The following is a 457,826-nucleotide window of genomic DNA, read 5'->3' on the forward strand; positions in this document are numbered from 1 at the left end:
CGCCATCTGCGATAACCCTACCTGGAGGGGGAGGGTCGCTTCGCATGAAGCGTAGCGAAATGCGAAGCGGGGTGGGGTGACAGTCTATCCATTGAAGCGGTGCCCGAGTGGAGAGATCACCCCACCCCGCTCGCGCTTCGCGCGATCGACCCTCCCCCTCCAGGGGAGGGTAAGAAACTAACCGCCGGCTTCGCCGAAATGGACGTCTTCGAGCAACGATGACGACACGGTCGGGACCTGGTCGCCTTCTGAGGCGCGGGAGATGGCGAGGCGGGTCTTGTTGAAGATGCTCTCGGCGCTGCCCGGCTTGCTGAGATTGTTGAGGAACTCGCTGACCAGCACGCTGTGCTCGCCCTTGCCGTCATCGACGACCTTGCCGGGCGAGGCGGAGGTGAGGATCAGCGCATTGTCGGACGCGCTGATCGGCGCGAGGCCGTGGCTGTAGGAGCGGAAGCGGCGCTCGTAAGGGTTACGCCGGGAGGCGTCGACCACGACGAGCTTGGCCTTGGCGCCCTGCTCCTTCATCATCTCGAGCACGCCGTCGATGGAGACGCCATGGCGGCGGACGTCGCTTTCCTTCCAGATCACGGCATCGACCGGCAGCATGTAGCTCTCGCGTCCCGCTTGCACGCCGTAGCCGCCGAAGAACAGCATGACGACGCTGTCGTGCGTGATCCGGGACTTCAGGCGGCCCACGGCGCGGACCATGTCGTCCTTGGTCGCGTCTTCCACCATGTCGACGTCAAAGCCGTTCTTGCGCAGGGACGAGGATAGCGCCCGGGCGTCGTTGATGGACTGCGTCAGCGGCGCGTTGGCGTCGGGATAATGTCCATTGCCGATGACGAGCGCGAGACGCGAGCTCTGGCCGATCGAACCGGTGATCTGTTCGGTGGTCACAGCCTTGGCGGCATCGATCGCACGCATGTTGAGAGCAGCATGGGCGCCGATCGCGAGCGACACCGTGCCGACGAGGGCTGCGGCGAGGGCGATCGTACGTCGGGAAAGGTCGAGCTGCTTTACATTCATCTCGGTTCGTTTCCTGTGCCAAAGTCCAGCCAAGCGCGCGCACACTGTTTGAGTAGCGCGATAGCGGCTTTGGGTTTGAGGGATTGGCCGGGGAAGTGCCCCCGAATTGCGCGCAATTTGCGGCGCCGCACCAAACAAACCCTTAACCGCATATAGGCCCTGGGGCAATAGATTGCTCAAAATTTGAGCTAAGCGTCTGAATATATTGGTTAATCCTCCAGACCAAGTTCATGCATTCTTGGCTCCCCCGTAGCCTTCCGGACGCTCCTCATGCAGCCTTCGTGCCGGCCCTTTCTGTGACGCCTATCACATTTGTATTTTCCGCGAATCCGGGTAGCCTTTTCAACGACTTGCAGGGGGTGGTGTGCGAACGGCTGCGCGCTCGCCGGCCCCGGCCGGGCCCCCCGCGACCAGGTATTTCATGAGCTTTCATTATTTTGCCGGCGCCGCCTGCCGGGCGCTGACGGCGCGGAAGGACGGCCCCTCACTTTACGACGTCTGCGATCCCGTATTGTCCGATGCGGCCGGTGGCGATCCTCATCTGGCCAAATTCTACCAGACCGCACTTGGCAATCCCGCGCTGCGGATACTGCTCCGCCGCGCCGGCCTGCCCGAGCTGCGCGACGAAGCCAAGCTGAGCCGGCTGCGCGAGGCGCTCACCCGCGCCCGCGACGAGGTCGAGCCAGACTGGGCGGCGGTCGGACGGCCGATCGCCGATCTCGTCGACAGCATCGCGCTCGACCATCCCAAGCCGCCGCCGGTGCCGTTCAACGCCGCCCTGCCGCAGGGCGCACAGATCGACGGCGCGATCCGCGACTGCGCGCAGCATCTGCTCGGCTCGTACCGCCGCAATGGTTTCCTGCCGACCTATGCCGCCTTCAACCTGATCGGCGACCCCGATTTTCGCGGACGTGAGCTGATCATGGCGCTCACGGGGCTGAACGCACGCGGGTACAAGAATTCCTCGCTGCTGTTCAACCTCGCCCGCGTCTTCATCGCGCGCTCGCCCGCGCGCGCCGTGGTCAATCCGCCCTGGAAAGGCATTGCCGAGCCGATGTGGGAGCCGGTGCAGATCCGCCACCGCTCCGCCTATTACGACGCGTTCTTCATCGAGGCGCTGCTGAGTTATGTCGAGACCGGGCTCGCCTCGCCGGCCGACAAGATCGCGGCAGAGCGCGCCATCGCAGACATGGTCGATTTCTGCGTCAACATCAGCCGCGAGGAGGTCGAGGGCATCGATGGCGCGCGCTTCAACGTCATCACCGCGCTGGCGCCGGCGCCGCATCCACGGTTCTCCCGCTACTTCGCGCAAATCAAGCAGGATCTCGGCTTCGGAATCTACGTGCCGGATTGCGACACCACGGCCTGCTCGATCTCCGCGGCGACGCAGGCCGGCTGCACCGATCCCATCATCGACCAGCCGCTCCTGGATTTCTACTCGGGCTATCAGGTGCGCGCCGGCGTCAACACGCCGCGCGTGACCGTGCCGCTCAACGACAATATCGACTATGAGGGCGGGGTTGCGACCTGGATCGACAATCTCGCGGGCGAGCGCCCTTACGGCAACGACCTCGATCCGACGCTCAATCTCGACATTCTCGAGGTCAGCTTTCGCAACCTCGCACGCTGGAAGATCCTGGAGACGCCGGCGCGGCTCGCAACCGTGCATCGGATCATCGGCTTCCAGAAGCGCCTGGCGGCGAGCGGCGCCTTCGCCAATCCGCGCTCGCATATCTATTATTTGCCGGAACTCTACAGCGCCTATTTCGGCCGCTGCTATGCCGCCTTCCTGGCACTGCCGCTGTCGGCACAGGCGGCGATCGATCCCGGCGGCGATTTCGATTTCATCCGCCACCGCGTGCTGTCCTACGTCAAGGGCGAGCTGATGGCCGCCGAGATGAACGTGTTCGACGCCGCGCTGGCGCTGATCGCGCTCGGCCATCTCGGCGCCGACCCGCGCTCCTTCGCGCCCGCCTTGAACGTCATCATCGCGAGCCTCGGCGAAGGCGGCCGCCGCGGCCCGTTCCGCGCCTATGAATGGAATAAGATGAAGACGCCGACGCGGATTCTGGTGGGCGGACCGGAGGTGACCTCGGCGTTCGTGCTGATGGCACTGGCAGCGGCGAAAAGGGCGATGGCGCGGGGGTGATGTGTCCTTCCTCCCCTGGAGGGGGAGGGTCGATCGCGCGTAGCGCGAGCGGGGTGGGGTGACGGTCTCTCCGCGACGAACAGTGCCCGAGTGGAGAGATCACCCCACCCCGTCATGCAATCTCGCTTCGCTCGATAGCATGCCGACCCTCCCCTCCAGGGACCCTCCAGGGGAGGGTAAGAAGCCGACAATGACGGGAAGTTGAAAGTCCTCCTGTCAGGCAAACGCTGGCCGAGCGGCCAAAAGCCGACCACAATTGCGCCGTCTATCGAGATTTTCATCACACCCGGACAGGCATGTTACGAAGATTCCTGATTGCGCTTGCTTTCCTCGCCCCCTCGCTCGCGCACGCTGCCGATATCACCGGCACGGCAAAGGTCCGCGCCGGCGATGCCGTGGTGATCGGCAACACGCGCATCCGGCTCGGCGGCATCGACGCGCCCTCAGTCGATCAGCTCTGTCTCAACACCAAGAGCGAGCGCTGGACCTGCGGCGTCGCGGCCCGCGACGAGCTCGCCAAATACGCCGAGGGCAAGACCTGGGTCTGCCACACCCGCGCGATCGACCGGCGCGGGCGCACCGTGGCTCGCTGCGAGGTCGGCGGCGAGGACATCCAGAAATGGCTGGTGCGCAGCGGCTGGGCACTGGCTTACACCCACATGTCGCGGGATTATGAGGCGGATGAAAAGGCCGCGCGCGAGGCCAAGGCCGGGATGTGGCAGGGCGCCTTCATCGCGCCCTGGGACTGGCGCGTCCGCAACAAGAAGACCGCCATCCTCGGGGCCACCGCGCCGCCGGAGGGAGCGCATGCGGTGCTGCTCGCGTCGGCCTCGGGGCCGGTCGCGCCCTCGCCGGACTGCACCATCAAGGGCAATGTGAACAGCGCCGGCGAATGCATCTATCACCAGCCGACCAGCCGCTGGTACGCCCAGATCAAGATGAAGATCAGCAAGGGCACCCGCTGGTTCTGCTCGGTCGAGGAGGCGGAGGCCGCCGGCTGCCGCGAGACGAAGCGATAGAGCATGGTCCGGACCCGAAGGGCCGCGTTGGCGCAAAGTGTGAAGCGGCTTTCCGACGAGACCATGCTCAAAGCAAAAAACCACGCCAGACCTGCGTTTTACGCGCTTTTCTCACACGCCGCCGCCGCGTAAAGGTATGATTCAGCGACCCACCATCCTGTTCTCAAGCAACAAGGACCGACAGCAATGACCGTTCGCGCGGGCCGGGAGTTTCTGGCCATCCCCGGGCCCACCACGATGCCCGACGAGGTGCTGCGGGCGATGCACCGTCCGGCGATCGACATCTACTCCAAGCAGATGCTCGAGCTGACAGAGAGCCTGCTCAGCGACATCTCGAAACTGTTTGCGACCAAGGGCAAATCCTACATCTACATCGCCAACGGTCACGGCGCCTGGGAAGCGGCGCTGAGCAACGTACTGTCGCGCGGCGACAAGGTGCTGGTGCTGGAAAGCGGGCGCTTTGCGATCGGCTGGGGCAATGCGGCGGCGCTGATGGGTGCCGAGGTCGAGGTGCTCAAGGGCGACTGGCGCCGCGCGGTGCGGCCGCACGAGGTCGAGGAACGCCTGCGCCGCGACAAGGAGCACAAGATCAAGGCCGTCGTCGTCGTCCAGGTCGACACGGCCAGCGGCGTGCAGAACGATATCGAGGCGATCGGCAAGGCGATCAAGGCGAGCGGCCATCCCGCGCTCTACATGGTCGACACCGTCGCCTCGCTCGGCTGCATGCCGTTCGAGATGGACAAATGGGGCGTCGACGTCGCGATGTCCGGCTCGCAGAAGGGCCTGATGACGCCGCCAGGTCTCGGCTTCGTCGCCGCCAACGCGCGCGCGCTCGAGGTGCACAAGAAGGCCAACATGTCGACGCCCTATTGGAGCTGGAGCGAGCGCGAGGGCACCGAGAATTATCGCAAATATGCCGGCACCGCGCCGGTGCATCTGTTGTTCGCGCTGCGCCAGGCGATCGACCTGCTATACGAGGAAGGGCTTGAAAGCGCCTTCCGCCGCCACAGCCTGCTCGGCGAAGCTGCGCGCCGCGCGGTCTCCGTCTGGTCGGAAGGCCAGGTGCTCGGCTTCAACGTGGCCGAGGCCAGCGAGCGCTCCAACACCGTGACCACGGTCACCATGAGCAACGGCCATGACCCGGCCGTGCTGCAACGCTATTGCAAGGACAAATGCGGTGTCGTGCTCGGCACCGGCATCGGCGATCTCTCGGGACAAGCCTTCCGCATCGCCCATATGGGCCACGTCAACGCGCCGATGCTGCTCGGCACGCTCGGTGTGATCGAGGTCGGGCTGAACGCGCTGAGTATCCCGCACGGCAAGGGCGGGCTCGAGGCGGCGGTGTCGTATCTCGGCGAAGAGGTGGCGGCGTAGCTTCATCCCTGCCCGCTTGCGGCAGCGCGATCGCATCTATCGAGAGTCGCGGACAGCTCGCCCACAGCGCATGCTTCGAGGCGCCCGCCGATGGCGGGCCCTCAGGTCGGAGCGGGAGCGCGAGGCAGCAGCCTTCTTTAAATTCCCCACATTCGATCTGATATAGAGGCAAGACACATCCCAGCTCCGAGGATCGACTTGCCCAACACCGCCAGCAAGACCCCGCCCGTCGCCCCGCGCCGGCCGCATTCATTCACCCGGCACGGCATCACCGTGACCGACGACTATGCCTGGCTGAAGGACGAGAAATGGCAGGAGGTGCTGCGCGATCCCAAGGTGCTCGATCCCGACATCCGCAAATATCTGGATGAGGAGAACGGCTACACCGAGAGCCTGCTCGGCCATACCGCGGCGCTGCAGAAGACGCTGGTGGGCGAGATGCGGGGGCGGATCAAGGAGGACGATTCCAGCGTGCCGTCGCCGGACGGGCCCTTTGCCTATTTTCGCCGGTTTCGCGAGGGCGGGCAGCACGAGCTGTTCGGCCGCATGCCACGCGACGGCGGCGAGGGCGAGATCGTGCTCGATGGCGATGCGCTCGCCAAGGACCACAAATATTTCAAGTTCGGCGGCAGCCGCCACTCGTACGATCACAAGCTGCAGGCCTGGAGCGCGGACACAAAAGGTTCGGAGTATTTTTCGATCCGCGTGCGTGACTGGGCGACGGGAAAAGATCTCGACGATCTCGTCGAAGAGACCGACGGCGGCGTGGTCTGGGCCGCGGACTGCAAGAGCTTCTTCTATGTGAAGCTCGATGACAATCATCGGCCGATGCAGGTGTGGCGGCACAGGCTCGGCACCAAGCAGGCCGACGATACGCTGGTCTATGAGGAGCAGGATGCCGGCTGGTTCACCCATCTGCACGAGAGCACCAGCGGCCGCTTCTGCGTCATCGCCGGCGGCGATCACGAGACGAGCGAGCAGCGGCTGATCGATCTCGCCAAGCCCGAAGCGCCGCCGCGCCTCGTCGCAGCGCGCGAGGAAGGCGTGCAATATTCGATCGCCGACCGCGGCGACGAACTGTTCATCCTCACCAATGCCGACGATGCCATCGAGTTCAAGATCGTCACCGCGCCGCTCAGCTCACCCGAGCGCAAGAACTGGCGCGATCTGATCCCATATCGCCCCGGCATCTACATCATCGACCTCGATCTCTATGCCGGCCATCTGGTGCGGCTCGAGCGCGCGCATGCGCTGCCGGCGATCGTGATCCGCGATCTCGCTGGCGGGGAAGAGCACGCCATCGCTTTCGACGAGGCCGCCTATTCGCTCGACACGATGGGCTCTTACGAATTCGAGACGACGAATTTGCGATTTACCTATTCGTCGATGACGACGCCATCGGAGGTCTACGACTACGACATGGCGAGACGAACGCGCGTGCTGCGCAAGCGGCAGGAGATTCCGTCAGGCCACAACGTTGCCGACTACGTCACCACGCGCATCATGGCGAAGGCGCATGACGGCGCCGAGGTGCCGGTCTCGATCCTCCATCGCCGCGGGATCGAGCTCGACGGCTCGGCACCGCTGCTGCTCTACGGCTACGGCTCCTACGGCATGGCGATGCCGGCCTCGTTCAGCGCCAACCGCCTGTCGCTGGTGGACCGCGGCTTCGTCTACGCCATCGCCCATATCCGCGGGGGCGCCGACAAGGGCTGGAGCTGGTATCTCGACGGCAAGCGCGAGAAGAAGACGAACAGCTTCGACGATTTTGCCGCGAGCGCGCGAGCTCTGATCGAGGCGAAATATACCAGTGCCAGGCGGATCGTCGGCCATGGCGGATCGGCCGGCGGCATGCTGATGGGTGCGGTCGCCAACCGCGCCGGCGAATTGTTCGCCGGCATCGTTGCCGAGGTCCCGTTCGTCGACGTGCTCAACACCATGCTCGACGACACGCTGCCGCTGACGCCGCCGGAATGGCCGGAATGGGGCAACCCGATCGAAAGCGAGAAGGATTTTCGCACCATCCTGTCCTACTCGCCCTACGACAATGTCGCGGCAAAGGACTATCCGGCGATCCTGGCAATGGGCGGGCTGACCGATCCGCGCGTCACCTACTGGGAGCCAGCGAAATGGATCGCGCGCCTGCGCGCCACCATGACCGGCGGCGGCCCGGTTCTCCTGCGCACCAATATGGGCGCCGGCCACGGCGGCGCCTCGGGACGGTTCGAGCGGCTCGACGAGGTCGCGATCGTGTACGCGTTCGCGCTGTGGGCAGTGGGGATGGCGGCGGCTGGGGTGTAGCCACACCCACCGCCGTCGTCCCGGCCAGTGCGCAATTGCGCGCGGGGGGCCGGAACTAGAGCAGTGCGGGCCTTAGCGACCGTTCTTCTTCCGCCATTCCGCGAAATCGGTGAGCGTTTGCGGATCAGTGGCGGGATAGAGACCAAAAATGCCGCGGCCCTTGCCGACCTCCTCGGTGACGAAATCCTCGAACGCAGTCATCTCAAAAGTTTCGTTCGCGATCTCATCGGCGAGGTGCGCGGGAATCACGATCACGCGTCGGCATCGCCGAGGATGACGTCGCCGGGGAACACCGGCGCATCGCCGCAGCCGATCGGGACGTTGATCTCGATCGCCTGGTGCAGCGTCAGATTGGTCGGCGCGCTGGGACGATGGTGATAGGCGGGGATGCCGAGCTTGGCGATCTCGGCGGAGTCGCGAAAGCCGCCATCGGTGACGACGCCGGCGACGCCACGCTTCATCAGCCGTGTGACGAGGATCGCACCGGCCGAGGCCGCCCGCGCGTCCTTGCGGCTGTCCATCACCAGCACGGCACCCGGCGGGCAATCCTCGACCGCCTTGCGCTGCGGATGGGAACGATCCCTGAAGACGTCCATGGTGTTGAGGTCCTCGCGCGCCGGCATGTAGCGCAACGTGAAGGCCTCGCCGACCATGGTCGGCTGGCCCGCGCCGACGGGATGCACATCCTGGATCATCTGGATGCGCAGGCCGCGCTTGAACAAGGCGGTGGCGACCGTGGCGGTGGAAACGGATTTGAGCTTGTTGCGGGTGGCTTCGCTGAGTTTTGTCATTTGTATATCCTCATCTGTCATTCCGGGGCACTCGCGTTAGCGAGTGAACCCGGAATCTCGAGCTTCCGGGTTCGCTTCGCGCTCCGGAACGACGCATCAATAAATCGACGGCTCGCCGATCGGCGCGCCGAAACCGGTCTCGAGGAAATCGAAGTCGCAGCCGTCATTGGCCTGCTTGATGTGTTTTGTGAACATCCAGCCATAGCCGCGCTCGAATCGGCGCTCGGGCTGCTTCCAGGCGGCGCGGCGTTTTGCCAGCTCGGCTTCGGGGACATCGAGATTGATGGTGCGTGCGGCAACGTCCAGCATGATGCGGTCGCCGTTCTGCACCAGCGCCAGCGGGCCGCCGATATAGGATTCGGGCGAGACGTGCAGGATGCAAGCGCCGTAGCTGGTGCCGCTCATGCGCGCGTCCGAGATGCGCACCATGTCGCGCACGCCCTGCTTCACCAGCTTGGTCGGGATCGGCAGCATGCCCCATTCCGGCATGCCCGGCCCGCCCTGCGGCCCCGCATTGCGCAGGATGAGGATGTGATCCTCGGTGACATCGAGATTGGGATCGTCGACTGCCTTCTTCATCGAGGGATAATCGTCGAACACCAGCGCGGGGCCGGTATGCTTGAGGAAGCGCGGCGCGCAGGCGGAGGGCTTGATGACGCAGCCGCCGGGCGCGAGATTGCCCTTGAGCACGGCGAGCGCGCCTTCCTTATAGATGGGATTGTCGACGGAGCGGATCACGTCGGCATTATGCACCTCGGCGCCCTCGATGTTCTCGCCCAGCGTCTTTCCGGTGACGGTGATGCAGTCGAGATGCAGATGCGGCTTGATCTGGCCCATCAGCGCCGGCAGGCCGCCGGCATAGAAGAAATCTTCCATCAAATACGTAGCGCCGCTGGGACGGACGTTGGCGATAACGGGCACCTTGCGGCTGGCCTTCTCGAAATCGTCGAGGCCGATGTCCTGGCCGGCGCGGCGGGCCTGCGCGATCAGATGGATGATCGCATTGGTGGAGCATCCCATCGCCATCGCCACCGCAATCGCGTTCTCGAACGCCTTGCGGGTCTGGATCACCTTCGGCGTCAGATCCTCCCAGACCATCTCGACGATGCGGCGACCGCATTCACTGGCCATGCGGATGTGGTTGGCGTCGGCAGCCGGAATCGAGGAAGCGCCGGGCAGCGTCATGCCGATCGCCTCGGCAATCGCGGTCATGGTGGAAGCCGTGCCCATGGTCATGCAGGTGCCATAGCTGCGGGCGATGCCGGCCTCGATATCGAGCCAGTCCTTCTCAGAAATCTTTCCGGCACGGCGCTCGTCCCAGTATTTCCAGCCATCGGAGCCGGAGCCGAGCGTCTTGCCCTTCCAATTGCCGCGCAGCATCGGGCCGGCCGGCAGATAGATCGCCGGGACGTTCATCGAGGTCGCGCCGAGCAGCAGTGCCGGCGTGGTCTTGTCGCAGCCGCCCATCAGCACAACGCCGTCGACGGGATGGCTGCGCAAGAGTTCCTCCGCGTCCATCGCCAGCAGATTGCGATAGAGCATGGTGGTCGGCTTCAGCAGCGATTCCGACAGCGACAGCGCAGGCAATTCCAGCGGCAGGCCGCCGGCCATCAGAATGCCGCGCTTGACGTCGTCGACACGCGACTTGAAGTGCATGTGGCAGGGCTGTGCGTCCGACCAGGTGTTGAGGATCGCGATGATCGGGCGGTCCTTCCACTCCTCGGGCGCGTAGCCCATCTGCATCGCGCGGGAGCGGTGGCCGAACGAGCGGAGATCGTCGGGCGCGAACCAGCGCGCGCTGCGGAGCTGGTCGGGTGTCTTTTTCTTGTTTGTCATTTTGTTTCTTGTCTGTCCGGAGGATTCGCCCTGCTCTTCTCACAGGCTGTCCATCGCCGGCAAGGCGCCGAGCAGGACAAAGGCGAGCCTCTGATATGCACTCAGGCGTGCATACCCGCCGCTGCACCGCAATAAATCGGCGCCTCCGGCCGGAGCGGCTCCGAAGTGCTTGCCGGCAGACGAGAATCCGCGCAACAGTTTCATACCTTATGGCTTGATTTGCGGTCGCTGGGGCATTCCCATCCGATATCGGAGGATTTCAGACGTGGCCAACATCCTGATCGTGGATGACGATCCGGCCGTACAGATCACCATCCGGCTGCTGCTGGAACGGGCTGGTCATCACGTGACGGTCGCCGGCGATGGCCGCAAGGGGCTGGCGTTGTTCGAAGCCCTCCAGTTCGACCTGCTGTTTCTCGACATCTTCATGCCCGGCATGGATGGACTGGAGACGATGCGTCACATCCGGGCGCTGGCCCCGGCCATTCCGATCGTCGTCATCTCCGGCCGTTCGGCTACGCCGGATGCGTATGCCGAGCCGGACTTCCTGAAGATGGCGACCAAGCTCGGCGCGTTGGCAAGCCTGCGAAAGCCGTTCCGACCCGGCGCACTGCTTGCCGTGGTCGATGATTGCCTGACCGCGGGCGAGCCGGAGGGGGCCCATGTCCGCTCCGGCCGCCGATGACAAGAACACCTCCTCTTCAAGGCAGAAACGGCGCCGCGCCACGGCCATTCCTGCGAATATCCCCATGAGACTTGCGACGACGCTGGCAACGCGGCTGGCCATCGCGATGATCCTGCTGGTGGCGGTCACCGTGGCTGCAGTCGGATGGCTCGGCTATCGCAACACCACACAGGCCGTCATTCCGCGGGTGCTGGAGCGGGTCGAGGCCCAGTCGCGCCTGCTCGCAGCCAATCTCGAATCCTACGTCGCCGGTGCTCGCGGCGATTTGACCGGCTATCGCTCCGCCGCGGCAATCAATGGCCTGATCCGCGCTCACCTCGGTGGAGGAATCGACGCTTCCGACGGCGTCTCCGAGAAAACCTGGCGCGAGCGCATCGCGGCGCGGCTTGTCGCCGAGATCGATGCCAAGCCCAGCTATGGGCAGTTTCGCATCATCGGTCTCGACGATAACCAGCGCGAGCTGGTCCGCGTTGACCGCTCCGGCCCGAATGGAACGGCCCGGATCGTCCCCGACGACGAACTGGAGAGCAAGGGCGAGCGAACCTATTTCCAGGAAACGATACGGCTGGCGCCGGGCGATATCTATGTTTCGCCCGTCGATCTCGCCACGCGACAGGGCGGGACCACGGAGCCGCACGTTCCGACTCTTCGCATCGCGACACCCCTGTTCACGCCGGATAACAAGCCGTTCGGGATCGTCATCGCCAATATCGACATGCGCCCGGCGCTCGACCGCATCCGCGCAACCAGGAATTCGGGAGGAGAGCTGTACGTCGTGAATTCGCGCGGCGACTATCTCGTCCACCCCGACCGCACGCGGGAATTCGGCTCATTGCACGGCCATCCCACCGATTGGCGCAATGACTTTCCGTTCTTCTCGGCCCTCGCCGGCACGTCGGACGTAGCCACGCGGCTCACAACGGATGAGTCGGGCCGGCCGAGCGGTGCGGCCATCGCGCCGGCACGGCTTGCGAGCAAGGAATGGGTCGCCATCATCGTGACCATTCCCCCGTCCGTCTTCGGCCACGTGCCGGCCGCCATTCAAAAAACGTCCCTGCTCGTCGGCGTGCTTGCCGTTCTCGCCGCGGCCGCGCTCGCAGTTCTGCTGGCGCGCTCATTGACCCGCCCGATCGGGCGTCTGACCAAGGCGGTGGAGGCCATCGGCAGCGGCCGGCCGGCGGACATACCCGTCGATGCCAGCGGCGAGACCGGCGTGCTGGCGCGGGCCTTTGCCCAGATGGTCGAGGAAACCCGGGCGAAAACGGCCGCGCTCGAACGAGAGGTCGAGGAGCATCGACGCACCGAGGCCGCGCGTAGCCATCACGCGGCGCGCGAGAACCTGTTCAGTGCCGCGGTGGAATCGTCCGACGATGCGATCGTGATGCAGACGCTCGATGCCATCATCACGGGCTGGAATCCGGCCGCCGAGCGTCTTTATGGCTATTCGGCGGATGAGGCGATCGGCAAGCCCACGTCGATCATTGTGCCGCCCGATCGCCGCGAACATGGCAAGGACTATTTGCGGCGGATCGCGCGGGGCGAGCCGATCGAACGCTTCGAGACGGTGCGCCTGCGCAAGGACGGAACGCCGGTCGAGATTTCGCTCGGCCTGTCGCCGATCAGGGGACCGTCGGGCGAGATCATCGGCGCCTCCGGGAGCGCGCGCAGCCTGACCGAGGCGCGGCGCGCCGAGCGGGCGCTGCAGCAGCAGCTCGAAGAGCGGCGCCAGATTTTCGAGACGTCGCAGGACCTGATCATGATCATGGATGCGCGGGGCCATATCGCGCAGATCAGTCCGAGCAGCGAGACCATTCTCGGCTATCGGCCGGACGAGATGATCGGCCGCAGCGGCGCCGACTTCATTCATCCCGACCATCTGGAGCAGTGCCGCGCCGAGATGCGCGCGATGCGCCGCGGCGAGCGCATCAAGCTCGCCGACACCCGCTGCTTCCACAAGAGCGGCCGCGAGGTCTGGCTGTCCTGGCTCGGCAGCTGGTCCGAGCCGGCGCATCGCTTCTTCTTTGCGGGACGCGACATGACCGAAGCGCGGCTCGCGCAAGAATCGCTGCGCGAGAGCGAGCGGCTGGCCCGCAACATCGTCGAGACCTCGCTCGACGCCTTCGTGCAGACCGACGAGACCAGCAACATCCTGAACTGGAACTCGCGGGCCGAGCAGCTGTTCGGCTGGCGCCGCGACGAGGTGCTCGGCAAGAACACGATCGATCTCATCGTCGCCGAGAGTGAACGCGAGAGGGTCAGGGCGGGGCTGAAGCAATTCCTGGAGAACATGGACAGCAGGATGCTGAACCGCCGCCGCGAGCTGATGTGCCGCCGCCGGGACGGCAAGGAATTCAAGGCCGAGCTGAGCGTCACCGCCCTGAAGCGCCGCGAGGGCCTGCTGTTCAACGTCTTCTACCGCGACCTCACCGATAAGATCGCCGCCGAGGAGCGCATCCGCCATGCCGAGAAGATGGAGGCCGTCGGCCAGCTGACCGGCGGCGTGGCGCATGACTTCAACAACATTCTCACCGTCATCACCGGGACGATCGAGATTCTCGCGGAGGCGGTCGCGAAGGAGCCGCAGCTTGCGGCCATCACGAAGATGATCGACGAGGCCGCCGCGCGCGGCGCCGATCTGACCCAGCACCTGCTCGCCTTCGCACGCAAGCAGCCGCTCCAGCCGCGCGAGATCGACATCAACTCGCTGATCGTCGACACCGCGAAACTATTGCGGCCGACGCTGGGCGAGCAGATCCAGATCGAATCGGTGTTCGAGGACGAGAATTGCGTCGCGATCGTCGATCCCAACCAGCTCACCACCGCGATCCTGAACCTCGCGCTCAATGCTCGCGACGCGATGCCCGGCGGCGGCAAGCTGATCCTGGAGACCGGCGCCGCCTATCTCGACGAGGCGTATGCCAGCGCGAACGACGTGCCGCCGGGGAACTATATGCTGATCGCCGTGAGCGACACCGGCACCGGGATTCCTGCGAACATGTTGACCAGGGTGTTCGAGCCCTTCTTCACCTCGAAGGGACCGGGCAAGGGCACCGGGCTCGGGCTTTCGATGGTCTACGGCTTCATCAAACAGTCCGCAGGTCACATCAAGATCTACAGCGAGGAGGGCCACGGCACCACGATCAAGATGTATCTGCCGCCCGGCAAGACGCCGACAGCGGTCGGCGAGGGCGTGACGCCAGCGACGATCGAGGGTGGACACGAGACGATTCTGGTCGTCGAGGACGACCGGTTGGTGCGGGACTACGTGCTGGCCCAACTGCATTCGCTGGGTTACGTCACCTTGCAGGCCGCAAACGCCGCCGAGGCGCTCGCGATCGTCGCCGCCGGAAAGCCGTTCGACCTGTTGTTCACCGACGTCATCATGCCCGGCAAGATGAACGGACGGCAGCTCGCCGACGAGCTTCAGAAGACGCGCCCCGATCTGAAGGTGGTCTACACGTCAGGCTATACCGAGAACGCGATCATCCACCACGGCCGGCTGGATTCGGGTGTTCTGCTGCTCGCAAAGCCCTATCGCAAATCGGATCTGGCGCGGATCATCCGCAAGGCGCTGCAAGCATAGGGCGCCATCGCGTGTCCCGGCTCTGCAGTGCATCACTACGTGACGCGCCGCGTCCGGGGCACGAGAGAAAAAGACCTTGCGAGCTACGAGGCGCGCTGGGCCGCGGTCATCACGATGCGGATCAGGTCGGCGGCGTTGCGCGCGCCGAGCTTCTTCATGATGTTGGCGCGGTGGTCCTCGATCGTGCGCGGGCTGATGCCGAGCGTGCGGCCGGCTTCCTTGTTGGAGGCGCCGGAGGCGAATTGCTCCAGCACCTCGCGTTCCCTCCGAGTCAACGGCTCGCGTCCGGGGAAATGCAGCGAGCCGAATTTCGGAGACGCGTTCTCCGCCTGCCTGCGCGCATAGGCGCCGATCGCCTCGTCGAGCCGGCCGACGATCTCGCTGCCGCGGAACGGCTTCTCGATGAAGTCGAGCGCGCCGCCCTTGATCGCGCCCACCGCCATCGCGATGTCGCCCTGCCCGGAGATCATGAAGATCGGCGCCGGATAATCCTCGCCCTGCAACTCCTTCAGGATGTCGAGACCCGACTTTCCGGGAATATGCACGTCGAGCAGGATCGCAGCCGGTGTGCGGTTTCGCGCGACGGAGAGCAGCGCTGCGCCGTCCGCAAAACAGATGACCTCATAGCCCGCCGCCTTCAACACCATCGACAGGGTGTCGCGGACGGCAGGGTCGTCGTCGACCACGAAGATTTCACCGCGAGAGCTTTGTTCGGCCATTTGCCACATCCGGTTGGCATGAAGGACTAGCGTCCGCGCCAACACTTGTGGCGTTCGGCGCGGATTCGGCCCACCCGTATTTGTACGGGACATGGACTTAACGCACAAGTAGCGGCATGGCGCCTAATTGCATCAGACGGAGAATATCCATGCTGAATTTGGCCGATACGCCGCCTCCTGTCGCAATGCCCGAAAGCGAGAGCCGTGAGTTGATTGCGGCAGACCTTCGCTTGCTGATCGCACAGATCGAGACCAGCATGCGCCGGATCGCCGCGGCCATGGACCAAGAACACGGCAGCGATCCGGAAGGTTCCGCGGGCGTTTTCTTGCTCGACGACGTCACGCCCCGTTATGCCATCGCGAACGCGGCCCTCAACGCCTGCCTGGCGGGCCTCGGCCACGCCCTGCAATGCCTGTCGGAATCCGGAAGCGCGGCGGGCGACCGCGCCCGATCGCATGGCAGCTCCGCGCTTTAGGCGCGGTGCCGTTCCACGATCGCGTCGTTGGCGACACCACCCCAGGTGTGGATCGCCGGCAGCCCCATCGCGGTCTTGCCCAGATTGGCGAGGCTGATGCGCAGCGCCGCGAGATCCAGCGGCTTCGGCAAACTTTGAAGCTCGATCCCCACGGAACGGGCGAAGCTGCGGGCGGCACTGCGGCGCTTGCCGTCCATGCCGCTGATGACGATCACGGAGCCGGTGAATTTCGCGCTCGCCATCTCGCGCAGCACGTCGATGCCGTCGCCATCCTCCAGCACCAGATCGAGCGTCACGCAATCAAAGCGCCCAGCGCGCAGCTTCTCGATCGCATCCGCCACGGACGGCGCCACGGTGACTTCGTGGCCGGCCTGCTTGGCCGCGACCGTGATCAGGCGGCGCTGCGTGGCGTCGTCGTCGACCACCAGGAGCTGAAGCGCACGCCGCTCGGCGACGTCGGGCAGGTTTGACGGGATGGGGGAAAGAGGACTTCTGGGCATTGCCGTATCCTGAGATTGAGACCTTCGATGGATACACGGGTCGCGCTTAGGCCGCGTAAAGCTGCTGCGGCCAATTGATTCGGATATTTTCAGCAATTGTGAAACAAGGTGTCGAAAAAAGCGGCGACGGCTGCGGCCAGATCACGCCGCGGCGTCGTGGCCGCCGGCGCTACCGCGCTTCTTCCTGTTCTTGCCGCGCAGGAACTGGATGTCCATTTCGGCGCCGTTGACGCGGACCAGCTCGCAGCGACGGTAGGCGAGGCCCGTCGACGACAGCAGCAGGAAAAACTCTTTCAGGTTCAACCCCTGGATCGAGCCCTCCACCGTGAGAACGGCGTCCGTGTCGGAGATCGCGTTGAGCTTGCAGTCACGCCGCCAGGTGCCGTCGATAGCCATGATGCAGACATCATAACCTCGGCTGAACGTCACGCGCTCCGCGCCCTTGCCATCTTCAGCCATGCTTAGCGTCCCGCCATCGCCGCCATGCGCGGCGCCACTGCGGCGAGAACCGGCTTGGCCGCTGCCGCACGCGGGTCGTTCGGCCTGTAGAGGCCGCGCCGCTCCGCAATTGGCCTGAACGTATCGGTCAGTCCGACCACGGTTTCGGCGGCGCCCAGCACCAGGAAACCATCCGGCTCGATCTGGCGCGCCAGACGGTTGAAGATGTTGATCTTGGTGCCCTGGTCGAAATAGATCAGCACGTTGCGGCAGAATATGACGTCGAAGGTGCCGAGCTGGGCGAAATCGTGCAGCAGGTTGAGCTGCCGGTGCTGGACCATCGCCCGCAATTCGGGATTGATCTGCCAGGTCTCGCCGATCTGCTTGAAATGCTTCACCAGCATCTGGATCGGCAGACCGCGCTGCACCTCGAACTGGCTGTAGACGCCGGCCTTGGCCTTCTCGAGCACCTCCTGCGACAGGTCGGTGGCGATGATCTCGACGCGCCAGCCGGTGAGGGCCGCGCTCATCTCCTTCAGGCACATCGCAAGCGAATAGGGTTCCTGGCCGGTCGAGCCGGCGGCACACCAGATCCGCACGCTGCGTTTGCCGGCGCGCGCCTTGATGACCTCCGGCATGATGTGGTCGCGGAAATGATCGAAGGGGACCTTGTCACGGAAGAAGAAGGTCTCGTTGGTGGTCATGGCTTCGACCACGTCGGTGATCAGCGCGCGCGAGCCGGCTTGCAGCTTCTGCACCAGTTCGGCGATGCCGGAAAGCCCGGCCTTGCGGGCGAGCGGCAGCAGGCGGCTTTCGATCAGGTATTGCTTGTCTGCGGACAGGTCGAGACCGGAATTATCTTTCAGAAACTTACGCAGATACTCGTACTCGGTCGGGGTCACGGATGGCCTCTTCGAAGCTGTACTGGAAACACTCTGGCCCAAACACTTTGGGCCAGACACACTCAGACCATGGCTTGTCCGACCGGGATCAAACCAACTTCAGCGAACTTGTCGGCGATGATGTCTTTGTCGAAGGGCTTCATGATGTATTCGTTGGCGCCGCCAGAGAGTGCCTGAGCGATATGCGCCACGTTGTTTTCGGTGGTGCAGAACACGACCTTGGGCTGATCCCCGCCGGGCAGGCGGCGCATGTGGCCCATGAACTCGAAACCGTCCATGACCGGCATGTTCCAGTCGAGCAGCACGGCATCGGGCAGCTTGCGCCGACAGATCTCGAGCGCCTTCGAGCCGTCCTCGGCCTCGGTCACCTCGAATTCCAGGCCTTCCAGGATCCGGCGTGCGATCTTGCGTACGACGCTGGAATCATCGACGACCAAACACGTTTTCATTTTGGTTCTCCGGCTTCGATGTTTTCGTTGGCTTACGCCGCCATCTGCACTTTGGTTTCGAGCTCGAGGACGCGATCGACGTCGAGGACGACCATGAGCTGGCCGTCGAGGCGGTGGACGCCGCCGGCGAGCTTGGCCATGCGGGGGTCGAGGTTGACGGGGTTCTCCTCCTTGCCGTCCTCCGGCAGGCGCAGCACCTCGCCGATCTGGTCGATCAGGAGGCCATAGGATTCGCCGCGCAGGTCGACGCCGACCGCCATCGCCGTCTTGCCGTCCTCAGGTCTGGGCAGGCCGAGACGGGCGCGCATGTCGACCACGGTGACGATGCGGCCGCGCAGGTTCAAGACGCCGGCGATCTCGCGCGAGGACAAGGGCACGCGGGTGACGCGCTCGGGCATGAACACGTCCTGGACGCGGGAGATCGGCAGCCCGAACAGCTGGCCGCCGATCATCGCGGTGACGTATTCGACCATGGTGCCTTCGCTGGCGTGGGTCTTGCTGCGCATAAGCGTGTCTCCTGATCCCGTTGGTTACGCCGCCGCCCGGCTCAGCTCGGAGGCGCCGGCGGCGCCCGCGGTCTGCTCCTTCAGCGCCGCGATCAGACCGGGACGGTCGAACTTGGCGACATAATCGTGGAAGCCGGCCTGGCGGCCGCGCTCGATCGCCGCCGGCGACACCAGCGCCGAGAGGCCGATGATCGGCGTCGCGGCGAGATTGTTGTCGGCGCGGATCACTTCGGCGAACTCGAACCCGTTCATGTCCGGCATCTCGATGTCGGTCAGGATCACGTCGAAGTTTTGCGCGCGCAGCGCGGCGAGGCCCTCCTGCGCGCCTCCCGCGGTGCGGACGCGGTAGCCGGCGGCCTTCAGCACCGGCGCCAGCATGTTGCGGAAGAACGCAGAGTCGTCGACCAGCAGCACCGACTGCGAGTGCATCGACGGCCGCATCTCCTTGCGGGTGAACCAGTCGGCGAACGCCATCGGCAGGAAGTGGCCGACGTCGATCACCTCGGTGGCCTGGCCCTTGATCACCGCCGAGCCGAGAATGCCCGAACCCGAACCGCCGACCTCGATGTTGAGCCGTTCCTCGACGATGTCGATGATCTCGTCGACGACGAGGCCCATGGAGCGGCCGTCATCGGCGAACACCAGGATCGGCTGGGCGCCCTGGCTGGCAATGGTGACGCCTTCCATGGCGACCAGCGGCATCAGCTGCTCGCGGTACTGCACCATGTAGCGGCCGTTACTGAACTCGATCTTGTCGGCCGGCAGCTCTTCCAGGCGCGTGACGAGGCCGAGCGGGACCGCCTTGGGCTGCGACGAGCCGGCGCGGAACACCAGCAGCGAGGTGGTCTGCTCGCCCGAGCCGATGTGATGGCCGGCCGCGTCATCCGCCATGTCGTGGGCCGAGGAGCGCGGCGCCGAGCGCCTTGGCAATGCCGTTGGGATCGATGATCATGATCACCGCGCCATCGCCCAAGATGGTGTTGCCGGAGAACATGTCGATGTGACGCAGCTTGGTCGACATCGGCTTGACCACGATCTCTTCGGTGTGGAACACGCCGTCGACGACGATGCCGAAGGTCTGGCTGCCGACCTGCGTCACCACGATGAAGCCGTTCTCGGGATCGCTGGCGGCGCCGTCGTCGATCTTCAGGAGCTTCTTCAGGTGGATCAGCGGCAGCAGCTTGTTGCGCAGCCGCAGCACCGCGGTGTCCTTGATGCGCTCGATGCGGTGCTCGCTGTTGGCGCGGGCGCGGACCAGCTCGACCACCGAGAGCTGCGGAATGGCAAAGCGGTCGCCGGCGGCTTCCACGATCAGGGCCGAGACGATGGCGAGCGTCAGCGGGATCTTGATGGTGACCGAGCTGCCCTCGCCGGCCACGCTCTTGATGTCGATGGTGCCGCCGATCTGGTCGATGTTGGTGCGCACCACGTCCATGCCGACGCCGCGGCCCGAGACCGAGGTGATGGCGGCGGCGGTGGAGAAGCCCGGCGCGAAGATGAACTTGTGGATCTGGGCTTCGCTCATCTTCTCCAGCTCGGCCTCGGTGACGAGACCTGACGAGAGCGCCTTGGCCTTGATCTTCTCGGTGTTGAGGCCGCGGCCGTTGTCGGCGATGCAGATGATGATGTGGCCGCCCTCGTGATAGGCGGAGAGGCGAATGGTGCCCTGCTCGCCCTTGCCGCTGGCGAGGCGCTCGGCGGGGGTCTCCAGGCCATGATCGGCGGAGTTGCGCACCATGTGGGTGAGCGGGTCCTTGATCAGGTCGAGCACCTGGCGGTCGAGCTCGGTGTCGGCGCCGTGCATCTCCAATTCGATCTGCTTGCCGAGTTCGCTCGAGAGGTCGCGGACGATGCGCGGCAGCTTCTGCCAGGCATTGCCGATCGGCTGCATGCGCGTCTTCATGACGCCCTCCTGCAGCTCGGCGGTGACGTTGGAGAGGCGCTGCAAGGGCACCTTGAACTCGGTGTCCTCGTTGCGCCGCGAGATCTCCAGCAGCTGGTTGCGGGTCAAGACCAGCTCGGAGACCATGGTCATCAGATGCTCCAGCGTATCCACGTTGACGCGGATCGACTGGTTGGCGACGCGGTCGCCCTCGCTCGCCGTCTCGTCGGCCATCGACTTCTTCGGCGCCGGCTTGGCGGGTTTTGCCGCCTCCTTCGCGACCGGTGCTTCGGCGGCCGGCGCAGGCGCGGCCTCAGCTTTGACAACAGGCACCGGCGCTTCGATCGCGGTCTCGCGGAAGGCGCGCTCGAGCTCGTCGAGCGAGACTTCGCCCGGACGCAACGGGCGCTCCAGGGTCTGCTCGACCAGCGAGCCCGTGGTCATCTGCTTGGCCGGCGCAGCAGCCGGGGCATCCGGCGCCAGCGGCGGAGCGTCAGCAACCGGAATGGTGCCGCTCGGCATCGGCTGCGCCGAGCCGGACGCGATCGGCGAAGCCGACGCCGACATCGCCGCCATGCCCTGCTCGACCATCGCTTCCAGCTTGTCGATGAGGTCGCGGTCGTTGCCCTCAGGCTCGGCTTCGGTCGCCTCGAGACCTGCCAAAATCTCCTTGATGCGGTCGATCGAGGACAGGATCACCGTCACCGCCTGCCCGGTCACCGGCATGCCGTCACGGAATTTGCCCATCAAGGTCTCGCCGGCATGCGCCAGCGCTTCCAGCCGCGGCAGGCCGAGGAAGCCGCAGGTGCCCTTGATGGTGTGGACCAGGCGGAAGATGTTATCCAGGATCTTGGCGTTGTTCGGCTCCTGCTCGAACTTCACCAGCTGGTTGTCCACGGTGTCCAGGCTCTCGCTGGTCTCCGTCAGAAACTCCCGCAACAGATCATCCATGAGCTACGCCTTACTGACTGGACCCGAACGCGACGCCTGAGCCACCGTGGGCATGGACGCCCCTAGCCTGGATCGTTAGACATCCCATTTCACAGTCCCGTTAATTTCATCCTCCGTGCTACTACGGATATTGAAGAGAAGTTTGCGGGTCGACTGCATGCTGCAGCGCTTTTCGGCAAAAGCGGCTCCGCGCCCCAGCGAAGGGACATGCGAGGTAAGACCGATAACGGCGAGGCGCGCGGGAAAGTCCTGCTCATGAAGAACGATAGAGACGGCATGCAGGGCATTGGCCCGAGCCACACAAGCTGCGGCACACTCGTGATCCGCCTTTTGCGGTGTTGCCGCGACCTGCGCGGTCCGCGCGCTTGAGGTAAACGAACGGTTACCCTACGGCCGAAGCGGCTCGTGCCGCGCTAACCGAGCCGTGCGGCCGAGGCACTGTCTGCCTTCCAACGGGTATATAGACGACACTACAACCCTTAGGTTAGTATTGTTTATGCGCCGCGCAACTGAATGACGGACGGAGGCCACGCCGAATCGTCTATCGAACCCGCTGGATTGAACCTGCATGACCGCGAGCGGCCACCCGCCCAATCAGTTGCTGCAACTGCTCGCCACCGCCTGTGCCCGATGGGAGCCGTGCCGTGACGGGAGCATCGCGCAATCGCTGTATGCCGACGTCGGGGCAGCGTCGCAGACCGATCACGAAGGACGGACAACTTGTCCCAATCGCCAACATATCCCGGCATGAACATGATACAACTTACCCGGGTAGGGCGTGATTTCACGCCGCGCTTCGAGGAGTGCAGGGAACCGGGGAGGCAGCTTTGGGAACGATGGTGCGTTCACCCAACGGTTTCCTGTCTGCACTGTCGGCAGACGACTATGAATTGATCCGCCCGCATCTGCGAACGGTCGATTTGCCCCACGACGCCGTGCTGGTCGAGACCGGTGAGGCGCTCGAGCGCGCCTATTTTCCCCACCGCGGCGTCATCTCGCTGGTGGTGGAGCTGGCCAAGGGCGAGCATGTGCAAGTCGCCATGATCGGCCGCGACAGCTTGCTCGGGACGCTTTCGACCATGGGCGATGCGTGTGCGTTGAACACCGCCATCGTGCTGTTTCCCGGCGTCGCCTCGGTGGTGGATCTGGAGCGGCTGCGGATCGCCGCCGACCAGAGCAGCACCCTGCGCACGTTGCTCGCGCGCCACGGGCTGGCGGTCTACGCCCAGGTGCAGCAGACCGCGGGCTGCAACGCCGCCCATCCGGTGGAATCGCGGCTGTCGCGGTGCCTGTTGCACACCCACGATCTGTCGGGCGACTCCCGACTGCTGCTGACCCAGGAGACCCTGGCACAGATGATCGGGGCGCGGCGCAACAGCGTGTCGCTGGTCGCCAACTCCTTGCAGCAGGCCAATTTCATCCACTACAGCCGCGGACACATCCAGATCACCAATCTGGACGGCCTGCGCCAGACGGCCTGCGAGTGCTACGCCATCGTGAAGGCCCAGTACGACCGCCTGCTCGGCACGCGCTGATCGCCGCGCTCGATTGGTAAACGGCCGGCTAATGCCGACCTGCAAACACGGGCCATCCTGCTACCGGAACTGAAATTCGAATGCGGTAGACACGGGGCATGCCTCGCGCCGGCACGTGCCGCGCGCCAACGAACCGTGATTGATCAAGGCAGGCCATGTTTGACGTAACCGTCGCGCCTGCACAGAAGGCGCTCGATGCCGAACCTGCGCGCGAGCCGCGCGCATACGACGCGCTGGTGCGCGAGATCGGCGAGGACGGCGCTTCTGAAGTGCGCGATGTATTCTGGAGCGAGACCTGCGTGCGCCTGCAACTGTTCCGCACGCTCTCGCCTTTGCAGCACCACGCCAGGATCGCGCGGGAAGCGCATTCGCTGAAGAGCGCGGCCGGGACGTTCGGCTATATCAGGCTCGCAGCGCTGGCGTTGCGGCTGGAAAAAACCACGGAGGGTCTCGGCGAGACGGAATTCCGCGTTCTCCTTGACCGGATGGATGCCGCCTATGCCGCCGCCCGCGCGCAGGAGCCGCCGCGCAAAACCCGCCGTACTTCTACGGTTTGGGATTTTTAGAGATGGCTAATCATGGGTCGCGATAGTCCTGGAAAACCAGGAGGGTTTTCCATGTTCACCTACGAGACCGCAGACCAGAAGGAGGTTCGTCGCTTCCGCATTGCACAGTTCAATGGCCGGATGGCGACGGTGAAGGCCGGCGGGTCGACCGTGACCGGCTTCGTGCGTTCGGTGCTGGAGCAGGAATCGAGCATGCCTCCACGCTGGACCATCACGATCATTCCGAACGCGCCGAAGGAAGAGATCAAGCCGCTGCGTCCCGCCGCGCGCGCACGTCCGTTCGCCGAAGATTATTTCTGAGCGTTTCCAAAGTTCTCGAGAACGTCTCGAGCTTCGTCCGCACCGCCTGCGGCGGCGCAACAGACCCGCTCAAACCTAGTCGATCGCATGCAGCAGCGCCGCGCGGACGAGGTCCGCGGTGTTGCGCGCACCGAGCTTGCGCATCGCCTCGGCGCGGTGGCTCTCGAAGGTGCGCGGACTGATCTGCATGCGAAGCGCGCCCTGCTTGTTCGAGTAGCCCTCGCTGATCAGCCTCAGCACCTCGCGTTCGCGCTTGGTCAGCCGCTTCTGGCCGGACGGGCCGAGGAGTTCGGCGTTCGGCAGGCGCTGCGGCTGCAGCACGCGGGCGGCCTTCGATTCTGCCTCCTCCGTGCCGGACGGGATCGGCAGGCCGCCCTTGTGAGGGCCGGCCAGCCGTTTGACCAGACCGCAAACGCGTTCGGTCTGTGCCAGCGCGTTCTCCACCACCCGCTGCAAATAGGCGCGATCGCCGGTAGCGGGCGCGAGCTGGTCGCTGTGATGCTTGATCTCGCCCATGTAGAGCAGGAGCGCAGTCAGGGGGCCGTTGAGCTCGCGGGCGATGGCAGCGGCCATTTCGTCGGCTGCCTTGGCACGGACGGCGCTCAGGCGGACGAAATCGGGCTCTTCAGCGGAAGCAGCGCTGCCTTCGTGCCATTCCGACGGCCGCGAATCGCCGGCCGTATCATTCTGTGACCCCATGTCACTGATTTAGCGGAACCTGGGCCTGTCTGTGGTTAACTTTTTGCTCCGTAAGACTACGGTGATTTAGGCCATTTTGCGCAAAAACAGCGGCTTCGGCACAATTTATGCTTGCGCGGTGTTGCACCCGACCATGCAAGGGTTGAGCTTTCCCCAAGATCTGGGCTGAGCGGATAGGACTCCTTGGCCGCGGCCTTCCCCTGACCTCCGCCCCGGGTTTACGGAATAATTAACGGCGGCTTGCTTCTCTAGGGAGGTTGAGAGCGCGCAAATGCCTCCACGCATTGGGCCCGCAAGCCCGCGGGACACGCTGCGAAAGATTGCGTGCCATGAACGAGATCGATCGGCTGTCGGAATTCCTGCAGAGGCTGACGCCGCTGTCGCGCAGCTGTCTGCTCAGCGAGCTCGAACGGCTCGAGCTGTGCGGCATCGACATGCCGGGTTCGGCCGACATCCAGTCCCGCCTGCGCGCCGAGTTCCGCAAGGACGGATCGACCCAGGCGCGCGCCACCAATCCTTCGCGTTATTTCTTCGCGCCGCTGGAGCTGCTGCTGATCGACGGCGCGCCCGAGCATGCCAATATGGGGCGGATCTCGCGCAACACTCTCACTCCGATCTGGGAATGGATCTGCCGCGACCTGCTGCCGACCATGGCGCGCGACTACATCAAGGCGATCAACGACCAGGTCGCGGCCAACAATCCGAAGGAAGTGCAGAAGATCGCCTCGACCTTCCAGACCAAGGTCGTCAAGGTCCTCGAGAGCACGCTCACCTCGCCAGAGAGCGCCGACTCTGCGCGTGCCAAGCTCGCGCAATACACGGCCTCGCGCACCGCCTTCGATGACGTCGTGAAGATGCTGCATGTGTTGCGCGCCGGCGATGCGCTGCCGAAGTTCGACGAGGAGCTGCCCGAGAAGATCGCGAAGTTCGACGACGGCCGGGTCGCGCAGATCACCGCGCAACTCGACGCCTTCAAGAAGGCGCATCCCCATGCGGTGCCCTTCGCGCTGGCGCTGGTGGCGCGGCGCCTGAAGACGTCCTGGCAATTGGTGCGGCTCGCCACCAAGGCCGCTGCGAGCAAGGCCGCCGCAGACGTTGCCGCCACGCCCTATGCCTGCGTCGTTCCCATGGTCCTCGACCGGCTCGACGACAAGCGTCTCGCGCTTCGCTTCGCGCTCCGGCACAACCGGGTGCTGATCGCCCGCGACCTGCTCGCCGAAATCTATGACACCGAATATGCGCTCAAGGTCCGCATCGACGGCATCGAAAGTTGCGAGTGGGGCATTCGTCTCCGGCAATTGATGGACGCGATCGCAGCGCTGGTGTCCGCCGAGGTGAGCCGCTTCCCGTCCAATGTCGGACACATCCTCGGCTCGCGCCGCCTGCGCAGCCACGACACGATCGGCGGCAAGCTGACTTATCTCGCCTGGAAGGGCCGCGACGCGATGCAGGACGGTGCGGCGGCGTTCCGCAAATTGATCGGGCAAAACTAGATCGGGGTTCGGTCGCGAAGCAACACGTTGCGCGCGGCTACCGCGGCAGGCACAGGAAGCGATCCATAAATCGCCCTGACAGCACGAATCTGAACCACCAAGATATCATTCGCCGCATCGACATAGCTGTAGTCCTCGACAGCCCTCCACCGGCTACGCGGACCAATAGCGCAGCTGCGGCAATGCACATGTGATGTGTTTCACACGCGCGCCGTCTCATCCGGCGCGCCTTGTCGCAGAACCGTTACGAGCGAAATCGAGACATGCGCGCATCGCGCGAAAATGAATTCTTCGGCCGTGCCATCACTCCTATGCTCCGATCCATCGCTCGAGCATTGGGAAGGAAATCCGCGATGAGGTCGAACCGACGGATATTGACGATGTCTGCCCTGCTCACGGTCGCGCTGGCGCTGACATCCACGACGATGGCGCAGACGGTGCCACAGCAAGGCAATGCGGCGCCGACCGCCGACAATGCGGTGCTGCTCACCGTCTTCTTCAAGCATGACCAGTCCCGCCCGTTGAACGAGCTGAATGCGCAGCTCGACAAGCAGGGCTTCTACAAGGCGTTTCCGCCGCCCGGCGTCGAGGTCGTGAGCTGGTACGTGATGATGGGCATCGGACAGGTGATCACGCTGCGCCTGCCGGCCGGACGGCTGCGCGAGGTCAACCGCGTCATCGAGGACACCGCGTGGGGCTCTTACCGAACCGAATTCTATCCGACGTATGACTACAAGGCGATCGGCACGGCGCAACACGAAAAAGCCGCCGGCAATTAATCCTGCGGAAGCGTCATCGTTGAACCGGATGGCGATGCAACCACGTCGCTCGTCTCAGTTCATCGGCAAGCAACGACAGTCGGACGCGCGAGGAAGATTTCGCCTGCGCTGACTTGTCGTTGCCTGTGTGGTGCTCGGGTATGCGAATTCTTCTCGAAGATTCTGTCGACAAATTAGCTCGAATTGCAGGGCTTAACGTTACTCAAATTATTCAAGAACGATGTGAAGCTCTCCTTATTTGAACCCACGCTCAGCGTTTAAGAAAACGTCACGGAACGGGAGTGGTGTAATGAACGATGGGATGACTGAACTCGTCGGCCGGAGGCCTGTGACCTTCGGACGGCGAAAGGTGACGCCGCGCGCTTGCGTGGCCGACAGCAAGCGTCACTTGCGCGCCTTTCTCAGCGAGGTGCTCGAGGATCTCGGCTTCGTCACCTGCGAATGTGCCAGCGCCGATGAGCTGAAGACCGTGCTCGCCACCGAACTGCCGGACCTGATCCTGCTCGGCGTCGCCGCCGATGGCATCGAGCCGGGACGATTCCTCGAGATATTGGTGCGCGAGGCATTTGCCGGCAGGGTTCTCGCCGTCGGCGCCCGCGAGTCGATCATTGTCAAAGCCGTGCGGCAGGTCGGTGAGGAATATGGCCTTGCGATGCTGCCGCCGCTCACGACGCCCTTTGCCGCGGAGACGCTGCGCGAGCGCGTTGCGATGCTGCTGCCGGAGGAGCCGGCGCCGAGTCCGGCCGTGCATGTCGGCGAAGCCTTGCACGCCGGCTGGCTCGAGCTGTGGTACCAGCCCAAGATCGACGCGCGCACGCTGGTGCGCAGCGGCGCCGAGGCCTTGGTGCGGATGCGGCATCCGACCTGGGGCGTGGTGCCGCCGGCCTACTTCATCCCGGAGCCGCACGATCCGCATTTTCGCGAGCTCTCGGAGTTCGTGATCGATCGTGCCTTGCAAGACTGGCATTATCTGCTGGAGCAACAAAGCCCGGTCGATCTGTCGATCAATCTGCCCGCCTGCTATCTCAGGGAGCCGCAGGCCGTGCGCGATCTCTGCCGCCGCGTGCCGACGCATCCGGCCTTCGGCGGACTGACGGTCGAGATCGACAGCCAGGAAGCGACCCGCGATCTCGACCACCTGACCGAGGTGGCGCGCGAGGTCGGCCTGCACAACATCGGCTTGGCCGTCGACAATCTCGGCGCCGATTGGCCGGAGCTGATGGGCCTCGACAAGATTCCCTTCGTCAGGCTGAAGGCCGACCGGCAGTTCGTCACCGGCAGCGGCAATGACCGGCTCAAGCGCACGGTGTGCCGTCACATCGTCGAGCTGGCCCAGAGCTTCGGCGCGCGCGCGGTGGCGCAAGGAGTCGAGAGCCGCGCCGACCTCGTCGCGGCGAACGAGCTCGGCTTCGACCTCGTGCAGGGCTTCCTGTTCGGCAAGCCGATGCCGCTGAAGAAGTTTGCGAGGAGCGCGCTGACCCGGACCGTGATGGGGCAGGCGTGAGGCCGATAGGCTTCAGGCAAACCGCCGCGCGAAGACGACGCAGACGACCACGAGCGCGGTCGCGGCGATCATGCTCCAGGCCACGGGCTCGTGCAGCAGAAGACCTGCGAGCGCGAGGCCGAAGAACGGCTGCAGCTGCTGAAGCTGGCCGACGCGCGCAATGCCCCCGATTGCGAGCCCGCGGTACCAGAAGATGAAGCCGACGAACATGCTGAAGACCGAGACATAGGCGAGCCCGATCCAGGCGGGCACGTCGACGCCGCTCCAGGCGGGCGGCCACGTCAGGATGGCGAGCGCCAGCATCAACGGCAGCGCGAGCAGCAGCGCCCAGGAGATCACCTGCCAGCCACCGAGGCGGCGCGACAGCGCGGCGCCTTCGGCATAGCCGAGGCCGCACAGCACGATCGCGGCCACCATCAGGAGATCGCCGGTGAGCGACGCCGCGCCGTCGCCGGAGAGGGCAAAGCCGGCCACCGTGGCGCTGCCGAGCACGGCGAACAGCCAGAATAGCGGCTGCGGCCGCTCGCCGCCGCGCAGCACGCCGAAGATCGCGGTCGACAGCGGCAACAGGCCGATGAAGACGATGGAACGCGCCGAGGTGATGTGCTGGAGCGCGAGCGCGGTCAGCAGGGGGAAGCCGACCACGACGCCGATGGCGACGATGGCGAGCGAGGCGAGATCGTGCCGCTGCGGTCGGGTTTGACGGAGCACGACGAGCACCGCCGCCCCGATCAACGCCGCGATGACGGCGCGCGCGGACGTCAGGAACACCGCGGAGAAGCCGCCGACTGCCACGCGCGTTGCCGGCAGGGAGCCGCTGAAGATGATGACGCCGAGAAGCCCGTGGCCCCAGCCGCTGGCGGTAGAGTGCATGGTCCCCCCTTTTTGGACGGCGATCTTCGGACTTCCGCGATGGCAAGGACAGCGACAATTCAGTACAATTCTGCCAAACTGTATTGATATGGAAGGTCGCACAGTTTGGACGGCGAGGCGCAGACAAAGGGTCGTAACGGAACGCGGACGATCGACGTGATGAGTGCGATCCGCGCGAGGGTCGCTGCCCGCGCGCTCGGTGCCGGCGACCGGCTGCCATCGATCCGCCGTCTTGCCGCGGCCATGGGCGTTTCGCCGTCCACGGTGGTGGAAGCCTATGATCGCCTGGCGGCCGAAGGCCTGATCCGCGCCCGCCGCGGCTCGGGTTTCTATGTTTCGCCGAGCATCATGCCGCCGCTGGCCTTGACCGAAGCCGAGCCGCGCCGCGACCGCGCGGTCGACCCGTTCTGGGTATCCAGGCAATCGCTCGATGCCGACGCGAGCGTGCTCAAGCCCGGCTGCGGCTGGCTGCCGCCCGACTGGATGCCGGAGGACGCCTTGCGCCGCGCCGCGCGCGCACTTGCCCGCACGGATGCGAGCGTCTTGACCAATTACGGCACGACGTCCGGCTCGCCCGCTCTGCGCCGGCTGCTGCTGAAGCGACTCGCCGAAGACGAGATCGAGGCCTCGGTCAACCAGCTGATGCTGACGGGTTCCGGCACGCAGGCAACCGACCTGATCTGCCGCTTACTGCTCCGCCCCGGCGACACGGTGCTGGTCGACGATCCCTGCTACTTCAATTTTCGGGCGCTGCTGCGCGCGCATCAGGCGAAGATCATCAGCGTGCCCACCACGCCGTCGGGCGCCGACGTCGCGCGCTTCGAACAGATCCTCGCCAGCGAACGGCCGCGGCTCTACATCACCAACTCAGCCCTGCACAACCCGACCGGCGCGACGACGTCGCTGCAGACCGCGCACCGGCTTCTGACAGCGGCGGCCGCGCACGATCTCACCATCATCGAGGACGACATCTTCGGCGATTTCGAGCCGGAGCGCTCGCCGCGCCTTGCCGCACTCGACGGGCTCAATCGCGTGATCCGCATCGGCAGTTTCTCCAAGACGCTGTCGGCCTCGGTGCGCTGCGGCTATATCGCGGGACGCGCCGACTGGATCGAGCAATTGGTCGACCTCCAGGTCGCGACAAGCTTTGGCGGACCGAGCCCGGTTGCGACCGACATCATCGCCAATGTGCTGGCCGGCGGCAGCTATCGCAAGCACATGGATGAACTGAGACGGAAGCTCACGCGCACCCGCCGCGACATCGCGCGCAAACTTCAGGCGCTGGGGATCGAGCCTTGGCTGATGCCGCGCGGCGGCTTCTTCCTCTGGTGCCGCTTTTCCGATGGGCTGGACGCCACGGCCGTTGCGCGCGCCGCACTCGAGGAGAACGTCGTGCTCGCGCCGGGCAACGTGTTCAGCGTGGCGCAGACGGCCACGAGCTTCATGCGATTCAACGTCGCGCACATGAACGAGCCGCGGATGTGGGACGTGCTGCGGCGGGTGCTGGCCGGTCGCACGACGTAACTTGCGCCGGAGCAGCCGCCTCAGTTCGAATCGAGCTTCCCGGTCCAACGATTCCTGCGCTTCCAATATGGACAGTGCGGACAGGACTCTCCGATCGGGTAATCAATGCCTCTTCATGCGGATAGCACCGCTGCTCGGAGCAACCCATCCGTTGCCTCAAGAATTGAACGCTAGCTAATCAGCAGCCCAAGTTTGGCGGCCGTTTGCAGGAATTGACGGAGGTTTCCCGCCACGGCCGCCGGATCTACCCGCTCTACCGAGGACTGATGTCGGTCAGCGGCATTTGCCATGCCGCCACAAATCACTTCGACCAGCTCATCGAAACTTCTCGAGCCGTCGAGAAGCTGAAGAGCCTGGCATCCACGCTCATCTTCCAGACGAACGGTCTGATGCAACATGTTCGTAACCATGGTGTCGCTCTGCGATTGCATGCGTGCGACCGGACTGGCGAGAGGCCGGTCGCTGACATGCCGTGTCAGCTTGGGGCGCGACAGGAAGAAGCCGACCTCTCCGCTGCAGGCAAGAACGAACATTGCCTCCACCAGTAACTGAACATCCTCTGCCGAGGGCAGTTGCGGGTCCAGCTGGCGGGTCGCTTCATTGACCAATTCATCGAACGTCAGCGTCGATGGCCATGCCCTCCCGAGCGTGAGATACGCTGACTTCAACAGAGGATGCGAAACGCGTAGCGAACTTCCCTCCTGGGTCTTGAACTCCAGCTCGGATGTATCCGCCAGGCAGAAGCCCGGCGCGACCGGTTCTGTCGAGGACAGCAGATGGAAGCGGCGCACGAAGTCCATGTCGATCTTGCGCTGGAGCGGAACATCGCCGTGACAGAGCAGGGTTCGGCGGAATCCGAATCCATCGATGAAGTCCTGATACTGGTCGCGCGCCATGAATTCGGCGTCGGGAAGGCAATAGGCTCGCAGACAAGACCTTCGGATTTAGCATTGCCTCTCTTGGCAAGCCATGCAGGGGCTACACCAGACACCTCTGGCGTGCGGTAAGGCCGGATTTTGCGGGGCTTTCCTGAAGCCGTTGAGCGGCCCGAGACATAGGTGACAGAACGTACCGGGCACATGGGTTACACTTTCCGCTTTTGTTCTGCGGGAGGTGTGGATGCCGTGGAAAGCGAGTTCGGTAATGGAGGAGCGCCTTCGCTTTGTCGCCCGCCTGTTGGACGGGGAAGCCATGACGGATGTCTGCCGGGAGTTCGGCATCTCCCGTAAGACCGGCTACAAGATTTTCGATCGCTACAAGGAACATGGCCTGGAGGCGCTGAGCGACCGCTCCAGGCGGCCGGTTCGCTACGCCAATCAACTGCCGGCCCAGATCGAGACGCTGATTGTCCAGCTCAAGGCCGAGAAGCCGCATTGGGGGGCCCGCAAGATCCGCGAACTCCTGGTGCGACGGCTCGACGGCGATGTCCGGGTGCCGGCCAAAAGCACCATTCATGCGGTGCTCGATCGCCACGGCCTGGTCAGGCGGGGCGGCGGGCCGCGCCATCGCGCGCGCGGCACGTCGCTATCGCAAGGGACTGCCCCGAACGATGTCTGGTGCGCCGACTTCAAAGGCGAGTTCAAGCTTGGCAACAGCCATTACTGCTTCCCGCTGACCGTCAGCGATCATGCCGCGCGCTTCCTGCTGCTGTGCGAGGCGCTCGACTCCACGCGCGAGGAGCCTGCCATGACCGCCTTCGAGCGCCTGTTCCGCGAGCGCGGCCTGCCGCTTGCCATTCGGTCCGACAATGGCGTGCCGTTTGCCAGTCCCAATGCCTTGTTCAATCTTTCCAAGCTCTCGGTATGGTGGCTCCGCCTCGGTATCGCCATCGAGCGCATCAAGCCAGGTCATCCGCAACAAAATGGCCGGCACGAGCGCATGCACCTCACCCTCAAGAAGGAGGCCACCAGGCCGCCTGGCTTCAACAGCCTGCAACAGCAGGAGCGCTTCGATGCCTTCGTGCACGAGTTCAATACCGAGCGCCCCCACGAGGCGCTCGGCATGAAGTGCCCTGCCGAGGTCTACACGGCCTCAGCGCGGGCCTATGCCGGCCTGCCGGAGTTGAGCTATCCCTTCCACGACCGCGACGTCGTCGTCACTGCCTGCGGCCGCCTCTGCCTGCATCGCAAGAGGATCAACATCTCAACCGTCCTGGCTGGCCAGAAGCTCGGCATCAAGGAGGTCGACGAGGGCATCTGGCTCGTCAGCTTCATGCATTACGATCTCGGCTATTTCGATCTCGAACAGAAGACCTTGCAACCTCTCGACAACCCGTTCGGTCCGAGGCCCATCACCGATGTCCCCGCCACGACCACGGCGCCCTGACGGAGACGCGCTCTTGTGCATTCTTGGCATGGAAGGCCACTTGCTTGGCTCCGCTGTCGCGGTCAACCCCCGAAGCCCGAAGGGGCGCGGCACGCGCGGGGTTGACGGCGACAGCGCGAGCCGAGCAAAAATAGCCGTGCCATGAATGCGTCACGCTGAAATGCAGCAGATTGCAGGCCATCTCAATTTGAAGCGAACTTGGAGCAGATGACTTTGAAACCCCGCGACAACCCGATCGGCACGAGGTTGTCACCCATCTCTTAGGTACGTTTCGTTACCCATGTCTCCGGGCCGGACACGTTTTATTATGGCGGAGAGGGAGGGATTCGAACCCCCGATAGGCTTGCACCTATGCCGCATTTCGAGTGCGGTGCATTCAACCACTCTGCCACCTCTCCTGAAGGCGCCATATAGGAGCTGCGGCCCCTGTGGTTGGGGGCGTTAATAGGCGAGGATGGCGGGCCAGACAAGGCGCCAAAGGGGAAAATCCGCTGCCTCGTTCAGCCCTTGTCGTCCCTCTTGGCCTGGAGCTCCGCTCCGATGAACCGGAACGGAGCCCTGGATTTTTGTTTTGACGCGTTTTCTTGACGCGAACCGGTGGCCACTTCGCTGGAAAACGCTTCTGCCCCGAAAGGAACCGCCATGGAGCATCTGACGATCTCGGCCAATGGCGCCGATTTCCACCTGGTCCGCGCTGGAAAGGGCAAACCGCTGCTTTTGCTGCATGGCTGGCCGGAATTCTGGCTGACCTGGGAGCCGGTCTTGGCGCGTCTTTCGGATCGCTTCATGCTCGTAGCGCCGGACCTTCGCGGCTTCGGCGACAGCGACAAGCCCGATGGCCCTTACGGGCCGGAAGGTCACGCGGCGGACATGCTGGCGCTGATGGACGGGCTCGGCATCGACCGATTCGGCGTGGTCGGCCATGACGTCGGCGGCGCCGTGATGCAGCCGCTGGCCCGCCAGGCGCCCGGGCGGCTCGCCGGGCTTTTCTTCTTCGACTTCGTCTATCCCGGGATCGGGCCGCGCATGGCCGCGCCTGAGAGGCTCAACCACATCTGGTACCAGTCCTTCCACCAGATGGAGATTGCGCCTGCGCTGATCGGCGCGAGCCGCGAGAGTTGCCGGCTCTATATCGGCCATTTCCTCAAGGGCTGGGCGCACCGGAAGGGCGCCTTCGACGACGTCCTCGACGCCTTCGCCGACAATTTCTTCAAGGACGGCAATCTCGCCGGCGGCTTTGCGCATTATCGCGCCTCGCATGCCGGCCGGGTCGCGATGATGAAAGGCGAAGCGCCAAAGCTGCCGCCAATCGGGGTGCCGACCTGCGTGCGCTGGGCCGAGCACGATCCGCTGTTTCCCTATGCGTGGACCGATCGGCTGGGCGAGACGTTCAGCACGCTCGATCTTGCGATGTTTCCCGGCGTCGGCCACTTCCCGCATCGGGAAGATCCCGATCGCGCGGTCGCCGAGATCGCGGCGTTCTTTCAGCGCGCCGGCTGGAGCTGAGGGGATAAGAACGGGGTGGGACCGCCAGACGCGGTAAACACTGGCGGTCCCGTGCCGCTCATTTGAAATACTGGCCGGGAAGGGCGGCTTCGCCGGCCGAGTGGAAGCGACGATTCGACCCTAGCGTGCAGTCCGCATGGCGCAACGCAATCCGGTCCTTAACCTAACCGGTCAAGGTTACTCTGGAGCCCGGACGGGCTTCAGGTCCTCGTCTGACGCGTTTTCTTGACGCGAACCGGTCTCCACTTCGCTCGAAAACGCTAGCTAGCACTACTTTGGCAGATTGTTGATTTTGGCGCGTTTTATAGGATTCCCGAATCAATTTTTCAATGATTCATGGGTGGTCGGCTCTTGGAGGGCTGACCATGCCGGGATGGGAAGACGAACTCGAACGCTGGCTGATGCCGTTCTTGGACCGACTGGGTCATAAGACCCGGCAGCGGATGTGTCCTCTGTATGTTGCGGGATTGATCGGTCCCGGCGATCGTAAGAGCGTTCAGCCGATGGCGGAACGCCTTGCCACCAGCACCTACGACCAGTTGCACCATTTCATTGCGGACGGTGTCTGGGACGCGACGCCGCTGGAGACAGAGTTGCTCAACCAGGCGGACCGACTTGTCGGCGGCAGGGATGCGGTGCTGGTTATTGATGACACCTCACTTCCCAAGAAGGGTGAGCGCTCGGTCGGTGTTGCGGCTCAATACGCCTCGGCTCTCGGTAAAACGGCAAATTGCCAAACACTGGTGTCTTTGACGCTTGCGCGCGGCGAAGTACCCGTGATGGTCGCGTTACGTCTCTTTCTGCCTGACAGTTGGACAAGCGACGAATCTCGTTTGAAGCGCGCTCGCGTGCCAGTCGAACATCGAACGCCACGGTCCAAGCCGGAGATTGCTTTGGCCGAGATTGACCGCGCGATAGCAGCCAACGTGCGCTTTGGATATGTGCTGGCGGATGCAGGATACGGCCTCAGCGCACCGTTTCGACAAGGGCTAACAGAGCGCGGGCTGGTCTGGGCTGTCGGAATCCCGCGGCACCTGAAAGTGTATCCGGTCGATGTGAAGCTCATTTGGCCGATTACCAAAGCCCGCGGCAAACCACGAAAGCACCACGTGCCCGATATCTTATCAATTGCGGCCGAGCAAATGCTGGCCGGCGCCAAATGGAAAACCGTGAGTTGGCGTAGCGGGACGAAAGGTCGGCTTAAAGCCCAATTTGCTGCGGTCCGTGTCCGGACCGCCGACGGCCCTCCGCAGCGGATATGGGATAAAGGTCAGCAGCATCTCCCAGGCGACGAAGCCTGGCTCATTGGCGAGCAACGTGCGTCCGGGGAGAAGAAATACTATCTGGCCAATCTTCCGGCGGCGACGGATCTGCGCACGCTGGCCGCCACCATCAAGGCACGGTGGATTTGTGAGCAGGCGCATCAGCAGTTGAAGGAGGAACTTGGACTTGATCACTTCGAAGGGCGATCATGGCAAGGTCTTCATCGCCACGCCCTGATGACAATGATTGCCTACGCCTTCCTGCAACATCGTCGCCTCGCACACGCGGGGCGGAAAAAGAATCTACGGGCCTCCGCCTCAGCCAACCATGCCAGCCGTACGTCACGCCATCGTCGATCTCATCCTTCGGCCGCCGTCTCAGCATTGCCCATATTGCCGAAGGCAAATCCGTGAAAAACAGCGGCGAAAACACAATCTGCCAAAGTAGTGCTAGGGTCCGGACTCAATTGATCCACCAAGTAACGGCGGCGACCAAGAGGATGGCCGAGAGGAAGTTGTCGGCTCGCTTGTCGTAGCGGGTCGCAATCCGCCTGAAGTCCTTGAGGCGGCAAAACATGCGTTCGATGAGATTGCGTCCTTTGTAGGCCTTCACGTCGTACCGGTGCGGATGCTTGCGAGTTGGGTTGGGCGGAATTACTGCCTTTGTTCCGCGCTCGGCCAACCACTCACGCAGGCTATTGGCGTCATAGGCCCTGTCAGCAAGCAATCGTCGAGCAGGTGAGACGGCAGGCAGCAGATCGCGCGCCGCCGTGAGGTCATGGCAGTTGCCAGGCGTGATCACGAAGGCGATCGGACGTCCATAATCCTCGGTCAGCGCGTGGATTTTGGTGGTGCGTCCGCCTCGCGAGCGGCCGACCGCCTGCTGGAAGTCCCCCCTTTTGCGCCCGCCGCCGAGCGGTGGGCTTTGATGTGGGTCGCGTCGATGGACATTGTCCCGACCCGGCCGGTTGAGCCAGTCAAGGCGTAGAAAATATTGCCCCACACGCCTTGGCGGCTCCAGCGATTGAAGCGGTTATAGATGGTCGTGTAGGGGCCGTAATCTGCCGGGCAGTCTCGCCAGCGTGCGCCCGATCGCAGCATGTGGAGGATCCCGCTGATCACGCGTCGGTCATCCACGCGATGGGCGCCGCGCCGCCCACGTGGCAACAGCGGTTCAATCCGCTTCCACTCCGCCTCACTCAGCCAATATAGCTTTTGCCCCATCAAGCCCCCTTCGACTCGGAGGTCTTGAATCACAACTCCGCCTCAGCGGGAATCCCTATTGAGTACAGACCCTAGTCCGCTTTACCCTTTTTCTTCCCGTTCTCCGTGGAATCCCGGTCTTTTCCGTTGCCGTTCTCCTTGCGGCGGTTGGTGAAGCGCGCATTGCCGAGCCCGGTGCCGATGGTGAGCACGCCCCAACGATCGACGTGCTGCATGAACGGCACTTCCGACAGCCCCTGAACGACACCGTCATTGTGCATCACGATCGCAGCATCGTGCTCGCCGATCTGCGGGATGGCTTCGATGAGGCTCGCCGGCAGGTTGAACTTGCTGCTCTCCCAATTGCCGGGGAGATTCTGCGCGCCCTTCTCGATCGAGCCATCCGCGTTGATCACGCCGGGACAGGCAATGCCTATGAACGGCGCGAGCTTGAAGCCTTCGGCCTCGGCGTCTTCGATCAGGCCTTCGAGCATCTTGACCAGCCGCTTCACCGCGACTTCGCGGCTCGGCTCGTCATCGGCGTGACGCCACAGATCGGATTTGAAGACCACCGCCTTGGACAGGTCGGGCGCCTTCTTCCACCGTGTCTCGACGATGCCGCAGCGGATATTGGTTCCGCCGATGTCGACGGCGAGAATGCTGTCATAGGCCTCGAAAATCCAGGAGGGCGCGAGGTGCAGGGCTCCGATCAGGCCGGCATCGTCAGGATCGAATCGAATCGGCACCAGGTCGACCTTGAAGCCTTCCGATTTCAGGATGATCTCGGCCCGGGCAATGGCAATTTCGCCGAGCCGGCTGGCGCGAAAGCCGCCGCCGACCACGATGCATTCGGTCTTGGCCCAGGCCTTGGTCTTGAGGAATCGCCGCGTGACGTAAGCGAGCTCCTGCGCGAAGTCCTCGATCGCGCTGTGCACGACGGCCGTTGCCTCGGTGTCGTCGCCGACCAGGACGGCATCAAGGGACTTCTTGCTGAGCTTGTCGGACGGCTCGTCGCCGAACGGATCCTCGCCGCTCTTGCGCAGCGGCTTGCGCCATTCCTCGAGGATCTCGCGAAACGCCCCCTTGCTGGCGCGATCGCCGAGAAAGCCGTCATCGTCCTTGATCTCGATGTTGAAGCTGTCGACATCGACCGACGGCAGGCGGCTCGCCCCGTGCTGGGCGATACCCGTTGTCTTGACCAGCTCGTCCGTAGCCATGGTAGCCCTTGCCCGCGTGTCCAATTTGCGAGGACACAACGGGATGGGAACCGGTTGGTTGCAGAGCGGGCCGGAGATTCTCCGAGCGTTCGGAAATGGCTCAAATCCTTCAAATTCGGGCCCTTTTCGGCGGTTTTCCTTGACTCTCCGCCCCCGGCGGCTATAAGTCCCACAGCCGGCGCGGGGCGTTTCTCGCGCCGCTTGTTTTTGCCTGGGTTTTCAAAGGGATAACTCCCGCCCGCGCAGACTCGCATAAACCCGTAGCGACTGACAAAAAGCCGGCCCGGACGATACCCGTCGCGAGGCCGGGATTGAACACGAAGGAAAAAAACGATGTTCGCAGTCATCAAAACCGGCGGCAAGCAATACCGCGTCGTGCCGGATGATGTCTTGGAAGTAGGCAAGATCGAAGGCGAAGTCGGCTCGATCGTGCAGTTGAATGAAGTTCTGGTGGTCGGCGGCGACACGCCGGTGCTGGGCGTTCCGACGGTCGCGGGTGCGTCCGTCGCGGTCGAGGTGCTCGACCACAAGCGCGGCCCGAAGGTCATCGCGTTCAAGAAGCGCCGCCGCAAGAACTCGCGCCGCAAGCGTGGCTACCGCGACGAGATCACCGTGCTGCGCGTCAGCGAGATCCTGACGGATGGCGCCAAGCCCACCAAGGGCCCGCGTCCGAAGAAGGAGAAGGTGGCCAAGGAGCCGGCAACGGAAGCCGCCGAATAAAACGGAATTGATCACGCCAATTCACGAATTGAGGCGTGAGAAATTTTGAAATGATTCCGTCAAGGAATTGATCTAGAGATACGCAGGATTTCGGAGACGAGCCATGGCTCACAAAAAAGCAGGCGGTTCATCGCGCAACGGACGCGATTCCAAGGGCAAGCGCCTCGGTATCAAGGCGTTCGGCGGGGAGATCGTCACTCCCGGCAACATCATTGCGCGTCAGCGCGGCACCACCTGGCACCCCGGCCTTAATGTCGGCATGGGTACGGACCACACTTTGTTCGCCAAGATCGAGGGCCGCGTTGCGTTCCAGGCCAAAGCCAACGGCCGCACCTTTGTATCGGTACTCCCGATCGCAGAGGCTGCTGAATAGACGGTGGATCAAATTGGAGTCCGCCGGTCCCGACTGAACCGGCGGAGTCCCAGAGATCACAGAGATCGAAGGCTCCAGGGGAGGCGGGAAACCGGCCTCCCCTTTTCTTTGCTCACTTTGACTTAGTGACTTTCACGGAGCCGGACATGTTGCAGGATTTCTCGAGCGTGACCTTGCGGGAGGCGAGACCCAGCGTCGTCGCCACCGAGCGGCTGACCTTGCGGCGGCCGACCCTCGCCGACGTCAGGACCATCGCCCGGCTCGCCAACGACCGCCGTGTCGCCGAGAACACGCGCCGCCTGCCGCATCCCTATTCGCAGGACGACGCCGCCGAATTCATCCGCGCCACCGCCGAGCTCGGCAGCGAGACCGTGTTCCTGATCGAGCACGATAGCGGACCGGTCGGCATGGTCGGCATCGATTGCTCCAAGCCCGGCAATGCCGAGCTCGGCTACTGGCTCGGCGCCGAGCATTGGGGCCAGGGCTTTGCCACCGAGGCCGCACGCGGCGCGATCGACTTCTTCTTCGAGGAGTTCGAGGACGATCATCTCCATGCCGGCGCCCGCGTCACCAATCCGGCCTCGCGCAAGGTGCTGGAAAAGTGCGGCTTCCAGTGGAGCGGCGTGCAGCTGCACCGCTTCCTGGCGCTGGGCTCCTCCACGCCCGTCGACTGCTTCCGCCTGTCACGCGGCGTGTGGGCCTCGCTGAAGAGCTGGAGCAGTGCGCGACGGGTGAGATAGCTTACCCTCCCCTGGAGGGGAGGGTCGGCTCACATTGAGCGCAGCGAAATGTGAGACGGGGTGGGGTGACAGTCTCTCAGCGGAAGCAGTCCCCGAGCGGAGAGATCACCCCACCCCGCTCGCGCTTCGCGCGATCGACCCTCCCCCTCCAGGGTAGGGGAATCGCATATGGTGCTGGCAGGGTGTTGCCAAGCGGTTGGAACTGGATTCTTTGGGTGTCTCTCGATTCCAGAGGGAGACCTGAATGCGCAAGCTCAAGCGCCTGTTTCGACCGCTCAAGGACCCGCGCGCCAGCAACACCCGACATGATCTTGTGGAGATCCTCGTCATCGCCTTGGCGGCGACGCTGGCTGGCGCCAAGACCTGCACCGAGTTCGAGTTCTTTGGCCAAGGCCGCGAGGAGCTGTTGCGGCGCTTCCTGGAGCTCAGGCACGGCATCCCGAGCCACGATACGTTCAGCAATGTCTTCCGTGCGCTGGACGCCGAAGGGGCTTGAAGCGGTTTTGCGCAAGTTCAGCAAGAGCTTCGGCATCAAGGGGGTGGTCAGCATCGACGGCAAGGCGCTGCGCGGGGCCTACACGCGGGGCCGGCAGGCCACGCCGCTGCATATGGTCAATGTCTGGGCCGCAGGCACTCGCATGGCATTGGCCCAGAGAAAGGCTCCCAACCGCAACGAGGTTGCCGGGGCTCTCGAAGTCCTCGCCCTGCTCGATCTGGACGGGGCTCTTGTCACCGCCGACGCCTTGCATTGCCGGCCCGATACCGCGCAGGCCATCCGCGACCGGAAGGGGCACTACGTGTTGGCCATCAAGAGCAACCGTGGCCGGCTGTTCAAGGCCGCCAAGACGTTGGTCGACACAGCCCGAAAGCCCGCGCGAGCGAGTCAACGAAGAGCCACCGCCCACGGTCGCGCCGAGCGCCGGCAGGCCATCGTCGCGCCGGCTCCTCAGTTGGCGAAACAATACGACTTCCCCGCTATCGCCGCAGTCGGTCGCATCGACAGCTGGCGCGCAAACTCTGGCAAGGCTGTCAAACACACGGTCCGATACTTCCTCGCCTCGCGCTTGCTGTCGGCCAAAAAGCTGCTCGAGGTCGTGCGTGCCCACTGGAGCATCGAGAACAACCTGCACTGGGTCCTCGACGTCCTGTTCGACGAGGATGCCTGCCGCAGCCGCAAGGATCACGCCGCCGAAAATCTCGCCCTCATCCGCAAGCTGGCCATCAATACCCTGCAGGCAACGCCCGGTCCTGCCCGCATCAGCCACAAAATGCTCCAAGCCAGATGGAATAATGACTTCCTTCTCTCCGCCCTCGCCCATATGCGATAACCCTACCCTCCAGGGGAGGGTAAGAGCTACGCCGGCGGATTCACTTCGCTGCTCGGACGTCCCAAATCCCGTTCGCGCAAGTAAATGTAGAACCCGGCGCCGATGATGATCGTGGCGCCGACGAGTGTTGCGATGGATGGGACGTCGCCGAACACGACGAAGCCGAAGATCACGGCCCAGACGATCATCGAATATTGATAGGGCACGACGACGCTGGCCGGCGCGAGCTTGAGCGAGCGGTTGACGCAGAACAGCGCGGTCACCGAGACGCATCCGGCGAGCGCGAAGATCACGAGACTGCCGGGGCTCGGCGGCACCCAGTGGAACGCCGACAGCACGGCGCCCAGCGAGAACGTGCCGACGAATTGCGACGATGCCATCACGATGTCGGGCGTCTTGCGCAGGCTGCGTGTGATCAGCATCAGCGTTGCGAAGGAGAGACTGCCGCCGAGTGCGATCAGTGCCGGCAGGCTGACCGTCTGCGCCGAGGGGCGCAGCGCGATCAACACGCCGCAGAAGCCGATCAGGATCGCGGTCCAGCGCCGCCAGCCGACCCTCTCCCCTAAGAAGATCGCCGACATTGCGGTGACGAAGATGGGACCGGCGAGATAATAGGTAATGACGTCGGCGAGCGGCAGATAGACCGTCGCGAGGAAGAAGGCCGCGACCTCCAGCGTCGAGAGCACGACGCGAAACAGCTGCAGGCCCGGCCGCTCCAGATGCAGGAACTGGTGGCGCTGCTTCCAGATCAGCGGTGACAGCAAGAGCAGCGCCGCGCAGGCGCGCAGGAACAGGAGCTGCCCCACCGAATAAGTCCCGACCAGGAACTTGCCCATGGCGTCGCCGAACGAGAACATGAAGATCGACAGCACCATGAGTCCGATGCCGGCGAGGCGCGCGGAGCGATCGTCATAGGCGGAGGGATTCTTGAAGAGGGGCATTGATCGGACTGTCAGAGATCGTCATTGCGAGCGCAGCGAAGCAATCCAGAATCTTTCCGCAGCGACCGCCTGGATTGCTTCGCTGCGCTCGCAATGACGGGAAAGAGCGTCGCCAGTAATTTTGCTTGCGGCCGTTTTAATGACGAGAGCGGCACGGACAAGCCCACATCCACCAAATTGAACGGATTGTCGCACTCTTCGCATCGCGGTAGCGATACAGGCGACATCGACGAAAGAGCCCTGACATGACCGACTTCGATCCGGCCCAGCATCGCATGATCCCGACGCAACGCTGGTTTGAGGATTTCGTCGTCGGCGAACGTTTCGTGCTGCCGAGCCGAACCCAGACCTCGGCAGTGTTCACCGCATTCCAGACCGCGAGCGGCGACACTCATCCGGTACACTACGACGTGGAATATTGCCGCGCCCGCGGCATGCCACATCTGCTCGCCCACGGCTTCCAGACCCTGATCCACACCGCGCCCGGCGCGGGCCTGTTTCCGTTCATGGTCGAGGAGTCCCTGGTCGGCTTCCTCGAGCAATCGAGCCGGTTTCTCAAGCCGGTGTTCGCCGACGACACCATCTATCCGGCGCTCGAGGTCACGGAGCTGGTGCCGGGGCGCACCACCGGCGTGGTGACGCTCAAAAGCACCGTGTTCAACCAGCGCAAGGAGCTGGTGCTGGAGGGCACGCAGAAATTCCTGCTCAGACGGCGACCGGCTGGTTAAGCAAGGGCCGAAATTCGCGGAATTTCGGCCGATTTGCGCATCGATCCGGGTTGCCGCACGGGACCGGCTGGCCTACCTATGGCCCATGAAATTCCTCGACGAAGCAAAGGTCTATATCCGCTCCGGTGACGGCGGAAACGGCTGCGTGGCGTTCCGCCGCGAGAAGTTCATCGAATTCGGCGGTCCCTCCGGCGGCAATGGCGGCCGCGGCGGCAATGTCATCATCGAGGTCGCCGACGGGCTCAACACGCTGATCGACTACCGCTACCAGCAGCACTTCAAGGCCCAGAAGGGCGAGAACGGCATGGGCTCCGACCGCCACGGCGCCAATGGCAAGAACATCGTGCTGAAGGTCCCCGTGGGCACGCAGATCTTCGACGAGGATCGCGAGACGCTGATCCACGACTTCACCAAGGTCGGCGAGAAATTCGTGCTGGCCGAGGGCGGCAATGGCGGGTTCGGCAATGCGCATTTCAAATCGTCGACCAACCGCGCGCCGCGCAACGCCAATCCCGGCCAGCCCGGCGAAGAGCGCTGGATCTGGCTGCGGCTGAAGCTGATCGCGGACGCCGGCCTGGTCGGCCTGCCCAATGCCGGCAAGTCGACCTTCCTCTCCAAGGTCAGCGCGGCGAAGCCGAAGATCGCCGACTATCCCTTCACCACGCTGCATCCGCAGCTCGGCGTCGTGAATGCCGACGGCCGCGAATTCGTGCTGGCGGATATTCCCGGCTTGATCGAGGGCGCGCATGAAGGCGCCGGCCTCGGCGACCGCTTCCTCGGCCATGTCGAACGCTGCCGCGTGCTGCTGCATCTCGTCGACGCAACCAGCGAGCACGCCGGCAAGGCCTACAAGACGGTGCGCAAGGAGCTCGATGCCTATGGCGGGCAGCTCACCGACAAGATCGAGATCGTCGCGCTGAACAAGATCGACGCGGTCGAGCCGGACGAACTGAAGAAGCAGAAAGATCGCCTCAAGCGCGCCGCCAAGAAGACGCCGCTGCTGCTGTCCGGCGTCACCGGCCAGGGCGTCAAGGAAGCACTGCGGGCGCTTGCGGATGTGATCGGCGAAAGCCCGGTCTCGGCCAAAGCCAAGAGCGCCGCCGAAGCGGAGCCGTGGTCTGCTTAAGGCGGGCGGCGCTCTCTCCATACCTCTCGCCAACGGGGCTACGGGAGAGGTTGTCTTCGCGCCATCGATAGAGCAGCATCCAGAAAATCAAGAAGGGGCGGAGCCAAAGCATGGCGCGCGCGAAGAACGTACTCTGGATCATGTGCGACCAGCTTCGCTATGATTATCTCGGCTGCACCGGCCATCCCACGCTGAAGACACCCAACATCGACGCCATGGCGAGGCGCGGCGTGCTCTTCACCAAGGCCTATGTGCAATCGCCGATCTGCGGCCCGTCACGGATGTCGTTCTACACAGGGCGCTACATGCGCTCGCACGGCTCGCACTGGAACGGCTGGCCGCTGCGTGTCGGCGAGCCCACGCTCGGCGATCACCTCAAGAAAATCGGCGTGCGCAACGTGCTGGTCGGCAAGACCCACATGGCGCCCGATCTCGAAGGCATGAAGGCGCTCGGCATCCCGCCGGAATCCGTCATCGGCGTGCACGTCGCCGAGTGCGGCTTCGAGCCTTATGAGCGCGACGACGGCCTGCATCCGACCGGTCGGCCGCGGCCGAAATACGACGAGTATTTGCGCAGCCAAGGTTTTGACGCCGCCAATCCCTGGGAGCATTGGGCCAATTCGGGTGCGGCTGACGACGGCTCGCTGCAGAACGGCTGGCTGCTGGTGCACGCCGACAAGGTCGCGCGCGTGCCCGACGAGCATTCCGAAACGCCTTACATGACGCGGCGCGCGATGGATTTCATCAGCGAGGCCGAGACCGACGGTCGGCCGTGGTGCCTGCATCTGTCGTATATCAAGCCGCACTGGCCCTACATCGCGCCGGAGCCCTATGCCAGCATGTATTCGGGCGAAGACATGATTCCGGCGATTCGCTCCGAGCGCGAGCGGCAGAATCCGCATCCGGTGTTCGGTGCCTATATGGACATGCGCTACTCCCGCAACATGGCGCGCGACGAGGCGCGGGAGAAGGTGATCCCGACCTATATGGGCCTGATCACCCAGATCGACGACCAGATGGGCGTGCTGATGAAATTCCTGGAGGCGCGCGGACTGCTGGAGACCACCATGATCGTGTTCACCTCCGATCATGGCGATTATCTCGGCGATCACTGGATGGGCGAAAAGGATCTGTTCCACGAGCAGTCGGCCAAGATCCCGCTGATCATCATCGATCCCTCCAGGGACGCCGACGCCACGCGTGGCACGCGCAGCGATGCGTTGGTCGAGGCCATCGATCTCGCGCCGACCTTCGTCGATTATTTCGGCGGCAAGGTGCCGGGCCACATCCTCGAAGGACGTTCGCTGCTGCCGCTGCTGCGCGGGCCCACGCCATCAGACTGGCGCAAGGTGGCGTTCTCCGAATACGACTACGCCATGCAGGACGTGCGCCTGAAGCTGAACCAGCCGATCGAGCGCTGCCGCCTGTTCATGGTGTTCGACGGCCGCTGGAAATACATCCACGCCTCCGGCTTCCGCCCGATGCTGTACGACCTCGAAACCGATCCGGAGGAATACGTCGACCGCGGCGATGACTCGGAATGCGCAAGCATCATTGCGCGGCTGCAGGCCGAGCTGTTCGACTGGGCGCTGCACCCGAACGACCACATCACGACACCGCGCGAGAAAATCGCCTCCTATGCCGACAACCAGCTCCAGGTGAAGGGCGGCATCCTGATCGGTATCTGGGACGAGAAAGAGCTCGCCGCAATCAAGGACGGCCTCGCCCAGCGCGCGAAGATGTAGCGAACAGGGCAGAGCTTTCTTTGCTCGTCATGCCCGGGCTTGACGACGGAGAGTGGAGTGTGAGCGAGGCCTAATTCTCGATCTTGTATCCAGTCGCCTTCACGATCGGCTGCCAGAACGCCGTATTCGCGGCGAGCTCCTTCGACAGCCCGTCCGCATTGCTGCCGACCGGAATGAGCCCGATCGCCGTCAGCTTCTCCTTCACCTCGGGCTTGGCGAGCGCCGCGCTTGCCGCAGCGCCGAGCTTGGCGGCGAAATCCGGCGGGCTGCCGGCCGGAAGCCACATGCCGTACCAGGCATCGGCAACGAGATCGATGCCGCTCTCCTTCAGCGTGGGCACCTCAGGCGCAAAGGGCGAGCGGGCCGCGCTCGCGACCACGATGATCTTCACGCCCTTGGCGCGATGTTGCGGCAGCGCGTCGGCCAACGTGGTGATGCCGAAAGCAATGTGGCCGCCGACGAGGTCGTTGAGGATCGGGGCGCTGCCGCGATAGGGCACGCGGGTCAGGGGAATGCCGAGATCCTTCTCCAGCTTGGAACCCATGAAATGCGGAATGGTGCCGTTGCTCGGCACCCCGAACGAGGTCCTGTCCGGATGCGCCTTGAGCCAAGTCACAAAGCTCTTGAGATCGGTGGCATCGACCGCCGGGTTGATCACCAGCGCAAATTCGAACCGCGCCAGCAGCGACACCGGCATGAAATCCTTCGACGTGTCGAAGCTCGGTGTCGTCTCCACCATCGGCAGCAGGTACATGGTCGGCCCGGTCGTCACCAGCACCATGCTGCCGTCCGGGCTTGCGCCCTTCACCGCCTTGATGCCGATCAGGCCGTCACCACCGGTGCGGTTCTCGACCACGATGGTCCGTTGCAGCACCGGGGCCATCTCCTGTGCGATGAGCCGGCACAGCGTGTCGCCGCCGGCTCCGGCCGCGAAGGGGAAGATGATCTTGCTCAGCCCGGCTTGCGCTTGCGCCCCGCCCGCCTGCGCTAGGAGCGGCAGCCCCAAGCATCCGGTGATGAATTTGCGGCGGTCCATAGGTTTGCTCTCCGGCCCCTTTTTTTTAGTTGCCCGCATTAGAACCGGAACGGCGTCCAAGACAAGGCCGCCTTCGGCCGTTTATCATCTCGCCGCCTTGCGCCGGCCATCGTCATGCTGCAAAAGCAGGCCTCACCGGCGCCGCTCTCTCCGCTCCGCCGTTTCCAATGCAGAGCAGATCTCCAAGCGCGCCATGGCCAGCCCCGAACTCAGTCAATTCCGCCGCATCGTCGTCAAGGTCGGCTCGGCGCTGCTGGTCGATTCCGACAAGGGCGAGGTGCGGGCGTCCTGGCTCGCCGCGCTCGCCGATGACATGGCCAAGCTGCACAAGGAAGGGCGCGACGTCCTCGTCGTCTCCTCCGGCTCGATCGCGCTCGGCCGCAGCCGGCTGAAATTGCCGCGCGGCCCGCTGAAGCTCGAGGAGAGCCAGGCCGCTGCCGCAGTCGGCCAGATCGCGCTGGCGCGGATCTGGTCGGAGGTGCTCGGTTCCCACGGCATCGACGCCGGCCAGATCCTGGTCACGCTGCAGGATACCGAGGAGCGCCGCCGCTATCTCAATGCCCGCTCCACCATCGGCAAGCTGCTGGAGTGGCGTGCGATCCCCGTGATCAACGAGAACGACACGGTCGCCACTACCGAGATCCGCTATGGCGACAATGACCGCCTCGCCGCGCGGGTTGCCACCATGGCGAGCGCCGACCTGCTCGTGCTGCTGTCCGACATCGACGGGCTCTACGACGCCCCGCCGAAGAACAACCCGAACGCCAAACTGATTCCCGTCGTCGACAGCATATCCTCGGAGATCGAGGCTGTGGCGGGGGATGCCGAGTCCGAGCTGTCGCGCGGCGGCATGCGCACCAAGGTCGAGGCGGCCAAGATCGCGACGACAGGCGGCACCCACATGCTGATCGCCTCCGGCAAGATCGAGCATCCCTTGCAGGCGATCGCCGATGGCGGCCGCTGCACCTGGTTCCTCACGCCCGCCAATCCCATCACCTCGCGAAAACGCTGGATCGCGGGCACGCTGGAGCCGAAGGGCACGCTGACCATCGACGCCGGCGCGGTGACCGCGCTGCGCGCCGGCGCCAGCCTGCTGCCGGCTGGCGTGATCAAGGTCGAGGGCCAATTCGCCCGGGGCGATGCCGTGATCGTGCGCGGCCCCGACAGCAGCGAGGTCGGCCGCGGCCTGATCGCCTATGACGCTGACGATGCCGAGCGGATCAAAGGGCGCTCCTCCCCTGATGTGATGACCATCCTCGGCATCAGCGGCCGCGCGGAGATGATCCACCGGGATGATCTGGTGGTGGGCGGGTAAGGACCTTTGCTTCGTCATTCCGGGATGGTCCGAGGGACCAGACCTCAGGTGCGCAATTGCGCACCGGGGAATCTCGAGATTCCGGGTTCGGTGCTGACGCACCGCCCCGGAATGACGTCGGGCTGGGTCATTGACCTGGTCGGAACGCCGCCGCCCGAAGCCCTGCCATACCCTCCCCGCCCTTCGCAAAAGCGGGATTTCCGTGCTAGGACACCGCCTTAGCAGAAGGTTTGACCCCATGGCCGCCCCCCTCAAAGCCGTTGACGGCAATGCCGATCGGACTGGCGATCTCTTGGCGCTGATGTCCGATCTCGCCACCAAAGCCCGCGCTGCCGCGCGCGTGCTGGCGCTGGCGCCGCCGGAGCAGAAGAACCGGGCGCTGGAAGCCATGGAACGGGCGATCCGGGCGAACTCCGCGGCGATCCTTGCTGCCAATGCCGAGGACGTCGCGGAGGCCCGCGCCTCCGCCAATGCGACCTCCGCCTTCATCGACCGCCTGACGCTGACGCCGGCGCGGGTCGAAGGGATGGCCGAGGGCATCGGCATCGTGCGCGGCATTGCCGATCCGATCGGCGTCGTCACGGAGAGCTGGCAGCGGCCGAACGGCATGACCATCGAGCGCGTACGGGTGCCGCTCGGCGTCGTCGGCGTGATCTTCGAGAGCCGTCCGAACGTGGCGGCGGATGCCGGCGTGCTGTGCCTGAAGTCGGGCAATGCCGTGATCCTGCGCGGCGGCTCGGACAGTTTCCGCTCCTGCCGCGCGATCCATGATTGCCTGGTGCAGGGCCTGCGCGAAGCCGGCCTGCCTGAAGCTGCGATCACGCTGGTGCCGACGCGCGACCGCGCGGCGGTCGGCATGATGCTGTCAGGGTTGAACGGGGCCATCGACGTGATCGTGCCGCGCGGCGGCAAGAGCCTCGTCGCGCGCGTCGAACAGGAAGCGCGCGTGCCTGTGTTCGCGCATCTCGAAGGCGTCAACCACGTCTATGTCGATGCCAGCGCCGACCTCGCCATGGCGAAGTCGATCGTGCTCAATGCCAAGATGCGACGCACCGGCGTCTGCGGCGCGGCCGAGACGCTGCTGGTCGATCGCGCCGCTGCTGCATCGAGCCTGAAGCCGCTGGTCGAGATGCTGCTCGATGCCGGCTGCGAAGTGCGCGGCGACGACGCCGTGCAGAAAGCGGATGCGCGCGTCAAGCCTGCAAACGACGAGGATTGGGACACCGAATATCTCGACGCGATCATCGCGGCGAAGGTGGTGGACGGCGTCGACGGTGCGATCGCGCATATCCAGAACCACGGCTCGCATCACACCGATGCCATCGTGAGCGCCGACGAGCGTGCGGCGAAGAAATTCCTCAGCGAGGTCGATTCCGCGATCGTGCTGCACAACGCCTCGACGCAGTTCGCCGATGGCGGCGAGTTCGGTTTCGGCGCCGAGATCGGCATCGCCACCGGCCGCTTCCATGCCCGCGGCCCGGTCGGCGCCGAGCAGTTGACGAGCTTCAAATATCGCGTTCACGGCACAGGGCAAACGCGGCCGTAAGCAAGGTTGCAGGGCGGGCATTGAGCAACAATTTCGTCGTGCCGCGTTTTGTGGCGCAAGCAGTCCCTCCCCATGCGGAGGGTATGCGCATTGGCCTGCTCGGCGGCTCGTTCAATCCGCCGCATCAGGCGCATCGCGCGATCAGCCGGTTCGCGCTCAAGCGATTGCAGCTCGATCGCATTTGGTGGCTGGTCACGCCTGGCAATCCGCTCAAGGAGAACGGCAATCTGCACGAGCTCGGCGCGCGCATGCAGGCGGCGCGCGAGGTCGCCAACGATCCGCGCATCGAGGTGAGCTGTCTCGAATCCGTCATTCGCACCCGCTATACTATCGACACGATCAACACCTTGCGCCGCCGTTTCCCTGGCTTGCGCTTCGTCTGGATCATGGGCGCCGACAATCTCGCTCAATTCCATCGTTGGCAGGACTGGCGGCGCATCGCCGCCCAGGTGCCGATGGCAGTGATCGATCGTCCGCCACAGAGCTTTCGCGCCCTCAGCTCGCCCGCCGCCCAGGCGCTATCGCGCTACCGTCTGCCCGAGCACAAGGCGGCCCTGCTTGCAGATCGGCCGGCGCCGGCCTGGGTATTCCTGACCGGATTGAAGCTGAATCTCTCCTCGACGGGCTTACGGAACCCGGACGGGAGCTGGAAAGGTACGAAGTGAGACGAAAAGTGTGCGGGCTGGGAGCTCTCTGGCATATTGAAACCCTTAACCCCACATGATGTAGTGTAGCCAGTGAGCGCCGGATTCGGCGTTCGCGATACAGTGAAAGGAATGGTCCCTGACCGCATCTGTATTGTCCAAGCCTGTTTTACCCAAGGTTGCCAAGCCTGCGCGTAAAACATCGACCAAAGCTGCGGCCTTGAAGGCGCAACCCGACGCCGACAAGACGCTGAGCCTGATCCTCTCCCGCCTCGAGGACATGAAGGCGGAAGAGACGGTCACCATCGACCTTCGCGGCAAATCGGCGTATTCCGACTACATGATCGTCACCACCGGCCGGGTGAACCGGCACGTCGGCGCGATCGCGGAGAACGTGACGAAGAGCCTCAAGGAAACCGGCATCAAGAACATCCATGTCGAGGGCTTGCCCAATTGCGACTGGGTGCTGATCGATTCCGGCGACGTGATCGTGCACGTGTTCAGACCCGAGGTCCGCGAGTTCTACAATCTCGAGCGATTGTACACGCAGGGCCCAGGGGCGGCGAAGGCGATCTAGGCTCATTGAGCCGATTTCGAATCGGCTGACGCGCATGCTAGCGTCGTGCGCGCGCTCGTTGCGCGCGGTCTTGTCAACGCGACTCTGAAATCATGCGTGTTGCTGTCATTGCGGTGGGCCGACTGAAGCAGGGCCCCGAACGGGAGCTTGCCGACCGCTATTTCGAGCGGTTCGAGGAGGCCGGCCGCAAGCTTGGATTCCGCGAGCTCAGCATCCACGAAATTGCCGAAAGCCGCGCACGCGATGCGGCGACACGGATGGCCGAAGAGGCCACGGCGATCTCGGCGCATGTTCCGGACAAGTCGATCCTGGTGGCACTGGACGAACGCGGCCAGAATCTCGACTCCACCGTATTCGCACGGCATCTGGCGCGCTGGCGTGACGAAGGCGCCGGACATACCATCTTCTTGATCGGAGGGGCGGACGGACTTTCGCCCGAATTGCGCCGTAAGGCCAAGCTCGCGATCGCGTTCGGCTCTGCGACCTGGCCGCACCAAATGGTCCGCGTCATGCTTCTGGAACAGCTTTATCGGGCCGCCACCATCCTGGCCGGCCATCCCTATCATCGCGCGTGATGCGCACCACAACGAGCACCTTTGCCGACACGATGCGAGCGCCGCTCCTCAACCTGCTGCTGATCACTGGCGTTGCCGGTGGAAGCTTCGCGCAAGCTCAAACGGCGACGCCCCCACAAACCGCGGCGGTCTCGCCCGATGCGATCAAGCAGCGCGAGCAGGAGCTGGAAGCCGCGCGCGCGAGACAGAAGAGCGCGGAGGAAGCGCAAGCCAAGCTCAAGGCCGAGATCACCGCGCTCGGCCAGGATCGCACCCAGCTCAATCAGCAGCTGATCGAGACGGCCGCCAATGTGCGCACGCTGGAAAGCAGGATCGACGAGGCCGAGGCGCGGCTGCGCGCGCTGAACGGCCGCGAGCAGCAGATGCGCGCTTCGCTCGATTCGCGCCGTGCCGACATCGTCGAGGTGTTGGCGGCCTTGCAGCGCGCCGGCCGGCGCACGCCGCCAGCGCTGCTGGTGCGGCCCGAAGATGCGCTGCAGTCATTGCGCACGGCGATGCTGCTCGGCGCCGTTGTCCCGGAATTGCGCAGCCGCGCCGAGAAAATCGCGGGCGAGCTCGGCGAGCTCGTGACCTTGCGCAAGACCATCGCCACCGAGCGCGACCAGCTCGCCTCCGACCGCGACAAGGTCCGCAACGACCAGACCCGGCTCACCGCTTTGGTCGACGAGCGGCAGCGCCAGCAGGCGGCGCGTGAGAAGGACTTGGACGCCGAGAATTCGCGCGCCATCGCGCTGTCAAAGCAGGTCGGCGATCTCCAGGGGCTGATCGCCAAGATGGAGCAGGACCTGCAAAGCGCCACCAAGGCGGCCGAGAAGGCGGCCGAGGCTGCAAAGCAGGCCGAAGCCAAGGCGGCTGCCAGCGCCAATACCAGTGCCAAGTCCGGTCCGGGCGCTTTCAAGGATAAATCCCGCACCACCCCAGCGATCGCCTTCGCGTCGGCCAAGGGCCTCCTGCCGCTTCCGGTTAACGGTAACAAGATCAGGGATTTTGGCGGTTCCGACGGCGTCGGCGGGGTCCAGAAGGGCATTTCGTTGGCGACCAAGCCCGGCTCCCAGGTCACGACGCCGTGCGATGGCTGGGTTGTGTACGCCGGCCCGTTCCGCAGCTATGGACAACTCTTGATCCTCAATGCCGGGGGCGGGTATCATGTCCTGATCGCCGGGATGGAGCGCATTTCGGTCAACATCGGACAGTTTGTGCTCACGGGGGAGCCGGTCGCGACCATGGGGTCGACCTCTCAAGTCGCCTCCATTCTCGCCACGAACGCGAGTCAACCTGTGCTGTATGTCGAGTTCCGTAAAGACGGTACTCCAATCGATCCAGGCCCATGGTGGGCCGCAAATGAAGGCGAGAAGGTTCGCGGATGATGCGCAAGACTTCAGTAATCCTCCTCAGCGCGGCTACCGGCGCGGCGCTGACGCTGTTCGTGACCCAGCCGCGCGCGGTCTTCATGGGCTCCAGCGCAAGGGCCGCGACCGCGGACACCTATCGCCAGCTCAATCTGTTCGGTGACGTCTTCGAGCGCGTGCGCTCCGATTATGTCGAGAAGCCCGACGACACCAAGCTGATCGAATCCGCCATCAGCGGCATGCTCACCGGCCTCGATCCGCATTCGAGCTACATGGACGCCAAGAGCTTCCGCGACATGCAGGTGCAGACCCGCGGCGAGTTCGGCGGCCTCGGCATCGAGGTCACGATGGAAGACGGCCTGATCAAGGTGGTCTCGCCGATCGACGACACGCCCGCTTCGCGCGCCGGCATCATGGCCAACGACATCATCACCAATCTCGACGACGAGGCGGTGCAGGGCCTGACCCTGAACCAGGCGGTCGAGAAGATGCGCGGTCCGGTCAACACCAAGATCAAGCTCAAGATCATCCGCAAGGGCCAGGACAATCCGATCGACGTCACCCTGGTGCGCGACAACATCCGCGTCCGCTCGGTGCGCGCGCGCGTCGAGCAGGATGACATCGCCTACATCCGCATCACCACCTTCAACGAGCAGACCACCGAAGGGCTGAAGCGCGAGATCGGCAATCTCTCGAATCAGATCGGCGACAAGCTGAAGGGCTACATCATCGACCTCCGCAACAATCCGGGCGGCCTGCTCGAGGAAGCGGTCACCGTCTCCGACTCGTTCCTGGAGAAGGGCGAGATCGTCTCGACCCGCGGCCGCAATGCCGAGGAGACCCAGCGCCGCACCGCGCATGCGGGCGACCTGACCAAGGGCAAGCCCGTCATCGTGCTGATCAATGGCGGCTCGGCCTCGGCGTCGGAAATCGTCGCCGGCGCGCTGCAGGACCACAAGCGCGCGACCATCGTCGGCACGCGCTCGTTCGGCAAGGGCTCGGTGCAGACCATCATCCCGCTCGGCTCGGGCAACGGTGCGCTGCGGCTGACCACCGCGCGCTACTACACGCCGTCGGGCAAGTCGATCCAGGCCAAGGGCATCGTCCCGGACATCGAGGTGCTGCAGGACGTGCCGGACGAGCTGAAGTCGCGCACCGACACCAAGGGCGAGGCTTCGCTGCGCGGCCATCTGAAGAACGATGGCGACGAGAAGACCGGCTCGCAGTCCTACGTCCCGCCGGATGCCAAGGACGACAAGGCGCTCAAGCTTGCCGGCGACCTGCTCCACGGCATCAAGAACAGCGCCTCTGCCGCACCGACGCCGGGCGGCGACAACAAGGCCGCGACCGACAAGCCCAAAGCGGCGAACTAAGTCGGCGCCACGCGCGATCTCACGACAAGGGCGGCTTCTTGAAGCCGCCCTTTTTTTGCTGGGAACTCCCGTCGTCCCCGGCCTCTCCCGGGCTGCCGCCGCTTGACCCCGCCGTGGTATCGTCGGGATGAGTGATTCGGGATCGCGCATGACTGAAACGGCCGATGATCTGAGCGCGCCGCTCGGACAGGACAAGCCGCGCCGGAAACGCCGGCTGCGGCTGCCGTTCACCGCCATGCAGCTGCTGGCCGTCCTGCTCGGCCTGTTCCTCGTCACCTTTGCCGGCTTCGCCATCTTCAACAAGGATCCGCTCGGCGGCGAGCCAGTGACGCGAATCGCGATCAGCGAGCCCAGGACGATCGACAAGGCCACGGACGAGAGACCGGCCGGCCAGGAGAGCAAGCGGGACACCAAGGAAACGCCGAAGCAGGCCGCCTCCGGTGAGCAGAAGACCATCACCATGATCGACGGCTCCACCGGCGCCCGCCACGACGTGGTGATCGGCGCTGGCGATGCTGCGGAGAAGGACGAGGCAGCATCAGCCCCGCCGTCCGTGATGGCCGGGATCAATCCGAAGCTGCTGGAGAAATCACGTTACGGCATGATCCCGGTGGTCGCCGACGGGCTGAAGCCGTTCAACGTCTATGCGGCAGACGCCGACCGCGCCAGGGCCGCCAAGATGCCGGTGGTCGCGATCGTGATCGGCGGCCTCGGCGTCGGCGCCGCCAAGACCCTGGATGCAATCATGAAGCTACCGCCGGCGGTGACGCTGGCCTTCACGCCTTACGGCGCCGACCCCGGCAAGCTCGCCGAACGGGCTCGCGCGCAGCGCCACGAGATCTTCCTGCAGATCCCGATGGAGCCCTACGACTTCCCCGACAACGATCCGGGGCCGCAGACGCTGCTGACCTCGCTCAGCGCCGACCAGAACATGGATCGCCTGTACTGGCACCTGAGCCGGATGCAGGGCTATGCGGGCCTCACCAATTTCATGGGTGCCCGCTTCATCGCGACTGAGCCCGCGATGCAGCCGATCATCCGCGAGGCGGCCAAGCGCGGCCTCGGCTTCTTCGACGACGGCTCCTCGCCCCGCAGCATCGCACCCCAGGCCGCGGCGAACCAAGCAATACCGTTCGGCAAGGGCGACATCGCGATCGACGCGGTGCCGACCCCGGCCGAGATCGACCGCGCCCTGAACAAGCTCGAATCGACGGCGCGCGAGCGCGGCATCGCCGTCGGCACGGCCTCCGCCCTGCCCGTCTCGATCGAGCGCATCGGCGCCTGGACCAGGACATTGGGCGACCGAGGTATCCTTTTGGTGCCATTGACAACCGCGATGCTGAAATCAAAATCCAGCTAAATCAACAAATTGGCGGCACGGGTCCCGCAGGACCGGCATGCCCACCAAGTGCAGGCAAGAGGTCTGGCGGAATGGCGCGTTACGAGGATCTGCCCTACCGGACCTGTGTCGGTGTGATGCTGATCAATCCAAAGGGACTGGTGTTCATCGGCCGCCGCGCCGGCGGCATCGAGCATGTCGACGACACCCATGTCTGGCAGATGCCGCAAGGCGGTGTCGACCCCGGCGAGGACACCTGGGAGGCCGCCAAGCGCGAGCTCTATGAGGAGACCAGTGTACGCTCGGTGGAGCGGCTCGGCGAAATCCCGGACTGGCTCACCTACGACATTCCACGCACGGTCGCCGGGCGCGCCTGGAAAGGCCGCTACCGCGGCCAGCGCCAGAAATGGTATGCGGTTCGCTTCACCGGCAAGGACAGCGAGATCGACGTCGAGAATCCCGGCGGCGGCGGCCACAAGGCGGAGTTCGTGAGCTGGCGCTGGGAGCCGATGAAGAATCTGACCGGGCTGATCATCCCGTTCAAGCGCCCGGTCTATGAACGCGTGGTGAAGGAATTTTCCGCGCTGGCGGAGCAATAGTCTCTATTGTCGTCCCGGGGCGATGCGAAGCATCGAACCCGGGACCTCGAGATGCCGGGTTCGATGCTTCGCATCGCCCTGGAATGACGAAGAGAGACACTTTGCAAGTGACCAACGACAAACCTTACCGCCCCAACGTCGGGATCGCCCTGTTCAATACCGATGGCCGCGTCCTGATCGGCCACCGCTTCAAGGGCGACGGGCCCGAGATCATCCTGCCCGGCCTCGACTGGCAGATGCCCCAGGGCGGCGTCGACGAGGGCGAGAACCTGCGCGATGCAGCGATGCGCGAGCTCTGGGAGGAGACCAACGTCGTGAGCGCCGACTATCTCGGCGAGACCGACTGGTTCACCTACGAATTCCCGCCTTACGACGGACCGCAGACGCATCGCCTCGCAAAGTTTCGCGGCCAGCGCCAAAAATGGTTCGCGCTGCGCTTCACCGGCCGCGACGACGAGATCGACCCGCTGACACCGCGCAACGGCCAGCCCGCGGAGTTCGACGCCTGGCGCTGGGAGCGCCTCGACCGCGTCGCCGACATCGTGGTGCCGTTCCGCCGTGAGGTCTACCGCGCGGTGGCGCGAGAGTTTGCGGCGTTCGCAAACTGAAACTGCGAAAACAACCCCATGCACAGTAGAGATGGGGTTGAAATCATGAGAGAAATTTCGGCGGAGATTTGCGTGTGAGGGCACCGCTCGCTCCGTTCCCACCCCACAAGGGAGGGGAACGCACCTTCATCGGAGCGTTAATCGAGCCCAATCGGAGCAAGTACTAAATTTAATTGATTGGTCCCACCGTGAACGGGCCGATGGCGATGACGTGGCAATCGCTGTCGCGCTTGGCGCAATCGGCGAGGGCTGTGTTGACGGCGGTCTGCTCGTCGGCGGCCTTCAGGCCGAGACCGGGGCGGCCTGCGGTGCCGACGGCGACGGCGTTCCAGCCCATGACGTCGGTGAGCTTGCGTACGACTTCGCCGCGCGCCTCTGCCACGATCGAGGCGCTGGAGGCGGCATTGAAGAAGCCGGTGATCCTGAACAAGGTCGGGATCGGCACGACGAAATTGTCGTCGATCGCGACGACCAGGCAGGCAACGCCGGCAATCGCGCCACACGATTCCAGGGAGCGCCGCGCCGCATCCTCGTCGGATGATGCGCCCAGCACCATGAAATATTGCCCACCCGGGCCGAGTGCGACCGAGCGGGATTTCGCCGCCGGCACGAACATGTTCTCGAGCCGGACTTTCCCGGCGTCGCGCACCATCGGAAAATCCTTCGACACGAACGGCCGCTCGACCATCGCATCGTGCCGCACCCAAGGCTGCGGCGGCATCGGCGGCTTGCCGTGCGTGTAGACGACGTTATTGCCGACCGCATAGAGCTCGCAGCGCCGCGGCGATTGCGCCGCATCGGCGCGCTTCTGGCACTGCTCGAGCGCCATGCTGCGTGCGGCCTCCTCGTTCGGCTGGTTCAACGCCGAGCCGGTGAAGCCGCCGACATTGAGCGCGAAGGCCTTGTAGTCGCCGGCCGCGGAATAATCCCCCGCCAGGAAGTTGCGGACGCGCTCGTTGATGAAGGGCACGTTGTCGGCTGCAAACTTGCCGACCACGGGCGAGGCTGATGGTGATGGCATCGGAGCCATCGCGGCGCCGGCGTTCGGTGACGTCACCGGCGCCTTTGCGACCTCGGTCGGCGCCGGGCTCGTCGCCGCTGCATTGGCGGACGGCACGGCGCTTGTCGGGGCCGGCGGCGCTGCCACACGCGCGGTCTGCTTGAGCTTGGCGTTGTAGAGGAAGCCGGTGACGACGATCCCGACGATCGAGACCACCGCGACGACCAGCGGCCACATCCAAACCGGCGCGGCGGCCACCTTGGAGGCCGCCTTCTTCATTTGCGGCTTGGCATAGCTCCCGTCCTCGCGCCGCATTGCCACCATGTACGCGTGCACCGGCGTCGGGATGTTCTTGACCTCCTGCGCGCCGATATCGGCGAACTGCACCGACAGCTTGTTGGCAACCTGCTCATGCACCGCGCGGGAGACGCAGATGCCGCCAACCTCGGCGAGTCCCTCCAGCCGCGCCGCGATGTTGACGCCGTCGCCGAGGAGGTCGCCATCGCGCTCGACCACGTCTCCGATGGTGATGCCGATGCGAAACGACATCTGCCGGCTCGGCGGATAGGCCATGTTGCGGGTCCGCAAGCTTTCCTGGATGTCGATCGCACAGCGCACGGCATCGACCGCGCTCGGAAATTCCGCGAGCACGGCATCGCCCGCCGTGTTGAAGATGCGCCCGCCGGCCTTGGCGATGAAATCGTCGACGACCTCGCGATAGGAGGCGAGACGCCGCAGCGTCTCCTCTTCGTCTTCCGCGACCAGCCTCGAATACCCGGCAATATCGGCCGCGAAAATCGCTGCGATCTTGCGTTTCATCTGCCACCGGCCCCCGGAACAATCCGCGAGGCAGAATGCCGTCATCAGCGACGCGGTGCAACAAAGTTTCAGCGCCCGCCACGGTGGTGACGAGCGCTGAGCCTGTTGAAGGGTGCCTTTGCAGGAATGTCTGTTCGAGCCCCGGAGCGGTGCCCCGGGGCTTAGTGCATAGCCGTGGAGCTGAGCTGCTGCTGGATGCTCTTGAAGTGGTCGAGCCGCGCAATGGCCTGATCGAGCTCGCTGCCTTCGTGCTCTTTCAGATTCTCTTCCATCTCCGCGATCGTCTCGGCGAACTGGGCACGGTCGAGCTCGGCCAGTGACGTCGCGACGTCGGCGAGCACGGTCAGGCCCCTGTCAGAGACTTCGGCGAGACCGCCGAGCACGATGATCTTTTCGTGGCGGCCAGCCGTGGTCACGGTGAGAATGCCCGGCCGGATCGCAGCCACGACCGGCGCATGTCCCGCCAGCACGCCGAAATCACCCTCGATGCCGGGGATGTCGACCTGGTCGACCTCACCCGAGAAGGCGAGCTTTTCCGGAGAGACGAGATCGAAGTGGAAGGTGGCCATGGGTTATCCGTTTTTCCGCTTGCCACCCGCGGGCTCGACCCGCGGGTCCATCCATCAAAAATCTCTTTGATGGATCGCCGGGTCAAGCCCGGCGATGACGAGATGAGAAGGCTTAGGCCGCTTCCGCCGCCAGCTTCTTGCCCTTCTCAACGGCTTCTTCGATGGTGCCGACCATGTAGAAGGCAGCTTCCGGCAGGTGATCGTACTTGCCTTCGACCAGGCCCTTGAAGCCCTTGATGGTGTCGGCGAGCTCGACGAACTTGCCCGGCGAGCCCGTGAAGATTTCGGCGACGTGGAACGGCTGCGACAGGAAGCGCTCGATCTTGCGGGCGCGGGCCACCGTCAGCTTGTCCTCTTCCGAAAGCTCGTCCATGCCGAGAATGGCGATGATGTCCTGGAGCGACTTGTAGCGCTGCAGCACCTGCTGGACCTGACGGGCGACGGCGTAGTGCTCCTCGCCGACGACCAGCGGCGAGAGCATGCGCGAGGTCGAGTCGAGCGGGTCCACCGCCGGATAGATGCCCTTTTCCGAGATCGCGCGCGACAGCACCGTGGTGGCGTCCAAGTGCGCGAACGAGGTGGCGGGCGCCGGGTCGGTCAAGTCGTCGGCCGGCACGTAGATGGCCTGCACCGAGGTGATCGAACCCTTCTGCGTGGTGGTGATGCGCTCCTGCAGCGCGCCCATGTCGGTCGCGAGCGTCGGCTGATAACCCACCGCCGAAGGAATACGGCCGAGCAGCGCCGACACTTCCGAACCGGCTTGCGTGAAGCGGAAGATGTTGTCGACGAAGAACAGCACGTCCTGGCCCTGGTCGCGGAAGTGCTCGGCGACAGTCAGACCGGTCAGGCCGACGCGGGCGCGGGCGCCCGGCGGCTCGTTCATCTGGCCGAACACCAGCGCACACTTCGATTTCACGCTGGGATCCGGATTCTTCGGATCGGCGTTGACCTTGGACTCGATGAACTCGTGATAGAGGTCGTTGCCCTCGCGGGTACGCTCGCCGACGCCGGCGAACACGGAATAACCGCCGTGCGCCTTCGCGACGTTGTTGATCAGCTCCTGAATCAGCACGGTCTTGCCGACGCCGGCGCCGCCGAACAGGCCGATCTTGCCGCCCTTGGCGTAAGGCGCGAGCAGGTCGACGACCTTGATGCCGGTGACGAGAATTTCGGCTTCGGTCGACTGGTCGGTGTAGGTCGGCGCTTCCTGGTGAATCGCGCGGGTGCCTTCCGACTTGATCGGGCCGGCCTCGTCGATCGGCTCGCCGATGACGTTCATGATGCGGCCCAGCGTACCATCACCCACGGGAACCGAGATCGGCTGACCCGTGTCGGTCACTTCCTGGCCGCGCACCAGACCTTCGGTGGCGTCCATCGCGATCGTACGGACGGTCGACTCGCCGAGATGCTGCGCGACTTCCAGCACCAGGCGGTTGTTGCCGTTCTTGGTCTCCAGCGAGTTGAGAATGGCCGGCAGGTGGCCTTCGAACTGCACGTCGACGACGGCGCCCATGACCTGGGTAACGCGACCGATCTGTGTGGCTGCTGTAGCCATTTACTGTCTCCTTCGATCCGAATTTCGTGTCCGGTCAGACTGCTTCTGCGCCGGAGATGATTTCGATGAGTTCCTTGGTGATCTGAGCCTGACGCGTGCGGTTGTAGACCAGCGTCTGCTTGCGGATCATCTCGCCGGCGTTGCGGGTGGCGTTGTCCATCGCCGACATCTGCGCACCGTAGAACGAAGCGTTGTTCTCGAGCAGGGCGCGGAAGATCTGCACTGCGAGATTGCGCGGCAACAGGCGCGTGAGGATCTCGTCCTCCTCCGGCTCGTATTCGTAAGAGGTCGCGCTGCCGTTCGCACCGCCTTCCTCGACAACCAGCGGAATGATCTGCTGGGCGGTCGGGACCTGTGCGATCACCGACTTGAACTGCGCGTAGAACAGCGTGCAGACGTCGAACTCGCCGGCGTCGAAACGGGCCAGCACCTTCTTGGCGATGTCCTCGGCGTTGACGAAGCCGAGCTGGCGCACGCTGCGCAGATCGAGATGCTCGACGATCTGCTTGTCGAACTGGCGGCGGAGCTGCTCGTAGCCCTTGCGGCCGACGCAGAAGAACTTCACTTCCTTGCCCTGCGCGGCCAGCGCCAAAGCGCGCTCGCGGGCCAGACGCACGATGGAGGAGTTGAAGGCGCCGGACAGGCCGCGCTCGCCGGTGCAGACCAGCAGCAGGTGCACCTGGTCCCTGCCGGTGCCGGCCAGCAGCTTGGGCGCGCCGGGCGAGCCCGCCGCGGCGCTGGCGATGTTGGAGATCACTGCGCTCATCTTGTTGGCATAGGGACGCGCCGCTTCCGCCGCGGTCTGCGCACGGCGCAGCTTCGAGGCCGCGACCATCTGCATGGCCTTGGTGATCTTTTGCGTCGCCTTCGTGGAGGCGATGCGGACGCGCATGTCTTTAAGTGACGCCATTCTTCGTTCACCCCGGCGGTTCGATCTCTCGGATCAAGCCGCTAGCCTACCCCAATCGTCATGCCCGGGCTCGCCCCGGGCATCCACGTACCGCCTCACACGTCGATAGCCGGTACATCAAATGCGAAGACGCGCTTCGCGCTTTTGCCCGGCCATGATGCCGCTTAAGCGAAGCTCTTCGCAAAGCCGTCGACCGCCGACTTCAGCTTGGCAGCGGTGTCGTCGGAGAGATCGCGGCTGTCGCGAATCGCGGTGAGGATGTCGGCGTGCTTGCCGCGCAGCAGCGAGAGCAGGCCGTCCTCGAACGCGCGCACCTTATTGAGCGGGAGCGGATCGAGATAGCCGTTGGTGCCGGCCCAGATCACGCAAACCTGCTCTTCCATCTTCAGCGGCGAGAACTGCGGCTGCTTCAGGAGCTCGGTCAGGCGCGAACCGCGGTTGAGCAGGCGCTGGGTCGAGGCGTCCAAGTCGGAGCCGAACTGCGCGAAGGCCGCCATTTCGCGGTACTGCGCGAGCTCGCCCTTGATCTTGCCGGCGACCTTCTTGGTGGCCTTGGTCTGCGCCGAGGAGCCGACGCGCGACACCGACAGACCGACGTTCACGGCGGGACGGATGCCTTGGAAGAACAGGTCGGTTTCCAGGAAGATCTGGCCGTCGGTGATCGAGATGACGTTGGTCGGGATGTAGGCCGACACGTCGTTGGCCTGGGTTTCGATGACCGGCAGCGCCGTCAGCGAGCCCGAGCCCATGTCCTTGTTCAGCTTCGCCGCGCGCTCGAGCAGGCGGGAGTGCAGATAGAACACGTCGCCCGGATAGGCTTCGCGCCCGGGCGGACGGCGCAGCAGCAGCGACATCTGGCGATAGGCGACGGCCTGCTTGGACAGGTCGTCATAGATGATGACCGCGTGCATGCCGTTGTCGCGGAAGTACTCGCCCATGGTGCAGCCGGTGAACGGCGCGATGTACTGCATCGGCGCGGGATCGGACGCGGTGGCAGCGACGACGATCGAGTATTCGAGCGCACCCTGCTCCTCCAGCACCTTCACGAACTGGGCGACGGTGGAGCGCTTCTGGCCGACTGCGACGTAGACGCAGTAGAGCTTGATGTTCTCGTCCGGCTGCGCGTTCAGCGGCTTCTGGTTCAGGATGGTGTCGAGCGCGATCGCGGTCTTGCCGGTCTGGCGGTCGCCGATGATCAGCTCGCGCTGGCCGCGGCCGATCGGGATCAGGGCGTCGATCGCCTTGAGTCCGGTCGCCATCGGCTCGTTCACCGATTTGCGCGGAATGATGCCGGGCGCCTTGACGTCGACGCGCATGCGCTTCTCGGCCTGGATCGGGCCCTTGCCGTCGATCGGGTTGCCGAGCGCGTCGACGACGCGGCCGAGCAGGCCCTTGCCGACCGGCGCGTCCACGATGGCGCGGGTGCGCTTGACGGTCTGGCCTTCCTTGATCTCGCGGTCGGCACCGAAAATAACGATACCGACGTTGTCGGTTTCGAGGTTCAGCGCCATGCCGCGGGTGCCGTTCTCGAACTCGACCATTTCACCGGCCTGGACGTTGTCCAGACCGTAGACGCGGGCGATACCGTCGCCGACGGACAGCACCTGTCCGACTTCGGAGACTTCAGCTTCCTGGCCGAAATTCTTGATCTGGTCCTTGAGGATCGCGGAAATTTCCGCGGCGCGGATGTCCATCAGCCTGCCTCTTTCATCGCGTGCTTGATCGAATTGAGTTTGGTGCGAAGCGAACCATCCACCATGCGGCTGCCCAGCTTGACGACGAGGCCACCGATGATCGAGGGATCGACTTTCACGTTCAGCGCGACATCCTTGCCGGTCACCGACTTCAGGGCAACCTTGAGGGCATCGAGATTCTTGTCCGAGAGCGCTTCGGCGACGGTGATGTCGGCCGTCGTCTCGCCCTTGAACTTGGCGACGAGAGCGCGATAGGCGCGAATGACGTCGGCCACCGCGAACAGGCGGCGGTTGGCGGTCAGCACCTTCAGGAAGTTGGCGGTGATGCCGGCGATACCGGCCTTGTCCAGCACGGCCGAGAGGGCCCGGGACTGGGCGTCCGCCGCGAACACCGGGCTGCGGACGAGACGCTTGAGATCGGCGCTCTCATTCAGCAGGGCATCGAATTTGTCGAGATCGGCTTTGACCTCGTCGACCACTTTCTGGTCGCGGGCCAGTTCAAACAAGGCCGTTGCATAACGGCCGGACACACCTGAAACGGACGTATCTTCTGCAGCCACAGACGCGCTCTTTATGCTGTCAAACTCGCAAGGGAAAAACCGTCGCCACAAAGCGGCGCCTAGCGATCCAAGCCCTTGGAATTCAAGCGGGACTTCGATTTTCGACCAGCACGGGAGGTGCCGGGCTCGTTAAAATCGCGGCTTTGCTAACATAGCAGGCGCGCAGGTGCAACATGACGCCAAATTAAAGGCATGAGGTTCTGTCGCCAGTTCGTCGCAGCCGGGGAAGCCTCGCGAGCGACGGCGACGAGTTGGCGCCGATGTCCTCCCACGTCGCGGAAAATGGGCGTGAGCCGGGTCGCGACCATCTCCATTGGTTCCTGCCGCCAGCGCATAGCGGCCATGAACACGGATCACTGAGCGTGAATCCGGCCTCGCCAGTTCCACCCGCCGAATACTTACCAAATTCTAAATGGTCGCGCCGATGACTTGGCTTTACAGTAATCCCAAGTAATCCATAGGTTAATAAATCGTTAAAGCCGAAGAATATGGCACGTCGATCGAATATCGCGCGGCGGTAACAAGATATTTCATGACCAAACATCGCGGATTTACTGCCTAATTCACGCCGCATTAGGAATCGAAATGCCAACCCGCTCACAAACTGATGGGGGCTCCACTAGCCACATATGTGGCAATACTAGCTTAGGGACCGATAAATGCTGTCTTTGAAGACGCTGGGCTCTGTGACCCGGCCGCGCACGGCGATCGCTTTCGTTGCCGCAACTCTCCTCGTCGGTGGAACTGCCACCGAGGCTTCCGCCAAATCCAGGCATCACCGGCATCATCACCGCCACCACGCCCAAGCTGACACCAACGCGAGCTCCGATTGGCGGAATGCCAATGCGTCGATGACGCCGACCTCCGGCACCGGCCACAGCTTCTCCGGCATGGCCTCCTATTACGGCAACGAGTCCGGCAGCCGGACCGCCTCGGGTCAGCGCTTCAACCAGAACGCCTTGACCGCGGCGCACCGTTCACTGCCATTCGGCACCAAGCTGCGCGTCACCCATCGCGGCCAGAGCGTGATCGTCACCATCAACGACCGCGGTCCGTTCATTCGCGGCCGTGTCCTCGACCTCTCCACCGGCGCTGCCCGCGCCATCGGCCTCACCGGCGCCGGCGTCGGCCGCGTCACCGCGGAAGTCGTCTCCTAAGGCGTTCGCCTTACACGCGCAGTTTTCATCAGTTTGATGCGCGCCTGAAACAAGCCCGTGGTCTTGGGGGACCGCGGGCTTTTTGTTTGGCCACCTCCCCACGTCATTGCGAGCGAAGCGAAGCAATCCAGGATCTTTCCGCGGAAAGACTCTGGATTGCTTCGTCGCAAGGGCTCCTCGCAATGACGTGGAGAGAGTGTGCCTAAAGCATGATCCGGAAAAGTGCGAAGCGGTTTTCCGGAAAGATCATGCGTAAACAACAAGCTAAAGCGCGATGACGATTCATCCAAATCTCATCGCGCTTTAGCCCTACAAAAAGCTCTGCGGATCGACGTCGACTTCGAGCTTTTGATTGCCTGTCGGCTTCGGGCAGACGGCGAGCCAGTTGCGCAAGTAATCCGAGAGATCGAAACCGCGCGCCGATTTCACCAGGATGCGGAAGCGGTAGCGGCCCTTGATGACGGCGAGCGGGGCTTCGGCCGGGCCGAGCACCACGACGCGCTCGTCGCGGGGCGCGAGCGCGACGAGCTTGCGGCCGAGACCTTCGGCACTCGGGCGGTCGCCTGCAGAAATGATCAGGCTCGCGAGCCGGCCGAACGGCGGATAGAGCGTCTTCTCGCGCAGATCGATCTCGCTGTCGTAGAAGGCCTCGCGGTCGCAGGCGACGAGCGCCCGCATCACGGGATGATCGGGCTGATGAGTCTGCAGATAGCCGACGCCGCGACCCTGCTCGCGCCCGGCACGGCCGATCACCTGGTTGAGCAATTGCCAGGTCCGTTCCGCCGCGCGCGGATCGCCATTGGACAGACCGAGATCCGCATCGACCACGCCGACCAGATTGAGCCGCGGGAAGTTGTGACCCTTTGCCACGAGCTGCGTGCCGATGATGATATCGACGCGGCCCTCCGCGATTTCGGCAAGCTCGGAGCGCATCGTCTCGAGCGAGGTGATGAGATCGCTCGACAGCACCATGGTGCGCGCTTCCGGGAACAACGCCGCCGCCTCCTCCTGCAGGCGCTCGACGCCGGGACCGACGGCGACCAGCGATTCCTCGGCCGAACAGTTCGGACAGAGATGCGGGCGCGGCATCGAGAAACCGCAATGGTGACAGACCAGGCGCTGGCGGAAGCGGTGATCGACCAGCCAGGCGTCGCAGATCGTGCAGGCGAAGCGATGGCCGCAGGCACGGCAGAGCGTCAGCGGCGCATAGCCGCGGCGGTTGAGGAACAAGAGCGCCTGCTCGCGCTTTTCGATCGCGGTCCTGATCTCGCCGGCAAGCCGCGGCGAGATGAAGCGGCCGCGCGCGGGCGGCTCGCGGCGCAGATCGATCGCCTCGATATGCGGCATGTGCTGGCCGCCGAAGCGCGAGGGCAGCGCGATGCGCTGATAGCGGTTCTTGCGCGCATTGACCTCGGACTCGACCGAGGGCGTCGCCGACGCCAGCACGACCGGGATTTTTGCGATATGCCCGCGCACCACCGCCATGTCGCGGGCGTGATAGTGCACGCCATCGTCCTGCTTGTAGGCCTGGTCGTGCTCCTCGTCGACGACGATCAGGCCGAGATTGGCATAGGGGAGAAACAGCGCCGAGCGCGCGCCGACCACGACCGGCGCAGTCCCTGCGGAGATCGCCGCCCAATTGCGCGCGCGGGTGCGCGGCGTCAGTTCGGAGTGCCATTCGATCGGCCGCACGCCAAAACGCTGCGCAAAGCGATCGAGAAACTGTCCGGTCAGCGCGATCTCCGGCATCAGGATCAGCGATTGCCTGCCACGACGGATCGTCTCGGCCACCGCCTCGAAATAGACCTCGGTCTTGCCGGAGCCGGTGACGCCGTCGAGCAGCGCGACGTGGAAGGTGCCGTTGGCCGCGAGCGCGCGCATCGTGTCGACCGCGGCGCGCTGCAGCGGCGTGAAATCCGGCCGGCCGAATTCCGGATCGGGCGCCGGCGGCGGCGGAGGCGGCGGCATCGGCTCCACCGTGAGCGTGCCTTCGTCGACGAGGCCGTCGATCACGCCCGAGGAGACGCCGGCTTCCTTGGCCGCTTCGGACTTGCCGTGCAGCAGGCGGTCCGACAGCAGCGCGATCACCCGCTGCCGCGCCGGCGTCAGCCGCTTCGGGGGATCGCCGACCAAGCGTACACCGGCGCGCGCCCGCTCAGGACCGAGATTCTCGCCCATGCGCAGGCACATGCGCAGCACCATGCCGCGCGGGCTCAGCGTGTAATTGGCGACCCAGTCGACCACCTGGCGCAGCTCGGGCTTGAGCGGCGGGATATCGAGCTTTTCGCCGACCTCCTTGAGGCGATTGTGCAGGCGTGGATCCGGGTTGGCGTTTTCGCCCCAGACCACGGCCAGGACCTCGCGAGGCCCAAGCGGCACACTGAGGAGATCGCCCGCCTTCAGCTCCATGCCGCGCGGCACTTTGTAGGAATAGGTCTGGTCGAGCGCGACCGGCACCAGCACGTCGACCATGCGGGTCGCGTTGGCGGGGGCGGTGCTGCTGCGCGAGGTGTGATCCATCAACAGTCTTTGGAGGGAGAATCGGAACCCGGAGTGCGAGGCTAGCGCCGCGGGGCGACCTTAGCGAACAGTAAACTGGTGTGATGCGATATACTGCGCGGAATCACCACGTCCAGAGCGCATGAGCAAAGCGGCCGCCCCACACATCGAGCTCGCCAGCGCCGATCCCTCGATCACGCAGGAGATGGCGCGCTGGCTGTCGCATCTCGGCGCCGAGCGGCGACTGTCGCCGAAGACGCTGGAGGCCTATGGCCGCGACTTGCGGCAGTGCCTGGATTTCCTCTGTGCCCATTGGGGCGAGCGGGTCACGCTCGAACGGTTCGCGGCGCTCGAAGCCACCGATATCCGCGCCTTCATGGCGATGCGCCGGGCGGACGACATTGCCGGCCGGAGCCTGATGCGCGCGCTCGCGGGGCTGCGTTCGTTTGGACGTTTTCTGGAGCGCGAGGGCAAAGGCAAGGTCGGCGCATTGTCGGCCATCCGCGCGCCAAAAGTCGCAAAAAGCCTGCCGAAGCCACTGCCGATGGCATCGGCAAAGCGTCTTGCCGACGCCGACGAGCGCGCCGGCGAGGAACGCGAGAGCTGGATTCTCGCGCGCGATGCCGCCGTGATGGCGCTGCTCTATGGCTCGGGCCTGCGCATCTCCGAAGCGCTCGGCCTGAAGCGCCGCGAGGTGCCGCGGCCCGGCGAAGGCGACGTGCTGGTCGTGACAGGCAAGGGCAACAAGACCCGCATGGTGCCGGTGCTGCAGAACGTGCTCGAGCTGGTGCAGGAGTACGTCGCGATGTGCCCGTATTCGCTGCCCGCGGAAGGGCCGATCTTCGTCGGCGCGCGCGGCGGGCCGCTCAGCCCGCGCATCATCCAGCTCGCGATGGAGCGGCTGCGCGGCGCGCTGGGACTTCCCGACAGCGCCACACCGCACGCACTGCGCCACTCCTTCGCCACGCATCTGCTGTCGCGCGGCGGCGACCTCCGCGCCATCCAGGAATTGCTCGGCCACTCCTCGCTCTCGACCACGCAGGTCTACACCGGCATCGATTCCGAGCGGCTGCTGGAAGTCTATGCCAGCGCGCATCCGCGGCGGTGAACCTGACATCAAGCTGTCATCCCGCGCATGCCTCTTGCGCGGCACCCGCGGTTGGGTCAATCGTGCGGAACCAGACAGGAGGACATATGAGCGCACATGAAAGCATGGAGCATGCCGAGCACGCCGAGCACGCGTCCGGCTCGAACAAGAAGATCGCCCTTCTGATCGCCGTGCTGGCGCTGTTCCTTGCGATCTCGGAGACGCTCGGCAAGGGCGCCCAGACCGAATCGATCAGCAAGAACGTCGAGGCCGCCAATCTCTGGGCATTCTTCCAGGCCAAGAGCATCCGCCGCACCGTCGTGCAGACCGCGGCCGAGCAGGGCAAGCTGACGCTCGCCGGCACCGGCGATGACGCGCTGAAGGCGTCGGTACAGAAACAGGTCGAGGACTGGACCAAGACCGCGCAGCGCTACCGCTCCGAGCCCGAGACCGGCGAAGGCACCGAGCAGCTCGCCGAGAAGGCCAAGCATGCCGAGCACGAGCGCGACGAGGCGACCGCGAAGTACCATCACTTCGAGCTGGCGTCGGCGGCCTTCCAGATCGGCATCGTGCTGGCATCGGCGACCATCATCACCGGCATGTTCGCGCTCGCCTATGTCAGCGGCGTGCTGACGCTCGCCGGCCTGATCATGACCGCGCTCGGCCTGTGGTGGCCGCATCTGTTGCATTTGCATTGATGGGTGTGTGGCGTGCGGTTTGACGCCAAACAGACAGTGTCATGCCCCGGCTTGACCGGGGCATCCAGTACGCTGCGGCTTCTCGGTTCTCATCTCTCTCTCTCTGTCTCTGGAATACTGGATCGCGCCGGGCGATGACAGCGAGTATGTGGCGAACAGCGAATATGTGACAGAGAGCTAGCGCGCCTGGTGCACGCTCTTGCGAAAACGCTGGATCAGGCGCAGCGTGCGGGAAGACCAGCCCTCGCCATCGCCGGCGATCAGCTGACGGATGCGGCGCTTGATCGGGTCGACCAGCTCAGCGGCCCTGGCGCGCACCTTCAGCACCAGATCATAGATCCGCTCGAACCAGTGCATCTCCAAAAGCTTGTCGCGCGTCACGTCGAACACGAAGGCCGTGACTCCGACGCCAACCATCTTCGCGAAAACGATCGTGAACACTGCGCTGGTCCAGTATTCGTGCGCCAGCAGCCACAGGCCGACCAGCTTGAGCGGAAACAGCGGGATGATGGGGACCGCGAACACGATCAGCGTCATGGCCGGCGACAGCGCATCGACGCGCTCCGTCAGCCATTGCTTGAACCGCGCGAGCGGGATGGCTGCGACGACCCGAGCGACGATCGGCTCGAGATGGTCCCACAGCCAGGCTTCGATCAGGAAGACGATCGCAAGCAGGACCCAGACCGGTTGAAGGAGGCGGCGCAGCATATGTTCCCGCCCGTTTCGGTGCTGGGCGCGTCGCTACATATGGATGGCCCGCTTGCCGACTGCAAGCGCGGCTTCCTTGACCGCCTCCGAGCGGGTCGGATGGGCATGGCAGGTGCGCGCGAGATCTTCTGCGCTGCCACCAAACTCCATGAGAACGCAGGCTTCATGGATCATTTCGCCGGCCTCAATGCCGATAATGTGCACGCCGAGCACGCGATCGGTCTTCGCATCTGCGAGAATCTTCACGAAGCCGTCGGTGGTCTGGTTGACCTTGGAGCGGCCGTTGGCGGTAAAGGGAAACTTCCCGACGGTATAGGCTGTGCCTGCCTGCTTCAATTCCTCCTCGGTCTTGCCGACGGAGGACACTTCCGGCGTGGTATACACGACGCCCGGGATCACATCGTAGTTCACGTGGCCCGCTTGCCCCGCGATGATCTCGGCGACCGCAACGCCTTCGTCCTCGGCCTTGTGCGCGAGCATCGGGCCTGCGACGACGTCGCCGATGGCATAGACGCCCTTGAGGCTGGTGGCGAAATGCGGATCGATCTGGACGCGGCCGCGCGCATCGAGCGCGACGCCGGCTTCCTTCAGGCCGAGCCCATCAGTGTAGGGCACGCGGCCGATGCAGACCAGAACGACGTCGGCCTCGATGGTCTCGGCGGCACCGCCGGCAGCCGGCTCGATTTTCGCGAGCAGTGCCTTGCTGTTCGCTTCGACGCCGGTGACCTTGGAGCCCAGCTTGAATGCAAATCCCTGCTTCTCAAGGATTCGCTGGAATTGCCGTGCGACCTCGCCATCCATGCCGGGCAGGATGCGATCGAGGAATTCGACCACCATGACCTCGGATCCGAGCCGGCGCCACACGGAGCCGAGTTCGAGCCCGATCACGCCGGCGCCAATGACCAGCAATCTGCCTGGCACCTTCTCCAGCGACAGCGCGCCGGTCGAGGAGACGATGCGCTTCTCGTCGATCTCGATGCCCTTGAGGCGCGCGATGTCGGAGCCGGTGGCGATCACGATGTTCTTGGTCTCGACCACCTGCGACTTGCCGTCGGCGGAGACCTCGACCTTGCCGGTGCCCAAGATCTTGCCGGTGCCCTTGAGCACGTCGACCTTGTTCTTCTTCATCAGGAACTCGACGCCCTTGACGTTGCCGTCGATGCCCTGCTGCTTGAAGTTCATCATCGCGGGAAGATCGAGCTTCGGCGCGGGAACGCTCACGCCCATCTTGGCGAAGGAATGCCCGGCTTCCTCGAACATCTCGGAGGCGTGCAGCAGCGCCTTCGAGGGCATGCAGCCGACATTGAGGCAGGTGCCGCCGAGCGTGGCGTTCTTTTCGACCACGGCGACTTTCATGCCGAGCTGGCTCGCGCGCACCGCGCAGACATAACCGCCCGGTCCGGTGCCGATGACGACGAGATCGTAGGTAGCCATGAGAAGGTCCCGTAAGGTTGGCGTGATGAGGATGTGTCAGCGTCCGCGCGGCGCGTCAGCGTCCGCCGGACACATCGAGAATCGCTGAGGTGACGTAAGACGCCTCGTCCGACAGCAGCCAGACGATCGCGTTGGCGATTTCATCGGCGGTGCCGACGCGCTTCATCGGCACAAGATGGGCCAGACGATGGGCGCGGTCGGGCTCGCCGCCGGCGGCGTGGATTTCGGTGTCGATCAGGCCCGGGCGAATGCCCGCGACGCGAATGCCCTCGTTCGCAACCTCATAGCCGAGGCCGATGGTGAAGGAATCGATCGCGCCCTTGGAGGCGGCATAGTCGACATAAGTATTCGGCGAGCCGAGCTTGGCGGCGACCGACGACAGATTGACGATGACGCCGCCCTTGCCGCCATGCTTGGTCGACATCCGTTTCACCGCCTCGCGCGCGCAGAGGATGGAGCCGGTGACGTTGACCGCCATGACGCGCTGGATGCGCTCGGCCGACATCTCGTCGACCCGCACGCCGCTCTTGCCGACGATGCCGCCATTGTTGACCAGCGCGCCGAGCGTGCCGAACTTGTCGGCTTCCCTGAACAGGTTGAGGATGTCGCCTTCCTCGGCGACGTCGCATTTCACCGCGATGGCCTTGCCGTTCTTGGCTTCGATCTGCGCGACCACCTCATCGGCGGCCGCCTTGTTGCTGGCATAAGCGACCACGACGCGATAGCCGCGCGCGGCCGCCGCAAGCGCGGTCGCCCGCCCGATGCCGCGGCTGCCGCCGGTGATGACAACGACTTTATCCGTCACGCGCGCCTCCATGGTTCGACATGCGCCGTCGCGTCGGTCGCGACGGCGCTCGCAGAGCATTGCGGATCAGAGATCGAGCACCAGGCGCGCCGGATCTTCCAGGCTCTCCTTGACCCGGACCAGGAAGGTGACGGCTTCCTTGCCGTCGATGACGCGGTGATCGTAGGACAACGCCAGATACATCATCGGGCGGACCTCGATCTTGCCGCCGACGACCATCGGCCGCTCCTGGATCTTGTGCATGCCGAGGATACCGGACTGCGGCGCGTTCAGGATCGGCGTCGACATCAGCGAGCCGTAGATGCCGCCATTGGTGATCGTGAAGGTGCCGCCCTGCATCTCGTCGATCTTGAGCTGGCCGTCACGGGCGCGGCGGCCGAAATCGGCGATGCTCTTCTCGATGTCGGAGATCGACTTGTGGTCGCAGTCGCGCACCACGGGCACGACGAGGCCCTTGTCGGTGCCGACGGCGACGCCGATGTGGTAATAGTTCTTGTAGATCAAATCGCTGCCGTCGATCTCGGCGTTGACGGCCGGGATGTCCTTCAGCGCCTGCACGACGGCCTTGGTGAAGAAGCCCATGAAGCCGAGCTTGGCGCCATGCTTCTTCTCGAACGCGTCCTTGTAGTGGGCGCGCAGCGCCATGACGTTGGTCATGTCGACCTCGTTGAAGGTCGTGAGCATGGCCGCGGTGTTCTGCACGTCCTTGAGGCGGCGCGCGATGGTCTGGCGCAGGCGGGTCATCTTGACGCGCTCTTCGCGGGCGGCGTCATCGGCCGGCGACGGCGCGCGGACCTGCACGGCGGCGGCGGGCTGGTTGACCGGGGTCGGCGCCGACGCGGCGCGCTCGATCGCAGCCAGCATGTCGCCCTTGGTGACGCGACCGTCCTTGCCGGAGCCCGGAACGGTGGAGGCGTCGATGCCGGTCTCGGCCGACAGTTTTCGCACCGAAGGCGCGAGCGGGGCATCGGCCGGCGGCGCCTTGGCGGCGGCAGCGGGAGCCGGCGCGGGAGCAACGGCAGCAGCAGGAGCAGCAGCCTTGGCCGGCGCGGCGGCGGGCTTGGCGGCGCCGGCACCGTCGGTGATCTGACCAAGTAGCGCGCCCACAGCAACGGTCGCGCCATCGGCGGCGATGATCTCGCTCAGCGTGCCCGCGGAGGGCGCCGGGACTTCGATGGTGACCTTGTCGGTCTCGAGCTCCACCAAGGGCTCGTCGACGGCGACGGGGTCGCCGGCCTTCTTGAACCAGCGGCCGATGGTGGCCTCGGTGACGGATTCGCCGAGCGTCGGCACACGAATTTCAGTCATGGTCTCTTCCTTAAGGGATCGCCAGTAGCGGTCATGAATTTCATACGTCATTGCCCGCGAAGGCGGGCAATCCAGTACGCCGTGACCTTCGTGATCAGAACGAAAGCCGCGTCGTACTGGATGCCCCGCCCCCGTGCGCAATTGCGCACTGGGCGGGGCATGACAGAGTCCTAAAGAACTTCTCAGCTCAGTGCTTCGTCCAGGAACGCCTTCAGCTGCGCCTGATGCTTGGACATCAGACCCGTGGCGGTCGCGGCGGAAGCGGCGCGGCCGACATAACGCGGACGCCGGCTCGCACCGTTCACCTGGTTCAGCACCCATTCCAGATAGGGCTCGATGAAGTGCCAGGCGCCCATGTTGCGCGGCTCTTCCTGGCACCACACCACTTCGGCCTTCTTGAAGCGCGACAGCTCGGCCACCAGCGCCTTCAGCGGCACCGGATAGAGCTGCTCGACGCGCATCAGATAGATGTCATCGATGCCGCGCCTCTCGCGCTCCTCGTAGAGGTCGTAATAGACCTTGCCGGAGCACAGCACGATGCGGCGGATCTTCTCGTCCGGAACGAGCTTGACCGCTTCGTTCGGCAGCATCTGGGCGTCATCGTAAAGGATGCGGTGGAAGGTCGTGCCCTTCGCGAGCTCCTCGAGACGCGACACCGCCCGCTTGTGGCGCAGCAGCGACTTCGGCGTCATCATGATCAGCGGCTTGCGGATCTCGCGATGCAGCTGCCGGCGCAGCACGTGGAAGTAGTTCGCCGGCGTGGTCGGGTAGACCACCTGCATGTTGTCTTCCGCGCACATCTGCAGGTAACGCTCGAGACGCGCCGAGGAATGCTCCGGCCCCTGGCCTTCATAGCCGTGCGGCAGCAGGCAGACGAGACCGGACATGCGCAGCCATTTGCGTTCGCCCGAGGAGATGAACTGGTCGAACACGACCTGCGCGCCGTTGGCGAAATCGCCGAACTGGGCCTCCCACAGCGTCAGCGTGTTCGGCTCGGCGAGCGAGTAGCCGTATTCGAAGCCGAGCACGGCCTCTTCCGACAGCAGCGAGTTGATGACCTCGTAATGGCCCTGCTCGCCGCCGAGATGGTTGAACGGCGTGTAGCGGCTTTCGTCCTCCTGGTCGATCAGGACCGAGTGGCGCTGCGAGAAGGTGCCGCGCTCCGAATCCTGTCCAGACAGGCGGACGTGGTGTTTTTCGTTCAGCAGCGAGCAGAACGCCAACGCCTCGCCGGTCGCCCAGTCGATACCGGTACCAGTGTCGATCGCCTTCGAGCGGTTATCGAGGAAACGCTGGATGGTGCGGTGAACGCGGAAGCCGTCCGGCACCTTGGTGATCTTGCGGCCGATGTCCTTCAGCGTGGCGATATCGACGCCGGTGACGCCGCGCCGCGCATCCTCTTCCTGGTCGGCGATCTTGAAGCCGGCCCACTTGCCGTCGAGCCAGTCGGCCTTGTTCGGCTTGTAGGAGGTGCCGGCCTCGAACTCGGCATCGAGCCGCGCGCGCCAGTCGGCCTTCAGCTTGTCGACCTCGCCCTCGGTGACCACGCCCTCGGCGATCAGGCGCTTGGCATAGAGCGACAGCGTCGACGGATGGGCCGCGATCCGCTTGTACATGACCGGCTGCGTGAACGCCGGCTCATCGCCCTCGTTGTGGCCGTAGCGCCGATAGCACCACATGTCGATGACGACGGGCTTGTGGAATTTCTGCCGGAACTCGGTCGCGACCTTGGCGGCGAACACGACGGCTTCTGGATCGTCGCCGTTCACGTGGAAGATCGGCGCGTCGATCATCTTCGCCACATCGGACGGATAGGGCGAGGAGCGCGAGTAACGCGGATAGGTGGTGAAGCCGATCTGGTTGTTGACGATGAAGTGCACGGAGCCGCCGGTGCGGTAGCCCTTCAGGTCGGACAGGCCGAAGCACTCGGCGACCACGCCCTGGCCGGCGAACGCGGCGTCGCCATGCATCAGGAGCGGCATCACGGAGATGCGCATGTCCGGCGGATCGCCGTGCTGGTCCTGCTTGGCGCGGACCTTGCCGAGCACGACGGGATCGACGATCTCGAGATGCGAGGGGTTGGCGGTCAGCGACAGGTGGATGCGGTTGCCGTCGAACTCGCGGTCCGAGGAAGCGCCGAGGTGATACTTGACGTCGCCGGAGCCTTCGACGTCTTCCGGGTTGGCGGAGCCGCCCTTGAACTCGTGGAACAGCGCGCGGTGCGACTTGCCCATCACCTGCGTCAGCACGTTGAGGCGGCCGCGATGCGGCATGCCGAGCACGATCTCCTTCACGCCGAGATTGCCGCCGCGCTTGATGATCTGCTCCAGCGCGGGGATCAGGGATTCGCCGCCGTCGAGGCCGAAACGCTTGGTGCCGGTGAACTTGGTGTCGCAGAACTTCTCGAAGCCTTCGGCTTCGACCAGCTTCATCAGGATGGCTCTGCGGCCTTCGCGCGTGAACGAGATCTCCTTATCGGGTCCCTCGATGCGCTCCTGGATCCAGGCCTTCTGCGCGGCATTGCTGATATGCATGAACTCGACGCCGAGCGTCTGGCAGTAGGTGCGCTCGCAGATCGCGACGATATCGCGCAGCGTGCCGTATTCCAGGCCGAGCACGTGATCGAGGAAGATCTTGCGGTCGTAATCGGCTTCGCTGAAGCCGTAGGTGCGCGGGTCGAGCTCTTCGCGGTTGCGCTGGGCTTCGATGCCGAGCGGGTCGAGCTTGGCGTGGAAGTGGCCGCGCATGCGGTAGGAGCGGATCAGCATCAGGGCGCGAACGGAGTCGCGCGTGGCCTGGAGGACATCGGCGGAAGAGATATCGGCGCCCTTGGCCTGGGCCTTGGCGGCGATCTTGGCGCCGACCGCCTTCTCGACCTCGGCCCAATTGCCGTCGAGCGCGGAGGTCAGATCGTCCCGCGGGGTCAGCGGCCAGTTGTCGCGCTCCCAGGACGGTCCTTCCGCGTTCTTGCTGATGTCAGCGGGCTGGTCGTTGAGGCTCTTGAAGAACTCCTGCCACTCGGCGTCGACCGAGGTCGGGTCCTTCTCGTAGCGGGCGTAGATTTCGTCGATGTAGGTGGCGTTGGTGCCCTGCAAAAAGGATGACAAGGCAAAGGCTGCGTTCGCGTCCTGGCGAGACATACTTGAGTTCCTGGCGATTTCGGTTCGCGCATAACAAACGGCGCTGGCGCCGAGCTCCCCGACAGGGCTCGACGCGACAGGCACCCTTTACCCTATTTGCTGCGAAACTTCGCCCGGAAAAGCACGAAGAAGTGAATTAGTCCTTCAACTTTTCGGCAAGCGTATGGCCGAGGCGCGCGGGCGAAGGGGACACTGTAATCCCTGCCGATTTCATCGCCTCGGTCTTGGAACCGGCGTCGCCCTTGCCGCCCGAGATGATCGCGCCGGCATGGCCCATGCGGCGGCCGGGAGGGGCCGTGACGCCCGCGATGAAGCCGACCATCGGCTTCTTGCGGCCGCGCTTGGCCTCGTCCTTGAGGAACTGGGCGGCGTCCTCCTCGGCGGAACCGCCGATCTCGCCGATCATGATGATCGATTCGGTCTTGGGGTCGGCGAGCAGCATCTCCAGCACGTCGATGAACTCGGTGCCCTTGACCGGGTCGCCGCCGATGCCGACCGCGGTGGTCTGGCCGAGGCCTTCCTGGGAGGTCTGGAACACGGCCTCATAGGTCAGCGTGCCCGAGCGGGAGACGATGCCGACCGAGCCGGTCTTGAAGATATTGGCGGGCATGATGCCGATCTTGCACTCGCCGGCGGTCATGACGCCCGGGCAGTTCGGCCCGATCAGGCGCGACTTGGAGCCGATCAGCGAGCGCTTCACGCGCACCATGTCGATAACAGGAATGCCCTCGGTGATGCAGACGATCAGCGGGATCTCGGCGTCGATGGCTTCGCAGATCGCGTCCGCCGCGCCCGGCGGCGGGACGTAGATCACCGACGCGTCGGCGCCGGTCTTCTCACGCGCCTCGCGCACGGTGTCGAACACCGGCAGGCCCAGATGCGTCGAGCCGCCTTTGCCCGGCGAGGTGCCACCGACCATCTTGGTGCCGTAGGCGATCGCGGCCTCGGAATGGAAGGTGCCGTTCTTGCCGGTGAAGCCCTGGCAGATGACCTTGGTGTTCTTGTCGATCAGGATGGACATGAGGTCTGCTTTCGCGAACTAACGAGTGAGAGGGTCAGTGGATGCGGCGGTAGACGCCGGTGAGGACGTCGGACCAGCCTTCCGCGTCCGGCGAGAACTGGATCTTCAACGAATAGGAATTGTCGTCGATGATCTCGTAGACGTGGCGCGCATTGCCGCGAAGCGAGCCGCGCACCAGCGTCAGGGTCTTGCCGACCCATCCGCCGGAGGCGGGCGAGGGCGGCGTGTAGCCGAGCGAATCGTACCAGAACAGTTTGTAGGTCCGGTCGTCGCGATCGTAGGTGAAGATGCCGTGGGTGGCGAAGACCTGCTTGCCCTCGCGCATCTGGACACCGTCCTGGATCAGATAGAATCCGTTGAGGTCCATGCGCGCGACGACGTGAGAGGTCGCCGGTCCGCCCTCCGTCCAGCGCGACGGAAAGACCACCTCTTCGCCAGTCCATTCGCCGGCGAACGCGGCGAGACGCGCATGCTCGGGGAGCGGAGATGATGCGGCGAGATGGTCCTGGGCCATGGCCTTAGCCTCCCTTGACGGCCTTCACGATCTTCTGCGCGGCGTCGTCGAGATTGTCGGCCGGCACCACGTTGAGGCCGGATTCGCGGATGATCTTCTTGCCGAGCTCGACATTGGTGCCTTCGAGACGGACCACCAGCGGCACGCTGAGACCGACCTCGCGCACCGCGGCCGTGACGCCCTCGGCGATCACGTCGCACTTCATGATGCCGCCGAAGATGTTGACCAGGATGCCCTTCACGTTCGGATCGGCGGTGATGATCTTGAATGCGGCCGCGACCTTCTCCTTGCTGGCGCTGCCGCCGACGTCGAGGAAGTTCGCCGGCGCCATGCCGTAGAGCTTGATGATGTCCATCGTCGCCATGGCAAGACCGGCGCCGTTGACCATGCAGCCGATGTTGCCGTCGAGCGCGACGTAGTTGAGGTCGTACTTGGACGCCTCGATTTCTTTGGCGTCTTCCTCGGTCTCGTCGCGCAGCGCGAGCACCTCAGGATGACGGAACAGCGCGTTGTCGTCGAACGACACCTTGGCGTCGAGCACGCGGAGCTGGCCCTGCTTGGTCACGACCAGCGGGTTGATCTCCAGCATCGACATGTCCTTGGCGACGAAGGCGGCATAGAGCTGCGCCGTGAGCTTCTCGGCCTGCTTGGCGAGATCACCGGAGAGCTTGAGCGCCTTCGCAACCGTGCGGCCGTGATGGCCCATGATTCCGGTGGCGGGATCGACTGAGAAGGTCACGATCTTCTCGGGCGTGTTGTGCGCGACGTCCTCGATGTTGACGCCGCCTTCGGTCGAGACGACGAAGGAGACGCGCGAGGTCTCGCGGTCGACCAGGATCGAGAGATAGAACTCCTTGTCGATGTCGGAGCCGTCCTCGATGTAGAGGCGGTTGACCTGCTTGCCGGCCGGGCCGGTCTGCACCGTCACCAGGGTTGCGCCCAGCATCTGCTTGGCGAATTCGGCGACCTCGGCGGCCGATTTGGCGATGCGGACACCGCCCTTGTCGCCGGCCGAGGCTTCCTTGAACTTGCCCTTGCCGCGCCCGCCGGCGTGGATCTGGCTCTTCACCACCCAGACCGGGCCGGGCAGCGCCTTGGCCGCAGCTTCTGCGTCGGCGGCTTTGAGGACCGGCACGCCCTTGGAGATCGGCACGCCGAACTCGTTCAGCAGCGCTTTGGCCTGATATTCATGGATATTCATATGGTCGCTCCCTGAACCCGCGGGCGGTGACCCCATGGGCCCACCTCAGTCTTGTGGCTGGCATACCATATACCACAGGAACTGCAACCCGGATTCTTTGCCTTCAAGATCTCTGGACTGCGAACCGGAGCCCCGCCCAGCCTTCAACAAGGGTTGCAGCCGGGGTCCGGAAGTGAAACCGCCGAAGACCGGATTTCGATCTTCGGCGGGGTATCTGCTTGCGCCTTAGCGGCCGAGAAGGTCGGGGGCGATCTTCTTGCAGGCGTCGACCAGGCCCTGCACGGCACCGACCGACTTGTCGAAGGCCTCGCGGTCCTTGCCGGCGAGGTCGATCTCAACCACGCGCTCGACGCCCTTGGAGCCGATCACGACGGGCACGCCGACATACATGTCCTTCACGCTGTATTCGCCATTGAGATAGGCGGCGCAGGGCAGCACGCGCTTCTTGTCCTTCAGATAGCTCTCGGCCATCGCGATCGCCGACGCGGCCGGGGCGTAGAAGGCCGAGCCGGTCTTGAGCAAATTGACGATCTCGGCGCCGCCGTTGCGGGTGCGGTCGACGATCTCGTCGAGGCGCGCCTGCGAGGTCCAGCCCATCTTGACGAGGTCGGGCAGCGGAATGCCGGCGACGGTGGAGTACTTCACCAGCGGCACCATGGTGTCGCCATGGCCGCCGAGCACGAAGGCGGTGACGTCCTCGACCGAGACGTTGAACTCGTCGGCCAGGAAATAGCGGAAGCGCGCCGAGTCCAGCACGCCGGCCATGCCGACGACCTTCTTGTGCGGCAGGCCCGAGGCCTTCTGCAGCGCCCAGACCATCGCGTCGAGCGGGTTGGTGATGCAGATGACGAACGCGTCCGGAGCGTACTTCTTGATGCCGGCACCCACCTGCTCCATGACCTTGAGGTTGATGGAGAGGAGGTCGTCGCGACTCATGCCGGGCTTGCGCGGCACGCCGGCGGTGACGATGCAGACCTTGGCGTTGTCGAGCGCCTCGTAGGAGTTCGCGCCGGTGTAGTGCGCGTCGAAGCCGTCGACCGGCGAGGACTGCGCGATGTCGAGCGCCTTGCCCTGCGGCACGCCCTCGGCGATGTCGAACATCACGACGTCGCCCAGTTCTTTCAGGCCGATGAGGTGAGCCAGCGTTCCGCCGATCTGACCGGAGCCAATCAAAGCAATCTTGTCGCGCGCCATGTGAACCTGTCCTTTAGACACGTAAGGAGGGGAAAACTGAGACGGGTGGTTATCCCTTTCGCCTTCCCCGTTCAAGTCGCCCAATGCCCAATTGTCGGGCTTGCCGACGTCTCGGGCACGCAGCCCCCTCGTTCCGGGATGCGCCGATAGGCGCAGGCCCGGAATGCATCGGGCGACAGAGCTTGTGGCCCGATGGATTCCGGGTTCGCGCTTCGCGCGTCCCGGAATGACAGCGCTAGCGAAATAGGACTTAAGTCTCCACCAGACCTTTGGTCGAGCCGCTGGCGGTGGAATCCTTGCGGCCGTGAGGCAGCGCCAGATAGGATTCCGAGCTCATCTCGATCAGGCGCGAGGCGGTCCGCTTGAACTCCATGGCCTCATTGCCCTCGGTGGCGAGGTAGAGCGAGATCGGATTGGCGTCGGCCGAAGCCATCAGCTTCACGGCGTTGTCATAGAGCGTATCGATCAGCGTGATGAACCGCTTGGCGGCGTTGCGCTGGGAGAAGTCCATGACTGGAATATGGTCGACCAGGATGGTGTGATACTCGTGCGCCAGCCTGAGGTAATCGGATGCACCCAGCGGCTTCTCGCAGAGATCGGCGAAGGAGAACCGCGCCACGCCGTGGGCCGAGCACGGCACGTGCAGGATGCGGCCCTTGATCGAAATGTCGCGCGGCCTGCATTGTGCCCCACCTGACATCCGCTTCCAGGCACGGTCGAGCGCGGCGTCCGCATCGCCATCCGCCGGTGTCAGCCACATCGGCACGCCCTGCAGTTTCTCCAACCGGAAGTCGGTGCGGGCATCGAGCCGCGCGACGTCCATGTGATCGGTGATCTGCTTGATGAAGGGCAGGAACAGCGAGCGGTTCAAGCCACCCTTGTAGAGATCGTCGGGCGCGACGTTGGAGGTCGCAACCACGACGGTGCCGAGATCGAACAATTTCGCGAACAGGCGGCCCAGGATCATCGCGTCGGCGATGTCGGTGACGTGGAATTCGTCGAAGCAGAGCAGCCAGCTCTCCTCAAAGATCGCATTTGCGGTCAGCGCGATGACGTCGCCATCGGCGATCTCGCCGCGCGCGATGCTCTGGCGATAGTCGTAGATGCGCTCGTGCACGTCCGCCATGAATTCGTGGAAATGCGCGCGGCGCTTGTGCTCGACCGAGCAGTGCTGGAAGAACAGATCCATCAGCATGGTCTTGCCGCGGCCGACCTCGCCATGGATGTAGAGCCCGCGCGGGGCATCATCCTTGTCGCCGCTGCCGAACAGGCGGCTGAGCAGGCCCTGCTTGCGCAGCGGCTTGTAAGTGGCGAGCCGCTGGTCGAGCGCCGCATAGGCCTCGGCGACCTCGGCCTGCGCGGCATCGGGCTCGATCGCGCCAGAGGCGATCTCGGCCTGGTATGCCTCGCGGAATGGGGAACTGGGGGTGGAGAGCATGGCCCTTTACCGCCAGAGACGGACGGAAATTGCAAGCCGTCAATTGGTGCGGGGCGCTATGCGTTCTGAGTCCCGGACGCGCTGCAGCGCTCTTGCGCTGCTGCGCAGAGACGGCCCCCTATTTCGTCCATAGCCAAAATTCATTCATCGCGGAGCGCTGGGCCCCGCCTCTGCGGCCGGGGCACGGAAGCTGCGCTACTCACACAGTTCGTAGGCGTCCTCGACCACATACGGGCCGCCGCCCGTGGAGGCGCGCGAGGAGAACAGCACGAAGCGTTCGGCCATGAACGCCTTGCTTGGGAAGTAGCCGCGCAGCGAGAGATAGTCGGCGACGTCGCGGTCGGAGGCGTCGTGCAGCCGGGCCAGCGTGACGTGCGGAATGAACTTGCGTCCCTCCGGGTCGAGGCCGATCCGCTGCATCATGCGTTCGAGCTCGGCCTGCAATTCCATCAGCGGCTTGCTCGGCACGATGGTCGCGACCACCGCGCGCGGCTTGCGGCCGCCGAAGCTGGTGAGGCCCTGCACCTTCACCTCGAATGGCTTGCGGTCGACGCGAAACAGCATCGAGGCGATCTCGTTGGCGGAAGCGCCGTCGATGTCGCCGATGAAGCGCAAGGTGACGTGATAATTTTCGGGATCGATCCAGCGGGCGCCGGGGAGGCCACCCCTCAAGTTGGAAAGCGACTGGCCGATCTCGGCCGGAATTTCCAGACCCGTGAACAAACGCGGCATCGTTTCGCACTCCCGATGCTTGGGTACAGCCCTCGAGCTGAGGACCATATCCAAATTAGAGCCGGCGACGAATCACCGGTACCCTGATTCCTATCGCAGTTGTGTGACTCTGCGAAGCTTCGCCCGCCTCACCCCCGTAAATCCCTGGGAGTTCGGGTTGGGACTGCCCGCTTTCAACGCCGCTGCTCAGCGATCGTGCCAATGAATGCCTCCACCATGGGCATGATCCTGCCGACGATGATGTCGACGCCGGCCGCAGTCGGATGAATGCCGTCGGCCTGATTGAGCTTGGCGTCGGCCGCAACGCCATCGAGGAAGAACGGATAGAGCGGCACATCGAATCGTTTCGCCAGATCCGGATAAATCGAATTGAAGCGCGCCGCATAGTCCGCGCCGTAATTCGGCGGCGCCAGCATGCCGCACAGCATCACCGCGATCTTGCGCGCCTTCAGGCGCTGGATGATCTCGGTCAACGCGGCGCGCGTCACATCGGGATCGATGCCGCGCAGCGCGTCGTTGGCGCCGAGCTCGACGATGACGCCATCGGTTCCGTCGGGCACCGACCAGTCGAGCCGGTCGCGGCCGCCGGAGGTGGTGTCGCCGGACACCCCGGCGTTGGTCATGTCGACCTCTATGCCCTTGATCTGCAAGGATTTTTTAAGCTTTTGCGGGAACGCCTCCTGGGCCGGGAGGCCAAGACCGGCGCTCAAGGAATCGCCGAGAACGACAAGCTTGACCGGTTTCGTCGCGCCCGCCCAAGCGGGGGACGCAATGGTCATCACGGCGAGCATCAACACGGCTATGTGCATGAACAATCCGTAACGCCTCTCGACCCCGCGTGCGGAGTTGCCATATGACCGGACCATGGACACGCGCATCAATTCCTCTTCGCTCGCCACGACCGCGATGGACACCATCGCCATCTCCAACGTCAATCTCTCATTGGGCACGGGCGCGGCACGCGTTCATATCCTGAAGGATATCAGCCTGCGCGTCGCCTCGGGCGAGACGATCGGCCTGATCGGCCCGTCAGGCTCGGGCAAATCCACGCTGCTGATGGTGATGGCGGGGCTGGAACGTCCTGATAGCGGAGAGGTGGTGGTCAATGGCACGGCTTTCAATGCCCTCGACGAGGACGCGCTGGCGCGCTTCCGCGGCCGCCAGGTCGGCATCGTCTTCCAGTCCTTCCACCTGATCCCGACCATGACGGCGCTGGAGAACGTCGCGGTGCCGCTCGAGCTTGCCAGCGATCCCGATGCTGCGAGGCGCGCGGCGCAGGAGCTGCAATCGGTCGGGCTCGGCGATCGCCTGCATCACTACCCGACGCAGCTCTCCGGCGGCGAGCAGCAGCGCGTGGCGCTGGCGCGCGCGCTGGCGCCCGATCCCGCCATCCTCGTCGCCGACGAGCCCACCGGCAATCTCGACGAGGCAACGGGAAAGCAGATCGTCGATCTCCTGTTCAGCAAGCACGCCGAGCGCGGCATGACCTTGGTGCTGGTGACGCACGATTCCTCGCTCGCGCAACGCTGCGATCGCGTCATCCGCCTGCGCTCCGGGCGCATCGACACGCAGTCGGCGCCGGCATGAGCGCAGCTGTCGAATCGTTCGCGAAGCCGGGCGGCGTCGCGCTCTCGTTGCGTTACGCCCTGCGCGAATTGCGCGGGGGCTTGCGCGGCTTCTATGTCTTCATCGCCTGCATCGCGCTCGGCGTGATGGCGATCGCCGGCGTCGGCTCGGTGTCGGCGAGCCTCTCCGACGGTCTCGCCCGCGAGGGCCGCACGCTGCTCGGCGGCGACGTCTCCTTCGTGCTGTTCCAGCGCGAGGCCAAGCCGGAGGAGGTCGCCTTCCTGCGCTCGCGCGGCACCGTCTCGACCGCCGCGACCCTGCGCGGCATGGCGCGCTCGGCTGATGGCAAGCTCGCGCTGGTCGAGATGAAGGCCGTCGACGACACCTATCCGATGCTGGGCCAGCTGACACTGGCACCGCCGCTACCGATGGCCGATCTGCTCGCGATGCGTGACGGCGCGTTCGGCGCCGCGGCCGATCCGACGCTGCAAGCGCGGCTGTCGCTTAGGAACGGTGACCGCCTCACGATCGGGTCCGCAACGTTCCAGATCCGCGCCACCGTCGAAGCCGAACCCGACAAGCTCGCCGGCGGCATCGGCTTCGGCCCGCGCTTCCTGATCAGCGAGGAGGCCTTGCGCGCCACCGGCCTGATCCAGCCCGGCAGCCTGGTGCGCTGGGTCTACCGGGTCAAGCTGCCCGATACCGCGAATAACGAGCGCGCCACCGAAGCCTTCATCGCGGACGCGCGCAGCGCCGCGCCGCAGGCCGGCTGGGAGATCCGCAGCCGCTCCAACGCCTCGCCGCAACTCGAGCGCAACATCAGCCGTTTTACCCAGTTCCTGACGCTGGTCGGCCTCGCCGCGCTGCTGGTCGGCGGCGTCGGCGTTGCCAATGCCGTGAAGAGCCATATCGATCGTCGGCTCGAGGTGATCGCGGCCCTCAAGGCCGTCGGCGCGACCGGAGGCGACGTGTTCGGCATCTATCTGGCGCAAGTGATCCTGCTTGCGGGCATCGGTTCGGTGATCGGCCTTGCGCTCGGCGCGGCGATGCCCTTCGCCATCGTCGGGCTGTTCGGCAAGCTCTTGCCGCTGCCGGTGGTGCCGGCGGTGCATGCCGACGAGCTCGCACTGTCCTTCGTCTATGGCCTGCTCACAGCGCTCGCCTTCGGCCTGTGGCCGCTCGGGCGCGTGCATGACGTGCCGGTGGCGGCGCTGTTCCGCGACACCATCAGCTCCGAATGGCACCGGCCGCGCGCGAGTTATCTGGGCCTCATGGGCGTGGTGATCGCGCTGCTGATCACGGTCGTGATCGGCCTGTCGTTCGACAAGCGCATCGCCGCAGTGTTCGTGGCCTCCTCCGTCGTCGTGTTCGCCCTGCTGCGCGGCATCGCCGCCCTGCTGATGACGATCGCGCGGCGGCTGCCGCGGACGCGGCTGCCAATGCTGCGGCTCGCGATCGCCAACATCCACCGGCCGGGCGCGCTGACGCCGTCGGTCGTGCTGTCGCTCGGGCTCGGGCTCGCCGTGCTCGTCACCATCACCCAGATCGACGGCAATCTGCGGCGGCAGTTCCTCGCGGCGCTGCCCGATCGCGCACCCTCGTTCTTCTTCATCGACATTCCGAGCGCGCAGGCCGAGCAGTTCGACGGCTACCTGCGCCAGATCGCGCCAGGCGCGACGGTCGAGGACGTGCCGATGCTGCGCGGGCGCATCGTCGCCGCGCGCGGCGTGCGCGCCGAGGAGCTCAAGCCCACCACCGATTCCGAATGGGTGCTGCAGAGCGACCGCGGCCTGACCTATACGGCCGAGCTGCCGAAGGGTTCGAAGGTGGTCGAGGGCGAGTGGTGGAGCGCGGACTATTCCGGCCCGCCGCTGGTCTCGATGGAGAAGAAGATCGCCGACGGTTTAGGCCTCAAGCTCGGGGACGAGGTGGTGGTCAACGTGCTCGGCCGCGACATCCCGGCGAAGATCAGCAATCTGCGCAACATCGACTGGCAGGGGATGGGCATCAATTTCGTCCTCGTGTTCTCGCCCAACGCCTTCAAGGGCGCGCCGCACACCCATATCGCGACGCTGACGGAGACGGGCGGAAATGCGGCAGGCGACGGCAAGATCATCAAAGAGGTCGCCGACGCCTACCCTATGGTGACGAGCGTGCGCGTGCGCGAGGTGATGGAGACGGTCGGCTCGGTCGTGACCAATCTGGCGCTGGCGATCCGCGGCGCCAGCGCCGTGACCCTGATCTCGGCGATCCTGGTGCTGGGCGGGGCGCTCGCCGCCGGCCACCGTCACCGGGTCTATGATGCGGTGATCCTGAAGACGCTGGGCGCGACGCGGCTGCGGCTGCTCGGCGCCTATGCGCTCGAATACCTCCTGATCGGGCTCGCCACCGCGGTGTTCGGCGTGATCGCCGGCAGCATCGCCGCCTGGATGATCGTGACGCGGCTGATGACGCTGAGCTTCGTCTGGCAGGCCGGCAGCGCGGCCGGCGTGGTCGCGGCCGCCCTGGTCGTCACCGTCGGGCTCGGGCTCGCCGGCACGCTGCTGGCGTTGAACAAAAAGCCGGCCACGGTGTTGCGGAATTTGTGACAAATGGTAGCGGCTAACCGCAAGGGAGCGAAATCGCACGATTCCTTGCGATTAACCACGGTCCGCTCGTCGGGATTGCGGGCGAGGGCGACATTCGGCCGCGCGTGGACGGTTGCAGCGAATGTGTTAGTTTCCCACATATCGAATGGGTTCGGAGCCCCGATTGTTAGCCAAAATTTAGTCGGCTGGCATCGGTATCCGAGATAGAGTTTGACGAACCGGCGGCATGGCGACCCTCGTGCCGGACCGGACCAACCAACGGGAATTCGACCATGTCGGACCTAGACCGTAACTACGCTTCTCCTTTCGGCAGGGCCGCCGGGCGTGTTGACGCCGCGACGGTCGACGCCGGCCTGCGCGCTTACATGCTGCGCATCTACAACTACATGAGCATCGGCCTCGCCATCACCGGCCTTGCCGCGCTCGGCGTCTACATGGCCGCCGTGACCGACGTTCCGACCCCGGAAGCGGTCCGCGTCGGCAAGCTGTTCCTGACGCCGTTCGGCTACGCGATGTTCGTCAGCCCGCTGAAGTGGCTGTTCATGCTCGCGCCGCTGGCGATGGTGTTCGTGATCTCGGCGGGCATCAATCGCCTCGCCCCCTCGACCGCCCAGATCCTGTTCTGGGTGTTCTCGGCGCTGATGGGAATCTCGCTGTCGTCGATTTTCCTGGTGTTCACCCACACCTCGATCGTGCGGGTGTTCTTCATCACGGCGGCGACCTTCGGTGCGCTCAGCCTCTACGGCTACACCACCAAGCGTGACCTGACCGGGATGGGCTCCTTCCTGTTCATGGGCCTGATCGGCATCATCATCGCGAGCCTGGTGAACCTGTTCCTGGCCAGCTCGATGCTGCAGTTCATCGTCTCGGTGGTCGGCGTGCTGGTGTTCGCGGGCCTCACCGCCTGGGATACCCAGCGGCTGAAGAACGACTACATCTACGGCTACGCCTCGGCCGGCGGTGACATCGCAGAGCGTGCGGCCATCACCGGCGCGCTGTCGCTGTACTTGAACTTCATCAACCTGTTCACGCTGCTGCTGCAGCTCCTCGGCCAGCGCGATTAAGCTCTGGGACGAGAGAAGGACACAAAACCCCGGCCGCGAGGCCGGGGTTTTTGTTTGGGCGTGGCTGCCGCCACATACTCCGTCATTGCGAGGAGCTCGCGACAAAATTGCGTAGCGATTTTGCGCTGATGCGACGAAGCAATTCAGAGTGCCTCCGCGGATGCATTTCTGGATTTGCTTCGCTGCGTTCGCAATGACGGCGGGGAAGCAGCGTTGCCCCCTTCCAGCAGTCGCAGGAAGGCTCTAATCTCAGCCCCCATGTCCGCACCTGAAATCAGGCCCACCACCGAGGCCGACCTTCCCGCCATTACCGCCATCTACCAACAGGCCGTCCGCGAGGGCACCGCGACGTTCGAGCTGGAGCCGCCCGATCTTGCCGAGATGACGCGCCGCTATCGTGCGCTGATCGAGGGCGGCTATCCCTATTTCGTCGCCATGCTGGACGGGCGCGTGGCCGGCTACGCCTATGCCGGCGCCTACCGCCCGCGGCCGGCCTATCGTTTTACGGTGGAGAACTCGATCTATCTCGATCCCTCCTTCCACCGCCGCGGTGTCGGCACTCTGCTGCTGGAACGGCTGATCGCCGAAAGCGAGGCGCGCGGCTTCCGCCAGATGATCGCGGTGATCGGCGATTCCGCCAATGCCGGATCGATCGGCGTGCACACCAGGGCCGGCTTCAAGATGATCGGCACGCATCCCAATGTCGGGCTGAAATTCGGCCGCTGGCTGGACACGGTGATGATGCAGCGCGATCTCGGCGAGGGGGCGAGGAGCGTGCCGGGGAATTAGTTCCGCACTGCACAGTCATTCCGGGGCGCGCGTCAGCGCGAACCCGGAAATCCAGAGGTTGTGGACAAGCTCGAGATTCTCAGGCGCGCAACGGCGCGCCGGAGTTCGCGACTTCGTCGCGCCCGGGAATGACGACCAACGGTCGTCACACCAAGGCCAGCTTGCGATCGATCACCAGCAGCACGCGCTCGAGTTCGTGGCCGCGGCGCAGGATCAGGCCCGTCGCCGAGATCACGCTGTACATGCCCTGCTTGCGCGCGAGCCGCGGATCCTTCTCGATGCGATAGATCGGGACTTCCGAGGCGCGGCGATAGACCGAGAACACCGCGCGGTCCTTCAGGAAGTCGATGGCGTAGTCGCGCCACTCGCCGTCGGCGACCATGCGGCCATAGAGATTGAGAATACGATGCAGCTCGAGCCGGTTGAACGTCACCCGGTTCGGCTGCGCATTCGCGGCGGAGCGCGCCGCCGCGCGCTGCTCGCTCGGATCGGCATCCTCCGAGATCAGGCTCATGGGAAGCGCCTCCTCATCGCACTGCAATGAACCGCATCCGCGAAAACCGTCCCCGGAACCGCGTTCATGACAATCGCATGATCGCGCCAACCGTTCCGCACCGCAAGGGGTTCAACCGATCGAATTGGACGGGGATCGGGACGCACGCACTGGTGGAACTCTGTCGCGGCAAACCGTCACGGGATCGTGCTCAAGAATCTTAGTCTCGCCGCTTTTCCGCCAAGCGCCTGCCGCCCTGCAATGCGAAAAGAATCGCGTGCGTTGACCCGGTCCTTTCGGTTCCGGATTCCTCAGCCCCCAGCCCCCCGGGGTCGAACAGGATCGGGTCTGTACGCACGGCAAGGAGGGCCAACGCAAGTTGGTCCTTTTTGGTTTGTGTCGGGATGTTTCCGGCGCCCCCTCTCTCCGAACATCCGCGCGAAGATTCCCTCCCCTCATCCCAAGGGCCGCGCCTTCGCGCAGCGTCTCGAAGGATGCAAGGCCGAGCTGCATCAGCGGGGGCCTTGCATGGTTCGAGACGCGCGCAAGGGTGCGCTCCTCACCATGAGGAGTGGGAGCGAACGTAGCGATAGAAACGAATCAATGCAGCGACGTGTACGCCGCGCCCAGCATCGGGCCCGGCTTCTCACGACTGCCGTCCTGGACGTACACCACCGCGCCGTCGACGCCGTCGCGCGTGAGGTTCTCGATCGGCACCGTCCAGCTTTCCGGACGCCCGGTCCAGTCGCCGACCTTGAGCAGGTTGCGCACCACGTTGTGATAGGTGACCTGCTGTCCGCGATTCTCGCCGCGGGTGATCGCGATCGGCACCGACTTGGCGATCGAGCAGATCCAGACTTCGCCGCGCGAGACCGTCGGCTCCTTGCTTGCGTCCACCGAGACGTTGATCTGCTTGCCCGAGAGTGACATCGTCACCGGCACGCTCATCACGCCGGCGCCCTTGTCGGTCTTGCCGATCGCACTCTCGATGCCCGCGCGGTCGCTGCCGATCACATGCGTGGAGCCGTTGACGACGACTTGCGGTGTGTAGACTTCGCGGTCGCCGCGCATGCGCGAATAGGCACGTTGCCGCGCAGAGAAGCGCGAATCCGCCAGCGTGTCCTTCCAGCCGAGATAGTCCCAATAATCGATCGGCATGCTCAGCGCGATGACCGAGGGATCCTTGGAGAGATCGCCGATGATCTGGTCGGCGGGCGGACAGGACGAACAGCCCTGCGAGGTAAATAATTCGACAACGGCGCGGGGATCAGCCTCGGCGGGGCGTATGACGGCGATGATCGCACAGATGCCGAGAGCTCCCGACCAGAGGGCACCAGACCAGCGGGAAATCGGATGAGTAGCCGTCATTGTCGTCATGTCGAACGCCGCACACCATTGCTCGTGAGAGGGAAATCTTATCGCCTGATGGTCACCGTAGTCTTACGGGGCGCGGCACATTCGTCCAAGCAACCGTCCAAGGGAGGTTTTCCGCCGGGCGGGCCCATCTGAAGCGTACCGCAAACGCGTGAAGGCGGCCTTTTGATAGGCCGCCTTCGTCAGGGCTTCTACTCACTTCGCAGTGAGCCATCGTTCACAAATCCGCGCTTACGCCGCGAGCTTGCGCAGCACGTAGTGCAGGATGCCGCCGTTGCGGTAGTAGTCGAGCTCGTCCAGCGTATCGATGCGGCAGAGCAGCGAAACGCGCTGCAACGAACCGTCGCCGGAGACGATCTCCGCGGTCAGCTTCTGACGCGGCCTGAGGTCGCCTTGCAGGCCGCGGATCGTCACCTTCTCGTCGCCCTTGAGGCCGAGCGACTGCCAGGAGGTGCCCTCCTCGAAGGTCAGCGGCAGCACGCCCATGCCGACCAGGTTGGAGCGATGGATACGCTCGAAGCTCTGGCAGATCACGGCGCGAACGCCGAGCAGGCGCGTACCCTTGGCGGCCCAGTCGCGCGAGGAGCCGTTGCCGTATTCGGCGCCGGCGAACACCACCAGCGGCACCTTCTCTTCCTGGTACTTCATCGCGGCGTCGTAGATCGACATCTGCTCGCCGTCGGGCCAGTGCTTGGTCAGACCGCCCTCAGGGATGTTTCCATCCGCGCCCTTGAGCATGAAGTTCTTGATGCGGATGTTGGCGAAGGTGCCGCGCATCATCACTTCGTGGTTGCCGCGACGCGTGCCGTACTGATTGAAATCGGCGGGGCGCACCTGATGCTCGCTGAGATATTTGCCGGCGGGCGAGGTGAGCTTGATCGAACCGGCCGGCGAGATGTGGTCGGTGGTGATCTTGTCGCCGAACATGGCGAGGATGCGCGCCTCGACGATGTCGGTGACCGGCTCCGGCTCCTTCTTCATGCCTTCGAAGTAAGGCGGGTTCTGCACATAGGTCGAAGACATGTTCCAGCGATAGGTCTCGCTCTCGACCGTCTTGATCTTGCGCCAGTTGGTATCGCCCTTGAACACGTCGGCATACTTCTTCTTGAAGATCGACGCGGTCACGAACTTCTTCATGAAGGCGTTGATCTCCTTGGCCGTCGGCCAGATGTCCTTCAGGTACACCGGCTTGCCGTCCTTGCCCTCGCCGAGCGGCTCGGTGGCGAGGTTCTTGGTGACGCTGCCGGCGAGCGCGTGCGCAACGACCAGCGGCGGCGAGGCCAGATAGTTCGCCTGCACGTCCGGCGAGACGCGGCCTTCGAAGTTGCGGTTACCGGAGAGCACGGCAGCGGCGACGATGCCGTTGTCGTTGATCGACTTCGAGATCTCCTCCGGCAGCGGACCGGAATTGCCGATGCAGGTGGTGCAGCCGAAGCCGACCAGGTTGAAGCCGACCTTGTCGAGATCCTTCTGGAGGCCGGAATTGGCGAGATACTCGGCCACGACCTGGCTGCCCGGGGCGAGCGAGGTCTTCACCCACGGCTTCGCTTTCAGGCCCTTGGCCGCCGCGTTACGCGCGAGCAGGCCCGCACCGATCAACACGCTGGGATTCGAGGTGTTGGTGCAGGAGGTGATCGCCGCGATCACGACGTCGCCATGGCCGAGATCGAAGTCCTTGCCTTCGACCGGGAAACGCTTCGCCGGCTCCTCGGCCTTCTTGTACTCGCTGGCGAGCGCGAGCGAGAAGCCTTCGGCCACCGAAGGCAGCGCGATGCGGCCTTCGGGACGCTTCGGGCCGGCCATCGACGGCACGACGTCGCCGAGGTCCAGTGTCAGCAACTCCGTGAACACCGGATCGGGCGACTTGGCGGTGCGGAACAGGCCCTGCGCCTTGGCATAGGCCTGCACCAGCGCGACGCGGGCCGAGGCACGGCCGGAGGTCTTGAGGTAGTCGAGCGCGGCGGCGTCGACCGGGAAGAAGCCGCAGGTCGCGCCGTATTCGGGCGCCATGTTGGCGATGGTCGCCTTGTCGGCGACCGAGAGGTGGTCGAGGCCGGGGCCGAAGAACTCGACGAACTTGCCGACCACGCCGAGCTTGCGCAGCATCTGCGTCACGGTCAGCACCAGATCGGTCGCAGTGACGCCTTCCTTCAGCGCGCCCTTCAGCTTGAAGCCGACGACGTTGGGCAGCAGCATCGACAGCGGCTGGCCGAGCATGCAGGCTTCCGCCTCGATGCCGCCGACGCCCCAGCCGAGCACGGCGAGACCGTTGACCATGGTGGTGTGGGAGTCGGTGCCGACCAGCGAATCGGGATAGGCGACCTCGAAGGTGCCGGTCTTCTTGCCGACCGTCATCTTCTCCTTCTTGGTCCAGACCGTCTGGGCCAGATATTCGAGGTTGACCTGGTGGCAGATGCCGGTGCCGGGCGGCACCACGGAGAAGTTCGAGAACGCCTTCTGACCCCACTTCAGGAACTCGTAGCGCTCCTGGTTCTGCTTGTATTCCTCGACGACGTTCTTGCCGAAGGCCTTGTTGTCACCGAAGAAGTTCACGATCACGGAGTGGTCGATGACGAGGTCGACCGGCACCAGCGGATTGATCTTCTCAGGCTCGCCGCCGAGCTTCTGCATCGCGTTGCGCATCGCGGCGAGGTCGACCACCGCGGGCACGCCGGTGAAGTCCTGCATCAGGACGCGCGCCGGGCGGAAGGCGATCTCATGCTCCAGCGACTTCTTGCGCAGCCATTTCGACACCGCGACGATGTCTTCCTTCTTGACCGAGCGGCCGTCCTCGTTGCGCAGCAGATTCTCGAGCAGGACCTTCATCGAATAGGGAAGCTTCGAAATTCCCTTCAGACCATTCTTCTCGGCTGTGGGCAGGCTGTAATAGACATAGGTCTTGGCGCCGACCTTGAGGGTCTTTTTGCATTTGAAGCTGTCGAGCGAGGTCATGTAGGAGATCCCAATTGTTAGTTATACCCGGCAGGGTATTTTAACACCGTCAGCGTATCAGGCTGGGCCGCTTGCAGGGGCAGGTTGAGTTGCTGCATCAACTAGTTCCGGGCTTATAGAAGCTTTCTAACCGCACCGCCACAGCCACAATCGTGCCGCAGCAACCGCTGAGCCAAAAATTCCCATGCGCTACCCCAAGATTTCCTGAGGCCTGGCTGTGAGCTGGTTGAAGCGAGGCGAGATGCGGCTGGCAGGTCATGGGCTCAGATGCGTGCGGGGCGGCCGCGAGGTGTTCGCCGGCCTCGATTTCGCGGCCGTTTCGGGCGAAGCCCTGGCGGTGATGGGTCGCAACGGATCGGGCAAGACCTCGCTGCTGCGGCTGATCGCGGGCCTGCTGGTTCCCGCCGGCGGGACGATCGCGCTGGACGGAGGCGTTGGCGAGCTGACCTTGGCGGAGCAGTGCCACTACCTCGGCCATCGCGATGCCCTGAAGCCGGCGCTGAGCGTTGAGGAAAATCTGGCATTTTGGGCTGATTTTCTCGGCGGCGAGCGTTTTGAGGCGGCCGAGAGCCTCGCCAAAGTCGGCCTCGACCATGCCACCCATTTGCCCGCAGCCTTCCTCTCCGCCGGCCAGCGCCGCAGGCTCTCGCTGGCCCGGCTGCTGACCGTGCGCCGCCCGGTCTGGCTCCTGGACGAGCCGACCACGGCGCTGGATGTGGCCGGCCAGGATATGTTCGGCGGCCTGATGCGTGAGCACCTGTCGCGCGGCGGCATGATCGTCGCCGCCACCCACGCGCCGCTCGGGATCGAATCGCGCGAGCTGCGGATCGGGGATACGGCGTGATTCCGATGCACCCTCAGCTTTCCAAGCGGCCTGGCGCCGCCCTCTCCGCTCCCTCGCCGCTCCCGCTTGCGGGAGAGGCCGGCATAGGCGGCCCTTGGCCGCCGTCCCTCAAAAACGCCGATGCTTTGCATCGGCTATGGCGCCGGATGGGCGTTCTCTCCTCTGGGGGAATCTTCGTTGTCGAGAAACCCTCTCCCCGGCCCTCCCCCGCACGCGGGGGAGGGAGCGCACCGCCCCTAGGGCACAATGGGAGCACCCCATGACCGCCCTGTCCGCCCTGATCCTCCGGGACATCAGGATCGCGCTTCGCGTCGGCGGCGGGGCGCTGATCGGGGTGCTGTTCTTCCTGACCGTGGTGGTGCTGATGCCGTTCGCGGTGGGGCCGGATCTGGCGCTGCTGTCGCGGCTGGGACCGGCGATCCTGTGGCTCGGCGCGCTCCTGGCGAGCCTGCTGACCCTGGACCGGCTGTTCATGGCCGACCACGAGGACGGCTCGCTCGACCTGATCACGATGGGCCGGATGCCGTTGGAGCTCGCCTGCGCCGCCAAGGCGCTGGCGCATTGGCTGGCCGCCGGCCTGCCGCTGATCGTCGCAACCCCGCTGCTCGGCCTTTTGCTCAACCTCGACATGGTCGCGACCGGTGCGGTGGCGCTGACGCTGCTTGCGGGAACCCCGGCCCTGACCTTCACTGGCATGATCGGTGCGGCGCTGGCGGTGACGCTGCACCGTGGCGGATTGCTGATGGCCGTTCTCGTGCTGCCGTTGTCGATTCCCGTGCTGATCTTCGGGGTGGCGGCCTCGCAGGCGGTGATCGTCGGCCCGATGACCTTCGGCGCGCCGTTCTCGATTCTATGCGCGCTCTCGCTGGTCAGCTTCGTGATCGGCCCGTTCGCGGCGGCGGCGAGCCTGCGGCATGGACTGGACTGACCTTGACCCCGATCAACTTTCGCGACGGACTTTCGTGCTGATTGCCTGAGCGGCCCCCGGTGACTATCACGATACCATGACGCTGATCGACCTCGCCAACCCCACCCGGTTCCTCGCGCTGACGGCGCGGGTGTTGCCCTGGCTCGCGGCTGCGACCGTCATCCTGCTCGCCATCGGCCTCTATCAATCCGCATACGCGCCGGACGACTATCAGCAGGGCGCGACCGTCAAGATCATGTTCATTCACGTGCCCAATGCCTGGCTGTCGATGTTCGTCTGGGGCGTGATGAGCATTGCCTCGCTGGGCACGCTGGTGTGGCGGCATCCGCTCGCCGACGTCGCCGCGAAAGCGGCTGCTCCGATCGGCGCCAGCTTCACTTTCCTCGCTCTGCTCACCGGCTCGCTGTGGGGCCGGCCGATGTGGGGCACCTATTGGGAATGGGATGCGCGGCTGACCTCCGTTCTGATCCTGTTCCTGATGTATCTCGGCCTGATGGCGCTGTGGCGTGCGGTCGACGATCCCTCGCGTGCGGCGCGCGCCGCCGCGGTGCTGACGCTGGTCGGCGCGATCAACCTGCCCATCATCAAGTTCTCGGTCGACTGGTGGAACACGCTGCACCAGCCGGCCTCGGTGATGCGCATGGGCGGCTCGACGCTCGACAAATCCTTCCTGATCCCGCTGCTCGTGATGGCGATCGCCTTCACGCTGCTGTTCGTCACGCTGCATTTGGCGGCAATGCGCAACGAGATCCTGCGCCGCCGCGTCCGCTCGCTGCAGATGATGCAGGCGAGCCGCGTCGCGTTCTCGAGCGAGTTGGGCACCGGCTCACATCAAGAAAACGCGTCAAAAGGGGCGGCGTGATCATGTCGCTCGGTCCTTACGCGTCTTTCATTGTGGCGTCTTACGCGGCTGCCGCACTCGTGATCGTGATCCTCATCGGGTGGGTCATGCTCGATTATCGCAGCCAGACGCAGCGCTTGCGCGAGCTGGAGGAGCGCGGCATCACCCGCCGGTCAGGCCGCAGCGCGACGGAGCGGCGATGAACGACCGGTCGAGCTCCGCGTCACCGCAGCGGCGCACCTTCCTGATGGCACTGCCGCTGATTGCCTTCCTCGGCCTCGCGCTGCTGTTCTGGTTCCGGCTCGGCAGCGGCGATCCCTCGCGAATTCCTTCGGCGCTGATCGGCCGGCCGGCGCCGCAGACGATGCTGCCGCCGCTCGAGGGCTTGCAGGCCGACAATGCGCCGGTGCCGGGGCTCGATCCCGCCGCCTTCAAAGGCAAGGTCACCCTGGTCAATGTCTGGGCGTCCTGGTGCGTGCCGTGCCATGACGAGGCGCCGCTCCTGACCGAGCTCGCCAAGGACAAGCGCTTCCAACTGGTCGGCATCAACTACAAGGACGCCTCCGACAACGCGCGGCGCTTCCTCGGCCGCTACGGCAACCCGTTCGGCCGCGTCGGCGTCGATGCCAACGGCCGCGCCTCGATCGAATGGGGCGTCTATGGCGTGCCAGAAACGTTCGTCGTCAGCCGCGAGGGCACCATCGCCTACAAGCTGGTCGGCCCGATCACGCCGGACAATTTGCGGACGGTGTTGATGCCGCAGCTGGAGAAGGCGTTGAAGGCGGGGAGCTGATCGCCGCGCTCGCGCCGCATACTCAACTGTCATCGCCGACTTGATCGGACGCCAGTCGGATACGAAGAGGCCGCAGCGTACTGGATGCCCCGCTCAAGCCCGGGCATGACAGCGATATGTGGAGCGACGCTTCGCCCTACCCCTTCCTGACATCCCCCGCTTCCGCCTCGCTTGCTTCCAGCGATGCCGGCGCGATCCCGTAGCGCTTGGTCAGCGGCATCTGGGCGATGGCGAAGATCATGGTCAGCGTGGTCACGCCAAACACCTTGAAGTTCACCCAGAAATCCGTGCTCTGGGTGCGCCAGATGATCTCGTTCAGCACGGCCAGGCCGGCGAAGAACAGCGCCCAGCGCAGCGTGAGGATACGCCAGCCCTGCGGCGTCAGGTTGAACATCTGGTCGAACATCACGGCGATGAAGGAGCGGCCGAACAGCAGGCCGCCGCCGAGGATCACGGCGAACAGGCCGTAGATGATGGTCGGCTTGACCTTGATGAAGGTCTCGTCGTGCAGCACCAGCGTCAGCGTGCCGAACACCAGCACGATAACGCCGGTCACGATCGCCATGATCGGGATGTGGCGCGTCACCACGTAGGAGGCGGCCATCGCCGCCACGATCGCAACCATGAAAGCGCCGGTCGCGGCGAACAGATTGAACTTCGCATTGACGAAGAAGAACACGAGCAGCGGACCGAGCTCGGTCGCAAGCTTGAACAGCGGATGCGGCTGGGTCTTGTCCATTCTCTCTTCCGTCTCTCCCATCCTTCGAGACGACCGCTTCGCGGTCTCCTCAGGATGAGGACCTCTTATGTGGCACGATCTCATCCTGAGGAGCCGCGCAAGCGGCGTCTCGAAGGATGAGGCTATTCGATTCCGGCGATGGCGCGGGCGAAGTCGCGCGCGGTGAACGGCGCGAGATCCTCGACGCCCTCGCCGACGCCGATGAAGTGCACCGGCAGCTTGAACTTCTCGGCGAGCGCCACCAGGATGCCGCCGCGCGCCGTGCCGTCGAGCTTGGTCATCACGAGGCCGGTGACCCCGGCGGTGCGATGGAAGGCCTCGACCTGCGACAGCGCGTTCTGGCCGACGGTGGCATCTAACACCAGCAGCACCGCATGCGGCGCGGTATCATCGACCTTGCGGATGACACGCACGACCTTCTCAAGCTCGTTCATCAGCTCGGCCTTGTTCTGCAGGCGGCCGGCGGTGTCGATCAGGAGCACGTCGATGTTCTGCTCCTTCGCCGCGGTCAGCGCGTTGAAGGCAAGGCTTGCCGAATCCGAGCCTTGTGCGGCCGCGATGACCGGCGTCTTCGTCCGCTCGCCCCAGACCTTGAGCTGCTCGATCGCGGCGGCGCGAAACGTATCGCCGGCGGCCAGCATCACCTTGCGGCCTTCGGATGCGAATTTCTGCGAGAGCTTTCCGATCGTGGTGGTCTTGCCGGAGCCGTTGACGCCGACGACGAGGATGACGAACGGCTTCTTGGCCGTGTCGATCTCGAGCGGTTTCGCGACCGGCGCGAGCACCTTCTCGACCTCGGTCGCAACGACGTCCTTGACCTCGTCCGCCGAGATTGCCTTGTCGTAGCGCCCCGCGCCGACGGCGTCGGCAATGCGCACCGCGACCTGTGTGCCGAGGTCGGCGCGCAGCAGCACGTCCTCGATGTCGTCGAGCATGGCGCGGTCGAGCTTGCGCTTGGTGACGAGGTCGGCGACCGCGGTCCCGAGCGAGGACGAGGTGCGCTTGAGCCCGTTGGACAGGCGGCGCCACCAGCTCAGTTTTGGGGTGTCGGAGGTGGTATCGTTCATGATGGCGTGTTAGCCGTTCCGGCCTGCAAACGAAAGTCTTGACCGAAAGTCGTTGTCCTTGCTCGATGTTCCCGAATTGACATCAGACGAAATCCTGGCGCGCGTGCTTCATCGCGACGGCTTGATGCTGGTGATCGACAAGCCGGCCGGCCTGCCGGTGCATCGCGGCCCCAAGGGCGGGCCGAACCTGGAAGCCTGCTTCGACGCGCTCCGTTTCGGTCTGCCGCGGCCGCCGGTGCTGGCCCACCGGCTGGACAAGGACACCTCGGGGTGCCTCGTGCTCGGCCGCCACCGCAAGGCAACCGCCTCGCTCGGCCTGCTGTTCAAGCACGGCAAGATCGGCAAGACCTACTGGACGGTGGTCGAGGGCGGCCCTGCCGAAGATGAGGGCACGATCGACATGCCGCTCGGCCGGCTCAATGCCGAACGCGGCTGGTGGCAGAAGCCGGATCCGGAAGGGCAGAAGGCGATCACCAATTGGAGGGTGATGGGCCGCGGCGACGGTTTCACCTGGCTCGCCATGGAACCCGTCACCGGCCGGACCCATCAATTGCGGGTGCATTCGGCCGCGACGGGCTGGCCGATCTTCGGCGATAACATTTACGGCAACGGCCCGCGCTTCGGCGAGCCGCGCCTGCATCTGCATTCCCGCGAGATCGTGGTGCCGATCTCCCGGAACAAGGAACCGATCCGCGTGGTGGCGCCGGCCCCGCCGCATATGCATGAGAAGCTCAGGGCCTGCGGGTGGAATGGGGAGTAACCCAACTGCCTGACCCTCATGGTGAGGAGGCCGCGCAGCGGCCGTCTCGAATCATGAAGCCCCGCTGCCAGACCTCGGCCTCTATCCTTCGAGACGCCCGCTTTCGCGGGCTCCTCAGGATGAGGATCACCATGGTTTACGAAACGTTCAGTGCTCGCCTCTAATGATCACGGTTGCTTAGAAAAAGCTTCCGTAACCGCTCAGGACGAGCCGCGCGTGATGACCAAGGCCGGGCTATCGATCATCGACGAGGTCGAATCCGCGATTCGGATGGGCTCGCCGGAAAAGGGGCTGGAGACGGCCCGGCGCGTCACCGAGCTGTTCCTGTGCTCCGCCGGCAATTTCGACGACGAGCAGATCGCGCTGTTCGACGACGTGCTCGCGCGCCTGATCGGCACCATCGAGCTGCGCGCCATCGCCGACATGGGCGCGCGCGTGGCGCTGGCCGAGATCAGCGCGCAGCTCGCGCCGATCGCGCAGGCGCCGCCGTCCGTGATCCGCCGGCTCGCCAACAATGACGAGATCCGCATTGCCGGCCCGGTGCTGCAGGAATCCGCGCGCCTCGACGATGGCGAGCTGGTGAAGATCGCATCAAGCAAGGGCGAGCCGCATCTGCTCGCGGTCGCCGGTCGCTGGTGGCTGAAGGAGATCGTCACCGACGCGCTGCTGGCGCGCCGCTATCCCAGCGTCAGCCGGCGGCTCGCGGCCAATCCCGGCGCACGCGTCTCCGGAGGCGGATTTGCCATCATCGTCGGCCAGGCCGAGAGCGATCCGGAGCTCGCGGTCAGCGTCGGCGTCCGCGTCGATCTGCCATCGGAGCTGCGGCGCCAATTGCTGCGCTCGGCGACGGATGCCGTGCGCACCCGCCTGTTGTCGCGCGCGCCGCCGCATCTGTTCGAGGAAATCCAGAGCGCGATCGCAGCCGTCACCATCGGCGTCGAGCGCGAGATGTCCGGCGTTCGCGATTTCGAGGGCGCCAAGCGCGCGATTGCGAATCTCAAGGCGACCGGCCAGCTCGATGAGGCGACGCTGTTCGGCTTCGCCGGGCAGCGGCGCTATGAGGAGACGGTGGCGGCCCTGGCGGCGTTGTCCGGATCGACGATCGAGGTGATTCGCCCGCTGATGCAGAGTCTGCGCGAAGACGGTCTGCTGGTGCCGTGCAAGGCCGCGCAGCTCAGCTGGGAGACCACCGTGGCCGTGCTCGAAAGCCGCTTCGCGACAGGTGCGATGAAGCCCGCGGACATCGCCACGGCGCAGGGACACTATGCGAGAATGACGGCGGAGAACGCCAAGCGCACGCTGCGGTTCTGGCAGGTAAGAGCGCTGTAGGGGGCGCGCTGCTCATCACACACTCGGCCGTCATTGCCCGCGAAGGCGGGCAATCCAGTATTCCAGAGACGGCGGAGATCAAACTGAGAAGCCGCGGCGTACTGGGTCGCCCGGTCGAGCCGGGCGACGACACCGACTATGTGGTGAGCCGCTCGCCATCAACGCCGGCAATCACTCGTGGCACGATGCCCCCCACCCGCTCGCCCGCAATCGCCACCGGCAGATAATGCTCCGTGCGGCCCTGCTCCCCGCTCTCGATCAGCACATCGCGCGTCGCGCCGATCTCGGCTTGCAGCCGCCGCCGCAGCGCCGCTTCGCCTGCGGCCCGCAGCCGTTTCGCACGCGCCTTGATCTCGGGACCCGCCACCTGCGGCATCCGCGCAGCCGGCGTGCCGGGGCGCGGGGAGTAGGGGAAGACGTGCAGGAAGGTGAGGCCGCATTCCTCGACGAGCTCGAGCGAGCGCGAAAACATCTCCTCGGTCTCGGTCGGGAAGCCCGCGATGATGTCGGCGCCGAAGGCAACGTCGGGTCGCAGCCGGCGGACCTGGTCGCAGAACACGATGGCGTCCCGGCGCGAATGCCGTCGCTTCATGCGCTTCAAAATCATATCGTCGCCGGACTGCAGCGACAGGTGCAGATGCGGCATCAGCCGCGAATCGTCGGCGATGGCGTCGAGCAGATCGGCATCCGCCTCGATCGAATCGATCGAGGAGATGCGCAGGCGCTTCAGCTCCGGCACATGCCTCAGGATCTGCTTGGTCAACATGCCGAGCTTCGGCGCGCCGGGCAGGTCGGTGCCATAGCTGGTGAGATCGACCCCGGTCAGCACGATCTCGGCATGACCGCGCTCGACCAGCGCTCGCACCTGCTCGACCACGGCGCCCATCGGCACCGAGCGCGAATTGCCGCGGCCGAACGGGATGATGCAGAAGGTGCAGCGATGATCGCAGCCGTTCTGCACCTGCACGAACACGCGCGGCAGACCGCTCGCATAGCCGTCGATAAGATGCGGCGCCATCTCCCTCACGGCCATGATGTCGCTGACAGCGATCTTTTCGCTGGCACCAAAGTCGAAGGCGCTGCGCGTCTCCTGCCATGCAGACGATCGCATCTTGTCGTCATTGCCGACGACGCGATCGACCTCGGCCATCTCAGCGAACATCTGGCTCTGCGTCTGCGCCGCGCAGCCGGTGACGACGATGCGCGCCTCGGGGCGCTCGCGCTTCAGTTTGCGGATCGACTGGCGCGCCTGCGCCACCGCCTCGTTGGTGACGGCGCAGCTGTTGATGACGATGGTGTCGGAAAGGCCCGCACCCTCCGCTTTGCTGCGGATCACCTCGGCCTCGAAGGCATTGAGGCGGCAGCCGAAGGTGACGATGTCGACGGCCATCAGGCGACCGGCGCGAACAGCGCCGGATCGAAATGGCCCTCATATTCGAAGGTCGCGGTTCCCGTCATCAGCACGTGGTCGTCGCGCTCCCGCCATTCGATGCCGAGCCTGCCGCCTGGCAATGTGATCTCGACCTTGCGCTCGGCGCGCTTCAGCCGCGCTGCCGCGACTGCGGTGGCGCAAGCCGCCGAACCGCAGGCCCTGGTCAGGCCTGCGCCGCGCTCCCAGGTGCGGATCGTGATGTGCTGGGGATCGACGATCTGGGCGAGCGTGATGTTGGCGCGCTCCGGGAAGATCGGATGGTTTTCCAGGAGCGGACCGAAGCGGCCGAGATCGTACGCGTTGACGTCGTCGACCCAGAACACCGCATGCGGATTGCCCATGCTCAAGACGGAGGGCGAATGCAGGATCGGATTGTCGATCGGCCCGATCTGCAATTCGATGTAGCGGGTGTCGCGAAACTCTTCCGCCAGCGGAATGTCCTGCCAGCCGAATTTTGGCGCGCCCATGTCGACGGTATAGAGATCGGGCGCCGGCCCCTGCCAGGCATTGAGCAGGCCGGCGGCGGTCTCGAAGGTCGCCGTGGTCTGGCCGGTCTTCTCGAAGATGCGGCGCACGACGCAGCGCATGCCGTTGCCGCAGGCGCCGGCTTCGGAGCCGTCATTGTTGTAGATGCTGATGAAGGCCTCGGTGCCGTCGAGCCGCGGCTTCTGCAGCACCATGAGCTGGTCGTAAGCCACGCCGCCGTTCGCGGACGCCACCGCGCGGGCATCGTCCGGCGTCACCCGGCCTGCGGAATCGCGCATGTCGACAACGACGATCTCGTTGCCGATGCCGTTCATCTTGGCAAATGCGTGGTTGGCCAGCGCGCTCATGAAAGTTCCCGAATTTCGCCTGTCTTATATGGCGATCCTCGGCCGCTTGGCCAGCGATTTGCGGCCGGTGCCGAGACGTCTGCTATGACGCATCTGTCATGGGACGAATTCAGCGCTCGCGTGTTAGAACGGCGCGGTTCGCGCGAACGGGGACGCTAAAGCCGGATTTGGGCCTTGGTGGGCAAGGTCTTGGGGAGAATCTTGGGGAGAATAAAATGATCAGGTTTCGTCGTTTCGCTCTGACCGCACTGGTCCCGGCAGCGGTCCTGTCGCTTGGCCTGTCATTTGGACCGCGCGAGGTTCTGGCGCAAACCCCGAGCCCGGCGCCCGCCGCGTCGGTCAGCCCCTCGCCGGCCCCGTCGGCCTCGCCCTCCCCCGCACCTTTGGCAACACCCGCGCCAGCGGCCAGCGCCTCACCCGCTCCTTCAGCATCGCCAGCACCCGCGGCCAGTGCCGCGCCCAGCCCGACCGCCCCACCGCCCGCCGCGGCCGCTACTCCTGCCCCGGTGCAGACCGCCGATCCCTTTGGCCTCGAAACCACGCTCGAGGCCAAGAAGGTCGTGATGGTCAAGGGCACGGCCAATTGGGACTCGGCCTTCGACACCCTGATCGATGCCTTCAAGGCGCTGAACGCGCTGTTGGACAAGCAGGGCATCAAGCCATCAGGCAATTCGATGATCGTCTACACCTCGACCGACGACACCGGCTTCACCTTCCTCGCCGAGATCCCGGTCGACCAGGAGCCCAAGAACCTGCCCAAGGACATGAGCATCGGCAAATCGCCCGAAGGCAAGGCGCTGAAATTCGTCCATCGCGGCTCCTACGACAACATGGACAACACCTATGAGGCGATCACCAATCACCTCGACGACAAGAAGCTGGAAGCCAAGGACACCTTCATCGAGGAGTACCTCACCGATCCCCTGAAGACGGCGGAGGACAAGCTCGTGATCAATGTTTTCGTGCCGCTGAAGTGAGACTGATGCAAAAGCCTGCCCTGCTCGCCGCCGTTTTCGCCACCGCCGTGCTGACCGCCTCCGCACGCGCCGACGATTTTCCGTCCGCCATCACGGTGAGCGGCGAGGCCACGATTTCCGCGGCGCCCGATCTCGCGCACATCGATGCCGGCGTCGCCAACGACGCCAAGACGGCGAAAGAAGCCTCCGATGCCAACAACGCCGCGATGGGCAAGGTGCTGCTGGCGCTGAAGGGCGCAGGGATCGCCGAGACGGATTACCAGACCTCGCGCCTGTCGCTGCAGCCGCAATACGGCCAGAACAAATCCACCGGTGCTTCGCCCGTGGTCGGCTTTCGCGCCTCCAACCGCGTCACCGTCAAGATCCGCGACGTGACCAAGGTGGCCGGCATCATCGACACACTGGTCAGCGCCGGCGCCAACGACATCGGCAACATCTCCTTCGAGGTGACGCAGGCGTCAAAACTGCTCGACGACGCGCGCGAGCAGGCGGTGGCAGACGCCCGCCGCAAGGCGGAGATTTATGCCAAGGCCACCGGCGTCACGCTGGGCGCGCCGCTCAACGTGTCGGAGGGCGGCGGCCCAGTGCCGCTGTTCAAGGCGCGGATGGCGACGGCCCCGATGGCTGCGCCGGCCGCCGTTGCGCCGGGCGAGGAAACGCTGTCGGTGACGGTGAATGTGAGCTGGGCGATCAAGCAGGGACAGTAGGCCGTAAGAGGCACACTGCGCGCTCCAATTTCGCTGTCGTCCCCGCGAACGCGATGGCGAGCGCGGGGACCCATAACCAGAGAACAATGTGGGGCAGAACTCCCACTCCGAGTCGTCGCCAAACATCTCCCTTGGATATGGGTATCGGATCTGCGCGCGCTCGAGGCGCGCCTGTCCGGGACGACGGGCTGTATGTGTGGTGACAGCGGAGTAAATCGCGCGCGCTAAATCTCCACGACCTGCCCGGGCTGCATCGCCACGAACCGCTCCTGAGGAATGTTCGCGGCATCGAGGGCCTCGACCAGCGCCTTGGCCGGCGCGTCGATTGCTTCGTCGGTGAGCTGGAACGTGCCGTGGTGATGCCCGAGCGCGGCCTCGGCGCCGCAATCGGCCAGCGCCTTCACGGCGTCTTCGGGATTCATGTGCTGGTCGCGCATGAACCAGCGCGGCTCGTAGGCACCGATCGGAAGAATCGCCAGGCGCAGCTTCCCGTGCTTCTCGGCGACGCGGCGAAAGTGCCTGCCGTCGCCATAGCCGGAATCGCAGACGACGTAGATCTTGCCGGCCGGCGTCTCCAACACGAAACTCGCCCACAGCGCCTTGTTGCGGTCGAACAGGCCGCGCGCGGTCCAATGCCGGGTCGGCACCAGATGCACGGCGACGCCTTCGCCGAGCTCGACGCGATCGTGCCAGTCGAATGCTTCGGCCTTGATGGTGGGATCGGCGCTGCGCATCGTGACGTCGTTGCCGAGCGGGGTGACCACGCGCGGAGCGAAATTCTTGGTGAGCCGCGACAGCGTCGCGATGTCCAGATGATCGTAGTGCCCGTGCGAGACCAGCACGACGTCGATCTTCGGCAGCTTCTCGAAGGCGATGCCGGGATCGTTGTGCCGCTTCGGTCCGGCCCAGGCGACCGGAGAGACCCGCATTGACCAGACAGGATCGATGAGGATGTTGAGACCGCCCGCCTGGATCAGCCAGCTGGCGTGGCCGACGAAGGAGAGCCGCACCTTGTCACCGTCGACACGCTCCGGCGGGGTGTCGGCATGGGCGCTGGGAGCCCAGTCCGGCCATTTCGCGCGCTGCCGGCCGCCGTCGAACTGCCAGCGCAAAACCTCTCGAAGCGATTTCGGCGGCGCCCCGTCCGGATCGAAGAAGTGCAGGCCGTTGAAATGGTCGGAGGCGGGGCCGTCATAGGTTTTCATGCTGGACATCCAGAAGGAGGGGATGCCGACCAAAGCACCGGCTCCGGCGAGCAGTCCGAATAGGCGGCGGCGGGTGACCGGCACGGCGGGCTACCAGGGATGGTCGGGACGGTAAGGCATCACCGGCTATATGGGCCAGCCTGGCGGAAAAGGAACCCGTCGCCAAAAGGGGCACATTTTCAGTATCTTGCCCTACCAAGGGCACGGCGGCACCCTAACTTTCCTTGACTTTTGGACGTGAGCGGCGTTTAACCCCGCCACTTTCTCGGAAAGGCTTTCTTTTCGACCCGCCGACCGGCCCTCGAGGCCGGAGGTCAACGCCCGACAGCGCTGTGCGCCCTCGGGCGCAAAGGTGTTTGGAAGATCGTTTGCCAGGAAGGTGGTCATCCCCCGCGAAGGCGGGGGATCCAGTATCCCAGAGGCGGCTCGGCTGGAACCGAGGTGCCGCGGCGTACTGGATGCCCCGGTCAAGCCGGGGCATGACAGCGGAGAGTAATGGAGCGCTCCTCCCATTCGGGGGGACAGCAACAGGACAACGGCATTGTTCGACAATCTGTCGGAACGGCTTGGTGGCATTCTCGATCGTCTGACGGGGCGCGGTGCGCTGACCGAAAAGGACGTCGACGCCGCGATGCGCGAAGTGCGCCGCGCGCTGCTCGAGGCCGACGTCGCGCTCGAGGTGGTGCGCAGCTTCACCGAGCGCGTCCGCGAGCAGGCGATCGGCGCCACCGTCGTGAAGTCGGTCACCCCCGGTCAGATGGTGGTCAAGATCGTCCATGACGAGCTGATCAACACGCTCGGCGCCGAAGGCCAGACCATCAACGTCAATGCCGTGCCGCCGGTGCCGATCATGATGGTCGGTCTGCAGGGCTCCGGTAAGACCACCACCACCGCAAAGCTCGCCCGCCGCCTGGTCCAGCGCGACAAGCGCAAGGTGCTGATGGCCTCGCTCGACGTCTACCGTCCGGCGGCGATGGAACAGCTGGCCGTGCTCGGCCGCGACCTCGACATTCCGACCCTGCCGATCGTGGCGGGTCAGCAGCCGCCGCAGATCGCCAAGCGCGCGCTGGAAGCCGGCAAGCTCGGCGGCTACGACATCGTGCTGCTCGACACCGCCGGCCGCACCACGCTCGACGAAGAGATGATGGCGGAAGCGGCTGCGATCAAAGCCGCCGCCAATCCGCACGAAGTGCTGCTGGTTGCGGACTCGCTCACCGGCCAGGACGCCGTGAATCTCGCGCGCTCGTTCGATCAGCGCGTCGGCCTCACCGGCATCGTGCTGACCCGCGTCGACGGCGACGGCCGCGGCGGCGCCGCGCTGTCGATGCGCGCCGTCACCGGCAAGCCGATCAAGCTGATCGGCACCGGCGAAAAAACCGATGCGCTGGAAGATTTCCATCCCGATCGTATCGCCGGACGCATCCTCGGCATGGGCGACGTGGTCTCGCTGGTCGAGCGTGCCGCCGCCAATATCGACGCCGAAAAGGCCGCGCGCACCGCCGAGCGCATGCGCAAGGGTCAGTTCGACCTCAACGACATGCGCGAGCAGCTGTTGCAGATGTCCAACATGGGCGGCATCAGCGGCCTGATGAGCATGATGCCCGGCATCTCCAAGATGAAGAACCAGATCGCGGCGGCCGGCATCGACGACAAGATCCTGAAGCGCCAGGTCGCGATCATCGATTCCATGACGCGCGAGGAGCGCCGTCATCCGGACCTGCTCAAGGCCAGCCGCAAGAAGCGCATCGCGGCCGGCAGCGGCCAGAGCGTCGAGCACGTCAACAAGCTGCTCAAGATGCACCGGAACATGGCCGACATGATGAAGGCCATGGGCTCGGGCAAGCGCGGCCCGCTCGCCGGCATCGCGCAGGCGATGGGTTTTGGTGGCGGCATGAAGATGCCCTCGCCGGAAGAGATGAAAGCGCTGCAGGAGAAGATGCAGGGTGGCGGCGGACAAGGCCTGCCCAACCTGCCGAAGGATCTGCCGCCTGGTCTTCGCACTGGCCTGCCGAACCTTCCTGGTCTCACCGGGCTGAGCGGCAAGCCAACGCTGCCGGGCCTCGGCGGTTTCCCGGGCAAGAAGAAATGAGGAATTCGTCGCGGGGGACCGCAACAGGTCTCACGCAACGCGGAATACCAATCCACCGAACAAAACGTACTTTGAAGGAGAACTGAATGTCCGTCGTTATCCGCCTCGCTCGCGCAGGCACCAAGAAGCGTCCCGTCTATCACGTCGTCGTCGCCGACTCGCGCTTTCCGCGTGATGGCCGCTTCATCGAGCGTCTCGGCCATTTCAACCCGCTGCTGCCGAAGGACAATGAGACCCGCCTCAAGCTCGACATGGAGAAGGTGAAGGCCTGGCTCGCCAAGGGCGCGCAGCCGTCGGATCGCGTGGCGCGTTTCCTCGACGCCGCCGGCGTCAAGAAGCGCGAAGCGCGCAACAACCCTGAGAAGGCCGTGCCGCGCAAGGAGCGCAAGGCGCAGGCCGAAGCCGCCGCCAAGGGCTGAGGCTAGGACATGTCGGCGCTGGTCTGCGTCGCGCGGATCGGCGCCGCGCATGGTGTGCGCGGTGCGGTCAAGCTGTGGACCTTCACCGAAGATCCGTTTGCCGTCAGGCGCTACGGGCCGCTTCTCGCCAAGGACGGCAAGCGCCAGTTCGAGGTCGCGACGGCGCGCGAGGCGAAAGATCATCTGGTGGCGACGTTCAAGGGCGTCACGACCCGCGATGAGGCCGAGCGCCTCAACGGCGTCGAGCTCTACGTTCCGCGCGAAAAGCTGCCCGCGACCGACGAGGACGAATATTACCACACCGATCTGATCGGGCTCGCCGCCGTCACCACGGACGGCGAGACGCTCGGCCGCGTGCTCGCGATCCATAATTTCGGCGCCGGCGACATCATCGAGATTGCCCCGCCCAAGGGCGCGACGATGCTGCTGCCGTTCTCCAACGCCGTGGTGCCGGAGGTCGACATCGAGGGCGGCCGCGTCGTGATCGCGCCGCCGCATGAGATCGAGGGCGAGGAGCGGGGCGAAACTCTCGCTCCGAGTCGTCGCCGCGAAAGCGGGGACCCATAACCACAAGCCGTGGTTTTTGGCTAAGCTGGAGCCTCCAACCATCGCAAAACTGGCTGCGCTGGTTATGGGTCCCTGATCTGCGCGCGCTTGAGGCGCGCTTGTCGGGGACGGCGAGAACTGAGATCGAATGACCAACCCCTCACCCTGGCGCGCAACCGTGCTGACGCTGTTTCCGGAGATGTTTCCGGGACCGCTCGGCGTGAGTCTGGCCGGCCGGGCGCTGGCCGCCGGGCTGTGGCAGCTCGAGGCGCGCGATATCCGGGCCTCGGCCACCGATCGCCACCGCAGCGTCGATGACACCCCGGCCGGCGGCGGGCCGGGCATGGTGCTGCGGGCGGATGTGCTGGCGGCTGCCATCGATGCCGCTGGGATTGGTGCTGAGCGGCCGCGCCTGCTGATGAGCCCCCGCGGTCGGCCATTGACCCAGGTCCGGGTGGTCGAGCTCGCCCAAGGCCCCGGGCCCCTGATCGTCTGCGGACGGTTCGAGGGGGTAGACCAGCGGGTGATCGACCGGCGCGGCCTGGAGGAGGTCTCGATCGGCGATTACGTCCTGTCGGGGGGTGAAATCGCGGCCTTCGCCCTGATCGACGCCTGTGTTCGACTCCTGCCGGGCGTGATGGGCAAGGAGGCCTCGGGAACCGAGGAAAGTTTTTCGGACGGCCTTCTGGAATACCCCCAATACACCCGCCCGCAGCTGTTCGAGGGGGTTCCGATCCCGGGGGTCCTCACCTCGGGCGACCACGCCAAGGTGGCGGCCTGGCGGCGCGCCGAATCCGAGGCCCTGACGGCGGCCCGACGGCCGGATCTATGGGCTCGAATCCCGGTCAAGGCCCCGAATCGGGCCGGCCGCCAAAAAACGCCAAAAAACAAGACAGACGGGTGACAAACGCTCCGGCTTGCCTTATAGGAGCGGCCAAATCCGCAATGGCTGGATAGACGAATTTCACGCAGCCCCCGTTTCTTCAAGGCTGGGCGCGCCGATGGAGATTTACCCATGAACCTGATCAAGCAGCTCGAACAAGAGCAATTCGACAAGCTGTCCGCTGGCAAGGACATTCCGGAATTCGGCCCCGGCGACACCGTGATCGTCAACGTGAAGGTCGTCGAAGGCGACCGCACCCGCGTGCAGGCCTATGAGGGCGTCTGCATCGGCCGTTCCGGCGGCGGTCTCAACGAGAGCTTCACCGTCCGCAAGATCTCCTATGGCGAGGGCGTGGAGCGCGTGTTCCCCGTGATGTCGCCGATGATCGACTCGATCAAGGTGGTGCGTCGCGGCAAGGTGCGTCGCGCCAAGCTCTATTACCTCCGCAATCTCCGCGGCAAGTCGGCCCGCATCGTCGAGAAGCAGGACCGCGCTGCTGCCGTCGGCGAGTAAACCTCGCCACCTGGCAAGTTTTTCGAAAGCGCGGGGCTCGGCTCCGCGCTTTTTTGTTGCGTCAGTGCGCGCGCAAGGTGCCCGTCCCTCACCCTGAGGAGCGCGGAACGCGCGTCTCGAAGGGCGAGGCCACCGGCCGGGCCTTCATCCTTCGAGACGCGCGCCAAGAGCGCGCTCCTCATGCATGGTGTGCGTGGCGGTCATTTGAAACCACTCGCGATTCCAGTTCGGCCTGCTATATATTCTTGGAATGTTTCCAGATCTGACCAGCTTCGCCCCCGTCCAGCGCATCGTCATCGACGATCGCTCGCGGCTGCCTGGCCGGTTCTTCGGACGCTTCGCGACCTCGGCAACGTCAGAGCTTACGCGCGCAGCCTAAAAGCTGCGCTGACGATTTTGCTGCCCGCGCGCCAGGCGCGCTATCCGCTTACCAACATTCCCGGAGCTCAAGCTCATGTCCAAGCCGACCACCCTGTACGACAAGATCTGGAACGACCACCTGGTGCACGAAGCCGAGGACGGCACCTGCCTGCTCTATATCGATCGTCACCTGGTGCACGAGGTGACCTCGCCGCAGGCGTTCGAAGGCCTGCGCGCGACGGGGCGCAAGGTCCACGCGCCCGAGAAGACGCTCGCCGTCGTCGACCACAACGTGCCGACCACCGATCGCACCAAGCCGAATCCGGATCCTGAGAGCATCGAGCAGATCAAGGCGCTGGCCGAGAACGCCAGGGAATTCGGCATCGAATATTACAACGAGTTCGACAAGCGCCAGGGCATCGTCCACGTCATCGGCCCCGAGCAGGGCTTTACCCTGCCCGGCACCACCATCGTCTGCGGTGACAGCCACACCTCGACGCATGGTGCGTTCGGCGCGCTCGCCCACGGCATCGGCACGAGCGAGGTCGAGCACGTGCTGGCGACGCAGACGCTGATCCAGAAGAAGGCCAAGAACATGCGCGTCACCGTCGACGGCAAATTGCCCGACGGCGTGACCGGCAAGGACATCATCCTCGCCATCATCGGCGAGATCGGCACCGCGGGCGGCACCGGCTACGTGCTGGAATATGCGGGCGATGCGATCCGCGCGCTCTCGATGGAAGGCCGCATGACGGTCTGCAACATGTCGATAGAGGGCGGCGCCCGCGCCGGCCTCGTTGCGCCCGACCAGAAGGCCTTCGACTTCCTGCGCGACCGGCCGAAGTCGCCGAAGGGTGCGGCCTGGGATGCGGCAATGCGCTATTGGGAGACGCTGCGCTCCGACGAAGGCGCGCATTTCGATCACGAGCTGCGCCTCGATGCTGCAAAACTGCCGCCGATCGTGACCTGGGGCACCTCGCCCGAAGACGTGATCTCGGTGACCGGCATCGTGCCCGATCCCGACAAGATCGAGGACGAGGCCAAGCGCATCTCCAAGCATCGCGCGCTGAAGTACATGGGGCTGACCGCGGGGACGAAGATCACCGACATCAAGCTCGACCGCGTCTTCATCGGCTCCTGCACCAACGGCCGCATCGAAGACTTACGCGCAGCGGCGAAGATTGCTGAAGGCAAGACCGTTTCGGCGAACGTCAACGCCATGGTCGTGCCGGGCTCCGGCATCGTGAAGGAGCAGGCCGAGGCTGAAGGTCTGGACAAGATCTTCATCAAGGCCGGCTTCGAATGGCGCGAGCCGGGCTGCTCGATGTGCCTTGCGATGAACCCGGACAAGCTGAAGCCGGAAGAGCGCTGCGCCTCGACCTCGAACCGCAACTTCGAGGGCCGCCAAGGCTTCAAGGGCCGCACGCATCTGGTGTCGCCGGCGATGGCGGCGGCCGCGGCGATCGCGGGGCACTTCGTCGACGTCCGGGAGTGGCGGTAAGCCGGTTCCTGCAATTGTAGCGATCGCGGCAAAGCGCCGTTAAGCGCCCACAACGACACTGCGTCCTCGCGACGATCTCGCGAGGACGCAAGCCATGGCCAACAAGCCTGAATATGTCGACCTGATCAGCGAAGCGACGCGCCAGCACCGCCGGCGTGCGGCGCCGCTGCGCGTCGTCGCCAAGCCGGAGGTGGAGGAGACGTCAAAGCTCAGCCGCTGGCCGCCGGCGATGTTTCGGCAGTGGAAGCTCGAGAATCTGATGCGGTGGAAGGCTTCGTCTTGGAAGCTGAAGGATTGGCTCTGACTTAAAGAGCGCCACCACTATCCGCTGTCATTCCGGGCGATGCGAAGCATCGAACCAGGGTGCGCTATTGCGCACCCGAGAATCTCGAGATTCCAGGTCTGGCGCTTGCGCGCCATCCCGGAATGACGGTGCTAAATCACCTCACCAATAATACCGGTACGGATAGTGCCAGCGGGGCCAGCGGCAGACGCGGCGCGGGCCGTAATAGGTCCAGATGATCCGGCAGCGACGCGGATAGTGATAGTAGGGATAGTAGCCCCCGACATAAAAGCGCCGGTGGAAGTGACGATAGCCGTAATGGGGACGATAGATCCCGTAACGATGATAGCCGCCATAGTGGCGAAATCCGCCGTAACGAATGCCGCCGCCGTGAAAGGCCGGCGCAGCGCGGAAGCCGCCGCCATGGAAGCCGCCACCGCGGAAGCCGCCGAAATGTCCGCCACCGCCGCGGAAGCCACCACCGCCGTGGAAATGACCGCCACCGCCATGTCCGCCGCCGCCGTGACGTATCTGCGTGACGAGATCGTCGGTCGCGGCCTTCGTCGCGGGTGACGTCGCCGGATTGATCAAGGTGAGTGCTTCAGCGCGACGCGCGGTGCCGGCCGACAGCATCAGCGTCGCGGCGGCCGCGATCCCGAGCACGCGCATCGGGCGAGCCCGACGACCCAACATCCTCAGCATGGAACCCTCCCTGAATCTGGACAGCAGAGCTGCGACGCGACGTCTCGGCCGTGCCATCGCTGTTCAATTACGGTCGCTCCCAAGATTAAATTGCGGACGGCGATGTGAACGCGCCATGAATGAACGACACTGGGCCTCGGCGATGCGACGCAGTGCCGCGACGGAAGGAATTTTGCAGATGACTGTCTACGCCATTGCGCAATTGAAGATGACGGACCGCGCAGCTTATGACCGCTATCAGGCGCGGTTCTTCGACGTGTTCAGAAAGTACAACGGGCGCCTGCTCGCCGCCGACGAACATCCGCGCGTGCTCGAGGGCGCGTGGCCGCATGACAAGCTTGTCATGATGTCGTTTGCCGACGAGGCCGCATTCCTCGCCTTCTCGAACTCGCCCGAGTACGAAGAGATCTCGCGTGATCGCAAAGCCGGCGCGCAGGCGACTGTGCTGCTGGTCAGGGGATTTGACCCCGCGGGCTAAAGCGCGATGAGATTTGGATGAATCGTCATCGCGCTTCAGCTTGTTGTTTACGCATGATCTTTCCGGAAAACCGCTTCTCACTTTTCCGGATCATGCTTTAGCGCGTCCAGAACGGCCCGTAGCCGAACACGAAAGGTACCGGCACGCGGTAAGGATAAGGACGATAGTAGACGGGCCGCGCGTAGTAGCGTGGATCGTGGCGCGCAGCAGGCCGCGCAATGTCACGGGCTCGCGCGTGTCGCCGGACATCGAAAACCGCGATCCCCGCCGACGCCTCCGGTATCGTCGCCCTTTGCGCCGCGGAAGCGCGAGGCACGCCGGCAGCGAGCGCCACGGCAATAGCCAATCCAATCCATCGCGCCATCACGACCCTCACGAGGCCACGGCGCTGTTGGCTGGCGCGGGCATTGAACTGGTCAGCCCCGGCGCCAGTAGCAGCTCACGCGCGGCACGATCACCGTGCCGCTCGGCCGGTACTCCTGCACATAGGTCGCGTTGCAGACGCGGACCGCGTCGGGGCCGGGATTGTAGCGCGGATAGACGCCATCCGGGCTGTAATAGGGCGTGACGCGCAAGCGCGCCGGGGGCCGCTTGCGCAGCGGGGGTATGTCGTCAGGCGGAACCGCCTGGGCGAAGCGAATCTCGGGGTCGGCGGTCTGCGCTTCCGCGCCAACGCAAAACTGCGAAAACAACCCCATGCACAGTAGAGTCAGCGCTGTTTTCGCTCGCATTTTTCCGCCCACCTGAAACGTCCCATTCAAGGCCCACGCTCCCCGTTTTGGTCGCGCCCGTCAACGCTTATAAAGCCAGATGCATCGCCGCGGAACCCGCGGTAAGAAGGGGTCCATGTGGACGGAATTGAAAGCGCCGTCGCTGGCCGAGATGGAAGCGATGGCTCACGATGTGTTCGAGCGCCTGCCGGTGGAATTTCGCAAGCTCTGCGAGGGCGTGATTGTCCGCGTCGACGACTTCCCGACCGAGGAGGTCCTGGACGAAATGGACTGCGAGAGCGAGTTCGACCTGCTCGGCCTGTTCCAGGGCGTCGGCCTGCCGCATCAGAGCTTTGGCGACGTGGCGCGGCTGCCCAACATGGTGTGGCTCTACCGCCGGCCGATCCTGGATTATTGGGCCGAGCACGACGAAAGCCTCGGCCATATCGTCCGCCACGTCCTGATCCATGAGATCGGCCACCATTTCGGCCTTTCGGACGACGATATGGCCGCGATTGAGGCCAAGGCGGAGTAGAGCGGAGCTTCTTCACCTCTCCCCGGCGGGGAGAGGTGAAATCCCAAGGGAGAGGTGAAATCCCGACGCCGCACCAGTCCAGCCTCATACCCCGCAAGCAGGAGAGGTAAGGCAGACCTGCCCAATTCGGCCTAGGATTCGGCCCCCGATCGCGATAAATACCGGCTCCCTGAACCACGTGCGGGAAAGCGCAACCATGGACAAGTTCACCACGCTGGAAGGCGTCGCGGCGCCGCTGAAGATCGTCAATGTCGATACCGACATGATCATTCCGAAGCAGTACCTCAAGACCATCAAGCGCACCGGCCTTGGCAAGGGGCTCTTCTCCGAGCAGCGCTACAAGGACGACGGCAGCGAGAACCCGGATTTCGTTCTCAACCAGCCCGCCTATCGCAACGCGAAGGTGCTGGTCGCCGGCGACAATTTCGGCTGCGGCTCGAGCCGCGAGCACGCGCCCTGGGCGCTGCTCGACTTCGGCATCCGCTGCGTGATCTCGACCTCGTTCGGCGACATCTTCTACAACAACTGCTTCAAGAACGGCATTCTGCCGATCCGCGTCTCGCAGGAAGATCTCGACAAGCTGTTCGACGACGCCGAGCGCGGCGCCAACGCGACGCTGACGATCGACCTGCCGAACCAGGAGATCCGCGGCCCCGACGGCGGCAAGGTCAAGTTCGAGATCGATCCGTTCCGCAAGCACTGTCTCATCAACGGTCTCGACGACATCGGCCTCACCATGGAGAAGAAGGCCTCGATCGATTCCTATGAAGAGAAACTCAAGCGCGAGCGCGCCTGGGCCTGATCTCGGATTTTCGTTCGAGCCCCGGTGCTGTCGGCGCCGGGGCTTTTTCTTTGCCCTGCTTATCCGTATGGCTCGCGCATGCTCCCCGAGATCGTCACCTTCTGGCATGGCCCGATGGATGCGCTGCGCCAGACATGTCTGCGCTCGCAGCTCGCTGCCGGCCACAAGGTCACGGTCTACAGCTTCGACACCATTCCCGGCCTGCCCGCCGGCGTTGCCAACGCCGAGGCCGAGGCGATCCTGCCGCACGCATTCTCCGAGCGGTTGCGGCCGCCGCAGCCTGATGGAAGCTGGCGCGACTGGACCACGCTGCAGTTCAGCGACTTCTTCCGCATGAAGCTGATGGCGAAGGGCCTCGGCCTCTGGCTCGACGCCGACGTGCTGCTCTTGAAGCCCGTCGAGATCGATCCGGCAAAACCCTATTTCGCCTGGGAGCGGCCGCGCCAGCTCGGCAATTCCGTGCTCTATCTTCCGCCCGAGCACGGCATCGTCGCCGCCTTCGAAGAGCTGATGGAGCAGGAGGAGCTGACGCCGAACTGGCTCTCGGTGCGCCACCGCATCACCTTCATGATGCGCCGCCTGCGCGGCGGCTCGAACCGGCTCTCGGACATTCGCGTCGCGATCTACGGGCCTGCGGCGCTCACCGCGCTCGCGCGCCGCACCGGTGAATTGCAGAACGCGTTGCCAAAACAGTCGTTCTACGCCGTGCATGCCGAGCCAAAATTGTTCTTCGACCCCTCGAGCTATCTCGGCCTCGTCACCAATCCCGAGATCATCGGCCTGCACATCTCCCCCAAGGGCCGCGGCGGCGAGAAGCCGATTCCCGGCAGCCTGTATGCGTGGGCGGCGGAGCGGTTTAGCTAACTGTCGCGCAAGAGATGCGCTGCAGCTCGCAGGCTTATGGAGCCTTCCGAGCAAACGCCTCGTCCTTCGAGACGACCGCTTCCAGCGGTCTCCTCAGGATGAGGCTAACGGGCATAGGTGCCTGTAGAAACCGTTGCCGCACACTCCGTCCTCATCCTGACGGTTATTGCGCGAATGCCGCGACGCTGGAGTCGCTCGGCCGTGCCGATCTCGTGCCGCGCCGAGATCGTGCGTGCTCAGGACTTCCCCATCGCCGCGATCGCATCCGCGATCTCGATCGTGCGGCGGGCCATGTCGGCGTGCAGGCGCTCCACCATGGCGCCGTCGAGCCGGATCGCGCCGCGCGAAGCATTCTCCGGCAATTCGAACGCCGCGATGATCTTTCGGGCGCGCGCGACTTCTTCTTCAGGCGGGGTGAAGATCGCGTTGCAGGCGTCGATCTGTGAGGGATGGATCAGCGTCTTGCCGTCGAAGCCGAGGTCGCGGCCTTGCGCGCATTCGGTGGCGAAACCGTCGGAATTGGCGATGTCGCTGTAGGGGCCGTCGAGGATTTCGAGGCCATGGGCGCGCGCCGCCAGAATGCAGTGGGTGATCATCGGGATCATCGCGGCGCGGCCCGGCAGCATCCGGATCCGCGTCTCGCGCGAGATGTCGTTCGGTCCGAACACGAAACCGGAGAGGCGGGTCGATGGATCGCGGCCGGCGGCGGACAGCTCCTCGGCATGGAGCACCGCGCGCGCGGTCTCGATCATGGCCCAGACTTTCACGGTCGGCGCGGCGCCAAGCTCGGCCAGCTTACGGCCGATCGCATTGAGATCTTCGATGCTTGAAACTTTTGGAACCAGGATGCCGTCGGGCGATGCCTTGGCGGCCATCGCGACGTCATCGGCCCACCAGGCCGTGTCCAGACCGTTGGTCCGGATCAGGATCTCGCGCTTGCCGAACCCCTTGGCCGCAATCGCAGCGGCGATCCCGTCGCGGGCCAACGCCTTGGCTTCGGGGGCGACCGAGTCTTCCAGATCGAGGATCAGGCCGTCGGCGGCCAGATTCCGTGCCTTTTCCAGCGCGCGGGGGTTGGATCCGGGCATGAACAAATGGCTGCGGCGCGGGCGGGTCATGCGATCGTTCCTTCCGGTTTCCTCGTCTGTCTTCTGACCTGAGCCGTAGCACTTGGCATGCCTATTCGAAAGGCTTGTTCGGTCCCGGGCTCTATGGTTAGGCATAGGCCATGACGACATTCCCGAAGCATTTGCTGGAAGGCTACAAGGCCTTCGCCACCCAGCGGCTGCCTGCCGAGCAGAGCCGCTACCGCGAGCTGTCGGTGAAAGGACAGTCGCCGGAAGTGATGGTGATCGGCTGCTGCGACAGCCGCGTCTCGCCCGAGGTGATCTTCGACGTCGGCCCCGGCGAATTGTTCGTCGTCCGCAACATCGCCAATCTGGTGCCGACCTATCAGCCCGACGAGAGCGCGCATGGTGTCTCGGCGGCGCTGGAATATGCGGTGACGGTGCTGAAGGTGAAGCACATCGTGGTGCTCGGCCACGCGCAATGCGGCGGCATCCGCGCCTTCGTCGACAAGATCGAGCCGCTGACGCCCGGTGACTTCATCGGCAAATGGATGCAGATGTTCATCAAGCCCGGCGAAGTGGTCGAGCAGCGCGAGCACGAGACCATGGCGCAGTTCGTCGAGCGCATCGAGAAGGCCGCGGTGTTCCGCAGCCTGGAGAACCTGATGACCTTCCCGTTCGTGCGCAAGGCCGTCGAGAGCGGCCAGATGCAGACCCACGGCGCCTATTTCGGCGTCGCGGAGGGGACTTTGTTCGTGCTGGACAAGGCAAGCAAGGAATTCAAGAGCGCGCGCGGCGAGGCTTGAGCGGCTTCGTATACTGCCGCATCAAACGAGATCGTCGTCCCGGACAAGCGCAGCGAAGCGGAGCGCAAATCCGGGGACCAATACTCCCGGGACCAATCGAGGCGCGAAGGCGTAACTCCGGGTCCCCGTAACCACGTCTCCCTTACGCCGCCTTCTTCTTCGCGCTGATCAGCTTGCGGTTGATCAGGACTTCCGCGATCTGGATCGCATTGAGCGCGGCGCCCTTGCGCAGATTGTCGGACACGCACCAGAACGCGAGACCGTTCTCCACCGTCGCATCCTCGCGGATGCGGCTGATATAGGTGGCGTCCTCGCCGGCGGCTTCGTATGGGGTCGCGTAGCCGCCGGGCTCCTGCTTGTCGATGACGAGGCAGCCGGGCGCCTTGCGCAGGATCTCGCGGGCTTCGTCCGCGCTGATCGGATTCTCGAACTCGATGTTGACGGCCTCGGAGTGGCCGACGAAGACAGGCACGCGCACGCAGGTCGCCGAGAGCTTGATCTTGGGATCAAGGATCTTCTTGGTCTCCGCCATCATCTTCCACTCTTCCTTGGTGTAGCCGTCTTCCATGAAGACGTCGATGTGGGGGATGACGTTGAAGGCGATGCGCTTGGGGAATTTCTTCGCGACCAGCTCGTCATTGGTGTAGACGGCCTTGGTCTGCGAGAACAGTTCGTCCATCGCGTCCTTGCCGGCGCCCGACACCGATTGATAGGTCGAGACCACGACGCGCTTGATCGTCGCCCTGTCGTGCAGCGGCTTCAGCGCGACCACGAGCTGCGCGGTCGAGCAGTTCGGGTTGGCGATGATGTTCTTCTTCTTGAAGCCTTCGGTCGCGCCTGCGTTCACTTCCGGCACGATCAGCGGCACGTCCGGGTCCATGCGCCAGGCCGAGGAATTGTCGATCACGACGGCGCCGGCGGCGCCGATCTGCGGCGACCATTCCTTCGACACCGTGCCGCCCGCCGACATCAGGCAGATGTCGACGTCGGAGAAGTCGTAATGCTCGAGCGCTTTGACCTTGAGGGTGCGGTCGCCATAGGAGACCTCGACGCCGACGCTGCGGCGCGACGCCAGGGCCACGACCTCGTCCGCGGGGAATTTGCGCTCGTCGAGGATGTTGAGCATTTCCCGACCGACATTGCCGGTCGCGCCGACGACTGCGACTTTGTAACCCATCGTTCACTCTCCGATGAAAAAAGCCCGTTCCTGAAGCTGACGCTTAAACAGGAAGAGCAGCGCTTCTATGCGAGAACCGGCCTCAAGACAACGTGGGACGATGCCTGAAGGCCGTGGATGCAGTCGCCTGAGGCCAGCACGGCCGTTAGCCCTACCCAGATCCAGCTGGCGCTCCTGGCCGTTGCCGACGAGGTCGTCGGCACGCTGGTGCGCCTGATTGCCTATGTGGGGGCGCTCGCCCTGCTTGCCATCCTCGCCGTCGCAGCGCTCGGCCAGCTGCCTGACTTGCGCGACGATGAGCCGGCGGACAAGCCAGGCTGGAGCGTGGCCGACCGCTCGCATCCGGCCTTCGCCGTCAGCCGACTCGATTCATCAGATAAAACAGCATCTTACACCATCCTCAGGCATCCCGAAGGCGGCCGCAGGGACGTGCTGCGCTGGACCGACGCGGCGGACAAGCCCGTGGCCGAGCTCGAAATCTACCGCCAAGGCGCCGAATTCGACGTGACAAGGCCGGCGGCCGCGGGTCTGGCCGCCCAGATGGGGTTGGGGACGGTCACCCCGCTCGAGCAGGCCGGCCTGATCGACACCAAATTCGGCCCCGTCGCGCTGTTCCGGCCAACCGGCACGATCGAGGGTGCGCAGGGCTGCCTCGGCTACCTCAAGCGCAGCGAGGAGCCGGGCTTGCAGATCTCCGGCTTCTCCTGCCAGGGCGACAGCCTTCCCGCGACGCGCGCGGCGATCGCCTGCACGCTGAACCGGCTGACGCTGTTGACCTCGGGCAACGAGCCAAAGCTGGCGGAAATGTTCGCCCATGCCGAGCTCAAGCGCCGCTCGTGCGATTCGCGGGGCTCACCGGACTGGCTGCTCGGCGCCGCCAATGCGCAATTGCGCGGGACGCTTTGACCGGCATCAAACTCAAGTGGCTGGTTTGCATGCAACTTTTGCCGGCGCGCACGATTATTCCGCGCTGGTGTGACCCAATAGACCTAGTTGCGGTCACCCCGGGCGCGCTAGTATGGGGTGAAATCGACTGGCGGCTTGCCGCCTGAAGGGGACGTGATGAGCTCGAAATTTTCTGCGGCGAACAAATTGGCGACCTGGCTTGCGGCAGGCGCCGTGATTGCCATGTCCGTCGCGACGCCGGCCTCCGCCGACACCAGGACCAAGCGCTATGACGAGCGCGGCCGCCCCTACTATGGCCCGAGCGGCCCCAACGCGGTCTATCAGCAAGGCCACACTCGCATCTATGTGAGCAAGCGCTCCTGGCTCGACGGCGGCACCGAGGTCAATCCGGGCGACCGCAAGTTCACCGACTACGCCTTCCCGCCGGCAGTGGGCTATCCGTCCTTCGCGCGCGAGAACCTCAACCGCCCGATCGACCGCCAGCCGCTCTCGCCGCCGCAGGATGTCGGCGGCTATCCGCAGAATTTCCCGCTGTACTGAGCGGGCTGATCTTTCCGAATCAAAATGGCCGGGCTCGCGCCCGGCCATTTTGTTTTTGCGAGATGCCGTAGGGCACTCCTGCCTCTCCATCGTCATTGCGAGCGCAGCGAAGCAAATCCAGAATCTTTCCGCGGAACGATTCTGGATTGCTTCGTCGCTTCGCTCCGCGCAATGACGGCTGAGACTATGCGTTCGCTGCCGGATCATAGCGCCGGCAAAATTCTTCGATCGCCTCGGAGCGAAAATCGGCGAGACGCTCGAAGATGAGCGCATCCGGCCAATCCCACCAGGCGATGCGGCGCAGGCTTGCCGCAACGGCATCCGGAAAGCGTTTGCGGATGGGGCGCGCGGGAACGCCGCCGACGATGGTGTAGGGCTCGACATCACGGCTGACGACCGCGCCTGCGGCAATCACCGCGCCGTCACCGACGCTCACACCCGGCAGCAAGATGGCGGCGTGGCCGATCCAGACGTCATTGCCGACGATGACGCGATCGCCGCGGCGGCCTGCGAAGAAGTCGCGATCGCGCGTCGCCGACGCCTCGTAATATTCAGGCCAATAGGTGAAGCGATGCTGGGACGGCCGGCCCATCGGATGGTTCGGCGCGCCGATCCGCACCGCATTGGCGATGGCCGTGAACTTGCCGATTGTCGCATCGGCGACGTCGCAATTCTCGCCGAGATAGGAGTAGTCGCCAAGCGAGGCATATTCGATGCGCGTATGGCTGAGGATCTCGCAGCGCCGCCCGATCTGCGCCTCGCGCTGGCGCACCGTTTCATGGATGATGGTTTCCGCGATCTTGGGGCGGGGTGAGGCATCCATGAGGGAGCTCCGATAGCAGGTGCGTAGGGTGGGTTAACCCTGCGACTGCGCGAAGCGCATTTCGCACGGCGTAACCCACCACTTTGATTTCCGCGGAGACAGAAGAGGTGGGGTGCCGTGCTTTTGGCTACGCGTGCAGCTTCTGCAATTCCTTCAAAATCGCTTCGCCCATCTGCGTGGTCGAGGCCGCCGTGGTGCCTTCCGACTTGATGTCGGCGGTACGCAGGCCACTGGCGAGCACGGCGGCGATCGCGGCGTCGACCTTGTCAGCGAGATCGCCCATGTCGAAGGAATAGCGCAGCGCCATGCCGAAGGACGAGATCATCGCAATCGGATTGGCGAGGCCCTTGCCGGCGATATCGGGCGCCGAGCCGTGCACGGGCTCGTACAGCGCCTTGCGCTTCTTGCTCTTGACGTCGACCTCGCCGAGCGAGGCCGAGGGCAGCATGCCGAGCGATCCCGTCAGCATCGCTGCGATGTCGGACAGCATGTCGCCGAACAGGTTGTCGGTGACGATGACGTCGAACTGCTTCGGCCATTTCACCAGCATCATGCCGCCGGAGTCAGCAAGCTGGTGCTCGAGCGTGACATCGGGATATTCGCGCTTGTGGACCTGAGTCATGACCTCGTTCCAGAGCACGCCCGATTTCATGACGTTGCGCTTCTCCATGGACGTCACCTTGTTCTTGCGCTTCCTGGCAAGCTCGAAGGCGACGCGGCCGATGCGCTCGATCTCATAGGTGTCGTAGACCTGGGTATCGATCGCGCGCTTCTGGCCGTTGCCGAGATCGGTGATGGTCTTGGGCTCGCCGAAATAGACGCCTCCGGTGAGCTCGCGCACGATGACGATGTCGAGGCCCTCGACCGCCTCGCGCTTCAGGCTGGAGGCATCGGCCAGCGCCGGGTAGCACACGGCCGGGCGGAGGTTCGCGAACAGGGCAAGATCCTTGCGCAGGCGCAAGAGACCAGCTTCGGGGCGCACCTCGTAAGGCACCGCATCCCATTTCGGGCCGCCGACTGCGCCGAAGATCACGGCGTCGGCGTCCTTGGCCTTGGCCATGTCGCCCTCGGAGATCGAGACCTTGTGGGCATCATAGGCCGAGCCGCCGACGAGGCCGGTGTCGGTCTCGAACTTGACGATCCCGGCCGAATTGAGCCAATCGATCAGCCGCTTCACCTCGCCCATCACCTCGGGGCCGATACCGTCGCCGGGGAGCAGCAGCAATTTGTGGGTCGCCATGGTCGTTCTACCTCCGTTGCGTCGTGGCCGGGCATAGCCGGCCAAAGGACGGCGTCGCTTCCGCTCGCCTATGTTCCGGCCATCCACGTCCTTGGCTTGCGGGCCGAAGAACGTGGATGCCCGGCACAAGGCCGGGCATGACGGCATCTCGTGAATTTCGGCCGGAGTGCTAGAGCGGCGTTGCGCGCTTGGCAAGACACCATTGCCGCGCCGCGGCTGTGCAAGACCGGCAGGGCCTGCCACAGTGCGGGTTGCCGGAGTACCCCTTGCACGCCCCTGACCGTCCCCCGAACCCGCATCCTGCGCGGCTGATCCTGACCCTGTCGCTGGCGGCAACGGTCGGGCTCGGCATCGGCCGCTTCGCCTATGCGCTGGTGCTGCCCGACATGCGGGAGGACCTTGGCTGGTCCTACTCGGCGGCCGGTTTCATGAACACCATCAACGCCGTCGGCTACCTCGTGGGCGCGCTTGTCGCGTCGCGGCTGATCCAGCGCGTCGGCTGGTCAGCCGCAATCCGCGGCGGAACCCTGGCCTGTGTCGCCGCGCTCGCGACCTGCGCGCTATCAGGCAATTTCGTCGCGTTGAGCCTGGCGCGCCTCGTGCTGGGCCTGGGCGCAGCGGCGGGCTTCGTCGCCGGCGGCGCGCTGGCCGCGACCATTGTGCAGTCGCAGCCCGCGCGCGCCAATTTCCTGCTCAGCCTGTTCTACGCCGGGCCGGGCATCGGCATTCTATCATCCGGGTTGATCGCCCCGTTCACGCTGCAATATTTCGGACCCGGCTCGTGGTGGATCGTCTGGTGGGCGCTGACGCTGCTGTCCGTCGCGATGACGATCCCGCTGTTCCTGATCCGCATCGAAAGCGGCGCGCGTTTCTCGGAAGGCAGTCACGCATCGTTCGCGATCCTGCCGGTGCTGATCTATCTCGCCGGCTACTTCCTGTTCGGCGCGGGTTATATCGCCTACATGACCTTCATGATCGCCTATGTGCGCGACGGCGGCGGCGGCGCTGCGGCGCAGGCGGCGTTCTGGAGCCTGATCGGTCTGTCCGCCTTCGTCACCCCCTGGGCCTGGCGCGGTGTGCTGGCGCTCGACCGCGGCGGGCTCGCCACCGCGATCATCCTCGGCACCAACGCGTTGGGGGCCGCCCTGCCGATGCTCGGGCATTCGCCGGCCTGGCTCGCGATCTCGGCGGTCGTGTTCGGCGTCGCCTTCTTCGCCGTGGTCGGCTCAACCACCGCCTTCGTCCGCTTCAACTATCCGCCCGAGGTGTGGCCGACCGCGATCGCAGCGATGACGATCTCGTTCGGCGTCGGCCAGACGCTCGGCCCGATCGTGGTGGGTGCGGTCACGGATGCGCTGGGGAGCTTGAGCTACGCGCTGAACGTCTCGGCCGCACTGCTGGCGCTCGGGGCGGTGGCGGCGCTGTGCCAGCGGAAGGTGGGGCCGGCCAGGCAATCGGTGCCGTAGGGCGAGCAAAGGCGCGAAGCGCCGTGCCCACCATCTCCTTCATCATGGATGGAATGGTGGGCACGCTTGCGCTTTGCCCACCCTGCAGCGGAGCTAGCTCCCGCTGAACGAATTGTACCCCTGGTCTTCCCAGTAACCGCCTTTGTAGTCGTTGGTGACTTCCATCGAGACCACGTATTTCGGGTTCTTGAAGCCGAGCTTTGTCGGCACGCGGATCTTCATCGGGAAGCCGTAGGCGCGGGGCAAAATCTCGTTCGCGTATTTGAACGTCATCTGCGTCTGCGGATGCAGCGCGCTGCGCATGTCGAGCGGCGAGTTGTAGCCGTCCTTGTCGGCACACTGGAACCAGACATATTTCGCGCGCGTGTCCGCGCCGATCAGCTTGAGGAAATCGCGCAAGGGCGTGCCGGTCCAGCTGCCGATCGCGCTCCAGCCCTCGACGCAGATGTGGCGGGTGATCTGGGTGACCTGCGGCAATTGATAGAGCTCGTCCAGCGTCCAGGACTTCTTGTTGTCGACGAGACCGCGCACTTCGAGCTTCCAGTCCTTGCCGTCGACATCCGGGGCATCGTCGAGATCGTAATAGGCGTTGAACGGGAACGGCTTCGTGATCGCGCTCTCCGGGAAGGTCGGCGCCAACGCATCGGGATTGAAAATGAAGGACTGCACGGCGTCGTTGAACTTCGACACCTGCTTCAGCATCTCCTCGGCCGAGGAGGAGTCGACGACGTCGCAGCCGGTGAGCAGCGTCAGCGCGCCGAGGCTGGCGCCGCCCGCGATGAAGCGGCGGCGGGTGAGATCCGGCATCGTCTTGAGGGAGTCCTTGATCAGGAGCCGCTTGTCGACGCCGGGGATCAGGAATGAACGTTTGGCCATCACAACTCTCCTAATCAGCGCCCGATGATCATCGCGCGCAGGCTCTTCGGCACCAGCAGCGCGAGCAGGACGTGGATGACGAGGAACGCGCAGATCGCGGCCATGCAGAAGAAATGCACATAGCGCGCGGTCGGATAGTCGCCGAACAGCATCACGAGGTAATACAGCTGCACCGGCTTCCACATGCCGAGGCCGGAGAGCACGATCAGCACGCCGACCACGATGATGCCGGCATAGAGCAGGCGCTGCACGTAATTGTAGACGGTGAGATCGTCATGACCGAGCTTGAAGGTCAGAGCCGCCCTGACGTCGTGAAGCACGCCGGATGGCGTGATCGGCAGCAGTTTTTTCCGGAAGCGTCCGGTGGCAAAACCGGTGATGAGATAAGCAAGGCCGTTGATCATCAACAGCCACATCGCCGCAAAATGCCAGAGCAGGCCGCCGCCGAGCCAGCCACCGAGCGTGTACTCGCGCGGGAAGCTGAAGCCGAACAGCGGCGAGGCATTGTAGATCTGCCAGCCCGACAGAATCATCAGGATCATGGCGAGGGCATTGATCCAGTGCATGACCCGGACCCAGGCCGGCTGGATCACTTTGGCCGGGGTGGCGCTGACCTGCTCGTCAGTGACTGTGAGGCTCGACATGATGGTTCCGTCCTGGCGATCGTCTAACGATAATTATACGCCGCTGCGTCCGCTTTCGTTACGCCTCTCGCGTCATGGAATCGATGCCGCGAGGCTATGGCGGTCACAAAAAAGCGAGCCGGGCACCCCCGGCTCGCCGTCTCAAAGCGTCCTGTTCGGGGGATGAAACAGGGGCGCGCGGTGTTACGTCGCCGGCATCAGCACGGTGTCGATCACATGGATGACGCCGTTCGACTGGTTGACGTTGGAGATCGTCACCATGGAGGTGCCGCCCTTGGCATCGACGATCCAGGTCTTGCCGTCCATCTTCTTGACCGTCAGTTCCTCGCCCTCCGCGGTCTTCAGCTTCTTGCCGTCGGTGAGGTCGGAGGCCTCGAGCTTGCCGGGCACGACGTGGTAGGTGAGGATCTTGGTCAGCGTCGCCTTGTTCTCGGGCTTGACCAGATTGTCGACGGTGCCGGCCGGCAGCTTGCCGAAGGCGGCGTTGGTCGGCGCGAACACCGTGAATGGTCCCTTGCTTTCCAGCGTCGGCACCAGGCCCGCCGCCTTCACCGCCGCCACCAGCGTGGTGTGGTCCTTGGAATTGACTGCGTTCTGCACGATGTTCTTGGACGGGAACATCGCGGCGCCACCGACCATGACGGTCTTCTCCTCGGCGCGCACCGGCGCGACGACGGTCGCGGTGACGGCGATGGCGCTGAAGGCGGCGGCAGCGAGATAGGCAATGCGCTTCGACATGGAAAGTCTCCCGATTGAATAGAGGCCGGCGATGGCCGGTGTTTGAGTTGGGCAACAACGGCGGCTGCGGCCGTGTGAAGTGATGCAGCAGTGCCGTCGTTGGACCGAACTACGGGAGGGTCTGCGATACGGTTTCGAGGAAAAATTCTTTGTGATGCGTGAAACTATGTGGGGAGATGTTCGTGTGGTGGCTCAGGCGTCATTGCGAGGAGCGAAGCGGCGAAGCAATCCAGACTGTCTCCGCGGATCTATGCCTGGATTGCTTCGCTTCGCTCGCAATGACGAGGTCGCGCGACCTTGGCTAATCCCTGTTGTTCGGCGTCTGGATGAAGCCGCGATTATGCGTGGGGCTGATCAGGAGCTCGTTGATGCAGACGCGCGGCGGCATCGAGGCGATGAAGGCGATGGTGCGGCCGAGGTCTTCCGGTTGCAGCATCGTGGCCTGCTCTTCCTCGCTTGGCACCACCGGGCGCAGCTTCAGGATCGGCGTCGCCACCTCGCCCGGCATCAGGCAGCAGGCGCGAAGCCCATTGACGCATTCGTCCATGTTGAAGGAATGGGTCAGCGCCAGCACCGCATGCTTGGTCGTGGTGTAGGCCGGGCCCGGCATCTTGGAGACGTGGCGGCCGGCCCAGGACGAGACGTTGATGATCGAGCCGTCCTGCTGCTTGCGCATCGTCGGCAGCACCGCGCGCATGCAATAGAGCACGCCGTTGAGATTGACCTGGACCAGCTTGTCCCAGCCCTCCAGTTCCATGTCCTTCCAGCTGCGCTTGGGAACATTGATGCCGGCATTGTTGACGAGCAGGTCGATGCGGCCGTGCCTGGCGACGATCTGATCGGCTGCCTTCTGGGCCTCCACGGCGTCGGACACGTCGAGTGCAATGGCCTCAGCCGCTCCGCCCGCGTTACTGATCTTGACAACTACGGTATCCAGGGCGTCCTTGCGTCGCCCGGACACCACCACCGTCCAGCCGTCAGCCGCGAGCGCCTCTGCGCCGGCCTCCCCGATCCCGCTGCCGCCTCCGGTGACCCAGGCCACGCGTTTCCCGTTTTTTGACATGCAAACTGTCTCCGTTGCTTCATCGGGGCGGTTTTTGCTAATCCAGCCCTCGATTTTTGACCGGCCTCCGCCGGCGAGGAATGTTGCATGAACCAAGCTGCCAACGCCAACCTGTTTTCCCGCCTGTTCGACGGCCTGGACGATCCGAAACGCCTTGCGATCGAGACGCATGACGGCGCCCATATCAGCTATGGCGACCTGATCGCGCGCGCCGGGCAAATGGCGAACGTGCTGGTCGCCCGCGGCGTGAAGCCCGGCGATCGCGTCGCGGTGCAGGTGGAGAAATCCGTGGCCAACATCGTGCTGTATCTCGGCACGGTGCGCGCCGGTGCAGTCTATCTGCCGCTCAACACGGCCTACACGCTGAACGAGCTCGACTACTTCATCGGCGATGCCGAACCGTCGCTGGTGGTCTGCGATCCCTCCAAGGCGGAAGGGCTCGGCCCGATCGCCGCCAAGGTGAAGGCCAAGGTCGAGACGCTCGGGCCTGACGGCAAGGGCTCGCTGACGGAGGCTGCCGACAAGGCAGGCAGCGAATTCACGACGGTGCCGCGCGCGAGCGACGATCTCGCCGCGATTCTCTACACGTCAGGCACAACCGGCCGATCCAAGGGCGCGATGCTGACCCACGATAATCTGGCGTCGAACTCGCTCTCGCTCGTCGACTACTGGCGCTTCACCGACAAGGACGTCTTGATCCACGCGCTGCCGATCTACCATACGCACGGCCTGTTCGTGGCGACCAATGTGACCCTGTTCGCCCGCGCCTCGATGATCTTCCTGCCGAAGCTCGACCCTGATTTGATCATCAAGCTGATGGCGCGCGCGACGGTGCTGATGGGCGTGCCGACCTTCTATACGCGCCTGCTGCAAAATCCCGCGCTGTCGCGCGAGACCACGAAACACATGCGGCTGTTCATCTCGGGCTCGGCGCCGCTGCTGGCCGAGACCCATCGCGAATGGTCGGCGCGCACGGGCCATGCCGTGCTCGAGCGCTACGGCATGACCGAGACCAACATGAACACGTCGAACCCCTATGACGGTGAGCGCGTGCCCGGCGCGGTCGGGTTCCCGCTGCCCGGTGTCTCCCTGCGTGTGACCGATCCCGAGACGGGCAAAGAGCTGCCGCGCGAAGAGATCGGCATGATCGAGGTGAAGGGCCCGAACGTATTCAAGGGCTACTGGCGGATGCCGGAGAAGACCAAGGCCGAATTCCGGCCCGACGGGTTCTTCATCACCGGCGACCTCGGCAAGGTCGATGCGAAGGGTTACGTGCACATCCTGGGCCGCGGCAAGGATCTCGTGATCTCCGGCGGCTTCAACGTGTACCCCAAGGAGATCGAGAGCGAGATCGACGCCATGCCCGGCGTGGTCGAGTCGGCCGTGATCGGCGTGCCGCATGCCGATTTCGGCGAGGGCGTCACGGCGGTGCTGGTCTGCAACAAGGGCGCCGATGTCAGCGAAGCCTCGGTGCTCAAGGCGCTCGACGGCCGCCTCGCCAAGTTCAAGATGCCCAAGCGCGTCTTCGTGGTCGACGAGCTGCCGCGCAACACCATGGGCAAGGTGCAAAAGAACATTTTGCGCGAGACGTACAAGGATATTTACGCGAAGAAATAAGGAGCGCCCTCTCGTCTCGTCATTGCGAGGAGCTCTTGCGACGAAGCAATCCAGGCTGCCTCTGCGGAAAGATTCTGGATTGCTTCGCTGCGCTCGCAATGACGGTGGGTGCGGCGGCTACTGCCCGCCCAGCAAGCTCAGCACGAACCTGCTACCCACAATGAACAGATAGCAGCCGAACGCGACTTCCAGCATGCGCTTCGACATCGCGTGCGCGGCCTTCACACCCAGCGGCGCGGTGACGAGGCTCATTGGCATCACCAGCACGGCGCCGATCAGCGAGACGTAGCCGAGCGCGAACGGCACCTGCAGCGCGGCGACGGTCGGATAGCTCGCCGCGGCGGGCCAGCCAGCGTAGACATAGCCGAGCGCGCCGGGAATCGAAATCAGCACCGCGAGCGCCGACGAGGTCGCCACCGCCTGATGAATGGGACGGCTGTAGAAGGTCATCAGGAGGTTCGAGAACAGACCGCCGCCGATGCCCATCAGCGTCGAGAGAATGCCGACGCAGAAGCCGTAGACGCGCATCAATGGCCCCTTCGGCAGGTCGTCGCCGAACTTCCAGCCTTCGCGCGCGAAGACGAGACGGGCCGCCGCCGACCAGGCGACGCCGACGAACACGATCTTGAACAGCCGCTCCGGCGCGACGCGCGCGACCACGCTGCCGGCGATGACGCCGATCAGGATCGGCACCCACCAGACGCGCAGGATCGCCATGTCGACCGCACCGCGCTTGTAGTGCGCCTGGAACGATCGGATCGAGGTCGGGATGATCACCGCGAGCGAGGTGCCGACGCACAGCGGCATCCGCACCTCCAGCGGCACACCGGCGATGCGGAAGCATTCGTAGAACACCGGCACGAGGATCGCGCCGCCGCCGATGCCGAACACGCCGGCCAGAAATCCCGAGAGCGCGCCGGTTGCGATCAGCAGCAGCGCGAGCTCGACGATCTCCTTGATATCAAGACCTGCAACCACCCCTGACTTGCCCCCGGCGACTTGGTCGCAACTTCTCCGCCACGCACGTTCGGAGAGCCATCTGCGGTGGTTTAGGCGATCTGATTCCCACGGTCGACACGCAACGTCGGCCGGCTGGGGTGGAATGCAGGGTGCGCATATCCGGACCAGACCCGAATGCGATCAAAGCTCAGCAGATTGGCGCCCGGCCGAGGCGCGCTGCCGGCGTTTTGGCTGAGCTCCGGCTGGGTTAGACGGCATGGTCCGTTTGGAGGTGTTCCAATAGCAATTTCAACGCGCCTCGGCGCTTTGGAAAGACATGAATGAATGTTCGGTTCTTTGTTGGCGGACAGAGGCTCTGGTATACCAAGCCCCTGATTGGTCTTGTTTCATCAAGGCTGTAGAGCTGAACCCTCGTTCGATTTATGGCGATTTGGTGATTGCGCAGGCGGAATCGACTCCGTAAATAGAGCCGACCTCTCGCGATCCCCGCGCGCGCCCTCAAGGGCCGCCATACAACATCGTAGCCCATGACCGCACGGATCGAACGACCGCTTTCACCACACATGCAAGTCTACCGCTGGACGCTGACGATGGCCCTATCCATCGTCCACCGCGCCACCGGTATCGCCCTTTACGTCGGAACCCTGCTGCTCGCCTGGTGGCTGATCGCGGCGGCCTCCGGCCCCGCCGCCTATGCCCATGTCCAGGCCTTCACCGGCAGCATCATCGGCCGACTGATCGTGTTCGGCTACACCTGGGCGCTGATGCACCATATGTTGAGCGGCATTCGGCACTTCGTCTGGGACCTCGGCTACGGCTTCAAGGCCAATGAGCGCGAGGCCCTGACCTGGGGCGCAGCGATCGGCGGCATCGCCCTGACGGTGCTGATCTGGATCATCGCCTATGCAATCGGAGGCGGACGATGAGCGCGACCGATACGCCCAAGCGCAGCATGCGCACCCCGCTCGGCCGCGTCCGCAATCTCGGCGCGGCGCATTCCGGCACATCCGATTTCTGGCGGCAGCGCCTCACGGGGGTGGCGATGACGCTGCTGATGATCCCGGTGCTGGTGATCATCATGATGCTGCTCGGCCGCAACCAGGCCGGCGCCAAGCAGATCCTCGGCTCGCTGCCGGTCGCCATCATCATGGTGCTCTTCATCATCGCCAGCGCCTGGCACATGAAGATCGGCATGCAGGTCGTGATCGAGGACTACGTCCACAACGAGAAGCTGAAGCTCACCGCGATCATACTCAACAACTTCTTCTCGATCGCGGTCGCGCTCGCCTCGATCTACGCGATTCTCCAACTGTCATCCGGAGTGTAACCCATGGCCAACGAGACGAATGGCAAGGGCAACGGCGCTCCCGCCACCAACGGCAAAGCCTACCCGATCGAAGATCACACCTATGACGTCGTCGTAGTCGGCGCCGGCGGCGCGGGCCTGCGCGCGGTGGTCGGCTGCAGCGAGGCGGGCCTCCGCACCGCCTGCATCACCAAGGTGTTTCCGACCCGCTCGCACACGGTCGCGGCGCAGGGCGGCATCTCTGCTTCGCTCGGCAACATGCACAAGGACGACTGGCGCTGGCATATGTACGATACCGTGAAAGGGTCGGACTGGCTGGGCGACCAGGACGCGATCGAATACATGGTGCGCAACGCGCCCGACGCGGTCTACGAACTCGAGCATTGGGGCGTGCCGTTCTCGCGCACCGAGGACGGCAAGATCTATCAGCGTCCGTTCGGCGGCATGACCATGGACTACGGCAAGGGTCAGGCGCAGCGCACCTGCGCCGCCGCCGACCGCACCGGCCACGCCATGCTGCACACGATGTATGGCCAGTCGCTGCGTCACGCGGCCGAGTTCTTCATCGAGTTCTTCGCCATCGACCTGATCATGGACGACCAGGGCACCTGCCGCGGCGTCATCGCGCTCAAGCTCGATGACGGAACGCTGCATCGCTTCCGTGCCCAGACCGTGATTCTCGCCACCGGCGGCTACGGCCGCGCCTACGCCTCCTGCACCTCGGCGCACACCTGCACCGGCGACGGCGGCGGCATGGTGCTGCGCGCCGGCCTGCCGCTCCAGGACATGGAGTTCGTCCAGTTCCACCCGACCGGCATCTACGGCTCGGGCTGTCTCGTCACCGAGGGCGCCCGCGGCGAAGGCGGTTATCTCGTCAATTCCGAGGGCGAGCGCTTCATGGAGCGTTACGCGCCGTCGGCCAAGGACCTCGCCTCGCGCGACGTCGTTTCGCGCGCGATGACCATCGAGATCCGCGAAGGCCGCGGCGTCGGCAAGAAGAAGGACCACATCTTCCTTCACCTCGACCATCTCGATCCCGCGGTGCTCTCCGAGCGCCTGCCGGGCATCTCCGAATCCGCAAAAATCTTCGCCAATGTCGACGTGACGCGCGAGCCGATCCCGATCGTGCCGACCGTGCACTACAATATGGGCGGCATCCCCACCAACTATCACGGCGAAGTGCTGACCAAGAAGGACGGCGACGACAACGCGGTGATCCCCGGCCTGATGGCGATCGGCGAGGCCGCCTGCGTCTCCGTGCACGGCGCCAACCGCCTCGGCTCCAACTCGCTGATCGACCTCGTCGTGTTCGGCCGTGCCGCAGCGCTCCGCCTGGCCGAGAAGCTCACGCCCAATGCCAAGCAGCCCGAATTGCCGGCGAACTCGGCCGAGATGGCGGTCAGCCGTCTCGACCATTACCGCTACGCCTCCGGCGGCACCCCGACCGCGAAGCTGCGCGAGGGCATGCAGCACGTGATGCAGAACAATTGCGCGGTGTTCCGCACCGGCGAAGTGCTGAACGAAGGCCAGAACCTCATCGCGAAGGTCCACAGCGGCATCACCGACATCGCCGTGTCCGATCGCTCGCTGGTGTGGAATTCGGACCTCGTCGAGACGCTGGAGTTCGATAATCTGATCTCGCAGGCCGTGGTGACGATGAACTCGGCCGCCAACCGCACCGAGAGCCGCGGCGCCCATGCCCGCGAGGACTTCTCCGAACGCGACGACAAGAACTGGATGAAGCACACGCTGGCCTGGCTGGACGATGCCGGCAAGGTCAAGATCGAGTACCGCCCGGTTCACGACTACACCATGACCAACGACGTACAGTACATCCCGCCGAAGGCGCGCGTGTATTGAGCGAACAGTAGCCGTCATTCCGGAGCGATGCGCAGCATCGAATCCGGAATCTCGAGATTCCGGGTCTGGTCCTTCGGACCATCCCGGAATGACGAAAGGTTAGAGCAATGGTTGAATTCGCACTTCCGAAGAACTCCAAGATCACTGGCGGCAAGACCTGGCCGAAGCCCGCGGGCGCGACCGAGCTCCGCGAGTTCAAGGTCTATCGCTGGAATCCTGATGACGGCAAAAATCCGAGCGTCGACACCTATTACGTCGACACCAATGATTGCGGTCCGATGGTGCTCGATGGCCTGATCTGGATCAAGAACCACATCGACCCGTCGCTCACCTTCCGCCGCTCCTGCCGTGAAGGCGTCTGCGGCTCCTGCGCCATGAACATCGACGGCCAGAACACGCTGGCCTGCACCCGCTCGATGCACGACGTCAAGGACGGCGCGGTCAAGATCAACCCGCTGCCGCACCAGCCCGTGGTGAAGGACCTCGTCCCCGACCTCACCAATTTCTACGCGCAGTACGCCTCGGTCGAGCCCTGGCTGAAGACGACCTCGCCGACGCCGCAGAAGGAATGGCGCCAGAGCCACGAGGATCGCGAAAAGCTCGACGGCCTCTATGAGTGCATCCTCTGCGCCTGCTGCTCGACCTCCTGCCCGAGCTATTGGTGGAACAGCGAGCGCTATCTCGGGCCCGCCGCGCTGCTCCAGGCCAACCGCTGGGTCTCCGATTCGCGCGACGAAGCCACCGGCGAGCGGCTCGACAATCTCGAGGATCCGTTCCGGCTCTACCGCTGCCATACCATCATGAACTGCGCCAAGGCCTGCCCGAAGGGCCTCAACCCGGCCGAAGCCATCGCCGAGCTCAAGCTCAAGATGGTCGAGCGGCAAATCTGAGACGAAGGTCATCCTTCCACCCCGGCCCAGACCGGCCGGGGTGTTCTGCAATTGGCTTAAATTCGAGCAGAATTTTCTCAATCCCGCTGCACGTGCAAATTTTTAGATTGCAACCAGCCGCTCCAGCATAAGCTACTTCCTCACCTGCACAAGATTCGGTTAAGCTCCCACTCGGGACGGAGCGACTGTGCAGAGGGCGCAACGCAACTCGCTGAGGCTGTTGCAGTGGATGATGGCGGCATCCCTGGCGCTGCCGATTGCGCTGTTCGCCGTTGCCGCCACGATCTCCTACACATCGACCAAGGATATCGCCGACCGGGAGATCGAGCGCACGGTCGATGTCGCGCATGAGCACGCGCTCAAGGTGTTCGAGACCATCGACCGCAGCCTTGCCGAGCTCAACGAGGTCGTGCGCGGCCTTTCAGACGATACCATCCGCGCCCGAGAGCCGACGCTGCATCGCCGGCTGAAGCGGCTGACCGATTCGCTGCCGCAGCTCAAATCGGCCTGGATCTTCGATGCGCACGGAAAAGCTCTGGTCAACAGCCTTGTCTCGCCACCGCCGGACCTCGGCTTTGCCGACCGCGATTACTTCTATGCCCATGTCGACCAGACCATCGGCACCTTCATCGGCATGCCGCTGACGCCGCGTCCGCCCTATCAAGGTGCCCGCTTCTTCGGCGTGAGCCGCCGCCGTGACTCCGACGACGGCCGCTTCATCGGCGTGATCCAGGCCTCGGTCCTGCCGGAATATTTCGAGAGTTTTTACGCCAGAATTGGATCGGATCCCGGCAGCTTCTTCGCGATGGCACGCACCGACGGTGCGGTGCTCACGCATTTTCCCCGGCTTGACCACGACCTCCGGCTCGATCCGGCCGGCCCTGTAGGCCGGAAGATCGTGGCTCAACCCGAGCACGGCCTCATCACCGTGGCATGGCCCTCGGACGGCATCGAGCGGCGCATCGCCTACCGGCGCGTCGCCGAATATCCGATCTATGTCAGCGCCGGGCTCGAGACCTCGGCGATCCGCGCGCGCTGGTTCGCCACCATGGGCCAGCATCTGGTGTTCGGCATTCCCGCCACCGCACTGCTGTTTCTGCTGCTGGCGCTCGCCTTGCGGCGCACCCAGCACCTTCAGGCCGAAGCTGCAAAGCGGCGCGAGGCCGAGGAGGCGCTCAAGCACAGCCAGCGCCTGGAAGCGCTCGGACAGCTCACCGGAGGCGTCGCCCACGACTTCAACAATCTCCTGACGGTGATCCGCGCTTCGGTCGACCTTTTGAACCGGCCGCAGCTGACCGAGGAGCGGCGGCAGCGCTACATCACGGCCATCGCCGATTCAGTGGCGCGCGCAGCCAAGCTGACCTCGCAGCTGCTCGCCTTTGCACGGCGCCAGCCCCTCAAGCCGGAGGTGTTCGACGTCGGTGCGCGGGTGCAGTCGCTGCACGACATGCTCGCCACGCTGCTGGGTCCCGCGATCGAGATCGTCATGCAGCTGCCGGCGGAGCCGTGCCTTGTCAATGCCGATGCCAGCCAGTTCGAGACCGCGCTGATCAACATGGCGACCAACGCGCGCGATGCCATGCAGGGCAAAGGCAGGATCGTTTTCAGCGTCGAGGCAACAACGACCGTTGCGAACGCAACGGTGCAGCTTTCGGCCAGCCCGGCCATGACAGAGCATGGCTTCGTCCGCGTGACAGTCAGCGACACCGGCATCGGCATTCCCGCCGCGCGAATAGGGCGCATCTTCGAGCCGTTCTTCACTACGAAGCAGGTCGGCCACGGCACCGGTCTCGGCCTGTCCCAGGTGTTCGGCTTCACCCGGCAATCGGGCGGCGAGGTGACTGTCACGAGCGAGGTGGGGCAGGGCAGCACCTTCTCGCTCTATCTGCCGCGCGTCCCGCCGGACCTGTTGCCGCAGCGCCAGGCGCCCAACACTGCGCCGGCGGTGGCCGGCAGCGGCATGTCGGTGCTGGTGGTCGAGGACAATATCGAGCTCGCCAATTTCGCCGCCGATGGGCTCACCGAACTCGGCTACACCATCACGCTGGTCGACAATGCGACCGATGCACTCGCCGAGCTCGCCGTGGACGCGGATCGTTTTGATGTCGTGTTCTCGGACGTGGTGATGCCCGGGATGACCGGGCTCGATCTGGCGCAGGCGATCCGCGACCGCGGCATCGGCGTGCCGGTCGTGCTGACCACCGGCTACAGCCAGGCCCTGTCACAGGACGGCGCTGCCGGATTCGATCTCGTGCAAAAGCCCTATTCGATCGAGGAATTGTCGCGCGTTCTGCACCATGCGGCACGGCCGCGACGCGTGCGCGACGGCGCCGCCGAGTGATCAGCCGGAACCCAAGGGAACCGTTTGATTTCCTTTGCGTTGTCCGCTCATGCACAAGCCGGCCGCAACGCGCGAACAGGGCAAACAGCCGCCCATTGTCGAGATCAAAGGCGAGAACGGCGATGAAGTGACACCGCCGCCGCCCGACCTGGTCGAACCTGACCCCGAGCTCTCAACCGAGGAAGCCGAGCAGGCGCGCAAGGATTATCTGCTGACGCGGTTCTGGATCAGCGCGCGCGGCTTCTGGGGCCGCAACGGCAACCGCTTGGCCTGGCCGTTCTCGATCGGTCTCGGCGCGCTGATCGTCCTGACCGTCGGCTTCCAATACGGCATCAATGTCTGGAATCGCGCGATCTTCGACGCCATCGAGAAGCGCGATGCGACGAGCGTCTTCCATCTCACGGCGGTGTTCTTCCCGCTCGCGATCGGCAGCATCGTGCTCGCCGTCGCGCAGGTGTTCGCGCGCATGGGCATCCAGCGGCGCTGGCGGGCCTGGCTGACTGCGAGCGTGCTGACCAGGTGGCTCAAGAACGGGCGCTACTACCAGCTCAATCTCGTCGGCGGCGACCACCAAAATCCCGAATACCGAATCGCGGAGGATCTGCGGATTGCCACCGACTCTCCGGTCGATTTCCTCGCCGGCGTCACGTCCGCGCTGCTGTCGGCTGCGACCTTCATCGTCGTGCTCTGGACCATCGGCGGTGCGCTCACCGTCGTGCTCGGCGGCTCGTCCATCACGATTCCCGGCTTTCTGGTGATCGCCGCGATCCTGTACGCCGCGATCGCATCCGGCTCGATCGTGGCGATCGGCCGGCGCTTCGTGCAGGTCTCCGAGGAGAAGAACCAGGCCGAAGCTGATTTCCGCTACACGCTGACGCGCGTGCGCGAGAACGGCGAAAGTATCGCGCTGCTCGGCGGCGAGGAGGAGGAGCGCGACGGCATCGACCGCAATTTCAACCGCGTGCTGCGGCAGTGGGCGCGCCTCGCCGGCCAGCACATGCGCACTACGCTGGTGTCGCAGGGATCCAGCCTCGTTGCTCCCGTTGTCCCGCTTCTCCTCTGCGCGCCAAAATTCCTCGACGGCAGCATGACGCTGGGACAGGTGATGCAGGCGGCCTCCGCCTTCACCATCGTGCAGAGTGCGTTCGGCTGGCTGGTCGACAATTATCCGCGGCTGGCCGACTGGAATGCCTGCGCGCGCCGCATCGCCTCGCTGATGATGTCGCTCGACGGCCTCGAACGCGCCGAGCAGGGCGACGGCCTTGGCCGCATCAAGCGCGGGGAGACGCGCAACGACGCCATGCTTGAGATGAAGGATCTCTCGGTCACGCTCGATGACGGCACCGCCGTGGTCGGCGAGACCGAAGTCGTGATAGACCCGGGCGAACGGCTGCTCGTCGCCGGCGAGTCCGGCACCGGCAAGAGCACGCTGGTGCGCGCCATCGCAGGCCTGTGGCCATGGGGCGGCGGAAGCGTGAATTTGCATGCCGACCGGCGTCTGTTCATGCTGCCGCAGCGGCCTTACGTGCCCTCCGGCTCCTTGCGGCGCGCGGTCGCCTATCCCGGCGCCGCCGACCACTGGACCGTCGAGGAGATCGGCGAAGCCCTGCACAAGGTCGGCCTCGATCATCTCAAGGGGAAGATCGAAGAGGAAGGACCGTGGGACCAGACGCTGTCCGGCGGTGAGAAACAGCGCCTCGCCTTCGCACGGCTGCTGCTGCACAATCCTGATATCGTCGTGCTCGATGAGGCAACCTCGGCGCTCGACGAGCGGAGCCAGGACAAGATGATGAAGATGATCACCGGCGAGCTGCCGAAGGCGACCATCGTCAGCGTCGCGCATCGCGCCGAGCTGGAGGCTTTCCACAGCCGCAAGATCGTGCTGGAGCGGCGCAAGGGCGGCGCAAAACTCGTCAGCGACGTCGAGCTGATTCCGCGCAAGGGCAAGCGCAAGCTGCTCGGGCGATTGCTGCACCAGCGGAAGAAGGCAGCGTGATCCGAAGCCCGGATGAGCGAAGCGCAATCCGGGACCGGTCCGTCCACGCGCGAGAACACGCTGTAACGCTCCATCCAGGCTACAACCCGCCCGTTGGAGTTGTCGCCAAAACCGGCTATGCATGCGCCGCCTGCAACGAGGACCTGCTGCTTGACGTCCGACAACGCCCCTTCGTCCGCGCCGTTCGGCGCGTTTGCCCCCAATGCGGCACAGGCTGCGATCATCCGCCTCGCGACGCGCTCGGGGCTGATGCGCGGCGCGTTCCGACCCTGGCTGTCGCGGCTGGTCAATCTGCTGCGCAGCGGCCCGCTCGACGTGCAGTATCAGGGCGCCTCGTTCCGCTTCTATCACCAGGGCAGCGCGACCGAGCGCGGCGCGCTGTTCAATCCCGACTACAATCTCGACGAGCTCGACTTCCTGCGCCAGCACACCCCTGCGGGCGGCGTGTTCGTCGATGTCGGCGCCAATGTCGGCACCTTTGCGCTGGTGATGGCGCGGCAGGTCGGGCCATCAGGCAAGGTGGTCGCGATCGAGCCGCATCCGCTGACCTTCGGACGGCTCTCCTTCAATCACGCCGCGTCGAAGACGCCGCAGGTGCGCCTGGTGCAGGCGGCCGCGGGGGACAGCGACGGCGAGCTGATGATCGAGAGCGGCGGCGGCAATCTCGGCGCCACTCACGTCGTCACCGGCTCGGCCGGTGCCGAGGCCATCAAGGTGCCGTCGCTACGCTTGATGCGCATTCTCGAGGAGGCCGGCGTCACAAAGGTCGATTCGCTCAAGATCGACGTCGAGGGCTTCGAGGACCGCGTGCTGATCGGCTTCTTCCGCGACGCGCCGCAATCGCTCTGGCCGCGCGCGGTCGTGATCGAACACCTGTCACGAAACGAATGGCAGCAGGATTGTATTGCCGACATGGTCGCGCGCGGCTTTACGATCGCACGCAAGACACGGAGCAATACGTTCCTGTCACGCTGACAAGGACGAACAGGAGAGGTTGCGATGATCGACCATCTGGGTTTCTCGGTCTCCGACTATGAGCGCGCAAAAACGTTCTATGCGAAGGCGCTGGCGCCGCTCGGCTATGGCCTGATCATGGAAGTGACGGCCGAGCAGACCGGTCACGCTGCGGCCGCAGGTTTCGGCGCCGACGGTAAGCCGGACTTCTGGTTCGGCGCGGAAGGCGCCATGAACAAGCCGGTGCACATTGCGATCGCAGCGAAGGACCGCGCCACGGTGGATGCCTTCTACAAGGCGGCGATCGCGGCCGGCGGCCGCGATAACGGCCCGCCCGGCATCCGCCCGCATTATCATGCCAATTATTACGGCGCCTTCGTGCTCGATCCTGATGGCCACAATATCGAGGCCGTCTGTCACGCGCCCGAATAACGCAGACTTCGAATCGATGTGGTGCGGAACATCAGCGCGACATGGTCGTTGTCGTTCTCTGGACAACGATCTCGATGATGCCGATGCCGATCGAACCGCCCGAGATTCCGCCATCGACGCCCGGCACTCCGACCGAGCCGCCGCCCGGAATTCCGCCGGGCAATCCACAGCCCGACATCACGCCGCCGACGCGCGAGCCCGGCGAAACACCGCGGCCGGATGAATTGCCCGGCCATATGCCGGAAGAGATTCCACGACGCGGACCTAACGGTCCGCTGACGCCCAATCCTGCGACGGACGCAGCTCCACCGCAGGATCACGTATGAGGCGAAGCATCACAGGTGAGGCGATTGCAAGAAGCGTCTGAATGCGCAATGAACGTCACCATAGTGAGGTGATTTGCGTGCAGAAATAAATCGGACTGCGGTCGCATCGCCCGCCACAATGCGGCCTAACGCGTAGCTGTTCATCCCAACACTTTCGTCAAAGAACCTTCCGGGGAAGTTCACCACCATGACCAACCTTCGTATCGTGCTGCTTGCGACGACGGCTCTGACCGCGATGCAATTGGCAAACACCGCATCGCACGCGCAAAGCGCTTCGCCGCTCGTGGTCGCACAGGCCCAGCCGCAAGAGACGGGCCCTGACGGAAAACCGAAGCAGCCGCCGAAGGGACCGCCCGGGGCCGCCCCACCTGCAGCACCCGCGCGCCCAGCGGCACCGCCGCCCGCGGCTGCACCGCCCCACCCGCCCGCAGCGCCCCCGCCGACAGCCGCACCGCCGCGCCCGGCAGCGCCGCCACCGCCTTCGCCTCCGCCTGCGGCCCGTCCGGCGCCCCCGCCGCCGCCGGCCGCTCCGAAGCAACCTGCGCCGCCTCCACCGCCGCCGCCGCCCCCGAAGCAACCTGCGCCGCCTCCGGCCGCGGCCCCGCAGCAGCACGCCCCGACACCGCCTCCTCCGGCGCCGCCCGCGGCACGTCCTGCGCCCACGCCTCCGGCACCGCCTCCGGCCGCGGCTCCGCAGCAGCACGCACCCACCACGCCGCCGCCTGCGGCTCGCCCGACGCCACCCCCTCCTCCTCCGCCTCCGCCCGCCGCGGCTCCGTCGGCCCGGCCGACGCCTGCGCCCACGGCAACCCCGCCTGCTCCGACAGCTGCGCCCACGGCCCGCCCCGGCGCAGCTGCGCCGGCAGCCACGCCCGCTCCGACGGCGACACCAACGCCGACGCCGACCCCTGCGCCGACCGCAACGCCGGCTCCGGGCAGCACGCCTGGTGCACCGCCAGCCGGCCGCCCCGGCGCGCCTCCACCCGGCGCACGTCCCGGCGCGCCTCCGGCGGCGGGATCGCCAGCCCCGGAGCCATGCCTGCTCCAACGGCAACGCCGGCCCCGAGCGGCACCGCGACGCCGCCGGCCGGACGTCCGGGATCGGCGACGCCGGCCCCAGGCCCAACCCCGGCTCCGACCGCGACGCCAACCCCTGGCCAACAGGGTGGAACGCCTCCTGCCGGCGCGCCCGCTGCCGGAACTCCGGCTGCGCCGCCGCAGGCCGGCAATCTCCCGCCCCGCCCCGCAGCTCCCGCCGGCGCCCCAGCACCAACTGTCGTCCCCGGCACGCCGGCCGCAGCACCGCCGCCGAACCGGGCGCAATACGCGCCGCCGACGGTCGCACCGGCCTTCCGCGCCGCGCCGACGGTCGCTGCACCGTTGCCGCCTCCGCCCCGCCCGCCGCAGCGTGACCTGACGCCGCTCGCGATCGGTGCGGGCGTGGTGGCTGGCGCCGTGATCGGCGCGACGATCGCCGACTACCGCAATCAGCGGCAGGAGGTCGTCGAAGGCGGACGCACCATCTACACCGAGCCGGATCGCATCATCATCCGCGACCCCGGCGGCCAGGAGTATGTCCGCGGCAACGATCTCTACCGCTTCCGTTACGGCGCCCGCGACATCCGCACCTTCAACGAGGGCGGCGAAACGCGCACCGTCGTGATTCGCCCTGATGGCAGCGAGGTCATCACGGTGGTCGGTCCGGACGGTTCGCTGCTGCGGCGAATCCGCAGGGACCCCGGCGGACGTGAGATCGTCATCATCGACAACAGCTACCGCGATCCGCGCTCGGTCGGCGGCTTCTATGTCGACGTGCCGCCGCCGGTCGTGAACATTCCCTATGATCGCTACATCGTCGACGCTGAGGAGGCGTCGCCGGACGTGATCTACGCGACCATGGAGGCACCGCCGGTACAGCGGATCGAGCGGCGCTATACGCTCGACGAAATCCGCTACAGCCCCAATGTTCGCATGCAGATGCCGAGCATCGACGTCAACACGATCAACTTCGAGACGGGATCGTGGACCATCCCGCCGGACCAGGTGGCCCGGCTCCAGGTGATCGCCGACGGCCTCAACCGGGCGATCCAGCGCAACCCGCGCGAGGTCTTCCTGATCGAGGGACACACCGACGCGGTCGGCAACGACGTCGACAATCTGTCGCTGTCGGATCGCCGTGCGCAGGCCGCGGCCGAGTTGTTGACGCAGCAGTTCGGCGTGCCCGCCGAGAACCTGACCTCGCAGGGCTACGGCAAGCAGTACCTGAAGGAGCAGACCGACGGACCGAGCCGGATCAACCGGCGCGTCACCGTCCGCCGCATCACGCCGCTGCTCAACGGCGGCACGGCCTCGCTGCCGCCGCCCCCGCCCGGCACCGCGCCGCCGCGGTAAGGCGAAGCACAAACGCAAATGGCCGGGAGCGATCCCGGCCATTTTTGTTTTGGGCTCTCGTCATTGCGAGGAGATCCAGACTGTCACCGCCGAGAGATTCTGGATTGCTTCGCTTCGCTCAGCAATGACGAATGAAGCTACACCAGGTTCACCCCTTGTCGCTCTCGAGCCGGAAGATCTGCGAGCCCTCGCTGCCCGAGAGCAGGCCGGTGTCGCTGTAGAGCTTCAGCTTGGTGCGGGTGTCGGCGATGTCGAGGTTGCGCATGGTGAGCTGGCCGATGCGGTCGGCCGGCGTGAAGGCGGCGTCCTCGACCTTCTCCATGCTGAGCCGCTCCGGCGCATAGGTGAGGTTGGGGCTTTCGGTGTTGAGGATCGAATAGTCGTTGCCGCGGCGCAGCTCCAGTGTGACCTCGCCGGTGACGGCGCGCGCGACCCAGCGCTGCGCGGTTTCGCGCAACATCAAGGCCTGCGAGTCGAACCAGCGGCCCTGATAGAGCAGACGTCCCAGGCGCATGCCGCTGATGCGGTACTGCTCGATGGTGTCCTCGTTGTGGATGCCGGTGACAAGGCGCTCATAGGCGATGTGCAGCAGCGCCATGCCGGGGGCCTCGTAGATGCCGCGGCTCTTGGCCTCGATGATGCGGTTCTCGATCTGGTCGCTCATGCCGAGGCCGTGGCGGCCGCCGATCGCATTGGCTTCGAGGAACAGCGCGACGGGATCGGAGAAGGTCTGGCCGTTCAGCGCGGTCGGCTGGCCTTCCTCAAAGCGCACCACGACCGTCTCGGCCTTCACCGCGCAGTCATCGCGCCAGAACGGCACGCCCATGATCGGATTGACGATCTTGATGCCGCTGTCGAGGCTTTCGAGATCCTTCGCCTCATGGGTGGCGCCAAGCAAATTGCTGTCGGTCGAGTACGCCTTCTCCGCACTCATCTTGTAGGCGAAGCCCTGAGCGGTCATGAACGCCGACATCTCGGCGCGGCCGCCGAGCTCGTCGATGAACTGCTGGTCGAGCCAGGGCTTGTAGATCTTCAGGCCGGGATTGGTGAGCAGGCCGTAGCGGTAGAAGCGCTCGATGTCGTTGCCCTTGAAGGTCGAGCCGTCGCCCCAGATGTTGACGCCGTCCTCTTTCATCGCCGCGACCAGCATCGTGCCGGTGACGGCGCGCCCGAGCGGCGTGGTGTTGAAATAGATGATGCCCCCGGTCGAGATGTGGAAGGCGCCCGACTGGATCGCGGCGATGCCTTCGTGGACCAGCTGCGTGCGGCAATCGACGAGGCGCGCCTTCTCGGCACCGAACTCCATCGCCTTGCGCGGGATCTCGTTGTAGTCGGCCTCGTCGGGCTGGCCGAGATTGGCGGTGTAGGCGTAGCAGCGCGCCCCCTTCTGCTTCATCCAGAGCAGCGCCGCAGAGGTGTCGAGGCCGCCCGAAAAAGCGATGCCGACTTTCTCACCCTTGGGCAGGCTTTTCAGGATCGTGGTCATGGCGCGTCCAATCGGTCTCAAATAGCTGATGTTGTGGCTCGAGGGCGGCGAATATCAAATTTCGCGAGGCTCGGCACGCATTTAATGGCTCAAACCGAGGGCTCGGGACCGGTCTTGCGGCCGAACAGGCGCTGGCGGAGCCGGTAGGCGGGCATGTTCAGCCGGGTCAAGACGGCATCGACCGCATCGTCCGAAAACCGCGTCCGCGGCCAGCGGTAAATCAGCGCGTAGGCGAACCAGATCACGACGAAGGTCACGAGGCCCGCGATGGAAACGTCGGTGAAGAAGTGGCCACCGAAGGCCATGCGCAGCCCGCTGGTTACCGCGCCGAACACCACGGCGGCGGTATAGGCAAGTGGCCGCCACGCCGGCGGCGCCAGTGCGGCCGGCGCGAGCGTCCAGAATGCCGTTGCCCCTTCGCCGGAGAAGAACGAGCAGTTGCGTCCGCAGCCGCCGCGCGGATCCCACCAAGGCACGAATTGCTGATCGCCGGCAAACTCGGTCACCACCACCGGACGGGGACGGCCCCAGTAATTCTTGAACGTCAGGTTGGTCAAAATGCCGGCCGACATGGTCAACGTCACCAGCAGGAAAATGATCGTGCGCCCCGGCACCATCAGCGGCCGGTCCGGCCGGATCATCTTGACCACAAGCGCGACGATCGAGGGCAGGGCGAAGGCCCAGGCGATCCACATCGCCGCATCGCGCGCAAAGCCGGCCCATTCGTTCAGCTTGAGCGGAAACGTCCTGGTCGCGGGGTCGAAGAACAGCGCAGCGAGCTTGAGATCGAGCTCGGGATAGAGGCCGAAAACAAGGCCGATCACGAGCCAGAGCGCCAGGGCGATGAAGAGTCCAGTCCGGTTCATGGCGCGCGGTTTAGCGGAGTGGAAGGAGGATGGAAACCCTTTGCCACCGTCATTCCGGGATGGTCCGAAGGACCAGACCTCAGGTGCACAATTGCGCACCGGGGAATCTCGAGATTCTCAGGTGCGCAATTGCGCACCATAGTTCGATGCTTCACATCACCCCGGAATGACGCACATAAATTACCGCCCGTCCGGCCGCGACTGTGACGGCAGCGGCGGAGGCGGCTTGTGCGGAGGCGGCGGCTCGCGCCAGGCGCCGGCGTTGCGGCCGGCGATCAGCCAATAGACCACACCGGCGACGATGCCGGCGCCGGTCATGATCTCCAGGTGACGCCGCACGATGCCTTCGAACTGCAAGGTGTCGGCGTGAAACGGAACAAGGCCGAGATAGCAGGCGAGCCCGACGAGGCCACCGCCGACGGCGTAAGCCAGCGCGCTGCGGATGTAGAGCGCTTCGGTGACGGCGACGATCACCGCCGCTGGCACCAGCGCGAAGCCCGAGACGAAGATGAAGCCAAAGCCGAGCAGGATATCGATCGCACCTTGATCGACGGGACCGGCGCCGAGATCTGCGAATTCCGGGAACAGCAGCGCGACGACGACGATCATGCCGCCGACGAAGCAGGCGGCGAGGAAGCCGATGAAGATGATGATGAGGCGGCCGATCAGGGACATGGCAAAAATGTCAACTCAGTCGCCATTGCGAGGAGCGCAGCGACGAACAATCCAGACTGCCGCCGCGGAGATATTCTGGATGCTTCGCTGTGCTCGCAATGACGGGGATGCGAGAGCGCGGACATAGAAAGCTAGTCCGTCATCGCCATGGCGCGCAGCGCCTGGCGCTCCCTGGCGCTGAGCTTCTCGGTCTCCGACTTGAGCTGGCCGCAGGCGGCGAGGATGTCGCGGCCGCGCGGGGTGCGGACCGGTGAGGAATAGCCGGCGTTGAAGATGTATTCGGAGAATTTTTCGATCTGATCCCAGTCCGAGCACTCATAGGCCGTGCCCGGCCAGGGATTGAACGGGATCAGATTGATCTTGGCCGGAATGCCCTTGAGCAGCTTCACCAGCAGCTTTGCATCGTCGAGCGAATCGTTGACGCCCTTGAGCATCACATATTCAAAGGTGATGCGGCGCGCGTTCGAGGCGCCGGGATAGTCGCGGCAGGCCTGCAAGAGCTCCTTGATCGGATATTTGCGGTTGAGCGGCACCAGCTCGTTGCGCAATTCATCGCGCACAGCATGCAGCGAGATCGCGAGCATGACGCCGATCTCCTCGCCGGCGCGCACGATGTTGGGCACCACGCCCGAGGTCGAGAGCGTGATGCGGCGGCGCGAGATGCCGATGCCTTCGTTGTCGCCGACGATGAGCAGCGCATCGCGCACCGCGTCGAAATTGTAGAGCGGCTCGCCCATACCCATCATCACGATGTTGGTGACGCGGCGCGTGCCGTCCTCGCGATCGGCCCAGTCGTTCAGGCGATCGCGCGCGACCATCACCTGTCCGACGATCTCGCCGGCGGTGAGGTTGCGCACCAGGCGCTGCGTGCCGGTGTGGCAGAACGCGCAGTTGAGCGTGCAGCCGACCTGCGAGGAGACGCAGAGCGTGCCGCGATCGGTTTCGGGGATGTAGACGCACTCGACTTCATGCGCCTTCTGGACGGCGTCGCCGCTCGGCAGCCGCAGCAGCCATTTGCGGGTGCCGTCATTGGAAATCTGCTCGGCCACGACTTCCGGCCGGTCGACGGTGAAATGCTGGGCGAGATCGGCGCGAATGCCCTTCGAGATCGAGGTCATCTCGTCAAAGCTCTGGGCGCCGCGGAAATAGATCCAGTGCCACAACTGCTGCACGCGCATCTTGCGCTGGGCCGGTGCAACGCCGATCTCGCCGAGGCGATCTGCAAGCTCGGCGCGCGACAGGCCGATCAGCGACGGCCTTGCCGGCGGCACATAGGTTTCGAGCGGAGTCTTCTCCACCAATGTTGCGTTGTGCGGCTCGGTCATCGCTTGCCTGAGATTGCTGCTGTCTCGTCATGGCCGGGCTTGTCCCGGGCATCCACGTTCTTCCCGCCCGGAGCCAGCGCGTGGATGGCCGGGACAAGCCCGGCCATGACGGCAGCACCTTTGGGATAACCCCTATATAGCAATCGGAACCGCCGATTGCGACCTTATCGCCCTCAGCCTTAACGACGAGGCGTTACCGCCTGCAGTCCTGTGCGATCTTGTCGAGCGCCTGGGCGAGACCCTTCAGCGAGAAGGTATCGGTCGTCTCGGTCCCCTTGGCCGAGACGCCCTTGACCACGAGATCGGCAGATTTGCGCATGGCTTCGACCATCCGCTCCTCCTCGGCCGCGTTCTTGATCCAGAGCCCGTCGCCCTGCGTGTACATGGCGAAGGAGGCGCCGCCGACCTCGACGGTCGATTCCGAGCCCGGCTTCAGCGCGTAGCCGATCATCACCGAGACCTCGTTGCTCACCTTCTCCGCCGGCCGGGTCGACACGAAGGCATAGGCGGGATCACGCGGCCGGTTCGGCGGGTTGGTCTTCGACGACGACGGCTTTGCCAGCGCGAAGCAGACCTTCTTGCCGTTCGGCGCCGCCGAGTATGCTCCCCAGGTGCCGAACTGCCCGATCAGGGTCGGCTCGGCGCCGCCCGCAACTGCGGCGGGCGAGGCCGCCGATTTGCTCTCGGGCTTCGAGGCCGCCTTTGCAGTCGTGCTGGCCGGCGGGGCCGGCTTCGGTGTCGCCTCTTTTGGAGCAGACTCTTTTGGAACAGACTTGGGCGCCGGTTGCGCCGTCTGCGCCCACGCGGAATCGACAATCCGCCCGGCCATCACGCCAGTCATCAAAGCTAAAATCAGCACCCGCCACATGCTGGAGTGGTTCCCTCAATATTGTGACTGGAAGATGGCCCGAGCGCGCTTTGTCCCCGGGCAGGGATAGCCGGGAAAGTCCAATTTGGGAAGGCAGTTAGCGGTATCGGTGGCGGTTAGGCCTTGGATCGCGCGGCGCGTTGCTCGGCCCATTGTGCCTCGGTCCAGGCGAGCAAATCCTCGGCGCCGGAACTGCGCAAATGCGCGCCGCCGTCGATCACCACCATCTCGCCATTGATGTAGGCGGCACGGTCCGAGACCAGGAAGCTGGCGAGATCGGCAAGCTCGTCGTGCTCGCCGGTGCGCCCAAGCGGGTTGCGCGAGGTCCAGCCTTCGTCGCGGCCCTCGGGACGGAGTTGCCCGGCGGCCCCTGCGGTCGGGAACGGGCCCGGCGCGATCGCAACGTTGCGGATGGCCTTCGGGCCCCATTCCACGGCGAGACTCTTGGTCATCGCGAGCAGCGCCGACTTCGCCATCGCCGACGGAACCGTGAAGGCGCGGCCGGTGATGGTGGAGGTCGAGAGGATCGACAGCACGACGCCGCCGTGCTTGCCCTCGATCCAACGCCTGCCGGCGGCGAGCGTGCAATACATCGCGCCATGCAGCGTCGGCGCCAGGATCGCATCCGCGGCGCGGAAGGAGAGATGCTCGCTCTGCGCGATGAAGGTGGCAGCGGCATTGTTGACGAGGATGTCGAGCGGCGCCTCGCGCCAGATCGCATCCATCATGCTGTCGACGGCCGCGCCGTCGCGGATATCGCAGGCGATGGTCGTGACTTTGCCGCCGGTCTCTTCGCGCATCGCCGCTGCCGTCGCTTCCAACCGATCGAGCTTGCGGCCGCAGATCACGAGCTCAGCGCCGAGCGCGAGGAAGCGGCGTCCCATCGCGGCGCCAAGGCCCGACCCGCCGCCGGTGACGAGGATGCGCTTGCCCTTGAGCAGACCTGTTTCAAACATCGTTTGAATCCTTTCTCCGCGGATTTCATCATTGCGAACGCAGCGAAGCAAATCCAGGCTATTTCCGCAGGACGGATTCTGGATTGCTTCGCTGCGCTCGCAATGACGGGAGGATAGGCCGTCGTATCACCCGAGACAAAGAATCCGGATTGTCGACCCGCATCAAATCCGGCAAAACCGGGCCAACCATAATTCCACTCGAAACGCCTCAAGGTGCCGCGATGAAAGCCATCCTCTGCTCGCAATATTGCCAGCCCGACGATCTCGTGCTCGCCGATGTGCCGGATCCGGTGGCTGGCCCCGGCGAAGCCGTGATCGCGATCAAGGCGGCGGCGCTGAATTTCTTCGACATCCTGATGATCCAGGGCAAGTACCAGATCAAGCCGCCATTCCCGTTCTCGCCGGCTGCGGAAGTCGCGGGCGTGATCGAGAGCATCGGCGCCGGTGTCACCGACCTCAAGGTCGGTGACCGCGTGGTGGCATCCTGCGGCCACAACGGCGCACGCGAGAAGATCGCGCTGCCGGCGGCCTCGATCGTGAAGATCCCCGACAATCTCGACTACGACCGCGCGGCCGGCATCATCATCATCTACGGCACCGCACTGCATGCGCTGGAAGATCGCGCCAGTCCGAAGCCCGGCGAGACGCTCGCGGTGCTCGGGGCCGCCGGCGGCACCGGCCTTGCCGCCTGCGAGCTCGGCAAGCTGATGGGCCTGAAGGTGATCGCCTGCGCCTCGTCCGACGAGAAGCTTGAATTCGCCAAGGCGCACGGCGCCGAGCTGACGCTGAACTACGCCAAGGAAGATTTGAAGGAAGGTCTGCGCAAGCTCACCGGCGGCAAGGGCGTCGACATCATCTTCGATCCCGTGGGTGGTGCGTATGCCGAGCAGGCGCTGCGCTCGATTGCCTGGGAAGGCCGCTTCCTCGTCATCGGCTTTGCCGCCGGCGACATTCCGAAGATGCCGCTGAACCTCGCGCTGTTGAAGGGCTGCGATATCCGCGGCGTGTTCTGGGGCGCCTGGACCCGGCAGAATCCGGAGAAGAACCGGGCCAATCTCGAGAAGCTCGTGAAGTGGACCGCGGAAGGAAAGATCTCATCGCATGTCGACCGCACCTTCCCGCTCGCGCAGACGGCGGATGCGCTGAAGGTGCTGGCGGGGCGCCAAGCGATGGGCAAGGTGATCCTGCATCCGTGATCGCGATGTCATCGCGACGCCGCTTCATACACAGCTGTCATCGCCCGGCTTGATGACCGGGCGATCCAGTACTCCGAGACAGTTGTGGTTGAATCGATGGCCGCGGCGTACTGGATTCCCCGTCTACGCGGGGAATGACAGCGAGCGCGGAGCTGGCAGTGTGCCTGCCGCTGCATCATAAGTCCCCCTCAACCACAGTTAGTAAAATAGAGGTGCATTCCGCAACCTCGCCCCAATCTAACCCAAATATTTCCCGATTCGCCCCAATCGTCGTCGTCTTTTGGACTGATTCAAACGGCGATTTACCGGTTCCAGTTTGCGGGGCGCTCCTGGACAAGAACAAGAAGACTGAAGCCGGGACTGCCCCTGCGTTGCGTCAGTAGGGAGCATCACACCATGGAGACGACGGCCTATCGACCGTCGAAGGAGTCGCTCGCGCTCGACTCCGATCGATCTGCATCACATCCGCCCATCGCATCCTATATCCGCGCACGTGCCAGGCGCGCCGAGCTTGCGCAGGACGATCCCATCCCACTGTTTCTGTCCGACCCGCTCGGCGCACCGGACCCGCAGGAATATGCGCCGCTGCGCCCCAGAGCTAGGATCGCGCCTCTTCTTGTCGCTGCCGGACTTGCGATATCCGCCGCCGCGATCGCGGCGGTGGTGTTTCAGTCCGACCTGCGTGGCCTTCTCGCCGACTATGCCGGCGCAGTTCCCGGGCAGGCAATGGCTACCGCCAGCCCGCCAGTCGTAAACCAAGTCTCGAGCAAGGATCCCGGCCGCGTGACCGACACGATGCTGGCGAGCGCCGACAAGCAGGACCTCCCGGCACCGCCAGTGCCGAGCCGCGAAGCGATTGCGACCGCCTATCAGACTGCGCTGCAGGCCCAATCCCAAAGCCAAGTCCAGAACCAAGTCCAAATGCAGACCGATGCGCCGGCACCTGTCGCGGCGCAGCCTGCGCCGCCCGAGCCCGCCAGGACCCTCGACGCCGACACGCTTGCGGCACTGACGACGCGCGCCAAACGTCTGATCGGCGTCGGCGACATCGCCGCGGCGCGCCTGCTGCTCGAACGGGCGGCCAATGCGCAAGACGCGACGGCCGCGCTGCTGCTGGCACAGACCTACGATCCGGCAGTGCTCGGCACCAACGACGCACGAAGCGTCATTGCCGACGCGGCAGCCGCCCGTGACTGGTATCAGCGCGCCGCCAGCCTCGGATCGGCGGAGGCGCGCCAGCGCCTCGCCCAGCTCTCGAACTAGATCACTTCAGGGGACATCATGCGTAATGCTTTGAAAATGGCGCTTGCCGCCATCACGACCATCTGTGCCTTTGCGGCGCACGCCGAGCAGACCGAGTACGATCCGGCCAAGGTCTCCGACGGCCTGAAGGCCATCTTCCAGTTCGGCTCGACCTCGACCAAGCAGGCGCTGAACGCCAACACGGTCACGCTGATCACCGGCACGATCGGCGGCACCTATGTGCAGTTCGGCGCCGACCTCGCCTCGGTGCTCGACGACGGCAACAAGATCCGCGTGCTGCCGATCGTCGGCCGCGGCTCGGTGCAGAGCGTTGCCGACATCCTGTTCCTGCAGGGCGTCGATCTCGGAATCGTGCGCGCCGACACCCTCGACTATCTCGAGCGCAAGGGCTTTGCCAAGGACATCAAGCGGCAGTTCACCTATGTGACGAAGCTCTACAACGAAGAGATGCAGGTGATCGCGCCGAAATCCGTGGCAACGCTCAAAGACCTCGAAGGCAAGACCGTCAGCGTCGACCTGCCGAACGGCGGCACCTTCGTCAGCGCGCTCACCGTTTTCGAGCGGCTCGGGATCAAGGCGAAATTCGTCTATGTCGAGCAGCGCATCGCGATGGAGAAGCTGAAGGCCGGCGAGATCGACGCCGTCATCGTGGTCGGCGGCAAGCCGTACAAATCGGTCTCGACCTTCGGCAATGATGGCCGCTTCCATCTCGCGAAGGTGGACTATGCGACCCCGCTGCAGAGCGACTATCTGCCGGCAACCCTGACCGCGAAGGACTATCCGAACCTGATCAAGGAGGGCGAGAGCGTCGACACGATCGCCGTGCCTGCAGTGCTCGCGGCTTATAATTGGGCACCCAACACCGAGCGCTATCGCAAGCTCGCGCTGTTCGTGGACGCGTTCTTCACGAAATTCCCCGCGCTGCAGAACCCGCCCTTCCATCCCAAGTGGAAGGAGGTCTCGCTCGCGGCGCCGCTATCCGGCTGGAACAGATTGCCGGTGGCGCAGCACTGGCTCGACAAGCACGGCGTCGAGCCGGTGACGCGGCAGCGCTTCGAGGCGTTCCTGAAGCAGAGCCCGACCGCTGCAAACGTGTCCGACGCGGACAAGGAGACGCTGTTCAGGCAATTCCAGGCGTGGGACGCGGAGAAGGCGCGGGTGGAGAAGAAGTAGCTGTTGCCGTTGCGACCAACGATGTCGCGAGCGACATCCACACACTCGCTGTCATCGCCCGGTCTTGAACCGGGCGATCCAGTATTCCGTGACGGCAACGACTGAATCGAGAGGCCGCGGCGTACTGCATTCCCCGCCTTAGCGGGGAATGACAGCAGCAGGTGTCGCCACGACTTGCCGTCAACAACGGCTAGTCCGTCGCCTCCTCCTCCACCCCGCGCTTCAGCGCGGCGCGGGCGGCCTCGCGGTGCTCGGTCGTGATGTGGCCGGCAACCATGCGGATGGCGGTGGCGAGCACGGCGGCGTCATCGGCGAAGCCGAGGACCGGCATCACGTCCGCGACGAAGTCGAACGGCAGGATGAAATAGGCGATCGCACCCAGCAGCGAGGCTTGAACGTGGCGCGGCGTCTGCCGGTCGAACGCGCAGTAATAGGCGGCAAGCAAATCTTCCGCGAACGGCAGCTGCGCGGCGACGCGCTTCAGCTTGCGCCAGAAGCGGCGGCGCACGCTCTCGCGATCTTCCGCGAGCCGATCGGCCGGCTCGAAGCCGACGCTGTGCTCGGCAGCCATGCTCAAATGCTCCCCGTTCTGCCGGAGGTGGCGGATCGCCCGATCCCGGCGATCACAAGATGGGGATGCGGCCGGTCCCTGCAAGGCGTCAGCTTGGTGTCAGCCGGCGATGGCGTTCATCGCCTTGGCCAGGGCGATGTCGAGCGCGGTGACGCCGCCGGCGTCGTGGGTCGACAGCACCACCTCCACCGTCTTGTAGACGTTGCGCCATTCGGGGTGGTGATCCAGCTTCTCGGCTGCCAGCGCGGCCCGGGTCATGAAGCCGAACGCCTCGTTGAAATCCTTGAAGACAAAGGTTTTCCCGATGGCGTCGCGGCCTTGGACTTCAGTCCAGCCCGGTAATCCGCCCAGCGCCTGCTTGCGCGTCTCCGCCGAGAGCCGTTCTGCCATGGTCGTCTCCGTCCTTTAGGGGAACTTTCCTCTAACACCGCGCCGGCGCACGGGTTCATAGCGGATTTCCTGCATCCGCTAACCATGACGGAGATGTAACCCCGCCGGACAAGAAATTTGCTACACTTGCGGGCGTAAACCGCCGGCCAAGATGAAACTGAGCCTGAAGAGCCTGTTTGGGAGATCGATGACCGGGGGATTGGACCTGGCCGAAACGCCCCCTCCGCCTTCGCCGCGATCCGCGGCGCGGAAGACGGCACTCGTGTCTCTGGCATTCGTGCTGGCGATCATCGGCGCACTCGTCGGCGGATATTACTTCGCGATGCGCCCCGTGACGCTCAAGATCGCGGTCGGGCCCGCGAACAGCGACGACGTCAAGGTCGTGCAGACGCTGACGCAGGCCTTCACGCAGAGCAGGGGCCAGGTGCGGCTACGCCCGATCCAGACCGACGGCGCCACGGCCAGCGCCAATGCGCTCGCGGAAGGAAAGGTCGATCTCGCCATCCTGCGCGGCGACCTCGACGTGCCGAAGAACGCACAGGCGGTCGCGACCCTGCGCAAGAACGTCGTGGTGCTTTGGTCCGTTCCGGGCAAAGGCAAGAAGCGAGGCCCGAAAATCACCAAGATCGCGCAGCTCGCTGGCCATCGCGTCGGCGTGGTCGGCCGCACCCAGGCCAATGTCAACCTGCTCAAGGTGATCCTCCAGCAATACGGTGTCGATCCCGCCAAGGTCGAGATCGTGCAATTTCCTGCGAACGAGGTTGCCGAGGCGATCAAGGCGCAGAAGGCCGACGTCTATCTCGCGGCCGGCCCCGTCAACAGCAAGATCACGGCGGATGCGATCTCCGCCTCCATCAAGGATTTCGGTGCGCCCACCTTCCTCGCGATCGATTCGGCGGACGCGATCGCACAAAACCATCCGGTCTACGAAGCGTCCGAGATTCCTGCCGGCACCTATGGCGGCTCGCCCGCCCGCCCGGAGGACGAGGTCAAGACCATCAGCTTTTCGCACCACATCGTGGCGCGCAAGGCTGTGTCCGAAACCACCATTGCGGCGTTCACGCGCCAGCTCTTCGCCGTGCGTCAGCAACTGGTGACGGAATTCCCGCTCGCGGCGAAGATCGAAACGCCCGATACCGACAAGGATGCCGTGATCCCGGTGCATCCGGGTGCGGCTGCCTTCGTCGACGGCGAGGAAAAGACCTTCCTCGACAAATACAGCGATTACATCTGGTGGGGCCTGATGGCGCTTTCCGCCATGGGCTCGATCGGCGCCTGGTTTGCCGGCTATCTGAAGAAGGACGAGCGCAACAGCAACAATCATCAGCGCGAACGACTCCTCGACATGATCTCGGCGGCGCGCAAGTGCGAGACGACCGAAGAGCTCGACCAGATGCAGACCGAGGCTGACGACATCCTGCGCGACACGCTGCGCTGCTACGATCACGGCGCGATCGAGGAAGGGGCGCTCACCGCCTTCAACATCGCGCTCGACCAGTTCCACGCCGCGGTCGCCGACCGCAAGGCAGTGCTGATGAGCCTGCCGCAGAACCTGCAACGCGCGAGCGCGCAATTCCGCGCCGCCGGCAACGCGTAAAGGCTTGCGCGCGTTATCGCTGCGTCACATTGTCTCAATATAGCGTCTGACTTCACCGGCTGCCGCCTGGCGGCCGTCGCACGCGATATCGGGGCCGTCCCATGAACATCAAATTCTCCCGCCGCCGTTTCCTCGCCACCAGCGCCGGTGCACTCGGCACGATCGCGATGCCGTATCTCTCGCGCGCAGCCGACCGGCCGGCCGTCACGCACGGCGTGCAATCGGGCGACGTCACCGTCGACAGCGGCGTGGTGTGGGCGCGTACCGACCGGCCCGCACAGATGCTGGTCGAGGTGGCAACGACCGAATCCTTCAAGGATGCCCGTGCGCTGCCGCCGATCGCGGCGCTGCCCGAGAGCGACTTCACCGCGAAGATGCTGGTTGAACGTCTTCCGGCCGGCCAGGACATTTTCTACCGCATCCGCTTCCGCGATCTCTCGCACAGCGCGGTCGAGGGCGAGCCGGTGGTCGGCCGCTTCCGCACCGCGCCGGCCGACCGCCGCGACGTCAGCTTCGTCTGGGGCGGCGACGTCGCAGGCCAGGGCTGGGGCATCAACCCCGAGGACGGCGGCATGTTCACCTTCTCGGCGATGCGCAAGCACCGGCCGGATTTCTTCCTGCATTCCGGCGACACCATCTATGCCGATGGTCCTATCCAATCCGAGGTGAAGCTCGCCGATGGCAAGATCTGGAAGAACGTCACGATTCCGGAGAAGGCCAAGGTCGCCGAGACGCTGGACGAGTTTCGCGCCGCGCACAAATACAACCTCACCGACGACAATCTCCGTGCCTTCAATGCCGAGGTGCCGATCTTCGTGCAGTGGGACGACCACGAAGTCACCAACAACTGGTCGCTGTCGAAAGACTTGCCGGCCGCCTACAAGGTGCGCGACATCTCGCTGCTCGCGGCCCGCGCGGGTCGCGCCTTCCACGAGATGTACCCGATGCGCGAGAGCATCATCGAGCCCGGCCGCGTCTATCGCCAGATCTCCTATGGCCCGCATCTCGACGTGTTCGTGCTCGACGAGCGCAGCTATCGCGGCCCGAACGGCGCCAATCTCGAAACCGACTATGGCCCGGCGAGCTATTTCCTCGGCCCCGACCAGATCGCCTGGCTCAAGCGCGGTCTTCTGAATTCGCGCGCGACATGGAAGGTGATCGCGTCAGACATGCCGATCAGCCTTGTCGTCTCGGACACGCCGAAGGGCGGCTCCGAAGCCGTTGCGCAGGGCGACGGCCCGGTGCGTGGCCGCGAGTTCGAGATCGCCGACATCCTGCGCTTCATCAAGATGGCGCCGGTCAACAACACGGTGTGGCTGACGGCGGACGTGCATTACGCTGCAGCGCATTATTACGATCCGAACAAGGCGCAATTCCAGGAGTTCGAGCCGTTCTGGGAATTCGTCTCGGGCCCACTACATGCCGGCACTTTCGGTCCGAACGCGCTCGACAACACCTTTGGACCCGAGGTCCGCTTCGTCAAGGCGCCGGGCAAGGACAGTCAGAACCTGCCGCCGTCAGCCGGCATGCAGTTTTTCGGCCACGTCAAGATCGACGGCGCCTCCGGCCAGATGACGGTGACCTTGCGCGACCGCGCCGACGTCGCACTGTGGTCGACCACGCTGGATCCGAAGCAGAGCTGATCGCTAATTGGCGGCGCGCGCCTGGAGGGCCGCTTCCAGCGCGTCGCTCGAACACGGCTTCTGCAGCCGCGGCCGGCCTGCCAATTCCGGTGGAATGCGCGCCTCGGCCCCGTAGCCGGTGACGAAAACGAACGGAACCTTCAGCGCGATCAGCCGCTCGGCGATCACAAAGCTCGTCTCGCGGATCAGCTCGACGTCGAGCAGCGCGAAATCCGGCGTACGCTTCGCGATGGCGTCCAGTGCCTGTGTCACCGAACCGACGGTCCGCACACCGGTCACACCGAATCCGAGCAGACGGTCCTCGAAGTCGAGCGCGATGATCGGGTCGTCCTCGACGATCAGAACATCGGCCGGCCAGCCTGAGCCATTGGACGGTGCGGGTGCCATGATCACATCTTGGTTGGAGTTATCGATCAGGACTGCCGCGACACGATGCCTGCGCCCAGCGCATCAGAGGGTTCCCGGAACGAAACTCACCACATCATCGTTCTTTAGTCTGTCCACTTGTACACACTGGAGTGGATGGGACTCGGTAAGTGGGAGGAAGGAGGGGAGTTCAAAATGGATACGCGTGTCGGCAAGGTTACCGAGGTCGAGAGCCGGCCGGCCAACAATCTGCTGCGGCGTTTGAACCAGGCAGACTACGCACTCCTTGCACCGCACGTGACCGTCGAAGACTCCGCAGCAGGCCAATTGCTTTACAATCCCGGCGATGACGTACAGGTCGTCCACTTCCCCTGCGGACCGTCACTCGCGACTTTCCTTGTCCCCAACGAGGATGGCCGCGACGTCGAAACCATTCTGGTCGGCCGCGAAGGCGCGGTGGGCGGCATCGTCAGCGAGGGATTTCTACCGGCCTATACCCGGATCTGCGTGAAATTCGGAGGGCCGTTTGCGCGCATTCACGTGGCCAAGCTCGAAGCAGCCAAGCTGCGCTCGTCGTCCCTGCGCAACATTTTTGTTCGCTACGCCGACTGCATGCTGGCCCAGATCTTCCAGTCCACCGCCTGCAACGCGATCCACTCGATCGAGCAGCGCACCGCCAAATGGATTCTGGCCGCGATGGAGCGGACCGGCAACGACACCAGCGTGCCGCTCACGCATGAACAGCTCGCGACCCTGCTCGGGGTTGGCCGCAGCTATGCCAGCCGCGTGCTCCAGTCGTTCAGAGCCGAAGGCGTGCTCGACACGCGGCGCGGTTCGATCCTGGTTCGCAACCGCGACGGCCTGCGCCAGCGCGCCTGCCTGTGCAATGACGCCGTGAAGGCGCATTTCGAGGAGGTGCTGAGCGGGGTGTATCCGACCGAGGTGCGGAAGGCGGTGTAGAGGCGGCTCGGCTGCTATCGCGGGCCTCGACGACTTCACCTGCGGCACGCCCCGCCCATCCCGGAACCCAGCCCTAAGCTCCGGAAATTCCCGGACAAAATTCAGTCAACCAACGGCCAAAGAACACATTGTTTTTTGGCCGTTTTTGCATATATTGCGCCGCAACGCGTAGGGCGCCCGGTCTGATATGGCCGGGCTTCCTTTTTGGGCGCAAAGCGCCCTGTTTCCAGTCTTCCAGCGTTGTTTCGAGAAGAGGTCCCGGTCCGACCGGCGAGATCGCGCTTAACCCATTGTTCGACCGCAAAGAAGCTCACTCATGAACCTTCGTAACGTCGCCATCATCGCCCACGTCGACCACGGCAAGACCACCCTGGTCGACCGCCTCCTGCAGCAATCCGGCACGTTCCGTGAGAACCAGAAAGTGACCGAGCGCGCCATGGACTCCAACGACCTGGAGCGTGAGCGCGGCATCACCATCCTGGCCAAGGCAGCCTCGGTGCAGTGGAAGGACACCCGCGTCAACATCGTCGACACCCCCGGCCACGCCGATTTCGGCGGCGAGGTCGAGCGCATCCTCAACATGGTGGACGGCGCCCTGGTGCTGGTGGACGCCGCCGAGGGCCCGCTGCCGCAGACCAAATTCGTGGTCTCCAAGGCGCTGAAGGTCGGCCTCAAGCCGATCGTCGTCATCAACAAGGTCGATCGCCCCGACGCGCGGCCGACCGAAGTGATCAACGAGGTGTTCGATCTGTTCGCCGCGCTCGATGCCAGCGAGGAGCAGCTCGATTTCCCGATCCTCTACGGGTCGGCCAAGCAAGGCTGGATGGCCGAGAGTCCCGAGGGTCCGAAGGACAAAGGCATGGAGCCGCTGTTCGACCTGATCCTGCGCCACGTCGCGCCGCCGAAGGTCGAAGAGGGTCCGTTCCGGATGATCGGCACCATCCTCGAAGCCAACCCCTATCTCGGCCGCATCATCACCGGCCGCATCTCCTCCGGCACGCTGAAACCGAACCAGCAGGTCAAGGTGCTCAACGCCGAGGGCAAGCTGGTCGAGTCCGGCCGCATCACCAAGATCCTTGCGTTCCGCGGCCTCGAACGCACACCGCTCGATGAGGCAGAAGCCGGCGACATCGTCGCCATCGCGGGCCTCACCAAGGGCACCGTTGCCGACACTTTCTGTGATCCGACTGTCGAGGTGCCGCTGCCGGCGCAGCCGATCGATCCGCCGACCGTGTCGATGTCGTTCATCGTCAACAACTCCCCGCTCGCCGGCACCGAAGGCGACAAGGTGACGAGCCGCATGATCCGCGACCGTCTGTTGCGTGAAGCCGAGGGCAATGTCGCGCTGCGCGTCGTCGAATCCGCCGACAAGGACGCGATGGAAGTGTCGGGCCGCGGCGAACTCCAGCTCGCGATCCTGATCGAGACCATGCGCCGCGAAGGCTTCGAGCTCTCGGTGTCGCGCCCGCGCGTCGTGTTCCAGAAGGACGAGGCCACCGGCGCCACCATGGAGCCGATCGAGGAGGTCGTGATCGACGTTGACGAGGAGCATTCCGGCGTCGTCGTGCAGAAGATGAGCGAGCGCAAGGCCGAGCTGATCGAGATGAAGCCGTCCGGCGGCAACCGCCAGCGCCTGGTGTTCTACGCCCCGACCCGCGGCCTGATCGGCTACCAGGGCGAGTTGCTGACCGACACCCGTGGCACCGCGATCATGAACCGCCTGTTCCACGGCTATGCGCCGTACAAGGGCGAGATCCAGGGTCGCCGCAACGGCGTGCTGATCTCCAACGACCAGGGCGAGGCCGTGGCCTATGCCATGTTCAAGCTGGAAGACCGCGGCCCGATGATGATCGAGCCGGGCTGGAAGGTCTATCGCGGCATGATCGTCGGCGAGCACACCCGCGACAACGATCTCGAGATCAACGTGCTCAAGGGCAAGCAGCTCACCAACATCCGCACGACCTCGAAGGACGAAGCCGTGCGCCTGACCCCGCCGATCCGCATGACCCTGGAAAAGGCGCTCGCCTATATCGAGGACGACGAGCTCGTCGAGGTCACCCCGAAGTCGATCCGCCTGCGCAAGAAGCACCTCGACCCGAACGAGCGCAAGCGCGCGGAAAAGGCCAAGGAAGCGGTGGCGTAAGGCTCCCACTCTCGTTCACTGTCATTCCCCGCGAAGGCGGGGAATCCAGTACGCCGCGGCATCTCGGCTCTATAACGATCGTCTCTGGAATACTGGATCACCCGCCTGCGCGGGTGATGACAGCTGTGCGCGTTGCGGCTTCAGCGCGTATCAGAGACGTGCTAAAGCATGATCCGGAAAAGTGCGAAGCGGTTTTCCGGAAAGATCATGCGTAAACAACAAGCTAAAGCGCGATGACGATTCATCCAAATCTCATCGCGCTTTAGAGCCCGGCCATGACCTCCCTCCCCTCCTCCGTCGACGTCGCGATCATCGGCGCCGGTGCCGCAGGTCTCGGCGCGGCGCATGCGCTGGCGGGCTCCGGCCTCTCAGTCATCGTGCTGGAGGCGCGTAACAGGCTCGGCGGCCGGGCCTGGACCGTGCAGGCCTCGCCTGAGGTGACGTTCGACGTCGGCTGCGGCTGGCTGCATTCGGCGGACAAGAACTCCTTCGTGCCGATCGCACGGCAACTCGGTTTCGAGGTCAACAAGGATCTGCCGCCCTGGCGCGAGCGCGCCTATGGCAATGCCTTTCCGCAAAGCGAGCGCGACGATTTCATGCGTGCGATGGACGCGTTTTATGAGCGTCTGTGGGAAGCGGCGCAGAAGGGCCAGGACGAGCCTGCGAGCGTGAGCCTTGAGCCAGGCAATCGCTGGAATCCGATGATCGACGCGATCTCGACCTATATCAACGGCTGCGAGCTGAAGGACATGTCCACGCTGGACTGGGACGCTTATGAGGACACGAACGTCAATTGGCGCGTCCGCCGCGGCTATGGCGCGCTGGTAGCAGCCTATGGCGCTTCCTGCCCAGTGGAGCTGAACTGTAACGTCACATTGATCGACCATTCCGACAAGCGCATCCGCATCGAGACATCGCGGGGCACGCTGACGGCGGACAAGGTGATCGTCACCGTGCCAACGGATCTGATCGCCCTTGAGGTGATCCGCTTCTCGCCGCCGCTCTCCGCCAAGGTCGACGCCGCCTCCGGCCTGCCGCTCGGCGTCGACGACAAGGTGACGCTGGCGCTCGAGGACGCCGAGGCCTTTCCGAAGGAGGGCAACTTACGCGGCGCCACCATGCGCACCGAGATGGGCACCTATCACATCCGCCCGTTTGGCCAGCCCTGCATCGAAGGCTTCTTCGGCGGCAGCTTTGCCCGCGAGCTGGAAGCCGCCGGCGACGGCGCCATTGCCGCGCACAGCATCGATGAGATCGCGGGTTTTCTCGGCAATGATGTCAGGCACAAGCTGAAGCCGCTCTGCGAGTCGCGCTGGGCGCGCGATCCTTTTGCGCGGGGGTCCTACTCGCATGCGCTTCCCGGGCATGCCGGCGACCGTGCCGTGCTGGCCGCGCCGGTAGCTGGCCGCCTGTTCTTCGCGGGCGAGGCAACGTCGCCGACCTTTTTCACGACGGCGCATGGGGCGCGGGATAGTGGGGAGCGAGCGGCGAAGGAAGTGCTCGCGGCTTTGGGCAAGCCGTAGCCACGCCCTCCGTCATTGCGAGCGCAGCGAAGCAACCCAGACTGCCGCCACGGAGAGATTCTGGATTGCTTCGCTACGCTCGCAATGACGGGCTACTCAATCACCCGCGCTCGCAAATCGGCATCGGGCACGAAGCAGGCGTCGTACTTGCCGAAGATGCGATAGCGGTTGCGCGCGACGAGATTGTAGATCGGGTCCCGCAACGGCTTCGGCACGACGAATAATGCGCGTACCCAGCCCCAGCCGGGGAGCTGCGACAGCACCGTCAGCGCAGCATCCGACTTCATGAACGCCTCGCCCCCATGGATCACCGCATTGGTGTCGGGATCCTCCGGATCGATGCCGAACGTTCGCGCCAACCGCGTTCCATAATCCGACTGGATTGGCGTAAAGCGAAACCGCTTCGCCGTGTCGCGGGTCCCAACGAACCGCACCCAGCGCGAGCAGAAGATGCAGATGCCGTCGAACAGGATCACGTCATCGTCGGGCCATTTCTGCATCAGCGATTGCCCCATGGCTTCTGGATGGCCGTTGGCCCGCTCTGGTTCAGTGCGCGCGCGAGCTCACCGCTTGCGGCTTTGACGCCGGCTTCGGTTTCGATCATCCAGTGGCCCTCGCTGCCGACGGCCGGCAGTGAGCGAAACTCGACCTTTCCGCCGCTGCCGCGAAACGCACCGACGAGTTTCTGCGAAAATGCCGTGGCGAAATAGCTGTCATTGCTCGCAACTAGCCAAGTGACGGGAATGCGCGCCGCCCTGCCGAACTCCGCGGCGGCGGCAAGCAGCGTATGCGGCGCGCAGATTCGGTTCGGCTCATCATTGGCATGGCCACCGCGCCCCGGCGCAAAGGCGATGATCGCGGAGATCACCTTGGGATCGGCGTTGGCCAGCGCCAATGCACCCCATCCCCCGGCGGAATGGCCGATCACGATGGCGGCCTCCTTGCCGATGAAATCCTGCTTTTGCAGATAGGCCAGTGCACGCGAAATTGCGTTGGCCGTTGCGCGGCCCGAGCGTGCGTAGTCGGCCTCGTCGCAGCCGCCCTGATCCTCGATATAGCGGCCGCCGGTCGCACCATGCCCGGGCCGCTCCGGCGCCAGCACGGCAAAACCGCGCGCGACGAGGTAGGCGGCGAGCGGACGGTATTCCGGCTGCGGCATTTGCGCACGACGCAACGCGTTCTGCGTCGAGGCGTGCGCGATCACCGCGAGTCGGAACGGACCTGGGCCAGCGGGGCGAAACAGCAGGGCATGCGCAGCAAGGTGGGTATCCGGCGAGGGCACAAGCCACTCTTGCCGACGAAACGGTTCGCCCTCCTCCCCCGATGGGCCGAGCGTGGCCTGAGCACACAGAGGCGGCGCAGTCAGCAAAGCCAACAGAGGCAGGAGCGCAATGGTGTTGAGGAGCCGCATGAATTGCCGAGGGCGAATGCGAATAGTGACAGCCAGATTGGTAGGAACGAATCATTATCGGCCGACTTTCTGCGTTGCCACTGCCCTTCCCTGGTTGCCGTAACGTAGTTTCGTACCGACGCTTGGTCCTGCGATTGCCGTCTGAAATGTCGGCTTGTCCTCTTTCGGCACAGCATGGCCAAAATACTGATGCAGAAAGTCCACAGGTTAACCGATAATTAACGATAGGTCTTGCCGCCGGCGCGGCGACTTGGTTTGATCGCGTCCATGAGCACAACCCTGATCGAGGTCCGGCCGGCCAAAGCTGCAGATGCAACTGCGGTGGCATCGACCCATGACGAAGCCTGGCGTTCGGCCTATCAGGGCATCATTCCCGGCGCCGAGCTGGAGAAGCTGATCAATCGCCGCGGTCCGCAGTGGTGGGACAGTGCAATCCGCAAGGGCAGCCGCGTCAGTGTGCTGGTGTTCGGCGACAAGATCGCCGGCTATGCCAATTACGGCCGCAACCGCGCCCGCAGCCTGCATTTCGACGGAGAAATCTACGAGCTTTATCTGCGGCCCGAATTTCAGGGACTCGGCTTCGGCCGCCGGCTGTTCGCTGCCGCCCGCCGCGACCTGATGCAGAGCGGGCTGAAGAGCATGGTGGTGTGGGCGCTCTCGGACAATGACCCCGCGACCGAGTTCTACCGGGCGTTGGGAGGACGCATGGTGGCACGTTCGTCTGAGCGGTTCGGGCCGAAATCGCTCGACAAGGTTGCCTTCGCCTGGACCAATTGAGCTGCTGAAACCCTCCCGGCAGGGTTTCCCGTCCGTCGATACCCGTTGCCTCAAGAGCCGGTGGTCGCCGGATTCATTATTTCACAAAAACGCGATGGATCAGCGGGCCAAGCCCGCGTATGACAGCGCCAAAATCGCTGCCGGGCGCGATTTCACCTCGGCAATAACGGAGCCTTGAATGCGTATCGATGCGGTCTCGATCGGGAAAAACGTACCACACGACGTCAACGTCATCATCGAGGTCCCCGTGGGCGGCGAACCGATCAAGTACGAGATGGACAAGGAGGCCGGTACGCTGGTGGTCGACCGCTTCCTCTACACGCCGATGCGTTACCCCGGTAACTACGGCTTCATCCCGCATACGCTGTCGGACGACGGCGATCCTTGCGACGTCCTGATCATCAACACCCGCGGGATCATTCCCGGCGCCGTCATGAGCGTGCGCCCGGTCGGCGTGCTGTTCATGGAAGACGAAGCCGGCGGCGACGAGAAGATTTTGGCAGTGCCGTCATCGAAGCTGACTCAGCGCTACGACAAGGTGAAGAGCTATTCCGACTTGCCGGACATCACGCTGCAGCAGATCCAGCACTTCTTCGAGCACTACAAGGATCTCGAAAAGGGCAAGTGGGTGAAGATTTTGCGCTGGGGCGGCCCTGAGGAAGCGCACAAGCTGATCCTCGAAGGCATCGAGCGCGAGAAGAAGAAGAAGAAGGGTTGATGCTTCCGTGTCCCGGCTCGGCAGCGCATCGTTTCACGCTGCGTCCGGGGCATGAGAGTTCAACTACACCGCCGGCTTCGGCAGGCCGGCAATCGCACACGCTGCCCGCAGCGTATTCACCAGCAGACACGCCACCGTCATCTGGCCGACGCCGCCCGGCACCGGCGTGATGGCACCGGCGACGCCGAGCGCTTCCTGATAGGCGACGTCGCCGACGAGGCGCGTCTTGCCATCCTCCTTCGGAATCCGGGTAATGCCGATATCGATCACGGTGGCGCCCGGCTTCAGCCAGTCGCCGCGCACCATCTCCGCCTTGCCGACCGCGGCATAGACGAGGTCGGCGCGCTTCACGAGATCAGGCAGATCGCGCGAGCGCGAATGCGCGATCGTCACCGTGGCGTTCTCGTTCAGCAGCAATTGCACCAGCGGGCGGCCGACCAGGTTGGAGCGACCGAGGACGATGGCGTTCATGCCTTCGAGCGAGGCGTGCACGCTCTTGGTCAGGATGATGCAGCCGAGCGGCGTGCAGGGCGACAGCGCCTCAAAGCCGCCGGCGAGCCGGCCGGCATTGTTCGGATGTAGCCCGTCAACGTCCTTGGCGGGGTCGATCGCGTTGATGACGGCTTCGGTGTTCAGCCCCTTCGGCAGCGGCAGCTGCACCAGAATGCCGTGCACGGCGGGATCGCGGTTGAGCTTTGCGACCAGCGCCAGCAGATCTGCTTGCGAGACGTCGGCCGGCAGCTTGTGCTCGAACGAGGTCATCCCGGCCGCCTGGGTCTGGGTGCGCTTGGAGCGGACATAGACCTCGCTGGCGGGGTCGTTGCCGACCAGGACGACCGCAAGGCCCGGCACCAGATTGTGCTCGCGCTTGACCCGGGCGACCTCGTCGGCGACGCGGGCGCGGAGGTCCGCGGCGATGACTTTTCCATCGATGATCTCAGCGGTCATGTCAGTTCCTCAGTCTATCGAATGGGCCGACGTGAGCCGGCGCAAGGCTTCGCCGAGCCGTGTCGGATCGCCGTTGACCGCGATCTGCTTCAGCCGCGAGGTCGCCCCGGACAAAAGCTTGACGCTGGCCTTCGGTACGCCAAGCGATTTCGCCAGCAGCACCAGAACGGCCTTGTTGGCCTCGCCGCCATCGGCCATGGCGCGCACCCGCACCTTGAGCACGCTGCGGCCATCCGAGAGTTGCTCGATGCCGTCGATGTCGTCGCGGCCGCCGCGTGGCGTCACCCGCAGCGCGATGCTGATTCCTGCGGTCGAGTAACGCCAGGGTTCCCTTGAAGCTTCGTTCGCAACCAAGGCGCCCCAGCCCGCTCAGATCACGTTCGGGTAGATGTAGTACAGGATCACCCGCTCGATGAACATGATGATCAGGATCAGGATGATCGGCGAGATGTCGAGGCCGCCGAGGCTCGGCAGGAAATTGCGAATCGGCGCCAGCAGAGGCTCGGTGATCCGGTACAGGAACTCCGCTACCGCCGACACGAACTGGTTGCGGGTGTTCACCACGTTGAAGGCAATCAGCCAGGACAGGATTGCGGAGGCGATCAGCAGCCAGACGTAGAGGTCGAGCACGATGATGACGATGTCGAGAACGGCACGCATGGCTTTTGAGGCCTCTGGCTTTTGAAAACTCTGGCTACGGTCGGGATTGACGCCTGCTGCTAGATATCGGTTCCCTCCGGCCCAAACAAGGGAAGTTCAGGCGCGGAAATGGCTAAAACCGGGTTACACCCGTCCTTGACTTGACCTTGGCAGGGACTTAAATGGCGCCCGGTTGTCGGCCGCGTTCACCAGAGCGGCCAGCAAAGGGGCCATAGCTCAGCTGGGAGAGCGCGTCGTTCGCAATGACGAGGTCGGCGGTTCGATCCCGCCTGGCTCCACCAGCCTTCGCTGGCTTCGCCAGCTTCGGCTCGGCAAGCCCTTTCGTAGCGAAGGCTGCCGCGGCGCAGCCCGAAGGGCGAAGCCGGGCTTCATCCGCAAATCAGTCCCTACCTGCCCGTAAACCTCGGCGGCCGCTTCTCCATGAAGCTGGCTACACCCTCCCTGAAATCACTCCCGTTCAGCGCCACCATCATCTCGCGGTTGGCCTCGATCGTCGCCTCGGCAAGCGTCTGGAACGGCACCTCGTAGAGCTGGCGCTTGATCACGGCCATCGCGCTCGGCGAGACGAAATCGGCGAGGTCGCGCGCATAGGCGTAGGTCTCCTCGCGCAGCTTCTCGGGCGAGCAGAGCCGGTTGACCAGCCCGATCCGCAACGCTTCCTCGCTCGACACGCGCCGAGCTGAAAGCAACAGATCCAGCGCATTGGCGTGACCGACGATGCGCGGCAGCATCCAGCTGATGCCGTGCTCCGCAATCAGGCCGCGCCGCGCGAAGGCGGTGGTGAACACGGTATTGTCGGCAGCAAAGCGAAGATCGCAATAGAGCGCGTGGACGAGACCGATGCCGGCCGTGGCGCCATTCAGCATGGCAATGACGGGCTTCTTGATCGAGGGGTAATAGCCGTAGCGCGTCTGCCAATCCGGCCGGCGGTTCATGTCGAACGGCGGCAGGTTCGAAGCACGCCTGACGTCGTCGGGATCGAGCCCCTTCAGCGCATCCATGTCGGCGCCGGCGCAGAAGGCGCGGCCCGCGCCGGTGAGGATGATGAATCGGACATTGTCGTCGGCGTTTGACGCTTCCATCGCGTGGCGCACGTCGCGCTCCATGATCGGCGTCCACGCGTTCATGCGATCGGGGCGGTTGAGCGTGATGGTGGCGATCTTGTCGCTCACCTCATAGAGAATGTGTTCATAGGCCATGACGCTCTCCCTGGTTTGCCGGCGCGATCTCGCGCGCGCTCGTTGGCGGCGAACCTAGCATATCCAAGGAAGCGGCAGGGACTTGCGCCAAGGACTTGCGCCAAGGACCTGCGCCAAGGACCTGCGCCAAGGACCTGCGCGAAGTCGCGATCACTCGGCGGCTTGCGCCAGCACCGGCCGGCGCGCCAGCCAGCCGTTGATGAAGTGATCGAGCCAGGCGCGCTCCGCGACATCGTAGACGGCTCGATCCGCGAAGTGATGATGCCGCTGCCGCGCACCGGGCGCGCTGAAACCGTCATAGCCGCGCGTGGTCCAGCGATGCATCATCGCGTAGGTCACATCGGGATGAAACTGCACGCCGAAGGCATTCCCGGCACGGAACGCCTGCACCGGAAAATCATCGCCTTCGGCGAGCAGCTCGGTGCCGGCCGGCAGCTCAAAGCCCTCGCGATGCCAGTGATAGACCTGTGCCGGCCAATGAGGGCAGAGCGCATGGCCAGCAGCGGTCGGCCTGATCGGGTAATAGCCGATCTGGGTCAGCGCCTGCGCATGCGGCGCGACACGGGCCCCCAGCTGCATCGCCAACATCTGCGCACCCAAGCAGATGCCGAGGAACGGCCGCTGCTCGCGAAGCGGAATTTCGATCCAGTCGATCTCGCGGCGGATGTAGTCGTCGGGATCGTTGGCACTCATCGGGCCGCCGAAGATCACGGCACCGGCATGCTGATCGAGCGTCTCGGGCAAGGGATCGCCGAAGCGTGGACGGCGGATGTCGAGGCGATGGCCGAGCGCGCGCAGCACATTGCCGACGCGGCCCGGTGTCGAGCATTCCTGATGCAGGACGATCAGAATCGGCAGCCGGGTTTCAGCGGCGGCGGCGCTCGGCGCCCTCCGTGGGAAGGGCACCACATCTGCGCCACCAAACCTGTCCGTCCGGAACGACATGGCCTCTGCGAGTGCTATCGGTTCAGACCGCCAGCTTAGCTAAGCGATGGTTAACATCGTGTGAGTTTGCGCACACACGCCCCGATCTTGAAGCAAGCTCCGGGCCACTACGGATGCACCGGGCGTTCTTCAGCGCCGCTGCCTCTGGAACCGGCTGGTGGCTGCCAGGATGAAGCCGCGCGGGAAGAAGCGGAGCGCGAACGGCACAATCTTGATGCCGAGACCCGGCAGCACTGCCCGTTTGTTGGCCATCAGGCCACGATACGCCTCCCGTGCAACTTCGGCGGCAGAGACGTTGAGAACGGCCGTATCATGTTGCGATCCGACGCCGGCGCGGGCCTGGAATTCGGTGGGCACCGGACCCGGGCAAAGCACGGTGACGCGGACGCCGCGCGGTGCAAGCTCCGCCCGCATCGCTTCGGTGAAGGAAATCACATAGGCCTTGGACGCGTAGTAGACGGCCATGCCGGGCCCGGGCAGGAAGCCGGCGACGGATCCGACGTTGAGAAGACCGCCCTTGTTCCTGACGAGCTGATCGGCAAAGCGCAGCGACAGATCCGTCAGGGCCCGGACGTTGACGTCGACGATGCCGAGCTGCTCGCTGCGATCGCGTTCGGTCGCATCGCCGAACACGCCGAAGCCCGCATTGTTGACGAGATGATCGAGCTCGACACCTTCGGCCGCAAGCGCTGCCGCGATCGTCGCGCCGGCGTCCCTGTCCTCGAGATCACAGGCGATCACGATCGGCTTCTTGCCGCACTTGGCGGCCAGCTCAGTGGCGAGCGCCTCCAGACGGTCTGCCCGTCTCGCGGTCAATGCGAGGCGATGTCCATTGGACGCAAACACACGCGCCAGCTCCATCCCGATGCCCGCCGAGGCACCAGTAATCAGCGTCACCCGCTCAACCACGATCGAAGTCTCTTGAAAGCAACTTTTTTGGCCCCGCAACGGGGGAACGAGAGCATAGGCCGAACGCAACAGGCAAGCGGCGCTGACAGCATGGCCGCTTGAGCAGAACGACAGGCAGTGCTGAAAGACCGTGGATTTACAGGCGAATTCGGCGCGGGCGGCGAATAAATTAAAGTTTCGTCATGTATGCGCGCACGCCGCGCTTCGTCGAGTCCAGCGCCGTCAGCCGCCGACGGCACCGTCCTTGATTTGGCCGCCGACACGCTCTGCGACTGCGTGCTTCAGCTCGATCCGGTCGCGCTGGGAAATCCCGAGCAGGTCGGAAGCACGCCAGACGACATTGTCCTCGAATTCGCTGACCTGGCCGTCGGCATAGACCAGCTCCCACATCATCTGCACGATGCGCTTGCGGCCCTCTTCGTCCAGCGAGCGCATGATGACGCTGGTGAAGTGATAGAGGTCCACCGCCTCGCCCTCGACCTCCGTCGCATCGGCGATCAGGCGATCCGCGGTGCCGCGATCGAGGCCGAAATGGCTTTCGATCAGGCTGTGCAGCTTGCGCTTCTCGGCTGCACTCGGCTGACCGTCCAGCGAGACCACATGGACCAGCAGGGCGGTCGCCGCCAGCCGATAATCGCTGTCGCCGAATGCGCGGTCCTGAGCTTGGGGACCGACAATGTCGGCGATGAACTGGCGCAAGCCGTCGAGCATGAGGTCCTACCGAGATCAATGACGCCGCGAGGGGTGCGGCCGATACCAGCATTATATGAGCGGGAAACTCAACCGGCGCAACGTGCGTCAGTTCCGCGCGCTGCATTACGTTTCAGCAATCCGGAGCGCGGCTCGCGGTCATGTCCAGGCTTGTCCGGACATGACGACGGTGGCTGGGATACGCACCTGCCTCGACACCGTCATTACTTGTGCATGAATGACGGCGCTGCGGCCGCCGCACTCCCTCACGGTATCTCGTACACCACCATCTTGTCGGCGATGCCGCGGAGCGCGGCCTGCTTCTGGATCGGCTTGATCGCGCGCCGCTCCAGCAGCTCGGCGACCGCCGGCGCATCCGCCACCGGCCCGGTGATGTGGATCTCCTGCGCGGTCGACAGGCTCTGCACGCGAGCCGCGATGTTGACCGTCTGGCCGAAATAATCCTGGCGCTCGTTGAGCGTCACCGCGAGGCAGGGACCTTCATGGATGCCGATCTTGAGAATGAGATCGTTGGCGCCGCGCTGCCTGTTCAATTCGTCCATGGCTGCGCGCATGCGCAGTCCGGCGGTGATGGCGTGCTCAGGTCTGACGAAGGTCGCCATGACGGCATCACCGATCGTCTTCACAACTGCACCCTTCTCGGCAGCGATGATCTCCAGGAGCGCACGAAAATGCGCGCGCACAAGATCGAAAGCACTGAGGTCGCCGACGCGCTCGTACAGGGCCGTCGATCCCTTCAGGTCGGTGAACAGGAAGGTCAACGATGTGATCTTCAATCGCTGGTCAACGTTGAGATTGTCGGCCTTGAAAACATCGCGGAACGTCTGATTGGACAGCATCCGCTTGGCGGTCAGAATTGGCTTGCGCTTGCCGATCATCTCATGCAGCGCGTCGGCAGCAATCCAGACCGAGGGCAACACGCGACCGCCCGATTGATTCTCGAGCGTAAGGCGCAACGGCCCGGGGCGCATCACCGTGGTCCCCGTAGGCGCCTCCAGCCTGTTGAACATGATCGAAAGCTGCTGGCGTTCGCTCGTCGGCTCACCCCGGACGTCGAGGAAATGCGCCGAATGAGTGACCGGCTCGAACACGATGATGAACTGGCTGGGCAGGGTCAGCGAGAGGATTGCCTTCTCGCCGGCAGGCAATTCGAGTGCCTCGAGCGTCACCTCGTTGATCAGGCGCGCAAAGGTTTCATCGTTGATGTCGACGCCTGAACTCCAGAACATCTGCCGGACATATTCCCAGATCGGCAGCGTGTCGGGATCATGAGCACCGATGCGGCGAACCCGCGGACTGACGGTGAAGGCCACCTCGACCATCTCATCGACAGATGCCTCGTATCCGGCTGCACAGAGCGCGCAGTTGTAGTCTTCGTGCTTCAACGATTTCAGCGTTGCGTGTGCGCCCAGGACCCCTCCGCAGCCAGGACACAGCACGTTCCAGCTCATGTCGAACAGGCCAAGCCGCGAGGCATGCAGGAATCCGGAAATGACCTTCTCCTGGTCGAGCCCGGTGCGATCGGCAAAATCCAGCACATTGATGCGGTTAAGGTCGCGATCTTGACCCTGGGCGATCAGCTGCGCGATCGCATCGACAACCTTCGGATCGGCGGTCTGCTTCAGAACGGAAAACTGGGCCTGGATGTCGCTCATGGCAGGGGCTCTATCTAGGATGAATCACGCCGTCGGCCGGACGAGCGCCTGTCACCGACGCGTGATGCGGAACATGGGCGAATGGTCCGGCTGGGTGGTGACGACGCCTTGCGGAATCACGGGAACAGCCTGATCGGCGAGCTCGACGCGGAAGGCGCCGATCAACCGGGCCAGGGCCAGCACGGATTCGGCTTGCGCGAACGGCGCGCCGATGCAGACGCGCGGACCTGCGCCGAACGGCAGATAGGCGAAGCGGTCCGGCGCCTCTTTCGACATGAAGCGCTTTGGAATGAACGCGTTCGGCTGATCCCACAGCTTCTCGTGCCGATGCAGCAACCAGGGCGCGATCATGATGATGTCGCCCTTGCCGATCTCGACGCCCGCGGCATTGTCCCTCTCGCGCGCGGCTCGCGCGACCAGGAAGGCGGGCGGATAGAGCCGCATGGTCTCGTCGATCACGGCGCGGGTGAATTTCTGGCGATCGATGTCGGCGATACTGTCGAGATGCTCGCCGCTTGTCTCGGACGCGAGCTCTTCCTGCGTCTCCGGATCGAGCGCGAGCAGATAGAGCGCCCAGAACAGCGCCGTCGCCGTGGTCTCGTGACCCGCCAGGATCATGGTCGCGACCTCGTCGACGAGCTGCTCGTCCGAGAAGCCCTTGCCCGTTTCGGGATCGCGCGCCTCGTCCATGAGATCGAACAGGTCGCGCGGCGGCGCGCCATCCTTCTTGCCGGCCGCGCGACGTTCGGCGATCAGCATGGCAACGAACTCGGTCCAGCGCTTGCGGAAACGGGCGCGCGCAAGATCCATCGGGCTCGGCCAGGAAACCGGCAGTACCATGTCGAGGAAATAGGGACGTCCCAACCGCGCGGCATATTCCATGATGAAGTTGCGCAGGGTCGCGCCGTGCCGGTCCATGCCGAACGAGAACATCGTGCGCCCGGCGATCTCGAGGGTCATGCGCTGCATGACCTCGCGCAGGTCGACGTCTTCGCCCGCGCGCTCATCGAGCTTTGCGATGGTCTCGTCGAGCACCGCCGTCATGTGCGGGACGAGATTTGCGGTGGCGCGCGGGGTGAAGGCTGGCGCGAGGGTGCGGCGCTGAAAGGTCCAGGAATGACCTTCCGCGATCAGGAGGCCGTCGCCGAGCACGGGGCGCAGCATGCGGATGCCTGCCGGCGTGCGCGTGTAATTCTCGTAATTGCTGAGCAGGACGTGCCGGATCGCATCCGGCTGGTTCAGGATAAAACTGTTGCGGAAGAAGAAGCGGCCCGGGATGACGTCTTCCTCATAGGCGCGCTGCCCCCAGGTCGCGATCATGTTCTGCCGGATCACCGCGAGACGGCCGAAGAACGACATGTCGTCGGGCGCACGCGGGGGAGCGGGAGGGATGATGGGCCGACGCACGCTGGCGATATTCATGGCTCTCTCCCGCGGATGTGACGCAGGCTAATAGCTAGTAAGTCAGCTCGGCAATCGCAATCCGGTTCTCGGCGGCAGGCCAGGTGCGGGCCACGATCCGCTCTTCGCCGAATTGAGCCACGATGTTACGTCCGACCTCGCTGCCCGGAAGCCGCAGTGTTGCTGTCGCATCCGTGGGCACGCCCGGCTTGACGTCGGCCGGCTCCCTGCCGTCGAACAGCACCACGTCCCGCGGCAGTCCGAAATAGCCGCGCGGACGCGACATGATCACGACCGCGCCGGCATCCTTGTCGGCCGGTCCGATCGGGCGCGCGGGCCGGAGGTGCACGACGTCGGACGAGCGCGGGAAGGGCGAGCGGTAGATTTGCGTGATCGGCGCATCCGGCGCCGCCAGCACGAATTCGAGCGACCAGGACGGCTCGACCTGCGCCGGCCCCCAGCGGCCGTCAGCGCCGGTCTTCGTGCTGTGCACGGCACTGCCCATGCGCTCGCCGGTTTCGGGATCGACACGGAAGATATCGACGGTTGCACCCGCCACCGGGCGATTGGTCGATACGCCGCCGGGCGTGCCCGTGACCAGGCCGCTCAGCCTCACATTCGTCTCCGGCACAATCGCGATGCGCGCGGGCTCACGCCCGGCGATGAACTTGTAGATCTCCCGGAACGCGCGCGGGTGGAACGCGACCTCGCGATGGTCGAGCGCGCCGAGCACGAGGTTGGTGGCGCCCCTCAGCTCGGGCCCCTCGGCGTTGACATTGGTCGGTGTGCCAGGCTTGCCGATGAAGCGGCCGTCGGGTTGCGCATATTTGTCCAGACCGTCGCTGCGCAACGTGAGGAAGGCAACCCCCGGCGTCACCTCGCTCTCGCCTTCGTTCAGGCTGCGCAGGAACGTGCCGCGGCCGTTGAACTCGTTGTTCGGCTGGTCGTCGGTCGCGAACACGCCGTGATTGGGCGTGCCGCACAGCACGGCGTGGCTGACATCGCCGGCACCGCCATTCTTGATGACGTTGCGAATGGCATAGCCGCCGCGCGAGCTGCCGACCAGCGCCACGCGCGCCGCACCGGTCCGGCGCTTCAGCTCGGCGATGGCAGCGGCCAGCTCGCGGCGCTGGTCCTCGGTCGAGGAACGCCCCGCCTGCTCGAGCTTGTCGTCGCTGCGCGCCAGGGGATCGGTGAAATTGATCGCCATCATGCGCTCGCGCGCGACGCCATTGGATTCCATCCGCCAGAGCGTCGTCATCCAGAGCGCGTCATAGTCCCCATTGCCGTGAACGAACAGGATCGGCGGCACGTCCGTGTTCGGCGCGGCCGCCGGCGCGGTCTGCGCGATCGCAGCCGTCCGCAAGCTCGCAACTGCGAAAGGCAAGCTGCCAACGCCCTGCAAAATCGTCCGTCGTGACAGCTTCATCTGTTCCTCCCCGGCAAACCGCCTCTTTGCACCGCTTATAGCGGCCTAAACACTGGACAGCGAAGGACTTTCGCGGGCATCACTGAATTTGCCGGAATCGCCTGGGACCATTTCTGCAAGACCGTTTGGAAGGGGATATGACCGAGCAGACGAACCGCCAGAAAAGTGGCGCCGACGGCATTGCCGCACCCCTGCGGTACACCGTGTTTCGGCGGATCTGGCTCGCCAGCCTGCTCTCCAATCTTGGCCTCCTGATCCAGGGCGTGGGCGCGGCCTGGGCGATGACGCAGATGGCGGCCTCGGCAGACAAGGTGGCCCTGGTGCAAACCGCCCTGATGCTGCCGATCATGCTGATCTCGATGCCGGCTGGCGCCATCGCCGACATGTATGACCGCCGCATCGTCAGCGTGATTTCACTGTCGATCGCGCTGATCGGCGCAACGGCCCTGACGATCTTGGCCGGCCTCAAGCTCATCACCCCGGAAACGCTGCTCGCCTTCTGCTTCGTCGTCGGCAGCGGCAACGCGCTGTTCGGCCCGGCCTGGCAATCCTCGGTCAGCGAGCAGGTGCCGCCCGATGCACTGCCTTCGGCAGTCGCGCTGAACGGTATCAGCTACAACATCGCGCGCAGCTTCGGTCCGGCGGTCGGCGGCGTCATCGTCGCTGCGCTCGGCGCGGTCGCCGCGTTCGCTTGCAATGCGATCCTCTATCTGCCGCTTCTGGTGGTGCTGCTGCTCTGGCGCCGCAGCACCGAGCCTTCGCGCCTGCCGCGGGAAAAGCTCAACCGCGCCATGGTCTCGGGCGTGCGCTACATCACCAATTCGCCGCCGATCAAGATCGTGCTGTTGCGCACGCTGGTGATGGGCCTGATCGGCGGCGCGGTGATGGCGCTGATGCCGCTGGTCGCGCGTGACCTGCTGCGTGGCGGCGCGCAGACCTACGGCATCATGCTGGGTGCCTTCGGCATGGGCGCGGTGATCGGCGCGCTCAACATCCACGAATTGCGCAAGCGCATGAGCGGCGAGGCCGCGATCCGCGCCTGCACCATCTCGATGGCTTTCGCGATGGCCGCCCTGGCCCTGAGCACGGAGCCGGTGCTGACGGCGACCGCGCTGGTCTTGGCCGGCGCGGTCTGGATGGCTGCGATCGCGCTGTTCAACATCGGCGTGCAGCTCTCGGCGCCGCGCTGGGTCGCGGGCCGCTCGCTGGCGGCGTTCCAGGCGTCGATTTCCGGTGGCATCGCCATCGGCGCCTGGGGCTGGGGCCATCTCACCGACTATGCCGGCGTCGAGATCGCATTGCTGACGGCGGCAGGCCTGATGCTGATCTCGCCGCTGCTCGGCATTCGGCTGGCGATGCCGCGCGTCGGCGCGCGCAACGAGGATGCAGAGGTGCTGGCCGATCCCGAGGTGAAGCTGTCGCTGACCGGGCGTAGCGGGCCGCTGGTGGTCGAGATCGAATACCGCGTCGCGCAAGAGAACGCGCGCGCGTTCCACAACGTGATGCAGGACGTGCAGCTCTCCCGCCAGCGCAACGGCGCCTATGGCTGGTCGATCGCCCGCGACATCGCCGATCCCGAACTGTGGACCGAGCGCTATCATTGCCCGACCTGGTTCGATTACCTGCGCCAGCGCAACCGCTCGACCCAGTCCGAACGCGCGCTGCATCAGCAGGCGATCGATTTCCACATCGGTCCCGAGCCGGTTCGGATCCGCCGCATGCTGGAGCGCCCATTCGGTTCGGTGCGCTGGAAGGACGAGACGCCGGACCGGGCGAATAGCGAGGTGCTACCGGTAGTCGCGACCGCGGCAGGGAGCGGCACGTAGCTTCTTTCGGCCCGTAGCCCGCATGAGCGAAGCGACATGCGGGGCCAAGCGTTCCCGGATTTCGCTGCGCTCATCCGTGCTACAGAAATCGTTACTGCCCGTGTTCCGTCAGCACCTTGTCACAGGCCTTGCTCAGGCGCGTGCGGTTCTGCTTCAGGCAGGCGAGCACGGCGCCATCACCATTGTTCATCACGGCGCGGCAGAAGCGCGAGACGTCGCGCGCGCAGGCATCGTGGCCGGGCTGCTGTTGTGCGGATGCAGCCGATGCGCACAGCAGAAAAGGGATGATGAAAAGAAATCTGGCCATCGCGTAATGCCTCGTAGCGCAAAAGAATGTGCGGGCGAAGCTAGTGCGACGATACCGGGGCTGCAACGGCTTTGTTGACTGGCTGCAAGGCGCCGCCGCATGGCCCCGGCTTCATGCCGGGACACATCGCAAGGGGAGCTGACCAGCGCAATGATCGCCGCGTTGCTTACTGCTTGTCCTGGGCGTCAGCGATCTTGCGCGAGGCGCCCTTGGCGAGATCCTTGTCCATCACCGCGCGGCAGCCGGCGCTTAAGTCAGAGCGGTGCTTGACCATGCAGGCCGTGATCTTCGGGATGTTGGGGATCTCCGCCGAGCAGAGGCGGAAGGCATCGCCAGTGCACATCTGCTGCGCCTCGGCCGAGAACGCGAAGCTCGAGTTCGTCGAGATGATCGAGACGATGGCGGCAAAGCCCAAGGCTAGGCTGGCGTCACGGATCTTGCTGGTAAACGACTTGGTCATTTGAAGCTCCCATTGGCACCGCCACAAGCGGCCCCGTTATCGATGGGAGCTACGATGATCCGGGAAATCCGTTTCCACTGTGATGACGCTCACGGGAGGCCGATCCTCTGTGATCCCGGTCACTTTGGCGCACCCCGCTGAAATTCCTCCACGACCGCCGTCGCGTTGGTGTCACGTTAACTCTTACTTCGCATTAATGGCTTGTCGCGCGGGAAATTCCGCCGGTTTGGTTGCGTAATTGGAAAGAGTAGCGATGCGTAATGCGTTGGGCCTGATGCTGGCCAGTGTAGTTGCGGCGGTCGTGATCGCCGCCGGCGGTTGGTTTTATTATTCCGCGCGCGCCGACCAGGGCGCTCCCAAGACGATTGCCGCCCGTACCGCCGACCCGTTGCCGGCACAGGCGAAGCTCGCCGCCAAGGACGACGTCGAGACCACCGCGGCGATCGCGGCCAAGCCGGCCGCAGCGGCTCCGGCACCCGCGCCGGTCATGCCGATGCAGCCGAAACAGGCCTGCGCCAATCCGAACGCGTTGGGCGTGTCCCGCGTGGTCGAGATCGACACGACAGGCGGTCCGGGCTTCGGCTTCGAGCATTTCAAGCAGTTCGACTTCCTCACCGAGAAGGAGGTCGTGCTGACCTTCGACGACGGCCCGTGGCCGGTCAACACGCCCGCCGTGCTGAAGGCGCTCGCGGACGAATGCACCAAGGGCCTGTTCTTCTCGGTCGGCAAGCACGCGACCTACCATCCGGAAATCCTGCGCCAGGTACTGGCCCAGGGCCACACGGTCGGCACGCACACCTGGTCGCATGTCAACCTGAACAGCAAGAAGATGACCGAGCAACAAGTCAAGGACGAGGTCGAGAAGGGTTTTAGCGCGGTGCGCTTCGCGCTCGGCACCAACCCGGCGCCGTTCTTCCGCTTCCCGCAGCTCCAGCACAATCCGGCGATGGTGACCTATTTCGGCACCCGCAACGTCGCGATGTTCTCGACGGACATCGACTCCTTCGATTTCAGGAAGGGTGCCACGCCCGAGAAGATCGTCGAGACCGTGATGACCAGGCTCGACAAGCTCGGCAAGGGCATCATCCTGATGCATGACTTCCAGAAGCACACCGGCGAAGCCATGCCGGCGCTGCTCGCGCGGCTCAAGGCCGGCGGCTACAAGGTCGTGCAGATGAAAGCGAAGACGACGCTTCAGACGCTGCCGGAATATGACGAGGCGCTGATGAAGGAGTTGAAGGTGCCGACCGCAGGCACGACCACGCGCCCGATCGGAAGCGTGGTGCAGACGGTCTCGCAATAGGCGCGACCAAGATGCGCATGGCCGGCCTTCGCCCGGCCATTTGCTTTGGCGAGCGGCTTACCGGTAGATGCCGTGGTCCTGGTCGGCGGGCTTGGTTGTGACCGGCGCTGAGACGGTTCTTTCCGCAGCGGGAGCGATCAGCGTAATGAGCGCAGGAGCCGAAATTGCCGGCGGGGTGAGCAATTTGAAGCGAACTTGGAGCAGATGACTTTGAAACCCCGCGAACCCGATCGGCACGAGGTTGTCACCCATCTCTTAGGTACGTTTCGTTACCCATGTCTCCGGGCCGGACACAGGCAGGCGCTGGTGCCGCAAGAGGGATTCGAACCCCCGACCCCGTCATTACGAATGACGTGCTCTACCGACTGAGCTATTGCGGCGAACCGGCCGGGACCTGCGCGATGCCGGCCCCGATACGCGCTCCTGATATCGGGCATGGCCGGAATTGGCAAGGACAAGCCGGGCTCGAAATACGCCTCACGCGCCCCAGCGGGACCAGAATCCGCGCCAGCCGCCCGCCTGGGCCTTTGCGTCGGCCTTGGGCGTGCCGATTTGTTCCGTAAATTCATCGCTCGGGCCGTCGTCGTCGATTCCGGGATCATCCGGTGCGCGGACGATCGGGATCACGGCCTGGATCGGCGCCGATGCCTGCTTGCCGAGGTCGGCTCGGGTTCGGAACACCGGCGTTGCCGCCGGCGGCGATGATTCGGCGGGCGCCGGAGCCGGATTCGCCGGCTCGGAGGGTGTGACGGTCGGCTCGTCGTCCTTGACTGCTTCGTTGGCAGCTTCCTGTGGAACTTCCTTGGCCGGAGGCGGCGAATTGTCCTGGGCGGCCGGTACCGGCACCGGGGCCATCACCGGCGGTTCCACCGGAGCTGCGCCAGGAGCGGCGGTGACCCGCTTCGGCGGCGGGGCCGCCAGCATGGCTTCCTCGAAGGGCGAGGATTCGATCGTGGCGCCCTTGTCCGAGGGCAGGCTCGCGACCGGTGTCTGCCACTGGAACGCATCGAGGCGGCCGGTGACCGGCGAGACCGGCCGCCAGCGGTCGCTGACATAGCCGTCCGCGGTCCAGGCGGGGTCGAGGCGAGCGCGTACTGCGCGCAGGGTCCAGGCGCGGACACGGCCGCCATCGCCATGCTCGGCGCGCTCGATCTCCGCCATCAGCAGGGCGACGCGCTGGGTCGGATCGCTGACGTAAGGCGCGAGCACCTCGCGGGCGCGGCCGAACTCGGAGGCATCGATCGCGGCGCGCGCGATCGCGAGCTGGCCCTCGATATGGCCGGGCTTGTCGGCTGGCGTCTTGGCCGCGAGCGTCTCGACCCGCTGCAGGCGCTGCCGCGCGGAATCGCCGAGCTTCACATGCGCGTAGGCATCGGCGAGATCGGGATGCGGATTGGCGAGCCAGGCCGCTTCCACCAGCTTCATGGCACGGCGCACCTGATGCGCCTCGCTCTCGAATCTTGCCGCGAGCACCGCGGCCGGGACCAGCGTCGGCGCGAGCTTGACCGCCTCCATCACGCTCTCGCGCGCCACGTCACGATCCATCGTCTCCAATTCCAGCGCGCGCGCGGTAAGCAGCACGCCGCGCTGCCGCCGATACGTCGGCTTGTCGATCTGGCCCGCGGACAGATTCGAATCGAGGATCGCAAGCGCGCCGCTCCAGTCGCCGCGCGCGCAGCGGAAGCCGAGCACAGCGTGCGAGGCCCAGGTCGCGGACGGCGACAGCTTGATCGCTTCTTCCGCGATCATCACCGCGCCGACCGCATCGTCGGCGCGCTGCGCCTCGATGAACAGGCCGCGCAGGCCGAGCAGCCGCGTGTCCTCGCGCTCGGCCATCGCGCGGAAAACGCGCTGCGCCTCATCGCGATTGCCTTCGAGCTGAGCCGACTGCGCGTGCAGCAGCAGCGCGAGCGGATCGTTCGGCGCATGCCGCCGCGCCGCCTCGGCATGACGGCGGGCGAGCGCGGGATCGCCATGGCCGATCGCGAGCAGGCCGTGGGTGATGGCGTGGCGTCCCCGCGCCTGGCGCTTTTCGTGGCGACGGCGGCGCAGACGCGCCGGCGTGCGCCAGATCATCGTCAGGATGCTCCAGAGCAGCACCACGGCGACGGCAAAGAGCCCAAGCAGGAACACGAACCTGGGAAGCGTCGTCGAGATGCGGAAACCACCCGCGGTCAGGACGAGGTCGCCGGGCTGGTCGGCAACCCAGGCCGCACCGGCCGCCGCCAGTGCGATCAGGACGAGAAACAGGACGATGCGAAGCATGGCGATCCCTATACGCGCCGATTGTTGCGCGAACCTTTACTGAAGAGGCTTGACTGGATCAGACTTGACCGGATCGGATTTCACGAGATCCGCCATGGCATCGTCGGCGAATTTGCGGGACGCGGCGAGCGCGGTGTCGCGGGCATCGATCTTGTCGAGCCAGGCCTGCGCCGGGGCGCGATCAGCCTCGGGCAGCATCTTCAGCTCGCGCCGCGCTTCGACGAAATCGTTGCGGAGCGCAGCCGCGGTCACGCGCGCAGCGATGGCACCGCGATCGTTGCCGACCCCGTCGGTGCGCTCGATGCGAACGAGCTTTGATGCGCCGGCCTGGAGACGCTCGACAATGCCGGCGTCGCTCGACGGAGCTTCCGGCGGCGGCGAAAGCTTCGGCACGATGTTGAGGAGATCGCGGCTCAGCGCGGCCGCCGTTGGAATGCCGGACGATGCAAACGCGTCGAGCGGCTTCAGCATGTCGGGCTTGGCCGCCAGCGAACGCGCCACGGCCAGTTGCGATTGATAGGGATCGCCATGGCGAACGGCGACGTCGAGCAGCGCCGCTGCCACCACATGGCGGAGCGGCTTGTCGTCCACCGTCCTGGCGTCCGCGATCTTCTCGCCCTGCTGCGCAAGCTCGGCGCGCTCCGTCTTGCTGGCGCGCTCGAGCTGAGCGATGCGGTCGAGGACAGCTGCAAGATCAGGCGCAGCCGCAGGCGACGCTACTTTCGCGTCATTCAGGGCATTCGCAGTCTTGTCGAACTGCGCACGCAGATTGGCAATGTCGCTGCGCAGGCTGCTTGCGGATTTCTCCAGCGCGTCGATCCGCGCCGCCATGGCCGGATCGGCTGAGGGCTTGCCAGCCTTGGCCTCGACCGCAGCAACGCGTCCGCTTAGCGCATCGATCGTCGCACTGGTGACCTGCGGCGCGGCCGGCGGCGCCTGCACCGCAGGCCAGCCCAGCATCCAGCCGACCGCGATCACGACCGCCGCTGCGACGGCACCGGAGAACGGCGCAATGACCCAGGGCGAAACCGGCGCTGACACAGGCGCGGACGCCTGCTCCTCTGCAGAGCCGGACTGAGGCTCGGTCTTGATCTCTTCCGATCCGCCTTCTTCGAACCTGGCCTGCGCCTGCGCGGCATGCCCGGGACCCTCGGGCTCGCCCGCGACCTGCTGCGGCTGGGTGGAGACTTCTGTCGCCTCGAGATCGATGGTGGGCGGGGTGCGCTTGGCACGGCCCGCGTCGGGTGCCAATCCAGCGTCTTCAGGCTTGTCATCGGCCATCGTGACGGTTCCTCACACTTCCATACCAGGGTGGACTAGATTGCGTCGGATTCGGCCCGACCTTTACGCCAAACGGGTCCGCAACGCACGCTCCAAGGTGTCGAATAAGGCAGTTTCGTCCGGCGTGGCGGCCACCAGAACCTGTGACGCGCCAGCATCGCGCAGCACGCCCGCAACCGTGTCGGACAGGCAGCAATGCGGAATCGCCAACGCCGAGATTTCGACGCCTTCGTCACGCGCTGCGTCGAGGAAGGCGCGGGCGCTGCGCCGGGAGTAGTGCAGCACCGCCTCGATCCCGTGGGCGGCAAAGCCCTCGCAGACTTCGCGCGGCAGATGCTTGACCGGGGCCATGCGATAGGTGGTCTGCGTGACCACGCGGAAACCCTCGGCAACGAGTTCGCCGCCGAGATCGCGCGACAGATCCGCGCCCGCGAGATACAGCAGCGCGCTCTTTTTCTTCAGCACCTTGTCGCGCGCGCTCTGCATCACCTTCTCGCGCAAGGAAGCAGCACCGCCACCGGAGACGATTACCTCGACAAAACCGGCCTCGCGCGCCGCAGCGGCCGTATGCTCGCCGACCGCAAACAAAGGGAACTCTAGAAGACCGAGGTCCCGCAACTGCGCCGCGGCGGCGCGGATCGCGTTGGCCGAGGTGACGAGAACGGCACCGTAGGGCGCTTCACTCTCGCCACGGAAGGCGACCGGCTCGAACTTGAGCGCCGGCGCGAGCAGCACCAGATGCCCACGCGCGCGCAGATTTACCGCCGTCGTCTCATTGTCGGGATGCGGCCGTGTGACAAGAATGGACATCGCTGGTGTTCCCGAACCACGTGGCGGTGACGCATTGACCTGGACGGCGGCGCGTGACGATTGCGCAATCTGGCCCCGGGATGCTACCGGACGTACCAGAACTCTGCTTTACAGATGAGCGCAAGGGCGCAAATTGGATAACAATTCGCCAATGCTGGTATTGGGCATCGAAACCACCTGCGACGAGACCGCTGCGGCCGTGATCGAGCGGACACCTGACGGCAGCGGCAAGATTCTGTCCAATATCGTGCGGTCGCAGGTCGAAGAGCACGCCCGCTTCGGCGGCGTGGTGCCGGAGATCGCCGCGCGCGCGCATGTCGACCTGCTCGACGGCATCATCGATCGCGCCATGCGGGAGGCCGGCATCGACTATGCCCAGCTCGACGGCGTCGCCGCGGCCGCAGGACCCGGGCTGATCGGCGGCGTCATCGTAGGGCTCACCACAGCGAAGGCGATCGCGATGGTGCACGACACGCCGCTGGTTGCGGTGAATCATCTCGAAGCGCATGCATTGACGCCGCGCCTCACCGACGGCATCGAATTTCCCTATTGCCTCTTCCTCGCCTCCGGCGGCCATACCCAGATCGTCGCAATCACCGGCGTCGGCCAGTATGTGCGGCTCGGCACCACCGTTGACGATGCCATCGGCGAAGCCTTCGACAAAGTCGCGAAGATGCTGGGACTGCCATATCCCGGCGGACCGCAGGTCGAGCGCGCGGCGGCAGGCGGTGACGCCACGCGCTTTGCGTTTCCGCGGCCGATGCAAGGGCGTCCCGATGCGAATTTCTCGCTGTCGGGATTGAAGACGGCAGTGCGCACCGAAGCGAGCCGGCTGGCTGAGCTCACGCCGCAGGACATCAGCGATCTCTGCGCGAGCTTCCAGGCCGCGGTGCTGGATTCGACGGCCGACCGCCTCAGCGTTGGCCTGAAGCTTTTTCGTGAGCAGTTCGGCGCGCCGCGCGCGCTCGTGGCCGCCGGCGGCGTCGCCGCCAATCAGGCGATCCGCGGCGCTCTCGATGACGTCGCGAGGCAGGCGCAGACGCAACTGATCATGCCGCCGCCCGCGCTCTGCACTGACAACGGCGCCATGATTGCCTGGGCCGGAGCCGAACGCCTCGCGCTCGGCCTGACCGACACGATGGACGCGCAGCCGCGCGCACGGTGGTTGCTCGACGCCAATGCGGCGGCGCCTACGGGTTACGGCAACACACGGGCGGGATTCTGACGATGACCGCGTTCCAATCCATCGCGGTGATCGGCGCGGGCGCCTGGGGTACCGCACTGGCGATGGTGGCGGCGCGGGCAGGGCGGAGCGTGACGCTCTGGGCGCGCAACGCGGAGCATGCTACGCGGATTGCATCGACGCGCGATAATCCGCGGCTGCCCGGCGTGCGGCTTGCTCCGGACATTGTCGTCACGAGCGATCCGGCGATCGCCGCGCGCGCCGACATGCTGCTGATCGCAACGCCTGCGCAGCACTTGCGCAGCGCGGTCAACATGTTGGCCTCGCATCTCGCAAACCCCATTCCGGTCGTCGCCTGCGCCAAGGGCATCGAGCACGGCACCCATAAGTTCATGACAGACGTGATCGCCGAGGCCGCGCCGCACGCGCAGCCGGCGATCCTGTCAGGCCCAAGCTTTGCCGACGACGTCGCCCGCGGCCTGCCGACAGCTGTGACCCTGGCGGCAAGCGATGAGGCGTTGGCCAGCAGCCTGGTGCAGGCGCTGGGCTCGCCGACATTCCGCCCCTATCACTCCACGGACATCCGGGGTGTCGAGATCGGCGGCGCCGCCAAGAACGTGCTGGCGATCGCAGTCGGCATTTCCGTCGGGCGCAAGCTCGGCGCCTCGGCCCAGGCGGCGCTGACGACCCGCGGCTTTGCCGAGCTGACGCGTCTTGGCCGCGCGCTCGGCGCGCGCAGCGAGACGCTCACCGGTCTGTCCGGCCTCGGTGATCTGATTCTCTCCTGCTCGAGCCCGCAATCGCGCAACTTCGCGCTCGGACTCGCACTCGGGCGCGGCGAGCAGCCGCCAGCCGGCAAGCTCGCCGAGGGCGAGTTCACGGCCCCTGTGCTGATCGAACTCGCCGCTTCGCAAAACATCGAGTTGCCGGTATCAGAAGCGGTCGCATCGATCCTGAGCGGCCGAAGCACGATCGATGCTGCGATCTCGGGGCTGATGACGCGTCCCTTCAAGGCAGAGGAATGACGTCTTTCTCAACATGGCAGCGCTTGTCGCGGGCATCCACGTCTTGATATTGACGGATAGCAAAGACGTGGATGACCGGGGCAAGCCCGGCCATGACGAATGGACAGGGCGCATTATGAACTACTGGCTGGTGAAATCCGAACCGTCGGTGTGGTCCTGGGAGCAGCAGGTTGCGAAGGGCGCCAAGGGCGAGGCCTGGACCGGCGTGCGCAATTTCACTGCGCGCCAGAACCTCGTGAACATGAAGAAGGGCGACAAGGCGTTCTTTTATCATTCCAACGAGGGCAAGGAGATCGTCGGGATCGCGGAGATCATCAAGGAGGCCTATCCCGACCCGACCGACAAGACCGGCAAATTCGTCTGCGTCGACATCAAGGCCGACAAGCCCTTGAAGACGCCAGTAACGATGGCTGCGATCAAGGCCGAGAAGAAGCTCGCCGATATGGCGCTGGTGAAATATTCGCGCCTCTCGGTGCAACCGGTGACGGCAGAGGAATGGAAACTCGTCTGCAAGATGGGCGGAATCTAGCCGAAGCTGCCGTAGCCCGGATTGCGCTTCGCTCCATTCGGGCTACGATACCCGGGCTTGCGGATCCGGTAACGCAAACACCTCACAAGGCGCTGCAATCCCGCGCAGCGAATGCGATCCGAGTGCGATCAACGGCATGTCCGTCTCGGCCGCAAGCGCCCCCGACACGAGCACGGTCCGCCCGAGCGGCTTGCACAATCCCTCGAGACGACTGGCGAGATTGACGGCGGGACCGATCGCGGTGAAATCGAGCCGGTTGGCGGCGCCGATATTGCCCCAGAGCATCTCGCCGAGATGGAGCGCCGCACCGAACGCGAGCGACGGCAGCCCTTGCGCGCGGCGCTCGGCGTTGAGATAGGCCATCCCGGCTTCGGCGGCACTCGCCGCACGGAGAGCGGCATCGCAGGCGCGGCGCGGCGATGCCTCGAGCACCGGGAAGATCGCGAGCACGCCGTCGCCGATGAATTTCAGCACCTCGCCGCCGAAGGCATGAACCGCGCCGGCGATGCGGTCGAACCAGGCGTCGAGCGCCGCGATGACCTGGGCCGGCGGCGCGGTTTCCGACAAGCTCGTGAAATTGCGCAGGTCCGCATAGAGCAGCGCAGCCTGAATGGTCTCGCCGAGGTCGCGCCGCAAGGGTGCCGCCAGCACCCGCTCTGCGCTGCGCTTGCCGAGATAGGCATCCAGTGTCGCGCGCAAAGTGGCACGCGCCGCGAGCACGGCAAGGGGCGTCGCGGCAAAGCGCGCGGCCTGGCGCAATTGCTCGATCTCGTCTGCAGTGAACGGACGCGGACCGATCCAGCCCAGTTGCGGCCCATCGAGCCGGCCGACGATGTCTTCGTGCACCTCGCCGTGCGCGATGTCGCGCAGCCAGCGGCGGCCGGCATCGTTCGGCGGGTCCGGCGCCAGCCCGCCAGGCACGAAGCCAAGCGCTTCGATCACCTGACCGCGATCAGCCCGCCACAACCACGTGCGCTTCGCGATCAGCGGGTGCGGCACCTCCAGCGTCAGGCTGCCTGCCGCAAGCGGCACGCCGTCGGCCACCAGATGAGCGCCGAGCTCCGCGAGCAGGCGGTCGGCTCCGGGACAATCCGAGGCGGCATCGACGAGCCAGGCGAGGGTCGGAGATAGATCCATGGTCCGATGATGGCGAAGCCGGGCCGTCTTTGTCACGGGCAATCCTTGACGGAGCCCCGCAGCGCCGCCATGTCCCAAGGTCAGCCTAAGGCAAGACGAGGGATGATCGCCAATGACCGAGCCGTTCATGGTGCGGCGCGAGACCCAGATCGCGGCCCCACGTGCCACGGTCTTCGCCTATCTCACCGACCCCGAGAAGATCCTCAGCTGGATGGGCTCCGACGCGACCACGGAACCACATCCGGGCGGGCTCTACCTGCTCAAGGGTATCGGTCCGCGCGATGGCGTTGCCCGCGGCGCCTTTCGCGAGGTCGTGCCGGTGCATCGCCTGGCCTACACATTCGGCTGGGAGGGCGGTCAGGAAGTGCCGCCCGGATCGAGCCTGATCGAGATCGACCTGATCGAGCGCGACGGCGGCACGCTGCTGCGCATGACCCATAGCGGCCTGCCGAGCGAGGCGCAGGCCGCCGCGCATGCGAAGGGATGGGCGCATTATCTGGGACGTCTCGCGCGCGCAGCCGCCGGCAGCGACCCCGGCCCGGACAATGGTGTTTCAGACAAGACGTAGGGACGTCGGGCGGCTTACACGGCCGCGGTCGCCACCACCTGCGCCAGCAGCTGCTCGCGTCTTGCCTGCGAACGCTGGCCCTTCATGGTCGCGGCGAAGCGCTCGAGGATGCCCTCCTCGAACGCAGTGACGATGGTGTCATGGACGTAGCTCTTGCGGCAGATTGCCGGCGTGTTGGAGAGCTTGTCCGCCGCGGCGCGGATCGCATCCAGCACCTGCTTCTTGCGGCCGCGCTGGCTGGTCGCCGGCGTGATCCGCGACAGCGATTCCACCACGACGGCGGACGCCATCAGCGTGCGAAAATCCTTCAGCGAGATCTTGATGCCCGCGATCTCGCGCAAGAACGCATTCACCTGCGTGGTGTTGACCGCGCGCACGATGCCGTAGGCATCGCGATACTGGAACATGCGCTTGCCCGGGACGCCCTGCAAAATGCCGATGGCGCGCACCAGCTTGGCCGCGTCGCACTCCTTGCGCACCGCCTTGCCGCCCTTGGCCTTGAAGGTCAGCACGAAGCTGTCGCCTTCCAAGATAACGTTGGACTTCAGCAGCGTGGTGGCGCCGCGGGTGCCGTTGAGGCGGGCATAGGATTCGTTACCCGGACGGATCGCGGTGCGCGCGATCAGCTCGATCACGGCCGAGAGCGCGAACTCGCGCGTCGGCTCGTCCCCCGACAGGAACGCCGAAACCTTGCGCCGGATTTTTGGCAGCGCGCCGACGAGCTTCTCCAGCCGATGCGCCTTGCGCTGCTCGCGCACCTTCTCCCAGTCGGCGTGATAGCGATATTGCAGCCGGCCCGCGGCATCGCGGCCCACGGCCTGAAGGTGCGAGTTCGGATCGGCGGAGTAGCGTACCTCGCGATAGGCCGGCGGCACCGCCATCGCGTGCAGCCGGCGGATGGTGCGGGCATCACGGATGTGCGCGCCATTGGGACGGACGAATAGGTAGCCCTTGCCGCGCTTGATACGGCGGATGGTCAGCTCGTTCTGGTCGCCGAGCCGCAGGCCGAGTTCCTTGGCAAGCGCCTCGACCGTCGCTGCGGGCGCCGTATCGAAGACCTTCTTCGGGCTCGGGCGCCTGAAGGGCGCCGGTTTCGGCCATTGTCCAAGGGCTTTGGCGAGGGCAATGGCCGCAGGATCGGCTGAAGCGGGCCGCATCGTCCCGAGATTCTGCTGATCCATCATAGTCTTATGCCTTTAGCCCTGTCTGTTATCGATCAATGCTGCTGTTCTGATTTTTGTTCCGGGGGTCTCTTTGGACCCGGGTTGGCCATTTAGGGTGTTCCGAACCGTATTGCGAGTCCCGAATCAGTGAGAGGAGGTTGCTAAATACCTCCAATGATGCATGAGGCTCCGCGCCGGGCTGTTCCGCGCAAACGGGGTAAACACCCCAAAAGGCGCCCGCGGGCCTGGTTCAGATCCGCGACGGTCGCGGCAGATGGCCCTGATCCTCCGCATGGCCGGCAGCCCACCGAAGGTCCAGCTTGTGCTCCTTGTCGGGTCCGGCTAGCCCGACGCATAATCAGTCAATGATCAAGTCGGCTCGCCGATCGCTGGCGTTCGGCCCGCCGTATGTGGAGGGAAGCATGTCCGAGAAGATCTACGACGTCCCCGCGGAGTGGGCGAAACGCGCCTGGATCGACCAGGCCAAGTACAAGGAGATGTACGCCCGCTCGATCTCGGACCCGAACGGTTTCTGGGCGGAGCAGGCCAAGCGCATCGACTGGATGAAGGCGCCGACGAAAATCGAGAACGTCTCGTTCGCCCCCGGCAACATCTCGATCAAATGGTTCGAGGACGGTGTCCTCAACGTCGCCCACAACTGCATCGATCGGCATTTGCCTGCGCGCGCCAACCAGACCGCGATCATCTGGGAAGGCGACGATCCCTCGCAGTCAAAGCACATCACCTACAAGGAGCTGCACGACGAGGTCTGCCGGATGGCCAACATCTTGCGCACCCGCAACGTCAAGAAGGGCGACCGCGTCACCATCTACCTGCCGATGATTCCCGAAGCCGCCTATGCGATGCTGGCCTGTGCACGCATCGGCGCGATCCACTCCGTGGTGTTCGCGGGCTTCTCGCCGGACAGTCTCGCCCAGCGCATCAATGACTGCCAATCCAAGGTCATCATCACCGCGGACGAAGGCCTGCGCGGCGGCAAGAAGGTGCCGCTGAAAGCCAATGTCGACGCTGCGCTCGCCAAGACGGACGGCGTCGACTGGGTCGTCGTTGTCAAGCGCACCGGCGGCAAGGTCGACATGAACCCGACCCGCGACCTCTGGTACCACGAGGCGGCGGCGATGGTGACGACGGAATGCCCGCTCGAGCACATGCACGCCGAGGATCCGCTGTTCATCCTCTACACCTCGGGCTCGACCGGCCAGCCCAAGGGCGTGCTGCACACGACGGGCGGCTATCTCGTCTATGCCGCGATGACGCATCAATACGTCTTCGACTATCACGACGGCGACATCTACTGGTGCACCGCGGACGTCGGCTGGGTCACCGGCCACAGCTACATCCTGTACGGACCGCTGGCGAACGGGGCGACCACGCTGATGTTCGAGGGCGTACCGAACTATCCTGACAATTCGCGGTTCTGGAACGTCATCGACAAGCACAAGGTCAACATCTTCTACACCGCGCCGACTGCGATCCGTGCACTCATGCAGGGCGGCGACGAGCCGGTGAAAAGGACCTCGCGCGCCTCGCTTCGCCTGCTCGGCTCGGTCGGCGAGCCCATCAATCCGGAAGCCTGGGAGTGGTATCACCGCGTCGTCGGCGACGACCGCTGCCCGATCGTCGACACCTGGTGGCAGACCGAAACCGGCGGCATCCTGATCACGCCGCTGCCGGGCGCGACCAAGCTGAAGCCGGGCTCGGCGACGCAGCCGTTCTTCGGCGTGGTGCCGGAGATCGTCGACGCCGACGGCAAGGTGCTGGAAGGCGAGACCACCGGCAATCTCTGTCTCACGCGCTCATGGCCGGGCCAGATGCGCACGGTCTACGGCGACCACGCCCGTTTCGAGCAGACCTATTTCTCGACCTACAAGGGCAAGTATTTTACGGGCGACGGCTGCCGACGCGACGCCGACGGCTATTACTGGATCACCGGCCGCGTCGACGACGTGATCAACGTCTCCGGCCATCGCATGGGCACCGCGGAAGTCGAGAGCGCGCTGGTCGCGCATGAGAAGGTGTCGGAGGCCGCCGTGGTCGGCTTTCCGCACGACATCAAGGGTCAGGGCATCTACGCCTATGTCACTCTGATGGCCGGCGTGCAGCCGACGGACGATCTGCGGAAAGAACTCGTCACCTGGGTGCGCAAGGAGATCGGCCCGATCGCTTCGCCCGACCAGATCCAGTTCGCGCCGGGTCTGCCCAAAACCCGCTCGGGCAAGATCATGCGGCGCATCCTGCGCAAGATCGCCGAGGACGAGCCCGGTAGCTTAGGGGACACTTCGACCCTGGCCGATCCCGCCGTGGTCGACGATCTCGTCAAGAACCGGCAAAACCGGAAATCGGCGTAAGTCATCGGGATCGTTCCGGGTGATGCGTGAGCATCGAACCGGGACCCCGCAGCTCTGAAATCCATGCCGGGGCCACGCTTGCGTGGCCCCGTCATTTTTGGCCCACATCGTCGCCAATCCTGCAATGTTGCTCGCGAAGGATTCCAGGACTAACCTGAAGTTGTTATTCCAGGGCGATTATGCGAGGGCTGGTGCTTGGCCGATATTTTTTTCAGCTATGCCAAGGTTGATCGCGCGCAGATCGAGCCCATCATTCATGCGCTCGAAACCGAGTGGACGGTGTGGTGGGATGACGATCTTCAGATCGCACGATCCTTCAGCGAGGAGATCGAGGAAGAGCTGAATAGAGCGTCGTGCACGATCGTCGCTTGGTCGAAAGCCTCGACGAAATCCAAATACGTTCTTGATGAAGCCGGGCTCGCCAATGAGGCGGGCAAGCTCGTTCCGATCTCGCTGGACGGTGCCAAGCCTCCGCTGGGCTTCCGTGGTATTCAGACAGGCGATTTTTCGAAATGGCAAGGCGATCGCAACGCCCCGGAGTTCATGAAGCTTCGTCAAGCAGTTCAATTGAGAGTGGGAGTTCAACCAGCTCCAACCAAGTCGACGTCATCGCCCGCCAACGAGCTTCCTGGTTCGACCAGCCCCGGACCTGTCAAAGAGCGACCTGCTGGAGATGAGCCTGGGCCCTCAAAACCAGAACCGGCCGGAGGAAAGCCACGATCATTGCAGGGTTGGTTGATCGCATTGGCAATCGCAATGGCAGCAGGCGTCGCGGTCGCCGTCGTCATGCTGAATTGGCCGCCGGCAAGCCGCCCCTCCATACCTGACGTAACTGCGACGCCGAGCCCTACGGCCACAACGACGGCGACTGCTTTCAATGGAGTGACGATCTACCTGCACACCAAACGTCCTCAGCAGCAGGTCGATGCGCTTCTTGCGAAGCTGCACGACGCCGGCTTTGAGCAGTTCCACTCGGATGATAACGTCGACAACGACAACAAGCCGGACAGCGTATCGCCACGCTCGGGGGTTGATTACCGCGCGGGGGATGCGAAGAGTCTTGCGGCCGCCACCAAGGCCGCTCAGATCACCAACGAGTTGCTCGGTACCGGCATCAAGCCGCGGCCACAGACCATGGAGGCCAACAAGCTCGGCATCTGGCTGCCATATCGGGGCGACTACACAGCCTCTCTCGTCTTTGCCGGCGACTTCAACCGCGACCGCGACATCAGGCCGTTCGCGCGCGAGGTGGGGGCGCTGGGCTGGAAATGGCAGGAGCCCACGGCCGGGGGCGGCACCAGGAACGAGGCAGCGGCGCGGACGTGCGAGGTGCGGTATGGATCTCCGTCCGACCGCCCGTTCGCTGAGCTGCTGGCCAAGGACATCACAGGGATCGCCGCTCCTGCTGGAGCCACACGCGTTGCGCCCGGTGGGGTGAGCGTGAAGGTCGATTCCAGTGTCGCCGCGAGCAGTCTCCAAATCTGGATCGGCTCCGGAATCTGCAAATAGCCGCGGGCTCCTCGGACCAGACCGGCTCTTCCCGGCACCTCCTCGCGTAATTGTCAGAGCGGGCGGTGCCTCGCCCGCGTCTTTCCCGCCCAGTGTTGTTTTCAGGTCATTTACTTTGTTTCGAACATTTCCTTTGTTCCCCCTGCCGGCTGGCCCTCGGTGGCCGTGCGTGGAAACCATCCGGTTAACGGGCGCGGTTAACAATGAGCGTGACGAGGGCTCGGCGCGGCGGCAATTGCCGGGTTTTGCGTCATTTTGGACGATTTGTTTTGGGCAAAGGGAAGCATTGATGTCGATGAGGATTGCAGTGGCGCTGGCCGCCACCATCGGGGTTGGGGTCTCGATGTCGACCGGGGCAGAGGCACGGCCGGAACTGGTGGGGGCGCATCTGGCCGACTATTCGCCGGGCACCATCGTGGTCAAGACCAGCGAGCGGCGGCTCTATCTCATCCTCGATAACGGCCATGCCGTGCGCTATCCGGTCGGCGTCGGCAAGGCCGGCAAGCAATGGGCCGGCACGACGAAGATCGACGGCAAGTATCTCAATCCGGCCTGGGCGCCGCCCGCCGAGGTAAAGCGCGACAAGCCGAACATCCCCGACGTCATTCCGGGCGGCTCGCCGCGCAATCCGATGGGCGTTGCGGCGATGACGCTCGCCGGCGGCGAATACGCCATCCACGGCACCAACGTGCCGGGCTCGGTCGGCGGCTTCGTCTCCTATGGCTGCATCCGCATGCTGAACGACGATATCACCGATCTCTATGGCCGCGTCTCCGTCGGCACGACGGTGGTCGTGACGCGCTGATCGCCTGAATCGGTCGAGATGAGAAAGCCGCGTCTTTCGACGCGGCTTTTTTATTGCCAGAAGCGCCAGCCGCGCGCGCACCAGCCGTCGCGATGGCCGCCATTGTAGCTGCGAACAAAGCCGCCGGCGAGCAACGCGGCCGAGACGTTGGCGGTGCGCTTGGTGGCGACGTCGGCGAGAAGGCGGCCGTATTTATCCTGACCGAGGTTGTAAATCATCACGCCGCCCTGACCGAGCAGATTGCGTAGCGCATCGCTGGCGGCCTCGGCCTTGTCCAATTCATCTCGACAAGATGCTTTCATCTCGGGCGCATCGATGCCGCGGAGACGGACGCGCGCGACGAGATCGCGCCCGTCGCGCCGATGCAGGCGCGCGAGGAACGTATCGCCGTCGATGGTGCGGACAACCTCGACCGGTTGCTTCAAATCGGACCTGTCGGACTGCTGCAGGATGATCCCGGCATCGCGCGAGTGTTCGTCATCGACACGCGGAATGGGCCAGATCGTTCCCTGGCGAAGGCCGAGCACGACGGCCGTCACAACGCCAACCACGAACATCAACGGCAACAGGCCGGACAAGCGGCGGCCGAATGGCGAGCCGCTGTATGAAGGCCGGTATGGATGGCCGGGGTCGAAGCGCGACATTCCTGCACGCTACGGCTGAGTCGAGTGAACCGGCAAGTTCACTTAAGACGAGCGCGCGTCACGCGGCGCGTCAAAAGTCCGAAGCGATGCCATTTCGCTCCCAATCGCCGTAGCGGGTCGGCTCCGGCCCCTTTGGTCCCTGCAGCTCCCTGGGCGCGGCTCCAGCATGCGCGGCGATGGCAGCCTGCCGGCGCGCCTCGGCTTCGGCCAGCGCGCGCTGTGCCGCCGGCGGCAGCGGCTTGCGATCGGGAACGGAGGGCTGGTCACTCATCTCTTCGGGTTTCTAGCGCAGGATCAGGGGAAGTGCGAGGTCCAATTACGCATTGCTGAATTGGTCATTGCAGACTGCTGTCGCGAGAGGACATTCTTACATTTGGCATATTCGCGTGTCAGAGATCGCCTTCTCAAGGCATGCGCCCTTTGCGGCGGAACTGCCGCTCGCTCAGAACCTTGCTTCCGCATGCCATCTCAACGTTTCGTCCCTCCATCCGAAGTGCCAGGTCTTGCGGCACGCCGGATTGCCGCCGACATCGTCGACGGCGTGCTGCACAAGCACCGCACGCTTGACGACCAGCTCGACGGCGGCAGCGCCCATCCCGGACTGAAGACGCTGGCCGACCGCGACCGCGCGCTGATGCGGCGCCTCGTCGCCACGGTGCTGCGCCGGCTCGGCACGCTCGGCCATGTGCTGTCCCGCCTGCTCGACAAGGGCATTCCTTCCGACGCGCCGCGCGCCCAGAGCGCGCTGTTGATCGGCGCCGCCCAGATTCTCTGGATGGACGTGCCGGATCATGCCGCGGTCGATCTTTCCGTTCGCCTCGTGCAATCCGACCGCCGCGCCGCGCGCTATGCCGGCCTCGTCAACGCCGTGCTGCGCCGCTGTGCGCGCGAGGGCAAGGCGCTGGTCGAGGAAGTCGCGACGCAATCGCTGGATCTGCCGCCGTGGCTCCTCGCGCGCTGGAGCGCGCATTATGGCGAAGCGACCGCGCGAGAGATGGCACTGGCGCTTGGGCACGAGCCGTCGCTCGATCTGACGGTGAAGTCGGATCCTGCACAATGGGCGAGCCGTCTGCATGGCGAGACACTGCCGACGGGAACGGTGCGGATGTTGCTGCACGGTTCGGTGACCATGCTGCCCGGCTTCGCCGAGGGACAATGGTGGGTGCAGGATGCTGCCGCCGCGCTGCCCGCCCGGCTGTTCGGCGACGTCAAAGGCAAGTCCATTGCCGATCTCTGCGCCGCCCCCGGCGGCAAGACCGCGCAGCTGGCGCTATCGGGCGCGCATGTCACGGCCGTCGACCGCTCGCCCGCGCGGGTGGCGCGTTTGCGCGAAAACCTGGCGCGACTGTCGCTCCAGGCCGAGACTGTCGTCGCTGACGCCGTGGAATGGGCCGGCCCGGCCGAGGCCTTCGACGGCGTCCTGATTGATGCGCCCTGTACCTCGACCGGCACGATCCGCCGTCATCCCGACGTGGCATGGCTGCGGCAGGAATCCGACATCGCCGCCCTGGCCGTGCTGCAGCAGCGGCTGCTACGAAAATCGGTGTCGCTGCTCAAGCCAGGCGGGACGCTGGTCTATTGCACCTGTTCGCTGGAGCCCGAGGAGGGTGAGCAGGCCGTGGCGGCGCTGCTCGCCGCCGAGCCTGCGCTTCGCCGCGTTCCGATCAAGGCGTCGGAGGTCGCGGGACTGGACGAAATCCTCAACCGAGACGGCGATCTTCGCACCCTGCCCTGCCATCTGCCGAACGCCGATCCCAAGCTCGGCGGCCTCGACGGATTTTTCGCGGCCCGGCTCGTTAAATCCTGATTTTGCACTGGATTTTGCGACCACGACGCTGATTCGCGCCGTTCAAGGTGGTGTCAGACGTCCGATTTTGGGATTAATAAGGATTCGTCACTGATCCTCTCCCCCTTCAAGGCAAGGCGTGTCGGTCGCTCAACGCAGACGTATCTCGACGCTGGTCATGAACCGCTTCGCGCGGAACATGCTCGCGCGCGCGAGCGGCGGTTCCGTTGCGTTGTCGCGGGTCTGGCCCGGCCGCACCGACCGGCTGATCATCGCACCGCACGACCTGCGCACCGCGGACGCGACCCGCGCCGCCGAGATCTATGCCGGACGCTTCGTCTTCGCCGGCAAGATCGTCAATTGCCACGGCCGCTCGATCTTCGATCTCGAGCCGCCGTCGGAGGATTGGGAGGTTGCGCTGCTCGGCTTCGGCTGGCTGCGTCATTTGCGCGCCGCCGACACCGCGCTGACGCGGGCGAATGCGCGGGCACTCATCGAGGACTGGATCGCCAACCCCGCCAACAAGCGCCGCCCCGTCGCGCGCCGCGCCGACGTGCTGGCCCGGCGCGTGATCTCGCTGCTGTCGCAGGCGCCGCTGGTGCTGGGCGAGACCGACAACAAGTTCTATAGGCGCTATCTGCGCGCCCTGGCGCGAGAGATCCGCTTCCTGCGCTACACCATGGTCGACATTCCGGACGGGGTGCCGAAGCTCCAGGTGCTGATCGCGCTGTGCTATGCGGCCCTGTGCCTCGCCAACCAGACACGTCACATCCGCAGCGCCTCGAAGAAGCTGTCCGATGAATTGCAGCGGCAGATCCTGCCCGACGGTGGCCACATCTCCCGCAACCCGGGCGCGCTGATCGAACTTTTGATCGATCTCTTGCCGCTGCGGCAGACCTTTGCCGCGCGCAACATCGCGCCGCCGCCGGCGTTGCTCAATGCGATCGACCGCATGATGCCGATGCTGCGCTTCTTCCGGCACGGCGACGGCAATTTCGCCCTGTTCAACGGCATGAGCGCGACCTCTTCGGACCTGCTCGCCACGCTGCTCGCCTATGACGACACCCACGGCGTGCCGATGGCGAACATGCCGCATACCGGCTTCCAGCGCCTCGATGCCGGCCAGACCACGCTGATCATCGATACCGGCCCGCCGCCGCCGGCCGGCGTCAGCCATGATGCCCATGCCGGCTGCCTGGCGTTCGAACTGTCTTCCGGCATCAGCCGCATCGTCACCAATTGCGGCATGCCGACCACGGGTCGCGACAATTGGCGGCCGTTCGCACGCAGCACGGCGGCGCATTCGACGCTGACCTATCACGACACCTCGTCATGCCAGTTCGTCGAGATGTCGGCGATGAAACGGCTCCTGCACGGCGCACCCGTCACCAGCGGTCCGGTCGAGGTCGAGAGCTATCGCGAGGTGGTGCCGAACGGCATGCTGCTGACGACGTCGCATGACGGCTATCTCGGCAAGTTCGGGGCGATCCACCGCCGCGTGCTGATGATCACCAATGACGGCGCGCGTATCGACGGCGAGGACACGCTGTCGCCGCCGCAGGGCGGACGCTTCAAGGGTGCCGATGCGGATTTCGCGCTGCGCTTCCATCTGCATCCGGCGGTGAAGGCGAGCCGGTTGTCGGACGCCCGCGGCGTCATGCTGGTGCTGCCGAATCGCGACGTCTGGACCTTTGAAGCATTGGACGACAAGGTCGACCTCGAGGACAGCGTGTTCCTGGCCGGCAATGACGGCCCGCGCCGCACCGCGCAGATCGTGATCCGGCAGAACGCCCGCCAGGCGCCGTCGGTGCGCTGGAGCTTCGTCCGCTCCACCGCCTCGCCCGCAGTCACCAACGCCCGCCGCAACGCCAGGCGTGAGCCGGAACTTCCGTTGTAACCGCGCGCGATTCGGCCCATCCCGGCGTTGTGAAAACGGTCGAAAGCTGCTAACGAACACGCGCTCGCGCGACTGGCGACCTTGGATGGAGCACCATCGGGAAGCGCGGGATATGGCTGCCGCGCGCCTGGGCATAGGTACTCCTTACAACAGAGGATCTTGTCCATGACCAACACGACCCGCCGCGTCACCCGCGCGCTGCTTTCCGTTTCCGATAAGACCGGGTTGATCGAGTTTGCCCGCGCGCTCGCCGCACGCGGCGTGGAGCTGGTTTCGACCGGCGGCACCGCAAAAGCGATCGCCGCGACGGGCCTCAAGGTGAAGGACGTCTCCGACCTCACCGGCTTCCCCGAGATGATGGACGGTCGCGTCAAGACGCTGCACCCGAAGGTGCATGGCGGCCTGCTCGCGATCCGCGACAATGCCGAACATGCGGACGCGATGAAGAAGCACGGGATCGCGCCGATCGATCTCCTGGTCGTCAATCTCTACCCGTTCGAAGCAACCGTCGACAAAGGCGCCGGCTTCGAGGATTGCATCGAAAACATCGACATCGGTGGACCCGCGATGATCCGCGCTGCTGCGAAGAACCATGACGATGTCGCCGTCGTGGTCGAGGCGCAGGACTACAAGGCGGTGCTCGACGAGCTTGCCCACAATGACGGCGCGACCACGCTTGCGCTGCGCCGCCGGCTTGCCGCGAAAGCCTACGCGCGCACCGCGGCCTATGACGCCGCGATCTCGAACTGGTTCAACCGACAGCTCGAAATCGATGCGCCGGATTTCCGCGCCTTCGGCGGCCGGCTGATCCAGTCGCTGCGCTATGGCGAGAACCCGCACCAGACCGCGGCGTTCTATGCGACGCCCGACAAGCGCCCGGGCGTCTCCACCGCACGGCAGCTCCAGGGCAAGGAGCTCTCCTACAACAACATCAACGACACCGATGCCGCCTATGAATGCATCGGCGAGTTCGACGCCAAGCGCACGGCGGCTTGCGTCATCGTCAAGCACGCCAATCCTTGCGGCGTCGCGGAAGGCCCTGACCTCGTCACCGCCTATCGCAAGGCGCTTGCGTGCGACTCGACGTCAGCCTTCGGCGGCATCATCGCGATGAACCGCGCGCTCGACGCTGACACCGCGCGCGAGATCACGAAGATCTTTACCGAGGTCATCATCGCGCCCGATGCCAGCGAGGAGGCGATCGCCATCATCGGCGGCAAGAAGAACCTCCGCCTGTTGCTCGCCGGCAGCCTGCCCGATCCGCGTGCGCCGGGCCTCACCGCCAAGACGGTCGCGGGCGGCCTGCTGGTGCAGAGCCGCGACAACGCGGTGGTCGACGACATGACGTTCAAGGTCGTGACCAAGCGCGCACCGACCGACGCGGAGATGCGTGACCTGAAATTCGCGTTCCGGGTGGCAAAACACGTCAAGTCCAACACCATCATCTACGCCAAGGATCTCGCCACCGTCGGGATCGGCGCAGGCCAGATGAGCCGGGTGGATTCAGCACGGATCGCGGCACGCAAGGCGCAGGATGCCGCAGCCGAGCTGAAGCTGGCTGAGCCGCTCACCAAGGGTTCGGTGGTGGCGTCGGATGCCTTCTTCCCGTTCGCCGACGGCATGCTCGCCTGCATCGAGGCCGGCGCAACCGCCGTGGTGCAGCCCGGCGGCTCCATGCGCGACGACGAGGTGATCAAGGCCGCCGACGAGCACGGCATCGCCATGGTGTTCACGGGCACGCGGCACTTCAGGCACTGAGCCTCACTGTCGTCCCGGACAAGCTCGCCCTAGGCGCGCATCGGTCCTGACTTCGTCATTGCGAGCGTAGCGAAGCAATCCAGATTCATTCGCGCGGGGGCAGTCTGGATTGCCTCGTCGCTTCGCTCCTCGCAATGACTGAGGTGAGATCGCATGCTGCGGGCTACTCCCGCACGCGCATCAACAGGCCAAGTCCCGCAACGAAGAACACCACCAGCACGGCCATGCCGGCCTTCTGGCTCGCGGTCACCGCGGTGATCATGCCGATCAAGAGTGGTCCGACGAAGGACGTCACCTTCCCGGTCAGCGCGAACAGGCCGAAATACTGAGCGATGCGATCGTGCGGTGCGAGGTGGATCAGCAGCGTGCGGGAGGCGGCCTGCAGCGGGCCGCCGGCCGCACCGATCAAACAGCCCAGCACGAGATAGGCGCGCTCCGCCGCGCTCGAGAACAGGGGAGCGCCTGCTTGCGGCGGCGCGACCTTGATGAAGAAGATCGCATCCTTGTCGACCAGCAGGATCGCCGCAAGCGACAGCAGCAGGATCAGCATGCTGCCGGCGATCACGCGCTTCGGTCCGAGACGATCGTCGAGCTTGCCGCCGAGCCATGCGCCGAACGCGCCGGCAATCGCGAGCATGATGCCGAACGTACCGATCTGGATCGTGTGCCAGCCGAACGTGCCTGCGGCATAGATGCCCCCAAACGCGAACAGCGACACGAGACCATCGGTGTAGATCATGTTGGCGAGCAGGAACGCCGCGAGCGACTTCTGCTTGGGCAACCCTTTGATCGACTGCTTGAGCTCCCACAGGCCCTCGCGCAGCGCCTCGTGCAACGGGCGCCTCGCCGGATAATCCGGCGTGAACAGGAACATCGGCGTCACGAAGATGATGAACCACAGCCCCGTCAGCGGCCCGGCGGCACGGTCGCCCTGATGCGTGACGGGATCGAGCCCGAACAACGGCGTGACGCCGAGCAGCGTGCGGCCAGTCTCGGGATTGGCGGCGAGCAGGCCGAGCACGATGACCAGGCTGACGATGCCGCCGATGTAGCCCGTAGCCCAGCCTGTGCCGGAGAGCCGGCCGATCCGTTCCGGCGGCACCAGGGTCGGCATCATCGCATTGTTGAAGACGGTGGCGAATTCCGCACCGACGCTGGCGAGCGCGACCGCGGTGAGCAAGGTCGGAATGATGGCGTAATCGCCGGGCTTGCCGATCCAGAGCGTGCAGGACGCCAGCACCAGCACCGCGCCGAAGCCTGCGATCCATGGCTTCCTGCGGCCCGCCGCGTCGGCGATGGCCCCCAGCACGGGTGACAGCAGCGCGATCGCAAGGCCCGCCGCGGCCATCGCGAAGCCCCACAGCGACTGGCCGGCGGCGGGATTTGGCGCAACGCTGCTCGCGAAATAGGGCGCGAACACAAAGGTCGTGATCAGCGTGAAATAGGGCTGCGCAGCCCAGTCGAAGAAGATCCAGCTGACGATGGCGGCACGGGGCGGATAGGTGCGCGGGGTGCTGGTCATGCGCACGTCGGGGGCGATCGTCGTCATCACGCAGTCCTCATCACGAACAGTTTTGCCTCTACCGGCGCAAACCGTATAGCATTGCACCGAGACGTGTGAACTGGCCCGAGCACGCGGCGGAAGTTTGATGATGTCGTCATATTCGACACGGCGGACATTTTTTGCCTTCATAGCCACGCTGGCGTTTGGCTTCGCTCCGGCGGCCGCTCAGGATGCGCGGACGGGCTATGTCCCGCCTGCACGCGACAGTGTGCGCGCCGTCGCCGCCGAGAACGGCATGGTGGTGGCGCAGGAGAAGATTTCCGCACAGGTCGGCGCCGACATCCTGCGGCGCGGCGGCAATGCGATCGATGCTGCGGTCGCGACCGGCTTTGCGATGGCGGTGACCTACCCGCGCGCCGGCAATATCGGCGGCGGCGGCTTCATGGTGATTCATTCCGCCGATCGCAATGAAGACGTCACGATCGACTATCGCGAGACGGCGCCGGCTGCGACCACGCCGCAGATATTTCTCGGCGCCGATGGCAAGCCTGACGCGACGAAGTCGCGCGATTCCGCGCTCGGCATCGGTGTGCCCGGCACAGTCGCCGGCCTCGCGCTGGCATTGGACAAATACGGCTCGGGACAGTTCACGCTGGCGCAACTACTCGCGCCGGCCATCGCGCTCGCGCGCGATGGCTTCACCGTCAGCGACGACATTGCCGATACGCTGCCGAGCTGGCACCGGCGGCTGGCACGCTGGCCTTCCTCGGCCAAGATCTTCTCGCGGCCCGATGGCACGCCGCTGGGCGAAGGTGACCGGCTGGTGCAGGGCGATCTCGCCGAAACGTTGTCGGCCGTAGCCGCAGTGGGGCCGCGCGGCTTCTATCAGGGGCCGGTCGCGGAGAAGCTCGCCAAGGCCGTGACCGACGCCGGCGGCATCATGACGCCGGCCGACCTCAGAGCCTATCAGCCAGTCATCCGCGCGCCGGTGCGCGGCACCTATCGCGGCTATGATATTGTCTCGATGCCGCTGCCCTCGTCCGGCGGCGTGGTGCTGGTCGAGACACTCAACATCCTCGAGGGGTTTCAGCTCGCTGATCTGAGGCAGGGATCGCCGGCATCGCTGCATCTCTTGATCGAGGCCATGAAGCGCGCCTATGCCGACCGTGCGCGCTATCTCGGCGACCCCGCCTTCGTCGACGCGCCGATCGAGACGCTCATCGCAAAGGACTACGCCGCCAAGCTGCGCGCGGGCATTTCCGCCGAACGCGCCACGCCCTCGAATGACCTCGTGTCCGCGTCTGCCGCGCCGCGCGAGGGCAGCAACACCACGCATTTTTCCGTCGTCGACCGTCGCGGCAACGCCGTCAGCAACACGTACACGCTGAACTTCAGCTATGGCGTCGGCCTCGTCGCCGAAGGCACCGGTGTGCTGCTCAACAACGAGCTCGACGATTTCACGGCGGCGGTCGGCGCTTCCAATGCCTATGGCCTCGTCGGCTTCGAGGCAAATCTGCCTGGACCCGGCAAACGGCCGCTCTCGTCGATGTCCCCGACCATCGTGCTGAAGGACGGCAAGCCGGTGCTGGTGACGGGCTCGCCTGGCGGCAGCCGCATCATCTCGACCGTGCTTCAGGTGATCGTGAACGTCCTCGACTACAGGATGGATGTTGCGGCCGCGGTCGCAGCGCCGCGGCTGCATCACCAATGGTTGCCGGATGAAGTGCGCGTCGAACGCGGCTTTCCCGACGACGTGCTGCTCGGGCTTAAGGTGATGGGCCATCTCATCGTCGAGCCGATGGGACAGACATCGGCGAATTCGATTCTCGTGACGCCGAACGGACCGCTCGGCGCGGCCGATCCGCGCACGCGCGGCGCGGAGGCGGCGGGGCAGTAAACCCGCTCTCTCTGCATGGCACGACCGCGCGCGCCGGCTTGCTCGGCCGTCGCGCATGCTACTACCGTCCGCCAAAACAATTGCCGGGGAAACGCAACATGACCATCGCCGATCCGAACCAGCGCATCGAACGCGCCGAGATCGAGGACACCAGCCTGCTCGCCTTCTATCGCGACATGAATACGTCCGAACGGCGGACGTTCTGGGCCTGCGCGGCGGGCTGGGCGCTCGACGGCATGGACTTCATGATCTACCCGCTGGTGATCGGCACCATCATCGCGCTGTGGAAGGTCGATGCAGCCTCGGCCGGCCTTGCCGGCACGGTGACGCTGCTCGCCTCCGCCATCGGCGGCTGGCTCGGCGGTTATCTCTCCGACCATATCGGGCGTGTCAGGACGCTCCAGATCACCATCGTCTGGTTCTCTTTCTTCTCCCTGGTCTGCGCCGTCGTGCAGAATTTCGATCAGCTCTTGATCGCGCGCGCCGTTCTCGGTCTCGGCTTCGGCGGCGAATGGGCCGCCGGCGCCGTGCTGATGGGCGAGGCGATCCGGCCGCAATTTCGCGGGCGCGCGGTCGGCTCGGTGCAGTCGGGCTGGGCGGTCGGCTGGGCTCTCGCCGTGCTGTCGCAGGCGATCCTGTTCTCGCTTCTGCCGGCGGAGACGGCCTGGCGTTGGATGTTCGTGATCGGTGCGCTACCGGCACTGCTGGTGTTCTACATCCGCCGCTCCGTCACCGAGCCGGAGATCGCAGCCGAGGCCCGAGCAAAGCAGGCGGAAACGGGCGGTCATCCGAAACTCTGGGAGATCTTCACCTTCCCGATCGTGAAGACCACGGTGCTTGCGTCTCTGATGGCCACGGGCTGCCAAGGTGGCTACTACGCCATCACCTTCTGGGTGCCGCAATTCCTGACCAAGGAGCGGCACCTGTCCGTCGTCGGCTCGACCGGCTATCTGTCGACGCTGATCATCGGCTCCTTCATCGGCTATCTCACCGGTGCCTGGCTTGCCGATCGGATCGGGCGGCGCAATCTGTTCCTGATCTTCTCGCTCGGCGCCATGGCAGTAGTGCTGCTCTACACGCAGCTGCCGCTAACCAACGAGATCCTCTGGATACTGGGTTTCCCGCTCGGCTTTTTCGCCTCGGGCTATTTCTCCGGGATCGGCGCGTTCCTCACAGAACTCTATCCGACGCGACTGCGCGGCTCCGGCCAGGGCTTTTGCTACAATTTCGGCCGCGGCATCGGCGCGCTGTTTCCATTCCTCGTCGGCGCGCTGTCGGCGACGACGTCGCTGGCGAACGCGATCGCGATTTTTGCGGTGGTCGCCTATGCGGTGTTCTTCATCGCCGCGTTCGCGCTGCCGGAGACGCGCGGGCGCGTGCTGCACGCGGATTGACGGCTCGGCGTCATCCCCGGGCGATGCGAAGCATCAAACCCGGGATCTCGAGATTCCGGGTTCGGTGCTGCGCACCGCCCCGGAATGACGAGATAGTGGCTTACCTTCCCACCTGGTACGGCCCGCCCTTCTCGAGGGCACGCGCATAAGCCGGCCGCGCGTGGATGCGCTCCAGGAACGCCATGGCCTTCGGATGGCCCTGCTCGAGCCCGCCTCGCGCTTGGGCCGCTTCCAGCGGAAAGCTCATCTGGATGTCGGCCGCGGTGAACTCGCTGCCGGCGAACCATTCGCTCTTGCCAAGCTCACCTTCCCAATAGTCCATGTGCTGCTTGAGCTGCGGATTGACCAGCGCGGTCAGCGCCTGGTTGCAGACCTTGCGCACCAGCGGCCGAAGCAGCGCCGGCGCGCGCTTCGGCATCAGCGTGAACAGCAGCTTCAGGAGCAGCGGCTGCATCGCCGATCCTTCCGCATAGTGCAGCCAATAGGTGTAGCGCAGCCGCTCCGGCGTGTTCGGCGGCGGAATCAGCCGGCCATTGCCATAGGTGGCGATGAGGTATTCGATGATCGCGCCTGACTCGGCGATGGTGTTGCCGTTGTCGGTGACGACGGGCGACTTGCCGAGCGGATGGATGGCGCGCAGCTCCTTCGGCGCGCGCATGTCCGGCTGGCGCTGATAGCGCACGATCTCGTAAGGCACACCCAACTCCTCGAGTAGCCACAGCACGCGCTGCGAGCGGGAATTGTTGAGGTGGTGAACGGTCAGCATCGCGGAGTCCTCAAGCATTGGGCGTGGTCGGTCGGCCGCGCCGTTCGTGCCAGCCCGGAAACGCATTGTCGAGCCGCAGGTACAGATATTTTCACCCGGGTATATTGACGGCGGGAATGTACCCGGGTATTAAGCTCGCGGCACGAACAAAATGGCAATGATTCCAATGCAAGGGACCTACACAGCCTTCGTCGGCCAGCGTCGGCTGGCCTCCGGCACGGCCGGCGATGTCGCGCTCGCGGTCAAGCGAGCCACGCAATCGCTGGACCAGCCGATCATCATCTTTGATGACGGCACCGGGCGGTCGATCGATTTCGACCTGCGCGGCGATGACCGCGAGGTGCTGGCGCGGCTGGCGAAGCTGGCCCCGCCGCCGAGTGAGGAGGCTGAAGCACCCGCAGAGCCGCGCGGCCGCGGCCGGCCGAAACTCGGCGTGGTCGCGCGCGAGGTGACGTTGCTACCGCGACACTGGGAGTGGCTCAACGCGCAGGCGGGCGGTGCCTCGGTCGCGCTGCGCAAGCTGGTCGACGAGGCCAGGCGCGCGAGCGGCGACAAGGACCGCGAGCGCCAGGCGCGCGATGCCGCCTATCATTTCATGTCGACCATCGCCGGCAATCTGCCGCAGTTCGAGGAAGCCTCGCGCGCGCTGTTCGCGGATGACCGGCGGCGCTTCACCGGGCTGATCGCGGACTGGCCGACCGACATCCGCGACCACATCGTCAAGCTCGCCTACAGCGACCGCGCTTAAACCGCGCGCCGCTTCTTCACAACCCCATCGACAGCCGAGCCGCGCATTGCGCGGCAACGGCTTCGCACACCCTGATGAAAGGCCAATCCATGTCCGCCGCAACACCTCTCTGGACCACATTCCTCCGCTTCCTTGCTCCCCTAATGCTCAGCAACGCGCTGCAATCGCTGTTCGGCACTGTCAGCAACGTCTATCTCGGCCAGATGATCGGCGTCGACGCGCTCGCCGCCGTTTCGGCGTTCTTCCCCGTGATGTTCTTCCTGTTCGCCTTGGTCATGGGCCTGAGCACCGGCGCGACCGTGCTGATCGGCCAAGCGTTTGGCGCGGGCGAGCACAACGGGATCAAGCTCATCGTGGGGACGACGCTCGCAGTCGGCTTGCTGCTGTCGATTTCGATTGCACTGGTTGGCGGGCTCTTCAGCCGGCAATTGATGATCGCGCTCGCCACGCCCGCTGACATTCTCGATGAGGCCAGCGCCTATGCGCGAATCATGCTGCTGACCGTGCCGCTCGGCTTCATCTTCCTGCTGATGATGGCGATGATCCGCGGAGTCGGTGACACATTGACGCCGCTGCTGGCGCTGGCGTCGTCGACTGCGATCGGCCTGATTCTGACGCCACTGCTGATCCGCGGCGCGTCCGGATTGCCGGCGGCGGGTATCACCAGTCCGGCGTGGGCGGCTGCGATCTCGAACATGCTCACGCTGACCTCGCTGGCCGTCTATCTGCTGAGGAGGAAGCACGCGCTCGCGCCGGACGCGGCACTGCTGCGTCAGGTGCGGTTCAACGGCGCCGTGCTCAGTAAGATTCTCGGCATCGGGCTGCCGAGCGCGATCGGCATGATGGTGATGGCGATCGCGGAGCTGGTGCTGCTCGGCCTCGTCAACGGCTTCGGCTCAAACGCCACGGCCGCCTATGGCGCCGTCAATCAGGTGATGGGCTACACGCAGTTCACGGCGATGTCGATTTCGATCGCGGTCTCGATCCTCGGTGCGCAGGCGATCGGTGCCGGCGACCGGGCGCGGCTCGACCGCATCGTGCGCACCGGCCTTGCGTTCAACCTCGCTCTGACCGGCGGGCTGGTGGCGCTGATTTACCTGGTGCCGCGCACGGTGCTTGGCATCTTCATCACCGAAGGCGCCGTGCTCGATCTGGCGAGGGAGCTGCTGTACATCGCCTTGTGGAGCTCGGTGCCTTTCGGCCTCGCCACGGTGTTTTCCGGCGCGATGCGCGCGGCCGGCGTCGCCTTCACGCCGATGCTGCTGTCGATCTTCGCGATCGTCGCGATCGAGCTGCCGGCTGCGGTAATCCTGAGCGGCACGATCGGCCTTGGGGGCGTATGGGCCGCCTATCCGATTGTGTTCTGCGCCATGCTCGCCCTGCAGATGGGCTATTACCTCCTGGTGTGGCGCAAGCAGGCAGTCCAGCGTCTGATCTGATCCCCAAAGTATTATGACCATCATTAAACGGTGGACCTGTGGCGCGGCCTGCGCCACAATGAGCAAAAAGCGACGTCAGGGAGAATGATATTGACCCGCACCGCCCCGCAATTCCTGTTCGACTTCGGCAGCCCCAACGCCTATCTCAGCCATCTGGCGATACCGGCGATCGAGCAGCGGATCGGCGTCAAGTTCGAATATGTGCCGATCCTGCTCGGCGGCATCTTCAAGGCGACCAACAACAAATCGCCGGCCGAGACGCTGGCCGGCATCAAGAACAAGCGGGAGTTCCAGCAGGTTGAGACCGAGCGCTTCATCAGGCGCTTCCATGTCCAGCCCCATGTCTGGAATCCGCATTTTCCCGTCAACACGCTGAATTTGATGCGCGCGGCAATCGCGGCGCAGCTCGAGGGAGTCTTCGAAAAATACGTCGAGGCCGCCTTCCACCACATGTGGCGCGAGCCGAAGAAGATGGACGATCCTGAGATCGCGGCGAAGGCGCTGGAATCCTCCGGCCTCGATGCGCAGAAGCTGTTCGCCCGGACCCAGGAACCCGAGGTGAAGGGCAGACTGATCAAGAACACGGAGGAGGCAGTCGCCCGCGGCGCCTTCGGCTCGCCGACTTTCTTCGTCGGCAACGAGATGTTCTTTGGCAAGGAGCAGCTCCGCGACGTCGAGGAGATGGTCCTCGGCAAATAGCATCATACTCCAGCGACAGAATGTGATCGCGGCAACATTCTGGGTTGCTTCGCTTCGCTCGCAAGGGCGTCTATAGATAGACCGCCAACAGCAAGAACAAGGAAGATCCCATGCGTATCCTCGTGGTCGGCGCCGGCGCCATCGGCGGCTATTTTGGTGGCAGGTTGTTGCAGGCCGGCGGCGACGTCACATTCCTGGTCCGGCCGCGGCGCGCCACCGAGCTTGCGAGCGCCGGCCTCGTCATCAAGAGCCCGAATGGCGACGTGACCTTGAACGATCCGCCGACCGTGCAGGCGGACGCGCTCAAGGACAAGTTCGACGTCGTGCTCTTGAGCTGTAAGGCGTTCGACCTCGACGACGCCATCAAGTCGTTCGCACCGGCGGTCGGGCCGAACACCACCATCATCCCGATGCTCAACGGCATGAAGCACCTCGACACGCTGGATGCCAAGTTCGGCAAGGAGCGCGTGCTGGGCGGCCTCTGCGCCATCGCCGCGACGCTGAACGATAAGCGCGAGGTGGTGCAGCTCCAGCCGATGCAGTCGATCAATTACGGCGAGCGCGGCGGCAGGATGTCGGAACGGGTGAAGGCGATCGACGAGGCCTTCAGGAGCGGCATCGCTGGCGCCACCGCCAGCGAGAACATCATGCAGGACATGTGGGAGAAGTGGGTGTTCCTCTCCTCGCTCGCGGCATCCACCAGCCTCATGCGCGCCTCGGTCGGCAACATCCTTGCGGCTCCCGGCGGTCGGGATTTCCTGCTCGGCATGCTCGATGAGACCAGCGCGATCGCGACCGCGTCGGGCTATCCGCCGGGCGGGCCGTTCTTCGAGCGGGTGAAGGGCAATATCACCACCGAGGGCTCGCCGATGACCGCGTCGATGTTCCGCGACATCAAGGCGGGCCTGCCGGTCGAAGCCGATCACGTCATCGGCGATCTCATCGCGCGCGCCGATGCCGCCAAGGTGCCGGTGCCGAAGCTGCGTATCGCCTACACGCATCTGAAGGCGTACGAAAAACAGCGGGTGGGATAGCGGCCGGCCACACACTCGGTGTCGTCCCGGATCTGCGCGGCTTGAGGCGCGCTTGTCCGGGACGACGAACAGCTATTTCAAATGCGCCAGATAATGCGAGACCGCGGTGATTTCCTCGTCGCTCATGTGATAGGCGACATCGGCCATCGCGGCGACGCCGCCGCCGACGCGCTGGCCGGCCTTGTAATCGTGCAGCGCCTTGACGAGATATTCTTCGCGCTGGCCGGCGAGCCGCGCAACCGCCTTGGTGCCGGCATAGCTATCCGTGTGGCATGAGGCGCAGCGGCGGCCCGCGGCAACCTGCGCGCCTTTCTTCGACAGGTCCGGATCTTTGTCATCCGGGCCCTTCGGCGGCGTCAGCTGGGAGAAATAGGCGCCGAGATTGCGGATGTCCTCGTTGTTGATCTCCTCGACGATCGGCTGCATCTGGTCGTTCTTGCGCGAGCCAGCGCGGAAGAACACGAGCTGCCATTGCAGGAATTGATCAGGCTGGCCGGCGAGCGAGGGAATGTTCTCGGTCTGCGAGATGCCGTTCTCACCGTGACAGCCGGCGCAGACCTGCGCCTTGGCCTGGCCGGCGGAGACGTCGGCGGCGCGAGTGGCCGGCGCAATCAGAAAGCTGGCTGCCAGAGCTCCAAACCAAACGGCTCGCATGGATGATTTCTCCGACTGTCATTGCCGGGCTTTGACCCGCCTGCGAGGCCGAGGCCTGTTCGGTGAGCGTAGGCCCGGCAATCCATCCCATTGGTGAAACGTTTCTCGTTTGGTGGATACCCGGGTCAAGTCCGGACATGACGAACCTGTTCCGCTGCGAGCCTGCTGCGTCAGACAAAAGAGGCTGCAGCCGTCACCCGGTCGCAGCCTCGTTCTCGTGTCGCGCTACTTCTTGCTGTAGCTGATGCGGTAGATCGCGCCGGCCCAGTCGTCGGCAACGAGGATCGATCCGTCCTTGGCGAGGATGATGTCGTCGGGTCGGCCGAGATAGCCCTGGTCGCCCTCGAGCCAGCCGGAGGCGAACACCTCCTGCTTCGGGTTCTTGCCGTCAGGCCCGACGATCACGCGTACGATGCGCGCGCCCTGGTACTTGTGACGATTCCAGGAGCCGTGCTCGGCGATCAGGATGTTGTTCTTGTAGTCGGCGGGGAACTGGTCGCCGGTGTAGAACTTCATGCCGAGCGGCGCGACATGGGCGCCGAGATTCAGCACGGGCGGTGTGAACTCGGAGCATTTGTGGCCCATCGCGAACTTGTCGTCAGGCAGATTGCCCTGGTGGCAATAGGGATAGCCGAAATGCTCGCCGATCCTGTTGATCATGTTCAGTTTGTCTGAGGGCAGATCATCGCTGATCCAGTCGCGGGCATTCTCGGTGAACCAGTATTTGCCGGTGCGCGGATCGACGTCGCCGCCAACCGAGTTGCGGACGCCGAGCGCCCAGATCTCGGCGTTGCCGGTCTTGGGATCGACGCGCCGGATCTGCGACACGCTGGTCGGCGGAATGCCGATGTTGAAGGGCGGGCCGAACGGAATGTAGAACCAGCCTTCCTTGTCGACCGCGATGTACTTCCAGCCGTGCGCGGCATAGGACGGCATGTCATCATAGACGACCTTGCCCTCGCCGAGATTGTCGAGATTGGCTTCGGCGTTGTCGTAGCGGATCAGCTTGTCGACGGCGATGACGTAGAGCGCGCCGTCCTTGAAGGCGAGACCGGTGGGCATGTTCAGGCCCTTGAGGATGGTCTTGACCTCCTTCTTTCCGTTGTTGTCCTTGATGGCATAGACGTTGCCGAGACCGAACGAGCCGACGAACAGCGTGCCCTTGTCACCCCAGGCCATCTGCCGCGCGGCAAGCACGCCCGAGGCGTAGACCTCGATCTTGAAGCCCGGCGGCAGCTTGATTTTCTTGACGATGTTGGCGAGCTCGGCGTCGGAGGCGCCGGTCGGCGGGCCCGAGGGCGGCGCGAGACCCTTTTGCGCCTCGGTCTCGTCGCCGAGGAACCAGTCGTCCGGCGGATGGGTCCAGAACTCCTTGGTACCGGATTCGTATTTCTTCAGCGCCCGGTTCTTGTCCTGTTGCTGCGCATTGACAACGCTGGTCCCGGCAAAAAGGGCCACGGCCGCAAGCGCCAACACGGATCGATGGAACATCGATGTCATCGCGTCACTCCCCTAAGGCAGCCGTGAGGGCTGCGCGTTATTTTGTTTTGCTAGTCGAGAGGCGAAGTTTTGAGTCCGTCGGGACGACAGACGTAAAAAGGTTAGCACATCTGCGAGCCCTGAGAAGCGCATCGCGTGTGCTGCGGTTGCGCTCCGAAAAAATTGAGACGCAATGTCAATGAGCGGGCGGACGCCGCCGCGACAATGCTCTCGCTGCAGCGCGAAATCAATTTGGGCACGCGGATCGCTTGCAGGCGGCACGAGGGATCATACAAAAACGCGAAAACAACCCCATGCACAGTAGAACGGCTCAGACCGGCGCGCTCCCGGTGACGTCGAACAGGCATTTGAAACGTCGAGCAAAACAGCAATCGCGGCGCTTACGAAGCGACGGGGTAGGGCCCATCCTCGAACACCGTGTCATGATAGCCTTTCGACCCGATCTCGCGCGCCAGGGTGCTGCGAAAATCGCGGTCATCTCGCAGGCTGCGCAGCACATGCGCGAAGTCGTATTCGGGCCGCCAGCCGAGCTCCCGCCGCGCCCGTTCGTTGACATAGACGCGGTCGATCGCGGGGAAGAGCCGCCAGCCGCGCACCGCATAGAGCTGCGCACATTCCGGATAGAGCTCGCGCACGACACCGGCGGCATCGCGCGCAAGCGCTTCGAGATGACGTTGCTCGAACGGGCTCGTGGCCGAGACGATGTAGCGGGCGAACCCGATTCTGGGCGCGCGCTCGACGGCCAGCAGATGGGCGCTGACCGCGTCCGCGATATCCAGCCGGCGATAGAGCAGCTCGTTGGCCTGCGCGTTGTCGAGCGCGTAAGCCGACCGCATCGCCGGATCATCGTCGTCCTCGGGAAAGAAGCGCGAGGTCCGCAGGATGAGGACCGGCAGGGCGCGTTCGCGAAAGAACAGTTCGCACAGGTTCTCGGCCATCAGCTTGGTCGTGCCGTAGATGTTCTTCGGCACCGGCGGCAGGTCCTCGGTGACCCACACGGCGGTCTGCCCGGCCTCGGGGCGCAGCTGCGAGCCGAACGCGCTGGTGGTGCTGGTGAAGACGAAGCTCTTCACACCGGCCGCCGCGGCCGCCTCGAGCAGGTTGAGCGTGCCGGTGATATTGGTGTCGACGAAGTCTCGCTTGCCGTGGGTCGCCACATGCGGCTTGTGCAGCGTCGCGGTGTGGATCACTGCAGTGATGCCGTCCATCTGCGCTCGCACAAGCGCCGGATCGACGATCGAGCCGACGGCGTCGGTGAAAGGGGAGGGCTTCAGATCGAGCCCGCGGGCAGGCGACCCGCGCCCATGGAGCGTCCGCAGAATGGCCTCGCCGAGGTGGCCCGCGCTGCCGGTGACCAGAATTGTCATTTGAGATCCAATACAGCCGTCAGCTGCGTGGAAAACCACGGCCCTATCCGGTTTGGCTGGATGCTCTGGGAAAATTTGGAGCGGGCGAAGGGGCTCGAACCCTCGACCCCGACCTTGGCAAGGTCGTGCTCTACCACTGAGCTACACCCGCATCCTGTGTCGGTCGCGTGACGCGCCGGCAACGGCTGTCGTATGCCAAAAGCGGGAGGGGAATGCAACAGCTACCCGCGGCATAGATTTGCAATTGAGGACCCCATATGGACCCCGAACGTGGCCAAATGGACCGAAAAAGCTCCGGAACCGGCGAATCGGGGCGCCTGGATTGAAATTCGGCCCATCCGGCCCAATTTAGGAGCCGACCACAAGCATATGATGCGGCGGCATGCTAAAGAGCCGCCATTCCAGCATGACGAGGGGATCCCGTGACGATCATCGACCAGGGTAACGGAGCGGCGGGCCCGGCTGCGGCCGACCTGATCAAGGACACCACCACCCAGACTTTCGTGAAGGATGTCATCGAGGAATCGAAGCGCCAGCCGGTGCTGATCGATTTCTGGGCGGAGTGGTGCGGCCCCTGCAAGCAGCTCACCTCCGTGCTGGAGAAGGCGGTGAAGGCGGCCAAGGGCAAGGTCAAGCTGGTCAAGATGAACATCGACCACCATCCGGCGATCCCGGGCCAAATGGGCATCCAGTCGATCCCGGCCGTGATCGCCTTCGTCAACGGCCAGCCGGCCGACGGTTTTATGGGCGCGGTGCCGGAGAGCCAGGTCAATGCCTTCATCGAGCGGCTGACCAAGGGCGTCACCGCGCCGGGCGAGGTCAACGTCTCCGAGATCGTGCAGGAGGCCGAAGCTGTGCTCGCCGAGGGCGACACGGCGGCGGCGGCGCAGATCTATGCCGAGGCGCTCCAGCATGATTCGACCAATATCGCGGCGCTTGCGGGCCTTGCGAAGTGTTACGCCGTCTCCGGCGCATTGGAGCAGGCCAAGCAGACGCTGGCCATGGTGCCGGACTCCAAGCGCAACGATCCGGCCGTGAAGGCCGTGCAGACCGCGATCGATCTCGCCGAGCAAGCGAAATCGCTTGGCCCTGTCGCCGAGCTGGAACAGAAAGTCGCCGCAAACCCGCTCGATCATCAGGCCCGATTCGACCTCGCCACCGCGCTCAACGCGCAAGGCAATCGCGCGGCGGCGACCGAGCAGCTCCTCGAGATCGTCAAGCGCGACCGCAAGTGGAACGACGACGGCGCCCGCAAGCAGCTGGTGCAGTTCTTCGAGGCCTGGGGCGGCACGGATGATGCAACCGTCGAGGGACGCAAGCGTTTGTCGACGATCCTGTTTTCGTAGGGACGTACTGGCAACGCCAGGGGGACCGGGCAGATGCCGATCAACATCGAATATCGCGGGCCCGCCGACCTCCCGGAGATCATTCCGGTGTTTCCGTTGCCGGGCGCGCTGCTGCTGCCCCGCGGCCAGATCCCGCTCAACATCTTCGAGCCGCGCTACCTCGCGATGGTCGACGATTCCTTCCGCGACGGCCATCGCCTGATCGGCATGATCCAGCCGGACGTGGCGCATTCGCCGAAGGATTCCGACAAGCCGGCACTGTTCCGCGTCGGCTGCGTCGGCCGCATCACCCAGCTCGCCGAATCCGGCGACGGCCGCTACATCCTCGAGCTCACCGGCGTTTCGCGCTTCAAGGTGGTCGAGGAGCTCGAGGTGCTCACCCCCTATCGGCAGTGCAAGGTGGACTTCTTCGCTTTCGTCGACGACTTCACCGCGCGAAGGGGCGAGGAGGAGGTCGATCGCGAGGCGCTGCTGGCCGTGCTGGCGGATTTCCTGAAGGCCAACAATCTCAAGGTCGACTGGGAGGGCGTCGAGAGCGCACCCAACGAGGCGCTCGTCAACGCGCTGGCGATGATGTCGCCCTATGGTCCCGCGGAGAAGCAGGCGATGCTCGAGGCACCCGACCTGAAGACCCGCGCCGAGATCCTGATCGCCGTCACGGAGATGGATCTCGCCAAGAAACGCACCAGCGGCGATCCGCCGCTGCAGTGAGGGTCTGAAAGCTCACGCAGCGCGGACGGCCGCTTCGTCCCGCCGCAGCATTCTGGCGATGTCGGATGCAGGCATCGGCCGGCTGAAATAATAGCCCTGCGTTTCGATGCACCCTTCCTCGCGGAGGATGTCGAGCTGTTCCTTCGTTTCGACGCCTTCGGCGGTCGTCGTCTTGCCGAGGCTGACTGCGAAACGAACCACTGCGCGCGCGAGATGGCGCGCCTCGGCCCGCACGCCGGAGAGTTCGTCGACGAAACTGCGGTCGATCTTGACTTTGTCGAACGGGAATCTCTGCAGAAAGCTCAGCGATGAATAACCGGTGCCGAAATCGTCCAGGGCGATTTGCACGCCGAGTTCGCGCAACTGAGCGAGCACCGCAAAGACGGCTTCGCAGTCATGCATGATCACCGTCTCGGTGACCTCGAGCTCGAGCCTGTGCGGCGCGAGTCCTGAACTCGCCAGCGCGCCGACGATGACCGGAACGAGCTCCTTGCTCCTGAATTGGGCGGGAGACAGGTTGACCGCGATCCTGACAGATGTCGGCCATGTGGCAGCTTCCGCGCAGGCGGTCCTCAAGACCCACTCGCCCAGTGGCACGATCAAGCCGGTCTCTTCCGCAAGCGGGATGAATTCGCCGGGCAGGACCAGGCCTCGCTGCGGGTGATGCCAGCGCAGCAAGGCCTCGAAGCCACAGGTCTCGCCGGTCGCGGCGCTGACGAACGGCTGGTAGTGAAGCTCGAATTGACGGCCAACAAGCGCATCCCGCATGTCGCGCTCGAGGTTGCGTCGCGCATGCATCAGCTCGTCGAACTCCGGCTCGAAGAAGCGGTATGCACCACGTCCACCGCTCTTGGCCGAGTAGAGCGCGAGATCCGCGCTCTTCAGGATCACGTCGGAATCGTTGCCGTCCCGCGGCGCGATCGCAATGCCGATGCTGGTGCCCACCGTAACCCGGTGATCGCCGAGATCGAAGGGTTCGCAAAGCGCCTTTCTGATGTTCTCGGCAAGGGCGGCGGCCTCCACGGCCGGGTTGGTCACGTAGTCGATGACCGCGAACTCGTCGCCGCCGAGTCGCGCGATCAACGCGGTTTCCGTGACGCATTCGCGCAGACGCGCGGAGACGGCGCGCAGCAGCGCATCGCCCGCCGGATGTCCAAGCGTGTCGTTGACTTCCTTGAAGCGATCGAGATCGAGCATGAGCACGGCCAGATCGAGGCCGCCGTTGCGCGTCACCGCAATCGCATGCTCCATCCGCTCCCTGAGCAGCACGCGATTTGGCAGATCGGTCAGCGCGTCGTGTTGCGCCATATGGGTGATCTTGGCCTCGGACCGGCGTTGCTCGGTTACGTCGAGATGCGTGGCCACCCATCCGCCGCCGGCCATTGGCTGTCGCGTCACGCGGATCAGCCGGCCATCCGCAAACTCGTCGATCCTGCTCGAAACTGCATCGAACGGCAGGGCCGCCAGTTTCGAGATGAATTGCTCGGCAGCGCATTCGCTGGAATCGCCCTTGAGAATGCCCTTCGCGATACGATGCCTGATGATGTCGGTATGCGATGTCCCGGTCCTCAGCAGCTCCGGCGGCAGCTGATAGAGTCGGGCATAACGCTCGTTGCAGACCACAAGCCGCTTTTCGGCGTCGAACATGCAAAGACCCTCGACCATATGATTGATCGCCGTATCCAGCCTGAGCGTCTGTTCCTGTAGTTCCAGCTGCGAATCTTCGAGCTGCTGCCGGGCGAGCGAAAGCTGGCTGATGATCTCCTCGAACCTGGCGGTTCGGCTTGCCAGGCGGCGATCGGCCAGCACGCCGATCAGACTCATCCCCAGCACGGAAAGTGCGACACCGGCGATGGCAAGTGCGAGGAAACCCGGAGAAAGCGAGAGCTTGTCCGTCGCGAGGGTGGGGTCCGGCGTGATCTGCACGGCGCCCATGGCTGTGAAGTGATGCGACACGATGGCGAGTGTGAGCAGGACGGCCGCTCCCAGCGTGCCCCGATAGTCCTGGTAGGTGAGGGCAACTGCCAGCGCTGCGTAGCCGAGGCACATGCCGAGAATGATCGAGACGATTACCAGGTCCACCGACCAGGCGACCCGGCCGGGCACTTCAAGGGCCCACATCCCCAGATAGTGCATGCTGGCAATGCCGCCGCCGATGATGACTCCGCCCGCCATCGCGCCCCAGCGACCGGACGTGCCGACCGCCACACCGAAGCCGACCGAGGTCAGAACCATGGCCGCGGCGAGCGAGAACGCCGTCAGCACGAGGCCGTAGCCGGTCGTGACACCCGGCTCATAAGCGAGCATCGCGACGAAATGCGTGGCCCAGATTCCGTAGCCGATGGCGGCGCCGGCAATCGCGATCCAGATCCACCGCGTTCGCGCGCGCGTCGCGATCGCACGATGAAAGATGTTGGCTGCGACGATGCTCGCGACGAAGCAGACCAGGCCTGCGAGTACGACGAGCCGCAAATCGTGCTCGGCCGTAAGACATGAAAAAACGCGGAACATGCAATATCGCTCCCTCGTCAATACTATCGAGGATTGAGCCGATCAGGCTTTGTCCGCGTTAATTTTCTGCAATGCCCGGTTGCATGCCTATCGCGAGGTAAATGTTTCCCGGCAAATGACGCCAGTTGGGGGTGGTTGTGCGGGTTAAGACGGCTCCGCCCCGTGAAACTACGTAGCCCTGTGGCTGCTCGGGAACTCGACCGGTTCGCTTAGAGATGATGCCGGATCCGCTTGCGGCCGGTGATCATCGCCCGGATCAGGTTCTCGCGCTGAAGAAGTCCCATCAGCAGCACGCCGAGCACGTGCAGCACCACCAGCACGATGACCGCATCCGATGAATAATGGTGGGTGTCCTCGACCCACCAGAGGCCGAAGAAGGTCACGGTCACCGACATCGCGCCCGTGATCGCCGAGACGGCGACCGCGAGCAGCAGCGCCACCAGCATCATCGTGCCGGCGGGATTGAGTCCGATATAGCGGCCGGTGATGCCGCGGCGCAGATTCCAGAGATAGCGTGGCGCGACAAGGAGCCGGACGCCGACCATGCGGAAACGAGAGTAGCGACCGCCCCAGAAACCCCAGACGAGACGGAAGACGAGAAGCCCAAGGACCGTATAGCCGACGATGCGATGCAGCCGGTCATAGACGGTGGGCGTGAACCACGCGGCCAGGATGCTGGCCGCGAAAGCCCAGTGCCAGAGTCGCAGCGGCAGATCCCAGACTGCGACCGTCCGCGGAGCGGTTCGATCCGCAGGGGGCCGGTCGGCCGGCCCGCGCGCTTCTGGCACCGCTTTTTCGATCAAGCCGGGATGATCCTTACTTGGCGATCGTGTGCTTCAGGCTGAGATCTTCGGGGCTGTAGAACAGCTCGTAGAGCTTGCCTTCCTTGACGCCGTAGACCTCGTAGCACGAGCCTTCGATCTTGGAGCGCCGCACCTCATAGCCCAGCGCCTTGGCCTTGGCTTCGGCTTCGCTGGCCGGCTTCCACGACGCCTTGTCGAGCTTGGTGCAATCCTTGAAACCGTCGGCCAAGGCCGTCGATCCCGCGCCGATTCCGATCGTCAGTGCAATGGCAACAACACGAATGACCTTCACGAACTCTCCTCCTCTCGTGGACGCGCCGCGAAGCCGCGGAGCGCACCGAAGGAAGCAAAGAAGGCGGTGAAGTCAATCGCGTACGGCCCTGGTTCGCTTTAGATAACCTCTAACATGCGCGAAAACATGAGAGCTCTCTGCGCACAATGCGGATTTGGCCCCGCCGCTGCAGCCTTACGCCTCACGGACCGGATGCGCGGCGCTAGTAGCCTGCGACCGCGAGCGCGACGACTGCCCCCATGCCGACCCAACCGAAATGGCGGCCACGCGTGGCGAAAGCATTGGCGAGGGCTGCAAAGCCGAACACGATGGCGAGCGTGGCGACGATCCAGTGCCGGGCGAGGCTCGATTCCAGCCGCGGCGCAACCAGCAGCAGCACGCCGCCGCCGATCCACGCCACGGTGCCGGCCTGCCATACCAGTCGGATCAGCGTGCGCAGGCGCGGCGGCTCGATGCTGGCGCGGGCGAATACCTTGCTCTCGCCGAGCACGCCGTGGATCAGCGCGATGAGGATCGCGACGGCGCCGGAACATTGCAGGAGAAGGTCTCGCATCGGGCATGCTCCATCCGTACAGCACTGTATGGATATGCACCCACTTGCCCGCGGCTGTCAATACACTAGTGTATGGCCTCCATCCGGAGCCAGGCATGACCGAGCAGCTTTCCGCCGACGACTGGATCAAGGAGGGTTTGAAGGCGCTCGGCAAGAACGGCTTCACGGCGCTGAAGGCCGATCCGCTCGCCAAGTCAATGGGTGTTTCGCGCGGCAGCTTCTATTGGCATTTCGCCGATCTGGCCGGGTTTCACGCTGCCGTGCTGAAGCGCTGGCGCGAGATCGCGGCCGAGCAGATCATCGCAGATGTCGAAGCCGCCAGCGACGAGCCGCTCAAGATGCTGCTGTGGAGATCCTTTGGCGCGCGGCTCGACCTCGAGCGCGCGGTGCGCAACTGGGCCGCGTTCGATGCGACGACGCAAGCGGCGGTGCGCGCAATCGATCGCCGCAGGCTCGACTATATCGAGGCGCTGCTGGAAAAGCGTGGGCTGGCTCCGGCGACGGCGCAGGCCCGCGCGCAGATCCTCTATTGGACATTCCTCGGTTCCGCGCTGTCAGGCCCGCCGCTGCCGGCGGCGCGGCTTCAGGCCGTGCTCGACGAGCTCCTAGGGATGCTCGTCGCTTAGACCCGTGATGCCGGACGCGAATTTCTGTGCTAAAGGCAGCCGACTGCCGGAGACCCCCATGAACGTGCCCACCGAACGTCCCGAAGCCAGCGTCGACCCCAAATTGCTGGAAATTCTGGTCTGCCCGCTGACCAAGGGCCCGCTGGAGTTCGATTCGGCCAAGCAGGAGCTGATCTCGCGCAGCGCCAAGCTCGCCTATCCAATCCGCGACGGCATCCCGATCATGCTGCCGGAAGAGGCGCGCAAGATCGATTGAAGCTTGCGTAGCCGGTCGCTCGTTTGGAGCAATGCCGGCGCCACATCCTCGGTGTCGGCCCTGCGAAGGCCGGGACCCGTTACCACCGAATTGCGCTGTTGCGCGAGCTGGTCACCTCGAGTCTTCGCAACACTCTTGCTGCGGAGTATGGGTCCCGGATTGCGCGCTTGGGGCGCGCTTGTCCGGGACGACGCGAAGAGAGTGAGGCGCGAGCGCTCTCTAACTTGCGCCTTACAACGCCTCGCCCTTCAGCAGCCGCGGCACTTCGCCGGTGAGGCCGGCGGCCTGGCGGATGAAGAGGTTCTTCAGCGGCGGGGCGCGGTCGACGAGGCCGAGGCCGATGTCGCGCACCGTGCGCAACAGCGTCGACTGATTGGAGAACAGGAAGTTCAGCGAGTTGGTGGCGACGCCCATCGCCATGGTGTCGAAGCGGCGCCAGCGCTGGTAGCGTTCGAGCACGTCCGCCGCGCCGAGATCGATGCCGAGCCGCGCGGCATCGACCACGACCTCGGCCAGCGCCGCGACGTCCTTCAGCCCCATGTTGAGGCCCTGGCCGGCAATGGGGTGGATGACGTGGGCGGCATCGCCGACCAGCGCGAGGCGCTCGGCGACGAATGAACGCGCGACGAAATAGGACAGCGGAAACGCGCGCGGCTTGTCGAGCACCTTCACCTCGCCGAGATGCAGGCCGAAACGCTGCTCGAGTTCGCTGTGAAATTCCTCGTCACTGAGCCCGATGATGCGCGCGGCCTCGGCTCGGCGCTCGGTCCATACCAGCGAGGAGCGCTTGCCCGAGAGCGGCAGGATCGCGAAGGGACCTGCCGGCAGGAAGTGTTCTTCGGCGCGGCCTTCGTGATCGCGTTCATGGCCGACGGTGACGACGATACCGGACTGATCGTACTCCCAGCCATGGGTGACGATACCGGCGCGCTCGCGCAGTCTTGACCGCACGCCATCGGCGGCGACCAAGAGGCTGGCTGCGATCACGCTGCCGTCGCCAAGCGTCACGTCGATGCCATCGGAGCGCCCGTCGTAAGACACGACCGTGGTGGCGCGAAGATCGATGCCCTCGGCCTCGGCGCGCACCACCAGCGCATCGATCAGGCGGCGGTTCTCGACCATATGCGCAAACGGCTCGCCCGGCGCGACATCGCCGGCGAAGTTGAGGAACACCGGACGGGTGGCGTCCTCGAGCTTGGAATCCGTGACGACCATGTCGAGGATCGGCTGCGCCTCGCCCCTGACGTCGTCCCAGGCACCAATCGCCTCGAACAGGCGGCGGCACGCGGCGACGATCGCGGTGGCGCGCGGGTCCCGGCTCGGCCGCGTGCTGAACGCGGGATCGGCGACGATGACGGGGATCTCGGGGCCGAGCCCCTGGCGTAGCGCCAGGGCCAGCGCGAGCCCCGCAAACGCGCCACCACCTATGACAATGCTACCCTGTACCGACATACCAAGCTTCCCGGTCAATTCTCGGTCTTGCTAGCAGACTTGAGCTGGGCGAAACAGTGCGGTGAAACAAGGGCGGAACGGCCTCGTTCCGTCATTCCGGGGCGCCTCGAAGAGGCGAACCCGGAATCTCGCTCAACAACTTCTGGATTCCGGGTTCGCGCTCACGCGCGTCGCGGAACGACGACGAAAGCGAAAGCGCGCCGATGTCCAAAAGCCTGATCGACCTGATCTCGATCCTCGACCTCGAACAACTCGAGGTGAATTTGTTCCGTGGCAACAGCCCGAAGACGAGCTGGCAGCGGGTGTTCGGCGGCCAGGTGATCGGGCAGGCGATGGTTGCCGCCTGCCGCACCGTCGAGGGCCGGCTGCCGCATTCGCTGCATTGCTATTTCATCCTCCCGGGCGATCCGCAGATCCCGATCATCTACCAGGTCGAACGCCTGCGCGACGGCAAGAGCTACTCGACCCGCCGCGTCACCGCGATCCAGCATGGCAACGCGATCTTCTCGATCATGGTGTCGTTCCACGCCGACGAGGAGACTTCATTCGATCATCAGGACAAGATGCCTGATGTGCCGCCGCCGGAGAAGCTCACGGCGGAGGAGGTGGCGAAGCAGCCGATGTTCAAGGAGATGCCGGAGTTCATCCGCCGCTACTATGAATCGGATCGGCCGATCGAGCTGCGTCCGGTCGAGCTCGGCCGCTATTTCGGCCAGAAGATCGAGGACGGCCGCATTCACGTCTGGATCAAGACCGCCGCGAAGCTGCCAGACGATCCGGCGCTGCATATGTGCGCGCTCGCCTACGCCTCCGACTTCTCGCTGCTTGATGCGATCATGGCGCGCTACGGCCGCACGCTGTTCGACAAGCGAATGATGCCGGCGAGCCTCGATCACGCGATGTGGTTTCACCGCCCGTTCCGCGCCGACGAATGGCTGCTCTACGCGCAGGATTCGCCGAGCGCGCAATCGGGCCGCGGCCTGACCCGCGGCTCGATCTTCAAGCCCGACGGCACGCTGGTGGCGTCCGTTGCGCAGGAAGGCTCGGTGCGCGAGCGGAGATAGCGATCAATAGGCGCGAGCGGCCGCCCCGCGGTCGACCAGCGCGAATTGCGACACGAACCAGCAGCCGTACCAGCGCAGCATCCACGGAATCGGGATGATCAAGCTGCAAGCCAGCGTGAACACCACCGATCGCCACAGGATCTGCCAACCACTGCCATTGAAGACGACCTCGCGCCGCGTGCCCTCGATGTTCCGGCAATTCCAGCGCATCCAGAACGCGATCACCCAGGCCCAGCCGATGATGGTGATGGTCGAGATCATCATCAGCAGGTACCAGCCGACATAGCCGATCGCGCTGCCCTGGAACGAAAGCGGCAGACGCTCGCCGTTCGAGGTGAGATTAGCGACGATCCAGCGCAGGATCACCCAGGCGAGGAACGCATTGGCGATCGCTGCAAGGAGCGGCGCGAACGAGATGCCGGTGGCGCCGGCGTAAGTCAGGAGCGCGTTCAGCATCAGCGCCCACCAAATGTCCATCGGTTGGCCGGCGAAACCAAAATTCGGCCGGCCCGGCACCTGGATGTGCGAGGTGATGTATTGGTAGAACCAGACGGTGGCCCAGGGCGCGGGGATCACCAGCAGGATGCCGATCACGAACACGATGCTGCGGCCAAGAAGACCGAACGCGCTGAAATCAGCCGTCAACGATCCGTCGGCGGCACCGCCATAGCCACCGCCACCCATCATCGGCGGACCGCCGGCCGGAACCATCGGAGGAGCGCCGCCGAGCAGGCCCGGAATCTCGGCGGCCTTCTGCCAGCCGGCCATGCCCTCGGTCCAGACCAGCGTGTCTGGACGGACGATGCCCTGGGCGATGAGATCGCGGAACTGCCCTTCCGCAAAGGGCCCCTGCTGCTTGCCCTCGGATGCGTAGAACCAGCTCGCCATGAAACGTCCCCCTCGAACATAATTATGTACCGGCCGGGACGCTTCGGTTCACCGCATCCATGCCAAAAATGCATTGTGAAGGATCAACGGATGCCCTGTACAGAGGCGGCCGTTCGCATGGCGAGACGTTTTTCCGCTTCAACCTGCAACTTTTTTGTGCCATTTGCCCGGAAAGATGCCAGATTGACGCGGCGCCGGGGACATACGGCGCGGCGCATCCCGGGGAATAGGCCTGACCATGAAACTCGTCGTCGCGATCATCAAACCCTTCAAGCTCGATGAGGTCCGCCAGGCCCTGACGGCGATCGGCGTCCACGGCATGACCGTGACCGAGGTGAAGGGCTATGGCCGCCAGAAGGGTCACACCGAGATCTATCGCGGCGCGGAATATGTCGTGAACTTCCTGCCGAAGCTGCGGATCGAGATCGCCGTCGCCTCCGATGTCGCCGACAAGGCCGTGAGCGTGATCAGCGCCACCGCGCGCACCGGGCAGATCGGCGACGGCAAGATCTTCGTGACACCGATCGACCACGCGCTACGCATCCGCACCGGCGAGACCGACAGCGACGCGCTCTAAACACACCTCTTCGATCGCACGCGTCGATGCCGTTGCGTGCCAATCAATTTCGATGCCGGGGGAAATGACATGGCGGGACTGTTGCGCCGCGTAGCCATCATGGCTGCGCCGATCGGATGCGTGTCGATGATGGCTTCGCCGGCGCGCGCGGCCTCCGAGATCAACACCGCCGATACCGCCTGGATGATCGTCGCTACCGCGCTGGTGCTGATGATGACGATCCCGGGGCTCGCGTTGTTCTATTCCGGCATGGTGCGCAAGAAGAACGTGCTCGCCACCATGGCGCAGAGCCTCGCCGCGGTGACGCTGATTTCCATTCTCTGGGTCGCGTTCGGCTATTCGCTCTGCTTCGTCGGCGACGGACCGTGGATCGGCACGCTCGACCGTTGGTTTCTCGCCGGCATGACCATGGACAGCGTCAACCCTGCTGCGAAGACCATCCCGGAATCGCTTTTCATGCTGTACCAGATGACGTTTGCGATCATCACGGTGGCGCTGGTCGCAGGCTCGGTTGCCGACCGCATGCGATTCTCGGCGTATCTGTTGTTCTCGGTCGCCTGGTTCATCTTTGTTTACATTCCGCTGGCGCATTGGGTGTGGGGCGGCGGCTTCCTCGCCAGCACGGGCGTTTTGGATTTCGCCGGCGGCCTCGTCGTGCACCTGTCGGCCGGCACCGGCGGCCTCGTCGCGGCCAAGGTGATGGGGCGCCGTCACGGCTACGGCACCGAGAATCTCTCGCCGTTCGATTTGTCGCTCGCCGTGATGGGCACCGGCCTGTTGTGGGTCGGCTGGTTCGGCTTCAACGGCGGCTCGGCGCTCGGCGCGAACTCGCGCGCGGTGATGGCGATCACCGCCACTCATCTTGCGGCCTGCGCGGGCGCGCTGACCTGGGGCGCGATCGAATGGTCGACGCGGCGCAAGCCCTCCGTGCTCGGCATGATCTCCGGCGCGGTGGCCGGGCTCGGGACCATCACGCCAGCCTCCGGCTTCGTCGCGCCCTGGCACGGCATCGTCATCGGCGTCATCGCCGGTGCGGTCTGCTACTGGGCCTGTACCTGGCTGAAGCACCGCTTCAACTATGACGATTCGCTCGACGTCTTCGGTGTCCACGGCATCGGCGGCCTGACCGGTACCCTGCTCGGCGGCGTATTCGCGACCAGCGCCATCGGCGGCACCGCCGGCCTGCTGGAGGGCCATCCCCAGCAGATCCTGATCCAGTTCTACGGGGTCGCCGTTACCTTCGTCTGGTCGGCGGGCGTCAGTTTCGTCCTGCTCAAGCTGGTCGGCCTGTTCGTGCCCTTGCGCGTATCCCGTGAGCATGAGCTCGAGGGACTCGATATCTCGCAGCACGGCGAAGCGCTTCAGTAAGCTATCGGCTGCCCGACCTTCATTCCGGCCTTGCACGACACATAAGCATGTGCTTATGTGTCGTCATGACCGAAGCCGACATCTTCAAGGCGCTGGCAGACCCGACACGCCGCAAAGTCTTTGAGAAACTCGCTGGCGGAAGCCTGAATGCCAGCGCGTTGCGCGATGGATTGGAGATCAGCCAGCCAGCGATGTCGCAGCATCTGTCGGTGCTGCGCGCGGCAGGTCTCGTGCGCGAGCAGCGGCAGGGCCGCTTTGTCAATTACGAAGTCGACCCGGACGGAATTGTCGCCATCGGGGCATGGCTCGCGCGCTATCGCACCTATTGGCCGAAGCGTATGGAAGCACTTGCCGATCTCCTGAAGGACATGGACCAATAAGGACTGGCTCAATGAGCGACGCCGCGAAGCCTGATCGTCCGAACGAAGCGCTCGTGCTCGAATTCGATTTCGATGCACCGCCAACAAAGGTCTGGCGCGCCGTGACCATTCCCGAATTGCGCGAGCGCTGGTTGCCGGATTGCGATCTTGCGGGCGCCGAGCCGGAATCGTCGATCGCGGGCGAGGAGGTGCGCTACCGGCTTCGCGATTCCGAACCGCCGTTTCGCGAAAGCCACGTCATCTTCCGGATCGAACCGAACGAGGACGGCGGCACCCGCTTTCGCATCATCCAGCAGGCCTGCGACATCGGCGCAAAGCTGCCGCAAGCCGCCAACAGCAATTGCTGCGTGATGCGCGCGGCGGCTTAACACCAAACGGACTTCATCCCCTGCAGACATGGAGGTCGCCGATGCGCGACATGCTTCAGCTTGTCCCTATGGTCGTCGAACAATCCGCCCGCGGCGAACGATCCTTCGACATCTACTCGCGGCTTTTGCGCGAGCGGATCATCTTCCTCAACGGCGAGGTCAATGATGCGATGTCGGGCCTCGTCTGCGCGCAGCTCTTGTTTCTGGAAGCGGAGAACCCGAACAGGCCGATCAATCTCTACATCAATTCCTATGGCGGCGTGGTCACCAGCGGCCTCGCGATGTACGACACGATGCAATTCATCAAGGCGCCGGTTCATACGCTGTGCATGGGCACCGCGCGTTCGATGGGCTCGTTCCTGCTGATGGCCGGCGAGCCCGGGCACCGCGCGGCCCTGCCGAACGCCAGCCTTCACGTCCATCAGCCACTCGGCGGCTTTCAGGGCCAGGCATCCGACATTCTGATCCATGCCAACGAGATGCAGGAAACCAAGCGACGCATCATCCGGCTCTATGCGCGGCATTGCGGGCGGTCCGAGGAGGAGGTGGAACGGACGCTGGACCGCGACCACTTCATGACTGCGCAGCAAGGCGTCGAATGGGGATTGATCGATCGGGTTTTTGCGGCGCGCGACGCCGCCTGATCGACCCAATCGCGGCTTTCGGCCCCAGGCTTGGATCAGGAAGTCCGGCCTGCAGCGCGTATCGCGTGAGCAGGAACCTGAGAGGTGGATGGTTTGCAGCAGGGCGAAGCCCTGCGATAGGCACGTGCGCTACGTAATTACCTTCCCGCTGCCCGGCACGTGAGCAACATTGTGTCGACGGCCTGTCGTGCCCGAGATTTGAGCAGACGTGACCACGTTTTGAGCGCGACGTAATAGCGCACCGCAGCGCAATAGCCGTCAACCGCGAAAACGCCCGTTTTCATAATCCGTTAGGCAATGAGGCTGATCTGGCACGGCATTTGATTCTAAGGGGTCCGGCTTTGCCCGCGTAGTGAAAATTCTCCCTCGTGGCGAACCAGTCGAGAAACGCCCGGCCACGTCCGGACCGGGCCCAAGCGGGGATAGGACCCATGAAAATTGTTATGGCGATTATCAAGCCATTCAAGCTTGAAGAAGTCCGTGACGCCCTGACCGCCATCGGCGTTCACGGTCTCACGGTGACGGAAGTCAAGGGATATGGCCGCCAGAAGGGCCATACGGAAATCTATCGCGGCGCCGAATATGCCGTGAGCTTCCTGCCCAAGATCAAGATCGAGGTCGCTGTCGCCTCCGACCAGGTCGACAAGACCATCGACGCCATCACGTCCGCGGCGAAAACCGGACAGATCGGCGACGGCAAGATCTTCGTCATCAATCTCGACCATGCGGTTCGCATCCGCACCGGCGAGGCCGATGCCGCGGCCCTCTGACTTCGCGCTCAACCTTATCCAATCAGGAGTAAACAATATGACGTTCAAGCGTCCCTATGGCGCGGGATTGGCGGCTCTCGCAGTCGGCCTGTTCGCTGCGACCGCAGCCTACGCCGAGCCAACGGTCAACAAGGGAGACAACGCCTGGATGCTGACATCGACAGTGCTGGTGCTGTTGATGACGATCCCCGGTCTCGCGCTGTTCTACGGCGGCCTCGTCCGTTCCAAGAACATGCTCTCGGTACTGATGCAGGTGTTCTACACCGTCTGCGTCGTCACCGTGATCTGGGCCGTGTACGGCTACAGCCTCGCCTTCACCGGCGGCTCCGACTTCATCGGCGGCTTCTCCAAGGCCTTCATGATGGGCGTCACCACCGACTCGAAGGCCGCGACCTTCTCGGTCGACGCCAACATCTCGGAGCTCATCTATATGTGCTTCCAGATGACCTTCGCGGCGATCACGCCCGCCCTCATCGTCGGCGCCTTCGCCGAGCGCATGAAGTTCTCGGCCATCGCTCTCTTCATTCCGCTCTGGGTCACGCTGATCTACTTCCCGATCGCGCACATGGTCTGGTACTGGCCCGGCCCGGACGCGATCCAGGATGCGGCCAAGGCGCTGGCTGCGGCGGGTGATGCGGCGGCGAAGACCGCGGCGCAGGCCAAGCTCGACGAGATCAACGCCGACGCCGGCTGGATCTTCAAGAAGGGCGCGATCGACTTCGCGGGCGGCACGGTGGTGCACATCAACGCCGGCATCGCAGGCCTCGTCGGCGCTCTCCTGATCGGCAAGCGCGTCGGCTACGGCAAGGAGCTGATGGCTCCGCATTCGCTGACCATGTCGATGATCGGCGCCTCGCTGCTCTGGGTCGGCTGGTTCGGCTTCAACGCCGGCTCCAACTTGGAGGCCAACGGCGGCGCTGCGCTCGCCATGACCAACTCCTTCGTCGCCACCGCAGCCGCCGCGCTGTCGTGGATGTTCGCGGAGTGGATCGTGAAGGGTCATCCGTCAGTGCTCGGCGTCATCTCCGGCGCTGTCGCGGGTCTCGTGGCCGTCACGCCCGCTGCCGGCTTCGCCGGCGTGATGGGTGCGATCGTCCTCGGCCTCGTCGTCGGCGTGGTCTGCCTGTTCTTCTGCACCGTCGTGAAGAACGCGCTCGGCTACGACGACTCCCTCGACGTGTTCGGCGTACACTGCATCGGCGGCATCGTCGGCGCCCTCGGCACCGGCATTCTGGTCAACCCGGCGCTCGGTGGTGCGGGCATCATCGACTACACCGCTATTCCGCCCAAGGTTGCCGATTACGACTTCGCGGCGCAGATGATCTCCCAGCTCTGGGGCGTCTGCACCACGCTCGTGTGGTCGGGCGTCGGCTCGGCGATCCTCTACAAGGTCGTCGATGTGATCGTTGGCCTCCGCGCCAATGTCGAGAGCGAGCGTGAAGGCCTCGACATCACCGAGCACACCGAGCGCGCCTACAACATGTAACCGTCTCCTCCCGGGCGCGGTCTCCTAGGGGACCGCGTCCACAACTACGGTTCGGGCACATACCCGGCAATGCCCCGACCGTTGAGGGGCTCCAGCGCAAGCTGGAGCCCCTTTCTTTTGATCGGCGCGCTGAAGAAAAAGATTGCCATTCCGCGAAGCCGGCGCAGAAATATCGACCTCAAGAACAACAATCGGGAGGTCGTCATGCGTTTGGAAGGCGGATGCTATTGCGGCGAGGTGCGCTATGTCGCCGAGGGCGACCCGATGATGCAGGCGCAGTGCCATTGCCGCGAGTGCCAATACATCTCGGGCGGCGCACCCAACACCTTCATCGCGATGCCGGCGGCAGGCTTCACCTACATCACCGGCCAACCGAAGCAGTTCAGGCGCAAGGATCTCGAACGCGCCGTCACGCGCGAGTTCTGCGCCGAATGCGGCACGCACCTCGTGACCAAGGTTCCAGGCCTGCCGGCCGCAGTCGTGAAGGTCGGCACACTGGACGAGCCGGAAAAATTCAAGCCGCAGATGGCGATCTACACCTGCGACATGCAGGAGTTCCACACCATCCCCGCAGGCATGAAGACCTTCGAGAAGCTGCCGGGGCACTAAGACCGAGCCGCGAAGGCGGTGCGCCCCCTCCCGCAAGCAAGCGGGAGAGGTGGGAGCCGCCATGCATCCCGTTGCAATCCGGTCCCATTATTCCCGCTCTGGACGGGAGCGGCGGCCGATGGTTAATCGCGTCTTAACCTCGCCCTATCTATGGTGAACTGAACCGCTTCCCGCCGGCGCCTATGGTAGCGACCGGCCGTTCCAAGAGTGCTGGCGTCAAGAATGGCTATGACCGCTTCATCCCGTGCGCCGCAGGCCAGTGGAAGCTCCGATTCCGAGCGCTCGCCTTTCGTCCGGTTGAATGAGCTTTTGGCCCCGCATCAGCCGGGCAAGCCCTTGATTTCGCTTGCGGTCGGCGAGCCCCAGCATCCCGTGCCCGACTTCGTCGGCCCAGTGCTGGCCAAGCACATCGCCGAATTCGGCCGTTACCCCGCGAACAAGGGCACCGACCCGTTCCGCCACGCCGCCGGCGCCTGGCTGTCGTCGCGATTCAAGCTGCCGCGGCCGCTCGACCCCGAGAGCGAGATTCTCGTCCTCAATGGCAGCCGCGAGGGGCTGTTCCTCGCCGCGATGGCGGCCGCGCGCTATGTCGGCCCGCGCCCCGGCAAGCCTGCGATCCTGATGCCGAACCCGTTCTATCCGGTCTATGGCGCCGGCGCGCTCGCAGCCGCTTGCGAGCCGGTCCATCTGCCGACAACGATCGAGAACGGCTTCCTGCCCGACCTCGACGCCATCGATGAGGCGACGCTGGCGCGCACGGTGGCGTTCTATCTGGCCTCGCCCGCCAATCCGCAGGGCTCGGTCGCGAGGCCCGACTATTTCAAGCGACTGAAGCAGCTCGCCGATCGCTACGGCTTCGTGATCCTGAGCGACGAGTGCTATTCCGAGATCTACACCCGAGAGGCCCCCGGCAGCGCGCTGGAATGTGCCGGTCCCGGTATCACCCGCGTCGTTGCGTTCCAGTCGCTGTCGAAGCGCTCCAACCTGCCGGGCCTGCGCGTCGGCTTCGCCGCCGGCGACAAGAAATTCATCGGCATGTTCCTCGAACTGCGCAACATCGCCGCGCCCCAGGTGCCGGTGCCGCTCCAGCATGTCGCGACCGTCGCCTATGGCGACGAGGCGCATGTCGAGGAGAACCGCAGGCTCTACCGGATCAAGTTCGATCTCGCCGACCAGATCATCGGCAATCGTTACGGCTATCGCCGCCCCGATGCCGGCTTCTGCGTCTGGCTCAACACCTCAGAAGTCGGCGACGACGTGTCGGTGACACTCAAGCTCTTCAAGGAAGCAGGCGTGCGCGTGGTGCCCGGCAGCTTCTTGGCGCGACAGCAGCCCGACGGATTCAATCCCGGCGCGGGCTACATCCGCCTCGCGCTGGTGCAGGATGGCGAGACGACGGCGCAGGCGCTGCACCGTCTGGTCGAGACTCTGGGTTAGGCGGGGCCCGTGAGCATGTCGGCAATCGAACGTGTCATTCCACTGGTCGCTCATCTGCCGCCCTCGATCCGCGAGGGGCTGGCGCGGCGCATGCGCGAGCTTACCGGGCTTGGCATGATCGCGCTGGCAGGTGTCGCCTCGGCGGCGCTGATGACGTGGTCGGTGCAGGATCCCAGCCTCAGCCACGCCACCTCGCGGCCGATCCGCAACATTCTCGGCTATGCCGGTGCCATCGGCGCCGACCTTGCGATGCAGATCCTCGGGCTCGGCGCGATCATGCTGGTGCTGACGGTTGCGGTCTGGGGCTGGCGCATGATGACACATCGCCCGTTCGACCGCGAGGCGCTGCGGCTCGGCTCCTGGATTCTCTGCACGGTGATCGCGGCGGGCTTCGTCAGCTGCTGGCCGCATGGCGGCGCATGGCCGCTGCCGACCGGACTCGGCGGCGTGGTCGGCGATGCCCTGGTGCGCGCGCCCGCCGTGATTTTCGGACCGGCCGGCACGATCTATCGCATGGTGCTGGGCACGATCCTGTTCGCCGCGATGGCCGCGAGCTTCCTGATCGCCTGCGGCCTCGGCGCACGCGAGCACGACGACGAGCTTGCGGAGATCGAGAACGACGACAAGCCGCTCGACGAGGACGAGGAGAGCGATCGCGGCTCCGTGTCGCTGGGCTGGCTGTTCCATGCGCTGATGAGCACGAAGGCCCGGCTGATCTGGCTACTGGGCGCTGCCTACCGCGCGCTGGTCTCGAGCGGACCGAAGACCAAGGCCGCTCAGTTCAGCCGCCAGGAGCCGAATCTCGGCGGCGGCCGCGCCGCACCCTCGATCTCGCCGCAGGCCGAGGACTACGAAGACGAGCACGAGGAAGAAGAGGTCGAGGAGGAGGAAGAGGAGGAGCCCGCCGCGCGCGCCCCGAAGAAGAAGGCTGCGACGAAGGCCGCTTCCAAGAAATCCTCCGACAAGTTCGATCTTCCGTCCGTCTCCATGCTGGCCGCGCCGAAGGCTGGCGATCGCCAGCCGCTGAGCAAGGCCGAACTGGAGACCAATTCCCGTTCGCTCGAAGGCGTGCTGCAGGATTTCGGCGTGCGCGGCGAGATCGTGAAGGCCAATCCGGGCCCCGTGGTCACGCTGTACGAGCTGGAGCCGGCGCCCGGCATCAAGTCCTCGCGCGTGATCGGCCTCGCCGACGACATCGCCCGCTCGATGAGCGCGCTCTCGGCCCGCGTCGCCGTCGTGCCCGGCCGCAACGCGATCGGCATCGAGCTGCCGAACGCGCATCGCGAGAAGGTTTACCTGCGCGAATTGCTGGTGGCGAAGGAAGCGACCGACACGGTCGCGAAGCTGCCGCTCTGCCTAGGCAAGACCATCGGCGGCGAGCCCGTCATCATCGACCTCGCCCGCACGCCGCACATGCTGATCGCCGGCACCACCGGCTCGGGCAAGTCGGTCGCGATCAATACCATGATCCTCAGCCTGGTCTACCGGCTGCGCCCTGATCAGTGCCGGCTGATCATGGTCGATCCGAAGATGCTCGAACTCTCCGTCTATGACGGCATTCCCCATCTGCTCACGCCCGTCGTGACCGACCCCAAAAAGGCGGTGGTCGCGCTGAAATGGGCCGTGCGCGAGATGGAGGAGCGCTACAAGAACATGGCCAAGCTCGGTGTGCGTAACATCGACGGCTACAACACGCGCCTGCTCGAATTGAAGGCCAAGGGCGAGGAGCCGACGCGCACGGTGCACACCGGCTTCGACAAGGAGACCGGCAAGGCGATCTACGAGGAAGAGAAGCTCTCGCTCGATCCGCTGCCCTACATCGTCATCATCGTCGACGAAATGGCCGACTTGATGATGGTCGCCGGCAAGGACATCGAAGGCGCGGTGCAGCGTCTCGCGCAGATGGCGCGCGCCGCCGGCCTGCACGTGATCCTGGCGACGCAGCGCCCGTCGGTCGACGTCATCACCGGGACCATCAAGGCGAACTTCCCGACCCGCATTGCCTTCCAGGTCACCTCCAAGATCGACAGCCGCACCATCCTCGGCGAGATGGGCGCCGAGCAGTTGCTCGGCCAGGGCGACATGCTCTACATGGCCGGCGGCGGCCGCATCAGCCGCGTGCACGGTCCGTTCGCTTCCGACGAGGAAGTCGAGAAAGTGGTGCGTCACCTCAAGACGCAGGGGCAGCCGGAATATCTCGAAGCCGTCACCGCAGAAGAGCCGACCGAGGACGAGGACGGCGCCGTGTTCGACGCCACCGGCATGGGCGGGGATGGCGGCGGCGATCTATTCCAGCAGGCGGTTGCGATCGTCAAACGCGATCGCAAGGCTTCGACCAGCTACATCCAGCGCCGCCTGCAAATCGGCTATAATCGCGCCGCGTCTCTGATGGAGCGCATGGAACTGGAAGGCATCGTCGGTCCCGCCAACCACGCCGGCAAGCGCGAGATTTTGGTCGAGGAAGAAGACAGCCATATGTGAGGCGAGGAGCCTCTGAAACCTAATTTCACGCAAAATCGATATCTGCTTTTGCCCGAAATCACGCTAAAAGGCGCCCAGCCATACAGGACGACGCGTTGATCAGACATCCGGACATTCGATTCGCTGCCCTCATCGCAGCGCGAAGCGCGCGCGTGGCCGGCGTGCTTCTCGTCACCGCCGCGATGGCGACCGGTGCGACGCTCGCGCAGACCGTGCCGGTGCCGAAGCCTGCGCCGAAGGGCCGCGATGGCGCTCCGGCCGGCGGTGGCCCAGCCGTCACCGGCGCGACGCAGACCCCGCCGAATCCGGTGATTCCGGATCCGCGGCGCAACGTGCCGAGCAGCATCTTCCAGACCTTCGATGCCAACCAGAAGGCACAGGCCGCCAAGGTCAGCGCCTATCTGTCGTCGCTTCAGACATTGGTCGGGAATTTCGTCCAGGTCGGCCCCGACGGCAGCAAGACGCAGGGCGATTTCTACATCCAGAAGCCGGGCAAGGTACGCTTCGAATATGACGCGCCGAGCCCGATCGACATCATCGCCGACGGTTCGTCCCTGGTGGTGCGCGATCGCAAGCTCGCGACCCAGGACGTCTATCCGCTGTCGCAGACGCCGCTGCGCTTTCTCTTGTCCGACCGCATCGACCTGATGAAGGACACCAACGTCGTCAACGTCTCGGCCGACGACGTCTATGTCAGCGTCACCATCGAGGAGAAGCAGGCGCTGGTCGGCACCAGCCGGCTGCTCCTGATGTTCGGTGCCAAGGACGGCCAGCTCAAGCAGTGGACGGTCACCGATCCGCAGGGCTATGACACCACGATCGCGGTCTACAATCTGGATTCGAGCAAGAAGCTCGATCCCAGCATGTTCAAGATCGATTTCACCAATTACGGCCCGTCGCCGGGTTGAGAGCTGATGGGTTGCTCCGACGGTCGTCATGCCCGGGCTTGTCCCGGGCATCCACGTTTTGGGTGCTACAAAAAGGCGTGGATGGCCGGGTCAAGCCCGGCCATGACGGATGGAGTTTGTTAGATCGTCCCCATGCGTCTTTCCCTGACAACCTGGAACATCAATTCGGTGCGGCTGCGCATCGATCTGGTCGCGAAATTTGTCAAGAGCGCGCGGCCGGAGGTGCTGTGCCTGCAGGAGACCAAGTGCATCGACGACGCCTTTCCGATGAAGCGCTTCAAGCGGCTCGGCTACGAGCACGTCGCGCTGAACGGTCAGAAGGGCTATCACGGCGTCGCCATCGTCTCGAAGATTCCGTTCGAATCGAAGGACATCCGCACCTTCTGCGATAAGGTGGATTCGCGGCACATCTCGGTGTCGTTCGGCGAGAACGCGGGCATCGCAAAGCCGCTGGTGCTGCATAATTTCTACGTGCCCGCGGGCGGCGACATTCCCGATCCCGCGCTGAACGAGAAATTCGACCACAAGCTTCGCTTCCTCGACGAGATGACGGCGTGCGAGCCGCTGCATCCGCGCGGTGAGGATCGCCATATCCTGGTCGGCGATCTCAACGTTGCCCCGCACGAGAACGACGTCTGGTCGCACAAGCAGCTTCTGAAAGTCGTCTCGCACACGCCCGTCGAAACCGAGAAGCTGAAGGCGGCACTCGCCGCCGGCGAATGGGTCGACGTCGCGCGCGAGCGCATTCCGATGTCGGAGAAGGTCTATACGTGGTGGAGCTACCGCTCCGCCGACTGGACCGTCGGTGACCGCGGCCGCAGGCTCGATCACATCTGGGTCTCGCGCGCGCTGAAAGACGCGGTGCAGGATTTCAGGATTCTGCGCGACGCGCGCAGCTGGGAGCGGCCGTCGGATCACGTGCCTGTCACGGTGACGCTGGAGGTGTGAGGCCCTGTCATTGCGGGGCGCGCGGAGCGCGAGCTGTGGTGCGCCCGGAATGACGAGCGGAGAGAGCTACGACGTCAGCTTCGCGCCCGCCATCAAGATATCGCTGGCGATCTGGCTGGAGCGCACCGCGAATTCGTCGCGCAGGCGTACGGCCGCGGCGGGATCGCTTTCGAGCACACGCTGGAACAGGCTGCGTGCGACGCGGATGACGGAGGAATGCTCCAGCGCGATCGCGCTCGACGGCCGCTTCATCGGCACCACCAGCGCGAGCTCGCCGATCAGCGCGCCGGGACCTGCGATCATCTCGGCGCCGGCGCCGTCCTCAACCCGGAAGGCGCCGCGCTGGACCACGAAGCCGGCATCGGCGGCGTCGCCGAGATTGAACAGGACGTCGCCGCGGACGAAATCGCGCTGCTCGGAACCGATCGCCAGCATGCGCAACGAGGCGTCTCCCAACAGCCGCAGTGTCGGGACACGCTCGAGAAGCGCTACGTCGTCGTCGATTGACATTCAGGTCCGAGGCTCAAGGGCACGCCATCTAAAACGATTCGCGCGCCCCCGAAGCGTATCACGGCACCAGCTTGTAGCCACCGGCTTCCGTGACCAGGATTTCCGGGTTGGCCGCATCCTTCTCGATCTTCTGGCGAAGGCGGTAGATGTGGGTTTCCAGCGTATGGGTGGTGACGCCGGAATTATAGCCCCAGACCTCCTGGAGCAGGGTCTCGCGCGACACCGGCATCTGGCCGGCGCGGTAAAGGAAACGCAGAATGGCGGTTTCCTTCTCGGTGAGGCGGACCTTGCGCGCATTGGCCGCGGTCAGCATCTTCGAGCCCGGGCGGAAGGAGTAGGGGCCGACCGAGAACACCGCGTCCTCGCTGGCCTCGTGCTGGCGAAGCTGGGCGCGGATGCGGGCCAGCAGAACGGCGAAGCGGAACGGCTTTGCCACATAGTCGTTGGCGCCGGATTCCAGGCCCAAGATCGTGTCGGAATCGGTGTCATGCCCGGTCAGCATGATGATCGGCGCCTTGAAGCCGCCCTTCCGCAAGGAGCGGACAACCTCGCGGCCGTCGGTGTCGGGCAGTCCGACATCCATCAGGACGAGATCGGGAGAATTGGCTTTGGCGGCGCTCGCACCCTTAGCGCCGGTATCGACGGCGGAAGCCTCGAATTCTTCGTGTAGCGATAATTGCTCCACCAACGTATCGCGCAGATCGGTATCGTCATCCACGATCAGGATCTTGCGGGCATTGGCCATGGGGGGTCATCCTTTTAGGTCCGGCTCGGCGCGCATCCATGCCGCACCCAGCCGCGAGGGAAAGTTTAGGGTCGCCGTTATTATTATTGTTCGTGTTGAAGTAGTGGGCTGTTACCGATTCACAAGCCAGAACCACTCTAACTCAGAATATCAGGGCGTTTTGATGAATGTCCTGTAATGAATCCGACATTCCACGTTCACATGAAAAATAAAGCAGCATCAGTTGGTTACGCCAGGAATCGAAGCGCCAGGCCGCTCTCCGCGATCCGTGTTAGGCCTGCCGCCGGCAATCCGCGCAGGGGTTGGCTGACGGCCGGAGCACTGACCATCCCGGTGGCGCTGGGGCGGGGCGGCATTCTGGCCAACAAGCGCGAGGGCGACGGCGGCACCCCCAGGGGCAGCTTCCGTCCGATGCGGTTGTGGTGGCGGGGTGACCGGCACAGCCGGCCCCAGACGTTCTTGCCGACGCGGATGATCACCGGCGTGGACGCCTGGTGCGAGGATCCACGGGATCGTCACTACAACCGGAGCATCCGGCTCGGCGAGGGGCAGGGCGGTGACCGGCTCAAGCGGGCAGACCATCTCTACGACTTCATCGTCGAGATCGACCACAACACGCGACCACGCATCGCCGGCCGCGGCAGTGCGGTGTTCTTGCACCTCGCCCGCGACAATTTCGGCCCGACCGCGGGCTGCGTCTCCATGACCAAATCTGCGATGCTGCAATTGCTGCGGCGCTTGGGCCCGCGAACAAAAATCATCATCGGGTGAGGGGCATGCTCGACGAGGATCCACGGGATCGTCACGACAACCAGATGATCCGGCTCGGCGAGGGGCAGGGCGGTGACATTTGTGTAGGCGCGGCACACTCCGCCATCATTGCGAGCCCATCTCTCTCCACACGTCATTGCGAGGCGCCCTTGCGACGAAGCAATCCAGAATCTTTTCGCGGAGGGACTCTGGTTTGCTTCGCTTCGCTCGCAATGACGAAATCGACAGAGTTAGGGCAACATCGGCCCTCGCCGACGGCAGCTACCGATGCCCGAAGATCGCGCTGCCGACGCGCACATGGGTAGCGCCCAACATGATGGCGGTCGCAAAATCCGCGCTCATGCCCATCGAGAGATTCTTCAACCCGTTGCGCGCGGCGATCTTTGCGGTCAGCGCAAAATGCGCCGCTGGCGGCTCGTCGACCGGCGGTATGCACATCAGTCCGGAGATCGTCAGCCCATAAGTGTCGCGGCAGCTTGCAAGGAACGCGTCGGCCTCGCCGGGCGCGACGCCGGCCTTCTGCGGCTCCTCGCCGGTATTGATTTGGACGAAGAGCTGCGGGTGCTTGTTCTGGGATTCGATTTCCTTGGCTAATGCTTGGCAAATGCTCGGGCGATCGACCGAATGGATGGCGTCGAACAGCGCGACCGCGTCTTTCGCCTTGTTGGATTGCAGCGGCCCGATCAGATGCAGCGCGATATCGGGGTAAACAGACGTTAACGCCGGCCACTTGCCTTTGGCCTCCTGCACCCGATTCTCGCCGAATACGCGCTGCCCGGCGGCGATAACCGGGGTAATTGCATCCGCCGCGAAAGTCTTGGACACCGCAATCAGCGTCACGGCAGCACGATCACGCTGTGCGTCCGTGCAGGCGCGTGCAATTTCGGCTTCAACCGCGGCAAGCGCGTTTGGTGAATGGCCGGTTACCGGCGCGGCATTGGCTTCTGTCATGACGTCTCTTGGCTGTTCGTAGCCCGGAGTTAAGTCCAATTTTACCGAGTTCAAGAAACAGTTTTTGAACCCTTCGCTTTACCTTAGCCCATGGGGTGGTAGCGAAGATGGCAAGCGTCAGTCTCAACCGCAAACGAGCGAAACTCAAGCAGGTTCTCGGAATCCGGGCGCGGCTCGCGTTGCTCGCGGTGATTCTTGTGGCGCCCTTGATGCTCGAGCGCATCCGTTCGCTCGAAAACACGCGCGCGCGGCAGATCGCGCAAGCTGCGGCCGAATTCACCACGGTGGCAAGGCACAGCGCCGATGCGCAGCGTGAGGTGATCTCGTCGGTCGAGACCATCCTGAAATCGGAAGCCTTCATCCGTGCCTCCGCCGGCGGCATCAGCAAGAGCTGCGACGTGCTGCGCGCTAGTCTGCCGTCGAACCTTCCCTGGATCCGCACGCTTCTGATCGCCGGCCAGGACGGGCGCATCCAATGCGCCACCAACAACATGTATGTCGGCCTCGATCTCAGTGACCGGCCGTACTTCCAGCAGGCACAGGAAACCGGCGGCTTCATACTGAGCGACTTCATCATGTCGCGGCCGGTGCCGTCACCGACGGTCATGGCGGTTTATCCGGTCTCCGCCTTCAGCGGGGTACCTGATGCCGTCGTGCTCGCCACCGTCAATCTCGACTGGATGTCGAAGGTCATGAGCAATCTGGGCGGTCGTGCCGGCATCACCGCGGTGCTGGTCGACAGCGCGGGCACCGTGCTGGCGGCTCCGGCCGATCAGCACAGCGCAGTCGGCCGTCCGCTCGACAACATGCCGCTGATGTCCGCGATCGCCGACAAGGCGCTGCGGTCCGACCAGGACGAGGGTTCACTGTCTTTCCTCGCCGCCGACGGCTCCCGCCGTGCGGTCAGCTTTATCCGCATCGCCGGAACCAATGCCCGCCTGATCGCCAGCATCGACGAAGACAAAGTGTCCGCAGCGGTCAGCCGCGACATCCGCACCGCGTATCTGCAGCTCGCTTTCGTCCTCATGTTCGTCCTGCTCGGCGCGCTGATCGCCGCCGAGAAACTGGTGATCAAGCCGATCGAGATGCTCGCCGACATGGCGAAGCGTCTCGGCGAGGGCGACCTGTCGGCCCGTGCGGCACGCAGTCGGCTGCCGGCCGAGTTCGTGCCTCTCGCCCGCGCGTTCAACGCGATGGCCGCCCAGCTCAGTCAGCGCGAGCGCGAGCTGATCGCGAGCAACGACCGCCTGACGGTGATGGCCTCGATCGACATGCTGTCGGGGCTTGCCAATCGCCGCGGCTTCCAGGGCCGACTCGATTTCGAGTGGATGCGCGCGCAGCAGTACGGCAGCGACCTCGCGCTCCTGATGATCGACGTCGATCATTTCAAGCTGTTCAACGATACCTACGGCCATCTCGAAGGCGATTCCTGCCTGACGCGGCTCGGCGAACAGCTGTCCGGCATTGCCGCCGACACGATGGGGTTTGCGGCGCGCTATGGCGGCGAGGAATTCTGCCTGCTGCTGCCGAACACCGACGTGACGCGCGCCGTTGAGATCGGCGAGCAGGTGCGCGCGGCCGTGCTGAAACTCTGCCTGCCGCACATCACCTCGAACCACATGATCGTCACGGTCTCGATCGGCGTTGCCGCGACAAAGCCGAATGAGACCCTGCGTCCCGGCGACCTGATCGAAGCCGCCGACGCCGCGCTCTACGCCGCCAAGCATCGCGGCCGCAACAACGTCGTCGAGCACGGCGTGCAGGCGATCGAGATCGGCCCGACTGAGATGATGCTGGCGGCTAACGCCTAACCCGCAGCCCCGGCCCGCTCGAGCTCGATCTCGGTCACCACGCGATTGCGGCCGCCGCCCTTGGCGAGATAGAGCGCGCGGTCGCAACGCTCGATCAGATCGGTAATCGCCTCGCCCGCTCGGTACTGCGCCACGCCGATCGACACGCTGATGTTGGGCAGGGTCTCGCCGGACGAGCGGCGCGTGATTGTACATTCGGCGATCGCGCGCCTGATGCGTTCGGCGATCCCGGTGCAAGTGGCGAGATCGGCGTCCGGCAGCACCGCGATCAGCTCCTCGCCGCCATAGCGGGCCGGCAGATCCTGCGCGCGAACCTTTTCGCGCAGCACCTTGGCCATCAGGCGCAGCACCTGGTCGCCGACGCCGTGGCCGAAATTGTCGTTGAAGGACTTGAAGTGGTCGATGTCGAGCAAGAGCACGCTGAGCGGCTCGCCCCATTCCGCAGTCGCCTGCGCCTTGCGCAGGAACTCATCGAGCGCCCGCCGGTTCGCCAGGCCCGTCAACATGTCGGTCCGGGCGCGCTGCTCGGACCTCGACAGCGAATCGCGGATCACGTCGAGCTCGCGGGTCTTTTCCGCGAAGCCTGCCTCCAGCCGTGTCGCCCTTGTGGCGGCCCGCGCCAGCTCGTTCATGAGCTGGGCGACCAGCAGTTTTGGATCGACGCCGGCCCTGCCCTGGTCGGCCACCTGGCTGATGACTTGCATCTGCGAATGATTGTCGGCGATCGCAGTCGCCAGAAACTCCTTCGCGGCCCCCATGAGTGCCTGCAGCCGCTCGGAGGTCTCGACCGCGACGGTACCCACCTGGGGCGCGACATAGGTCTCGAACAGACCCTGATTGGTTCGGGCGTCAAAGGGACGATTGTGGTCGATCAGGAAATCGACGGCGTTGCGAAGATCGTCTTGGCTGCCGGCGAAATACTGGAACCAGACGGCAAAATTGGCGGGGGTCGGTGCAATCCGCTGTTCGGCCATGCTCCGCATCGCCCGCCCGGCGACGGACGCGGCATAGTCGTAATCGGGATCGTCGAAGCTGGAATCCATCGCGTTCATGCGGCCTTGTCGGGCCGCAAATTGGCATCGACCCCTTAATCACACCCCAACGCCAGCCCTCGTAGTTATGCGGAGGCGTGGTCAAAGTTTCAAAACGCGGCAACCCATTGACCCCCTGAGGCCTTCTATGGCCTAGTCCGCCGTCTTTAGACGGCCGAACCCAAGAAAACCCAACGATTCCATGACCTCCGAACGCTATAACGCCCGCGACGCCGAACCGCGCTGGCAAGCTACCTGGGACCAGCAGGCGATCTTCGTCTCGAAGAACGACGACCCGCGGCCGAAATATTATGTGCTCGAGATGTTCCCCTACCCGTCCGGGCGCATCCATATCGGCCATGTCCGGAACTACACGCTCGGCGACGTACTGGCCCGCTTCATGCGCGCCAAGGGGTTCAACGTGCTGCATCCGATGGGGTGGGACGCGTTCGGCCTGCCGGCCGAGAATGCCGCCATCGAGCGCAAGGTCGCGCCGAAGGCCTGGACCTACGACAATATCGCCGCGATGAAGAAGCAGCTCCGCTCGATCGGGCTGTCGCTGGACTGGTCCAGGGAGATCGCGACCTGCGATCCCTCCTATTACAAGCACCAGCAGAAGATGTTTCTGGACTTCCTGCGCGCCGGTCTCGCCGAGCGCGAGAAGCGGAAGGTGAACTGGGACCCCGTCGACATGACCGTGCTCGCCAACGAGCAGGTGATCGACGGCCGCGGCTGGCGTTCGGGTGCTGTGGTCGAACAGCGCGAGATGAACCAGTGGGTCTTCAAGATCACGAAGTACTCGCAGGAGCTGCTGTCCGCGCTGGACGGGCTGGAACGCTGGCCCGACAAGGTGCGGCTGATGCAGCGCAACTGGATCGGCAGATCGGAAGGCCTGTTGATCCGCTTCGCGCTGGATGCGGCGACGACGCCGGCCGGCGAGAGCGAGCTGAAGATCTTCACGACGCGCCCGGACACGCTGTTCGGTGCGAAGTTCATGGCGATCTCGGCGGATCATCCGCTGGCACAGGCCGCTAGCGCGAAGAACCCGAAACTTGCGGAGTTCATCGCCGAGATCAAGAAGATCGGCACTGCCCAGGAGATCATCGACACCGCGGAGAAGCAGGGTTTCGACACCGGCATCCGCGCGGTGCACCCGTTCGACCCGACCTGGAAGCTGCCGGTCTATGTCGCGAATTTCGTGCTGATGGAATACGGCACCGGCGCGATCTTCGGCTGCCCGGCGCACGATCAGCGCGACCTCGACTTCGTCAACAAGTACAATCTCGGCAACACGCCGGTCGTGTGCCCCGAAGGCCAGGATCCCAAGTCCTTCGTCATCACCGACACCGCCTATGACGGTGACGGCCGTATGATCAATTCGCGCTTCCTCGACGGCATGACCATCGATCAGGCCAAGGAAGAGGTGGCGAAGCGCCTCGAGAGCGAGCTGCGCGGCAATGCGCCGGTCGGCGAACGTCAGGTGAATTTCCGCCTGCGCGACTGGGGCATTTCGCGCCAGCGCTATTGGGGCTGCCCGATTCCCGTCATTCACTGTCCGAAGTGCGATGTGGTGCCGGTGCCGGATGCCGATTTGCCGGTGAAGCTGCCGGAGGATGCGACCTTCGACAGGCCGGGCAACGCGCTCGATCATCATCCAAACTGGAAGCACGTCGCCTGCCCCAAATGCGGCGGCAAAGCGCAGCGTGAGACCGACACCATGGACACGTTCGTGGATTCGTCCTGGTACTTCGCGCGCTTCACCGATCCCTGGAATGAGGCCGCGCCGACGACGCCTGCGGTCGCCAACCGGATGCTGCCGGTCGATCAGTATATCGGCGGCGTCGAGCACGCGATCCTGCATCTGCTCTACAGCCGCTTCTTCACCCGCGCGATGAAGGCGACCGGACATATTGCGCTGGACGAGCCGTTCGCCGGCATGTTCACGCAAGGCATGGTGGTGCACGAGACCTACCAGAAGGCCGACGGCACCTACGTGCAGCCGGCCGAGGTGAAGGTCGAGGTCGGCGGCAACGGACGCCGCGCAACGTTGCTCACCACAGGCGAAGACATCCAGATCGGCCCGATCGAGAAGATGTCGAAGTCGAAGAAGAACACGGTCGATCCTGATGACATCATCGAGACCTACGGCGCCGACGTCGCGCGCTGGTTCATGCTGTCGGACTCCCCGCCCGACCGTGACGTGATCTGGAGCGACGAGCGCGTCCAGGGCGCCTCGCGTTTCGTGCAGCGGCTGTGGCGGCTGGTCAACGATTCCATCGAAGTCGGTAAAAGTGCGCCGGCAGCCCGGCCGGCCAGCTTTGGCCCGGACGCCACTGCCCTGCGCAAGGCCGCCCACGGCGCGCTGGACAAGGTCACCACCGGTATCGAGCGGCTGCACTTCAATGTCTGCCTCGCCCATATCCGCGAATTCACCAATGCGTTCTCGGAGGTGCTCCAGCGCCCCGGCCAGCCCCCGGCCGATCTCGCCTGGGCGATCCGGGAAGCAAGCCAGATTCTGGTCCAGCTGTTCTCGCCGATGATGCCGCATCTGGCCGAAGAGTGCTGGCAGATTCTTGGACACGAGGGACTGGTTTCGGAGGCCGATTGGCCCCAAATCGAACGCGATTTGCTGGTTGAAGACAGCGTGACCCTGGTGGTCCAGGTCAACGGCAAGAAGCGGGGTGAGGTCACAGTTGCAACAGCGGCCCAGAATCCGGAAATCGAGGCTGCCGTTTTGGCCCTCGATGCGGTAAAGCTGGCCCTGGATGGCAAGCCCGTCCGCAAGGTGATCATCGTTCCCAAGAGGATCGTCAATGTTGTCGGCTAGGATCCGTATCGCAGCCCGCTTGCTGGCAGTGGCCGCGCTGGCGGCGCTGACGGCCGGCTGCTTCCAGCCGATGTATGCCGAACGCACCGACGGCACCCCCGGCCTGCGCGAGAAGCTGATGGGGGTCGAGCTCCCGCCGATCAACAAGCCCAATGCATCCCGAGAGGCCCGCGTTGGCGTCGAAATCCGCAATGCGCTGGCCTTCAAGCTTTACGGCACGGCGACGGGCATGCCGCCGACCCACCGGCTGGACATCCGGTTCACCACCAGCCGCTCCTCGCTGATCGTCAGCGCCGCGACGGGACTGCCGACCAGCGAAAATCTCGGCATCGACGCCCAGTACAATCTGATCGAGGTTGCGACCGGCAAGTCGGTCATGACCGGCTCGACCTTCTCGCGCGTATCCTATGACATGCCGGGATCCTATCAACGCTTCTCGCGCACCCGCGCCGTGCGCGATGCCGAGGATCGCGCCGCCAACGAGATCGCCGAGAACATCACCACCCGGCTCGCCTCGTTCTTCACCGCGGGCACCTAGTTCATTTCCGTCGTTCCGGGGTGTCCGAAGGGCGAACCCGGAATCCAGAGATTGTTGATCGAGATTCTCAGGCGCGCGAACGCGCCGCAGTTCGCGCTTCGCGCGCGCCGGGATGACAGTTAGGGCCATGGTCGCGCTGCGTGGAAAAGAGATCGACGCTTTCCTCGCCCGCCCCGATGCGGGCCGTCCGATCATCCTGCTCTATGGTCCCGATGCCGGCCTCGTGCGCGAGCGCGCCGATGCCCTGATCGCATCGGCCGTCGACGATCCCAATGATCCGTTCTCGCTGGTCAAGCTCGACGGCGACGAGCTTGCCGCCGAGCCTTCGCGTATCGTCGACGAAGCCATGACCGTGCCGCTGTTCGGCGGCCGCCGCGCCATCCGCGTTCGCGCCGGCTCGCGCAGCTTTGCTGGCGGAATCGACACGCTGGCCGAGATGAACGTGAAGGATTGCCGCATCGTGATCGAGGCCGGCGAGCTGCGCCCGGAATCGCCGCTGCGCAAGGCTTGCGAGCGCGCCAAGACGGCGGTCGCGATCGGCTGTTATCCCGACACCGAGCGCGACCTTGCCAAGCTGATGGAGGACGAGCTCCGCATCGCGAATTTGCGCATTGCGCAGGACGCCCGCGCGGCGCTGATGTCGTTCCTCGGCGGCGACCGCCAGGCTTCGCGCAACGAGCTGCGCAAGCTGACGCTCTACGCCCACGGCAAAGGCGAGGTCACGCTGGATGACGTGATGGCCGTTGTCGCCGACGCGTCGGAGCTGAAGCTCGACCCGATCGTCGACGGCGCCTTTGCCGGGCGACCCGACATCGTCGAGACCGAATTCGCCAAGGCCATGATCGCAGGCACCTATCCCGGCGTGATCATCTCCGCCGCCCAGCGCCAGGCTGCGTGGCTGCACAAATCCGCGCTCGCGATCGCCGACGGTACGCCGGCCTCCGCCGTGCTCGACGGCGGCTTTCCACGCCTGCATTTTTCGCGAAAGCCCGCAGTCGAAACCGCGCTGCGCAATTTCAGCCCGGCGCGGCTCGCCGCCATCATCGAGCAGCTCGCGACTGCCGCGCTCGACACCCGCAAGCAATCGACGCTAGCCGCCGCCATCGCCCAGCGCACGCTGATGGCGATCGCCGCGAATGCGAGGCGGCGGGGTTAGGCCTCCGATCGCTCGCCACGTCATTGCGAGCGAAGCGAAGCAATCCAGAGTCCGTCCGCGGAACGATTCTGGATTGCTTCGTCGCTGGCGCTCCTTCGCAATGACGCGAGGAGAAACTGGGGTCGAAAAAGGCGCTACAGCGCGCCCTTCGCCAGCCGCTTCATCACCTCATCGAGCTGATCGAGGTTGCGGTAGTTGATCTGCACTGAGCCGCCGGGATCGCGGTGATTGACCGTGACCTTGAGACCCAGCGCATCGCTGACGCGCTTTTCGAGATCGATCGTATCGGGGTCTTTTTGCTTGCCCCCGGTGGCGCGTGCCTTCTGCGGCTTGCGCTCCGGCACGCCTTCCTCGTGCGCGAGCGCCTCGGCCTGGCGGACGTTGAGGCCTTCCTCGACGATGCGCTTGGCGGCGGCGAGCGGATCGGGGACGCCGATCAGCGCGCGGGCGTGGCCCGCCGTCAATTCACCGGTCGCGATGAAGGCCTGCACCTCGGCCGGCAGCTTCGTCAGCCGCATCATGTTGGCGACGTGGCTGCGGCTCTTGCCGACGACTCTTGCGATGTCGTCCTGGCTGCGTTTGAACTCGTTGGCGAGCGCGTGATAGCCCTGCGCCTCTTCCATCGGGTTGAGGTCTTCGCGCTGCACGTTCTCGACGATGGCGAACTCCAGGGCATCGCTGTCGCTGATGTCGACCGGCACGATCGGCACTTCGTGCAGGCCGGCCATCTGCGAGGCGCGCCAGCGCCGTTCGCCGGCGATGATCTCGTAGCGGTCATGCGCGCCCTTCACCGGACGCACCACGATCGGCTGGATCACGCCATGCTGCTTGATGGAGTCAGAGAGCTCCTTCAGCTCCGCGTCGGAAAAGGTGCGGCGCGGATTGCGCGGATTGGCCTTGATGAATTCGATCGGCACCTTGCGCTGCGCGCGCGGACGATCGACATGCTGAGCCTCGCCGCCGACATCACCGATCAGACTTGCAAGACCCCGGCCCAGTCGCGAACGCGCTTCGTCGGCCATCGCCAGCTCCCTTGGATTCACGGTGCAACACTCCAGAACTGAATTTCAAATCGCAGGGTGGACAAAGCAAAGCGTGCCCACCAGTTGTTTATGTGCGGAAGATGGTGGGCACGGCGAAGACGCTTTGCTCACCCTAGGGCACCACTAATGCGTCGTGCGCAGCTCGCGCTCGCGCTGGATTACTTCGGTGGCGAGACGCAGGTAAGCTTCGCTGCCGACGCATTTGAGATCGTAGACCAGCACCGGCTTGCCGTAGGACGGCGCCTCGGAGATGCGCACGTTGCGCGGGATCATGGTCTTGTAGACCTTCTCGCCCATGAACTGGCGGACGTCGGCGACGACCTGGTTCGAGAGATTGTTGCGCGAGTCGAACATGGTCAGCACGATGCCGTGGATCGACAGATTCGGATTGAGCGTCGAGCGCACCTGCTCCACCGTCTGCAAGAGTTGCGACAGACCTTCGAGTGCGAAGAACTCGCATTGCAGCGGCACCAGGATCGCGTCCGACGCCGCCATCGCGTTCACCGTGAGCAGGTTGAGCGAGGGTGGGCAGTCGATCAGCACATAGGTGTAGTCGGCGTCCGGCGAGACGTTGTTGTTGAGCGCGGCGATGGCATCGCGCAGCTTGAAGGCGCGGCCCGGCGTGGTGCCGAGCTCGAGTTCGAGACCGGAGAGGTCCATGGTCGACGGCGCGATGTGCAGCCGCGGCACCGCGGTCGAGACCACCGCTTCACGCAAGGCCGCTTCCCCGACCAGCACGTCATAGGTCGAGCAGGAGCGGTTGCGGCGATCGATGCCGAGGCCGGTCGAAGCGTTGCCCTGCGGATCGAGATCGACGATCAGGACGCGCTCGCCGATCGCAGCGAGCGCCGTGCCGAGATTGATCGCTGTGGTTGTTTTCCCTACGCCACCCTTCTGATTCGCCAGCGCGAGAATGCGCGGGTGACCGTGCGGGACCTCATTGGTCTCCTGGGCGGCCTGTTCTGGCTGCGGCTCGTCAATCACGCTCATCGCAATTCCCCACTCACCCCCTGAACGCCTCAGCTGCGCCGTTCGACGGACGTCAGTTCCACGATCCATCCGTCTCCGGTTCGGCTCGGATGGAGTTGAGGCTGAATACTCCAATATTTAGCGGCTTCGGTCAATTCAGCCTCTACATCTTGACCCTTGAGAAATAGCGCCATTGCGCCTTGACGCATCAGCGGCTCCGCAAAGCCGATGAGTTGATGTAACGGAGCCATCGCACGCGCGGTGACGCAATCGACAGGGCCAGTGATTCTATCCACATTATCCCCGATCTCAGCGAGATGTACGACTCCCGGAGACGCGGTGATGCGAATTGCTTCACGGAGGAACGCTGCCTTCTTGGCGATTCGCTCGACGAGATGGACGCTGGCGCCGGGCGTCTCGGCCATTGCGCAGGCGAGCACGACGCCGGGGAAACCGCCGCCGCTGCCGAGGTCGGCCCAGCGCTTTGCGGCCGGCGCGAGATCGACGAGCTGGAGCGAATCGGCGATGTGCCGGGTCCAGAGGTTTGGCAGGGTCGACGGCGCGATCAGATTGGTCTTGGCCTGCCACTCGCGGAGCAGCGCGATGTACCGATCAAGGCGGGCTTCCGTTTCATGTGAAACGGGAGCGAGCTTGAGCGCCGCAGCCTTGTCGGCGGCGATAATGGCGTCGAGCGATTGATCGTTGGCGCTTGCCTTGTCGACCTTCGGGCTGGCCGGTGCCGGCTCGCCTCGGCGCCCGCCGCGCTCGCCCGATCCGGATCGTCGCAACAGCGGTCTGTCTCCGCCCGGTCCGCGCTGTTTCACGTGAAACGCCTATGCGATTGCCTTGGAAGTCTTCCTCGCCTCGCGGCGGAGATAGGCCGCGAGGATGCCGAGCGCGGCCGGCGTCATGCCATCGATCCGGCCGGCTTGGCCGACGGTGAATGGCCGCGCCTTCTCCAGCTTGGCGCGGACTTCATTGGAGAGACCGGGGACCAGCTGGTAGTCGACTTCCGACAGCACCATCCCCTCGTCCCGCCGGAAGGCTTCGACGTCGGCGCTCTGGCGCTCCAGGTAGACGTCGTACTTGGCGTCGATCTCGAGGTGGGTGGCGATGATGGGATCGATGGCTGATAGCTCCGGCCAGATCGCACGGACCTGGCTCCAGCCGATATCAGGATAGGCCATCACCTCGAAGGCGGAGCGGCGCTGGCCGTCCCGATTCAGGGACAGCCCGTGCTTGATCGCCTCATTCGGGGTGATCGTCAGTGACTTCGAGAGCGCTCTCGCCGCATTCAGGGCTTCCATCTTGGCGCGATGGTGCTGGGTTCGGGCACTGCCAACGCAACCGAGAGCGATCCCCTTCTCAGTCAGCCGCTGATCGGCATTGTCTGCCCGTAGCGTCAGCCGGTACTCGGCCCTGGAGGTGAACATCCGATAGGGCTCGCTGATCCCGCGGGTGACGAGGTCGTCGATCATCACGCCGAGATAGCCATCCGCCCGGTCGAATACGGTCGGCGCGGCGCCGCTGGCAGAGAGCGCCGCATTCAGGCCGGCGACGATGCCCTGCCCGGCGGCTTCCTCATATCCGGTAGTGCCGTTGATCTGCCCGGCCAGGAACAGCCCCCGCAGACGCTTGGTCTGCAGGGTCGGATCGAGCTCACGGGGGTCGATGTGATCATATTCGATGGCGTAGCCGGGGCGGACCATCTTCACCCGCTCAAGGCCGGGAATGCTCGCGAGGATCGCGAGCTGGACCTCCTCAGGGAGCGAGGTGGAGATGCCGTTGGGATAGACGGTCGTATCGTCGAGCCCCTCCGGCTCCAGGAAGATCTGGTGGCCGTCACGGTCGCCGAAGCGGACGATCTTGTCCTCGATCGAGGGGCAATAGCGGGGACCGGAGCTCTTGATCTGGCCGGAGTACATCGGGGAGCGGTGGACATTGGCCCGGATCACCTCATGGGTCGCGGCCGTGGTCCGGGTGATCCCGCACTGGATCTGCGGGGTCGTGATCCGCTCGGTCAAGACCGAGAACGGCTCCGGGGGCTCGTCGCCAGGCTGCATCTCGACCGCGGACCAGTCGATCGTGGTGCCGTCCAGGCGCGGCGGAGTACCGGTCTTAAGCCGTCCAAGAGTAAAGCCGGCACGCTCGAAGGAGTTGGAAAGACCCATCGCGGGGGCCTCGCCGACGCGTCCGGCGGGCCAGTTTTTCTCGCCGAGGTGGATCAGGCCACGCAGGAAGGTCCCGGTGGTGACGACCACGGCCCCTGCCCGCAGCTCCCGACGGTCCGCCAGGCGGAGCCCGGTCACCCGCCCCTCGACCACGATCAGCTCATCGGCCTCGCCTTCGACGACGGAGAGGCCCTCAGTGTCCCGGATCGCGGCCTGCATGGCAGCCGCGTAGAGCTTGCGGTCCGCCTGGGCCCGCGGTCCCCGGACTGCGGGGCCCTTGCGGCGATTGAGGACGCGAAATTGGATGCCACCGGCATCCGCCACCCGGCCCATCAGACCATCGAGAGCGTCGACTTCGCGAACCAGATGGCCTTTGCCAAGGCCGCCGATGGCCGGATTGCAGGACATCGCGCCAACAGTCGAGAAACGGTGCGTCACCAGCGCCGTCGCCGCCCCCATCCGCGCAGCCGCAGCCGCGGCCTCGCAGCCGGCGTGGCCGCCGCCAATCACGATGACGTCGAAACTCTCTCGCTCTGTTCGCATGGGCGGACTTCTATCCCAGAGCGGAAAAAGCCGGAAGCGGAAACTCGGCGGGCGCGTGTTTCACGTGAAACAACGAGGGCTTGCGGCTGAAAGCGATTTTGCGAAAACAACCCCATGCACAGTAGGAGGCGCCCTGTTCCGCCTCGTGTTTCACGTGAAACGAAATCAAAAGCTCTCTGCCAGGATGGGATCAAACGCGTACTACTAAGCCACTGCCTCGTTTACTGGAGGTACCGATTAGATGCGAGGCGGTCGCCCCACTCTGGCATTGCGAGCGGGTGAAGCAATCCTCTGCGGAGGCTGTCTGGATTTGCTTCGTCGCAAGGGCTCCTCGCAATGACGAGATTGAGGCGCGGCCGCTGGCTCAAACGTGCATCTCTGCCAGATCGGGCAATAGTGCCTAGAGTGACTTAGCAGGGCCGCAGTTTCACCTGAAACAACCGGAACCCGCAAACAGGGACTGCAGGAACCGTCCCTGTTTCACGTGAAACAACGGAGTGGAACAAGAGCTTCCAATGAAGAACTAGCGCCTACTTTCCGATGCAGAACTTCTGGAAAATGGCCCCGAGGACATCCTCGACATCCACCCGGCCGAGCAGCCGGCCTAGGGCATAGGCGGCGGCACGCAGCTCTTCGGCCGCGAGCTCTTCGCCGTCTTCCACAAGCTCCAGACTCCGGCGCAAGCTGTCTGACGCCTGGCGCAACAAATCACGCTGGCGGGCTCGGGTCACCAATGCGCCCTCGGTGGTCCCGAAGAAATTGGCGGCGAATTTCACGAGTGCCTCGACCAGTTCGGGAATGCCGTCACCCCGGCTCGCCGAGATCCCGAACTCGCCTGCCGGCTCTGTTGCCCCGGCTCCGCCAAGGTCGATCTTGTTGCGCACGATCCAGACCGAGCCGCCGGACTCATCACTTCCATCTCCGGACGTCCACAGCGAGGGTCTTGCGTCGGGATCGGCAGCCTGCCCGCCCTCCACCAGCCACAGCACCAAATCGGCGTCCTCGGCTCGCGCCCGCGCCCGACGCACGCCCTCCTGCTCGACGGGATCATCGGTCTCGCGAATGCCGGCGGTGTCAATGACAGTGACGGGATAACCGTCGAGATCGAGCTGCACCTCGATGACGTCGCGCGTAGTCCCGGCATGCGGCGAAACGATCGCGACCTCGCGGCGCGCGAGCTGATTCATCAGCGTCGACTTGCCGACGTTGGGCTCGCCGGCGATCGCAACCACCAGGCCGTCGCGCAGGCGTTCAGAATGTCCTTGTGCGGCAAGGACCTTTGCGATTTCGTCGTGCAGCGCTTTGATCGCTTTCACCGCCGGCGCCCTCAGCGCTGCCGGCACATCGCCTTCATCGGAAAAATCGATACCGGCCTCGATCAGCGCCGAGGCCTCGATGATGCGCTCGCGCCAGTCGCGCGCGCGATCGCCGAGCAGGCCCTGCAATTGGCGCAGCGCCTGACGTCGCTGCCGGTCGGTGTCGGCGTGGATGAGATCGTCGAGGCCCTCGGCCTCGGTCAGGTCGAGCTTGCCATTCTCAAAAGCGCGCCGGGTGAACTCTCCAGGTTCAGCCGCCCGTGTATTCGGAATATTAGAAATCTCCGAAAAGAGCGCCGCCAGCACGGCTCGGCCGCCATGGACGTGAAATTCGGCGATGTCCTCCCCGGTCGCGCTGGCTGGTCCCGGAAACCAGAGCACGACCGCCTCGTCGATCGGCTCGCCCGCACTGTTGCGGAGCAGCCGGCGGCTCGCCTGCCGCGGCGCCGGCAGCTTGCCCGCGAGCGTCGTCAGTACCAGACTGGCCTGCGAGCCCGACACGCGCACCACGGCGATCGCGCTGGGCGCCCGGCCGGATGACAGCGCAAAAATGGTCTGGTCTCGCGGATGCATGGCCTATTTGTCCGGCTCGCGGCGAAAAGGCAAACATCCGTTGTTAGCTGCCGGGCTGCGGGATTTTGCTGCACCGGATCTCACAATGATTAATGTTGCAATGCAATAAACCCCCAGCAATTTTGCTGCAAAAATGCTCGCGCGCGCGGCGGATAGGCTGGCCAAAATTCAAGTATTACTTTTATATATCAACAGATTAAAAGACGTCCCGAACTCGGGTCGCTAGCCACCATTCATGCTGCACTTCGCTGCAGCAAAGCCGCAACAAAAAGAGCGCCCGAAGGCGCCCTTTGTTCCTTGCTGCACTGCACTCATGTGTTCATGGAGTCGAAGAACTCCGAATTGCTCTTGGTCGAGCGCAGCTTGTCGAGCAGGAAGTCGATGGCGTCCATCGTACCCATCGGATTGAGGATGCGCCGGAGCACGTACATCTTCTTGAGCACCTGCGGATCGGTGATGAGCTCCTCCTTGCGGGTGCCGGAGCGCGAGATATCGATCGCCGGGAAGGTACGCTTGTCCGAGACCTTGCGGTCGAGGATCAGCTCCGAGTTACCGGTGCCCTTGAACTCTTCGAAGATGACTTCGTCCATGCGGCTGCCGGTATCAACCAGCGCGGTCGCGATGATGGTCAGCGAGCCGCCCTCCTCGATATTGCGGGCGGCACCGAAGAAGCGCTTCGGGCGCTGCAACGCGTTGGCGTCGACACCGCCGGTCAGCACCTTGCCGGATGACGGCACGACGGTGTTGTAGGCGCGGCCGAGGCGGGTGATCGAATCGAGCAGGATCACCACGTCGCGGCCATGCTCGACCAGGCGTTTGGCTTTCTCGATCACCATCTCGGCGACCTGGACGTGGCGCACCGCCGGCTCGTCGAAGGTCGAGGACACCACCTCGCCCTTCACCGAGCGCTGCATGTCCGTGACTTCTTCCGGACGCTCGTCGATCAGAAGCACGATCAGATAGCATTCCGGATGATTGTGCGTGATCGAGTGCGCGATGTTCTGCATCAGCACGGTTTTACCGGTGCGCGGCGGCGCGACGATCAAGGCGCGCTGGCCCTTGCCGATCGGCGCAACGATGTCGATCACGCGCGCAGACAGGTCTTTTCGCGTCGGATCGTCGATTTCCATGCGGAAGCGCTGGTTCGGAAACAACGGCGTGAGGTTGTCGAAATTGACCTTGTGCTTGGCCTTTTCCGGGTCCTCGAAATTGAGCGTGTTGACCTTCAACAGCGCAAAGTAGCGCTCGCCCTCTTTCGGGCTGCGAATGTGGCCTTCGATGGTGTCACCGGTGCGCAGGCCGAAACGGCGGATCTGCGAGGGCGAAACGTAGATGTCGTCCGGGCCCGGCAGATAATTCGCATCGGGCGAGCGGAGGAAGCCGAAGCCGTCGGAGAGCACCTCAACGACGCCTTCGCCGACGATATCGGTCTCGGCGAGCGAGAGCTGCTTGAGGATGGCGAACAGCAGCTCCTGCTTGCGCATGGTGCTGGCATTCTCGACCCCGTTCTCTTCCGCGAACGAGACGAGCTCGGCCGGGGTTTTCGTCTTGAGGTCCTGGAGTTTGATTTCCCGCATTGGGGTGGTCCTGTGGGGTAACCTGAAAAAGAGGGGGTGCGAGGAGGCTCTGAAATGCGGACGCGAGCAGGTGCAGGTAAGGTCCGCAGGTCTGGCAAGGTGAGTGCCGGTGAGGCTTCAAACCTGATGCGGTGTCCGGCCTCTGGAAAGCTCGGACACAACCACATCCGCCTGCGTTGGGTGGGATGTCGATAATATAGAAAATCGCCCTCCGCTCCGCAAGCCGAAGCGCTGAGCTAATCGTCGGGCCGCTTGCCTAGAACGGCTTCACGATCACCATGATGACGATGAAAATCATCAGGACGGTCGGCACCTCATTGATAATCCGATAGAATTTCTGGCTGTGGGGGCGCCGGTCGGCGGCGAAATCCTTGCACCAGCGGGAAAAAAAGCCGTGGACCGCGGACAGCACCAGCACCAGTGCCAGTTTTACGTGCAGCCAGCCGAACGTGAACCAATGGCCGGACCAGGCCAGATAGAGCCCGGCGAGCCAAGTGACGATCATGGCCGGGTTGATGATCGCCTTGAGCAGCCGACGCTCCATGATCTTGAACGTTTCCGACTGCTTCGAACCGATTTCGGCTTCGCAATGATAAACGAACAGCCGCGGCAGATAGAGCATGCCGGCCATCCAGGAGATGACGGCGATCACGTGCAGCGCCTTGATCCAGAGATAGACGTCTTCGAACATTTTCGCGGTCCGAATTCCTGACCATCTGAGAACGCTGGGGATAGTAAGAACTCATTAAGGTCTTACCCCGCACACATATCCGTCTGCAGTGCCTTCCTCAAATCTAGAATCTTAGATTCTTAAGGTTTGAGTCTTTGTGACCGTGGATTGGACTCACGCAATTCCGTCCGCGAGTTCACGCGCGCTTGTTCACAGCCATCCACATATCCCGGATGGCCTCTTCTGACGTTCGATAAGTCAGTCGGCTTCAAAGGCTTGCGCATTTCTATCGGCAGCTTATCAAGGGGGTTGTTCGCGCAATCCCGTTTCCGTCTCCGCAGGGTGCCGGACTTGTTCTGACGGGCCGCGGTGTGAAGAAAATCGGCACTTGTCCCGCCCCTGGTGTCGCACATCCCTTTCCGAGGGGTTAAGCTCCACAGAAATCCACAAACCGCCCCACCGAAATTCAAAGGGTTTTTGTGCCGACCTCGAACAATTATTTCCATCTGCACCTGGTCTCGGACTCCACGGGTGAGACGCTCATCACCGTGGCGCGCGCGGTCGCGGCCCAATACGCCAACGTGACGCCGGTCGAGCACGTCTATCCGCTGGTGCGCAGCCAGAAGCAGCTCGACCGCGTGCTCGACGAGATCGAGGAAGCGCCGGGAATCGTGCTGTTCACGCTGCTCGAGAAGGATCTGGTCGCGAGACTCGAAGGCAAGTGCAAGGAGATCAACGTTCCGAGCCTGTCGATCATCGGTCCGGTGATGCAGCTGTTCGAAGCCTATCTTGGCGCTGCGACCACAGGCCGCGTCGGCGCTCAGCACGTCCTCAACGCGGAATATTTCAAGCGCATTGACGCCTTGAACTACACGATGATCCATGACGATGGTCAGCATGTCGAGGGTCTCGACGAGGCCGACGTGGTCCTGGTCGGCGTGTCCCGCACCTCGAAGACGCCGACATCGATCTATCTCGCCAATCGCGGCATCCGTACCGCCAACGTGCCGCTGGTTCCGGGCATTCCGGTGCCCTCGCAATTGGAGACGCTGACGCGGCCGCTGGTCGTCAGCCTGCACGCGACGCCGGAACGCCTGATCCAGATCCGCCAGAATCGCCTGCTCTCCATGGGCGCGGAGTCCGGCAGCGACACCTACACCGACAAGCAGTCGGTCACCGAGGAGGTCGCGTTTGCGCGCAAGCTCAGCGCCAAGCATGACTGGCCGCTGCTGGACGTCACGCGCCGTTCGATCGAGGAAACCGCGGCGGCGATCATGAAGCTCTATAGTGATCGCCAACGCAACCGGCCGTCGGAATAGCTTTTGCCATGACACTGTGGCGCGGCACATCCCCGTTGATCCTGGCCTCGCAGAGCAGCGCGCGCAAAATGCTGCTGGCCAATGCCGGGCTCGAATTCGAGGCCGTGACGGCCCATATCGACGAGCGCGGCATTCAGGCCGGCTCGAGACTTTCAAATCCGCGCGAGATCGCCTTGTTGCTGGCGCGAGAAAAGGCCAAGGCCGTTTCGGCGGGTCATCCGGGGAGCTACGTGATTGGGGCCGATCAGACGTTGGCTCTCGGGATGCGGCTCTTCAACAAGCCCGCGGGCCGTCCCCAGGCGATGGCGCAGTTGCGCGATCTCGCCGGCAACGGCCACGAGCTGAATTCGGCGGTGGCCGTGGCGCGTGACGGCAAGATTGTGTTCGAGGACGTTTCGGTCGCTCGCATGACCATGCGAGAGATGACCGACGCCGAGCTTTCGGCCTATCTCGACGCTGCCGGCGATGCCGTCACGACCAGCGTCGGCGCCTATCAGCTCGAAGGGCTTGGCATTCACCTGTTCGAACGGATCGAGGGCGATCATTTCACCATTCTCGGCCTGCCGCTGCTGCCGCTGCTTGCGTTCCTGCGGCGCGAAAGGCTAGTTGCGGTGTGAATGACAGAGATGGCTGGGCGTTGATGCGGATCCTCGGACTGACCGGCTCGATCGGGATGGGCAAATCCACCACTGCGAAGCTGTTCGCGGAGGCCGGTGTTCCCGTCTACGATGCCGACGCTGCCGTGCATCAGCTCTATGAGGGTGAAGCAGCCCCGGCGATCGAGGCGGCCTTCCCCGGCACCACCGTGAACGGCAAGGTCGACCGGCAAAAACTATCGGCGCGCGTCGTGCACGATCCTGCCGCGATCAAGCAGCTCGAGCAGATCGTTCATCCGATGCTTGGCGCCTCCCGGCAGAAATTCTTCGCTGACGCCGAGGCTGCCAAGGCGCCGGTGGTAGTGCTGGACATTCCGCTGCTGTTCGAGACCGGCGGCGAGAAGCGGGTCGACGCCGTCGTCGTGGTCTCGACCTCGCCCGAACTCCAGCGCCAGCGGGTGCTGGAGCGCGGCACGATGGACGAGGCCAAGCTCGACGCCATCATCGCCAAGCAGACGCCGGATGCCGAGAAGCGCAAGCGGGCCGATTTCGTGGTGGATACCTCACACGGACTCGACCCGGTGCGCGACCAAATCAAGCACATCCTGGCCGAGGTCGTTAAGATGCCGCAGCGGCGAGCCTGATTCGCCGTCTCACACGGCTTCTTGACGGCATGCGCGAAATCGTCCTCGACACCGAAACCACCGGCCTCGATCCGCTCCGCGGCGACCGACTGGTCGAAATCGGCTGCGTCGAGATCTTCAATCGCATGCCGACGGGACAGAGCTTTCACGTCTACATCAACCCCGAACGGGACATGCCGGCGGAAGCGTTCGCCGTGCACGGACTATCGTCCGAATTCCTGGCGACCAAGCCATTGTTCCACGAGATCGCCGACGAGTTTCTGGCGTTCATTGGCGATGCGCCGCTGGTGATCCACAACGCTTCGTTCGACATCGGCTTCATCAATGCCGAGCTCGACCGCATCAAGCGCGCCGCGATCCCGCGCGAGCGGCTGGTGGATACGCTGCTGCTGGCGCGTCGCAAGCATCCCGGCGTGTCCAACCGGCTGGACGATCTCTGCTCGCGTTACGCCATCGACAATTCGCACCGCACCAAGCACGGTGCGCTGCTGGACGCCGAGCTGCTGGCTGAGGTCTATGTCGATCTGGTCGGGGCGCGGCAGTCGCAGCTGCTGCTGGCTTCGGACGCCCAGGAGATTCGCGTCAGTGCGGCCGGCGATGCGCCGCGGCGGCAGCGCTTGGAGCCGCTTGCGCCGCGGATTTCGGAGGCCGAGCGCGAGGCCCATCGGGCCTTCATCGCAACGATGGGCGACAAGGCGATCTGGAACGAGTACCTGCCCGCTCCAGCCGCCGTGGCGGCCGCTCAGGCCTGACCAGCTTGACCCTGAGCGGCCATTTGCCGCTCCATGTTCTGGCGATAGAGACCGACGAAGTCGACCGGATCCAGCATCAGCGGCGGGAACCCGCCGTCGCGCACGGCCGTTGCGATGATCTCGCGGGCGAACGGGAACAGCAAACGCGGGCACTCGATCATGACCAGCGGATGAAGGTTCTCCTTGGGCACGTTGGCGATGCGGAACACGCCGGCATAGGCGAGCTCGAACGAGAACATCAGCTTGCTCGCGGCCTCGGCCTTGCCCTCGACCGACAACGTCACCTCGAACTCCTGTTCGCTGAGGTTGTTGGCGCTGACATTGATCTGGATGTTGATCTGCGGCGGTTGGCTCTGCTGCTGCAGCGAGCTCGGCGCGTTCGGATTTTCGAACGAGAGGTCCTTGGTATATTGCGCCAGCACGTTCAGCTGGGGAGCCTGGGCCGCCTCGGGAGGGGTGCCGTTACCGTTGGTCATGAAAGTCTCTCCTTACCCGATTTGGGCTGAATTTCGCGGCGGTTGGCTAACATAGGGCCGCCTCGTTCCACAAGGACGAACGGTCCCGGATCAAGGATTCGGGCCGCGCCCGGAGCTTTGACATTCATCCTGCCTTTTCCGCGAAATTGCGCCTTAAACGATTGAAGATGCGCGATTTCCGGGCAGGATCGGGTTTCCCCTTAAGCATAAAACGCGCTACACTCGGCGCTGTGCCAAAAGGCGCCATTGGCCGGGCAAGATTTCGTGCCTACATCCCGAGGACCTGATGTGGATCCAAAATGGTGATGTAGACTTGCCGTTTCCGCGAGGAACGGTCTACTGGCCGGATTGATTTTCCCGGCAACGACCCCTGAAAAGACCAGAAAGCGAATACGACGTGGACATCTACACCATCATATTCCTGGCGCTGGCAGTCTTCATCTTCCTGAGACTGCGTAGCGTGCTGGGGCAGCGCACCGGCAACGAGCGGCCGCCGTTCGATCGCACCGCCGCCCGCAATGCGCTGGGGGGTGCTCAGGACAACAACGTCGTGACCATGCCGGGCAAGGTGATCGACCAGGCCCCGCTGGCGCCGACGGCCGAGCCGACCGCGCCCTCCGATCGCTGGAAAGGGCTGGCCGAGCCGGGCACTGCGCTGGCGCAGGGGCTCGATGCCATCGTCGAGAAGGATTCCAGCTTCGACCCGCGCCATTTCCTCTCGGGCGCGCGCGGCGCCTACGAGATGATCGTGCTGGCCTTCGCCAATGGCGACCGCCGCGCGCTGCGCGACCTGTTGTCGTCGGAGGTCTATGAGAGCTTCGACGCCGCGATCAGGGAACGCGAGAAGAACGAGCAAAAGACCGAGACGCGCTTCGTCTCGATCGACAAGGCCGAGCTCGTCGGCGCAGAGCTGCGCGACCGCACTGCCCAGCTCACCGTGCGCTTCGTTTCGCAGATGATCTCGGCCACCCGAGACAAGGCCGGCAACATCGTCGATGGCAGTGCCGATACGGTCGCCGACATCACCGACATCTGGACTTTCGCCCGCGACACCTCCTCCCGCGATCCGAACTGGAAGCTGGTTGGCACCGGAAGCGCGAATTAAGCTTTTCCTGAAGACCGGCGCGACGGCGCTTTGCGCAGGTGCCGTCGCGCTGTCGTCGTTTTCGCTCGGCGCAGAGGCGGCGCGGCGCCACCATCGCAGTCAGCACCAGCATCTGTCGCACGTGCCTGCCGCTCCGCCGCGGCCCTTGCCCTATCCGCAGCTCTCCCTGCCGTTCGAAATTCCCGGCGCGCAATATCTGCCGCTGGCCTGGGCGGACGTGAAGGGTTGGGGCGCGGACGATCATCTCGCCGCCTACAAGACCTTCCGTGCCAGCTGCCGATCGATCAATGCGCAGAACGGCGCGGCCGAACCCAAGGCTTTGGGCGCCTCGCTGAGCGAGCCTTGCCGGGTTGCCAAAACGCTCGATCTCACCGACGACGCCAAAGCGAAGACCTTCTTCGAGGAGAATTTCGCACCGCTGCGGATCTCGCGCCTCGGCGAGCCCGATGGTTTCGTCACCGGCTATTACGAGCCGGTGCTGGAGGGATCGCGCACGCAGACCGACGTCTACAACGTGCCGGTCTATCGTCGTCCCTCGAATCTGTTCGTCCGCGGCTACAAGCAGGATTCGATCAGCCTGCCCAACAAAGGCCCGGTCTATCGCAAGATCGGCCGCCGCAAGCTGGTGCCCTATTACGACCGCGGCGAGATCGAGGACGGCAAGATCGCCGGTCGCGGGCTGGAGATCGCCTGGCTGAAGGACCCGACTGATCTGTTGTTCGCCCAGATTCAGGGCTCGGCGCGGATCAAGTTCGAGGACGGCAGCACGGTTCGGCTCAATTACGACGCCTATAACGGCTATCCCTACACGGCCGTCGGTCGCATCCTGATCGAGCGCGGCATCATCCCGAAAGAGGAGATGTCGATGCAGAAGATCAGGGAGTGGATGGCGCAGAACCCCGACGGCGCCAAGGAGCTGCGCCGCCAGAATCGCGCCTACATCTTCTTCCGCGAGGTCAACCTCTCCGACAAGGATGAGGCGGTAGGCGCGCAGGGCATTCCGCTGACCGCGGGACGCTCGATCGCGGTCGACAAATCGCTGCATGTCTACGGCACGCCGTTCTTCATCGAGGGCGAGCTGCCGATCGAATCCGAACGCGCCAAGACGCCGTTCCATCGGCTGATGATCGCGCAGGACACCGGTTCGGCCATTATTGGACCTGCGCGCGCCGATCTGTTTTTCGGTGCTGGCCAGGAGGCAGGCCGTATCTCCGGACGGCTGCGCCACCCCATGCATTTCGTGATGCTGATACCGAAGAGCCTCGATCCCGGCCCGCGCGCCGCGAAGCTGCCGATACCTGACCCCAGGCCCTCGGAGAAGATCGCAAAACTGTTTCCGCAAACCGACCCGGCGACGACGGGCACGCCTGCCGCCGCCGCGGCGCAAGGCAAGAACGAAACGGTTGCCATCGCCGGCCCCGTTCCGCTACCGGTGCCGCGTCCCGCGATCGAGCCTGCCTCCGAACCGCGTCGACCGGTGAAGAATCGTCCTCATCGGCAGCAATGAAACGATCGTCCCGTCCGCCCGTGCTGGAGTCCCGCCCCTCGCCGCGCCGTCGCGCGCTGAGCGAGGAGGAGCGCGAGCTGTGGGATACGGTTGCAAAGCATGTCAAGCCGCTGAGGAAGCATCGCATGGCGAAGGCACAGGCCGCGCCGCGCGCTGAGCCGACACCCGCTGTGCCTGCCATGCGACCCGCGTCATCGCAGCGACCCGTCGCCGCCGCGCCGTCGCCGCGTGTCGCAAAACCGTCCGTGCCGCCCTTGGCGCCGCTCGGCAAGCGCGAGCGGACGAAGCTCTCGCGCGGCCGCAGTGAGATCGAGGCGCGACTCGATCTGCACGGCATGACCCAGACGCGCGCCCATCGCGCGCTGTCCGGTTTCCTGCACCGCGCCCACCAGGACGGCCTGACCTTCGTGCTCGTGATCACCGGCAAGGGCCGCAGCGGCGGCGAGACCGGCGTGCTCCGCCGCCAGGTTCCGGAATGGTTGAGCCTGCCCGAATTCCGCGCCTTCGTCGTCGGCTTCGAGACTGCGCATATCGGCCACGGCGGCGAGGGCGCGCTGTATGTGCGGATCAGGCGGGCGAGAGGTTAGATAGCGAGTCCACACCTCTCCCGCTCGCAAGCGGGAGAGGGAGCGCACCGTCTCCGGAGCTGGCCGATCGTCTCAGAGCTGATCGTCTCAGAACGGCCGGACGATTCCGACGCGCGGGATCAAGGTGATGATCAGCCCCAAGATGTTTGTCCTCTGATGCTCCGCCGGAATCAGCGCAGTCTCGCGCTTGGCCGGCAGCATCTTCACTGCATGCAGGATCAGGAACATGCACACCGCCCAGTTCGAGATCCAGCGCGAATAGTCGAACACCATCACGAACATCACGAGATAAGCGAGGCTGATCCCGATCAACGCTGCGATGATGAGGCGGCGCTGCGTTTCGCTCGCGAGCGCGCCGATCAGGTTCGCAACATAGCGCCAAAGCGGCGTGTGCAGCCAGATCAAGAGTGCGAACACGGGCACGCCGAGGATATTGTGCGGCAGGCGGCCCCAGGTGTCGGCAACCTCCTTCGCCAGCGGCTGGTACCAGATGTAGGCGAATTGCAGCAGGTCGGCGCGCGATGGATCGGCCATCCGGCTCTTCAGATACGCGACGAAATCCGCTTCGGGGATCGGCATCGTTCCCTGGAATTGCGCCGCAAAGAACAATGCGGAGACGGCGGCGAGGGCGACGCTACCGAAAGCAATGTTGGTGCGATTGTAGCCATGGGTCAGGTAGTGCCTGATCACGACGATGGTGATGATCGTCGGCACATACATCAACAGATGAATGTGATGGATCAGCACGAGAATGATCGAGAACAGCGCGGCCGCGGCAACGAACAGCAACGAGCCTGCGGGCATCAGCAGCAGCACGATCGCCAGCGCGCAGCCATAAATGTCGAAATGGCCGAGCGTGTGCATGAAGTTCTTCAGGAAGAACGGCGAGCCTGCGGTGAAGACGAACAGGGGCAGCGTCTTCGCGCTGAAGCCGAACGTCTTCTCGAATAGCTTTGCGTACAGCCCCAGCGTCGCCAGCCACGTCACGCCGCCGAGCGCGAACACCAGCCATACCGGCACCTTGTTCGTGAACAGCGCGACGATCGCCCCGATCAGCGCGCGCTTGATGAAGCCGAAATGGTAGTCGACCAGGAGGTGGATATAGGGGACGTAAGGCGGCAGCTGGATCTTGTGGATGAAGACGCCGACGATGATCGCGGCGTTGATCGCGAGCAGGAGTCGCCAGGGATTTTGCAGGATGCGTACGGTCACGCCGCATCAATAGCGTGACCGGCCCGAATTACAAAATGAACCGGCTCAGATCCGCGTTCTTGGCGAGGTCGCCGATGTGCTTCTGCACGTAATCCGCGTCGAGCCGGATGGTCTCGCCGTTACGGTCGGGGGCGGTGAAGGAGATCTCGTCCAGCACCCGCTCCATCACGGTCTGCAGCCGCCGCGCGCCGATGTTCTCGACGGTGGAATTGACGGCCACCGCAATGTCGGCCAGAGCATCGATGGCGCTGTCGCTGATGTCGAGCGTCACGCCCTCGGTCTGCATCAGCGCGACATATTGCTTGATCAGCGAGGCTTCGGGCTCGGTCAGGATGCGGCGCATGTCGTCGCGGGTCAGGGCCTGCAATTCGACTCGGATCGGCAGGCGGCCCTGCAATTCCGGCAGCAGGTCGGACGGCTTGGCGACGTGGAAGGCGCCCGAGGCGATGAACAGGATGTGGTCGGTCTTGACTGCGCCGTGCTTGGTCGAGACCGTGGTGCCTTCGATCAGCGGCAGGAGATCGCGCTGCACGCCCTCGCGCGAGACGTCGCCGCCGACGCGGCCGTCGCGGGCGCAGATCTTGTCGATCTCGTCGAGGAACACGATGCCGTTGTTCTCGACCGCGCTGATCGCTTCCAGCGTCAGCTGCTCGGTATCCAGGAGCTTGTCGGATTCCTCGTTGACGAGGATCTCGTGCGAACCTTCCACGGTCAGCCGCCGCGTCTTGCTGCGGCCGCCCAGCTTGCCGAAGATGTCGCCGATCGAGATCGCGCCCATCTGCGCGCCCGGCATGCCCGGGATCTCGAACATCGGCATGCCTCCGCCGGACGATTGCGTCTCGATCTCGATTTCCTTGTCGTTGAGCTCGCCGGCGCGCAGCTTCTTGCGGAAGGATTCCCGAGTCGCCGAGCTGGAATTGGCGCCGACCAGCGCGTCGAGCACGCGCTCCTCGGCGGCAAGTTGGGCGCGCGCTTGCACGTCCTTGCGCTTCCTCTCGCGCACCTGCGCGATCGCAACCTCGACGAGATCGCGCACGATCTGCTCGACATCGCGGCCGACATAGCCGACCTCGGTGAATTTCGTGGCTTCCACCTTCAGGAACGGCGCATTGGCGAGCTTGGCGAGCCGCCGCGCGATTTCCGTCTTGCCGACGCCGGTGGGGCCGATCATCAAGATGTTCTTCGGCAGCACCTCTTCGCGCAAGGAGCCTTCGAGCTGTTGCCGGCGCCAGCGGTTGCGCAGCGCGATCGAGACGGCGCGCTTGGCGTCGTCCTGGCCGACGATGAAACGGTCGAGTTCGGAAACGATTTCGCGGGGGGAGAAGTCTGTCATGTCTGATTAGCTAGGGCGGGAGGCGGCCAAGGACAAGCCGCAATTTAGGTCAGATGATCGGCGGGCCGGATTGCCATTGTTTCACGGCCTCGAGCGGATGGATCAGCATCAGGATATTGAGCGTCAGATTGTCACGAATGTGGAGCGCCAGCATGATTTCGAAGGCAAGTCCGAGCAGCACGGTCGCGCTGATGGGCAGCATGCGAGCGGCAAGGAACCCCAGGACCATGGCCAGATTGTCCGAGACCGAATTGACGATGCTGTCGCCATAGTAATCCAGCGAGATCGTGCCCGCGCGGTAGCGCTCGATGATGAAGGGCGAGTTCTCGACGATCTCCCAGGCGCCTTCGATCACCATGGCGATGATCAGCCGCGCCGGCCAGGACAAAGGCAGGAGCGGCAGCCGTGCGAACAGCAGCCAGGTCAAGCCGTAGAACAGGAAGCCGTGCAGCACGTGCGAAAAGCTATACCAGTCGGCGATCTGCTGCGAATTCTCCGAGCTGTTCACCACGCCGTGCCAGAGCTTGATGGTGCCGCAGGTGCAGATCGGGACCCGCCCCATCGCAAGCAGGATCGAGGCCTGCAGCGCCAGCAGCAACAGCGCGAGGCCGGCCCAGGCGAGCGGTGGGACCGCGACCTTGCTCTCGCTCGCCTGCGCCAGCGTCACGGTTCGCAAACCATCAGCAGTGCCGGACCGTCCGGCGTCGCGACCATGCGGTCGCGGATGAATCCAGCCCTCTCGTAAGCGCGTATCGCGCGCAGGTTCAGCGGGTCCGGATCGGTGACCATGCGGGCCAGACCATGCCGCAGCTGTTCGTCGACGAACTGGCGGATGAACGCCGAGCCGTGGCCGCGTGCGATCATGTTGCCGTCGCCGATGAACAGGTCGATCCCACGCGTGCCCTCCGGTTGCGGCCCGAAGCCTGTATTCCAGGCGGTCAGGCGGTAGCACTGAAGATAGCCGAATGGCCTGTCGCCGGCCAACACGATGAACTGATCCATCGCGGGCTCATCGAGATCGCCGCTGACCAGCGCAAACTGTTCATCCGGATCGCCCCACCATTCCCGCACATGAGCCTCATCCAGCCACCGCCGGATCAGCGGCAGGTCGGCCGCGGTCATCGGATGGAAGGCATAGCTTGGGGTCATCTAGCAACCACGGCGGTGCTGCGCTCCCTCTGCCGCCTGCAAGCGGGAGAGGTTACACCGACTCTGGAGCTCCGCTGTTCGGTCAAAGCCCCTACCCGCTCGCCAGGCTCTCGATGGTCACATTCCGGTTTGTGTAGACGCAGATGTCGGCGGCAATGTCGAGGGAGCGGCGGACGATGGTCTCGGCGTCCTTGTCGGTGTCGAGCAGGGCCCGCGCCGCGGCCAGGGCGTAGTTGCCGCCGGAGCCGATCGCCATCACGCCGGCTTCGGGCTCGAGCACGTCGCCGGTGCCTGTCAGCACCAGCGAGACGTCCTTGTCGGCCACGATCATCATTGCCTCCAGCCGCCGCAGATAGCGGTCGGTGCGCCAGTCCTTGGCGAGCTCCACGGCCGCCCGGGTCAGCTGCCCCGGATATTGCTCGAGCTTGGATTCCAGCCGCTCGAACAGCGTGAAGGCGTCGGCGGTGGCACCGGCGAAGCCGCCGATCACGTCGCCCTTGCCGAGCTTGCGGACCTTCTTGGCGTTGGCCTTGATCACGGTCTGGCCGATCGAGACCTGGCCGTCACCGCCGACCACCACCTTGCCGCCCTTGCGGACTGTCAAAATCGTGGTGCCGTGCCAGTGAGGTGAGCTGTTCTGGGAATCCTGCATGAAATACCTCGTTGTCCGGCCTGATTTAGGCGGTCAGAGCTGAGGGTACAACGGGCCGTTTCGGGCTCAATTTCGCTCACCATAGGCAGAAGTAGAGGCCCGGCCGGCCGTTCCCGCAGTAGCGAAGGTGTCATTTGGCTGTTAATAGACTGGCGTTTTCGGCTCAAAGCTAGAATGGAAACCGCATTTCAATGCGCACCGCGACGATCAAGCGCAAGACCAAGGAAACCGACATCGAGGTCTCCGTGAACCTCGATGGCACCGGCGTGGCCAATATCGCGACCGGCATCGGCTTTTTCGACCATATGCTCGATCTTCTCGCCCGCCATTCCCGCATCGACCTCACGGTCAAGGCCGTGGGCGATCTGCACATTGACTATCACCATACCACCGAAGACACCGGCATCGCACTCGGCCAGGCGGTCAAGCAGGCGCTCGGCAACATGGCGGGTATCACCCGCTATGCCGGCGTGCACATGCCCATGGACGAGACGCTGTCGCGCGTGGTCATCGACATCTCGGGCCGCCCGTTCCTGGTGTTCAAGGCCGACTTCCCCCGCGACAGGATCGGTGAGTTCGACACCGAGCTGGTGCGCGAATGGTTCCAGGCCTTCGCCATCAACGCCGGCGTGACTCTCCACGTCGAGACCCTATATGGCGATAACAGCCACCATATCGCCGAGTCCTGCTTCAAGGGTCTGGCGCGGGCGCTGCGCACCGCCGTTGCGATCGATCCGAAGGCGGCGGGTGAAATCCCCTCCACCAAGGGCTCGCTGGGCGGCTGACATCTCCGTCTCGCGGCGAACGCGAGCCGGCGGTATCACTGAATTTTCGAGAACGGGGGCATCACCATGCCTGTCTACACAGTTCATGCTCCCAGCCCAGGCGGGGCCGATCTGCGCGCGGGGGACAAATTCGTCTTCGTGCGCGACGGCTTCCATTTCTGGGCGATGATCTTCGGCCCGTTCTGGCTGCTGTGGAATCGGCTGTGGCTGGTGCTCATCGGCTGGCTGATTTTCATGGCGGCATTCCATGCAGGCCTCTCCAGCCTGGGTCTCGGCCGGAGCTCGATCTTCTTCGCCGACATCGTCGTCGCGCTGTTGACGGGGCTTGAGGCTTCCAGCCTGCGGCGCTGGACGCTGTCGCGCGGCAAGTGGCGGCAGCTCGACATCGTCGTCGCCGAGGACCGTGACACCGCCGAGCGTCGCTTCTTCGAGCGCTGGAGCCAGAAGCAGCACGGCATCGTCAACGATCAATGGGCCGTCGATCGCGGCGGCCCGCCGCCGACCCGCGGCGTGCCGGGTCAGCAATTCTCGAACCCGCCGCCGCTTCCGGCCGGCGGCATCATTGGATTGTTTCCAGAACCGGGAGGGTCAAGATGAGCGTCGCCATCATCGATTACGGTTCCGGCAATCTGCATTCCGCCGCCAAAGCGTTCGAGCGCGCTGCGCGCAGTCTGGAGAGCCCGCAAAAGGTCTTCGTCACCAGCGATCCGGACCAGGCCTACGAGGCTGACCGCCTGGTGCTCCCAGGCGTCGGCGCCTTCGCTGATTGCCGGCGCGGCCTTGATGCCGTCAACGGCATGGTCGAGGCGATCACCGAAGCGGTGCGCGTCAAGGCGCGGCCGTTCTTCGGCATCTGCGTCGGCATGCAGCTGATGGCGAGCCGCGGCAAGGAGCACGTCATCACCGAGGGCCTGAACTGGATCGGCGGCGACGTCGAGAAGATCACGCCGCGCGATGAAAGCCTGAAGATCCCGCACATGGGCTGGAATACGCTCGAGGTGCTCAGGGAGCATCCGGTGCTGAACAAGCTGCCGCTCGGCCCCAAGGGCCAGCACGCTTATTTCGTGCACTCCTACCACCTCAACGCCGCCAATGAGGCGGACGTGCTCGCGCGCGCCGATTACGGCGGGCCTGTCACCGCGATCGTCGCGAAGGACACCGCCATCGGTACCCAATTCCACCCCGAGAAGAGCCAGCGTTTCGGCCTGGCTCTGATCTCGAACTTCTTGCGATGGAAGCCGTGATCCTCTTTCCCGCGATCGACCTCAAGAACGGCCAATGCGTGCGCCTCGAGCAAGGCGACATGGCGCGCGCGACCGTTTTCAATCTCAATCCCGCAGCCCAGGCGCAGAGCTTTGCCGAGCAGGGTTTTGAATATCTCCACGTCGTCGACCTCGATGGGGCGTTCGCCGGCAAGCCGGTGAATGCTGAGGCCGTCGTGGCGATGCTGAGGACGATCAAGATCCCGGTGCAGCTCGGCGGCGGCATCCGCGATCTCGCCACCGTCGAGGCTTGGCTCGACAAGGGCATCAGCCGCGTCATCATCGGCACCGCCGCGGTGCGCGATCCCGAGCTGGTGAAGTCAGCGGCGAAGAAATTCCCCGGCCGCGTGGCCGTGGGCCTCGATGCCCGCGACGGCAAGGTCGCGGTCGAAGGCTGGGCCGAGACCTCGCAGGTGACCGTGCTGGAGATCGCCAAGCGCTTCGAGGATGCCGGCGTTGCTGCGATCATCTTCACCGACATCGCGCGCGACGGCCTGCTCAAGGGCCTGAACCTCGACGCGACCATCGCGCTGGCCGATGCCATCTCGATCCCTGTGATCGCCTCCGGCGGTCTCGCCTCGATCGAGGACGTCAAGGCGATGCTGACGCTGCGTGCGAGAAAGCTCGCCGGGGCGATCGCGGGCCGTGCGCTCTATGACGGCCGGCTCGATCCCGCCGCCGCCCTCACCTTGATCCGCAATGCGCGCGCGTAGGAGCTGACCCATGTTCAAGGTGCGCGTGATCCCCTGCCTCGACGTGAAGGATGGCCGCGTCGTCAAGGGTGTCAACTTCGTCGATCTGCGCGATGCCGGCGATCCCGTCGAGGCCGCGATCGCCTATGATGCCGCCGGCGCCGACGAGCTGACCTTCCTCGACATCACCGCGACCCATGAGAACCGCGGCATCATGCTGGACGTGGTCCGGCGCACGGCGGAGGCCTGCTTCATGCCTGTCACCGTCGGTGGCGGGGTGCGCGAGGTGAACGACATCAAGACGCTGCTGCGCGCCGGCGCCGACAAGGTCTCGATCAACAGCGCCGCGGTGGCGCGGCGGGAGTTCGTCAAGGAAGCCGCCGAAAAATTCGGCGAACAGTGTGTGGTGGTTGCGATCGATGCCAAGCGCGTCAAGCGCCCTGGTGGCGACCGCTGGGAGATCTTCACCCATGGCGGCCGCAACTCCACCGGTATCGATGCCATCGAATATGCCCAGGAAGTGGTCGCGCTCGGCGCCGGTGAAATCCTGCTCACCTCGATGGACCGCGACGGCACCAGGCAAGGTTTCGACATTCCGCTGACCCGCGCTATCGCCGACAGCGTTCCCGTTCCCGTGATCGCCTCGGGTGGCGTCGGCAATCTCGACCATCTCGTCGACGGCATCCGCGACGGGCACGCCACGGCTGTGCTGGCCGCCTCGATCTTCCACTTCGGGGAATTCACCATTCGCGAAGCCAAGGAGCACATGGCGCGGCGTGGGCTGCCGATGCGCCTGGATGCCTGACGACTCCGGTTCATAACAATGCTACATTGGCGGACGGGAATGGCCGCCGTGGCCAAATGTATTGCCAAGCGTGTTTCCGAGTAAGTCCGATGCCGCGTTTCACGATCCATGATCTGGCCGAGACCATCGACGCCCGCGCGGCTTCCGGGGGCGAGGCCTCCTATACCCGCAAGCTCCTCGACAAGGGCGCCGAGCATTGCGCCAAGAAGTTCGGTGAGGAAGCAGTCGAAACCGTAATCGCTGCAGTCGAAAACGATCGCGCGCATCTGATCGCCGAGAGTGCCGACCTGCTCTATCATTTCCTTGTCTTGCTCAAGGCCCGCGGCGTAAAGCTGGAGGAGGTCGAAGCCGCGCTGGACAAGCGGACGAACATGTCAGGGTTGGAAGAGAAGGCGTCGCGCAAGGGCGGCTAGACAAGGGCGAATAGATCGCAACGGGAAGACGACGTCATGGATATCCGCGCACCCGAGCAGCAGTATAATCCGTACCGCGTCTATACGCGCGAGCAGTGGGCGCGCCTGCGGGACGATACGCCGATGACGCTGGAGCCGGGCGAGTTCGACCGGCTGCGCTCGCTGCACGATCGCCTCGACCTGCAGGAGGTCGAGGACATTTATCTTCCGCTGTCGCGCCTCTTGTCGATCTACGTCGATGCGACGCAGCGGCTGTATTACGCGGAGCGCCAGTTCCTCAACATCAGGGATCGCAAGGTGCCCTATATCATCGGCGTCGCCGGCTCGGTGGCGGTCGGGAAATCCACCACGGCACGCGTGCTCCAGGCGCTGCTGGCGCGCTGGTCGCCGCGGCCGAAAGTCGAGCTGATCACCACTGACGGATTTCTCTATCCCAACGCGGTGCTCGAGCGGCACGGCATGATGCAGAAGAAAGGTTTTCCGGAGAGCTACGATCTGCCGCTGCTGCTCAGCTTCCTCTCCGACATCAAGGCCGGCCGTCGCCATGTGCGCGCGCCGGTCTATTCGCATCTGACCTACGATATCGTGCCGAACCAGTGGGCCGAGATCGACCAGCCCGACATCCTGATCGTCGAGGGCGTCAACGTGCTGCAAACCGGCAAGCTGCCGCGCGACGGCAAGGCGGTGCCCGTCGTTTCCGACTTCTTCGATTTCTCGGTCTACATCGACGCCGAGGAAGCGGCGCTGCGGCAATGGTACATCAAGCGCTTCCTGGCCTTGCGCGACACCGCATTCACCGATCCAAAATCCTACTTCAACCGCTACGCGCTGCTGTCGGATGAGGAAGCCACCGCCACTGCGATTGCGATCTGGGAACGCACCAACCTCGCCAATCTCGAGGACAACATCCTGCCAACCCGCCCCCGCGCGACGCTGATCCTCAAGAAGGGCGCCGACCACACGGTGGAGAGCGTGGCGCTGCGGCGGCTGTAATCGCGCCGGTGAGCGTCGCCTTAGGCGAATTTAGAAGCTGAGGGTCTTTTGTTGCAGACCAACGAGGGGTATTGGGTCATGGCCTTCGAAAACGCGAGGGCACACCATGGTTGATCGTCTCAGAAGCGCTGCGGAGCAGCTGGAAGCACCGATCTGTCCGGACTGCCATATCGAGATGAAGTGGTTCCGCTCGGAACTGCTCGCAGACGAGCCGACCCCGATCATCGCGCATCTCTTCTTGTGCCCGCATTGCAAGCGCGCGGCTCAGGCGGACACCGTTTTCAAGAGCACCCAAGCGCCGCCGGGCAAGCGCGCGGCGCCGCGTTTTCTTGCTCGTGCCGAAGAGTGGATCGTCCCGCCAGTCGGCCCGAAGGTCCGCTCTGCCCCCGACCTGCCCCGCGCCATCGCTGGTGCGAGCCAGGGACGCGCGGCTCAAGCGCGTTCATGCGCAAATCCTCTATTGCAGATGCCCCGAGGATGGTGATGCGCAGCGCGATCGACTTCAATTGCCAATTGCCTATTGCCGGCTGAACTCAGGTTCTCGTGAGGTTAGGGACGGCCAGATGTCGGGATGCGGCCAACCCGGCCAGCGCCTCTTCCAGTTTCTCGCGGTCGAGCGGCTTGATCAGAAACCCGTTCATGCCCGCCTCGAAGCAGGCATAGCGATCTTCCACCAGCGCGTTGGCGGTGAGCGCCAGGATCGGCGTGTGGTGGCTGCCGCTGGCCGCCTCATGTGCGCGGATGCGCTTGGTCGCTTCGATGCCGTCGAGCTGCGGCATCTGGATGTCCATCAGCACGAGATCGTAGGGCGTGCCGGCGGATGAGGCAGCGAGCCAGGATTCCAGCGCGGCCTCGCCGTGGACGGCGATGACGACGCGGTGGCCGAGTTTCGTCAGCAGCGAGCGCATCAACAGCGCGTTGATCTCATTGTCTTCGGCGACGAGGATCGAGAGGCCTTTCGATGGTGCTGTGCCGGCGGATGCAGCCGGCGGCTCCGGCGCGAGATCGGGGGAAGCGACCTCCGGCGTCAGGGCGAGGCGTGCGGCGAGCGAGGCCGCGCGCAGCGGCTTCACCAGAAAGCCGGTGAAGGCCGGCGACAGCTTCTCGTGGCGCGAGGTCGACGTCAGCAGCACGAGGCGCTGCAATGCATGCGCGCGGGCTGCGTCACCGAGATGGTCGGCGACGGCGGGACCGATCGCGCGATCGATCAGCACCGCGTGCCACGAGCGTTCCGGCAGCAATGCTTCGGCGACGGCCGCGTCGGCAACCATGCAGGTCTGGCCGCCCCAGCGCTCGAGGCGCCGCGCGATCAACGAGGCTTCGATGCCGTCGGCGACGAGGAGCATCGACTTGCCGGTGAGATCGGGGCTCGGAAATTGCGTCTGTCCGGCGCCGGCTTGCGACGGCGGAAGCGGCACCGCGACCTCGAAGGTCGAGCCCTTGCCCGGCTCGCTCGTGAGCGTGATCCGGCCGTCCATGCGCTTGACGATTCGCTCGCTGATGGCAAGGCCGAGCCCGGTGCCGCCATAGGTGCGGGCGACGCGCTCGTCGGCCTGCTCGAACTCGCGGAAGATGCGCTGCTGTGCTTCGGCGGCAATGCCGATGCCGGTATCGCGGACCAGGAAGCTGATCTCGTTCGGCCAGATGCCGGGCTCGACGATCAGCGCGACGCCGCCCTTGCTTGTGAACTTGATGGCGTTGCCGGCGAGGTTCAGCAGCACCTGGCGCAGCCGTGCGGCGTCGCCGACCACCTCGAGCGGCAAGCGCTCGTCGACATAGGCGGCGATCTCGAGCGCCTTCGCCTGCGCGCGCGGCGCGAGCAGCTCGGTGATCTCCTCGACCAGGGTCGAGAGCGCGAAGGGACGCTGATCGAGATCGAGCTTGCCGGCCTCGATCTTGGAATAGTCGAGCAGCTCCTCGATCAGCGCCATCAAGGCTTCGCCCGAGGTCTTCACCGCCCTGGCATAGGTCGCCTGCTCCGGCGTCAGCGTGGTGTCGAGCAGGAGGCCGCCCATGCCGATGATGCCGTTCAGCGGCGTGCGGATCTCGTGCGAGGCCATCGCGAGGAAGCGCGATTTGGCGCGGTTGGCGGCATCGGCCTGGTCACGCGCGTCGGAGAGGGCGCGTTCGGTCTCAGTGCGATCGGTGACGTCGCGGCCCACGCTCTGCAATTCGGCGGGTTGTCCGGCGTCGACGCGGACATAGCCCTCGCGCCAGGCGATCCAGCGCGCGCCAATCGGGGTTGCAATCTTCTGGTCGTGGATGCGCGTGCCGTTGCTCTCGCGGGCGCTTTCGCCCTGCTCCAGCACGTCGAAGTCGAAGCGCGTGCCGACCAGCGCGCTGCGCGTCTGTCCTGCGAGTGCGCAATAGGCCTCGTTGGCAAAGGTGATGCGGCCGCTCGTGTCGCGCAGCACGATGAGGTCGCCCTGCTGCTCGAACAGGCTGCGGGCGCGTTCTTCCGATTCCTTCAGCTCCCAATTGCGGTCGATCAGCGCTTCGTTGTGGGCTGCGAGCGTCCGCAGCCGCTTGTTGACGAAACGCAGGCGCATGCTCAGCGTCGCAAGGCCGAGGCAGGCGAGCGCGAACAGGAAGCTCGCACCGATCGCAAAGGCGTGCGGATCGTAGCCGGAATTCTCGGCCCGGCTGCCGGTCACGAAACCATAGGCGCCGCCGAAGGTCGCCGAGAAAATCATGAAGGAGCGGATTGCGAAGGCGACCCTGGGATGCTGCCGCCTGAAGCGGCGCATGCGCACCTTGATCCGGAACGTCCGACCCATCGCCTCCGACCCTTGCCTGAAACCCCGCTGCCGCGAGCGACGATGGCCTGCCGACCTTGCGAACAGCTTGATGCTTCGGCGCTGCCTCCAAACAGGGTTGACGGGGCCTTAACGGTTCAGAGCGAGGCGGCCTGGAAATGGCGTTGGCCGCCGCGGGCGCCGACGATCAGCGCCGCCGCCTCGCGCTGCGAGAACGTCTTAGAGCGCACATAGATGCGGTAATCCGCAGGTCCTTCGCTGGAGAGATAGATCACCTGGCCGCCATCGACCGGCTGCGCGGCAATCGAGACAAGGCGCGTCGACGGATTGGCCTGGCAGGAGTCCGGCTCGTCGCCGAGGCCGTCGTCGACCACGGCGAAATCCGCAGCGCCCGCATCGTCGGTGATCTGGACCCGCACCGTGGCCCGCGCAGGATCATCGGTGAAGGCGACATGCACGCCGGCGGTCCAGAACAGGGAGGTGAGCTCGACCGATGTTTCGCCCAGCGCGATGCAGGGATGCGAAACCGATCCGATCTCGGCGCGGGCGAACACCGCAGCCGCCAATACAGGAACAACCGAGGCCAGGACCTTGAAACGCAACATGACGCTCTACTCGCCGGGCCCTGGGGAGAACTCGTTGGGCCTTATGGTTTGCAGAGCGTAAAGGAAACTCGTTACCGCCGGGTTGACGCGCGCGGCGCTTACGCGATCTGCCGCACATCCTCCGCGAGTGCGCGGTAGGAGAGCGCTTCGGCGAGGTGCAGCCGGCCGATCTTGTCGGCATGGTCGAGGTCGGCCAGCGTGCGCGCCACCCGCAGCACGCGGTGATAGCCGCGCGCCGACAGGCGCATGGTCTCGGCGGCATCCCTCAACAGCTTCTGGCCCTGCGCGTCCGGCTTCGCGATCTCCTCCAGTACCGAGGCTGGCGCCTCGGCATTGGTGCGGACATGGGGCAAGCCTGCATCCGCATAGCGCGCGAGCTGGATGTCGCGCGCCGCCGCGACGCGCGCGGCGACCTCGGCAGAGCCCTCCGCGGGCGGTGGCAGGATCAGGTCGGCGGCGGTCACCGCCGGCACCTCGATGCGGAGATCGATGCGGTCCATCAGGGGACCGGAGATGCGTGCCTGGTAATCGCCGGTGCAGCGGTCGATGCGCCCCCGCTTGCAGGCATAGCCGGGCTCGAACGCATTGCCGCAGCGGCAGGGATTCATCGCCGCGACCAGCATGAAGCGGGCAGGGTAGGTGACGCGGTGATTGGCACGCGACACCGCGACCTCGCCGTTCTCCAGCGGCTGGCGCAGTGAATCCAGCACGCGCGGATCGAACTCCGGCAGCTCGTCGAGGAACAGCACGCCCTGATGCGCCAGCGAGATCTCGCCGGGCTTGGCGCGCGCGCCGCCGCCGGTGAGCGCGGCCATGCTGGCCGAATGATGCGGCGAGCGGAACGGGCGCCGCGCCGTCAGCGCGCCGCCCTCGATCTCGCCGGCGACGGACGCAATCATCGAGACTTCGAGCAGCTCGCCCGGCGACAGCGGCGGCAGGATCGAGGGCAGGCGCGCGGCCAGCATCGATTTGCCGGCGCCGGGCGCGCCGATCATGAGCAGATGATGCCCGCCGGCGGCCGCGATCTCCAGCGCGCGCTTGGCGCTCTCCTGGCCCTTGATGTCGCGCAGGTCGAGCGTGGAGGCGGCGGCCTCATGCACTCTAGGCGAGGGCCGCGACAGCACCTGCGTGCCCTTGAAATGGTTGGCGATCTGGATGAGCGAGCCAGCCGCAATGATCTGGATGTCCGGGCTCGCCCACGCCGCTTCGGAGCCGCAAGACGCAGGGCAGATCAGCCCTTCCTCGCGCATATTGGCGCCGATCGCGGCCGGCAGAACCCCGGCCACCGGCGCGATCGAGCCATCGAGGCCGAGCTCGCCGAGCACGGTGAAGCCGGCCAGCGCATCCGGCGGGATCGCCCCGATCGCGGCCATCAGCCCGAGCGCGATCGGCAGGTCGTAGTGGCTGCCTTCCTTCGGGACGTCGGCCGGTGCCAGATTGACGGTGATCCGCCGCGCCGGCAGCGCCAGCCCCGAGGCGAGCAGCGCCGAACGCACCCGCTCGCGCGCCTCCGACACCGCCTTGTCCGGAAGGCCGACGATGGCGAAGGCCGGCAGGCCCGGCGCGACCTGCACCTGCACGTCGACCGCGCGGGCCTCGATCCCCTCAAAGGCGACGGTAGAAACCCGTTGAACCATGCCCGAACCAGCCTGCCCTGTCCTGCAATTAGGGGTAGCAGAGGGCGGCCGTTCTCGCAAGAACAATACAGGAACAATGCTTAGAGCCCGCGCAAGTCCTAATCAGTCGTAAACGCGACGCTGAGACTACGTCTCGAATGCCGGCTTCCGTCCTCAGCACATTCCAACGAATGTCCGCTACTCCTGGGCTCGCGGGATGGGCCGTGATCTAACAAGTGAAGAAGCAAGATGCTGGTAAATCGCCGGAGAAGCGAACGTCGGGTGTGCAGCCGGCTCGCCAAGATCCATTTTGGGGCGGGCTCGCTGCCGCGGGATTGCACGATCACGGATATTTCTGATGGCGGCGTGAAAGTGGTGGCGGAATTCCTGGAAGTGCCGCCGCAATTCACCATCATCTTCGCGCCTGATTATTCCCGCCAATGCCGCCTGCGCTGGCGCATCGGCTGCGAATTCGGTGCCGAATTCGTCGACTGAACCTCAACAGGCGCGCCTCCTTAACGGGACTTTAGCGTTAATGGGTAAGCATCTCTGATCAGTTGCCGAGTGATCAGAGTATGTCCAAGCGTTCGTTCCTCGCTTTTCCCCCGGCGAGATATCTGTGTTCCGCCGTACTGATCCTTGCCCTCGGCGGCTGTCAGACCACCGGCATCGAGGACGTCACCGGTGCGCTCGGCGGCAAGCAGGCGTCCGTCGCTGAGGCCGACAGCAAGGCCGACGCCAGGCCGGAGATGGACGCACTTCGCGAGCGTTATCGTGCCAAGCCCAGCGATCCCGCAATCGCGATCGAATACGGCAAGGCGCTGCGGGACAGCGGCCAGCGCGCGCAGGCGGTCGCGGTGCTCGAGCAGGCCGTGCTCGCCCGTCCCGGCAACAAGGCGCTGCTCGCCGGCTATGGCCGCGCACTCGCCGACAACGGCAATTTCCAGCAGGCCTTCGACGTCCTCGGCCGGGCGCATTCGCCGGAGGATCCCGATTGGCGCATTCTGTCGGCGCAGGGCGCGGTGCTCGATCAGCTCGGCCGCAACGAGGAAGCCCAGCAATATTACGCCGCGGCGTTGAAGATCGTGCCGAACGAGCCGACCGTGCTGTCCAATCTCGGACTGTCCTATATGCTGCAAAACAATCTGTCGAAGGCCGAACAGGTGCTCGGCCGCGCTTATCAGCGCAATCAGAACGATGCGCGGGTCCGCGCCAATCTGGCCCTCGTGCTGGGATTGCAGGGGCGCGAGGCCGAGGCCGAAATCCTCGTGAAGGCAGATTTGCCGCCGGACCAGGCAGCGGCCAAGGTCGCGGCGCTGAAGCAGCTGCTGGCAAAGAAGCAGCAGCGGGCGGACAAGTAATCCGCCCCTCTGATGTACCCTATGACGCCTTGCGATGCGGGGCCGAGCCGCGCCCTGACCTGCCCTTCAGCTTCTTCAACAGCGGCTCGAGCAGCGAGCGCTTCGGCTTCTTCACGTCGCCGCGGCCGGCGAGGCGGTTCGCCATGTTCTGGAACAGGAGGGTGGTGCGGTGGGTCTTGGAGACCTCCGCGATCATCTGGCCGTTATTGGCCGCGGTCGAGAACAGTTTCGAATCGAACGGGATCACCGCGATCGGCTGGCTCTCCATGGTCTTGGCGAACGCCTTGACCTCGATCTCCGCGCGCCGGTGCATGCCGACCTGGTTGAGGCAGTACAGCGGCGGCCGGTCGTTCGGCCGCGCTGTCTTCAGAACGGTCAGCATGTTCTTGGTGTTGCGCAAGTTGGCGAGATCGGGCTCGGCCACGATGACGATATCGTCGGCGTTCACCAGCGCGCGTCGCGTCCAGCCGGACCATTGATGGGGAACGTCGAGCACGATGCACGGCGTGGTCATGCGCAGCGTGTCGAACACCGCGTCAAAAGCTTCGGCACCGAAATCGTAGACGCGGTCGAGCGTGGCGGGCGCCGCAAGCAGGCTGAGGCGATCGGTGCATTTGGCGAGCAGGCGCTCCATCAGCGCCGTGTCCGGCCGGTCCTGCGACAGCACCGCGTTGGCGATGCCCTGCACCGGGTCCTGGTTGTAGTCGAGACCCGCCGTGCCGAAGGCGAGGTCGAGATCGATCACGACGGAATCGAGCGAAAGGTCTCGCGCGATGGTCCAGGCCAGATTATGCGCGACGGTGGACGCGCCGACGCCGCCCTTGGCGCCGACCACCGCGATGACGCGGCCGGTGATGATGGCCTCGGACGCCGAGAACAGGCTGCAGATCGAGCGGACCACGTCGAGGGTTTCGACCGGTCCGACCACGTAGTCGTTGACGCCGCGGCGCACCAGCTCGCGATAGGGCGCGGTGTCATTGGGGCTGCCGATCACGACCACGCGGGTGCCGGGATCGCAGACGCCGGCGAGGTCGTCGAGTCCCTCCAGGATGTCGCGCGTGCCGTCGGACTCGATGACGATCACGTTCGGTGTCGGCATCGATTCATAGGCTTCGATTGCTGCAGCGAGGCCACCGTCCTTGGCGGTGAGGTGAGCCTTGGCGAGCCGGCGATCCTGGCCCGCCGCGGTCACTGCCTTGAGCGTCTGCTCGGTCTCGCAAAAGGCTTGCACCGAAATGCGAGGAACAGGCGCGATATGTTCGTCGGGGTGCAGCGGATCGTCCGCGTCTTCTTCGTCAAGCCGTGTCATTTGCCGGTATCGCTGAGTTTGGCCTTGTCGGATTCGGGAGAGGGCGTCGCGATCGGCGTGCCCTTGCGGTAACGGTCGAAGGCGATGTCGCGCCGTGCGGTATAGGCGGGTGTCTCGGCGCGCGGCTGCTCGAGGTCGGCCGGGTTGTCGATCATCGCGGCGAGATTGCGCTGGCTGGCGCAGCCCAGATTGAAATAAGGCCGGTTCTCGTTGTAGCCGGGGTCGAGGATGGAGGGGCCGACGTCTTCCGGCCACAGCCCGCACGGCCCGGCGACGGCCGCGATCTTCGAATAACTCAGGCGAATGGTCGGCAGCAGCCCGGGATCCTCAGGACGGTAGGGATGCTGGACGATGGCGCGCGACGGCACGCCGCCGGACGTGAGCACGGAGCGGATCTCCTGATAGGTCGCAGCAGCCGCGCGCGAATTGGCGGTGTCGGCGGGCACGTCGACGACGACGGAGCCGGTGCCCTCGCGCACCCAGTCCCGCGCGATGCCCGCGACGTCCGCATGCTGTGCAGCCGAGAGGCCGCCGCGCGCCTTGCCGACGAAGATCACGATCGACTTCTTGCCTTCCTGCACCGCGATCGGGTGGCGCTGGCGATAATCGGTCGGCACCGTCTGGGTGACGATCTCCGTGGTGTTGCAGGCGCCGAGCATGACAGAGAGCCCCGTCAGTGCCAGCGTGATCCGCAAATTGCGACGTCGATCGGCTGATGTTGTCGTCATCGCCTGGTCCCCTTTGCCCCCGTTTCGCGCCCCGGTCCCCAAACCGTTCGTCTCAGTCGATGATGAAGCCGAAATCACCGGGCGTGCCGGCGACCGGATCGACACGGGTCGCGATGCCGTAGAGGCGATTGACCCGGCCGAGCAGCGCCCTCTGCGCGTCCGAGGCCGGCGCGAAGCCGTCGTCGGGCCGCGACAATTCCTTCTGAGCGACCGCGCGCACCACATAGGGCGTCACGATCACCATCAGCTCGGTCTCGTTGTTGACGAAGTCCTGGCTGCGGAACAGCGCGCCGATGATCGGCACCTGGTCGACACCAGGCAGCCCGTTGATCGCCTGCTTGGTCTGTTGCTGGATCAAGCCGGCCATCGCCATCGAACCGCCCGAGGGAATTTCCAGCGTGGTCTCGGCGCGGCGGGTCTGGATCGATGGAATGGTGATCGAGTTGTTCGCGAACGAGGACACGGCCTGCGTCAACGTGATCGAGTTGGTGTTCGACAGCTCCGAGACCTCCGTCATCACGCGCAGGCTGATACGGCCTTCGCTGAGCACGACCGGCGTGAAGTTCAGGGAGATGCCGAACTTCTTGTAGGTGACCTGGGTGGTGCAGACGTGAGTGACCGGATCGCAGGCATAGCCCCCGGGGATCGGGAATTCGCCGCCGGCGACGAAAGTGGCGGATTCGCCCGAGATCGCGGTCAGGCTCGGTTCGGCCAGCGTGCGCATGACACCGGCGCTCTCCATCGCCCGCATGGTGGCGTTGACGGTGGCAACGCCCTTGGCGAGCCCGGAGACGCCGAGCCCATTGCTGCCGACGATCGGCCCGCCGGAGACCGAGAACGGGTTGGAATTGTTGAAATTCACCACGGCGGTGCCGGCGTTCAGGCTGGCGCTGAGATCGACGCCGAGCTGCTTGACGATATCGCGGCGGACCTCGCCGACCACGACCTTGAGCATGACCTGATCGCGGCCGCGCACCACGATGTTGTTGACGACCTTGTCCGAGCCGCCGACGAGCTTTGCGGCGACGTCGCCGGCCTGCTGAGCCTCGACCGGGCTCGACACCGAGCCGGTCAGCATCACGCTGTCGCCGACGCCTTCGATCTGGACGCCCGGCAGCGACTGGCGCAGAGCGGCGCGCATGCCGTTGAGGTCGCGCTTCACCGCGATGTCGTAGGAGGCGACCTGCTGGCCGTCGGCGGCGAAGAACACGACGTTGGTCTGGCCGACCTGGCCACCGATGATATAGGCGCGCTGGGCCGAGCGGATCACCGCATTGGCGATCTTGGGGTCGGCCACCAGCACGTCCTTGACCTCGCGCGGCAGGTCGATGACGACGGACTTGCCGATGCCGAGCGACAGAAAGCGCGTCCGCGCCGGTGCGATCGTCGCCACCGACGACACGCCGAGATCCGACGCCTGCATCGGCTCCTGGTCGCCGACCGGCGCATCCGCAGCACTGAGCACGCCGGGGGCCGCGAGCCCCAGTATCAATATCGTCCCCGCCAGGAGCGCGCGCGCGCGCTTCCCCCGAATGCGCAGGCCGGTCCGATCACCCCCGTAGTTCATGCTGTCCCCATCACCTCTGTGACGTCAGTTGCCGTGCCGGCACGCCATAACGGATCACGCTCACGCCGCCCGGGCGCTTGATCGCCTGGTCCTCGGGTGTGCCGTCGACCGCGTTGGCATCGACGATGCTGCGCAATGCGAGTGTCAGAGTGCCGCCCTGGCGTGCGGCCGAGAGCGTGGCGACCTGGTCGGGCCGGAGCTCGAGCGTGACGGTCTTGCCGATCACGGCGTTCTGGCCGTCCTTCTCCTTCGGCGCCTGGTCGATCGCGAGCACGCGGATGTTGGTCAGAATGACCTCGGACAGGACGAGATCGTTGCCGCCGGTCGGACCGTTGGTGTTACCGTCGGGATTCTTCAGGCGGCGGGTCAGGACGATGTCGACGCGATCATTCGGAAGGATGAAGCCGCCGGCCCCGGTTTCGGCTGAAATCTCGGTGGAGACGGCGCGCATCCCGGAGGGCAGGATCGCGGCCATGAAGCCGGAGCCTTCGGCCTTGACCAGCTTCTGCTCGCGGATCGGCTCGCCCTGCATCAAGGGCACGCGCGCGATCGAGCCGGCGATCTGGGTCTGCGCCTCGGGCCGGCTGTCGCGGCGAATGAAGGCGCTGCTCGCAGTCGCCGCCGGCCAGGCCTGCCATTGCAGGTCGTCGGGCTTGACGGCTTGGCCGAGCTGGATGTCGTTCTTCGCGACAAGGACCTCGACCGTCGGCAGCTTCTCGGCGGCCGGGAGGGCGGGCGCGGGTGCATTCTGATAGCCGCTCGCCAGATACGCAGCGACGCCGCCGGCGCCGAGAGCGATGACGAGAACGACGATGCGTGCGGTATTCATACGTTTCTACTCTTACGCGGGGCACTCGAACCGCACCTGGCGTGTTCCCCCGCGTCGATGAGTAGGGAGTAAAAGTATAAGGGGTGTTGCGAGGCCGAACGCGATCGCCGGCCAGCGATGCTGGTTTTCGGCAGATGGTGAACGTCGCGTTATCTGAGGCCACGCGGCTCCGTAGATTCACGCATCCCGACGCGCGCATTTGGATGAGACGCGGGGCGTCATGGTGAACGGGTGGTTAGTGAAAAGGGCCTGCCTGAAGCCGCGTGATTGTACCGGCGAGACGGCAGCAAGGCACCACAACATCGGTGTCGTCCCGGCGAACGCCGGGACCCATACCGCGTGATATCTCGGCTGTAAAAGATAGAAGTACCAACGGCGAGTTTTCGCCACACCACGTCCTGTGGGAATGGAACCGGATCGGCGCTCCGCTTCGCTGCGCTTGTCCGGGACGGCGTTGGAGAGAGATCATACGCTCTCGTAGCAGCGTGCGCGGAAGCTACTTCTTCCGCTTCTGCTCGATCACGTCCCAGATCTTCGCCGCGACATCAGGGCCGCCGAGCCGCGAGATGGCGCGGATGCCGGTCGGCGAGGTGACGTTGATCTCGGTGAGGTTGCCGTTGATGACGTCGATGCCGACGAACAAAAGGCCGCGCTCGCGCAGCGCCGGGCCGAGCGTGGCGCAGATCTCGCGCTCGCGCGGGGTGAGCTCGGTCTCCTGCGCCGCGCCGCCGCGCACCATGTTGGAGCGCAGGTCGTCGGTGGCCGGCACGCGATTCACCGCGCCGGCGAACTCGCCGTTGACGAGGATGATGCGCTTGTCGCCGTGCTTCACCTCGGGGATGAACTGCTGGATCACCCAAGGCTCCTTGAATGTGACCGAGAACATGTCGAACAGCGAGCCGAAATTCATGTCCTGCGGCATCACGCGGAATACGGCCGCGCCGCCGTGACCGTGCAGCGGCTTCATCACGACGGCGCCGTGCCTGTCGCGAAACGCGTTGATCTCATCCAGGTCGCGCGAGATCAGCGTCGGCGGCATCAGCTGCGGAAAATCCATCACGAACAGCTTTTCCGGCGCGTTGCGCACGGAGGCAGGATCGTTGACGACCAGCGTCTTCGGATGGATGCGCTCCAGGAAATGCGTCGAGGTGATGTAGGCGAGGTCGAACGGCGGGTCCTGGCGCAGCAGCACCACGTCAAAACCGTTCAGCGCTTCGCGCTTGGGCTCGCCCAAGGTAAAGTGGTTGCCGGGCTCGTCGCGCACGGTCAGGAGCTGAACCGGAGCGACCAGCTCTTCGCCGACCATGGAGAGCTTGTCGGGCGTGTAATAAGACAGGCCATGGCCGCGCCGCTGCGCCTCCAGCAGCAGCGCAAAGGTGGAATCGCCCTTGATGTTGATGCGGGCGATGGGATCCATCTGGACGGCGACGTTCAGTTTCATGATCTGCCTTTCAGGTCGAGGCGTCGAATGCCGCCAACACATGGCGCGGAAGCGAGCGCGGCGCAATCAGCATGGCGTCGAATCGCAATTCGAATTCGGCATGCTCGGGATGCGCCACAAGCCAGCCTTGGGCGGCGTCGATGATGCGCTGCTGCTGGCGCGGCGTCACGGCGAAAGCAGCGTCATCCAGGCTCGCCCGCGCCTTGACCTCGACGAAAGCGATCAAATTGCGGCGGCGCGCCACGATGTCGATCTCGCCATACGGGGTGCGGTAACGTTTGGCGAGGATGCGATAGCCCTTGGCCATGAGGTATGCGGCGGCGCGGCTCTCCGCGGAGATGCCGGTGCGGAACGCGGCGACGCGCTCGGGCGAGGCGACCTTCGGTTCCGCCGGAGGGTCAGTCTTCGCCATCGCCGCCTCGCAGGTCCTTTGCGAGCTCGAGCGCGCGGGCATAGACCTCGCGGCGCGGCCGGCCCGACAGTGCCACCGCATGCGCCACGGCATCCTTGACGCTGTTGGCGGCAAGCTGCTCGCGCAAGAGACCGTCGAGCGCATCCGATGCCAGCACGTCGGCGTCGGCTGCAGGCGGACCGATCACGAGAACGAATTCGCCGCGCGTCTCCGGCGCGTCGGCTTGCCGCGCGAACTCGGCGAGGGGGGCACGCCTGACCTCCTCGTGCAACTTGGTCAGCTCGCGGCAGACCGCTGCCTCTCGTTCACCCATGATTTCGGCGAGATCGGTCAATGTGGCCTGCATGCGATTGCCCGATTCGAACATCACCAGCGTCGCGTCGATGCGCGCAAGCTCGGCCAGGCGTGCGCGGCGCGCTGCCGATTTCGCCGGCAAGAAGCCCTCGAAGAAGAAGCGGTCGGTCGGCAATGCAGCGACCGACAGAGCTGCCAGCACCGAGGATGGGCCGGGCAGCGCATACACCGGATGGCCCGCAGCGCAGACCTCGCGCACCAGCTTGAACCCGGGGTCGGAGATCAATGGCGTGCCGGCATCCGACACCAGAGCGACCGAGCCGCCTTGCGCCAGCACTTCAAGAATCTTCGGGCGCGCCGCTTCCGCATTGTGCTCGTGATAGGGCTTGAGCTGCGCCGCAATCGCATAGCGTTCGGTCAGGCGGCGCGTGATGCGGGTGTCCTCGCAGGCGATGACATCGACGCCGGCGAGCGTCTGAAGCGCCCGCAGGGTGATGTCGCCGAGATTGCCGATCGGTGTCGCCACCAGATGGAGGCCCGGCGCGACCTTCGGCGCGGCAAACCGATGGGCATCGATGGAGAAGCCGCGCATGGCGGCGTCTTGAGCTTCAGGCGTATTTATCGGGGCCGGCTTTGCGCGCATAATGAGGTCAACTTAGGCACGATCCGCAGGGCTGGGAACCGGCTGGCGGAAAAAGATCGTGCGGAGGTGAGGGGCGGGGAACGGACGGGAATGTGGATCACGTTGAGAGGTAATCAGGGCGCTTGCGCCATATTCACGACGGAAACGCCGCCTTGATGCTGAATGAGTGATGGTGAACAGCTGCCGGGACGGGGAGGCGGCCGTGTTAAGCGCTTGTTATCCTTTTGTTTTGGTTAACCATTTGCCGACAATATGCCTGAATCCGCGGGCTTGTGCCGCGGAAGCAATGTCATGACCGGCCGGCGACGGCCGGTCAGAAGAGAAGCTGCCATGGTGGGCCCGCGTCATCCAAAGTCTCCCATTCCGGGGTCCCGATTGTCGGGAGCGACCCGCCGGAGTGCGCTTGGCCTGTTGCTCGGTGCGCCCGTGCTGTCGGCCTGCGCCGGCGTGCAGCAAGGTCTCAGCCAGTTCTCCAACCCGTTCTCAAGCTCCACACCGCCGGCCCAGCCGGCGGGTCCCCAGCAGCAGGCGACGACCGCCGGCACCGGCGGCGTGAAGGTCGGTCTGATCTTGCCGCTCTCGGCCGCCGGCAATGCGGGCCTCGCCGCGCAATCCATGCGCAATGCCGCCGAGATGGCGCTGGCCGAGTTCCAGAACCCGAATATCCAGCTGCTGATCAAGGACGACAATGGCAGCCCGCAAGGCGCACAGGCCGGCGCGCAGCAGGCGGTCGACGAAGGCGCCGAGATCATTCTCGGGCCGCTGTTCGCGCAGTCGGTGCCGGCGGTGGCACAGGTCGCGCGCACGCGCGGCATTTCCGTCCTCGCCTTCTCGACCGATTCCAGCATCGCCGGACGCGGCGTCTATCTGCTCTCGTTCCTGCCGGAGTCCGACGTCAACCGCATCGTCGAATATTCCGCCAGCATCGGAAAGCGCTCCGTGGCCGTGCTGGTACCCGACAATGCCTATGGCAATGTCGTCGAGGCCGCCGTGAAGGCGGCCGTTCCGCGGCGCGGCGGACGCATCGTCGCCTTCGAGAAGTACGGCGCCGATCGCGCCACGCCGGCGCGCACCGTGGCGCCGCAACTCGGCAGCGCGGATGCGCTGTTCATCGCCGATGACGGCGATGCCGTCGTGTCGGTGGCAGATGCCATGACCGCGGCGGGCGCGAACCTGCGCAACATCCAGCTGCTCGGCACCGGCTTGTGGGACAATCCGCGCGTCTATGCCAGCGCGGCGTTGCAAGGCGGCCTCTATGCCGCGCCCGACCCGGCCGGCTTCCGCGCCTTCTCCGGCCGCTACCGCACCAAATATGGCGGCGAGCCGGTGCGAACCGCCACGCTCGCCTATGACGCGGTCGCCCTCGTCGCCGCGCTCGCGCGCACGCAGGGCGGCCAACGCTTCTCCTCCGATGTGCTCACGAATCCTTCTGGCTTCGCCGGCATCGACGGCCTGTTCCGCTTCCGCGCCGACGGCACGAATGAGCGTGGGCTCGCAGTGATGAAGGTGACGCAAGGCGGCGGCGTTGCGGTCGCGGGCTCGCCGAAGAGTTTTGGGGCGTAGCCGGTTCTCCCCTTCGTGCGGGACGACGACGGGGAGAGAGCTCAGGCCGCCAGATCCGCTACCACGGCATCCAGCACCGGAAATCCGCTGCTGGTCACGCGCAGCCGTCCCGTTGCATCGACCGTGATGGCGCCCTCCTCGCGCAGGAGCGCGATGCGGCGGGGATCGAGCGGGCGGCCAGAGAGTGCCCTGTAATGCTCGGGGTCGATGCCTTCGGCGAGACGCAATCCCATCAGCAGGAATTCGTCGGCGCGCTCCTCGCTGTTGAGCAGCTCGTCGGTGACGATGCCATCGCCGTTGGTTTCGACCCGCATCAGCCAGGCCTCGGGACGCTTCTCGGTGGCGGTGGCGTGCCTGATGCCGTCGATGTCGAGGCGGCCATGCGCGCCGGGGCCGATGCCGGCATATTCCTCGCCACGCCAGTACACCAGATTGTGCCGGCACTCGGCGCCGCGCCGCGCGTGATTTGAAATCTCGTAGGCGGGCAGGCCGAGCTTGTCGCAGGTCTCCTGCGTGACATCATAGAGCGCGCGTGCGGCGGCTTCGTCCGGCGTCTTCAATTTGCCGGCCTGGTGCAGGCCGAAGAACGGCGTGCCTTCCTCGATCGTCAATTGATAGAGCGACAGATGCTCGGCCGCTTCATCAATGGCGTGCCGCAGCTCGTCGGCCCACATCGCCGGCGTCTGGTCGGGGCGAGCGTAGATCAGGTCGAACGAATAGCGATCGAACGAGCGGCGCGCGATGGCGACGGCATCGAGCGCCTCGCGCGCGCTGTGCATGCGGCCGAGCGCCTTCAGCGAGGCGTCATCGAGCGCCTGCACGCCGAGCGAGACGCGGTTGACGCCGGCAGCGCGATAGCCGGCAAAGCGCGTGGCTTCGACGCTGGTCGGATTCGCCTCCAGCGTGACCTCGACGTCGCCGGCGACAGCCCAATGCTTGCCGATCGCATCGAGCACCGCGCCGACGGTTGCAGGCTGCATCAGCGACGGCGTGCCGCCGCCGAGGAAGATCGAGGTCACCTCGCGGCCCGGCGCACGCCGTGCGGTCGTTTCGATCTCACGTCCGAAGGCGGAGGCGAAGCGCGCTTCGTCGATCGCGGCGTGGCGGACATGGCTGTTGAAGTCGCAATAGGGACATTTCGACAGGCAGAACGGCCAGTGCACGTAGACGCCAAAGGCTTCCTTAGCGCGGCTCAAGGCAGATCTCCGCCAGTTTCACGAAGGCGCGGGCGCGATGCGACAGGCCGAGGCCGAGCGGTGGCAGGCCGTGCTTCTCGACGCTTTCCATCTCGCCGAAGGTACGGCTGTGGCCATCGGGCAGAAACATGGGATCGTAGCCGAAGCCGGCATTCCCGCGCGGCGGCCAGACCAGCGTACCGTCGACGCGCGCCTCGACCTGTTCGAGATGATCGTCGGGCCAGGCAACGCAGAGCGCGGAGACGAAATGCGCTCTTCGGCGGTCGGGCGTGGTGGCGCCGCGCTCCTGCAACAGCCGCTCGATCTGCGCCATCGCCGCCGCGAAATCCTTGTTTGGGCCGGCCCAGCGCGCCGAGAAAATGCCGGGCGCGCCGTCGAGCGCGTCGACGACGATACCGGAATCGTCGGCGAAAGCAGGAAGCTTGGTCGCCTTCGCCGCGGCGCTCGCCTTGATCGCGGCATTGCTACGGAAGTCGTTTCCGGTTTCCTCGGGCTCGTCCAGACCGAGCTCACCGGCCGACACCGCCTCGATCCCATACGGCGCAAGCAGCTCCTTCATCTCGGCGAGCTTGCCGGGATTGTGGGTGGCGATGACGAGCTTGTCCGTGATTCGGCGGTGCATGGCCTATTGACTACGCCACGGCCAGTTTCTGCAAGTCCACCAGACGCGCGACGCCCTTGCGCGCCAGCGCCATCAACGCCAGGAACTCGGTTTCGGTGAACGGCTCGCGTTCCGCGGTGCCCTGCACCTCGATGATGCGGCCATCCCCGGTCATGACGAAATTGGCGTCGGTCTCGGCCTCGGAATCCTCGGCATAGTCGAGATCGAGCACCGGCGTGCCGTTGTAGATGCCGCAGGAGATCGCGGCGACGTTGTCGCGCAGCACGTTGGCCTTCACCATGTTGCGCGCCTTCATCCAGTTGACGCAATCGGCGAGCGCGACCCAGGCGCCGGTGATCGAGGCCGTGCGCGTGCCGCCGTCGGCCTGGAGCACGTCGCAATCGACCGTGATCTGGCGTTCGCCGAGCGCTTCGAGATTGATGATGGTGCGAAGCGAGCGGCCGATCAGGCGCTGGATCTCGACGGTGCGGCCGCTCTGCTTGCCGACTGAGGCCTCGCGGCGGGTCCGTTCCGAGGTCGCGCGCGGCAGCATGCCGTATTCGGCGGTGACCCAGCCGCGGCCCTGGCCCTTCAGCCAGGGCGGCAGGCGGTCCTCGAGCGTGGCGGTGACCAGCACATGGGTGTCGCCGAATTTCACCAGGCACGAGCCTTCCGCATATTTGACCACGCCACGCTCCAGCGTCACGGGGCGCAATTCGTCGGGCGCACGGCGGCTTGGCCGCATGGGAAATCCTCCAAAACTCACGGGAAAAGGCTGTTCGCGGTGCTTGTAGGTGGGGCAGGGGTGGGCGGCAAGGTTTTTTCACCCCTCGCCTTCGAGGCCGCAAACGCCCCGCTTGTCAGAACCGCCCTGGATGGACAAATTATGAGCATCTGAGAGGAGTTACCGTCTGTGGCCCATCACGATCCGATCCATCTGATCGCGCCGCGCGCAGGCCTCGCCCAGCTCAACGAGCGTTCCCGCGACATCTTTCGTCAAATTGTCGAAAGCTATCTCGCGACCGGTGAGCCGGTGGGCTCGCGCAATATTTCGCGCCTGATCGCGATGCCGCTGTCACCGGCCTCGGTCCGCAACGTCATGGCCGATCTGGAACAGCTCGGCCTGATCTATGCCCCGCACACTTCGGCGGGCCGGCTGCCGACGGAACTAGGCTTACGCTTCTTCGTCGATGCCCTGATGCAGGTCGGCGACCTCAATGAGGCCGAGCGGCAGTCGATCCAGAGCCAGCTCTCCTCCGTCGGCGAGGCGCAGTCGGTCGAGGCGGCGCTGGACCAGGCCCTGATGCGGCTCTCCGGCCTGACCCGGGCCGCCGCTGTCGTGTTGACACCAAAATCCAATGCGCGGCTCAAGCACATCGAATTCGTCCGCCTGGAACCGGAGAGGGCGCTGGTGATTCTGGTCGGCGAGGACGGCCAGGTCGAAAACCGCGTGCTGACGCTGCCGCCCGGAGTTCCCTCCTCGGCTCTGATCGAGGCTGGCAATTTCCTCAATGCGCGAATCCGCGGCCGCACGCTGGCCGAGGCGCGGCTCGAGCTCGAAACCGCGCTCGCCGAGGCCCGCGCCGAGCTCGATCAGCTGACGCAAAAGGTGATCTCGGCCGGCATTGCCAGCTGGTCCGGCGGCGAGAACGAGGACCGCCAGCTCATCGTTCGTGGCCATGCCAATCTGCTCGAAGATCTGCATGCGCTGGAGGATCTGGAGCGGGTGCGCCTGTTGTTCGACGACCTCGAGACCAAGCGGGGCGTCATCGACCTGCTCGGCCGGGCCGAAACCGCCGAGGGCGTACGCATCTTCATCGGCAGTGAGAACAAGCTGTTTTCCCTGTCGGGGTCCTCCACCATCATCGCGCCCTATCGGGATGCCGCCGGCCACATCGTCGGCGTTCTCGGCGTGATCGGCCCGACGCGGCTGAATTATGCCCGCGTGATCCCGACCGTGGACTACGCCGCCCGTATCGTCAGCCGCCTGCTGGGGGGCTGACCGGCGTTTCCGCCGATCACGGGCGCTTGATTTTCGTGGCCTCAGGCACGATATCCGGGCCAACAATCCCTGGAAACGAGTTCGAGAATAGAGCCGATGACCGAGCAAGACCGGCAACCCGAAGACACGACTGCAGCGACCGGCGAGCCCGTGGTGTCAAAACCCTACATCATGCCCGACGATCCCGAGCCCGGCTCGGTCGAGACGTTGCAGAAGGAGGCCGCCGAGGCGCGGGACCGCATGCTGCGGACGCTGGCCGAGATGGAGAATTTGCGCAAGCGGACCACCAAGGAGGTCGCTGACGCCCGCCTCTACGGCATCACCGGCTTTGCGCGCGACGTGCTCGACATCGCCGACAATCTCCAGCGCGCGCTCGACGCCGTTCCGGCCGAAGCCCGTGCCGCGGCCGATCCCGGCCTGATCTCGCTGATCGAGGGCGTCGAGCTCACCGAGCGCTCGCTGCTCAACGCGCTGGAAAAGCACGGCGTGAAGAGATTCGATCCGCAGGGCCAGAAGTTCGACCCGAACTTCCAGCAGGCGATGTTCGAAGTGCCCGATGCCTCGGTGCCGGCGGGCACCGTGGTGCAGGTCGTGCAGGCCGGCTACACAATCGGCGAGCGCGTGCTGCGCCCGGCGCTGGTCGGTGTCGCCAAGGGCGGCGCGAAGGCGGCGACCGCGGCCAACAACAACAACGAGTCGAGCGGCGCGCCGAACTGAGCGGTAAGCGACGAGTCATTCCGGGGCGGCTCGCAGAGTCGAACCCGGAATCCGGTGCGCAATTGCGCACCGGAGTTCGATGCTTTGCATCGAACCGGAACGACTGATCGTAAATCTTACGCGCTCACCGCGATATCCGCAGACTGAATCCGCTTCACGCCGGCCTTGGCCATGTCGGCCCAGGCCTTTGCCAGCGAGCCCTGGGTGTCGATGCCGCGGCAGGCGTCTTCCACCACATAAACCTCGAAACCCGCCTTGCGCGCGTCGAGCGCGGTCCAGGCGACGCAGAAGTCCGTCGCGAGCCCTGCAACGAAGACGCGCTTGATCTTGCGTCCCTTCAGGTAGCCGGCAAGCCCCGTCGAGGTCTTGCCGTCGGCTTCGAGGAAGGCCGAGTAGCTGTCGACGTCCTTGTGAAAACCCTTGCGGATGATGAGCTCGGCGTGCGGGATCGACAGGTCCTTCGACAGCGAAGCGCCATCGGTGCCCTGCACGCAATGGTCGGGCCACAGCACCTGCTTGCCGTAGGGCAGGTCGATGGTCTCGAACGGCTTCTTGCCTGAATGAACCGACGCAAACGAAATGTGGCCGGGCGTGTGCCAGTCCTGTGTCATCACCACGTTGGAAAACGCCTTCGCGATTCTGTTGATGACGGGCACCACCTGCTCGCCTTCCTTCACCGCGAGGCTGCCGCCCGGCAGGAAGCAGTTCTGCACGTCGATCACGAGCAGGGCTGATGCGTCGTCCGGCTTGATCGATGCGGCCGCGAACAGCGCACTTGGCGCGAGCGTCGCCAGTGCCGTCGTTCCAAGCATTGCCAAGACGTGTCGCCGATCCAGCATCGTTCGCCTCCCCTTAGGATGATCCAACGGAGGGGAGCGTAGTTCCGTTCGTATACGAACAGAAGCCCGAAAATGCAGCCGGTCTTGGTGAGGGGTTGGGCTCGCGGCGTGCTCGGCGCACCTCTCCTTGCGGGCCCTTGCGGGAGAGGTTGCTGCGCTTGCAGAGCGCGGTCTCGATTGCGGAGACACCCTCTCCCCGACCGCCCGCCCGCGGGTGGGGGCGGGTGGGGAGGGAGCGCATCTCGCGCGTGGGACGCGTCTACCCCTTCGGCTGAATCCCGTCGCGCACCGCGCGGAAACGGGTGAAGGCGGCTTGCCATCTGTCGCGCGGGGCGCTGGCGATGATGCGCAATGATGCGCCGCCACTCGAGAAGCGGATCCACTGCACCACGGTCACGGGGACCTTATCCTTGCCGCTGACGCCGTCGATCCGGGTCTCGAAACCCTGCTGGCCGTTGATGCGGATCGGCTCGGACATGGTGATCCGCGACTCGCGCACGCCGGGAATCTGGAGTGCCGCCTCCTGGGCGAAACGGGCGCGGTCGTCGGCGGCTTGCGGGGTGGCGCCGATCAGGCCGAGGATCATGAACGGCCGCGACTCGTAGCCCGTGCTCTCATCGCCATCGGCCAGGATGATGCTCGAGCCCGGCGCCAGGGTCCGGACGTCCTTGAAGTCGGCAAGATCGGTGATCTTGAACGGCATCAGCGCGATCTGCTCTTCGGCCGAGACCTGCCTGCGGGTGGTGGCGCTCGCAAACATCTGCCGCACCGCTTCATCGGTGTAGATCTTGGTCGCATTCTCCGGGATCTGCACCGCGACATAGCCGGAGAAGCCGGCACCGGGCACGATCATCGAATAGCGCTTCACCGGGGTATCGTCGGCCTTGCCGCTTTCGGTCGTGAAATAGGCAAGGCCCGCGGGGGTCTCGATCTTGTCCTGCTTGACGCCATTGGCCCCGGCAGGATTGGAATTGAACGCGCTCACGACCTCGCCATAGGCCGCCGGCGGCAGCTCGGTGATCAGCACCTTGACGCTGCCGTCCTCGCTCTCGAAGCCCGGAAAGGTTTTCGCCGTGCTGAGGCCGACCAGGGGCACCATGCCGAGGCGCAAGCCAGGTGGGAAAACGGCGTCGGCGGCGTAGGCCGGAAACGCGGAGACGGCGAGGAGGGCGAGTGCGGCGAGGGGGCGGATCAGCGTCATGGGCACTCTGATTGGTTCACATTGAGGCCGTTCGATGGTCGGCCGCCGGGCGCTTTGTCGCGCGAAGCAGCTGCGCCGGCTGTCCGGCCGGTCAGCCTTTTAGCGGGTTTGGCCCTGCCGCAACAGGGAGGGGCCGCTCGCGGAAGCGGGGGCTTGCCGAAGCGCGAACCTGTTAATAATTCCTCACCCGCAAGGGCGGTGGAGCCCAGATATGATCTTCCAAAACCCAATGTTTTCGCGGCAGAAACGTAGCTTCGGTCCTTGCGGGCCCCTCCCCCCCTCCTATATGAGCCTCAATCATCGCAATATCGCGGATGTTTGATCTTAGGGGGTTTCGGTTCGGGTGCCTTCTGGGCCCAGCCAACCTGCCGCAAAAAGAAGGATATCAGGACCATGGGAAAGGTCATTGGGATCGACCTCGGCACCACGAACTCGTGCGTCGCCGTGATGGATGGCAAGAACGCCAAAGTCATCGAGAATTCCGAAGGCATGCGCACGACGCCTTCGATCGTCGCCGTCACGGATGACGGTGAGCGCCTCGTCGGCCAGCCGGCCAAGCGCCAGGCCGTCACCAATCCCGAGCGTACCTTCTTCGCAGTGAAGCGCCTCATCGGCCGCCGCTACGACGACCCGATGGTCGAGAAGGACAAGAAGCTCGTTCCGTACAAGATCGTGAAGGCTTCCAACGGCGACGCCTGGGTCGAGGCCGACGGCCAGACCTACTCGCCCTCGCAGGTCTCGGCGTTCATCTTGCAGAAGATGAAGGAGACCGCGGAAGCCCATCTCGGCCAGAAGGTCGACCAGGCCGTCATCACCGTTCCCGCCTACTTCAACGACGCCCAGCGCCAGGCGACCAAGGACGCCGGCAAGATCGCGGGCCTCGAAGTGCTGCGCATCATCAACGAGCCGACCGCGGCCGCGCTCGCCTATGGCCTCGACAAGACCAAGGCCGGCACCATCGCGGTGTACGACCTCGGCGGCGGCACCTTCGATATCTCCATTCTCGAGATCGGTGACGGCGTGTTCGAGGTGAAGTCGACCAATGGCGACACCTTCCTCGGCGGCGAAGACTTCGACATGCGCCTGGTCGGCTATCTCGCCGATGAGTTCCAGAAGGAGCAGGGCATCAACCTGCGCAACGACAAGCTCGCCTTGCAGCGCCTGAAGGAAGCCGCTGAAAAGGCCAAGATCGAGCTGTCCTCGACGACGCAGACCGAGATCAACCTGCCCTTCATCACCGCGGATCAGACCGGTCCGAAGCATCTGACGATGAAGCTCACCCGCGCCAAGTTCGAGGCGCTGGTCGACGACCTCGTGCAGAAAACCATCGAGCCCTGCCGCAAGGCGCTGAAGGACGCCGGCGTCACCGCCGGTGAAATCGGCGAGGTGGTGCTGGTCGGCGGCATGACCCGCATGCCGAAGGTCCAGGATGTCGTGAAGCAGCTGTTCGGCAAGGAGCCGCACAAGGGCGTCAACCCGGACGAAGTCGTGGCGATCGGTGCCGCGATCCAGGCCGGCGTGCTCCAGGGCGACGTCAAGGACGTCCTGCTGCTCGACGTGACCCCGCTGTCGCTGGGCATCGAGACGCTGGGTGGCGTGTTCACCCGCATCATCGATCGCAACACGACGATCCCGACCAAGAAGAGCCAGGTGTTCTCGACGGCTGAAGACAATCAGAATGCCGTCACCATCCGCGTCTTCCAGGGCGAGCGTGAAATGGCGGCCGACAACAAGATGCTCGGCCAATTCGACCTGATGGGCATTCCGCCGGCTCCGCGCGGCATGCCGCAGATCGAGGTGACCTTCGACATCGACGCCAACGGCATCGTCAACGTCTCGGCCAAGGACAAGGCCACCGGCAAGGAGCAGCAGATCCGCATCCAGGCCTCGGGCGGCCTGTCGGAAGCCGACATCGAGAAGATGGTCAAGGACGCCGAGGCCAATGCGGCGGCCGACAAGAAGCGCCGCGAGGCGGTCGATGCCAAGAACCATGCGGACGCGCTGGTGCATTCCACCGAGAAGGCCCTCGCCGAGCACGGTTCGAAGGTCTCCGAGACCGAGCGCCGCGCCATCGAGGATGCCGTCAGCGACCTCAAGGAGGCGCTGAAGGGCGACGATGCCGAGGCGATCAAGGCCAAGACCAACACCCTGGCCCAGGCTTCGATGAAGCTCGGCGAAGCCATGTACAAGCAGCAGGCCGAGGCCGACGCCAAGAAGGACGCGGCCAAGGACGACGTCGTCGACGCGGAATTCACCGAGGTCGACGACGAGAAGAACAACAAGAAGTCTGCATAAGCCCGAGAGGGTGGCGATGCGGACGGCTTGGACCCCACACGCGCTACCGGCCTCCTCCCTCGCGGGGGAGGCCGTCGTGTCGGGCTCCACGGGCAAGGCGCCCGTTACCATCGATCAATTCCCAGCCGTTATTCTCAGCGCTGCCAGGCTGCCCTCTGCCGCGAGGCGGAAGGGCGCTTATATTGCTGCGTGGCAACGCTGTTTCGCCCCAACTTGAAATCGCGATTGGATAGACCGAGCTGAACATGTCCACGTCCACCAAGCGCTGCTATTACGAGACCCTCGAAGTCGATCGCGACGCTGACGAATCCAAGCTGAAATCGTCGTTCCGCAAGCTGGCGATGAAATTCCATCCGGACCGCAATCCGGGGGACCAGACCAGCGAAGTCAAATTCAAGGAGATCAACGAGGCCTATGAGGTCCTGAAGGACAAGGACAAGCGCGCCGCCTATGACCGCTATGGTCACGCCGCGTTCGAGCAGGGCGGCGGCTTTGGCGGCGGCCCCGGTTTCGGCGCGGGCTTCGCCTCCTCTTTCTCCGACATTTTCGAAGACCTGTTCGGCATGGCCGGGCAGCGCGGCCGCGGTGGCCGCGAGCGCGGCGCCGATTTGCGCTACAATATGGAGATCACGCTCGAGGAAGCCTTTGGCGGCAAGACTGCGCAGATCGAGATCCCGGTCTCGGTCACCTGCGAGGCTTGCTCGGGCATCGGCGCCAAGGCAGGTACCAAGCCGAAGACCTGCTCGACCTGCGGCGGCGCGGGCCGTGTGCGGCAGTCGCAGGGCTTCTTCACGCTCGAGCGCACCTGTCCCGGCTGCCAGGGACGCGGCCAGATGATCGAGGACGCCTGCCCCTCCTGCGCGGGCCAGGGCCGCGTCACGCGCGAGCGCACGCTGTCGGTCAACATTCCGCAAGGCGTCGAGGATGGCACCCGGATCAGGCTCGCCGGCGAGGGCGAGGCCGGGGTCCGCGGTGGTCCGCCCGGCGACCTCTACATCTTCCTGTCGCTGGCCCAGCACCAGTTCTTCCAGCGCGATGGCGCCGATCTGCACTGCCGCGTGCCGATCTCGATGGTGACGGCCGCGCTCGGCGGCGAATTCGAGGTGCCGACCATCGACAAGGGCAAGGCCAAGGTGAAAGTGCCTGCCGGAACCCAGTCCGGCCGCCGATTCCGCATCGCATCAAAGGGCATGCCGGTGTTGCGGTCGCGTCAGATGGGCGACATGTATGTCCAGGTCGTGGTCGAGACCCCGCAGAACCTCACCAAGAAGCAACAGGAATTGCTGGCCGAGTTCGACAAGCTCTCCTCCGGCAACACCCAGCCGGAATCCGAGGGTTTCTTCGCCAAGGTCAAGGACTTCTTCGGTAATCGGGCGAATTGACTCGTCTTGACCGTGCCGTCTTCGGCCTATACGTCTTTATGACCATTTTCTGACACGCCGCGGTCCTGCGGTCCCGTCCGGTCCCGACATGCCATTGCCATCGTCTGCGCGTGCCTTGAAGAAGCCTCGTCTTGACGACGAGGTGCGCTTTCTCAGGTCGTGGATCGAAAAGCCGCTGCACATGGGCGCGGTGATGCCGTCGGGCAAGCTCTTGGCCCGGACCATGGCTCATTATGTCGATCCGGAGTCCGATGCGCCGGTGGTGGAGCTCGGGCCCGGCACCGGCGCGATCACCTCCGCGCTGATCGAGCGCGGTGTCGACCAGAAGCGTCTCGTCCTCGTCGAATACAATCCCGGCTTCTGCGCGCTGCTGCGCGACCGCTACCCGCAGGCCAAGGTGGTGCAGGGCGATGCCTATCGCCTGCGTGACACGCTCTGGAACGTCCTGAGCGCGCCGGCTAGCGCGGTCGTCTCGGGCCTGCCGCTCGTGACGAAACCGATGCTGACGCGGCTGCGGCTCATTCGCGATGCCTTCACCGCGCTTGCGCCCGGCGCGCCCTTCATCCAGTTCACCTATGCGGTGGTGCCGCCGATCCCGAAATCGCTGCCGGGCGTGTCGACAGAGGCCTCGGAACGGATCTGGATGAACCTTCCGCCGGCCCGCGTCTGGGTGTATCGCAAGGACTAATTCCGCCCGCTCTTCTTTTGCGCGGCGGGCTCGTTTCGCCGAACGCATGGGATTGGATGTCCGCACCCAAAATCCTGATCATTCCCGGCTCGCTGCGCACCGGCTCGCACAATGTGAAGCTTGGGGCGCTGGCGGCCTACGAATTCGCCCAGGCCGGCGTGGACGTCACCCGCATCTCGCTCGCGGATTTTCCGCTGCCGATCTACGACGGCGATCTCCAGGCCAAGTCCGGCGTGCCCAAGCACGCCATCAATCTCAAGCGCATGATCGGCGCCCATCACGGTGTCCTCATCGTCTCGCCCGAATACAATGCCTCGGTGCCGCCGCTTCTCAAGAACGCGATCGACTGGGTCAGCCGCGTGCACGAGCTGCACGAGGCGCGCGGCGAGGTGTTCCGCAACCGCGTCTTCGCGCTCGCCGGCGCCTCGCAGAGCCGGCTCGGTGCCGCCCGCGCGCTCCAGGCCTTGCGGCTGATCCTCTCCTCCTGCCACGCCAACGTGATTGCCAGCCAGCTCACGCTCGCCTTTGCCGACCAGGCCTATGACGATATGGACAGGCTGAAGAACGAGGGCGATATCGCCGCGTTGAAAGAGCTGGTAACGCAGCTGATCGACGTTTCCCAACGCATGATGTGAGGTGACATGACGGCAGCCGAGATCGCCCCGAAAGACCGCCTGATCGTTGCGCTCGATCTGCCGAGCGTTGATGCTGCGGAGGCGATGATCGCGAAGCTCGGCGACAGCGTCTCGTTCTACAAGATCGGCTATCAGCTCGCTTATGCCGGCGGCCTGCCGTTGATCGGAACGCTCGCCGACAGGGGCAAAAAGGTCTTTGCCGATCTGAAGATGCACGACATCGGCAATACGGTGAGGCGTGGGGTGGAGAGCGTCGCCAAGCTGGGTGCGACCTTCGTTACCGTCCACGCCTATCCGCAGACCATGAAGGGCGCCGTCGAGGGCCGCGGCAGTGCCGGCCTGAAGATCCTCGCCGTCACGGTGCTGACTTCCTACAATGACGACGATTTGCATGCGGCGGGCTATCGGCTCAGCGTGTCGGAGCTAGTTGAGGCCCGCGCGCAGCAGGCGCAGGTGATCGGCGTCGACGGCCTGGTGTCCTCGCCAGAGGAAGTCGGTGCGTTGCGCAAGATCGTCGGCCATCAGATGAGCCTCGTCACCCCCGGCATTCGTCCGGCGGGCGCCGCCAGCGGTGACCAGAAGCGCATCATGACGCCGGACCGCGCGATCACCGCGGGCGCGGATTATCTCGTTGTCGGGCGCCCGGTGGTGGAAGCCGCCGATCCGAAGGCTGTCGCCGACGCCATCCACGCTGAGATCGCGCAAGCTCTCGGCTGACCACACACAACAGGGAGAACAACAATGGCAAAAGGCTACTGGATCGGGCGTGTCGACGTGAGCAATGACGAGGGCTACAAGCCCTACGCCGTCGCCAACGGTCCGATCTTCAAGAAATGGGGCGGCCGTTTCGTCGCCCGCGCCGGCAAGTTCACCACCGTTGAAGGCGCCAGCCGCAACCGCAACGTCGTGATTGAATTCCCGGACTACGAAACCGCGCTCGCCTGCTACAACTCACCGGAATATCAGGCCAACATCAAGGTGCGCCAGCCGCACTCGATCGCCGATCTCATCATCATCGAGGGCTATGACGGCCCGCAGCCGCAGGACGGCTGACGCCCGTCATTCCGAGGCGAACTATGGTGCGCAATTGCGCACCTGAGAATCTCGGGATTCCGGGTTCGGCTCTGCGAGCCGCCCCGGAATGACGGTGAACGTGGCGTCACTGCCCCCGATCCCCTCGGTTGCCGGAACTGCGTCCCCCCGCTACAACGGCTCCGAAGAGGATCACACCATGTCCGACATGCGCTTGATTGTTGCTGGGGCCGGCGGCCGGATGGGCCGCGCGCTGGTACGGGCGATTGCCGAGAGCAAAGGCGCGGTGCTGGCGGGCGCACTGGAGGCGCCGGGCTCCGATCTGCTCGGCAAGGATGCCGGCGTGCTCGCAGGCCTGCCGGCCAACGGCATCACGCTCTCCGCCGATCTCTGGGCGATGTCGAAGGATGCCGACGGCATCCTCGATTTCACCGTGCCGGCGGCGACCATCGCCAACGTCGCGATCGCCGCCCAGCGCGGCCTCGTGCATGTCATCGGCACCACCGGACTTTCCGGCTCCGACAACGCCGTGATCAAGAGCGTCACCAACCGCGCGGTGGTGGTGCAGTCAGGCAATATGAGCCTCGGCGTCAACCTGCTCGCCGCCGTGGTCAGGCGCGTCGCCAAGGCGCTCGACCAGACCTTCGACATCGAGATCGTCGAAACCCATCACCGCATGAAGGTCGATGCGCCCTCGGGCACGGCGCTGATGCTGGGCCAGGCCGCAGCCAGCGGCCGCGGTGTCACCCTCGATGACCATTCCGAGCGTGGACGTGACGGCATCACCGGCGCACGCCGGCCAGGCAGTATCGGTTTCGCTTCGTTACGCGGCGGCACCGTCGCCGGCGACCACAGCGTCAGCTTCCTCGGTCCGTTCGAGCGCCTGACGCTGTCGCATCAGGCCGAGGACCGCATGCTGTTCGCCCACGGCGCGCTCAAGGCGGCACTGTGGGCCCATGGCAAGGCGCCGGGGCACTACACCATGGCCGACGTGCTCGGCCTGTCCGATATCTGAGTCAACGGAATGATTGCCCGTTTCAACTGCAGGCTCCCTTCACCTCTCCCCAACGGAAAGGTTGGGCACCGCCGATGCAGCAACCATCAAGCTTAGTTTCATACGGAAGGTAAAATGAGCGAACGTCTTCTCGTGCTCGTGCGCCATGGCCAGAGCGAATGGAATCTGAAGAACCTGTTCACGGGCTGGAAGGATCCTGACCTCACCGAGCTCGGCGTGAGGGAAGCCAAGGAAGCCGGCCGCAAGCTGAAGGCACAGGGTCTCGTATTCGACGTCGCCTTCACCTCGGTCCTGACGCGCGCGCAGCACACGCTCGATCTCATCCTCGCTGAGCTCGGCCAGACCGGTCTGCCGACCTCGAAGAACCTCGCACTCAACGAGCGCGATTATGGCGATCTCTCCGGTCTCAACAAGGACGATGCGCGCAAGAAATGGGGCGAGGAGCAGGTACACGTCTGGCGCCGCTCCTACGATGTGCCGCCGCCCGGCGGCGAAAGCCTGAAGGACACGCTCGCGCGCGCATTGCCCTATTACGTGCAGGAGATCCTGCCCGGCGTGCTCAACAGCAAGCGCACGCTGGTTGCCGCTCACGGCAACTCGCTGCGTGCGCTGATCATGGTGCTGGAGAAGCTCTCGCCTGAAGGCATCCTGAAGCGCGAGCTCGCCACCGGTGCGCCGATCATCTACCGCCTCAATGCGGATTCGACGGTCGCCTCGAAGCTGGACCTGGCGGGCTGAGTTTCTTCGCCTCTCCCCGCGTGCGGGGAGAGGGAGATCAATCACTGCATCCCCAGCTGCCCGGCTTCCCAGCCCAGCATCGCCTGCTTGCGGGTGGTGCCCCAATGATAGCCGGTGAGCGTGCCGCTCTTGCCGAGCGCGCGGTGGCAGGGCACGACGAAGGAGACCGGGTTCTTGCCAACCGCGGCACCGACGGCGCGAGAGGCCTTCGGATTATTGATGTTGCAGGCGATGTCGGAATAGGACACCGCGCGTCCCATCGGAATTTTCAGCAGCGTCTCCCATACCCGCACCTCGAAATCGGTGCCGATCAGGACCACGCGCAGCGGCTGATCCGGCCGCCACAGCTTTGGGTCGAAGATGCGCGCTGCGAGCGGCGCGGTGCCTTTGTGATCTTCCACGTAAGTAGCGTTCGGCCAGCGCCGCGTCATGTCGGCGAGTGCGATCTTCTCTTCGCCGTGATCGGCGAAGGCAAGTCCGGACAAGCCGCGATCGGTGGCGATCACGATCGCGGTGCCGAATGGGGAGGGGTGGAAGCCATAGCGCAGGGTGAGACCGGCACCGCCGTTCTTCCACTCGCCCGGCGACATCGCTTCGTGGGTGACGAAGAGATCGTGCAGCCGGCCCGGCCCGGATAGGCCGGAGTCGAGCGCCGCATCAAGAATGCTGGCGGAATCCCTGAGCAGATTCCTGGCGTGGTCGAGGGTGAGCGCCTGCATGAAAGCCTTCGGTGTGATCGACGCCCAGCGGCGGAACAGATGGTGCAGCTCATCCGGCGTGACGCCGGCGGCATCCGCCATCGCCTCGATGGTCGGCTGCGCGCGCCAGTTCGCCGAGATGAACGCAATCGCCCGCCGCACCGAATCATAGTCGCGCCACGCGGCGTTCTGGGTGCCCGGCTTGGCCAGGCGCTGGTCATGTATCGCGAGGGTCATCATGTCCGGAAATGTAGGAGAGAGGCGGGTCTGAAACCACCCGATTTCCGACTGGAATCAGCTGATCGGATTGTAGGTCGGTCCACGCTTGGTGGCGTTCAATGCCTCGACCAAGCCATTGTAAAAACTTGCCTTTTCCTCAGGCCCTAAGAACCTCGCGATCTGGATCTGATGACCGCGCGAGATCAGATAGAGATGCTCGATGCCGAAGTCCTCGTCGACTTCCATGTCGAGGCGGACCCAGAGCGGATTGAAGGTCCATTCGGCGACCTGGCCGCGATGGCTGATGCGCCTCACGCGCAGCTCGGAGGTCGTAACGGTGATCTCCTCGCGCGCCCGAGCGCTGCGGAAATTGACTTTGAAGGCCCACCAGACCACGAGCACGTCGAGACCAAAAAAGCCGAACACCGGCCAGGCGCCCATCATCAGGAAAGCGAGGCCCGTGACGAAGCTGACCACGCTCAGGAACAGCATCACGGCGAGGAAGCCGGTGCGGTTCAGCGAGCGGTGCGGCGTCAGCAGCGCGGAGAAGATCTGCACCTCGCGCTGATCTTCAAAGTCCTTGCGCTCAATTTCGTTGCCTGTGCTCATCGTCCCTCAGTATATCCCGATCATGGCGAAAATCACCCGCAAGCCGGTCTCCCGCAAAGCGGCGGTGCCGAAGAAAAAGGCAAAGCCGGTCGCGGCCAAACCGAAATCCTCCGCGAAAAAACCACTCAAGGCCACCAGGCCCTGGACGCCGGCCGAGGTCCGCGAGGTCTTCAGCCGTTTCCGCAAGGCCAATCCGGAGCCGAAAGGCGAGCTCGAGCACGTCAATCCGTTCACGCTGCTAGTTGCCGTGGTGCTGTCGGCGCAGGCGACCGATGCCGGCGTCAACAAGGCGACGCGCGCATTGTTCGAGGTCGCCGACACCCCGCAGAAGATGCTCGATCTCGGCGAGGAGCGTCTGCGCGAGTACATCAAGACGATCGGACTCTACCGCACCAAAGCCAAGAATGTGATCGCACTGTCGGCCAAGCTGCTCAGCGAATTCGGCGGCCAAGTGCCGCGCACGCGCGCCGAGATCGAGTCGTTGCCCGGTGCCGGGCGCAAGACGGCCAATGTCGTGCTCAACATGGCCTTCGGCGAGCACACCATGGCGGTCGATACCCATGTTTTCCGCGTCGGCAACCGTACCGGACTTGCGCCGGGCAAGACGCCGCTGGAGGTCGAGCTCGGTCTCGAAAAGGTGATCCCGGCCGAGTTCATGCAGCATGCCCATCATTGGTTGATCCTGCACGGCCGCTATACTTGCCTCGCCCGCAAGCCGCGCTGCGAGGTCTGCCTGATCAACGATCTCTGCCGGTGGCCGGAGAAAACGGTGTGAGCAAGTAATCAACGTCTTTCCGGGGCGATGCGCGGCATCGAACCCGGAATCTCGAGATGCCGGGTCCGTTGCTCGAACCGTTCCGGAATGACAGCAGTGAGATTTGCGTTCGGACAAGCGCTTTTGGGGGCATCCGTGAGTCAACAAGAACGAGTTCCGTCACCGCCTGCCGCCGCACCTGTCCCGCCGCCCAAGTCAACACAACGGCCGGCCTCACCGCTCTGGAGCCGGCTCGCGATCCCGCTGTTTGCGGTCATCGTTGCGCTCGGCTTCGTCGCGCTGGCGACGCTGCGCTTCGACGAATGGGTCGGCAATGCGGTGATCCAGACCACCAATGACGCCTATGTGCGGGCGGAGCTGACGCGGCTTTCGAGCCGCGTCTCGGGCGAAGTGCTCACCGTAGGCGTCACCGATTTCCAGCGCGTGAAGGCCGGCGACCTCCTGATCCAGATCGATCCGGCCGACTACGAGGCGCAGGTCGCACAGGCCGAAGCCAATGTCGCTGCTGCGCAGGCCACCCTCGACAATCTCGCCAATCAGATCGAGCTGCAATATGCCACGATCGCGCAGGCGCAGGCCGCGCGGCTGTCCGCGGAGGCCATGGAGGTGGAGGCGCGGCAGGAGCAGGAGCGTCAGCAGTCGCTGTCGCAGACCGATGCCGGCACGCGCCAGCGGCTCGAGCAGGCGGTGGCCGCTTATGCCAAGGCGCAGGCCGACGTGCGGGCGAGCCGCGCCGTGATCGCAGCCCAGCAGCACCAGCTCGAGGTCCTGCAAGGCACCAGGAAGCAGCGCGCCGCCGATGTCGAGGCAGCCAAGGCGACGCTGGCGGGTGCGAAGCTCAAACTTGGTTACACGAAGGTCACCGCGCCGTTTGACGGCGTTGTCGGCGAGCGGCAGGTGCAGCCCGGCGATTACGTCAATATCGGCACCAATCTCATCAATGTGGTGCCGCTGCCCAACGTCTATGTGATTGCGAACTACAAGGAGACCCAGCTCACGCACGTCGCACCGGGCCAGCCGGTCGAGATCACCGTCGACAGTTTCCCGCGTGAGAGGCTGCACGGCAAGGTCGAGCGCATTGCGCCGGCGACCGGCGCACAAGTGGCGCTGCTGCCGCCCGACAACGCAACAGGCAACTTCACAAAGGTGGTGCAGCGCATTCCCGTGCGCATTCAGTTCGATCACAATCAACCGCTGCTCGCTCGGCTGGTGCCGGGCATGTCGGTGGTCACCAGCATCGATACCAAGGCTGCGAATGGCGGAAAATGACGCTGCCAGCCGCGAGCCGGTCTCGCGCGGCGGCATCGCGCCGCAGCCGCTGTTCGCCGTCGCGGCGGTGCTGCTCGGCTCGTTCCTCGCCAATTTCGATAGCCGGCTGACCACGGTCGGCCTGCCCGACCTTCGCGGCGCGTTCTCACTCGGCTTCGACGAGGGCGCCTGGCTCTCCACGGCCGGCATCGGCTCGCAGATCTTCATCGCGCCTGCGGTGGCCTGGCTTGCTACCGTGTTCGGCCTGCGCCGCGTGCTCGGCATCCCCAGCATCGTCTATGCGGCCGTCTCTTTCATCATTCCATTCGTGCACCACTATCCGACATTGCTTGCGCTCAGCGTCGTGCATGGCCTGTTGCTCGGCACCTTCGTGCCGGCGACGCTGATGATCGTGTTCCGCAATTTGCCGATCCGCTGGTGGCTGCCGGCGATCTCGATCTATGCGATCCGCGTCGGCTTCGCCTTGGACACGTCGACCTCGCTGGTCGGCTTCTATGTCGACCATCTCGGCTGGCAATGGCTGTACTGGCAAGGCGTGGTGATCGCGCCCTTGATGGGCCTGATGGTCTATCTGGGCACGCCGAACGAGCCGGTGAACCGTGCGCTGCTGCGCGACGCCGATTGGGGCGGCATGCTGCTGCTCGGCGCCTCAGTCTCGATGATCTATGCCGGGCTCGACCAGGGCAACCGGCTGGACTGGCTCGGCTCCGGCACGGTGATGGCGCTGCTCGCCAGTGGCGCGGTGCTGTTTCTGGCCTTCCTCGTCAACGAGTCCCTGGTGCGGCAGCCCTGGGCACATGTGAATGTGCTGTTCTCGCGCAACATCGGCTTGGGGCTGGTCCTGATCCTGCTCTACACACTGACCAGCCTGTCCAACGCCTCGCTGGTGCCGAACTTCCTCGCAACCATCGCGCAGCTCAGGCCCGAGCAGAGCGGCCTCTTGCTGCTCACCTATGGCGCGTTGCCGATGTTCGTGCTGGTGCCGGTCTCGATCTGGCTGCTCAGGCATTTCGATACACGTACGGTGCTCGTTCTGGGCTTTGCCTGCTTCGCCGCGGCGAATCTCTGGGGCACGCGGCTCACCCATGTCTGGGCGCGCGAGGATTTCATCGGCATCGTGCTACTGCAGGCGATCGGGCAGTCGCTGACCCTGCTGCCGCTGATCATCACGCTGCTCTCCAACTCCGATCCGAGCCGCGCCACCTCGTTTGCCGCCTATATCCAGATCATGCGGCTCGGCGGCGCCGAGATCGGTGTGGCGTTGATGGGCACCTGGCTGCGCGTCCGCGAGCAGGTCCATTCCTTCTATCTCGGCCAGAACCTCGCGGTCGGCGATGTCGATGTGGTGGAGAGACTAAAGCAGCTCGCCGATCATTTCGCCGCCCATGGCAGGGGATCGGCGCAGGCGCGCGCGGTCGGCACGCTGGCGGGCATCGTCCAGCGCGAGGCCAATGTGCTCGCCTACATCGACGGCTTCTGGCTGTGCTTCTGGCTCGCGATGGCCGCACTCGGTGTCGTCGCGCTGGTCACCCGCGCGCCGACGGGCCCATTCACGCCGGCGCCGTTCGGCTTCGCCAAGACGGTGCTGCGCAAATGCGGGATGCCTGTGGCCTGAGCCGGGTTACCGCGCCTGCCGCGCCGGCTCGATCAGCTCGGGCCGCGGGCCTGACAGGCGCTTGTGCATGTGGACCATGAAGGCCATGCCGAAGATCGGCGTCGCCAGGTTGACGATCGGGATCGAGACGAAGGCGGCGATGAACAGGCCGGCGGTGAAGATGGTCGCGGCATTCTCGCGCCGCATCGCCTTGGCTCCCTCCGGTGGGCGGAAGCGCATCGCGGCGAGCTCGAAATATTCGCGGCCGAGCAGCCAGGCGGCGGCGAGGAAGAAGATCAGGAAACCGGCGCCGGCGAACAGCACCAGCGGCAGCGCGGCGAGATAAACCACGATGGTCAGTAGCGCGGTCTTGATGCCCTCGAACATCGCCTGGGTGAACGGCAGCGCCGTGCCGGGTCGTTCGGCCGGATAATGCTCGCGCTCGACGATGTTGGCGACGTCGTCGACGAACAGGCTCGCCACCAGTGAGGTGATCGCAGGCATCAGGAAAATGCCGCCGAACACGACACCGAGGCCCGCCGCGATCGAGACGATCCAGGACAGGATTTCGAGCGATGAATGCCAGCCCGGTCCAAGCAGGCCTTCCAGCCACACCTCGCCGGAGGTTGCAAACCAGCTGAGCAGCCGCTGCAAGCCGATCGCCAGCACGGTGATCAGCACCAGCGCCAGCCCGATCGATCGCCACAGGATCGAGCGCATCGGCGGCGAGATCATTTGCGACAGCGCCTTGATGGCGGCATCAAGCATGGGGCACCCTTTCACGAGACGACCCGCGAGAGGTAGACATGCAGGGCGATTTCGGCAAGGGAGGCTGGCCTGCTGTGGCCAGCGGCTTGACGGTCTCGTGTCCCGGATGCGGCGCTCCGCTGAAGGAGCGCTGCGCCGCGTCCGGGGCACGAGAGCTACTGTCTACCCATGCCGATGTCCGTGCTTGCGCGCCCTCGCCTGCTTCCCTTCCCCGGTCGGGATCATCACCACGCGGCCGTAGCGCACGCCGCGTTCGGCGATGATGTGGTCGGCGAAATGCCTCACCTCGGAGGCCGCGCCGCGCAGCGCCGTCATCTCCATGCAATTGTTGTCGTCGAGGTGGACGTGCAGCGTTGCCAGTGCGAGATCATGGTGGCCGTGGAATTCCTGCACCAGCCGCTTTGATAGATCGCGCGCGGCGTGGTCGTAGACATAGACGAGGCCCGCGACGCATTGGCCGGTCTGGGCGGTGTCCTCGGTGGATTGCTGAAGCCCGGCGCGCGCGAGGTCGCGGATGATCTCGGAGCGGTTCTGATAGCCGCGCGCTTCCGCCGCGGCATCGATCTCCGCCAGGAGGTCGTCCTCGATCGTGATCGTAATCCGCTGCATCAGGTCCCCTCCGCGCATCTCGCCGAATGGACCCGTTTTACACGGATTTTGCGACCCTCACAGCCGCGTTGCACGAAGCCGCAGCGCATTGCCGACCACGCTCACCGAGGACAGCGCCATCGCCGCTGCCGCGATGATCGGGGAGAGCAACAGACCGAACGCCGGATAGAGGATGCCGGCCGCGATCGGAATGCCGGCGGCGTTGTAGATGAAGGCGAAGAACAGGTTCTGGCGGATGTTGTTCATCGTCGCCTGCGACAGTTTTCGCGCGCGCACGATGCCGATCAGGTCGCCCTTCAGCAGCGTCACGCCGGCACTCTCCATCGCCACATCCGTGCCGGTGCCCATGGCGATGCCGACTTCGGCCGCTGCCAGTGCCGGCGCGTCGTTGATGCCGTCGCCGGCCATCGCGACGCTGCGGCCGCCCTTTTGCAGCTTTGTCACCACCGCGCTCTTCTGGTCCGGCAGCACCTCGGCCTCGACCTCGGCGATGCCGAGCCGGCGCGCCACGGCCTCCGCCGTCGTGCGATTGTCGCCGGTCAGCATGATCACCTTGATGCCTTCATCGGCCAGCGCTTTCAGCGCCTCCGGCGTCGAGGCCTTGACCGGATCGGCGATCGCGAACAGGCCGGCCAGCCGGCCATCGACGGCCATGTTGATCACGGTCGCGCCGTCGCCGCGCAGCCGTTCGGCTTCGGTGTCGAGCGTCTTGGTCTCGATGCCGATGGAGGTCAGATATTTGGCATTGCCGAGCACGACGGTCTTGCCGTCGACCTTGCCGGTCGCACCCTTGCCCGTCGGCGAATCGAATTGCTCGACCTGGCCAAGGGCGAGCTGCCTCTCCTTGGCCGCGCGCACGATCGCATCAGCTAGGGGATGCTCGCTGGCGCGTTCGACGGTGGCCGCAAGCCGGAGGATGTCGTCTTCCGCAAAGCCGGACGCCGGCACGATCGCGACCACCTTGGGCTTGCCCTCGGTCAGCGTGCCGGTCTTGTCGACCACCACCGTGTCGATCTTCTCCATCCGCTCCAGCGCCTCCGCGTTCTTGATCAGCACGCCGCCTTGCGCACCGCGGCCGACGCCGACCATGATCGACATCGGGGTCGCCAGGCCCAGCGCACAGGGGCAGGCGATGATCAGAACGCTGACCGCCGCGACCAGGCCGAAGGCGAGCCGCGGCTCCGGTCCGAACCACGACCAGGCGGCAAAGGCGGCGATAGCGACGACGATCACCGTCGGCACGAACCAGCCGGCGACCTGGTCGGCCAGGCGCTGGATCGGTGCGCGCGAGCGCTGCGCGTCTGCGACCATCTGCACGATCTGCGACAGCAGCGTCTCGCGCCCGACCTTGTCGGCACGCATGATGAAGCTGCCCGATTGGTTCAGCGTGCCGGCAATGACCCTGGCGCCGGTGTCCTTGGTGACCGGCATGGATTCGCCTGTCACGAGGGATTCGTCGAGCGAGGAGCGCCCCTCCAGGATGGTGCCATCCACCGGCACCTTCTCGCCGGGACGGACGCGCAAGCGGTCGCCGGCATGGAGCGTGTCGATCTCGACCTCATGCTCGCTGCCGTCAGCGTCAACGCGACGCGCGGTCTTGGGCGCAAGCTGGAGCAGCGCCTTGATCGCGCCCGACGTCGCATCCCGGGCGCGCAGCTCGAGCACCTGACCGAGCAGCACCAGCACGGTAATGACGGCCGCCGCCTCGAAATAGACCGCAACCGCGCCTTCATGGCCGCGGAAGGTGGTGGGGAAGATCTGCGGCGTGACGGTGCCGAGGACGCTGTAGACATAGGCAACGCCGGTGCCCATCGCGATCAGCGTGAACATGTTGAGGTTGCGCGTCAGCAGTGATTGCCAGCCGCGAACGAAGAACGGCCAGCCCGCCCACAGCACTACGGGTGTGGCGAAGACGAGCTGGATCCAGTTCGACAGCGTCGGATCGATCCAGTTGTGCGGACCTGCGAGATGGCCGCCCATCTCCAGCACCACCGCCGGCAGCGCCAGCACGCCGCCGATCCAGAACCGCCGCGTCATGTCGGCGAGCTCCGGATTGGGACCAGTCTCCAGGCTTGCGATCTCCGGCTCCAGCGCCATGCCGCAGATCGGGCAGGTGCCCGGGCCGACCTGACGGATCTCGGGATGCATCGGGCAGGTATAGATCGTGCCTGCGGGCATCTCAGGCTCGGGTGCCTTCTCCTTCGCGAGATATTTTGCGGGATCGGCGGCGAATTTGGTGCGGCAGCCGGCCGAGCAGAAATGAAAGATCTCTCCGTGATGCTCGAAGCGATGCTTCGAGGTCGCGGGATCGACCGTCATGCCGCAGACGGGGTCTTTCACCTTCGTTGCTGCTTCACCGTGAGGATGGGGATGGCCGGCATGATCGCCGTGGCCGCCACAGCACGAGGAGGCCTCCGGCTTGGCCGCCGGCGGTGTAGCCTTCGTGGAACAGCCGCATCCGGAATGCGTTTCCGCGTCGTGACGATGCTCGTGTGCGTTGTTGTTCATTGCCATGCTCCGGCCTTTTACGCGGGCTCGTCCGTGGGCTTGCAACCTATACCCTGTAGGGGTATATAGAGCCCATGCGCAAGGACATCAAGACATCTGTCGGAAAACGTCTCGGCCGGATCGAGGGCCAGGTTCGTGGCCTCTCGAAAATGGTAGAGGAAGACCGCTACTGCATCGACATCGTCACGCAGATCTCGGCGGTGCGTGCCGCGCTGCGCCGGGTCGAGGAAGAGATCCTGAAGGACCATGTCGCCCATTGCGTCGAGCACGCCATCGCGAGCGGCGACAAGGCCGATCAGCGCGAGAAGATCGCGGAGCTGATGGCGGTGATCGGACGGGCGGAGCGATAGCGCGCGCTCTCTCCACCGTCATTGCGAGGAGCTCTTGCGACGAAGCAAATCCAGACTGCCGCCACGGTAACAGTCTGGGTTTGCTTCGCTGCGCTCGCAATGACGGTGAAGAGGCGAGATCATCGCGCTACACCCCAGCTGTCGTCCCGGCGCAGGCCGGGACCCATAACCCCAGGGAGGGTTTTGGCGAAGACTGGCTGTTCGATACCGCTATCGCCCGTACTCGATGGATCACGCGGTATGGGTCCCGGCCTGCGCCGGGACGACGGTGGGGCTACGCCGCGATCCCCCGCTCGCGCGCGCGGTAGATCGCGAGCTCGCACAGCAGCACGAAACGCTCGGAGAACGCGGCGGTGATCTCCGCGGGCTATGCGTTCACTTCTTCAGCCGAAATCTCAGCCGACGCCTCTTCGTCAATCGCCTCAGGAACGAGCGGCGGCGCACGGAGCGTTTCTGGAAACACACTGAAAGTGCCCGCCACCTCCTCGAGCGGCTTCTGCTTGTCGGCCCAGTGCAGGGCGGTGTAGTCGAACCCGTGCACGATGGTGGGTTTGACGACTTCGAAATAGGGCGAGATGTCGAAGTCGCGGGGCATGTAGAGCGAGGAATCGCGGATGTGCAGGATCTCGCGACGGGCGGCGCGGCTGCCTGCTTTGGTGATCTTCGGCAGGATCGGATAGCGCACGGCGTCGAAGGCCTGCGCGATCAGCGCCGAGCAGATGATCTTGGTCGGATCGCCCGAGCCGATCGCGATCATGCGCCGACGCCAACGCTGCGGTATCGGCAGCGGGAACAGGTAACGCATGAGATCAATGATGTTCTTGGTATCGTAGCCGAAGCCGATGCGGTTGATCGCATAGCGGCAGACCGTGGTGCGGTCCTCATGGGACAGCCCGACCGGGCGGCAGATGCGGGTGTGATAGGGGAAATATTTCGACAGCGGTGCGGAGGTGACGCCTTCGCCGATATTGGCTTCGATCAGCACATGCGGCTCGCCGTTGGGCTCCTCCGCCCCCTCGATCGGGCCGACATAGAGCGCGGCATGCGACCAGGTCGACTGCGTCAGATATTTGATGATGCCGGAGATCCGGTTGTTGCCTTCGACGAGCAGCACGTCGCCGGGCTCGATGACGCCGCGCAGATGCTCCGGGTCGCTCGGCGTGAACGGCTCATAGCCCGGCACCTCCTTTGAGAGGTACGCGGCAATCAGCTTGCCGACTGAATCCAGGACCGTCCCCATGTCGAACTCCCCCCACGACCTTCTCCGGCCGTCTTTTTCCCTTCTCTATCATGGTCGAAACGTGTTGCAATTCGGTTCATCACTCTGCGAGATCAAGCATGATTGATTCACCATGATGGTTGCTGCGCAACATCAGATACGGCAAGGTTCGCGGGCTGTTCCCGTTCGCCGCAAGTCCCCGGAAACCATGACATGACAATCACGCGCCGCGGTTTCCTTTCGGCGTCGGCGGCTTTTGCGGCGATGCCGGTGCTGCGCGCAACCGCCGCACCCCTGCCACGTGAGGTCGACATCGTCGTGATCGGCGCGGGGGCTGCGGGAATCGCCGCGGCGCGGCGCATCATCGCGATGGGCCGCAAGGTCGTCGTGGTGGAAGCGGCATCGCAAGTCGGCGGCCGCTGCATCACGGATAGTACGACGTTCGACGCGCCGTTCGACCGCGGCGCGCGCTGGATGCACAATCCCGACACGAACCCCATGATCCGGCTGGCGCGCAGCGTCGGGCTCGACGTGCTGCCGGCGCCATCGGGCCAGAAGATGCGCATCGGCCGCCGCAATGCGCGCGCGGGCGAGACGGAGCAGTTCCTGGCGGCGCTGGTGCGCGCCAACCGCGCCATCGACGAGGCCGCGCGCGGCAAGCTGGATACATCCTGCGCGTCCGTGCTGCCCAAGGATCTCGGCGATTGGGCCGGCGCGGCCGAGTTCATGCTGGGCGCGAGCTTCGCCGGCAAGGACCTGAAGGAGCTGTCCGCGATCGACAAGGGGCGCGCGCAGGACCGCAACGCGGCGATCGCCTGCCGCCAGGGCCTCGGCACGCTGATCACCAAACTTGCCGAGCAGGCGCCGGTGGCGCTGTCGACGCCGGCGAGCCGCATCGCCTGGAGCAACCGCGACGTCAGCGTGGAGACGCAAGCCGGCAAGATCGCCGCGCGCGCCGCCATCGTCACGGTCTCGACCAATGTGCTGACATCGGGAGCGATCAAGTTCGCACCCGATATCCCCAAGCGGACGTTGGACGCGGCATCCAAGCTCAGCCTCGGAAGCTACGATCGGATCGTGCTGCAATTGCCGGGCAATCCGCTCGGCCTGTCGCGCGACGACATCCTGATCGAGCAGAGCGATTCGATGCGCACGGCGCTGATGTACGCGAATATCGGCGGCTCCTCGCTGTGCTCGATCGATGTCGGCGGCTCGTTCGGCCGCGATCTCACCGAGCGGGGCGAGAAGGCCATGGTCGCTTTCGCCAAGGAGTGGATCACAAAGCTGTTCGGCAGCGAGGCCGCGGCCGCCGTGCAGAAGACCAGCGCCACGCGCTGGAATGCCTCGCCCTTCGTGCTGGGCGCGATGTCGGCGGCTTCGCCGGGCGGTCAGCTCTCGCGGAAAACCTTGGCCGAGCCGATCGGCAACATGTTCCTCGCCGGCGAAGCCACGCACGAGACGCTGTGGGGCACTGTCGACGGTGCCTGGGAAAGTGGCGAGCGTGCTGCGGATGCAGCCTTGCGCAAGATCGGCGCGCTCAGGGACGAGCCGGCCGACGTGCCGACGCAATCGACGAAGAAGCGGCGCGTGCCGCGGCAGTAGGGGCAACCAAGCCGCAACAAACTGCGCCGTCGTCCCGGACAAGCGCGCGGTTGAGATTTCAGCGCAACACCCCGTCGAGCGCTGGCAGCCCCGCAATCACCGCCAGCGCGATCAGCCCGTAACAAATGCCGCGAAACACCTTTTCGCTCGCGCGCCCGAACAGCGAAGCACCGAACGCGACCCCGAGCGCGTAGACGGGGCCGACGATCAGCGAGAGCACCAGCGATTCGCGACTGATCAAACCCGTTGTCGCATAGCTGACCATCGAGAAGAAATCGGACGCGCCGAAGAACAGTACGATGTTGGCGCGCGCGACGATCGGGGCGATCGGACGGCCGAGCCAATAGCCGACGATCGGCGGGCCGCCGGTCTGCGCGAGGCCGCTGCAGAAGCCGGAGAGGCTGCCGATGCCGACCGAGAGCCAGGTGTGGTCCTTGCCGCGATAGCGCCAGCCCGACAGCAGCAGAAGCAACAGCGCTGCGACGAAGCAGGAGATGATCCAGCGCGTGGTGACGGGCTCGAGCACGCTGAGAAAGTATGTGCCGGCGGGCACGCCGATCAGGGCACCCAGCACGATCACGGCGGTAGCCTTGCGGTCCGCCTTGCGCCATGCGTCAGGCAGCAGCGGCGCTGCCGCGACGAAATCGATGACGAGCAGCAAGGCGGCAACGAGCCGCGGCGCCGCGATGCTGCTCGCCAGCGGCATGAAAATCAGCGCCGAGCCGAAGCCGGAGAAGCCGCGGGCGGTGCCCGAAACGAAAGCGACGGCGCAGAGCGCCATCGCAATGGTGAGGCTGACGTCCTGCGGGAGAAAGCCGGCGAGACTCATCCCCGCAAGGTGCCACCGGTCTTCTTCGTGACCTCGGCCACGATCTTGGCACCGACGGCCTCGATCTCCTGGTCGGTCAGGGTCTTCTCACGCGGCTGGATCGTCACCGCGATGGCGATAGACTTCTTGCCGTCTTCGATGCCCTTGCCCTCGTAGACGTCGAAGACGTTGACGCCAGTGATCAGCTTCTTGTCGACGCCCTGCGCCGTACGCACGATGTCGCCGGCCTTCACCGTGCGCTCAACGATGAAGGCGAAGTCGCGCGTAACAGGCTGGAACGCCGAAAGCTCGATCAGCGGCTTGGCGCGGGTCGGCTTCTTCTTCGCCTCCGGGATGCGGTCGAGGATCACCTCGAACACCATCAACGGACCGTCGGCGCCGAGCGCCTCGAGCGCACGGGGATGCACCTCGCCGAAACTGCCGAGCACGTTCTGCGGCCCGATCTGGATCGTGCCGGAGCGGCCCGGATGCAGCCAGCCGGGACCGCCGGCGACGATCTGCAGCGCCTGCATCGGCGCGCCGGCCGCAGCCAGCACCGCCAGCGCATCGGCCTTGGCGTCGAACACGTCAGCCTGGGCGGAGCCGGTCCAGTGCCGTCCGAGACCTTCGGACGAAGCAAGGCCGCGGCGCACGCCGCTCGCCGCCATGAACTGGTCCTGCGGGCGATCACCCTTGAACACCTGACCGACCTCGAACAGTGCGACATCGCCGAAGCCGCGATCGGCATTGGTCTGCGCGGCCGCGATCAGGCCCGCGAGCAAGGTCGGACGCATGTCGGAGAGATCAGAGGCGATCGGATTGGCCACTTCGAGCTCGCGCTGACCGCCGCCGAACAATTTTGCCGCAGGCTTGGCGATGAACGACCAGGTGACGGCCTCGACCATGCCGCGGCTCGCCAGCGCGCGCCGCGCGCGGCGGGTGCGCAGCTGGAGCGGCGTCAGCACGGATTTGCGCGCGTCCTCGCCGCGCTCGAACGGCGTCATCGGCACCTTGTCGACGCCGAAGATGCGCACGATCTCCTCGACGATATCGGCCTTGCCGTGCACGTCGGAGCGCCAAGAGGGGACTGCCACCTTCACCACCGGGCCGGGGCCCGCCATCATGAAGCCGAGATGGGTCAGGATACGCTTCATCTCGACCTGAGGCACTTCGATGCCGGACAGGCGCTTCACTTCCGTGACCGGGAAATCGATCACGCGGTCGTCGGCGAAGGATTTGCCGACCGCGACAGTCTCGGACGGCGTGCCGCCGCACATCTCCATCACCAGCCTGGTCGCGAGCTCCAGCCCCGGCACCATGAAGGCCGGATCGACGCCGCGCTCGAAGCGGTAGCGTGCATCCGAATTGATGCCGAGCTTGCGGCCGGTCTGGGCAATGTTGATCTCGTTCCACAGCGCCGATTCGATCAGCACGTCGGTCGTGGTCTCGTCGCAGCCCGAGGCTTCGCCGCCCATGATGCCGGCGAGCGATTCGACGCCGCGCTCGTCCGCGATCACGCAGATGGCGGGATCGAGATTGTAGGTGCGGCCGTCGAGCGCGAGCAGGCTCTCGCCCTCGCGTGCGCGGCGCACGACGAGATTGCCCTTCACCTTCTTGGCGTCGAACACGTGCAGCGGCCGCGCGCGGTCGAAGGTCATGAAGTTGGTGATGTCGACCAGCGCGTTGATCGGGCGCAGCCCGATCGCGGTCAGCCGCTTCTGCAGCCATTCCGGCGAAGGCCCGTTCTTGACGCCGCGCACGAGGCGCAGTGCGAAGCCCGGACACAGCGTTGCGTCCTCGACAGTGACCTTCACCGGGCACGGGAATTCGCCCTTGATCGGCTTGATCGTCGGGTCCTTGAACTTGCCCATGTCGGCGGCGGCAAGATCGCGCGCGATGCCGTGCACGCCGGTGCAGTCCTGCCGGTTCGGCGTCAGGTTGATCTCGACCACGGGATCGCCGAGGCCGGCCCATTCGGCATAAGCCGCGCCGATCGGTGCATCCGCCGGCAATTCCATGATGCCGTCATGGTCATTCGAGATCTGGAGCTCAGCCGCCGAGCACAGCATGCCGCGGCTCTCGACGCCGCGAATGGTGCCGACGCCCAGCGTGATGTCCTTGCCGGGAATGTAGGTGCCGGGCGGCGAGAACACGCTGATGAGCCCGGCCCGCGCATTCGGCGCGCCGCACACGACTTGCACCGGCGCGCCACCGTCACCGGTGTCGACCATGCAGACCCGCAGCCGATCGGCATTCGGATGCTGCTCGGCCGAGATCACCCTCGCAATGGTGAAGGGCTTGAGCGCCTTCGCCTTGTCCTCGATGTTCTCGACCTCTAGCCCGATCATGGTGAGCTTGTCGGCGAGCTTTTCGAGCGGCTCGTCGGTGTCGAGATGGTCCTTCAGCCAGGAGAGGGTGAATTTCACGAGCTCAGCCCTCCGGCAAGCGTTGGCACTTCGAGCGGCTTGAAGCCGTAATGGGACAGCCAGCGGACGTCGCTGTCGAACAGCTGGCGCAGGTCGGCGATGCCGTATTTCAGCATGGCGATGCGGTCGATGCCCATGCCCCAGGCAAAACCCTGGTACTCGTCGGGATCGATGCCGCAGGCGCGCAACACGTTCGGATGCACCATGCCGCAGCCGAGGATCTCGAGCCAGTCCTCCCCCTCGCCGAAGCGGATCTCGCCCTTGTCGCGGCGGCACTGGATGTCGACCTCCAGCGACGGCTCGGTGAACGGGAAGAACGAGGGGCGGAAGCGCATGTTGATGTGATCGACCTCGAAGAACGCCTTGCAGAACTCGTGCAGGATCCATTTGAGGTGGCCGAGATGCGAGGTCTTGTCGATGACGAGGCCTTCGACCTGATGGAATTGCGGCGTGTGGGTCGCGTCCGAATCGATGCGATAGGTGCGGCCCGGGCAGATCACCCGGATCGGCGGCTTTTGGCTCAGCATGGTGCGCACCTGCACCGGCGAGGTGTGGGTTCGCAGCAGCATGCGCGAGCCGTCCTCCTTCGGATGGAAGAAGAACGTGTCGTGCATCTCGCGCGCCGGATGGCCTTCCGGGAAATTCAGTTTTGTGAAGTTGTAGTCATCGGTCTCGATGTCGGGGCCTTCGGCCACCGAGAAGCCCATGTCGGCGAAGATGGTGGTCAGCTCGTCCCAGACCTGACTCAGCGGATGGATGCGGCCGGTTTCCGCTGCGGCATCGCGCAGCGGCAGGGTGACATCGACGGTCTCGGAGGCGAGCCGGGCTTCGAGCGCTGCCGACTTCAGCACGTCGCGTCGCGCGGCGAGCGCCTGGCCGACTTCGTCCTTGGCCTGATTGATCGCGGCGCCTTGCGTCTTGCGTTCGTCCGGCGACATCTTGCCGAGGGTGGCGAGGAGCGCCGAGATCGAGCCCTTCTTGCCGAGGGCTGCAACACGCACGGCTTCCAACGCAGCCTCGTCGGAGGCGGCGGCGATGTCGGCGATGATCTGGGCTTGGAGCTGGGCAAGATCGGTCATGGCAATCCCTTTTGGCCAGGATGCTGAGCCGATGATCCTAGCCCGTCACGCCCGGCATTGTGCCGGACATCCACGTCGGAGAAGTGTATTGGCGCGACAGGTGACGGCCGGGGCAGTAAAGCGCGAGGCGCGCCCCTGACCGGGCCATCACAAGCTGAACGCTGCGAGCACAGTGCAAGACGGCTTACGCCGCCAGCGCGGCCTTGGCCTTCTCGGCGATCGCCTGGAACGCGGCGGGCTCGCGGATCGCGAGATCCGACAGCACCTTGCGGTCCACGGTGATGCCCGACTTGGCGAGGCCGTCGATAAATCGGCTGTAGGTCAGGCCGAACGGACGGACGGCAGCGTTGAGGCGCTGGATCCAGAGCGCGCGGAAAGTGCGCTTGCGACGCTTGCGGTCGCGGAAGGCGTATTGCTGGGCCTTCTCCACGGCCGGCTTGGCGGCGCGGATGGTGTTCTTGCGGCGGCCGTAGAAACCCTTGGCGGCCTTGTAGACCTTCTTGTGCTTGGCGTGGGCGGTCACACCGCGTTTGACGCGAGACATGACGAAATCCTTCAGAGATGACTTTGGTTATCGGATTGCCGCGGGATGCGCGGCGAGGCTGGCAGTGATCGTGGACGCGATCAGGCGTTCGGCAAGAAGTATTTCTTGACGTTGTCGCCGTCGGTCTTGAACAGCACGCGGGTGCCGCGGAGCTGACGGATCTGCTTCTTCGTCCGCTTGATCATGCCGTGACGCTTGCCGCGTTGGGCGTGCATCACTTTGCCGGTGGCAGTCACCTTGAAGCGCTTTTTAGCGCCCGATTTGGTCTTCAGCTTGGGCATTTGGCTCTCCTAATGGCCATAGAGATTCGCCCGCGAAGGCGGCTGGCCGTCAAAAATGCTCGTTAGAGCGTTGATTGTGCTCAGGTTTTACGAACAAGCGCGAAACCCGCACGAAACACCGCCACGGCAGCCCTTAATCAGCCGGGCGATGAAGGCTGGGCTTATGACAGAGGACAAGCCAATTGGCAACGATGAACCGCCGAAACCTGCCCGCCGACTATTGGAGGTTGCCACCCCTCATCTCCAAGCCTTGTGCCTGAAGCAGGACCAAAATGGCCCCTTTCCCGCAATTTCTCTCTTCGCTGGCGAATTTCGCCCGGCCGCGCCATCTGGCGCCGTTCGCCGTGCTCGCCACGGCTGCGCTGCCACAGACCGCCGACGCCCGCGCCGGCGGCTATGACGGCATCTGGAACGTCACCTTCGCCACCACCCGCGGCAATTGCAGCTCGGGCTACAGCGTTCCCTTCGTCGTGACAGGCAGCCGCGTCTCGTCCGCCGGCGGCGGCCGGGTCTCGGGCCGGGTCAACCACTCCGGGGCCGTCGCCGTCCAGGTTTCGGTCGGCGCCTCCCATGCCAGCGGCGGCGGCCGGCTCGCGGGCCTGAACGGCGCCGGTTCATGGAAGGGCGTCATCTCCGGCGACCGGTGCAGCGGCACCTGGCAGGCGAGGAGGATCTGACACACAAACGGCCCGCCGGAGATCCGGACGGGCCGCTGAATTCTCAGTCCCCAAAGCGCTTCGCGTCAGCGCGGCGCCAGCACCATGACGACCTGGCGACCTTCGAACCGCGCGTCCTGTTCGACCTTGGCGAGCTCGGCGACGTCGGTCTTGATCTTGTCCAAAAGCTTGGTGCCGATCTCCTGGTGCGCCATTTCGCGGCCACGATAGCGCAGCGTGATCTTGACCTTGTCGCCCTCTTCGAAGAACCGCTGCATGGCGCGCATCTTCACGTCGTAATCGTGGTCGTCGATCATCGGGCGGAGCTTGATCTCCTTGATCTCGACCGTCTTCTGCCGCTTACGAGCTTCCGCGGCTTTCTTCTGCGCGGAATACTTGTACTTCCCGTAGTCCATGATCTTGCAGACGGGAGGGCTGGTATTCGGCGAAATCTCGACCAGATCCATGCCGACTTCCTGAGCCATCCGGATGGCGACGACGGTCTCGACCACTCCTTTGTTGTCACCGGTTTGGTCGATCAGCTGGATCTGCGCATTGCGGATATCATCATTGATGCGTGGCCCGTCTTTGCTGGCAGCGGGCGGAGCTTTATTAGGACGGCGAATGGGTGGTTCTCCAAAGTTGTGAAGGAAGCGGCTATTTTGAAGCAAGATGCGTTTGCCGGCAAGCAAGTCGCTCGTGCGAAACGCGAAAAACCCTCAAATGCGAGGCATTTTGGTCACGCCTGGGCGCGCTGACGACATAGACACCTTGCATCTGTTCCGCAAGCGTCCCAAAGGGCAATGCCGCCACCGAATTGAGCTGCGGGACGCGTCCAAACAGCTCAAACCGCACAGCCAGAGTAAACGTTCCATGACCGACATAATTCCTGATGCCATGCTCGACTTCATCGATGTGGGCGAGGGCCTGTCCGCACGCAGGATCGCGGTGCGCAGTCGGCGTGGACAGGGACCCGGATTGGTCTGGCTCGGCGGATTCAAATCGGACATGCAGGGCAGCAAGGCCTTGGCGCTGGACGCCTGGGCCCGGGATCACGGCCGCGCAATGGTCCGGTTCGACTATTCCGGCCACGGCGAGTCCGGCGGCGATTTCGCCGACGGAACCATCGGACGCTGGCTGGAGGAAAGCGTCGCGGTGTTCGAGCGGTTTTGCGACGGCCCGCAGGTCCTGATCGGCTCGTCCATGGGCGGCTGGATGGCGCTGCTGCTCGCGCGCGAGATCAAGAAGCGTCCTGGCAAAGCGTCGCTGGCCGGTCTCGTCCTGATCGCGCCGGCGCCCGACTTCACCGAGGAGCTCATGTGGAAGAATTTCTCGGCCGCGGTGAAGAAAGAGATCGAGACCAAAGGCGTCTGGCTTCGGCCCTCGGAATACGGCGACGGCTCACCCTATCCGATCACGCGGAACCTGATCGAGGAGGGCCGCAATCACCTCGTGCTCGGCAGCGCCATCGATCTCGGCTGCCCCGTCCGCATCCTGCAAGGCGCGCAGGATCCCGACGTGCCCTGGCAGCACGCGTTTGCGCTGACCCATCGCCTGCCGGCCGACGATGTCGTCCTGACCATGATCCAGGACGGCGATCACCGCCTGTCGCGTCCGCAAGACATCGCGCGCATTCTTGCCGCGGTGGCCGAGATCGGGTGAAACTGGTGCCCAACATTCGGTGTCATGGCCCGACTTGATTGGGCGATCCAGTATTCCAGCCAAGGCAGTGCTTGAACCGAGAAGCCGCGGCGTACTGGATGCCCTGGTCCCGGCTCCGCCAAGGCTACGCCGGGGCCACAAGGGTGCTCGGCCGCCGAAGCTTTAGCGAAGGCGGCAAGCCGGGGCATGACGGAGAAATTGGGAGATGCGCCAATGACCACCACTGCCATGCTGCGCGCTTTCTGCGATGCCGTCGAGCAGCGCAACGGCCGTGCCTTCGCCGAGCTGTTCACCGAAGACGGGGTCTATCACGACGTGTTCTACGGCGCCTTCGCCGGCCGCGCGAAGATCGCCGCGATGATCGATGACTGGTTCTATCGTACGGCGACCGATTTCCGCTGGGACATGCACGAGCCCGTCACCGACGGCACCACGCTCTATGCGCGCTACACCTTCAGCTACAAATCAACCCTGCCGGAAGCGAACGGTGCGCGGGCGATGTTCGAGGGTGTTGCCGTCATCACGCTGCGTGACGGCAAGATCGCGAGCTATCACGAGGTCGCCAATACCGCGCCGGCGTTCGTCGATTTGAAGTTCGCACCCGAAAGAATCGCGAAGATCGCGGCCAAGCAGGGCGCCAAGCTGAAGGCGCGCCCCGAGATGCGGCGGCATCTCGTCTAAAGCATGATCCGGAAAAGTGCGAAGCGGTTTTCCGGAAAGATCATGCGTAAACAACAAGCTAAAGCGCGATGACGATTCATCCAAATCTCATCGCGCTCTAGCCGTCATTCCGGGGCGCGCGGAGCGCGAACTACGGTGCGCAATTGCGCATCAGAGAATCCAGAGATTGTTGAGCGGGATTCCGGGGTCATCGCTGCGCGATGCCCCGGAATGGCAGTGTGGCTACGGCGGCGGCGCTTTTGCCATCGGCTTGCGCTGGGCCAGCGCTGCGACCGTCGCGGTGCCGATCGGGCCCTGTTCGTCATAGAGCCAGCATTCGCCGATCGCGACGCCGTCGGTGGCGTGGTGGTTCACCACCTCGAAGCCGATCCACTTCGTCACCGGCAGGCGGTGCAGATAGATCGTGACGTCGCTGTTGATGTAGCCGAGTCCCTTGTCGCCGGCGTTGGCAAACGGGCTGGCGAAATCGGCACCAACGGCGACATGGACGAACGGCGTCATCGGGGCGCCGGCGACGAGCTCGCGCACCTCGCTCATCCACAGCCGGCGCGGCCCGAGCGAGCCCATGTGGCCGACGATGGGGCGCGTGGTCCATTTGCCGTTCATGCCGAGCCTGGGATCGGTCGGTTTCGGGATGTCTGATGGCTTCGGCACCTCCCAGTTCGGCGGCGACCAGACATTGCCCTCCGGATTCTGCGTCTTGCGCAGCAGCTGGCAAGAGGCGCGCGCCATGCTGACGCCGCCGGAGACGAATTCCGCCTCGACCACGCGGATGCGCAGACCGTCACGCACGAGGCGTGTCGTCACCTGAATCGGTTTGTCGATCGTCGGCAGCCGAAACATGTCGACCGTGAGCCGCGCCGGCACGAATTCGGGCCCGGAATGGCGTTCCTCGATCGCGAAGCCGAGCAGGCCGACGATGACGTGGCCGTGCAGCGATGTCGGATCCCATGGACCATTGGCGACTTCCGTCGGATGGAATGTATCGCCGTCGCGCGTGAAGAAAGGCATGTTTGTCATGCGCGCGAGATTGCGGGAATGGGTGAGGAAATCAAGGGTGGGCGTCGTAAGAGTGAGGGGGCAAAAGCTCTTGCCAAAATAACAGGTGTCATCGCCCGACTTGATGTTCAGCCCGGGGACATGACCGACGGGTGTTCGGGGACATAGCCGACACATCATAGTGCAGGGATTTGGCAGTAAAGGAGGCCAAGTCCATGCCCTGGCGAGAGGTGTCGGTGATGGATCAGCGGCGGGAGTTCGTGCGGCTTGCGATGCAGGAGGGAGCGAACCGGCGGGAGCTCTGCCGGCGGTTCAATATCCATCCCGACACGGGCTACAAATGGCTTGCACGATGGCAAGCGGATCAGAATGTCGACGACCGCTCGCGCCGACCGCATGCGAGCCCGGGACAGACCGATTGCGAGCTTGAGGCACGTATTCTCGCGGTACGCGATGCCCATCCGGCATGGGGAGCTCGCAAGATAGCTCACTGCCTGGAGCGCAATGGCTTGCGTTCGCCAGCAGTCTCAACAGTTCATCAGATCTTGCGTCGGTCTGGCCGCATCAAGCCTCCGATCGGCGGCCCGACGGCAAGCCAGCGTTTCGAGATGCCGGCCCCCAATCTGTTGTGGCAGATGGACTTCAAAGGCTGGGTTCGGCTCGGCAATGATACCCAGTGCCATCCTCTGACGGTGGTGGATGACCACTCCCGCTATGATCTGTGCCTGCAGGCCTGTGCCGATCAACGCACAGATACCGTGCGCCGCCGCTTGGAGAAGACCTTTCGCCACTACGGGCTCCCGGAGGCTTTCTTCGTCGACAATGGTTCGCCCTGGGGTGATCCTTCCGGCGAGCGATGGACACGGTTCTCGGTGTGGCTGCTCAAGCTTGGCGTCGCCGTCATCCACAGCCGCCCATATCACCCGCAAAGCCGCGGCAAGAATGAACGATTCCACCGCACCCTCGCGGCTGAGGTGTTCGCACTGCGACAGTTCCGCGATCTCGCAGAGACGCAGCGTGCCTTCGACGCCTGGCGGGAAGTCTACAACTTCGAACGGCCACACGAGGCGCTCGGACAACAGGTCCCGGCCAGTCGATATCGGCCCAGCCAGCGAGCAATGCCCGATCGATTGCCACAGGTCGAATACGACAGCCATGAGATCGTGCGCCGCGTCTCCACGACCAAAGCCTATGTCAGCTTCAAGGGACGTCTTTGGAAAGTGCCACAGGCCTTCCGTGGCGAGCGCCTCGCCATCCGCCCCTCGGCAAACGATGCGCAATACGGGATCTTCTTTGCCGCCCACCAAGTCGCTATCATCGACTTGGCGAGCGGAGAATGTGTCGGCTATGTCCCCGAACACCCGTCGGTCATGTCCCCGGGCTGAACACTTGATCGGGCGATCCAGTATGCCGAGACGGCAGTGATTGAGCCGAGAAGCCGCGGCGTATGCCCCGATCAAGCCGGGGCATGACAGCGAAAATTAGGAGGCGAGCTGCCACTCCTCGCGCACGCTCTCGTCTTGCTCGTCGGCAATCGCATTGGCCCTCATCGCATCAAACTCCTCCCGCGACACCAACTGCGCCAGCGCCCAGACCGCAGCTCCGCGTACCAGCGGGTTGGCATCATCCAGCAATCGCCGCGCCTCTTCCGCCAGGGCAGCTTCGCCCGAGTTGCCGATCGCAATCAGCACGTTGCGCAAGAACCGGTCGCGGCCGATGCGCTTGACCGGTGATTTCGTGAACAGCGCACGGAATGCGGCATCGTCGAGCCGCGCGAGTTCGGCGAGAGAAGGCGCGCGCAATTCGTCGCGCGCGGCGAGCTTTGCCTCGCGCCCCTCCCGCGCAAACTTGTTCCACGGACAGGCCGCGAGGCAATCATCGCAGCCATAGATGCGATTACCGATCGCCTTGCGGAATTCCTGCGGGATCGGACCCTTGTTCTCGATGGTGAGATAGGAGATACAGCGCCGCGCATCGAGCTTGTAGGGCGTGGGGAACGCCGCCGTCGGGCAGATGTCGAGACACGCCCGGCACGAGCCGCAATGGTCGATCTCGGCAGCATCGCGCGGCAGATCGAGCGTGGTGTAGATCGCGCCGAGAAACAGCCATGAGCCGAACTCGCGCGAGACCAGATTGGTGTGCTTGCCCTGCCAGCCGAGATGCGCGGCCTGCGCCAGCGGCTTCTCCATCACCGCGGCGGTGTCGACGAACACTTTCACCTCTGACGGGGCGGTCGCGACCAGCCAGCGCGCCAGCGCCTTCAGCCGCTTCTTGATGAGGTCGTGATAGTCGTCGCCCTGCGCATAGACCGAGATCGCCGCGCGCGTGCGCTGCTTCAGGATCGCCAGCGGATCTTGGTCGGGGCCGTAATTGACGCCGAGCATGATCACGCTGCGCACGTCCTGCCACAGTCCGCGCGGATCGACCCGGCGCTCGGGCTGCACCGCGAGCCAGTCCATGTCGCCATGGCCGCCTGAGGCGATGAATTCGAGGAAGTGTTTCCCGGCGCTCTCGATCGTGCCCGGCGCGGTGATGCCGACGCAGTCGAAGCCGAGCGCGCGCGCCTCGTGTTCGAGCGCCGCCTTCAGTTCAGTCGGATCGGAGTTCAGAAATCCAGGTCCACGTAGGTCCGCGACGCCGGCACGCCAGCCAGCCATTCGCTCAGCAGCGGACGGAACGACGGGCGGGATTTCACCCGCGCGTACCACGCCTTTGCTGCGTCGTCCTCGCTCCATGGCACGTCGCCCAGATAGTCGATCGCCGAAAGGTGCGCCGCGGCGGCGAGATCCGCGTAAGTGAGCCGGTCGCCGGCGAGGAAATTGCGCGTCTGCGCCAGCCAGCCGATATAGGCCAGATGATAGCGCACATTGGCTTTCGCTGCGCGCATCACGTCGGCCGAAGGCGGGCCGCCGCCGTTCTCCTCGCTCATGAAACGCTTGTAGATGCGCTCGGTGACGAGGGGATGCGAGACTTCCTCGAAGAATTTTTCGTTGAACCAGGCCATCAGCCGGCGCACCTCGACGCGCTCGAAGGTCGTCTCCGGCATCAGGCGCTTGGGTCCCATCCCGGCGCCATAGGCCTCGTCGACATATTCGGCGATGATGGCCGCGCCCGGGATCGGCGGCTGCTCCTCGTCCACCAGGACGGGCGTCGTGCCCGCCGCATTGAGCAGCAAAAACGCCTCGCGCCGCTCCCAGCTGCGTTCCTCGACCAGCTTCAGGTCAAGCCCGTATTCGCCCGCGATCAGGCGGATGAAGCGCGAATGCGGACAGAACGGATGATGAAACAGCGTAAACATGAAACCTTTGACTATTTGATGGTGCTTAAGAATCCATCAATGTTTGTGCGGCGCCACACTAGTCCCTCAAAACCGCGAAGCAAGCGCGTGATTTCGCATTTTGCGATTGCAGCATTGGGGGGAATAGGCGAGAAGAGCCCCGCTTTTCCAGCCGAAATGGACCGTAAATATGTCAGACGCAATACGGGCAGTGATCCTCGGCATCATCGAGGGTGTGACCGAGTTCCTTCCCGTATCCTCGACCGGCCACCTCTTGCTCGCCGAGCGCTTCTTCCATCTCGGTGAAGGCGCGTTCTGGGATTCGTTTACGGTTCTGATCCAGCTGGGTGCGATCCTCGCGATCGTCGGGCTGTATTTCAGAAAGCTCTGGGACGTCGCGATCGGCATGTTCACGGGCGATGCCTATGCGCGCCGTTTCGTGATCGGCGTGCTGGTGGCGTTCCTGCCGGCCGTCGTCGTCGGCCTCGTTGCCGGCAAATACATCAAGAGCGTACTGTTCAACCCCTGGGTCGTCTGCTTCACGTTGATCGTGGGCGGCGCCATCCTGCTCTGGGTCGACAAGCTCGACCTCAAGCCGCGCGAGCACGACGCCACCAAATTTCCGCTGCTGATGTATCTCTATATCGGCATCGCGCAGTGCGTGGCGATGATCCCAGGCGTGTCGCGTTCCGGCGCCAGCATCGTCGCCGCGATGCTGCTCGGCGCCGACAAGCGCGCGGCGGCGGAATTCTCGTTCTTCCTCGCCATTCCCACCATGATCGGCGCGTTCGCCTACGATTTCTACAAGAACCGCGCCGAGATGACGATGGACCATATGAACATCGTCGCGATCGGCTTCGTGGTCTCGTTCATCACCGCCGTCATCGTGGTGAAGACATTTTTGACATACGTCACCCGCCACGGCTTCGTGCTGTTCGCCTGGTGGCGAGTCATCGTCGGCACGCTCGGCCTGATCGCGCTGGCGCTCGGTCGTTAAGCTCTACCGCCCGGGCTTCAACGCCATATGAGTTTTGGCACGCGCTTCGTTTTGATCGGCGCGTCATCGCGGCCGACATGCACGGCAAGAACCATCACTGCTAAAGCGCGATGAGATTTGGATGAATCGTCATCGCGCTTTAGCTTGTTGTTTGCGCATGATCTTTCCGGAAAACCGCTTCGCACTTTTCCGGATCATGCTTTAGGGCGTTTTCGGCCGCTATGTCGACAGCCTCACGTCGTTACGGTGAAGCCTGGCCCGAGGCGGTGTTCAAGAAGCTGAAGCTTTGACGCCGTTGCCGCACGTTCGGTGCGCTCCCTCGCCCGCTTGCGGGAGAGGGTTGGAGAGAGCGTGTCTCCACAGCGAGGTCCCGATGACGAGAAAGCCCTCACCCGCCGCGCGGGACGATGCTTCGCATCGCCCGGATGCGGCGACCTCGCAAGCGGGAGAGGTAAGAACCTCACACGCTCATGCGCTGGAATTGGCCTGCGGCGCGGAAGCGCCACAGATATTGCGGGGCAATCGCTTCCAGCGAATCGGGCGTGATGCCGAGGCCTTCCAGCGTCAGGCCGGCCGCCTTCGCCGCCTCCGACACCACATTATCGCGCTCGAGCAGCGTGACCTGGTCCGGCGTCAGCTTGAACCCGCCCGGCGCGAATTGCAGGAAGTGAGCCTGGAAGCGGGCGAGGCCGAACGGCAGCGAGATCAGCATCCGCTTCCGGTCAGTGATGTCGAGGATGGTCTGGATGATCTCGCGCATCGTCAGCACCTCCGGCCCGCCGAGCTCGTAGGTCGCGCCCGTCCTGCCCTTGCCGTCGGCAGCATCCGCGATCGCGGTGGCGACGTCGCCGACATAGACCGGCTGCATCCGGGTACTCCCGCCGATCAGCGGCAGCACCGGCGACATCCGGGCCAGCGCGGCAAAGCGGTTGGTGAACTGGTCCTCGGGGCCGAACATCACGGAGGGGCGGAAGATCGTGGCTGAGGGAACCGCAGCCAGGACCGCGGCTTCGCCCGCCGCCTTGGCTCTGGCATAGCGCGAGGGCGAACCGGCGTCGGCCCCGATCGCGGAGACATGCACCAGCTGGGCTCCGGCGGCGGCTGCCGCTTTGGCGACGGTCTCGGCGCCCTTGGCCTGGACGGCATCAAAAGTCTGCGCGCCAGCCTCGGTGAGGACGCCGACGAGATTGATCACGATGTGCGAATCACGCAGCGCCGCCTCGACCGAGGCCGGATAGCGCAGATTCGCCTGCACGGCGTGGACCTGCCCGACCCGGCCGAGCGGCTGGAGGTATCCGGCGAGTTCCGGCCGCCGCACCGCGACCCGGACCCGGTAATCCCTCTTGCACAGGGCGCGGACGACACTGCGGCCCAAAAACCCCGATCCGCCGAAAACCGTGACGAGCGTGTCCAGATTCGATGCCATGGGGGGTCCATTCCTGCGGAAAGAGTGCGTCTTGTCAGGCTTTTATCGGCCTGGTTTGCGATGCGCAATCGGCATCCCGAACCGGGCTTCAAGCATGAATTGACAACGGCGTCACCGAACCGTAGTAACCCCCTCCGTGCCCCAAACGGCATGCCCAGGTGGTGGAATTGGTAGACGCGCTGGCTTCAGGTGCCAGTGGCTTAACGGCCGTGAAGGTTCGAGTCCTTTCCTGGGCACCACCGCTCCGCGATGTCCTCGATTTCGCTGGAGTCCCTGATACTCAAGGGTGATCGACCGTCTCAACTGGTACACAGAGACGGTACACATGCTTCTGCGAATGGCCTCTCCTATCCGCCGCGACGGCTCCTCCGTTCATTACCTCCGAAAGCGCGTCCCCGCTGACCTGACCGATCAGGCAGTGGGCTTGGTGCTGGGCGTTCCCGTGGGGATGAGACGGCGACGGTGAAGGTCGGTGGCACCGGCACGATCAAAGTGTCGCTGCGCACACATGACCCTCGGGAGGCCAAAGCACGGCAAGCCAAGGCGCTCGCCTATCTCGATGACGCCTGAGGGAACGCGGTGGGTTGTGGCGATGTTCTAAGGGAGTGTGGCCGAGCAGAACTCGGGCGGCTTCCTCTTACCCGACGGGCAACCTATTGCTCACCGCGCGGCACGGTGCCTGATCGTTTCATCACGTTGATGGTTGCCGATCGTAGATAGTCCACGAACGGCAGAGGGCTTCTACCTCGCACAGGTTCGCAAGGTGGTGGTCGATCATTCCCGCTCAGCCAACAGGAGCGGCGCAATAGCGGACGCGCCAAGATCGACGCGACGGGCCACACTGCGACATTGGGACAAGCCAGCCACTGAGGCTTTGAGAAACCGCCACAAGTGTCGTGCGCAGCCAAATTCGTCCTTCAAATGTGAAGGGCGATTATTCCGGGAAAGGAACAGGCGCCTGCAAAAAGTATTTCCACTTCGTGCAGGGCCGAAGCTACGGAACGTATCAGGGCTGGAATGACGCTTCGTCTCCAAACACGAAGGAACCATACTCCGGCGGGCGGCGAAGCACATTTCTGAGATTTTAGTCTGAGATTTTTGCAGTGCGCCGATCGAGGAGCCTACAGAGAAGCAGTGAGGCCCTAGCTGGTTCCTGAGCGAAGAAAGGACACAATGATGGAAACCTGCACCGAGAAGCATCACGCCAATCATCCCCACAAGCATGGCCCCAACTGCGGGCACACCGGGATCCGTCATGACGGCCACGTGGATTATCTTCACGACGGCCATCTCCATCACATGCACGGGGATCACGTGGACGAACATGTCATTCCGGTCAGCGCAGCAAATCCCGTGAAGTGCACGCCTCAAGTCCACTGTTCACACGTACACGGTCCAAACTGCGGACATGAACAGGTGCCGCATGGCGATCATGTCGACTATCTCGTGGACGGTCGGCTGCACCATCCGCATGGTGATCATTGCGATGACCACGGGCCCGTTCAGTTGGCCTGACAGGCACGACCGTGATCGAATCTCATTAGCCTAGCTGATGTCTGATCCGGGTGTGCGCCGTGAAAAGGCGGCGCTTTCCAGTGGGTGCAAGTCCCACCCGGCAAACGCTCCAGCCGGAAGCAATCGGAGCAGTCATGGAGGTAACGAAGTGGCTGAAGCCTTCGATTAGCGTGTCACGAATTGGTGACAGCGCGAGTGTGCAGGCCGTAACGCGAGTGAACGCCGAGCAAGCCTCGAAAAGGACGATGCGCAGGCCGACCCGACGACCCTTTCGGGGAAGGCTGATACGGCTGGGGGATTGAGCGAAGTAGTACGCCCAGCCGCTGCGCCGGGGTAGTGGCGACAGCATGTACACAAGGAAAGCGTACGCAACACGGGAGGCCCTACGACGTGGTCAGGGATGATCAACCGGACGCCCGCGAGGGACAGGCCGGGCGCCGTGGGGATGCGGAGAGGTTCGTAATACCGCTGAAGCCGGGTAACGCCGGGGGAGGGAAGGGACCTCAGTTCAAGACGAACGCAAGACGTAGTGAGGGACCTGGGGATTGGGCAACCTATCAACTCCGAAGAGTGTTCAGAAACTGCAGACGGCGTTGCACGCGAAAGCGAAGGCAGAAGCCGGCTACCGCTTTTATGCCCTCTACGACAAGATCAGCCGGGAAGACATCTTGGCCCATGCCTATGCCCAATGCCGCTCCAACAAGGGCGCACCGGGGGTGGATGGTCAGGACTTCGCGGACATTGAAGCGTATGGGGTGCAGCGGTGGCTTGGCGAACTGGCGCTTGCGCTCAGGCAGGAGACGTATCGACCGGACCCTATCAGAAGAGTGTACATCCCGAAGGCCAATGGCAAACTCAGGCCATTGGGCATCTCAACCTTGCGCGATCGGGTCTGCATGACGGCAGCGATGCTGGTGCTGGAACCGATCTTCGAAGCCGACCTTCCACCCGAACAGTACGCGTACCGTCCTAGGCGAAATGCTCAACAGGCGGTGGTCGAGGTGGAAGGGCTGCTGTTCCGTGGTCACCCGGAAGTCGTCGACGCCGACCTCGCGGACTACTTCGGGAGCATTCCGCATGCCGAACTTCTCAAGTCGGTGGCGCGCCGGATCGTGGATCGGCGCGTGCTGCATCTGATCAAGATGTGGCTGGAATGCCCTGTGGAAGAAACCGACGATCAAGGAAGGAAGACACGCACGACCGAAGCCCGGGACAACCGGCGCGGCATCCCGCAAGGTTCACCCATCTCGCCACTGCTGGCTAACCTGTACATGCGCCGGTTTGTGCTGGGATGGAAGATGCTCGGTCTCGAGCGAAGCCTCGGCACTCGCATCGTGACCTATGCCGACGATCTCGTGATCCTATGCCGGCGGGGCAAAGCCGAAGAGGCCTTGTCGCGACTGCACGAGATCATGGGCAAGCTGAAGCTGACGGTCAACGAGGACAAGACACGAATCTGCAAGGTGCCGGAAGAGGAGTTCGACTTCCTGGGATACTCGTTCGGACGGATGTACTCAGCGAGAACCGGCCAGGCGCGCCTGGGGTACCGGCCATCGAAGAAAAGCATCAAGCGTATGGTTGAGCAAATCCATGCGCTGACGGACCGAACGGGGACGTGGCAAGACACCACAGAGTTGGTGGCGAAGTTGAACCGCACGCTGCGCGGATGGGCGAACTACTTCAATGTAGGCACCGTCACCAAGGCCTATCGGGCGATCGACAACTACACCGCTGTGCGGTTGCGCCGGTGGTTGCGCATCAAACACAAGGTCAGGCGACGCAAGGGCGGGACCTATCCACTCTCGCACCTTTACGGGCACTTCGGGCTCGTACGTCTCACCGCACTTGGGCGCGACGTGCCGTGGGCGAAGGCGTGAGGCCTTGTCCGAGAGCCGGATGCGGAAGATCTGCCTGTCCGGTTCGACGAGCGGGATGTGGAAACGGAGTCACGGCTACACCACTAAGGCACCGCCAGACGAAAGGGGCGGCAACAGATATGTGCAGCCTAAAGCCACCGCGCCACATCTCGACTCCACCATTCGAAGCTCTCGAGCGCTTCGCCCAGATCAGCACTCACCGCCATGCGACTCTTCCATGCGGTCTAGCTGACCAATGACTATTGTTGATCGGCATTCCTTTTCAAGGCGGTCTGAGTCAAACGGCTGCGACCGTGGTGGGTCGAAGCTGAGCTTGACCATCGGTCGCGATAAGGTGAAGCACCCTCACACCACCCGCTTCCCCGCCGGCTCCGCCACCGCCTTCTGCACGAAATACATCATCACCAGCGTCACGATCGTCGTGGTCACGACGACGTAGCCGATCCGGTCGAAATGGATCAGCGCGCCATCAGGCGCCTGCGCGATGATCGCGCCGGCGAGCACGGAGCCGAGCCCGCCGGAGAGCTGCTGGAGCGAGGCGCTGACCGCGCTGAACGAGCCGCGCTGGCTCGGCTCCGGGATCGCCGACATCAGCGCCTGCGATGGGATCATGCGCGAGAAGATGCCGACGAACAGCAGCACGTTGACGGTGATCGCGGTCACCAGCGAGACATGGCCGAAATGGGTGTAGATCAGCACCATGAGGACGGTCATCGCGCAGCCGAACACGAAGGTCGGATACTTGCCGAACGCGTCGCTCGCCCTGCCGACCAGCGGCCCGGTGACGATGCTGAACAGGCCGGAGACGAGATAGATCGTCGGCAGATGCGTGATGTCGATGCCGAGATTGTGCACGGTGTAGGCGCTGGAGAACGGCATCAGCATGTAGCCGCCCGTCGCCAGCAGCGTCGTGACGGCGAAGGCGAGCGTATAGCGCGGCTGACCAATCGTCGCGACCAGATGGTGGAACGGGCTTCTGTCCTGCTTCAGCGTCAGATGTGCGTCGACCGGCTCCATCGCGAAGGCGATGATCGCGATTGCCGCGATCGACAGGACGACGATCGCGACGAAGCAGACATGCCAGTTCCAGTGATTGGCGAGAAACAGCCCGGCGGGAATGCCGAGCACCTGGCTCGCGGCGAATGCGGTCTGAATGAAGCCCATCACGCGGCCGCGCATCTGCAACGGGAACAGGTCGGTGACGATGGCGAGCACGACCGAGCCGATCACGCCGCCGAACAATCCGGTCACGATCCGGCCGAGCAGCAGGATGTGATAATTCTGCGCGGCGGCGCAGAGCAGGGTGCCGAGCGCGAAGCCGACATAGAAGAACAGCAAGAGGCGCTTGCGATCGAAGCGATCGGCGAAGCCGGCGGCGAGGATGCCCGATACTCCCGCACTGAATGCGTAGGCCGACACCGCGACGCCGAACTGTCCCGCCGTGATGTTGAGCGATGGCATCAGGATGGCGCCGAGCGGCGACATGATGATGAAGTCGAGGATGATCGTGAACTGCGTGAACGCGAGCAGCGCGATGAGGAGCGCCTGGTAGCGCGAGAAGCCGCGCTGGCGTTCCCGTTGGTCGTCGATTGGCGCAGCGAGCGTCTGTTCGGTCATGGCATCCGATTCGGGATGAGCAGGGCGGGGCGCGAGAAAATGGGAGATAAGGTCGGCTGAAGGCGATTTGCAGGGGGCGTGTCTGAAAAACCAGGGCTTGCATCAGCGGCCTCGGGCCCGCGTGCGATTGCGACGTCCAGGATGGCCTATCGCACCTCGCGCTCCCGGATCAGCCGCACCCTTCGCGTAGCACCTCGCACACTTGGAAGGGGGAGCGGCGCGAAGGCGACGAGTTCATTCACCACGTTCTCGGTCGTCCTCCCAAATCAGCGCTGACAGCGCCATGTCGGCCGCTCCATCGCCAGCTGCCGTTGGGCGGGAAATATCACGTAAAAACAACCGCTTGGACGTTACACAAGCTCCGGTGCCCTCAGCTTTTCGCCGGCCAAATCCCCTCGATTGCACCGTCCGGATTTACTCCACTTTAGATAACTTGCCTCTAAGTCAGCGGCGAAGCTCGCATCCGGCGACCAGGCGGGCACGCAAGAGCCCTTGGGGCTCGCTTCGTCGTGAGGGGATCGGTGGATCAGCACCAAGTCTGGCGCGAGCCGACATTCGACAAAGTTGCGAATGCGATCAGCCCGTTCGCGCTGAGGTCGGGAATCTATCTGTTCCTGATCTCGTTCATGTCCCTGTTCTACGTCCTGAACGCGCCGGTCCTGCTCGGTCACTACGATCTCGGCTGGCATCTGGCGGCCGGAGATCTGATCCGGACGAGCAGCAACATCCCCTTGCAAGATCCCTGGTCTTTCACCCACGGCGACAAGACATGGTTCAACCTGTCCTGGCTCTGGGACGCGCTCGCCAGCGTCACGTTTCAATATGCAGGCCTTGGCGGGCTCGTCGTGTTAGCAGTGGCGTGTGGCGCGGCGATCGTCGGCTATCTCACATCCGTCTGTGTCGGCACCGGCGCATCGCCGGTCGCGGTGTGCATCGCCGTGTTCTTGGCGTGCCTGCTCTATCCCCTCTACGAGGCCTCGCCGAACGTGTATCTCGCGGTGTCGCCCAACACCTGCACGATGTTGCTCTGCGTCGTGTTCTACCGGGAATGCCTGCGACGCTCGCGATGGTTCCTGCTTCCGCTGCTGATGGTGCTCTGGGCCAATTTGCACGGCGGCTTCCTGCTCGGCTTCTTCGTCATCGGCGTGTTCTTCGCCGTAGCCTTGCTCCGCGGTGCCTGGGCTGATCTCAAGATTTTCGCATGCGCCGGCATCGCGTGTCTTGCTGCGACATTCGTCAATCCGCTCGGCTGGAACATCTACGCCGGCACCGCCGCGACGATGGGGCACTTCGTGCAGGACAATATTGGCGAGTGGCTGTCCTACTATCACAACATGGAAATGCCGGGCAGCATTCCCGGCATTCTTTACATGCTGGCCTTCGTCGTGCTCGAGTTGCGCTTCCGGAATTCAAGGCCGATCCCGCTCGAACCACGATTGATGTCGTGGCTGTTCCTGATACTGGGCCTGTATCAGTTCAGGTACATCGCATTCTTCTTCATCTTCTCGGCGGTACCGATGGCGCTGCACGTCAGCCGGCTGCTGCCTGAGCGGTTCACCAATATCGACGTCAAGGGACCGCTGCTCGCGGCCGGCATCGTCGGTCTGTGCACCTTGCCGATGGTCTTCCTGCGCGCCGCTCCGGCGTTCGCGATGCCGGACATGTTGTCGAACGAAGACGCCAGCTATTTGCAAAAGAATCTTGCCGGCGCGCGCGTCCTGAACAACTGGAATGTCGGCGGCTACCTGATCTTCAAGACGCACGGCACCGTCTCGCCCTTCGTCGACGGCCGTGCCGCCACCGCCTATCCGGACGATCTGCTGCACGACTATTTCAAGCTGGTGAGCTGGGAAATCGACGAAGCGGCTTGGGACATGGTGCTCGACAAATACCGGATTGACGCGGTGCTGTGGGTCAGGACGCATGAGCAGCTACGGCGGTTTCTGGTCGAGCGGCGTGGCTGGCGCGAGCAATACAGTGGGGCCTATGAAACCGTTTACGTCAGGCCCGATTTTGCCGGCGAGGCCAAGAAATAATGACGGATAGTGCCGCAGTTCTGTTCGTTCCCGCCAGCGCTCCCGCCGGCGAATCCAAAAGCTTGGCAGCGCGATACGGCGTCCTGTGTGCGTTGCTGCTGGTCGCCGCGGCCATCCGGCTGCCGCTCGCCTTCTGGCCGAACATCAATCACAACGACGAGATCTATCAATATCTGGAGCCGGCCTGGCGCCTGCTCGGTCATCAGGGCGTCGTCACCTGGGAATGGCGTGACGGCATTCGAAGCTGGTTCTTGCCGACCTTGTTCGCAGGCCCGGTCGCGCTGGGCGACTGGCTTGCACCCGGCGGCTGGGGTGCCTTCGTCGCGCCTCGCCTGCTCGTCAGCCTTGCGTCGCTGTCGATCGTCGCAACCGCCTGGCATTTCGGCGCGCGGATCTCGCGCGCGCATGCCATCGTCGCGGCGCTTGCCGCCGCGGTCTGGTTCGAGCTCGTCTATTTCGCGCCTCACACGCTGAGCGAACCGCTGACGACGGCCCTCATCCTGCCGGCAGCCTTGCTGCTGACCGGAGAACCCTCGCGCAACCGCCTCTTTGCCGGCGGCGCATTGCTCGGGCTCGCTTTCGTCTGGCGCTTCCAATATGCGCCGGCCTGCGCCGTGTTCGTGCTGGGCGCCTGCTGGCGGGATCTGCGCAACGCAATTGCCCTGATTGCCGGCGGATGCGCCGCTCTGGCGGTCGCGGCTGGCGTCGACCTCGCCAACGGCTCGATTCCGTTCGCGTGGCTCGTCCTCAACATTCAGCAAAATCTCCTGCATGACAGGGCGTCGGAATTCGGCGTCGCGCCGCCGATGGCTTACATCCAGCTGATGTCTATCCTGTGGTCGGGAGCGACGCTGCTGATGCTGATGGCGCTCCGGCGTGGCTGGCAACATGCCCCGCTGCTGATCGTCGCGGCGATCGTGAACGTCGCATTTCACAGCATGATCGCGCACAAGGAATATCGCTTCATCTTCCTGTCGATCCCCTTGCTGATCATCGCTGCGGCGCTTGGCTCGGCGGATTGGGTCCAGTTGATGCGCCACCGCCCTGGGTGGCGGCACTGGGGCCTTCCCGTCGTCTGCGCGGGTTGGGTGCTGCTGTCGCTGGGATTGTCAGGCGCGACCTACACCATGCGCCACAACTGGATGCTCGGCACGGCCGAGGCGAAATTGGCGACGGACCTTGACGTCGATCCGGAATTCTGCGGTCTCGCCCTGTACGGCATGCACGACCCGTTCCTGCCGGGCCGCGGGCAACTCGCGATCGGTCGTCCGGTCTATTCCTTCTATCAGGACGATCCTCTGGTCAATGGACAGCTTTCGGCGCTGGTGCAAAAGCACCAACGCGAATTCAACCGCATCATCGCCCCGGCGTCGCTGGCCGGAGAACTGCCCCCGGACTTTTCCAAGCGAACCTGTGCCCTCGCGAGCCATGACATCAACACCTGCGTCTTCGTCCGGCGTGGCGCTTGCGATGCGTTCACGACCGGCCCCTTCGGGATCAACGACGTCCTGGTGCGTCTCAATGACTGACTGCGACTGACGCTTGCGCGGTCCGCCGCCAGCAGATAAACGCGGCCGCGGCCGGTTCGCATGGTCTCGTCGGAAAACCGCTTCGCACTCTCCGGATCGTGCTCTAGCCTGCAAAATGCACCGATTCGACCCGAGGTTTTGACCCGCCATGACCGTACGCCTGCACCGCGGCGACCTGCCCGACCTGTCCCGCTACACCGGAGCGGTGGCGATCGATACCGAGACCATGGGGCTGAACCCGCACCGTGACCGGCTCTGCGTGGTGCAGCTCTCGCCCGGTGACGGCAGCGCCGACGTGGTGCAGATCCCCAAGGGGCACACCGACGCGCCGAACCTGAAGGCGCTTTTGGCCAATCCGGCGGTCACGAAAATCTTCCACTTCGCGCGGTTCGATATCGCGGTCCTGTACCAGACCTTCGGCGTCATGACCGGACCGATCTATTGCACCAAGATTGCCTCCCGCCTGACCCGCACCTATACCGACCGCCACGGCCTCAAGGACCTCGTGCGCGAGGTGCTCAACATCGACCTCTCCAAGCAGCAGCAGTCCAGCGACTGGGGTTCCGACAGCCTCAGCGAGCCGCAGCTCGCCTACGCCGCCTCCGACGTGCTGCATCTGCATGCCTTGCGCGAGCGGCTCGACGCCATGCTGGTCCGGGAAGGCCGCGCCGCGCTGGCGCAGGCTTGTTTCGATTTCCTGCCGACTCGCGCTCTTCTCGACCTCCAGGGCTGGGCGGAAGAGGACATTTTCGCGCATTCCTAAGGGGCTCTCGCTGCGATTGGCCAGGGGTTGCCGCCCCGTTTCGGACACTTTCGTAACGGCCTGTCGCCGGCTGCATATTTGGGCGGCGCCGGATAGAATGGGGCCGAGCGATAGTCAGGAGCCGAGGTAAGTAGGAGCCCAGGTGAATTCGGCCCAGAATCCCACCTACGACGCCGCGCTTGCGGCGAAGTTCGCCAGCGCGGCGCGCCACAGCCGCCTGGTGCGGATTCTGCGCATCGCGGTACCGGGTGCGGTGCTGCTGTCCATGGCTGCCATCGTCGGCGTCTCGATCTTCAATCCGTTCCGCATGCTGATGCCGAAGCTGCCGCTCGATTCCGGAAATATGGTGGTGTCCGGCACCAGGATCACGATGGAGACGCCGCACCTCGCCGGTTACACGCCGGACCAGCGGCCTTACGAGCTCTGGGCCAAGACCGCGACACAGGACATCACCGACCCCGATCATGTCGATCTCTCGGATTTGCGGGCGAAGGTGCTGATGGAGGATCAATCGACCTTGTTCCTCGACGCCCGCACCGGCCGCTTCGACAATAAGCAGCAGCAGCTCGATCTGCACGAGGACATCTTCCTGCGCACCTCGACCGGCTATGAGGCGCGGCTGAACTCGGCCTTCGTCGACATGGGCAAGGGCACGGTCACCTCGGACGAGCGCGTCGACGTCAAGCTGACCAATGGCACGCTGAGCGCGGATCGCCTGCGAATTACCGAAGGCGGTGACGTCATCCGCTTCGAGGGCAATGTGGTGATGCATCTGGACAAGCTGGACGAGCCCGCTGCCGCCCAGCCCGTTCCATCCGAGCCCGCGCCGGCGAAGACACGCACGCCTCAGAACAAGCCTGCCAATTCAAAGTGATTTTCATGATGAACCGTTTTTCGCGCAACGCTGTCGTCGGCAAGGCCGCGCTCGCCGTCGGCCTCGCGCTGCTCGTCACGGGTGCGGCCATCGCGCAGGGCGCGATGCAAGGCGTGCCCAACGCGATGCAGGGCTTTTCGCAGAACCGCGATCAGCCGATCCAGATCGAGGCCGCGTCGCTGGAAATGCGCGACAAGAAGAAGGAGGCGACCTTCGCCGGCAATGTGAAGGTCGTGCAGGGCGACACCACCATGACCTCGAAGACGCTCGTGGTGTTTTACGATTCGGGCGGCGACAAGCCGGCCACGCCGCAGCCCGCACCGGCGAAGGGCGCGAAATCGGCGCCGATGCAGTCGGCGACGCCAGGACCGAGCGGCAGCTCCTCGATCAAGCGGTTGGAGGCACGCGGCAATGTCGTGGTCACCCAGAAGGACCAGGTGGTGACAGGCGAGACTGCCATCTTCGACACCCGGACCAATCTCATCACCATGCTCGGCGGCTCGGGCCAGGTGGTCCTGACCCAGTGCAAGAACGTCATGCGCGGCGACCGCCTGACCGTCGATATGACCACCGGCGTGTCGCGCGTGGAATCTGACAGCGGACGGGGAGTCCAGGTCCTGATGCCGCAGGGTGGCAGCAATGATTGCGGCCAGGGCGGCAAATCCGGCGCGGCGCCGCCCTTGCAGCTGCCCGGCGCAAGCAAACAAAAGTAAATTCAATCACTTGGCTCGGGTGCTCCCGATCCGAGGTTGAAGCCTGCGCGGCGAGACTGTATCTAGCGCGCAGGGCTTTCGAAGCGGGGTTCGCCGCTTTTCGGGCGTGTTTCACTGGGCATGAGACATCCCTTCACTCATGCTGCGTCAGCGAATCGGTCTGGCTGGCGTGGCAGATCACGCGAATTTCGCGCACGAAACGCGCAAGGCTAGAAGGCGGGGATGGTCGATCTCTTCAGCATGTTCCGTCGGCGCCCCGCCAAACGTGGCCGGCCTGGATTTGCGCGTCAGGACATTACCGCACTCGGTGACAGCGTCGGCGGCCTCATGGCCAGTCCTGTCAGGGACGCGCCGCCGATCACCCGGGAGCAGCCGATGCGTGCGCCCGACCAGTTCCAGGCGGACTACCAGGCCGACTATCAAGTCGAGCCGCCGCGGCCGCAGCCGGTCCACCCGGTCAGGGCCGCCAGCAAATCCAATGGCGCAGGCGGGCCGCAGCTGCTGAAGCGGCCCGGCTTCCTGGCTGTGCATAATGTGGAAAAAGCCTTCGGCAGCCGCCAGGTGGTGCGCGGCGTCAGCATCTATGTGCGCCGAGGCGAAGCGGTCGGCCTGCTCGGCCCGAACGGCGCCGGCAAGACCACCGTGTTCTACATGATCACCGGCCTGATCAAGGCCGACCGCGGCGCGATCGAGCTCGACGGCCATGATGTGACGAAGCTGCCGATGTATCAGCGCGCGCGGCTCGGCATCGGCTACCTGCCGCAGGAAGCCTCGATCTTCCGCGGCCTCACCGTCGAGCAGAACATCCGCGCCGTGCTCGAAGTGGTCGAGCCCTCGCGCAAGAAACGCGAGCAGCAGCTCGATTCGTTGCTCGACGAGTTCAACATCACGCGCCTGCGCAAATCGCCGTCGATCGCGCTGTCCGGCGGCGAACGCCGCCGCGTCGAGATCGCACGCGCGCTGGCGACGCGGCCGAACTACATGCTGCTCGACGAGCCCTTCGCCGGCATCGACCCGATCGCCGTCGGCGACATCCAGGACCTCGTCCGCCATCTCACCAATCGCGGCATCGGCGTGCTCATCACCGACCACAATGTCCGCGAGACGCTCGGTCTCACCGATCGCGCCTATATCGTCTATGCCGGGGAAATCTTGACCGAGGGGACGCCGGATGAGATCGTTGCTGATCCGGACGTGCGCCGCCTTTACCTTGGCGAGGAGTTCCGCCTCTAGCCCTTTTTTCCAATCCGTCAAGACATGTACATCGGGCTCGGACTAGGATAAGCAAAAATCGGACCAATTTTTGGGAACGGTTCTTGCTTCATGGCGCTCACGCAGAGATTAGAGTTCCGGCAATCGCAGTCGCTGGTCATGACGCCGCAGCTGATGCAGGCGATCAAGCTGCTGCAATTGTCCAATCTCGATCTCACCACCTTCGTGGAAGAGGAGCTTGAGCGTAACCCCCTCCTGGAGCGGGCCAATGACGAGGCCCCCGCGGGCGAGGCCTCGGCCGAGGCCGGCCAGTACGGCGATGGCAACGATTCCGGTGGTCAAGGTGACGGTGTTGGCGACGACGGCTTCGGCGGCAGCGGCGAGGCCTTCGAGCCGGGCCAGGAAGAATGGATGAGCAAGGATCTCGGCACCCGCGCCGAGATCGAGCAGACCCTGGACACCGGCCTCGACAACGTCTTCTCCGAGGAGCCGGCCGAGGCTGCGGCGCGCAACGCCCAGGATGCCGTGCCGACCACCTATACCGAATGGGGCGGCGGCGCCTCGGGTGACGAAGACTACAATCTCGAAGCTTTTGTCGCGGCCGAGACAACGTTGTCGGATCATCTCGCCGAGCAGCTCTCGGTCGCCTTCACCGCCCCCGCCCAGCGCCTGATCGGCCAGTACCTGATCGATCTCGTCGACGAGGCCGGCTATCTGCCGCCCGATCTCGGCCAGGCCGCCGAGCGTCTCGGCGCAACGCAGCAGGAGGTCGAGGACGTCCTTGCCGTGCTGCAAAAATTCGACCCGCCCGGCGTCTGCGCGCGGTCCTTGAGCGAATGCCTGGCGATCCAGCTGCGCGAGCTCGACCGCTACGACCCCGCGATGCAGGCCCTGGTCGAGCATCTCGATCTCTTGGCCAAGCGTGACATCGTTGCCTTGCGCAAGATCTGCGGCGTCGACGACGAGGACATCGCCGACATGATCGGCGAGATCCGCCGCCTCAATCCCAAGCCGGGCATGAAGTTCGGCTCGGCGCGCCTGCAGACCATGGTGCCCGATGTCTATGTCCGTCCGGGCCCCGACGGCGGCTGGCATGTCGAGCTCAATAGCGACACCTTGCCGCGCGTGCTGGTCAACCAGACCTACTATTCCGAGCTGTCGAAGAAGATCGGCAAGGACGGCGACAAGTCGTATTTCACCGACGCGCTGCAGAACGCGACCTGGCTCGTGCGCGCGCTCGACCAGCGCGCCCGCACCATCCTGAAGGTTGCAACCGAGATCGTGCGCCAGCAGGACGGCTTCTTCACCCATGGCGTCGCGCACCTGCGGCCGCTCAATCTGAAGGCCGTCGCTGATGCCATCCAGATGCATGAATCCACGGTGTCGCGCGTCACCGCCAACAAATATATGGCGACCAACCGCGGCACGTTCGAGCTGAAATATTTCTTCACGGCCTCGATCGCCTCGGCCGACGGCGGTGAGGCGCATTCGGCGGAAGCCGTGCGTCACCACATCAAGCAGCTGATCGATTCGGAGGAGCCCTCCGCGATCCTGTCGGATGACACCATCGTGGAACGCTTGCGCGCCTCGGGCATTGATATTGCCCGCCGCACGGTCGCGAAGTACCGCGAAGCCATGCGCATACCCTCCTCGGTGCAACGCCGCCGCGACAAGCAGAGCGCTCTTGGTAACGTCCTCTCCACCGCCTTGTCCGATCGCTCCCGCAACCCCGAACTGGCCTGATTGCGCCGGAGCGAAATCGCGCTACTCTCGATTCCCCATCGAGACCGATCCAAGCTGGGCACCAACCAAGCGAGGCATCACATGACTCTCAGAATCTCGGGAAAGAGCATCAGCGTCGGCGAGGCCCTGCGCGGTCGCGTCGCCGACCGAACCGACGAGGTGCTGCGCAAATATTTCGACGGCAACTATTCCGGCCACATCACGCTGAGCAAGGACGGCTTCGGTTTCCGCACCGATTGCGCCCTGCATCTCGATTCGGGAATTACGCTGGAGGCCGATTCGAACGCGCCGGATGCTTATGCCAGCGCTGACCAGGCGCTGCTGATGATCGAGAAGCGGCTGCGTCGCTACAAGAACCGGCTCAAGGACCGCTCCGCCCGCAAGGCCCATGCCGCCTCCGAGGCGATGGCTGCGCTCGATGCCACCAGCTATGTGCTGGAAGCGCCTGGGGAGGGTGAAGAGGAAGTCACCGGCTACAGCCCCGTCATCATTGCGGAGCAAACCACGGCGCTGAAGCGGCTCTCGGTCAGCGAAGCTGTCATGGAACTCGACCTCAGCGGGGCACCCTGCCTGGTGTTCCAGCATGGTTCGTCCGGCCGGGTGAACATCATTTACCGCCGGGCGGACGGCAATGTGGGCTGGATTGACCCGCCGGGTGCGAAGGTCGACGGCCGGTCGGATGGTTAGGCCTGGGACGGGGCCCGTAGCATTCCGGCCCCTTAACAATGACGGGGGCAAAGCCGCATGCGGGAGTTGGCACCGGGATTGCGTTGGAGTAGAAGCCCCCCACATCTGAACCGGGGCTAAGTCCGCCTCCTGCTTCATGTTATTGACGCCGGCTCAGTTTGGTCTATCAAGCTGGCCAATTCGGAACCTGACGGTTTAATTCACCTCGGAAACCCTCCATGCCGATTACCGATCTGGTCGCACCCGAGGCGATTCTCCCGGCATTGAAGGTCAACAGCAAGAAGCAGGCCCTGCAGGAGCTCGCAGCCAAGGCCGCCGAGCTGACCGGGCAGAACGAGCGCTCGGTATTCGAGGTGCTGCTGCAGCGGGAGAAGCTCGGCACCACCGCGGTCGGCTATGGCGTCGCCATTCCCCACGGCAAGCTGCCCAAGCTGGAAAAGATCTTTGGCCTGTTCGCGCGGCTCGATCGCCCGATCGATTTCGAGGCGATGGACGGCCAGCCGGTCGACCTGGTCTTCCTGCTGCTCGCCCCCGAAGGCGCCGGCGCCGATCACCTCAAGGCGCTCGCTCGCATCGCCCGTCTCCTGCGCGATCAGGACATCGCCAAGAAGCTCCGCGCCTCGCGCGACGCCCAGGCGATCTATTCGGTGCTCGCTCTGCCGCCCGCGACTGCGGCGTAAAGCTCGCGCCAAGCCGTCGTTATCGCGTCCAACTGCCGCGGCATTTTCGGCGACTCCATGCAAGGCTTGCGGCAGGGCCGTTCAAGAGGATACCTGTCTCTGATCGGCGCTTGATTGGCCTTAAGGGGGCAGGAGTGAACAAAGTGCCAGATCTCCGCTTCGGAGATCTGATCCTTGACGAGACGTGCCTGTTCGCGCGCCGCAATGGGCAGACGATCAAGTTCGCCAGAAACGAGCGCGCGCTGTTGCTCGCCCTCACCCGGAATCCGCATCGCCTCATGCGCCGCGGCCGTCTGCTCGATGAGGTTGCTTCGGAATCCGACATATCCGGCGCAACATCGACTTTCTGGTGAACAGGCTGCGGACCAAGCCTGGCGACAGCGCCAAATCGCCAAAGTACATCGCCACACAATATGGCGAGGGCTATGTCTGGATCGCCGCATCGCCTTCGGCGGCGTTCACAAAGCTGCAAGCCTCCTGTCGGTCTCGAATCCATCGTGGCTGGGATCTGCTTCACATCGGCGATATGACCTTCGCCGAAGGTTTGCCCTGGGGCCGCCGACCGCGCGAAGGGGTCGCGATGCAACCTTAAGGGAAATATTAACCGTGCTTTCGGAAGGTCGGCTCATGGCCAGCCTGCACACCGTAGCGGATTCCGAGGCATACGACAGCGCGATCTGGAAAGCGCCCGGCGCCGGCGTGGAAACGCTTGCCAGAAACGTGATCCGCATCTCGATCACCGTCAACGTGATCGCGTCGATGGGCGTTTTCCACCCCGCATTGCTCCCCGCAGAGTGGAGCTATGTGCAACAGGCCGTCGCGCTCTTGATGTGGGTCATCCTGATCTACGCCAGCGTCTTCGTACGTCCACGCGTGCGCGTGCAGCCCAATCCCGATCTCATCACGCTGGTCGCATTCTATACTCTCGCTGCCGTTTCCGTTCTCTGGACCAGCCTCGCCACCGCAGCGATCATGAAGAGCGCGGCACTTGTGGTGACGACCTTCGGTGCTTACTGCCTCATCACGCGTATCGACATCGACGAGATCGTCGGATCGACGGCGCTGGGGCTCTTCATCCTGGTCGCCGCCTCGGCCCTGTGTGCGGTCTTCGTGCCCGAGATCGGCGTTGACCAGAGCTGGATGCACAATGGCCAGTGGCAGGGAATATATGAATCGAAGCAGACGCTCGGCTTCATCAGCGCCTATCTGATGTTTTTCGCCTGTTATCAGAAGATGACGGGCCAGGGGTGGATCGCTTTCCTCTCGACCTTTCTCCTGGCATCGACCTGCGTCATCGCCTCGGGATCTCGTGGTGCCGGTGCCGTTGCGCTTGCCGCGGGCGGACTGCTCGTGACTTCGATGTGGTCGATCCGCTGCATGAGAGTCTACGCGGTGCTGCCGTTCATCATGTGCATCCTGGCCGCCCTGCTGATGCTGTATTTCTATGTGACGGGGTACGATTCCATCCGTATCGGCGAATCGACCATCGATTTCACCGAGCGGACCTTCATTTGGCAGTACGCCATCAGCCATTTCAACGACGCGCCGCTGCTGGGCTTCGGCATCAACGGATTCTGGACGCGGCCTTCGATTTACGACTATTTCAATCAGAACCATGGCTGGGTGCTCGACAATTATCACAGCGGTTACGTCGCGGTGGCGATTGAAACCGGATTTCTGGGATACGTTCTGTTCGTTGCGAGCGTCTATCTGTTCTCGGAAAAGGTCCTGTATTTGATCGCCACTCGCTCGATCGATCGTTGCCACTGCGCGCTCATCATCGGATTCGTCGTCCTGAGCTTTCAATCGAATTTCACCGAGACGATGTTGCTTCGCTCGACGATGTTCACGTCGGTGCTTCTCGTCGCATTCTTCTTCGCAGTGTGCAGGCCGGTGCCGCAGCAACCCCTGCAGCAATGATGGGGGCAAGCAGGATGAAGGCCATCTGCGCCCGCTGGCCGGTCACTTTGGGTCTCGCCTTGGCGATATCCGTGCTTGCGATCTGCCGTCACGCCGAGGCAGCCGGGCAGGGCACCGCGCCTGCGCCCCCGAGATTGGGGCGCGGCATCAACATCCTCGGCTACGACGGTATCTGGGAAGGCGGCCGGAACGCGCCATTCCGCCTGGACAACCTCACTGCGATCAGAAACGCCGGGTTCTCGCACGTTCGGATCAATTTCTTTGCCTTCAAGTTCATGGGCCCCGGGAATTTGCTGGATGACATCGTCTTGCGCCGGCTCGATGCCGTTATCGAGGAAGTGCTCGCCCGGAATCTCATCCCCGTCCTCGACGAACACGATACCGGTGTTTGCCAGCGCGACGTGTCCGGATGCGCCGAGAAGCTGAAAGCGTTCTGGACGCAAATCGCCGCGCGCTATGCCGGAAAATATCCGAGGCTTGTCTTCGAGGTTCTCAACGAGCCGGGCGGGCAGATGACGTCTGCCGCCTGGAACGCCCTTCTGAATGAGTGTCTCGGCATCATCCGCGCCACCAATCCCCGGCGGGCAGTGATCGCTGCGGTTCTCAACATCGATGACATCCCTGTCGAGGACCTGGTCCTGCCGTCAGATGACCGAAACCTCATCGTCACGTTTCATTATTACGCGCCGATCCGTTTCACTCATCAGGGCGCACCGTGGTCCGAAACGTTTTCGCGAGTAGGGCCACTTGATTGGGGCACTCTGGAGGACGAACGGAAGGCTCTCGCCAATTTCGAGAAGGTGCGTATCTGGTCCGAGCGGGAAAAGCGCCCGATCTATCTCGGCGAGTTCGGCGTGTACGAGGCCGCTCCAGCCGAAGCTCGGACGAGATACCTGTCGTTCGTGGCGCGAACTGCGGAGCGGCTTGGCTGGGCATGGGCCTACTGGCAGTTCGACCATGATTTCGCCGCCTTCGACAGCGCGCGTCAAAGCTGGAAGCCGGAGATCATGCGGGCGCTGATCCCGGCGGGGCGTTGAAGTTTGAAACTTTCGCGACCTGAGCCGGACGCGCGCCTCGACGAATTCGTCGACATCGCGTGTAACCACGATCAGGTCCTGTGAAGCCGCGATGGCCGCGATGAACAAATCCGGTTGTCCGAACGTGTGGCGGCGCTTGCGCCCTTCGGCGACCATCGTTCTCCATCGCACGATCACGTCCTCCGTGATGCCGAGAACCCGCCCCGCGAACAGCGGCCGAAGCGTGTTATCCAGCCACGATCGAAGATCCGCTCGCCTGGCGGGTCGGAGAGTTGCTCGATGCCATAGACGATTTCGGCAAATGTGACCTCCGTGACATAGAGGTCGTCGCCGGTTTGGCCGGCGACCAAATTCGCTACATCAGGATTGGGTTTCGGCCTGCGTAGTTCCGAAACCACGTTTGGTATCGAGCAGCCATCCCCTCAAAGCTCGACGTCCCGAACCTTGGACTTGATCGTCAGGCGTTCGAACTCCAGGTCGCCCAATGGAGACTTGGCAAGGGCGACAGCGATATCGCGGCCGCTTACGGGCCGCTGAAGGCGGTCAAATTCCTCTGCCGCGACAATCACCGCGGCGTCCTTCCCGTGCAGCGTCACGCGCTGTGGTCCAGAGCGTTGGGCCTCTCTGACGATGTGGCTCAGATGCGTTTTCGCATCCTGAAGGCTCCATCGTCTCGATTGAAGACCCTTCTTCGAAGAGGGGGGCTTTGAAGAGGGGGGCTTTGCCGCCATGTTGCGCTTTCTGGTCGGATCAACCAGATTTTAGAATATCCGAATTCGTCGTCAAAGTGAAACGGGCACGCCTTCGTGCGAAGGCATGCCCGTCAAAACTCTATTCCTGCGACGCGCGTGCTCAGTGCACGCTCACCGCTTGCAGCTCGTTGCTCCAGGCGTTGGCGATTGCGGCTTCGCGGCTGTCGGTCAACATGATCGGCGTGCCGTCGGCGGCGTGGAGCGCGAACAGCTTGAGACCCGGCGCAATCTTGGGCGCCTCGGGGAACAGGTCCGGCACGTCCTCGGAGCGGATCTGCTTCACATAGGCGATATGGCCTTCGCCCAGGGTCGCCAGCGTCTCCGGAGAGACGTTCTTGGCTTCGTATTCGAACGCAACGTGACCTTCACTCATGGTCTCGACTCCTCTGGAACACTAAGCGGTCGAGTCCGCTACTCGTTCCATTATTCGTGCTCATTGATAGCGATTGTCTTAACGATCCGCTCCGGTTCAGGCCGGGCCAGATCGATCGACAACAGCCCGTTCTTCAGATCCGCCCCCAGCACCAGCATCCCCTCAGCCAGCACGAAGGTGCGCTGGAAGTGGCGCGCGGCGATGCCGCGATGGATGTATTGCCGGGTCTTTTCGTCCTGCTGCCGCCCGCGGATCACGAGCTGGTTTTCCTCAATGGTTACATCGAGTTGGTCGCGCGTGAATCCGGCAACCGCCAGCGTGATGCGCAAACGCTCGGGCTGGCCGTCCGTGCGGTCACACCTCTCGATATTGTAGGGAGGGTAGCCGTCGGCGCCTTTGACGACGCGGTCGAGCACGCGCTCGATCTCGTCGAAGCCCAGCAGGAAGGGACTGGAGAGCGTTGGAACACGAGACATAGTTTACAAAGTCCTCGCAGAAGCGACTTTGGTGTTTCAGGGCCCGTCAAGGCACCCCTTGGTCAGCAATATGGGCATATCCATGTGTGGGTTCAAGGACGTAGCCGGGGCCTGTGGATGGGCCGACGCCACCATCGTCAGGCCCAGAGCATCGCATTAGGCGTCATGGCCGGGCTCGTCGCGGCCATCCACGACCTTCCTCGCGGCACCAAGAATGTGGATGCCCGGGACAAGCCCGGGCATGACGAATCTGCCGCCGAATTTCCCCAACGAAAACAAAGCCCCTTCTACTGTGCATGGGGTTGTTTTCACGGTTTTGATCTGACTCCTTTCGGAACCCGTCAGGCCTCGATCCGCTTCCGCCCGTCGCCGCTGAACAAATGCAGCTTGCTCTGCACCGCCACGACGCGGATTTTCGCGCCGATGGCGGGGGCTTCGGTTCCGGGAATGCGGACGATGACTTCGCCGGGCGGCAGCTCGCCGGGCGTGGCGGCGACGCGCTGGTCTTCCTGCTGGCGCGAGCCGTAGACGAAGGTTTCGGCGCCGACGCGCTCGATCGCTTCCACGGTGAGCGGCAGGGCGACGCCGCCGGCGGGCGTCTCGTCGGTGATGACGAAATCCTCCGGGCGGATGCCGAGGATGCCGGCGTCGGCCGCAGCGCTGCCGGCGAGCTGCGACCGGATCTCCTCGGGCCGCGTCGACATCAGATTCATCGGCGGCGCGCCGATGAAGGAGGCGACGAAGGTGGTCGCCGGCTTCTCGTAGATCGCCAGCGGGTTGCCGACCTGCTCGACCTGGCCGCCGTTCATCACGACGAGAATGTCGGCGAGCGTCATCGCCTCGAGCTGGTCGTGGGTGACGTAGATCGACGTCGTGTTGAGCCGGCGCTGCAATTTGCGGATCTCGACCCGCATCGCGATGCGCAGCTTGGCATCGAGATTGGAGAGCGGCTCGTCGAACAGAAACACTTTCGGCTGGCGCACGATGGCGCGGCCCATGGCGACGCGCTGGCGCTGGCCGCCGGAGAGCTGGCGCGGCTTGCGCTCCAGCATGGCGGACAATTCGAGCACGCGCGCGGCTTCCTCGACGCGCGTCTTGATCTCGGCTTCCGCCATGCCGCGGTTGCGCAAGCCATAGGCCATGTTGTTGTACACGCTCATATGCGGATAGAGCGCGTAGTTCTGGAACACCATCGCGATGTCGCGGTCGGCGGGCTCGATCTGGTTGACGACGCGCCCGCCGATGTCGATCTCGCCGCCGGTGACGGTCTCGAGCCCTGCGACCATGCGCAGCAGCGTGGACTTGCCGCAGCCGCTTGGTCCGACCAGCACGCAGAACTGTCCGTCGCCGACATCGACGTTGACGCCTTTGATGGCCTCGAAGCCGCCGGTGTAGGTCTTGCGGACGTTGCGCAGGGTGACGTTAGCCATAAATCTCTACTTCTCCGTCTCGACGAGGCCGCGCACGAATAGCTTCTGCATCACGACGACGACGAACACCGGCGGCAGCATGGCGAGCACGGCGGTTGCCATCACGATCGGCCATTCGGTCAGCGCGTCGGTGGTGGTGATCATCTTGCGGATGCCGATCTGGATCGTCTGCATGTCGTCGCGCGTGGTGATCAAGAGCGGCCAGAGATATTGATTCCAGCCGAGGATGAACAGGATCACGAACAGCGCGGCCATGTTGGTGCGCGACAGCGGCAGCAGCGTATCCCAGAAGAAGCGCAAGGGACCTGCGCCGTCGATGCGCGAGGCCTCCAGCAATTCGTCCGGCACCGTCATGAAGAACTGGCGGAACAGCAGCGTCGCGGTGGCCGATGCGATCAGCGGCAGCGACAGGCCGGCATAGCTGTCGAGCATATGCAGATCGGCGACGATCTTGTAGGTCGGATAGATGCGCACCTCGACCGGCAGCATCAACGTGATGAAGATGAGCCAGAAGATCGGCATCCGGAACGGGAAGCGGAAATACACGATCGCATAGGCCGAGATGATCGAGATCGCGATCTTGCCGACCGCGATCAGCAGCGCCGTTATCAGCGAGTTCAGCATCATGTTGCCGACGGGCTCGCGGGTCGAGCCGCTCGTGCCGACGAAGATGGTCTGATAGTAAGTCTCGAAGAAGTGGCCGCCGGGCAGCAGCGACATCTGCCCGTTCGCGATCAGCGCGTTGTCCTGGGTCGAGGCGACGATCGCGATGTAGACGGGGAAGGCGACGATCGCGATCCCGATCCAGAGGATGACATGCGCGACGTAGCGCCGAAAGCCTTCTTCCTCGACCATCAGTAGGTTACCTTGCGTTCGACGAAGCGGAACTGGATGCCCGTCAGCACGATCACCATGATCATCAGGATCACCGACTGCGCCGCCGAGCTGCCGAGATTGCCGCCGAGCAGGCCGTCGGAATAGACCTTGTAGACCAGCGTTTCCGTCGACTTGCCGGGACCGCCGCGGGTCATGGTGTCGATGATGCCGAACGTGTCGAAGAAGGCGTAGACGATGTTGACGACCAGGAGGAAGAAGATGGTCGGCGACAGCAGCGGGAAGGTCACGGTCCAGAACCTGCGCATCGGGCGCGCGCCGTCGATCGCGGCAGCCTCGAGCACGCTTCTCGGGATGCTCTGCAGGCCGGCGAGGAAGAACAGGAAGTTGTAGGAGATCTGCTTCCAGGCGGCGGCGAGGATGATCAGCGCTGCGGCCTGGTCGCCGTCGAGCAGCGGATTCCAGTCGATGCCGAGGGCGCGCAAATACCGCGAGAGCACGCCGAGCGAGGGATGCAGCATGAAGATCCAGAGCACGCCGACGACCGGCGGCGCCACCGCATAGGGCCAGATCAGCAGCGTCCGGTAGAGCAGCGAGCCGCGCAGCGGCTTGTCCGCCATCACGGCGAGCAGCAGCGCAAACGACAGCGACGACACCGCGATCGCGAACGAGAAGAAGAAGGTGCGGACGATCGCCTCGAAATAGGCGCGCTCCCTGAACAGCTCGAGATAGTTGTCGAACCAGACGAAGCTGCTCGACAGGCCGAAGGCGTCCTGGAGCAGGAAGGACTGGATCAGCGCCTGCAAGGCCGGCCAGTAGAAGAAAATCAGGACGATCGCGAGCTGCGGCGCAACCAGCGCATAGGGCAATAGCTTGGATTGGAAAATGGCTTGCTTTTGCATGATGCCCGCGGGGGGCGGCAGGCCGGGTTGACCGGCCTGCCGCTCGTCGCCTTACTTCACGGCGGTCTTTTCGAACTGGCGCAGCATGGTGTTGCCGCGCTCGACGGCCGCGTCCAGCGCCTGCTTGGCGGTCTTCTTGCCCGCCAGCGCCTGCTCGATCTCTTCCGCCCAGACGTCACGGAGCTGCACCATGTTGCCGAGGCGCAGGCCGCGCGAATTCTCGGTCGGCTCCTTGTTGGTCAGCTCGAGCAGCGGCGTCTCCAGATACGGCTGGTCCTTGTAGAAGCCTTCCGCCTTCGCCTTCTCATACGCCGCCTTGGTGATCGGCAGATAGCCCGAAGCCTTGTGGATGTAGACCTGGCGATCGGTATCCGAGAGGAAGGTGAGGAATTTTGCGACGCCCTTGTATTCGTCAGCCGACTTGCCGCCCATCACCCAGAGCGAGGCACCGCCGATGATCGAGTTCTGCGGCGCGCCCTTGACGTCGGGATAATAGGGCATCGGCACCGCGGTGAAGGCGAACTTGGCCTGCGCCTTGACGTTGCCGAAGAACGCCGACGAGGTCAGGTAGAGCGGGCATTCGCCCGACGTGAAGCGGCCCTCGCCGGTGTTGGTGCGGCCGGCATAGTCGTAGGTCTTGTCCTTCTGGAGCTCGACCAGGTTTTCGAGATGCTTGACCTGGAGAGGTCCGTTGAACTCCAGCACGGTGTCGAAGCCGTCGAGCCCGTTGGCCTTCGTCGACAACGGCACGTTGTGCCAGGCGGAGAGCTGCTCGAGATTGACCCAGGTGACCCAGGAGTTGGAAAAGCCGCAGGTGGCGTGGCCGGCCGCCTTCAGCTTCTTGGCGGCGTCGAACACTTCGGGCCAGGTCTTCGGAATCGCGACATTGGCCTTCTTCAGCTCATCGAGGTTGACCCACATCACCGTCGACGACGAGTTGAAGGGGAAGGACAGCATCTCGCCCTTCGAGGTCGAGTAATAGCCGGTGATCGCGGGCAGATAGGCCTTCGGATCGAACTTCTCGCCGGTCTCGGCCATCAGCTTGTACACCGGCTTCACGGCGCCGGTCGCGGCCATCATGGTGGCGGTGCCGACCTCGAACACCTGCATGATGTGCGGCGCGTTGCCGGCGCGGAACGCGGCGATGCCGGCGTTCATCGTGTCGGCGTAGTTGCCCTTGTAGGTCGGGATCACCTTGTAGTCGCTCTGCGCGGCGTTGAAATCGTTGGCGAGCTTGACGATGACGTCGTTGTTGGCGCCGGTCATCGCGTGCCACCACTGGATTTCGGTCACGGCGAGTGCCGGCGAGGAGCCGAGACCAACCGTGAGTGCAACAGCAGCAGCCGCGCCAATATGTCGAAGAGCCATCAAGAAAACCTCCCTTGCCCGTCACTAAAGAAGCGCTTGCGCTAGCAGCGCCATATGACGTTCACATGACTGTGTAAGCGGGAGAAACGAAAGCAGCAAGCGCTGCCAAATGGGAAGTCGTCAAATAGGCGAAGACGGATCGGGCAGCCTCGTCCGTTCGCGGTGCACTATCGTGCCCGCGCCGCACTGCGGCATCATTCGTTGACGGAGGAGGTGGCCGCTAGCGCTTGCGCTCGGGACCGCAAACGGTGCCCTTCTCGACCATCGCGTCGATCTCGGCCTTGGAGTAGCCGAACTCACCCAGCACCTCCGCGGCGTGCTGGCTGAATTTCGGCGGCACGCGCCGCAGGCTCGGCTTGCTGCGGTCGAGCCGGATCGGCGAGGCCACGCCCTTGTACCAGTCCTTCTCGATGATATCGCCGCGGTAGATCGTGTGCGGATTCGTCAACGCCTGATCGATCTTCTGCACCGGACCTGCGGGCAGGCCGGCCGCGAGCAGGCGATTGCACAGCGGCTCGGCCTCGTGCTGATTGAACACTGCGGCAAGCTCGGCGCGCAGCGCCTCGCGATTGGCGATGCGGTCCTTGTTGCGGGCAAAGCGCGGGTCGGTGCCGAGCTCGGGTTTGCCGATCTCTTTCGCCAGCTTGCGGAAGGTGCCGTCATTGCCGACGCCGATGAAGATGTCGTCGGTCTTGGTCGGGAAAATCGCGTAAGGCACGAGGTTGGGATGCTCGTTGCCGGTGAGACCAGGCGGCTTGCCATGCATGAAATAATTCGCGGTGTGCGGATGCATGATGGCAAGCCCGGTCTCATACAGCGTCGTCTCGAGGAACTGGCCCTTGCCCGAACGCTGACGTTCCGACAGCGCCATCAGGATGCCGATCGCCGCATAAAGTCCCGTGGTGATGTCGACCAAGGGCACGCCGATCCGCATCGGCCCGCTCTCGGGCGATCCGGTCGCCGCGATCATGCCGGTCATGGCCTGGATGATGGCGTCATAGCCCGGATTGCCGCCACGCGGGCCGTCGGCACCGAAGCCGCAGATCCGGCAATGCACGAGGCGCGGAAATCTTTCGCGCAACACCTCGTTGCCGATGCCCCATTTCTCCAGTGTGCCCGGCTTGAAATTCTCGATCAGGACGTCGGCCGTCTCCAGCATCTTCAGCAGCACGACGCGGCCGCCCTCGGAGGCGAGGTCGAGGCCGATCGAGCGCTTGTTGCGGTTGATGCCGACGAAATAGGCCGCGTCTTCCTCATGGAAGGGAGGGCCCCATTCGCGCACCTCGTCGCCCGCGGGCGGCTCGACCTTGATGACGTCGGCGCCGTGGTCGGCGAGGATCTGGGTGCAGTAGGGACCTCCGAGCACGCGCGTGAGATCGATGACGCGCAGTCCGCTCATGGCACCCGTTGCCGCTTCAGTCATGCCTTCGCTTCTCCTGTATCGACGTTTGATCACAGGCCTAGCGAGGTTTTTTTGCGCCCGCAATGGCGCCGCACGTAGGGCCGCATGCACCGCCGCCGCGCAATCCCGCGATGTGGGAAATCAACGGAAGCGGCCGGCCCGAGGGAATCCCGGGCCAGCCCATCCGCCCTTTCGATCAGACGACCGTCAGGCGAACGTCGACATTGCCGCGCGTGGCATTGGAGTACGGGCACACCTGGTGCGCTTTCGCGACCAGCGCCTCAGCCTCCGCGCGGGCAAGGCCCGGCAGCGAGACGGCGAGATCGATGTCGAGGCCGAAGCCGCCTTCGGAGCGCGGGCCGATGCCGACGGTCGAGGTGACGGAGGCGTCGGCGGGAACCTTGGGGCCGCCCTGCGAGGCCACGAATTTCATCGCACCGATGAAACAAGCGGCATAGCCGGCAGCGAACAGCTGCTCGGGATTGTTGCCGGCGCCGCCCCCGCCGCCGAGCTCCTTCGGCGTGGTGAGCTTGACGTCGAGCGCGCCGTCGAGGGTGGCGGCATGGCCGTCGCGACCGCCGGTCGCCTTGGCGCTGGTCTTGTAGAGGACGTTCACGGACATTTTCGTCTCCTCGGGTCTTTCCGGGTTGGGGTGCGATCTTTTATTGCAGGCAATTAGATTGTGTGCAATTGAAATTGCCAGGCCTCACATTTAATTGTTCGCAATTGAATGTCGTGCCGCGCGGTCCCACAATGGGGCAATCCTCGTGAGATTCCCCCATGGCCCGGAAACCATCGGCAGCGGACGCGCCGCTGCGGCTCGACAACCAGATCTGCTTCGCGGTCTATTCCGCCGCGCACGCCTTCAACCGCGTCTACAAGCCGCTGCTCGACCGGCTCGGCCTGACCTACCCGCAATATCTGGTGATGCTGGTGCTGTGGGAGCGCGACGACGTGCCGGTCAAGGAGATCGGCGAGAAGCTGTTCCTGGATTCGGGCACGCTGACGCCGCTGCTCAAGCGGCTCGAGGCCGCCCATCTCGTCAAGCGCACCCGCTCGAGCGAGGACGAGCGTCAGGTGCTGATCGCGCTGACGCCGCAGGGCCATGCGCTGAGGGAGAAGGCGCGCAGCGTGCCGCAGTCGATTCTGGCGGCGACGGACTGCTCGGTGCCGGAGCTGGTCGCCATGAAAGACGAGATCGTCGCGCTGCGCGATCGGCTGAATGCGGTGATCGGGGATTAGGGGTTAGAGGCGCTTCTTGGCGAAGGCGCGGCCGGGTGCCGACTTCAGGTGCTTCTCGAATGCGATGGCCTGCTTCTCGTTGCTAAACGCGATGTAAGTCTTGAGACGCCAAGGCCCATACTTCGAGGTGTGAGGCACCTCGCCAGCATTGTGCTTTGTCAGTCGGGCGCGCAGATCATCGGTGATCCCGACGTGGAAATGAAGGGAATTAAGGCTCTCAAGGATGTAGACGTACTTCAGGGCACACTCCTCGGTTGTCGAGGAGAGCTTACACCCGCTTTTGTCCTGCAAAAGCCTGGCTTCGCCGTGAAGCGCTTGCGGAGCCGAAGTTCGCGAACTGAAGGCTTGCGAATAAAGCCCGGCTTCGCCCTTCGGGCTACGCCGCGGCAGCCCTCGCTACATAGGGCTTGCCGAGCCGAAGCTGGCGAAGCCAGCGAAGGCTGGTGGAGCCAGGCGGGATCGAACCGCCGACCTCTTGCATGCCATGCAAGCGCTCTCCCAGCTGAGCTATGGCCCCTTAGTCCTTAACCGGGGTGAACCTGGTTGATCCCCCGGACCGGCGAGCCCTTGGCGACTCGCGCGGTGCACCCTTTTTCACAGATCAGGGCTGATCTCAAGTCTCTTCATCACCTCCGACATCACCAATGATGTCTGTCACGTCCTCATCGCCCTCTTCCTCGTCGGCAATGAAGGTCGAATCATCGTCATCGTCGTCGTCGAGGGTCTCATCGACCTCGATATCGTCCTCGGATTCGGGCACGACAGCCTTGACCTTGCCGGTGCTCTCCTCGGCATCGGCCTCCTCGAGCGAGACCAACTCCTCGGCCTCGGCCGGCTCCGGCGCGGTGTCCTGGGCCATGTTGCGGGTATCGCCGCCCCGTGCGCGCGCGGGCGCAATCGGCGCAATCGGCACCACCTCGCCGGTATAGGGCGAGATCACCGGATTCTTGTTGAGGTCATAGAACTTCTTGCCCGTGGTCGGGCAAATACGTTTGGTTCCGAGTTCGGACTTGGCCACGGCAGGAATCCTGGGAATGTCTGAAAAGCGGTGCTTCACTTGGCTAGTTGGCGGCCGGCTGTCAATAGCGCATTACGAGAGAAAGACATGCTCGTGACGGGGCTCGGACCATGTGGTAGGTGCGCCCAGCCCCATAGGGCCTATTCAAGGACACAATCTTGACCCATTCCGACCAACCGAGGCCGCTCCAGTCTCGTGCCAGCGGTGCCCTGACCGGGAAAGTACGGGTGCCCGGCGACAAGTCGATCTCCCATCGTGCCCTCATCCTGGGTGCGCTCGCGGTCGGCGAGACCAGGATTTCGGGCCTCTTGGAGGGCGAGGACGTCCTCAACACCGCCAAATCCATGCAGGCACTCGGTGCCAGCGTCGAGCGGACCGGGGATTTCGCCTGGAAGGTAAACGGGGTCGGAGCCGGGGGATTTGCCCAGCCCAAGGCGCCGCTGGATTTCGGCAACTCCGGCACCGGCTGCCGCCTCGTCATGGGCGCCGTTGCCGGCTGCCCGATCTCGGCGGTGTTCGACGGCGACGCCTCGCTGCGCAGCCGCCCCATGCGCCGGATCCTCGATCCGCTCGAAAAGATGGGTGCGAAGGTTGTCTCCGGCGGCGAGGGCGGGCGTCTGCCGCTGACCCTCCAGGGCGCGCGCGATCCGCTTCCGATCACCTACAAGACCCCGGTCGCCTCCGCCCAGATCAAGTCGGCCGTGCTGCTGGCGGGCCTGGCTGCGCCGGGCACCACGACCGTGATCGAGACCGAGGCCAGCCGCGACCACACCGAGCTGATGCTGAAGCATTTTGGCGCGGACATCACCTCGGTGCAGGAAGGTCAGCACGGCCGCCGCATCACGCTGGTGGGTCAGCCCGAGCTGCATGGCGCCAATGTCGTCGTGCCCGCCGACCCCTCATCGGCCGCCTTCCCAATCGTTGCAGCGCTGATCGTCGAGGGCTCCGACATCGTGCTGTCCGACGTCATGACCAATCCGCTGCGCACAGGCCTGTTCACGACGCTACGCGAAATGGGCGCCTTCATCGAGGAGAGTGAAGTGCGCGGTGATGCCGGCGAGCCGATGGCGCGCCTGCGCGTGCGCGCGTCAAAGCTGCGCGGCGTCGAGGTGCCGCCGGAGCGCGCGCCGTCGATGATCGACGAATATCTGGTGCTGGCAGTGGCGGCATCCTTCGCCGAAGGCACGACGATCATGCGCGGCCTGCAGGAGCTGCGCGTCAAGGAATCCGACCGCCTGGAGGCCACCGCAGCCATGCTCCGCGTCAACGGCGTCAAGGTCGGGGTCTCCGGCGACGATCTTATCGTCGAGGGCCGCGGCCATGTCCCCGGCGGCGGCACTGTCGCCACCCACATGGACCATCGCATCGCGATGTCCGCGCTGGTGATGGGCTGTGCCTCCGATCAGCCGGTGACCGTCGACGACACCGCCTTCATCGCCACCAGTTTCCCGGACTTCATTCCGATGATGCGTTCGCTAGGGGCCGAGTTTTCATGATCATCGCCATCGACGGGCCCGCAGCCTCGGGCAAGGGGACGCTCGGCAAGCGCCTCGCCCACCATTACGGCTATCGTCATCTCGATACCGGGGTCATCTATCGCGCCGTGGCTTACGAGCTGATGCAGTCCGGTCACGATCTCCGCGATGAAGCGGCGGCGGTGGCGGCAGCGCTGGAGCTCGATCCCGAAAAGTTCGGCAATCCGGTCCTCAAGACCCAGAAGGTCGGCGAGGGCGCCTCGATCGTCTCGGCGATCTCGCGGGTCCGCGAGGTCCTGGTCAATTTCCAGCGGCAATTCGCTGCCGATCCGCCCGGCGCCGTGCTCGATGGCCGGGACATTGGAACCGTGATCTGCCCCCATGCCGACGTGAAGATATTCGTCGTCGCCGATCCCAAGGTCCGCGCCCATCGCCGGACCATGGAGGCCAGGGCTAGGGGGGAAGAGGCCGATGAGGCGGCCGTGCTCGCGGACATCATCCAGCGCGACGAACGCGACAAGAACCGGCCGGTTGCGCCTTTAAAACCGGCCCCGGATGCTTACTTGCTAGATAACTCCCAACTGGATATAGAAGGCGGCGTCCGGGCCGCCATCGACATTATCGAGGCCGTCCGAGCGGGCCGGTCGCGGGGTTAAGCCGCAGCCGTCATTGGAGGAAGCGCCCGCTCCCGTCTCTTTGATGTCGATACCTTCGGTCCCCTCGTTTCGGGGCCGGCGCGATCCAGGCTCCGGACAAAGATTTCCACGTATCGAACGCGCGGGCCTCAGCCGGCCCGCCTCCGCTGTTCCGCTGCAAAGCCGGAGCAGCGAGCGGTCGCTCGAAGGTTTTGCGGACCTTCCGACACTGCGTGTGCGATGCGCCCATGAACCCAACGGCCGGCAAGACATCCGCAACTGGAGAACAAATGGCTTCGACTTCTGCTGATACCTATAGCCCCTCGCGCGACGATTTCGCCGCGATGCTCGACGAGTCCTTCGCAGGCGGCAACCTGCAGGAAAGCTCCGTCGTCAAGGGCAAGGTGGTTGCAATTGAAAAGGACATGGCCGTCATCGACGTCGGCCTGAAGACCGAGGGCCGCGTTGCCTTGCGCGAATTTTCCGGCCCCGGCCGTGAGAGCGACCTCAAGGTCGGCGACGAGGTGGAAGTGTTCCTCGATCGCATCGAAAACGCCCTCGGCGAAGCCGTGCTGTCGCGCGACAAGGCGCGCCGCGAAGAGAGCTGGGGCAAGCTCGAGAAGGCGTTCCAGAACAACGAGAAGGTCAACGGCGTCATCTTCAACCAGGTCAAGGGCGGCTTCACCGTCGACCTCGACGGTGCCGTGGCGTTCCTGCCGCGCTCGCAGGTCGACATCCGTCCGATCCGCGACGTTGCGCCGCTGATGAACAACTCGCAGCCGTTCCAGATCCTCAAGATGGACCGCCGCCGCGGCAACATCGTCGTGTCCCGCCGCACGGTGCTGGAAGAGACCCGCGCCGAGCAGCGCCAGGAGCTGGTGCAGAACCTCGAAGAGGGTCAGGTCATCGACGGCGTGGTCAAGAACATCACCGATTACGGTGCGTTCGTTGACCTCGGCGGCATCGACGGCCTGCTGCACGTCACCGACATCGCATGGCGCCGCGTCAACCATCCGACCGAGGTGCTCTCGATCGGCCAGACCGTGAAGGTCAAGATCATCAAGATCAACCACGAGACGCACCGCATCTCGCTGGGCATGAAGCAGCTGCTGGACGACCCGTGGCAGGGCATCGAAGCCAAGTACCCGCTGGGTGCCCGCTTCACCGGCCGCGTCACCAACATTACCGACTACGGTGCGTTCGTCGAGCTCGAGCCGGGCATCGAAGGCCTGATCCACGTCTCCGAGATGTCGTGGACCAAGAAGAACATGCATCCCGGCAAGATCGTCTCGACCTCGCAGGAAGTCGACGTGCAGGTGCTGGAAGTCGATTCCGTCAAGCGCCGCATCTCGCTCGGCCTCAAGCAGACCATGCGCAACCCCTGGGAGGTCTTCGTCGAGAAGCACCCGACCGGTTCGGTGGTCGAGGGCGAGGTCAAGAACAAGACCGAGTTCGGTCTGTTCCTGGGCCTCGAGGGCGACGTCGATGGCATGGTCCACCTCTCCGACCTCGACTGGAAGCTTCCGGGCGAGCAGGTGATCGACAACTACAAGAAGGGCGACATGGTGAAGGCCGTGGTGCTCGATGTGGACGTCGAGAAGGAGCGCATCTCGCTCGGCATCAAGCAGCTCGAAGGCGACCCCTTTGCCGAGCCGGGCGATGTCAAGAAGGGCGCGGTCGTGACCTGCGAAGTGCTCGAAGTGAAGGAGAGCGGCATCGAGGTGAAGATCGCCGGTACCGACTTCACCACCTTCATCAAGCGCTCCGAGCTCGCGCGTGACCGCAACGATCAGCGCGCTGAACGCTTCGCTGTCGGCGAAAAGGTCGATGCCCGCGTGATCCAGTTCGACAAGAAGGCCCGCAAGGTCCAGGTGTCGATCAAGGCGCTCGAAGTCGCCGAAGAGAAGGAAGCCATCGCGCAGTACGGCTCTTCCGATTCGGGTGCGACGCTCGGCGACATCCTGGGCACCGCGCTCAAGAACCGCGAGAACAAGTAAGCGAAACGTTCGTTTCGCTGCATCGAAGCCCCGGCGCGAGCCGGGGCTTTTTTTGTTTGGCTTGGCGGCCGTATTGCCCGTTACCCCATCTACCAGGGCTCCCAAGCCTTCATTTCTTCAAATTGCGCCCCAATTGATGTATCCAGATAAGCCGTTGGTCACGCTGTGACGGCACAACGCGCCCAGCCTTTCATTTGGAGACATTCCGATGTCGCTTGATTCGGACATCATCGTCGATCGCCGCAGGATCCGCCGCAAGCTGACGTTCTGGCGCGTGATGGCCGCGCTGATCGCGATAGCGGCGATTGCGAGCTTCGCGCTGATTGCGACACCCGGAGCACGCGGCACCTTTGCATCCGCCGGCTCGATCGCGCGCGTTCATATCGAGGGATTGATCCGCAGCGATTCCGATCGCACGCAGGCGCTGGAGCGGCTGGAGGATTCGCAGGCCGCTGCCGTGATCGTTCATATCAACTCACCGGGCGGAACCACCGCCGGCTCCGAGCAGCTCTATGACTCGCTCGTGCGGCTGAAGGCGAAGAAGCCGCTCGTCGTCGTGGTCGAGGGCCTCGCCGCCTCCGGGGGCTACATCACGGCGATCGCGAGCGATCACATCGTCGCCCAGCAGAGCTCGCTGGTGGGCTCGATCGGCGTGCTGTTCCAGTACCCCAACGTCTCCGAGCTCTTGAAGACGATCGGCGTCAAGGTCGAGGAGGTGAAGTCCTCGCCGCTGAAGGCGGCACCCAACGGATTCGAGCCGACAAGTCCCGAAGCGCGCGCGGCGCTCGATGCGCTGGTGAAGGACTCCTATGCCTGGTTCAAGGGCCTCGTGAAGGAGAGGCGTGGCATGGATGACACGCAGCTCGAAAAAGTCGCCGATGGCCGCGTCTTCACCGGCCGCCAGGCGATCGATCTCAAGCTGATCGACCAGATCGGCGACGAGAAGACGGCCGTGACCTGGCTGGTCGAGCACAAGAGCGTCAAGAAGGGGCTTCCCGTGCGCGACTACAAGCTCGAGCCGCGCTTTGGCGATCTGTCGTTCCTCAAGACCGCGGCCGCCGTGACGCTCGAAGCGCTGGGTTTGGGCTCGATTGCGCATCAGATCGGGCAAACCGGCGTCGCGCAGGCGGTCGATCGGCTCGGAATGGTTGGAATGCTGGCGTTGTGGCAGCCGGCGGCGTCAAACTGAGCGGAGACAGGCGAGTTCCGTAAGTTTTTCCCGTTTAACGCGTGCCGGCTCAGCCCGCTTTTTCGGCATTTGTCACGCATTTTCACGACGCTCAACCTTGATTTAGCGTCTTGACAGATCACGGTATTTTCACGGAAATGGTCATCCGCACGCTTCCGGGTCCTATCTCTCGATGATCAAATCCGAACTTGTTCAGCGTATCGCCGAGCACAACCCGCATCTGTACCAGCGGGATGTCGAGAACATTGTGAATGCGATTCTCGAGGAGATCGTAGCGGCGCTTGCACGCGGCGATCGCGTCGAGCTGCGCGGCTTCGGTGCATTCTCGGTCAAGCATCGCCCTGCGCGCGCAGGGCGCAATCCACGCACCGGCGCCCATGTACCCGTCGATCAGAAGAGCGTTCCGTTCTTCAAGACCGGCAAGGAAATGCGCGAGCGGCTGAACCGCGACCATCCGGATCCCGGCGCGGCGGACTGAGGCCGGCGCCAGGGTTTTCCGCGGTCGCTCGGCATGCGGCCGGAAGCTGGATTCAAGGCGAGCGAAGCGAGATGCGAAAGTTCCTGACCGCGCTGATCGTGATTCCGCTGGGCCTCATCATGGTGACCTTTGCCGTGGCCAACCGGCAATTCGTCACGGTCTCCTTCGATCCCTTCGTCTCCGACGACCCCTCGTTCTCGGCTACGATGCCGCTGTTCCTGCTCCTGATCCTGGTTGCGGGGCTGGGCGTCGTGGCGGGCGGCTGTGCGGTCTGGTTCGGCCAGCGACACTGGCGGCGCGCCGCGCGCCGGCATGAGGCCGATGCCCGGGCTGCGCGGGGCGAACTCGCCGATCTGCGGGCCCATGCGGCGGCGGCACGGCCCGAGGCGCAGCGCCTCCCCGTTCCCTCCGGGACAGGCCTTTACGGGCCCATCGGGCGAGACAAGCAGCGCGCGACGTTGTAGAAGCGGCCCGACCGAAAAACCCTGCGTTCCGGCCGCCTTGCGGCCTCCATTTGCTTTGAGATCATGTCCCTGCTCGTCAAGATCTGCGGCCTGTCCACGCGCGAGACGCTTCAAACGGCGCTCGATGCCGGCGCCGACATGGTGGGGTTCGTGTTCTTTCCGCCGTCGCCGCGGCACCTCTCGCTGGAACTTGGCCGTGACCTCGGCCGCCTGGTGAAGCAGCGCGCGCTCAAAGTGGCGCTCACGGTCGATGCCGACGACGCCACGCTCGACAACATCATGGACGCGCTGTCGCCGGACATTTTCCAGCTCCACGGCCAGGAAAGCGTCGCTCGGCTGCGCGATATCAAGCAACGCTTTGGCCGCCCCGTGATGAAGGCGGTGCCGGTCGCAACAGCAGCCGATCTCGCCGTGCTGCCCGGCTACGCCGCGGTCGCCGACCGCATCCTGTTCGATGCGCGTGCGCCGAAGGACGCGACGCGGCCCGGCGGCTTAGGAGAGCCGTTCGACTGGCACCTGCTCGAAAATCTCGATCTGAAGCTGCCCTACATGGTCTCGGGCGGGCTGCACGCCGATAACCTGGCCGAAGCCCTCCGTGTCACCGGCGCCGGCGGCGTCGATGTGTCCTCGGGCGTCGAGAGCGCCCCCGGCATCAAGGATCCCGAGATGATCCAGGCCTTCATCCGCGCCGCGCGCGCCACCCAAGCTGCAAGTCAAGAGTTGAGCGTCCGATGAACATCGCCAAACCGAATTCCTATCGCAGCGGCCCCGACGAGCGCGGCCATTTCGGCATTTTCGGTGGCCGCTTCGTCGCCGAAACTCTGATGCCGCTGATCCTCGATCTGGAGAAGGCCTACACCGCCGCCAAGGCCGACCCGGCCTTCCAGGCCGAGATGAACGGCTACCTCAAGAACTATGTCGGCCGGCCCTCACCACTCTATTTCGCCGAGCGCCTCACCGAGCATCTCGGCGGCGCAAAAATCTACCTCAAGCGCGAGGAGCTCAACCACACCGGCTCGCACAAGGTGAACAACGTGCTCGGCCAGATCATGCTGGCACGGCGCATGGGCAAGAAGCGCATCATCGCCGAGACCGGTGCGGGCCAGCACGGCGTCGCCACCGCAACGCTGTGCGCGCGCTTTGGCCTGGAATGCGTGGTCTATATGGGCGCCGTCGACGTCGAGCGGCAGCAGCCCAATGTCATCCGGATGGAAATGCTGGGCGCAAAGGTGTTTCCGGTGCAGTCGGGTACGCGCACGCTGAAGGATGCCATGAACGAGGCGCTGCGCGACTGGGTCACCAACGTGCACAACACGTTCTACTGCATCGGCACGGTGGCGGGTCCGCATCCCTATCCGACCCTGGTGCGCGACTTCCAGTCGGTCATCGGCAACGAGACCAAGGCGCAGATGCAGGAGATCGAAGGCCGCCTGCCGGATTCGCTGGTCGCCTGCATCGGCGGCGGCTCCAACGCGATGGGCCTGTTCCATCCGTTCCTCGATGATCCCAGCGTCGAGATCTTCGGCGTCGAAGCCGCTGGCCACGGATTGACGCAGCTGCACGCGGCCTCGATCGCGGGTGGCCGTCCCGGCGTGCTCCACGGCAACCGCACTTATCTCTTGATGGATGCCGACGGCCAGATCCAGGACGCGCACTCGATCTCGGCCGGCCTCGACTATCCCGGCATCGGCCCCGAGCATTCCTGGCTGCACGAGGTCGGCCGCGTGAACTATCTCTCCGCGACCGATGATGAGGCACTCGCCGCATTCCAGCTGCTGTCAAAGCTCGAAGGCATCATCCCCGCGCTCGAGCCGGCGCATGCCATCGCCAAGGTGATGGAGCTCGCGCCGAAGCGGCCTAAAGATCACCTGATGGTCGTCAATCTCTCCGGCCGCGGCGACAAGGACGTTCCGCAGGTCGGCGACATCCTGAGGGGCAAGAAGTGACCACGCGTATCGACACCCGTTTTGCCGAGCTGAAACGCCAAGGCCGCGCGGCCTTCGTCACCTACGTGATGGCAGGCGATCCCGATCCTGCGACCTCGCTCGAGATCGTCAAGGCGCTGCCGAAGTCCGGCGCCGACGTCATCGAGCTCGGCATTCCCTTCACCGATCCGATGGCGGATGGTCCCTCGATCCAGGCTGCAGGCCTGCGCGCGCTCAAGGTCGGCATGACCCTGAAGAAGACGCTGGAGCTGGTGCGCGACTTCCGCAAGGGCGACAATGTCACGCCGCTGGTGCTGATGGGCTACTACAATCCCATCTACATCTACGGCGTCGACAAGTTTCTGGCTGATGCCAAGACGTCAGGCGTCGATGGCTTGATCATCGTGGATCTGCCGCCGGAGGAAGATGACGAGCTCTGCATTCCCGCGCTGAAGGCGGGGCTGAACTTCATTCGCCTGGCGACCCCGACCACCGACGATAAGCGCCTGCCCGCGGTGCTCGCGAACACGTCAGGCTTTGTCTATTACGTCTCGATCGCTGGCATCACCGGTGCGGCGGCGGCGGACGCCAATGCCGTCGGCGAAGCTGTCGCGCGCATCAAGCGGCATACCGGCTTGCCGATCTGCGTCGGTTTCGGCATCCGCACCCCGGAGGCCGCGCGCGCCATTGCCGAGAAGGCCGATGGCTCGGTGGTCGGCACGGCGCTGGTCGATGCGCTGAAGAACAGCCTCGATGCCGAGGGGCGGGCGACCGCCAAAACCGTTAATGCCGTCGCCGAATTGACGGCGGCCCTGGCCCAGGGCGTCAAGGGCGCACAGCAGGCGGCGGAATAGGCCATAATTCCGCTTTGGAGCGGGCGGCACGGCGGCTTGCCGGGGAGAGGCCCGGCCGCCATATAACCCTTCAGGCGATCCGCGAGGCGGGATCGCACATCGGAGCAAACCATGAACTGGCTTACCAACGTGGTCCGGCCGAAGATCCGCAACATGCTGCGGCGGGAGACGCCGGAGAATCTTTGGATCAAGTGCCCGGATTCCGGACAGCTCGTGTTCTACAAGGACGTCGAGGCCAATCAGTTCGTCATTCCCGGCTCGAACTACCACATGCGCATGGGCGCGGTGGCCCGGTTGAAGTCGATCTTCGACAACGAGACCTGGTTCGATGTCGCGTTGCCCGAGGTCACGCCCGACCCGCTCAAGTTCCGCGACGAGAAGAAATATGCCGATCGTATCAAGGACGCGCGGGCGCGGACCAATCTGAATGACGCGGTCAAGGTCGGCTACGGCAAGCTCGAGGGCGCTGCCGTCGTCGTTGCCGTGCAGGATTTCGACTTCATGGGCGGCTCGCTCGGCATGGCCGCGGGCGAAGCCATCGTGCGCGGCATGGAGCTCGCGGTCGAGAAGAAGTCGCCGTTCATCGTGTTCGCCGCATCGGGCGGCGCGCGCATGCAGGAGGGTATCCTCTCGCTGATGCAGATGCCGCGCACCACCGTGGCGGTGCAGATGCTGCGCGAGGCGAAACTGCCCTACATCGTCGTGCTGACCAATCCCACGACCGGCGGTGTCACCGCGTCCTACGCGATGCTGGGCGATGTGCAGATCGCCGAGCCCGGCGCGCTGATCGGCTTTGCCGGCGCGCGCGTGATCGAGCAGACCATCCGCGAGAAGCTGCCCGAGGGATTCCAGCGCGCCGAGTACCTCAAGGAGCACGGCATGGTCGACATGGTCGTGCACCGTCACGAGCTGCGCCCGACCCTCGCCCGGCTCTGCCGCCTGCTGACCAAGGCGCCGGCGCAGGAAGGCGCTTCGAGGCCGGCGCAGCCGGTGACGAGTCCGGCGCAGATCGTATCGGCCGCCGAGACGGCGCCGGCCGCGCCGCACGCGTGAACGCCTCCCCTGACACTGCAAAGACACCGCTCGGTGAATTGATCGGGCGGCTGTCGGCCCTGCATCAGAAGCGCATCGATCTCGGGCTGGAGCGGATGCACCGCCTGCTCGAACGGCTCGGTCATCCCGAACGCAAGCTGCCGCCGGTGATCCATATCGCCGGCACCAACGGCAAGGGCTCGACGCTCGCTTATCTGCGCGCGACGCTGGAAGCTGCGGGCTTGCGGGTTCACGCCTACACCTCTCCCTATCTCGTCCGCATCAACGAATGCTTCCGGCTCGGCCGCGTGGGCGGCGGCGTGCTCGCCGGTGACGACGAACTGCGCGCTGCACTGGAAGAGGTTGAGCGCGTCAATGCCGGCGAGGCCGCGACCGTCTTCGAGCTGAAGACCGCCGGCGCTTTCGTGCTGTTCGCGCAGAATCCGGCCGACGCGGTGCTGCTCGAAGTCGGCCTCGGCGGCCGGCTCGATTCGACCAACGTGATCGATGTGCCGGCGGCCTGCGTGATCACGCCGGTCAGCATGGATCACGTGGATTTTCTCGGCGATACGTTGGCGTCGATTGCCGGCGAGAAGGCCGCGATCATCAAGCGCGGCGTGCCCGTGACTTGCGCCGAGCAGATGCCGGAGGCGATGGCCGTGATCGAAGCGCAGGCGAGGCGCATGCGTGCGCCGCTGTTTGCCGCAAACGAGAGCTGGCACGTCAATGTCGAGCGCGGGCGACTGGTCTTTTCCGACGATCGCGGCTTGATGGATCTGCCGGCGCCGCGCCTGTTCGGCCGCCACCAATTCGCCAACGCCGGGCTCGCGATCGCGACTCTGCGCGCGATTCCGACCTTCAAGATCCCTCACGCCGCGTTCGAGGCCGGCATCGTCGGCGCCGAATGGCCGGCGCGGATGCAGCGCCTCACCTCGGGTGAGCTGCAGTCCTGGGGTCCGCAGGGCTCGGAGATCTGGCTCGACGGCGGCCACAATGCCGAAGGCGGGCGCGTTGCGGCCGCCGCGCTCGGCGATCTCGAGGAGCGCGTGTCGCGGCCGCTGGTCGTGATCGCGGGCATGATGGCCAACAAGGACGCGCAAGGCTTTCTCGCCAACTTCGCCGGCCTCACCCGGCACATCATCGCAGTGCCGATTCCCGATATCGAGAACGCGATGCCGGTCGACCGCCTTGCGGATGCCGCGCGCAGCCTCGGCATGCGCGTCGAGCCCGCGCCCTGCATCGAGGCCGCCCTGCGCGCCTTGGCGAAACTCGCCTACGAGGTGCCGCCGCGCATCCTGATCACGGGCTCGCTGTATCTCGCCGGCCACGTGCTGGCGATCAACGGCACGCCTCCTGCATGAGTTTCCGTGTCCCGGACAAGCGCAGCTCTTGGCAACGCGTAGCGTTGTCCATGGCGGAGCGCTGATCCGGGACTCAGAAGGCCGTAGCATGGGCCCGGCTCAGCAGCACCACTGCGCGCTGCGCTCGGTCCGGGGCACGAGAGTGGGGAGCACAACGATGCGTTTCGCCGCGATTGCCGATATCCACGGAAACTACCTCGCGCTGGAATCTGTCCTTGCCGATATCCGCGCGCTGGGGATCACAGACATCGTCAATCTCGGCGACATGCTGAGCGGTCCGCTCGATGCGCGCCGAACCATCGAGATCCTGATGACGCTCGACGCCGTGCACGTGCGCGGCAATCACGACCGCTATCTGCTCGACCGCCCACCCGAGAAGATGGGCTCGTGGGATCGCCCGGCTCATGCGCAGCTCAACGCCGCACAACTCGACTGGCTGCGCGTGCAACCGATGACGCGCGTGTTCCGAGACAGGGTCTTCCTCTGCCACGCGACGCCCGGCAGCGACGAGGTGTACTGGCTCGACACCGTGCATGCGGACGGCGCGGTGGCGCTGTCGCAGCCTGACCGGATCGAGCAATTCGCGGAAGACATCACGCAATCGCTGATTCTCTGCGCCCACACCCATCTCGCCCGTGCCGTGCGCTTGCGCGATGGCCGGCTGATCGTCAATCCCGGCAGCGTCGGCAGTCCTGTTTTCGCGATAAGCATCCATTCCCGCATGTCGTCGAAGCCGGCACGCCGCACGCGCGTTATGCGATCCTCGAGTTTGTGAGCGGTGTTTGGCAGGTCACGTTCCGCCACATCGCGTATGATCACGAGGCCATGGCGGCGCTGGCCCGTCGTAATGGGCAGCCTGAACTGGCGAACGCGCTCGCGACGGGATGGATTGCGTAGTCATGCCTCGTGTCCCGGCTCTGCGGTGCATCGCTTGCGCGCTGGCGGGACGCGAGAGCGAACCTCACCCGAGCAGCTTCATCGGCTCGGCCGCCTTCTGCTTCAGCTGTTCAAATGTGCATTGCCTCGGCGCCTTGTCCGGGCGCCAGCGCAGGATCGAGGTGCCGTGGCGAAAACGCTCGCCGCTGAAATGGTCGTAGCAGACCTCGATCACCAGCTTCGGCTTCAGCGGGCACCATTTGGCCGAGCGCTCGGTCGACCAGCGGCTCGGTCCGCCCGGCGCATTGCCGGTGAAGCCCGGCTCGCCAATCAATGCTTCGAGCCGGCCGGTCAAGGCTGGCTTCTCCTCAGCCTTGATCGCGGAGGTGAAGCCGACATGGTGCAGAAGACCCTTGTCGTCGTAGAGACCGAGCAGCAGCGAGCCGACGACTTTCCGGCCGGCCATCTTGTTGGTGGCATAGCGGAAGCCGCCGACCACGCAATCGGCGCTGCGGAATTTCTTGATCTTCTGCATGCCATCGCGCGTGCCGGCCTGGTAGGGCAGGTCGATGCGCTTGGCGATGACGCCGTCCGAGCCGCCGCCGGATTGCGCCAACCATTTTTTGGCCGTGGCGTAGCTGGCCGTTGCCGGTGAGAGCCGGAAGATGCTGCCCTCGAGGTTGGCTTTCGCAAACGTCTCCAGCGCCGGCCGGCGCTCGTGCAGCGTCCTCTTGGCCAGATCTTTCTGCCGGGACGTCGCGAGCAAATCGAACACAAGATAGAGCGCCGGTGTTTCTTCCGAGAGCTTCTTCACGCGGCTCGCAGCCGGATGAATGCGCTGCAGGAGCGCGTCGAAGGAAAAGCTCTTTCGGTGCGGCACGACGATCTCGCCGTCGAGCGTGAAGCGATCTGCTTTCAACTTCAGCGCAGCGGCAACGATCTCAGGAAAATAGCGCGCAAGATCCTCACCAGACTTCGAGCGCAGATCGACGCTGCTGCCGTCGCGCGACAGCAGGCAGCGGAAGCCGTCCCACTTGGGTTCGTATTGCCAGTGCTTGCCGCGCGGGATCTCGTCGACCGAGCGCGCCTCCATCGCAACGAGAGGGGACGATCTTCGATCGCGCTTTCGGGGAGAGGCTGGCAAGGGCGGGACTCGTCATACGCGGAACATGTCCCATCAACGCAAACGGCCGGCATTTCGCCGGCCGTTGTCGAAAATAAATGGATGCAGCGCGGATCAGACCGCGGAGGTAATCCACTGCTGCAGCTTCGCCTTCGGCGCGGCGCCGACCTGACGCGAGGCCATTTCGCCACCCTTGAAGATCATCAGGGTCGGGATCGACATCACACCGTACTTCGACGCGGTCTTCGGGCTCTCGTCGACGTTGAGCTTCACGATCTTGACCTTGTCGCCCATCGCACCGGCGATCTCGTCGAGAGCGGGCGCGATCATGCGGCAGGGGCCGCACCATTCGGCCCAGAAATCGACGACCACGGGGCCGTTCGCCTTGAGCACTTCGGTTTCGAAATCGGCGTCGGAAACCTTGCTAACGGCCATTGGGAATACCTCACTCGGTTGAAAGAGAATCGGCGCGACCTGGAATCGCGGCCGGGATCATGCGGTCAACCTATGAACGGCTCCTTGCCGGGTCAAGGATGCTCACACCGAGATGATGGATGCCAGCGCCGCGTCCAGCGCGGGGGCCGAAATCTCCATATATTCAAGGACCTCGGTCCAGAGCAGCACGGCGCGGATGGGCTTTTGGGGATAAAGCCGCGTCAGCACCGCCCGGTAAAGCGCAAGCTGGCGGACATAGGCGGCGGGCGCCTCAGCCGCGCTCTTGGGAGCCGCCTGGTTGGTCTTGAAATCGACGATCAGGACCTCATCGGGGCCCACGACCAGCCGATCGATCTGCCCCGACACCAGGGCCGGGGTGCGGCCCGGCCGCTCCAGCCGGCCGGCGATGGCGACCTCCGCCCGGCTGCCGGCGGCAAACACCGGGCCGAAACGCGGGTCAGCGATCAAGGTGAGCACCTTGTCGGCCAGTGCGGTGCGGTCGGCCTCCGGCCAGTCCGAGGCGTTGCGCGCCATGAAACCGAGCGCGGCCTCGCGCCGGCGCTCAATGGCGATGTCGGGCAGGGATTGCAGCAGACGGTGCACCAGCGTGCCGCGCTGCAGCGCCAGCGCGCGCGACTGGATTGATTCGCCTGATCGTACGCTGCGGCCCTCTTCGGCTGACTGGCCCGATGGTCGCACGGGATCGTCGTTGATGGTCTCGCGCGGAGCCGGTGTTCGCAGCCAGTCCGGCAACGCGATGGTCTGCTGCACCGACGTCGCGGGCGTGCCCAGAGCCGCGACATCCTCCGGCCGAGCGAAGCGGGTGACCTTGCCGAGCGGCGTCTCGATCACCTGCTTGTCGAGGCCTGAGCCGGCGAGCCCGGTGCCGATGAGGTCGTACCAGCTCAGCTTGCGCACCGTCTTCATGTTGCCGGGCATGCAGCCGCCGACGATCAGCCGGTCCGCCGCGCGTGTCATCGCGACATAGAGCAGGCGGCGGTACTCGTCCTCTGTCTCCTCGATCATGGTTTTGCGCGCCTCGGCGACAGGCTTGGGATCGTCTGCCTTGCGGCCGGCCCAGACCACGACCTCGCCGCCGTTGCCGCGCGGCACCTGGATCAGCCGCAGCCGCTGCGAGTCCGCCGGCGACGACGTGGTGTCGACCATGAACACGACGGACGCCTCTAGGCCCTTGGCCCCGTGCACGGTCATCACGCGCACCTCGTCGCGCGAGATCTCCATATCGCGCTTCACCTCGGTGTCGGCCGAGCGCAGCCAGGCCATGAAGCCCTGCAGCGAGGCCGGCGCCTTGCGCTCGTAGTTCAGCGCCAGCTCCAGGAATTCGTCGAGCGCGTCATTGGCTTCATGGCCTAGCCGGCGCAGGATGCGGGCACGGCCCCCGTCGCCCCCTAACAGCCAGGCGTAGAAGGCGAACGGCGTCTCCTCGCGCGCACGAATCTCGCAGGCTTCAAGGCGCCGCAGCGCGGCGGCGAACTTACCGCTTGTGCCTGCATGCTCGCCGAGCGCGCGGCGCAAGGATCCCTTGCGGTCCCAGGCAAGCTGGAACAAATCGTCGTCATCGAGCCCGAATAGCGGACTCTTCAGCGCCACCGCCAGCGCGAGATCGTCCTGCGGCAGCAGCAGCGCATCCGCAAGGTTCATCAGATCGATAATGGCGATGTGCTCGGTGAGCTTGAGCCGGTCGGCGCCGGCGACCGGAATGCCGGCGTGCTTCAGCGCCTGGATCACGGCGTCGAACGCGTTGCCGCGCCGGCGCACCAGGATCAGCATGTCTCCATAACGCAGGGGGCGACGTTCACCCTCGTGCCCCGTCAGCGTGCCGCTCTCGACCAGCCGCTTGATCTCGGCCTGGATGCGGCGCGCAAGCTTGACCTCGGGGCTGGTGACGGCGACGCCGTCGAACGGCGCGCGCCAGCCTTCGATGTCTTGCCTGTCGTCGGCTTCAGCGAGATCCCACAACTCGATCACGCTCGGACCGGCATCGGCGAGCGCGTTGTGCAGGGGATGGCCGATCTCGACCGAATGAATGCTCTTGTAGATCGCGGGGTCACGGAAGACGTGATCGACAGAATGCAGGATCGTCGCGCCCGAACGGAACGAATAGGTGAAGGCGACCGGATCGAACTTCAGCCCGGCCGCGGTGAACTTGCGGTGCAACTCGCGCCGGCGTGCGTCGAACTCGTGCGGAGCCGCGCCCTGGAACGAGAAGATCGATTGCTTCTCGTCGCCGACGGCGAAGATGGTGCGGTTCAGCCCTTCGCGCGCGCCTTCGCCGGCGGTGAATTCGGAGATGATGTGCGCGACGATGTCCCATTGCCGAGGGCTGGTATCTTGCGCCTCGTCGATCAGCACGTGATCGACGCCGCGGTCGAGCTTGTAATGCACCCAGCCTGAGGCGACGCGATCCAGCATCGCGAGCGTCTTGTCGATCAGATCATCATAATCGAGCAGCCCGCGCTCCTGCTTCTCGCGCCGGTAGTTCGCGGCAGCGGCGGTCGCGATCTGCAGCAGGGCCGCGGTGCGGTCGCGAATCGTCACGGCGCGACGCTTTTCGATCAACCCACCGAGCCGCTGCGCCTCGGCCTCGAACAGGCGGGCGACGGACGGATTCTGGTCGCAAAACTTCTTGGTCAGCACCGCCTTGCGCGGCAGCTTGTCGTCGGTGAGGAAGACGCAGAGATAGGCGTCGACCTGGGCGCTGCCGGAAAACACCTTCGCCTCGCGGAGCCGGCCAGCCTGGTCATTGTCGGATTTGCTGCCATCCTCCAGCGCGAATGCGATCTCGTCCCAGCGCGAGCGCGGCAGGAACGGGCCATCCAGAATGTCGGTCTCGACGTCCTCGATGCGGTCGCTGACGTCAACGCCCAGCACCGCAGCCATCTGCGCCGCGGCGGCTTCCGCGTTGCCGGCCTCGTCGGTCCAGGCCATGAAATGATCACGGCTGAGACACGCCTCGCGCACGACCTCCTTGAAGGTGACATCGGCGGCGCTCGCCATCGCCGTCAGCAGCGCGCGGCCGGTGACGCTGTCAGGATCTCGCGCGGCGTCCAGCAGCACCTTCAGATTGGCGCGCTCCATCATGTCGGTCTGGTCGCGCTCATCGAGCACGGCAAAGCGCGCCGGCACGTTGGCCTCGAACGGGAACTGCTGGAGCAGGCGCGTGCACAGCGCGTGGATGGTCTGCACCTTCAGCCCGCCCGGCGTCTCCAGCGCACAGGCGAACAGTTTTCGCGCTTCGCGGCACAGCTTCGCGCTGGGGTGCGGGATGCCGACAGCGACAATCGCCTTCTTGAGCGCATGATCATCCAGCGTCACCCAGGGCCCGAGCGTGGTGAACACGCGCTCAGCCATGTTGGCGGCGGCGGCCTTGGTGAAGGTGATGCAGAGAATCTTCTCCGGCGGCACGCCCGACAGCAGCAGGCGGATCACGCGCTGCACCAGCACGTGGGTCTTGCCCGAGCCGGCATTGGCCGACACGAAGGCCGACGCGGTCGGATCGGACGCACGCGCCTGCCGCGCGCGCACCTCGTCGGGGATGGGACGTGGCAGCTTCACCATTCCTCGATTCCCAGGCCGCCGGCCGCGGACCATTCCTTGATCCGGGCGAGGTCGTCATAAGTGCCGTAGCGGTTCGCCCACATCGGCAGGTTCAGCGAGGTGTAGGGCTGGTTCTCGTCCTCGAAGGCCCGGATCAGCGCTTCCAGCTTGGCGCGCGCCTCCGCGGCTGCGGTATCCGGCGGCTGCGGCTCGTCGCCCTGCTTATACTTGAGCTCTAGGATACGCTCCTCGCCCGGCGGATTGTTGCCGCTGAGCCGGACATAGACGAGCTGGCTCACGGAGGAGCCGGCATCGATATCGGGAAAACCGCCCTCGCGCAGGATCGCGGCTTCCAGCGTGAGCTGCGGCGACAGGCCCATGCGGACCTGCTTGCCGGTCGGCGGCTGGCCGGTCTTGTAGTCGAGGATGGCGTAGCTACCGCCCTGGCGCCGCTCGATGCGGTCGGCGCGCGCGGAGAGACGGAAGTTGCGCTGATGATCAAGCATGATCGAGATCTCGCCATGGGTCTCCGCGACGATCGCCTCGATTGCATCGCGCCGTGCCGTCTCCCATTCGCCGAACCAGCGCGCGATGCGCTGAAAGCGCGGCCACCACAACGCGCGGGCCTCGGGCCGCTCCATCAGCGGCGCAAAATGCTTCTCGCCAATCGCGCGCAGCACGCGCGCGGGATCGTCGGGCAGGCGCGTAGCATAGGTTTCCGTGAATTCGCCGATTGCCTCGTGGATCGCCGAGCCGCGGTCGGCGGCCGACAGCGGCATGTCGACGGGGTCGAGCGCATCGAGCCGCAAAATGTATTTGGCGTAGATCGTGTAGGGATCGCGCAGCCAGTCCTCGATCGCGGTCACGGACATTTTCAGCGGCCGCGTCGCGCGCGGCGGGCGCGGCTCGGGCTGCTTGATCGGCCTGACTTCGTCGGGCTGGTCCAGCGCGCCTGCGAACTGCACGTATTTCTCGCCGGCGCGCACGGCCGCCTTCCAGAGCTCGTCGCCGGCAACCGCTTCCAATCGATGCAGGAAGCGCGAGGCCACCGCCGGCGCGCCGCCGGCCTTCGCCGAATGGGTGAGGATCACCTCGTCGCCGCCGAGCAGCTGCGCGAAGTCATGTGCGGAAAGGCCGATGCGGCGCTCCGGCAGATCGAGCCCGAGCTCGTGCCGCATCGGCCGGCTGAGCCAGGGATCGATGCGCGGCGCCGGCGGCCAGACGCCTTCGATCAGGCCGCCGATGATGATGCGGTCGGCCTGCATCAGGCGCGATTCCAGCGGGCCGTAGATCTGCAAGCGTGCGCCCGGCCTGTCGCGACGACGTACCGCGCGGTCACCGAAGGCGGTCTGGAACACGTCTGGATAGTCAGGCAGGGGCACCATCAATCCGCTGGTCGTGCCGCCGCGCAGGAGATCGTCGAGGACGCTGGCGAGCGCGAGGCCTTCGCGCTCTTCGAAGGCGAGCGGGATGCCCAGCTCGTCGCGCGACAGCTCGATCATGATCTCGCGATGCCGGTGCGCGAGCTCGGCGAAATCATATGGCTTCGACGTCGGAAGGCTCTCGATCGGCGCCAGTGCCTTCTGCAAAGCACTGATCAGCGCCTGGATGCGATCGAGATCCTCGGCCTTGAGACGTGCTCGGGGCTCGGCCTTGTGGAGGGCGGAGAGCTCGCTGCGCCACAGCTTTGCCAGCTCGTCGCGAAAGCGGTTGAACTCGCGCAAGAGGCCGGCTGTGCCCGGCGGTGGGCGCGTGCCGCGCAGCACCGCCAGCTCCAGGCCTTCGATCGCCGCTCTCCACGCGCCGGGCGCACGGCCGAGCCGGCACAGCGGATGCTTGAGCATCGCGAGCAATGTCGGCGGCTCCAGGCCCTTGGTCGCGGCCTCTGCGGCAAGGCGCGCAAAAACGCCGGCCGAGGTTTCCATCAAGACGTCGCCGCCGGAATCGTCGAAGGCGAGATCCCATCGCGTCAGCGCCGCCATCACCCGCCGCGCCAAAGCGCGATCCGGCGTCACCAGCGCCGCGGATTTGTCGAGATGCCGCGCCTCACGCATCGCAATCGCGATCGCGAGGGCCTCCATCTCGGGATTGGGAGCCTCGACGACTGCGAGATTTCTCATGCCGCCCGCGATCTTTGCGGCGACTTCGGGCTGCTTCAGCCGGTCGTGCCAGACTTCCGTCTTGGCCGACGGCCGCATCGACTCCGACGCGAGCAGGTCGCGGCCGCCTTCCGCCGGCGGCTGAAGAATCTCGACATCGCTGCGCTTGATGCCCAAGCGCTGCAGCAGGGCGTGCATGGCATATTGCGGATGGTTCGAGGCCGGATGCTCGGCGAACTTGCCGAGCGAATCGCGCACGCCGCCGATGCTGCGCCAGGCGTCGTCGTCGAGATCGGTGTCGAGGCCCGGCAGCACCACCGCACCATGCGGCAGCGCGGCGACCGCGTGCAGGAACTTTGCGGTGGCCGGCATCGAGCCGGTCGAGCCGGCCGCGATCACCGGCCCGTTCGGATGCGTGGTCAAGCGCCTCGCTTCCGCAGCGATCAGGAGATCGCGCCGCGCCGCGGGCTCGATGCGGTTGATCTCGGCGAGATGATTGGGCCAGGCGATGCGCGCGATGCGCAGGAATTCGAGCGAGTGCTGCCAATAGCGATCGAGGTTGTCAGGCACCAGAGCGTCGAGCGCGCTCCAGTCGACGCCGCGCGTCACCATGTCATCGATCAGGCGCGCGAGGTCGCCGGCAAGTGCCAGCGTCGAGGCGGGGCCGCCGACCACCAGCGGCGCCAGCACCGGGCCCTTGGCCCAGGCCGCGACGAGCTGCGCCAGCGTCAGCCGCCGCTCCAGCTCGCCGAGCCGCGGTGGAATGTCGAGCGGGGCGGCGGTCGAGAACTGCTCGTCCTCGTCGGCGAAAGCGAGCTCGTCCTCATCGATGTCGCCGAGCGCGACGATGCGCGGCAGCATCACGGCATCTGCCTTCATCTCGTCGAGGAAGATCTCGCGCACGACGCGCATGGCGCGCCTCGTCGGCAGATAGAGCGTGGCGTCGGCCAGCCGCGCCGGTTCCTTGCGCGCCTCGAACCCCTCGACCAGCCGGCCGTCGAGCAGGGCGGTGACGACCGTGCGCAGGAACGGAACTGAGATGGGAACGCTGAAAACGCGCATGGGCTGCCTGATTCGGGAATCGGGGCAATATAGGCAGGCGGACTCGAACGGTCATGGGTGCAAATGAGGTCTTTCCCCGCTGTTTGCTACACATCCGCTCTCGTGGCCCGGACGCAGCGCAGCACGTAGTGATGCGCTGTTGAGCCGGGGCCCAGATTACTTCGTTCCGCAAGTGAGGATGGACTGGGTCCCGGCTCAGCGGAGGGGCACCTTGTGCCGCACCGCGCCCGGGACACGAGAGCGGACCTACGCCACGCTCTCCAGGAACGCCTCTTCCGCCGCATGCACGGCATCGGGTGTGCCGACATGCATCCAGACGCCGTCGAGGCGAAGGCCGAACAGCCGCTCCTGCTCGTTGGCGCGGTCGAACATTTTGGTCAGCGAGAACTCGCCCTTGGGGGCATCGGCGAAGATCGACGGCGACATGATCGCCGCGCCGGCATAGACGAACGGAACGACCTCTTTTTCCTTGCGCTTGCGCAGGGCGCCGTCGGGCAGCATGCCGTAATCGCCGCGGCCGCTATAGCCAATGCTGGTCGCGGTCGGCGCCATCAGCAGCAGGATATCCATGCGCGCCGGGTCGAAATTTTCAGCCAGCCGCGTCAGATTGGAGCGCACGCCATCGATCCACAGCGTGTCGGAATTGACGTGGAAGAACGGCGCGTCGCCGAGCAGCGGCAGCGCCTTGACCACGCCGCCGCCGGTGCCGAGCACCTGGTCGCGCTCGTCGGAGATGATCACGCGCGGAGATTGACGTGATGCGGTGTGGTTGATGATCTGGTCCGGCAGATAGTGCACGTTGACCACTGCTTCGGTCACGCCGGCCTGACCGAGCTTGTCGAGCACGTGGTCGAGCAGCGGCTGGCCCGCCACCGGCACCATCGGCTTCGGCATCTTGTCCGTCAGCGGACGCATGCGCAGGCCGAAGCCCGCAGCGAGCACCATGGCTTTGGTCGGTTTGACGGACATCCTTCGCTTTCTCAGACCTCTCGCGTTCGCAGCAAATCCTAGCACGAGGTTCGATCAGCCGCACCGCATCTGAACCGCCTTAACCACTCGCCGTGACGGTTGTACGACGGGTGTTGCCGTTACGCCCCAACGGTCGCGGAACGGACCTTTTTCTTTTTGTCGCCGAGCTTGAGGAAATTGACGCCGATCTGGTCGCCATTGACCCAGGCGAGTTCGCAGCGCCGGTACGCCAAGCCGGTGGACGACAGCAGGAGAAAGAATTCCTTCAGGTGCAGGCCCTCGACCGAACCGTCGATGGTCAGCTTGGCGCCGGTCTCGGAGACGTCCTCCATGGTGCACTCGCGCCGCCAGGTGCCGTCGATTCCCATCATCTGGGCCGGAATCCCGCGTTCGAAAACAACCCGGTTGTTGACGCGCTGATCCGCTTTCGCCGCCATCTGCCTCGCTCCAGCCCCGTATTTATCCGGCTGTCTCTCCGCCAGAATAGCGGAGTTTTGGCTAACAGGCGGTAAATCGAGCCCGGATCAGGCTTGTGGCGGGCGTTGGGGCGGCGGCACGTTGGCGAGATACCAGTCGCGCAAAGCGCCGAGCGCGGGATGTGCCAGCGAGCGCTGGAGATAGGTCCAGATCCGCGGCTGATGGCGCAGATAATGCGGCTTGCCGTCGCGGCGGTTGAGCCGGGCGAAGGTGCCGAGCAGGCGCGTATTCCGCTGCGCCGACATGATTGCATAGAGCTCGGCGAAGCCGGCGGCGTCGAAGCTGGTGTCCTGCGCGCGCCGCGATTTGATGTAGCGCGACAGCAGCGTCAGCTCGAGCGTCTCCGGCACGTCGATGCGGGCATCCTGCAGCAGCGACACCACGTCGTAGGAATGCGGACCTAGCACGGTGTCCTGGAAATCGATCACGCCGACACGTTCGATACCGCTGCGATTGCCGAGCCAGATCAGGTTCGGCGAGTGATAGTCGCGGATGATCCACGTCCGCGGCGCCGCCAGCGGCTTCTTCAGCAGCTCGCGCCACATCGCGAAAAACTCGGTGCGCGCCGCCTCGCTCAGCGGCGCGTTGCGGTCAGGCAGATACCATTCCGGCATCAATCCGATCTCGGTCAGCAGCGCCTCGATATCGAAAAGGGGGATCTCGTAGGTCTGCCCGTCCAGCGGCAGCGTCTCCGGCAAGGCTCTGCCGTGCAGCATCGCCAGCACATCGGTGGCGGCCTCGTAGCGCTCGGCGATCGGGCGCGGCGGATCGCCTTCGATCACGCCTTCGCCGCCGAAGTCTTCGGTGATCAGGAAGCCGTGGTCCAGATCGGAATGATGGATCGCGGGCGCGGAGATTCCCTGCGCGCGCAGGCCTTCGTCGATCGCGACGAACGGCCTTACATTTTCGGCGAGGTGCACGGCGGCACTGTAAGATTTTCCATTGTAGAGGGCCGCGCCGTCGGGCCGCTGCGGAAAATTCATGAGGATGACGATCTCGTCGTCGCGCAGCAGCCGGGCATAGGAACGCGTCGAGGCGTCGCCATTCATACGCCGTCGCGTCGCGTCGATATAGCCGGATGCGTCGAGGAATTCGCGCAGCGCCTTCAGCCGCGCGACCTGCGCGGCGCACTTGCCATGACCGGTGATGTCGGCGGCGCGCGCATTCGAGCCCAGTGCCGGCCGGTGCGTCAGCGCGATGTCGATCCGATCCGCGGGCATGGCCGACGGCGCACGCTCCGGCCATTCGATCAGAACCAGCGTGGCGTCCGGCAGCGGCGACAGCCCGATCTCCTCGAGCTCGCTCTCGTCCTCGACGCGGTAGAGGTCGGCATGCAGCACCGGGAAGGGCGGCAGCTCGTAGCCCTGCACCAGGGTGAATGTCGGGCTCGGCACTTCCAGCGCCTCGTCGCCGGCGAGGTAGCGGATCAGCGCGCGTGCGGCAGCCGTCTTGCCGGCGCCGAGATCGCCGGTGAGGGTTATGACATCGCCGGATCCGACCAGCAGCGCGAGATCGGCCATCAGCTGCGCAGTGGCCGTCTCGTTGTGAAGCGCGACGGAGAATGTGGTGGGCGCTGTCATTCTGCGGCGTCGCGGTGCGCCGCCTGATCGGTCGGGAAGTCGCAGATCACGACCGTGCCCCGGCCGACGATCGAATCCACCCGCACCTTGCCGCCATGCAGCTCGACGAAGGAGCGCACCAGCGACAGGCCGAGCCCGGCGCCGCGGTGACGCGAGCCCTGCGAGCGGCTTTCGAACCAGTTGAACACCTTGTCCTTCATGTCGGCAGGTATTCCAGGTCCGGAATCTGTCACAGTGAAGACCACGCTGCGTTCGGTGCGCCGGGCGCTGATTCCGACGGTGGAATCCTGTGGAGAAAACCCGACGGCGTTGGCGAGGAGGTTATAGAGCACCTGCACCACGCGCTTCTCGTCGCCGATGAAGCTGCCGACATCGGGCGCGATCTCGACCTTGAGGCGGATGCGGTCGGTGGCGAGCCGGTCCTGGATGCCCTCGGCGGCGAGCTCGATGGCCTTGCTGACATCGACTTGCCCGAGTTCCAGCTTCATCGCGCCGGCGTCGATGGTGGCGAGATCCAGGATGTTATTGGTGAGCGCGAGCAGTGCGTTGGTCGACTTTGTGACGTAGTCGAGATACTCGGCCTGTTTCGGCGTCAGCGGCCCGGTCGAGGGATCGCTGAGGAAATGCGCGAAGCCGATGATGGTGGTGAGCGGCGAGCGCAGCTCGTAGGAGACGTGGTGGACGAAATCCACCTTCATCTGGTCGGCGGCTTCCAGCGCCTCGTTACGCTCGCGCAGCGCGCGCTCGACATTCTCGGTATCGGTAATGTCCTGGAACGTCAGCATGGTGGCGCCGTCGGGCAGCGGCCGGATCATGCCATCGAGCACGCTGCCGTCCTTGCGCTCCAGCTTCAGCGGCACATCGGCGCGGTTCTCGATCGAGGTGATGGCCTCGCGGATCTGGCGCCAGACCGCGGGGTCGTCGAACAGCTGATGGCACCAGCCTTCCACCGTCTGGATATGCGGTTCGTCGCGCATGGCGTCGCTCGACAGCTTCCACATCCGGACGAAGGCCGGATTGAATAGCTGCGCCTTGCCGTTGCTGCCGAACACCGCGACGCCCTCGGCGAGGCTGTCCAGCGTCTCGCGCTGGACCCGGATCAGGCCGTCGAAGCGGCGGGCGAGGTCGAGGCTCTCGGTGACGTCGTCGAACAGATAGGTGACGCCACCTTCCGGGTTCGGCGTGGTGACGACCGAGAGCGCGCGGCCGTCAGGCAGGAACCAGGTGTCCTTGGCGGTTTCGACCGCGCGATAGGCTTCGTGCAGCTTGGCTTTCCAGGCGCGGAAGTCCGGCTGCTCCGGCAATTTGCGCGCGGCGCGGAGCTGGTCGAGTATGCTGGAATCGTCGGGATTGGCGTCGAGGAAGTTGCGGTCGAGGTCCCACAGCCGCCGGTAGGAATCGTTGTAGAAGGCAAGGCGCCGGTGGCCGTCGAACACGGCGACGCCGGAGGAGAGCTGGTCCAGCGTGCGGCGATGCGCCTCCGCCATGCGCACCAGCGCCGCGCTCAGCGCATCCGCCTCGCTGGCATCGATGGCGACGCCGACGCTGCCGCTGCCGACATTGACGGCCCGCACGTCGTAGATGCGCCGCTCGCCGCCGATCACGATCGGCAGCCGCGACGTGAAATTGGCCGTGTCCTTCAGCCCCCGCTCCATCGCACTGCGGTCGGCGCTGTCGAGCAGCTCGAGCTTGCGCTCCTGGGCATCGGTGACGCTGGTCGCCTCGGTGGCCCGGACATAGGCCGGATTGGCGTAGGTCAGCGCGCCGTTCGCGCCCTTGGCCCAGATCGGCCAGGGTGCGGCGGCGGCAAAGCCGCGCAGCATCTCGGTCTCGTAGCAGAGCGCGTTGTAACGCAGATTGGTTTCGGCCAGTTCACGCCGCAGTCCGGAAAGTTCACGAATCCGGACAATGGCCTGGCCGCCGATGGCACGACCGATAGCCTCCAGCGTGTGGCCGTGCGCCGTTGTCAGCGTCAGCTGGAACCCGTCGCCGCGGTCGCGCAGCGCATCGACGGCATGGTCCATCTGCAGCGCGGGTTCCGGCGGCAGCCAGGTTCCGAACGCCAGCACGCGCTGCGGCGAGGCGTCGCGCGGCAGCACCATCGAGATGTCGCCGGAAATCTGGGCGCGATTGTCGCCGGCGGGCCAGGAGATCAGGATCTGCGGCTCGGCGAACAGCAGCGCGCCGAAGCGGTCGGCCTGGAGTTGCAGTTCACCGATCCGGGTGCGCAGCTGCGCCTCGTTGTTCGCCGTGCGCACCCGCGTGCGCATCAGCAGGATCGCGGCGACCACGGAGAAACCGAGCAAAGCCAGCGCGGTGGCGAGCACCGCGAGTTCCTGCCGGTTGAAATCCAGCATGATGGAGAGGGTGTCGACGAGATCGGCGGCCTTGGCCGGCGCAGCCGGCAGCAGCGCTGCGAAAGCGCCTCCTATCAAGCCGTTGCGCGCCAGCGATGTGCACGACAGCAGCGTCCGACGCATCGACACGATCACGCCTGACATAGTTGCCCCAAGACCGCACGAATCTACGCGCGGCGACCCCCGTCGCGCGCGAATCAAGAGACAATACCCTCACCGCGACTCCACCGGTAAGAGTCCAGATCGTGAACGCAAAGCGGCCCCACAAAAATGCCGGGGGCACGCGGTTCTGGAGTCACGTAATTCTTCGGGTGATTCGGCAGGAGCTGTCGTATGTTAGCGGCAATGAAGATTTGGGCGAGATCGCCACGCGAGCGGGGGCGTTCCCTCCCCCGCTTGTAAACGAGAGAGGTAAGACGCTAACGGCCGGTGGAACCAAAGCCGCCGGCGCCGCGATCGGTCACCGACAAGGTGGCCACCGGAACCAGGGCGGCCTGCACCACGGGCGCGATCACCATCTGGGCGATGCGTTCGCCGCGCTTGATCACGAAGGGCGCCGCGCCGTGATTGATGAGGATCACCTTGATCTCGCCGCGGTAGTCGGCGTCGATGGTTCCCGGCGAGTTCAACACGGTGACGCCGTGCTTGGCCGCCAGCCCGGAGCGCGGCCGCACCTGCGCCTCGTAGCCGGGCGGCAGGGCGATCGCCAGGCCCGTCGGCACCAGCGCATATTGGCTAGGTGCGAGCGTCAACGGCTCGCTGTCCGGAACGGCTGCCATCAGGTCGAGGCCGGCGGCCTCGCTGGTCTGATAGGCCGGCAGCGCCAGGCCGTCAGCATGGGCGAGGCGTTGCAGTTCGACGGTGACCTTCGTGCTCAAGATGCCGGCTCCCGGGATTTATCGGTCACGCTTCTGGCGATGTGCGCGACCAGTTCGATGGCGACCTGTTCCTTGGTCATCACCGGCCAGGAATCAACTGCAATCTCGCCATCCTTCGCGCCGTTCTTGCGGCTGAGGAGGTGGACCGTGTTGCGGTCGCCGCCCATCACGCCGGTGGCGGGCGAGACGTCGTTGGCGACGATCCAGTCGCAGCCCTTGCGTGCGAATTTTGCCTTGGCGTTCTCGATGAGATGCTCGGTCTCGGCGGCAAAGCCGATCACCAGCGGCGGGCGCTTGTCGGTCAGCTTCGAGATCGTGGCGAGAATGTCGGGGTTCTCGACCAGTTGAAGCTGTGGCATGCCGGCCGCGGTCTTCTTCAGCTTCTGCTCGCCCTCATTGGCGACGCGCCAGTCGGCGACCGCAGCGGCGAAGATCGCGACGTCGGCGGGCAGCGCGGCCTGCACCTGCTCCAGCATTTGTCGCGCGGATTCCACATGCTTGACGGTGACACCAGCGGGATCGTCGAGATCGACCGGGCCGCTCACCAGAATCACGTCAGCGCCCGCGGCCTGTGCGGCGGCGGCAATGGCAAAGCCCTGCTTGCCGGAGGAACGATTGGCGATGTAGCGCACCGGATCGATCGGCTCGTGCGTGGGGCCTGCGGTGATCAGCACGCGCTTGCCGGCGAGCGGCTTCGGCATGGGCGGTCGCAGCAGCCGTTCGGCGGCGTTGGCGATCTCGATGGCTTCCGACATACGACCGACACCGGCTTCGCCGGCTTCGGCCATCTCACCCGAGTTCGGGCCGATCAGCACCACGCCGTCGCGCTGGAGCTGCGCGACGTTGCGCCGCGTCGCCGCATTGCTCCACATCAGCGGATTCATCGCCGGCGCCAGCAGGATTTTTCGATTGGTGGCGAGCAGGACGGCGCTGGCGAGATCGTCGGCATGGCCGTTCGCCATCTTCGCCAACAGGTCGGCCGTCGCCGGCGCCACCACGATCAGGTCGCAGTCGCGCGCCAGGCGAATGTGGCCGGCGTCGAACTCGCTCTGCGGGTCGAACAGGTCGGTATAGACGCGCTCATGGGAGAGTGCGCTCACCGCCAGCGGCGTCACGAATTGCTGTGCCGCCTTGGTCAGCACGCAGCGGACCTCGATGCGGCGCTCCTTGAGTCTTCTGATCAGGTCGAGCGACTTATAGGCCGCGATCCCGCCGCCGATGATCAGGGTGACGCTGGCCTCAGGGAGGGCACCGGTGCGCTGGGGCGTCGGGGCGGTGGATGGAGCGGGCGGCGCCGAAAACGGCGTCAGCGGCTCCTCGCGGCCCTCGATCAGCTCCCTCAGGATGACCCGGACCTCTTCCTCGACCGACCTGCGGTTCCTGGCCGAGCGCAGCCGCAAATAGGTTTTGACGGCGTCGTCGAGCTTGCGGATGGTCAGGCTTGCCATGACGCTCTCCAGCACGAAATGATAGCGATGCTATCATTCACGTGATTGCAGTGCAATCAAAGATTCCGGACGGCAACCAGGATCCCGATAAAGGTCGCGGCGATGATCCAGAGCGCCACGGTGCGCCAGCGGTTCTTGCGGCCCTCGCTGCGCCCCATGGCCGCGATGCTCTCCGGCGACAGGCCTATGCCCTCCCGCGTCATGGTCTCGAGCTGCTCGAGGACCTTCACCGATCGCTCCGCGATCTCCGGCAGGCGCATCAGCACGCGCGCGATGTCGCCGGTTCCGGCAAGTGCGCCCTGTACCCGGCCTAGGGGTCCGAGATTGCGCTCGATCCATTCGCGCACCACGGGGTCGGCGATCTTCCAGATGTCGAGCTTGGGATCGAAGCCGCGCGCCACGCCCTCGACCACCACCATGGTCTTCTGCAGCAGGATCAGCTCGGGCCGCGTCCTCATGTCGAACAGGCCGGTGACCTCGAGCAGCAGGGTCAGCAGCCGCGCCATCGAGATCTCCTCGGCGGTACGGTTGTGAATGGGCTCGCCGATGGCACGGATGGCTTGGGCGAAATTCTCGACCGAATGGTGCGCGGGCACATAGCCCGCCTCGAAATGCACCTCGGCGACGCGGCGGTAGTCGCGGGTGATGAAGCCGAGCAGGATCTCGGCCAGGAAGCGCCGCTCCTTCATGCCGAGCCGGCCCATGATGCCGAAATCGACCGCGACGAGACGGCCGGTATCATCCAGGAACAGATTGCCCGGATGCATGTCGGCGTGGAAGAAGCCGTCGCGCAGTGCATGGCGCAGAAAACTCTGGATCACCTTGCGGCCGAGATCTGGCAAATCGACCTGGGCCTCTGCGAGGCCCTTGTGATCGTTCAGCGCGATGCCGTCGATCCACTCCATGGTCAGCACGTTGTGCGTGGTGCGATCCCAGTCGACGGCCGGCACGCGGAAATCAGGATCGCCCTGCGTGTTCTCGGCCATCTCGGATAGCGCCGCTGCTTCCAGTCGCAGGTCCATCTCCATCGCGACCGAGCGCGACATGGTGTTGATGACTTCGATCAGACGCAGGCGCCGCGCCTCGGCCGAATAGGCTTCGGCCTTGTGCGCGACGAAGAAGAAGTCGGAGAGATCGCGGCGGAAACGTGCGGCGACATTGGGCCGGAGCACCTTGATCGCGACCGGCTTGCGGATGCCGTCGCGCAACACCTCGCCGCGATGCACCTGCGCGATCGAGGCGGCCGCGACCGGCGGGCCGAAGCTCGCGAATACGTCGCTCAGCGGTCGTTCCAGTGACGTCGTGATCGCCGCTTCGGCTTCGGCTTGCGAGAACGGCGGCAGGCGATCCTGGAGACTTTCGAGATCGCGCGCCATGACGACGCCGACCACGTCGGGGCGCGTCGCCAGGAATTGCCCGAGCTTGAGATAGGCCGGGCCCATTCGCGTCAGCGCGCGAGAGATCCGCGGACCGTGCTTGGCGCTGCGCCGTTCGACGAGGCGCGCGAGCTTCAGCGCAAGCTGGCCCGGTGGCGGCACCAGGCTCGGATCGACCGAGCCGAACACGCCCTCGCGCGCAAAGACGAACGCGGCGCGGATCAGGCGCGCAATGTGGGTGATGGCAGAGATCACAAACGCCAGCCCGAATGCAGTGCGACGATGCCGCCGGAGAGTGTCTGCCAGCTGACGCGGGAAAAGCCGGCCTCGCGGATCATGTCGGCGAAGACGGCAGGCTTGGAAAACTTGCGGATCGATTCGACGAGGTATTGGTAGGACTCGGCGTCGCCCGTGACCATGCGGCCGAGCGGCGGGATCACCTTGAACGAGAACAAGTCATAGAGCTTGTCGAGCCCCGGCATCTCGACGGTGGAGAATTCCAGGCACAGGAAGCGGCTGCCGGGCCTGAGCACGCGATAGGCCTCGCGCAGTGCAAGGTCGATTCGCGGCACGTTGCGAATGCCGAAAGCGATCGTATAGGCATCGAAGCTGCGGTCGGCGAAGCCAAGCGATTCGGCATTGCCTTCGACGAAATCGACCTGGGTCTCGAGATGCTGCTTGGCGGCGCGTTCGCGGCCCACAGCCAGCATATCGGTGTTGATGTCGCAGACCGTGGCATGGAAGCCGGGACCGGCCGCCCTGGCGGCGCGGAAGGAGATGTCGCCGGTGCCACCGGCGACATCGAGCAGCGCGAACGGCCGGTCGCCCCTCGGCGGGTCGAGCGCGGTGATCATGATGTCCTTCCAGACCCGGTGCAGACCTCCGGACATCAGGTCATTCATCAAATCATAACGCGACGCCACGCTGTGAAACACGTCGTTCACCAGCGTCTGCTTGTCCCCGAGGGGAACGTCCCTGAAGCCAAAATGCGTGGTTTCGCCCGGCCGATCCATTACTCTACTCCGCATGGCGGACCATAGCGCGGCCGCCGCAATGGCGCTATCACACCGCCCTCATAAGGTGAATGCCCGACGATGCCCGAATTGCCCGAAGTCGAGACCGTCCGCCGCGGCCTTCAGCCCGTCATGGAGGGTGCAAAAATCCTCAATGCGGAGGCCCGCCGGCCGGATTTGCGCTTTCCGTTCCAGCCGGACTTCGTGGCCCGGCTCAAGGGGCAGGTTGTCACGGGCCTCGGCCGCCGTGCAAAATATCTCATGGCCGATCTCGCCTCGGGCTACGTGCTGCTGATGCATCTCGGCATGTCGGGTTCGTTCCGTGTCATCAAGCCGGACAACGACGTGCAGCCTGGCGCGTTTCACCATCCGAAGGCCAAGGATTCCGCGCACGATCATGTGCTGTTTCGGATGTCCTCGGGCGCCGACATCGTGTTCAACGATCCGCGCCGTTTCGGTTACATGAAAGTGATTGCGCGCAACGCGCTCGAGGAAGAACCGCTGCTGCGCGGGCTCGGACCCGAGCCGCTCGGCAACGAATTCGATGCCGCGATGCTGGCGCGCTCCTGCGAAGGCAAGACCACGAGCCTGAAGGCCGCGCTGCTCGACCAGCGCGTGGTGGCGGGACTCGGCAACATCTATGTCTGCGAGGCGCTGCACCGCTCGCATCTGTCGCCGCGCCGGATCGCCGCGACGCTATCGACCAAGAAGGGCGAGCCGACCGATCATGCCAAGCGATTGGTCGGCGCGATCCACACCGTGCTGAACGATGCGATCAGGGCTGGCGGCTCCAGCTTGCGCGATCACCGCCAGACCTCGGGCGAACTCGGTTATTTCCAGCACTCGTTCAAGGTCTACGACCGCGAAGGCGAGACATGCACCACGCCGCGCTGTGGCGGCACGATCAAGCGGTTCACGCAGAATGGTCGGTCGACCTTCTGGTGTCCGAAATGTCAGAAGTGACCATCAGGCTTGTTGCCGAGAGGCCGTGAGGCTTGGTGAGGGCGACGACAGCACCGCGCCCGCCAATGACGAGTGGATGGAACGTCTGGAACCGCGAAGCGAAGCAATCCGGCCGGGCTGCCAGTGTCGTGGTCTCGTCCGCCGCAAGCTCGGCGGCGACGTTCAGCATGTCATGCGCGGGCGACATCACCTGATCGATCAGGGCATCGTTCGGAGCTTCGAGCTCGAGCCGGGTCTCGATCCAGTGCCCTCGGCGAGGGTGTTGGCGGCGTCATCGATGCGCTGGCCGCGGATCGGGGTCCGTACCATTACCGGACCCGTAGTCGCACGTGGGATGGATGCGCAACCGTGCCCCGGACGAAGCGCAGCACATAGCGATGCGCTGCAGAGCCGGGGCCCGGAAAGCCCCAAGTGCGACTGTTGGTGACATGGGTCCCGGCTCAGCGGCGCGGCGTTTCACGCCGCACCGCGTCCGGGACACGATAGCGCGTAGTTGTTGGCGAGCCTACTTCCGCACGCAGATCACGCGCACGACAGCGGCTTTCGCATCCATCGATGAGCCATTCGCAGTGATGCCATTCGCCTTCAGGAAATCGCGCACCGTCTCCGCGGAGACCATCACCGCCTGCGAGGCCGGCACCGACGTTGCAGGTCCTGCAACCATTGCCGGCTTCAGCAGCGCAATGCCGGCGAACTTGCCGTCGGCATCGATGGCCGGGCTGCCGGAAAAACCCGCCGACGGTGGAGGCGACAGCGCGGAGTCGCTCGCTGTCACAGGCGCCAGCGCCGCCTTCACGCTCGACACGCGGGCCGCACCGCCCTGACCCTGTGGGTCTGTGATGCCGATCACGTCGACATTCGTCTTCGCCGCGCCGCTCGCGATGCTGAGCGGCCTCAGGCCGCGCGCGCCGTAGATGTGCAGCAGCGCGAGATCGTGCTCCTTGTCCTCAGCGAGGCGGTCGGCGCTGCCATGACCGCCGATCGTGATCGCGAGGCAGCCATCGGTGACGAGGCGGTCCGTGACGATCGCGCCGTCGTCGCTGACGACGATGCCGGTGCCGTATTCGACAGTCTTGCGCGGCGGCGGTCCGGCCATCGGGCTGGACGGAAACGGGTTGAACGCGCTCGACATCGCGATCACAACCGGCTCGACCGTGTTCTCCATCGCCTGGTCGTAGAGGACGGTCATGATGCGGACCTCATCGCCTTTGAAGGTGCCGCGCACGTAGAATTTCTTGAGGCCCTGAAGCCCGGACAGCACGAAGAAGTCAGGCTTCACCACGGTGTAATCGACCTTGCGGCCGGCGGGCTCCTTCTTCTCGGCCTCCGCGATCTTCGCGGTGGTCGGGTTCACCTCCTTGCGGCGGCTGAGCAGCACCTGCACGGTTCCGGTCGGCGAGGTCCATTTCGAGCCGTTGGCGTCGCTCGCCTGCTGCGGCACAAGCTTACCGGGGATGCCGAGCCGCGCACCGCTGGTCGGCTCCATCACGATCTTCCAGCCGACACTGTCTTGTTTCCGCCTTGCGGTCTCGGCGAGCGCCGCGCGCTCCTGCGGATTGAGCACGCCGGTCGGCTTGCCGCCCTTGGCCTTCTGGTATTCCTTGATGGCGTTGACCATGCGCTCGCTGACGTCGCCGGTGATGGCCCCGTTATATTGGCCGACCCAGGCGAGATCGGATTGCAGCGACAGGCGCTCGGCCTGTGCCATGGCATCGGCTGTTTCCGATGCCGTCTGAACGGTTGGCGGGCGAATCGGAACGGTCTGGACCGTTTTCGGCTTGGTGCTGGGGACCTGTGGCGGCGTCATCTGGGCGTTCGCAGCCGTGGCCGCCGCAAACATCAGTGTTGCCGCAAGCATCGATCTCATGACAAATCCAGCCAGCCCATTGAACGCAATGCCATTGAAGCACATCTCGTTGGTCGCGAACAATGTTGGGCTGGTTCAGGTGTTGATCCTCATCACCATGAGGGTTGAGAGGAACGAAGAACGATGCTGAGCCCCGACGAACTCGAACGCTATGCCCGCCATATCGTGCTGCGCGATGTCGGCGGTCCCGGCCAGGCTGCGCTGAAACGAGCCTCCGTGCTGGTGATCGGTGCCGGCGGGCTCGGTGCGCCCGCTCTGATGTATCTGGCTGCTGCCGGCGTCGGCACACTCGGCGTGGTCGATGACGATGTGGTGTCGCTGTCCAATCTGCAGCGCCAGGTGATCCACGCCACGCCCGATATCGGCCGGCACAAGGTCGAGAGCGCCGCCGAGCGGATCGCGGCGCTCAATCCGCATGTCCGCTTTGTCGGTCACGCCACCTGGCTCAACGCCGACAATGCGCTCAGCCTGATCGGCGATTACGACCTCGTGCTCGACGGCTCCGACAATTTCTCGACGCGTTACCTCGTTTCCGATGCCTGCTTCTTCGCGAAGCGGCCGCTGATCACGGCGGCGCTCGGCACCTTCGACGGCTCGCTCACCACCATCCGCGCGCATGAGAGGAACGAGCAGGGCGAGTTCAATCCGACCTACCGCTGCCTGTTTCCGGAAGCGCCGCCGCCTGGGACCGTTCCGGCCTGTGCCGAAGCCGGTGTCATGGGCGCATTGGCGGGCGTGCTCGGCTCGATGATGGCGCTGGAGGCGATCCGGGAGATCGTCGGCTTCGGCGACGGCCTCGTCGGCCGCCTCCTGATGATCGACGCGCGCGCGATGCGCTTCGAGACGTTGCGCTACGCCCGCGATCCCGCCAATCCGCTCAACGGCGATGGGCCCGTGATCGAGGATCTGAGCATCCATCGCGACTAGGACAGCGGCCCAAAATTCGGGCGGCACCGAGAGCACTATGCGAACAGTAGAACTCGACGCAAGTAATTGGAAAACAGCTCAGGATCTTCGATCAGGTCTCAAGGCAGCAATAGAGGCACCGGAGTGGCATGGCGACATGGTGGCTGCCTTTGGATTCCATCTTCGGGGGCGGAATGAACGCACTCAAGCCCCCTTACATCATCAACATCGAAAATACGTCTAGCCTGGCGCCAGACGTTATGGAGCTGATCCGAGATCTTTCGTCACGCATGGAGGAGACGCGAATACGTCGACCTGCACGTACAGGTGAGGACGTGGCGGCTAGTCTTGAAATCGCGAGCTAGGTTCAATTTGCCCGGGGGCAGATCGGGTACACCATCCGTCCGCCGGAGCACAGACACTACAGCATGCTCGGCAGCACGCGATCCGGTGGCTTGTGGGCGTCGAGGAAGGTGCGGATGTTGATGATCACCTTCTCGCCCATCTCGACGCGGCCCTCGATCGTGGCCGAGCCCATATGCGGCAGCAGCGTCACCTTGCCCGCCTTGGCGAGCCGCACCAGTTTCGGGTTCACCGCCGGCTCGTGCTCGTAGACGTCGAGGCCGGCGCCGCCGATCTCGCCGCCCTCGATCAGCTTGATCAGCGTGTCCTCGTCGGTGACCTCGCCGCGCGCGGTGTTGACGATATAGGCGTCCTTGCGGATCAGCTTCAGCCGTCGCGCCGAAAGCAGGTGATAGGTCGCCGGCGTGTGCGGACAGTTCACCGAGATGATGTCCATCCGCGCCAGCATCTGGTCGAGGCTTTCCCAATAGGTCGCGCCCAGCTCTTCGGCGATGACGGGCGCGACGGGACGGCGGTTGTGATAGTGGATCTGCAGGCCGAAGGCGCGGGCGCGGCGCGCCACCGCCTGGCCGATGCGGCCCATGCCGATGATGCCGAGACGCTTGCCCCCGATGCGATGGCCGAGCATCCAGGTCGGCGACCAGCCCGCCCAGAGCTTTCCTTCGGTCAGGATCGAGGCGCCTTCGATCATTCGCCTGGGCACCGCGAGGATCAGCGCCATGGTCATGTCGGCGGTATCTTCGGTCAGGACCTTCGGCGTATTGGTGACGGTGATGCCGCGGGCATGGGCGGCTGCGACGTCGATATTGTCGACGCCGTTGCCGAAATTGGCGATCAGGCGGAGCTTGCAGTCGGGCTGGTTCACGACATCGGCGCTGATGTGATCGGTCACGGTCGGAACCAGCACGTCGGCGGTGCGCGCGGCTTCCGCGATCTGATCGGCCGACATCGGCGTGTCATCGAGATTGATCCGCGCATCGAACAGCTCGCGCATTCGCGTTTCGATCGAATCCGGCAGCTTGCGCGTCACCACGACGAGGGGCTTTTTCTTCACCGACATGTCCTGCTCTCATGAGGCACAGCAAGCCGCCTCTGTCGCCAAAGGCCGGTCGTTGAGGCCTCATTAACCCGGTTGTTCGACACTGCCCTTGCCGTGTCCGTCCCCGGCGTTTCCTCCAAGCTCTCCCGACATTTCCGGCCGGAAAATCGGGGCAAACTGGTTGTTCAAGTGCTCGTCCTCTCTAGCAGAAGGCCGGGCCAAGACAAGAACCACGGGCCGAGGGTTGGAACCCGCGTGGGGCGGGAAGCAGGGGCAGACGCGGCAGGGTTTTGGAATTTGCAGTGAGGATCCGGCTTGGCCGGGTCTTCGACAGGAGACGGGTTGATGGCGTTGGGGCGTTTTTGTTCGGTGATGGCGCTCGTTTGCACCTGGTTGAGCGCCTCGGTCGGCCCCTCGCATTCGGCGAAGGATAATACTCCGCAGACCGCCAGCGGGTTGCCGGTACCGCGCTATGTCAGCCTCAAATCGGACCACGTGAACGTCCGCGCCGGCCCGACCAAGGACAATGACGTCGCCTGGGTCTACACCCGCGCCGGCCTGCCGGTCGAAATCACCGCCGAATTCGAGAACTGGCGCCGGGTGCGTGATTCCGAAGGCGCCGAGGGCTGGGTCTATCACTCGCTGCTGTCGGGCCGCCGCACCGCTGTCGTCACCATGAAGCACAAGGACGACCTCGCCCCGATCTATGACCGGCCCGATCCCGACAGCGCGGTTGCGGCAAGGCTCCAGGCTGGCGTCGTCACGCAGGTGAAGAAGTGCGCCGCAAGCTGGTGCCGCGTCATCGGCAACGGCTTTGACGGCTGGATCCAGCAGGAGCGCCTCTGGGGCGTCTACGCGGACGAGCAGGTGAATTGACGCCGACAGGCGTCATCCCGGAGCGATGCGTAGCATCGAATCCGGGATGACGGGAAAAAGGAAATGGCCGGGACAAGCCCGGCCATGACGATCTCAGCAGTTTAAGACGATCTCAGCGCTTCTTGCGCAGGCGCACGACCATGTCGATGCGGGAGATCTCATAGCCCTCGGGCACCTCCGGCATCTTCGACAGCGCCAGATGCGGATCCTCGATGTCGACCAGCTCGTGGCTGTTCTCGAGATAGTAGTGATGATGGGTGGTGACGTTGGTATCGAAATAGGTCTTGGTGCCGTCGACGCTGACCTGGCGGAGCAGGCCGGCATCGGTGAGCTGATTCAGCGTGTTGTAGACGGTCGCCAGCGATACCGGGACCTTGGCCAGCGTCGCTTCCTCGTAAAGCATTTCGGCCGTGAGGTGACGCGCGCCCTTGCCGAACAGGAGCCAGCCGAGCGCCATGCGCTGGCGCGTCGGACGCAGCCCCGCGGACTGGAGCATTTCGTTAACGTCGTGCCAGGGACAGCCGGTCAAGGCCGGCTGGCGGCCGGACAGGAGGGCCGCGGCATGGGCGTCATCGTCGTGATGGGGCGCGGTATTCTCGCTCATTTCCAGATTTCGGGCACGCGTGAACAATATCTCCCAGTAATATAAGAACAGAAAGATGCAGATGCAAGTTTCTCGCAACTAGAGAGGTTCTAATCAGGCTTGGAACCGGCCTGGGGAGCGCGTCATTTTACCTTCATCGATGCGCTTTGCCACCCGAAATAGCCTGTGTTAGAGAGCGCGCGGTTCCGCTTAGCCGATTTTGGCGCAGCCGTGCATGAAAGCTTGGGCGCAGTCCATTCGGGGCTTGCGCGAGTCGCGGCCGGCGGTGGCAATTGGCGTTGCTCTCCGATCGAGACGGGGCCCATTTCGCCAGAAAAACGCCGCTCAACCGGGATTTGAACAGAGGCTCGTGAATGCTGAACAGGCGCAACGGTTACGAATACGAAGATCTGCTGGCCTGTGCCCGCGGCGAGATGTTCGGCCCGGGCAATGCCCAGCTGCCGCTGCCGCCGATGCTGATGTTCGACCGCATCACGGAAATCAACGACAATGGCGGTGAGTTCGGCAAGGGTCTCGTGCGCGCCGAGCTCGACGTGAAGCCCGACCTCTGGTTCTTCGGCTGCCACTTTAAGAACGATCCAGTGATGCCGGGTTGCCTCGGCCTGGATGCGCTGTGGCAAATGGTCGGCTTTTACCTCGGCTGGATCGGCGGCGAAGGCCGGGGCCGGGCGCTCGGTCTGAGCGAACTGAAGTTCGGCGGCCAGGTGCTGACTGACGCCCGCAAGGTTGTGTACAACGTCGATATCAAACGCGTGATGCGCTCAAAGCTCGTGCTCGGGATTGCCGACGGGTGGCTTTCGGTCGATGACCAGATTATTTATCGCGCCAAGGATCTGAAGGTCGGCCTGTTCAAGCAGGGCACGAGCCTGGGCTGAGCGCATTATCCAAGAAGACAACGACGAGGCGAGGCTGACATGAGGCGGGTTGTGGTCACCGGAATGGGCATCGTTTCGTCCATCGGAAACAACACCCAGGAAGTGCTTGCGAGCCTTCACGAGGCGAAATCGGGCATTTCGCGGGCTGAGAAATATGCCGAGCTCGGCTTCCGTTCGCAGGTGCAAGGTGAGCCCACGCTCGATCCCTCGACGGTGGTCGATCGCCGCGCGATGCGTTTCCTCGGCCAGGGCGCGGCGTGGAATCACATCGCGATGGAGCAGGCGATCCAGGATTCCGGCCTGTCGCCCGATGAAGTCTCCAACATCCGCACCGGCATCATCATGGGTTCCGGCGGTCCCTCGGCGCGCACCATCGTCGAAGCCGCCGACATCACCCGCTCCAAGGGACCGAAGCGGGTCGGCCCGTTTGCGGTGCCGAAGGCGATGTCCTCCACGGCTTCCGCGACGCTTGCGACCTGGTTCAAGATCAAGGGCGTGAACTATTCGATCTCCTCGGCCTGCGCGACGTCGAACCATTGCGTCGGCAATGCCTATGAGACGATCCAGATCGGCAAGCAGGACGTCATCTTCGCCGGCGGCTGCGAGGAGCTGGACTGGTCGCTGTCGGTGCTTTTCGACGCCATGGGCGCGATGTCCTCGAAGTACAACGATACGCCGGCCACGGCCTCACGTCCCTACGACCTCAATCGCGATGGTTTCGTCATTGCCGGCGGCGCCGGCGTGCTGGTGCTGGAAGAGCTCGAGCATGCCAAGGCGCGTGGCGCACGCATCTATGGCGAGGTCGTCGGCTACGGTGCGACCTCCGACGGCTACGATATGGTCGCGCCATCGGGTGAAGGCGCCGAGCGCTGCATGCGCATGGCGATGTCGACGGTGAAGACAAAGGTCGATTACATCAATCCGCACGCGACCTCGACACCGGCCGGCGATCCGCCGGAGATCGAGGCCATCCGCAAGGTCTTTGGCGTTGGCGAGAAGTGCCCGCCGATCTCCGCGACCAAGGCGCTGACCGGCCACTCGCTGGGCGCCACCGGCGTGCAGGAAGCGATCTATTCGCTGCTGATGATGAACAACGGCTTCATCTGCGAGAGCGCGCACATCCAGGAGCTCGATCCCGTGTTCGCCGACATGCCGATCGTGCGCAAGCGCATCGACAACGCCAAGATCGGCACCGTGCTGTCGAACTCGTTCGGCTTCGGCGGCACCAACGCCACGCTGGTGTTCAGCCGGCTGGATACGTGACGACGTTGTCGACGCGTTCGTGATTTCTCGTCATGGCCGGGCTTGTCCCGGCCATCCACGTCTTAGGTTCTGGCTGCAAAGGGCGTGGATGCCCGGGACAAGCCCGGCCATGACGCAGAGCGGAGAGTAGTTTCGCAATGGAAGGATTGATGAAAGGCAAGCGCGGTCTGGTCATGGGCATCGCCAATGATCATTCGATCGCCTGGGGTATGGCGAAGACGCTGCATGCCCACGGCGCCGAGCTCGCTTTTACCTTCCAGGGCGAGGCCCTCGGCAAGCGCGTCAAGCCGCTGGCTGAATCGCTTGGCGTGGATCTGGTGCTGCCTTGCGACGTCGAGGACATTTCCAGCGTCGATGCCACCTTCGCTGCGTTACGCGAAAAATGGGGCAAGCTCGACTTCATCATCCATGCGATCGGCTTTGCCGACAAGAACGAGCTCAAGGGCCGCTACGCCGATACCAGCCGCGAGAATTTTTCGCGCACCATGGTGATCTCCTGCTTTTCGTTCACGGAAGTCGCAAAGCGCGCCGCCGAGCTGATGACCGAAGGCGGCAGCATGATCACGCTGACGTTCGGCGCCTCGGAACGCGCGATGCCGAACTACAACGTGATGGGCGTGGCCAAGGCGGCGCTGGAAGCCTCCGTGCGCTATCTCGCCGCCGATTTCGGCCCGCGCGGCATCCGCGTCAACGCGATCTCCGCAGGCCCCATCCGCACACTTGCCGGCTCCGGCATCGGCGAGGCGCGGGCGATGTTCGCCTTCATGCAGAAGCACGCGCCGCTCCGCCGCGGCGTCACGCTGGACGACCTCGGCGGCTCGGCGCTGTATCTGTTGTCGGATCTCTCCGGCGGCGTGACCGGCGAGATCCATTATGTGGATTCCGGCTACAACGTCATCCTGATGCCGAGGCCGGATGATCTGAAGGTGTCGGAATAGGATGCCTTCGTAGAGTGGGCAAAGCGAAGCGTGCCCACCTCTTCCTCACTGTCGTCGAGAGACGGTGGGCACGGCGCAAGAGCGCCTTTGCCCGCCTACCAATCTCCCATCTAGCGCGCGCGGCGCGGATCGGTCACAGCGGGCGCGAGCTTGGTCTCGGGATAGCGATCGGCAATGTAAGCGCAGATCGCCGCGGCTTCGCCGAGCGCAGCATCGCCGTCGGTCAGCGCCGGCACCTTTCCCATCGGGTTGATCTTGAGAAAGTCCGGCGCCTTCTGCGCGCCGGTCGAGATGTCGGTCAGCACGCGCTCATAGGGCAGGCCGCTCTCCTCCATCAGCCAGAGCGTCGTGAACGAGCGTGAGCGAGGCGACCAGTAGAGCTTGATCATGGGGCATTTCCTTCGTTCTTCCACCGGTAATACTTCATCACGAAACCGTTCGACGGTTCGGTCTCTTCCTTTTCGAACACGAAACCTTCGCGTTCGTACCAGCGCCAGGCCTTCTCGTTCTCGCGGACGCAGCGCAGGCAGATTTCGTCGGGCAGCTGCGTGCGCGTGAAGGCGAGCAGCTGCCGGCCGAGCGATTGGCCCTGATAGGCGGGCGCAACGAAGAGCATGTCGAGATCGAGCTTGGGCAGATGCAGCGCCAGCATGGCAGCGATGGTGCCGTTGTCGTCGGCGACGAACAGGCTCCAGCCGTTCTCGATCTCGCGCCTGATGCGGGCACGCAAATTGGCGAGGAGGAAGTCGCTCGTTTCGGCAAGCCCAGTCGAGACCCAGCTCTCCATCCAGACACGGCCGATCTCATCATACTCCTCTGGGCAGGCGGGGCGGATGATCGGATGCGACATACGCCGCTCAAACCCGCTGGCTGCGCACGGATTGCCGCGCGCGCACCTTGCCGGCCGACAGGCACACCACCTCGGAAATCTGCAGCAGCTGCCGCGCCAGCGGGCTGGTCTTGCGCCAGACCATGCCGATGGTACGGGAGGGCTCGGGGTCGCGGAAGCGCGCCAGCGAGACCGAGGCCGATCGCGTCTCCACCGGCACCGCCATCTCCGGGATCAAGGTGACGCCGATACCGGCGCTGACCATCTGCACCAGCGTCGAGAGTGAATTCGCATCCAGCATCTCGCGCGGAGGTGCCGATTGCATGTTGCAGAACGAGAGCGCCTGGTCGCGGAAGCAGTGCCCCTCCTCGAGCAGCAGAAGCCGCATCTCGCGCATCATCTCGCGCGACGGCACCGGTGTGCCTTCATCCGCACCCGGCCGCACCAGCAGAAATTTCTCCTCGAACAGCGCGACCTCGGTGAGCGAGGGCTCCGACACTGGCAGTGCCACGATGGCGGTGTCGAGCCGGCCTTCCACCAGTTCCTGGATCAGCCGCGGCGTCATGGTCTCGCGCACGCGGATGTCGAGCTCCGGATGCATGCGCGTGAGATTCTTGGTGATCTTGGGCAGCAGGTAAGGGGCGATGGTCGGGATCATGCCGATGCGCAGGCGGCCGGCGAAGCGGTCCTGGGACGCCCGCGCGAAATCGCCGAGCTCGTCGACCGAGCGCAGGATGTCGCGGACCCGCTGAGCGAGCTCCTCGCCGAAACGGGTCAGCGCCACTTGCCGTGCGCTGCGCTCCAGCAGCAGGCCGCCGAGCGTCTCCTCCAGTTCCTTGATTTGCATCGACAGAGCCGGCTGCGAGATCGAGCAGGCCTCGGCCGCGCGGCCGAAATGGCCGTGACGGGCCAGCGCATCGAAATAGCGGAGCTGGCGCAGCGTCAGATTCATCATCAGAAAATCCTATCGCAGCGATCATTAAAGTCAACTTCACCTGATAGGACCTGGCGCTTAGAGTGGCTCTACCTGGTCAAATGGCGCCGTCGGACGCCACCAGAGGAGGTAATCATGGATGACACTTCGAAGTGCCCGTTTTCGGGCGGAAAACCCACGCGCGTGAACCGCGACTGGTGGCCAACCCAGCTCAGCATCGAGATGCTGCACAAGAATTCCGACCTGTCCGACCCGATGGGCAAGGAATTCGACTACGCCAAGGAATTCAAATCGCTCGACCTGAACGCGGTCATCAAGGACCTGACCGCTCTGATGACGGATTCGCAGGAATGGTGGCCCGCCGACTTCGGTCATTATGGCGGCCTCATGATCCGCATGGCCTGGCACAGCGCGGGCACCTACCGCATCACCGATGGTCGCGGCGGCGCCGGCGCCGGTCAGCAGCGCTTCGCGCCGCTCAACAGCTGGCCCGACAACGCCAACCTCGACAAGGCGCGCCGTTTGCTTTGGCCGATCAAGCAGAAATATGGCCGCAAGATCTCCTGGGCCGATCTGATGGTGCTGGCCGGCAACGTCGCGCTGGAATCGATGGGCTTCAAGACCTTTGGCTTTGCGGGCGGCCGCGCCGACGTCTGGGAGCCGGAAGAGCTCTATTGGGGCCCCGAAGGCACCTGGCTCGGCGATGAACGCTACAGCGGTGAGCGCCAGCTCGCCGAGCCGCTCGGCGCGGTGCAGATGGGCCTGATCTACGTCAATCCGGAAGGCCCGAACGGCAAGCCGGATCCGATCGCTGCGGCCAAGGATATCCGCGAGACCTTCTTCCGCATGGCGATGAACGACGAGGAAACCGTCGCGCTGATCGCCGGTGGCCACACCTTCGGCAAGACCCATGGCGCGGGCGATCCCTCGCTGGTCGGCCCGGAGCCGGAAGCGGGCGCGCTCGAGGATCAGGGCCTCGGCTGGAAGAGCAAGCACGCGTCGGGCATCGCCGGCGATGCCATCACCAGCGGCCTCGAGGTGACCTGGACGCAGACCCCGACGAAGTGGAGCAACAACTTCTTCGAGAACCTGTTCAAGTACGAATGGGAGCTGACCAAGAGCCCGGGCGGTGCGAACCAGTGGGTGGCCAAGGGCGCCGAGGCGATCATTCCCGACCCCTTCGACAAATCGAAGAAGCATCGGCCGACGATGCTGACGACGGACCTCTCGCTGCGCTTTGATCCAGCCTATGAGAAGATCTCGCGTCGTTTCCTCGAGAACCCGGATCAGTTCGCGGACGCCTTCGCCCGCGCCTGGTTCAAGCTGACCCACCGCGACATGGGACCGATCCAGCGCTATCTCGGCCCGCTGGTGCCGAAGGAGACGCTGATCTGGCAGGATCCGATTCCGGCCGTGAACCACGAGCTGGTCAGCGAGCAGGATATCGCCTCGCTGAAGACGAAGATCCTCGCTTCGGGACTCTCGGTGCCGGAGCTGGTCTCGACCGCCTGGGCGTCGGCCTCGACGTTCCGCGGCTCGGACAAGCGCGGCGGCGCCAATGGCGCGCGCATCCGGCTTGCCCCGCAGAAGGACTGGGAGGTGAATCAGCCGGCTCAGCTCTCGAAGGTGCTCGGCAAACTCGAAGCCATCCAGAAGGAGTTCAACGCATCGTCAGGTGCGAAGAAGGTCTCGCTCGCGGACCTGATCGTGCTCGGCGGCACCGCCGCGGTCGAGAAGGCCGCCAAGGATGCCGGCGTCGACGTGAAGGTCGGCTTCACGCCGGGCCGCATGGATGCCTCGCAGGAGCAGACGGATGCGGCCTCGTTCGCACCGCTGGAGCCGCGCGCCGATGGCTTCCGCAACTATGTCGGCAAGAAGCATCAGTTCCTGCAGCAGGAAGAAGCCCTCGTCGATCGCGCGCAGCTCTTGAGGCTCACCGGCCCCGAGATGACGGTGCTGGTCGGCGGCCTGCGTGTGCTCGGCGCCAACGCGAACGGTTCGAAGCACGGCGTGCTCACCGCGAAGGTGGGAACGCTGAGCAACGACTTCTTCGTCAACCTGCTCGACATGAGCACGCAGTGGACGCCCGTCGCCGACGGCAGCTACGAGGGACGCGACCGCAAGACCAATGCGGTGAAGTGGACCGGCACGCGCGTCGATCTGATCTTCGGCGCACACTCCCAGCTCCGCGCCTTCGCCGAGGTCTATGCGACCTCGGACTCCAAGGAGAAGTTCGTCAAGGACTTCGCCAAGGCCTGGACCAAGGTGATGAACCTCGACCGGTACGACATCGCGGCGTGAGGCCGATTCACCTCTCCCCGCTGGGGAGAGGTGAAGATCAGCGCGCTGCCCGATCGAAGCCACAAACAAAAAGGGCGGCCTTTCGGCCGCCCTTCGTTTTTCCGGACCCTAGCGAGATTTACTCGCCCGCCGCTTCGCGCGGGGCCTTCTCGCCCTCTGCGGCCTTCTCCTTGGCCTCGAGGTCTTCGCCGGTGGTCTGGTCGACCACCTTCATCGACAGGCGGGTCTTGCCGCGGTCGTCGAAGCCGAGCAGCTTGACCTTGACCTTGTCGCCTTCCTTGACGACGTCGGAGGTCTTCTGCACGCGATTGGCCGCGAGCTGGCTGATGTGGACGAGGCCGTCCTTGGAGCCGAAGAAGTTCACGAAGGCGCCGAACTCCATCACCTTGACGACGGTGCCGTCGTAGATCTGGCCGACTTCCGGCTCGGACGCGATCGACTTGATCCACTTGATCGCGGCCTTCATCGCCTCGCCGTCGCTGGAGGCGACCTTCACGGTGCCGTCGTCCTCGATGTTGACCTTGGCGCCGGTCTTCTCGACGATCTCACGGATCACCTTGCCGCCGGTGCCGATCACTTCGCGGATCTTGTCGGTCGGGATCTTGAAGCTCTCGATGCGCGGCGCGTATTCGCCGAGCTCGGCGCGGGCCGCGTTCAGGGCCTTGGCCATCTCGCCGAGGATGTGGATGCGGCCTTCCTTGGCCTGGCCAAGGGCGACGCGCATGATCTCTTCGGTGATGCCCTCGATCTTGATGTCCATCTGGAGCGAGGTGATGCCCTGTTCGGTGCCGGCCACCTTGAAGTCCATGTCGCCGAGATGATCCTCGTCACCAAGGATGTCCGAGAGAACCGCGAAGCGCTTGTCTTCGAGGATCAGGCCCATCGCAATGCCCGCGGTCGGCCGCTTCAACGGCACGCCCGCATCCATCAGCGCCAGCGAGGCGCCGCAGACCGAGGCCATCGAGGAGGAGCCGTTGGACTCGGTGATCTCCGAGACCACGCGCACCGTGTAGGGGAATTCATGGTGCGGCGGCAGCACCGGATGGATCGCGCGCCAGGCCAGCTTGCCGTGGCCGATCTCGCGGCGCTTGGTGCCGCCGAGGCGGCCGGTCTCGCCGACCGAATAGGGCGGGAAGTTGTAGTGCAGCAGGAACGTCTCCTTGTACGTCCCCGACAGCGCGTCGATATACTGCTCATCCTCGCCGGTGCCGAGCGTGGTCACGACCATCGCCTGGGTCTCGCCGCGGGTGAACAGCGCCGAGCCATGGGCGCGGGGCAGCACGCCGACCTCGGCGATGATGTTGCGCACGGTCTTGACGTCGCGGCCGTCGATGCGCTTGCCGGTGTCGAGGATATTCCAGCGAACGATCTTGGCTTCCAGCTCCTTGAACACGCCGGCGACACGGAGCTTGTCGTATTTCGGCTCCTGGCCCTCCGGGAAGTAGTGGGCCATCACCTTTTCCTTGGCGACGCCGACGGCGGCATAACGCTCCTGCTTGATCGGGATCGCATAGGCGGCGCGCAGCTCCTGCTCGATCAGGCCGAGCATTTCCTTCTCGAGCGCCGAATTGTCGATCGCGGTGACTTCGCGCGGCTCCTTCGCGGCCTTCTCGGCGAGCTCGATGATGGCGTTGATGACCGGCTGGAAGTGGCGGTGACCGAACATCACGGCGCCGAGCATCACGTCTTCGTTGAGCTCCTTGGCCTCCGATTCGACCATCAGCACGGCGTCGGCGGTGCCGGCGACGACGAGGTCGAGCTGGGTGTCGACCATCTCGTCGAGCGTCGGGTTGAGGACGAATTCGTCATTGGCGAAGCCGACACGGGCCGCGCCGATCGGCCCCTTGAAGGGCACGCCGGACAGCGTCAGGGCGGCGGAGGCCGCAACCATCGCCACGACATCAGGATCGTTCTCCATGTCGTGCGACAGCACGGTGACGATCACCTGGGTCTCGTTGCGCCAGCCGTCGACGAACAGCGGGCGGATCGGACGGTCGATCAGGCGGGAGACCAGCGTCTCCTTCTCGGTCGGACGGCCCTCGCGCTTGAAATAGCCGCCGGGAATGCGTCCCGCAGCGTAGGCCTTCTCCTGGTAGTCGACGGTCAGCGGCAGGAAGTCGACGCCTTCGCGCGGCGCCTTGGCCGCAACGACGGTGGCGAGGACCACGGTCTCGCCATAGGTGGCGACGACGGCGCCGTCGGCCTGGCGGGCGATCTTGCCGGTTTCGAGCTTGAGTGGGCGTCCGCCCCAGTCGATCTCGACTGAATGCTTATTGAACATGGAGGTCTTCTTTCATGGGTTCTCGAAAGAAGGGACGGCTCTCGAAAAACAAAAACCATGCGCAAGATTGCGGGGCGCTGATCGGAGCGGATTATCAGCGTCCTGCGATCCTGCCATGGTCTTTGGATGTCGGATGGCGTCCATCCTTTCGGTCATACGGGCGCCTTGCCCGTTGTGCCCAGCCGCCGGATTGCTGCTGGACTGTCAGTCGGCACGAACGCGAACACCGAATCGCGGTCTTCGCTCTTCATGCCCGGATGCGAATCCTCAACGACCCGCATCCGACGCGCACGCAGCCTCGATCAAAAACTTTAAGGAAGCGCTTTCGTTCGAAACCACGCGCAAAAACGCGCGCCGGTGGCGCGCGCAGGAACCGTTAACGACGAATGTTGTGCTTCTCGAGCAGCGCCTTGTACCGCGCCTCGTCCTTCTTCTTCAGGTAGTCGAGGAGCGAGCGGCGGGTCGAGACCAGCTTCAAGAGGCCGCGACGCGAATGGTTGTCCTTCACGTGGGTCTTGAAATGGTTGGTGAGGTTGTTGATGCGTTCCGACAGGATCGCGACCTGAACCTCGGGCGAGCCGGTGTCGCCGGCCTTGGTGGCATTCGTCTTGATGACTTCCGCTTTGCGTTCTGCGGCAATCGACATCGTCAATTTCTCTCGTTGCGACCGGGGCTGGCAGTCAGGCCGGTCAGGTTGAACACACGCTTGGGGATGATTTCGCCATTGCCGACTTCGGCAAGCGCCAAAAGACGGCCTGCCACCGTGACATAGACTGTGCCGCTACAAGTGGGCGCATCCCGTCCGCGCAACAAAACGGCCTGGCCCCGATGGAGCCTTGCCGCATCAGCCCGAGTGACGGCCAGTGCCGGGATGTCGTCCAGCGCGGTCTCAACGGGCAAAAGCGCGTCGGCGAGGCTGCCCTCGCCGGACGCGGCTCTATGGCACAAAGCCTCCAACTGATCCAGCGGAATCATGTCGTTCTCGCCAAATGGACCGACCAGGGTCCGCCTGAGCGCGCAGATATGGCCATAGGTGCCGAGAAGCCGGCCCATGTCGCGGGCCAGCGCCCGGACATAGGTGCCCTTGCCGCATTCGGCCTCGAACACGGCCCGGTCATTATCCGGTTGATCTACAAGGGTTAAATGGTGAATCTCGACCGGGCGGGGCGCCAGTTCCACGACTTCCCCGTCGCGGGCGAGGTCATAGGCGCGCTCGCCTTGGACCTTGATCGCGGAATAGCGCGGTGGGATCTGCTCGATCACCCCGGTGAAGCGAGGCAGCAGGGCCAGGATCGCCTCCCGCGTCGGGCGCTGGTCGGAGGTCGCGGTCACCCGGCCCTCGATATCGTCGGTGTCGCGCTCCTCGCCCCAGCATACCGTGAACTGATAGCGCTTGCGGCCGTCCATGACGAAGGGAACGGTCTTGGTGGCCTCACCGAGCGCGATCGGCAGCCCGCCGGAGGCGAGCGGATCGAGCGTGCCGGCGTGCCCGGCCCGCTTGGCGTTGAACAGGCGCTTGAGCACGGCGACCGCCTGTGTCGAGGTCATGCCGATCGGCTTGTCGAGCACGACCCAGCCATGGACGTCGCGCCGGTCGCGGCGAACCTGGTTGCCCTTCTGCTTGGCACGCGGATCGTTGTTGACGCGGCGCGGCTCCTGATGCGGCCGGGCATCGCTCTCCAGATCCGCAAAATTATTTTTCTGCACGTCGCGCTGATCGGCATCATTGCCGCCGATCGTGCCGTGAGCCGGGTTCATCGTCATTGCTCTTCTTCCCGATCCGAAGCCGGATCCTGTTCCAGGTCCTTCTGCACCGCAGGTGTTCGCAAAAGCTTCTCGATCCGTTCCGCCTCGTCGAATCGCTCATCGACGCGGAAGCGAATGTCAGGTGCAAATTTCAGGTTAACGCGCCGCGCGACTTCGCCGCGCAGGAATTTCTTGTTGCGCTCGAGCGCAGCGATCACGACCTCGGTGTCGCGGCCACCGAGCGGCATCACGTAGACCGTCGCGAGCTTCAGGTCGGGCGACATCCGTACCTCCGGCACGGTGATGATGTGACCTTCGAGATCCGCATCATGCACATTGCCTTGCGCCAGAATATCGGCCATCGCGTGGCGAACCTGCTCGCCGACGCGCAACTGACGCTGCGAGCCGCCGGGCGCGGAACTCTTCTTCTGATGATGCCGTGGCATTTGTCGAAAATCACCTCGTCATGCCCGTGCCTGGGACACGGGCATTGTCATTTGTCCCGTTGAAACGAAGTGGGGTGGATGGCCGGAAAAATCCGGCCATCGCACTCCCGCAATCTCAGTTCAAAAAAATCCGAACGCTTCGGTAAGATTTGGACTTACAGGGAGCGCTGGATCGTCTCCACGCGATAGCACTCGATGACATCGCCTGCGCGCATGTCGTGGTAGTTCTCGAAGGCCATGCCGCATTCCTGACCGGACTGGACTTCCTTCACTTCGTCCTTGAAGCGTTTCAGCGTCGACAGCTTGCCTTCATGCACGACGACGTTGTCGCGGATCAGGCGCACATTGGCGCCGCGTTCCACGGTGCCGTCGGTGACGCGGCAGCCGGCGACCTTGCCGACCTTGGAGATGTTGAAGATCTCCAGGATCTCGGCATTGCCCAGCATGGTTTCGCGCAAGGTCGGCGCGAGCAGACCGCTCATCGCCTTCTTCACGTCGTCCACGAGGTCGTAGATGATGTTGTAGTAGCGGATCTCGATGCCGTTGCGCTTGGCGGCCGCAGCGGCTTCCTTGTTGGCACGAACCGAGAAGCCGATGATCGCGGCGTTGAAGCCTTCAGCCAGCGTCACGTCGGATTCCGAGATGCCGCCGACGCCGGCATGCAGGATGCGGGCGGCGACTTCGTCGGTGCCGAGCTTCTCCAGCGAGCCGAGGATCGCTTCCAGCGAGCCCTGCACGTCGGCCTTAACGATCAGCGGGAATTCCTTGCGGCCCGCCGTCTTCAATTGCGACATCATCTGCTCGAGCGAGCCGCGCATGCCGGAGATCGAGGCTGCCGCGTTCTCGCGCTTCTGGTGCGCGCGGTAGCTGGTGACCTGACGGGCGCGGGCTTCGTTCTCGACCACCGCGAGCCGATCGCCGGCCTCCGGCGGACCGTTGAAGCCGAGCACTTCGACCGGCACCGAGGGACCGGCCTCCTGCACCGTCTCGCCCTGATCGGAGATCAGCGCGCGGACGCGGCCCATTTCGGCACCAGCGACGATGATGTCGCCGACACGGAGCGTGCCGCGCTGCACCAGCACGGTGGCGACCGGACCGCGGCCGCGATCGAGCTTGGCCTCGATCACGGTGCCTTCGGCCGGACGCTGCGAGTTGGTCTTCAGGTCGAGGATTTCGGCCTGCAGCGCGATCATCTCGAGCAGCTTGTCGAGATTGGTCTTGTTCTTGGCGGACACCTCGACGTCGACGACCTCGCCGCCGAAGGACTCCACCTGCACCTCGTGCTGGAGCAGTTCGGTGCGCACGCGCTCGGGCTTGGCGTCGGGCTTGTCGATCTTGTTGATGGCAACGATGATCGGCACCTTTGCCGCCTTGGCGTGGTTGATGGCTTCGACCGTCTGCGGCATGACGCCGTCATCGGCCGCGACCACCAGCACGACGATGTCGGTGACCTTGGCGCCGCGAGCGCGCATCGCGGTGAACGCGGCGTGGCCGGGCGTGTCGATGAAGGTGATCTTCTTGCCGCTTTCGGGCGACACCACCTGATAGGCGCCGATGTGCTGGGTGATGCCGCCGGCCTCGCCGGAGACCACGTTGGCATGGCGGAGCGCGTCGAGCAGCGAGGTCTTGCCGTGGTCGACGTGGCCCATCACGGTCACCACAGGCGAACGCGTCTCGGTATCGGTGGAATCGTCGACGGTGTCGAACAGGCCTTCCTCGACGTCCGATGCGGCGACGCGCTTGACGGTGTGGCCCAGTTCTTCGGCGATCAGCTGGGCGGTGTCGGCGTCGATCACGTCGGTGATCTTGTGCATCGCGCCCTGCTTCATCAGCAGGCGGATGACGTCGACCGCGCGCTCGGACATGCGGTTGGCGAGTTCCTGGATGGTGATCGCTTCCGGGATCGTCACCTCGCGGACCAGCTTCTCCTTCGGCTCGTTCGAGGCGTGGCCCTTCAGGCGCTGGGTGCGGCGGCGGAACGAGGCGATCGAGCGCTCGCGCACGTCATCGGCATTGAGCGCCGTGACGACGGTGAGGCGGCCGCGTTCCTTCTGAGGGCCGGGCTTGTGTGTGGTCTTCGGGGCTGCCGCGGGACGCATCGCGCCGCCGGGGCCGCGACGAACCTGGCGCGGAGCCTCGTCTTCGTCCGGCTCGGCCGCAACAGCGGGGCCGCGACCGGGGCCACCCGGACGCTGCGCGGTCGTCGTTGCAGGCCGCGCCGGCGTTGTTCCCGGGCGTGCCGTCGTGGTGCCGGGCCGCGGCGCAGGCGCGGCCGGTGCCGCGGTTGTGGGACGCGCGGCGGCCGGCTGCTCGCCTTCCCCAAAGCGCTTCTTGGCCTCGGTCTCGGCCTTCCGCTTGGCTTCGTCCTCATGGCGATGCCGCTCTTCCTCGGCCTTGCGACGGGCTTCGGCGGCTTCGCGCTCGGCGCGTTCGGCGGCCTCGCGGGCGGCGCGACGCTGGGCCTCTTCCTCGGCCTGGCGGCGTTCCTCGATCTCGCGCAGCTTGGCATCGGCCAGTGCGCTGGCGCGGGCGGAACGCTCGTCCTCGGTCAGGGTGCGCAGCACCACGCCGGAACCGGCGTTGCGGGGCGGGGCGGGCGGAGCCGGACGCGACGGAGCGGCGGGTGCGGCCGGCGCGGGCTTTGCAGTCACCTCGGGCGCGTGCGGCTCGGGGCCGTCGCCAATGCGGCGCTTGCCGCGCTTCTCGACCACGACCTGCTTGCTGCGGCCATGGCTGAAGCTCTGGCGCACGGTGCCCGTTTCGACGCGCGGCTTGAGCGATAGCGTCTTGCTCGGAACGCTCAGCTTCTTGTCGCCAGGGGTCTTGGTATCAACCATTCAGCAGTCCTAATCCTGATTTGTCAGTGTTGTGCGTTGCCGCACCGTCCTATCGGGTCGTCTTGTCTCTCAGAAATCCTGGCCGGGCTTGTCGGCAGTCTTGTCATCGTCCGCCATCCGGTATCGGACCAGCATCTGGCTACGTGACAGGAATGACTTGCTCGCCGGGCCCGCGAGCAGGGCAGCATGTATCACATTTGACCGGGTCAGTGCCAAATCCAATTCTAATGATTTCAGTGCGGTGACGACGGGAATCTGCGGCTTGGCGCCGCGATTTCCGGCATTTTGACGCGCCAGCATGTCCAATTTGCGGATTCCGTCCGCGGCCCCGTCGCTGGCATGGATCAGGACCTCGACCGTTCCTTCCCGAAGGGCGCTCTCGACCTTGCCGAAGCCGGCCACGACCTGGCCCGCCTTGGCGGCGATCCCAAGGGCTTCCGTCACGCTCCGAACCAGGAGCGCCTCGATGTCAGTGGGAAGCGTCTGAGGGACGCGCAGATCGCGCTTGAAGGCCTTGCTGAATTGGTGACGCCGCACGGCTTCCGCAACCACCTTGCGTGAGGCGGTGACCCACATGCCGCGTCCGGGCAGCTTGCGCTTGAGATCGGGAACTATTTGACCGTCAGGCGAGATGACGAAGCGGATCAGCTCGTCGATCGGCCGGACCTCGCGGCTGACCGCGCACATGCGCATGGTCGCGGACCTTTCGGTCCGCGGCCCATGGTCGAGTTCGCTGTCAGTGCTGGCGAGCATCCGGGCGACATCCTCCTTGGCCTTCTAGATCGCGTGATCTTTACGCAAAGCCGGTCTCCACTTTTGCCAAACACGCCTTAGGCCGGCTGGTCTTCGGTCGCCTCGGTCTCTTCGGCCGGCTTGGCGAGATCGGCCTCGGTGATCCAGCCGGCCTTGACACGGGCCTGCATGATCATCGCTTCGGCATCGTCACGGGAGATGTCGATGCCGTCGAGCGCGCCGGCGTGCTTGGTCGGCTCGCCGCCTTCCTTGCGCTCGGTCCAGCCGACCAGATCGTCGGTAGCGCAGCCGGCGAGGTCGTCGACGGTCTTGATGTCGTTCTCGCCGAACTTCACCAGCATCTTCGAGGTCACGCCGGGCACGTCCTTGAGGGCGTCCTCGACGCCAAGCTCCTTGCGCCTGGCCTCGAGCTCGGCTTCCTGCTGCTCCAGATATTCGCGAGCGCGGTTCTGCAGCTCCTGCGCGGTCTCCTCGTCGAAGCCTTCGATGCCGGCGAGTTCCTTGACGTCCACCATCGCGAGTTCCTCGACCGAGGTGAAGCCTTCGGACGCCAGCAACTGGCCGACCACCTCGTCGACATTGAGCGATTCCATGAAGACGCGGGTGGAGTTCTCGAAGTCGGCCTGGCGGCGCTCCGATTCCTCCTGCTCGGTCAGGATGTCGATGTCCCAGCCGGTGAGCTGCGAGGCCAGACGCACGTTCTGGCCGCGACGGCCGATCGCCAGTGAGAGCTGGTTGTTGGTGTCGGGCACGACGACCTCGATGCGCTCGCGGTCTTCGTCGATGACGACCTTGGACACTTCCGCCGGCGCCAGCGCGTTGACGACGAAGGTCGCGATGTCGGGCGACCAGGGAATGATGTCGATCTTCTCGCCCTGCAGCTCGTTCACCACGGCCTGCACGCGCGAGCCGCGCATGCCGACGCATGCGCCGACCGGATCGACCGAGGAATCGCGGGAAATCACGCCGATCTTCGCGCGCGAGCCGGGATCGCGGGCCACCGCCTTGATCTCGACGATGCCGTCATAGATCTCCGGCACTTCCTGCGCGAACAGCTTCGCCATGAACTGCGGATGGGTGCGGGAGAGGAAGATCTGCGGACCTCGCGTCTCGCGGCGGACGTCGAAGATGTAGGCGCGGACGCGGTCGCCGTTGCGGAACACTTCGCGCGGCAGCATCTCGTCGCGGCGGATGATGGCTTCGCCACGGCCGAGATCGACGATCACGCTGCCATATTCGACGCGCTTGACGACGCCGTTGACGATGTCTCCGATGCGGTCCTTGAATTCCTGGTACTGCCGGTCACGCTCGGCCTCACGCACCTTCTGCACGATCACCTGCTTGGCCGATTGCGCGGCGATGCGGCCATATTCCAGCGGCGGCAGGGTGTCGGCGATGGTGTCGCCGACCTGGGCGCCGGGATTGGCGCGCTGCGCGTCGACCAGCGAGATCTGGTTGGCATGGTTCTCGACCTTGTCGACCACCAGCATGTGGCGCGACAGCCGCAGCTCGCCCTTCTTCGGGTCGATCTCGGCATGAACGTCAGTCTCGCTGCCGTAGCGTGCCCTGGCGGCCTTGGCGATGGCGTCCTCCATCGCCGCGATGACGATGCCGCGGTCGATCGATTTCTCGCGAGCGACGGCATCCGCGATCTGAAGCAATTCAAGTCGGTTGGCGCTGACTGCCATGGCTAGTCTCCTTGGTCAGGCTCGGTCTCGCCGCGCCGCGCGCGTTCGGCGGCAAGGCGATGTTTCTTCGTGTTGGTCGGGGCCGGCTTCTTCTTCGGCTTGGTGTTCTTGGTGGTCTTCTCGCTGATCTTGGCGTGTGGCGCCTGCGGCGGCTCGAGACCGAGATTGCGGCGCATCTCGCGCGCCTCGGCCTTGCCGCGACGCATGGATTCGGCGATCAACTCGTCGGTCAGCACGAGGCGTGCCTCGCCGATATCCTCCATGGTCAGGAGAACGTCCGCATCGTCGCCCGCCTTGACGTCGTCGCGATGCAGATGCACGCGGTCGCCTTCGACCGCGCCGAGCGTGCCGCGGAAACGCTTGCGCCCCTCATGCGCGACCGCCATCTCGATCTTCACCAGATGTCCGGAATAGCGCTCGAAATCGGAGCGGCGCACCAGAGGACGGTCGATGCCCGGCGAGGAGATCTCGAGGCGATAGGCGCGATCGATGGGATCGGCGACGTCGAGCACGGGCGACAAGGCCCGCGAGATCGCCTCGCAATCCTCGATCTGCATCGAGCCGTCCGGCCGCTCGGCCATGATCTGCACGGTGCAGCCTGCCTCTCCGGAAATGCGGATTCGAACCAGGCGGTAGCCCATGCCCTGGAGCACGGGCGTCGCCACCGCCGACACCCGTGCCGCGACGCCGGGCTCGACCACGAGCCGCGGCTCGGCCAACAATTCGGCATCCGTGGAACCAGGGGTCGGTTCGGTCATGTCCAGGGTCAGGGCGCTCGATGGTTAAGGCTTGGTTACGACGTCAAAGCCCGTTTCGGAACTTTCCCGACGACGCGTCGGGCCGCATCTTCCGCCAAGCCGCGTTCAGGTAATAAAAAAGAGCGGGTCCTTGCGGGCCCACTCTCACTACGCGGATCGTATGAGAAGATGAATTGGCGCTGATATAGCGCTTTCCCAGCTCCCGGACAAGGCCCATTGCAGCCGGAACGGGCCTTTTTGCGCCGATCCGCGGGCCCCGCGCAACGCTTCCTTCATCAAGCAGGCCTAGATTGCCGGATTGTGGGGCGGCTTGAACCAAGGGCGCACCCGCGGCGTGCCCCGTTCGAGTTGCGTATTCATGGCCGTTGCCACGTCGCTCATTCCTGGACTGGACGATATCGTCAAACGCGGCGATCCGCGGCGACGCGGCGAGATCGCGCGTGCCATCGCCCAGCTGTTCTTCCAGGGCGCGGAGAAGCTCCGCCCCGAGTTGATCGATCTCTTCGACAATCTCCTCATCGATCTCGTCCCGCATGCCGAGCTCGCCTCGCGCATCGATCTGGCCGAGCGCTTCTCGCGCCTGAACAACGCGCCGCCGCACCTCGTCAATCAGCTCGCGCGCGAAAACGAGATCATGGTGGCCGGTCCCGTGCTGCGCCGCTCGCCCGTGCTCGACGACGCCGCTCTGGTCGAGATCGCGCGCTTGAAAGGGCAGGGCCATCTCCTGGCGATGACCGAGCGCCTCGCTCTGTCTGCCGTCGTCACCGACGTGCTCGTCGAGCGCGGCGATCGCGACGTGGTGCGGCGCGCCGCAGCCAATGCCGGTGCGGTGTTCTCGCCAAGCAGCTATTCCGAGCTGATCAAGCGCGCGGCGCAGGACGGCGTGCTGACGCTCAAGATCGGCCAGCGCAATGATCTCTCAGGCGAGAACCTGAAGCGGCTGCTCGACGGCACGCTCGACGTCATCCGCCGCCGCCTCTCCACCGTGGTCAATCCCGCGCGCCAGGCCGAGATCAAGCGCGCCATGTCGGCGATGGACGAAGCTGCTCGGCCGCCGGGGCCGCGGCGCGATTTCTCCGCGGCACAGCGCACCGTGCTGACCCTGCATCGCGAGGGCCATCTCGGCGAGAGCGCATTGCTCGGCTTCGCCAAGGCGAACAAATCCGAGGAATCGATCGCCGCGCTGTCGGCGATGTCCGGCGTTCGCCTCCAGGTCCTCGACCGCCTGATCGGGGGCGACCGCTACGATCCGCTTCTGATCCTGGGCCGCGTGCTGAACCTGGGCTGGCCCACGGTGCGCGCGCTGATCCTGCTCTGGTACGGATCGAACCGTACGCCCGCCGATGCCGACATTGAGGCCGCACGCCTGAACTTCACGCGCCTGATGCCGGCGACCGCCGAACGGGTCGTGAATTTCTGGCGCAACCGGCAGACGATTTAATCGAGGTTCAGGTCTTCGCCGTCATGGCCGGGCTTGTCCCGGCCATCCACGTTCTTCGTGCCACCGAAAGAAAGTGCGTGGATGCCCGGGACAAGCCCGGGCATGACGACCGCGGATGGGCCGCGCGAAATCTACACCCGCTTGAACCGCAAGTAAGCCGCCTTGCGTCCTTCGCGCGCGGCCTTCCGGCCGTAGCGCGTCATGGTGTAGCCCGGCCACGGCCGCCGGAAATCGTCGGCGCGCTCGGCGAGCCAGACGAAGTCCGGCGAGCGCGCAAGATGCGACAGCGTCCAGGCGCAGTAATCGTCGATGTCGCAGACGAAACGGAATTCGCCGCCGCTTCTGAGCACGCGCGCCATCGCGGCGATGGTCCGGTCCTGCACGAAGCGGCGCTTCCAGTGCCGCCGCTTCGGCCAGGGATCGGGATGGATCAGGTCGATCCGCGACAGCGAAGCCTTCGGCAGCCAGGCCAGCAGTTCGGCGGCATCGCCCGCGAACAGGCGGATGTTGCCGATGTTGGCAGCCTCGATCTGCGCGAGGATCTTTGCCATGCCGTTGACATAGGGCTCGCAGCCGATGAAGCCGGTCGTGGGGAAGCTCTTCGCTTCGGCCGCGAGATGCTCACCGCCGCCGAATCCGATCTCGAGCCTGACATCTTCGGCTGCCGGGTCGAAGAGTTCGCGGGCGTCCGCCGGCGCCTCACGGTCGATGTCGAGCGCAAGATGCGGCAGCAGCTGCTCGATCAATCCGGCCTGGTGTTGCCTGAGCTTGTGGCCCTTGCGGCGCCCGAAGAAGGCGCGCTCGCTGTCCTCGCGATCGGGATCTGATTTGCGTTCGCTCATCGCAGCGTCTGATACAGGCGATGGAGCAGCCGCGCGCGCGGCGCGAGCGACGAGACGTAGAGCTGCTCATAATGGGTATGCGCGCCTTTGCCGTCGACGCCGAGCCCGTCGAGCGTTGCGGTGTGCGCGGCGGTGAAATTGCCGTCCGAGCCGCCGCCGGTGTGGGTATCGATCAGCTCGAAGCCGATCTCGCTGGCGAGCGCCTTCGCATGCTCGTACAGCGAGGCGCCTGCATTGCTCTTCTCGTAAGGCGGTCGATTGAGCTCGCCGGTGACCTCAACGGTAACGCCGTCGGTCTTCGATCTCAGAGAGAGAATCTTGCCGACGAACTCGTCCGCATCCTCGAGGCTCACGACGCGCAGATCGACTTCGGCATAGGCCGCTTCCGGCGTGACGTTGGGGCGCGTGCCGCCGCGCACCACGCCGACATTGACGCTGACGCCGCGCGTCAGATCGTTCATCCCTTCCAGCTCCAGGATCACGTTGGCGAGCTCGCGAACGGCACTGCGGCCGTCCTCGGGACGCGTACCGGCATGTGCGGGCACGCCTGTGATGAACACCTGGAAGCGTCCGACGCCCTTGCGTCCGGTGACGATCTTGCCGCCGTCACGCGCCGGCTCGGTCACCAGTACATATTTGGCCTTGCGTCCCTCCCGCTCGATCAGCGCGCGCGAGGTGGGGCTGCCGATCTCCTCGTCGGAGGTGAACATGTGGGTGATGCCGAGCGGCGAACCGTCGCCGGTGGCGCAGAGTGCGCGAAAGGCGTGATGGGCGATGTAGGCGCCGCCCTTCATGTCGTAGATCCCAGGGCCGAACGCGACGTCGCCTTCGACCTTGAACGGCAGGCGCTCGATGAATCCGATGGGATGAACGGTATCGAGGTGGCTCAGCACCAGGATGCCTGGCCGATCCTGCCCCCAATTCGTGCGCGCCACGAGATGATCGCCACAGCCGTCCACGCCGGCGATGCGCTCGAGCGTGACGGGCAGGTCGCGATATTGCTCCGCGACCAGGGAGACCAGCTTGTTGACCTGTTCAGGTGCTTCGGTCGGCGTCTCGATCTCCACCCAGCGGCGGATGCCATCGAGAATAGTTTGTGAGTCGAACCAATTGGAGTCAGTCATGGACGCATCTGTGCCTTTGAATCGCATCATCGAAGCGGACGCGCATCAAAGCGCGGTCGTAAATGACGACATAGGCCAGATTTGATGCAGTCTCAAATCGCCATGCAGATGGCGCTTCAGCGCTTGTCGGGACCTTCGCGGGCCGCAATCTGCTCGACGAGATCGACGATCGAACGGCGCATCTTTGAATCGGTGATTCGCGTGAAGGCCTTGGTCAAGGCGAGCCCTTCGGAGGTCGCGAGAAAGTCCGAGACGTAGGAGGGCGAGGCGCCTTCGCTGAAGCCTTCCGGACCCGGCACGCCGCTCGGGCCGCCCTCGAACAGGAATGACACCGGCACCTGCAGAATCTCGGCGATCTGCTGGATGCGGCTCGCGCCGACCCGGTTGGTGCCCTTCTCGTATTTCTGGATCTGCTGGAAAGTCAGGCCCAAAGCTTCACCGAGCTTCTCCTGGCTCATGCCCAACATGATGCGGCGCATGCGCACGCGACTGCCGACATATTTGTCAACAGGGTTGGGCGCTTTCGACATTTCCTCAGCCCTCCAAACATCACCTTCGGCGCAATCATCACGCCTGCCTCGGGTGCAAACTCGTCAAAATCGAACCCTGTTATTGGGAAACATTGCGGAGAAATTTAGCAATGCGCCGCTGTCTTTCGCAGCCGGTGCAGAATGGGGAGCCCGCGTGCAGTCTGTCAACCGTGGGACTACGGTTGTCAAAGGATTCTGGCCGCGGCGGCGGCGCGATCAGGGCTGACGCTTGCCGACGCGTCGGCGGACCGCCAGGAGCACGGCCACCGCGACGAGCAAGGCTGCGGGCGCATCACCCACCCGTGCATAGACGGTCGGTGGAATCGCGGCCGGCAGGTTCGCGTCCAAAATGCCTTCGATGCCGAGACCGAGGCTCGCGACCATGCGCCCGACCGGATCGATCACTGCGGAGACTCCGGTATTGGCGGAGCGGACCAGTGGCAATCCGAGCTCGATCGCGCGCATCCGCGACTGCTCCAGGTGCTGATGGGGGCCGGTCGAGATGCCGAACCAGCCGTCGTTGGTGAGGTTCACGATCCAGCCCGGACGTTCATTGCGTCCAGCCACTTCGCCGGGAAAGATGGCTTCGTAGCAGATCAGCGGCAGCGCAGGCGGCGCGCTGGGCACCGTCAGTGCATGCCGCACGGTGCCGGGAATGAAGCCGCCGCGCACACGCGTCAGTTGCTCGAAACCGAGCTTCTCCATCAGCGCCTGGTAGGGGAGAAATTCTCCGAACGGGACCAGATGCAGCTTGTCGTACACTGCGAGCACGCTGCCGTCGTGATCGATCACGTAGATCGAGTTATAGGCGCGCGTGATCGGCGTGCCCCGCGGCAGGTCGGGCGCGCGGACCGATCCCGTGATCAGCACGGTGCCCTTCGGCAGCAGGTCCGCGATTTGCGCCATCGCGTCGGCTTCGCGGGTCAGGAAGAACGGAAAGGCGGATTCCGGCCAGATCAGGATGGTGGCATCGCGCACGCCGGTTGATTGCGGGCCGGAGGCGCGGTCCGACAGTGCGAGATACGTCTTCATCACCTCCGCCTTGGCGGCGTAGTTGAATTTCGCGTCCTGCTGCAGGTTCGGCTGCATCAGGCGCAGCTTGGCGCCGGACACCATCGTGGTCGGATGCAGCGACAGGCGGATTGCGCCGAAGATGCCCATGGCCACCAGAAGCGCGACGGCGGCCGCCGGCACGCGCCATTGCAGGCGGCGATCGGCCGTGCGGTCGATCAGCGTCGCTGGGCTTGCGAAGATCGCAACCGTCAGGAACGTCATGCCCCACAGGCCGATCAGCGAGGCCGTCTGCGCCAGCGGCAGTGGCTCGGAGAGCGCATAGCCGAACGCGTTCCAGGGAAAGCCGGTCAACGCATGACCGCGCAGCCATTCGCTGATGGTGAGGCTCGCCGCGAGCGCAAGCACGCGCGTGGCGTTCTTGGTCCACAGCAGGCGCGCCACCGCAAAGCCGATCGCCGTGAAGATCGACAGATAGGCCGGCAGGCCCAGCACGGCGAACGGCGTCAGCCAGGCGAACATGTCGGCGTCGACGAAGAAGGCGTAGCCGATCCAGTAGAGGCCGGGCACGAAATAGCCGAGCCCGAACCAGTAGCCGGTCAACGCGGCGGTGGGGACGCCGCCATAGCGTCCGCCGCCGGCGCCGTCGATCAGCCATACCAGCACCGGGAAGGTGACGAACAGCACCGGGAAGAGATTGAACGGCGCCAGCGCCAGCACCGACAGTGCCCCGGCCGCCATGGCGATGACGGCGCGCTGCCATCCCCAGGTGAGGATGATGGCGAGCGCAATCTGCCGAAGTCGCTGCGATGGACTCACTGCGGGCCGGCCCCGTCGCTCGGGGGCGGCGTGGGTGTGTCGCTGGCCGGCGGTTGTCCGCTCTCGGGCGTGGCTTCACGGCGCCGGCTCTCGCGCTGGGTGCGCGGCGCCGGACGCTCCTTCCGCGTCGAGATGCGCAGCCGCTTGACACGGCGCGGATCGGCATCGAGCACCTCGACCTCGTAGGTGCCGGGACCCGAGATCACCTCGCCGCGCACCGGCAGGCGTCCGACGAAGCTCACGAGATAGCCGCCCAGCGTCTCCACCTCCTCGCCGGCCTCGCCGGTGACGAAGTCTTCGCCGATCACCGAGCGGACGTCGTCGAGGCTGGCGCGGGCATCGGCGATGAAGGCGTTGTCGGGCAGGCGCACGATCGAAGGCGGCTCGTCGCTGTCGTGCTCGTCGTCGATCTCGCCGACGATCTGCTCGACGATGTCCTCGATCGAGACCAGCCCGTCGCTGCCGCCATATTCGTCGACCACCAGCGCCAGATGGATGCGCGAGGCCTGCATCTGCGCGAGCAGGTCGATCGCCCGCATCGAGGGCGGCACGTAGAGCAGCTTGCGGATGATGTGCGCGTCATGAAGCGGCAGCGCGAGATCGACGGTGCGCAAGTCGAGCCCGGCCGGCAGCGGCTTCTTGCGCTTGGTCTTGGTGGCTTCCGGCACGCGGGCGCGTGCGGTCATGAAAGCGAGCAGGTCGCGGATGTGGACGATGCCGACGGGATCGTCGAGCGTCTCGTTGAAGACCACGAGGCGGGAATGGCCGGCGCTCTCGAAGCGGTCCATCAATTCCCCGAGCGGGATGTCGCGCTTCACTGCGACGATGTCGGCGCGATGCACCATGACGTCGGCGATACGACGCTCGTGCAGGCCGAGGATGTTGCGCAGCATGGTGCGCTCGACGGCCGAGAAGCCGGTGTCGTCGGGTGTCGTCGCGTCCAGCACGACCTGCAGGTCATCGCGGACCGATCCCGCCTTCCAGCCGAACAGCGTCCGGATGGCGCGCAGCAGCCAGTTGTCCGCCGTCGGGCGCATCACCTCGCCTTGCGTCACCACGGCCGGCAAATTGGCGGTGTTGCGCGGATTGTCTTGGATCGGATCGGAATCCGGCATCTCAATGCGTCCCCGGGCGGTCTGCATAGGGATCGGGTATGCCGAGATGAGCTAGGATCTCACGTTCGAGCGCTTCCATCTCCTCGGCGTCGCCGTCGTTCTCATGGTCGTAACCGATCAGGTGCAGGAATCCATGCACGGCGAGATGGCTCAAATGATGGTCGAACGGCTTTTCTTCCTCGTCCGCCTCGCGCCGCGTGGTCTCATAGGCGATGGCGATGTCGCCGAGCATGCGCGGCGCATCGCCCGGTTTCCATTCGCCTTCCGGCTGGAGCGCGGGGAACGAGAGCACGTTGGTGGGCTTGTCGATACCGCGCCAGTTGCTGTTGAGGGCACGGATGCCGGCGTCATCGGTCAGCATCACAGCCACTTCGGCGTCGGCAACGTCGTCTTCGACGCTCTCGGCGGCGGCCGCCATGGCGCGCTGGATCACCGCTTCGGAATCAGGCTCGCGCTGCCAGCAATCGGCGACGACGAGGACCTCGGTCATGGGAAAATTGGGATGGGACATTGTGCTGTCTGGGACGAAAGGCGCCGTGTTCGCGCCCTTTGGGTCCGGTGTTGCCTCGTCAGGATTGACCGCTGGCCGGCCGCTGCGGCGGCCCTTCGTAGGCGGCGACGATCCGCGCCACCAGTTCGTGGCGGATCACGTCCTCGGCCTTGAAATGAACCTGGGCAATTCCCTCGACGCCGTTCAAGAGGCGGGTCGCCTCGGCCAGGCCCGAGGTCTGGCCGTTGGGCAGGTCGATCTGCGAGGGATCGCCTGTCACGATCATGCGGCTGTTCTCGCCGAGACGCGTCAGGAACATCTTCATCTGCATCGACGTGGTGTTCTGGGCCTCGTCCAGGATGATGGCGGCATTGGTCAGCGTGCGGCCGCGCATGAAAGCGAGCGGCGCGATCTCGATCTCTCCGGTCTGCAGCGCGCGCTCGACGATGCGCGCATCCATGAGATCGTAGAGCGCATCATAGATCGGCCGCAGATAAGGATCGACCTTCTCGCGGAGATCGCCGGGCAGGAAGCCGAGCCGCTCGCCGGCTTCCACCGCCGGACGCGACAGGATGATGCGATCGACCTCCTTGCGCTCGAACAGCTGCGCGGCATGGGCGACGGCGAGCCAGGTCTTGCCGGTGCCGGCGGGACCAATGCCGAACACCAGCTCATGCCGCTTCAGCGCGCGGATGTAGGAGTCCTGTGCAGCCGTGCGCGCACGCACCGGGCGTTTGCGCAGATTGATGCTGTCGAACGTCGATTTGGCCGATTTGGCGTCGAACTCGAACAGTGAGCCCTGCGCGATCACGGCGCGGATTGCGCCTTCGACCTCGCCCTGGTCGAGATCCTGCCCCTTCACCGCTTGCGTGTAGAGCATCTCCAGCACGCGGCGCGCGGCGTCGCAGCCGTCGCGGGTGCCGCCGATGGTGATGTGGTTGCCCTTGGAATCGACGATCACGCCCAGCCGCCGCTCGATCTGCGCCAGATGCTGGCCGTACGGGCCGACCAGCGCGGAAGCGGCGCGGTTGTCGTCGAAATCGATGACGACCTGGGTTTCGGGCGGAACTTGCATGTCGCGGTCAAATTTGCGGCTGGGAGCGAACGAAGACGAATCCGATGCGCTTTTTGGCAAGGGTTCAGGCTCCAGTGGCTTGCGATAAAGCGGGCTCGCGCGCGCCATGCGGCGTCATGAGCTCACCGAGAAAGCTGTAGCGCTCGAGGCTGTCGATCCGCACCGGCAGGATTTGTCCGATGATGTCGATTGATGCCATCACATGGGCGGGCTGCAGGTAGGCGGTGCGGCCCACGATCTGGCCTTCCTTGCGCGCCGGACGCTCGAACAGCACGTCGACCGTTGAGCCAATCGCGGCCTTGTTGAAGGCCGATTGCTGGCTGTCGATCAGTTCCTGGAGCCGCTCCAATCGCTGGTCCATCTCGGCGGGGGACACCGTCTCCTGCATGTCCGCGGCCGGCGTTCCCGGCCGGGCGGAGTATTTGAACGAATAGGCCGCAGCGTAGCCGATTTGCGTGACAAGCGCGAGAGTGGCGCGAAAATCTTGCTCGCTCTCGCCAGGGAAGCCGACGATGAAATCCGATGAAAAAGCAATGTCTTGGCGTGCACTGCGGAAACGGTCGATGACGCGGCGGTAATCATCGGCGGTATGTTTGCGGTTCATGGCTGCCAGAATCCGGTCCGAGCCCGATTGCACCGGCAGGTGCACGAACGGCATCAGGGCACCGAGATCGCGATGGGCCGCAATCAGGCTGTCGTCGACGTCGCGGGGATGGCTGGTCGAATAGCGCAGCCGCGCGATGCCGGGAATCGCCGCCATATGTTCGAGCAACCGGCCGAGCGGCCAGATTTTTCCGTCCGGCCCTTCGCCGTGATAGGCGTTGACGTTCTGCCCGATCAAGGTGAGCTCGCGCACGCCGTTGTCGGCGAGCCGCTTCACGTCCTCGACGATCTTCGCTACGGGGCGGGAGACTTCCGCGCCGCGCGTGTAGGGCACGACGCAGAAGGTGCAGAACTTGTCGCAGCCTTCCTGCACCGTGACGAAGGCGGAAATGCCGCGCGCGCGGATCGCATCGGGCTTCGGCTGGGCCAGGAAGCCGAACTTGTCGGCCGCGGGAAACTCGGTCTCGATCGCACGGCCCTCGTCGCCGGCGCGCTTCAAGAGCTCCGGCAGATGATGGTAGCTCTGCGGTCCCACCACGACGTCGACGACAGGCGCCCGGCGCACGATCTCCTCGCCCTCGGCCTGCGCCACGCAGCCCGCGACCGCGATCTGCATCGTCCGGCCCCCACGCGCGGCCTCGTCCTTGGCGAGGCGCAGCCGACCGAGCTCGGAATAGACTTTTTCCGAGGCCTTCTCGCGGATATGGCAGGTGTTGAGGATGACGAGGTCGGCATCCTCTGCGCTCGCCGTCTCCACGAATCCTTCCGGCGCCAGCGTATCCACCATGCGCTGGGCATCGTAGACGTTCATCTGGCATCCATATGATTTGATGTGCAGCTTGCGCGGCGGCGACATGGAACCCGAAATTGAGGTGGAGGACGGCCCTCAGATATAGGCTGGAGAGGCGGAAATCCAGCGAATGCGGGCTTTTAGGTCGTCATTCCGGGGCGCAGCACAGTCGCGAACCCGGAATCCCGCGCCAAAACCTCCGGATTCCGGGTTCACGCGCGTCGCGCGTGCCCCGGAATGACGGCAAGACGACAACAATCAGCCCGCCAGGACGTCCGTCTCGACCCGCCGGACCAGCTCCGGCAGCTGGTGCATGTCGGCAAAGAGCAGGTCGGCGCCGGCCTCGCGCAACGTCTCGGCGTAGCCGTCGCGGCAATGGCTGCCCCCGTAGAAGCCGAATACGGCCATGCCGGCCGCCCGGGCGCCGGCGATGCCGGCCAGACTGTCCTCGATCACGACGCAGCGCTCGGGCGGCACGCCCATTTCGCTCGCCGCGAACAGGAACAGGTCCGGCGCCGGCTTGCCGTTCTTCACCTGCGAGGCCGAGAAGATATTCGGCGCCAGGCGTTCGTAGAGACCGGTGCTTCCCAGGCTCACGCGCATGCGCTCGTGCGAGCCGCTCGAGGCGACGCAGACGCGCTGGGTGACGACATCGAGCACATCATGGATGCCGCGGATCGCTTCGAGGTCGGCCTCGAACGAGCGGAACAGCTCGTCCTGAAGATCGCCGTGATAGGCCTCGGGCAGCTTGCGGCCGAGTTCGGTCTCGATCTCGAGATTGGCCTGGCGCGTCGAGCGGCCGAGAAAGCGCTCGAACACCTGATCCGATGTGATCGGGTAGCCGTGGCGCGTCAGCACATCCGCATGCGCGCGACAGGAGATCACCTCGCTGTCCACGAGCACGCCGTCGCAGTCGAAGATGATGAGGTCGATGGGCACTAAATCAATTCGTCGGCTTGTCGTCGTCGAGCGGGACGCAATAGAGCTCGAGCCGGTGATCGACGAGCTTGTAGCCGAGCTTGCGGGCGATCTCCGCCTGAAGCTTCTCGATCTCGTCGGAGGTGAACTCGATCACCTTGCCGTCGCGCAGATTGATGAGATGGTCGTGATGGCTGTCGCGCATCTGCTCGTAGCGCGCGCGGCCCTCGCGGAAATCGTGACGCTCGATGATGCCGGCATCCTCGAACAGTTTCACGGTGCGATAGACGGTCGAGATCGAGATCTTGTCGTCGACCGCAACGCAGCGCCGGTACAGTTCCTCGACATCGGGATGATCGATCGCTTCCGCGAGCACGCGGGCGATGACGCGGCGTTGCTCGGTCATGCGCATACCCGTGGCGGCACAGCGCGACTCGATATCGGACGCCTTGGATGCAGAGGAGGATTTCAGTGTGGTCATAGCGTTGTCTGCCTGGCGGGGCTTTCTGTCACCAATGTTACGACAAGTCACGTCGCATCAGAAGGGCGTTCAATTGTTCCCCGTCAGGCTGCTTATAGTAGCGATCGCGGCGTCCGACCACCACGAATCCGCATCCGGCGTAGAGCCGCCGCGCCGGCTGGTTATTTTCCTCGACTTCGAGAAATATTGTGCGCACGCCGCGCCCGGCGAGGTGGCCGAGATGGGTCATCAGCAGCGTGCGGGAGAGACCGCGGCCGCGATAGGCCCCGTCCACCGCAATCGAGAGGATTTCCGCTTCGTCCGCGCCGATCCGCGACACCGCAAAGCCGATCGTCTTGCGGCCGAGACGCAAGCGATGCATCAGCGTGTTGCGCTCGCTGATCATGCTCTCGAACTCGCCTTCGCCCCAGCCGCGCGCGAAGGAGGCGCCGTGCAGCTGCGCCAGCCGTGCGGCATCGTGCATGGAAGCCGGCTCGACGGCGGCCGTGCCGCCGCGCCACCATTCCGACAGCCATCTCATCACGAGCTCGCGGCTTGGGCGAGCGGCGGAGTTGCGGCCGGCTTTGCGTCGGGCGCCTTCAGATAGAACGGCCGCGCCGGGTTCGTCTCGGGATCGGCTGCGGCTCCGAGCCATGCGACCCAGCCGATGTCGGGCGCGGGCTGCGCGTCGACCGCAACAGGTTGCGGTCCATCCTTCGGCCAGCGATCGGCGAGGATCTTGGCGGCATTGCCGACCAGATGCGGCGCACCGAATTGCGAGGCCGCGATCGCCTCGTCGATGGACGCGACGCCCGGCCGTACCAGCTGGCTGCCGTCGCCGGCGACGATCTGGAAATAGACGTGATCGTGCCGTGCATCGATTGCAGAGATCACGGGTGCCGACTTGCGCTGGCAGACGACGGCGGCCGCATAGGCCGACAATGTCGTCGACCCCACGGCCGGCTTGCCGGCTGCGAGCGCAAGGCCGCGCGCCGCGGAAATGCCGACGCGCAAGCCGGTGAAGCTGCCGGGGCCGACGGTGACCGCGATGCGGTCGATCGAGGTGAAAGCGAGATCGGCGGATTGCATTACGCGCGCGATCACCGGCATCAGCGCCTCGGCATGGCCGCGCTTCATGAGCAGCGATTCCTGCGCGAGCAGCTGGCCGGCCTCGGTGTCGAGCACGGCGGCCGCGCACGCTTCCAGCGCAGTATCGATGGCAAGGATCAGCATGGCCTGATCATAGCATTGCCGATCGGATGATGCCCAAGCTTCTTGCCGTCATGGCCGGGCTTGACCCGGCCATCCACGACTTTGCAGCCTCAAAAACGTGGATGCCCGGGACAAGCCCGGGCATGACGGAGAAAAATCGGTGCGCAGACCGCGCAATTCACATCGGCCGGACTTCGACCACGTCGGGCACGAAGTGCTTGAGCAGGTTCTGGATGCCGTGCTGGAGCGTCGCGGTCGATGATGGGCAGCCGGAGCAGGCGCCCTTCATGTTGAGATAGACGATGCCGTCCTTGAAGCCGCGGAAGGTGATGTCGCCGCCGTCATTGGCGACCGCCGGCCGCACCCGGGTCTCGATCAGGTCCTTGATCATGTCGACCGTCTCGGCATCGGCCTCGTCGAAGAACTCGTCCTCGTCGTCGAGATCGACGTCGCTCGTGGCCGTGCCGTCGGCAAGCAGCGGCGCGCCGGACATGTAGTGCTCCATGATGGCACCCAGGATCGCGGGCTTGAGCTGCTGCCATTCACCGCTCGCCTTGGTCACGGTGATGAAGTCCGATCCGTAGAACACGCCGGTGACGCCGGGTACGTCGAACAGCTTTTCGGCGAGCGGCGAACGGCCGGCGGCTTCGCGGCTCGAAAACTCCACCGGGGTGCCCTCGACCACGACGCGGCCGGGAATGAATTTCAGCGTGGCGGGATTGGGGGTGGCTTCGGTTTGAATGAACATGGTTTTCTCCAGACGTCGCCGGTTCAAGGCCGGCGCGTGCTCTATCCCTAGCAGATGGCAACGGCGAACGCACGATCAAGGGGGTTGGAGTGCATTTCCTTATTAGATCAGTAGGTTAGGCTTCTCCTTCCCTTCTCGCCGCTGGCACCCGCTTGCGGGGAGAGGCGAAAGGCGCACACCGGCTACGACAGCGAATCCACGCTTTGGTCGCTTAGCGCGCCCGAGATGATCGTCACCGGCACGGGAAACGTGCCCAGCTCATGCGCGAGCAGCGTGACCAGAGGTCCGGGACCCTCGGCGCCGGGATTGGCGGCCAGCACCAGCACGGCGATGTCAGGATCCTCATCGATCACCGCGAGCAGTTGTTCCATCGCGGCGCCTTCCCGAATCACCCGTTCCGGCGTGATCGCGGCGATGCCGTTGGCTCTCCCGGCGGCACGGTCGAGCGCTGCCTCCGCTGCCTCCTGCGCCTCGGCGCGCATGATATCGGCGACCCCCAGCCATTCCTGGCTCTGCGGTTCGGGCTCGATGATGCGCAGCATCACCACCCCGCCGCCGGCGCGGATCGCCCAGCGGCTGGCGTAATAGACCGCGCGATCCCATTCGGCGCTGTCGTCGACGACGACGAGGCATTTGGGCTTGTGACCCGGCTCGTAGCAAAGTCGCTTGCTGGTCATGCATGTCCCGGCGTGCGCATGGCCGCATGCTGCCACACTCCCTCCCGCTTGGGGAGAGGAAGCGCGGCCGGCACCTCGGCGCCTAGCGCCGGCGGATGAAGCCGACGATGTCCTTGGAGAGCTTCATCGTCTCGTCGGCGATCGCGCGCGCGCGGTCGGACCCCTCGTTCAGAATCGCGTCGATATGGCCGGGGTCGGCGACGAGGCGCTTCATCTCGCCGGCGATCGGCGCGAGCTTGGTGACGCACAGCTCCGCCAGCGCGTTCTTGAAGCTGGAGAACTGGCCGCCGCCGAAATCCCTGAGCACGTCGGCCTTGGAACGGCCGGAGAGCGCGGCGAAGATGCCGACGAGATTGTCGGCTTCGGGGCGCGCTTCCAGGCCCTTTTCCTCCGTCGGCAGCGGCTCCGGATCGGTCTTCGCCTTGCGGATCTTCTGCGCGATGGTGTCGGCATCGTCAGTCAAGTTGATGCGCGAATTGTCCGAGGCATCCGACTTGGACATCTTCTTGGTGCCGTCGCGCAGGCTCATCACGCGCGTCGCCGGGCCCGTGATCAACGGTTCCGGCAGCGGGAAGAACAGGCCGTCATTGTGTCCCTGCGCGCGAATGGAATCGCCGAAATCGTTGTTGAACTTCTGCGCGATATCGCGCGAGAGCTCGAGATGCTGCTTCTGGTCCTCGCCGACCGGAACGTGGGTCGCGCGATACAGCAGGATGTCGGCCGCCATCAGCACGGGATAATCGAACAGCCCGACGGAGGCATTCTCGCGATCCTTGCCGGCCTTCTCCTTGAACTGGGTCATGCGGCCGAGCCAGCCCATGCGCGCGACGCAGTTGAAGATCCAGGCGAGCTCGGCATGGCCCGAGACCTGGCTCTGGTTGAACACGATGTGCTTCTTGGGATCGATGCCGGCCGCGATGAACGCCGCTGTGACCTCGCGGGTGTTGCGCGTGAGCTCGGCCGGTCCGCCCCAGACGTCGACGCCTTGCGTGATCGCGTGCATGTCGACGACGCAATAGATGCAGTTGTGGGTTTCCTGCATCTTCACGAAGTTGACGATCGCGCCGAGATAATTGCCGAGATGCAGATTGCCCGTCGGCTGGACGCCCGAAAAGACCCGTTCAACGAATGGCATGGTCAGCTTTCCTGGAAGACACGGCCGTCGTTTCCAACAGCGGCGCTCCCCCGTCAAGGGCAATTCCACCTCTCCCATCGGGAGAGGTGAAGAGGCCGGCGCCGAGCGCTCTAACGACCCGGTCGTTTCAAGGCGTTAACCGCTTCGCGCCAGGAGGCTGCGCCGAGGATTTGCAGCAGCAGGCCGTAGACGGCGATTCCGGCGGCGATCTGCACGCCCAGCGCGACGAATTTGATGACGCCATGGGTCTCGACAGGCACCAGACCCGTGGTCAGCCAGAGCAGGGCCCCCATGGCGATCGCGGCCAGCACGATCCGTGGCAATCGCGTGCGGGCGGCCGCATCGACCGAGAAGCCGAACTCGCTCGTGCCCTTCCGGAGCAGCGAAAGTGCGCTGCTCCAGGCGCCGGCCGCGATGCTCATCGCAATCCCGCTGGCGCCGAAGACATGGCCGAGCAGCAGCGCGAGCACCACAGCGACCACGAAACCTATCGCGGTTGCGAGCAGCGGCGTCATCGTGTCGCTGCGGGCATAGAACGCTGGCGATAGCGCCTTGATCAGCACATGCGCCGGCAGGCCCAGCGCCAGCCACATCAACGCATGCGCGGTGGCGGTGCTGTCCTCCGCGCCGAAGGCGCCATGCTCGAACAACAGCCGCACGATCGGCTCCGCCAGCATGATCAGGCCGAGCGTCGCCGGCAGCGCCAGCCCGGTCGCAAGCTCCAGCGCGCGTGATTCGGCATGCGCCACCGCGTCGCGATCGCCGCTACTCACGGAGCGCGTCAGCTCCGGCACCAGCACCGTGCCCATGGCGACGCCGACGATGCCGAGCGGCAGCTCGATCAAGCGGTTGGCGAAATAGAGCCAGGACACCGCGGACGGCGTCGCCGAGGCGATGATCGCGCCCGCGACCATCAGCCATTGCGGGCCCGAGCTTGCGATCATGCCGGGGATCGCCTTGGCGAAGAAGCCGCGCATCTCCTTGTCGAAACTGGCGCGCAGCGGCGTCGCAAGACGCGCGCTTCGCTGCGACAGCAGCATCAGGAGCTGCAGCAGGCCGGCGATGCCGACGGTGGCCGCCAGGATCCACGCAGCGAAACTGGCGTCAGCATGCCAGACGAGCAGCGCCGCGATCGCGGCGATCAGCGCGATGTTGAACAGCAGCGGTGAGAACGCCGTCAGCGCGAAGCGGCCCTGCGCATTGAGCAGCCCCATCAGCACAGTGACGGGACCGGCGAAGGCGAGATAAGGCAGCATCAGCCGCGCGTTCTCCACCGCGCGATCGAGCGTGCCGCTGCCAAGGAATCCCGGCGCGATGACCGCGATGATCACCGGCATCAGAAGCGCAATGACGATCGAGATCGCGATCAGAGCGGCGCTAACCGTGCCGAGCACGCGTCCGGCGAATGCCGATGCGGCCGCGGCCCCGTCGCGATCGCGGGCGCGCAGCCAGGCCGGGATCAGCGCCGCGTTCAGCGCGCCCTCGCTGAGCAGCCGGCGTACCACGTTGACGAGCTGAAATGCCGCCAGAAAGGCGTCCGCCACGGCGCCGGTGCCGAGCAGTGCCGCGATCAGGGAATCGCGGGCAAAACCCAGCAGCCGCGAGGCCAATGTTCCCGTCGACACGGTGAGGAAGGAGCGGATCATTGCCGTCGAGATTACCGTTGCTTGCCCGCCAAGGCCCGGTCGTGATAGGCCGCGAGCTCAGATTTTCAGGCCGACAGGAAGCGGATTTCCGCAGGGATCGCAATCCGCCAAACAGGATCAAGGTGAATGGCTGACGTGAAATATGACGTTCTCGGCATCGGCAACGCGCTCTTTGACGTGCTGGTCAGGACCGACGAGGCCTTTCTGGCCAAGCATGGCATGACCAAGGGCAGCATGTCGCTGATCGACGAGGCGCGTGCGGCGGCCATTTACAAGGACATGGGCCCGGCCACGGAAGTCTCGGGCGGATCTGCCGCCAATACCATCGTCGGCATCGCCAGTCTGGGGGCACGCGCCGCCTATGTCGGCAAGGTCAAGGACGATCAGATCGGCAATCTCTATGTGCACGACATCCGTGCCGCCGGCGTCGCCTTCAACACGCCCGCCGCCAAGGATGGCCCCGCCACCGGTTGCTCCTACATCCTGGTCACCGGCGACGGCGAGCGTACCATGAACACCTATCTCGGCGCGGCGCAGGACCTGTCGCCCGCCGACATCGACCCGGCCGAGATCGCCGGCGCCGCCATCGTCTATCTCGAAGGCTATCTCTGGGACCCCAAGAACGCCAAGGATGCGTTCGTCAAGGCGGCCAAGATCGCACATGATGCCAAGCGCAAGGTGGCGCTGACGCTGTCGGATTCGTTCTGCGTCGACCGCTATCGCGACGAATTTCTCTCGTTGATGCGCAACGGCACGGTCGACATCGTCTTCGCCAACGAGTCCGAGCTGCATTCGCTCTACATGACTTCGGATTTCGACACCGCGCTGAAGCAGCTGCGCAACGACGTCAATCTCGGCGTCGTCACCCGCAGCGAGAAGGGTTGCATGGTGGTGTCGTCGGAAGACGCCATCGCGGCGCCCGCCTCCCCGGTCGACAAGGTGGTCGACACCACCGGCGCTGGCGATCTTTTCGCTGCAGGCTTCCTGTACGGCCTGGCGCGCAATTTCGGCTACAAGCAGTGCGGCGAGCTCGGCGCGCTTGCCGCCGCCGAAGTGATCCAGCACATCGGCGCGCGTCCGCTTGTATCGCTGAAGGAGCTCGCGCAGCAGCGCGGGTTGACGGCTTAAGGCGCGGCTCGTTCCCCGTCATTGCGATGTGGATCGATGCTCGCGCTTCATGCTTGGTCGTCATGCCCGGCCTTGTCCCGGGCATCCACGTGCCACGTCTCGCGCCGCTAAGACTTGGATGGCCGGGACTGTGCTTGGCTTTGCATGGGGTTTCCTAGGGTTTGATTATTGTTGGAAGTGATCGATTGTCCTCCTGCATGCCCGGCGCGGCCAGCGCATCTATGGTCCTGCGCCGGTCGCGATGTCGTGACTTGACGGTCTTGGTTCCCACGCAGGACGACAACGGGCTGAACGGTGATGCGCCCTCACAATCTGTGGTGGATTGCCGGAATTCGCTCTCACCTGAGACGGGCTGCAGGCGTATGTTTCGTGAGTTTTCGGACACCTGAAACATTTCGCGAGCTGCCGCGTTCAGCACCCGGTCCGATCCATGGGCCGATTAAGACTTGATGCAAAATGTTGCCGGCCGCAGATGGGCGGCGAGGGGGACCTCAGATGATTTCGACCTGGAGCGAATGGAAGCGCTATCCCCGTCCGGGGCGCGGCGAGAACCTGGAGGCGCCGATTTCGCCCGGCATTTACGAGGTCCGCATCGCCGGCACCGGCGCACTCTATTCCTTCGGCGCCGTCGACAATCTGGCGCAGGCGCTGGCGCTGCTGCCGGTCGGCTCAAAATCCTGGTTCGGCCGTCGGGATACCTCTCATGTGCCTGATCTCGAATACCGGACATGCGCGACCTCCACGAAGGCGGACGCCAAGGCCGCGGCCGAGCGCATGATCGGTCGCCGCGAGACCTATATCAGCGGCGCGGCCTGACTGCTTGCTCGATCGCGACGCCGCACCTCTCCCCGGTCTGAACAGGGGGAGAGGCAAGGGACCCACGGCTCTCAGTATAATTCCCGGCAGATGTGCGTTGCCGGGCGGTGCATTGCGCGCCACCTGTCCCTATATTCCGGGCCGATCCGATCGTCTCAGGGAGTAACGCCATGACCTCGACTGCCGCTGCACGTGCCCCGCAAGCCACCGCCTCCCTGCGCGACCGGTTGAAGGACCCCTCGTTGTTGAAGGAGGCCTGCTACATCGACGGTGCCTGGGTCGGCACGCCGGTTTTTGCCGTCAATAATCCCGCCACCGGCGTCGAGCTCGCAAAGGTTCCGCAGCTTGGTGCTGACGATACCACCAGGGCGGTCGAAGCCGCCCAGCGCGCCTTTCCGGGCTGGGCCAAGCACACCGCCAAGCAGCGCTCCAACATCTTGCGCAAATGGTTCGAGCTGATCGTCGCCAACCGCGAGGATCTCGCGCTGATCCTCACCTCCGAGCAGGGCAAGCCACTCACCGAGGCGCTGGGTGAGGTCGATATCGGCGCCGCCTATATCGAGTTCTTCGCCGAGGAAGCTCGCCGCGTCTATGGGGAGACCATCCCGACGCAGCGGCCCGATGCGCGCCTGCTCGCGATCAAGCAGCCGATCGGCGTCTGCGGCGCGATCACGCCGTGGAATTTCCCGAACTCCATGATCACCCGAAAGGTCTCGCCGGCGCTGGCGGCCGGCTGCACCGTGGTGCTCAAGCCCGCCAACGAGACGCCGCTCTCGGCGCTGGCGCTCGCCGTGCTCGCCGAGAAGGCCGGCATCCCCAAGGGCGTGCTCAACATCATCACCGGTGACGCGCCGCCGATCGGCAAGGTGCTGTGCGAGCATCCGGCGGTGCGCTTTGTCGGCTTCACCGGCTCGACCGCGGTCGGCAAGATCCTCTATCAGCAGGCCTCGGTCGGCGTGAAGCGGCTCGGCCTCGAGCTCGGCGGCAACGCGCCGTTCATCGTGTTCGACGACGCCGACATCGATGCCGCGGTCGAAGGCGCGATCGTCTCGAAATATCGCAACATGGGCCAGACCTGCGTCTGCGCCAACCGCATCTACGCCCAGGACAGGATCTACGACGAGTTCGTGCAGAAACTGTCGAAGAAGGTCGCGGCGATGAAGATCGGCGACGGCACCGAGAGCGGCGTCACGCAAGGGCCGCTGATCAACATGAAGGCGGTCGACAAGGTCGAGCGCCATATCGCCGACGCGGTGAAGCGCGGCGCAAAGGTCGTCACCGGCGGCAAGCGCAGCGAGCTCGGCCGCTCCTTCTTCGAGCCGACGGTGCTCGCCGACGTCAAGCCGGACTCGCTGGTCTCGCAGGAGGAGACCTTCGGCCCGCTCGCACCCGTGATCCGCTTCAAGGACGAGGCCGACGTCATCGCGATGTGCAACGCCTCGCCGTTCGGCCTCGCCTCGTACTTCTATTCCCGCGATCTCGGCCGCGTCTGGCGTGTCGCCGAAGCGCTGGAGTCTGGCATGGTCGGCGTCAACACCGGCCTCATCACCACCGAGGTCGCCCCCTTCGGCGGCGTCAAGGAAAGCGGCCTGGGCCGCGAAGGGTCGCATCACGGCATGGATGAATATGTCGAGATCAAATACGTGATGATGGCGGGGGTCTAAGCGGCAATCGAGATGCGCGCCGGCGATTTGAGTGTGCCGGCGCGAATCGCATCAGCGGCAGACGTAGGCGCCGTTCACATAGACACGGACGCATGCCGCGCCGGCAGCCGCCGCACCCACCGCCGCTCCCCCCACGACCGCGCGTCGCGTGGTTCGACGGGCGACGCCAGCAACGCTCACGGGGGTTGCCGGCCGGCCGACCCTGGCTTCAACGCTCGGAACGCCGAGCGCGATGCCGGCGTCGTTTGACCAGTTGGTCGAGCCGAAAATTCCGCAGCTCAGGACGGCTGCAAAAAGTAACATTCGCTTGGTGCCGACCAGCGTCATGGCGATCTCCCTCGTTGTTGTATCAAGCCGAGGTGATCAGCTTTCTCTTATCGTTGGCTCCCGGTTTGATCTGGATCAATGGAGGCGATATCGCAGGGTCGCGCAAAGCGCCTCCGCGTCAAGGAAAGCAGCCTTGGCCTCGAAGGCTCGCGTCACGGTATGGAAGAGTATGTCGAGATCAAATACGCGATGATGGCGGGGTCTAGGGGCCTCGCTCGATCAATTCCTGCTTCGACGCAGTTCGCTGGGGCTATATCCGAGCTCGTGCCGCATCCATTTCGCCAGATGAGACTGGTGGGCAAAGCCGGCTTCGGCGGCAATATCGCTTAGTTTGCGGTTGCCTTGAAGGAGAAGCCGACGTGCGTGCTCCACTCTCCTTCTCAGGATGTAGCGATGGATCGTGACATCCATCGCCGCTTTGAACCAGGTCCGCAGATGTGAGTTGCTGACGCCGGCCTCGCGGCTGAGAATGTCAATGGTGAGCGGCTGGTCGAGATTTGCGTCGATATAGGCGAGGACTCTCTGGAGCTGCGCGTCCGAGAGGCGGATGGGGTCACCTGGCGGATCGTTCGCCAGGTTGAGCAATTCGACCGCCAGGGCCATGCCAACGTTTTCGGCAAATAGCGGGCCGCTCGGCGAGCCTGCCCTGATGTCGCTTTCGAGGGCCTGTCCAAGCAGAACGATGCGGTCATTCCGCAGCATGTGATGATGCGCGAGGCGGGCAGATGCCGGCTGCCGGCTCCTTGCTGCAGCATGGTCGAGCATGCTCGGCGCCAGCCGAATCTGAAGCGACTGGTAGGGTGTCTCGGCGACGAAGCCGCCGAACGCACCAGAGGGAATCACATCGATGTCGCCGGCCTGACGCAGGAACTCGTCCCCGGTCTCGATGCATAACGAGCGCGTCGCGGGGCTGAGATGGATGATGATCCGATGGTCGCCGATCGGCTCGAGCGCAACGGCATCAGGCTCGGTCCGCCTGGCAGCGGCGGCGACGCCGGCTGATGTTGGCGCCGAACTCGGTCTCGCTCGCATGGGCCGGGCTCCAGATCTTGGCGGAACGTGTTCGATATTTGGCGCATCGTGCGCGATTTTCAACCGCGCCGACGGCAAAGAACTCATCCGTCATTCGTGACAATGAGGATGCCAAGTGAGTCATTACGTGATCGTCGGAGCCGGCCCTGTCGGGCGCGAAACCGCGCGCCTTCTGGCGGAGGAAGGGCATAGTGTCATCCTGACCAGCAGGAATGCCGGATCGCTCGATGCCGGAGACGTCCGAACGGTTTCGTGCGACGCCACCGACGCCGCGAAACTGGCGGCTCTCGGCAAGGGTGCGGATGCGATCTTCATGTGCGCTATGGCGGCCTATCATCGATGGCCAACCGATTTCTTCCCGATCATGGACGGAACCGTCAAGGCGGCCGAGCAGGTTGGCGCCAAACTGCTCGTAGTCGGGAATCTCTATGGCTATGGCGCCGCGGCCGCTAGTCCTCTCACTCCGGAGCTCGAGCCGGACCCGACCAGCCGCAAGGGCACGACCCGGCACATCATGTGGCAGCGTGCGTTGCGATCGAACGTTCCCGCCATCGAAGTCCGCGCGAGCGACTATCTGGGCAAGGATGCGGTTGCGTATTTCTCGCTGCTGGCCCTGCCGTCGCTGCTCAGGAACGAGCCGGTATCTTTCCTCGGCGATCCCGATGTGGCCCACGCCTGGACGTTCACCAAGGACACGGCGAGGACGCTGATCGCGGCGTCGCGCTTCACCGGAGAATGGGGCCGCGCCTTTCACGTGCCGTCGCAGTCCGCGTCCGTGCGCGAGCTCGTGCGAAGATTCGCGGTCGCGCTGAAGATTGACGTTCCGGATTTGCTTCGGCTCACCGCGACCGATCTGGAACGCATCGGCTTCGGCGAAGGGATCGAGATGGCCTATCTGTTCGAAAAGCCGCTTCTGCTCGATGCCGGGGAGACCGAGAAACTGCTGGGCGTCACCGCGAGCAGCCTGGACACGATGGTTCGTGACACACTTTCGTAGGTGGCACGGCATGGATATGGAAAGAAAGTAACATGAGCGCGCAGGTGACAAAACTCGTTCAGGACTACATCGCGGTGTGGAACGAACGAGATGCCGGGAAACGCCGGCGGCTGATCGATTCGGTCTTCAACGATGCCTGCGCCTATATCGATCCGAATGACTCGGTCGCAGGAAAGAATGCAATCGAACACTTGGTGGAAGCCTTGCAAGCGAGGGTCCCGGACCTGCGCTTCACGCTCGCAGGTCCCGTGAACGCGCATCACGATCAGGTCTTGTTCGGCTGGAGGCTGGCAGCGCCGGGGGCTACAACACCCGCTGCCACAGGCATCGAAATGGCGGTGCTGGATGGCGGCCGCATTGGGCGGCTCCACGGATTCGTAAATCCGCGAGCGGAAACAGCCTGGATTGCTTCGTCGCAAGGGCTCCTCGCAATGAAGGAGTGAGTGACGACAGCCGGACCTAAATCTTCAGCTCTTTGCCCGTCACGCGCCGATACGCTTCCAGATACCGCTTGCTGGTCGCCTCGACCACGCTCGCCGGCAGTGGCGGTGGCGGGGCGTCGCCGTTCCAGCGGCCGGCGCGGCGCTCGACGTCGAGATAGTCGCGCAGTGGCTGCTTGTCGAAGCTCGCCTGCGGCTGGCCGGGCTTGTAGGAATCGACAGCCCAGAAGCGCGAGGAATCCGGCGTCATCACCTCGTCGATCAGGATGATGCGGCCGTCCTTGTCGCGGCCGAACTCGAACTTGGTGTCGGCGATGATGATGCCTTGCTCGCGGGCGAGCTCCTCGCCGAGCGTGTAGATCGCCCGCGTCATGCTCTCCAGCGTGTAGGCAACCTCGTCGCCGACCACCGCGCGCATCTTCGCGATGGTGATGTTCTCGTCATGGCCGGTCTCGGCCTTGGTCGCCGGGCTGAAGATCGCCGGCTCCAGCTTCTCGCTCTCGACGAGGCCGGCCTTCAGCTCCTCGCCCGCCAGCGTGCCGCTGGCGGCATATTCCTTCCAGGCGGAGCCCGAGAGGTAGCCGCGGATCACGCACTCGATCGGAAACACGGTGGTCCGCTTGCACAGCATGGCGCGGCCGAGAATCTCGGCGCGATGCGGTTTCAACGCCGGCACGGCCGCAACGATCTCGTCGGTATCGGCGCTGATCATGTGATGCGGCACCACTCCCTCGAGCTCATTGAACCAGAACGCGCTGATTTGCGTCAGCACCGCGCCCTTCATCGGAATGGTCTCGCCCATCACCACGTCGAAGGCGCTGATGCGGTCGGTGGTGACGAGCAGCAGGCGGTCATCATCGACGGCGTAGATATCGCGCACCTTGCCGCGTCCGATCTTGGGCAGGGGCAGGTCGCTGGAGAGCATGGTGGTCATCGGCAGATCTTTCGCAGGCAAGTCTTTGCAGGCAAGTCTTTGCAGACATGGCCTTCGGGCAGAGAGTCCGGACGCGCCGGATGGCGCAGCCTAGCCTATTCCGGCAGCGGAATGAACTCGTGTTCCTGCGGAACTGCGGCGAAGCGGCCGGTTTTCCAGTCCTGCTTGGCCTGCTCGATCCGCTCCTTGCTGGAGGAGACGAAATTCCACCAGATGTGGCGCGGGCCCTCCAATGCATCGCCGCCGAGAAACATCATCCGCGTCGCCTCGAGCGCCTTCACGGTGATGCGATCGCCGGGTCGGAAGATCAGGAGCCGCGGCCCCTCGTAACGTTCGTTCGCGATCTCGACCTCGCCGTCAACCAGATAGATCGCGCGCTCCTCATGATCAGGATCGAGCGGCACCGTCGCGCCCGCGACCGCCGTGACCTCGGTGTAGAACCAGGGCGAGACCATCGACACGGGCGAGGCGATGCCGAAGGACGAGCCCGCAATCACGCGTGCGGTAAAATCGCGCTCGGAGATCATAGGCAAGTCGCCCGCTGCATAATGCTGGAACGACGGCGCGATCTCTTCCGATCCGGCCGGCAGCGCGATCCAGCTTTGCAGTCCCAGCATCTTCTGGCCCGAGGCGCGCTGTGCATCCGGCGTGCGCTCGGAATGCGCGATGCCGCGCCCGGCCGTCATCAGGTTCATCGCGCCAGGCTGGATCTCCTGGACGTTGCCCTCACTGTCGCGATGCATGATCGCGCCGTCGAGCAGATAGGTGACGGTGGCGAGCCCGATATGCGGATGCGGCCGCACGTCCATGCCCTTGCCGGAGACGAACTGGACCGGGCCGAAATGGTCGAAGAAGATGAAGGGCCCGACCATTTGCCGCTTGCCATGCGGCAGCGCGCGCCGCACCGCAAATCCGTCGCCGAGATCGCGCGTGCGAGGCACGATGACCAGATCGAGCGCATCGCAGGACATGGGATCGCCGAGCACGGGGTCGTTCGAGGGCTGCCAGCTCATGGGTGGACTCCTTTTTGACTTTGTTGAGCGGGAGCCTAGCAGGGTTTCGCATCGTCGTCGCGGCAAAGGTCGCTCCTCAAATTCCGCTGTCATGCCCCGGCTTGCCGTCTTCGCTGAAGCTTCGCCGGCCGAGCGCGTGTAGGCCCGGCGTAGCTTGGCGGAGCCGGGACCGGGGCATCCAATACGCCGCAGCCATCGATTCAATCACTGACGTGTCGGAGTACTGGATCGCCCGGTCAACCAAGCCGGGCGATGACAGCGGTGGATGCCGCTACAACAATGGCATGCGGATGGTCCTTGAAAAACCGGGCACAACGAACGATGTTCGGCTGCTTCCAACCACGTCAAAATCGAACCATCCGATGACCCTTGCCGCAACCGAGCTCGCCTTTCGCGCTGCCGGCGTCGCGCTGCTGCTTGTGCTGGCGGTGTCATTGCTCTCCGATTTCCGCAACGTGCTGGCAGCCCGCCTCGGCGCGGCCTTCGCGCTCGGCTCGGCGGCGCATGCGGCGAGCTATTCCATCGGCGTGTCGTCGCTCGTTCCGGTCTGGCACGCGCCGCTGATCGCGCTGTCGACCGGCAATATCGTCGTGTTCTGGCTGTTCACGCGTGGGCTGTTCGACGAAGCCTTTCGGTTGCGCTGGTGGCACGGTTTGATCTGGGCTGCGGTAACCGCCTTCAGCTTGGTCGGGTGTCTGTGGATCGCGCCCGGCGGGAACGCGCGGTTCTCGGTGACGGTCGTCAATCTGATCGTGCTCGGTTTCATCGCGCTCGCGGTGGCGCAGACCATCCGATCGTGGTCCGCCGATCTGGTCGAGCGTCGCCGTCGCGTGCGCGCCTTCATCGTGTGCGCCGCCGCGCTCTATGGCGGGCTGAACGCGCTGCTTCAGATCCTTGCTGCCGGCAGTGCAGGCGATGTCGCCAACACGATCAACGCCGGTGTGCTCGCCTGCATCGTTGCGGCCATTGCCTGTGCGATGATGCGCATCGACGGCGCCGATCTGTTTCCGGCGTCAACGTCCGCGCCGGCAATTTTTCCTCAACCCGCGAGGGGCGATGAATCCGCCGACCAGAAGCTCATCGATGCCCTGATGCGGCTGATGGCGGAGGAGCGCGTCTATCGCCAGGAGAACATCACCATCGGCGTGCTTGCGACCCGGCTCAAGATTCCCGAATACCGGTTGCGCCGGCTGATCAACCAGCGGCTCGGCTATCGCAATTTCAATGTGTTTCTGAACAACCACCGGATCGAGGAAGCCAAGGCCGCGCTCGCCGATCCCGCCCAGGCCGAAGTCCCAATCATCACCATCGCCATGGATGCCGGCTTCCAGTCGCTGGGTCCATTCAACCGTGCCTTCAAAGCAGTCACCGGCGTGACACCGACGGAATACCGGCGGCTCAAGGTGAATGCGGCGTGACGCGCCCGCTTCGCCTCTCCCCGGGGAGGCCACCGCAGCTGCGGCGGCATTTTTCGTATTACTCTGAAATAACTGACTTATTCCAGAACCGGCCAGTCTCGTTCAGTTTTAGGCCAGCCCATTTTCCGAATCCGGCGAGAGTCCACCGCCCGCCTTCCGCTTCCTCCCGCCATACGCCCCAGCCGGAGAAAGCCTGTGACCCGCCGCCGCAAGATCGTCCTCCTCGCCACCACCATTGCCGCAGCCGGCCTTGCGCTCGGCGCCGCCCGGGCCCGCGACTTGCCTGAGGTCGCGACCGGCTTCGTCGCTGACATTCTCTGCTCCGAGACGTTCGTCTCCGGCCTCGATCCCCAACGCAACTTCGCCGAGACCACCGATGCCATGCCCGGGACCAGCCTGATCAGCTGGGCGATGGACTACAGGGTCGATAGCGTCCGCAAGGACGTCACGGTGACGCTGTTCGGCCTCGGCCGCAGCCACGCCGTCTACCGCGAGGGACTCGGCTGCACGCTCGAACATGGCGCTGGCATGACTGCCGTCGAACGGTTGCCTGACGACAAACGGCCGGCGTTGCTACCCGAGATCGCCGGTCCCGCGATCGTGCCGCCGCAAAGCCCCTCACTCGCCGCCGCGCTCGACCGTGCCTTCACCGAACCCGCAGAGCCGCCCTACCGCCGCACCCGTGCCATCGTCGTGATGAAGGACGGCCGTATCATCGCCGAGCGCTACGCGGATGGCATCGGGCCGGAGACGCCGCTGCTCGGCTTCTCCATGACAAAGTCGGTGATATCGGCGCTGATCGGTGTGCTGGTGCGCCAGGGCAAGCTGAAGCTCGAGGGGCCTGCGTCGATCGCAGCCTGGAAGAACCCCGATGATCCGCGCCATGCCATCACCGTCGATCAGCTGCTGCGTCACACCGCGGGCCTTGCGCTCGGCAGTTCGTTGCAAGCCTCGCTCGGCTCGGCCTTCGAGCCCGTCAACCGGATGAAGTTCGTGGAGACCGACATGGTGGCCTATGCCGAGACCATTCCGCTCGAGACCGCACCGGGCGCGGCGTGGAATTACCACGATGGCAATATGCTCATCCTCTCGCATCTGATCCGTGCTGCGGCCGGCGGCAGTCCCGCAGATGCGCTTGCCTTTGCGCGCCGCGAATTGTTCGCCCCGCTCGGCATGCGTCGTGTCGTGCTCCAGCTCGACGGCGCCGGCACGATCGAGGGATCGAGCGAGATGCTGGCCTCCGCACGCGACTGGGCGCGCTTCGGCCAGCTCTATCTCAATGGCGGCGTCGCCGGCGGCAAGCGCATCCTGCCGGAAGGGTGGGTGAACTATTCGTCGAGGGCCACGCCGAATGCGTGGGTCGGCATCGGCGCCGGCTTCTGGACCAACCAGGGCGACAGCTTTGGCGCAAATTTTCGCGTCGAGCACGGCTGGCCGCGCGATGCCTTCTTCGCCAAGGGCACGATCGGGCAATACACCATCGTGATTCCGTCGGAGCAGCTGGTGATCGTGCGCATGGGGCGCTCGCCGAACTGGCCGCCGCAAGCCGACGGCGTGTTCGATCTCGTGCACGATGTGGTCGCGGCGACACGCGAGAAGGGGAAGCTGGCGGGGGCGGATTGAGAAGAGCGGACCGCGCCGCTTCTTACCCTCCCCTGGAGGGTAGGGGAATCGCATATGGTGCTGGCAGGGTGTTGCCAAGCGGTTGGAACTGGATTCTTTGGGTGTCTCTCGATTCCAGAGGGAGACCTGAATGCGCAAGCTCAAGCGCCTGTTTCGACCGCTCAAGGACCCGCGCGCCAGCAACACCCGACATGATCTTGTGGAGATCCTCGTCATCGCCTTGGCGGCGACGCTGGCTGGCGCCAAGACCTGCACCGAGTTCGAGTTCTTTGGCCAAGGCCGCGAGGAGCTGTTGCGGCGCTTCCTGGAGCTCAGGCACGGCATTCCGAGCCACGATACGTTCAGCAACGTCTTCCGTGCGCTGGATCCGAAGGGGCTGGAAGCGGTTTTGCGCAAATTCAGCAAGGGCTTCGGCATCAAGGGGTGGTCAGCATCGACGGCAAGGCGCTGCGCGGGGCCTACACGCGGGGCCGGCAGGCCACGCCGCTGCATATGGTCAATGTCTGGGCCGCAGGCACTCGCATGGCGCTGGCTCAGAGAAAGGCTCCCAACCGCAACGAGGTTGCCGGGGCTCTCGAAGTTCTCGCGCTGCTCGATCTGGACGGGGCTCTTGTCACCGCCGACGCCTTGCATTGCCGGCCCGATACCGCGCAGGCCATCCTCGATCGGAAGGGGCACTACGTGTTAGCCATCAAGAGTAACCGTGGCCGGCTCTTCAAGGCCGCCAAGACGTTGGTCGATACAGCCCGAAAGCCCGCGCGAGCGAGTCAACGAAGAGCCACTGCCCACGGTCGCGCCGAGCGCCGGCAGGCCATCGTCGCGCCGGCTCCTCAGTTGGCGAAGCAATACGACTTCCCCGCTATCGCCGCAGTCGGTCGCATCGACAGCTGGCGCGCAAACTCTGGCAAGACCGCCAAGCATACGGTCCGATACTTCCTCGCCTCGCGCCTGCTGTCGGCCAAAAAGCTGCTCGAGGTCGTGCGTGCTCACTGGAGCATCGAGAACAACCTGCACTGGGTTCTCGACGTTCTGTTCGACGAAGATGCCTGCCGCAGCCGCAAAGATCACGCCGCCGAAAATCTCGCCCTCATCCGCAAGCTGGCCATCAATACCCTGCAGGCAACGCCCGGTCCTGCCCGCATCAGCCACAAAATGCTCCAAGCCAGATGGAATAATGACTTCCTTCTCTCCGCCCTCGCCCATATGCGATAGCCCTACCCTGGAGGGGACCTGGAGGGGGAGGGTCGATCGCGCGCAGCGCGAGCGGGGTGGGGTGACGGTCTCTCCGCGACGAACAGTGCCCGAGTGGAGGGATCACCCCACCCCGTCACGCAATCTCGCTTCGCTCGATCGCGTGCCGACCCACGGGCGAGCTACGCTCGTCCCGGACCCCTCCAGGGGAGGGTAAGATGCGGCTGCGGCTTAGCTTCTACCTCCCCAATTCCGTCGCCTTCGCCACGCGATCAAATCGCTCCAGCGTCATGATCGCATCCGCAAACTTCTCCGCGCGTGCGTTCAGCACCGGGCGGGCCAGTGTCAGGAATTTCTGCTGCATCGCCTGGGTGTCCGGGAACGAGGTCGGCTCGCCCGACGGATCGGCATAGAGCCGCTCGTGAACGCCGTCGTCCGTCGTGATGCTCACGCGCGCGCCGAACGGATGGGTGCGGCCGATCTCGAGCCGGTCGTCCTGCACCACGTCGAACTTGTCGGCGAGCGCGTCGATGGCGGCATCGCCGAGGCGGTTGTAATCGTCCCAGCCGAACGAGCCCTGGTCCAGCGCGAGCGCGCCGGTGAAGAACATCGAGAACTGGCCGCCGACGATCGAGCGCGGATGCCGCTTGGTCGCGGCATCGCCGGTCAGCGTGATGCCGTTGCGATGCAGGCCGATCTCGACACGCTTGACCTGATCGGGCGTCAGATTGTGCTCGCGCCGCATGGCGATCAGCGCGTCGATCGCGGCATGGGTGTAGCGGCAGCTCGGATAGGGCTTTACGCCGATCTTCATCGTTTCATAGGTCTTGCCGAGATCGGCCACCGCCTTTTGCGGATGGGCGTCGTCGGTGTAGCCGGCGAGCAGGCCGTGCTTGCCCTCAACTGACTCGGTCGCGCCGACGAAATCGTTGCGTGCCAGGGTCGCTGCGATCACGCCGTTCATCGCGGCCGCGCCGACCTGGTAGCGCTTGTTCCAGGCGCCGTTGACCAAAAATTGCAGCGAGCCCGCGGCCTGGCTGCCGGAAACGCCGAACGCGGCGATCAGCTGCTTCTCGCTGAGGCCGAACAGCTTTCCTGCCGCGGCAGCGGCGCCATAAGTGCCGGCGGTCGCGGTCGGGTGGAAGCCGCGCGCGTAATGCGAGGTCGGGTCGAGCGCGTTGCCGAGCCGGCAGCAGACCTCATAGCCCACGACGATCGCCGTCAGCACGTCGCGTCCCGACGCCCCGACCATCTCGCCGACGGCGAAGGCGGCCGGCACCACGGGCGCGCTCGGATGCAGCGAGGAATCGGCGTGGGTGTCGTCGAAATCGAGGGAATGGCCGAGCGCGCCGTTGAGCAGGGCCGCGACCGCCGGCGTCCAGGTCTTGGTGTCGCCGAACACGGTGGACTCGCCTTTGGTGTCGAGCGCCAGCGCCTCCAGCATCTTCAGCATCGACGGGGTCGATTCGGCCTGGCGCCGAGCCCGTATCGCGCTGCCGAGGAAGTCCAGCGTCAGCACCTTGGCGCGCTCCAGCACCTCCGCCGGAATATCCTGGTATTTCAGGTTGAAGACGTACGCGGCGAGCGTTGCAGTTTCGTGGGCCATCGTGTTTCCTCGTTTGGCGCGCAAGTTAAGCGGGCTGATTTGGCCTTTCAAGCGGCCTTGCGGCCGCGGGCATCAGCCATGCTTTTGCTTGGCTTCAAGAGGATCGAGACTTCCGCCGATGGCATTCGCAAAAGCGCTGTTCGCTCGCATCCGGTCGCGGCGGACCCAGCTGGGATTGGCGATCCGGGTCACGGTGGCCGCGACAGCCGCCTATGCGATCGCGACCGCCCTGCATCTGTTGCTGCCGCTCTGGGCGGTGCTGACCTCGCTGATCGTGACCCAGATGAGCGTTGGCCGCTCGCTGAAGGCAACGCGCGACTACATGCTCGGCACCATCGGCGGCGCCGTCTATGGCGGTGCCATTGCGATCCTGATCCCCTATTCCAGCGAAGCCGGCCTTCTCGGCCTCCTCGTGCTGTCGGTCGCTCCGCTCGCCTTCATCGCTGCGATCAATCCGAGCCTCAGCGCGGCCACGGTCACCGCAGTGATCGTGCTCCTGGTTCCGACCATGCATCACTCCGATCCCATGACCTCGGCGATCGATCGGGTCAGCGAGGTCGCGGTCGGTGCCATAACGGGTCTGCTGGTCTCCTTCCTGGTGCTGCCCTCGCGCGCGGTGCGGCAGATCCGCGCCAGCGCGGCGACGCTGCTCGAATTGATCGCTGATGCCTTCACCGAGCTGCTCGCGGGTCTCACCCGTGGTCGCGACAATGACGCGCTGCATCGGATCCAGGACGGCATCGGCACGGCCATGGTCAGCCTCAATGCGATCGGCTCCGAAGCCGAGCGTGAGCGCGCCGCGCGCCTGTCGAGCGGCCCGGACACCGGCCCGTTGCTGCGAACGATCCTGCGGCTGCGCCATGACGTCGTGATGATTGGCCGAGCGACTGTCGTGCCACTGCCGATCGAGGTGCAGACGCGCCTATCGGGCCCGCTCACGGAAGTCTCGACCGTGATCGCGCGCTTCCTGCGCTCGGCCGCTGCCGCCTTGCGCGAAGGCGCCGGCGCGCCGCCGATCCATCCCGTCCACCTCGCGCTCCAGCATTACGCCGAAGCGGTCGCCTCTGTCCGCCAGGACGGCCTGATCCGCGGCCAGCCCGGCGACACCGCCGAGCGCTTCTTCGCCCTCGGCTTCTCCCTGGAGCAGATGCACCAGAATCTGTGCGATCTCGATCGCGTCGTCGGCGAATGGTCGGAGGCGTCGCGCAACAAGTCCGCGCGGGTGGCGGAGTAAGCTAAAGCATGATCCGGAAAAGTGCGAAGCGGTTTTCCGGAAAGATCATGCGTAAACAACAAGCTAAAGCGCGATGACGATTCATCCAAATCTCATCGCGCTTTAACGGGCCGGCTCCACGATCCGTCCCATCATGCCGCGGACCACGAGCTTGTGGAAGGGCGTGATGAGGGCGAGGTAGGTGCGGCCGAGCAGATTGTGCGTGCGCACCAGCGTGGTCGAGGTCACCCGGCGGCTCGCGGCATCGCCCGTCACGTCGACGACGAGGCGGAAGTCGAGATGAGAATCGTTGAAGCCCGCGACGAGCCGCTCCGGCGTCTCGCTCACCACCGGAAAAAGGCCGATCAGGCCGTGCGGCGCCGGCGCGCCTTCGCCCGAGGTCTTCAGCCCGAACGGCGTCACCAGAATGTTGCGCAGGTGCACCAGACCGTCGACCCAGCGCGGCCCGTGCAGCACCATCCGGACGCAGGCCTGGCGGGCATCGACCGCCGCCGCGCCGATCTCGACGCGAAACGCGTCGATGAACTGCGCGCCGGGCAGCAATGCATTGGCATCGACCTCAGGCGTGACTTCGTGGACCGTCCCCTTCATTCCACCAATCTGCGCGTCAGCATTCGGAAGCGCAAGACCAGGAGCCCGGCATAGACGAATGTGCCGATCGAGAAGCCGATCCAGACGCCGATCGCGCCCAACCCTGCGTGGAACGCGAGCATCCAGCCTGTGGGAAAGGCGACGCCCCAATAGCCGATCGCCGCGAACAGCAGTGTCATCCTGGTGTCGTTGATGCCGCGCAGCGCGCCGCCCATGATGGTCTGCAGGCCGTCGGCGATGAAGAAGGTGGCGCCGACCAGGAGCAGCGTCCCCGTCAGTTCGACGGTGGCCGCGCTTTCGCTGGCGCCGCCGAAAAACAGCCGGCCGAGCTGATAGCGCCCGATCACGATGGCGATCGTCAGCGCGAAGACCAGCGCGACACCGAGAACGGCTGCGGCGAGCCCTGCGCGCCTCACCGCCGCCGGATCACGGCGGCCGAAGGCATGACCGACCCGCACCGTCGCGGCCATGCCGATGCCGAGTGGCACCATGAACAGCACGGCGGTGACCTGGAGCGCGATCTGGTGCGCGGCGAGCGCCGTGGTCGAGATCAGCCCCATCAGCAGCGCGGCCGAGGAGAACAGGCCGTATTCCAGCAGCAGGGAAAACGAGATCGGCGCGCCGACCGCAACCAGCTGACGCATCAGCGGCCAGTCGATCCGCCAGAGATGGGCGAGGGGATGATAGCCGGCGAAGGGTTTTCGCCATGCCGCGATGGCGAGCGCAGCGAGGAAGGTGCCGAGATTGACCAGCGTGGTCGCAAGCCCCGCGCCGAACAGGCCGAGCTCCGGCAGGCCGAACAGGCCGTGGATCAGGGCGTAGACCAGCGCGGCGTTGACCGGGATCGCCGCCACCGTGATCCAGAGCGGCGCCTGCGGCCGGTTCACCGCGCTCATCATGCTGCGCAGCGCGATGAAGCCCAGCGCCGGCGCGATTCCCCAGGCGAGGCCGTTCAGGTAGCGCTGCGCCAGCGCGGCGGATTGTGGCACTTGTCCGAGTGCGAGCAGGATCTGCTCGCCATAGAGCGGCGAGGCCATCATCGGCAGCGAGATCAAGAGCGCGGCCCAGAGGCCGACGCGCAGGGAGCGGCGGATGCGCCGGATATCGCCGGCGCCGAACGCCTGCGCGGCCAGCGGCGACACCGCGGACATCAGTCCGAGCCCGAAGGTGAAGCTGACGAAATAGACCGTATGCGCCAGCGCCGCCGCGGCCACTGCGCTCTCGCCGAGGTGGCCGATCATCGCGAGATCGGTCGTGATCATCGCGATCTGCCCGAGTTGCGTCAGCATCATCGGCACGGCGAGGCGCAGCGTCTGGACGAACTCTTCGGCGAGATGATTTGGCGGCACGCCGGCCTGCGGCTGCGAATGATGTTGCACGGTGTCGAGCATCGCCGGTCAATAGCACGGCCACACGTCGAAAACATGGCCCACGTGTCCCGGACGCGCGAAGCGCGAGCCGGGACCCAACAGGAGTCACCGCCCATGGAATCTACGATATTGCGCGCTTCGCGCCACCTTCTCCCACAGGGGGAGAATGAAGAAAGAGCCTTCAGCTCTTCCTTTCCGGCACGCGCTTGATCTTCGCGCCCAGTGCATTCAGCCGTTCCTCGATGCGCTCGTAGCCGCGCTCGATCTGGTCGGCGTTGTTGATGGTGGAGGTGCCCTCGGCGCAGACGGCGGCGAGCAGCATCGCCATGCCGGCGCGGATGTCGGGCGAGGTCATCGGCGCACCACGCAGGCGGCTGGGGCCGGCGATGATGGCGCGGTGCGGGTCGCAGAGCACGATGCGCGCGCCCATCGCGATCAGCTTGTCGACGAAGAACATCCGCGATTCGAACATCTTCTCGAACATCAGGATCACGCCCTCGCATTGCGTGGCGGTGACGATCGCGATCGACATCAGGTCGGCCGGGAAGGCCGGCCAGGGCTGGTCCTCCAGCTTGGGCACATGGCCGCCGAAATCGTCCTGGATCTTCAATGTCTGATTGGAGGGCACGATGAGGTCATCGCCCTCGATTCGGCAGACGATGCCGAGTCGCTCGAAACCCATGCGGATCGAGCGCAGATGCTCGACACCGGCGCGCGTGATGCGCAGCGGCGAGCGCGTCACCGCGGCCAGTCCGATCAGCGAGCCGACCTCGATGTGGTCGGGCTGAATCCTGTAGCTCGCTTCCCCCAGCGTCGCCGCGCCATGGATGGTCATGGTGTTGGTGCCGATGCCCTCGATTTTCGCGCCGAGCGCGACCAGGAAGTTGGCGAGGTCCTGCACATGCGGTTCGGAGGCGGCGTTGCGCAAGTAAGTGACGCCTTCGGCAGCGACCGCTGCAACGAGCGCGTTCTCGGTCGCGGTGACGCTCGGCTCGTCCAAAAACACGTCCGCGCCGGCGAGCTTTGGCGCGCGGAACTCGAGCCGGTCGGTCGCGGTGACCTTGGCCCCCAGTTGCTCCAGCGCCAGCACATGGGTGTCCAGACGGCGGCGGCCGATGACATCGCCGCCCGGTGGCGGCAGCATCACCTCGCCGCAGCGCGCGAGCAGGGGCCCCGCGAGCAGGATCGAGGCACGGATGCGCACGCACAGCTCGGGATCGAGATCGGCGGCGCGGATGCTCTTGGCATGGATGTGAAGCGTATTGCGGGCAGTCCATTCCGCCGATGCACCGACCGAGCGGATCAGCTCGACCAGTGTTTCGGTGTCGCGGATCCGCGGCACGTTCTCCAGCGTGACCGGATGCTCGGTGAGCAGGGCGGCGGCGATGATCGGAAGCGCCGAGTTCTTGTTGCCGGACGGCTCGATCGAGCCCGAGAGCCGGTGACCGCCCTCGACGATATATTGGATGGGCGCCAAATGGATTCTCGCTGTCCTGATGGAGTGGGGAGGGCTGTTTCGGGCGGAAACTACAGAGATTTGAGCGCCGGAGCAATTGTGCTGGGCGGTGGTTCGTAGCCGATCCGTGAGCCCAGGCGAAGCTGCTGATCCCTCATGGTGAGGAGCGCGGAACGCGCGTCGCGAACCATGCAGGCCCCTATTCGCCTGTGGCCATCCTTCGAGATGCCCGCTTTCGCGGGCTCCTCAGGATGAGGATGAAGCTTGTGGAAGCGGCCCTCAAAACAGCCCGACGATATTCCCGATCACATAGAGGGTCGCGATCAGGATCAGCGCGCCGATCAGGTGATCTGCATCCGTGGTTGGCTCCGACCAAGCCAACCCGGCCTCAAATATCGATCGTCGCGCTCAGCGAGTGTTCCTGGATGAAGTCGCGGCGCGGCTCCACCACGTCGCCCATCAGTTTGGTGAAGATGTCGTCGGCCTCGTCGACCTCCTTGACCTTCACCTGCAAGAGCGAGCGTGCCTCGGTGTCGAGCGTGGTCTCCCAGAGCTGCTCGGGGTTCATCTCGCCGAGGCCTTTGTAGCGCTGCAGCGTGATGCCTTTACGGCCAGCGTCGGTCACGGCTTCGAACAGATCGACCGGGCCGTGGACCACGTGCTCATTGTCCTTGCGCCGCAGCTTGCCGGAGCGGGCGTAAACGTCCTGGAGCCTGGTCGTATATTCGTCGAGCTTGCGCGCCTCGGCCGAGCCGAGCAGCGCATCGTCGATCACAGCCGCTTCCTTGACGCCGCGCACGGTGCGCTCGAACACGAAACCCTGGCCCTCGACGAATTGTCCCACCCAGCCGCGCTCGACCTCCTCGGCCTGGTTGTCGAGCCGGCTCGCGATGTATTGCGCGGCCGCAGCGGCCTTCTCGGGATCGCCGTAGATGTCCTTGTTCAACACGCCGGTGATGGCGGCCTGCTCGACCACCTTTCGGTTATAGCGGCTGTGAAGGTTGCGCAGGATGCTGCGGACGACGCGGGCGTCGTCGACCAGCGCGCGCAAATCGCGCCCGGAACGGTCGCCGCCGGTGCCGGGGATGTACACGCAGTCATCGAGACCGGCGTCGATCAAATAGTCTTCCAGCGCTCGCTCGTCCTTCAGGTACTGCTCGGACTTGCCGCGTGAGACCTTATAGAGCGGCGGCTGGGCGATATAGAGATAGCCGCCGTCGATGATGTCGCGCATCTGCCGGTAGAAGAAGGTGAGCAGCAGCGTGCGGATGTGAGCGCCGTCGACGTCGGCGTCCGTCATCACGATGATCTTGTGATAGCGCAGCTTCTCGACCGAAAACTCGTCGCTGATGCCGGTGCCGAGCGCGGTGATTAGGGTGCCGATCTGCTCCGACGACAGCATCTTGTCGGGACGGACCCGTTCAACGTTGAGGATCTTGCCGCGCAGCGGCAGCACCGCCTGGAATTCGCGGTTGCGGCCCTGCTTGGCGCTGCCGCCTGCCGAGTCGCCCTCGACGATGAAGAGCTCGGATTTGGCTGGATCCTTCTCCTGGCAGTCGGCGAGCTTGCCGGGCAGCGAGGAGACTGAAAGCGGGCTCTTGCGCGTCAGCTCGCGCGCCTTTCGCGCAGCTTCGCGGGCAGCGGCGGCCTGGATCACCTTGCCGACGATCATCTTGGCCTCGGAGGGGTGCTCCTCGAACCAGGCCTGGAGCGCCTCGTTGAGGACGTTCTCGACCACGGGACGCACTTCCGAGGACACCAGCTTGTCCTTGGTCTGCGACGAGAATTTCGGATCGGGCACTTTCACCGACAAAACGGCGGTGAGGCCTTCGCGGCAGTCGTCGCCGGTCAGCGCGATCTTTTCCTTCTTGGCATTGGCCTCGGCATAGCCGTTGACCTGGCGCGTCAGCGCGCCGCGGAAACCGGCAAGATGGGTGCCGCCGTCACGCTGCGGGATGTTGTTGGTGAAGCACAGCACGTTCTCGTGGTAGCTGTCGTTCCACCACAAGGCGGCCTCGACGCCGATGCCGTTGGCTTCCGAACGCACCATGATCGGCGTGGGCACCAGCGCCTTCTTGTTGCGGTCGAGATATTTGACGAACTCCTCGACGCCGCCGGAATAGTACATCTCCTCGCGCTTCTCGACCGCGTGGCGCATGTCGGAGAGGGCGATGTGCACGCCGGAATTGAGGAAGGCGAGCTCGCGCAGGCGGTGCTCGAGGGTAGCGAAATCGTACTCGATGTTCTTGAAGGTCTCGGTCGAGGCGAGGAACGTCACCTCGGTGCCGCGCTTGCCCGGTGCCTCGCCGACCACCTTGAGCGGTGCGACGGCGTCGCCATGGGCGAACTCGATATAGTGCTCCTTGTTGTCGCGCCAGATGCGAAGCATCAGCTTGCTCGACAGCGCGTTGACGACGGAGACGCCGACGCCGTGCAGGCCGCCGGAGACCTTGTAGGAGTTCTGGTCGAACTTTCCGCCGGCGTGCAGCTGGGTCATGATGACCTCGGCCGCCGAGATGCCTTCGCCCTTGTGGATGTCGACGGGAATGCCGCGGCCGTCGTCGCGCACGGTGACGGAATTGTCGGCGTTGAGGATCACGTCGACGCGCGTGGCATGACCCGCGAGCGCCTCGTCGATCGCGTTGTCGACGACCTCGTAGACCATGTGGTGCAGGCCCGAGCCATCGTCGGTGTCGCCGATATACATGCCCGGACGCTTGCGGACGGCGTCGAGACCCTTGAGCACGCGGATCGATTCCGCGCCGTATTCGCTCGCGGTGGAGGGCTCGTTTTCGGCAGCATGCTGCCGAGCAGGTTCTGTCATGAGAGGCCTTCGAGATGTCGCCCGAATCAGCGGCGCAAAAGGCGCTGATTTGCGAGGTTATTTGTGCCATGAAAGACCGCTTGCGCCTAGCGCAAAGTATCTTCCGGCAACCCTTTGAGCAGATAGGGTTTTTGGGCCGGTTTTCAAGGCTTTTGGAGGGCGGTTTCCGGCACTGCAAAAAGCGCGATTCGAGGGCCCGTTCGGGGCCTCGAAAGGGCGTGGATTTTGCGGGGCTGAAGGCTGGTTCCGCGCCCCCGGGGTGAGAGATTTCACGCTGCGCGTCTCACTGCCCGCGGATCGAGACGGGCTCAATACAGATGCAGCGGCGACCACGCATCGCCGTCGCGTCCGACCGTGAGCTCCCAGATGTCGCCGGCCGCGATGACGAGGGTGTTCGTATGGGCGGGATGCCCGGGCACGTTCACTTCGTAGGGATATTTGCCGGCCGGCAGGTCCAGCGCGACGGCATTGGCGCCGCGGGCGCGGATGATGGTCCGCTCGTCGATGGTGAGCGCGGCCTCCGTCTCGCCGATATTGCTGAACACCACCTTGGCCTGGCCGGGTTCGGGCATGACGTTCGCCTTTGTCGCCGTATCCGAATTCTTCTGCACGAGCTCGATCGCGGTGCTGTTGTCCTTGCGGTGGAGCTCCAGCCGCGCCGGTCCGAGCGGTGAGGCGAAGGCAAGCTCGACGTGATCGGCGGCGATCACCGCGCCGTCAGGCTTTTCCTGCCAGCCGAGCTTGCCGAGTTCGGCGCGGTAGAAGGCGAGCACGTCGCCGAGATCGAAGGGGACGGTCGCTTCCAGCCTGGTACGGAGCGGCGCTTCGATGCCGCTCACCACGGTGGTGTGGATTCCCCTGTAGCTGTAGCGGGTCGGCGCGGGCAGCTTGGTCGCGGGATCCGGCGTGAGCCCGGCCGAGAACAGCGGCGGCAGCTGCGACACCCAGGCTCCGGCGCTCGCCGCGAGCATGCAGATCGCGAGAAAGCAGAGGCCGCACCCAAACGCCAGCCATCGTGCCGGGGCTTGCGCCCCGGTCATTACCGTCCGCATCTTTCTCTCCACGATATCGCGCGCGACGCCATCGCCGCCGCGCGCTCAAAAAACTAGTCGCGGCCGCAAACGGGCGGGTTCAAGGCGGCGGTCTAGCTTCGGGCCGAGACTCGTCCGCTCTCGACGTCAAAGACTTCGCCCCCTGCGCCGATCTCGGTGAAGGCGGCAGGATCCGCGCCGGTCAGCCACACCTGCGCGCCGAGCTTCTTCAGCTCCTCGAACAGCGCCGCGCGGCGGTTCGGGTCGAGATGCGCAACCACCTCGTCGAGCAGCAGCAGCGGCACGATGCCCGTCATCTCGGCGACCAGCGTCGCATGCGCGAGCACGAGGCCGATCAGAAGCGCCTTCTGCTCGCCGGTCGAAGCGTCGCGCGCGGGCATGCTTTTCGGCGCGTAGACGACCTGCAGGTCGGTGAGATGCGGACCGTCGGTGGTGCGACCGGCGATCGCATCGCGCGGGCGGTTGTCGCGCAGGATCTGGCGGTAGCGGTCCTCGACCGACGTCGCGGTCTCCTGGAGCAGCGCGTTCTCCATCCAGCCGTCGAGCGCGATCTGCGCCGACGGGAACGCCGATTCTTGCGCGCGTGCGTTGAGCATGCCGGTGAGCCTTGCCGCGGTCTGGCCGCGTGTTGCCGCGACTGCGACGGCCAGCTCGGCGGTCTCGCGCTCGATCGCGTCGCACCAATGGTCGTCGTAATTGCGCGTCTCCAGCAGGCGGTTGCGCGAACGCAGCGAGCGCTCGAGTGCGTTGATCCGGCTGGAATGCTCGCTGTCGATGGCGAGCACCAGGCGGTCGAAGAAGCGCCGCCGCTCGGACGCAGCCCCCATGAACAGCCCGTCCATCGCCGGCGTCAGCCACACCATGCGGATGTGGTCGCCGAAGGCGCTGGCCGACCCCACCGGCTCGCGGTCGATGCGGCAGCGCCGGCTGACCGGCCCATCTGCGCGCGGCGCATCGATCCCGGTGCCGAGCGTGGCGAGCCCCAGCGCGCCCTCGACCTGCGCCGACACCGCCCAGGAGCCGTCGCCCTGGTTGTCGGCGACGTCCTCCAGCGTCGCGCGGCGCAGACCGCGGCCCGGCGACAGGAACGAGATCGCTTCGATGCAATTGGTCTTGCCCGCCCCGTTCGGCCCGACCAGCGCCACCACGTCAGCCGTCGTCTCGAGCCCCGCCGCCCGATAATTGCGAAAATGCGTCAACGTCAGGCGATGAATGCGGGAGGGGGTCATCTCAACTCGTCATTGCCGGGCTTGACCCGGCAATCCCTCGCCCGAGTCAGCGGGCAATTTCATCATATAGGTCTTGCCAGGTGGGATTGCTCTTCACAATCAGATCGATCTTCCACTCACGGGACCAGTGCTTCATGTTCTTTTCGCGCTGAAGGGCAGCGGTGATCGTGTCATGCGCCTCGAAATAGACCGAAGCCTTCACGCCGTAACGTTTGGTGAAGCCATCGGCCAGACCCTCGCGATGTTCATAGACGCGGCGGACCAAATTGTTCGTGACGCCTATGTAGAGTGTTCCACCGGGCTTGCTGGCGAGGATGTACACCCAGGTCGTTTTGTTCGACGGCTGGCCGGGTCAAGCCCGGCCATGACAAGAGGAGAAAATAGCCTCACACCCGCATCGGCATCAGCACGTACAGTGCGCTCTTGTCGTCACGATCCTGCACCAGGGTTGGTGAGCCCGGATCGGCGAGGCGGAGGGTTGCGACGTCGCCTTCGATCTGGGCGGCGATGTCGAGCAAATAGCGGGAGTTGAAGCCGATATCGAGGGCGTCGGCGGCGTATTCGACCTCGAGCTCCTCGGTCGCGCTGCCCGAATCCGGATTGGTCACCGACAGCACCAGCTTGCCGGCCGACAGCGACAGCTTCACCGCCCGCCCGCGCTCGCTGGAAATGGTGGAGACGCGGTCGACCGCGTTCTCGAAGTCCTTCTTGTCGACGACGAGCTCCTTGTCGTTGTTCTGCGGGATGACGCGGCCGTAGTCGGGGAAGGTGCCGTCGATCAGTTTCGAGGTCAGCACGACGTTGCCGATCGTAAAGCGGATCTTGGCCTGCGACAGCTCGATCGTCATCTCGGCCTCGGTGTCCTCGATCAGGCGCTGCACCTCGCCGACGGTCTTGCGCGGCACGATCACGCCCGGCATGCCCTCGGCGCCCCTGGGCTGCACCAGGTCGAGCTGGGCGAGGCGGTGGCCGTCGGTGGCGACGCCGCGCAGGGTGGCGGCCTTGGCCGTGCCGGCCGCGTGCAGATAGATGCCGTTGAGGTAGTAGCGCGTCTCCTCCGTCGAGATCGCGAACTGGGTGCGGTCGATCAGCCGCTTGACGTCCTTGGCCGCGAGCGAGAACGAGTGGGACATGTCGCCGGCGGCGAGATCCGGGAAATCATTCTCCGGCAGCGTCTGCAGCGTGAAGCGCGAGCGGCCGGCGCGGATCGCGAGCACCGCCCGGTCGCCGTCGGCCTCCAGCACGATCTGCGAGCCGTCGGGCAGCTTGCGCACGATGTCGTAGAACATGTGCGCCGGCACGGTGGTGGAGCCCGCGGTCGCGGTTTCCGCCGGCAGCGTCTCCGTCACCTCGAGGTCGAGGTCGGTCGCCTTCAGGGACAATTTGGCGTTTTCGGCGCGGACCAGCACGTTGCCGAGGATCGGGATCGTGTTGCGGCGCTCGACCACGCGGTGGACATGGCCCAGCGACTTCAGGAGTTGCGCGCGTTCGACCGTAACCTTCATTGCACTACTCGCCCGATCCCCAAGGAAAACTCTGAGTTGGAAGAAGCCCGGCAGCCGAAAAGCGCCACGGCACCGAAGACCCCGGAAGGCCGGGTCATCGAGCCGATATGACCAAAGCCGTCAGGGTCGCGCAAGGTGGCGCGGATGGCGCTGGGATTCAAGGCATTGGGGGGCAGTTCCCCACGATTTAACGGCAAACCGGCGCCGGCAGCCGGGTGCAGGTGCGCTCCCTCGCTGGTGGGGGTAGCGATCGTCCCCACAGCGTCATGGCCGGGCTCGTCCCGGCCATCCACGGCTTGCCTAAGGAGCCCAAAGAACGTGGATGCCCGGGTCAAGCCCGGGCATGACGGCCTCTGCTGAAGGCGAAACAAATAGGCCTTTATTCCTGAAGCTGGCGCTTCAGCGACTCGACCTCTTCCAACAGCGCGGTGTCCTTGGAGACCAGCGCCTCGATCTTGCGTACCGCGTGCAGCACGGTGGTGTGGTCGCGTCCGCCGAAGCGGCGGCCGATCTCGGGCAGCGAGCGCAGGGTCAGCGTCTTGGCGAGATACATCGCCACCTGGCGCGGGCGGACCACGTTGGCGGTGCGGCGCGAGGACAACAGGTCGGAGCGGCTGACATTGTACTGCCGCGCCACCACGCGCTGGATGTCCTCGATCTTGATCCGCTTGGGCTCCTGCGGCCGCACCAGGTCGCGCACCTCGTGCTCCGCCATCTCCAGCGTCACCGGCCGGTTGTTGAGCTTGGAATGCGCGAGCAGACGGTTGATCGCGCCTTCGAGATCGCGGCCATTATGGGTGATGGTGCGCGCCAGATATTGCAGCACCTCCTCGGGCACCTCGAACGTCGCATGATGGGCGCGGGCCGCGGCGACGCGCGACTTCAGGATGCCGTGGCGCAGCTCCTCGCCGAGCGAGCCCATCTCGACCACGAGCCCGCCGGCGAGCCGCGAGCGCACGCGGTCGTCGAGGCTTTCGAGGTCGGACGGCGGACGGTCGGCCGCGATCACGACCTGGCGGCCGGCGTCGATCAGCGCGTTCAGCGTGTGACAGAACTCGGCCTGCGTCGACTTGCCCTGGAGGAATTGCAGATCGTCGATGACGAGCACGTCGATGCCGCGCAGCGCTTCCTTGAAGGCCAGCGCCGTCTGCGTCTTCAGCGCAGCGACGAAGCCGTACATGAATTTCTCCGCCGTGAGATACAGCACCTTGCGCTCGTTGCCGGAATTGCCGGCCCAGGTCACCGCCTGCAGGAGATGCGTCTTGCCGAGGCCGACGCCGGCGTGAATGTAGAGCGGGTTGAACATGACGGGATCGCCGCGGCGTCCTTCGGCAACCTGGCGCGCGGCGGCATGTGCCAGCGTGTTGGAGCGGCCGACGACGAAGCTCGCGAAGGTCAGGCGCGGATCCAGCGGCGAGCCGCCGAGCGCGTCGTGATTGGCCGAGACCGGCGCGGTCGCGGTCGAGCGCAATTCCGGTGTCGGCGCGCGGCGCGCCTCGACCGGCGCGGGCGCTTCCTTCGGGTGCGCCGCCGGACGCACGGCGGAGCGGACCGTGAGGTCGATGCGATGCACTTCCGGCATCTCGGCCTGCCAGCACGACAGCACGCGCTCGGCATAGTGGGCCTGGATCCAGCTCTTCAGGAACCGCGTCGGCACCGAGAGCCGCACGCTCTCGTCCTGCACGCCTTCGAGATCCATGCGTGCAAACCAGCTCGTGTAGACGTCCTCGCCAACGCTCGAGCGCAGCCGACCCTTCACGCGTGACCAGCGATCCTGTTCCATTGTCATCGTCAGAAAACTTCTCTTGAGAGATATAGTTGCGTTGTGAGCGCCATGCAGGGGTCCTGCCCGGTCCCTGAAGTGGCGCGACCTCGAGCGAGTCCATCGTCGGGCATGGCTCGACCTTCGGCGCGAACGCCGCGGGTCAGATCAGCGATGTCAGAGATGGAAGGGTCGCGAGGTCAGCGCGTACTCGGCGCTCCGTCACACGCGGGGGGCTGGAGATCGGACGGAGCTGGAACGGCATCGCTGGAATGGGAAACGTGCTTCAATACCGCGTTGAGTCCGTAAGACATGATACCTCCCCGTCCTGCCGTGATCGCTCACGACAAGGTCCTGCGTGTCCTGAAGACAACCGCGCCGTACTCCTGTCGCGGATGCCTGCCCAATGTACTGGTCGTCCGCTCGACGTCGCCCAGCTTGCGTGCCGGGGTAGCATTGCGATGTCTCTCATATACGCTTGGCGCGAGCGAGAAGATCCCGCCTGGAGACATTCAGACAAAAAACTACCCTTCCCATATTGCTATGGGTTTTGCACCGACATCACTTGTTGAAGCGTCGCCTACGTGCTCATCGCCGCCGATTTGCACGCTCGCCCCGTTTCCTAAACCGCGCTGGTCTGAAGATCGTGGGCGCCGCTGACCACTTAAGGAATACACTAAGCGGAAAGACTCGCAACGAAATTGATTCACACTTGAGGCACCAAAAAACTTGACCTCGGTTAACGCCGCGCGCGACGGTTCACAGGCTGCGAAGCAAGTTTTTGAATCCGTGCACAGAATCGAAAATGTGGTGCGTCGTGTGACAATTCTCGGCCACCGCCAAAATTTTTTTACAAATTCGTCACGCGCTGCACGTGCGAGCGAATTTTCCAAATGCTTGTCGCTGCTATGTTGATAAGTGATTATCGAGTCATCGCTTTTCGAGACTCGTTTTGCAGGGTAACTCCACCGTGACACACATTCCGGTGAATTTACGGAGCGCAGAACTTCTCGGCCGCCGATTCAATTGGAGCCCGCGGCACAGGGGTTTTTGCAACGCAGTGAGGTTTCCGCTGTTGCAGTACAGCGTCCGGTAGAACTACGGGACGAAGAATAACGCAGACGATGCAAATCGTCCAAGCGAAGATCGGGCTGCGCGTGGCTGCTTGCGCGAACATGACAGTCAACAAAAAAGCCCGGCGCAATGCCGGGCTGTTTGACGCGCTGACCGGATCGACCGATCAGATGCTGCGCGAGACTACCTCGCGAGATTGCTTCGCAATATTACTTGGCGAGCTTGGCGATCTGCGCGGTGAGGCGCGAGACTTTGCGGCTGGCGTTGTTCTTGTGAATGATGTTGCGCTGGGCGGCGCGCATCAACGCCGGCTCGGCAGTCGCGAGTGCCTTCACGGCTGCGGCGCGATCGCCGCTCTTGATGGCTTCCTCGACGGTGCGCACGGCGCCGCGCATCTGGGTGCGGCGCGACTTGTTGACGGCGGTGCGGCGGGCGATCTTGCGCGTCGCTTTCTTGGCGGAAGTGGTATTGGCCATGGTCTCAATGTCCTTTGCGGGTACCGGTCGCGTCTTGGTCGGGTAGCGCCGGCTTGCTTGACCGCGTAATCGACGCTCGGATTTAGGGTGTTCGGTTGCTGGGCCGTTCCCGGAACATGAGCGACGGCCTTGCGGCTGTCTCTGAGGCTCCAAGGAGTCTTCAAGCTCGAGAGAGTCTTGAGGCTCAAGGTGCCTGCAACTGCTCAAAGAACAGCGGCGGCGGGATTGCGCCCACCGCCAATTGCCGCCCTTATAGAGAGGGTCTTCAGCACCGTCAACGCTTTCGGGGGCCGGAAATCCGGTCTTTGGCGGCCTGGATGGGCACCGTAACGCCCTGAAGAGGTTGAATTTCTGCCGTCGCCCGGCTATTGGCTGGCAACGTTCCAGGAGGCCGTTCGATCGGGCGGCCATCGCAGGTGAGGCATGATCCGCGGCTTTTTCCGACTGATTGGGCTGTTGCTGCTCGCCGGCGGGTTCATCTTCATGGTCTATGACGGTGCCCGCTGGGTGGCCGATCAGAACCTCAAATTCACCCGGTTCGGCCAGTTCTGGAACGACATCAATCAGGCCAGCCAGTCGGCATTCCGCACCTGGGTCGAGGCCAAGGCGCCCTGGCTCTGGACCTCGGTGATCCGCCTGGTGCTGGATCAGCCGGTCTTTGCCGTCCTCGGCATTCTCGGCATCCTCCTGATGATCCTGTTCCGTCCGCGCAAGCCCTTGATCGGCTATTCCCGGGACTGAGCCTGGAACGGGCGGCCGCGTAACACGGCTGCGTCCTGTCGCGTAGACGCCTATAGTCCCACCTCATCGCGAGCACGCCGCCTGAGCTGTCTGGTTTCTCGTGCCCGGTTTTCCAGCTTGGCTCAGGCGACGGACAGTTCGCTTCGGAGATCCGTCATGCTGTTCATGCGCAAGACCACCGCACTGCCGAGCGCAACTGAGGCGTTGCCGGGCCGTGCGCAGGCCATCCCGACCGCAACCACCCATTTCGTCAACGGCGCGAAGCTGAAGCCGCCTTATCCCGCCGGCCTCGAGCAGGCGGTGTTCGGGCTCGGCTGCTTCTGGGGCGCCGAGCGCAAGTTCTGGGAGCTTGGCGACGGCGTCCACGTGACTGCCGTCGGCTACGCCGGCGGTCACACGCCGAACCCGACCTATGAGGAAGTCTGCTCGGGCCGCACCGCCCACACCGAAGTGATGCTGGTCGTGTTCGATCCGAAGAAGATTGCTTACGAGAAGCTCTTGAAGACGTTCTGGGAGAGCCACGACCCGACCCAGGGCATGCGCCAGGGCAACGACGTCGGCACGCAATATCGAAGCGCGATCTACACCTATTCCGATGCGCAGAAGAAGGCCGCCGAGCAGTCGAAGGCGCTCTACCAGAAGGCGCTTGCCGCGAAGGGTCTCGGTGCCATCACCACCGAGATCGCGCCCGCCGGCGAATTCTATTTCGCCGAGGACTATCATCAGCAATATCTGGCGAAGAATCCCGCCGGCTATTGCGGCCTAGGGGGCACCGGCGTGTCCTGCCCGATCGGGGTCGGTGTGAGCGTGTAGGCGGAACGGCGCATCTTGCTTACCCTCCCCTGGAGGGGGAGGGTCGGCTCACATTGAGCGCAGCGAAATGTGAGACGGGGTGGGGTGACGGTCTCTCCACATCGCATACTGCCCGGGTGGAGAGATCACCCCACCCCGCTCGCGCTGCGCGCGATCGACCCACGGGCGAGCTACGCTCGTCCCGGACCCCTCCAGGGGAGGGTTGGAGACCATCCCCCTACTCAACGCTTTATTAACCATAACCGGTGCATCACTGCGGCTGTCTCGTTTCGAGGGATGGGTCCGGTGCCGGTTGCACGCGCGTTTCGATGGTCGAAGTTGGCGTCCTTGGCAGCGTCCGCCGCGCTCGCCCTGGGCGGCTGCATGCAGACCGGAAGCCCCGTCGCCTACGTGCAGCCTCGGCCGGATCTCGATTCCATGGCTTATGGCCAGCCCTATAGCGCGCCGCAGCCAGTGGTCGTCGCCAACAACGGCGGCGGCGCCATCGCGGCGTTCAGCAATTCCTTTGCGGCTTCGCCCGCACCGATGCCGGTCGGCTACGCCGCGCCGATGGCGGCGCCGGCGCGCAATGGCGCCTCCTACCATCTCGACGCCGGCGACAAGCTTCGC

At 64.8% G+C, this 457,826-nt stretch carries 421 protein-coding genes, 6 tRNA genes, 8 pseudogenes and 1 riboswitch (2 of these 436 only partly in view); of the genes and pseudogenes, 216 read left to right on the forward strand and 219 right to left on the reverse strand.

Going from position 1 to position 457,826, the window contains the following annotated elements:
- On the forward strand, positions 1-55 hold the final stretch of the coding sequence (locus P6U28_RS30775) for an ISAs1 family transposase (RefSeq protein WP_407120420.1). It extends 1,067 nt beyond the left edge of the window; only the last 55 of its 1,122 coding nucleotides appear in the window; its start codon lies beyond the left edge, outside the window; its stop codon occupies positions 53-55.
- A 122-nt stretch (positions 56-177) separates the two neighbouring features.
- Here P6U28_RS30775 and P6U28_RS30780 read toward each other — a convergent pair whose 3' ends face one another.
- Positions 178-1,026, reverse strand: coding sequence for a caspase family protein (locus P6U28_RS30780; protein WP_122400462.1), 849 nt, complete (start codon positions 1,024-1,026; stop codon positions 178-180).
- A gap of 421 nt (positions 1,027-1,447) precedes the next feature.
- On the opposite strand from P6U28_RS30780, the gene P6U28_RS30785 reads away from it, so the two are divergent.
- The 4 genes from P6U28_RS30785 to P6U28_RS30800 all read left to right on the forward strand — a co-directional run bounded on the left by P6U28_RS30785 (position 1,448) and on the right by P6U28_RS30800 (position 7,869).
- Positions 1,448-3,175 carry a hypothetical protein gene (locus tag P6U28_RS30785; protein WP_129146412.1) on the forward strand — a complete coding sequence of 576 codons (1,728 nt, stop codon included), beginning with the start codon at positions 1,448-1,450 and terminating at the stop codon, positions 3,173-3,175.
- A gap of 296 nt (positions 3,176-3,471) precedes the next feature.
- A complete protein-coding gene (locus P6U28_RS30790) occupies positions 3,472-4,194 on the forward strand; it encodes a thermonuclease family protein (RefSeq protein WP_129146413.1) in 723 nt (240 codons plus the stop codon).
- A 186-nt stretch (positions 4,195-4,380) separates the two neighbouring features.
- Entirely contained in the window at positions 4,381-5,568 is a 1,188-nt protein-coding gene (locus tag P6U28_RS30795) for a pyridoxal-phosphate-dependent aminotransferase family protein (RefSeq protein ID WP_407120421.1), read from the forward strand.
- Positions 5,569-5,766: 198 nt separating this feature from the next.
- Positions 5,767-7,869, forward strand: a complete 2,103-nt coding sequence (locus tag P6U28_RS30800; protein ID WP_129146414.1) for a S9 family peptidase — start codon at positions 5,767-5,769, stop codon at positions 7,867-7,869.
- Positions 7,870-7,941: 72 nt separating this feature from the next.
- Here P6U28_RS30800 and P6U28_RS30805 read toward each other — a convergent pair.
- Positions 7,942-8,660 (reverse strand): annotated as a pseudogene (locus P6U28_RS30805) (ribonuclease activity regulator RraA).
- Positions 8,661-8,756: 96 nt separating this feature from the next.
- Positions 8,757-10,496, reverse strand: a complete 1,740-nt coding sequence (gene araD / locus P6U28_RS30810) for an L-arabinonate dehydratase (RefSeq protein ID WP_129146380.1) — start codon at positions 10,494-10,496, stop codon at positions 8,757-8,759.
- A gap of 265 nt (positions 10,497-10,761) precedes the next feature.
- Between araD and P6U28_RS30815 the strand changes: the two genes are divergently transcribed.
- Both P6U28_RS30815 and P6U28_RS30820 read left to right on the forward strand, forming a co-directional pair.
- Positions 10,762-11,181, forward strand: a complete 420-nt coding sequence (locus tag P6U28_RS30815; RefSeq protein ID WP_129146381.1) for a response regulator — start codon at positions 10,762-10,764, stop codon at positions 11,179-11,181.
- The gene (locus tag P6U28_RS30820) at positions 11,159-14,764 is read left to right on the forward strand and encodes a PAS domain S-box protein (protein ID WP_129146382.1); all 3,606 of its coding nucleotides are present in this window, start codon (positions 11,159-11,161) and stop codon (positions 14,762-14,764) included. Before P6U28_RS30815 ends, P6U28_RS30820 begins: the two co-directional genes overlap by 23 nt.
- 83 nt (positions 14,765-14,847) lie before the next feature.
- Here the strand turns inward: P6U28_RS30820 and P6U28_RS30825 are convergent, their stop codons facing one another.
- Positions 14,848-15,483 (reverse strand): response regulator transcription factor, encoded by a 636-nt coding sequence (locus tag P6U28_RS30825; RefSeq protein WP_129146383.1) that lies wholly within the window; start codon positions 15,481-15,483, stop codon positions 14,848-14,850.
- Positions 15,484-15,632: 149 nt separating this feature from the next.
- Between P6U28_RS30825 and P6U28_RS30830 the strand changes: the two genes are divergently transcribed.
- A complete protein-coding gene (locus P6U28_RS30830; RefSeq protein WP_122400453.1) occupies positions 15,633-15,959 on the forward strand; it encodes a hypothetical protein in 327 nt (108 codons plus the stop codon).
- Here P6U28_RS30830 and P6U28_RS30835 read toward each other — a convergent pair.
- The 6 genes and pseudogenes from P6U28_RS30835 to P6U28_RS30860 all read right to left on the reverse strand — a co-directional run bounded on the left by P6U28_RS30835 (position 15,956) and on the right by P6U28_RS30860 (position 21,587).
- Entirely contained in the window at positions 15,956-16,459 is a 504-nt protein-coding gene (locus P6U28_RS30835) for a response regulator (RefSeq protein WP_122400452.1), read from the reverse strand. The genes P6U28_RS30830 and P6U28_RS30835 overlap by 4 nt on opposite strands.
- A gap of 141 nt (positions 16,460-16,600) precedes the next feature.
- The gene (locus tag P6U28_RS30840; protein WP_122400451.1) at positions 16,601-16,918 is read right to left on the reverse strand and encodes a PilZ domain-containing protein; all 318 of its coding nucleotides are present in this window, start codon (positions 16,916-16,918) and stop codon (positions 16,601-16,603) included.
- Positions 16,919-16,920: 2 nt separating this feature from the next.
- Positions 16,921-17,799 carry a protein-glutamate O-methyltransferase CheR gene (locus tag P6U28_RS30845; protein WP_129146385.1) on the reverse strand — a complete coding sequence of 293 codons (879 nt, stop codon included), beginning with the start codon at positions 17,797-17,799 and terminating at the stop codon, positions 16,921-16,923.
- Positions 17,800-17,861: 62 nt separating this feature from the next.
- Positions 17,862-18,248, reverse strand: coding sequence for a response regulator (locus P6U28_RS30850; protein ID WP_129146386.1), 387 nt, complete (start codon positions 18,246-18,248; stop codon positions 17,862-17,864).
- Positions 18,249-18,280: 32 nt separating this feature from the next.
- Positions 18,281-18,754, reverse strand: a complete 474-nt coding sequence (locus tag P6U28_RS30855) for a chemotaxis protein CheW (protein WP_209296672.1) — start codon at positions 18,752-18,754, stop codon at positions 18,281-18,283.
- Positions 18,755-18,778: 24 nt separating this feature from the next.
- Positions 18,779-21,587 (reverse strand): annotated as a pseudogene (locus tag P6U28_RS30860) (chemotaxis protein CheW).
- Between the two features lie 836 nt (positions 21,588-22,423).
- On the opposite strand from P6U28_RS30860, the gene P6U28_RS30865 reads away from it, so the two are divergent.
- From P6U28_RS30865 to P6U28_RS30875, 3 genes are all read left to right on the forward strand, one after another.
- A complete protein-coding gene (locus tag P6U28_RS30865) occupies positions 22,424-23,122 on the forward strand; it encodes a Crp/Fnr family transcriptional regulator (protein WP_208738586.1) in 699 nt (232 codons plus the stop codon).
- A 155-nt stretch (positions 23,123-23,277) separates the two neighbouring features.
- Complete coding sequence (locus P6U28_RS30870) at positions 23,278-23,688, forward strand: Hpt domain-containing protein (protein WP_129146392.1); 411 nt, start codon at positions 23,278-23,280, stop codon at positions 23,686-23,688.
- 51 nt (positions 23,689-23,739) lie between these two features.
- A complete protein-coding gene (locus P6U28_RS30875) occupies positions 23,740-23,988 on the forward strand; it encodes a hypothetical protein (RefSeq protein WP_122400445.1) in 249 nt (82 codons plus the stop codon).
- 75 nt (positions 23,989-24,063) lie between these two features.
- On the opposite strand, the gene P6U28_RS30880 is transcribed toward P6U28_RS30875, so the two are convergent.
- A complete protein-coding gene (locus P6U28_RS30880) occupies positions 24,064-24,687 on the reverse strand; it encodes a helix-turn-helix transcriptional regulator (protein WP_122400444.1) in 624 nt (207 codons plus the stop codon).
- Between the two features lie 329 nt (positions 24,688-25,016).
- Between P6U28_RS30880 and P6U28_RS30885 the strand changes: the two genes are divergently transcribed.
- The 3 genes from P6U28_RS30885 to P6U28_RS30895 all read left to right on the forward strand — a co-directional run bounded on the left by P6U28_RS30885 (position 25,017) and on the right by P6U28_RS30895 (position 28,463).
- Entirely contained in the window at positions 25,017-26,180 is a 1,164-nt protein-coding gene (locus P6U28_RS30885; protein WP_122400443.1) for a hypothetical protein, read from the forward strand.
- A gap of 353 nt (positions 26,181-26,533) precedes the next feature.
- On the forward strand, positions 26,534-26,959 hold the full coding sequence (locus P6U28_RS30890) for a hypothetical protein (RefSeq protein WP_164937292.1): 426 nt from the start codon (positions 26,534-26,536) through the stop codon (positions 26,957-26,959).
- A gap of 289 nt (positions 26,960-27,248) precedes the next feature.
- Positions 27,249-28,463: an EAL domain-containing protein gene (locus tag P6U28_RS30895; RefSeq protein WP_129146390.1), complete on the forward strand. Its 1,215-nt coding sequence runs from the start codon at positions 27,249-27,251 to the stop codon at positions 28,461-28,463.
- Positions 28,464-28,475: 12 nt separating this feature from the next.
- Here the strand turns inward: P6U28_RS30895 and P6U28_RS30900 are convergent, their stop codons facing one another.
- A complete protein-coding gene (locus tag P6U28_RS30900; protein WP_129146389.1) occupies positions 28,476-29,336 on the reverse strand; it encodes a DMT family transporter in 861 nt (286 codons plus the stop codon).
- 159 nt (positions 29,337-29,495) lie between these two features.
- Here P6U28_RS30900 and P6U28_RS30905 point away from each other — a divergent pair, with 159 nt between their 5' ends.
- The gene (locus P6U28_RS30905) at positions 29,496-30,860 is read left to right on the forward strand and encodes a PLP-dependent aminotransferase family protein (RefSeq protein WP_407120422.1); all 1,365 of its coding nucleotides are present in this window, start codon (positions 29,496-29,498) and stop codon (positions 30,858-30,860) included.
- A 170-nt stretch (positions 30,861-31,030) separates the two neighbouring features.
- Here the strand turns inward: P6U28_RS30905 and P6U28_RS30910 are convergent, their stop codons facing one another.
- The gene (locus tag P6U28_RS30910; RefSeq protein WP_129146387.1) at positions 31,031-31,756 is read right to left on the reverse strand and encodes a hypothetical protein; all 726 of its coding nucleotides are present in this window, start codon (positions 31,754-31,756) and stop codon (positions 31,031-31,033) included.
- A gap of 223 nt (positions 31,757-31,979) precedes the next feature.
- Here P6U28_RS30910 and P6U28_RS30915 point away from each other — a divergent pair, with 223 nt between their 5' ends.
- Complete coding sequence (locus tag P6U28_RS30915; RefSeq protein WP_122400437.1) at positions 31,980-33,185, forward strand: integrase core domain-containing protein; 1,206 nt, start codon at positions 31,980-31,982, stop codon at positions 33,183-33,185.
- 308 nt (positions 33,186-33,493) lie between these two features.
- Here the strand turns inward: P6U28_RS30915 and P6U28_RS30920 are convergent.
- Positions 33,494-33,583 (reverse strand) — tRNA-Ser (locus tag P6U28_RS30920).
- A gap of 244 nt (positions 33,584-33,827) precedes the next feature.
- On the opposite strand from P6U28_RS30920, the gene P6U28_RS30925 reads away from it, so the two are divergent.
- Both P6U28_RS30925 and P6U28_RS30930 read left to right on the forward strand, forming a co-directional pair.
- Positions 33,828-34,691 (forward strand): alpha/beta fold hydrolase, encoded by an 864-nt coding sequence (locus tag P6U28_RS30925; protein ID WP_407120423.1) that lies wholly within the window; start codon positions 33,828-33,830, stop codon positions 34,689-34,691.
- Positions 34,692-35,020: 329 nt separating this feature from the next.
- Positions 35,021-36,367 carry an IS701 family transposase gene (locus P6U28_RS30930; RefSeq protein WP_407120424.1) on the forward strand — a complete coding sequence of 449 codons (1,347 nt, stop codon included), beginning with the start codon at positions 35,021-35,023 and terminating at the stop codon, positions 36,365-36,367.
- A gap of 49 nt (positions 36,368-36,416) precedes the next feature.
- On the opposite strand, the gene P6U28_RS30935 is transcribed toward P6U28_RS30930, so the two are convergent.
- Positions 36,417-37,177, reverse strand: a protein-coding gene (locus P6U28_RS30935; protein ID WP_407120425.1) for an IS5 family transposase whose coding sequence is annotated in 2 segments (ribosomal slippage) — positions 36,417-36,841 and positions 36,841-37,177 — 762 coding nt in all. Because the reading frame shifts where the segments join, the coding sequence is not laid out codon by codon here.
- A 71-nt stretch (positions 37,178-37,248) separates the two neighbouring features.
- On the reverse strand, positions 37,249-38,373 hold the full coding sequence (locus P6U28_RS30940) for an ROK family protein (protein ID WP_122400435.1): 1,125 nt from the start codon (positions 38,371-38,373) through the stop codon (positions 37,249-37,251).
- 333 nt (positions 38,374-38,706) lie between these two features.
- On the opposite strand from P6U28_RS30940, the gene rplU reads away from it, so the two are divergent.
- From rplU to P6U28_RS30960, 4 genes and pseudogenes are all read left to right on the forward strand, one after another.
- Entirely contained in the window at positions 38,707-39,093 is a 387-nt protein-coding gene (gene rplU, locus P6U28_RS30945; protein WP_027572946.1) for a 50S ribosomal protein L21, read from the forward strand.
- Positions 39,094-39,196: 103 nt separating this feature from the next.
- On the forward strand, positions 39,197-39,466 hold the full coding sequence (rpmA, locus tag P6U28_RS30950; protein WP_008538809.1) for a 50S ribosomal protein L27: 270 nt from the start codon (positions 39,197-39,199) through the stop codon (positions 39,464-39,466).
- A gap of 146 nt (positions 39,467-39,612) precedes the next feature.
- Positions 39,613-40,206, forward strand: coding sequence for a GNAT family N-acetyltransferase (locus tag P6U28_RS30955; RefSeq protein ID WP_164937299.1), 594 nt, complete (start codon positions 39,613-39,615; stop codon positions 40,204-40,206).
- 244 nt (positions 40,207-40,450) lie between these two features.
- A pseudogene (locus tag P6U28_RS30960) lies at positions 40,451-41,534 on the forward strand (ISAs1 family transposase).
- Positions 41,535-41,560: 26 nt separating this feature from the next.
- Here the strand turns inward: P6U28_RS30960 and P6U28_RS30965 are convergent.
- Positions 41,561-42,475, reverse strand: a complete 915-nt coding sequence (locus tag P6U28_RS30965; RefSeq protein ID WP_122400433.1) for a DMT family transporter — start codon at positions 42,473-42,475, stop codon at positions 41,561-41,563.
- 245 nt (positions 42,476-42,720) lie between these two features.
- Between P6U28_RS30965 and P6U28_RS30970 the strand changes: the two genes are divergently transcribed.
- The 3 genes from P6U28_RS30970 to P6U28_RS30980 all read left to right on the forward strand — a co-directional run bounded on the left by P6U28_RS30970 (position 42,721) and on the right by P6U28_RS30980 (position 46,074).
- Positions 42,721-43,203, forward strand: a complete 483-nt coding sequence (locus P6U28_RS30970) for a MaoC family dehydratase (RefSeq protein ID WP_129146155.1) — start codon at positions 42,721-42,723, stop codon at positions 43,201-43,203.
- 85 nt (positions 43,204-43,288) lie between these two features.
- Positions 43,289-44,329, forward strand: coding sequence for a GTPase ObgE (obgE, locus tag P6U28_RS30975; protein WP_129146154.1), 1,041 nt, complete (start codon positions 43,289-43,291; stop codon positions 44,327-44,329).
- A 110-nt stretch (positions 44,330-44,439) separates the two neighbouring features.
- Positions 44,440-46,074 carry an alkaline phosphatase family protein gene (locus tag P6U28_RS30980; RefSeq protein ID WP_129146153.1) on the forward strand — a complete coding sequence of 545 codons (1,635 nt, stop codon included), beginning with the start codon at positions 44,440-44,442 and terminating at the stop codon, positions 46,072-46,074.
- Positions 46,075-46,144: 70 nt separating this feature from the next.
- Here P6U28_RS30980 and P6U28_RS30985 read toward each other — a convergent pair whose 3' ends face one another.
- A complete protein-coding gene (locus P6U28_RS30985) occupies positions 46,145-47,110 on the reverse strand; it encodes a Bug family tripartite tricarboxylate transporter substrate binding protein (RefSeq protein ID WP_129146152.1) in 966 nt (321 codons plus the stop codon).
- A gap of 193 nt (positions 47,111-47,303) precedes the next feature.
- Here P6U28_RS30985 and proB point away from each other — a divergent pair, with 193 nt between their 5' ends.
- From proB to P6U28_RS31035, 10 genes are all read left to right on the forward strand, one after another.
- Complete coding sequence (gene proB / locus P6U28_RS30990; protein WP_129146151.1) at positions 47,304-48,425, forward strand: glutamate 5-kinase; 1,122 nt, start codon at positions 47,304-47,306, stop codon at positions 48,423-48,425.
- Between the two features lie 238 nt (positions 48,426-48,663).
- Entirely contained in the window at positions 48,664-49,971 is a 1,308-nt protein-coding gene (locus tag P6U28_RS30995) for a glutamate-5-semialdehyde dehydrogenase (protein ID WP_122400427.1), read from the forward strand.
- Positions 49,972-49,991: 20 nt separating this feature from the next.
- Positions 49,992-50,636: a nicotinate-nucleotide adenylyltransferase gene (locus P6U28_RS31000; protein ID WP_164937251.1), complete on the forward strand. Its 645-nt coding sequence runs from the start codon at positions 49,992-49,994 to the stop codon at positions 50,634-50,636.
- 199 nt (positions 50,637-50,835) lie between these two features.
- A complete protein-coding gene (rsfS, locus tag P6U28_RS31005; protein WP_092289999.1) occupies positions 50,836-51,192 on the forward strand; it encodes a ribosome silencing factor in 357 nt (118 codons plus the stop codon).
- Between the two features lie 92 nt (positions 51,193-51,284).
- A complete protein-coding gene (gene rlmH, locus P6U28_RS31010; protein ID WP_129146150.1) occupies positions 51,285-51,767 on the forward strand; it encodes a 23S rRNA (pseudouridine(1915)-N(3))-methyltransferase RlmH in 483 nt (160 codons plus the stop codon).
- Positions 51,768-51,799: 32 nt separating this feature from the next.
- Positions 51,800-53,134: a murein hydrolase activator EnvC gene (locus tag P6U28_RS31015; RefSeq protein WP_129146156.1), complete on the forward strand. Its 1,335-nt coding sequence runs from the start codon at positions 51,800-51,802 to the stop codon at positions 53,132-53,134.
- Entirely contained in the window at positions 53,131-54,489 is a 1,359-nt protein-coding gene (locus P6U28_RS31020) for a S41 family peptidase (RefSeq protein WP_122400425.1), read from the forward strand. Before P6U28_RS31015 ends, P6U28_RS31020 begins: the two co-directional genes overlap by 4 nt.
- Positions 54,490-54,637: 148 nt before the next feature.
- Positions 54,638-55,849, forward strand: coding sequence for a divergent polysaccharide deacetylase family protein (locus P6U28_RS31025; protein ID WP_129146149.1), 1,212 nt, complete (start codon positions 54,638-54,640; stop codon positions 55,847-55,849).
- A 71-nt stretch (positions 55,850-55,920) separates the two neighbouring features.
- A complete protein-coding gene (locus tag P6U28_RS31030; protein WP_129146148.1) occupies positions 55,921-56,427 on the forward strand; it encodes an RNA pyrophosphohydrolase in 507 nt (168 codons plus the stop codon).
- Positions 56,428-56,534: 107 nt separating this feature from the next.
- Positions 56,535-57,035, forward strand: coding sequence for an RNA pyrophosphohydrolase (locus P6U28_RS31035; RefSeq protein ID WP_129146147.1), 501 nt, complete (start codon positions 56,535-56,537; stop codon positions 57,033-57,035).
- A gap of 169 nt (positions 57,036-57,204) precedes the next feature.
- Here the strand turns inward: P6U28_RS31035 and P6U28_RS31040 are convergent, their stop codons facing one another.
- The 6 genes from P6U28_RS31040 to P6U28_RS31065 form a co-directional block, all read right to left on the reverse strand.
- The gene (locus P6U28_RS31040; RefSeq protein ID WP_129146146.1) at positions 57,205-58,854 is read right to left on the reverse strand and encodes an adenylate/guanylate cyclase domain-containing protein; all 1,650 of its coding nucleotides are present in this window, start codon (positions 58,852-58,854) and stop codon (positions 57,205-57,207) included.
- A 161-nt stretch (positions 58,855-59,015) separates the two neighbouring features.
- Positions 59,016-59,423, reverse strand: coding sequence for a F0F1 ATP synthase subunit epsilon (locus P6U28_RS31045; protein WP_122400421.1), 408 nt, complete (start codon positions 59,421-59,423; stop codon positions 59,016-59,018).
- A gap of 112 nt (positions 59,424-59,535) precedes the next feature.
- On the reverse strand, positions 59,536-60,978 hold the full coding sequence (gene atpD, locus P6U28_RS31050; protein ID WP_122400420.1) for a F0F1 ATP synthase subunit beta: 1,443 nt from the start codon (positions 60,976-60,978) through the stop codon (positions 59,536-59,538).
- 34 nt (positions 60,979-61,012) lie between these two features.
- Positions 61,013-61,888, reverse strand: a complete 876-nt coding sequence (locus P6U28_RS31055; protein ID WP_122400419.1) for a F0F1 ATP synthase subunit gamma — start codon at positions 61,886-61,888, stop codon at positions 61,013-61,015.
- A gap of 164 nt (positions 61,889-62,052) precedes the next feature.
- Positions 62,053-63,582, reverse strand: coding sequence for a F0F1 ATP synthase subunit alpha (gene atpA, locus P6U28_RS31060; protein ID WP_129146144.1), 1,530 nt, complete (start codon positions 63,580-63,582; stop codon positions 62,053-62,055).
- Positions 63,582-64,142, reverse strand: a complete 561-nt coding sequence (locus P6U28_RS31065; RefSeq protein WP_122400417.1) for a F0F1 ATP synthase subunit delta — start codon at positions 64,140-64,142, stop codon at positions 63,582-63,584. The genes atpA and P6U28_RS31065 overlap by 1 nt, the downstream gene beginning before the upstream one ends.
- A 659-nt stretch (positions 64,143-64,801) precedes the next feature.
- Here P6U28_RS31065 and P6U28_RS31070 point away from each other — a divergent pair.
- Positions 64,802-65,299, forward strand: a complete 498-nt coding sequence (locus P6U28_RS31070) for a septal ring lytic transglycosylase RlpA family protein (RefSeq protein ID WP_122400416.1) — start codon at positions 64,802-64,804, stop codon at positions 65,297-65,299.
- A 309-nt stretch (positions 65,300-65,608) separates the two neighbouring features.
- On the opposite strand, the gene P6U28_RS31075 is transcribed toward P6U28_RS31070, so the two are convergent.
- Entirely contained in the window at positions 65,609-67,819 is a 2,211-nt protein-coding gene (locus P6U28_RS31075; protein ID WP_129146191.1) for a primosomal protein N', read from the reverse strand.
- A 121-nt stretch (positions 67,820-67,940) separates the two neighbouring features.
- On the opposite strand from P6U28_RS31075, the gene P6U28_RS31080 reads away from it, so the two are divergent.
- Positions 67,941-68,906, forward strand: a complete 966-nt coding sequence (locus P6U28_RS31080) for a tyrosine recombinase XerC (RefSeq protein WP_129146190.1) — start codon at positions 67,941-67,943, stop codon at positions 68,904-68,906.
- Between the two features lie 86 nt (positions 68,907-68,992).
- The gene (locus tag P6U28_RS31085) at positions 68,993-69,583 is read left to right on the forward strand and encodes a DUF4337 domain-containing protein (RefSeq protein WP_122400412.1); all 591 of its coding nucleotides are present in this window, start codon (positions 68,993-68,995) and stop codon (positions 69,581-69,583) included.
- A 177-nt stretch (positions 69,584-69,760) separates the two neighbouring features.
- Here the strand turns inward: P6U28_RS31085 and P6U28_RS31090 are convergent, their stop codons facing one another.
- The 12 genes from P6U28_RS31090 to P6U28_RS31145 form a co-directional block, all read right to left on the reverse strand.
- Positions 69,761-70,291: a hypothetical protein gene (locus P6U28_RS31090; RefSeq protein ID WP_122400411.1), complete on the reverse strand. Its 531-nt coding sequence runs from the start codon at positions 70,289-70,291 to the stop codon at positions 69,761-69,763.
- 33 nt (positions 70,292-70,324) lie between these two features.
- Entirely contained in the window at positions 70,325-71,725 is a 1,401-nt protein-coding gene (lpdA, locus tag P6U28_RS31095) for a dihydrolipoyl dehydrogenase (RefSeq protein WP_129146189.1), read from the reverse strand.
- 55 nt (positions 71,726-71,780) lie between these two features.
- Positions 71,781-72,542, reverse strand: a complete 762-nt coding sequence (locus tag P6U28_RS31100; protein ID WP_129146188.1) for an SDR family oxidoreductase — start codon at positions 72,540-72,542, stop codon at positions 71,781-71,783.
- Positions 72,543-72,596: 54 nt separating this feature from the next.
- Entirely contained in the window at positions 72,597-73,838 is a 1,242-nt protein-coding gene (gene odhB / locus P6U28_RS31105; RefSeq protein ID WP_129146187.1) for a 2-oxoglutarate dehydrogenase complex dihydrolipoyllysine-residue succinyltransferase, read from the reverse strand.
- Between the two features lie 182 nt (positions 73,839-74,020).
- Entirely contained in the window at positions 74,021-76,978 is a 2,958-nt protein-coding gene (locus P6U28_RS31110) for a 2-oxoglutarate dehydrogenase E1 component (RefSeq protein WP_129146186.1), read from the reverse strand.
- Positions 76,979-77,114: 136 nt separating this feature from the next.
- Positions 77,115-77,999, reverse strand: coding sequence for a succinate--CoA ligase subunit alpha (gene sucD, locus P6U28_RS31115; RefSeq protein WP_407120426.1), 885 nt, complete (start codon positions 77,997-77,999; stop codon positions 77,115-77,117).
- Positions 78,000-78,033: 34 nt separating this feature from the next.
- Positions 78,034-78,513, reverse strand: a complete 480-nt coding sequence (locus P6U28_RS31120) for a DUF1579 domain-containing protein (RefSeq protein ID WP_122400406.1) — start codon at positions 78,511-78,513, stop codon at positions 78,034-78,036.
- A 4-nt stretch (positions 78,514-78,517) separates the two neighbouring features.
- The gene (sucC, locus tag P6U28_RS31125; protein WP_122400405.1) at positions 78,518-79,714 is read right to left on the reverse strand and encodes an ADP-forming succinate--CoA ligase subunit beta; all 1,197 of its coding nucleotides are present in this window, start codon (positions 79,712-79,714) and stop codon (positions 78,518-78,520) included.
- A 225-nt stretch (positions 79,715-79,939) separates the two neighbouring features.
- Positions 79,940-80,908 (reverse strand): malate dehydrogenase, encoded by a 969-nt coding sequence (gene mdh, locus P6U28_RS31130; RefSeq protein ID WP_129146184.1) that lies wholly within the window; start codon positions 80,906-80,908, stop codon positions 79,940-79,942.
- A 250-nt stretch (positions 80,909-81,158) separates the two neighbouring features.
- A complete protein-coding gene (zapE, locus tag P6U28_RS31135) occupies positions 81,159-82,346 on the reverse strand; it encodes a cell division protein ZapE (protein ID WP_122400403.1) in 1,188 nt (395 codons plus the stop codon).
- Between the two features lie 195 nt (positions 82,347-82,541).
- The gene (gene thpR, locus P6U28_RS31140; RefSeq protein ID WP_122400402.1) at positions 82,542-83,078 is read right to left on the reverse strand and encodes an RNA 2',3'-cyclic phosphodiesterase; all 537 of its coding nucleotides are present in this window, start codon (positions 83,076-83,078) and stop codon (positions 82,542-82,544) included.
- A gap of 173 nt (positions 83,079-83,251) precedes the next feature.
- Positions 83,252-83,887: an arylesterase gene (locus P6U28_RS31145; RefSeq protein ID WP_164937258.1), complete on the reverse strand. Its 636-nt coding sequence runs from the start codon at positions 83,885-83,887 to the stop codon at positions 83,252-83,254.
- A gap of 55 nt (positions 83,888-83,942) precedes the next feature.
- Here P6U28_RS31145 and P6U28_RS31150 point away from each other — a divergent pair, with 55 nt between their 5' ends.
- The 4 genes from P6U28_RS31150 (at position 83,943) to P6U28_RS31165 (ending at position 89,085) form a co-directional block, all read left to right on the forward strand.
- Positions 83,943-84,665: an ABC transporter ATP-binding protein gene (locus P6U28_RS31150; RefSeq protein ID WP_129146182.1), complete on the forward strand. Its 723-nt coding sequence runs from the start codon at positions 83,943-83,945 to the stop codon at positions 84,663-84,665.
- On the forward strand, positions 84,662-87,232 hold the full coding sequence (locus P6U28_RS31155; protein ID WP_129146181.1) for an ABC transporter permease: 2,571 nt from the start codon (positions 84,662-84,664) through the stop codon (positions 87,230-87,232). The genes P6U28_RS31150 and P6U28_RS31155 overlap by 4 nt, the downstream gene beginning before the upstream one ends.
- 272 nt (positions 87,233-87,504) lie before the next feature.
- The gene (locus P6U28_RS31160; RefSeq protein ID WP_025575992.1) at positions 87,505-88,296 is read left to right on the forward strand and encodes a Bax inhibitor-1/YccA family protein; all 792 of its coding nucleotides are present in this window, start codon (positions 87,505-87,507) and stop codon (positions 88,294-88,296) included.
- Positions 88,297-88,554: 258 nt separating this feature from the next.
- Positions 88,555-89,085 (forward strand): GNAT family N-acetyltransferase, encoded by a 531-nt coding sequence (locus tag P6U28_RS31165; protein ID WP_129145081.1) that lies wholly within the window; start codon positions 88,555-88,557, stop codon positions 89,083-89,085.
- 145 nt (positions 89,086-89,230) lie between these two features.
- Here P6U28_RS31165 and P6U28_RS31170 read toward each other — a convergent pair whose 3' ends face one another.
- From P6U28_RS31170 to acnA, 3 genes are all read right to left on the reverse strand, one after another.
- Positions 89,231-89,599, reverse strand: a complete 369-nt coding sequence (locus P6U28_RS31170) for a DUF2794 domain-containing protein (protein ID WP_129145080.1) — start codon at positions 89,597-89,599, stop codon at positions 89,231-89,233.
- 579 nt (positions 89,600-90,178) lie between these two features.
- Entirely contained in the window at positions 90,179-90,955 is a 777-nt protein-coding gene (locus P6U28_RS31175; protein WP_122400395.1) for a thioredoxin family protein, read from the reverse strand.
- A gap of 228 nt (positions 90,956-91,183) precedes the next feature.
- Positions 91,184-93,904: an aconitate hydratase AcnA gene (gene acnA, locus P6U28_RS31180; RefSeq protein WP_122400394.1), complete on the reverse strand. Its 2,721-nt coding sequence runs from the start codon at positions 93,902-93,904 to the stop codon at positions 91,184-91,186.
- 241 nt (positions 93,905-94,145) lie between these two features.
- Between acnA and ccmA the strand changes: the two genes are divergently transcribed.
- The 5 genes from ccmA (at position 94,146) to P6U28_RS31205 (ending at position 97,310) form a co-directional block, all read left to right on the forward strand.
- A complete protein-coding gene (gene ccmA, locus P6U28_RS31185) occupies positions 94,146-94,748 on the forward strand; it encodes a heme ABC exporter ATP-binding protein CcmA (protein WP_129145084.1) in 603 nt (200 codons plus the stop codon).
- 259 nt (positions 94,749-95,007) lie between these two features.
- Positions 95,008-95,676: a heme exporter protein CcmB gene (gene ccmB / locus P6U28_RS31190; protein WP_129145078.1), complete on the forward strand. Its 669-nt coding sequence runs from the start codon at positions 95,008-95,010 to the stop codon at positions 95,674-95,676.
- A 76-nt stretch (positions 95,677-95,752) separates the two neighbouring features.
- A complete protein-coding gene (locus P6U28_RS31195; protein WP_122400392.1) occupies positions 95,753-96,538 on the forward strand; it encodes a heme ABC transporter permease in 786 nt (261 codons plus the stop codon).
- A complete protein-coding gene (gene ccmD, locus P6U28_RS31200) occupies positions 96,535-96,720 on the forward strand; it encodes a heme exporter protein CcmD (RefSeq protein WP_122400391.1) in 186 nt (61 codons plus the stop codon). Before P6U28_RS31195 ends, ccmD begins: the two co-directional genes overlap by 4 nt.
- A complete protein-coding gene (locus P6U28_RS31205) occupies positions 96,717-97,310 on the forward strand; it encodes a DsbE family thiol:disulfide interchange protein (protein WP_129145077.1) in 594 nt (197 codons plus the stop codon). The genes ccmD and P6U28_RS31205 overlap by 4 nt, the downstream gene beginning before the upstream one ends.
- Before the next feature lie 136 nt (positions 97,311-97,446).
- On the opposite strand, the gene P6U28_RS31210 is transcribed toward P6U28_RS31205, so the two are convergent.
- Together P6U28_RS31210 and ftsY are read right to left on the reverse strand one after the other, a co-directional pair.
- A complete protein-coding gene (locus P6U28_RS31210) occupies positions 97,447-98,049 on the reverse strand; it encodes a septation protein A (RefSeq protein ID WP_122400389.1) in 603 nt (200 codons plus the stop codon).
- A 122-nt stretch (positions 98,050-98,171) separates the two neighbouring features.
- Positions 98,172-99,116 carry a signal recognition particle-docking protein FtsY gene (ftsY, locus tag P6U28_RS31215; RefSeq protein ID WP_129145076.1) on the reverse strand — a complete coding sequence of 315 codons (945 nt, stop codon included), beginning with the start codon at positions 99,114-99,116 and terminating at the stop codon, positions 98,172-98,174.
- Positions 99,117-99,174: 58 nt separating this feature from the next.
- Here ftsY and P6U28_RS31220 point away from each other — a divergent pair, with 58 nt between their 5' ends.
- Together P6U28_RS31220 and P6U28_RS31225 are read left to right on the forward strand one after the other, a co-directional pair.
- Complete coding sequence (locus tag P6U28_RS31220) at positions 99,175-99,876, forward strand: RluA family pseudouridine synthase (protein WP_162500533.1); 702 nt, start codon at positions 99,175-99,177, stop codon at positions 99,874-99,876.
- A gap of 219 nt (positions 99,877-100,095) precedes the next feature.
- Entirely contained in the window at positions 100,096-101,205 is a 1,110-nt protein-coding gene (locus P6U28_RS31225) for a DUF2336 domain-containing protein (RefSeq protein ID WP_209295329.1), read from the forward strand.
- Between the two features lie 136 nt (positions 101,206-101,341).
- Here the strand turns inward: P6U28_RS31225 and mtaB are convergent, their stop codons facing one another.
- Entirely contained in the window at positions 101,342-102,595 is a 1,254-nt protein-coding gene (gene mtaB / locus P6U28_RS31230; RefSeq protein WP_209295328.1) for a tRNA (N(6)-L-threonylcarbamoyladenosine(37)-C(2))-methylthiotransferase MtaB, read from the reverse strand.
- On the reverse strand, positions 102,595-103,470 hold the full coding sequence (gene dapF, locus P6U28_RS31235; RefSeq protein WP_129145074.1) for a diaminopimelate epimerase: 876 nt from the start codon (positions 103,468-103,470) through the stop codon (positions 102,595-102,597). Before dapF ends, mtaB begins: the two co-directional genes overlap by 1 nt.
- 215 nt (positions 103,471-103,685) lie before the next feature.
- On the opposite strand from dapF, the gene P6U28_RS31240 reads away from it, so the two are divergent.
- Both P6U28_RS31240 and P6U28_RS31245 read left to right on the forward strand, forming a co-directional pair.
- Positions 103,686-104,447 (forward strand): GyrI-like domain-containing protein, encoded by a 762-nt coding sequence (locus tag P6U28_RS31240; protein ID WP_129145073.1) that lies wholly within the window; start codon positions 103,686-103,688, stop codon positions 104,445-104,447.
- Positions 104,448-104,452: 5 nt separating this feature from the next.
- Complete coding sequence (locus tag P6U28_RS31245) at positions 104,453-105,154, forward strand: SIMPL domain-containing protein (protein ID WP_162500063.1); 702 nt, start codon at positions 104,453-104,455, stop codon at positions 105,152-105,154.
- Between the two features lie 224 nt (positions 105,155-105,378).
- Here the strand turns inward: P6U28_RS31245 and P6U28_RS31250 are convergent, their stop codons facing one another.
- Positions 105,379-106,443: an MBL fold metallo-hydrolase gene (locus tag P6U28_RS31250; RefSeq protein WP_164937107.1), complete on the reverse strand. Its 1,065-nt coding sequence runs from the start codon at positions 106,441-106,443 to the stop codon at positions 105,379-105,381.
- A gap of 457 nt (positions 106,444-106,900) precedes the next feature.
- Between P6U28_RS31250 and ffh the strand changes: the two genes are divergently transcribed.
- The 7 genes from ffh (at position 106,901) to P6U28_RS31285 (ending at position 112,974) form a co-directional block, all read left to right on the forward strand.
- Entirely contained in the window at positions 106,901-108,448 is a 1,548-nt protein-coding gene (gene ffh / locus P6U28_RS31255; protein ID WP_129145072.1) for a signal recognition particle protein, read from the forward strand.
- Positions 108,449-108,534: 86 nt separating this feature from the next.
- A complete protein-coding gene (gene rpsP / locus P6U28_RS31260) occupies positions 108,535-108,867 on the forward strand; it encodes a 30S ribosomal protein S16 (protein ID WP_122400381.1) in 333 nt (110 codons plus the stop codon).
- Between the two features lie 9 nt (positions 108,868-108,876).
- Positions 108,877-109,434: a ribosome maturation factor RimM gene (gene rimM / locus P6U28_RS31265; protein ID WP_129145071.1), complete on the forward strand. Its 558-nt coding sequence runs from the start codon at positions 108,877-108,879 to the stop codon at positions 109,432-109,434.
- Positions 109,435-109,561: 127 nt separating this feature from the next.
- The gene (gene trmD / locus P6U28_RS31270; RefSeq protein ID WP_129145070.1) at positions 109,562-110,317 is read left to right on the forward strand and encodes a tRNA (guanosine(37)-N1)-methyltransferase TrmD; all 756 of its coding nucleotides are present in this window, start codon (positions 109,562-109,564) and stop codon (positions 110,315-110,317) included.
- A gap of 111 nt (positions 110,318-110,428) precedes the next feature.
- Positions 110,429-110,809: a 50S ribosomal protein L19 gene (rplS, locus tag P6U28_RS31275; RefSeq protein WP_027573014.1), complete on the forward strand. Its 381-nt coding sequence runs from the start codon at positions 110,429-110,431 to the stop codon at positions 110,807-110,809.
- 454 nt (positions 110,810-111,263) lie between these two features.
- The gene (gene leuC, locus P6U28_RS31280; protein ID WP_122400378.1) at positions 111,264-112,670 is read left to right on the forward strand and encodes a 3-isopropylmalate dehydratase large subunit; all 1,407 of its coding nucleotides are present in this window, start codon (positions 111,264-111,266) and stop codon (positions 112,668-112,670) included.
- Positions 112,671-112,764: 94 nt separating this feature from the next.
- On the forward strand, positions 112,765-112,974 hold the full coding sequence (locus P6U28_RS31285; RefSeq protein ID WP_122400377.1) for a hypothetical protein: 210 nt from the start codon (positions 112,765-112,767) through the stop codon (positions 112,972-112,974).
- Between the two features lie 141 nt (positions 112,975-113,115).
- Here the strand turns inward: P6U28_RS31285 and P6U28_RS31290 are convergent, their stop codons facing one another.
- The gene (locus P6U28_RS31290; protein WP_129145069.1) at positions 113,116-113,655 is read right to left on the reverse strand and encodes a hypothetical protein; all 540 of its coding nucleotides are present in this window, start codon (positions 113,653-113,655) and stop codon (positions 113,116-113,118) included.
- A gap of 178 nt (positions 113,656-113,833) precedes the next feature.
- Here P6U28_RS31290 and P6U28_RS31295 point away from each other — a divergent pair, with 178 nt between their 5' ends.
- Positions 113,834-114,133, forward strand: coding sequence for a DUF1330 domain-containing protein (locus tag P6U28_RS31295; RefSeq protein ID WP_162500061.1), 300 nt, complete (start codon positions 113,834-113,836; stop codon positions 114,131-114,133).
- A gap of 97 nt (positions 114,134-114,230) precedes the next feature.
- Here the strand turns inward: P6U28_RS31295 and P6U28_RS31300 are convergent, their stop codons facing one another.
- Together P6U28_RS31300 and P6U28_RS31305 are read right to left on the reverse strand one after the other, a co-directional pair.
- Complete coding sequence (locus P6U28_RS31300) at positions 114,231-114,497, reverse strand: hypothetical protein (protein WP_122400374.1); 267 nt, start codon at positions 114,495-114,497, stop codon at positions 114,231-114,233.
- Positions 114,498-114,549: 52 nt separating this feature from the next.
- The gene (locus P6U28_RS31305; protein WP_164937106.1) at positions 114,550-114,831 is read right to left on the reverse strand and encodes a hypothetical protein; all 282 of its coding nucleotides are present in this window, start codon (positions 114,829-114,831) and stop codon (positions 114,550-114,552) included.
- A gap of 148 nt (positions 114,832-114,979) precedes the next feature.
- Here P6U28_RS31305 and P6U28_RS31310 point away from each other — a divergent pair, with 148 nt between their 5' ends.
- From P6U28_RS31310 to P6U28_RS31320, 3 genes are all read left to right on the forward strand, one after another.
- The gene (locus tag P6U28_RS31310; RefSeq protein ID WP_122400373.1) at positions 114,980-115,378 is read left to right on the forward strand and encodes a metallopeptidase family protein; all 399 of its coding nucleotides are present in this window, start codon (positions 114,980-114,982) and stop codon (positions 115,376-115,378) included.
- A 196-nt stretch (positions 115,379-115,574) separates the two neighbouring features.
- Positions 115,575-116,180, forward strand: coding sequence for a 3-isopropylmalate dehydratase small subunit (gene leuD / locus P6U28_RS31315; RefSeq protein ID WP_122400372.1), 606 nt, complete (start codon positions 115,575-115,577; stop codon positions 116,178-116,180).
- Between the two features lie 78 nt (positions 116,181-116,258).
- Entirely contained in the window at positions 116,259-117,044 is a 786-nt protein-coding gene (locus P6U28_RS31320; RefSeq protein WP_129145067.1) for a hypothetical protein, read from the forward strand.
- Between the two features lie 236 nt (positions 117,045-117,280).
- Here the strand turns inward: P6U28_RS31320 and P6U28_RS31325 are convergent, their stop codons facing one another.
- Positions 117,281-118,162 carry a CoA ester lyase gene (locus P6U28_RS31325; protein WP_209295443.1) on the reverse strand — a complete coding sequence of 294 codons (882 nt, stop codon included), beginning with the start codon at positions 118,160-118,162 and terminating at the stop codon, positions 117,281-117,283.
- 110 nt (positions 118,163-118,272) lie between these two features.
- Between P6U28_RS31325 and P6U28_RS31330 the strand changes: the two genes are divergently transcribed.
- A complete protein-coding gene (locus P6U28_RS31330) occupies positions 118,273-118,917 on the forward strand; it encodes a carbonic anhydrase (RefSeq protein ID WP_122400369.1) in 645 nt (214 codons plus the stop codon).
- Between the two features lie 142 nt (positions 118,918-119,059).
- Here P6U28_RS31330 and P6U28_RS31335 read toward each other — a convergent pair whose 3' ends face one another.
- On the reverse strand, positions 119,060-120,094 hold the full coding sequence (locus P6U28_RS31335) for an aspartate-semialdehyde dehydrogenase (RefSeq protein WP_407120427.1): 1,035 nt from the start codon (positions 120,092-120,094) through the stop codon (positions 119,060-119,062).
- 117 nt (positions 120,095-120,211) lie between these two features.
- Here P6U28_RS31335 and P6U28_RS31340 point away from each other — a divergent pair, with 117 nt between their 5' ends.
- Positions 120,212-121,000, forward strand: a complete 789-nt coding sequence (locus tag P6U28_RS31340) for a hypothetical protein (RefSeq protein WP_129145064.1) — start codon at positions 120,212-120,214, stop codon at positions 120,998-121,000.
- A gap of 156 nt (positions 121,001-121,156) precedes the next feature.
- On the forward strand, positions 121,157-121,540 hold the full coding sequence (locus tag P6U28_RS31345; protein WP_407120428.1) for a hypothetical protein: 384 nt from the start codon (positions 121,157-121,159) through the stop codon (positions 121,538-121,540).
- A 184-nt stretch (positions 121,541-121,724) separates the two neighbouring features.
- Here P6U28_RS31345 and P6U28_RS31350 read toward each other — a convergent pair whose 3' ends face one another.
- Positions 121,725-122,363, reverse strand: a complete 639-nt coding sequence (locus P6U28_RS31350; RefSeq protein WP_407120429.1) for a DapH/DapD/GlmU-related protein — start codon at positions 122,361-122,363, stop codon at positions 121,725-121,727.
- Positions 122,364-122,490: 127 nt separating this feature from the next.
- Entirely contained in the window at positions 122,491-123,603 is a 1,113-nt protein-coding gene (leuB, locus tag P6U28_RS31355) for a 3-isopropylmalate dehydrogenase (RefSeq protein ID WP_129145062.1), read from the reverse strand.
- Between the two features lie 266 nt (positions 123,604-123,869).
- Between leuB and P6U28_RS31360 the strand changes: the two genes are divergently transcribed.
- Positions 123,870-125,069 carry a YbfB/YjiJ family MFS transporter gene (locus tag P6U28_RS31360; protein WP_129145061.1) on the forward strand — a complete coding sequence of 400 codons (1,200 nt, stop codon included), beginning with the start codon at positions 123,870-123,872 and terminating at the stop codon, positions 125,067-125,069.
- A gap of 93 nt (positions 125,070-125,162) precedes the next feature.
- Here P6U28_RS31360 and P6U28_RS31365 read toward each other — a convergent pair whose 3' ends face one another.
- The 4 genes from P6U28_RS31365 to P6U28_RS31380 all read right to left on the reverse strand — a co-directional run bounded on the left by P6U28_RS31365 (position 125,163) and on the right by P6U28_RS31380 (position 128,390).
- The gene (locus tag P6U28_RS31365) at positions 125,163-125,945 is read right to left on the reverse strand and encodes a molybdopterin-binding protein (protein ID WP_122400362.1); all 783 of its coding nucleotides are present in this window, start codon (positions 125,943-125,945) and stop codon (positions 125,163-125,165) included.
- A gap of 14 nt (positions 125,946-125,959) precedes the next feature.
- On the reverse strand, positions 125,960-126,589 hold the full coding sequence (locus P6U28_RS31370) for a cytochrome b/b6 domain-containing protein (protein WP_129145060.1): 630 nt from the start codon (positions 126,587-126,589) through the stop codon (positions 125,960-125,962).
- A gap of 183 nt (positions 126,590-126,772) precedes the next feature.
- Positions 126,773-127,327: a fasciclin domain-containing protein gene (locus P6U28_RS31375; protein WP_209295441.1), complete on the reverse strand. Its 555-nt coding sequence runs from the start codon at positions 127,325-127,327 to the stop codon at positions 126,773-126,775.
- A 301-nt stretch (positions 127,328-127,628) separates the two neighbouring features.
- The gene (locus P6U28_RS31380; protein ID WP_129145058.1) at positions 127,629-128,390 is read right to left on the reverse strand and encodes an SDR family oxidoreductase; all 762 of its coding nucleotides are present in this window, start codon (positions 128,388-128,390) and stop codon (positions 127,629-127,631) included.
- Between the two features lie 87 nt (positions 128,391-128,477).
- Here P6U28_RS31380 and P6U28_RS31385 point away from each other — a divergent pair, with 87 nt between their 5' ends.
- On the forward strand, positions 128,478-130,007 hold the full coding sequence (locus tag P6U28_RS31385) for a malonyl-CoA synthase (RefSeq protein ID WP_129145057.1): 1,530 nt from the start codon (positions 128,478-128,480) through the stop codon (positions 130,005-130,007).
- Positions 130,008-130,124: 117 nt separating this feature from the next.
- Here P6U28_RS31385 and P6U28_RS31390 read toward each other — a convergent pair whose 3' ends face one another.
- Complete coding sequence (locus tag P6U28_RS31390) at positions 130,125-130,985, reverse strand: sulfite exporter TauE/SafE family protein (RefSeq protein WP_129145056.1); 861 nt, start codon at positions 130,983-130,985, stop codon at positions 130,125-130,127.
- 509 nt (positions 130,986-131,494) lie between these two features.
- On the opposite strand from P6U28_RS31390, the gene sdhC reads away from it, so the two are divergent.
- The 9 genes from sdhC (at position 131,495) to P6U28_RS31435 (ending at position 141,072) form a co-directional block, all read left to right on the forward strand.
- Positions 131,495-131,893 (forward strand): succinate dehydrogenase, cytochrome b556 subunit, encoded by a 399-nt coding sequence (sdhC, locus tag P6U28_RS31395; protein ID WP_027561807.1) that lies wholly within the window; start codon positions 131,495-131,497, stop codon positions 131,891-131,893.
- Complete coding sequence (gene sdhD / locus P6U28_RS31400) at positions 131,890-132,294, forward strand: succinate dehydrogenase, hydrophobic membrane anchor protein (protein ID WP_122400356.1); 405 nt, start codon at positions 131,890-131,892, stop codon at positions 132,292-132,294. The genes sdhC and sdhD overlap by 4 nt, the downstream gene beginning before the upstream one ends.
- Positions 132,295-132,297: 3 nt before the next feature.
- A complete protein-coding gene (gene sdhA, locus P6U28_RS31405; protein ID WP_122400355.1) occupies positions 132,298-134,133 on the forward strand; it encodes a succinate dehydrogenase flavoprotein subunit in 1,836 nt (611 codons plus the stop codon).
- 107 nt (positions 134,134-134,240) lie between these two features.
- On the forward strand, positions 134,241-135,023 hold the full coding sequence (locus P6U28_RS31410) for a succinate dehydrogenase iron-sulfur subunit (RefSeq protein WP_100236830.1): 783 nt from the start codon (positions 134,241-134,243) through the stop codon (positions 135,021-135,023).
- A 187-nt stretch (positions 135,024-135,210) separates the two neighbouring features.
- On the forward strand, positions 135,211-137,364 hold the full coding sequence (locus P6U28_RS31415) for an ATP-binding protein (protein WP_407120430.1): 2,154 nt from the start codon (positions 135,211-135,213) through the stop codon (positions 137,362-137,364).
- Positions 137,365-137,413: 49 nt separating this feature from the next.
- Complete coding sequence (locus P6U28_RS31420; protein WP_122400352.1) at positions 137,414-139,360, forward strand: ABC transporter ATP-binding protein/permease; 1,947 nt, start codon at positions 137,414-137,416, stop codon at positions 139,358-139,360.
- 150 nt (positions 139,361-139,510) lie between these two features.
- Positions 139,511-140,335: an FkbM family methyltransferase gene (locus P6U28_RS31425; protein ID WP_162500060.1), complete on the forward strand. Its 825-nt coding sequence runs from the start codon at positions 139,511-139,513 to the stop codon at positions 140,333-140,335.
- Between the two features lie 24 nt (positions 140,336-140,359).
- On the forward strand, positions 140,360-140,746 hold the full coding sequence (locus tag P6U28_RS31430; protein ID WP_122400350.1) for a VOC family protein: 387 nt from the start codon (positions 140,360-140,362) through the stop codon (positions 140,744-140,746).
- Positions 140,747-140,829: 83 nt separating this feature from the next.
- A complete protein-coding gene (locus P6U28_RS31435; RefSeq protein WP_162500532.1) occupies positions 140,830-141,072 on the forward strand; it encodes a hypothetical protein in 243 nt (80 codons plus the stop codon).
- A gap of 179 nt (positions 141,073-141,251) precedes the next feature.
- Here P6U28_RS31435 and P6U28_RS31440 read toward each other — a convergent pair whose 3' ends face one another.
- Entirely contained in the window at positions 141,252-142,109 is an 858-nt protein-coding gene (locus P6U28_RS31440; RefSeq protein ID WP_407120431.1) for a hypothetical protein, read from the reverse strand.
- Here P6U28_RS31440 and P6U28_RS31445 point away from each other — a divergent pair.
- Positions 142,108-143,463 (forward strand): OmpA family protein, encoded by a 1,356-nt coding sequence (locus P6U28_RS31445; protein ID WP_407120432.1) that lies wholly within the window; start codon positions 142,108-142,110, stop codon positions 143,461-143,463. The two genes, P6U28_RS31440 and P6U28_RS31445, sit on opposite strands and share 2 nt — an antisense overlap.
- A 148-nt stretch (positions 143,464-143,611) precedes the next feature.
- Here P6U28_RS31445 and argG read toward each other — a convergent pair whose 3' ends face one another.
- The 6 genes from argG to P6U28_RS31475 all read right to left on the reverse strand — a co-directional run bounded on the left by argG (position 143,612) and on the right by P6U28_RS31475 (position 149,639).
- The gene (argG, locus tag P6U28_RS31450; RefSeq protein WP_129145053.1) at positions 143,612-144,949 is read right to left on the reverse strand and encodes an argininosuccinate synthase; all 1,338 of its coding nucleotides are present in this window, start codon (positions 144,947-144,949) and stop codon (positions 143,612-143,614) included.
- An 89-nt stretch (positions 144,950-145,038) separates the two neighbouring features.
- Positions 145,039-145,815, reverse strand: a complete 777-nt coding sequence (locus P6U28_RS31455) for a phosphatase PAP2 family protein (protein ID WP_129145052.1) — start codon at positions 145,813-145,815, stop codon at positions 145,039-145,041.
- A gap of 180 nt (positions 145,816-145,995) precedes the next feature.
- On the reverse strand, positions 145,996-146,490 hold the full coding sequence (locus P6U28_RS31460; protein ID WP_122406318.1) for a hypothetical protein: 495 nt from the start codon (positions 146,488-146,490) through the stop codon (positions 145,996-145,998).
- Between the two features lie 131 nt (positions 146,491-146,621).
- Entirely contained in the window at positions 146,622-147,815 is a 1,194-nt protein-coding gene (gene rlmN / locus P6U28_RS31465; protein WP_129145051.1) for a 23S rRNA (adenine(2503)-C(2))-methyltransferase RlmN, read from the reverse strand.
- A 193-nt stretch (positions 147,816-148,008) separates the two neighbouring features.
- Positions 148,009-148,683, reverse strand: coding sequence for an invasion associated locus B family protein (locus tag P6U28_RS31470; protein ID WP_209294908.1), 675 nt, complete (start codon positions 148,681-148,683; stop codon positions 148,009-148,011).
- A 116-nt stretch (positions 148,684-148,799) separates the two neighbouring features.
- A complete protein-coding gene (locus tag P6U28_RS31475; RefSeq protein WP_129145049.1) occupies positions 148,800-149,639 on the reverse strand; it encodes an SDR family oxidoreductase in 840 nt (279 codons plus the stop codon).
- Positions 149,640-149,860: 221 nt separating this feature from the next.
- Here P6U28_RS31475 and P6U28_RS31480 point away from each other — a divergent pair, with 221 nt between their 5' ends.
- The 3 genes from P6U28_RS31480 (at position 149,861) to P6U28_RS31490 (ending at position 153,271) form a co-directional block, all read left to right on the forward strand.
- On the forward strand, positions 149,861-150,835 hold the full coding sequence (locus P6U28_RS31480; protein ID WP_122400343.1) for an NADPH:quinone oxidoreductase family protein: 975 nt from the start codon (positions 149,861-149,863) through the stop codon (positions 150,833-150,835).
- Between the two features lie 396 nt (positions 150,836-151,231).
- On the forward strand, positions 151,232-152,098 hold the full coding sequence (locus P6U28_RS31485) for a hypothetical protein (RefSeq protein WP_209294907.1): 867 nt from the start codon (positions 151,232-151,234) through the stop codon (positions 152,096-152,098).
- A gap of 18 nt (positions 152,099-152,116) precedes the next feature.
- A complete protein-coding gene (locus tag P6U28_RS31490) occupies positions 152,117-153,271 on the forward strand; it encodes a TAXI family TRAP transporter solute-binding subunit (protein WP_122400341.1) in 1,155 nt (384 codons plus the stop codon).
- Between the two features lie 190 nt (positions 153,272-153,461).
- Here P6U28_RS31490 and P6U28_RS31495 read toward each other — a convergent pair whose 3' ends face one another.
- Together P6U28_RS31495 and P6U28_RS31500 are read right to left on the reverse strand one after the other, a co-directional pair.
- Entirely contained in the window at positions 153,462-153,842 is a 381-nt protein-coding gene (locus P6U28_RS31495) for a YkvA family protein (protein ID WP_129145047.1), read from the reverse strand.
- 99 nt (positions 153,843-153,941) lie between these two features.
- The gene (locus tag P6U28_RS31500; protein ID WP_122400339.1) at positions 153,942-154,232 is read right to left on the reverse strand and encodes a 4a-hydroxytetrahydrobiopterin dehydratase; all 291 of its coding nucleotides are present in this window, start codon (positions 154,230-154,232) and stop codon (positions 153,942-153,944) included.
- A gap of 151 nt (positions 154,233-154,383) precedes the next feature.
- Between P6U28_RS31500 and P6U28_RS31505 the strand changes: the two genes are divergently transcribed.
- Positions 154,384-155,829 (forward strand): TAXI family TRAP transporter solute-binding subunit, encoded by a 1,446-nt coding sequence (locus P6U28_RS31505; protein WP_129145046.1) that lies wholly within the window; start codon positions 154,384-154,386, stop codon positions 155,827-155,829.
- 101 nt (positions 155,830-155,930) lie between these two features.
- Entirely contained in the window at positions 155,931-157,472 is a 1,542-nt protein-coding gene (locus P6U28_RS31510) for an alkaline phosphatase (RefSeq protein WP_129145045.1), read from the forward strand.
- Between the two features lie 3 nt (positions 157,473-157,475).
- Here P6U28_RS31510 and P6U28_RS31515 read toward each other — a convergent pair whose 3' ends face one another.
- Complete coding sequence (locus tag P6U28_RS31515) at positions 157,476-157,859, reverse strand: response regulator (protein ID WP_122400336.1); 384 nt, start codon at positions 157,857-157,859, stop codon at positions 157,476-157,478.
- A 174-nt stretch (positions 157,860-158,033) separates the two neighbouring features.
- Here P6U28_RS31515 and P6U28_RS31520 point away from each other — a divergent pair, with 174 nt between their 5' ends.
- The 3 genes from P6U28_RS31520 (at position 158,034) to P6U28_RS31530 (ending at position 162,464) form a co-directional block, all read left to right on the forward strand.
- Entirely contained in the window at positions 158,034-158,798 is a 765-nt protein-coding gene (locus P6U28_RS31520; protein ID WP_122400335.1) for a Crp/Fnr family transcriptional regulator, read from the forward strand.
- Positions 158,799-159,114: 316 nt separating this feature from the next.
- Positions 159,115-160,941: a translational GTPase TypA gene (gene typA / locus P6U28_RS31525; RefSeq protein WP_129145044.1), complete on the forward strand. Its 1,827-nt coding sequence runs from the start codon at positions 159,115-159,117 to the stop codon at positions 160,939-160,941.
- 275 nt (positions 160,942-161,216) lie between these two features.
- On the forward strand, positions 161,217-162,464 hold the full coding sequence (locus P6U28_RS31530) for a flavin monoamine oxidase family protein (protein WP_407120433.1): 1,248 nt from the start codon (positions 161,217-161,219) through the stop codon (positions 162,462-162,464).
- 92 nt (positions 162,465-162,556) lie between these two features.
- On the opposite strand, the gene P6U28_RS31535 is transcribed toward P6U28_RS31530, so the two are convergent.
- Both P6U28_RS31535 and P6U28_RS31540 read right to left on the reverse strand, forming a co-directional pair.
- Positions 162,557-162,964, reverse strand: coding sequence for a thiol-disulfide oxidoreductase DCC family protein (locus P6U28_RS31535; protein ID WP_129144309.1), 408 nt, complete (start codon positions 162,962-162,964; stop codon positions 162,557-162,559).
- Positions 162,964-163,875, reverse strand: coding sequence for an alpha/beta fold hydrolase (locus P6U28_RS31540; protein WP_129144310.1), 912 nt, complete (start codon positions 163,873-163,875; stop codon positions 162,964-162,966). Before P6U28_RS31540 ends, P6U28_RS31535 begins: the two co-directional genes overlap by 1 nt.
- Before the next feature lie 267 nt (positions 163,876-164,142).
- Here P6U28_RS31540 and P6U28_RS31545 point away from each other — a divergent pair, with 267 nt between their 5' ends.
- Both P6U28_RS31545 and ppa read left to right on the forward strand, forming a co-directional pair.
- Entirely contained in the window at positions 164,143-164,652 is a 510-nt protein-coding gene (locus tag P6U28_RS31545; protein ID WP_008136728.1) for a GNAT family N-acetyltransferase, read from the forward strand.
- A gap of 178 nt (positions 164,653-164,830) precedes the next feature.
- Positions 164,831-165,370: an inorganic diphosphatase gene (gene ppa / locus P6U28_RS31550; protein ID WP_122400331.1), complete on the forward strand. Its 540-nt coding sequence runs from the start codon at positions 164,831-164,833 to the stop codon at positions 165,368-165,370.
- 63 nt (positions 165,371-165,433) lie between these two features.
- On the opposite strand, the gene P6U28_RS31555 is transcribed toward ppa, so the two are convergent.
- The 3 genes from P6U28_RS31555 to P6U28_RS31565 are packed head-to-tail and all read right to left on the reverse strand — an operon-like array spanning position 165,434 to position 166,978.
- Positions 165,434-166,318 carry a bifunctional methylenetetrahydrofolate dehydrogenase/methenyltetrahydrofolate cyclohydrolase gene (locus tag P6U28_RS31555; protein ID WP_122400330.1) on the reverse strand — a complete coding sequence of 295 codons (885 nt, stop codon included), beginning with the start codon at positions 166,316-166,318 and terminating at the stop codon, positions 165,434-165,436.
- A 9-nt stretch (positions 166,319-166,327) separates the two neighbouring features.
- Positions 166,328-166,672 carry a DUF167 domain-containing protein gene (locus P6U28_RS31560; protein WP_407120434.1) on the reverse strand — a complete coding sequence of 115 codons (345 nt, stop codon included), beginning with the start codon at positions 166,670-166,672 and terminating at the stop codon, positions 166,328-166,330.
- Positions 166,673-166,687: 15 nt separating this feature from the next.
- The gene (locus P6U28_RS31565) at positions 166,688-166,978 is read right to left on the reverse strand and encodes a YggT family protein (protein ID WP_018645113.1); all 291 of its coding nucleotides are present in this window, start codon (positions 166,976-166,978) and stop codon (positions 166,688-166,690) included.
- 205 nt (positions 166,979-167,183) lie between these two features.
- On the opposite strand from P6U28_RS31565, the gene P6U28_RS31570 reads away from it, so the two are divergent.
- A tRNA-Ala gene (locus tag P6U28_RS31570) sits at positions 167,184-167,259 on the forward strand.
- A 105-nt stretch (positions 167,260-167,364) separates the two neighbouring features.
- Here P6U28_RS31570 and P6U28_RS31575 read toward each other — a convergent pair.
- From P6U28_RS31575 to P6U28_RS31605, 7 genes are all read right to left on the reverse strand, one after another.
- A complete protein-coding gene (locus P6U28_RS31575; RefSeq protein WP_407120435.1) occupies positions 167,365-168,177 on the reverse strand; it encodes an enoyl-CoA hydratase in 813 nt (270 codons plus the stop codon).
- A gap of 150 nt (positions 168,178-168,327) precedes the next feature.
- Positions 168,328-169,122, reverse strand: coding sequence for a glutamine amidotransferase (locus P6U28_RS31580; RefSeq protein ID WP_129144313.1), 795 nt, complete (start codon positions 169,120-169,122; stop codon positions 168,328-168,330).
- A gap of 129 nt (positions 169,123-169,251) precedes the next feature.
- Positions 169,252-170,031, reverse strand: a complete 780-nt coding sequence (locus P6U28_RS31585; protein ID WP_129144314.1) for an SDR family oxidoreductase — start codon at positions 170,029-170,031, stop codon at positions 169,252-169,254.
- Between the two features lie 222 nt (positions 170,032-170,253).
- The gene (locus P6U28_RS31590; protein ID WP_129144315.1) at positions 170,254-170,742 is read right to left on the reverse strand and encodes a TerB family tellurite resistance protein; all 489 of its coding nucleotides are present in this window, start codon (positions 170,740-170,742) and stop codon (positions 170,254-170,256) included.
- A 245-nt stretch (positions 170,743-170,987) separates the two neighbouring features.
- Positions 170,988-172,397 carry an adenylate/guanylate cyclase domain-containing protein gene (locus tag P6U28_RS31595; RefSeq protein WP_129144316.1) on the reverse strand — a complete coding sequence of 470 codons (1,410 nt, stop codon included), beginning with the start codon at positions 172,395-172,397 and terminating at the stop codon, positions 170,988-170,990.
- A 51-nt stretch (positions 172,398-172,448) separates the two neighbouring features.
- Positions 172,449-173,819 (reverse strand): cytochrome P450, encoded by a 1,371-nt coding sequence (locus tag P6U28_RS31600; RefSeq protein WP_407120436.1) that lies wholly within the window; start codon positions 173,817-173,819, stop codon positions 172,449-172,451.
- A gap of 34 nt (positions 173,820-173,853) precedes the next feature.
- Positions 173,854-175,227, reverse strand: a complete 1,374-nt coding sequence (locus tag P6U28_RS31605; RefSeq protein ID WP_407120437.1) for a hydrolase — start codon at positions 175,225-175,227, stop codon at positions 173,854-173,856.
- 137 nt (positions 175,228-175,364) lie between these two features.
- On the opposite strand from P6U28_RS31605, the gene P6U28_RS31610 reads away from it, so the two are divergent.
- Positions 175,365-177,053, forward strand: coding sequence for an MFS transporter (locus P6U28_RS31610; RefSeq protein WP_407120438.1), 1,689 nt, complete (start codon positions 175,365-175,367; stop codon positions 177,051-177,053).
- A gap of 91 nt (positions 177,054-177,144) precedes the next feature.
- Here the strand turns inward: P6U28_RS31610 and P6U28_RS31615 are convergent, their stop codons facing one another.
- Complete coding sequence (locus P6U28_RS31615; protein WP_122400320.1) at positions 177,145-177,360, reverse strand: cysteine rich repeat-containing protein; 216 nt, start codon at positions 177,358-177,360, stop codon at positions 177,145-177,147.
- A gap of 166 nt (positions 177,361-177,526) precedes the next feature.
- The gene (locus P6U28_RS31620) at positions 177,527-177,820 is read right to left on the reverse strand and encodes a hypothetical protein (RefSeq protein WP_407120439.1); all 294 of its coding nucleotides are present in this window, start codon (positions 177,818-177,820) and stop codon (positions 177,527-177,529) included.
- Positions 177,821-178,073: 253 nt separating this feature from the next.
- Here P6U28_RS31620 and P6U28_RS31625 point away from each other — a divergent pair, with 253 nt between their 5' ends.
- Positions 178,074-179,123, forward strand: coding sequence for a polysaccharide deacetylase family protein (locus P6U28_RS31625; protein WP_407120440.1), 1,050 nt, complete (start codon positions 178,074-178,076; stop codon positions 179,121-179,123).
- A gap of 304 nt (positions 179,124-179,427) precedes the next feature.
- Here the strand turns inward: P6U28_RS31625 and P6U28_RS31630 are convergent.
- The 4 genes from P6U28_RS31630 to P6U28_RS31645 all read right to left on the reverse strand — a co-directional run bounded on the left by P6U28_RS31630 (position 179,428) and on the right by P6U28_RS31645 (position 183,479).
- Positions 179,428-179,503 (reverse strand) — tRNA-Thr (locus P6U28_RS31630).
- Positions 179,504-179,600: 97 nt separating this feature from the next.
- Complete coding sequence (locus P6U28_RS31635; protein ID WP_407120441.1) at positions 179,601-181,388, reverse strand: heme biosynthesis protein HemY; 1,788 nt, start codon at positions 181,386-181,388, stop codon at positions 179,601-179,603.
- Between the two features lie 36 nt (positions 181,389-181,424).
- Positions 181,425-182,669, reverse strand: a complete 1,245-nt coding sequence (locus tag P6U28_RS31640; RefSeq protein WP_407120442.1) for a COG4223 family protein — start codon at positions 182,667-182,669, stop codon at positions 181,425-181,427.
- A gap of 63 nt (positions 182,670-182,732) precedes the next feature.
- Positions 182,733-183,479 (reverse strand): uroporphyrinogen-III synthase, encoded by a 747-nt coding sequence (locus P6U28_RS31645; RefSeq protein WP_407120443.1) that lies wholly within the window; start codon positions 183,477-183,479, stop codon positions 182,733-182,735.
- A 151-nt stretch (positions 183,480-183,630) separates the two neighbouring features.
- On the opposite strand from P6U28_RS31645, the gene tsaD reads away from it, so the two are divergent.
- From tsaD to P6U28_RS31660, 3 genes are all read left to right on the forward strand, one after another.
- A complete protein-coding gene (tsaD, locus tag P6U28_RS31650) occupies positions 183,631-184,704 on the forward strand; it encodes a tRNA (adenosine(37)-N6)-threonylcarbamoyltransferase complex transferase subunit TsaD (protein ID WP_407120444.1) in 1,074 nt (357 codons plus the stop codon).
- Positions 184,705-184,706: 2 nt separating this feature from the next.
- The gene (locus tag P6U28_RS31655) at positions 184,707-185,687 is read left to right on the forward strand and encodes an NAD(P)H-dependent glycerol-3-phosphate dehydrogenase (protein ID WP_407120445.1); all 981 of its coding nucleotides are present in this window, start codon (positions 184,707-184,709) and stop codon (positions 185,685-185,687) included.
- A gap of 115 nt (positions 185,688-185,802) precedes the next feature.
- Complete coding sequence (locus tag P6U28_RS31660) at positions 185,803-186,216, forward strand: EVE domain-containing protein (RefSeq protein ID WP_122400312.1); 414 nt, start codon at positions 185,803-185,805, stop codon at positions 186,214-186,216.
- Positions 186,217-186,258: 42 nt separating this feature from the next.
- Here the strand turns inward: P6U28_RS31660 and P6U28_RS31665 are convergent, their stop codons facing one another.
- On the reverse strand, positions 186,259-187,353 hold the full coding sequence (locus P6U28_RS31665; RefSeq protein WP_407123127.1) for an adenylate/guanylate cyclase domain-containing protein: 1,095 nt from the start codon (positions 187,351-187,353) through the stop codon (positions 186,259-186,261).
- Positions 187,354-187,465: 112 nt separating this feature from the next.
- Between P6U28_RS31665 and P6U28_RS31670 the strand changes: the two genes are divergently transcribed.
- Positions 187,466-187,921 (forward strand): SRPBCC domain-containing protein, encoded by a 456-nt coding sequence (locus P6U28_RS31670; RefSeq protein WP_129144325.1) that lies wholly within the window; start codon positions 187,466-187,468, stop codon positions 187,919-187,921.
- Positions 187,922-187,935: 14 nt separating this feature from the next.
- Here the strand turns inward: P6U28_RS31670 and P6U28_RS31675 are convergent, their stop codons facing one another.
- Positions 187,936-189,105 carry a DNA topoisomerase IB gene (locus tag P6U28_RS31675; RefSeq protein ID WP_122400309.1) on the reverse strand — a complete coding sequence of 390 codons (1,170 nt, stop codon included), beginning with the start codon at positions 189,103-189,105 and terminating at the stop codon, positions 187,936-187,938.
- 401 nt (positions 189,106-189,506) lie between these two features.
- Here P6U28_RS31675 and acs point away from each other — a divergent pair, with 401 nt between their 5' ends.
- From acs to P6U28_RS31690, 3 genes are all read left to right on the forward strand, one after another.
- Positions 189,507-191,453 carry an acetate--CoA ligase gene (acs, locus tag P6U28_RS31680; RefSeq protein WP_162500059.1) on the forward strand — a complete coding sequence of 649 codons (1,947 nt, stop codon included), beginning with the start codon at positions 189,507-189,509 and terminating at the stop codon, positions 191,451-191,453.
- A gap of 195 nt (positions 191,454-191,648) precedes the next feature.
- Positions 191,649-192,962: a toll/interleukin-1 receptor domain-containing protein gene (locus tag P6U28_RS31685; protein ID WP_407120446.1), complete on the forward strand. Its 1,314-nt coding sequence runs from the start codon at positions 191,649-191,651 to the stop codon at positions 192,960-192,962.
- A 289-nt stretch (positions 192,963-193,251) separates the two neighbouring features.
- Positions 193,252-193,767, forward strand: a complete 516-nt coding sequence (locus P6U28_RS31690) for a L,D-transpeptidase (protein WP_122400307.1) — start codon at positions 193,252-193,254, stop codon at positions 193,765-193,767.
- 50 nt (positions 193,768-193,817) lie between these two features.
- Here the strand turns inward: P6U28_RS31690 and P6U28_RS31695 are convergent, their stop codons facing one another.
- Together P6U28_RS31695 and P6U28_RS31700 are read right to left on the reverse strand one after the other, a co-directional pair.
- On the reverse strand, positions 193,818-194,411 hold the full coding sequence (locus P6U28_RS31695) for a thermonuclease family protein (protein ID WP_407120447.1): 594 nt from the start codon (positions 194,409-194,411) through the stop codon (positions 193,818-193,820).
- A gap of 70 nt (positions 194,412-194,481) precedes the next feature.
- Entirely contained in the window at positions 194,482-194,682 is a 201-nt protein-coding gene (locus P6U28_RS31700; protein WP_122400305.1) for a DUF1674 domain-containing protein, read from the reverse strand.
- Positions 194,683-194,871: 189 nt separating this feature from the next.
- Between P6U28_RS31700 and P6U28_RS31705 the strand changes: the two genes are divergently transcribed.
- The 3 genes from P6U28_RS31705 to purH all read left to right on the forward strand — a co-directional run bounded on the left by P6U28_RS31705 (position 194,872) and on the right by purH (position 199,852).
- The gene (locus P6U28_RS31705) at positions 194,872-196,218 is read left to right on the forward strand and encodes an RsmB/NOP family class I SAM-dependent RNA methyltransferase (protein WP_407120448.1); all 1,347 of its coding nucleotides are present in this window, start codon (positions 194,872-194,874) and stop codon (positions 196,216-196,218) included.
- Positions 196,219-196,375: 157 nt separating this feature from the next.
- Positions 196,376-198,094: a heparinase II/III family protein gene (locus P6U28_RS31710; protein ID WP_407120449.1), complete on the forward strand. Its 1,719-nt coding sequence runs from the start codon at positions 196,376-196,378 to the stop codon at positions 198,092-198,094.
- A gap of 58 nt (positions 198,095-198,152) precedes the next feature.
- Positions 198,153-198,234: riboswitch (ZMP/ZTP riboswitch) on the forward strand.
- 25 nt (positions 198,235-198,259) lie between these two features.
- Positions 198,260-199,852, forward strand: coding sequence for a bifunctional phosphoribosylaminoimidazolecarboxamide formyltransferase/IMP cyclohydrolase (gene purH, locus P6U28_RS31715; RefSeq protein ID WP_407120450.1), 1,593 nt, complete (start codon positions 198,260-198,262; stop codon positions 199,850-199,852).
- 163 nt (positions 199,853-200,015) lie between these two features.
- On the opposite strand, the gene P6U28_RS31720 is transcribed toward purH, so the two are convergent.
- Entirely contained in the window at positions 200,016-201,401 is a 1,386-nt protein-coding gene (locus P6U28_RS31720; protein WP_122400301.1) for an MFS transporter, read from the reverse strand.
- Between the two features lie 100 nt (positions 201,402-201,501).
- Between P6U28_RS31720 and ggt the strand changes: the two genes are divergently transcribed.
- Together ggt and P6U28_RS31730 are read left to right on the forward strand one after the other, a co-directional pair.
- Positions 201,502-203,253 carry a gamma-glutamyltransferase gene (gene ggt, locus P6U28_RS31725; RefSeq protein ID WP_407120452.1) on the forward strand — a complete coding sequence of 584 codons (1,752 nt, stop codon included), beginning with the start codon at positions 201,502-201,504 and terminating at the stop codon, positions 203,251-203,253.
- Between the two features lie 98 nt (positions 203,254-203,351).
- Entirely contained in the window at positions 203,352-204,647 is a 1,296-nt protein-coding gene (locus P6U28_RS31730; protein WP_122400299.1) for an MFS transporter, read from the forward strand.
- 100 nt (positions 204,648-204,747) lie between these two features.
- Here P6U28_RS31730 and P6U28_RS31735 read toward each other — a convergent pair whose 3' ends face one another.
- Complete coding sequence (locus tag P6U28_RS31735) at positions 204,748-205,413, reverse strand: glutathione S-transferase family protein (protein ID WP_407120453.1); 666 nt, start codon at positions 205,411-205,413, stop codon at positions 204,748-204,750.
- A gap of 166 nt (positions 205,414-205,579) precedes the next feature.
- Between P6U28_RS31735 and P6U28_RS31740 the strand changes: the two genes are divergently transcribed.
- The 4 genes from P6U28_RS31740 (at position 205,580) to panE (ending at position 209,333) form a co-directional block, all read left to right on the forward strand.
- Entirely contained in the window at positions 205,580-206,161 is a 582-nt protein-coding gene (locus P6U28_RS31740) for a DUF2239 family protein (protein ID WP_162500057.1), read from the forward strand.
- Between the two features lie 89 nt (positions 206,162-206,250).
- Entirely contained in the window at positions 206,251-207,600 is a 1,350-nt protein-coding gene (locus P6U28_RS31745; RefSeq protein WP_407120454.1) for an MATE family efflux transporter, read from the forward strand.
- A 90-nt stretch (positions 207,601-207,690) separates the two neighbouring features.
- Positions 207,691-208,299 carry a 2-hydroxychromene-2-carboxylate isomerase gene (locus tag P6U28_RS31750; protein WP_174221541.1) on the forward strand — a complete coding sequence of 203 codons (609 nt, stop codon included), beginning with the start codon at positions 207,691-207,693 and terminating at the stop codon, positions 208,297-208,299.
- 110 nt (positions 208,300-208,409) lie between these two features.
- Positions 208,410-209,333: a 2-dehydropantoate 2-reductase gene (gene panE / locus P6U28_RS31755; RefSeq protein WP_407120455.1), complete on the forward strand. Its 924-nt coding sequence runs from the start codon at positions 208,410-208,412 to the stop codon at positions 209,331-209,333.
- Between the two features lie 72 nt (positions 209,334-209,405).
- Here the strand turns inward: panE and P6U28_RS31760 are convergent, their stop codons facing one another.
- From P6U28_RS31760 to P6U28_RS31775, 4 genes are all read right to left on the reverse strand, one after another.
- Complete coding sequence (locus tag P6U28_RS31760) at positions 209,406-209,987, reverse strand: cytochrome c (RefSeq protein WP_122400294.1); 582 nt, start codon at positions 209,985-209,987, stop codon at positions 209,406-209,408.
- A 225-nt stretch (positions 209,988-210,212) separates the two neighbouring features.
- Complete coding sequence (locus tag P6U28_RS31765; RefSeq protein WP_122400293.1) at positions 210,213-211,487, reverse strand: sorbosone dehydrogenase family protein; 1,275 nt, start codon at positions 211,485-211,487, stop codon at positions 210,213-210,215.
- Between the two features lie 380 nt (positions 211,488-211,867).
- Positions 211,868-212,854, reverse strand: coding sequence for an NAD-dependent epimerase/dehydratase family protein (locus P6U28_RS31770; RefSeq protein WP_407120456.1), 987 nt, complete (start codon positions 212,852-212,854; stop codon positions 211,868-211,870).
- Between the two features lie 76 nt (positions 212,855-212,930).
- Positions 212,931-213,005: transfer RNA gene (locus P6U28_RS31775), tRNA-Gly, on the reverse strand.
- A gap of 271 nt (positions 213,006-213,276) precedes the next feature.
- Between P6U28_RS31775 and P6U28_RS31780 the strand changes: the two genes are divergently transcribed.
- Together P6U28_RS31780 and P6U28_RS31785 are read left to right on the forward strand one after the other, a co-directional pair.
- Positions 213,277-214,200, forward strand: a complete 924-nt coding sequence (locus P6U28_RS31780) for a tetratricopeptide repeat protein (RefSeq protein WP_407120457.1) — start codon at positions 213,277-213,279, stop codon at positions 214,198-214,200.
- 33 nt (positions 214,201-214,233) lie between these two features.
- Positions 214,234-214,911: an LON peptidase substrate-binding domain-containing protein gene (locus tag P6U28_RS31785; RefSeq protein WP_122400290.1), complete on the forward strand. Its 678-nt coding sequence runs from the start codon at positions 214,234-214,236 to the stop codon at positions 214,909-214,911.
- Between the two features lie 12 nt (positions 214,912-214,923).
- Here P6U28_RS31785 and P6U28_RS31790 read toward each other — a convergent pair whose 3' ends face one another.
- From P6U28_RS31790 to P6U28_RS31805, 4 genes are all read right to left on the reverse strand, one after another.
- On the reverse strand, positions 214,924-217,422 hold the full coding sequence (locus tag P6U28_RS31790) for an EAL domain-containing protein (RefSeq protein WP_407120458.1): 2,499 nt from the start codon (positions 217,420-217,422) through the stop codon (positions 214,924-214,926).
- Positions 217,423-217,631: 209 nt separating this feature from the next.
- Positions 217,632-218,225: a cytochrome b/b6 domain-containing protein gene (locus tag P6U28_RS31795; RefSeq protein WP_162500054.1), complete on the reverse strand. Its 594-nt coding sequence runs from the start codon at positions 218,223-218,225 to the stop codon at positions 217,632-217,634.
- A gap of 13 nt (positions 218,226-218,238) precedes the next feature.
- Positions 218,239-218,517 (reverse strand): PepSY domain-containing protein, encoded by a 279-nt coding sequence (locus tag P6U28_RS31800; protein WP_122400288.1) that lies wholly within the window; start codon positions 218,515-218,517, stop codon positions 218,239-218,241.
- Between the two features lie 202 nt (positions 218,518-218,719).
- Positions 218,720-219,070 (reverse strand): hypothetical protein, encoded by a 351-nt coding sequence (locus tag P6U28_RS31805; protein WP_122400287.1) that lies wholly within the window; start codon positions 219,068-219,070, stop codon positions 218,720-218,722.
- Positions 219,071-219,165: 95 nt separating this feature from the next.
- On the opposite strand from P6U28_RS31805, the gene P6U28_RS31810 reads away from it, so the two are divergent.
- Both P6U28_RS31810 and P6U28_RS31815 read left to right on the forward strand, forming a co-directional pair.
- Positions 219,166-219,696, forward strand: coding sequence for a TetR/AcrR family transcriptional regulator (locus tag P6U28_RS31810; RefSeq protein ID WP_407120459.1), 531 nt, complete (start codon positions 219,166-219,168; stop codon positions 219,694-219,696).
- Between the two features lie 58 nt (positions 219,697-219,754).
- The gene (locus P6U28_RS31815) at positions 219,755-219,952 is read left to right on the forward strand and encodes a Trm112 family protein (RefSeq protein ID WP_122400286.1); all 198 of its coding nucleotides are present in this window, start codon (positions 219,755-219,757) and stop codon (positions 219,950-219,952) included.
- Between the two features lie 231 nt (positions 219,953-220,183).
- On the opposite strand, the gene P6U28_RS31820 is transcribed toward P6U28_RS31815, so the two are convergent.
- On the reverse strand, positions 220,184-221,404 hold the full coding sequence (locus tag P6U28_RS31820) for a ubiquinone biosynthesis hydroxylase (protein WP_407120460.1): 1,221 nt from the start codon (positions 221,402-221,404) through the stop codon (positions 220,184-220,186).
- Positions 221,405-221,607: 203 nt separating this feature from the next.
- Here P6U28_RS31820 and tesB point away from each other — a divergent pair, with 203 nt between their 5' ends.
- Complete coding sequence (gene tesB / locus P6U28_RS31825) at positions 221,608-222,468, forward strand: acyl-CoA thioesterase II (RefSeq protein WP_122400284.1); 861 nt, start codon at positions 221,608-221,610, stop codon at positions 222,466-222,468.
- Between the two features lie 3 nt (positions 222,469-222,471).
- On the opposite strand, the gene P6U28_RS31830 is transcribed toward tesB, so the two are convergent.
- The gene (locus P6U28_RS31830) at positions 222,472-223,356 is read right to left on the reverse strand and encodes a DUF4339 domain-containing protein (RefSeq protein WP_122400283.1); all 885 of its coding nucleotides are present in this window, start codon (positions 223,354-223,356) and stop codon (positions 222,472-222,474) included.
- A gap of 238 nt (positions 223,357-223,594) precedes the next feature.
- Between P6U28_RS31830 and P6U28_RS31835 the strand changes: the two genes are divergently transcribed.
- The 12 genes from P6U28_RS31835 (at position 223,595) to xth (ending at position 235,332) form a co-directional block, all read left to right on the forward strand.
- The gene (locus P6U28_RS31835; protein ID WP_122400282.1) at positions 223,595-223,933 is read left to right on the forward strand and encodes a P-II family nitrogen regulator; all 339 of its coding nucleotides are present in this window, start codon (positions 223,595-223,597) and stop codon (positions 223,931-223,933) included.
- Between the two features lie 69 nt (positions 223,934-224,002).
- Positions 224,003-225,301, forward strand: coding sequence for an ammonium transporter (locus P6U28_RS31840; RefSeq protein ID WP_407120461.1), 1,299 nt, complete (start codon positions 224,003-224,005; stop codon positions 225,299-225,301).
- 65 nt (positions 225,302-225,366) lie between these two features.
- Positions 225,367-225,681: an ArsR/SmtB family transcription factor gene (locus P6U28_RS31845; protein WP_407120462.1), complete on the forward strand. Its 315-nt coding sequence runs from the start codon at positions 225,367-225,369 to the stop codon at positions 225,679-225,681.
- An 11-nt stretch (positions 225,682-225,692) separates the two neighbouring features.
- A complete protein-coding gene (locus P6U28_RS31850) occupies positions 225,693-226,049 on the forward strand; it encodes an SRPBCC domain-containing protein (protein ID WP_129144342.1) in 357 nt (118 codons plus the stop codon).
- 41 nt (positions 226,050-226,090) lie between these two features.
- The gene (locus P6U28_RS31855) at positions 226,091-226,693 is read left to right on the forward strand and encodes an ATP-dependent Clp protease proteolytic subunit (protein WP_122400278.1); all 603 of its coding nucleotides are present in this window, start codon (positions 226,091-226,093) and stop codon (positions 226,691-226,693) included.
- 431 nt (positions 226,694-227,124) lie between these two features.
- Positions 227,125-227,463: a P-II family nitrogen regulator gene (locus tag P6U28_RS31860; RefSeq protein ID WP_008142813.1), complete on the forward strand. Its 339-nt coding sequence runs from the start codon at positions 227,125-227,127 to the stop codon at positions 227,461-227,463.
- A 37-nt stretch (positions 227,464-227,500) separates the two neighbouring features.
- The gene (locus P6U28_RS31865) at positions 227,501-228,949 is read left to right on the forward strand and encodes an ammonium transporter (protein ID WP_122400277.1); all 1,449 of its coding nucleotides are present in this window, start codon (positions 227,501-227,503) and stop codon (positions 228,947-228,949) included.
- A 204-nt stretch (positions 228,950-229,153) separates the two neighbouring features.
- Positions 229,154-229,558, forward strand: coding sequence for a GFA family protein (locus P6U28_RS31870; RefSeq protein WP_122406312.1), 405 nt, complete (start codon positions 229,154-229,156; stop codon positions 229,556-229,558).
- Positions 229,559-229,780: 222 nt separating this feature from the next.
- A complete protein-coding gene (locus P6U28_RS31875) occupies positions 229,781-230,995 on the forward strand; it encodes an aminotransferase class I/II-fold pyridoxal phosphate-dependent enzyme (protein ID WP_407120463.1) in 1,215 nt (404 codons plus the stop codon).
- Between the two features lie 9 nt (positions 230,996-231,004).
- Entirely contained in the window at positions 231,005-233,476 is a 2,472-nt protein-coding gene (locus P6U28_RS31880) for a DNA translocase FtsK (protein ID WP_407120464.1), read from the forward strand.
- A gap of 152 nt (positions 233,477-233,628) precedes the next feature.
- Positions 233,629-234,384 carry an outer membrane lipoprotein carrier protein LolA gene (locus P6U28_RS31885; RefSeq protein ID WP_122406311.1) on the forward strand — a complete coding sequence of 252 codons (756 nt, stop codon included), beginning with the start codon at positions 233,629-233,631 and terminating at the stop codon, positions 234,382-234,384.
- A gap of 132 nt (positions 234,385-234,516) precedes the next feature.
- The gene (gene xth, locus P6U28_RS31890) at positions 234,517-235,332 is read left to right on the forward strand and encodes an exodeoxyribonuclease III (protein WP_122400273.1); all 816 of its coding nucleotides are present in this window, start codon (positions 234,517-234,519) and stop codon (positions 235,330-235,332) included.
- A 66-nt stretch (positions 235,333-235,398) separates the two neighbouring features.
- Here xth and P6U28_RS31895 read toward each other — a convergent pair whose 3' ends face one another.
- A complete protein-coding gene (locus P6U28_RS31895) occupies positions 235,399-235,842 on the reverse strand; it encodes a cyclic nucleotide-binding domain-containing protein (protein WP_122400272.1) in 444 nt (147 codons plus the stop codon).
- Positions 235,843-235,900: 58 nt separating this feature from the next.
- On the reverse strand, positions 235,901-236,587 hold the full coding sequence (locus tag P6U28_RS31900) for a response regulator transcription factor (protein WP_008142830.1): 687 nt from the start codon (positions 236,585-236,587) through the stop codon (positions 235,901-235,903).
- 201 nt (positions 236,588-236,788) lie between these two features.
- On the opposite strand from P6U28_RS31900, the gene P6U28_RS31905 reads away from it, so the two are divergent.
- Positions 236,789-237,358, forward strand: coding sequence for a L,D-transpeptidase (locus tag P6U28_RS31905; RefSeq protein WP_162500053.1), 570 nt, complete (start codon positions 236,789-236,791; stop codon positions 237,356-237,358).
- A 261-nt stretch (positions 237,359-237,619) separates the two neighbouring features.
- On the opposite strand, the gene P6U28_RS31910 is transcribed toward P6U28_RS31905, so the two are convergent.
- Positions 237,620-238,309: a YggS family pyridoxal phosphate-dependent enzyme gene (locus P6U28_RS31910; RefSeq protein ID WP_407123128.1), complete on the reverse strand. Its 690-nt coding sequence runs from the start codon at positions 238,307-238,309 to the stop codon at positions 237,620-237,622.
- Positions 238,310-238,416: 107 nt separating this feature from the next.
- Here P6U28_RS31910 and P6U28_RS31915 point away from each other — a divergent pair, with 107 nt between their 5' ends.
- A complete protein-coding gene (locus tag P6U28_RS31915) occupies positions 238,417-240,120 on the forward strand; it encodes a diguanylate cyclase domain-containing protein (RefSeq protein ID WP_129144346.1) in 1,704 nt (567 codons plus the stop codon).
- Here the strand turns inward: P6U28_RS31915 and P6U28_RS31920 are convergent.
- On the reverse strand, positions 240,117-241,163 hold the full coding sequence (locus tag P6U28_RS31920) for a GGDEF domain-containing protein (protein WP_407123129.1): 1,047 nt from the start codon (positions 241,161-241,163) through the stop codon (positions 240,117-240,119). The genes P6U28_RS31915 and P6U28_RS31920 overlap by 4 nt on opposite strands.
- Positions 241,164-241,353: 190 nt before the next feature.
- Here P6U28_RS31920 and leuS point away from each other — a divergent pair, with 190 nt between their 5' ends.
- From leuS to holA, 3 genes are all read left to right on the forward strand, one after another.
- Entirely contained in the window at positions 241,354-243,978 is a 2,625-nt protein-coding gene (gene leuS / locus P6U28_RS31925; protein WP_122400268.1) for a leucine--tRNA ligase, read from the forward strand.
- On the forward strand, positions 243,965-244,516 hold the full coding sequence (lptE, locus tag P6U28_RS31930; protein WP_122400267.1) for an LPS assembly lipoprotein LptE: 552 nt from the start codon (positions 243,965-243,967) through the stop codon (positions 244,514-244,516). The genes leuS and lptE overlap by 14 nt, the downstream gene beginning before the upstream one ends.
- Positions 244,517-244,643: 127 nt before the next feature.
- Positions 244,644-245,672, forward strand: coding sequence for a DNA polymerase III subunit delta (gene holA, locus P6U28_RS31935; RefSeq protein ID WP_129144368.1), 1,029 nt, complete (start codon positions 244,644-244,646; stop codon positions 245,670-245,672).
- 134 nt (positions 245,673-245,806) lie between these two features.
- Here the strand turns inward: holA and P6U28_RS31940 are convergent, their stop codons facing one another.
- The 7 genes from P6U28_RS31940 to hemJ all read right to left on the reverse strand — a co-directional run bounded on the left by P6U28_RS31940 (position 245,807) and on the right by hemJ (position 254,555).
- Positions 245,807-246,694 carry a ParB/RepB/Spo0J family partition protein gene (locus tag P6U28_RS31940; protein WP_162500052.1) on the reverse strand — a complete coding sequence of 296 codons (888 nt, stop codon included), beginning with the start codon at positions 246,692-246,694 and terminating at the stop codon, positions 245,807-245,809.
- A 144-nt stretch (positions 246,695-246,838) separates the two neighbouring features.
- Complete coding sequence (locus tag P6U28_RS31945) at positions 246,839-247,705, reverse strand: ParA family protein (RefSeq protein WP_027574116.1); 867 nt, start codon at positions 247,703-247,705, stop codon at positions 246,839-246,841.
- A gap of 29 nt (positions 247,706-247,734) precedes the next feature.
- On the reverse strand, positions 247,735-248,367 hold the full coding sequence (gene rsmG, locus P6U28_RS31950) for a 16S rRNA (guanine(527)-N(7))-methyltransferase RsmG (RefSeq protein ID WP_407123130.1): 633 nt from the start codon (positions 248,365-248,367) through the stop codon (positions 247,735-247,737).
- A 150-nt stretch (positions 248,368-248,517) separates the two neighbouring features.
- A complete protein-coding gene (mnmG, locus tag P6U28_RS31955; protein WP_129144350.1) occupies positions 248,518-250,398 on the reverse strand; it encodes a tRNA uridine-5-carboxymethylaminomethyl(34) synthesis enzyme MnmG in 1,881 nt (626 codons plus the stop codon).
- A gap of 530 nt (positions 250,399-250,928) precedes the next feature.
- Entirely contained in the window at positions 250,929-252,287 is a 1,359-nt protein-coding gene (gene mnmE / locus P6U28_RS31960; RefSeq protein ID WP_129144351.1) for a tRNA uridine-5-carboxymethylaminomethyl(34) synthesis GTPase MnmE, read from the reverse strand.
- 311 nt (positions 252,288-252,598) lie between these two features.
- Entirely contained in the window at positions 252,599-253,864 is a 1,266-nt protein-coding gene (gene rho, locus P6U28_RS31965; protein ID WP_122400261.1) for a transcription termination factor Rho, read from the reverse strand.
- A gap of 256 nt (positions 253,865-254,120) precedes the next feature.
- On the reverse strand, positions 254,121-254,555 hold the full coding sequence (gene hemJ, locus P6U28_RS31970; protein ID WP_407120465.1) for a protoporphyrinogen oxidase HemJ: 435 nt from the start codon (positions 254,553-254,555) through the stop codon (positions 254,121-254,123).
- A gap of 458 nt (positions 254,556-255,013) precedes the next feature.
- Here hemJ and P6U28_RS31975 point away from each other — a divergent pair, with 458 nt between their 5' ends.
- From P6U28_RS31975 to dnaQ, 4 genes are read left to right on the forward strand one after another with little or no spacing between them, the layout of a single operon-like run.
- The gene (locus tag P6U28_RS31975; protein WP_122400259.1) at positions 255,014-255,853 is read left to right on the forward strand and encodes a pyruvate, water dikinase regulatory protein; all 840 of its coding nucleotides are present in this window, start codon (positions 255,014-255,016) and stop codon (positions 255,851-255,853) included.
- A gap of 8 nt (positions 255,854-255,861) precedes the next feature.
- A complete protein-coding gene (locus tag P6U28_RS31980) occupies positions 255,862-256,470 on the forward strand; it encodes a Maf family nucleotide pyrophosphatase (protein WP_129144353.1) in 609 nt (202 codons plus the stop codon).
- A 23-nt stretch (positions 256,471-256,493) separates the two neighbouring features.
- Complete coding sequence (coaE, locus tag P6U28_RS31985; RefSeq protein WP_122400257.1) at positions 256,494-257,093, forward strand: dephospho-CoA kinase; 600 nt, start codon at positions 256,494-256,496, stop codon at positions 257,091-257,093.
- The gene (gene dnaQ, locus P6U28_RS31990; protein WP_283809979.1) at positions 257,093-257,845 is read left to right on the forward strand and encodes a DNA polymerase III subunit epsilon; all 753 of its coding nucleotides are present in this window, start codon (positions 257,093-257,095) and stop codon (positions 257,843-257,845) included. The genes coaE and dnaQ overlap by 1 nt, the downstream gene beginning before the upstream one ends.
- On the opposite strand, the gene secB is transcribed toward dnaQ, so the two are convergent.
- Positions 257,836-258,321, reverse strand: a complete 486-nt coding sequence (secB, locus tag P6U28_RS31995; RefSeq protein WP_122400255.1) for a protein-export chaperone SecB — start codon at positions 258,319-258,321, stop codon at positions 257,836-257,838. The genes dnaQ and secB overlap by 10 nt on opposite strands.
- Positions 258,322-258,718: 397 nt before the next feature.
- On the opposite strand from secB, the gene P6U28_RS32000 reads away from it, so the two are divergent.
- Genes P6U28_RS32000 through P6U28_RS32010 form a run of 3 tightly spaced genes read left to right on the forward strand, consistent with a single transcriptional unit; the run spans position 258,719 to position 261,520 of the window.
- On the forward strand, positions 258,719-259,426 hold the full coding sequence (locus P6U28_RS32000; RefSeq protein WP_122400254.1) for a Tim44/TimA family putative adaptor protein: 708 nt from the start codon (positions 258,719-258,721) through the stop codon (positions 259,424-259,426).
- Positions 259,404-260,933: a murein transglycosylase A gene (locus P6U28_RS32005; RefSeq protein ID WP_164937014.1), complete on the forward strand. Its 1,530-nt coding sequence runs from the start codon at positions 259,404-259,406 to the stop codon at positions 260,931-260,933. Before P6U28_RS32000 ends, P6U28_RS32005 begins: the two co-directional genes overlap by 23 nt.
- Positions 260,930-261,520: a Smr/MutS family protein gene (locus P6U28_RS32010; protein WP_129144354.1), complete on the forward strand. Its 591-nt coding sequence runs from the start codon at positions 260,930-260,932 to the stop codon at positions 261,518-261,520. The genes P6U28_RS32005 and P6U28_RS32010 overlap by 4 nt, the downstream gene beginning before the upstream one ends.
- 87 nt (positions 261,521-261,607) lie before the next feature.
- On the opposite strand, the gene P6U28_RS32015 is transcribed toward P6U28_RS32010, so the two are convergent.
- From P6U28_RS32015 to hslV, 5 genes are all read right to left on the reverse strand, one after another.
- A complete protein-coding gene (locus tag P6U28_RS32015) occupies positions 261,608-262,732 on the reverse strand; it encodes a hypothetical protein (protein WP_122400252.1) in 1,125 nt (374 codons plus the stop codon).
- A gap of 28 nt (positions 262,733-262,760) precedes the next feature.
- Positions 262,761-264,065: an ATP-dependent protease ATPase subunit HslU gene (hslU, locus tag P6U28_RS32020; RefSeq protein ID WP_122400251.1), complete on the reverse strand. Its 1,305-nt coding sequence runs from the start codon at positions 264,063-264,065 to the stop codon at positions 262,761-262,763.
- A gap of 49 nt (positions 264,066-264,114) precedes the next feature.
- Positions 264,115-264,732, reverse strand: a complete 618-nt coding sequence (locus P6U28_RS32025; RefSeq protein WP_129144355.1) for a DUF2585 domain-containing protein — start codon at positions 264,730-264,732, stop codon at positions 264,115-264,117.
- Positions 264,729-265,214, reverse strand: coding sequence for a GNAT family N-acetyltransferase (locus tag P6U28_RS32030; RefSeq protein WP_129144356.1), 486 nt, complete (start codon positions 265,212-265,214; stop codon positions 264,729-264,731). The genes P6U28_RS32025 and P6U28_RS32030 overlap by 4 nt, the downstream gene beginning before the upstream one ends.
- A gap of 91 nt (positions 265,215-265,305) precedes the next feature.
- Positions 265,306-265,866 (reverse strand): ATP-dependent protease subunit HslV, encoded by a 561-nt coding sequence (hslV, locus tag P6U28_RS32035; RefSeq protein ID WP_122400248.1) that lies wholly within the window; start codon positions 265,864-265,866, stop codon positions 265,306-265,308.
- 191 nt (positions 265,867-266,057) lie between these two features.
- Between hslV and hisB the strand changes: the two genes are divergently transcribed.
- The 8 genes from hisB (at position 266,058) to P6U28_RS32075 (ending at position 271,300) form a co-directional block, all read left to right on the forward strand.
- Positions 266,058-266,651 carry an imidazoleglycerol-phosphate dehydratase HisB gene (gene hisB, locus P6U28_RS32040; RefSeq protein WP_129144357.1) on the forward strand — a complete coding sequence of 198 codons (594 nt, stop codon included), beginning with the start codon at positions 266,058-266,060 and terminating at the stop codon, positions 266,649-266,651.
- A 66-nt stretch (positions 266,652-266,717) separates the two neighbouring features.
- On the forward strand, positions 266,718-267,248 hold the full coding sequence (locus P6U28_RS32045) for a DUF2628 domain-containing protein (RefSeq protein WP_129144358.1): 531 nt from the start codon (positions 266,718-266,720) through the stop codon (positions 267,246-267,248).
- The gene (gene hisH / locus P6U28_RS32050; protein WP_122400246.1) at positions 267,245-267,895 is read left to right on the forward strand and encodes an imidazole glycerol phosphate synthase subunit HisH; all 651 of its coding nucleotides are present in this window, start codon (positions 267,245-267,247) and stop codon (positions 267,893-267,895) included. Before P6U28_RS32045 ends, hisH begins: the two co-directional genes overlap by 4 nt.
- On the forward strand, positions 267,892-268,626 hold the full coding sequence (gene hisA, locus P6U28_RS32055; protein WP_407123131.1) for a 1-(5-phosphoribosyl)-5-[(5-phosphoribosylamino)methylideneamino]imidazole-4-carboxamide isomerase: 735 nt from the start codon (positions 267,892-267,894) through the stop codon (positions 268,624-268,626). Before hisH ends, hisA begins: the two co-directional genes overlap by 4 nt.
- A 10-nt stretch (positions 268,627-268,636) precedes the next feature.
- Positions 268,637-269,410: an imidazole glycerol phosphate synthase subunit HisF gene (hisF, locus tag P6U28_RS32060; RefSeq protein WP_100233257.1), complete on the forward strand. Its 774-nt coding sequence runs from the start codon at positions 268,637-268,639 to the stop codon at positions 269,408-269,410.
- An 89-nt stretch (positions 269,411-269,499) separates the two neighbouring features.
- The gene (locus tag P6U28_RS32065) at positions 269,500-269,823 is read left to right on the forward strand and encodes a phosphoribosyl-ATP diphosphatase (protein ID WP_027577145.1); all 324 of its coding nucleotides are present in this window, start codon (positions 269,500-269,502) and stop codon (positions 269,821-269,823) included.
- A gap of 36 nt (positions 269,824-269,859) precedes the next feature.
- Entirely contained in the window at positions 269,860-270,816 is a 957-nt protein-coding gene (gene coaA, locus P6U28_RS32070; RefSeq protein WP_122400244.1) for a type I pantothenate kinase, read from the forward strand.
- Positions 270,817-270,922: 106 nt separating this feature from the next.
- Complete coding sequence (locus tag P6U28_RS32075) at positions 270,923-271,300, forward strand: hypothetical protein (protein ID WP_245162748.1); 378 nt, start codon at positions 270,923-270,925, stop codon at positions 271,298-271,300.
- 49 nt (positions 271,301-271,349) lie between these two features.
- Here P6U28_RS32075 and P6U28_RS32080 read toward each other — a convergent pair whose 3' ends face one another.
- The 3 genes from P6U28_RS32080 to P6U28_RS32090 all read right to left on the reverse strand — a co-directional run bounded on the left by P6U28_RS32080 (position 271,350) and on the right by P6U28_RS32090 (position 275,814).
- Positions 271,350-273,593 (reverse strand): ATP-binding protein, encoded by a 2,244-nt coding sequence (locus P6U28_RS32080; RefSeq protein ID WP_407120466.1) that lies wholly within the window; start codon positions 273,591-273,593, stop codon positions 271,350-271,352.
- A 116-nt stretch (positions 273,594-273,709) separates the two neighbouring features.
- Positions 273,710-274,177, reverse strand: coding sequence for a hypothetical protein (locus tag P6U28_RS32085; protein WP_129144360.1), 468 nt, complete (start codon positions 274,175-274,177; stop codon positions 273,710-273,712).
- A 98-nt stretch (positions 274,178-274,275) separates the two neighbouring features.
- Entirely contained in the window at positions 274,276-275,814 is a 1,539-nt protein-coding gene (locus P6U28_RS32090) for a YifB family Mg chelatase-like AAA ATPase (protein ID WP_407120467.1), read from the reverse strand.
- Positions 275,815-276,042: 228 nt separating this feature from the next.
- Between P6U28_RS32090 and P6U28_RS32095 the strand changes: the two genes are divergently transcribed.
- Together P6U28_RS32095 and P6U28_RS32100 are read left to right on the forward strand one after the other, a co-directional pair.
- Positions 276,043-276,288: a PilZ domain-containing protein gene (locus tag P6U28_RS32095; RefSeq protein ID WP_028145870.1), complete on the forward strand. Its 246-nt coding sequence runs from the start codon at positions 276,043-276,045 to the stop codon at positions 276,286-276,288.
- A gap of 80 nt (positions 276,289-276,368) precedes the next feature.
- Complete coding sequence (locus P6U28_RS32100) at positions 276,369-277,154, forward strand: tetratricopeptide repeat protein (RefSeq protein WP_129145739.1); 786 nt, start codon at positions 276,369-276,371, stop codon at positions 277,152-277,154.
- A gap of 19 nt (positions 277,155-277,173) precedes the next feature.
- On the opposite strand, the gene P6U28_RS32105 is transcribed toward P6U28_RS32100, so the two are convergent.
- From P6U28_RS32105 to rsmI, 7 genes are all read right to left on the reverse strand, one after another.
- Positions 277,174-278,463: an AAA family ATPase gene (locus tag P6U28_RS32105; RefSeq protein WP_122400238.1), complete on the reverse strand. Its 1,290-nt coding sequence runs from the start codon at positions 278,461-278,463 to the stop codon at positions 277,174-277,176.
- A complete protein-coding gene (locus P6U28_RS32110; protein WP_129145738.1) occupies positions 278,460-279,191 on the reverse strand; it encodes a CpaD family pilus assembly protein in 732 nt (243 codons plus the stop codon). The genes P6U28_RS32105 and P6U28_RS32110 overlap by 4 nt, the downstream gene beginning before the upstream one ends.
- 52 nt (positions 279,192-279,243) lie before the next feature.
- Positions 279,244-280,758 (reverse strand): type II and III secretion system protein family protein, encoded by a 1,515-nt coding sequence (locus tag P6U28_RS32115; protein ID WP_129145737.1) that lies wholly within the window; start codon positions 280,756-280,758, stop codon positions 279,244-279,246.
- Positions 280,759-280,768: 10 nt separating this feature from the next.
- Entirely contained in the window at positions 280,769-281,587 is an 819-nt protein-coding gene (gene cpaB, locus P6U28_RS32120; protein WP_407120468.1) for a Flp pilus assembly protein CpaB, read from the reverse strand.
- A gap of 496 nt (positions 281,588-282,083) precedes the next feature.
- Entirely contained in the window at positions 282,084-283,028 is a 945-nt protein-coding gene (gene gshB / locus P6U28_RS32125; RefSeq protein WP_122400234.1) for a glutathione synthase, read from the reverse strand.
- A gap of 10 nt (positions 283,029-283,038) precedes the next feature.
- Positions 283,039-283,440: a YraN family protein gene (locus tag P6U28_RS32130; RefSeq protein WP_129145734.1), complete on the reverse strand. Its 402-nt coding sequence runs from the start codon at positions 283,438-283,440 to the stop codon at positions 283,039-283,041.
- The gene (gene rsmI, locus P6U28_RS32135; RefSeq protein WP_122400232.1) at positions 283,427-284,377 is read right to left on the reverse strand and encodes a 16S rRNA (cytidine(1402)-2'-O)-methyltransferase; all 951 of its coding nucleotides are present in this window, start codon (positions 284,375-284,377) and stop codon (positions 283,427-283,429) included. The genes P6U28_RS32130 and rsmI overlap by 14 nt, the downstream gene beginning before the upstream one ends.
- Positions 284,378-284,707: 330 nt before the next feature.
- On the opposite strand from rsmI, the gene P6U28_RS32140 reads away from it, so the two are divergent.
- Positions 284,708-285,940, forward strand: coding sequence for a penicillin-binding protein activator (locus P6U28_RS32140; protein WP_209294885.1), 1,233 nt, complete (start codon positions 284,708-284,710; stop codon positions 285,938-285,940).
- 41 nt (positions 285,941-285,981) lie between these two features.
- Here the strand turns inward: P6U28_RS32140 and hemW are convergent, their stop codons facing one another.
- The 3 genes from hemW to rph are packed head-to-tail and all read right to left on the reverse strand — an operon-like array spanning position 285,982 to position 288,482.
- Complete coding sequence (gene hemW / locus P6U28_RS32145) at positions 285,982-287,136, reverse strand: radical SAM family heme chaperone HemW (RefSeq protein ID WP_129145732.1); 1,155 nt, start codon at positions 287,134-287,136, stop codon at positions 285,982-285,984.
- Complete coding sequence (gene rdgB / locus P6U28_RS32150) at positions 287,123-287,758, reverse strand: RdgB/HAM1 family non-canonical purine NTP pyrophosphatase (protein WP_129145731.1); 636 nt, start codon at positions 287,756-287,758, stop codon at positions 287,123-287,125. Before rdgB ends, hemW begins: the two co-directional genes overlap by 14 nt.
- 10 nt (positions 287,759-287,768) lie before the next feature.
- Positions 287,769-288,482, reverse strand: a complete 714-nt coding sequence (gene rph, locus P6U28_RS32155; protein ID WP_122400228.1) for a ribonuclease PH — start codon at positions 288,480-288,482, stop codon at positions 287,769-287,771.
- A 168-nt stretch (positions 288,483-288,650) separates the two neighbouring features.
- On the opposite strand from rph, the gene hrcA reads away from it, so the two are divergent.
- Both hrcA and grpE read left to right on the forward strand, forming a co-directional pair.
- Positions 288,651-289,739: a heat-inducible transcriptional repressor HrcA gene (hrcA, locus tag P6U28_RS32160; RefSeq protein ID WP_122400227.1), complete on the forward strand. Its 1,089-nt coding sequence runs from the start codon at positions 288,651-288,653 to the stop codon at positions 289,737-289,739.
- A 96-nt stretch (positions 289,740-289,835) separates the two neighbouring features.
- Positions 289,836-290,456, forward strand: a complete 621-nt coding sequence (gene grpE, locus P6U28_RS32165) for a nucleotide exchange factor GrpE (RefSeq protein ID WP_122400226.1) — start codon at positions 289,836-289,838, stop codon at positions 290,454-290,456.
- A 116-nt stretch (positions 290,457-290,572) separates the two neighbouring features.
- On the opposite strand, the gene pncA is transcribed toward grpE, so the two are convergent.
- Positions 290,573-291,295 (reverse strand): bifunctional nicotinamidase/pyrazinamidase, encoded by a 723-nt coding sequence (gene pncA, locus P6U28_RS32170; RefSeq protein ID WP_122400225.1) that lies wholly within the window; start codon positions 291,293-291,295, stop codon positions 290,573-290,575.
- 259 nt (positions 291,296-291,554) lie between these two features.
- Positions 291,555-292,496 carry a hypothetical protein gene (locus P6U28_RS32175; protein WP_164937202.1) on the reverse strand — a complete coding sequence of 314 codons (942 nt, stop codon included), beginning with the start codon at positions 292,494-292,496 and terminating at the stop codon, positions 291,555-291,557.
- A gap of 393 nt (positions 292,497-292,889) precedes the next feature.
- Here P6U28_RS32175 and dnaK point away from each other — a divergent pair, with 393 nt between their 5' ends.
- The 8 genes from dnaK (at position 292,890) to P6U28_RS32215 (ending at position 300,281) form a co-directional block, all read left to right on the forward strand.
- On the forward strand, positions 292,890-294,791 hold the full coding sequence (gene dnaK / locus P6U28_RS32180) for a molecular chaperone DnaK (RefSeq protein ID WP_407120470.1): 1,902 nt from the start codon (positions 292,890-292,892) through the stop codon (positions 294,789-294,791).
- 245 nt (positions 294,792-295,036) lie between these two features.
- Positions 295,037-296,173 carry a molecular chaperone DnaJ gene (gene dnaJ / locus P6U28_RS32185; RefSeq protein ID WP_122400221.1) on the forward strand — a complete coding sequence of 379 codons (1,137 nt, stop codon included), beginning with the start codon at positions 295,037-295,039 and terminating at the stop codon, positions 296,171-296,173.
- A gap of 88 nt (positions 296,174-296,261) precedes the next feature.
- The gene (locus P6U28_RS32190) at positions 296,262-296,861 is read left to right on the forward strand and encodes a class I SAM-dependent methyltransferase (protein WP_122400220.1); all 600 of its coding nucleotides are present in this window, start codon (positions 296,262-296,264) and stop codon (positions 296,859-296,861) included.
- Positions 296,862-296,917: 56 nt separating this feature from the next.
- On the forward strand, positions 296,918-297,496 hold the full coding sequence (locus tag P6U28_RS32195) for an NADPH-dependent FMN reductase (protein WP_129145729.1): 579 nt from the start codon (positions 296,918-296,920) through the stop codon (positions 297,494-297,496).
- A gap of 6 nt (positions 297,497-297,502) precedes the next feature.
- The gene (gene pyrF, locus P6U28_RS32200) at positions 297,503-298,213 is read left to right on the forward strand and encodes an orotidine-5'-phosphate decarboxylase (RefSeq protein ID WP_129145728.1); all 711 of its coding nucleotides are present in this window, start codon (positions 297,503-297,505) and stop codon (positions 298,211-298,213) included.
- Positions 298,214-298,237: 24 nt separating this feature from the next.
- The gene (locus P6U28_RS32205) at positions 298,238-298,549 is read left to right on the forward strand and encodes a DUF1330 domain-containing protein (protein ID WP_129145727.1); all 312 of its coding nucleotides are present in this window, start codon (positions 298,238-298,240) and stop codon (positions 298,547-298,549) included.
- Between the two features lie 178 nt (positions 298,550-298,727).
- Positions 298,728-299,543, forward strand: a complete 816-nt coding sequence (gene dapB, locus P6U28_RS32210) for a 4-hydroxy-tetrahydrodipicolinate reductase (protein WP_164937201.1) — start codon at positions 298,728-298,730, stop codon at positions 299,541-299,543.
- Between the two features lie 114 nt (positions 299,544-299,657).
- Complete coding sequence (locus P6U28_RS32215) at positions 299,658-300,281, forward strand: 2,3-bisphosphoglycerate-dependent phosphoglycerate mutase (RefSeq protein ID WP_129145725.1); 624 nt, start codon at positions 299,658-299,660, stop codon at positions 300,279-300,281.
- Positions 300,282-300,322: 41 nt separating this feature from the next.
- Here P6U28_RS32215 and P6U28_RS32220 read toward each other — a convergent pair whose 3' ends face one another.
- Entirely contained in the window at positions 300,323-301,219 is an 897-nt protein-coding gene (locus P6U28_RS32220) for a bifunctional helix-turn-helix domain-containing protein/methylated-DNA--[protein]-cysteine S-methyltransferase (RefSeq protein ID WP_122400214.1), read from the reverse strand.
- A gap of 54 nt (positions 301,220-301,273) precedes the next feature.
- A complete protein-coding gene (locus P6U28_RS32225; protein WP_407120471.1) occupies positions 301,274-301,807 on the reverse strand; it encodes a DUF2244 domain-containing protein in 534 nt (177 codons plus the stop codon).
- A 22-nt stretch (positions 301,808-301,829) separates the two neighbouring features.
- Between P6U28_RS32225 and nth the strand changes: the two genes are divergently transcribed.
- From nth to P6U28_RS32240, 3 genes are all read left to right on the forward strand, one after another.
- Positions 301,830-302,582, forward strand: coding sequence for an endonuclease III (gene nth, locus P6U28_RS32230; protein ID WP_162500048.1), 753 nt, complete (start codon positions 301,830-301,832; stop codon positions 302,580-302,582).
- A gap of 135 nt (positions 302,583-302,717) precedes the next feature.
- Positions 302,718-303,851, forward strand: coding sequence for an HlyD family secretion protein (locus P6U28_RS32235; protein ID WP_129145724.1), 1,134 nt, complete (start codon positions 302,718-302,720; stop codon positions 303,849-303,851).
- Complete coding sequence (locus P6U28_RS32240) at positions 303,838-305,466, forward strand: MFS transporter (RefSeq protein WP_129145723.1); 1,629 nt, start codon at positions 303,838-303,840, stop codon at positions 305,464-305,466. Before P6U28_RS32235 ends, P6U28_RS32240 begins: the two co-directional genes overlap by 14 nt.
- A gap of 6 nt (positions 305,467-305,472) precedes the next feature.
- Here P6U28_RS32240 and P6U28_RS32245 read toward each other — a convergent pair whose 3' ends face one another.
- The 3 genes from P6U28_RS32245 to P6U28_RS32255 form a co-directional block, all read right to left on the reverse strand.
- Positions 305,473-306,213: a sulfate transporter family protein gene (locus P6U28_RS32245; protein WP_407120472.1), complete on the reverse strand. Its 741-nt coding sequence runs from the start codon at positions 306,211-306,213 to the stop codon at positions 305,473-305,475.
- 162 nt (positions 306,214-306,375) lie between these two features.
- Complete coding sequence (nikR, locus tag P6U28_RS32250; protein ID WP_122406305.1) at positions 306,376-306,822, reverse strand: nickel-responsive transcriptional regulator NikR; 447 nt, start codon at positions 306,820-306,822, stop codon at positions 306,376-306,378.
- Positions 306,823-306,879: 57 nt separating this feature from the next.
- The gene (locus tag P6U28_RS32255; protein WP_164937200.1) at positions 306,880-309,330 is read right to left on the reverse strand and encodes a heavy metal translocating P-type ATPase; all 2,451 of its coding nucleotides are present in this window, start codon (positions 309,328-309,330) and stop codon (positions 306,880-306,882) included.
- Between the two features lie 74 nt (positions 309,331-309,404).
- Between P6U28_RS32255 and P6U28_RS32260 the strand changes: the two genes are divergently transcribed.
- Positions 309,405-309,680, forward strand: a complete 276-nt coding sequence (locus tag P6U28_RS32260) for a metal-sensitive transcriptional regulator (protein WP_122400208.1) — start codon at positions 309,405-309,407, stop codon at positions 309,678-309,680.
- A gap of 274 nt (positions 309,681-309,954) precedes the next feature.
- Here the strand turns inward: P6U28_RS32260 and P6U28_RS32265 are convergent.
- A pseudogene (locus P6U28_RS32265) lies at positions 309,955-310,920 on the reverse strand (YiiX/YebB-like N1pC/P60 family cysteine hydrolase).
- A gap of 192 nt (positions 310,921-311,112) precedes the next feature.
- Here P6U28_RS32265 and P6U28_RS32270 point away from each other — a divergent pair.
- Entirely contained in the window at positions 311,113-312,501 is a 1,389-nt protein-coding gene (locus P6U28_RS32270) for a flavin monoamine oxidase family protein (protein WP_407120473.1), read from the forward strand.
- Between the two features lie 58 nt (positions 312,502-312,559).
- On the opposite strand, the gene P6U28_RS32275 is transcribed toward P6U28_RS32270, so the two are convergent.
- The 5 genes from P6U28_RS32275 to rpmI all read right to left on the reverse strand — a co-directional run bounded on the left by P6U28_RS32275 (position 312,560) and on the right by rpmI (position 317,639).
- Positions 312,560-313,330 (reverse strand): sulfite exporter TauE/SafE family protein, encoded by a 771-nt coding sequence (locus P6U28_RS32275; RefSeq protein WP_407120474.1) that lies wholly within the window; start codon positions 313,328-313,330, stop codon positions 312,560-312,562.
- Complete coding sequence (gene pheT / locus P6U28_RS32280; RefSeq protein WP_122400204.1) at positions 313,327-315,735, reverse strand: phenylalanine--tRNA ligase subunit beta; 2,409 nt, start codon at positions 315,733-315,735, stop codon at positions 313,327-313,329. The genes P6U28_RS32275 and pheT overlap by 4 nt, the downstream gene beginning before the upstream one ends.
- The gene (gene pheS, locus P6U28_RS32285; protein WP_129145716.1) at positions 315,732-316,814 is read right to left on the reverse strand and encodes a phenylalanine--tRNA ligase subunit alpha; all 1,083 of its coding nucleotides are present in this window, start codon (positions 316,812-316,814) and stop codon (positions 315,732-315,734) included. Before pheS ends, pheT begins: the two co-directional genes overlap by 4 nt.
- Positions 316,815-316,998: 184 nt before the next feature.
- Positions 316,999-317,358 (reverse strand): 50S ribosomal protein L20, encoded by a 360-nt coding sequence (gene rplT, locus P6U28_RS32290; RefSeq protein WP_027550107.1) that lies wholly within the window; start codon positions 317,356-317,358, stop codon positions 316,999-317,001.
- Between the two features lie 80 nt (positions 317,359-317,438).
- Positions 317,439-317,639 (reverse strand): 50S ribosomal protein L35, encoded by a 201-nt coding sequence (rpmI, locus tag P6U28_RS32295; RefSeq protein WP_008539890.1) that lies wholly within the window; start codon positions 317,637-317,639, stop codon positions 317,439-317,441.
- A gap of 272 nt (positions 317,640-317,911) precedes the next feature.
- On the opposite strand from rpmI, the gene P6U28_RS32300 reads away from it, so the two are divergent.
- Complete coding sequence (locus P6U28_RS32300) at positions 317,912-318,316, forward strand: hypothetical protein (protein ID WP_129145715.1); 405 nt, start codon at positions 317,912-317,914, stop codon at positions 318,314-318,316.
- Between the two features lie 65 nt (positions 318,317-318,381).
- Here P6U28_RS32300 and infC read toward each other — a convergent pair whose 3' ends face one another.
- Positions 318,382-318,921 carry a translation initiation factor IF-3 gene (infC, locus tag P6U28_RS32305; RefSeq protein ID WP_122406304.1) on the reverse strand — a complete coding sequence of 180 codons (540 nt, stop codon included), beginning with the start codon at positions 318,919-318,921 and terminating at the stop codon, positions 318,382-318,384.
- Here infC and P6U28_RS32310 point away from each other — a divergent pair.
- The 3 genes from P6U28_RS32310 (at position 318,826) to P6U28_RS32320 (ending at position 320,638) form a co-directional block, all read left to right on the forward strand.
- Positions 318,826-319,053 (forward strand): hypothetical protein, encoded by a 228-nt coding sequence (locus P6U28_RS32310; RefSeq protein WP_162500028.1) that lies wholly within the window; start codon positions 318,826-318,828, stop codon positions 319,051-319,053. The genes infC and P6U28_RS32310 overlap by 96 nt on opposite strands.
- A gap of 115 nt (positions 319,054-319,168) precedes the next feature.
- A complete protein-coding gene (locus tag P6U28_RS32315; protein WP_129145714.1) occupies positions 319,169-319,957 on the forward strand; it encodes a carboxylesterase in 789 nt (262 codons plus the stop codon).
- A gap of 213 nt (positions 319,958-320,170) precedes the next feature.
- Positions 320,171-320,638 carry a nuclear transport factor 2 family protein gene (locus P6U28_RS32320; protein WP_164937199.1) on the forward strand — a complete coding sequence of 156 codons (468 nt, stop codon included), beginning with the start codon at positions 320,171-320,173 and terminating at the stop codon, positions 320,636-320,638.
- A 222-nt stretch (positions 320,639-320,860) separates the two neighbouring features.
- On the opposite strand, the gene P6U28_RS32325 is transcribed toward P6U28_RS32320, so the two are convergent.
- Positions 320,861-321,658 carry an acyl-CoA thioesterase domain-containing protein gene (locus tag P6U28_RS32325; RefSeq protein ID WP_407120475.1) on the reverse strand — a complete coding sequence of 266 codons (798 nt, stop codon included), beginning with the start codon at positions 321,656-321,658 and terminating at the stop codon, positions 320,861-320,863.
- Between the two features lie 194 nt (positions 321,659-321,852).
- On the opposite strand from P6U28_RS32325, the gene P6U28_RS32330 reads away from it, so the two are divergent.
- Positions 321,853-323,022 (forward strand): IS481 family transposase, encoded by a 1,170-nt coding sequence (locus P6U28_RS32330; protein WP_122402397.1) that lies wholly within the window; start codon positions 321,853-321,855, stop codon positions 323,020-323,022.
- Between the two features lie 96 nt (positions 323,023-323,118).
- Here P6U28_RS32330 and queG read toward each other — a convergent pair whose 3' ends face one another.
- Positions 323,119-324,294, reverse strand: a complete 1,176-nt coding sequence (gene queG / locus P6U28_RS32335) for a tRNA epoxyqueuosine(34) reductase QueG (protein ID WP_129142383.1) — start codon at positions 324,292-324,294, stop codon at positions 323,119-323,121.
- Positions 324,243-324,935, reverse strand: coding sequence for a glutathione S-transferase family protein (locus P6U28_RS32340; RefSeq protein ID WP_122400198.1), 693 nt, complete (start codon positions 324,933-324,935; stop codon positions 324,243-324,245). The genes queG and P6U28_RS32340 overlap by 52 nt, the downstream gene beginning before the upstream one ends.
- Before the next feature lie 169 nt (positions 324,936-325,104).
- On the opposite strand from P6U28_RS32340, the gene P6U28_RS32345 reads away from it, so the two are divergent.
- The gene (locus tag P6U28_RS32345; protein WP_129142382.1) at positions 325,105-325,911 is read left to right on the forward strand and encodes an undecaprenyl-diphosphate phosphatase; all 807 of its coding nucleotides are present in this window, start codon (positions 325,105-325,107) and stop codon (positions 325,909-325,911) included.
- Between the two features lie 460 nt (positions 325,912-326,371).
- Here P6U28_RS32345 and P6U28_RS32350 read toward each other — a convergent pair whose 3' ends face one another.
- Complete coding sequence (locus P6U28_RS32350; RefSeq protein WP_407120476.1) at positions 326,372-327,337, reverse strand: complex I NDUFA9 subunit family protein; 966 nt, start codon at positions 327,335-327,337, stop codon at positions 326,372-326,374.
- Positions 327,338-327,489: 152 nt separating this feature from the next.
- Between P6U28_RS32350 and P6U28_RS32355 the strand changes: the two genes are divergently transcribed.
- The 4 genes from P6U28_RS32355 to ltrA all read left to right on the forward strand — a co-directional run bounded on the left by P6U28_RS32355 (position 327,490) and on the right by ltrA (position 330,729).
- Positions 327,490-327,576, forward strand: a tRNA-Leu gene (locus P6U28_RS32355).
- Positions 327,577-327,799: 223 nt separating this feature from the next.
- The gene (locus tag P6U28_RS32360) at positions 327,800-327,907 is read left to right on the forward strand and encodes a DUF6538 domain-containing protein (RefSeq protein WP_347338793.1); all 108 of its coding nucleotides are present in this window, start codon (positions 327,800-327,802) and stop codon (positions 327,905-327,907) included.
- 603 nt (positions 327,908-328,510) lie between these two features.
- Positions 328,511-328,852: a hypothetical protein gene (locus P6U28_RS32365; protein WP_245509433.1), complete on the forward strand. Its 342-nt coding sequence runs from the start codon at positions 328,511-328,513 to the stop codon at positions 328,850-328,852.
- 545 nt (positions 328,853-329,397) lie between these two features.
- Complete coding sequence (gene ltrA / locus P6U28_RS32370; RefSeq protein ID WP_164937182.1) at positions 329,398-330,729, forward strand: group II intron reverse transcriptase/maturase; 1,332 nt, start codon at positions 329,398-329,400, stop codon at positions 330,727-330,729.
- A gap of 345 nt (positions 330,730-331,074) precedes the next feature.
- Here the strand turns inward: ltrA and P6U28_RS32375 are convergent, their stop codons facing one another.
- Entirely contained in the window at positions 331,075-332,346 is a 1,272-nt protein-coding gene (locus P6U28_RS32375) for an MFS transporter (RefSeq protein WP_407120477.1), read from the reverse strand.
- A gap of 521 nt (positions 332,347-332,867) precedes the next feature.
- On the opposite strand from P6U28_RS32375, the gene P6U28_RS32380 reads away from it, so the two are divergent.
- The 12 genes from P6U28_RS32380 to P6U28_RS32435 all read left to right on the forward strand — a co-directional run bounded on the left by P6U28_RS32380 (position 332,868) and on the right by P6U28_RS32435 (position 345,540).
- Entirely contained in the window at positions 332,868-334,382 is a 1,515-nt protein-coding gene (locus P6U28_RS32380; RefSeq protein ID WP_129142379.1) for a hypothetical protein, read from the forward strand.
- Between the two features lie 62 nt (positions 334,383-334,444).
- Positions 334,445-335,911 (forward strand): 4-amino-4-deoxy-L-arabinose transferase, encoded by a 1,467-nt coding sequence (locus P6U28_RS32385; protein WP_407120478.1) that lies wholly within the window; start codon positions 334,445-334,447, stop codon positions 335,909-335,911.
- A gap of 148 nt (positions 335,912-336,059) precedes the next feature.
- Entirely contained in the window at positions 336,060-336,674 is a 615-nt protein-coding gene (locus tag P6U28_RS32390) for a ribonuclease D (RefSeq protein WP_122400191.1), read from the forward strand.
- 142 nt (positions 336,675-336,816) lie between these two features.
- Positions 336,817-337,548: an LPS export ABC transporter periplasmic protein LptC gene (lptC, locus tag P6U28_RS32395; protein WP_122400190.1), complete on the forward strand. Its 732-nt coding sequence runs from the start codon at positions 336,817-336,819 to the stop codon at positions 337,546-337,548.
- A gap of 5 nt (positions 337,549-337,553) precedes the next feature.
- Positions 337,554-338,261 (forward strand): LptA/OstA family protein, encoded by a 708-nt coding sequence (locus tag P6U28_RS32400; protein ID WP_162500045.1) that lies wholly within the window; start codon positions 337,554-337,556, stop codon positions 338,259-338,261.
- A 222-nt stretch (positions 338,262-338,483) separates the two neighbouring features.
- Positions 338,484-339,494 (forward strand): LPS export ABC transporter ATP-binding protein, encoded by a 1,011-nt coding sequence (lptB, locus tag P6U28_RS32405; protein WP_129142377.1) that lies wholly within the window; start codon positions 338,484-338,486, stop codon positions 339,492-339,494.
- Between the two features lie 90 nt (positions 339,495-339,584).
- The gene (rpoN, locus tag P6U28_RS32410) at positions 339,585-341,216 is read left to right on the forward strand and encodes an RNA polymerase factor sigma-54 (RefSeq protein ID WP_407120479.1); all 1,632 of its coding nucleotides are present in this window, start codon (positions 339,585-339,587) and stop codon (positions 341,214-341,216) included.
- An 81-nt stretch (positions 341,217-341,297) separates the two neighbouring features.
- Entirely contained in the window at positions 341,298-341,903 is a 606-nt protein-coding gene (gene hpf / locus P6U28_RS32415; RefSeq protein WP_122400186.1) for a ribosome hibernation-promoting factor, HPF/YfiA family, read from the forward strand.
- Positions 341,904-342,121: 218 nt separating this feature from the next.
- Positions 342,122-342,583, forward strand: a complete 462-nt coding sequence (ptsN, locus tag P6U28_RS32420) for a PTS IIA-like nitrogen regulatory protein PtsN (RefSeq protein ID WP_008141251.1) — start codon at positions 342,122-342,124, stop codon at positions 342,581-342,583.
- 143 nt (positions 342,584-342,726) lie between these two features.
- Entirely contained in the window at positions 342,727-342,936 is a 210-nt protein-coding gene (locus P6U28_RS32425; RefSeq protein ID WP_407120480.1) for a hypothetical protein, read from the forward strand.
- A gap of 274 nt (positions 342,937-343,210) precedes the next feature.
- A complete protein-coding gene (locus P6U28_RS32430; protein ID WP_122400183.1) occupies positions 343,211-344,503 on the forward strand; it encodes an O-antigen ligase family protein in 1,293 nt (430 codons plus the stop codon).
- Between the two features lie 14 nt (positions 344,504-344,517).
- Positions 344,518-345,540 carry a glycoside hydrolase family 5 protein gene (locus P6U28_RS32435; RefSeq protein ID WP_407123132.1) on the forward strand — a complete coding sequence of 341 codons (1,023 nt, stop codon included), beginning with the start codon at positions 344,518-344,520 and terminating at the stop codon, positions 345,538-345,540.
- A 422-nt stretch (positions 345,541-345,962) separates the two neighbouring features.
- On the opposite strand, the gene P6U28_RS32440 is transcribed toward P6U28_RS32435, so the two are convergent.
- From P6U28_RS32440 to P6U28_RS32480, 9 genes are all read right to left on the reverse strand, one after another.
- Entirely contained in the window at positions 345,963-346,271 is a 309-nt protein-coding gene (locus tag P6U28_RS32440) for a type II toxin-antitoxin system Phd/YefM family antitoxin (protein WP_122400181.1), read from the reverse strand.
- Between the two features lie 121 nt (positions 346,272-346,392).
- A complete protein-coding gene (locus P6U28_RS32445; RefSeq protein WP_035704148.1) occupies positions 346,393-346,665 on the reverse strand; it encodes a DUF1150 domain-containing protein in 273 nt (90 codons plus the stop codon).
- A 50-nt stretch (positions 346,666-346,715) separates the two neighbouring features.
- Entirely contained in the window at positions 346,716-347,141 is a 426-nt protein-coding gene (locus tag P6U28_RS32450; RefSeq protein WP_122400180.1) for an Hsp20 family protein, read from the reverse strand.
- A gap of 341 nt (positions 347,142-347,482) precedes the next feature.
- A complete protein-coding gene (locus P6U28_RS32455; protein ID WP_407120482.1) occupies positions 347,483-348,571 on the reverse strand; it encodes a sn-glycerol-3-phosphate import ATP-binding protein UgpC in 1,089 nt (362 codons plus the stop codon).
- Positions 348,572-348,577: 6 nt separating this feature from the next.
- Positions 348,578-349,426 (reverse strand): sn-glycerol-3-phosphate ABC transporter permease UgpE, encoded by an 849-nt coding sequence (ugpE, locus tag P6U28_RS32460; protein WP_122400178.1) that lies wholly within the window; start codon positions 349,424-349,426, stop codon positions 348,578-348,580.
- Complete coding sequence (gene ugpA / locus P6U28_RS32465; protein ID WP_122400177.1) at positions 349,426-350,307, reverse strand: sn-glycerol-3-phosphate ABC transporter permease UgpA; 882 nt, start codon at positions 350,305-350,307, stop codon at positions 349,426-349,428. The genes ugpE and ugpA overlap by 1 nt, the downstream gene beginning before the upstream one ends.
- 51 nt (positions 350,308-350,358) lie before the next feature.
- Entirely contained in the window at positions 350,359-351,675 is a 1,317-nt protein-coding gene (gene ugpB, locus P6U28_RS32470) for a sn-glycerol-3-phosphate ABC transporter substrate-binding protein UgpB (protein ID WP_122400176.1), read from the reverse strand.
- Positions 351,676-351,895: 220 nt separating this feature from the next.
- On the reverse strand, positions 351,896-353,098 hold the full coding sequence (locus tag P6U28_RS32475; protein WP_407120483.1) for a CaiB/BaiF CoA transferase family protein: 1,203 nt from the start codon (positions 353,096-353,098) through the stop codon (positions 351,896-351,898).
- A 175-nt stretch (positions 353,099-353,273) separates the two neighbouring features.
- The gene (locus P6U28_RS32480; RefSeq protein ID WP_018645071.1) at positions 353,274-353,699 is read right to left on the reverse strand and encodes an organic hydroperoxide resistance protein; all 426 of its coding nucleotides are present in this window, start codon (positions 353,697-353,699) and stop codon (positions 353,274-353,276) included.
- Positions 353,700-353,857: 158 nt separating this feature from the next.
- Between P6U28_RS32480 and P6U28_RS32485 the strand changes: the two genes are divergently transcribed.
- Complete coding sequence (locus tag P6U28_RS32485) at positions 353,858-354,319, forward strand: MarR family winged helix-turn-helix transcriptional regulator (RefSeq protein ID WP_122400174.1); 462 nt, start codon at positions 353,858-353,860, stop codon at positions 354,317-354,319.
- Between the two features lie 3 nt (positions 354,320-354,322).
- Here the strand turns inward: P6U28_RS32485 and P6U28_RS32490 are convergent, their stop codons facing one another.
- The 3 genes from P6U28_RS32490 to P6U28_RS32500 all read right to left on the reverse strand — a co-directional run bounded on the left by P6U28_RS32490 (position 354,323) and on the right by P6U28_RS32500 (position 355,337).
- Complete coding sequence (locus P6U28_RS32490) at positions 354,323-354,559, reverse strand: GIY-YIG nuclease family protein (RefSeq protein WP_122406301.1); 237 nt, start codon at positions 354,557-354,559, stop codon at positions 354,323-354,325.
- Positions 354,560-354,760: 201 nt separating this feature from the next.
- Positions 354,761-354,836 (reverse strand) — tRNA-Ala (locus P6U28_RS32495).
- 96 nt (positions 354,837-354,932) lie between these two features.
- On the reverse strand, positions 354,933-355,337 hold the full coding sequence (locus P6U28_RS32500) for a TIGR02300 family protein (RefSeq protein ID WP_122400173.1): 405 nt from the start codon (positions 355,335-355,337) through the stop codon (positions 354,933-354,935).
- 158 nt (positions 355,338-355,495) lie between these two features.
- Between P6U28_RS32500 and aroA the strand changes: the two genes are divergently transcribed.
- The 12 genes and pseudogenes from aroA (at position 355,496) to P6U28_RS32560 (ending at position 367,644) form a co-directional block, all read left to right on the forward strand.
- Positions 355,496-356,833: a 3-phosphoshikimate 1-carboxyvinyltransferase gene (gene aroA / locus P6U28_RS32505; protein ID WP_122400172.1), complete on the forward strand. Its 1,338-nt coding sequence runs from the start codon at positions 355,496-355,498 to the stop codon at positions 356,831-356,833.
- Positions 356,830-357,468: a (d)CMP kinase gene (gene cmk, locus P6U28_RS32510; RefSeq protein WP_122400171.1), complete on the forward strand. Its 639-nt coding sequence runs from the start codon at positions 356,830-356,832 to the stop codon at positions 357,466-357,468. Before aroA ends, cmk begins: the two co-directional genes overlap by 4 nt.
- 269 nt (positions 357,469-357,737) lie before the next feature.
- Complete coding sequence (rpsA, locus tag P6U28_RS32515; protein WP_162500044.1) at positions 357,738-359,444, forward strand: 30S ribosomal protein S1; 1,707 nt, start codon at positions 357,738-357,740, stop codon at positions 359,442-359,444.
- A 208-nt stretch (positions 359,445-359,652) separates the two neighbouring features.
- Positions 359,653-360,633, forward strand: coding sequence for a signal peptide peptidase SppA (gene sppA / locus P6U28_RS32520; protein WP_407120484.1), 981 nt, complete (start codon positions 359,653-359,655; stop codon positions 360,631-360,633).
- A gap of 172 nt (positions 360,634-360,805) precedes the next feature.
- Positions 360,806-361,111: an integration host factor subunit beta gene (locus tag P6U28_RS32525; RefSeq protein WP_008539997.1), complete on the forward strand. Its 306-nt coding sequence runs from the start codon at positions 360,806-360,808 to the stop codon at positions 361,109-361,111.
- 71 nt (positions 361,112-361,182) lie between these two features.
- Entirely contained in the window at positions 361,183-361,575 is a 393-nt protein-coding gene (locus P6U28_RS32530) for a lipopolysaccharide assembly protein LapA domain-containing protein (protein ID WP_407120485.1), read from the forward strand.
- Positions 361,576-361,638: 63 nt separating this feature from the next.
- A complete protein-coding gene (locus P6U28_RS32535) occupies positions 361,639-362,310 on the forward strand; it encodes a phosphoribosylanthranilate isomerase (protein ID WP_407120486.1) in 672 nt (223 codons plus the stop codon).
- Positions 362,307-363,521, forward strand: a complete 1,215-nt coding sequence (trpB, locus tag P6U28_RS32540; protein ID WP_129142367.1) for a tryptophan synthase subunit beta — start codon at positions 362,307-362,309, stop codon at positions 363,519-363,521. The genes P6U28_RS32535 and trpB overlap by 4 nt, the downstream gene beginning before the upstream one ends.
- The gene (gene trpA / locus P6U28_RS32545; RefSeq protein WP_129142366.1) at positions 363,518-364,354 is read left to right on the forward strand and encodes a tryptophan synthase subunit alpha; all 837 of its coding nucleotides are present in this window, start codon (positions 363,518-363,520) and stop codon (positions 364,352-364,354) included. The genes trpB and trpA overlap by 4 nt, the downstream gene beginning before the upstream one ends.
- 111 nt (positions 364,355-364,465) lie before the next feature.
- Complete coding sequence (gene accD / locus P6U28_RS32550; RefSeq protein ID WP_407120487.1) at positions 364,466-365,407, forward strand: acetyl-CoA carboxylase, carboxyltransferase subunit beta; 942 nt, start codon at positions 364,466-364,468, stop codon at positions 365,405-365,407.
- Positions 365,404-366,747 carry a bifunctional folylpolyglutamate synthase/dihydrofolate synthase gene (locus tag P6U28_RS32555; RefSeq protein WP_407120488.1) on the forward strand — a complete coding sequence of 448 codons (1,344 nt, stop codon included), beginning with the start codon at positions 365,404-365,406 and terminating at the stop codon, positions 366,745-366,747. Before accD ends, P6U28_RS32555 begins: the two co-directional genes overlap by 4 nt.
- 157 nt (positions 366,748-366,904) lie before the next feature.
- Positions 366,905-367,644 (forward strand): annotated as a pseudogene (locus tag P6U28_RS32560) (metallophosphoesterase family protein).
- Positions 367,645-367,708: 64 nt separating this feature from the next.
- Here the strand turns inward: P6U28_RS32560 and P6U28_RS32565 are convergent.
- The 12 genes and pseudogenes from P6U28_RS32565 to ubiE all read right to left on the reverse strand — a co-directional run bounded on the left by P6U28_RS32565 (position 367,709) and on the right by ubiE (position 385,998).
- A complete protein-coding gene (locus P6U28_RS32565) occupies positions 367,709-368,716 on the reverse strand; it encodes an ATP-dependent DNA ligase (RefSeq protein WP_122400161.1) in 1,008 nt (335 codons plus the stop codon).
- Between the two features lie 144 nt (positions 368,717-368,860).
- The gene (gene trxA / locus P6U28_RS32570; RefSeq protein ID WP_074121876.1) at positions 368,861-369,181 is read right to left on the reverse strand and encodes a thioredoxin; all 321 of its coding nucleotides are present in this window, start codon (positions 369,179-369,181) and stop codon (positions 368,861-368,863) included.
- 70 nt (positions 369,182-369,251) lie between these two features.
- Positions 369,252-372,760: pseudogene (gene addA / locus P6U28_RS32575) on the reverse strand (double-strand break repair helicase AddA).
- A complete protein-coding gene (addB, locus tag P6U28_RS32580) occupies positions 372,754-375,900 on the reverse strand; it encodes a double-strand break repair protein AddB (protein WP_407120489.1) in 3,147 nt (1,048 codons plus the stop codon). The pseudogene addA and the gene addB overlap by 7 nt, the downstream one beginning before the upstream one ends.
- Before the next feature lie 246 nt (positions 375,901-376,146).
- Entirely contained in the window at positions 376,147-376,869 is a 723-nt protein-coding gene (locus P6U28_RS32585) for a nucleotidyltransferase family protein (RefSeq protein ID WP_129142362.1), read from the reverse strand.
- A 119-nt stretch (positions 376,870-376,988) separates the two neighbouring features.
- A complete protein-coding gene (locus P6U28_RS32590; protein WP_122400158.1) occupies positions 376,989-377,306 on the reverse strand; it encodes a PilZ domain-containing protein in 318 nt (105 codons plus the stop codon).
- 87 nt (positions 377,307-377,393) lie between these two features.
- Positions 377,394-378,926: a tRNA (adenosine(37)-N6)-threonylcarbamoyltransferase complex ATPase subunit type 1 TsaE gene (tsaE, locus tag P6U28_RS32595; RefSeq protein WP_407120490.1), complete on the reverse strand. Its 1,533-nt coding sequence runs from the start codon at positions 378,924-378,926 to the stop codon at positions 377,394-377,396.
- Positions 378,923-381,427, reverse strand: a complete 2,505-nt coding sequence (locus P6U28_RS32600; protein WP_122400156.1) for a PAS domain-containing sensor histidine kinase — start codon at positions 381,425-381,427, stop codon at positions 378,923-378,925. Before P6U28_RS32600 ends, tsaE begins: the two co-directional genes overlap by 4 nt.
- A gap of 275 nt (positions 381,428-381,702) precedes the next feature.
- Positions 381,703-382,161: a dUTP diphosphatase gene (gene dut / locus P6U28_RS32605; RefSeq protein ID WP_122400155.1), complete on the reverse strand. Its 459-nt coding sequence runs from the start codon at positions 382,159-382,161 to the stop codon at positions 381,703-381,705.
- A complete protein-coding gene (coaBC, locus tag P6U28_RS32610; RefSeq protein WP_122400154.1) occupies positions 382,158-383,609 on the reverse strand; it encodes a bifunctional phosphopantothenoylcysteine decarboxylase/phosphopantothenate--cysteine ligase CoaBC in 1,452 nt (483 codons plus the stop codon). The genes dut and coaBC overlap by 4 nt, the downstream gene beginning before the upstream one ends.
- 56 nt (positions 383,610-383,665) lie before the next feature.
- Positions 383,666-385,240: a 2-polyprenylphenol 6-hydroxylase gene (gene ubiB / locus P6U28_RS32615; RefSeq protein WP_122400153.1), complete on the reverse strand. Its 1,575-nt coding sequence runs from the start codon at positions 385,238-385,240 to the stop codon at positions 383,666-383,668.
- Positions 385,237-385,998: a bifunctional demethylmenaquinone methyltransferase/2-methoxy-6-polyprenyl-1,4-benzoquinol methylase UbiE gene (ubiE, locus tag P6U28_RS32620; RefSeq protein ID WP_122400152.1), complete on the reverse strand. Its 762-nt coding sequence runs from the start codon at positions 385,996-385,998 to the stop codon at positions 385,237-385,239. Before ubiE ends, ubiB begins: the two co-directional genes overlap by 4 nt.
- 81 nt (positions 385,999-386,079) lie before the next feature.
- Here ubiE and mutM point away from each other — a divergent pair, with 81 nt between their 5' ends.
- On the forward strand, positions 386,080-386,961 hold the full coding sequence (gene mutM / locus P6U28_RS32625; RefSeq protein WP_407120491.1) for a bifunctional DNA-formamidopyrimidine glycosylase/DNA-(apurinic or apyrimidinic site) lyase: 882 nt from the start codon (positions 386,080-386,082) through the stop codon (positions 386,959-386,961).
- A 505-nt stretch (positions 386,962-387,466) separates the two neighbouring features.
- On the opposite strand, the gene P6U28_RS32630 is transcribed toward mutM, so the two are convergent.
- Positions 387,467-388,828 carry a serine protease gene (locus tag P6U28_RS32630; protein WP_162500043.1) on the reverse strand — a complete coding sequence of 454 codons (1,362 nt, stop codon included), beginning with the start codon at positions 388,826-388,828 and terminating at the stop codon, positions 387,467-387,469.
- A 123-nt stretch (positions 388,829-388,951) separates the two neighbouring features.
- Here P6U28_RS32630 and P6U28_RS32635 point away from each other — a divergent pair, with 123 nt between their 5' ends.
- Entirely contained in the window at positions 388,952-389,755 is an 804-nt protein-coding gene (locus P6U28_RS32635; protein ID WP_122400150.1) for a molybdopterin-synthase adenylyltransferase MoeB, read from the forward strand.
- 400 nt (positions 389,756-390,155) lie between these two features.
- On the opposite strand, the gene P6U28_RS32640 is transcribed toward P6U28_RS32635, so the two are convergent.
- Positions 390,156-391,157 (reverse strand): D-glycerate dehydrogenase, encoded by a 1,002-nt coding sequence (locus tag P6U28_RS32640; protein WP_122400149.1) that lies wholly within the window; start codon positions 391,155-391,157, stop codon positions 390,156-390,158.
- 324 nt (positions 391,158-391,481) lie between these two features.
- Between P6U28_RS32640 and P6U28_RS32645 the strand changes: the two genes are divergently transcribed.
- Positions 391,482-392,012, forward strand: coding sequence for an SH3 domain-containing protein (locus P6U28_RS32645; RefSeq protein WP_122400148.1), 531 nt, complete (start codon positions 391,482-391,484; stop codon positions 392,010-392,012).
- Between the two features lie 112 nt (positions 392,013-392,124).
- Here the strand turns inward: P6U28_RS32645 and irrA are convergent, their stop codons facing one another.
- Complete coding sequence (gene irrA, locus P6U28_RS32650; protein ID WP_122400147.1) at positions 392,125-392,616, reverse strand: iron response transcriptional regulator IrrA; 492 nt, start codon at positions 392,614-392,616, stop codon at positions 392,125-392,127.
- Positions 392,617-392,969: 353 nt separating this feature from the next.
- On the opposite strand from irrA, the gene fabA reads away from it, so the two are divergent.
- The 3 genes from fabA to fabI all read left to right on the forward strand — a co-directional run bounded on the left by fabA (position 392,970) and on the right by fabI (position 395,692).
- Positions 392,970-393,491 carry a 3-hydroxyacyl-[acyl-carrier-protein] dehydratase FabA gene (gene fabA / locus P6U28_RS32655; RefSeq protein ID WP_122400146.1) on the forward strand — a complete coding sequence of 174 codons (522 nt, stop codon included), beginning with the start codon at positions 392,970-392,972 and terminating at the stop codon, positions 393,489-393,491.
- Between the two features lie 39 nt (positions 393,492-393,530).
- Positions 393,531-394,754 carry a beta-ketoacyl-ACP synthase I gene (gene fabB / locus P6U28_RS32660; RefSeq protein ID WP_122400145.1) on the forward strand — a complete coding sequence of 408 codons (1,224 nt, stop codon included), beginning with the start codon at positions 393,531-393,533 and terminating at the stop codon, positions 394,752-394,754.
- Positions 394,755-394,891: 137 nt separating this feature from the next.
- Positions 394,892-395,692: an enoyl-ACP reductase FabI gene (fabI, locus tag P6U28_RS32665; protein WP_122400144.1), complete on the forward strand. Its 801-nt coding sequence runs from the start codon at positions 394,892-394,894 to the stop codon at positions 395,690-395,692.
- Between the two features lie 113 nt (positions 395,693-395,805).
- Here the strand turns inward: fabI and P6U28_RS32670 are convergent.
- The 3 genes and pseudogenes from P6U28_RS32670 to P6U28_RS32680 form a co-directional block, all read right to left on the reverse strand.
- A pseudogene (locus P6U28_RS32670) lies at positions 395,806-396,081 on the reverse strand (glutathione S-transferase N-terminal domain-containing protein); the annotation flags it as partial.
- Positions 396,078-396,542, reverse strand: a complete 465-nt coding sequence (locus tag P6U28_RS32675; RefSeq protein ID WP_122400143.1) for a GNAT family N-acetyltransferase — start codon at positions 396,540-396,542, stop codon at positions 396,078-396,080. The gene P6U28_RS32675 and the pseudogene P6U28_RS32670, both read right to left, overlap by 4 nt.
- Before the next feature lie 7 nt (positions 396,543-396,549).
- Positions 396,550-397,476 (reverse strand): hydrogen peroxide-inducible genes activator, encoded by a 927-nt coding sequence (locus P6U28_RS32680; protein ID WP_122406298.1) that lies wholly within the window; start codon positions 397,474-397,476, stop codon positions 396,550-396,552.
- A 114-nt stretch (positions 397,477-397,590) separates the two neighbouring features.
- Here P6U28_RS32680 and katG point away from each other — a divergent pair, with 114 nt between their 5' ends.
- The gene (katG, locus tag P6U28_RS32685) at positions 397,591-399,756 is read left to right on the forward strand and encodes a catalase/peroxidase HPI (RefSeq protein WP_162500042.1); all 2,166 of its coding nucleotides are present in this window, start codon (positions 397,591-397,593) and stop codon (positions 399,754-399,756) included.
- A gap of 118 nt (positions 399,757-399,874) precedes the next feature.
- On the opposite strand, the gene pnp is transcribed toward katG, so the two are convergent.
- The 8 genes from pnp to rimP form a co-directional block, all read right to left on the reverse strand.
- A complete protein-coding gene (gene pnp, locus P6U28_RS32690; RefSeq protein ID WP_129142352.1) occupies positions 399,875-402,037 on the reverse strand; it encodes a polyribonucleotide nucleotidyltransferase in 2,163 nt (720 codons plus the stop codon).
- Between the two features lie 376 nt (positions 402,038-402,413).
- Positions 402,414-402,683: a 30S ribosomal protein S15 gene (gene rpsO / locus P6U28_RS32695; RefSeq protein ID WP_008540131.1), complete on the reverse strand. Its 270-nt coding sequence runs from the start codon at positions 402,681-402,683 to the stop codon at positions 402,414-402,416.
- Positions 402,684-402,685: 2 nt separating this feature from the next.
- Positions 402,686-403,801, reverse strand: coding sequence for a tRNA pseudouridine(55) synthase TruB (gene truB, locus P6U28_RS32700; RefSeq protein WP_162500041.1), 1,116 nt, complete (start codon positions 403,799-403,801; stop codon positions 402,686-402,688).
- Entirely contained in the window at positions 403,798-404,229 is a 432-nt protein-coding gene (gene rbfA / locus P6U28_RS32705) for a 30S ribosome-binding factor RbfA (protein ID WP_122400141.1), read from the reverse strand. Before rbfA ends, truB begins: the two co-directional genes overlap by 4 nt.
- A gap of 155 nt (positions 404,230-404,384) precedes the next feature.
- Positions 404,385-407,066 carry a translation initiation factor IF-2 gene (gene infB, locus P6U28_RS32710; RefSeq protein WP_122400140.1) on the reverse strand — a complete coding sequence of 894 codons (2,682 nt, stop codon included), beginning with the start codon at positions 407,064-407,066 and terminating at the stop codon, positions 404,385-404,387.
- Between the two features lie 69 nt (positions 407,067-407,135).
- Positions 407,136-407,819 carry an RNA-binding protein gene (locus tag P6U28_RS32715; protein WP_122400139.1) on the reverse strand — a complete coding sequence of 228 codons (684 nt, stop codon included), beginning with the start codon at positions 407,817-407,819 and terminating at the stop codon, positions 407,136-407,138.
- A 77-nt stretch (positions 407,820-407,896) separates the two neighbouring features.
- Entirely contained in the window at positions 407,897-409,507 is a 1,611-nt protein-coding gene (gene nusA, locus P6U28_RS32720; RefSeq protein WP_122400138.1) for a transcription termination factor NusA, read from the reverse strand.
- A gap of 2 nt (positions 409,508-409,509) precedes the next feature.
- Positions 409,510-410,265 (reverse strand): ribosome maturation factor RimP, encoded by a 756-nt coding sequence (gene rimP / locus P6U28_RS32725; RefSeq protein WP_122400137.1) that lies wholly within the window; start codon positions 410,263-410,265, stop codon positions 409,510-409,512.
- A 358-nt stretch (positions 410,266-410,623) separates the two neighbouring features.
- On the opposite strand from rimP, the gene P6U28_RS32730 reads away from it, so the two are divergent.
- Positions 410,624-411,706, forward strand: a complete 1,083-nt coding sequence (locus P6U28_RS32730; RefSeq protein WP_407120492.1) for a DUF2336 domain-containing protein — start codon at positions 410,624-410,626, stop codon at positions 411,704-411,706.
- 131 nt (positions 411,707-411,837) lie between these two features.
- On the opposite strand, the gene trmB is transcribed toward P6U28_RS32730, so the two are convergent.
- From trmB to murJ, 16 genes are all read right to left on the reverse strand, one after another.
- Positions 411,838-412,548: a tRNA (guanosine(46)-N7)-methyltransferase TrmB gene (gene trmB, locus P6U28_RS32735; protein WP_122400136.1), complete on the reverse strand. Its 711-nt coding sequence runs from the start codon at positions 412,546-412,548 to the stop codon at positions 411,838-411,840.
- Positions 412,545-413,702, reverse strand: coding sequence for a M20 family metallopeptidase (locus P6U28_RS32740; RefSeq protein ID WP_122400135.1), 1,158 nt, complete (start codon positions 413,700-413,702; stop codon positions 412,545-412,547). Before P6U28_RS32740 ends, trmB begins: the two co-directional genes overlap by 4 nt.
- An 86-nt stretch (positions 413,703-413,788) precedes the next feature.
- Positions 413,789-414,202: a helix-turn-helix domain-containing protein gene (locus tag P6U28_RS32745; RefSeq protein ID WP_024338547.1), complete on the reverse strand. Its 414-nt coding sequence runs from the start codon at positions 414,200-414,202 to the stop codon at positions 413,789-413,791.
- A 216-nt stretch (positions 414,203-414,418) separates the two neighbouring features.
- Positions 414,419-416,032 carry an apolipoprotein N-acyltransferase gene (lnt, locus tag P6U28_RS32750; RefSeq protein WP_122400134.1) on the reverse strand — a complete coding sequence of 538 codons (1,614 nt, stop codon included), beginning with the start codon at positions 416,030-416,032 and terminating at the stop codon, positions 414,419-414,421.
- A complete protein-coding gene (locus tag P6U28_RS32755) occupies positions 416,029-417,147 on the reverse strand; it encodes a hemolysin family protein (RefSeq protein ID WP_162500040.1) in 1,119 nt (372 codons plus the stop codon). Before P6U28_RS32755 ends, lnt begins: the two co-directional genes overlap by 4 nt.
- A 1-nt stretch (position 417,148) precedes the next feature.
- Positions 417,149-417,658 (reverse strand): rRNA maturation RNase YbeY, encoded by a 510-nt coding sequence (ybeY, locus tag P6U28_RS32760; RefSeq protein WP_407120493.1) that lies wholly within the window; start codon positions 417,656-417,658, stop codon positions 417,149-417,151.
- A 58-nt stretch (positions 417,659-417,716) separates the two neighbouring features.
- On the reverse strand, positions 417,717-418,712 hold the full coding sequence (locus P6U28_RS32765) for a PhoH family protein (RefSeq protein ID WP_122400131.1): 996 nt from the start codon (positions 418,710-418,712) through the stop codon (positions 417,717-417,719).
- A gap of 64 nt (positions 418,713-418,776) precedes the next feature.
- Positions 418,777-420,171, reverse strand: a complete 1,395-nt coding sequence (miaB, locus tag P6U28_RS32770) for a tRNA (N6-isopentenyl adenosine(37)-C2)-methylthiotransferase MiaB (protein WP_122400130.1) — start codon at positions 420,169-420,171, stop codon at positions 418,777-418,779.
- Positions 420,172-420,363: 192 nt separating this feature from the next.
- Positions 420,364-421,044, reverse strand: a complete 681-nt coding sequence (locus P6U28_RS32775) for an HAD family hydrolase (protein WP_122400129.1) — start codon at positions 421,042-421,044, stop codon at positions 420,364-420,366.
- Positions 421,045-421,048: 4 nt separating this feature from the next.
- Entirely contained in the window at positions 421,049-421,504 is a 456-nt protein-coding gene (locus tag P6U28_RS32780) for a Fur family transcriptional regulator (protein WP_027572387.1), read from the reverse strand.
- 37 nt (positions 421,505-421,541) lie between these two features.
- Positions 421,542-422,027: a ribosomal protein S18-alanine N-acetyltransferase gene (gene rimI / locus P6U28_RS32785; protein ID WP_407120494.1), complete on the reverse strand. Its 486-nt coding sequence runs from the start codon at positions 422,025-422,027 to the stop codon at positions 421,542-421,544.
- Positions 422,024-422,716, reverse strand: a complete 693-nt coding sequence (tsaB, locus tag P6U28_RS32790; protein WP_122400127.1) for a tRNA (adenosine(37)-N6)-threonylcarbamoyltransferase complex dimerization subunit type 1 TsaB — start codon at positions 422,714-422,716, stop codon at positions 422,024-422,026. The genes rimI and tsaB overlap by 4 nt, the downstream gene beginning before the upstream one ends.
- Positions 422,717-422,873: 157 nt before the next feature.
- Complete coding sequence (locus tag P6U28_RS32795; protein WP_122400126.1) at positions 422,874-423,443, reverse strand: NifU family protein; 570 nt, start codon at positions 423,441-423,443, stop codon at positions 422,874-422,876.
- Between the two features lie 182 nt (positions 423,444-423,625).
- Positions 423,626-424,120 (reverse strand): universal stress protein, encoded by a 495-nt coding sequence (locus tag P6U28_RS32800; protein WP_129142339.1) that lies wholly within the window; start codon positions 424,118-424,120, stop codon positions 423,626-423,628.
- Between the two features lie 82 nt (positions 424,121-424,202).
- Complete coding sequence (gene trpS / locus P6U28_RS32805; RefSeq protein ID WP_122400124.1) at positions 424,203-425,255, reverse strand: tryptophan--tRNA ligase; 1,053 nt, start codon at positions 425,253-425,255, stop codon at positions 424,203-424,205.
- Positions 425,256-425,365: 110 nt separating this feature from the next.
- On the reverse strand, positions 425,366-426,901 hold the full coding sequence (gene murJ, locus P6U28_RS32810) for a murein biosynthesis integral membrane protein MurJ (RefSeq protein ID WP_122400123.1): 1,536 nt from the start codon (positions 426,899-426,901) through the stop codon (positions 425,366-425,368).
- A 126-nt stretch (positions 426,902-427,027) separates the two neighbouring features.
- Between murJ and P6U28_RS32815 the strand changes: the two genes are divergently transcribed.
- The 3 genes from P6U28_RS32815 (at position 427,028) to P6U28_RS32825 (ending at position 430,509) form a co-directional block, all read left to right on the forward strand.
- Positions 427,028-428,029: an adenosine kinase gene (locus P6U28_RS32815; RefSeq protein ID WP_129142336.1), complete on the forward strand. Its 1,002-nt coding sequence runs from the start codon at positions 427,028-427,030 to the stop codon at positions 428,027-428,029.
- A 495-nt stretch (positions 428,030-428,524) separates the two neighbouring features.
- A complete protein-coding gene (locus tag P6U28_RS32820) occupies positions 428,525-428,845 on the forward strand; it encodes a hypothetical protein (RefSeq protein ID WP_122400121.1) in 321 nt (106 codons plus the stop codon).
- 170 nt (positions 428,846-429,015) lie between these two features.
- The gene (locus tag P6U28_RS32825; protein ID WP_122400120.1) at positions 429,016-430,509 is read left to right on the forward strand and encodes an NAD-dependent succinate-semialdehyde dehydrogenase; all 1,494 of its coding nucleotides are present in this window, start codon (positions 429,016-429,018) and stop codon (positions 430,507-430,509) included.
- A 51-nt stretch (positions 430,510-430,560) separates the two neighbouring features.
- Here the strand turns inward: P6U28_RS32825 and P6U28_RS32830 are convergent, their stop codons facing one another.
- Both P6U28_RS32830 and P6U28_RS32835 read right to left on the reverse strand, forming a co-directional pair.
- Complete coding sequence (locus tag P6U28_RS32830) at positions 430,561-430,836, reverse strand: hypothetical protein (protein WP_407120495.1); 276 nt, start codon at positions 430,834-430,836, stop codon at positions 430,561-430,563.
- Positions 430,837-431,055: 219 nt separating this feature from the next.
- Positions 431,056-431,601, reverse strand: a complete 546-nt coding sequence (locus tag P6U28_RS32835) for a helix-turn-helix transcriptional regulator (protein WP_407123133.1) — start codon at positions 431,599-431,601, stop codon at positions 431,056-431,058.
- Positions 431,602-431,983: 382 nt separating this feature from the next.
- Between P6U28_RS32835 and P6U28_RS32840 the strand changes: the two genes are divergently transcribed.
- Together P6U28_RS32840 and P6U28_RS32845 are read left to right on the forward strand one after the other, a co-directional pair.
- Positions 431,984-432,865: an NAD(P)H-binding protein gene (locus tag P6U28_RS32840; RefSeq protein WP_407120496.1), complete on the forward strand. Its 882-nt coding sequence runs from the start codon at positions 431,984-431,986 to the stop codon at positions 432,863-432,865.
- A gap of 32 nt (positions 432,866-432,897) precedes the next feature.
- Entirely contained in the window at positions 432,898-433,308 is a 411-nt protein-coding gene (locus P6U28_RS32845) for a nuclear transport factor 2 family protein (protein ID WP_122400116.1), read from the forward strand.
- Positions 433,309-433,324: 16 nt separating this feature from the next.
- On the opposite strand, the gene P6U28_RS32850 is transcribed toward P6U28_RS32845, so the two are convergent.
- Both P6U28_RS32850 and P6U28_RS32855 read right to left on the reverse strand, forming a co-directional pair.
- On the reverse strand, positions 433,325-434,239 hold the full coding sequence (locus P6U28_RS32850; RefSeq protein WP_122400115.1) for a phosphoribosylaminoimidazolesuccinocarboxamide synthase: 915 nt from the start codon (positions 434,237-434,239) through the stop codon (positions 433,325-433,327).
- Between the two features lie 95 nt (positions 434,240-434,334).
- On the reverse strand, positions 434,335-435,252 hold the full coding sequence (locus P6U28_RS32855) for a pirin family protein (protein ID WP_122400114.1): 918 nt from the start codon (positions 435,250-435,252) through the stop codon (positions 434,335-434,337).
- 362 nt (positions 435,253-435,614) lie between these two features.
- Here P6U28_RS32855 and P6U28_RS32860 point away from each other — a divergent pair, with 362 nt between their 5' ends.
- The 3 genes and pseudogenes from P6U28_RS32860 (at position 435,615) to P6U28_RS32870 (ending at position 439,505) form a co-directional block, all read left to right on the forward strand.
- A complete protein-coding gene (locus P6U28_RS32860) occupies positions 435,615-436,670 on the forward strand; it encodes a helix-turn-helix domain-containing protein (protein WP_407120498.1) in 1,056 nt (351 codons plus the stop codon).
- Between the two features lie 195 nt (positions 436,671-436,865).
- Entirely contained in the window at positions 436,866-438,293 is a 1,428-nt protein-coding gene (locus P6U28_RS32865; protein ID WP_407120499.1) for a serine hydrolase domain-containing protein, read from the forward strand.
- A 130-nt stretch (positions 438,294-438,423) separates the two neighbouring features.
- A pseudogene (locus P6U28_RS32870) lies at positions 438,424-439,505 on the forward strand (ISAs1 family transposase).
- A gap of 217 nt (positions 439,506-439,722) precedes the next feature.
- On the opposite strand, the gene P6U28_RS32875 reads toward P6U28_RS32870, so the two are convergent.
- Positions 439,723-441,090: an MmgE/PrpD family protein gene (locus P6U28_RS32875; protein ID WP_122400112.1), complete on the reverse strand. Its 1,368-nt coding sequence runs from the start codon at positions 441,088-441,090 to the stop codon at positions 439,723-439,725.
- A gap of 118 nt (positions 441,091-441,208) precedes the next feature.
- Between P6U28_RS32875 and P6U28_RS32880 the strand changes: the two genes are divergently transcribed.
- Positions 441,209-442,324, forward strand: a complete 1,116-nt coding sequence (locus P6U28_RS32880; protein WP_122400111.1) for an aromatic acid exporter family protein — start codon at positions 441,209-441,211, stop codon at positions 442,322-442,324.
- A 102-nt stretch (positions 442,325-442,426) separates the two neighbouring features.
- Here P6U28_RS32880 and P6U28_RS32885 read toward each other — a convergent pair whose 3' ends face one another.
- The 10 genes from P6U28_RS32885 to rpsT all read right to left on the reverse strand — a co-directional run bounded on the left by P6U28_RS32885 (position 442,427) and on the right by rpsT (position 455,663).
- Complete coding sequence (locus tag P6U28_RS32885) at positions 442,427-442,915, reverse strand: DUF2867 domain-containing protein (RefSeq protein ID WP_122400110.1); 489 nt, start codon at positions 442,913-442,915, stop codon at positions 442,427-442,429.
- Complete coding sequence (locus tag P6U28_RS32890; RefSeq protein WP_407120500.1) at positions 442,912-444,306, reverse strand: MATE family efflux transporter; 1,395 nt, start codon at positions 444,304-444,306, stop codon at positions 442,912-442,914. The genes P6U28_RS32885 and P6U28_RS32890 overlap by 4 nt, the downstream gene beginning before the upstream one ends.
- A gap of 160 nt (positions 444,307-444,466) precedes the next feature.
- The gene (murA, locus tag P6U28_RS32895) at positions 444,467-445,762 is read right to left on the reverse strand and encodes a UDP-N-acetylglucosamine 1-carboxyvinyltransferase (RefSeq protein WP_122400108.1); all 1,296 of its coding nucleotides are present in this window, start codon (positions 445,760-445,762) and stop codon (positions 444,467-444,469) included.
- A 367-nt stretch (positions 445,763-446,129) separates the two neighbouring features.
- Positions 446,130-448,565 carry a DNA topoisomerase (ATP-hydrolyzing) subunit B gene (gene gyrB, locus P6U28_RS32900; RefSeq protein WP_122400107.1) on the reverse strand — a complete coding sequence of 812 codons (2,436 nt, stop codon included), beginning with the start codon at positions 448,563-448,565 and terminating at the stop codon, positions 446,130-446,132.
- Positions 448,566-448,873: 308 nt separating this feature from the next.
- Positions 448,874-449,617, reverse strand: coding sequence for a hypothetical protein (locus tag P6U28_RS32905; protein ID WP_122400106.1), 744 nt, complete (start codon positions 449,615-449,617; stop codon positions 448,874-448,876).
- Between the two features lie 92 nt (positions 449,618-449,709).
- On the reverse strand, positions 449,710-450,846 hold the full coding sequence (gene recF / locus P6U28_RS32910) for a DNA replication/repair protein RecF (RefSeq protein WP_122400105.1): 1,137 nt from the start codon (positions 450,844-450,846) through the stop codon (positions 449,710-449,712).
- Between the two features lie 46 nt (positions 450,847-450,892).
- A complete protein-coding gene (locus P6U28_RS32915; protein ID WP_407120501.1) occupies positions 450,893-451,168 on the reverse strand; it encodes a GIY-YIG nuclease family protein in 276 nt (91 codons plus the stop codon).
- Positions 451,169-451,232: 64 nt separating this feature from the next.
- Positions 451,233-452,351, reverse strand: coding sequence for a DNA polymerase III subunit beta (gene dnaN / locus P6U28_RS32920; RefSeq protein ID WP_122400103.1), 1,119 nt, complete (start codon positions 452,349-452,351; stop codon positions 451,233-451,235).
- A 379-nt stretch (positions 452,352-452,730) separates the two neighbouring features.
- The gene (gene dnaA, locus P6U28_RS32925; RefSeq protein ID WP_122400102.1) at positions 452,731-454,140 is read right to left on the reverse strand and encodes a chromosomal replication initiator protein DnaA; all 1,410 of its coding nucleotides are present in this window, start codon (positions 454,138-454,140) and stop codon (positions 452,731-452,733) included.
- 1,256 nt (positions 454,141-455,396) lie between these two features.
- Positions 455,397-455,663 carry a 30S ribosomal protein S20 gene (rpsT, locus tag P6U28_RS32930; protein ID WP_024338506.1) on the reverse strand — a complete coding sequence of 89 codons (267 nt, stop codon included), beginning with the start codon at positions 455,661-455,663 and terminating at the stop codon, positions 455,397-455,399.
- Positions 455,664-456,086: 423 nt separating this feature from the next.
- On the opposite strand from rpsT, the gene P6U28_RS32935 reads away from it, so the two are divergent.
- The 3 genes from P6U28_RS32935 to P6U28_RS32945 form a co-directional block, all read left to right on the forward strand.
- Complete coding sequence (locus P6U28_RS32935; protein ID WP_122406294.1) at positions 456,087-456,404, forward strand: hypothetical protein; 318 nt, start codon at positions 456,087-456,089, stop codon at positions 456,402-456,404.
- 156 nt (positions 456,405-456,560) lie between these two features.
- Positions 456,561-457,217, forward strand: a complete 657-nt coding sequence (gene msrA, locus P6U28_RS32940; protein ID WP_407120502.1) for a peptide-methionine (S)-S-oxide reductase MsrA — start codon at positions 456,561-456,563, stop codon at positions 457,215-457,217.
- Between the two features lie 285 nt (positions 457,218-457,502).
- Positions 457,503-457,826: the 5' portion of a polysaccharide biosynthesis/export family protein gene (locus tag P6U28_RS32945; protein WP_129142321.1), read on the forward strand. 423 nt of this gene lie beyond the right edge of the window; 324 of the gene's 747 nt are visible here — the first part of the coding sequence; it begins with the start codon at positions 457,503-457,505; the stop codon falls past the right edge of the window.

This window comes from Bradyrhizobium sp. STM 3561 (assembly GCF_045571455.1).
GTDB classification, from domain to species: domain Bacteria; phylum Pseudomonadota; class Alphaproteobacteria; order Rhizobiales; family Xanthobacteraceae; genus Bradyrhizobium; species Bradyrhizobium vignae.

Coding starts and splice junctions, on each gene's coding strand:
- P6U28_RS30780 (WP_122400462.1), bottom strand. CDS start 1,026: ATGAATGTAAAGCAGCTCGACCTTTCCCGACGTACGATCGCCCTCGCC.
- P6U28_RS30785 (WP_129146412.1), top strand. CDS start 1,448: ATGAGCTTTCATTATTTTGCCGGCGCCGCCTGCCGGGCGCTGACGGCG.
- P6U28_RS30790 (WP_129146413.1), top strand. CDS start 3,472: ATGTTACGAAGATTCCTGATTGCGCTTGCTTTCCTCGCCCCCTCGCTC.
- P6U28_RS30795 (WP_407120421.1), top strand. CDS start 4,381: ATGACCGTTCGCGCGGGCCGGGAGTTTCTGGCCATCCCCGGGCCCACC.
- araD (WP_129146380.1), bottom strand. CDS start 10,496: ATGACAAACAAGAAAAAGACACCCGACCAGCTCCGCAGCGCGCGCTGG.
- P6U28_RS30820 (WP_129146382.1), top strand. CDS start 11,159: ATGTCCGCTCCGGCCGCCGATGACAAGAACACCTCCTCTTCAAGGCAG.
- P6U28_RS30825 (WP_129146383.1), bottom strand. CDS start 15,483: ATGGCCGAACAAAGCTCTCGCGGTGAAATCTTCGTGGTCGACGACGAC.
- P6U28_RS30830 (WP_122400453.1), top strand. CDS start 15,633: ATGCTGAATTTGGCCGATACGCCGCCTCCTGTCGCAATGCCCGAAAGC.
- P6U28_RS30835 (WP_122400452.1), bottom strand. CDS start 16,459: ATGCCCAGAAGTCCTCTTTCCCCCATCCCGTCAAACCTGCCCGACGTC.
- P6U28_RS30840 (WP_122400451.1), bottom strand. CDS start 16,918: ATGGCTGAAGATGGCAAGGGCGCGGAGCGCGTGACGTTCAGCCGAGGT.
- P6U28_RS30850 (WP_129146386.1), bottom strand. CDS start 18,248: ATGAAAACGTGTTTGGTCGTCGATGATTCCAGCGTCGTACGCAAGATC.
- P6U28_RS30855 (WP_209296672.1), bottom strand. CDS start 18,754: ATGCGCAGCAAGACCCACGCCAGCGAAGGCACCATGGTCGAATACGTC.
- P6U28_RS30865 (WP_208738586.1), top strand. CDS start 22,424: ATGGTGCGTTCACCCAACGGTTTCCTGTCTGCACTGTCGGCAGACGAC.
- P6U28_RS30870 (WP_129146392.1), top strand. CDS start 23,278: ATGTTTGACGTAACCGTCGCGCCTGCACAGAAGGCGCTCGATGCCGAA.
- P6U28_RS30875 (WP_122400445.1), top strand. CDS start 23,740: ATGTTCACCTACGAGACCGCAGACCAGAAGGAGGTTCGTCGCTTCCGC.
- P6U28_RS30880 (WP_122400444.1), bottom strand. CDS start 24,687: ATGGGGTCACAGAATGATACGGCCGGCGATTCGCGGCCGTCGGAATGG.
- P6U28_RS30885 (WP_122400443.1), top strand. CDS start 25,017: ATGAACGAGATCGATCGGCTGTCGGAATTCCTGCAGAGGCTGACGCCG.
- P6U28_RS30890 (WP_164937292.1), top strand. CDS start 26,534: ATGAGGTCGAACCGACGGATATTGACGATGTCTGCCCTGCTCACGGTC.
- P6U28_RS30895 (WP_129146390.1), top strand. CDS start 27,249: ATGAACGATGGGATGACTGAACTCGTCGGCCGGAGGCCTGTGACCTTC.
- P6U28_RS30900 (WP_129146389.1), bottom strand. CDS start 29,336: ATGCACTCTACCGCCAGCGGCTGGGGCCACGGGCTTCTCGGCGTCATC.
- P6U28_RS30905 (WP_407120422.1), top strand. CDS start 29,496: ATGAGTGCGATCCGCGCGAGGGTCGCTGCCCGCGCGCTCGGTGCCGGC.
- P6U28_RS30910 (WP_129146387.1), bottom strand. CDS start 31,756: ATGGCGCGCGACCAGTATCAGGACTTCATCGATGGATTCGGATTCCGC.
- P6U28_RS30915 (WP_122400437.1), top strand. CDS start 31,980: ATGCCGTGGAAAGCGAGTTCGGTAATGGAGGAGCGCCTTCGCTTTGTC.
- P6U28_RS30925 (WP_407120423.1), top strand. CDS start 33,828: ATGGAGCATCTGACGATCTCGGCCAATGGCGCCGATTTCCACCTGGTC.
- P6U28_RS30930 (WP_407120424.1), top strand. CDS start 35,021: ATGATTCATGGGTGGTCGGCTCTTGGAGGGCTGACCATGCCGGGATGG.
- P6U28_RS30940 (WP_122400435.1), bottom strand. CDS start 38,373: ATGGCTACGGACGAGCTGGTCAAGACAACGGGTATCGCCCAGCACGGG.
- rplU (WP_027572946.1), top strand. CDS start 38,707: ATGTTCGCAGTCATCAAAACCGGCGGCAAGCAATACCGCGTCGTGCCG.
- rpmA (WP_008538809.1), top strand. CDS start 39,197: ATGGCTCACAAAAAAGCAGGCGGTTCATCGCGCAACGGACGCGATTCC.
- P6U28_RS30955 (WP_164937299.1), top strand. CDS start 39,613: ATGTTGCAGGATTTCTCGAGCGTGACCTTGCGGGAGGCGAGACCCAGC.
- P6U28_RS30965 (WP_122400433.1), bottom strand. CDS start 42,475: ATGCCCCTCTTCAAGAATCCCTCCGCCTATGACGATCGCTCCGCGCGC.
- P6U28_RS30970 (WP_129146155.1), top strand. CDS start 42,721: ATGACCGACTTCGATCCGGCCCAGCATCGCATGATCCCGACGCAACGC.
- obgE (WP_129146154.1), top strand. CDS start 43,289: ATGAAATTCCTCGACGAAGCAAAGGTCTATATCCGCTCCGGTGACGGC.
- P6U28_RS30980 (WP_129146153.1), top strand. CDS start 44,440: ATGGCGCGCGCGAAGAACGTACTCTGGATCATGTGCGACCAGCTTCGC.
- P6U28_RS30985 (WP_129146152.1), bottom strand. CDS start 47,110: ATGGACCGCCGCAAATTCATCACCGGATGCTTGGGGCTGCCGCTCCTA.
- proB (WP_129146151.1), top strand. CDS start 47,304: ATGGCCAGCCCCGAACTCAGTCAATTCCGCCGCATCGTCGTCAAGGTC.
- P6U28_RS30995 (WP_122400427.1), top strand. CDS start 48,664: ATGGCCGCCCCCCTCAAAGCCGTTGACGGCAATGCCGATCGGACTGGC.
- rlmH (WP_129146150.1), top strand. CDS start 51,285: ATGCGTGTTGCTGTCATTGCGGTGGGCCGACTGAAGCAGGGCCCCGAA.
- P6U28_RS31015 (WP_129146156.1), top strand. CDS start 51,800: ATGCGAGCGCCGCTCCTCAACCTGCTGCTGATCACTGGCGTTGCCGGT.
- P6U28_RS31020 (WP_122400425.1), top strand. CDS start 53,131: ATGATGCGCAAGACTTCAGTAATCCTCCTCAGCGCGGCTACCGGCGCG.
- P6U28_RS31025 (WP_129146149.1), top strand. CDS start 54,638: ATGACTGAAACGGCCGATGATCTGAGCGCGCCGCTCGGACAGGACAAG.
- P6U28_RS31030 (WP_129146148.1), top strand. CDS start 55,921: ATGGCGCGTTACGAGGATCTGCCCTACCGGACCTGTGTCGGTGTGATG.
- P6U28_RS31040 (WP_129146146.1), bottom strand. CDS start 58,854: ATGAAACGCAAGATCGCAGCGATTTTCGCGGCCGATATTGCCGGGTAT.
- P6U28_RS31045 (WP_122400421.1), bottom strand. CDS start 59,423: ATGGCCACCTTCCACTTCGATCTCGTCTCTCCGGAAAAGCTCGCCTTC.
- atpD (WP_122400420.1), bottom strand. CDS start 60,978: ATGGCTACAGCAGCCACACAGATCGGTCGCGTTACCCAGGTCATGGGC.
- P6U28_RS31055 (WP_122400419.1), bottom strand. CDS start 61,888: ATGGCGTCACTTAAAGACATGCGCGTCCGCATCGCCTCCACGAAGGCG.
- atpA (WP_129146144.1), bottom strand. CDS start 63,582: ATGGACATCCGCGCCGCGGAAATTTCCGCGATCCTCAAGGACCAGATC.
- P6U28_RS31070 (WP_122400416.1), top strand. CDS start 64,802: ATGCTGTCTTTGAAGACGCTGGGCTCTGTGACCCGGCCGCGCACGGCG.
- P6U28_RS31075 (WP_129146191.1), bottom strand. CDS start 67,819: ATGGATCACACCTCGCGCAGCAGCACCGCCCCCGCCAACGCGACCCGC.
- P6U28_RS31080 (WP_129146190.1), top strand. CDS start 67,941: ATGAGCAAAGCGGCCGCCCCACACATCGAGCTCGCCAGCGCCGATCCC.
- P6U28_RS31085 (WP_122400412.1), top strand. CDS start 68,993: ATGAGCGCACATGAAAGCATGGAGCATGCCGAGCACGCCGAGCACGCG.
- P6U28_RS31090 (WP_122400411.1), bottom strand. CDS start 70,291: ATGCTGCGCCGCCTCCTTCAACCGGTCTGGGTCCTGCTTGCGATCGTC.
- lpdA (WP_129146189.1), bottom strand. CDS start 71,725: ATGGCTACCTACGATCTCGTCGTCATCGGCACCGGACCGGGCGGTTAT.
- P6U28_RS31100 (WP_129146188.1), bottom strand. CDS start 72,542: ATGGAGGCGCGCGTGACGGATAAAGTCGTTGTCATCACCGGCGGCAGC.
- odhB (WP_129146187.1), bottom strand. CDS start 73,838: ATGACTGAAATTCGTGTGCCGACGCTCGGCGAATCCGTCACCGAGGCC.
- P6U28_RS31110 (WP_129146186.1), bottom strand. CDS start 76,978: ATGTCTCGCCAGGACGCGAACGCAGCCTTTGCCTTGTCATCCTTTTTG.
- sucD (WP_407120426.1), bottom strand. CDS start 77,999: ATGTCCATCCTGATCGACAAGAACACCAAGGTCATCTGCCAGGGCTTC.
- P6U28_RS31120 (WP_122400406.1), bottom strand. CDS start 78,513: ATGGCCCAGGACCATCTCGCCGCATCATCTCCGCTCCCCGAGCATGCG.
- sucC (WP_122400405.1), bottom strand. CDS start 79,714: ATGAATATCCATGAATATCAGGCCAAAGCGCTGCTGAACGAGTTCGGC.
- mdh (WP_129146184.1), bottom strand. CDS start 80,908: ATGGCGCGCGACAAGATTGCTTTGATTGGCTCCGGTCAGATCGGCGGA.
- zapE (WP_122400403.1), bottom strand. CDS start 82,346: ATGCTCTCCACCCCCAGTTCCCCATTCCGCGAGGCATACCAGGCCGAG.
- thpR (WP_122400402.1), bottom strand. CDS start 83,078: ATGCCGCGTTTGTTCACGGGTCTGGAAATTCCGGCCGAGATCGGCCAG.
- P6U28_RS31145 (WP_164937258.1), bottom strand. CDS start 83,887: ATGCACATAGCCGTGTTGATGCTCGCCGTGATGACCATTGCGTCCCCC.
- P6U28_RS31150 (WP_129146182.1), top strand. CDS start 83,943: ATGGACACGCGCATCAATTCCTCTTCGCTCGCCACGACCGCGATGGAC.
- P6U28_RS31155 (WP_129146181.1), top strand. CDS start 84,662: ATGAGCGCAGCTGTCGAATCGTTCGCGAAGCCGGGCGGCGTCGCGCTC.
- P6U28_RS31160 (WP_025575992.1), top strand. CDS start 87,505: ATGTCGGACCTAGACCGTAACTACGCTTCTCCTTTCGGCAGGGCCGCC.
- P6U28_RS31165 (WP_129145081.1), top strand. CDS start 88,555: ATGTCCGCACCTGAAATCAGGCCCACCACCGAGGCCGACCTTCCCGCC.
- P6U28_RS31170 (WP_129145080.1), bottom strand. CDS start 89,599: ATGAGCCTGATCTCGGAGGATGCCGATCCGAGCGAGCAGCGCGCGGCG.
- P6U28_RS31175 (WP_122400395.1), bottom strand. CDS start 90,955: ATGACGACAATGACGGCTACTCATCCGATTTCCCGCTGGTCTGGTGCC.
- acnA (WP_122400394.1), bottom strand. CDS start 93,904: ATGACCTCGCTCGACAGCTTCAAATGCAAAAAGACCCTCAAGGTCGGC.
- ccmA (WP_129145084.1), top strand. CDS start 94,146: ATGCGGCTGGCAGGTCATGGGCTCAGATGCGTGCGGGGCGGCCGCGAG.
- ccmB (WP_129145078.1), top strand. CDS start 95,008: ATGACCGCCCTGTCCGCCCTGATCCTCCGGGACATCAGGATCGCGCTT.
- P6U28_RS31195 (WP_122400392.1), top strand. CDS start 95,753: ATGACGCTGATCGACCTCGCCAACCCCACCCGGTTCCTCGCGCTGACG.
- P6U28_RS31205 (WP_129145077.1), top strand. CDS start 96,717: ATGAACGACCGGTCGAGCTCCGCGTCACCGCAGCGGCGCACCTTCCTG.
- P6U28_RS31210 (WP_122400389.1), bottom strand. CDS start 98,049: ATGGACAAGACCCAGCCGCATCCGCTGTTCAAGCTTGCGACCGAGCTC.
- ftsY (WP_129145076.1), bottom strand. CDS start 99,116: ATGAACGATACCACCTCCGACACCCCAAAACTGAGCTGGTGGCGCCGC.
- P6U28_RS31225 (WP_209295329.1), top strand. CDS start 100,096: ATGACCAAGGCCGGGCTATCGATCATCGACGAGGTCGAATCCGCGATT.
- mtaB (WP_209295328.1), bottom strand. CDS start 102,595: ATGGCCGTCGACATCGTCACCTTCGGCTGCCGCCTCAATGCCTTCGAG.
- dapF (WP_129145074.1), bottom strand. CDS start 103,470: ATGAGCGCGCTGGCCAACCACGCATTTGCCAAGATGAACGGCATCGGC.
- P6U28_RS31240 (WP_129145073.1), top strand. CDS start 103,686: ATGATCAGGTTTCGTCGTTTCGCTCTGACCGCACTGGTCCCGGCAGCG.
- P6U28_RS31245 (WP_162500063.1), top strand. CDS start 104,453: ATGCAAAAGCCTGCCCTGCTCGCCGCCGTTTTCGCCACCGCCGTGCTG.
- rpsP (WP_122400381.1), top strand. CDS start 108,535: ATGTCCGTCGTTATCCGCCTCGCTCGCGCAGGCACCAAGAAGCGTCCC.
- rimM (WP_129145071.1), top strand. CDS start 108,877: ATGTCGGCGCTGGTCTGCGTCGCGCGGATCGGCGCCGCGCATGGTGTG.
- trmD (WP_129145070.1), top strand. CDS start 109,562: ATGACCAACCCCTCACCCTGGCGCGCAACCGTGCTGACGCTGTTTCCG.
- rplS (WP_027573014.1), top strand. CDS start 110,429: ATGAACCTGATCAAGCAGCTCGAACAAGAGCAATTCGACAAGCTGTCC.
- leuC (WP_122400378.1), top strand. CDS start 111,264: ATGTCCAAGCCGACCACCCTGTACGACAAGATCTGGAACGACCACCTG.
- P6U28_RS31285 (WP_122400377.1), top strand. CDS start 112,765: ATGGCCAACAAGCCTGAATATGTCGACCTGATCAGCGAAGCGACGCGC.
- P6U28_RS31290 (WP_129145069.1), bottom strand. CDS start 113,655: ATGCTGAGGATGTTGGGTCGTCGGGCTCGCCCGATGCGCGTGCTCGGG.
- P6U28_RS31295 (WP_162500061.1), top strand. CDS start 113,834: ATGACTGTCTACGCCATTGCGCAATTGAAGATGACGGACCGCGCAGCT.
- P6U28_RS31300 (WP_122400374.1), bottom strand. CDS start 114,497: ATGGCGCGATGGATTGGATTGGCTATTGCCGTGGCGCTCGCTGCCGGC.
- P6U28_RS31305 (WP_164937106.1), bottom strand. CDS start 114,831: ATGGGGTTGTTTTCGCAGTTTTGCGTTGGCGCGGAAGCGCAGACCGCC.
- P6U28_RS31310 (WP_122400373.1), top strand. CDS start 114,980: ATGTGGACGGAATTGAAAGCGCCGTCGCTGGCCGAGATGGAAGCGATG.
- leuD (WP_122400372.1), top strand. CDS start 115,575: ATGGACAAGTTCACCACGCTGGAAGGCGTCGCGGCGCCGCTGAAGATC.
- P6U28_RS31320 (WP_129145067.1), top strand. CDS start 116,259: ATGCTCCCCGAGATCGTCACCTTCTGGCATGGCCCGATGGATGCGCTG.
- P6U28_RS31325 (WP_209295443.1), bottom strand. CDS start 118,162: ATGACCCGCCCGCGCCGCAGCCATTTGTTCATGCCCGGATCCAACCCC.
- P6U28_RS31330 (WP_122400369.1), top strand. CDS start 118,273: ATGACGACATTCCCGAAGCATTTGCTGGAAGGCTACAAGGCCTTCGCC.
- P6U28_RS31335 (WP_407120427.1), bottom strand. CDS start 120,094: ATGGGTTACAAAGTCGCAGTCGTCGGCGCGACCGGCAATGTCGGTCGG.
- P6U28_RS31340 (WP_129145064.1), top strand. CDS start 120,212: ATGCAGTCGCCTGAGGCCAGCACGGCCGTTAGCCCTACCCAGATCCAG.
- P6U28_RS31345 (WP_407120428.1), top strand. CDS start 121,157: ATGAGCTCGAAATTTTCTGCGGCGAACAAATTGGCGACCTGGCTTGCG.
- P6U28_RS31350 (WP_407120429.1), bottom strand. CDS start 122,363: ATGGATGCCTCACCCCGCCCCAAGATCGCGGAAACCATCATCCATGAA.
- leuB (WP_129145062.1), bottom strand. CDS start 123,603: ATGGCGACCCACAAATTGCTGCTGCTCCCCGGCGACGGTATCGGCCCC.
- P6U28_RS31365 (WP_122400362.1), bottom strand. CDS start 125,945: ATGGCCAAACGTTCATTCCTGATCCCCGGCGTCGACAAGCGGCTCCTG.
- P6U28_RS31370 (WP_129145060.1), bottom strand. CDS start 126,589: ATGTCGAGCCTCACAGTCACTGACGAGCAGGTCAGCGCCACCCCGGCC.
- P6U28_RS31375 (WP_209295441.1), bottom strand. CDS start 127,327: ATGTCGAAGCGCATTGCCTATCTCGCTGCCGCCGCCTTCAGCGCCATC.
- P6U28_RS31380 (WP_129145058.1), bottom strand. CDS start 128,390: ATGTCAAAAAACGGGAAACGCGTGGCCTGGGTCACCGGAGGCGGCAGC.
- P6U28_RS31385 (WP_129145057.1), top strand. CDS start 128,478: ATGAACCAAGCTGCCAACGCCAACCTGTTTTCCCGCCTGTTCGACGGC.
- sdhC (WP_027561807.1), top strand. CDS start 131,495: ATGACCGCACGGATCGAACGACCGCTTTCACCACACATGCAAGTCTAC.
- sdhD (WP_122400356.1), top strand. CDS start 131,890: ATGAGCGCGACCGATACGCCCAAGCGCAGCATGCGCACCCCGCTCGGC.
- sdhA (WP_122400355.1), top strand. CDS start 132,298: ATGGCCAACGAGACGAATGGCAAGGGCAACGGCGCTCCCGCCACCAAC.
- P6U28_RS31410 (WP_100236830.1), top strand. CDS start 134,241: ATGGTTGAATTCGCACTTCCGAAGAACTCCAAGATCACTGGCGGCAAG.
- P6U28_RS31420 (WP_122400352.1), top strand. CDS start 137,414: ATGCACAAGCCGGCCGCAACGCGCGAACAGGGCAAACAGCCGCCCATT.
- P6U28_RS31430 (WP_122400350.1), top strand. CDS start 140,360: ATGATCGACCATCTGGGTTTCTCGGTCTCCGACTATGAGCGCGCAAAA.
- P6U28_RS31435 (WP_162500532.1), top strand. CDS start 140,830: ATGCCGATCGAACCGCCCGAGATTCCGCCATCGACGCCCGGCACTCCG.
- P6U28_RS31445 (WP_407120432.1), top strand. CDS start 142,108: ATGCCTGCTCCAACGGCAACGCCGGCCCCGAGCGGCACCGCGACGCCG.
- P6U28_RS31440 (WP_407120431.1), bottom strand. CDS start 142,109: ATGGCTCCGGGGCTGGCGATCCCGCCGCCGGAGGCGCGCCGGGACGTG.
- argG (WP_129145053.1), bottom strand. CDS start 144,949: ATGACCACGATCCTGAAAAGCCTGCCCAAGGGTGAGAAAGTCGGCATC.
- P6U28_RS31455 (WP_129145052.1), bottom strand. CDS start 145,815: ATGAACCGGACTGGACTCTTCATCGCCCTGGCGCTCTGGCTCGTGATC.
- P6U28_RS31460 (WP_122406318.1), bottom strand. CDS start 146,490: ATGTCCCTGATCGGCCGCCTCATCATCATCTTCATCGGCTTCCTCGCC.
- rlmN (WP_129145051.1), bottom strand. CDS start 147,815: ATGACCGAGCCGCACAACGCAACATTGGTGGAGAAGACTCCGCTCGAA.
- P6U28_RS31470 (WP_209294908.1), bottom strand. CDS start 148,683: ATGTGGCGGGTGCTGATTTTAGCTTTGATGACTGGCGTGATGGCCGGG.
- P6U28_RS31475 (WP_129145049.1), bottom strand. CDS start 149,639: ATGTTTGAAACAGGTCTGCTCAAGGGCAAGCGCATCCTCGTCACCGGC.
- P6U28_RS31480 (WP_122400343.1), top strand. CDS start 149,861: ATGAAAGCCATCCTCTGCTCGCAATATTGCCAGCCCGACGATCTCGTG.
- P6U28_RS31485 (WP_209294907.1), top strand. CDS start 151,232: ATGGAGACGACGGCCTATCGACCGTCGAAGGAGTCGCTCGCGCTCGAC.
- P6U28_RS31490 (WP_122400341.1), top strand. CDS start 152,117: ATGCGTAATGCTTTGAAAATGGCGCTTGCCGCCATCACGACCATCTGT.
- P6U28_RS31495 (WP_129145047.1), bottom strand. CDS start 153,842: ATGGCTGCCGAGCACAGCGTCGGCTTCGAGCCGGCCGATCGGCTCGCG.
- P6U28_RS31500 (WP_122400339.1), bottom strand. CDS start 154,232: ATGGCAGAACGGCTCTCGGCGGAGACGCGCAAGCAGGCGCTGGGCGGA.
- P6U28_RS31505 (WP_129145046.1), top strand. CDS start 154,384: ATGAAACTGAGCCTGAAGAGCCTGTTTGGGAGATCGATGACCGGGGGA.
- P6U28_RS31510 (WP_129145045.1), top strand. CDS start 155,931: ATGAACATCAAATTCTCCCGCCGCCGTTTCCTCGCCACCAGCGCCGGT.
- P6U28_RS31515 (WP_122400336.1), bottom strand. CDS start 157,859: ATGGCACCCGCACCGTCCAATGGCTCAGGCTGGCCGGCCGATGTTCTG.
- P6U28_RS31520 (WP_122400335.1), top strand. CDS start 158,034: ATGGATACGCGTGTCGGCAAGGTTACCGAGGTCGAGAGCCGGCCGGCC.
- typA (WP_129145044.1), top strand. CDS start 159,115: ATGAACCTTCGTAACGTCGCCATCATCGCCCACGTCGACCACGGCAAG.
- P6U28_RS31530 (WP_407120433.1), top strand. CDS start 161,217: ATGACCTCCCTCCCCTCCTCCGTCGACGTCGCGATCATCGGCGCCGGT.
- P6U28_RS31535 (WP_129144309.1), bottom strand. CDS start 162,964: ATGCAGAAATGGCCCGACGATGACGTGATCCTGTTCGACGGCATCTGC.
- P6U28_RS31540 (WP_129144310.1), bottom strand. CDS start 163,875: ATGCGGCTCCTCAACACCATTGCGCTCCTGCCTCTGTTGGCTTTGCTG.
- P6U28_RS31545 (WP_008136728.1), top strand. CDS start 164,143: ATGAGCACAACCCTGATCGAGGTCCGGCCGGCCAAAGCTGCAGATGCA.
- ppa (WP_122400331.1), top strand. CDS start 164,831: ATGCGTATCGATGCGGTCTCGATCGGGAAAAACGTACCACACGACGTC.
- P6U28_RS31555 (WP_122400330.1), bottom strand. CDS start 166,318: ATGACCGCTGAGATCATCGATGGAAAAGTCATCGCCGCGGACCTCCGC.
- P6U28_RS31565 (WP_018645113.1), bottom strand. CDS start 166,978: ATGCGTGCCGTTCTCGACATCGTCATCATCGTGCTCGACCTCTACGTC.
- P6U28_RS31575 (WP_407120435.1), bottom strand. CDS start 168,177: ATGGCCTATGAACACATTCTCTATGAGGTGAGCGACAAGATCGCCACC.
- P6U28_RS31580 (WP_129144313.1), bottom strand. CDS start 169,122: ATGTCGTTCCGGACGGACAGGTTTGGTGGCGCAGATGTGGTGCCCTTC.
- P6U28_RS31590 (WP_129144315.1), bottom strand. CDS start 170,742: ATGCTCGACGGCTTGCGCCAGTTCATCGCCGACATTGTCGGTCCCCAA.
- P6U28_RS31595 (WP_129144316.1), bottom strand. CDS start 172,397: ATGAGCGACATCCAGGCCCAGTTTTCCGTTCTGAAGCAGACCGCCGAT.
- P6U28_RS31600 (WP_407120436.1), bottom strand. CDS start 173,819: ATGAATATCGCCAGCGTGCGTCGGCCCATCATCCCTCCCGCTCCCCCG.
- P6U28_RS31605 (WP_407120437.1), bottom strand. CDS start 175,227: ATGAAGCTGTCACGACGGACGATTTTGCAGGGCGTTGGCAGCTTGCCT.
- P6U28_RS31610 (WP_407120438.1), top strand. CDS start 175,365: ATGACCGAGCAGACGAACCGCCAGAAAAGTGGCGCCGACGGCATTGCC.
- P6U28_RS31615 (WP_122400320.1), bottom strand. CDS start 177,360: ATGGCCAGATTTCTTTTCATCATCCCTTTTCTGCTGTGCGCATCGGCT.
- P6U28_RS31620 (WP_407120439.1), bottom strand. CDS start 177,820: ATGACCAAGTCGTTTACCAGCAAGATCCGTGACGCCAGCCTAGCCTTG.
- P6U28_RS31625 (WP_407120440.1), top strand. CDS start 178,074: ATGCGTAATGCGTTGGGCCTGATGCTGGCCAGTGTAGTTGCGGCGGTC.
- P6U28_RS31635 (WP_407120441.1), bottom strand. CDS start 181,388: ATGCTTCGCATCGTCCTGTTTCTCGTCCTGATCGCACTGGCGGCGGCC.
- P6U28_RS31640 (WP_407120442.1), bottom strand. CDS start 182,669: ATGGCCGATGACAAGCCTGAAGACGCTGGATTGGCACCCGACGCGGGC.
- P6U28_RS31645 (WP_407120443.1), bottom strand. CDS start 183,479: ATGTCCATTCTTGTCACACGGCCGCATCCCGACAATGAGACGACGGCG.
- tsaD (WP_407120444.1), top strand. CDS start 183,631: ATGCTGGTATTGGGCATCGAAACCACCTGCGACGAGACCGCTGCGGCC.
- P6U28_RS31655 (WP_407120445.1), top strand. CDS start 184,707: ATGACCGCGTTCCAATCCATCGCGGTGATCGGCGCGGGCGCCTGGGGT.
- P6U28_RS31660 (WP_122400312.1), top strand. CDS start 185,803: ATGAACTACTGGCTGGTGAAATCCGAACCGTCGGTGTGGTCCTGGGAG.
- P6U28_RS31665 (WP_407123127.1), bottom strand. CDS start 187,353: ATGGATCTATCTCCGACCCTCGCCTGGCTCGTCGATGCCGCCTCGGAT.
- P6U28_RS31670 (WP_129144325.1), top strand. CDS start 187,466: ATGACCGAGCCGTTCATGGTGCGGCGCGAGACCCAGATCGCGGCCCCA.
- P6U28_RS31675 (WP_122400309.1), bottom strand. CDS start 189,105: ATGATGGATCAGCAGAATCTCGGGACGATGCGGCCCGCTTCAGCCGAT.
- acs (WP_162500059.1), top strand. CDS start 189,507: ATGTCCGAGAAGATCTACGACGTCCCCGCGGAGTGGGCGAAACGCGCC.
- P6U28_RS31690 (WP_122400307.1), top strand. CDS start 193,252: ATGTCGATGAGGATTGCAGTGGCGCTGGCCGCCACCATCGGGGTTGGG.
- P6U28_RS31695 (WP_407120447.1), bottom strand. CDS start 194,411: ATGTCGCGCTTCGACCCCGGCCATCCATACCGGCCTTCATACAGCGGC.
- P6U28_RS31700 (WP_122400305.1), bottom strand. CDS start 194,682: ATGAGTGACCAGCCCTCCGTTCCCGATCGCAAGCCGCTGCCGCCGGCG.
- P6U28_RS31705 (WP_407120448.1), top strand. CDS start 194,872: ATGCCATCTCAACGTTTCGTCCCTCCATCCGAAGTGCCAGGTCTTGCG.
- P6U28_RS31710 (WP_407120449.1), top strand. CDS start 196,376: ATGAACCGCTTCGCGCGGAACATGCTCGCGCGCGCGAGCGGCGGTTCC.
- purH (WP_407120450.1), top strand. CDS start 198,260: ATGACCAACACGACCCGCCGCGTCACCCGCGCGCTGCTTTCCGTTTCC.
- P6U28_RS31720 (WP_122400301.1), bottom strand. CDS start 201,401: ATGACGACGATCGCCCCCGACGTGCGCATGACCAGCACCCCGCGCACC.
- ggt (WP_407120452.1), top strand. CDS start 201,502: ATGATGTCGTCATATTCGACACGGCGGACATTTTTTGCCTTCATAGCC.
- P6U28_RS31730 (WP_122400299.1), top strand. CDS start 203,352: ATGACCATCGCCGATCCGAACCAGCGCATCGAACGCGCCGAGATCGAG.
- P6U28_RS31735 (WP_407120453.1), bottom strand. CDS start 205,413: ATGCTGACCGTTCACCACCTCAACAATTCCCGCTCGCAGCGCGTGCTG.
- P6U28_RS31740 (WP_162500057.1), top strand. CDS start 205,580: ATGCAAGGGACCTACACAGCCTTCGTCGGCCAGCGTCGGCTGGCCTCC.
- P6U28_RS31745 (WP_407120454.1), top strand. CDS start 206,251: ATGTCCGCCGCAACACCTCTCTGGACCACATTCCTCCGCTTCCTTGCT.
- panE (WP_407120455.1), top strand. CDS start 208,410: ATGCGTATCCTCGTGGTCGGCGCCGGCGCCATCGGCGGCTATTTTGGT.
- P6U28_RS31760 (WP_122400294.1), bottom strand. CDS start 209,987: ATGCGAGCCGTTTGGTTTGGAGCTCTGGCAGCCAGCTTTCTGATTGCG.
- P6U28_RS31765 (WP_122400293.1), bottom strand. CDS start 211,487: ATGACATCGATGTTCCATCGATCCGTGTTGGCGCTTGCGGCCGTGGCC.
- P6U28_RS31770 (WP_407120456.1), bottom strand. CDS start 212,854: ATGACAATTCTGGTCACCGGCAGCGCGGGCCACCTCGGCGAGGCCATT.
- P6U28_RS31785 (WP_122400290.1), top strand. CDS start 214,234: ATGCCGATCAACATCGAATATCGCGGGCCCGCCGACCTCCCGGAGATC.
- P6U28_RS31790 (WP_407120458.1), bottom strand. CDS start 217,422: ATGTTCCGCGTTTTTTCATGTCTTACGGCCGAGCACGATTTGCGGCTC.
- P6U28_RS31805 (WP_122400287.1), bottom strand. CDS start 219,070: ATGCGAGACCTTCTCCTGCAATGTTCCGGCGCCGTCGCGATCCTCATC.
- P6U28_RS31810 (WP_407120459.1), top strand. CDS start 219,166: ATGACCGAGCAGCTTTCCGCCGACGACTGGATCAAGGAGGGTTTGAAG.
- P6U28_RS31815 (WP_122400286.1), top strand. CDS start 219,755: ATGAACGTGCCCACCGAACGTCCCGAAGCCAGCGTCGACCCCAAATTG.
- P6U28_RS31820 (WP_407120460.1), bottom strand. CDS start 221,404: ATGTCGGTACAGGGTAGCATTGTCATAGGTGGTGGCGCGTTTGCGGGG.
- tesB (WP_122400284.1), top strand. CDS start 221,608: ATGTCCAAAAGCCTGATCGACCTGATCTCGATCCTCGACCTCGAACAA.
- P6U28_RS31830 (WP_122400283.1), bottom strand. CDS start 223,356: ATGGCGAGCTGGTTCTACGCATCCGAGGGCAAGCAGCAGGGGCCCTTT.
- P6U28_RS31835 (WP_122400282.1), top strand. CDS start 223,595: ATGAAACTCGTCGTCGCGATCATCAAACCCTTCAAGCTCGATGAGGTC.
- P6U28_RS31840 (WP_407120461.1), top strand. CDS start 224,003: ATGGCGGGACTGTTGCGCCGCGTAGCCATCATGGCTGCGCCGATCGGA.
- P6U28_RS31845 (WP_407120462.1), top strand. CDS start 225,367: ATGACCGAAGCCGACATCTTCAAGGCGCTGGCAGACCCGACACGCCGC.
- P6U28_RS31850 (WP_129144342.1), top strand. CDS start 225,693: ATGAGCGACGCCGCGAAGCCTGATCGTCCGAACGAAGCGCTCGTGCTC.
- P6U28_RS31855 (WP_122400278.1), top strand. CDS start 226,091: ATGCGCGACATGCTTCAGCTTGTCCCTATGGTCGTCGAACAATCCGCC.
- P6U28_RS31860 (WP_008142813.1), top strand. CDS start 227,125: ATGAAAATTGTTATGGCGATTATCAAGCCATTCAAGCTTGAAGAAGTC.
- P6U28_RS31865 (WP_122400277.1), top strand. CDS start 227,501: ATGACGTTCAAGCGTCCCTATGGCGCGGGATTGGCGGCTCTCGCAGTC.
- P6U28_RS31870 (WP_122406312.1), top strand. CDS start 229,154: ATGCGTTTGGAAGGCGGATGCTATTGCGGCGAGGTGCGCTATGTCGCC.
- P6U28_RS31875 (WP_407120463.1), top strand. CDS start 229,781: ATGGCTATGACCGCTTCATCCCGTGCGCCGCAGGCCAGTGGAAGCTCC.
- xth (WP_122400273.1), top strand. CDS start 234,517: ATGCGTCTTTCCCTGACAACCTGGAACATCAATTCGGTGCGGCTGCGC.
- P6U28_RS31895 (WP_122400272.1), bottom strand. CDS start 235,842: ATGTCAATCGACGACGACGTAGCGCTTCTCGAGCGTGTCCCGACACTG.
- P6U28_RS31900 (WP_008142830.1), bottom strand. CDS start 236,587: ATGGCCAATGCCCGCAAGATCCTGATCGTGGATGACGATACCGATCTG.
- P6U28_RS31905 (WP_162500053.1), top strand. CDS start 236,789: ATGAAAAATAAAGCAGCATCAGTTGGTTACGCCAGGAATCGAAGCGCC.
- P6U28_RS31910 (WP_407123128.1), bottom strand. CDS start 238,309: ATGACAGAAGCCAATGCCGCGCCGGTAACCGGCCATTCACCAAACGCG.
- P6U28_RS31915 (WP_129144346.1), top strand. CDS start 238,417: ATGGCAAGCGTCAGTCTCAACCGCAAACGAGCGAAACTCAAGCAGGTT.
- P6U28_RS31920 (WP_407123129.1), bottom strand. CDS start 241,163: ATGGATTCCAGCTTCGACGATCCCGATTACGACTATGCCGCGTCCGTC.
- leuS (WP_122400268.1), top strand. CDS start 241,354: ATGACCTCCGAACGCTATAACGCCCGCGACGCCGAACCGCGCTGGCAA.
- lptE (WP_122400267.1), top strand. CDS start 243,965: ATGTTGTCGGCTAGGATCCGTATCGCAGCCCGCTTGCTGGCAGTGGCC.
- holA (WP_129144368.1), top strand. CDS start 244,644: ATGGTCGCGCTGCGTGGAAAAGAGATCGACGCTTTCCTCGCCCGCCCC.
- P6U28_RS31940 (WP_162500052.1), bottom strand. CDS start 246,694: ATGGCCGACGAAGCGCGTTCGCGACTGGGCCGGGGTCTTGCAAGTCTG.
- P6U28_RS31945 (WP_027574116.1), bottom strand. CDS start 247,705: ATGAGCGTGATTGACGAGCCGCAGCCAGAACAGGCCGCCCAGGAGACC.
- mnmG (WP_129144350.1), bottom strand. CDS start 250,398: ATGCGAACAGAGCGAGAGAGTTTCGACGTCATCGTGATTGGCGGCGGC.
- mnmE (WP_129144351.1), bottom strand. CDS start 252,287: ATGCATCCGCGAGACCAGACCATTTTTGCGCTGTCATCCGGCCGGGCG.
- rho (WP_122400261.1), bottom strand. CDS start 253,864: ATGCGGGAAATCAAACTCCAGGACCTCAAGACGAAAACCCCGGCCGAG.
- hemJ (WP_407120465.1), bottom strand. CDS start 254,555: ATGTTCGAAGACGTCTATCTCTGGATCAAGGCGCTGCACGTGATCGCC.
- P6U28_RS31980 (WP_129144353.1), top strand. CDS start 255,862: ATGACACTGTGGCGCGGCACATCCCCGTTGATCCTGGCCTCGCAGAGC.
- coaE (WP_122400257.1), top strand. CDS start 256,494: ATGCGGATCCTCGGACTGACCGGCTCGATCGGGATGGGCAAATCCACC.
- secB (WP_122400255.1), bottom strand. CDS start 258,321: ATGACCAACGGTAACGGCACCCCTCCCGAGGCGGCCCAGGCTCCCCAG.
- P6U28_RS32010 (WP_129144354.1), top strand. CDS start 260,930: ATGAAACGATCGTCCCGTCCGCCCGTGCTGGAGTCCCGCCCCTCGCCG.
- hslU (WP_122400251.1), bottom strand. CDS start 264,065: ATGACAGACTTCTCCCCCCGCGAAATCGTTTCCGAACTCGACCGTTTC.
- P6U28_RS32030 (WP_129144356.1), bottom strand. CDS start 265,214: ATGACCCCAAGCTATGCCTTCCATCCGATGACCGCGGCCGACCTGCCG.
- hslV (WP_122400248.1), bottom strand. CDS start 265,866: ATGCAGGATTCCCAGAACAGCTCACCTCACTGGCACGGCACCACGATT.
- hisB (WP_129144357.1), top strand. CDS start 266,058: ATGCGCACCGCGACGATCAAGCGCAAGACCAAGGAAACCGACATCGAG.
- P6U28_RS32045 (WP_129144358.1), top strand. CDS start 266,718: ATGCCTGTCTACACAGTTCATGCTCCCAGCCCAGGCGGGGCCGATCTG.
- hisH (WP_122400246.1), top strand. CDS start 267,245: ATGAGCGTCGCCATCATCGATTACGGTTCCGGCAATCTGCATTCCGCC.
- hisF (WP_100233257.1), top strand. CDS start 268,637: ATGTTCAAGGTGCGCGTGATCCCCTGCCTCGACGTGAAGGATGGCCGC.
- P6U28_RS32065 (WP_027577145.1), top strand. CDS start 269,500: ATGCCGCGTTTCACGATCCATGATCTGGCCGAGACCATCGACGCCCGC.
- coaA (WP_122400244.1), top strand. CDS start 269,860: ATGGATATCCGCGCACCCGAGCAGCAGTATAATCCGTACCGCGTCTAT.
- P6U28_RS32075 (WP_245162748.1), top strand. CDS start 270,923: ATGGTTGATCGTCTCAGAAGCGCTGCGGAGCAGCTGGAAGCACCGATC.
- P6U28_RS32080 (WP_407120466.1), bottom strand. CDS start 273,593: ATGGGTCGGACGTTCCGGATCAAGGTGCGCATGCGCCGCTTCAGGCGG.
- P6U28_RS32085 (WP_129144360.1), bottom strand. CDS start 274,177: ATGTTGCGTTTCAAGGTCCTGGCCTCGGTTGTTCCTGTATTGGCGGCT.
- P6U28_RS32090 (WP_407120467.1), bottom strand. CDS start 275,814: ATGGTTCAACGGGTTTCTACCGTCGCCTTTGAGGGGATCGAGGCCCGC.
- P6U28_RS32095 (WP_028145870.1), top strand. CDS start 276,043: ATGCTGGTAAATCGCCGGAGAAGCGAACGTCGGGTGTGCAGCCGGCTC.
- P6U28_RS32100 (WP_129145739.1), top strand. CDS start 276,369: ATGTCCAAGCGTTCGTTCCTCGCTTTTCCCCCGGCGAGATATCTGTGT.
- P6U28_RS32105 (WP_122400238.1), bottom strand. CDS start 278,463: ATGACACGGCTTGACGAAGAAGACGCGGACGATCCGCTGCACCCCGAC.
- P6U28_RS32110 (WP_129145738.1), bottom strand. CDS start 279,191: ATGACGACAACATCAGCCGATCGACGTCGCAATTTGCGGATCACGCTG.
- P6U28_RS32115 (WP_129145737.1), bottom strand. CDS start 280,758: ATGAACTACGGGGGTGATCGGACCGGCCTGCGCATTCGGGGGAAGCGC.
- cpaB (WP_407120468.1), bottom strand. CDS start 281,587: ATGAATACCGCACGCATCGTCGTTCTCGTCATCGCTCTCGGCGCCGGC.
- gshB (WP_122400234.1), bottom strand. CDS start 283,028: ATGAAACTGAACGTCGCCGTCCAGATGGATCCCATCGCCCGCATCAAC.
- P6U28_RS32130 (WP_129145734.1), bottom strand. CDS start 283,440: ATGGCGAAGACTGACCCTCCGGCGGAACCGAAGGTCGCCTCGCCCGAG.
- rsmI (WP_122400232.1), bottom strand. CDS start 284,377: ATGCGCGCAAAGCCGGCCCCGATAAATACGCCTGAAGCTCAAGACGCC.
- P6U28_RS32140 (WP_209294885.1), top strand. CDS start 284,708: ATGGTGGGCCCGCGTCATCCAAAGTCTCCCATTCCGGGGTCCCGATTG.
- rdgB (WP_129145731.1), bottom strand. CDS start 287,758: ATGCACCGCCGAATCACGGACAAGCTCGTCATCGCCACCCACAATCCC.
- rph (WP_122400228.1), bottom strand. CDS start 288,482: ATGCGGCCAAGCCGCCGTGCGCCCGACGAATTGCGCCCCGTGACGCTG.
- grpE (WP_122400226.1), top strand. CDS start 289,836: ATGACCGAGCAAGACCGGCAACCCGAAGACACGACTGCAGCGACCGGC.
- pncA (WP_122400225.1), bottom strand. CDS start 291,295: ATGCTGGATCGGCGACACGTCTTGGCAATGCTTGGAACGACGGCACTG.
- P6U28_RS32175 (WP_164937202.1), bottom strand. CDS start 292,496: ATGACGCTGATCCGCCCCCTCGCCGCACTCGCCCTCCTCGCCGTCTCC.
- dnaK (WP_407120470.1), top strand. CDS start 292,890: ATGGGAAAGGTCATTGGGATCGACCTCGGCACCACGAACTCGTGCGTC.
- dnaJ (WP_122400221.1), top strand. CDS start 295,037: ATGTCCACGTCCACCAAGCGCTGCTATTACGAGACCCTCGAAGTCGAT.
- P6U28_RS32190 (WP_122400220.1), top strand. CDS start 296,262: ATGCCATTGCCATCGTCTGCGCGTGCCTTGAAGAAGCCTCGTCTTGAC.
- P6U28_RS32195 (WP_129145729.1), top strand. CDS start 296,918: ATGTCCGCACCCAAAATCCTGATCATTCCCGGCTCGCTGCGCACCGGC.
- pyrF (WP_129145728.1), top strand. CDS start 297,503: ATGACGGCAGCCGAGATCGCCCCGAAAGACCGCCTGATCGTTGCGCTC.
- P6U28_RS32205 (WP_129145727.1), top strand. CDS start 298,238: ATGGCAAAAGGCTACTGGATCGGGCGTGTCGACGTGAGCAATGACGAG.
- dapB (WP_164937201.1), top strand. CDS start 298,728: ATGTCCGACATGCGCTTGATTGTTGCTGGGGCCGGCGGCCGGATGGGC.
- P6U28_RS32215 (WP_129145725.1), top strand. CDS start 299,658: ATGAGCGAACGTCTTCTCGTGCTCGTGCGCCATGGCCAGAGCGAATGG.
- P6U28_RS32220 (WP_122400214.1), bottom strand. CDS start 301,219: ATGATGACCCTCGCGATACATGACCAGCGCCTGGCCAAGCCGGGCACC.
- P6U28_RS32225 (WP_407120471.1), bottom strand. CDS start 301,807: ATGAGCACAGGCAACGAAATTGAGCGCAAGGACTTTGAAGATCAGCGC.
- nth (WP_162500048.1), top strand. CDS start 301,830: ATGGCGAAAATCACCCGCAAGCCGGTCTCCCGCAAAGCGGCGGTGCCG.
- P6U28_RS32240 (WP_129145723.1), top strand. CDS start 303,838: ATGGCGGAAAATGACGCTGCCAGCCGCGAGCCGGTCTCGCGCGGCGGC.
- P6U28_RS32245 (WP_407120472.1), bottom strand. CDS start 306,213: ATGCTTGATGCCGCCATCAAGGCGCTGTCGCAAATGATCTCGCCGCCG.
- nikR (WP_122406305.1), bottom strand. CDS start 306,822: ATGCAGCGGATTACGATCACGATCGAGGACGACCTCCTGGCGGAGATC.
- P6U28_RS32255 (WP_164937200.1), bottom strand. CDS start 309,330: ATGAACAACAACGCACACGAGCATCGTCACGACGCGGAAACGCATTCC.
- P6U28_RS32260 (WP_122400208.1), top strand. CDS start 309,405: ATGCGCAAGGACATCAAGACATCTGTCGGAAAACGTCTCGGCCGGATC.
- P6U28_RS32270 (WP_407120473.1), top strand. CDS start 311,113: ATGACAATCACGCGCCGCGGTTTCCTTTCGGCGTCGGCGGCTTTTGCG.
- P6U28_RS32275 (WP_407120474.1), bottom strand. CDS start 313,330: ATGAGTCTCGCCGGCTTTCTCCCGCAGGACGTCAGCCTCACCATTGCG.
- pheS (WP_129145716.1), bottom strand. CDS start 316,814: ATGACCGATCTTGCCCAGCTCCAAGCCCAGATCATCGCCGACATCGCC.
- rplT (WP_027550107.1), bottom strand. CDS start 317,358: ATGTCTCGCGTCAAACGCGGTGTGACCGCCCACGCCAAGCACAAGAAG.
- rpmI (WP_008539890.1), bottom strand. CDS start 317,639: ATGCCCAAGCTGAAGACCAAATCGGGCGCTAAAAAGCGCTTCAAGGTG.
- P6U28_RS32300 (WP_129145715.1), top strand. CDS start 317,912: ATGGCCCCTTTCCCGCAATTTCTCTCTTCGCTGGCGAATTTCGCCCGG.
- P6U28_RS32315 (WP_129145714.1), top strand. CDS start 319,169: ATGACCGACATAATTCCTGATGCCATGCTCGACTTCATCGATGTGGGC.
- P6U28_RS32320 (WP_164937199.1), top strand. CDS start 320,171: ATGACCACCACTGCCATGCTGCGCGCTTTCTGCGATGCCGTCGAGCAG.
- P6U28_RS32325 (WP_407120475.1), bottom strand. CDS start 321,658: ATGACAAACATGCCTTTCTTCACGCGCGACGGCGATACATTCCATCCG.
- P6U28_RS32330 (WP_122402397.1), top strand. CDS start 321,853: ATGCCCTGGCGAGAGGTGTCGGTGATGGATCAGCGGCGGGAGTTCGTG.
- queG (WP_129142383.1), bottom strand. CDS start 324,294: ATGGCTGGCTGGCGTGCCGGCGTCGCGGACCTACGTGGACCTGGATTT.
- P6U28_RS32340 (WP_122400198.1), bottom strand. CDS start 324,935: ATGTTTACGCTGTTTCATCATCCGTTCTGTCCGCATTCGCGCTTCATC.
- P6U28_RS32345 (WP_129142382.1), top strand. CDS start 325,105: ATGTCAGACGCAATACGGGCAGTGATCCTCGGCATCATCGAGGGTGTG.
- P6U28_RS32350 (WP_407120476.1), bottom strand. CDS start 327,337: ATGGCATCGAATCTGGACACGCTCGTCACGGTTTTCGGCGGATCGGGG.
- P6U28_RS32365 (WP_245509433.1), top strand. CDS start 328,511: ATGATGGAAACCTGCACCGAGAAGCATCACGCCAATCATCCCCACAAG.
- P6U28_RS32375 (WP_407120477.1), bottom strand. CDS start 332,346: ATGACCGAACAGACGCTCGCTGCGCCAATCGACGACCAACGGGAACGC.
- P6U28_RS32390 (WP_122400191.1), top strand. CDS start 336,060: ATGACCGTACGCCTGCACCGCGGCGACCTGCCCGACCTGTCCCGCTAC.
- P6U28_RS32400 (WP_162500045.1), top strand. CDS start 337,554: ATGATGAACCGTTTTTCGCGCAACGCTGTCGTCGGCAAGGCCGCGCTC.
- lptB (WP_129142377.1), top strand. CDS start 338,484: ATGGTCGATCTCTTCAGCATGTTCCGTCGGCGCCCCGCCAAACGTGGC.
- rpoN (WP_407120479.1), top strand. CDS start 339,585: ATGGCGCTCACGCAGAGATTAGAGTTCCGGCAATCGCAGTCGCTGGTC.
- hpf (WP_122400186.1), top strand. CDS start 341,298: ATGACTCTCAGAATCTCGGGAAAGAGCATCAGCGTCGGCGAGGCCCTG.
- ptsN (WP_008141251.1), top strand. CDS start 342,122: ATGCCGATTACCGATCTGGTCGCACCCGAGGCGATTCTCCCGGCATTG.
- P6U28_RS32430 (WP_122400183.1), top strand. CDS start 343,211: ATGGCCAGCCTGCACACCGTAGCGGATTCCGAGGCATACGACAGCGCG.
- P6U28_RS32435 (WP_407123132.1), top strand. CDS start 344,518: ATGAAGGCCATCTGCGCCCGCTGGCCGGTCACTTTGGGTCTCGCCTTG.
- P6U28_RS32440 (WP_122400181.1), bottom strand. CDS start 346,271: ATGGCGGCAAAGCCCCCCTCTTCAAAGCCCCCCTCTTCGAAGAAGGGT.
- P6U28_RS32445 (WP_035704148.1), bottom strand. CDS start 346,665: ATGAGTGAAGGTCACGTTGCGTTCGAATACGAAGCCAAGAACGTCTCT.
- P6U28_RS32450 (WP_122400180.1), bottom strand. CDS start 347,141: ATGTCTCGTGTTCCAACGCTCTCCAGTCCCTTCCTGCTGGGCTTCGAC.
- P6U28_RS32455 (WP_407120482.1), bottom strand. CDS start 348,571: ATGGCTAACGTCACCCTGCGCAACGTCCGCAAGACCTACACCGGCGGC.
- ugpE (WP_122400178.1), bottom strand. CDS start 349,426: ATGGTCGAGGAAGAAGGCTTTCGGCGCTACGTCGCGCATGTCATCCTC.
- ugpA (WP_122400177.1), bottom strand. CDS start 350,307: ATGCAAAAGCAAGCCATTTTCCAATCCAAGCTATTGCCCTATGCGCTG.
- ugpB (WP_122400176.1), bottom strand. CDS start 351,675: ATGGCTCTTCGACATATTGGCGCGGCTGCTGCTGTTGCACTCACGGTT.
- P6U28_RS32475 (WP_407120483.1), bottom strand. CDS start 353,098: ATGACTGAAGCGGCAACGGGTGCCATGAGCGGACTGCGCGTCATCGAT.
- P6U28_RS32480 (WP_018645071.1), bottom strand. CDS start 353,699: ATGTCCGTGAACGTCCTCTACAAGACCAGCGCCAAGGCGACCGGCGGT.
- P6U28_RS32485 (WP_122400174.1), top strand. CDS start 353,858: ATGGCCCGGAAACCATCGGCAGCGGACGCGCCGCTGCGGCTCGACAAC.
- cmk (WP_122400171.1), top strand. CDS start 356,830: ATGATCATCGCCATCGACGGGCCCGCAGCCTCGGGCAAGGGGACGCTC.
- rpsA (WP_162500044.1), top strand. CDS start 357,738: ATGGCTTCGACTTCTGCTGATACCTATAGCCCCTCGCGCGACGATTTC.
- sppA (WP_407120484.1), top strand. CDS start 359,653: ATGTCGCTTGATTCGGACATCATCGTCGATCGCCGCAGGATCCGCCGC.
- P6U28_RS32525 (WP_008539997.1), top strand. CDS start 360,806: ATGATCAAATCCGAACTTGTTCAGCGTATCGCCGAGCACAACCCGCAT.
- P6U28_RS32530 (WP_407120485.1), top strand. CDS start 361,183: ATGCGAAAGTTCCTGACCGCGCTGATCGTGATTCCGCTGGGCCTCATC.
- P6U28_RS32535 (WP_407120486.1), top strand. CDS start 361,639: ATGTCCCTGCTCGTCAAGATCTGCGGCCTGTCCACGCGCGAGACGCTT.
- trpB (WP_129142367.1), top strand. CDS start 362,307: ATGAACATCGCCAAACCGAATTCCTATCGCAGCGGCCCCGACGAGCGC.
- accD (WP_407120487.1), top strand. CDS start 364,466: ATGAACTGGCTTACCAACGTGGTCCGGCCGAAGATCCGCAACATGCTG.
- P6U28_RS32565 (WP_122400161.1), bottom strand. CDS start 368,716: ATGGAGGCGCGCTCGGTCGACGAGATCCCGCGCGGCAAGCACTGGCAA.
- trxA (WP_074121876.1), bottom strand. CDS start 369,181: ATGGCCGTTAGCAAGGTTTCCGACGCCGATTTCGAAACCGAAGTGCTC.
- addB (WP_407120489.1), bottom strand. CDS start 375,900: ATGCGCGTTTTCAGCGTTCCCATCTCAGTTCCGTTCCTGCGCACGGTC.
- P6U28_RS32585 (WP_129142362.1), bottom strand. CDS start 376,869: ATGTCCGTCAAACCGACCAAAGCCATGGTGCTCGCTGCGGGCTTCGGC.
- P6U28_RS32590 (WP_122400158.1), bottom strand. CDS start 377,306: ATGGCGGCGAAAGCGGATCAGCGCGTCAACAACCGGGTTGTTTTCGAA.
- tsaE (WP_407120490.1), bottom strand. CDS start 378,926: ATGACAGCGCCCACCACATTCTCCGTCGCGCTTCACAACGAGACGGCC.
- P6U28_RS32600 (WP_122400156.1), bottom strand. CDS start 381,427: ATGTCAGGCGTGATCGTGTCGATGCGTCGGACGCTGCTGTCGTGCACA.
- coaBC (WP_122400154.1), bottom strand. CDS start 383,609: ATGGCAAGCCTGACCATCCGCAAGCTCGACGACGCCGTCAAAACCTAT.
- ubiE (WP_122400152.1), bottom strand. CDS start 385,998: ATGGATCGGCCGGGCGAAACCACGCATTTTGGCTTCAGGGACGTTCCC.
- mutM (WP_407120491.1), top strand. CDS start 386,080: ATGCCCGAATTGCCCGAAGTCGAGACCGTCCGCCGCGGCCTTCAGCCC.
- P6U28_RS32630 (WP_162500043.1), bottom strand. CDS start 388,828: ATGAGATCGATGCTTGCGGCAACACTGATGTTTGCGGCGGCCACGGCT.
- P6U28_RS32635 (WP_122400150.1), top strand. CDS start 388,952: ATGCTGAGCCCCGACGAACTCGAACGCTATGCCCGCCATATCGTGCTG.
- P6U28_RS32640 (WP_122400149.1), bottom strand. CDS start 391,157: ATGTCGGTGAAGAAAAAGCCCCTCGTCGTGGTGACGCGCAAGCTGCCG.
- P6U28_RS32645 (WP_122400148.1), top strand. CDS start 391,482: ATGGCGTTGGGGCGTTTTTGTTCGGTGATGGCGCTCGTTTGCACCTGG.
- irrA (WP_122400147.1), bottom strand. CDS start 392,616: ATGAGCGAGAATACCGCGCCCCATCACGACGATGACGCCCATGCCGCG.
- fabA (WP_122400146.1), top strand. CDS start 392,970: ATGCTGAACAGGCGCAACGGTTACGAATACGAAGATCTGCTGGCCTGT.
- fabB (WP_122400145.1), top strand. CDS start 393,531: ATGAGGCGGGTTGTGGTCACCGGAATGGGCATCGTTTCGTCCATCGGA.
- fabI (WP_122400144.1), top strand. CDS start 394,892: ATGGAAGGATTGATGAAAGGCAAGCGCGGTCTGGTCATGGGCATCGCC.
- P6U28_RS32675 (WP_122400143.1), bottom strand. CDS start 396,542: ATGTCGCATCCGATCATCCGCCCCGCCTGCCCAGAGGAGTATGATGAG.
- P6U28_RS32680 (WP_122406298.1), bottom strand. CDS start 397,476: ATGATGAATCTGACGCTGCGCCAGCTCCGCTATTTCGATGCGCTGGCC.
- katG (WP_162500042.1), top strand. CDS start 397,591: ATGGATGACACTTCGAAGTGCCCGTTTTCGGGCGGAAAACCCACGCGC.
- pnp (WP_129142352.1), bottom strand. CDS start 402,037: ATGTTCAATAAGCATTCAGTCGAGATCGACTGGGGCGGACGCCCACTC.
- rpsO (WP_008540131.1), bottom strand. CDS start 402,683: ATGTCGATTGCCGCAGAACGCAAAGCGGAAGTCATCAAGACGAATGCC.
- truB (WP_162500041.1), bottom strand. CDS start 403,801: ATGACGATGAACCCGGCTCACGGCACGATCGGCGGCAATGATGCCGAT.
- rbfA (WP_122400141.1), bottom strand. CDS start 404,229: ATGCCACGGCATCATCAGAAGAAGAGTTCCGCGCCCGGCGGCTCGCAG.
- infB (WP_122400140.1), bottom strand. CDS start 407,066: ATGGTTGATACCAAGACCCCTGGCGACAAGAAGCTGAGCGTTCCGAGC.
- P6U28_RS32715 (WP_122400139.1), bottom strand. CDS start 407,819: ATGCTCGCCAGCACTGACAGCGAACTCGACCATGGGCCGCGGACCGAA.
- nusA (WP_122400138.1), bottom strand. CDS start 409,507: ATGGCAGTCAGCGCCAACCGACTTGAATTGCTTCAGATCGCGGATGCC.
- rimP (WP_122400137.1), bottom strand. CDS start 410,265: ATGACCGAACCGACCCCTGGTTCCACGGATGCCGAATTGTTGGCCGAG.
- P6U28_RS32730 (WP_407120492.1), top strand. CDS start 410,624: ATGGCCGTTGCCACGTCGCTCATTCCTGGACTGGACGATATCGTCAAA.
- trmB (WP_122400136.1), bottom strand. CDS start 412,548: ATGAGCGAACGCAAATCAGATCCCGATCGCGAGGACAGCGAGCGCGCC.
- P6U28_RS32740 (WP_122400135.1), bottom strand. CDS start 413,702: ATGATGCGATTCAAAGGCACAGATGCGTCCATGACTGACTCCAATTGG.
- P6U28_RS32745 (WP_024338547.1), bottom strand. CDS start 414,202: ATGTCGAAAGCGCCCAACCCTGTTGACAAATATGTCGGCAGTCGCGTG.
- P6U28_RS32755 (WP_162500040.1), bottom strand. CDS start 417,147: ATGCCGGATTCCGATCCGATCCAAGACAATCCGCGCAACACCGCCAAT.
- ybeY (WP_407120493.1), bottom strand. CDS start 417,658: ATGTCCCATCCCAATTTTCCCATGACCGAGGTCCTCGTCGTCGCCGAT.
- P6U28_RS32765 (WP_122400131.1), bottom strand. CDS start 418,712: ATGCAAGTTCCGCCCGAAACCCAGGTCGTCATCGATTTCGACGACAAC.
- miaB (WP_122400130.1), bottom strand. CDS start 420,171: ATGTCGCCGCCGCGCAAGCTGCACATCAAATCATATGGATGCCAGATG.
- P6U28_RS32780 (WP_027572387.1), bottom strand. CDS start 421,504: ATGACCACACTGAAATCCTCCTCTGCATCCAAGGCGTCCGATATCGAG.
- tsaB (WP_122400127.1), bottom strand. CDS start 422,716: ATGCTGATCCTTGCCATCGATACTGCGCTGGAAGCGTGCGCGGCCGCC.
- P6U28_RS32795 (WP_122400126.1), bottom strand. CDS start 423,443: ATGTTCATTCAAACCGAAGCCACCCCCAATCCCGCCACGCTGAAATTC.
- P6U28_RS32800 (WP_129142339.1), bottom strand. CDS start 424,120: ATGACCAGCAAGCGACTTTGCTACGAGCCGGGTCACAAGCCCAAATGC.
- trpS (WP_122400124.1), bottom strand. CDS start 425,255: ATGCCATTCGTTGAACGGGTCTTTTCGGGCGTCCAGCCGACGGGCAAT.
- murJ (WP_122400123.1), bottom strand. CDS start 426,901: ATGATCCGCTCCTTCCTCACCGTGTCGACGGGAACATTGGCCTCGCGG.
- P6U28_RS32815 (WP_129142336.1), top strand. CDS start 427,028: ATGGCTGACGTGAAATATGACGTTCTCGGCATCGGCAACGCGCTCTTT.
- P6U28_RS32820 (WP_122400121.1), top strand. CDS start 428,525: ATGATTTCGACCTGGAGCGAATGGAAGCGCTATCCCCGTCCGGGGCGC.
- P6U28_RS32825 (WP_122400120.1), top strand. CDS start 429,016: ATGACCTCGACTGCCGCTGCACGTGCCCCGCAAGCCACCGCCTCCCTG.
- P6U28_RS32830 (WP_407120495.1), bottom strand. CDS start 430,836: ATGACGCTGGTCGGCACCAAGCGAATGTTACTTTTTGCAGCCGTCCTG.
- P6U28_RS32835 (WP_407123133.1), bottom strand. CDS start 431,601: ATGCTCGACCATGCTGCAGCAAGGAGCCGGCAGCCGGCATCTGCCCGC.
- P6U28_RS32845 (WP_122400116.1), top strand. CDS start 432,898: ATGAGCGCGCAGGTGACAAAACTCGTTCAGGACTACATCGCGGTGTGG.
- P6U28_RS32850 (WP_122400115.1), bottom strand. CDS start 434,239: ATGACCACCATGCTCTCCAGCGACCTGCCCCTGCCCAAGATCGGACGC.
- P6U28_RS32855 (WP_122400114.1), bottom strand. CDS start 435,252: ATGAGCTGGCAGCCCTCGAACGACCCCGTGCTCGGCGATCCCATGTCC.
- P6U28_RS32860 (WP_407120498.1), top strand. CDS start 435,615: ATGACCCTTGCCGCAACCGAGCTCGCCTTTCGCGCTGCCGGCGTCGCG.
- P6U28_RS32875 (WP_122400112.1), bottom strand. CDS start 441,090: ATGGCCCACGAAACTGCAACGCTCGCCGCGTACGTCTTCAACCTGAAA.
- P6U28_RS32880 (WP_122400111.1), top strand. CDS start 441,209: ATGGCATTCGCAAAAGCGCTGTTCGCTCGCATCCGGTCGCGGCGGACC.
- P6U28_RS32885 (WP_122400110.1), bottom strand. CDS start 442,915: ATGAAGGGGACGGTCCACGAAGTCACGCCTGAGGTCGATGCCAATGCA.
- P6U28_RS32890 (WP_407120500.1), bottom strand. CDS start 444,306: ATGCTCGACACCGTGCAACATCATTCGCAGCCGCAGGCCGGCGTGCCG.
- gyrB (WP_122400107.1), bottom strand. CDS start 448,565: ATGACAGAACCTGCTCGGCAGCATGCTGCCGAAAACGAGCCCTCCACC.
- P6U28_RS32905 (WP_122400106.1), bottom strand. CDS start 449,617: ATGCGGACGGTAATGACCGGGGCGCAAGCCCCGGCACGATGGCTGGCG.
- recF (WP_122400105.1), bottom strand. CDS start 450,846: ATGACCCCCTCCCGCATTCATCGCCTGACGTTGACGCATTTTCGCAAT.
- dnaN (WP_122400103.1), bottom strand. CDS start 452,351: ATGAAGGTTACGGTCGAACGCGCGCAACTCCTGAAGTCGCTGGGCCAT.
- dnaA (WP_122400102.1), bottom strand. CDS start 454,140: ATGACAATGGAACAGGATCGCTGGTCACGCGTGAAGGGTCGGCTGCGC.
- rpsT (WP_024338506.1), bottom strand. CDS start 455,663: ATGGCCAATACCACTTCCGCCAAGAAAGCGACGCGCAAGATCGCCCGC.
- P6U28_RS32935 (WP_122406294.1), top strand. CDS start 456,087: ATGATCCGCGGCTTTTTCCGACTGATTGGGCTGTTGCTGCTCGCCGGC.
- msrA (WP_407120502.1), top strand. CDS start 456,561: ATGCTGTTCATGCGCAAGACCACCGCACTGCCGAGCGCAACTGAGGCG.